Annotated in this window: 439 protein-coding genes, 4 tRNA genes and 1 riboswitch (2 of these 444 cut by a window edge); of the genes, 237 read left to right on the forward strand and 206 right to left on the reverse strand. The window is 61.0% G+C overall.

All coding sequences use genetic code 11. The features are described from left to right. Together msrQ and msrP are read right to left on the reverse strand one after the other, a co-directional pair. Positions 1–581 carry the 5' portion of a protein-methionine-sulfoxide reductase heme-binding subunit MsrQ gene (gene msrQ / locus GO499_RS13425; RefSeq protein WP_161862654.1) on the reverse strand. Its footprint begins 46 nt before the window's first position, so 581 of the gene's 627 nt are visible here — the first part of the coding sequence; its start codon is at positions 579–581; its stop codon lies beyond the left edge, outside the window. Next, the gene (gene msrP, locus GO499_RS13430) at positions 581–1,513 is read right to left on the reverse strand and encodes a protein-methionine-sulfoxide reductase catalytic subunit MsrP (protein ID WP_161862655.1); all 933 of its coding nucleotides are present in this window, start codon (positions 1,511–1,513) and stop codon (positions 581–583) included. The genes msrQ and msrP overlap by 1 nt, the downstream gene beginning before the upstream one ends. Positions 1,514–1,828: 315 nt before the next feature. On the opposite strand from msrP, the gene GO499_RS13435 reads away from it, so the two are divergent. Beyond that, positions 1,829–2,308, forward strand: coding sequence for a fasciclin domain-containing protein (locus tag GO499_RS13435; RefSeq protein WP_161862656.1), 480 nt, complete (start codon positions 1,829–1,831; stop codon positions 2,306–2,308). Between the two features lie 41 nt (positions 2,309–2,349). Here GO499_RS13435 and GO499_RS13440 read toward each other — a convergent pair whose 3' ends face one another. From GO499_RS13440 to GO499_RS13450, 3 genes are all read right to left on the reverse strand, one after another. Continuing rightward, positions 2,350–3,825, reverse strand: coding sequence for a calcium-binding protein (locus tag GO499_RS13440; protein ID WP_161862657.1), 1,476 nt, complete (start codon positions 3,823–3,825; stop codon positions 2,350–2,352). Positions 3,826–4,012: 187 nt separating this feature from the next. Beyond that, the gene (gene clpB / locus GO499_RS13445) at positions 4,013–6,622 is read right to left on the reverse strand and encodes an ATP-dependent chaperone ClpB (RefSeq protein WP_161862658.1); all 2,610 of its coding nucleotides are present in this window, start codon (positions 6,620–6,622) and stop codon (positions 4,013–4,015) included. Between the two features lie 202 nt (positions 6,623–6,824). After that, complete coding sequence (locus GO499_RS13450) at positions 6,825–7,649, reverse strand: TolB family protein (protein WP_161862659.1); 825 nt, start codon at positions 7,647–7,649, stop codon at positions 6,825–6,827. A 209-nt stretch (positions 7,650–7,858) separates the two neighbouring features. Here GO499_RS13450 and GO499_RS13455 point away from each other — a divergent pair, with 209 nt between their 5' ends. The 3 genes from GO499_RS13455 (at position 7,859) to GO499_RS13465 (ending at position 10,901) form a co-directional block, all read left to right on the forward strand. Beyond that, a complete protein-coding gene (locus GO499_RS13455) occupies positions 7,859–8,788 on the forward strand; it encodes a type IV pili methyl-accepting chemotaxis transducer N-terminal domain-containing protein (protein WP_161862660.1) in 930 nt (309 codons plus the stop codon). A 59-nt stretch (positions 8,789–8,847) separates the two neighbouring features. After that, a complete protein-coding gene (pyrF, locus tag GO499_RS13460; protein ID WP_161862661.1) occupies positions 8,848–9,558 on the forward strand; it encodes an orotidine-5'-phosphate decarboxylase in 711 nt (236 codons plus the stop codon). 86 nt (positions 9,559–9,644) lie between these two features. Then, positions 9,645–10,901 carry a DNA polymerase IV gene (locus tag GO499_RS13465; RefSeq protein ID WP_161862662.1) on the forward strand — a complete coding sequence of 419 codons (1,257 nt, stop codon included), beginning with the start codon at positions 9,645–9,647 and terminating at the stop codon, positions 10,899–10,901. 326 nt (positions 10,902–11,227) lie between these two features. Here the strand turns inward: GO499_RS13465 and GO499_RS13470 are convergent, their stop codons facing one another. Continuing rightward, positions 11,228–11,989 carry an N-formylglutamate amidohydrolase gene (locus tag GO499_RS13470; protein ID WP_284154741.1) on the reverse strand — a complete coding sequence of 254 codons (762 nt, stop codon included), beginning with the start codon at positions 11,987–11,989 and terminating at the stop codon, positions 11,228–11,230. A gap of 235 nt (positions 11,990–12,224) precedes the next feature. Between GO499_RS13470 and GO499_RS13475 the strand changes: the two genes are divergently transcribed. Together GO499_RS13475 and ykgO are read left to right on the forward strand one after the other, a co-directional pair. Continuing rightward, positions 12,225–12,299 (forward strand) — tRNA-Val (locus GO499_RS13475). Positions 12,300–12,370: 71 nt separating this feature from the next. Beyond that, positions 12,371–12,496 (forward strand): type B 50S ribosomal protein L36, encoded by a 126-nt coding sequence (ykgO, locus tag GO499_RS13480; RefSeq protein ID WP_028287243.1) that lies wholly within the window; start codon positions 12,371–12,373, stop codon positions 12,494–12,496. A gap of 89 nt (positions 12,497–12,585) precedes the next feature. Here the strand turns inward: ykgO and GO499_RS13485 are convergent, their stop codons facing one another. The 11 genes from GO499_RS13485 to GO499_RS13540 form a co-directional block, all read right to left on the reverse strand. Then, positions 12,586–14,208: a peptidoglycan-binding protein gene (locus GO499_RS13485; protein ID WP_161862663.1), complete on the reverse strand. Its 1,623-nt coding sequence runs from the start codon at positions 14,206–14,208 to the stop codon at positions 12,586–12,588. A gap of 98 nt (positions 14,209–14,306) precedes the next feature. After that, a complete protein-coding gene (locus GO499_RS13490) occupies positions 14,307–15,527 on the reverse strand; it encodes a phenylacetate--CoA ligase family protein (protein WP_161862664.1) in 1,221 nt (406 codons plus the stop codon). Between the two features lie 9 nt (positions 15,528–15,536). Further along, on the reverse strand, positions 15,537–16,361 hold the full coding sequence (locus tag GO499_RS13495; RefSeq protein ID WP_161863982.1) for an ABC transporter ATP-binding protein: 825 nt from the start codon (positions 16,359–16,361) through the stop codon (positions 15,537–15,539). 60 nt (positions 16,362–16,421) lie between these two features. After that, positions 16,422–17,711, reverse strand: coding sequence for an ABC transporter substrate-binding protein (locus GO499_RS13500; protein WP_161862665.1), 1,290 nt, complete (start codon positions 17,709–17,711; stop codon positions 16,422–16,424). A 174-nt stretch (positions 17,712–17,885) separates the two neighbouring features. Next, on the reverse strand, positions 17,886–18,962 hold the full coding sequence (locus tag GO499_RS13505) for a branched-chain amino acid ABC transporter permease (RefSeq protein WP_161862666.1): 1,077 nt from the start codon (positions 18,960–18,962) through the stop codon (positions 17,886–17,888). Next, positions 18,962–19,354 (reverse strand): hypothetical protein, encoded by a 393-nt coding sequence (locus GO499_RS13510; RefSeq protein WP_161862667.1) that lies wholly within the window; start codon positions 19,352–19,354, stop codon positions 18,962–18,964. Before GO499_RS13510 ends, GO499_RS13505 begins: the two co-directional genes overlap by 1 nt. A 39-nt stretch (positions 19,355–19,393) precedes the next feature. After that, a complete protein-coding gene (locus GO499_RS13515; protein WP_161863983.1) occupies positions 19,394–20,356 on the reverse strand; it encodes a branched-chain amino acid ABC transporter permease in 963 nt (320 codons plus the stop codon). Positions 20,357–20,407: 51 nt separating this feature from the next. After that, the gene (locus GO499_RS13520) at positions 20,408–20,974 is read right to left on the reverse strand and encodes a hypothetical protein (RefSeq protein WP_161862668.1); all 567 of its coding nucleotides are present in this window, start codon (positions 20,972–20,974) and stop codon (positions 20,408–20,410) included. Next, positions 20,967–21,779 carry an ABC transporter ATP-binding protein gene (locus GO499_RS13525; RefSeq protein ID WP_284154743.1) on the reverse strand — a complete coding sequence of 271 codons (813 nt, stop codon included), beginning with the start codon at positions 21,777–21,779 and terminating at the stop codon, positions 20,967–20,969. Before GO499_RS13525 ends, GO499_RS13520 begins: the two co-directional genes overlap by 8 nt. Positions 21,780–22,210: 431 nt before the next feature. Beyond that, the gene (locus GO499_RS13535; protein ID WP_161862670.1) at positions 22,211–22,582 is read right to left on the reverse strand and encodes a hypothetical protein; all 372 of its coding nucleotides are present in this window, start codon (positions 22,580–22,582) and stop codon (positions 22,211–22,213) included. Beyond that, positions 22,579–24,534 (reverse strand): AMP-binding protein, encoded by a 1,956-nt coding sequence (locus GO499_RS13540; protein WP_161863985.1) that lies wholly within the window; start codon positions 24,532–24,534, stop codon positions 22,579–22,581. Before GO499_RS13540 ends, GO499_RS13535 begins: the two co-directional genes overlap by 4 nt. Before the next feature lie 228 nt (positions 24,535–24,762). Between GO499_RS13540 and GO499_RS13545 the strand changes: the two genes are divergently transcribed. Continuing rightward, the gene (locus tag GO499_RS13545; RefSeq protein ID WP_284154744.1) at positions 24,763–26,922 is read left to right on the forward strand and encodes an esterase-like activity of phytase family protein; all 2,160 of its coding nucleotides are present in this window, start codon (positions 24,763–24,765) and stop codon (positions 26,920–26,922) included. Between the two features lie 56 nt (positions 26,923–26,978). Here GO499_RS13545 and GO499_RS13550 read toward each other — a convergent pair whose 3' ends face one another. Next, a complete protein-coding gene (locus GO499_RS13550; protein ID WP_161862671.1) occupies positions 26,979–27,503 on the reverse strand; it encodes a DUF2799 domain-containing protein in 525 nt (174 codons plus the stop codon). 217 nt (positions 27,504–27,720) lie between these two features. Between GO499_RS13550 and GO499_RS13555 the strand changes: the two genes are divergently transcribed. Both GO499_RS13555 and GO499_RS13560 read left to right on the forward strand, forming a co-directional pair. Then, positions 27,721–28,260 carry an RNA polymerase sigma factor gene (locus GO499_RS13555; protein WP_161862672.1) on the forward strand — a complete coding sequence of 180 codons (540 nt, stop codon included), beginning with the start codon at positions 27,721–27,723 and terminating at the stop codon, positions 28,258–28,260. Positions 28,261–28,448: 188 nt separating this feature from the next. Then, complete coding sequence (locus tag GO499_RS13560; RefSeq protein WP_284154745.1) at positions 28,449–30,506, forward strand: VWA domain-containing protein; 2,058 nt, start codon at positions 28,449–28,451, stop codon at positions 30,504–30,506. Between the two features lie 78 nt (positions 30,507–30,584). Here GO499_RS13560 and GO499_RS13565 read toward each other — a convergent pair whose 3' ends face one another. From GO499_RS13565 to GO499_RS13590, 6 genes are all read right to left on the reverse strand, one after another. Continuing rightward, a complete protein-coding gene (locus tag GO499_RS13565) occupies positions 30,585–31,046 on the reverse strand; it encodes an Hsp20 family protein (protein ID WP_161862673.1) in 462 nt (153 codons plus the stop codon). 142 nt (positions 31,047–31,188) lie between these two features. Then, positions 31,189–32,043 carry a trypsin-like serine peptidase gene (locus GO499_RS13570; RefSeq protein WP_161862674.1) on the reverse strand — a complete coding sequence of 285 codons (855 nt, stop codon included), beginning with the start codon at positions 32,041–32,043 and terminating at the stop codon, positions 31,189–31,191. Further along, on the reverse strand, positions 32,044–32,883 hold the full coding sequence (locus GO499_RS13575; RefSeq protein ID WP_161862675.1) for a trypsin-like serine peptidase: 840 nt from the start codon (positions 32,881–32,883) through the stop codon (positions 32,044–32,046). 99 nt (positions 32,884–32,982) lie between these two features. Beyond that, positions 32,983–33,537, reverse strand: a complete 555-nt coding sequence (locus GO499_RS13580; protein ID WP_161862676.1) for a carboxymuconolactone decarboxylase family protein — start codon at positions 33,535–33,537, stop codon at positions 32,983–32,985. A gap of 68 nt (positions 33,538–33,605) precedes the next feature. After that, the gene (locus GO499_RS13585) at positions 33,606–34,214 is read right to left on the reverse strand and encodes a glutathione S-transferase N-terminal domain-containing protein (protein ID WP_161862677.1); all 609 of its coding nucleotides are present in this window, start codon (positions 34,212–34,214) and stop codon (positions 33,606–33,608) included. Positions 34,215–34,371: 157 nt separating this feature from the next. After that, the gene (locus tag GO499_RS13590) at positions 34,372–34,662 is read right to left on the reverse strand and encodes a DUF1330 domain-containing protein (RefSeq protein WP_161862678.1); all 291 of its coding nucleotides are present in this window, start codon (positions 34,660–34,662) and stop codon (positions 34,372–34,374) included. 115 nt (positions 34,663–34,777) lie between these two features. Here GO499_RS13590 and GO499_RS13595 point away from each other — a divergent pair, with 115 nt between their 5' ends. Continuing rightward, positions 34,778–35,377: a TetR/AcrR family transcriptional regulator gene (locus GO499_RS13595; RefSeq protein WP_161862679.1), complete on the forward strand. Its 600-nt coding sequence runs from the start codon at positions 34,778–34,780 to the stop codon at positions 35,375–35,377. A 91-nt stretch (positions 35,378–35,468) separates the two neighbouring features. Next, positions 35,469–36,584 (forward strand): glycine cleavage T C-terminal barrel domain-containing protein, encoded by a 1,116-nt coding sequence (locus GO499_RS13600; RefSeq protein WP_161862680.1) that lies wholly within the window; start codon positions 35,469–35,471, stop codon positions 36,582–36,584. 20 nt (positions 36,585–36,604) lie between these two features. Here the strand turns inward: GO499_RS13600 and glcF are convergent, their stop codons facing one another. The 10 genes from glcF to GO499_RS13650 form a co-directional block, all read right to left on the reverse strand. Further along, positions 36,605–37,900: a glycolate oxidase subunit GlcF gene (gene glcF / locus GO499_RS13605; RefSeq protein WP_161862681.1), complete on the reverse strand. Its 1,296-nt coding sequence runs from the start codon at positions 37,898–37,900 to the stop codon at positions 36,605–36,607. A gap of 5 nt (positions 37,901–37,905) precedes the next feature. Beyond that, positions 37,906–38,250, reverse strand: coding sequence for a hypothetical protein (locus GO499_RS13610; RefSeq protein WP_161862682.1), 345 nt, complete (start codon positions 38,248–38,250; stop codon positions 37,906–37,908). Continuing rightward, positions 38,250–39,386: an FAD-binding protein gene (locus GO499_RS13615; protein ID WP_161863988.1), complete on the reverse strand. Its 1,137-nt coding sequence runs from the start codon at positions 39,384–39,386 to the stop codon at positions 38,250–38,252. The genes GO499_RS13610 and GO499_RS13615 overlap by 1 nt, the downstream gene beginning before the upstream one ends. Positions 39,387–39,388: 2 nt before the next feature. Continuing rightward, positions 39,389–40,822, reverse strand: a complete 1,434-nt coding sequence (locus GO499_RS13620; RefSeq protein WP_161862683.1) for an FAD-linked oxidase C-terminal domain-containing protein — start codon at positions 40,820–40,822, stop codon at positions 39,389–39,391. 89 nt (positions 40,823–40,911) lie between these two features. Next, positions 40,912–42,126 (reverse strand): multidrug effflux MFS transporter, encoded by a 1,215-nt coding sequence (locus tag GO499_RS13625; RefSeq protein ID WP_161862684.1) that lies wholly within the window; start codon positions 42,124–42,126, stop codon positions 40,912–40,914. 49 nt (positions 42,127–42,175) lie between these two features. Continuing rightward, positions 42,176–42,568, reverse strand: coding sequence for a thioesterase family protein (locus GO499_RS13630; protein WP_161862685.1), 393 nt, complete (start codon positions 42,566–42,568; stop codon positions 42,176–42,178). A gap of 295 nt (positions 42,569–42,863) precedes the next feature. Then, positions 42,864–44,951 (reverse strand): hypothetical protein, encoded by a 2,088-nt coding sequence (locus GO499_RS13635; RefSeq protein WP_161862686.1) that lies wholly within the window; start codon positions 44,949–44,951, stop codon positions 42,864–42,866. Then, positions 44,951–47,746 (reverse strand): DUF4159 domain-containing protein, encoded by a 2,796-nt coding sequence (locus tag GO499_RS13640; RefSeq protein ID WP_161862687.1) that lies wholly within the window; start codon positions 47,744–47,746, stop codon positions 44,951–44,953. The genes GO499_RS13635 and GO499_RS13640 overlap by 1 nt, the downstream gene beginning before the upstream one ends. 1 nt (position 47,747) lies before the next feature. Then, the gene (locus GO499_RS13645) at positions 47,748–48,653 is read right to left on the reverse strand and encodes a DUF58 domain-containing protein (RefSeq protein ID WP_284154746.1); all 906 of its coding nucleotides are present in this window, start codon (positions 48,651–48,653) and stop codon (positions 47,748–47,750) included. After that, complete coding sequence (locus GO499_RS13650) at positions 48,650–49,654, reverse strand: AAA family ATPase (protein WP_161862688.1); 1,005 nt, start codon at positions 49,652–49,654, stop codon at positions 48,650–48,652. Before GO499_RS13650 ends, GO499_RS13645 begins: the two co-directional genes overlap by 4 nt. Before the next feature lie 115 nt (positions 49,655–49,769). Here GO499_RS13650 and GO499_RS13655 point away from each other — a divergent pair, with 115 nt between their 5' ends. The 3 genes from GO499_RS13655 (at position 49,770) to GO499_RS13665 (ending at position 52,707) form a co-directional block, all read left to right on the forward strand. Beyond that, on the forward strand, positions 49,770–50,360 hold the full coding sequence (locus GO499_RS13655) for a DUF1285 domain-containing protein (RefSeq protein WP_161862689.1): 591 nt from the start codon (positions 49,770–49,772) through the stop codon (positions 50,358–50,360). Between the two features lie 575 nt (positions 50,361–50,935). Next, complete coding sequence (locus GO499_RS13660) at positions 50,936–51,340, forward strand: TadE/TadG family type IV pilus assembly protein (RefSeq protein WP_284154747.1); 405 nt, start codon at positions 50,936–50,938, stop codon at positions 51,338–51,340. Next, a complete protein-coding gene (locus tag GO499_RS13665) occupies positions 51,340–52,707 on the forward strand; it encodes a TadG family pilus assembly protein (RefSeq protein WP_161862691.1) in 1,368 nt (455 codons plus the stop codon). The genes GO499_RS13660 and GO499_RS13665 overlap by 1 nt, the downstream gene beginning before the upstream one ends. 93 nt (positions 52,708–52,800) lie before the next feature. Here the strand turns inward: GO499_RS13665 and GO499_RS13670 are convergent, their stop codons facing one another. The 6 genes from GO499_RS13670 to rsfS all read right to left on the reverse strand — a co-directional run bounded on the left by GO499_RS13670 (position 52,801) and on the right by rsfS (position 58,200). Further along, complete coding sequence (locus GO499_RS13670; RefSeq protein ID WP_161862692.1) at positions 52,801–53,277, reverse strand: RNA pyrophosphohydrolase; 477 nt, start codon at positions 53,275–53,277, stop codon at positions 52,801–52,803. 89 nt (positions 53,278–53,366) lie between these two features. Further along, complete coding sequence (locus tag GO499_RS13675; RefSeq protein ID WP_161862693.1) at positions 53,367–54,704, reverse strand: S41 family peptidase; 1,338 nt, start codon at positions 54,702–54,704, stop codon at positions 53,367–53,369. Between the two features lie 5 nt (positions 54,705–54,709). After that, entirely contained in the window at positions 54,710–55,774 is a 1,065-nt protein-coding gene (locus GO499_RS13680; protein ID WP_161862694.1) for a murein hydrolase activator EnvC family protein, read from the reverse strand. Continuing rightward, on the reverse strand, positions 55,771–57,291 hold the full coding sequence (gene gpmI / locus GO499_RS13685) for a 2,3-bisphosphoglycerate-independent phosphoglycerate mutase (RefSeq protein WP_161862695.1): 1,521 nt from the start codon (positions 57,289–57,291) through the stop codon (positions 55,771–55,773). Before gpmI ends, GO499_RS13680 begins: the two co-directional genes overlap by 4 nt. Before the next feature lie 111 nt (positions 57,292–57,402). Beyond that, the gene (gene rlmH, locus GO499_RS13690) at positions 57,403–57,873 is read right to left on the reverse strand and encodes a 23S rRNA (pseudouridine(1915)-N(3))-methyltransferase RlmH (RefSeq protein ID WP_161862696.1); all 471 of its coding nucleotides are present in this window, start codon (positions 57,871–57,873) and stop codon (positions 57,403–57,405) included. A gap of 3 nt (positions 57,874–57,876) precedes the next feature. Next, positions 57,877–58,200, reverse strand: a complete 324-nt coding sequence (gene rsfS, locus GO499_RS13695) for a ribosome silencing factor (RefSeq protein ID WP_161862697.1) — start codon at positions 58,198–58,200, stop codon at positions 57,877–57,879. A gap of 480 nt (positions 58,201–58,680) precedes the next feature. Here rsfS and GO499_RS13700 point away from each other — a divergent pair, with 480 nt between their 5' ends. After that, positions 58,681–60,000, forward strand: a complete 1,320-nt coding sequence (locus tag GO499_RS13700; protein WP_161862698.1) for a calcium-binding protein — start codon at positions 58,681–58,683, stop codon at positions 59,998–60,000. Between the two features lie 323 nt (positions 60,001–60,323). Here the strand turns inward: GO499_RS13700 and GO499_RS13705 are convergent, their stop codons facing one another. Then, positions 60,324–61,265, reverse strand: a complete 942-nt coding sequence (locus tag GO499_RS13705) for a nucleoside hydrolase (RefSeq protein WP_161862699.1) — start codon at positions 61,263–61,265, stop codon at positions 60,324–60,326. 64 nt (positions 61,266–61,329) lie between these two features. After that, a complete protein-coding gene (locus GO499_RS13710) occupies positions 61,330–61,572 on the reverse strand; it encodes an HP1242/YdcH family protein (protein ID WP_161862700.1) in 243 nt (80 codons plus the stop codon). Positions 61,573–61,723: 151 nt separating this feature from the next. Here GO499_RS13710 and GO499_RS13715 point away from each other — a divergent pair, with 151 nt between their 5' ends. The 3 genes from GO499_RS13715 to GO499_RS13725 are packed head-to-tail and all read left to right on the forward strand — an operon-like array spanning position 61,724 to position 64,193. Further along, positions 61,724–62,413 (forward strand): haloacid dehalogenase type II, encoded by a 690-nt coding sequence (locus GO499_RS13715; RefSeq protein ID WP_161862701.1) that lies wholly within the window; start codon positions 61,724–61,726, stop codon positions 62,411–62,413. After that, complete coding sequence (locus GO499_RS13720; RefSeq protein WP_348520780.1) at positions 62,413–63,240, forward strand: alpha/beta fold hydrolase; 828 nt, start codon at positions 62,413–62,415, stop codon at positions 63,238–63,240. Before GO499_RS13715 ends, GO499_RS13720 begins: the two co-directional genes overlap by 1 nt. Further along, positions 63,237–64,193: a threonine ammonia-lyase gene (locus tag GO499_RS13725; protein ID WP_161862702.1), complete on the forward strand. Its 957-nt coding sequence runs from the start codon at positions 63,237–63,239 to the stop codon at positions 64,191–64,193. The genes GO499_RS13720 and GO499_RS13725 overlap by 4 nt, the downstream gene beginning before the upstream one ends. Before the next feature lie 82 nt (positions 64,194–64,275). On the opposite strand, the gene GO499_RS13730 is transcribed toward GO499_RS13725, so the two are convergent. The 4 genes from GO499_RS13730 to GO499_RS13745 form a co-directional block, all read right to left on the reverse strand. Then, positions 64,276–64,746 (reverse strand): hypothetical protein, encoded by a 471-nt coding sequence (locus tag GO499_RS13730; protein WP_161862703.1) that lies wholly within the window; start codon positions 64,744–64,746, stop codon positions 64,276–64,278. A 1,291-nt stretch (positions 64,747–66,037) separates the two neighbouring features. Continuing rightward, a complete protein-coding gene (locus GO499_RS13735; RefSeq protein ID WP_161862704.1) occupies positions 66,038–66,265 on the reverse strand; it encodes a hypothetical protein in 228 nt (75 codons plus the stop codon). A gap of 498 nt (positions 66,266–66,763) precedes the next feature. Then, complete coding sequence (locus tag GO499_RS13740; RefSeq protein ID WP_161862705.1) at positions 66,764–69,262, reverse strand: GcvT family protein; 2,499 nt, start codon at positions 69,260–69,262, stop codon at positions 66,764–66,766. 104 nt (positions 69,263–69,366) lie between these two features. Continuing rightward, positions 69,367–70,125 carry a hypothetical protein gene (locus GO499_RS13745; protein WP_161862706.1) on the reverse strand — a complete coding sequence of 253 codons (759 nt, stop codon included), beginning with the start codon at positions 70,123–70,125 and terminating at the stop codon, positions 69,367–69,369. A 203-nt stretch (positions 70,126–70,328) separates the two neighbouring features. Between GO499_RS13745 and GO499_RS13750 the strand changes: the two genes are divergently transcribed. The 5 genes from GO499_RS13750 to GO499_RS13770 all read left to right on the forward strand — a co-directional run bounded on the left by GO499_RS13750 (position 70,329) and on the right by GO499_RS13770 (position 76,249). Then, a complete protein-coding gene (locus tag GO499_RS13750) occupies positions 70,329–72,272 on the forward strand; it encodes a M3 family metallopeptidase (RefSeq protein WP_284154997.1) in 1,944 nt (647 codons plus the stop codon). Between the two features lie 332 nt (positions 72,273–72,604). After that, complete coding sequence (locus GO499_RS13755; protein WP_161862708.1) at positions 72,605–73,030, forward strand: Ros/MucR family transcriptional regulator; 426 nt, start codon at positions 72,605–72,607, stop codon at positions 73,028–73,030. Between the two features lie 89 nt (positions 73,031–73,119). Beyond that, positions 73,120–74,448: a tRNA (N6-isopentenyl adenosine(37)-C2)-methylthiotransferase MiaB gene (gene miaB, locus GO499_RS13760; RefSeq protein ID WP_161862709.1), complete on the forward strand. Its 1,329-nt coding sequence runs from the start codon at positions 73,120–73,122 to the stop codon at positions 74,446–74,448. Positions 74,449–74,536: 88 nt separating this feature from the next. Continuing rightward, entirely contained in the window at positions 74,537–75,532 is a 996-nt protein-coding gene (locus tag GO499_RS13765) for a PhoH family protein (protein ID WP_284154748.1), read from the forward strand. 270 nt (positions 75,533–75,802) lie between these two features. Then, the gene (locus GO499_RS13770; protein WP_161862710.1) at positions 75,803–76,249 is read left to right on the forward strand and encodes a glyoxalase superfamily protein; all 447 of its coding nucleotides are present in this window, start codon (positions 75,803–75,805) and stop codon (positions 76,247–76,249) included. Between the two features lie 37 nt (positions 76,250–76,286). On the opposite strand, the gene GO499_RS13775 is transcribed toward GO499_RS13770, so the two are convergent. Beyond that, positions 76,287–77,504, reverse strand: coding sequence for a BCCT family transporter (locus GO499_RS13775; RefSeq protein ID WP_161862711.1), 1,218 nt, complete (start codon positions 77,502–77,504; stop codon positions 76,287–76,289). A 111-nt stretch (positions 77,505–77,615) separates the two neighbouring features. Between GO499_RS13775 and ybeY the strand changes: the two genes are divergently transcribed. The 12 genes from ybeY (at position 77,616) to GO499_RS13835 (ending at position 87,983) form a co-directional block, all read left to right on the forward strand. Next, positions 77,616–78,116 (forward strand): rRNA maturation RNase YbeY, encoded by a 501-nt coding sequence (ybeY, locus tag GO499_RS13780; RefSeq protein WP_161862712.1) that lies wholly within the window; start codon positions 77,616–77,618, stop codon positions 78,114–78,116. A 38-nt stretch (positions 78,117–78,154) separates the two neighbouring features. Next, the gene (locus GO499_RS13785; RefSeq protein ID WP_161862713.1) at positions 78,155–79,054 is read left to right on the forward strand and encodes a hemolysin family protein; all 900 of its coding nucleotides are present in this window, start codon (positions 78,155–78,157) and stop codon (positions 79,052–79,054) included. Between the two features lies 1 nt (position 79,055). Continuing rightward, complete coding sequence (gene lnt, locus GO499_RS13790; RefSeq protein WP_161862714.1) at positions 79,056–80,531, forward strand: apolipoprotein N-acyltransferase; 1,476 nt, start codon at positions 79,056–79,058, stop codon at positions 80,529–80,531. Positions 80,532–80,590: 59 nt separating this feature from the next. After that, positions 80,591–81,316 (forward strand): tRNA (guanosine(46)-N7)-methyltransferase TrmB, encoded by a 726-nt coding sequence (gene trmB, locus GO499_RS13795; protein WP_161862715.1) that lies wholly within the window; start codon positions 80,591–80,593, stop codon positions 81,314–81,316. Positions 81,317–81,417: 101 nt separating this feature from the next. Further along, positions 81,418–82,047 (forward strand): (d)CMP kinase, encoded by a 630-nt coding sequence (cmk, locus tag GO499_RS13800; protein WP_161862716.1) that lies wholly within the window; start codon positions 81,418–81,420, stop codon positions 82,045–82,047. A gap of 122 nt (positions 82,048–82,169) precedes the next feature. Beyond that, entirely contained in the window at positions 82,170–83,858 is a 1,689-nt protein-coding gene (rpsA, locus tag GO499_RS13805) for a 30S ribosomal protein S1 (RefSeq protein WP_161862717.1), read from the forward strand. Continuing rightward, positions 83,858–84,772 carry a signal peptide peptidase SppA gene (sppA, locus tag GO499_RS13810; protein WP_161862718.1) on the forward strand — a complete coding sequence of 305 codons (915 nt, stop codon included), beginning with the start codon at positions 83,858–83,860 and terminating at the stop codon, positions 84,770–84,772. The genes rpsA and sppA overlap by 1 nt, the downstream gene beginning before the upstream one ends. Before the next feature lie 86 nt (positions 84,773–84,858). After that, positions 84,859–85,140 (forward strand): integration host factor subunit beta, encoded by a 282-nt coding sequence (gene ihfB / locus GO499_RS13815; RefSeq protein ID WP_161862719.1) that lies wholly within the window; start codon positions 84,859–84,861, stop codon positions 85,138–85,140. 12 nt (positions 85,141–85,152) lie between these two features. Continuing rightward, the gene (locus GO499_RS13820) at positions 85,153–85,500 is read left to right on the forward strand and encodes a lipopolysaccharide assembly protein LapA domain-containing protein (RefSeq protein WP_161862720.1); all 348 of its coding nucleotides are present in this window, start codon (positions 85,153–85,155) and stop codon (positions 85,498–85,500) included. A gap of 14 nt (positions 85,501–85,514) precedes the next feature. After that, entirely contained in the window at positions 85,515–86,162 is a 648-nt protein-coding gene (locus GO499_RS13825) for a phosphoribosylanthranilate isomerase (protein WP_284154749.1), read from the forward strand. Positions 86,163–86,330: 168 nt separating this feature from the next. Next, on the forward strand, positions 86,331–87,551 hold the full coding sequence (gene trpB / locus GO499_RS13830) for a tryptophan synthase subunit beta (protein WP_161862722.1): 1,221 nt from the start codon (positions 86,331–86,333) through the stop codon (positions 87,549–87,551). A 102-nt stretch (positions 87,552–87,653) separates the two neighbouring features. Next, the gene (locus tag GO499_RS13835) at positions 87,654–87,983 is read left to right on the forward strand and encodes a hypothetical protein (RefSeq protein ID WP_161862723.1); all 330 of its coding nucleotides are present in this window, start codon (positions 87,654–87,656) and stop codon (positions 87,981–87,983) included. 20 nt (positions 87,984–88,003) lie between these two features. On the opposite strand, the gene GO499_RS13840 is transcribed toward GO499_RS13835, so the two are convergent. The 3 genes from GO499_RS13840 to GO499_RS13850 form a co-directional block, all read right to left on the reverse strand. Continuing rightward, positions 88,004–89,011 carry an SDR family oxidoreductase gene (locus GO499_RS13840; protein WP_161862724.1) on the reverse strand — a complete coding sequence of 336 codons (1,008 nt, stop codon included), beginning with the start codon at positions 89,009–89,011 and terminating at the stop codon, positions 88,004–88,006. A 3-nt stretch (positions 89,012–89,014) separates the two neighbouring features. Then, positions 89,015–89,704 (reverse strand): aminoacyl-tRNA hydrolase, encoded by a 690-nt coding sequence (pth, locus tag GO499_RS13845; protein WP_161862725.1) that lies wholly within the window; start codon positions 89,702–89,704, stop codon positions 89,015–89,017. Between the two features lie 82 nt (positions 89,705–89,786). Next, a complete protein-coding gene (locus GO499_RS13850) occupies positions 89,787–90,416 on the reverse strand; it encodes a 50S ribosomal protein L25/general stress protein Ctc (RefSeq protein ID WP_161862726.1) in 630 nt (209 codons plus the stop codon). An 834-nt stretch (positions 90,417–91,250) separates the two neighbouring features. On the opposite strand from GO499_RS13850, the gene GO499_RS13855 reads away from it, so the two are divergent. After that, entirely contained in the window at positions 91,251–92,348 is a 1,098-nt protein-coding gene (locus tag GO499_RS13855) for an acyltransferase family protein (RefSeq protein WP_161862727.1), read from the forward strand. A 59-nt stretch (positions 92,349–92,407) separates the two neighbouring features. After that, on the forward strand, positions 92,408–93,838 hold the full coding sequence (locus GO499_RS13860) for a hypothetical protein (RefSeq protein WP_161862728.1): 1,431 nt from the start codon (positions 92,408–92,410) through the stop codon (positions 93,836–93,838). Positions 93,839–93,840: 2 nt separating this feature from the next. On the opposite strand, the gene GO499_RS13865 is transcribed toward GO499_RS13860, so the two are convergent. The 4 genes from GO499_RS13865 to GO499_RS13880 all read right to left on the reverse strand — a co-directional run bounded on the left by GO499_RS13865 (position 93,841) and on the right by GO499_RS13880 (position 98,744). Beyond that, a complete protein-coding gene (locus tag GO499_RS13865) occupies positions 93,841–94,689 on the reverse strand; it encodes a universal stress protein (RefSeq protein WP_161862729.1) in 849 nt (282 codons plus the stop codon). A 28-nt stretch (positions 94,690–94,717) separates the two neighbouring features. Beyond that, on the reverse strand, positions 94,718–96,202 hold the full coding sequence (locus tag GO499_RS13870) for a SulP family inorganic anion transporter (protein WP_161862730.1): 1,485 nt from the start codon (positions 96,200–96,202) through the stop codon (positions 94,718–94,720). A 112-nt stretch (positions 96,203–96,314) separates the two neighbouring features. Next, positions 96,315–97,373, reverse strand: coding sequence for a hypothetical protein (locus GO499_RS13875; protein WP_161862731.1), 1,059 nt, complete (start codon positions 97,371–97,373; stop codon positions 96,315–96,317). A 117-nt stretch (positions 97,374–97,490) separates the two neighbouring features. Beyond that, positions 97,491–98,744 (reverse strand): D-amino acid dehydrogenase, encoded by a 1,254-nt coding sequence (locus tag GO499_RS13880; RefSeq protein ID WP_284154750.1) that lies wholly within the window; start codon positions 98,742–98,744, stop codon positions 97,491–97,493. 131 nt (positions 98,745–98,875) lie between these two features. Further along, positions 98,876–98,960, reverse strand: a riboswitch (glycine riboswitch). 144 nt (positions 98,961–99,104) lie between these two features. Between GO499_RS13880 and GO499_RS13885 the strand changes: the two genes are divergently transcribed. Beyond that, a complete protein-coding gene (locus tag GO499_RS13885; RefSeq protein WP_161863993.1) occupies positions 99,105–100,277 on the forward strand; it encodes an alpha-hydroxy acid oxidase in 1,173 nt (390 codons plus the stop codon). A 75-nt stretch (positions 100,278–100,352) separates the two neighbouring features. Here GO499_RS13885 and trpA read toward each other — a convergent pair whose 3' ends face one another. Next, on the reverse strand, positions 100,353–101,138 hold the full coding sequence (trpA, locus tag GO499_RS13890; protein ID WP_161862732.1) for a tryptophan synthase subunit alpha: 786 nt from the start codon (positions 101,136–101,138) through the stop codon (positions 100,353–100,355). A gap of 136 nt (positions 101,139–101,274) precedes the next feature. Between trpA and ychF the strand changes: the two genes are divergently transcribed. Then, positions 101,275–102,372 carry a redox-regulated ATPase YchF gene (gene ychF / locus GO499_RS13895; protein ID WP_161863994.1) on the forward strand — a complete coding sequence of 366 codons (1,098 nt, stop codon included), beginning with the start codon at positions 101,275–101,277 and terminating at the stop codon, positions 102,370–102,372. Between the two features lie 79 nt (positions 102,373–102,451). Here the strand turns inward: ychF and GO499_RS13900 are convergent, their stop codons facing one another. From GO499_RS13900 to GO499_RS13910, 3 genes are all read right to left on the reverse strand, one after another. Next, positions 102,452–102,925: a MarR family transcriptional regulator gene (locus GO499_RS13900; protein WP_161862733.1), complete on the reverse strand. Its 474-nt coding sequence runs from the start codon at positions 102,923–102,925 to the stop codon at positions 102,452–102,454. Between the two features lie 293 nt (positions 102,926–103,218). After that, a complete protein-coding gene (locus tag GO499_RS13905) occupies positions 103,219–103,929 on the reverse strand; it encodes a response regulator (protein ID WP_161862734.1) in 711 nt (236 codons plus the stop codon). Continuing rightward, positions 103,922–104,434 carry a MarR family winged helix-turn-helix transcriptional regulator gene (locus GO499_RS13910; RefSeq protein WP_161862735.1) on the reverse strand — a complete coding sequence of 171 codons (513 nt, stop codon included), beginning with the start codon at positions 104,432–104,434 and terminating at the stop codon, positions 103,922–103,924. Before GO499_RS13910 ends, GO499_RS13905 begins: the two co-directional genes overlap by 8 nt. 175 nt (positions 104,435–104,609) lie before the next feature. Between GO499_RS13910 and GO499_RS13915 the strand changes: the two genes are divergently transcribed. From GO499_RS13915 to GO499_RS14000, 18 genes are all read left to right on the forward strand, one after another. Further along, the gene (locus GO499_RS13915) at positions 104,610–105,683 is read left to right on the forward strand and encodes an alpha/beta hydrolase family protein (protein ID WP_161862736.1); all 1,074 of its coding nucleotides are present in this window, start codon (positions 104,610–104,612) and stop codon (positions 105,681–105,683) included. A gap of 234 nt (positions 105,684–105,917) precedes the next feature. Continuing rightward, positions 105,918–106,802, forward strand: a complete 885-nt coding sequence (locus tag GO499_RS13920) for a branched-chain amino acid aminotransferase (protein ID WP_161862737.1) — start codon at positions 105,918–105,920, stop codon at positions 106,800–106,802. Continuing rightward, positions 106,799–107,398 carry a nucleoside/nucleotide kinase family protein gene (locus tag GO499_RS13925; RefSeq protein ID WP_284154751.1) on the forward strand — a complete coding sequence of 200 codons (600 nt, stop codon included), beginning with the start codon at positions 106,799–106,801 and terminating at the stop codon, positions 107,396–107,398. The genes GO499_RS13920 and GO499_RS13925 overlap by 4 nt, the downstream gene beginning before the upstream one ends. 162 nt (positions 107,399–107,560) lie before the next feature. Next, complete coding sequence (locus GO499_RS13930; RefSeq protein WP_161862738.1) at positions 107,561–107,761, forward strand: zinc-finger domain-containing protein; 201 nt, start codon at positions 107,561–107,563, stop codon at positions 107,759–107,761. A 4-nt stretch (positions 107,762–107,765) separates the two neighbouring features. Then, the gene (locus tag GO499_RS13935) at positions 107,766–108,647 is read left to right on the forward strand and encodes a mechanosensitive ion channel family protein (RefSeq protein ID WP_161862739.1); all 882 of its coding nucleotides are present in this window, start codon (positions 107,766–107,768) and stop codon (positions 108,645–108,647) included. 67 nt (positions 108,648–108,714) lie between these two features. Continuing rightward, positions 108,715–109,923 (forward strand): ATP-binding protein, encoded by a 1,209-nt coding sequence (locus GO499_RS13940; protein ID WP_161862740.1) that lies wholly within the window; start codon positions 108,715–108,717, stop codon positions 109,921–109,923. A 106-nt stretch (positions 109,924–110,029) separates the two neighbouring features. Then, on the forward strand, positions 110,030–112,858 hold the full coding sequence (gene polA / locus GO499_RS13945; protein ID WP_161862741.1) for a DNA polymerase I: 2,829 nt from the start codon (positions 110,030–110,032) through the stop codon (positions 112,856–112,858). A gap of 167 nt (positions 112,859–113,025) precedes the next feature. Next, positions 113,026–113,343: a hypothetical protein gene (locus GO499_RS13950; RefSeq protein ID WP_161862742.1), complete on the forward strand. Its 318-nt coding sequence runs from the start codon at positions 113,026–113,028 to the stop codon at positions 113,341–113,343. Positions 113,344–113,513: 170 nt separating this feature from the next. Beyond that, complete coding sequence (locus GO499_RS13955) at positions 113,514–114,263, forward strand: FadR/GntR family transcriptional regulator (protein WP_161862743.1); 750 nt, start codon at positions 113,514–113,516, stop codon at positions 114,261–114,263. Between the two features lie 28 nt (positions 114,264–114,291). Then, complete coding sequence (locus GO499_RS13960; RefSeq protein ID WP_161862744.1) at positions 114,292–115,428, forward strand: sugar ABC transporter substrate-binding protein; 1,137 nt, start codon at positions 114,292–114,294, stop codon at positions 115,426–115,428. 64 nt (positions 115,429–115,492) lie between these two features. After that, the gene (locus GO499_RS13965; protein WP_161862745.1) at positions 115,493–117,013 is read left to right on the forward strand and encodes a sugar ABC transporter ATP-binding protein; all 1,521 of its coding nucleotides are present in this window, start codon (positions 115,493–115,495) and stop codon (positions 117,011–117,013) included. Continuing rightward, on the forward strand, positions 117,010–118,047 hold the full coding sequence (locus tag GO499_RS13970; protein WP_284154752.1) for an ABC transporter permease: 1,038 nt from the start codon (positions 117,010–117,012) through the stop codon (positions 118,045–118,047). The genes GO499_RS13965 and GO499_RS13970 overlap by 4 nt, the downstream gene beginning before the upstream one ends. Then, entirely contained in the window at positions 118,044–119,006 is a 963-nt protein-coding gene (locus GO499_RS13975) for an ABC transporter permease (protein WP_161862746.1), read from the forward strand. Before GO499_RS13970 ends, GO499_RS13975 begins: the two co-directional genes overlap by 4 nt. 199 nt (positions 119,007–119,205) lie before the next feature. Further along, complete coding sequence (locus GO499_RS13980) at positions 119,206–120,729, forward strand: ABC transporter substrate-binding protein (protein WP_161862747.1); 1,524 nt, start codon at positions 119,206–119,208, stop codon at positions 120,727–120,729. Between the two features lie 55 nt (positions 120,730–120,784). Beyond that, positions 120,785–121,702, forward strand: a complete 918-nt coding sequence (locus tag GO499_RS13985; protein ID WP_161862748.1) for an ABC transporter permease — start codon at positions 120,785–120,787, stop codon at positions 121,700–121,702. Continuing rightward, complete coding sequence (locus GO499_RS13990) at positions 121,699–122,616, forward strand: ABC transporter permease (protein WP_161862749.1); 918 nt, start codon at positions 121,699–121,701, stop codon at positions 122,614–122,616. The genes GO499_RS13985 and GO499_RS13990 overlap by 4 nt, the downstream gene beginning before the upstream one ends. Continuing rightward, entirely contained in the window at positions 122,613–124,439 is a 1,827-nt protein-coding gene (locus tag GO499_RS13995) for a dipeptide ABC transporter ATP-binding protein (RefSeq protein WP_161862750.1), read from the forward strand. Before GO499_RS13990 ends, GO499_RS13995 begins: the two co-directional genes overlap by 4 nt. Continuing rightward, entirely contained in the window at positions 124,436–125,812 is a 1,377-nt protein-coding gene (locus GO499_RS14000; RefSeq protein ID WP_161862751.1) for a lyase family protein, read from the forward strand. Before GO499_RS13995 ends, GO499_RS14000 begins: the two co-directional genes overlap by 4 nt. Here the strand turns inward: GO499_RS14000 and GO499_RS14005 are convergent. Continuing rightward, entirely contained in the window at positions 125,805–126,770 is a 966-nt protein-coding gene (locus tag GO499_RS14005; protein ID WP_161862752.1) for a LysR family transcriptional regulator, read from the reverse strand. The genes GO499_RS14000 and GO499_RS14005 overlap by 8 nt on opposite strands. 96 nt (positions 126,771–126,866) lie before the next feature. Between GO499_RS14005 and GO499_RS14010 the strand changes: the two genes are divergently transcribed. After that, positions 126,867–128,399, forward strand: a complete 1,533-nt coding sequence (locus GO499_RS14010) for an ABC transporter substrate-binding protein (RefSeq protein WP_161862753.1) — start codon at positions 126,867–126,869, stop codon at positions 128,397–128,399. Between the two features lie 713 nt (positions 128,400–129,112). Here GO499_RS14010 and GO499_RS14015 read toward each other — a convergent pair. Further along, a tRNA-Ser gene (locus GO499_RS14015) sits at positions 129,113–129,202 on the reverse strand. A 129-nt stretch (positions 129,203–129,331) separates the two neighbouring features. Further along, a complete protein-coding gene (locus GO499_RS14020) occupies positions 129,332–130,828 on the reverse strand; it encodes a calcium-binding protein (protein ID WP_161862754.1) in 1,497 nt (498 codons plus the stop codon). Positions 130,829–131,044: 216 nt separating this feature from the next. On the opposite strand from GO499_RS14020, the gene GO499_RS14025 reads away from it, so the two are divergent. Together GO499_RS14025 and GO499_RS14030 are read left to right on the forward strand one after the other, a co-directional pair. Then, positions 131,045–131,503 (forward strand): YcgN family cysteine cluster protein, encoded by a 459-nt coding sequence (locus tag GO499_RS14025; RefSeq protein ID WP_161862755.1) that lies wholly within the window; start codon positions 131,045–131,047, stop codon positions 131,501–131,503. Next, on the forward strand, positions 131,503–132,561 hold the full coding sequence (locus GO499_RS14030; RefSeq protein WP_161862756.1) for a threonine aldolase family protein: 1,059 nt from the start codon (positions 131,503–131,505) through the stop codon (positions 132,559–132,561). The genes GO499_RS14025 and GO499_RS14030 overlap by 1 nt, the downstream gene beginning before the upstream one ends. Positions 132,562–132,568: 7 nt before the next feature. Here the strand turns inward: GO499_RS14030 and GO499_RS14035 are convergent, their stop codons facing one another. Together GO499_RS14035 and GO499_RS14040 are read right to left on the reverse strand one after the other, a co-directional pair. Next, the gene (locus GO499_RS14035; protein WP_161862757.1) at positions 132,569–133,372 is read right to left on the reverse strand and encodes an alpha/beta fold hydrolase; all 804 of its coding nucleotides are present in this window, start codon (positions 133,370–133,372) and stop codon (positions 132,569–132,571) included. Between the two features lie 3 nt (positions 133,373–133,375). Beyond that, on the reverse strand, positions 133,376–133,966 hold the full coding sequence (locus GO499_RS14040) for a 2-hydroxychromene-2-carboxylate isomerase (protein WP_161862758.1): 591 nt from the start codon (positions 133,964–133,966) through the stop codon (positions 133,376–133,378). Positions 133,967–134,156: 190 nt separating this feature from the next. Between GO499_RS14040 and GO499_RS14045 the strand changes: the two genes are divergently transcribed. Next, positions 134,157–135,170 (forward strand): ribose-phosphate pyrophosphokinase, encoded by a 1,014-nt coding sequence (locus GO499_RS14045; protein ID WP_161862759.1) that lies wholly within the window; start codon positions 134,157–134,159, stop codon positions 135,168–135,170. Here GO499_RS14045 and GO499_RS14050 read toward each other — a convergent pair. From GO499_RS14050 to GO499_RS14085, 8 genes are all read right to left on the reverse strand, one after another. Beyond that, positions 135,155–136,168, reverse strand: a complete 1,014-nt coding sequence (locus GO499_RS14050) for a hypothetical protein (protein WP_161862760.1) — start codon at positions 136,166–136,168, stop codon at positions 135,155–135,157. The genes GO499_RS14045 and GO499_RS14050 overlap by 16 nt on opposite strands. 10 nt (positions 136,169–136,178) lie before the next feature. Beyond that, complete coding sequence (atpC, locus tag GO499_RS14055) at positions 136,179–136,562, reverse strand: ATP synthase F1 subunit epsilon (protein ID WP_161862761.1); 384 nt, start codon at positions 136,560–136,562, stop codon at positions 136,179–136,181. Between the two features lie 51 nt (positions 136,563–136,613). Further along, positions 136,614–138,038, reverse strand: a complete 1,425-nt coding sequence (atpD, locus tag GO499_RS14060; protein WP_161862762.1) for a F0F1 ATP synthase subunit beta — start codon at positions 138,036–138,038, stop codon at positions 136,614–136,616. A gap of 17 nt (positions 138,039–138,055) precedes the next feature. Beyond that, positions 138,056–138,934 (reverse strand): F0F1 ATP synthase subunit gamma, encoded by an 879-nt coding sequence (locus GO499_RS14065; protein ID WP_161862763.1) that lies wholly within the window; start codon positions 138,932–138,934, stop codon positions 138,056–138,058. 27 nt (positions 138,935–138,961) lie between these two features. Continuing rightward, complete coding sequence (gene atpA, locus GO499_RS14070) at positions 138,962–140,494, reverse strand: F0F1 ATP synthase subunit alpha (RefSeq protein WP_161862764.1); 1,533 nt, start codon at positions 140,492–140,494, stop codon at positions 138,962–138,964. Between the two features lies 1 nt (position 140,495). Beyond that, positions 140,496–141,062 carry a F0F1 ATP synthase subunit delta gene (locus GO499_RS14075; RefSeq protein WP_161862765.1) on the reverse strand — a complete coding sequence of 189 codons (567 nt, stop codon included), beginning with the start codon at positions 141,060–141,062 and terminating at the stop codon, positions 140,496–140,498. A 341-nt stretch (positions 141,063–141,403) separates the two neighbouring features. Beyond that, on the reverse strand, positions 141,404–142,429 hold the full coding sequence (locus tag GO499_RS14080; RefSeq protein WP_161862766.1) for a TRAP transporter substrate-binding protein: 1,026 nt from the start codon (positions 142,427–142,429) through the stop codon (positions 141,404–141,406). 237 nt (positions 142,430–142,666) lie between these two features. Beyond that, entirely contained in the window at positions 142,667–143,482 is an 816-nt protein-coding gene (locus GO499_RS14085; RefSeq protein ID WP_161862767.1) for a class I SAM-dependent methyltransferase, read from the reverse strand. Positions 143,483–143,514: 32 nt separating this feature from the next. Here GO499_RS14085 and gloB point away from each other — a divergent pair, with 32 nt between their 5' ends. Together gloB and clpA are read left to right on the forward strand one after the other, a co-directional pair. Beyond that, a complete protein-coding gene (gene gloB / locus GO499_RS14090) occupies positions 143,515–144,282 on the forward strand; it encodes a hydroxyacylglutathione hydrolase (RefSeq protein ID WP_161862768.1) in 768 nt (255 codons plus the stop codon). Between the two features lie 398 nt (positions 144,283–144,680). Further along, the gene (gene clpA, locus GO499_RS14095; RefSeq protein ID WP_161862769.1) at positions 144,681–146,999 is read left to right on the forward strand and encodes an ATP-dependent Clp protease ATP-binding subunit ClpA; all 2,319 of its coding nucleotides are present in this window, start codon (positions 144,681–144,683) and stop codon (positions 146,997–146,999) included. 47 nt (positions 147,000–147,046) lie between these two features. Here clpA and GO499_RS14100 read toward each other — a convergent pair whose 3' ends face one another. Together GO499_RS14100 and gndA are read right to left on the reverse strand one after the other, a co-directional pair. After that, positions 147,047–148,021 (reverse strand): MrcB family domain-containing protein, encoded by a 975-nt coding sequence (locus GO499_RS14100; RefSeq protein ID WP_161862770.1) that lies wholly within the window; start codon positions 148,019–148,021, stop codon positions 147,047–147,049. A gap of 69 nt (positions 148,022–148,090) precedes the next feature. Next, entirely contained in the window at positions 148,091–149,497 is a 1,407-nt protein-coding gene (gene gndA, locus GO499_RS14105; protein ID WP_161862771.1) for an NADP-dependent phosphogluconate dehydrogenase, read from the reverse strand. Between the two features lie 208 nt (positions 149,498–149,705). Here gndA and hisC point away from each other — a divergent pair, with 208 nt between their 5' ends. The 5 genes from hisC to GO499_RS14125 all read left to right on the forward strand — a co-directional run bounded on the left by hisC (position 149,706) and on the right by GO499_RS14125 (position 154,498). After that, on the forward strand, positions 149,706–150,806 hold the full coding sequence (hisC, locus tag GO499_RS14110) for a histidinol-phosphate transaminase (RefSeq protein WP_161862772.1): 1,101 nt from the start codon (positions 149,706–149,708) through the stop codon (positions 150,804–150,806). Continuing rightward, a complete protein-coding gene (locus GO499_RS14115; RefSeq protein ID WP_161862773.1) occupies positions 150,803–151,741 on the forward strand; it encodes a prephenate/arogenate dehydrogenase family protein in 939 nt (312 codons plus the stop codon). The genes hisC and GO499_RS14115 overlap by 4 nt, the downstream gene beginning before the upstream one ends. Further along, positions 151,742–152,368 carry an extensin-like domain-containing protein gene (locus tag GO499_RS14120; protein ID WP_161862774.1) on the forward strand — a complete coding sequence of 209 codons (627 nt, stop codon included), beginning with the start codon at positions 151,742–151,744 and terminating at the stop codon, positions 152,366–152,368. Between the two features lie 100 nt (positions 152,369–152,468). Then, the gene (locus tag GO499_RS19785) at positions 152,469–153,467 is read left to right on the forward strand and encodes a hypothetical protein (protein WP_284154753.1); all 999 of its coding nucleotides are present in this window, start codon (positions 152,469–152,471) and stop codon (positions 153,465–153,467) included. A 77-nt stretch (positions 153,468–153,544) separates the two neighbouring features. Next, positions 153,545–154,498: a DMT family transporter gene (locus tag GO499_RS14125; protein WP_161862775.1), complete on the forward strand. Its 954-nt coding sequence runs from the start codon at positions 153,545–153,547 to the stop codon at positions 154,496–154,498. Between the two features lie 3 nt (positions 154,499–154,501). On the opposite strand, the gene GO499_RS14130 is transcribed toward GO499_RS14125, so the two are convergent. Beyond that, positions 154,502–155,524 (reverse strand): LacI family DNA-binding transcriptional regulator, encoded by a 1,023-nt coding sequence (locus tag GO499_RS14130; protein ID WP_161862776.1) that lies wholly within the window; start codon positions 155,522–155,524, stop codon positions 154,502–154,504. Positions 155,525–155,706: 182 nt separating this feature from the next. Here GO499_RS14130 and GO499_RS14135 point away from each other — a divergent pair, with 182 nt between their 5' ends. The 19 genes from GO499_RS14135 (at position 155,707) to GO499_RS14225 (ending at position 173,756) form a co-directional block, all read left to right on the forward strand. Beyond that, positions 155,707–157,020: an ABC transporter substrate-binding protein gene (locus GO499_RS14135; protein ID WP_161862777.1), complete on the forward strand. Its 1,314-nt coding sequence runs from the start codon at positions 155,707–155,709 to the stop codon at positions 157,018–157,020. Positions 157,021–157,127: 107 nt separating this feature from the next. Beyond that, positions 157,128–158,042 carry a carbohydrate ABC transporter permease gene (locus GO499_RS14140; protein ID WP_161862778.1) on the forward strand — a complete coding sequence of 305 codons (915 nt, stop codon included), beginning with the start codon at positions 157,128–157,130 and terminating at the stop codon, positions 158,040–158,042. Continuing rightward, positions 158,039–158,977: a carbohydrate ABC transporter permease gene (locus tag GO499_RS14145; protein WP_161862779.1), complete on the forward strand. Its 939-nt coding sequence runs from the start codon at positions 158,039–158,041 to the stop codon at positions 158,975–158,977. Before GO499_RS14140 ends, GO499_RS14145 begins: the two co-directional genes overlap by 4 nt. Positions 158,978–159,083: 106 nt before the next feature. Beyond that, a complete protein-coding gene (locus tag GO499_RS14150; protein WP_161862780.1) occupies positions 159,084–159,272 on the forward strand; it encodes a hypothetical protein in 189 nt (62 codons plus the stop codon). Positions 159,273–159,275: 3 nt separating this feature from the next. Further along, on the forward strand, positions 159,276–160,373 hold the full coding sequence (locus tag GO499_RS14155; RefSeq protein ID WP_161862781.1) for an ABC transporter ATP-binding protein: 1,098 nt from the start codon (positions 159,276–159,278) through the stop codon (positions 160,371–160,373). Further along, on the forward strand, positions 160,366–161,373 hold the full coding sequence (locus GO499_RS14160) for an ABC transporter ATP-binding protein (RefSeq protein WP_161862782.1): 1,008 nt from the start codon (positions 160,366–160,368) through the stop codon (positions 161,371–161,373). Before GO499_RS14155 ends, GO499_RS14160 begins: the two co-directional genes overlap by 8 nt. Then, positions 161,370–162,989 carry a dihydroxyacetone kinase subunit DhaK gene (locus tag GO499_RS14165; RefSeq protein WP_161862783.1) on the forward strand — a complete coding sequence of 540 codons (1,620 nt, stop codon included), beginning with the start codon at positions 161,370–161,372 and terminating at the stop codon, positions 162,987–162,989. The genes GO499_RS14160 and GO499_RS14165 overlap by 4 nt, the downstream gene beginning before the upstream one ends. A gap of 184 nt (positions 162,990–163,173) precedes the next feature. Then, positions 163,174–164,187 carry a BMP family lipoprotein gene (locus tag GO499_RS14170; RefSeq protein ID WP_161862784.1) on the forward strand — a complete coding sequence of 338 codons (1,014 nt, stop codon included), beginning with the start codon at positions 163,174–163,176 and terminating at the stop codon, positions 164,185–164,187. 10 nt (positions 164,188–164,197) lie between these two features. After that, complete coding sequence (locus tag GO499_RS14175) at positions 164,198–165,775, forward strand: ABC transporter ATP-binding protein (RefSeq protein WP_161863997.1); 1,578 nt, start codon at positions 164,198–164,200, stop codon at positions 165,773–165,775. Then, positions 165,772–166,704 carry a GIY-YIG nuclease family protein gene (locus GO499_RS14180; RefSeq protein ID WP_284154754.1) on the forward strand — a complete coding sequence of 311 codons (933 nt, stop codon included), beginning with the start codon at positions 165,772–165,774 and terminating at the stop codon, positions 166,702–166,704. Before GO499_RS14175 ends, GO499_RS14180 begins: the two co-directional genes overlap by 4 nt. Continuing rightward, positions 166,701–167,828 (forward strand): ABC transporter permease, encoded by a 1,128-nt coding sequence (locus tag GO499_RS14185; RefSeq protein ID WP_161862785.1) that lies wholly within the window; start codon positions 166,701–166,703, stop codon positions 167,826–167,828. Before GO499_RS14180 ends, GO499_RS14185 begins: the two co-directional genes overlap by 4 nt. Continuing rightward, positions 167,825–168,451 carry a LysE family translocator gene (locus GO499_RS14190; protein ID WP_161862786.1) on the forward strand — a complete coding sequence of 209 codons (627 nt, stop codon included), beginning with the start codon at positions 167,825–167,827 and terminating at the stop codon, positions 168,449–168,451. Before GO499_RS14185 ends, GO499_RS14190 begins: the two co-directional genes overlap by 4 nt. A gap of 3 nt (positions 168,452–168,454) precedes the next feature. Beyond that, entirely contained in the window at positions 168,455–169,483 is a 1,029-nt protein-coding gene (locus tag GO499_RS14195) for an ABC transporter permease (RefSeq protein ID WP_161862787.1), read from the forward strand. 137 nt (positions 169,484–169,620) lie between these two features. Then, positions 169,621–170,421: a purine-nucleoside phosphorylase gene (locus GO499_RS14200; protein WP_161862788.1), complete on the forward strand. Its 801-nt coding sequence runs from the start codon at positions 169,621–169,623 to the stop codon at positions 170,419–170,421. Further along, complete coding sequence (locus GO499_RS14205) at positions 170,421–170,774, forward strand: winged helix-turn-helix domain-containing protein (RefSeq protein ID WP_161862789.1); 354 nt, start codon at positions 170,421–170,423, stop codon at positions 170,772–170,774. Before GO499_RS14200 ends, GO499_RS14205 begins: the two co-directional genes overlap by 1 nt. Positions 170,775–170,928: 154 nt before the next feature. Then, on the forward strand, positions 170,929–171,846 hold the full coding sequence (locus GO499_RS14210; protein ID WP_161862790.1) for a sulfite exporter TauE/SafE family protein: 918 nt from the start codon (positions 170,929–170,931) through the stop codon (positions 171,844–171,846). After that, positions 171,843–172,607, forward strand: a complete 765-nt coding sequence (locus tag GO499_RS14215) for a TIGR02186 family protein (protein WP_161862791.1) — start codon at positions 171,843–171,845, stop codon at positions 172,605–172,607. The genes GO499_RS14210 and GO499_RS14215 overlap by 4 nt, the downstream gene beginning before the upstream one ends. A 61-nt stretch (positions 172,608–172,668) precedes the next feature. Then, positions 172,669–173,322 carry a hypothetical protein gene (locus GO499_RS14220; RefSeq protein WP_161862792.1) on the forward strand — a complete coding sequence of 218 codons (654 nt, stop codon included), beginning with the start codon at positions 172,669–172,671 and terminating at the stop codon, positions 173,320–173,322. Positions 173,323–173,324: 2 nt separating this feature from the next. Further along, positions 173,325–173,756, forward strand: coding sequence for a globin family protein (locus tag GO499_RS14225; RefSeq protein WP_161862793.1), 432 nt, complete (start codon positions 173,325–173,327; stop codon positions 173,754–173,756). 3 nt (positions 173,757–173,759) lie between these two features. Here GO499_RS14225 and GO499_RS14230 read toward each other — a convergent pair whose 3' ends face one another. Further along, positions 173,760–174,539, reverse strand: coding sequence for a DUF1194 domain-containing protein (locus GO499_RS14230; RefSeq protein WP_161862794.1), 780 nt, complete (start codon positions 174,537–174,539; stop codon positions 173,760–173,762). A 33-nt stretch (positions 174,540–174,572) separates the two neighbouring features. Here GO499_RS14230 and speB point away from each other — a divergent pair, with 33 nt between their 5' ends. Next, positions 174,573–175,544, forward strand: coding sequence for an agmatinase (gene speB, locus GO499_RS14235; RefSeq protein ID WP_161862795.1), 972 nt, complete (start codon positions 174,573–174,575; stop codon positions 175,542–175,544). 59 nt (positions 175,545–175,603) lie between these two features. On the opposite strand, the gene GO499_RS14240 is transcribed toward speB, so the two are convergent. After that, positions 175,604–176,119, reverse strand: coding sequence for a DUF992 domain-containing protein (locus GO499_RS14240; RefSeq protein WP_161862796.1), 516 nt, complete (start codon positions 176,117–176,119; stop codon positions 175,604–175,606). Between the two features lie 159 nt (positions 176,120–176,278). Between GO499_RS14240 and GO499_RS14245 the strand changes: the two genes are divergently transcribed. Beyond that, positions 176,279–177,118 carry an aldo/keto reductase gene (locus tag GO499_RS14245; protein WP_161862797.1) on the forward strand — a complete coding sequence of 280 codons (840 nt, stop codon included), beginning with the start codon at positions 176,279–176,281 and terminating at the stop codon, positions 177,116–177,118. A 2-nt stretch (positions 177,119–177,120) separates the two neighbouring features. Here GO499_RS14245 and GO499_RS14250 read toward each other — a convergent pair whose 3' ends face one another. The 4 genes from GO499_RS14250 to ccrA all read right to left on the reverse strand — a co-directional run bounded on the left by GO499_RS14250 (position 177,121) and on the right by ccrA (position 181,815). Continuing rightward, a complete protein-coding gene (locus GO499_RS14250; RefSeq protein ID WP_161862798.1) occupies positions 177,121–178,644 on the reverse strand; it encodes an ATP-dependent DNA helicase in 1,524 nt (507 codons plus the stop codon). Positions 178,645–178,692: 48 nt separating this feature from the next. Next, entirely contained in the window at positions 178,693–179,337 is a 645-nt protein-coding gene (locus GO499_RS14255; RefSeq protein ID WP_161862799.1) for an acyl-homoserine-lactone synthase, read from the reverse strand. Between the two features lie 102 nt (positions 179,338–179,439). Continuing rightward, positions 179,440–180,153 carry a helix-turn-helix transcriptional regulator gene (locus tag GO499_RS14260; protein ID WP_161862800.1) on the reverse strand — a complete coding sequence of 238 codons (714 nt, stop codon included), beginning with the start codon at positions 180,151–180,153 and terminating at the stop codon, positions 179,440–179,442. Between the two features lie 393 nt (positions 180,154–180,546). Continuing rightward, entirely contained in the window at positions 180,547–181,815 is a 1,269-nt protein-coding gene (gene ccrA / locus GO499_RS14265; RefSeq protein ID WP_161862801.1) for a crotonyl-CoA carboxylase/reductase, read from the reverse strand. A 299-nt stretch (positions 181,816–182,114) separates the two neighbouring features. On the opposite strand from ccrA, the gene GO499_RS14270 reads away from it, so the two are divergent. Continuing rightward, on the forward strand, positions 182,115–184,097 hold the full coding sequence (locus tag GO499_RS14270; RefSeq protein WP_161862802.1) for a methylmalonyl-CoA mutase family protein: 1,983 nt from the start codon (positions 182,115–182,117) through the stop codon (positions 184,095–184,097). A gap of 57 nt (positions 184,098–184,154) precedes the next feature. On the opposite strand, the gene GO499_RS14275 is transcribed toward GO499_RS14270, so the two are convergent. Next, positions 184,155–184,532: a hypothetical protein gene (locus GO499_RS14275; protein WP_161862803.1), complete on the reverse strand. Its 378-nt coding sequence runs from the start codon at positions 184,530–184,532 to the stop codon at positions 184,155–184,157. Positions 184,533–184,537: 5 nt separating this feature from the next. Continuing rightward, positions 184,538–186,655, reverse strand: a complete 2,118-nt coding sequence (locus GO499_RS14280) for a hypothetical protein (protein ID WP_284154755.1) — start codon at positions 186,653–186,655, stop codon at positions 184,538–184,540. A 273-nt stretch (positions 186,656–186,928) separates the two neighbouring features. On the opposite strand from GO499_RS14280, the gene GO499_RS14285 reads away from it, so the two are divergent. Further along, positions 186,929–187,627, forward strand: coding sequence for a sulfotransferase family 2 domain-containing protein (locus GO499_RS14285; protein ID WP_161862805.1), 699 nt, complete (start codon positions 186,929–186,931; stop codon positions 187,625–187,627). Positions 187,628–187,634: 7 nt separating this feature from the next. On the opposite strand, the gene GO499_RS14290 is transcribed toward GO499_RS14285, so the two are convergent. From GO499_RS14290 to GO499_RS14340, 11 genes are all read right to left on the reverse strand, one after another. Beyond that, positions 187,635–188,363 (reverse strand): hypothetical protein, encoded by a 729-nt coding sequence (locus GO499_RS14290; RefSeq protein ID WP_161862806.1) that lies wholly within the window; start codon positions 188,361–188,363, stop codon positions 187,635–187,637. A 7-nt stretch (positions 188,364–188,370) separates the two neighbouring features. After that, positions 188,371–189,150, reverse strand: a complete 780-nt coding sequence (locus GO499_RS14295) for a succinate dehydrogenase iron-sulfur subunit (protein ID WP_161862807.1) — start codon at positions 189,148–189,150, stop codon at positions 188,371–188,373. Between the two features lie 64 nt (positions 189,151–189,214). Then, positions 189,215–189,625 (reverse strand): hypothetical protein, encoded by a 411-nt coding sequence (locus GO499_RS14300; protein ID WP_161862808.1) that lies wholly within the window; start codon positions 189,623–189,625, stop codon positions 189,215–189,217. Between the two features lie 10 nt (positions 189,626–189,635). After that, positions 189,636–189,914, reverse strand: a complete 279-nt coding sequence (locus GO499_RS14305) for a hypothetical protein (protein WP_161862809.1) — start codon at positions 189,912–189,914, stop codon at positions 189,636–189,638. 88 nt (positions 189,915–190,002) lie between these two features. After that, entirely contained in the window at positions 190,003–191,811 is a 1,809-nt protein-coding gene (gene sdhA, locus GO499_RS14310; RefSeq protein WP_161862810.1) for a succinate dehydrogenase flavoprotein subunit, read from the reverse strand. A gap of 12 nt (positions 191,812–191,823) precedes the next feature. Continuing rightward, the gene (gene sdhD / locus GO499_RS14315) at positions 191,824–192,204 is read right to left on the reverse strand and encodes a succinate dehydrogenase, hydrophobic membrane anchor protein (RefSeq protein WP_161862811.1); all 381 of its coding nucleotides are present in this window, start codon (positions 192,202–192,204) and stop codon (positions 191,824–191,826) included. A gap of 10 nt (positions 192,205–192,214) precedes the next feature. Next, positions 192,215–192,601 carry a succinate dehydrogenase, cytochrome b556 subunit gene (sdhC, locus tag GO499_RS14320; RefSeq protein WP_161862812.1) on the reverse strand — a complete coding sequence of 129 codons (387 nt, stop codon included), beginning with the start codon at positions 192,599–192,601 and terminating at the stop codon, positions 192,215–192,217. A gap of 633 nt (positions 192,602–193,234) precedes the next feature. Then, complete coding sequence (locus GO499_RS14325) at positions 193,235–194,275, reverse strand: MaoC family dehydratase (RefSeq protein ID WP_161862813.1); 1,041 nt, start codon at positions 194,273–194,275, stop codon at positions 193,235–193,237. Further along, positions 194,272–194,478, reverse strand: a complete 207-nt coding sequence (locus GO499_RS14330; protein WP_161862814.1) for a DUF1737 domain-containing protein — start codon at positions 194,476–194,478, stop codon at positions 194,272–194,274. The genes GO499_RS14325 and GO499_RS14330 overlap by 4 nt, the downstream gene beginning before the upstream one ends. A gap of 1 nt (position 194,479) precedes the next feature. Continuing rightward, positions 194,480–195,040, reverse strand: coding sequence for an NnrU family protein (locus tag GO499_RS14335; protein WP_161862815.1), 561 nt, complete (start codon positions 195,038–195,040; stop codon positions 194,480–194,482). A 12-nt stretch (positions 195,041–195,052) separates the two neighbouring features. Then, positions 195,053–195,904, reverse strand: a complete 852-nt coding sequence (locus GO499_RS14340) for an HpcH/HpaI aldolase/citrate lyase family protein (RefSeq protein ID WP_161862816.1) — start codon at positions 195,902–195,904, stop codon at positions 195,053–195,055. Between the two features lie 381 nt (positions 195,905–196,285). Between GO499_RS14340 and GO499_RS14345 the strand changes: the two genes are divergently transcribed. Continuing rightward, positions 196,286–196,612, forward strand: a complete 327-nt coding sequence (locus GO499_RS14345) for a hypothetical protein (protein WP_161862817.1) — start codon at positions 196,286–196,288, stop codon at positions 196,610–196,612. Between the two features lie 45 nt (positions 196,613–196,657). Here GO499_RS14345 and GO499_RS14350 read toward each other — a convergent pair whose 3' ends face one another. Continuing rightward, complete coding sequence (locus GO499_RS14350; protein WP_161862818.1) at positions 196,658–197,410, reverse strand: sulfite exporter TauE/SafE family protein; 753 nt, start codon at positions 197,408–197,410, stop codon at positions 196,658–196,660. A gap of 124 nt (positions 197,411–197,534) precedes the next feature. Here GO499_RS14350 and mdh point away from each other — a divergent pair, with 124 nt between their 5' ends. From mdh to odhB, 7 genes are all read left to right on the forward strand, one after another. Beyond that, positions 197,535–198,497 carry a malate dehydrogenase gene (gene mdh / locus GO499_RS14355; RefSeq protein WP_161862819.1) on the forward strand — a complete coding sequence of 321 codons (963 nt, stop codon included), beginning with the start codon at positions 197,535–197,537 and terminating at the stop codon, positions 198,495–198,497. A gap of 352 nt (positions 198,498–198,849) precedes the next feature. Continuing rightward, the gene (gene sucC, locus GO499_RS14360) at positions 198,850–200,043 is read left to right on the forward strand and encodes an ADP-forming succinate--CoA ligase subunit beta (protein WP_161862820.1); all 1,194 of its coding nucleotides are present in this window, start codon (positions 198,850–198,852) and stop codon (positions 200,041–200,043) included. Between the two features lie 60 nt (positions 200,044–200,103). Next, on the forward strand, positions 200,104–201,042 hold the full coding sequence (locus GO499_RS14365; protein WP_161862821.1) for a sulfotransferase: 939 nt from the start codon (positions 200,104–200,106) through the stop codon (positions 201,040–201,042). 73 nt (positions 201,043–201,115) lie between these two features. Further along, entirely contained in the window at positions 201,116–201,997 is an 882-nt protein-coding gene (gene sucD, locus GO499_RS14370; RefSeq protein WP_161862822.1) for a succinate--CoA ligase subunit alpha, read from the forward strand. 192 nt (positions 201,998–202,189) lie between these two features. Beyond that, positions 202,190–202,999, forward strand: coding sequence for a sulfotransferase family 2 domain-containing protein (locus tag GO499_RS14375; RefSeq protein ID WP_161862823.1), 810 nt, complete (start codon positions 202,190–202,192; stop codon positions 202,997–202,999). Then, entirely contained in the window at positions 202,996–205,953 is a 2,958-nt protein-coding gene (locus GO499_RS14380) for a 2-oxoglutarate dehydrogenase E1 component (RefSeq protein WP_161862824.1), read from the forward strand. Before GO499_RS14375 ends, GO499_RS14380 begins: the two co-directional genes overlap by 4 nt. 4 nt (positions 205,954–205,957) lie before the next feature. Next, a complete protein-coding gene (odhB, locus tag GO499_RS14385) occupies positions 205,958–207,466 on the forward strand; it encodes a 2-oxoglutarate dehydrogenase complex dihydrolipoyllysine-residue succinyltransferase (protein ID WP_161862825.1) in 1,509 nt (502 codons plus the stop codon). Between the two features lie 153 nt (positions 207,467–207,619). Here the strand turns inward: odhB and GO499_RS14390 are convergent, their stop codons facing one another. Next, positions 207,620–207,778 carry a hypothetical protein gene (locus GO499_RS14390; protein ID WP_161862826.1) on the reverse strand — a complete coding sequence of 53 codons (159 nt, stop codon included), beginning with the start codon at positions 207,776–207,778 and terminating at the stop codon, positions 207,620–207,622. 160 nt (positions 207,779–207,938) lie between these two features. On the opposite strand from GO499_RS14390, the gene lpdA reads away from it, so the two are divergent. The 3 genes from lpdA (at position 207,939) to GO499_RS14405 (ending at position 211,573) form a co-directional block, all read left to right on the forward strand. Beyond that, complete coding sequence (lpdA, locus tag GO499_RS14395; RefSeq protein ID WP_161862827.1) at positions 207,939–209,327, forward strand: dihydrolipoyl dehydrogenase; 1,389 nt, start codon at positions 207,939–207,941, stop codon at positions 209,325–209,327. Between the two features lie 319 nt (positions 209,328–209,646). Further along, positions 209,647–210,081: a TadE family protein gene (locus tag GO499_RS14400; RefSeq protein WP_161862828.1), complete on the forward strand. Its 435-nt coding sequence runs from the start codon at positions 209,647–209,649 to the stop codon at positions 210,079–210,081. 13 nt (positions 210,082–210,094) lie between these two features. Further along, the gene (locus tag GO499_RS14405; protein WP_161862829.1) at positions 210,095–211,573 is read left to right on the forward strand and encodes a pilus assembly protein TadG-related protein; all 1,479 of its coding nucleotides are present in this window, start codon (positions 210,095–210,097) and stop codon (positions 211,571–211,573) included. Positions 211,574–211,622: 49 nt separating this feature from the next. On the opposite strand, the gene GO499_RS14410 is transcribed toward GO499_RS14405, so the two are convergent. Then, the gene (locus tag GO499_RS14410; RefSeq protein WP_161862830.1) at positions 211,623–212,294 is read right to left on the reverse strand and encodes a GntR family transcriptional regulator; all 672 of its coding nucleotides are present in this window, start codon (positions 212,292–212,294) and stop codon (positions 211,623–211,625) included. Positions 212,295–212,369: 75 nt separating this feature from the next. Here GO499_RS14410 and GO499_RS14415 point away from each other — a divergent pair, with 75 nt between their 5' ends. Beyond that, positions 212,370–212,879, forward strand: coding sequence for an SH3 domain-containing protein (locus GO499_RS14415; protein WP_161862831.1), 510 nt, complete (start codon positions 212,370–212,372; stop codon positions 212,877–212,879). Positions 212,880–212,889: 10 nt separating this feature from the next. Here GO499_RS14415 and GO499_RS14420 read toward each other — a convergent pair whose 3' ends face one another. Then, positions 212,890–213,576, reverse strand: coding sequence for a M48 family metallopeptidase (locus tag GO499_RS14420; protein ID WP_161862832.1), 687 nt, complete (start codon positions 213,574–213,576; stop codon positions 212,890–212,892). A 10-nt stretch (positions 213,577–213,586) separates the two neighbouring features. Beyond that, positions 213,587–214,837 (reverse strand): polyhydroxyalkanoate depolymerase, encoded by a 1,251-nt coding sequence (locus GO499_RS14425; protein WP_161862833.1) that lies wholly within the window; start codon positions 214,835–214,837, stop codon positions 213,587–213,589. Between the two features lie 201 nt (positions 214,838–215,038). On the opposite strand from GO499_RS14425, the gene GO499_RS14430 reads away from it, so the two are divergent. From GO499_RS14430 to GO499_RS14475, 10 genes are all read left to right on the forward strand, one after another. Further along, positions 215,039–215,386, forward strand: a complete 348-nt coding sequence (locus tag GO499_RS14430) for a TIGR02300 family protein (RefSeq protein WP_161862834.1) — start codon at positions 215,039–215,041, stop codon at positions 215,384–215,386. A 163-nt stretch (positions 215,387–215,549) separates the two neighbouring features. Beyond that, positions 215,550–215,625, forward strand: a tRNA-Ala gene (locus GO499_RS14435). A gap of 522 nt (positions 215,626–216,147) precedes the next feature. Next, positions 216,148–216,333 carry a DAK2 domain-containing protein gene (locus GO499_RS14440; protein WP_284154998.1) on the forward strand — a complete coding sequence of 62 codons (186 nt, stop codon included), beginning with the start codon at positions 216,148–216,150 and terminating at the stop codon, positions 216,331–216,333. A 372-nt stretch (positions 216,334–216,705) separates the two neighbouring features. Then, positions 216,706–217,533: a phosphogluconate dehydrogenase C-terminal domain-containing protein gene (locus GO499_RS14445; protein WP_161862835.1), complete on the forward strand. Its 828-nt coding sequence runs from the start codon at positions 216,706–216,708 to the stop codon at positions 217,531–217,533. 7 nt (positions 217,534–217,540) lie between these two features. After that, complete coding sequence (locus tag GO499_RS14450; protein WP_161862836.1) at positions 217,541–218,563, forward strand: Gfo/Idh/MocA family protein; 1,023 nt, start codon at positions 217,541–217,543, stop codon at positions 218,561–218,563. Positions 218,564–218,649: 86 nt separating this feature from the next. Beyond that, complete coding sequence (locus tag GO499_RS14455) at positions 218,650–219,576, forward strand: D-ribose ABC transporter substrate-binding protein (RefSeq protein WP_161862837.1); 927 nt, start codon at positions 218,650–218,652, stop codon at positions 219,574–219,576. Positions 219,577–219,651: 75 nt separating this feature from the next. Further along, the gene (locus tag GO499_RS14460) at positions 219,652–220,296 is read left to right on the forward strand and encodes a DUF2291 family protein (RefSeq protein ID WP_161862838.1); all 645 of its coding nucleotides are present in this window, start codon (positions 219,652–219,654) and stop codon (positions 220,294–220,296) included. Further along, complete coding sequence (locus GO499_RS14465) at positions 220,293–221,816, forward strand: sugar ABC transporter ATP-binding protein (RefSeq protein ID WP_161862839.1); 1,524 nt, start codon at positions 220,293–220,295, stop codon at positions 221,814–221,816. The genes GO499_RS14460 and GO499_RS14465 overlap by 4 nt, the downstream gene beginning before the upstream one ends. Further along, on the forward strand, positions 221,813–222,862 hold the full coding sequence (locus tag GO499_RS14470) for an ABC transporter permease (RefSeq protein ID WP_161862840.1): 1,050 nt from the start codon (positions 221,813–221,815) through the stop codon (positions 222,860–222,862). Before GO499_RS14465 ends, GO499_RS14470 begins: the two co-directional genes overlap by 4 nt. Positions 222,863–222,900: 38 nt before the next feature. Further along, positions 222,901–223,824, forward strand: coding sequence for an aldo/keto reductase (locus GO499_RS14475; RefSeq protein WP_161862841.1), 924 nt, complete (start codon positions 222,901–222,903; stop codon positions 223,822–223,824). A gap of 96 nt (positions 223,825–223,920) precedes the next feature. Here the strand turns inward: GO499_RS14475 and GO499_RS14480 are convergent, their stop codons facing one another. Beyond that, positions 223,921–225,825, reverse strand: coding sequence for a D-apionate lactonase family protein (locus GO499_RS14480; RefSeq protein ID WP_161862842.1), 1,905 nt, complete (start codon positions 225,823–225,825; stop codon positions 223,921–223,923). Positions 225,826–225,917: 92 nt separating this feature from the next. After that, positions 225,918–226,658, reverse strand: a complete 741-nt coding sequence (nanR, locus tag GO499_RS14485) for a transcriptional regulator NanR (RefSeq protein ID WP_161862843.1) — start codon at positions 226,656–226,658, stop codon at positions 225,918–225,920. 1,065 nt (positions 226,659–227,723) lie between these two features. Here nanR and GO499_RS14490 point away from each other — a divergent pair. From GO499_RS14490 to GO499_RS14510, 5 genes are all read left to right on the forward strand, one after another. Next, entirely contained in the window at positions 227,724–228,785 is a 1,062-nt protein-coding gene (locus tag GO499_RS14490; RefSeq protein ID WP_284154756.1) for a substrate-binding domain-containing protein, read from the forward strand. Between the two features lie 65 nt (positions 228,786–228,850). Next, the gene (locus GO499_RS14495; RefSeq protein ID WP_284154757.1) at positions 228,851–230,320 is read left to right on the forward strand and encodes an ATP-binding cassette domain-containing protein; all 1,470 of its coding nucleotides are present in this window, start codon (positions 228,851–228,853) and stop codon (positions 230,318–230,320) included. Further along, complete coding sequence (locus GO499_RS14500; RefSeq protein ID WP_161862846.1) at positions 230,317–231,288, forward strand: ABC transporter permease; 972 nt, start codon at positions 230,317–230,319, stop codon at positions 231,286–231,288. The genes GO499_RS14495 and GO499_RS14500 overlap by 4 nt, the downstream gene beginning before the upstream one ends. Further along, the gene (locus tag GO499_RS14505; RefSeq protein ID WP_161862847.1) at positions 231,285–232,313 is read left to right on the forward strand and encodes an ABC transporter permease; all 1,029 of its coding nucleotides are present in this window, start codon (positions 231,285–231,287) and stop codon (positions 232,311–232,313) included. The genes GO499_RS14500 and GO499_RS14505 overlap by 4 nt, the downstream gene beginning before the upstream one ends. After that, a complete protein-coding gene (locus GO499_RS14510; RefSeq protein ID WP_161862848.1) occupies positions 232,310–233,254 on the forward strand; it encodes an SMP-30/gluconolactonase/LRE family protein in 945 nt (314 codons plus the stop codon). Before GO499_RS14505 ends, GO499_RS14510 begins: the two co-directional genes overlap by 4 nt. A gap of 156 nt (positions 233,255–233,410) precedes the next feature. On the opposite strand, the gene otnC is transcribed toward GO499_RS14510, so the two are convergent. From otnC to GO499_RS14545, 7 genes are all read right to left on the reverse strand, one after another. Then, complete coding sequence (otnC, locus tag GO499_RS14515) at positions 233,411–234,055, reverse strand: 3-oxo-tetronate 4-phosphate decarboxylase (protein WP_161862849.1); 645 nt, start codon at positions 234,053–234,055, stop codon at positions 233,411–233,413. Then, complete coding sequence (gene otnK, locus GO499_RS14520) at positions 234,052–235,272, reverse strand: 3-oxo-tetronate kinase (RefSeq protein WP_161862850.1); 1,221 nt, start codon at positions 235,270–235,272, stop codon at positions 234,052–234,054. Before otnK ends, otnC begins: the two co-directional genes overlap by 4 nt. Next, positions 235,269–236,066: an N-acyl homoserine lactonase family protein gene (locus tag GO499_RS14525; RefSeq protein WP_161862851.1), complete on the reverse strand. Its 798-nt coding sequence runs from the start codon at positions 236,064–236,066 to the stop codon at positions 235,269–235,271. Before GO499_RS14525 ends, otnK begins: the two co-directional genes overlap by 4 nt. Beyond that, positions 236,063–236,353 carry a putative quinol monooxygenase gene (locus GO499_RS14530; RefSeq protein WP_161862852.1) on the reverse strand — a complete coding sequence of 97 codons (291 nt, stop codon included), beginning with the start codon at positions 236,351–236,353 and terminating at the stop codon, positions 236,063–236,065. Before GO499_RS14530 ends, GO499_RS14525 begins: the two co-directional genes overlap by 4 nt. A 13-nt stretch (positions 236,354–236,366) precedes the next feature. Next, positions 236,367–237,653 carry a TRAP transporter large permease gene (locus tag GO499_RS14535; RefSeq protein WP_161862853.1) on the reverse strand — a complete coding sequence of 429 codons (1,287 nt, stop codon included), beginning with the start codon at positions 237,651–237,653 and terminating at the stop codon, positions 236,367–236,369. Beyond that, positions 237,650–238,177: a TRAP transporter small permease gene (locus GO499_RS14540; protein ID WP_161862854.1), complete on the reverse strand. Its 528-nt coding sequence runs from the start codon at positions 238,175–238,177 to the stop codon at positions 237,650–237,652. The genes GO499_RS14535 and GO499_RS14540 overlap by 4 nt, the downstream gene beginning before the upstream one ends. A 72-nt stretch (positions 238,178–238,249) precedes the next feature. Then, entirely contained in the window at positions 238,250–239,254 is a 1,005-nt protein-coding gene (locus tag GO499_RS14545; protein ID WP_161862855.1) for a TRAP transporter substrate-binding protein, read from the reverse strand. A gap of 127 nt (positions 239,255–239,381) precedes the next feature. Between GO499_RS14545 and GO499_RS14550 the strand changes: the two genes are divergently transcribed. From GO499_RS14550 to GO499_RS14560, 3 genes are read left to right on the forward strand one after another with little or no spacing between them, the layout of a single operon-like run. Next, positions 239,382–240,473, forward strand: coding sequence for an isocitrate/isopropylmalate dehydrogenase family protein (locus GO499_RS14550; protein ID WP_161862856.1), 1,092 nt, complete (start codon positions 239,382–239,384; stop codon positions 240,471–240,473). Then, positions 240,470–241,501 (forward strand): Gfo/Idh/MocA family protein, encoded by a 1,032-nt coding sequence (locus GO499_RS14555; protein ID WP_161862857.1) that lies wholly within the window; start codon positions 240,470–240,472, stop codon positions 241,499–241,501. The genes GO499_RS14550 and GO499_RS14555 overlap by 4 nt, the downstream gene beginning before the upstream one ends. A gap of 5 nt (positions 241,502–241,506) precedes the next feature. Beyond that, positions 241,507–242,175, forward strand: coding sequence for a GntR family transcriptional regulator (locus tag GO499_RS14560; protein WP_161862858.1), 669 nt, complete (start codon positions 241,507–241,509; stop codon positions 242,173–242,175). Positions 242,176–242,383: 208 nt separating this feature from the next. Here the strand turns inward: GO499_RS14560 and GO499_RS14565 are convergent, their stop codons facing one another. The 5 genes from GO499_RS14565 to GO499_RS14585 form a co-directional block, all read right to left on the reverse strand. Next, entirely contained in the window at positions 242,384–244,285 is a 1,902-nt protein-coding gene (locus GO499_RS14565; protein WP_161862859.1) for a bifunctional sugar phosphate isomerase/epimerase/4-hydroxyphenylpyruvate dioxygenase family protein, read from the reverse strand. Beyond that, positions 244,282–245,133 (reverse strand): shikimate dehydrogenase family protein, encoded by an 852-nt coding sequence (locus tag GO499_RS14570; protein WP_161862860.1) that lies wholly within the window; start codon positions 245,131–245,133, stop codon positions 244,282–244,284. Before GO499_RS14570 ends, GO499_RS14565 begins: the two co-directional genes overlap by 4 nt. Next, positions 245,130–246,638, reverse strand: coding sequence for a tripartite tricarboxylate transporter permease (locus GO499_RS14575; protein WP_161862861.1), 1,509 nt, complete (start codon positions 246,636–246,638; stop codon positions 245,130–245,132). Before GO499_RS14575 ends, GO499_RS14570 begins: the two co-directional genes overlap by 4 nt. Next, positions 246,638–247,213, reverse strand: coding sequence for a tripartite tricarboxylate transporter TctB family protein (locus GO499_RS14580; protein WP_161862862.1), 576 nt, complete (start codon positions 247,211–247,213; stop codon positions 246,638–246,640). Before GO499_RS14580 ends, GO499_RS14575 begins: the two co-directional genes overlap by 1 nt. Before the next feature lie 131 nt (positions 247,214–247,344). After that, positions 247,345–248,349, reverse strand: coding sequence for a Bug family tripartite tricarboxylate transporter substrate binding protein (locus GO499_RS14585; protein ID WP_161862863.1), 1,005 nt, complete (start codon positions 248,347–248,349; stop codon positions 247,345–247,347). A gap of 165 nt (positions 248,350–248,514) precedes the next feature. Here GO499_RS14585 and GO499_RS14590 point away from each other — a divergent pair, with 165 nt between their 5' ends. The 3 genes from GO499_RS14590 to GO499_RS14600 all read left to right on the forward strand — a co-directional run bounded on the left by GO499_RS14590 (position 248,515) and on the right by GO499_RS14600 (position 249,844). Next, on the forward strand, positions 248,515–249,198 hold the full coding sequence (locus GO499_RS14590; protein ID WP_161862864.1) for a TetR/AcrR family transcriptional regulator: 684 nt from the start codon (positions 248,515–248,517) through the stop codon (positions 249,196–249,198). A 25-nt stretch (positions 249,199–249,223) separates the two neighbouring features. Next, positions 249,224–249,349, forward strand: coding sequence for an FAD-binding protein (locus tag GO499_RS19920; protein ID WP_161862865.1), 126 nt, complete (start codon positions 249,224–249,226; stop codon positions 249,347–249,349). A 93-nt stretch (positions 249,350–249,442) separates the two neighbouring features. Next, entirely contained in the window at positions 249,443–249,844 is a 402-nt protein-coding gene (locus GO499_RS14600) for a (R)-mandelonitrile lyase (protein ID WP_161862866.1), read from the forward strand. A 229-nt stretch (positions 249,845–250,073) separates the two neighbouring features. Here GO499_RS14600 and ccoS read toward each other — a convergent pair whose 3' ends face one another. The 8 genes from ccoS to ccoN all read right to left on the reverse strand — a co-directional run bounded on the left by ccoS (position 250,074) and on the right by ccoN (position 257,833). Further along, positions 250,074–250,211: a cbb3-type cytochrome oxidase assembly protein CcoS gene (gene ccoS / locus GO499_RS14605; RefSeq protein WP_161862867.1), complete on the reverse strand. Its 138-nt coding sequence runs from the start codon at positions 250,209–250,211 to the stop codon at positions 250,074–250,076. After that, a complete protein-coding gene (locus GO499_RS14610; RefSeq protein WP_161862868.1) occupies positions 250,208–252,325 on the reverse strand; it encodes a heavy metal translocating P-type ATPase in 2,118 nt (705 codons plus the stop codon). Before GO499_RS14610 ends, ccoS begins: the two co-directional genes overlap by 4 nt. Beyond that, the gene (locus GO499_RS14615) at positions 252,322–252,771 is read right to left on the reverse strand and encodes a FixH family protein (protein ID WP_161862869.1); all 450 of its coding nucleotides are present in this window, start codon (positions 252,769–252,771) and stop codon (positions 252,322–252,324) included. Before GO499_RS14615 ends, GO499_RS14610 begins: the two co-directional genes overlap by 4 nt. Beyond that, positions 252,771–254,177: a cytochrome c oxidase accessory protein CcoG gene (ccoG, locus tag GO499_RS14620; RefSeq protein ID WP_161862870.1), complete on the reverse strand. Its 1,407-nt coding sequence runs from the start codon at positions 254,175–254,177 to the stop codon at positions 252,771–252,773. The genes GO499_RS14615 and ccoG overlap by 1 nt, the downstream gene beginning before the upstream one ends. A gap of 116 nt (positions 254,178–254,293) precedes the next feature. Beyond that, positions 254,294–255,157, reverse strand: coding sequence for a cytochrome-c oxidase, cbb3-type subunit III (gene ccoP / locus GO499_RS14625; protein ID WP_161862871.1), 864 nt, complete (start codon positions 255,155–255,157; stop codon positions 254,294–254,296). Next, positions 255,150–255,383 (reverse strand): cbb3-type cytochrome c oxidase subunit 3, encoded by a 234-nt coding sequence (locus GO499_RS14630; RefSeq protein ID WP_161862872.1) that lies wholly within the window; start codon positions 255,381–255,383, stop codon positions 255,150–255,152. The genes ccoP and GO499_RS14630 overlap by 8 nt, the downstream gene beginning before the upstream one ends. 10 nt (positions 255,384–255,393) lie before the next feature. Next, entirely contained in the window at positions 255,394–256,218 is an 825-nt protein-coding gene (ccoO, locus tag GO499_RS14635) for a cytochrome-c oxidase, cbb3-type subunit II (protein ID WP_161862873.1), read from the reverse strand. Positions 256,219–256,228: 10 nt separating this feature from the next. Next, entirely contained in the window at positions 256,229–257,833 is a 1,605-nt protein-coding gene (gene ccoN, locus GO499_RS14640; RefSeq protein WP_161862874.1) for a cytochrome-c oxidase, cbb3-type subunit I, read from the reverse strand. 322 nt (positions 257,834–258,155) lie between these two features. Here ccoN and GO499_RS14645 point away from each other — a divergent pair, with 322 nt between their 5' ends. From GO499_RS14645 to GO499_RS14660, 4 genes are read left to right on the forward strand one after another with little or no spacing between them, the layout of a single operon-like run. Next, positions 258,156–259,178 (forward strand): BMP family protein, encoded by a 1,023-nt coding sequence (locus GO499_RS14645; protein ID WP_161862875.1) that lies wholly within the window; start codon positions 258,156–258,158, stop codon positions 259,176–259,178. A 1-nt stretch (position 259,179) separates the two neighbouring features. Beyond that, positions 259,180–260,721, forward strand: coding sequence for an ABC transporter ATP-binding protein (locus tag GO499_RS14650; protein WP_161862876.1), 1,542 nt, complete (start codon positions 259,180–259,182; stop codon positions 260,719–260,721). After that, entirely contained in the window at positions 260,711–261,760 is a 1,050-nt protein-coding gene (locus GO499_RS14655) for an ABC transporter permease (RefSeq protein ID WP_161862877.1), read from the forward strand. The genes GO499_RS14650 and GO499_RS14655 overlap by 11 nt, the downstream gene beginning before the upstream one ends. Before the next feature lies 1 nt (position 261,761). Continuing rightward, complete coding sequence (locus tag GO499_RS14660) at positions 261,762–262,706, forward strand: ABC transporter permease (RefSeq protein WP_161862878.1); 945 nt, start codon at positions 261,762–261,764, stop codon at positions 262,704–262,706. Between the two features lie 34 nt (positions 262,707–262,740). On the opposite strand, the gene GO499_RS14665 is transcribed toward GO499_RS14660, so the two are convergent. Continuing rightward, complete coding sequence (locus tag GO499_RS14665) at positions 262,741–264,030, reverse strand: PQQ-dependent sugar dehydrogenase (RefSeq protein WP_161862879.1); 1,290 nt, start codon at positions 264,028–264,030, stop codon at positions 262,741–262,743. Between the two features lie 165 nt (positions 264,031–264,195). Here GO499_RS14665 and GO499_RS14670 point away from each other — a divergent pair, with 165 nt between their 5' ends. Continuing rightward, entirely contained in the window at positions 264,196–264,861 is a 666-nt protein-coding gene (locus tag GO499_RS14670; protein ID WP_161862880.1) for a TIGR02453 family protein, read from the forward strand. Here GO499_RS14670 and GO499_RS14675 read toward each other — a convergent pair. After that, positions 264,858–265,559 carry an aspartate/glutamate racemase family protein gene (locus GO499_RS14675; RefSeq protein WP_348520781.1) on the reverse strand — a complete coding sequence of 234 codons (702 nt, stop codon included), beginning with the start codon at positions 265,557–265,559 and terminating at the stop codon, positions 264,858–264,860. The genes GO499_RS14670 and GO499_RS14675 overlap by 4 nt on opposite strands. A 172-nt stretch (positions 265,560–265,731) precedes the next feature. Between GO499_RS14675 and GO499_RS14680 the strand changes: the two genes are divergently transcribed. From GO499_RS14680 to GO499_RS14705, 6 genes are all read left to right on the forward strand, one after another. After that, entirely contained in the window at positions 265,732–266,169 is a 438-nt protein-coding gene (locus GO499_RS14680) for a universal stress protein (RefSeq protein ID WP_161862881.1), read from the forward strand. Positions 266,170–266,180: 11 nt separating this feature from the next. Continuing rightward, entirely contained in the window at positions 266,181–267,719 is a 1,539-nt protein-coding gene (locus GO499_RS14685; protein ID WP_161862882.1) for an alanine/glycine:cation symporter family protein, read from the forward strand. A gap of 179 nt (positions 267,720–267,898) precedes the next feature. Continuing rightward, on the forward strand, positions 267,899–269,140 hold the full coding sequence (locus GO499_RS14690) for an NAD(P)/FAD-dependent oxidoreductase (RefSeq protein WP_161862883.1): 1,242 nt from the start codon (positions 267,899–267,901) through the stop codon (positions 269,138–269,140). A gap of 50 nt (positions 269,141–269,190) precedes the next feature. Continuing rightward, on the forward strand, positions 269,191–270,162 hold the full coding sequence (locus GO499_RS14695) for a TRAP transporter substrate-binding protein (protein WP_161862884.1): 972 nt from the start codon (positions 269,191–269,193) through the stop codon (positions 270,160–270,162). Positions 270,163–270,287: 125 nt separating this feature from the next. Beyond that, positions 270,288–270,803: a TRAP transporter small permease gene (locus GO499_RS14700; RefSeq protein WP_161862885.1), complete on the forward strand. Its 516-nt coding sequence runs from the start codon at positions 270,288–270,290 to the stop codon at positions 270,801–270,803. Positions 270,804–270,993: 190 nt separating this feature from the next. Then, the gene (locus tag GO499_RS14705; RefSeq protein ID WP_161862886.1) at positions 270,994–272,307 is read left to right on the forward strand and encodes a TRAP transporter large permease; all 1,314 of its coding nucleotides are present in this window, start codon (positions 270,994–270,996) and stop codon (positions 272,305–272,307) included. A gap of 55 nt (positions 272,308–272,362) precedes the next feature. Here the strand turns inward: GO499_RS14705 and GO499_RS14710 are convergent, their stop codons facing one another. From GO499_RS14710 to GO499_RS14735, 6 genes are all read right to left on the reverse strand, one after another. Next, on the reverse strand, positions 272,363–273,307 hold the full coding sequence (locus tag GO499_RS14710) for an AEC family transporter (protein WP_161862887.1): 945 nt from the start codon (positions 273,305–273,307) through the stop codon (positions 272,363–272,365). A gap of 12 nt (positions 273,308–273,319) precedes the next feature. Continuing rightward, complete coding sequence (locus tag GO499_RS14715; RefSeq protein ID WP_161862888.1) at positions 273,320–273,988, reverse strand: MarC family protein; 669 nt, start codon at positions 273,986–273,988, stop codon at positions 273,320–273,322. Between the two features lie 124 nt (positions 273,989–274,112). Beyond that, positions 274,113–277,430 (reverse strand): ATP-binding protein, encoded by a 3,318-nt coding sequence (locus GO499_RS14720; RefSeq protein ID WP_161862889.1) that lies wholly within the window; start codon positions 277,428–277,430, stop codon positions 274,113–274,115. An 80-nt stretch (positions 277,431–277,510) separates the two neighbouring features. Then, on the reverse strand, positions 277,511–278,320 hold the full coding sequence (locus GO499_RS14725; protein ID WP_161862890.1) for a hypothetical protein: 810 nt from the start codon (positions 278,318–278,320) through the stop codon (positions 277,511–277,513). Then, positions 278,313–279,416 carry a patatin-like phospholipase family protein gene (locus tag GO499_RS14730; protein ID WP_161862891.1) on the reverse strand — a complete coding sequence of 368 codons (1,104 nt, stop codon included), beginning with the start codon at positions 279,414–279,416 and terminating at the stop codon, positions 278,313–278,315. Before GO499_RS14730 ends, GO499_RS14725 begins: the two co-directional genes overlap by 8 nt. A gap of 96 nt (positions 279,417–279,512) precedes the next feature. Beyond that, the gene (locus GO499_RS14735) at positions 279,513–280,943 is read right to left on the reverse strand and encodes a UbiA family prenyltransferase (RefSeq protein ID WP_161862892.1); all 1,431 of its coding nucleotides are present in this window, start codon (positions 280,941–280,943) and stop codon (positions 279,513–279,515) included. A 263-nt stretch (positions 280,944–281,206) separates the two neighbouring features. Between GO499_RS14735 and GO499_RS14740 the strand changes: the two genes are divergently transcribed. Further along, positions 281,207–282,211: an ArsJ-associated glyceraldehyde-3-phosphate dehydrogenase gene (locus GO499_RS14740; RefSeq protein ID WP_161862893.1), complete on the forward strand. Its 1,005-nt coding sequence runs from the start codon at positions 281,207–281,209 to the stop codon at positions 282,209–282,211. A gap of 88 nt (positions 282,212–282,299) precedes the next feature. Then, positions 282,300–282,758 (forward strand): RrF2 family transcriptional regulator, encoded by a 459-nt coding sequence (locus tag GO499_RS14745; RefSeq protein ID WP_161862894.1) that lies wholly within the window; start codon positions 282,300–282,302, stop codon positions 282,756–282,758. A 21-nt stretch (positions 282,759–282,779) separates the two neighbouring features. On the opposite strand, the gene GO499_RS14750 is transcribed toward GO499_RS14745, so the two are convergent. Then, positions 282,780–284,555, reverse strand: a complete 1,776-nt coding sequence (locus tag GO499_RS14750; protein ID WP_161862895.1) for an SLC13 family permease — start codon at positions 284,553–284,555, stop codon at positions 282,780–282,782. A gap of 197 nt (positions 284,556–284,752) precedes the next feature. Between GO499_RS14750 and arsJ the strand changes: the two genes are divergently transcribed. The 4 genes from arsJ to GO499_RS14770 all read left to right on the forward strand — a co-directional run bounded on the left by arsJ (position 284,753) and on the right by GO499_RS14770 (position 290,308). Next, complete coding sequence (gene arsJ, locus GO499_RS14755; RefSeq protein ID WP_161862896.1) at positions 284,753–285,994, forward strand: organoarsenical effux MFS transporter ArsJ; 1,242 nt, start codon at positions 284,753–284,755, stop codon at positions 285,992–285,994. A gap of 90 nt (positions 285,995–286,084) precedes the next feature. After that, on the forward strand, positions 286,085–288,736 hold the full coding sequence (locus tag GO499_RS14760) for a heavy metal translocating P-type ATPase (RefSeq protein WP_284154759.1): 2,652 nt from the start codon (positions 286,085–286,087) through the stop codon (positions 288,734–288,736). Next, the gene (gene cueR / locus GO499_RS14765) at positions 288,733–289,122 is read left to right on the forward strand and encodes a Cu(I)-responsive transcriptional regulator (RefSeq protein WP_161862897.1); all 390 of its coding nucleotides are present in this window, start codon (positions 288,733–288,735) and stop codon (positions 289,120–289,122) included. The genes GO499_RS14760 and cueR overlap by 4 nt, the downstream gene beginning before the upstream one ends. A 121-nt stretch (positions 289,123–289,243) precedes the next feature. Next, positions 289,244–290,308 (forward strand): fatty acid desaturase, encoded by a 1,065-nt coding sequence (locus GO499_RS14770; RefSeq protein ID WP_431309869.1) that lies wholly within the window; start codon positions 289,244–289,246, stop codon positions 290,306–290,308. 78 nt (positions 290,309–290,386) lie between these two features. Here the strand turns inward: GO499_RS14770 and GO499_RS14775 are convergent, their stop codons facing one another. From GO499_RS14775 to GO499_RS14800, 6 genes are all read right to left on the reverse strand, one after another. After that, positions 290,387–291,019, reverse strand: a complete 633-nt coding sequence (locus GO499_RS14775) for a LysE family translocator (protein ID WP_161862898.1) — start codon at positions 291,017–291,019, stop codon at positions 290,387–290,389. A 60-nt stretch (positions 291,020–291,079) separates the two neighbouring features. After that, positions 291,080–291,526 (reverse strand): YaiI/YqxD family protein, encoded by a 447-nt coding sequence (locus tag GO499_RS14780; RefSeq protein ID WP_161862899.1) that lies wholly within the window; start codon positions 291,524–291,526, stop codon positions 291,080–291,082. Then, a complete protein-coding gene (locus GO499_RS14785; RefSeq protein WP_161862900.1) occupies positions 291,523–292,479 on the reverse strand; it encodes an AEC family transporter in 957 nt (318 codons plus the stop codon). Before GO499_RS14785 ends, GO499_RS14780 begins: the two co-directional genes overlap by 4 nt. Further along, the gene (locus tag GO499_RS14790) at positions 292,480–292,947 is read right to left on the reverse strand and encodes a GNAT family N-acetyltransferase (RefSeq protein WP_161862901.1); all 468 of its coding nucleotides are present in this window, start codon (positions 292,945–292,947) and stop codon (positions 292,480–292,482) included. A gap of 1 nt (position 292,948) precedes the next feature. Next, entirely contained in the window at positions 292,949–293,647 is a 699-nt protein-coding gene (locus tag GO499_RS14795; RefSeq protein WP_161862902.1) for an NYN domain-containing protein, read from the reverse strand. A gap of 87 nt (positions 293,648–293,734) precedes the next feature. Next, entirely contained in the window at positions 293,735–294,847 is a 1,113-nt protein-coding gene (locus GO499_RS14800) for an S-(hydroxymethyl)glutathione dehydrogenase/class III alcohol dehydrogenase (RefSeq protein WP_161862903.1), read from the reverse strand. A 251-nt stretch (positions 294,848–295,098) separates the two neighbouring features. Here GO499_RS14800 and GO499_RS14805 point away from each other — a divergent pair, with 251 nt between their 5' ends. Then, a complete protein-coding gene (locus tag GO499_RS14805) occupies positions 295,099–295,620 on the forward strand; it encodes an EF-hand domain-containing protein (protein WP_161862904.1) in 522 nt (173 codons plus the stop codon). Between the two features lie 174 nt (positions 295,621–295,794). Here GO499_RS14805 and arfB read toward each other — a convergent pair whose 3' ends face one another. From arfB to GO499_RS14850, 9 genes are all read right to left on the reverse strand, one after another. Then, entirely contained in the window at positions 295,795–296,214 is a 420-nt protein-coding gene (gene arfB / locus GO499_RS14810) for an alternative ribosome rescue aminoacyl-tRNA hydrolase ArfB (protein WP_161862905.1), read from the reverse strand. Between the two features lie 297 nt (positions 296,215–296,511). Further along, a complete protein-coding gene (locus GO499_RS14815; RefSeq protein ID WP_161862906.1) occupies positions 296,512–297,135 on the reverse strand; it encodes a queuosine precursor transporter in 624 nt (207 codons plus the stop codon). 77 nt (positions 297,136–297,212) lie between these two features. Next, positions 297,213–297,836, reverse strand: a complete 624-nt coding sequence (locus GO499_RS14820; protein WP_161862907.1) for an HAD-IA family hydrolase — start codon at positions 297,834–297,836, stop codon at positions 297,213–297,215. Next, positions 297,833–298,984: an MFS transporter gene (locus GO499_RS14825; protein WP_161862908.1), complete on the reverse strand. Its 1,152-nt coding sequence runs from the start codon at positions 298,982–298,984 to the stop codon at positions 297,833–297,835. The genes GO499_RS14820 and GO499_RS14825 overlap by 4 nt, the downstream gene beginning before the upstream one ends. 132 nt (positions 298,985–299,116) lie before the next feature. Beyond that, positions 299,117–300,241, reverse strand: coding sequence for a flagellar basal body P-ring protein FlgI (locus GO499_RS14830; protein WP_161862909.1), 1,125 nt, complete (start codon positions 300,239–300,241; stop codon positions 299,117–299,119). A 1-nt stretch (position 300,242) separates the two neighbouring features. Further along, complete coding sequence (locus GO499_RS14835) at positions 300,243–301,253, reverse strand: flagellin (RefSeq protein ID WP_161862910.1); 1,011 nt, start codon at positions 301,251–301,253, stop codon at positions 300,243–300,245. A gap of 3 nt (positions 301,254–301,256) precedes the next feature. Beyond that, a complete protein-coding gene (gene flgK, locus GO499_RS14840) occupies positions 301,257–302,723 on the reverse strand; it encodes a flagellar hook-associated protein FlgK (RefSeq protein ID WP_161862911.1) in 1,467 nt (488 codons plus the stop codon). A 26-nt stretch (positions 302,724–302,749) separates the two neighbouring features. Continuing rightward, entirely contained in the window at positions 302,750–304,048 is a 1,299-nt protein-coding gene (locus GO499_RS14845; protein WP_161862912.1) for a flagellar hook protein FlgE, read from the reverse strand. 94 nt (positions 304,049–304,142) lie between these two features. Next, the gene (locus GO499_RS14850; protein ID WP_161862913.1) at positions 304,143–304,979 is read right to left on the reverse strand and encodes a flagellar motor protein MotB; all 837 of its coding nucleotides are present in this window, start codon (positions 304,977–304,979) and stop codon (positions 304,143–304,145) included. A gap of 200 nt (positions 304,980–305,179) precedes the next feature. On the opposite strand from GO499_RS14850, the gene GO499_RS14855 reads away from it, so the two are divergent. Further along, positions 305,180–306,133: a flagellar motor switch protein FliM gene (locus GO499_RS14855; protein ID WP_161862914.1), complete on the forward strand. Its 954-nt coding sequence runs from the start codon at positions 305,180–305,182 to the stop codon at positions 306,131–306,133. On the opposite strand, the gene GO499_RS14860 is transcribed toward GO499_RS14855, so the two are convergent. From GO499_RS14860 to GO499_RS14880, 5 genes are all read right to left on the reverse strand, one after another. Further along, positions 306,120–307,124: a P1 family peptidase gene (locus GO499_RS14860; protein ID WP_161862915.1), complete on the reverse strand. Its 1,005-nt coding sequence runs from the start codon at positions 307,122–307,124 to the stop codon at positions 306,120–306,122. The genes GO499_RS14855 and GO499_RS14860 overlap by 14 nt on opposite strands. Before the next feature lies 1 nt (position 307,125). Beyond that, positions 307,126–307,476, reverse strand: coding sequence for a cupin domain-containing protein (locus tag GO499_RS14865; protein ID WP_161862916.1), 351 nt, complete (start codon positions 307,474–307,476; stop codon positions 307,126–307,128). A gap of 10 nt (positions 307,477–307,486) precedes the next feature. After that, entirely contained in the window at positions 307,487–308,227 is a 741-nt protein-coding gene (locus tag GO499_RS14870) for a glucose 1-dehydrogenase (protein WP_161862917.1), read from the reverse strand. A 62-nt stretch (positions 308,228–308,289) separates the two neighbouring features. Further along, on the reverse strand, positions 308,290–309,033 hold the full coding sequence (locus tag GO499_RS14875; protein WP_161862918.1) for a rhomboid family intramembrane serine protease: 744 nt from the start codon (positions 309,031–309,033) through the stop codon (positions 308,290–308,292). Continuing rightward, a complete protein-coding gene (locus GO499_RS14880; RefSeq protein WP_161864003.1) occupies positions 309,030–309,686 on the reverse strand; it encodes a YggS family pyridoxal phosphate-dependent enzyme in 657 nt (218 codons plus the stop codon). The genes GO499_RS14875 and GO499_RS14880 overlap by 4 nt, the downstream gene beginning before the upstream one ends. Before the next feature lie 130 nt (positions 309,687–309,816). Here GO499_RS14880 and GO499_RS14885 point away from each other — a divergent pair, with 130 nt between their 5' ends. From GO499_RS14885 to GO499_RS14910, 6 genes are read left to right on the forward strand one after another with little or no spacing between them, the layout of a single operon-like run. Continuing rightward, complete coding sequence (locus GO499_RS14885) at positions 309,817–311,103, forward strand: acetylornithine deacetylase/succinyl-diaminopimelate desuccinylase family protein (RefSeq protein WP_161862919.1); 1,287 nt, start codon at positions 309,817–309,819, stop codon at positions 311,101–311,103. A 57-nt stretch (positions 311,104–311,160) separates the two neighbouring features. Next, positions 311,161–312,630 carry an ABC transporter substrate-binding protein gene (locus GO499_RS14890; RefSeq protein ID WP_161862920.1) on the forward strand — a complete coding sequence of 490 codons (1,470 nt, stop codon included), beginning with the start codon at positions 311,161–311,163 and terminating at the stop codon, positions 312,628–312,630. 41 nt (positions 312,631–312,671) lie between these two features. Next, on the forward strand, positions 312,672–313,616 hold the full coding sequence (locus GO499_RS14895; protein WP_161862921.1) for an ABC transporter permease: 945 nt from the start codon (positions 312,672–312,674) through the stop codon (positions 313,614–313,616). Beyond that, on the forward strand, positions 313,616–314,428 hold the full coding sequence (locus GO499_RS14900; RefSeq protein ID WP_431309870.1) for an ABC transporter permease: 813 nt from the start codon (positions 313,616–313,618) through the stop codon (positions 314,426–314,428). The genes GO499_RS14895 and GO499_RS14900 overlap by 1 nt, the downstream gene beginning before the upstream one ends. Next, a complete protein-coding gene (locus GO499_RS14905) occupies positions 314,425–316,002 on the forward strand; it encodes an ABC transporter ATP-binding protein (protein ID WP_161862922.1) in 1,578 nt (525 codons plus the stop codon). The genes GO499_RS14900 and GO499_RS14905 overlap by 4 nt, the downstream gene beginning before the upstream one ends. Positions 316,003–316,006: 4 nt before the next feature. Next, positions 316,007–317,449 (forward strand): aldehyde dehydrogenase family protein, encoded by a 1,443-nt coding sequence (locus tag GO499_RS14910; protein WP_161862923.1) that lies wholly within the window; start codon positions 316,007–316,009, stop codon positions 317,447–317,449. On the opposite strand, the gene GO499_RS14915 is transcribed toward GO499_RS14910, so the two are convergent. Next, positions 317,446–317,946: a L,D-transpeptidase family protein gene (locus GO499_RS14915; protein ID WP_284154760.1), complete on the reverse strand. Its 501-nt coding sequence runs from the start codon at positions 317,944–317,946 to the stop codon at positions 317,446–317,448. The two genes, GO499_RS14910 and GO499_RS14915, sit on opposite strands and share 4 nt — an antisense overlap. Continuing rightward, positions 317,943–319,022, reverse strand: a complete 1,080-nt coding sequence (ribA, locus tag GO499_RS14920) for a GTP cyclohydrolase II (protein ID WP_431309871.1) — start codon at positions 319,020–319,022, stop codon at positions 317,943–317,945. Before ribA ends, GO499_RS14915 begins: the two co-directional genes overlap by 4 nt. A gap of 174 nt (positions 319,023–319,196) precedes the next feature. Here ribA and GO499_RS14925 point away from each other — a divergent pair, with 174 nt between their 5' ends. Further along, positions 319,197–319,883 carry a response regulator transcription factor gene (locus GO499_RS14925; protein WP_161862925.1) on the forward strand — a complete coding sequence of 229 codons (687 nt, stop codon included), beginning with the start codon at positions 319,197–319,199 and terminating at the stop codon, positions 319,881–319,883. Between the two features lie 71 nt (positions 319,884–319,954). On the opposite strand, the gene GO499_RS14930 is transcribed toward GO499_RS14925, so the two are convergent. Both GO499_RS14930 and ahcY read right to left on the reverse strand, forming a co-directional pair. Next, positions 319,955–320,656: an extensin-like domain-containing protein gene (locus GO499_RS14930; protein ID WP_284154761.1), complete on the reverse strand. Its 702-nt coding sequence runs from the start codon at positions 320,654–320,656 to the stop codon at positions 319,955–319,957. A gap of 768 nt (positions 320,657–321,424) precedes the next feature. Further along, positions 321,425–322,819 carry an adenosylhomocysteinase gene (gene ahcY / locus GO499_RS14935; RefSeq protein WP_161862926.1) on the reverse strand — a complete coding sequence of 465 codons (1,395 nt, stop codon included), beginning with the start codon at positions 322,817–322,819 and terminating at the stop codon, positions 321,425–321,427. A 154-nt stretch (positions 322,820–322,973) separates the two neighbouring features. Between ahcY and GO499_RS14940 the strand changes: the two genes are divergently transcribed. From GO499_RS14940 to GO499_RS14960, 5 genes are all read left to right on the forward strand, one after another. After that, the gene (locus GO499_RS14940; RefSeq protein ID WP_284154762.1) at positions 322,974–323,573 is read left to right on the forward strand and encodes an HD domain-containing protein; all 600 of its coding nucleotides are present in this window, start codon (positions 322,974–322,976) and stop codon (positions 323,571–323,573) included. Positions 323,574–323,654: 81 nt separating this feature from the next. Next, a complete protein-coding gene (trxA, locus tag GO499_RS14945; protein WP_161862927.1) occupies positions 323,655–324,569 on the forward strand; it encodes a thioredoxin in 915 nt (304 codons plus the stop codon). Between the two features lie 129 nt (positions 324,570–324,698). After that, complete coding sequence (locus GO499_RS14950) at positions 324,699–325,355, forward strand: LON peptidase substrate-binding domain-containing protein (RefSeq protein ID WP_161862928.1); 657 nt, start codon at positions 324,699–324,701, stop codon at positions 325,353–325,355. After that, complete coding sequence (locus tag GO499_RS14955; protein ID WP_161862929.1) at positions 325,352–325,552, forward strand: Trm112 family protein; 201 nt, start codon at positions 325,352–325,354, stop codon at positions 325,550–325,552. Before GO499_RS14950 ends, GO499_RS14955 begins: the two co-directional genes overlap by 4 nt. A 103-nt stretch (positions 325,553–325,655) precedes the next feature. Continuing rightward, positions 325,656–326,930 carry a calcium-binding protein gene (locus GO499_RS14960; protein ID WP_161862930.1) on the forward strand — a complete coding sequence of 425 codons (1,275 nt, stop codon included), beginning with the start codon at positions 325,656–325,658 and terminating at the stop codon, positions 326,928–326,930. Between the two features lie 6 nt (positions 326,931–326,936). On the opposite strand, the gene GO499_RS14965 is transcribed toward GO499_RS14960, so the two are convergent. Next, complete coding sequence (locus GO499_RS14965; RefSeq protein WP_284154763.1) at positions 326,937–328,199, reverse strand: FAD-dependent monooxygenase; 1,263 nt, start codon at positions 328,197–328,199, stop codon at positions 326,937–326,939. Positions 328,200–328,253: 54 nt separating this feature from the next. Here GO499_RS14965 and GO499_RS14970 point away from each other — a divergent pair, with 54 nt between their 5' ends. From GO499_RS14970 to GO499_RS14990, 5 genes are all read left to right on the forward strand, one after another. Then, the gene (locus tag GO499_RS14970) at positions 328,254–329,579 is read left to right on the forward strand and encodes an amidase (RefSeq protein ID WP_161862931.1); all 1,326 of its coding nucleotides are present in this window, start codon (positions 328,254–328,256) and stop codon (positions 329,577–329,579) included. A gap of 120 nt (positions 329,580–329,699) precedes the next feature. Further along, positions 329,700–330,893, forward strand: coding sequence for an aminotransferase class I/II-fold pyridoxal phosphate-dependent enzyme (locus GO499_RS14975; protein WP_161862932.1), 1,194 nt, complete (start codon positions 329,700–329,702; stop codon positions 330,891–330,893). Then, a complete protein-coding gene (locus GO499_RS14980) occupies positions 330,894–333,674 on the forward strand; it encodes a DNA translocase FtsK (RefSeq protein WP_161862933.1) in 2,781 nt (926 codons plus the stop codon). 221 nt (positions 333,675–333,895) lie between these two features. Next, the gene (locus GO499_RS14985; protein WP_284154764.1) at positions 333,896–334,507 is read left to right on the forward strand and encodes a LolA family protein; all 612 of its coding nucleotides are present in this window, start codon (positions 333,896–333,898) and stop codon (positions 334,505–334,507) included. A gap of 202 nt (positions 334,508–334,709) precedes the next feature. Next, a complete protein-coding gene (locus GO499_RS14990; protein WP_161862935.1) occupies positions 334,710–335,720 on the forward strand; it encodes a Hint domain-containing protein in 1,011 nt (336 codons plus the stop codon). Here GO499_RS14990 and GO499_RS14995 read toward each other — a convergent pair. From GO499_RS14995 to GO499_RS15005, 3 genes are read right to left on the reverse strand one after another with little or no spacing between them, the layout of a single operon-like run. Further along, positions 335,707–336,450 carry an enoyl-CoA hydratase/isomerase family protein gene (locus GO499_RS14995; protein ID WP_161862936.1) on the reverse strand — a complete coding sequence of 248 codons (744 nt, stop codon included), beginning with the start codon at positions 336,448–336,450 and terminating at the stop codon, positions 335,707–335,709. The genes GO499_RS14990 and GO499_RS14995 overlap by 14 nt on opposite strands. Beyond that, entirely contained in the window at positions 336,447–337,235 is a 789-nt protein-coding gene (gene xth, locus GO499_RS15000; protein WP_161862937.1) for an exodeoxyribonuclease III, read from the reverse strand. Before xth ends, GO499_RS14995 begins: the two co-directional genes overlap by 4 nt. 60 nt (positions 337,236–337,295) lie before the next feature. Beyond that, positions 337,296–337,850 (reverse strand): hypothetical protein, encoded by a 555-nt coding sequence (locus GO499_RS15005; RefSeq protein WP_161862938.1) that lies wholly within the window; start codon positions 337,848–337,850, stop codon positions 337,296–337,298. A gap of 155 nt (positions 337,851–338,005) precedes the next feature. Here GO499_RS15005 and GO499_RS15010 point away from each other — a divergent pair, with 155 nt between their 5' ends. Beyond that, positions 338,006–338,713, forward strand: a complete 708-nt coding sequence (locus GO499_RS15010; RefSeq protein WP_161862939.1) for a fused DSP-PTPase phosphatase/NAD kinase-like protein — start codon at positions 338,006–338,008, stop codon at positions 338,711–338,713. Continuing rightward, positions 338,706–340,442 (forward strand): ABC transporter ATP-binding protein, encoded by a 1,737-nt coding sequence (locus GO499_RS15015; RefSeq protein ID WP_284154765.1) that lies wholly within the window; start codon positions 338,706–338,708, stop codon positions 340,440–340,442. Before GO499_RS15010 ends, GO499_RS15015 begins: the two co-directional genes overlap by 8 nt. Before the next feature lies 1 nt (position 340,443). Here GO499_RS15015 and GO499_RS15020 read toward each other — a convergent pair whose 3' ends face one another. Next, on the reverse strand, positions 340,444–341,016 hold the full coding sequence (locus GO499_RS15020) for a DUF4347 domain-containing protein (protein ID WP_161862940.1): 573 nt from the start codon (positions 341,014–341,016) through the stop codon (positions 340,444–340,446). A 92-nt stretch (positions 341,017–341,108) separates the two neighbouring features. Then, positions 341,109–341,573: an Lrp/AsnC family transcriptional regulator gene (locus tag GO499_RS15025; RefSeq protein WP_161862941.1), complete on the reverse strand. Its 465-nt coding sequence runs from the start codon at positions 341,571–341,573 to the stop codon at positions 341,109–341,111. Between the two features lie 138 nt (positions 341,574–341,711). On the opposite strand from GO499_RS15025, the gene cysG reads away from it, so the two are divergent. From cysG to GO499_RS15055, 6 genes are all read left to right on the forward strand, one after another. After that, positions 341,712–343,109, forward strand: coding sequence for a siroheme synthase CysG (cysG, locus tag GO499_RS15030; RefSeq protein ID WP_161862942.1), 1,398 nt, complete (start codon positions 341,712–341,714; stop codon positions 343,107–343,109). Further along, positions 343,109–343,408: a DUF2849 domain-containing protein gene (locus GO499_RS15035; RefSeq protein ID WP_161862943.1), complete on the forward strand. Its 300-nt coding sequence runs from the start codon at positions 343,109–343,111 to the stop codon at positions 343,406–343,408. The genes cysG and GO499_RS15035 overlap by 1 nt, the downstream gene beginning before the upstream one ends. A gap of 3 nt (positions 343,409–343,411) precedes the next feature. Further along, positions 343,412–345,070: a nitrite/sulfite reductase gene (locus tag GO499_RS15040; protein WP_161862944.1), complete on the forward strand. Its 1,659-nt coding sequence runs from the start codon at positions 343,412–343,414 to the stop codon at positions 345,068–345,070. Further along, on the forward strand, positions 345,060–345,794 hold the full coding sequence (locus GO499_RS15045; RefSeq protein ID WP_284154766.1) for a phosphoadenylyl-sulfate reductase: 735 nt from the start codon (positions 345,060–345,062) through the stop codon (positions 345,792–345,794). Before GO499_RS15040 ends, GO499_RS15045 begins: the two co-directional genes overlap by 11 nt. Further along, entirely contained in the window at positions 345,791–346,225 is a 435-nt protein-coding gene (locus GO499_RS15050) for a DUF934 domain-containing protein (protein WP_161862946.1), read from the forward strand. The genes GO499_RS15045 and GO499_RS15050 overlap by 4 nt, the downstream gene beginning before the upstream one ends. Before the next feature lie 85 nt (positions 346,226–346,310). Further along, positions 346,311–347,099 carry a ferredoxin--NADP reductase gene (locus GO499_RS15055; protein WP_161862947.1) on the forward strand — a complete coding sequence of 263 codons (789 nt, stop codon included), beginning with the start codon at positions 346,311–346,313 and terminating at the stop codon, positions 347,097–347,099. Between the two features lie 31 nt (positions 347,100–347,130). Here the strand turns inward: GO499_RS15055 and GO499_RS15060 are convergent, their stop codons facing one another. Next, complete coding sequence (locus tag GO499_RS15060) at positions 347,131–347,886, reverse strand: cupin domain-containing protein (protein ID WP_348520782.1); 756 nt, start codon at positions 347,884–347,886, stop codon at positions 347,131–347,133. A gap of 39 nt (positions 347,887–347,925) precedes the next feature. Here GO499_RS15060 and GO499_RS15065 point away from each other — a divergent pair, with 39 nt between their 5' ends. From GO499_RS15065 to GO499_RS15090, 6 genes are read left to right on the forward strand one after another with little or no spacing between them, the layout of a single operon-like run. Beyond that, the gene (locus GO499_RS15065) at positions 347,926–348,498 is read left to right on the forward strand and encodes a hypothetical protein (RefSeq protein WP_161862948.1); all 573 of its coding nucleotides are present in this window, start codon (positions 347,926–347,928) and stop codon (positions 348,496–348,498) included. Then, positions 348,495–349,160 (forward strand): ABC transporter ATP-binding protein, encoded by a 666-nt coding sequence (locus tag GO499_RS15070; protein ID WP_161862949.1) that lies wholly within the window; start codon positions 348,495–348,497, stop codon positions 349,158–349,160. The genes GO499_RS15065 and GO499_RS15070 overlap by 4 nt, the downstream gene beginning before the upstream one ends. Beyond that, positions 349,157–350,335, forward strand: coding sequence for an ABC transporter permease (locus GO499_RS15075; RefSeq protein ID WP_161862950.1), 1,179 nt, complete (start codon positions 349,157–349,159; stop codon positions 350,333–350,335). Before GO499_RS15070 ends, GO499_RS15075 begins: the two co-directional genes overlap by 4 nt. A gap of 11 nt (positions 350,336–350,346) precedes the next feature. Continuing rightward, positions 350,347–351,105: a DUF4198 domain-containing protein gene (locus tag GO499_RS15080; protein WP_161862951.1), complete on the forward strand. Its 759-nt coding sequence runs from the start codon at positions 350,347–350,349 to the stop codon at positions 351,103–351,105. After that, positions 351,102–351,428 (forward strand): hypothetical protein, encoded by a 327-nt coding sequence (locus tag GO499_RS15085; protein WP_161862952.1) that lies wholly within the window; start codon positions 351,102–351,104, stop codon positions 351,426–351,428. The genes GO499_RS15080 and GO499_RS15085 overlap by 4 nt, the downstream gene beginning before the upstream one ends. After that, positions 351,425–352,279: a metal ABC transporter substrate-binding protein gene (locus GO499_RS15090; RefSeq protein WP_161862953.1), complete on the forward strand. Its 855-nt coding sequence runs from the start codon at positions 351,425–351,427 to the stop codon at positions 352,277–352,279. Before GO499_RS15085 ends, GO499_RS15090 begins: the two co-directional genes overlap by 4 nt. A gap of 9 nt (positions 352,280–352,288) precedes the next feature. Here GO499_RS15090 and GO499_RS15095 read toward each other — a convergent pair whose 3' ends face one another. Continuing rightward, positions 352,289–353,089: a DUF4198 domain-containing protein gene (locus tag GO499_RS15095; protein WP_161862954.1), complete on the reverse strand. Its 801-nt coding sequence runs from the start codon at positions 353,087–353,089 to the stop codon at positions 352,289–352,291. A gap of 239 nt (positions 353,090–353,328) precedes the next feature. On the opposite strand from GO499_RS15095, the gene GO499_RS15100 reads away from it, so the two are divergent. Beyond that, positions 353,329–353,595 carry a spike base protein, RCAP_Rcc01079 family gene (locus GO499_RS15100; RefSeq protein ID WP_161862955.1) on the forward strand — a complete coding sequence of 89 codons (267 nt, stop codon included), beginning with the start codon at positions 353,329–353,331 and terminating at the stop codon, positions 353,593–353,595. Beyond that, positions 353,595–355,142: an SGNH/GDSL hydrolase family protein gene (locus GO499_RS15105; protein WP_161862956.1), complete on the forward strand. Its 1,548-nt coding sequence runs from the start codon at positions 353,595–353,597 to the stop codon at positions 355,140–355,142. Before GO499_RS15100 ends, GO499_RS15105 begins: the two co-directional genes overlap by 1 nt. 15 nt (positions 355,143–355,157) lie before the next feature. Here GO499_RS15105 and GO499_RS15110 read toward each other — a convergent pair whose 3' ends face one another. Further along, positions 355,158–355,577 carry a pentapeptide repeat-containing protein gene (locus GO499_RS15110; protein WP_284154767.1) on the reverse strand — a complete coding sequence of 140 codons (420 nt, stop codon included), beginning with the start codon at positions 355,575–355,577 and terminating at the stop codon, positions 355,158–355,160. A gap of 222 nt (positions 355,578–355,799) precedes the next feature. Here GO499_RS15110 and GO499_RS15115 point away from each other — a divergent pair, with 222 nt between their 5' ends. From GO499_RS15115 to GO499_RS15140, 6 genes are read left to right on the forward strand one after another with little or no spacing between them, the layout of a single operon-like run. After that, positions 355,800–356,669 (forward strand): sulfotransferase family 2 domain-containing protein, encoded by an 870-nt coding sequence (locus GO499_RS15115; protein ID WP_161862957.1) that lies wholly within the window; start codon positions 355,800–355,802, stop codon positions 356,667–356,669. Further along, positions 356,666–357,976, forward strand: a complete 1,311-nt coding sequence (locus tag GO499_RS15120) for a polysaccharide biosynthesis protein (RefSeq protein ID WP_161862958.1) — start codon at positions 356,666–356,668, stop codon at positions 357,974–357,976. Before GO499_RS15115 ends, GO499_RS15120 begins: the two co-directional genes overlap by 4 nt. Continuing rightward, entirely contained in the window at positions 357,973–358,824 is an 852-nt protein-coding gene (locus tag GO499_RS15125; RefSeq protein ID WP_161862959.1) for a sulfotransferase domain-containing protein, read from the forward strand. The genes GO499_RS15120 and GO499_RS15125 overlap by 4 nt, the downstream gene beginning before the upstream one ends. A gap of 27 nt (positions 358,825–358,851) precedes the next feature. Beyond that, positions 358,852–359,010, forward strand: a complete 159-nt coding sequence (locus GO499_RS15130; RefSeq protein WP_161862960.1) for a hypothetical protein — start codon at positions 358,852–358,854, stop codon at positions 359,008–359,010. Next, a complete protein-coding gene (locus GO499_RS15135; RefSeq protein WP_161862961.1) occupies positions 359,007–360,098 on the forward strand; it encodes an acyltransferase family protein in 1,092 nt (363 codons plus the stop codon). Before GO499_RS15130 ends, GO499_RS15135 begins: the two co-directional genes overlap by 4 nt. Then, on the forward strand, positions 360,095–361,378 hold the full coding sequence (locus tag GO499_RS15140) for an O-antigen ligase family protein (RefSeq protein ID WP_161862962.1): 1,284 nt from the start codon (positions 360,095–360,097) through the stop codon (positions 361,376–361,378). Before GO499_RS15135 ends, GO499_RS15140 begins: the two co-directional genes overlap by 4 nt. On the opposite strand, the gene GO499_RS15145 is transcribed toward GO499_RS15140, so the two are convergent. From GO499_RS15145 to GO499_RS15165, 5 genes are read right to left on the reverse strand one after another with little or no spacing between them, the layout of a single operon-like run. After that, entirely contained in the window at positions 361,290–362,123 is an 834-nt protein-coding gene (locus GO499_RS15145; RefSeq protein ID WP_161862963.1) for a sulfotransferase family protein, read from the reverse strand. The two genes, GO499_RS15140 and GO499_RS15145, sit on opposite strands and share 89 nt — an antisense overlap. After that, positions 362,120–363,250 carry a glycosyltransferase gene (locus tag GO499_RS15150; protein WP_161862964.1) on the reverse strand — a complete coding sequence of 377 codons (1,131 nt, stop codon included), beginning with the start codon at positions 363,248–363,250 and terminating at the stop codon, positions 362,120–362,122. The genes GO499_RS15145 and GO499_RS15150 overlap by 4 nt, the downstream gene beginning before the upstream one ends. Further along, on the reverse strand, positions 363,250–364,128 hold the full coding sequence (locus GO499_RS15155) for a glycosyltransferase family 2 protein (RefSeq protein WP_161862965.1): 879 nt from the start codon (positions 364,126–364,128) through the stop codon (positions 363,250–363,252). The genes GO499_RS15150 and GO499_RS15155 overlap by 1 nt, the downstream gene beginning before the upstream one ends. Beyond that, positions 364,125–365,108 (reverse strand): glycosyltransferase family 2 protein, encoded by a 984-nt coding sequence (locus GO499_RS15160; protein WP_161862966.1) that lies wholly within the window; start codon positions 365,106–365,108, stop codon positions 364,125–364,127. Before GO499_RS15160 ends, GO499_RS15155 begins: the two co-directional genes overlap by 4 nt. After that, complete coding sequence (locus GO499_RS15165) at positions 365,109–365,780, reverse strand: sugar transferase (protein ID WP_348520783.1); 672 nt, start codon at positions 365,778–365,780, stop codon at positions 365,109–365,111. Positions 365,781–366,000: 220 nt separating this feature from the next. Here GO499_RS15165 and GO499_RS15170 point away from each other — a divergent pair, with 220 nt between their 5' ends. Continuing rightward, on the forward strand, positions 366,001–367,983 hold the full coding sequence (locus GO499_RS15170) for a polysaccharide biosynthesis tyrosine autokinase (RefSeq protein WP_161862968.1): 1,983 nt from the start codon (positions 366,001–366,003) through the stop codon (positions 367,981–367,983). A gap of 6 nt (positions 367,984–367,989) precedes the next feature. Here the strand turns inward: GO499_RS15170 and GO499_RS15175 are convergent, their stop codons facing one another. The 3 genes from GO499_RS15175 to GO499_RS15185 form a co-directional block, all read right to left on the reverse strand. Then, a complete protein-coding gene (locus GO499_RS15175; RefSeq protein WP_161862969.1) occupies positions 367,990–368,679 on the reverse strand; it encodes a hypothetical protein in 690 nt (229 codons plus the stop codon). Between the two features lie 319 nt (positions 368,680–368,998). Continuing rightward, the gene (gene rlmN, locus GO499_RS15180) at positions 368,999–370,171 is read right to left on the reverse strand and encodes a dual-specificity RNA methyltransferase RlmN (protein WP_161862970.1); all 1,173 of its coding nucleotides are present in this window, start codon (positions 370,169–370,171) and stop codon (positions 368,999–369,001) included. Between the two features lie 96 nt (positions 370,172–370,267). Further along, entirely contained in the window at positions 370,268–370,795 is a 528-nt protein-coding gene (locus tag GO499_RS15185) for an invasion associated locus B family protein (RefSeq protein ID WP_161862971.1), read from the reverse strand. 195 nt (positions 370,796–370,990) lie between these two features. On the opposite strand from GO499_RS15185, the gene GO499_RS15190 reads away from it, so the two are divergent. The 7 genes from GO499_RS15190 to GO499_RS15220 all read left to right on the forward strand — a co-directional run bounded on the left by GO499_RS15190 (position 370,991) and on the right by GO499_RS15220 (position 377,881). Then, positions 370,991–371,566: a sigma-70 family RNA polymerase sigma factor gene (locus tag GO499_RS15190; protein WP_161862972.1), complete on the forward strand. Its 576-nt coding sequence runs from the start codon at positions 370,991–370,993 to the stop codon at positions 371,564–371,566. Further along, positions 371,559–372,560, forward strand: a complete 1,002-nt coding sequence (locus GO499_RS15195) for an asparaginase (protein WP_161862973.1) — start codon at positions 371,559–371,561, stop codon at positions 372,558–372,560. Before GO499_RS15190 ends, GO499_RS15195 begins: the two co-directional genes overlap by 8 nt. Beyond that, the gene (locus GO499_RS15200) at positions 372,557–373,696 is read left to right on the forward strand and encodes a hypothetical protein (protein ID WP_161862974.1); all 1,140 of its coding nucleotides are present in this window, start codon (positions 372,557–372,559) and stop codon (positions 373,694–373,696) included. Before GO499_RS15195 ends, GO499_RS15200 begins: the two co-directional genes overlap by 4 nt. A gap of 178 nt (positions 373,697–373,874) precedes the next feature. Then, positions 373,875–375,278: a 3-isopropylmalate dehydratase large subunit gene (gene leuC, locus GO499_RS15205; protein ID WP_161862975.1), complete on the forward strand. Its 1,404-nt coding sequence runs from the start codon at positions 373,875–373,877 to the stop codon at positions 375,276–375,278. Further along, entirely contained in the window at positions 375,278–375,883 is a 606-nt protein-coding gene (leuD, locus tag GO499_RS15210) for a 3-isopropylmalate dehydratase small subunit (protein WP_161862976.1), read from the forward strand. The genes leuC and leuD overlap by 1 nt, the downstream gene beginning before the upstream one ends. Before the next feature lie 43 nt (positions 375,884–375,926). Continuing rightward, positions 375,927–376,733 (forward strand): hypothetical protein, encoded by an 807-nt coding sequence (locus tag GO499_RS15215; RefSeq protein WP_161862977.1) that lies wholly within the window; start codon positions 375,927–375,929, stop codon positions 376,731–376,733. After that, a complete protein-coding gene (locus GO499_RS15220) occupies positions 376,730–377,881 on the forward strand; it encodes an endonuclease/exonuclease/phosphatase family protein (RefSeq protein WP_284154768.1) in 1,152 nt (383 codons plus the stop codon). Before GO499_RS15215 ends, GO499_RS15220 begins: the two co-directional genes overlap by 4 nt. Here the strand turns inward: GO499_RS15220 and GO499_RS15225 are convergent. After that, positions 377,845–378,519, reverse strand: coding sequence for a Rossmann-fold NAD(P)-binding domain-containing protein (locus tag GO499_RS15225; protein WP_161862978.1), 675 nt, complete (start codon positions 378,517–378,519; stop codon positions 377,845–377,847). The genes GO499_RS15220 and GO499_RS15225 overlap by 37 nt on opposite strands. 56 nt (positions 378,520–378,575) lie before the next feature. Here GO499_RS15225 and GO499_RS15230 point away from each other — a divergent pair, with 56 nt between their 5' ends. The 5 genes from GO499_RS15230 to GO499_RS19790 all read left to right on the forward strand — a co-directional run bounded on the left by GO499_RS15230 (position 378,576) and on the right by GO499_RS19790 (position 381,298). Beyond that, complete coding sequence (locus GO499_RS15230) at positions 378,576–378,779, forward strand: hypothetical protein (RefSeq protein WP_161862979.1); 204 nt, start codon at positions 378,576–378,578, stop codon at positions 378,777–378,779. Positions 378,780–378,833: 54 nt separating this feature from the next. Next, positions 378,834–379,940 (forward strand): 3-isopropylmalate dehydrogenase, encoded by a 1,107-nt coding sequence (gene leuB / locus GO499_RS15235; protein WP_161862980.1) that lies wholly within the window; start codon positions 378,834–378,836, stop codon positions 379,938–379,940. Positions 379,941–380,044: 104 nt separating this feature from the next. Next, positions 380,045–380,707 carry a methyl-accepting chemotaxis protein gene (locus tag GO499_RS15240; protein WP_161862981.1) on the forward strand — a complete coding sequence of 221 codons (663 nt, stop codon included), beginning with the start codon at positions 380,045–380,047 and terminating at the stop codon, positions 380,705–380,707. A 47-nt stretch (positions 380,708–380,754) separates the two neighbouring features. Beyond that, positions 380,755–380,831: transfer RNA gene (locus tag GO499_RS15245), tRNA-Pro, on the forward strand. 338 nt (positions 380,832–381,169) lie between these two features. Then, entirely contained in the window at positions 381,170–381,298 is a 129-nt protein-coding gene (locus GO499_RS19790; RefSeq protein ID WP_284154769.1) for a hypothetical protein, read from the forward strand. A gap of 930 nt (positions 381,299–382,228) precedes the next feature. On the opposite strand, the gene GO499_RS15250 is transcribed toward GO499_RS19790, so the two are convergent. Both GO499_RS15250 and GO499_RS15255 read right to left on the reverse strand, forming a co-directional pair. After that, on the reverse strand, positions 382,229–382,948 hold the full coding sequence (locus GO499_RS15250) for a flagellar hook capping FlgD N-terminal domain-containing protein (RefSeq protein WP_161862982.1): 720 nt from the start codon (positions 382,946–382,948) through the stop codon (positions 382,229–382,231). 25 nt (positions 382,949–382,973) lie between these two features. Then, positions 382,974–384,395 (reverse strand): flagellar hook-length control protein FliK, encoded by a 1,422-nt coding sequence (locus GO499_RS15255; RefSeq protein WP_161862983.1) that lies wholly within the window; start codon positions 384,393–384,395, stop codon positions 382,974–382,976. A gap of 108 nt (positions 384,396–384,503) precedes the next feature. Here GO499_RS15255 and GO499_RS15260 point away from each other — a divergent pair, with 108 nt between their 5' ends. From GO499_RS15260 to GO499_RS15285, 6 genes are all read left to right on the forward strand, one after another. Further along, positions 384,504–384,794, forward strand: a complete 291-nt coding sequence (locus tag GO499_RS15260) for a rod-binding protein (protein WP_161862984.1) — start codon at positions 384,504–384,506, stop codon at positions 384,792–384,794. Next, positions 384,791–385,180, forward strand: a complete 390-nt coding sequence (locus tag GO499_RS15265; RefSeq protein WP_161862985.1) for a hypothetical protein — start codon at positions 384,791–384,793, stop codon at positions 385,178–385,180. Before GO499_RS15260 ends, GO499_RS15265 begins: the two co-directional genes overlap by 4 nt. 239 nt (positions 385,181–385,419) lie before the next feature. After that, positions 385,420–386,670, forward strand: coding sequence for a flagellin N-terminal helical domain-containing protein (locus GO499_RS15270; protein WP_161862986.1), 1,251 nt, complete (start codon positions 385,420–385,422; stop codon positions 386,668–386,670). A 104-nt stretch (positions 386,671–386,774) separates the two neighbouring features. Continuing rightward, positions 386,775–387,155, forward strand: coding sequence for a flagellar biosynthesis regulator FlaF (flaF, locus tag GO499_RS15275; RefSeq protein WP_161862987.1), 381 nt, complete (start codon positions 386,775–386,777; stop codon positions 387,153–387,155). Positions 387,156–387,158: 3 nt separating this feature from the next. Beyond that, on the forward strand, positions 387,159–387,566 hold the full coding sequence (gene flbT / locus GO499_RS15280; protein ID WP_161862988.1) for a flagellar biosynthesis repressor FlbT: 408 nt from the start codon (positions 387,159–387,161) through the stop codon (positions 387,564–387,566). Continuing rightward, entirely contained in the window at positions 387,563–388,405 is an 843-nt protein-coding gene (locus GO499_RS15285; RefSeq protein ID WP_161862989.1) for a DUF1217 domain-containing protein, read from the forward strand. The genes flbT and GO499_RS15285 overlap by 4 nt, the downstream gene beginning before the upstream one ends. A 12-nt stretch (positions 388,406–388,417) precedes the next feature. On the opposite strand, the gene GO499_RS15290 is transcribed toward GO499_RS15285, so the two are convergent. Continuing rightward, the gene (locus GO499_RS15290) at positions 388,418–389,731 is read right to left on the reverse strand and encodes a FliI/YscN family ATPase (protein ID WP_161862990.1); all 1,314 of its coding nucleotides are present in this window, start codon (positions 389,729–389,731) and stop codon (positions 388,418–388,420) included. Between the two features lie 94 nt (positions 389,732–389,825). Between GO499_RS15290 and GO499_RS15295 the strand changes: the two genes are divergently transcribed. The 9 genes from GO499_RS15295 (at position 389,826) to GO499_RS15335 (ending at position 394,526) form a co-directional block, all read left to right on the forward strand. Continuing rightward, complete coding sequence (locus GO499_RS15295; protein ID WP_161862991.1) at positions 389,826–390,218, forward strand: FlgB family protein; 393 nt, start codon at positions 389,826–389,828, stop codon at positions 390,216–390,218. A gap of 9 nt (positions 390,219–390,227) precedes the next feature. Then, positions 390,228–390,617: a flagellar basal body rod protein FlgC gene (gene flgC / locus GO499_RS15300; protein ID WP_161862992.1), complete on the forward strand. Its 390-nt coding sequence runs from the start codon at positions 390,228–390,230 to the stop codon at positions 390,615–390,617. 14 nt (positions 390,618–390,631) lie between these two features. Next, on the forward strand, positions 390,632–390,922 hold the full coding sequence (gene fliE, locus GO499_RS15305; protein ID WP_161862993.1) for a flagellar hook-basal body complex protein FliE: 291 nt from the start codon (positions 390,632–390,634) through the stop codon (positions 390,920–390,922). Between the two features lie 3 nt (positions 390,923–390,925). Continuing rightward, positions 390,926–391,189, forward strand: a complete 264-nt coding sequence (locus GO499_RS15310) for a flagellar biosynthetic protein FliQ (protein ID WP_161862994.1) — start codon at positions 390,926–390,928, stop codon at positions 391,187–391,189. A 108-nt stretch (positions 391,190–391,297) separates the two neighbouring features. After that, on the forward strand, positions 391,298–392,023 hold the full coding sequence (locus GO499_RS15315) for a flagellar hook-basal body complex protein (RefSeq protein ID WP_161862995.1): 726 nt from the start codon (positions 391,298–391,300) through the stop codon (positions 392,021–392,023). A 9-nt stretch (positions 392,024–392,032) separates the two neighbouring features. Next, a complete protein-coding gene (flgG, locus tag GO499_RS15320; protein ID WP_161862996.1) occupies positions 392,033–392,818 on the forward strand; it encodes a flagellar basal-body rod protein FlgG in 786 nt (261 codons plus the stop codon). Then, entirely contained in the window at positions 392,815–393,231 is a 417-nt protein-coding gene (gene flgA, locus GO499_RS15325) for a flagellar basal body P-ring formation chaperone FlgA (protein WP_161862997.1), read from the forward strand. The genes flgG and flgA overlap by 4 nt, the downstream gene beginning before the upstream one ends. Continuing rightward, positions 393,228–393,980 carry a flagellar basal body L-ring protein FlgH gene (gene flgH / locus GO499_RS15330; protein WP_161862998.1) on the forward strand — a complete coding sequence of 251 codons (753 nt, stop codon included), beginning with the start codon at positions 393,228–393,230 and terminating at the stop codon, positions 393,978–393,980. Before flgA ends, flgH begins: the two co-directional genes overlap by 4 nt. A gap of 12 nt (positions 393,981–393,992) precedes the next feature. Then, positions 393,993–394,526 carry a flagellar basal body-associated FliL family protein gene (locus GO499_RS15335; RefSeq protein ID WP_161862999.1) on the forward strand — a complete coding sequence of 178 codons (534 nt, stop codon included), beginning with the start codon at positions 393,993–393,995 and terminating at the stop codon, positions 394,524–394,526. An 18-nt stretch (positions 394,527–394,544) separates the two neighbouring features. Here GO499_RS15335 and GO499_RS15340 read toward each other — a convergent pair whose 3' ends face one another. The 5 genes from GO499_RS15340 to GO499_RS15360 all read right to left on the reverse strand — a co-directional run bounded on the left by GO499_RS15340 (position 394,545) and on the right by GO499_RS15360 (position 399,604). Continuing rightward, positions 394,545–394,946, reverse strand: a complete 402-nt coding sequence (locus GO499_RS15340; protein ID WP_161863000.1) for a hypothetical protein — start codon at positions 394,944–394,946, stop codon at positions 394,545–394,547. Next, a complete protein-coding gene (locus GO499_RS15345) occupies positions 394,927–396,054 on the reverse strand; it encodes an EscU/YscU/HrcU family type III secretion system export apparatus switch protein (protein ID WP_161863001.1) in 1,128 nt (375 codons plus the stop codon). Before GO499_RS15345 ends, GO499_RS15340 begins: the two co-directional genes overlap by 20 nt. Next, positions 396,051–396,833 (reverse strand): flagellar biosynthetic protein FliR, encoded by a 783-nt coding sequence (locus tag GO499_RS15350; RefSeq protein WP_161863002.1) that lies wholly within the window; start codon positions 396,831–396,833, stop codon positions 396,051–396,053. The genes GO499_RS15345 and GO499_RS15350 overlap by 4 nt, the downstream gene beginning before the upstream one ends. After that, positions 396,833–398,854 carry a flagellar biosynthesis protein FlhA gene (gene flhA, locus GO499_RS15355; protein WP_161864013.1) on the reverse strand — a complete coding sequence of 674 codons (2,022 nt, stop codon included), beginning with the start codon at positions 398,852–398,854 and terminating at the stop codon, positions 396,833–396,835. Before flhA ends, GO499_RS15350 begins: the two co-directional genes overlap by 1 nt. Positions 398,855–398,968: 114 nt before the next feature. Beyond that, positions 398,969–399,604: a transglycosylase SLT domain-containing protein gene (locus tag GO499_RS15360; protein ID WP_161864014.1), complete on the reverse strand. Its 636-nt coding sequence runs from the start codon at positions 399,602–399,604 to the stop codon at positions 398,969–398,971. 369 nt (positions 399,605–399,973) lie between these two features. Between GO499_RS15360 and tspO the strand changes: the two genes are divergently transcribed. From tspO to GO499_RS15385, 5 genes are all read left to right on the forward strand, one after another. Further along, positions 399,974–400,444 (forward strand): tryptophan-rich sensory protein TspO, encoded by a 471-nt coding sequence (gene tspO / locus GO499_RS15365; RefSeq protein WP_161863003.1) that lies wholly within the window; start codon positions 399,974–399,976, stop codon positions 400,442–400,444. Between the two features lie 205 nt (positions 400,445–400,649). Further along, positions 400,650–401,789: a UDP-galactopyranose mutase gene (locus tag GO499_RS15370; RefSeq protein WP_161863004.1), complete on the forward strand. Its 1,140-nt coding sequence runs from the start codon at positions 400,650–400,652 to the stop codon at positions 401,787–401,789. Positions 401,790–401,820: 31 nt separating this feature from the next. Then, positions 401,821–404,649: a DUF6212 domain-containing protein gene (locus GO499_RS15375; RefSeq protein ID WP_161863005.1), complete on the forward strand. Its 2,829-nt coding sequence runs from the start codon at positions 401,821–401,823 to the stop codon at positions 404,647–404,649. Then, on the forward strand, positions 404,646–405,563 hold the full coding sequence (locus GO499_RS15380) for a hypothetical protein (RefSeq protein ID WP_161863006.1): 918 nt from the start codon (positions 404,646–404,648) through the stop codon (positions 405,561–405,563). Before GO499_RS15375 ends, GO499_RS15380 begins: the two co-directional genes overlap by 4 nt. A gap of 307 nt (positions 405,564–405,870) precedes the next feature. Then, positions 405,871–406,929 carry an HD-GYP domain-containing protein gene (locus GO499_RS15385; RefSeq protein WP_161863007.1) on the forward strand — a complete coding sequence of 353 codons (1,059 nt, stop codon included), beginning with the start codon at positions 405,871–405,873 and terminating at the stop codon, positions 406,927–406,929. Here the strand turns inward: GO499_RS15385 and hemE are convergent. Beyond that, positions 406,895–407,932, reverse strand: a complete 1,038-nt coding sequence (hemE, locus tag GO499_RS15390; RefSeq protein WP_161863008.1) for a uroporphyrinogen decarboxylase — start codon at positions 407,930–407,932, stop codon at positions 406,895–406,897. The genes GO499_RS15385 and hemE overlap by 35 nt on opposite strands. A 104-nt stretch (positions 407,933–408,036) precedes the next feature. On the opposite strand from hemE, the gene hemC reads away from it, so the two are divergent. Continuing rightward, entirely contained in the window at positions 408,037–408,978 is a 942-nt protein-coding gene (hemC, locus tag GO499_RS15395) for a hydroxymethylbilane synthase (protein WP_161863009.1), read from the forward strand. A 4-nt stretch (positions 408,979–408,982) separates the two neighbouring features. On the opposite strand, the gene idi is transcribed toward hemC, so the two are convergent. Both idi and dalA read right to left on the reverse strand, forming a co-directional pair. After that, complete coding sequence (idi, locus tag GO499_RS15400; RefSeq protein WP_161863010.1) at positions 408,983–409,498, reverse strand: isopentenyl-diphosphate Delta-isomerase; 516 nt, start codon at positions 409,496–409,498, stop codon at positions 408,983–408,985. Between the two features lie 36 nt (positions 409,499–409,534). Further along, a complete protein-coding gene (gene dalA, locus GO499_RS15405; protein WP_161863011.1) occupies positions 409,535–410,029 on the reverse strand; it encodes a divisome-associated lipoprotein DalA in 495 nt (164 codons plus the stop codon). A gap of 206 nt (positions 410,030–410,235) precedes the next feature. Between dalA and GO499_RS15410 the strand changes: the two genes are divergently transcribed. Both GO499_RS15410 and GO499_RS15415 read left to right on the forward strand, forming a co-directional pair. Beyond that, positions 410,236–410,838: a L,D-transpeptidase gene (locus GO499_RS15410; protein WP_161863012.1), complete on the forward strand. Its 603-nt coding sequence runs from the start codon at positions 410,236–410,238 to the stop codon at positions 410,836–410,838. Between the two features lie 170 nt (positions 410,839–411,008). Continuing rightward, on the forward strand, positions 411,009–411,200 hold the full coding sequence (locus tag GO499_RS15415) for a hypothetical protein (RefSeq protein ID WP_161863013.1): 192 nt from the start codon (positions 411,009–411,011) through the stop codon (positions 411,198–411,200). A gap of 50 nt (positions 411,201–411,250) precedes the next feature. On the opposite strand, the gene GO499_RS15420 is transcribed toward GO499_RS15415, so the two are convergent. The 3 genes from GO499_RS15420 to GO499_RS15430 form a co-directional block, all read right to left on the reverse strand. Continuing rightward, the gene (locus tag GO499_RS15420; RefSeq protein ID WP_161863014.1) at positions 411,251–411,697 is read right to left on the reverse strand and encodes a GAF domain-containing protein; all 447 of its coding nucleotides are present in this window, start codon (positions 411,695–411,697) and stop codon (positions 411,251–411,253) included. A 103-nt stretch (positions 411,698–411,800) separates the two neighbouring features. Beyond that, positions 411,801–413,144, reverse strand: coding sequence for an ammonium transporter (locus GO499_RS15425; RefSeq protein WP_161863015.1), 1,344 nt, complete (start codon positions 413,142–413,144; stop codon positions 411,801–411,803). A gap of 35 nt (positions 413,145–413,179) precedes the next feature. Then, positions 413,180–413,518 (reverse strand): P-II family nitrogen regulator, encoded by a 339-nt coding sequence (locus GO499_RS15430; RefSeq protein ID WP_161863016.1) that lies wholly within the window; start codon positions 413,516–413,518, stop codon positions 413,180–413,182. A 270-nt stretch (positions 413,519–413,788) separates the two neighbouring features. On the opposite strand from GO499_RS15430, the gene GO499_RS15435 reads away from it, so the two are divergent. Then, on the forward strand, positions 413,789–415,816 hold the full coding sequence (locus GO499_RS15435) for a transglycosylase domain-containing protein (RefSeq protein ID WP_284154770.1): 2,028 nt from the start codon (positions 413,789–413,791) through the stop codon (positions 415,814–415,816). Positions 415,817–415,820: 4 nt separating this feature from the next. Here GO499_RS15435 and GO499_RS15440 read toward each other — a convergent pair whose 3' ends face one another. Together GO499_RS15440 and GO499_RS15445 are read right to left on the reverse strand one after the other, a co-directional pair. Next, entirely contained in the window at positions 415,821–416,438 is a 618-nt protein-coding gene (locus tag GO499_RS15440; protein WP_161863018.1) for an MlaC/ttg2D family ABC transporter substrate-binding protein, read from the reverse strand. After that, complete coding sequence (locus GO499_RS15445; RefSeq protein WP_161863019.1) at positions 416,425–417,171, reverse strand: MlaA family lipoprotein; 747 nt, start codon at positions 417,169–417,171, stop codon at positions 416,425–416,427. The genes GO499_RS15440 and GO499_RS15445 overlap by 14 nt, the downstream gene beginning before the upstream one ends. 186 nt (positions 417,172–417,357) lie before the next feature. Between GO499_RS15445 and GO499_RS15450 the strand changes: the two genes are divergently transcribed. Genes GO499_RS15450 through GO499_RS15475 form a run of 6 tightly spaced genes read left to right on the forward strand, consistent with a single transcriptional unit; the run spans position 417,358 to position 423,200 of the window. Next, positions 417,358–419,106: a type I secretion system permease/ATPase gene (locus GO499_RS15450; RefSeq protein WP_161863020.1), complete on the forward strand. Its 1,749-nt coding sequence runs from the start codon at positions 417,358–417,360 to the stop codon at positions 419,104–419,106. Continuing rightward, positions 419,103–420,407: an HlyD family type I secretion periplasmic adaptor subunit gene (locus GO499_RS15455; protein WP_161863021.1), complete on the forward strand. Its 1,305-nt coding sequence runs from the start codon at positions 419,103–419,105 to the stop codon at positions 420,405–420,407. The genes GO499_RS15450 and GO499_RS15455 overlap by 4 nt, the downstream gene beginning before the upstream one ends. A 32-nt stretch (positions 420,408–420,439) precedes the next feature. Further along, positions 420,440–420,904, forward strand: coding sequence for a RidA family protein (locus GO499_RS15460; RefSeq protein WP_161863022.1), 465 nt, complete (start codon positions 420,440–420,442; stop codon positions 420,902–420,904). Then, positions 420,897–421,652, forward strand: a complete 756-nt coding sequence (locus tag GO499_RS15465) for a glycerophosphodiester phosphodiesterase family protein (RefSeq protein WP_161863023.1) — start codon at positions 420,897–420,899, stop codon at positions 421,650–421,652. The genes GO499_RS15460 and GO499_RS15465 overlap by 8 nt, the downstream gene beginning before the upstream one ends. Positions 421,653–421,711: 59 nt before the next feature. Further along, positions 421,712–422,923, forward strand: coding sequence for a GNAT family N-acetyltransferase (locus tag GO499_RS15470; RefSeq protein WP_161863024.1), 1,212 nt, complete (start codon positions 421,712–421,714; stop codon positions 422,921–422,923). Beyond that, positions 422,904–423,200 (forward strand): 4a-hydroxytetrahydrobiopterin dehydratase, encoded by a 297-nt coding sequence (locus tag GO499_RS15475; protein ID WP_161863025.1) that lies wholly within the window; start codon positions 422,904–422,906, stop codon positions 423,198–423,200. Before GO499_RS15470 ends, GO499_RS15475 begins: the two co-directional genes overlap by 20 nt. A gap of 3 nt (positions 423,201–423,203) precedes the next feature. On the opposite strand, the gene GO499_RS15480 is transcribed toward GO499_RS15475, so the two are convergent. After that, a complete protein-coding gene (locus GO499_RS15480; RefSeq protein ID WP_161863026.1) occupies positions 423,204–423,692 on the reverse strand; it encodes a peroxiredoxin in 489 nt (162 codons plus the stop codon). A gap of 96 nt (positions 423,693–423,788) precedes the next feature. Between GO499_RS15480 and GO499_RS15485 the strand changes: the two genes are divergently transcribed. Further along, positions 423,789–425,000, forward strand: a complete 1,212-nt coding sequence (locus GO499_RS15485) for an NAD(P)/FAD-dependent oxidoreductase (protein WP_161863027.1) — start codon at positions 423,789–423,791, stop codon at positions 424,998–425,000. Between the two features lie 3 nt (positions 425,001–425,003). Then, positions 425,004–425,561 (forward strand): 16S rRNA (guanine(966)-N(2))-methyltransferase RsmD, encoded by a 558-nt coding sequence (rsmD, locus tag GO499_RS15490; RefSeq protein WP_161863028.1) that lies wholly within the window; start codon positions 425,004–425,006, stop codon positions 425,559–425,561. 202 nt (positions 425,562–425,763) lie between these two features. On the opposite strand, the gene ade is transcribed toward rsmD, so the two are convergent. Then, positions 425,764–427,458, reverse strand: coding sequence for an adenine deaminase (gene ade / locus GO499_RS15495; RefSeq protein WP_161863029.1), 1,695 nt, complete (start codon positions 427,456–427,458; stop codon positions 425,764–425,766). 160 nt (positions 427,459–427,618) lie between these two features. Here ade and GO499_RS15500 point away from each other — a divergent pair, with 160 nt between their 5' ends. The 3 genes from GO499_RS15500 to GO499_RS15510 all read left to right on the forward strand — a co-directional run bounded on the left by GO499_RS15500 (position 427,619) and on the right by GO499_RS15510 (position 429,994). Beyond that, a complete protein-coding gene (locus tag GO499_RS15500; RefSeq protein ID WP_161863030.1) occupies positions 427,619–428,521 on the forward strand; it encodes a diacylglycerol/lipid kinase family protein in 903 nt (300 codons plus the stop codon). Next, complete coding sequence (locus GO499_RS15505) at positions 428,521–429,342, forward strand: metallophosphoesterase family protein (RefSeq protein ID WP_284155000.1); 822 nt, start codon at positions 428,521–428,523, stop codon at positions 429,340–429,342. The genes GO499_RS15500 and GO499_RS15505 overlap by 1 nt, the downstream gene beginning before the upstream one ends. 121 nt (positions 429,343–429,463) lie before the next feature. Further along, a complete protein-coding gene (locus GO499_RS15510) occupies positions 429,464–429,994 on the forward strand; it encodes a dihydrofolate reductase family protein (RefSeq protein WP_161863032.1) in 531 nt (176 codons plus the stop codon). 4 nt (positions 429,995–429,998) lie between these two features. Here GO499_RS15510 and GO499_RS15515 read toward each other — a convergent pair whose 3' ends face one another. From GO499_RS15515 to GO499_RS15555, 9 genes are all read right to left on the reverse strand, one after another. Then, complete coding sequence (locus GO499_RS15515; RefSeq protein ID WP_161864015.1) at positions 429,999–431,207, reverse strand: NAD(P)/FAD-dependent oxidoreductase; 1,209 nt, start codon at positions 431,205–431,207, stop codon at positions 429,999–430,001. Between the two features lie 312 nt (positions 431,208–431,519). Beyond that, the gene (locus tag GO499_RS15520; protein WP_161863033.1) at positions 431,520–435,593 is read right to left on the reverse strand and encodes an ExeM/NucH family extracellular endonuclease; all 4,074 of its coding nucleotides are present in this window, start codon (positions 435,591–435,593) and stop codon (positions 431,520–431,522) included. Positions 435,594–435,758: 165 nt separating this feature from the next. Beyond that, a complete protein-coding gene (locus tag GO499_RS15525) occupies positions 435,759–436,556 on the reverse strand; it encodes an ABC transporter permease (RefSeq protein ID WP_161863034.1) in 798 nt (265 codons plus the stop codon). Then, positions 436,553–437,281, reverse strand: a complete 729-nt coding sequence (locus GO499_RS15530; protein ID WP_161863035.1) for an ABC transporter ATP-binding protein — start codon at positions 437,279–437,281, stop codon at positions 436,553–436,555. The genes GO499_RS15525 and GO499_RS15530 overlap by 4 nt, the downstream gene beginning before the upstream one ends. Positions 437,282–437,285: 4 nt before the next feature. Continuing rightward, the gene (locus GO499_RS15535) at positions 437,286–437,894 is read right to left on the reverse strand and encodes an ABC transporter ATP-binding protein (RefSeq protein ID WP_161863036.1); all 609 of its coding nucleotides are present in this window, start codon (positions 437,892–437,894) and stop codon (positions 437,286–437,288) included. After that, on the reverse strand, positions 437,891–438,625 hold the full coding sequence (locus GO499_RS15540) for an ABC transporter permease (RefSeq protein ID WP_161863037.1): 735 nt from the start codon (positions 438,623–438,625) through the stop codon (positions 437,891–437,893). Before GO499_RS15540 ends, GO499_RS15535 begins: the two co-directional genes overlap by 4 nt. Before the next feature lie 19 nt (positions 438,626–438,644). After that, positions 438,645–439,562 carry an ABC transporter substrate-binding protein gene (locus tag GO499_RS15545; RefSeq protein WP_161864016.1) on the reverse strand — a complete coding sequence of 306 codons (918 nt, stop codon included), beginning with the start codon at positions 439,560–439,562 and terminating at the stop codon, positions 438,645–438,647. A gap of 137 nt (positions 439,563–439,699) precedes the next feature. Then, entirely contained in the window at positions 439,700–440,671 is a 972-nt protein-coding gene (locus tag GO499_RS15550; RefSeq protein ID WP_161863038.1) for a YVTN family beta-propeller repeat protein, read from the reverse strand. Positions 440,672–440,679: 8 nt separating this feature from the next. Next, a complete protein-coding gene (locus tag GO499_RS15555; protein ID WP_161863039.1) occupies positions 440,680–441,867 on the reverse strand; it encodes an ABC transporter substrate-binding protein in 1,188 nt (395 codons plus the stop codon). Between the two features lie 114 nt (positions 441,868–441,981). On the opposite strand from GO499_RS15555, the gene GO499_RS15560 reads away from it, so the two are divergent. Genes GO499_RS15560 through GO499_RS15575 form a run of 4 tightly spaced genes read left to right on the forward strand, consistent with a single transcriptional unit; the run spans position 441,982 to position 444,805 of the window. Continuing rightward, positions 441,982–442,482, forward strand: a complete 501-nt coding sequence (locus GO499_RS15560; protein ID WP_161863040.1) for a DUF3280 domain-containing protein — start codon at positions 441,982–441,984, stop codon at positions 442,480–442,482. A 19-nt stretch (positions 442,483–442,501) separates the two neighbouring features. Continuing rightward, positions 442,502–443,038: an SRPBCC family protein gene (locus tag GO499_RS15565; RefSeq protein WP_161863041.1), complete on the forward strand. Its 537-nt coding sequence runs from the start codon at positions 442,502–442,504 to the stop codon at positions 443,036–443,038. After that, a complete protein-coding gene (locus tag GO499_RS15570; protein WP_161863042.1) occupies positions 443,007–443,987 on the forward strand; it encodes a YVTN family beta-propeller repeat protein in 981 nt (326 codons plus the stop codon). Before GO499_RS15565 ends, GO499_RS15570 begins: the two co-directional genes overlap by 32 nt. A gap of 2 nt (positions 443,988–443,989) precedes the next feature. Next, positions 443,990–444,805, forward strand: coding sequence for a quinoprotein dehydrogenase-associated SoxYZ-like carrier (locus tag GO499_RS15575; protein WP_161863043.1), 816 nt, complete (start codon positions 443,990–443,992; stop codon positions 444,803–444,805). 7 nt (positions 444,806–444,812) lie between these two features. Here GO499_RS15575 and GO499_RS15580 read toward each other — a convergent pair whose 3' ends face one another. Beyond that, complete coding sequence (locus GO499_RS15580; RefSeq protein ID WP_161863044.1) at positions 444,813–445,187, reverse strand: winged helix-turn-helix transcriptional regulator; 375 nt, start codon at positions 445,185–445,187, stop codon at positions 444,813–444,815. 102 nt (positions 445,188–445,289) lie between these two features. On the opposite strand from GO499_RS15580, the gene GO499_RS15585 reads away from it, so the two are divergent. Both GO499_RS15585 and GO499_RS15590 read left to right on the forward strand, forming a co-directional pair. After that, positions 445,290–446,420 carry an NADH:flavin oxidoreductase gene (locus GO499_RS15585; protein WP_161863045.1) on the forward strand — a complete coding sequence of 377 codons (1,131 nt, stop codon included), beginning with the start codon at positions 445,290–445,292 and terminating at the stop codon, positions 446,418–446,420. Positions 446,421–446,532: 112 nt separating this feature from the next. Continuing rightward, a complete protein-coding gene (locus GO499_RS15590) occupies positions 446,533–447,516 on the forward strand; it encodes an aldo/keto reductase (protein WP_161863046.1) in 984 nt (327 codons plus the stop codon). A 24-nt stretch (positions 447,517–447,540) separates the two neighbouring features. On the opposite strand, the gene GO499_RS15595 is transcribed toward GO499_RS15590, so the two are convergent. From GO499_RS15595 to GO499_RS15620, 6 genes are all read right to left on the reverse strand, one after another. Further along, positions 447,541–448,080, reverse strand: coding sequence for a PQQ-dependent catabolism-associated CXXCW motif protein (locus GO499_RS15595; protein ID WP_431309872.1), 540 nt, complete (start codon positions 448,078–448,080; stop codon positions 447,541–447,543). Then, positions 448,077–448,880, reverse strand: a complete 804-nt coding sequence (locus GO499_RS15600) for a substrate-binding domain-containing protein (RefSeq protein WP_161864018.1) — start codon at positions 448,878–448,880, stop codon at positions 448,077–448,079. Before GO499_RS15600 ends, GO499_RS15595 begins: the two co-directional genes overlap by 4 nt. A 136-nt stretch (positions 448,881–449,016) precedes the next feature. Continuing rightward, positions 449,017–449,490 (reverse strand): plastocyanin/azurin family copper-binding protein, encoded by a 474-nt coding sequence (locus GO499_RS15605; RefSeq protein WP_284154772.1) that lies wholly within the window; start codon positions 449,488–449,490, stop codon positions 449,017–449,019. Between the two features lie 86 nt (positions 449,491–449,576). After that, a complete protein-coding gene (xoxF5, locus tag GO499_RS15610) occupies positions 449,577–451,379 on the reverse strand; it encodes a lanthanide-dependent methanol dehydrogenase XoxF5 (protein WP_161863047.1) in 1,803 nt (600 codons plus the stop codon). A 232-nt stretch (positions 451,380–451,611) separates the two neighbouring features. Beyond that, positions 451,612–452,448 carry an S-formylglutathione hydrolase gene (gene fghA / locus GO499_RS15615; RefSeq protein WP_161863048.1) on the reverse strand — a complete coding sequence of 279 codons (837 nt, stop codon included), beginning with the start codon at positions 452,446–452,448 and terminating at the stop codon, positions 451,612–451,614. 5 nt (positions 452,449–452,453) lie between these two features. After that, positions 452,454–453,566 carry an S-(hydroxymethyl)glutathione dehydrogenase/class III alcohol dehydrogenase gene (locus GO499_RS15620; RefSeq protein WP_161862903.1) on the reverse strand — a complete coding sequence of 371 codons (1,113 nt, stop codon included), beginning with the start codon at positions 453,564–453,566 and terminating at the stop codon, positions 452,454–452,456. A 154-nt stretch (positions 453,567–453,720) separates the two neighbouring features. On the opposite strand from GO499_RS15620, the gene GO499_RS15625 reads away from it, so the two are divergent. Continuing rightward, the gene (locus GO499_RS15625) at positions 453,721–454,326 is read left to right on the forward strand and encodes a hypothetical protein (protein ID WP_161863049.1); all 606 of its coding nucleotides are present in this window, start codon (positions 453,721–453,723) and stop codon (positions 454,324–454,326) included. 3 nt (positions 454,327–454,329) lie between these two features. Here the strand turns inward: GO499_RS15625 and GO499_RS15630 are convergent, their stop codons facing one another. Beyond that, positions 454,330–454,436, reverse strand: the 3' end of a protein-coding gene (locus tag GO499_RS15630; protein ID WP_161863050.1) for a quinoprotein relay system zinc metallohydrolase 2. Its footprint extends 919 nt past the window's final position; 107 of the gene's 1,026 nt are visible here — the last part of the coding sequence; its start codon lies beyond the right edge, outside the window; it ends in the stop codon at positions 454,330–454,332.

Here is a 454,436-nt window from a genome sequence, read left to right on the forward strand (position 1 = left end):
CCGCGCGATGCCAGCAGTATGGCAATTCCGACCCCGTAAACCATCGGCTCGAGCGGCCAGGCCTTCACCAGCCAGATATAGTGCAGGGCGGCCAGAACCGCCGCCGGATAGACGAGTCGGTGCAGTTTCGCCCAGGCCGCGCCGCCGAGCCTGCGCACCGACCACCCGTTAGATGTCACCGCCAGCGGCACCAGCAGCAAGAACGCCGATGTGCCCGCAATGATGTAGGGCCGCTTGGTCAGATCCTTGGCCAGCGCTCCCCAGTCCAGTTGCAGGTCAAGAAAGAGATAGACGGCGAAATGCAGCGCCACATAGGCGAAGCACGCCAGTCCCAGCATCCGGCGAAAGCGCATCAGGTTGATCCGGGTGATCCGCAACAGCGGCGTGACGCAAAGCGATGCCACCAGGAACTGCAAACCGAGCTTGCCCAGTCCGTGCTCCAATGTCTTGACGGGATCCGGCCCCAGACCGTTCGTCGCCGCCAGCCAGACATACCAGCCGAATGGCACTGCGGCGAGGATGTAGAAAGGCCAGACAGGCGGCTTGCGCAGCCAGCCATTCAACGAGCGCACCGCTTCCATCAGAAGTTCTTGTGCAGGTCCATGCCGGCATAGAGGCTGCCGACCTCATCGGCGTATCCGTTGAACAACAGGGTATCCTGCTTGCCCGCGAACAGCCCGCTGCCGACCACGCGTTCCTTCGCCTGGCTCCAGCGCGGGTGGTCCACTTCCGGGTTCACGTTGGAATAGAAGCCGTACTCGCTTGCCGCCGTCATGTTCCATGTCGTCGGCGGCTGGCGATCCGTCAGCGTGATCCGAACGATCGATTTGATCGACTTGAAGCCGTATTTCCACGGCACCACCAGCCGAAGTGGTGCGCCGTTCTGGTTCGGCAGTTCCTCGCCATACAGGCCGTTGGCGAGAATCGTCAGCGGGTTCATGGCCTCGTCGAGGCGCAGGCCCTCGCGATAGGGCCACTCAAGCGACTGGAAGCCGCGCTGCCCGCGCATCTCTTCCGGCCGTACCAGGGTTTCGAATGCCACGTATTTCGCGCTACTCTGAGGCTCCGCCCGCGCTATCACGTCAGCCAGCGGAATGCCGATCCACGGCACCACCATCGCCCAGGCCTCGACACAACGGAACCGGTAGACCCGCTCCTCCAGCACCGACGGCTTCAACAGGTCTTCCAGAGCATAGTCACCCGGTCGCCCGACCATGCCGTCTATCTTCACGCTCCACGGGTCGGTCGTCAGCTCCCCGGCATAGCGCTTGGGGTCTTCCTTGCGCAGGCCGAATTCGTAGAAATTGTTGTAACTGGTAATTTCCTCAAAGGCCGTCAATGGCGCCGGTGGCTCTCCCTCGGCTTTCACGTAATCCAGCGCCACCGCCTGGCGCGGCACCGCCGCCCCGGCAATCGCGCCAGCGGTGCCCGCCAACAGGGCGCGGCGGTTCAGGAAAGCGGCTTTCGGCGTGATCTCGGAAGATCGGATTTTCGGCGCGGTGTTGATCAGCAACAGGTCATTCCCTCGTCATTTACACTTATGGGCGCACATCCGCGCCATTGCCGTTCTTTTCGCACGGAATCCCGTAACGGCGGATTCACGTTTCCTCGTGAAATGTGACAGCACCCGGGCTACGGCCGGCAGCGCAGGGCACCTGCCGGTAAACAAATGGTGAGTGGAAATCCCGCAAGTGCCGGGCTTAGCGCTGCACGGCACGTTTCAAGGCCGCGCGCGGGATTTTTGCCATGATCCGCTTTCAAGGGAGCGCCGTATCTCCAGCCAGACAAGGATGTGCTCCGTGTCTGAAACCTTCAAAGGAGGAACACAATGCTTCGCCGTACTTTCATAGCAACAACCGTCGCCCTGGGCCTGTCCACACCCGCTTTCGCAGACGGGCACTCGATGGATATCGTCGACACGGCCGTCAATGCCGGCACCTTCTCCACCCTGGTGGCAGCCGTTGAAGCGGCCGGACTGGTGGAAACACTCAAGGGCGAAGGCCCGTTCACTGTCTTCGCGCCCACAGATGAAGCCTTCGCCGCCCTGCCCGAAGGCACGGTCGAAGGTCTGCTGCAGCCCGAGAACAAGGATCAGCTTGCCGCGATCCTCACTTACCACGTCATCCCCGGCAAGGTGATGTCCACAGACATCTCCGGCCCGATGTCCGTGGCCACGGTGCAGGGCTCCGAGGTGGACATCACCACCGAGGGTGGCGTGATGGTCGACGGGGCGACCGTGACCACCGCCGATATCGAGGCATCGAACGGCGTCATTCACGTGATCGACAGCGTGATCATGCCGCAGTAACCGCTGCCGGTGCGCCCGGGGCTACAGGCCCCGGGTGTTACTCACAGGATGAAATCGCTCGCGTCCAGCGCGCCAGCCGCACCGTTGACGATGATCGTGCCGCTGCCGCCCAACGCATCCAGATCGATGATCGCATTCCCCCAGCGCGAGGTCATGGCCGCATTGATGTCGCTGAAGAACACGCTGAAGGCCGTCATGTCGATCTTGTCCGTGCCGTTCTGGAAATCCCAGATCCGGTCTTCCCCCGCATTGCGATAGAACTGGAACACATCCGCACCGGAGCCTCCGGACAGCAGGTCGTCGCCCTGTCCGCCGTTCAGCGTATCGTCCCCTCCGAAACCCTTAAGGTCGTCATCGCCCAGACCGCCAAACATCAGGTCATGACCGCCGCCGCCGGACACCAGGTCGTCCCCCGCGTCGCCGCGCAACTCGTCATGGCCGGCACTGCCGCGCAACTCGTCATCGCCTCCGCCACCGCGCAACATGTCGTCCCCTGTTCCGCCGTCGAGATCATTGTCCTCGTCCCCGCCGCGCAGAATGTCATCACCGGCGCCGCCGTCGACCACGCCGATCACGCGCCCGTTGGTGCCGAAATAAACATCGTCGCCGCCATTCAACGTAACATCCCCGATCAGCGTACCCGTATTGACAAGGATCTCGACCGACCCGCCGCCTGAAAGCGCGTCACCGTCCGGGGCAGCCACCGAGACAAGGCCGCTGTTGACGACACGGAACACATCCACCGAATCGACCGACACAATGTCGATCCCGGTCGAATCCGCATGAATTTCGCCCGAATTCGTCAGCCTGCCATTCTGCTCTATGCTGTCGGTTGGAGCCGACATCCGCACGCCGATAGACGCGAGGATGTTGCCCGCGTTCAGGATGTTACCCGAGCCCGAGCCGGCGTCGATACCGATGGATCCAACGGAGATGTTTCCGGCATTGTGGATGATGTAGTCCCCGCCCGACACATCAAGGCCGTTCGACTCGGCAATCACTCCACCGAAGTTTCGGATCTCGCCGTTCGATCCGGAGAGCCCGATTCCCGTCGAGGCGGAGGAGACGGTCCCGTGATTGCGGACGGAATTGCCGGTGCCGGAGTAGAACACGCCGAAGCCGAAGCCGGTTATTGATCCGTAGTTGATAAGCGAGGAAAAACTGGCCCGCACGTCGACCCCTTCGCCAGAGAGCCCCACGATCGAACCATTGTTGACGAAGTCGTGGCCGCTATCACTCACAGTGTTGCCAAAGAACTGGATCCCGTCGCCGCCCGCTTGGACGGAGGCGCCGAACCCGATGGAGATATCGTTGTTATTGGCTCCCGTCGAGGCAACGATGCCGTCGTCTCCGGCGAACACATCGCCCTCAATGAAATACTCGAGGTTGTCGAAGTCCACGAAATCGAAAGCATCCGTATCCGCGGCGACATAGAAACCTTCCCGCGTGATGTAGGTGTCCCCGCTTGCGGAAACGTTGATCCCGATTGTCGTGTTCGTTGTCAGAATTACAGCCATGATTACACTCCTCAAGATCGACGCGCCTGGTCCTGGCGGCGCCGGTTTTCCGAGAGGCTGTATATCAAAAATCGGCTTAGAAAGGTAATTTAACCGGTTCTTGCGTGATCTTCGGCACACTCCGTGGCCCACCGGCAGGACACCGAGTGCAAACGGGCGCGGCGATGATGCGCCGCGCCCGTTTCGCTCAGTGCACCACGGCTGCCCGCGGGCCCTCGTCAGCCAGATGATCGCCAACGATCAGCCCGTCCGGGCCTGCCGTTACCGGGATCTGGCTGCCGTCCACAACCTCCCCGGACAGCAGCATTTCCGCCAGCGGGTTCTGCAGGCTCCGCTGGATCACGCGTTTCAGCGGACGCGCCCCGTAAACCGGATCATAGCCCTGGTTGGCCAGCCATGTCCTCGCGTCCTCGTCCAGCGTCAGCCGGATGTTGCGCGCCTCCAGCCGCTGATCGAGAATCCCCAGCTGGATATCGACGATCCCGTCCATGTTGGCGCGGGACAACCTGTCGAACAGCACGATTTCGTCCAGCCGGTTCAGAAACTCGGGGCGGAAATGCGCCCTCACCGCTTCCATCACCTGCTCCTTCGCTTCTGCACTATCCGTGCCTTCCGGCAGGATAGACAGTGCCTGGCTGCCGAGGTTCGACGTCAGGATGATCAGCGTGTTCTTGAAATCGACCACACGCCCCTGCCCGTCCGTCAGGCGGCCATCATCCAGCACCTGCAACAGCACATTGAACACATCTCCATGTGCCTTCTCGACCTCGTCGAACAGGATCACCTGGTAGGGCTTGCGCCGCACCGCTTCCGTCAGCACTCCGCCTTCATCGTAGCCCACGTAACCCGGAGGTGCGCCGATCAACCGGGCCACGGAATGCTTCTCCATGAACTCGGACATGTCCACGCGGGTCATTGCGCTGTCGTCGTCGAACAGGAACTCGGCCAGTGCCTTGGTCAGCTCGGTCTTGCCCACACCGGTCGGCCCAAGAAACAGGAAACTGCCCATTGGTCGGTTCGGGTCCGCAAGCCCGGCGCGCGAGCGGCGCACCGCATTGGAAACCGCGGCCACGGCCTTCGCCTGCCCGATCACCCGCTGGCCCAGATCCTCTTCCATCCGCAACAATTTCTCGCGCTCGCCTTCCAGCATCCGGTCCACCGGAATGCCGGTCCAGCGCTCCACGACGCTCGCCACGTGCTCGGGCAGCACCGCTTCCTCGACCATTACGTCGCTTTCCTCGGCGCGCTCGGCCTCGGCCAACCGCTTCTCCAGATCGGGAATGACACCGAACTGCAACTCACCCGCCTTGGCGAGGTTGCCAGCCCGCTTGGCCTGATCCAATTCCGCGCGCGCGTGGTCCAGCTGTTCCTTGATATCCCGCGCCCCGGCCAGCTTGTCGCGCTCGGCCTGCCACTGCGCCGTCATCTCGGAGGAACGCTCCTGCAACTCCACAAGCTCCGCCTCCAGCTTCTGCAACCGGTCCCGAGAAGCGTCATCCTTCTCGACCTTCAACGCCTCCGCCTCGATCTGCTTCTGCAGGATCTCGCGGTCCAGAGCGTCCAGTTCTTCCGGTTTGCTGTCCACTTCCATCCGCAAGCGGCTGGCTGCCTCGTCCATCAGGTCGATGGCCTTGTCCGGCAGAAACCGGTCCGTGATGTAGCGATGGCTCAGCGTCGCCGCCGCCACCAGTGCCCGGTCGGAAATGCGGATGCCGTGATGCACCTCGTACTTTTCCTTGATCCCGCGCAGAATGGAGATGGTGTCGGACACGTTCGGCTCAGTCACCATCACCGGCTGGAACCGGCGGGCAAGGGCTGCGTCCTTCTCGACGTGCTTGCGGTACTCGTCCAGCGTCGTCGCACCCACGCAGTGCAACTCACCACGCGCCAGCGCGGGCTTCAAAAGGTTGGAGGCATCCATCGCCCCTTCGGACTTGCCCGCCCCCACCAGCGTGTGCATCTCGTCGATGAACAGGATGATCTCGCCCGCCGCGGCCGTCACCTCGTTCAGCACGGATTTCAGCCGCTCCTCGAACTCGCCGCGATACTTGGCCCCCGCGATTAGCGCGCCCATGTCCAGCGCCATCAGCTTCTTGTTCTCAAGGCTCTCAGGCACATCGCGGTTCACGATCCGCAGCGCCAGCCCTTCGGCGATGGCGGTCTTGCCGACGCCGGGTTCGCCGATCAGCACGGGGTTGTTCTTGGTCCGGCGGCTCAGCACCTGCATCGTGCGGCGGATTTCCTCGTCGCGGCCGATGATCGGGTCGATCTTGCCCTCGCGTGCGGCTTCCGTCAGATCGCGGGCATATTTCTTCAGCGCCTCGAACGTATCTTCCGCCGATGCACTGTCCGCCGTCCGCCCCTTGCGCACGGCATTGATCGCCTCGTTCAGCGACTTGGCGCTCACGCCTGCGGTCTTAAGGATCTTGGCAGCATCGCTCGGCTGCACCGCCAGTGCCGTCAGCATCCGTTCGACAGTCACGAAACTGTCTCCGGCCTTCTTCGCCAGATCCTCGGCTTCGGTCAGCACCTTGCCGGTCAGCGTGTCTATATAGATCTGGTCTCCGCCACCCGTCACCTTCGGCAATCCGGCCACGGCAGCATCGACGTCCTGGCGCACGGCAGCCGCATCGCCCCCCGCGGCAGCGATTAGGTTGGCGGCGAGCCCTTGCTCATCGTCCATCATCGCTTTCAGCAGATGCGTCGGCAGGATGCGCTGGTGGTCCTCTCGCATCGCGATCGTCTGGGCCGCCTGGATGAACCCACGCGCCCGTTCGCTGAACTTCTCCAAGTTCATGGTCAGTCTCCTTCTCAAAGCGCCTGCCGGGCCGCCCGATCAGGCGCGGGCCGCAAGCCTCGATTGGGATATGGGGTGTCGAAATCAGGGTTGCAAGAATGCAACAGGCGCCTTCTGCAGCAAAATTCCCGACCAATCCGGTCGCAATACCGAAACCATACCAAACCCATACCGAACCCAGCTTTCTCTCCGGGGGGGCACCTCACTCCGGGGCTGCGTAGGAAACGAAGGCGAATGCCCGCCCGTCGGGCGCCCAGCAGGGCACGTTGATCGTACCCTGCCCGCCGTTGAAGCGGCACAGATCCCGCGCCTCACCGCCTTCCGCCGGCATCAGCCGCAAGACCACATCCCGGTCCCGCGGATGCCCAGTCGTGCCGGGCGGATAAGCCAGGTAAAGCACGTGTTTACCGGTTGGATCCGGGTGCGGAAACCAGTTCACGAACGCGTCGTCCGTCATCTGCTGCAATCCGCTGCCATCCACCCGCATCCGCCACAACTGCGCCGATCCGGTCTTGTCCGAATTGAACCAGATCCACGCGCCATCCGGCGTGTAGTCCGGGCCGTCGCAATGCCCCATGTCCCGCGTCAGCCGCTTCTCCGCCCCCCCGGCGACAGGGATAGTAAAGATGTCGAACGCCCCGTCTCTCCGCCCCACAAAGGCCAGCCGCCGCCCGTCCGGCGACCACCCGTGCCAATAGCTCGGATTGCGTGCCGTGACCTGCACCGGCTCCCCACCCTCGAAGGGCAAAGTGAAGATCGTGGAGTCGCCGTTCAGCCGGTGCGAGATTGCGATTCGGTATCCCTTTGGACACAACCCATGGTCGTTGTTGCACTCATCCGCACAACCTGTATCAATTGTCTCCAGCTTCGGATTTGCCACGGAAAGCCGAAAAAGATGACCATCGCCGTTGACGACAAGCGTCTGTCCATCCGGGGACCAATTGGGGGCTTCAAGCAGGTCCGCACTGGCAAGTACGATATTTCGGCGCCCGATATCTATCTCGAATGTCTCGATAAAACTTCGCATTCTATTTTTCTCCGGTCTTCCGAATTGCCTTCACGGGCCACGGCAGGCTCCCGGCAAAGCCGCGACGAACATAACACCGTATCTCGTTTTGAACGTCTGACGCACACAAAATTGCCGCATACGATCCGCATTTGTGATCGCGAGAATCAAAGCCCTTTGGCCCCCAGAGAACGCCAGAACATTCGTCAAAAACGAAGGAGACCTCCCCCGTGTATCCGTTTTTTCGCTTCAAAAGTACCGCGCTGATCGGCGCGACGCTGGCTGCGGCCATTGCCCTGCCCGCCATCGTCGAACCCGCCGTTGCCCAGTCACGCGAAGGCGCCACCAAGACAATGGGTACGCGCTACACCATCGCTGGCCGTCAGCGCATGCTGTCCGAAGGCATGGCCAGCGCAATCTGCCTTTCCCGTCTGAACGTTGAGCAGGAAGAGAACGAATCCGACCTCTACGTGATGCGGAACGTCTTTGATTGGTATCACCTCGGTATCAACGGCGGGAACAGCGGGCTGGAGCTTCAGGCCGAACAGAGCCGGTTGGTCCGCCGCAAGTGGGAGCGTGTGGACAAAGTCTGGCAGGACCTTTCAGTCAAATATGACAGGGTTCTCGAAGGCGTCTACATTCCGGAGAGCGACTTCAACGCGATCATCGACGAGACGGCGCTCCTGTCCGACCTCAACAACTCCCTAGTCGTATCCTTCCGCTCCGAATACGAGGACGAGATCAGCGCCGATGGTGGCCTCGGCAACGCCCTGCTGATCGACCTTTATGAACGGCAGCGTATGCTGGGCAAGAAACTGTCCAAGGACATTTGCCTTATTGCTCAGAATTACAATGTGGAGGAATCCCGCGCATCCTTGGTGGAAACCGTAGGCATCTATGAAAACTCCGTGAGAGCCTTCATCGAGGGCATGCCTGCCCTAGGTGTGCCGCCCGCACCGACCGAAGAAATCCGCGATCAGCTTGAGCTAGTTTCCCAGAACTGGGCGAGCATTCGCCCCATCGCGGAAGCTGTTGCAAATGGTGGTCAGCCCGATCTCGATGATCTTGAAACTCTCCATGGCACGATGGAGAAGATCACCGGTGAGATGACGCAGGCGATTGAAGCCCTTGTACGTTTCAAGGAAACCGCTAAGAACTGACGCCAAGTTTCGGGGCGCATCACGGTGCGCCCCGCCACCGGCAAACGTGCGAGGCGAACATGAGCGAGACGGTCACCCGCGCAGATGACAGGCTCATCGTGGCCCTCGACCTCCCCAATGCCCTCGCAGCCCTCGAAATGGTCGATCAAATCGGTCCGGCCGTAGGCTTCTACAAGATCGGGCTCGGCATGCTCACCGGTGGCGGGCTCGCTCTCGCCGACGAGTTGAAGCAACACGGCAAGCGGGTCTTTCTCGACATGAAGCTGTTCGACATTCCGGCGACGGTGAAAGCCGCGGTCTCCGGTCTTTGCCAGTACGAACTCGACTTCCTGACGGTCCACGGCGATCCGCACGTCGTGGAGGCCGCCGCCAGTGCGAGCGCCGGCCTGCCAACAAAAATCCTGGCCGTAACCTTCCTGACATCGCTTGACCGGGGGGATCTGGACCGCTCGCTGATCCGCCCGGGTGAACTTGCTGATCTCGTGGTGGATCGCGCCAGGACAGCATTTGTCGCCGGTGCAGATGGTGTGATCGCCTCCCCGCATGAGGCAGTGGCAATCCGCGCTTTACCGGAAGCAACTGGAAAACTGATCGTGACGCCTGGCGTCCGCCCCGCAGGCAGCGCCAGTAATGACCAGAAACGCATCGCCACGCCGGCAGAGGCCCTCACAAAAGGCGCCGATCATATCGTCGTCGGCCGCCCGATGTGGCAATCGGAAAACCCGCGACAGGCTGCGGCTGATATCCTCGCCAGCATTCGGAATATCTGAGCCTGTCACAGAGAATTGCCGGAAATGGCAATTCACGTCTCGTCTCAAACGCGATACGCTGCCGGCATCCCGTTCAGAGTCATGTAATGAACAGCCTTTGCCGCGACTGTCTCTCCACAGAGCCCCCCAAAGGCCGGCGCTGCCGGAAGTGTGGTTCCCCGCGCCTGCTGACTCATACGGAGCTGGGTAGTCTGTCCATCGCGCACATGGATTGCGACGCCTTCTATGCATCGGTTGAGAAGCGGGACAATCCCGACCTGCGCGACAAGCCGGTAATCATCGGCGGCGGCAAGCGGGGCGTCGTCTCCACCGCCTGCTACATAGCCCGGATAAAGGGCGTGCGATCTGCCATGCCGATGTTCAAGGCGCTCGCCCTCTGCCCGGAAGCCGTGGTCGTCAAACCAAGGATGGAGAAATACGTCGAGGTTTCACGCGAAATCCGGTCCCTGATGGAAGAACTCACTCCGGTCATCGAACCGCTTTCGCTTGATGAGGCTTTCCTCGACCTGACGGGAACCGAACGGCTGCACGGCGCACCGCCATCATTAATGATGGCCCAGCTCGTCCGCAGAATAGAACAGGAGTTGGGCGTCTCCGCCTCCGTCGGCCTGTCACACAACAAATTCCTGGCCAAGATCGCATCTGATCTCGACAAACCTCGCGGCTTCTCGGTAATCGGCGTGGCGGAAACGGACGATTTTCTCTCCCGTCAGAACGTTTCCGTTATCTGGGGCGTGGGGCGTGCCTTTCGGGAAACTCTGGAACGCGATGGTATCCGCACGATTGCAGATTTGAAGCGACGAGAGCGCAAATCCCTCGCTGAGCGCTATGGTGCCATGGGGGACAGGCTGTGGCATCTGGCCCGCGGCCAGGACAGCCGCCGCGTTTCATCACGGTCCGATACCAAGAGCATTTCGAATGAAACCACATTCTCGGAAGACACGATTGATCCCGACCTGCTCGAAGGCCACCTCTGGAGGCTTGGAGAGAACGTTTCCGACAGGGCGAAGGCAAAGGATCTCGCGGGCCGTGTTGTTGCCCTGAAGCTGAAGCGCAGCAATCATTCCAGCCTGTCGCGTCGCATCACCCTCCCGGAGCCCACGCAACTTGCCCATGTCATCTTCGATGCCGCCAAACCCTTGCTCGAAAGGTCGATCAGCGAGGGGCCATTCCGGCTGATCGGTGTCAGCCTCACCAACCTGACGGCAGGCAGCGAAGCCGACACGTCTCCAGATCTGTTGGATGCGTCAGCCAAGGCCAGAACAGCCGCGGAGAGGGCAACGGATGCGATTCGCGACCGGTTCGGCAAGGATGCGATTCTCAAGGGCCGGTCGCTGCGCTAGGCTCGAAACTCTCTCGGCTCAACTATCGACGCAGCGTGCAACACGGCATTCCCGGATATCCAGCGCACCCGCAGCAATAGTTTGTCATTCGAACTGAGCAAAAATCGTGCAATCATTCAGCTGAATGCTGCCCACTGTTGCAAAATCGACAATATCGATCACTCCTGCTTGCCAGCCAAGCTATCTCGCAACTGCACACTTGACACTGCTGCGCTGCAGCATGATGATCGTTGCAGATGCTTTGGCATTGTGCGCCGAGAGGCGCTTCCTCCCTAGACTTGGGCCACGCTTCGTGCGTGGCCCTTTTTTTGCTGTAGATGGGGAGGCTACTCGGCGGCGAGGGATTGCGCCTGGTCGCAAACTTGCGCCAGCGCCACCACCACACGCGCCAGACGCTCGCTGGCCTCTCGAAATCCCGAGTGCGGCAAGATCGTTCGTTCATCCATGTAGAGCTTCCGATCAATCTCGATCTGCAAGGCATGAATGCCACTGACGGGTTTACCGTAGTGCTGGGTAATGAAACCGCCAGCGAACGGGGCGTTTCGGGCAACGGCGAACCCCTCGGCCGTGAAGATTCCCATGGCCGCGTCAATCAGCCAGTGCCCGCAGGATGCCCCGAACCTGTCACCGAGGATTACATCGGGCCGCCGCCCATGGACCAGCGGCGCGGCAGACAGCGCATCGTGCGGCATCGAGTGACAATCAAAGAGGATGGCGCTGCCGAAACGTCGGCGCTGCTGTAGCAGTATCTGCTCCAGCATCTTGTGGAAGGGTCGGTACGCCTGCCGCAGCCGCAACTGCGCCTCTTCCATTGAAATCTTGCCGGCCTGAATGGCCCGCCCCTCTCCGACGACTCGGGGAATAACTCCGAGACCGGCCGCGATCCGCGGATTTGTCGCCACACGCTCCACCCCGGCAATCAGGGCAGGATCGAGTTCATCTTCCTTGCGGTTAAGGTCGACATAGGCGCGCGGGAAACGGGCAACCAGCATGGGCGCACCGGCACGTGGTGCGGCCTCGAACAGCCGATCGACGAATGCGTCCTCCGACGAGCGCAAGGCAACCGGGTCCAGCAGTGCACCGGCCATGAAGGCTGTAGGATAGTCGGACCCGGAATGGGGAGAGCTGAAGACGGCTCGGGAAGTCACGCGCCCCGGCATTGTAAGATGGTATGGCAACTCCACTGCGGCGGCGCTCCGGCAACTTCGACAAAAAGGAACTTAGAGCAAACATCAGTTTGGCAAAAGCCCTTGAACCCCGTGATCTTCCCTTTTATAGAACTCCCTCACGGCAGGGGCGCGAGTCTCTGCTTGTCTGTTTTTCGGGCGTATAGCTCAGCGGGAGAGCACTTCGTTGACATCGAAGGGGTCACTGGTTCAATCCCAGTTACGCCCACCATTCACCGGCCGCCCGCGGCCAACGCAACAAGGCGCAGCAGGCAACGCGCGCGCCGATCGAGGAGAGAGGCCATGAAGGTCAGAAATTCGCTTCGCTCCCTGAAAAGCCGCCATCGCGATTGCCGCGTGGTGCGCCGCAAGGGACGGGTCTACGTGATCAACAAGACCCAGCGTCGGTTCAAAGCCCGTCAGGGCTGAAGCCGGTCGCAGTAGTTAAAAAGGGCCGCGCCATGATGGTGCGGCCCTTTTTGTTTCGGGCGTCAGCTTACGATACCCGGTACCATTCTTCAGTCGTCGTCGGAAACTGCCAGAAGGCGCTGTACCGTTCCCTGGTTGAAAAAACCTGTCACCTCCAGCTCCTGGCTACTTTGAAACTGGCGCACAGCCCGGCGCGTATCCTGATCGACCGTGCCGTCCACAGGTCCCGGCTCAAACTCCAGCCTCGTCAACCGCCGTTCGAGCGTTCTGATAGAATCCTGCGATAGTCCCAATGCGTCCTCTTCCGAGCGGAACGCAGCACGTCGAGCCTGACGGTCGTCGGCATCGCGAAGCTCGGCTATCTGTTCCTCGGCCCTGTCACGGAACCGACCGTCCGGGTTTGCCTGCAGGTAAGCACGATACGCTGCAATCGTTGCATCCTGCTGGGCCGCCTGCCATGCATCGCGGTCCTCGGAACGTGCGGACTGTTCTTCCTGTTTGCGAATCTGGTTCAGCATCCGGTTGGCCTGCTTGGAATGTACGCCGTTGGGATACCGCTTGAGGTAACGCAGAAGCTCGGGCTTGGTGTCATTTTTGCCGGTTGCCTGCCAAAACTCGGTATCGGCACGCTTCCGTTGCCATTCAGCCTCGCGTATTTCTTTGCGCCGCGCGTCGGCATCGCTTTCCAGCATGGCGAGTTGCGGCTGTCGGAGGTATCCGGTCACATCCAGTCCACGTGTTTCCTGCCAACTGCGCAACGAGCCGCGCGTACCGCGTCCGAAGATGCCGTCGATCCCGCGCGTATCATATCCGAGAATTGTAAGGTGCCGCTGAATTTCCTTGCGATCGTCCGCTGTCAGTCCAATGGCCTGCTCGTTCCGCTCCGCCGGGTTGCCGAGCATCGATTTCGCCTCCTCGGCGTGTGGGCCATTCGGGAAGCGGCGAAGATAGGCTTCTATCAGCACCCGGTCTTCCGATGTGGCAATCATCTGCCAAAGCATGTCCTGCGCGAACTTCAGGCCTGTATCACGGTTGCGACCAGCCGGGACCAACAACATATCGTCGGTCACCTTACCCTTGAGCGTTACGCCCTTGTTACGGGATTCGACTTCTGTGGCACTCAGTCCAAGCGTCAGAAAATCCTGCCGCACTGCCTCGTTCACGGCGCCTGCATTTCCGTAGACGACGAGAGCGTTCTCCGGAGCATCAACATCGAACGGCCGCGTCGCAAATTCTTCGAACTCCGGGTCCACCATGGAGTTGAGCGCCAAGATCACGGCCGCATCGCCTTCGCCGGAAGTAGCCGTCGATAACAGCGCGGTCAGCGGCACAGCCTCGAAGATTACACCCGTGCGTTCCGTGGCGGACATGTCGGCCGGAACGAGTAAGGTTTCATTGCCTATCGTCACGGCGCGACCGGAGAAGTGGATGACAATCCTGCCGTCCCCGTCCTCTACCTCGCGGCTAAAGTCCGACAGCATCCTTCGGATAGCCGAACGGCTCAGATCACGCCCCTGAGTTACCTCGTACCCCATGTCCCGGTATAGTGAGACAAGATCAGCATGCCCGTTATCGACGTTCTCGGAAAGGCTGCCTCGCAGAGTTGCAGGATTGCTGATGATGAGTGCCACATCCTGTGCCTGCGCCAAGGTTGCACTCAAGGCCAAGGCAGTGGTGGCCGCCAACCGGCGGGTCAGTTTGCTCGAAAACATGATGTCTCCCTTTCGGTTCTATTCTTGCCGCGAGAGAAGCACATCGCCCGCGAGAACCGAAATCAACACAAGGGTCCGGATATGACAGTTTTGAAAGATCAGTCGTAGACGCGCTGATCGTCAATCACTTTCCCGTCATTCGGCAGGCTGCCCGGCGGCACAATTGTCACGCTGCCGCGCACCTTCAGCAGATCCCTCACTGTCTCTTCCAGAGCCGAGGTATCGCCGTCGCTGCCCTCCACCGACACGGCCATCACATCGTCCTCACCGGCGCGTGATATTGTCACCCGCGCCTTACCAACGCCCGTACGGGCAACCAGTTCCGCCACCTGCTCCGGTCGCACGAACATCCCCCGGATTTTCGTCGCCTGATCGGCGCGGCCCATCCAGCCCTTGATGCGCGGCGCGGTCCGGCCACAGGCACTCTCGCCCGGCAGCATCGCGGAAAGGTCGCCGGTGGCGAACCGCACCAGCGGATAGTCCCGATTCAACACCGTCACCAACACCTCACCGACCTCACCATCCGGCACCGGATCGCCGGTACCGGGGCGCACGATCTCGACGATCACATGCTCATCAAGGATCATTCCATCCAACGCATCGGACTCGTAAGCCACAAGCCCGAGGTCAGCGGTGGCATAACACTGCCGCGTCGCGATGCCCCTGTCAGCATAGCCCTGACGCAGGCTCGGGAAGAGTGCCCCCCCAGAAACAGTCGCGGTGGAAATCGCCGTCTCCAGCCCGAGTTCGTCCGCCTTCTCCAGAATTTTTCCAAGAAAATCCGGCGTACCGGCATAGGCAGTTACGCCAAGCGCAACGGCTGCCCTTGCCTGCATTTCGGTCTGCCCGACACCTGCGGGCACCACTGCCGCACCCACTGCCGCAGCCGCACTCTCGAACATGGTTCCGGCAGGTGTCAGGTGATAGGAAAAGCAATTCTGGATAATGTCGCCGGCTCCGATGCCACTGGCATGCAGGAATCGCCCGAGGCGCCAGAAATCCGGCGCCTCGCCGCCGGGCTCGAAGATCGGTCCGGGCGACATGAACAGATGCCGCATTTGCCGGTGCGACCGGGTCGAGAACCCGCCGAGCGGCTGCTCCGGCGACTGAACCGTGGACAATGCACTTTTGCGCAACACCGGTAGCCGCGCCAAAGCCGCACGATCCTCGATCTCGTCTGCACTGCATCCGTCCAAATGGGCCGCCAACCCCGGCGCATGTTCCAGCGCGAAGTCCATCAACTCCCGGAACCCTGCGAAGAGATCCGCTTCCCTCTGATCGGTGGACCGTTTTTCAAGCGCGTCGAAGAAAGATGTCATCCCTGCCCCTCAGCTCAACCAGCGCTTACGACGCCGGTAACTTCGTACATCACGGAAGCTCTTGCGGCCCTTGTCCGAAACACCGAGATAGAATTCCTTCACATCCGGATTTTCCCGCAACTCCGCAGCCGGGCCGTCCATCACGATACGCCCGCTCTCAAGAATGTAACCGTAATGGGCGAACCGCAGGGCCACGTTGGTATTCTGCTCAGCCAGCAGAAAACTGACGCCCTCCTTCTCGTTCAGATCCTTGACTATGGTGAAGATTTCCTCGACAAGCTGCGGCGCCAGTCCCATCGACGGTTCGTCCAACAGCACCGTTTCAGGTCGGCTCATCAGCGCCCGCCCGATGGCACACATTTGCTGCTCACCTCCGGAGGTATAACCCGCCTGGCTCCTGCGGCGATCTTTCAGGCGTGGGAAATAGCGGTACACCATGTCCAGGTCCGCCGCGACCGCGCCCTTGCCATCGGTGCGGGTGTAGGCACCCGTCATCAGGTTCTCCTCGACGGTCAGATGCTCAAAGCAGTGCCGCCCCTCCATCACCTGGATGACTCCCTTCTTCACCAGGTCGGAAGGTGACAGGTTGCCCACCCTTTCGCCCCGGTACACAACGGACCCCTTGGTGATTTCCCCCCGCTCGGAGTGCAGCAGGTTGGACACTGCTTTCAGCGTCGTCGTCTTGCCAGCGCCGTTGCCGCCCAGAAGCGCCGTGATCCCGCCCTTCGGAACGGTCAGCGACACACCCTTCAGCACAAGGATCACGTGGTTGTAGATCACCTCGATATTGTTGATTTCGAGGAGCGTCTCCCCGGCTTCCGTTCCATCCTGCACGCGTTGTCCGCCTTCCTGCCAAAGCAATTGCGCCCCCTCTCGACAAGGGGGCGCAAACAATCACTCACAACTGCGTTCCTCCAAGCCGTTCTCTGCCGCATAGGCCGCGGAATCCTCGGCCACCAGCGGCTCGATGACACTGCGGTCCGCTGCGATGAAATCAGTCACCGGCTCCCACTTCTGCTCACCTGCATTCCATTGCTGAACCAGGGCGATACCGGGTCCGGAATGCTGCTCGCAGGTGACGGAAACCTCGGGTGCAAATCCGGGCAGGCCCAGTTCTTCCATCCGCGCCGCCGTGACATCAAGCGCCTCCATGCCATCACGCATCATCGCCGCGTCGATCTCGGCAGTGCCGTGGATCTCCTGCGCCTTCAGGGCTGCTTCGGCCGCCAGCATCGCCGCATAAAGCCCCCGATTGTACTGCACCTGCCCGATACTGCTGCCGTCGCCGGCTGCAAGTCCCTTGTCGACCACGTGTGTCTGGATGTCATCGAAAATCGGAAAGCCCGTGCCCACACCGGTGAAATTCACCGACTTGTAACCATCCGCTCCGTCTCCGGCAGGCAGCACGTCGGGTTCCGCACCCGACCACCAGACGCCGATGAAGTTCTCCATCGGGTAACGAATATTGGCGGCCTCCTGCACGGCGACCTGATTCATCACGCCCCAACCCCAGAACAGCACGAAATCGGGCCGCTCACGGCGAATCTGCAACCACTGGGATTTCTGTTCCTGTCCAGGGCTGTCGACCGGGATCAGCGTCAGGCTGTAGCCCTCGTTCTTGGCGATTTCCTCAAGCGTCCGGATCGGTTCCTTGCCGTAGGCCGAGTTGTGATAGAGCAACGCGATCGTCTTGCCCTCAAGGCTGCCACCGGCCTGATCCTTGGCGTGCTGCACCATGATCGAAGCGGCATCCCAATAGGTGCCGGGGTAGTTGAATACCCATTCGAACACCTTGCCATTGGCAGCGGAGGTTCGCCCGTAACCCATCGAATGAATCGGGATGCCATCTGCTGACGCTTTCGGGATCAACTGGTAGGTGATGCCGGTGGACAAGGGTTGATATACCAGTGCGCCCAGACCCTTCGTGCTCTCATAGCACTCCACGCCTTTCTCAGTATTATAGCCGGTTTCGCACTCGGGCACGGAGACTTTCACGCCGCCAATACCGCCATCGCGCTCGTTCAGCAGCGTGAAATAGTCTGCATAACCGTCGGCAAAGGGCGTCCCGCTGGCCGCGAACGGCCCTGTCCGATAGCTGAGCGACGGAAACACCAGGTCCGCCATCACTGGCGTTGCCGCCATCAGGCCAGCAACCGCCAGACCCGTCAGATTAATTAGTCTCATGTCTTCCTCCCGTTAATGGCCCCGTTTTCCGGGGTCCGTTGATTATCTCTGAGTGAAGCGCAACGCTCCGCTCAGCCTTGGGCGCCTCCGCCATGGACATTTGGACCGAAGCAGGGGGAACCGCCCTTCATCTTCGCAAAAATATCCCCGCCGGAGGCATTCAACTTTTTCTCCTCAATGTGGAAACGGCCACAGCCGCAACTTTTCCTTGATTGTCCGCCACAGGGCCGCCAGCCCGTGCGGTTCCACGATCAGGAAGAAAATGATCAGCGCCCCGAGAATGACGAATTCGAAATGCGCGGCAATATCCGTTGGCCATCCCAGCCCACCAACCATGATATTCTTCAGCAGAACGGGAAGCAGCACGATGAACGCCGCCCCTGCAAATGACCCGAAAATCGAGCCCAACCCGCCGATGATGATCATGAACAGCGCCAGGAAGGACTTGTTGATGCCGAACGCCTCGCCCACTTCCACTGCACCAAGATAGACCGTGAAGAAAAGCGCACCGCCGACGCCGACGAAAAACGACGATACGGCAAAGGCCGAAAGCTTCGCCCGCAACGGGTTCACTCCGATGATCTCGGCAGCGATGTCCATATCCCGGATCGCCATCCACGAACGCCCCAGCCGCCCTCGCGTCAGGTTGCGCGCCAGCCATGCCATCGCAAAGACGATGATCAGGCAGAACAGGTATTTCGCCTCCGGTGTCGCGTTGGGTCCGGTGATCAGGAAGCCGAACATGGTCCTGTCCGGCGCGTTGATCTGGCCCGACGCCGAGTAGTTGTAGAACCAGGGCACGCGGTTGAACAGCCAGACGAGGAAAAACTGCGCCGCCAGTGTCGCCACGGCAAGATAAAAGCCCTTGATACGAAGGGAAGGCAAGCCGAACAGCAGCCCCACGCAGGCCGTCACCCCGCCGGACAGGAAGATCACCACGAGGATGTTGAGATCCGGCACCGCCGTCATGATCTTGTAGGCCGCATATGCGCCCACAGCCATGAAGCCTCCGGTGCCGAGGCTGACCTGCCCGCAATAGCCTGTCAGGATATTCAGGCCGATGGCAATGATCGACCAGATAAGGAAGGGAACCAGCACCGCCGAAGCGAGGTATTCATTCAGGAGGAACGGGATCGCCAGAAATGCCACGGCGACGACGGCGAAGTACCGCCAGCGATCGAAGGTAATGGGGAAGGTCTGGCCGTCAGCCGCGTAGCTTGTTTTGAAATCTCCCGCCTCGCGATAAAACATCAGTAGTTCGCCTTCGGTCCACTGAACCGCTCGAACGGCTCCATCAGTTCCGGCGCCCTTTTCCACAAGAGAAGGCCAGCCAGTGCCAGCGCCGGAAGCGTCATCAACCCAAAGGTCGAGAAGCCTACGACCAGTAGCAGAACAAGCCCGCCCCAGACGGCAAACCTGTCCGCCTCCGCATCTCGCGGATCCATCATCGGTACCAGAAAGCGCAAGGCCATATAGGCGGGCGCCACCAGCAAGATCAGCGCAATCAGCGAAACCAGCCCGCGCATGACCATTCCGAATTGCGGCGCGAACAGCGCAAGGGCGAACGCCAAGAGCGCTCCCCCTACCACCAGCCGGGGCGACATCGTTTCATCTTCCCGAAATAGGCGATCCAGCATCTTCACGTATCATTCCTCTCAGTTCTTCGGCCAAAAACGCCGACATCAGACCCGCTCGATGATCTTTTCGCCGAAAAGACCCTGCGGTCGGAACACAAGAAACAGCAGTGCCAGCACATAGGCAAACCAGTTTTCGGTGGCACCGCCGATCAGCGGCCCGATGCTGAACTCGAACAGCTTCTCTCCCACACCGATAATCAACCCGCCAACGATTGCGCCGGGGATGGATGTGAACCCGCCAAGCATCAGCACCGGCAGTGCCTTCAGCGCGATCAGGCTCAGCGAGAACTGCACACCCAGCTTCGCCCCCCACATGATACCGGCAACCAGCGCCACGAAACCGGCAATTGACCAAACGATCACCCAGATACTGCGCAGGCTGATACCTACCGACAGCGCAGCCTGGTGGTCGTCGGCCACCGCTCTCAGTGCCCGCCCGGTGCGCGTGTATTGCGAGAACAGAACCAATCCGATCACGAGGATGGCCGCGAAGACTGTCGCCCAGATATCGAGATTGTCGATATAGAATCCGTAGAACCCCTCGCCGCCCCAATTTGCCGTGGTCTCTTCCAGCCACAAATTTCCACCCTGCGGCAGGCCGACATCAAGCTTCTTGATGTCCGATCCCCACATCAGGTCTCCGAACCCCTCCATGAAATAGGCCAGCCCGATCGTCGCCATAAACAGAATGATCGGTTCCTGGTTTACCAGATGCTTCAGCACCAATCTCTCCACGGCGTAGGCGAAGGCGATCATCACCAGAACCGCCATGAGAATTGCAACCACCGGCACGCCGCCGATCTTCGGCATCTCCCAGCCGAAGTAATGCAAATCCGAACCGAAGACCGCGTTCAGAAGGTGCGCGAAGGGAACCTGGCCACTTTGCAACCCTACCAGCGTGAGCGCCGCGAAAAGCGCCATGACACCCTGGGCATAGTTGAAGATGCCGGAGGCCTTGAAGATCAGCACGAAACCCAGCGCCACAAGCGCATACATCACTCCGGCCATCAGACCGTTCAGTACCACTTCGATCGTGTAGAGGGCCTGTGCGCTCAACTGTCAGTCCTCCGCTCTCAACTCGTTGACGGACAGATGCAGCCTGCCGATCTTGGTGTCGGAGAACAGGATCACCTCGATCGGGGCCTCGCGCCAGTCACTGCTCTCCAGCCGCAATATGAGCCGTTCCTCCTCGCCGCGTCGTTCCGTTTCGGCGTACCGGCCGTCAGCCACCATTTTTTCCAGCTTCGCCAGCACGACGTCGCGCACCACTTCCCGGCGTCGAAGACCCGGATCATAAATGCCGACACTGCAGCGCAGATATTCGCTGCTGGTATCACGGGCGAGAAAGAACAGGTCGTCCTGCGTCTGCCACGCTAGGGAGGTGTTGGTCAGGCCCGGCACCAGCGCCACGACAGCCGCCGACAACTTCATGCCATCCTTCACCGGCGTGGTGTTCTGCTCCTGCGGACCGATGCAACGCTCCTGAGCGAAGCCCCAGAACGCCTCGGCCTGTTCCGCATCGTCGGCCATAGCCACAGGCGCCTGCAGCATCATCATCGCGATGGCCATGGCGCATCCCGCGGCCCGTCTGCGGGTGACGCGAAGTGCTACCTTCACGTCACTCATGGGGAACCCCGAGATATGCATCGATTACCGCCTGGTCCCTGCGCACCTCTTCCGGGGTCCCGTCGCCAATCTTCCGGCCATAGTCCAACACCACGACCCGGTCAGAAATATCCATCACCACGCCCATATCATGCTCTATCAATGCAATCGTCGTCCCGAACTCATCGTTCACATCCAGAATGAAGCGGCTCATGTCTTCCTTCTCTTCCACATTCATTCCTGCCATCGGCTCATCAAGCAACAGGAGTTTCGGCTCCGCCGCCAGTGCCCGGCCCAGTTCCACCCTTTTTTGCAAGCCGTAGGGCAGGCGGCCCACCGGCGTCTTGCGAATTGCCTGGATTTCGAGAAAGTCGATGATCCTCTCCACGACCTCGCGGTTGGCCACTTCCTCCCTCTCCGCCGGCCCGGCCCAGATCGCCTGCTGCCACCACGGTGCCTTCATCTTGGTGAACCGTCCGGTCATGATGTTGTCGAGCGTGCTCATGCCGCGAAACAGCGCGATGTTCTGGAACGTCCGCGCGATCCCCTGATGCGCGATGGCATGCGGCTTCATCGGCCCGCGCTTCTCGCCGCGAAACCAGATCTCGCCCTCCTGCGGATGATAGAACCCGTTGATCACGTTAAGCATCGAGGATTTGCCGGCCCCGTTCGGCCCGATGATCGCCCGGATCTCCCCCTCTCGGATATCGAACGAGATATCCTTGATCGCCACCACCCCGCCGAAGCGCAGCGTGATGTTGCGCATCTCCATCAGCACCCCGCCGATGGTCCGCCCGTCCGGTGTGGTGAAAGATCCGCCGTCCATCAGTCGATCCTTATGCAGCGAAAATAGCCGAACCTAGGAGCAAGATTCACACATGCGATAATTCCCAAGATCCAGCCGGCTCCCACTGAGCCCGCGCCAAATATCACGCCCAGCCATCCATGCAAAAAAAGACCGATACCAAGGGACAAAAAACTCTTGTCGTCATTTAGACTTGGATGCTCCCAACGACCTGCCAAGTAACACACAGCGCCAGCGCCGAAAACAGCCGGCCACGCAAACGAATGGACTTGTCCATCTGGCGCAACAAATGGCCACAGTGATCCCAATAGCGTAAGCGATACAATGCAAAATAATACTTGCGATTTTTCGATCGTCATCGCTTCATTTCTCCGCACTGCATTGGTGAAATTCACCAATTTCCGCGGGATGGCGGGTGGGGCGATGCGCGCCAGCGCGAGCGTCACCGGCCATCACGCCACCAGCCCCTGCACGACGGGGCGCACCACCAGCCCCACGAACTCGATCGACATCAGCAGGAAATAGATGCGCACGGGCCGCAGGTCGAACTCGTCGTTCAGTTCGTTATATCCCACCAGCGCCCAGCGGATGCCCACCTGATAGCGGCGGGGTGTCATCCGATTGTTGTCCATCCACACGAGCAGGCGAAAGCCGACATAGAAGGCGAAATAAATCGAAACCAGCACCGATAGCGTCATCGGGTGGTAGTCCGCCAACACCAGCCAGCCGACGCAAACCAATGTGAACAACACCAGCGCCAACCGGCGCAAGGCACGGCTGCCCAGCAGCGCCCCCAGCAGGTTCAGATCATGATGGGAAGTCATTCTGCCGCAATCCTTTTCCCGTCACTGACAATATGTGCTGGCCGTATCTCCAGCGTCGCCCTGATGGAGCCCTTCCGCCCGTCTTCATAGGTCACTTCCGTTTCGGTAGAGACACTCTCGGATCCATCGTACAGCGCCGTGATCAGATCGCCATACTTCTCTTCGATGATCCGGCGGCGCACTTTCCGCGTGCGCGTCAGTTCCCCGTCGTCGGCATCCAGTTCCTTGTGCAAGACGAGGAACCGGTGAATTTGGCAGCCAGAAAGCATTTCGTCCTCGGCCACGCTCTCGTTCACCGCCGCAACATGCTCGGCGATACTGGCCAGCACCTGCGGATGCCCAGCCAGTTCCTGGTAGCTGCCATACGCGATATTGTTCCGCTCCGCCCAGTTGCCCACCGCCAGCAAGTCTATATTGATAAAGGCGGTGCAAAATTCGCGGCCCGCACCGAAGACGACCGCTTCCAGTATGTCGGCATAAAACTTGAGTTTGTTCTCGACGTATTTTGGCGCGAACAATCGGCCGTCCGCCATCTTGCCCACATCCTTCGCACGGTCGATGATCCGCAGGTGCCCGGTTTCCGGCTCAATGAAGCCTGCGTCGCCTGTCGCCACCCAGCCTTCGGCGTCCTTGGTGGAGGCGGTGCTTTCGGGATTCTTGTAATACTCAACGAATGTCCCTGGCGAGCGGTAGAAAACTTCACCACTTTCGCCGATCCTGATCTCAACGCCCGGCGACTGGACGCCCACGGTATCGGCGCGCACCTCGCCATCCGGTTGCTGCGTGATGAAAACGCTGGCCTCCGTCTGGCCGTATAGTTGTTTGAGATTGATCCCGAGTGAGCGGTAGAAGTCGAAGATCTCCGGCCCGATCGCCTCCCCTGCCGTATAGCCGACCCGCACCCGGCTCAGCCCCAGCGTATTTTTCAGCGGCCCATAGATCAGGAAGTCGCCAATCCGGTACCACAGTCGCTTGCCACCGCTCACCGCCTTGCCGTCGAGCAACTTGGGTCCCCACTCCCGCGCGAAGCCCATGAAGTGTCGGTACATCCGCTGCTTCAGCCGGCTCGCATCCTCCATACGGATCGTCACTCTGGTCAGCAAACCTTCGAAAAAGCGCGGCGGCGCGAAGAAATACGTCGGCCCGATTTCCCGCAGGTCAGCCTGCATTGTCTCCTCGCTCTCAGGGCAGGCGACACAAAATCCCGTCCACAGGGCCTGCCCCATAGAGAAGATGAAATCTCCCACCCAAGCCATCGGTAGATAGGCGAGTACGCTGTCACTCTCCCGTAGATGGTCGAATTCGGATGAAGCCTCCGATGTCGAGATAATATTGCGATTGGACAGCACCACGCCCTTGGGCCGCCCGGTTGTGCCGGAGGTATAGAGCATCACGCAGGTGGTATCCGGTCCCGCGGCGTCGATGCGCCGATCCAGTTCCGCCGGGTCACCATCCGTCTGCCCGAGAGCCACCACGTCGGCATAGCTTTTCATGGTTGCATGGTCATATCTGCGCATTCCGCGCGGTTCGCGATAGATGACTGAGCGAAGTTCCGGCAAGCGCCCGGCAATCTCCGCAACCTTGTCAACCTGTTCCTGATCCTCGGCGATCGCCAGCACCGCACCGCAATGTTCCAGCACATAGGCCATCTCTTCGGCCACGCTGTCCTGGTATACCGGCACCGGAATTCCGCCCGCCATCTGTACCGAGATCATCGCCATGTACAGTTCCGGCCGATTGCGTCCGATCAACGCAACATGGTCGCCCGGCCCGATCCCGAGACTGACCAGCCCCATAGCGAAATCCCGCGTCAGGGTTTGCGCTTCGTTCCATGTCCAGCTGCGCCAAATCCCGTATTCCTTGACACGATAGGCAGGGCTACCGCCCCGTTTCTCCGCATTCCGCGCCAACAGGCGTGGAAACGTGTCCAGCCGCTCTTCCGAACGATCCATCGGCATCCGAGGCCCTCCCAGTCGGGGAACATCACCCGGTCTTCGCCGGGTCTGCACGCTTCCCTGAAGATGAACGTACCAGCAATCGTGCACAGGTAAACATGAAAAATTGAACTACCGTTCATTTACCCCGCCACCGCCGTCACCAAAATGAAACAAATCATTCGCAAAACCGCGATGCTTCACCGTCAGAGAGAGAGAGCGACCCTTACCGATGGAGCACGCCAAGTGATAACACGTATCCTTTCCACGACTGCCCTCGCCGCACTGGCCTCGGCCCCCGCATTCGCGCAAAGCAACTTCAACCGCATTGCGTCCTTCGATGTCAGCCGAAACATTCTCGAAGGTGATCGCGCCGTCGAAACCTCGGCAGAGATCATTGCCGCCACAGAAGACGGCACGATCCTCGTCTATACCGACAGCCCGCTGGGTGTTATCGGCATGATCGACATCGAGGATCCGTCCAACCCGCAACCGCTGGGCACCATCGCACTCGAAGGTGAACCGACTTCCGTCGCCATGCTCCGCGCACGCGCGTTTGTAGGCATCAACACTTCGGAGAGCTACACGGAGCCATCCGGCAAGCTCGCGATTTTCAACGTCCGCACCAAAGAAGCCGGCAAGACATGCGACCTCTCCGGACAGCCTGACAGCGTCGCCATGGCCACGGACGGCTCATTCGTCGTGGTTGCCATCGAGAACGAACGCGATGAAGACCTGAACGACGGCGAAATCCCGCAGATGCCAGCAGGAACCGTCGACATATTCAGCATCACGGACGGCACGCTTGATTGCGACAGCCGCATCAGCGCCGACCTTACCGGCCTTGCCGAAATCGCACCGTCTGATCCAGAGCCGGAATTCGTCTCCATCAACGACGAGGGTGAAATCGTCGTTACGCTTCAGGAGAATAATCACATCGCCATCCTCAACTCAGATGGCGCGGTACTCTCCCACTTCTCCGCCGGCGCGGTGGACCTGCAGGGCGTGGATATTTTCGAGCTCGGGTCTTTCCACTTCACAGGGCAGCAGGAAGGACGCCTGCGGGAACCGGACTCGGTAAAGTGGCTCGACAATGACCACTTCGCGATTGCCAACGAGGGCGACTACAACGGCGGCTCACGCGGTTGGACCGTCTTCAATCAGGACGGTACGGTCGTCTACGAATCCGGTACATCGTTTGAGTATGCCATCGTTGAAATCGGTCACTATCCTGAAGGCCGTTCCGCGAACAAGGGTGTCGAACCGGAGAGTATTGAGTCTGCCACATTCGGCGAAACGCCAATGGTATTCGTGGGGGCAGAGCGCGCATCGGTCATTGGTGTCTACGACGCCACTGACGCCACCGCACCTGTCTTGCGGCAGCTTCTGCCATCCGGCATCGGCCCCGAAGGTATCCTGGCCCTGCCAGAGCGTGGTCTGCTCATCTCCGCCAACGAGACCGACCTTGTTGAGGATGGTGGCGCCCGCGCACATGTCATGATCTACGAGCTTCAGGATGCTGCGGCAGCCTTTCCGACGATCACGTCAGCCGGTGCCGACGAATTGATTGGCTGGGGTGCGCTTTCCGGCCTTGCGGCATCCCCAACCGAGCCGGGCAGGCTCTACGCTGTCAACGACAGCTTCTTTGCAATGCAGCCCTCGATCTTCGAGATCGACGCCACACAGACACCGGCCCGCATCGTCCGCGCCATTCCAGTAACGCGCGGCCCGGATGCCGCTCAGAAACTGGATATCGAGGGCATTCACGCCAACGAGAATGGGTCTTTCTGGCTGGCATCGGAAGGCCGGACGGACCGCCTGATCCCCCACGCGCTGTACCACGTGGGTCCGAATGGGCGCATCCTAAAGGAGGTACCCTTTCCGGCAGAGCTGCTGGCGTCCGAGAAACGTTTCGGTGCAGAAGGCATCACCCGCGTTGGTGATACACTGTGGATCGCCATCCAGCGCGAATGGGCAGATGACCCGGAGAACCATGTCAAACTTGTCGCCTACAATATTGAAACCGAAGAATGGGGTGCAGTTCTCTACCCCAAAGCCAGCCCTGATACCGGCTGGGTTGGATTGTCGGAGATCACAGCCAAAGGCGATTGGGTCTACATACTTGAGCGCGACAACCAGATCGGCGCCGCCGCAGTGACAAAGCACCTGTACCGCGTGCCGCTGTCCGCCATGGAACCCACGCCCCTTGGCGGTGACCTCCCGGTCGTCACCAAGGAACTCGCCTACGACTTCATGAGCGATCTGAAGGCGCCCGGCGGTTATGTTGTGGACAAGCTAGAGGGCTTCGCCATCGACGTTGACGGAAACGCCTACGCCGTCACGGACAATGATGGGGTCGATGACAGTTCAGGTGAAACCCACTTTATCCGCCTCAATCTGCAGTAACGCTTAACTGCCAGCAAGAAAGTGCCCGCCCGGATCGTTCCCGGGCGAGCCTGCTCTCAAGGCCAGCTTGAATACCGCAATTGCCGCAATTCAAGCTGCTGCCGCCTCAACCGCAAGAACCTCAGATCACTCAAGAGGTGTGCGCGAAGGCTCTCGTCGCCCTTCGTCAACGCAGCGAGGTGTGACCGGATCCGCCGCTCCTCGCGCTCTATGTCGTTGATATCGTCTTCCAGCCGCCAGTAATTCCGCCCGTGGTTCCACGCCGGCCGCATCTCCTGCCATTGTGCATCGGTGCACACCGGCGAGAGGGCCCGGCCCGAACGCCCGACGCGGTAGGCCCGGGACGGACGGCAATATTGCGTCAGCCCCTGTGTCCGTCCCGCCTCCCACTCCGATTGCGCCGGCGTTATTCCCACTTCGGCGCAAGCCTTTCGGTGCTGTTCAAGGAAATTCGGCAGGCGCCCGTTCTCACCGTCCCGATAGCCGATCGCTGCCCAGTTGCCCGCCTCGCACTGCTCTTCCGTCAGTGTCGCGCACGACGAAAGCGCCATAAGCGCCGCCACGATCAAAAGCCACCTCATGTCTCACCTCTCTAAAATCCGCTCCAAAATGCCATATCGCCACGCAATCCCCAAAACACGTTTTCCCTCACGCCTGCAACGCGCTGAAACGCACCAGCCCCGCCCATCAACCCTGCGTGTCGCCGCGGTTAAGCCTTGCCATACCCGCCCGCGAAAGATTTTCTGGGCCAGCCCCAAGGATCGGGCGCCCCCACACGTCCAACGAAGTGACATGCTGATGGAAGTGAGTGACGAGACATTGGTGGCAGACGCGCAGGCCGGGCAGGCCCGCGCCTTCGGCACCCTTGTCTCGCGCCACTACGATCGCATCTACAGGCTCAGCTACCGGATGCTCGGCCAAAGGGCGGAAGCCGAGGATCTGGCACAGGATGTCTGCGCCACCCTCGCCTCGCGCCTCCGCAGCTTCCGGGGCGAGGCGAAGTTCACCACGTGGCTCCATCGCCTCGTGATCAACGCCGCCAAGGACCGGCTGCGAAGGCGTACCACCTATGCCCGCGCCACCGAAGGCTGGGGCGACTGGGAGGTGAACCGAAAGGCCGAGATCGCCGAGGCACAGGAGGAGCAGCGCTGGCTGGCCGAGGCGCTACAAGGTCTGTCGCCCGATCTGCGCGCCACAGTCGCGCTCGTGCTGGGCGAAGACATGAACCACCGCGAGGCCGCGGCCGAACTCGGCATCTCCGAGGGCACTGTAAGCTGGCGGATGAGCGAGGTGCGCCGCGCCCTCACCACGCTCCGCGAAGAGGAGAAACGGGCATGACCGACCCGATTGACGACCTCAGGAATGCGATGAAGGCCACCCCCGGCCCAAGCGATACCGCGCACGATGCCGCCCTGCGGGCCGCAATGGCGGGGTTTGAAGCCGAATCCCAAGGATTTGCCTCGCAGCCACGTCCCACTCCAGCAAGCCGCAATTCCGCGGTCTCATTCTGGAGGAGATTGAAAACCATGCTCGCACCCGCGCTTTCCCGCCCCGCCCTTATGGGCACAGCATCCCTCGCCACCCTCGCACTGGCGATCACGATCACGACAGATTACCGCCCGGAATTCATGAACCAGACCGCGCCAACCGGAGCAGTGCTGAAGAGCGAAGACAGGGACAAAACGGTCTCGCTCGAAATCGCTGCCGAGCCGGTGCAATCCAGGGCACAGGTGCAGAACGCCGCCCCGACGACACCGTCACTTGCGGATGCCGCTGCGGCCCCTGAACCTGAAATGCTGGCCGCCAAGACACCGCGCCCAGCCACACCACCCACCCTCGCAAGGGAAGCCGACGGAGCCATGGAGCCCGCCCGCTCGGCAGTTCCGGTGCAGGTGCCTGCAACGCCGTTGGCCCCGGAGGGAAGCTCATCCACTGCCGGGCAAGCCGCCGATGTCGTCGAAGGCACCGGCCTTGGTGAACGCGAAGCGTCTGGAAGCTTCGTCGAAGAAAGTTTCGGGATACCGACCCCCGGCAATAGCGACCAGGCCAATACGACGCCGCCGGGGCAAGCCGCGCCGAGCGCCGCAATCGGCACAGCCGGTCTGGCGGCAGCCCCCGAACGCCGCCATGTCAGCCCGCAGCGTTCCCGCAACGAGTCCGTTCAAGTGCCGACGGTCAACACAGAATCCTTCGCATCCGCTCCAGCAAGTGCCATCAAGTCCGTAGCCTCCGAGCCGGTCTCGACCTTTTCGATAGACGTCGACACCGCATCCTACAGCCTTGTCCGTTCCAGCCTGAACACAGGCCAAATGCCGCCGCCGCAGGCTGTCCGGATCGAGGAGTTGGTGAACTATTTCGATTATGCATACGCCGCGCCAGAGAGCGCCGGGACGCCCTTCACCACTTCTGTCGCGGTGTCGGAGACCCCCTGGAACGCAGATACCCGGCTCATGCAGATTGGCCTGCAAGGCTACGCCATCCCTGTCACCGAACGGCAGCCACTCAACCTCGTCTTCCTGATCGACACTTCCGGCTCGATGCAGGACAAAAGCAAGCTCCCCCTCCTCACCGCCGGTTTCCGCCTGTTGCTCTCTGCCCTCAATCCCGACGATGAGATCGCCATTGTCACCTACGCCGGTTCGACTGGCATCGCCTTGCAGCCCACACCGGCCAGCGAGAATGCAACGATCATGCAAACTCTCGACACTCTTACCGCAACCGGATCCACTGCCGGAGCCGCCGGACTGCAACAGGCCTACGCCCTCGCCGAAACCATGGGCCGGGAGGGCGAAACCACCCGCGTCATCCTCGCCACCGACGGCGATTTCAACGTCGGCATCTCCGATCCCGAGGCGCTGAAAACCTTCATCGCCGGCAAGCGTGACAGCGGCACCTACCTCTCCGTCCTCGGCTTCGGGCGCGGCAACCTGCAGGACGCCACGATGCAGGCGCTGGCCCAGAACGGCAACGGCACGGCGGCTTATATCGACACGCTGGCGGAGGCCCAGCGCGTGCTGGTAGATGATCTGACGGCCAACTTCTTCCCGATAGCGTCCGACGTGAAAATTCAGGTGGAGTTCAATCCAGCAAAAGTCTCCGAATACCGCCTGATCGGCTACGAAACACGTGCGCTTCGGCGAGAAGACTTTCGCGATGACAGGATCGACGCCGGCGAGATCGGTGCCGGGCACTCAGTAACCGCTCTCTACGAGGTCACTCCCAAAGGCTCCCCCGCCGAACAGCTTCCGCCCCTGCGCTACAGCACAGAAGCCGACGCCGCCCTTCCCGCCTCGGACGCCTCGTCCGGTGAACTCGCGTTTGTAAAGCTGCGCTACAAGCTGCCCGGAGAGACCACCAGCCGCCTTGTCACCACGCCGGTCACCGCGGACAGACAGGACATTCCGGCGGCGGAACGGGATTTCGCGGCAGCTGTTGCCGCTTTCGGCGAGCGGCTGCGCGGCACTGGCACAGTGGGGTGGGACCGGATCGAGGGCCTAGCCCGCCCCGGCCTTGCAAACGATCCTCATGGCTACCGCGCGGAATTCATGCGGCTCGTCAGACTGGCTTCGGCTGTCGCAAGGTAAGCCACACTGACTTCAAAAAAAAGGGCCCGCGCAATGCGCGGGCCCAGCAATAACATACAGATCATCCTGAGATCAGGATCACGCGTCCACAGTCTCGCTTTCGACCGCCTTCTGCGAACCGCTCTCGATGGCGATCCGGCGCGGCTTCAGCGCTTCGGGAACTTCCCGTACGAGGTCCACATGCAAAAGACCATTCTCGGTCTTCGCGCCTGTGGCGCGTACATGGTCGGCAAGCTGGAAACGGCGCTCGAATGCGCGCGTCGCAATCCCGCGATGCAGGTAGTTTGCTTCCTTGTCCTCGGCAGCCTTCTTGCCGGAGATCACCAGTTGCCCGTCGCGGGCCTCGATGTTCAGTTCATCTTCGGAAAAACCGGCCACTGCAACAGTGATCCTGTAAGCGTTTTCGCCAGTTTTCTCGATATTATAGGGAGGATAGGACTGACCGGTGTTTTCGTTGGTCAGCACCTGATCCAGCATACCGGCAAGACGATCGAAACCGACAGTCGAACGGTAAAGCGGGGTAAAGTCATAAGTTCTCATCTCGCATCCTCCTGAGTGAGCGATACAAACGTTGACGCACCTTCCATCCGGACAGGTGCTTTCAGTCTCAGCCAGGTCCGTATATGGCCCCCGGCTGCCTCTCAGATGGGAAGGGAAAAATTCCGTTTCAAGAGGCCCGGCATCAGTTTCCGATTTGCGGCAAACGGCCGGATGTCTCACGCCCGAGTTGGTCACCCAGGCTTTTTACCGGTGCGCCGAACGCCGGCGCCGCAATGCTCTTGGCCTCGGCCTCGACACCCAGTTTGGCGAGCAAAACTTCCACGCTGTCATCCAATGGCGCCCCGATCGAGACATCTCGCCCACGCCACGACATGCCGCCCGACACGATGGAGGCGACCTGCGCTCCGTGCTCCGTCAGCGCCATGATCGGCGCTCCGGAGGAGCCAAAGGTCAGATCGCAATCCGTCAGCCACAATTCACCGACATGCTCCAGAACCTGACAGCCGGTCTGCAACGAAGGTGCTTCTTCGCGCCCCTGCCCGTAGGAGACGACTGCCACCCGCTGGCCCTTGCGCAGGTGCCGATGCACCGTCAGTGGTGTGATCGCCAAATCGGCAACAGCATATTCCAGCTCGATCACCGCCACATCCCGCGCTGCCCGATTTTCGAAGTTCCGGCTCTTTGCGTTATAACCCTCGCGCACGGCTACCCGCCTTGCCCGACGCGTCGCAATCGTACCGCCATCACGCAGGCCTACAAGAAATGTCAGGGACGAGGCCGGAACCGGCTCACGCGTAGTGCTGTCAAAAACACAATGCGCCGCCGTCAGCACATGAGTTCGCGAGATCAGAGCGCCGGAACAGAATCCGCTGCCACCGATTTCCAACCGCCCGATTGCCTGCCACGGGCGCGCATCCTCCAGCGAGGAAAGCCGTTTGAGGACGGGTCCTGACTGGCTGGAAGCCACGGTCGCCGCAAGGGAAAGCAAAAGGGTGAGGGCAAACGGCAGCAGCCGCTTCATTGGGGGGAAGGACACTCAGTCTCCTATCTGTGGCAGCAACAGGTAACGTCGCTCGCCGCCCCCTCGGCCAAGCTGTTGGGCAATGGAAGTTTTCTCTCCCTTGGCGGGTTTGCCGTTGAATACAGGGTCCTCCCGTTTCAACTCCTCCAGCAACCTGTCGACAGGATCGCCCAGCGTTGCGCCCAACGCGACGTTGCGGTCGCGCCATTGCGCCATGGCAGAGATCACGGAAGCGATCCGCGGACCGGTGTCAGATTGCACGAAGATCGGCGAGCCGGAGGCACCAAAGGCGACCGTGCAGGAGTAGACCATCACCGGCTCTCGGTCCGCCAGAACATGGCACAGTTTTTGCAGAGAAGGCACTTCCGCCCGGCCCGATGCGTAAGACACGACCATTACTTCGTCGCCGAACTCGAGGCTGGCATCCCGCTCGAATGGTGTTATGGCCGGATCGCGGATCGGCAGGTCCAGCTCGATCACCGCCAGGTCACTGCCCACCCGCGCAACCTTGTCGCGCCCGGTGAAAGTGTAATCCGGATGTACCACGAACCGCCGCGCAGTCCGCACAGCCGCAGCCCGACCATCGCGCCAGCCGGCCCGAAACACCACGTCCCCGGGCTTCACAATCGCTTCAAGCGTCTGGGAATAGACGCAATGCGCCGCCGTCAGCACATGCCTGTCGCTGATCAAAGCACCGGTGCAGAACCCGTTCCCTTCCACCTCGATTCGCCCTACAGCCTGCCAGGCTCGGGCCTCGTCGGCGGTCGTCAGGGGCGTCAGGTGCGTAAGATCCTGCGCGGACACCGGCAGGACCCCGAAAAACCACAAGAAAATCCACAGAAACCGGTTACGCATCAATAGTCCTCGGATTAATTCCCCGACTATCGCACGAGGCTTCTTCGCCGCGCAAGCCAGGTGGCGACAGAGAGTGCCCGAAAACCGTTGCCATCCCCTTCACGCCCGCCGTCTCCAGGCATACGGTTCCAACTGCCCGTCCACCGGCGTCGCCGCGACGTGATTGGTAAAATTGCTCATCACCTTCTGCGCGATCCCGAGGATCACCTCGAACACATGCTGCCTGTCAAATCCCGCGCTCAGAAACCCCTCCACCTGATCTCCACTGACCGCCCCCCGTTGCCGCACCATCTGCAAGGTGAACGCCCGCAAAGCCTCCAGCCGCGCGTCGATCAACGGCGTTTCGTCACGCAGCGCCCTGGAAATCGCAGGATCCACACCCATCATCTCGGCAATCAACGTGTGTCCCGGCACGCAATACAGACACTCGTGCTCCACGTTCACGCTCTGCCAGACGACGGTCATCTCCTCCTTGGTAAAACTGCTGGACATGAACAGGTCCTGGATCGCGTCATAGGCTTCAAGCAGTGCAGGTGCTTCCGCCATCGCGGCATACATCGCCGGCACCCGTCCGTATTTCCGGGCCCCCTCCGCCAGCAGTGCCTTGCTGCCGTCGGGCGCCGTGTCCGGGGTGTGGAACCGAAAATCAACCATCGCAAACCTCGCGTCTCGATATGTTTTCACCTGCGCCGCGGCCCAGCGCGGGGCCGCGCGCGCGCCTCTCAGATCAAACCTTCGGCCTTCATGGCTTCGCGCACCGGCTCTACCGCCAGCAGCCGGTCGCGATATGCAACCATCTGCGGCCACTGTTCGAGATTGACCTTCGCGGGGCCCGTCCAGAGCATCATCACCAGCAGGTAGAAATCGACGGCACCAATCTGCGCCCCCATGAAATACGGCCCGCTAGCGGAGACGTTCGCCGCCGCGTGCTCCAGCCGCATCTCGACTTTCGCCCGCGCCGCCGTGATATCTTCGGTCTGCGGAACATCCATGAACAACGGCAGAATGAAATTCCTGTGCAATTCTGCGGATGTGTAGGCCAGCCACTCCAATGCCCGGCGCCGATCAGCTCCGCCCACCGGCAACAGTTCCGCCTCCGGATACCTGCCATCCAGTTCCACCAGCGTCGCGACAACCTCGGTCAGCACATCGCCATCCTTGTCGATTAGCGTCGGCACATAACCCTTGGGGTTGACGTCCTTCAACGCCGCACCGGTTTCGTCCTTGCCCGTAACGGGGTCATAGCGGACGAGTTCGGGCACAACACCCACCTGCCGCAGGGCGATGTGGACGGCAAGGGAACAAGCGCTGGGGATGTAGTAGAGTTTCATCAGTATTTTCCTCGTTGTTGGTGGTCGTAGTCTTCCGAAAAGAATCCGGACTGCTGGCAAAGCCTTCTCATCGTTCGGATGCACACGGCGTCCGAACGGGAGGTTGGCTTGCATTTGGATGGAAAAGACCGCGCCGGTGATCGGCACGGCGTTGCGGTCAGTCGATGGCTTCGTAGGCCGTGATCGTCATATCGGCACCCGCATTCCGCAGGCCGATCGCCTGCTGGTAGGCAGGCGAGTCATACCAGCCGCGCAGAGATGCCATGTCGGGAAACCTCAGCACTGCCGCAAGTTGATGGTCGCCGCCCCCGTGCAGAGATTCCGCAAAGCTTCCACGGATCAGTAACTCACCACCGAAACCGGGAAGTTCGGGTCCGACCTTCTTGCTGTATGCCTCGAATTTTTCCTTGTCCCTGATGGTTACGGTCGCGATGAGAAAAGCACTCATAAAGGGCCTCCTGTTGCCGGCGTGGGTTTGACTTCGGATTTTTGTACTTCTATGTACATAACAGGAGCAAATCTTTTTGTCCATATATGTACAAAACTTTCGGGGGATTTTTCTCATGGCCAGGCCAGCAAAATTCGACCGCGCCGATGCCGTCTTCAGGGCCATGCAAGCCATTTGGTCCAATGGGTTTGAGCGTTGCTCGGTCAAGAGCCTCTCCGAGCTCCTCGGCATGACCCGGTCCAGCTTCTACAATGCTTTCGGGTCTCGAGAATCCCTGTTCCGAGAGGCAATCGCCCCCTATGCCTCCCAGGCCCCCGGCGCGATCCTGAATGATCCTGTGAAGTCGCCCGCGCTGCCAGTGATCATCCGCACCGTGCGCGAGATCTGCCGCTCAACCGCAGCCGATCCCGAAGGCCGCGGCTGCATGATCCAGAACACAATCATCGAACTTTGCCCGGACGATCATGCCGACGGTCTCGGCGCCGAACTGTCAAATATGGTCAGCGGCTCGATCGCCCGGATCGAGGAGTTACTGCACGTGGCAAAGGCCAACGGCGAGATTTCCGCAGATCACGACATTCACGCCACCGCGCTCGCCGTGCAAAACCTGATGATGGGGCTGAATGTGCTTTGCAAGGTGATCCGAAGCGAAGAAGAGTTGTGGCTCCTCGCACGGACCACGCTTCAGGGACTTGGGATCGTCAAACCACAGTGACGGCCCTGCGAACGGTGGAATTTCGCCTTGCCCGCCCCGGAACCGAAGCAGAAGAATTGACAGGTACCGCAGTAGTGTGAAACGGCGTGCTATGGCTTTCTCGATCAGTATCAATCCCAACATCCGCAAGTCCGCCTATTTTGACGCAACGGTCCGTGACGGCGTCCAGTCCTTCTCCGTCTACAACCACATGTATCTGCCTGCCCACTTTGGCGATCCGGAAGCGGAGTACGATCGCCTGCTGAACGGCGTCGCCATGTGGGATGTCGGTGCGCAGCGCCAGGTTCAACTGCTCGGCCCGGATGCAGGCCGCCTTGCTCAATATCTGACACCTAGAAACCTCAGCGCAACGAAGGTCGGCAAAGGCCGCTATGTGCCCCTCTGCGATTACGACGGCTGGCTGATCAACGACCCGGTCCTGCTGAAACTGGCGGAAGACCGCTACTGGTTCTCGGTTGCCGACAGCGACATCCACCTATGGGCGGCGGCAATAGGTCGGGAAAGGGGATGGGACGTCTCGGTCTCGGAGCCCGATGTCTCACCGCTCGCCATTCAGGGACCGAACGCAGTGGACGTTGCCGCCGCCCTGTTCGGCGATACTGTTCGCGATTTCTCCTACTTCGAGTTCAGGGAAGTGTCGCTCGGCACTATTCCCCTGATCCTCGCGCGATCCGGTTGGTCCAAACAGGGCGGCTTTGAGCTTTATCTAATGGACCAGAGGCACGGCACCGAGTTGTGGGATATCGTAAAGTCGGCCGGTGCGCCCTGGGGCATCGGGCCGGGCGCTCCCAACGACACCGAACGTCTGGAAAGTGGCCTCATTTCCTACGGCTCGGACATGCGGAGGCAGGACTATCCGGCAAATCCGTTCGAAATGGGATTCGGCCCACTGCTCGATCTGACTTCGGATATCGAGTTTGTTGGCCGCGATGCTTTGATCCGCATTGCATCAAAGCCTCTTGCCCGCAAACGTGTCGGACTGATCGTCGAAGGCACGCCGCCACTGCCGAGCAATCCGGTGCCGCTTCTGCGCGCGGGCGAGGAGGTCGGGTTCGTCAGCGAAATGGCAGCTTCCAGACGGGTTGATGAAACGATTGCCATCGGTCTCATACGTGCCGATCTCGCAGATACGGCTTCCGGCCTGTCCGTCTCCATCGGCCCCGAGACATTCGCAGCGCGCCTGCATTCGCTGCCCTTCGTCAAATAAGGGCGAAATACTCGCGGCCTTCAGTCCCTGTCACGCAGCGCCTCCGGACGAGGCCCGCCAGTCGCCCAGTCCAGCAATTCCGCCGTGTGGACCACCGGCACCCCGGTGCAGCCGCCAATCTGCATCATGCAGCCAATGTTTCCGGCGGAAATGACGTCCGGCACCAGTGCCTCGAGCGTTGCCACCTTCCGCGCCTTCAACTGACCTGAAATTTCCGGCTGCATCAGGTTGTACGTTCCGGCACTACCGCAGCACAGGTGCGCGTCCTTCGGTTCCAGCACCGTGAAGCCCGCCGCCCTAAGCAGCGCCTTGGGATGGCTCGTGATCTTTTGGCCGTGTTGGAGCGAGCAGGCCGCGTGATAGGCTACCTTCAGGGGCTCCGGTGCCGCTGCATCCTTCAATCCGAGGTCTACCATCACCTCCGAGATATCCCTCGCAATGGCAGAAACCGCTGCCGCCGATTGGGCGAGGTCGGAGTTGCGGAACATGTGCCCATAGTCCTTGATCGTGGTCCCGCAGCCCGATGTATTGATGACGATTGCATCCAGCCCATCGCCCGCCATTTCCTCCGCCCACGCCCGGATATTTTGCGCCGCGCTCGCGTGGCTCTCGTCCGTCTTGCCCATGTGATGGGTCAACGCCCCGCAGCAGCCGGCGCCCCGCGCGATCACCACCTCGCAGCCGTGGCGCACAAGCAACCGTATCGTCGCCTCGTTGATATCGGTGTTCAGCGCCCGCTGCGCACAGCCGACCATCAGCGCCACCCGCATCCGTCGCTCGCCCTGCGCCGCATGCACCTGCGGCTCCTCCATCAGGCTCGGCGGCGGTATTCGTTTCGGTGCCATCGCCAGCATCGCCCGCAGCCGTGCGTCCGGCATCAGCCGGGCAAACGGCCGCCCGATCTTCGCACCCAGTAAGGCCAGCCGGAACCGCCCCGGATAGGGCAGGATGCGCGCCAACACCCAGCGCAGCGCCCTGTCCATGAACGGCCGCCGGTAGGTCTCCTCGATATACTCCCGCGCGTGATCGACGAGGTGCATGTAATGCACACCCGATGGACAGGTCGTCATGCAACTGAGACAGGAAAGACAACGGTCGATGTGCTTGACGGTCTTCTCGTCCGCTGGCCGCCCACTCTCCAGCATGTCCTTGATCAGGTAGATCCGCCCACGCGGAGAATCCAGCTCGTCCCCCAGCACCTGATAGGTCGGACAGGTCGCCGTGCAGAACCCGCAGTGAACGCAGGTCCGCAACACCTCGTTGGAACGCGACGTACTCGCATCCCTCAACTGTTCCGGGGAAAAATTCGTCTGCATCGCACCTATTCCAAAATCACGAACGGCAGGAAGATCACCACCCAGCCGACCGCTGCCAACATCCAATAAAACACCGCCCAGCCCCGCACATCGCGCGGCATCGCGGCCCGTGCGCCCTGCACCAGTGCCCCGCCGGCAAGCCCGCCGCCGCACATCAGCACCAGCACTGCCGCCATCCCCTGCCCGACACCGGCCTGCGGGTCGTTGGACGGCGGGTAGTTCACCACCATCTGCCAGAACATCATCCCCACGATCACCGTGCCCACACCCAGGACCACCCACGGCCCTACTCCGCGCGGCATCAGCACCACGGCGGCGTAAAACAGAAGTGGCCACAAGATGAACTCCATCACGCGGCCTGCCGTCCGTCGGCGCCCATCCGTCCCGTGTTCAGAATGCCGCGCGGGTCGAATTTCTCACGCAACCCCGCACTGATGCGCGCCAGCGGTGCCGGCTCCGGTTGAAACACCCCAAAGCGCGCTTTCTCCTCCGCCGCTCCCCGCACCAGCGTCGCGTGTCCGGGAACCGACAGCGCCGCCCGCACGTCACGCCCCTCAGGCACCGCCGCCCAGATAAGTCCGCCGCCCCAGTCCATCAGGCTCACGGCATCCGGCCCCAGTGCCGCGCGCACTGCAGGCCCGTCACTCGGTTTCACCGAAATTCGCCAAACCGAACCCGGCACATCCGCCAGTGCCGTCACATCGCGGATACCGGCCCAGAGAGCCTCAACCCCGGTCTGGTCCGCGATCAGCTCAACGGCGCCATATCCCGCCAGACGCTCCCGCATCCGTTCCATCCGGTAGGCAACCGAACCGGCAAACCCCTCCAGCCGCACCACGGTCCGTCCGTCCGGCAGATGCGCCGCCCCGCTTACATCAAAGGGCGAGCCCAGCGCGTCGGACATGGCACTTACGGCTGCCGCATCATCCAACCCGTTCAGCACCACCGTTCCCGCGGTCTCGGCAACCGGCAATACCTTGAACGCCACCTCGGTCAGCACGCCAAGCGTCCCGTGGCTTCCCGCCAGCAGCTTCACAAGGTCGTAGCCGGTGACATTCTTCATCACCCGCCCGCCATTCTTGACAATCTGGCCCGCACCATCGACGAACCGCACGCCGATCATGCTGTCCCGGCAGCCGCCAGCCTGAATGCGCCGCGGCCCGGCAGCCCCGGTGGCGACCACGCCGCCGATCGTCGTTTCGTCGCCGTTGCCCAGAAGTCCCCCCAGCCGCGCCGGCTCGAACGGCAACCGCTGCCTCTCCGCCGCCAGCACCGCCTCGACTTCTGCCAGCGGCGTCCCGGCCTGCGCCACCAGCGTCAAGGCTCCGGGTTCATACAGCGTGATACCGGAGAGCCCACCGGTCTCCAGCACCGTGCCATCGACATCATGCCCGAAACCCAGCCGCGTACCGCCACCCCTGATCCGCAATGGTCCGGTGGCAGCCCTGACTGCGTCGGCCATTTCTGCTTCGTTCACCGGCCGCAGCATCACGCCACCCGCCGCGAAGCCGACGTAGCCAGCGGAAACACCTTTGCAGGGTTAAGCAGCCATGCCGGGTCAAACACATCCTTCACTGCCATCTGCGCCGCAATGTCGGCGGGCGCATACTGGTCCAGCATCAGATCCCGCTTTTCGATTCCGACACCGTGTTCGCCCGTCAGACACCCGCCGACCTCAACACAGAGTTTCAGGATTGCCGCGCCGAAGGCCTCGCAGGTTTCAAGATCGCCCGGCTTGTTGGCATCGTAGAGAATCAGCGGATGCATGTTGCCATCCCCGGCATGAAACACGTTGGCCACGTCCAGCCCGAACTCGCCGCTCATTTCGCCGATCCTTCGCAGCACATACGGCAGTTCACTCACCGGGATGGTTCCGTCGAGGCACATATAATCGTTGATCTGGCCCATCGCCCCGAAGGCGGATTTCCGGCCCTTCCAGATTAGGGCCGATTGCTCCGGCCCTGTGCTTTCCCGCAGCTCCACCGGGTTGTGCCGGTTCGCGATCTCGATGATCTTCTCCAGCTGCTCGTCGATCTCGTCGTCGGAACCTTCGACCTCTACAATCAGCAGTGCCTCCACATCCGGATAACCCGCATGCACGAAATCCTCGCAGGCGCGAATGCAGGGGCGATCCATGAACTCGATCGCCACCGGCAGCACCCCGGCCTTGATGATGTCGGAAACACAGGCCCCAGCCACCTCGTTGCTGTCAAAGCCCATCAGAACCGGCCGCGCCCCCTCCGGCTTAGCAAGGATGCGCAATGTGGCTTCCGTCACCACTCCCAACTGACCTTCCGATCCACAGATGACGCCCAGCAGATCATATCCCGCCGCCTCCAGATGCGCGCCGCCGATCTCGACGACTTCGCCCTCCATCGTCACCATGGTCACGCCCAACAGATTGTTCGTCGTCACCCCATATTTCAGGCAATGAGCCCCGCCCGAATTCATCGCGATGTTGCCGGCGATGGCACAGGCAAGCTGGCTGGACGGGTCCGGCGCATAGAAAAAGCCATCCTCCTCCACCGCCCCGGTCACCGAAAGGTTGGTCCGGCCAGTCTGCACTCGGATGATCCGGTTTGCGTAATCGGTCTCAAGCACATCTGCCATTTTTGAGACGCCGAGAATGATGCTGTCTGCCGTCGGCAGCGCCCCACCGGCCAGCGAGGTGCCGGAACCGCGCGGCACCACCGGCACGCCTTCTGCATGGCAGAATTTCAGGATCGCCGCCACTTCCTCCGTATTCGCGGGCAACACCGCTGCCAGCGGCGGGCAGCGATAGGCCGAGAGCCCGTCACATTCATATGCACGGGTCTCATGCGGGTCGGATATTACGGCATCTTTCGGCAGGAGCGCCTCCAGCCCGGCGACAATAGCCGCCTTGCGCCCCATTATGGTGGCATCCGGCGTCGGCATCTCCATGGCTTACCCTCCCTTCAGGCGTTTTGGTAATTTTATATGACCAATTTGTCGGAATGGCGAGTCTCGTCCGCGGTCAAAGCTCGGATCGATTATTGAACGGCTTCCACTTCCGCGCCGTCGCCGCCCGCTGCCAGTTCTGCCAGCAGATATGCGACCGCCCCCGCCACCAGGAACCCCACCGCCAGGTAGGCGACTCCCCCATCATAGAACATCCCGAGAATGCTGGCGAACACAGTCGCAACCAGACTGGACCCCGATGCGATCAGAGATGCTCCCAGTCCAGCCATCCGCGACAGCGACCTCATTGCCATCGCATTCAGATTTCCAAACAGGATGCCGATACAAAAAAAGGCCGCGAACCCTGCGGCCATGAATACTACAAGAGGTGGCTTCCCCGCCCAGACAATCGCGCTGGCAAGCATTGCCGCACCGGCCCCCGTCATACCGGCGAAACCGGCCCGTGCCATTGCATCCATGCCGAACCGCATTACCAGCCGTCCGTTCATGAACGATGCGAGCCCGATACCGGCGGCCAGCAGCGCGAAAAATGCCGGGAACATGCCGTCGATACTGTAGGCGTCAAAGAACAGGTCCGCGGCCGTGCTCAGGTACAGCAGATGCGCTCCGAAGACGAAACCCGTGGCCGCGATCAGGCACGCCACCCGCCGGCTTGCCAGTATCCTCGCGCCGTTGCGCAGCAAGGTGGCTGGCCGAAAGGGAATCCGCGCCTCCGGTGGATGCGTTTCCGGCTGTCTCCGCATCAGCCAGATACCTAGCAAGGCAGCCATCAGCAGATAGAACCCGAACATTCCGCGCCATCCGGCTAGGGCCATCACCGCCTGCCCCAGTGCCGGCGCCAGCATCGGCACGAAGATGAACAGCGTGAACATGAAGGACATCACCCGCGCCATCGCCTCGCCCTCGAACTGATCGCGGATCATGGCCCGCGTCGCGATCTTTGGGCCGGAGACGCCCACACCCTGCAGGAAACGCCCCAGTACGAGCATCTCCAGCGAGCCGGCGACGAGGGCGATGATGGTGCCAACGGCATAGACGCAAAGGCCCATCACCAGCGCCCGCTTGCGACCGACCGCATCGGAAATCGGGCCGAGAAAGAGTTCCCCAAACACCATCCCGAAAATGAATAACGTCGTCACCTGCTGGGTCGAAAGCGCTGGGGCGCTCGAAAGCTCGGCCTCGATCAGTCGAAGCCCGGGCAGCACGGCATCAATGCTGATCGCGGTCAGGGATGTCAGCAGCGCATAGAGCGCCAGGTGTTCCCGGGAAAGTCTGGCGGTGGTCATGCTGACAGTGGTAGAAAATCCTGCCGGCCTTCGCCAGCCCAACCCATCTTCAGCCCATCTTTTCCCTGACACGCGCCGCGAACCTGTCCGCCGTCACCACGACACGTTTGTGCGTGCCCTCGCCGATCAGGTCCTTCGCATCGCGGGCGATCACCCGGAACTCCAGCATTCGGCCATCGACACCGATCAATTCAGCCTCGGCGGTCACACCCATGCCTACCGGTGTCGCCGCCACGTGGCTGACATGCAACTCGGTTCCGAGCGATTGCATCCCCTCCGGCAGCAGATGCTCCACCGCTGCCAGTGCCGCCTCCTCGATCAGATTGATCATCACCGGCGTCGCCAGCACCGCGATCCTGCCGGAGCCGACACGCGGCGCCGTGTCATTGGTGCCCACAACCATGTCCGCCTGCCCCTTCAGGCCGCTCACGATCCCATCCATTTCCTGCTCCCCGTCAAATTTCACTTAACCGGGTCGCGGTCCCGGATCGGGCCGCACGGACGGTCAGATCACCGTAACCCCGGTTGCATGGTACCTGCAACGGGCTCCCGCCCCGGGGCTTGCGATTTGCAGGAACTGCGCAGCATTTGCACATCCCGCCATAAGGCGTGCCGGATGCCAGTCAGAAAGACCGAAGCAGTATCTATCGCAAGGTCGATCAGAGCGCTCGTCTTTCTTCGCCAAATATTAGCGATGGAGAAACGCGAAACGATACAACGGCGTTGCCCTGCCGCAGCTACCGGCCCTCGATCCGCCACGCCACGAAGACCAGCGCACCGGCCAGCAGCAACATCAGCCAGCCGGGCGCCAGCGGCGTCAGGCGGATGTCGCGCACGTCATAGGCCTCGCGTCGTACCAGCCCCAGCCAGTTACGGCCCGCCGCCACCCGTCCCTCGGAGACGCGACGAATGCCGGGGACGCCATCACTGATCCGCAGAATGCCTCCGCCTGTCGCATCACCCAGCGGCTCGATCAGCGCGGCGGTGGAAATCGGGTTCTCGAATTCCCGCGGTGCCGCCGGCCCGACAGCCGTCACCGTCTCAGTCACACCCTCGGACAACCGGTAGATTCCGTTTTCCGGCGCCGGGAACCGGGATTGCCAGACGCCCGGCGTCACCTGCTCCAGTTGCAGCACTTCCTCACCGCCGCCCGGTGTGCGCACCACGACATCCCCGATCGTATCGCCGAGAGAGCGGCGCGTCACCGTGATCTCGGCGCCGTCCGGCTCCGCCACCAGCACCTCTTCCTCCAGTTCCGGCTCCTTCATCAGCCAGTGCGCCAGTCGCCGCAGCAATTCGCTCTTCGGGCCGCCGCCCTCGAAACCGCGCGACCATAGCCATGCCTGGTCAGAGGCCAGCATGGCGATCCGTCCCTCGCCCGGCCGGTCCAGCACCAGCAGCGGCCGGCCATCCGGCCCCTCCATCACCGCGTGGCCGGTTTCCTGCTCCATCTCGATCAGCCGGAACCAGCGCCCCCAACCCGGCGTGCCATCCTCGGCCGTAGGCCGAGGGGCAAACTGTTCCAGCCCGCGCGTCACCGGATGGCGTTGCCCCAGTTCGGAGATACGCGGCGTGTAGCCCTCTTCCAGAACCCGCGCTGTCGGCGTGGCGGGCAGGATCTCCCGCAGCGGCGTGCGGTACAGGCTCTCAGCCCCCGCGAAGGCCGGTCCGGAGGCGATCAACACCGCCCCGCCATCCTCCACGTAGCGTCGGATATTGTCGATGTAGAGCGAGGGTAACACCCCGCGCCGCCGGTAGCGGTCGAAGATGATCAGGTCGAACTCATCGACCTTGTCCATGAACAGTTCCCGCGTCGGAAAGGCGATCAGGCTCAGTTCGAACACCGGCACGCCGTCCTGCTTTTCAGGCGGACGCAGGATGGTGAAATGCACCAGGTCCACTGCCGGGTCCGATTTCAGGATGTTGCGCCACGTCCGCTCGCCCGCATAAGGCTCGCCAGAGACCAGCAACACCCGCAAGCGGTCGCGAATACCGTTTATGGTGATGATCGCGTCATTGTTGCGGGCGGTCAGTTCATCGTCGGCACTCGGCACCGTCACCTGCAACACGTTCAGCCCGCCACGTGCCAGTTCCAGCGGCAACTTCACCGGTTCGTTCACCGGTACCTGAAAAACTTCCGGGTCCTCACCGTTGAGCGACAGGAACAACGGCACCTCTTCTGCATCCGGCGCGGCGCCCAGCGTCTCGATCTCCAGCTCCAGTTCCAGCGCCTCGCCGACGATGGCGAAACTCGGCGCCGTCTTCAGCACGATCCGCCGGTCCCACTCGTCCTCGCGGCCGGTCAGCACCACATGTACGGGCGCAGGGAAGGAGCCCAGTACGCCGGCATCGTGCACCTGTCCGTCCGTCACCAGAATTGCCCCTGCGATCCGTTCCTGGCTCACCTCGGCAGAGGCTTCGGCCAATGCGCTCATCAACAGGGTGCCCGAGTTGTCCGAGGCGCTGTCGGGGTCCGTCACCCGCACCTCGCGCAATTCCAGTGGTGCGTCATCAGAGGCCGCGCCGATCCGGGCGCGCAGCTCCGCTTCCGCCTCGGCGATCTGCTCCGGTCGCACGTCGATGCCCTGGCTGCTGGTCTCGTCAATCACCAGAAATGCGATATCGGGCAGGAAGCTGCGTTCCTCCTGCTTCAGTGAAGGTTCCGCCAGCGCCGTCAGCAGCACCAGTGCCGCCAGCCCGCGCAACCACCAGCCAGCCAGCCCCCGCCATAGTGAAAAGACGATCAGTAACAGTGAAAGTCCCGCGAGACCAGCCAGCAACGGCCACGGCAGGACCGGCGCGAAATCGACGGCGGAAAATTCCATCAGTTGCCCAGCCTTTCCAGCAGCGCAGGCACGTGCACCTGGTCGGATTTGTAGTTTCCGGTCATCACATGCATGATCAGATTCACGCCGAACCGGTAGGCCATCTCGCGCTGGCGCGCCCCGCCGGAGCCACGGCCCACGGGCAGCATTGCGTTACCGCTGGCATCCTCGGCCCAGGCTCCTGCCCAGTCGTTTGCGCCGATGATAACCGGTGTCACCCCATCGTTGAGGTTGCGGAACGGCATGCCCTCCACCTCCTCGATATCCGGCATCGCCTCCACCCAGATATCGGTGTTGGCGAACCGGCCGGGGAAATCCTGCAACAGATAGAACGTCCGCGTCAGCACATGGTCATCCGGTGCCGGTTCCAGAGGCGGAACGTCGAGCTTCGCCGCCAGCCGTTGCAGCATGCGACCGTTCGGCGTCCCCGCGCCCAGCCGCCCGCCGAGGTTGGCGTCCTGAGTATCGAACAGGATCATCCCGCCGGAACGCAGATAGGCATTTAGCCGGGCATAGGCCGCATCCGAGGGAATTTGCTGCAATTCGCTGATCGGCCAGTACAGGAACGGCAGGAAAGCTATCTCGTCGGTTTCCAGGTTCACCGCCATGGGCTCCGCCGGCTCGATCGCCGTGCGCCGCGTCAGCACCCGGCTCAGTCCCGCCAGCCCCGCGCGGCTGATGTTGTCCACTCGGGCCTCGCCAGTCTCCACGTAGGCGAGAACAGTCTCGGAAGTCGCATGCACGGCCGCCGCATCATCTCGTTCAAGCTCCTGTGCGTCTGCGTAAGGTGCCAGCACGCCCGCCAACCCCAAGGCCAGCACAGCCACGGTGCCGCCACGGACGACCCGAGGCCCGGTCAGCCGCCCGGCCAGCCACAGCGTAGCCAGGATATCTGCCGCCAGCAGCAGCAATGCCACGACCAGCAGCCACGGCTTGAGGAATGTCTCTTCGACAACGCCCATGGCCTCGACTACCACACCAGACGGCATTGCCCCAAGCGGTTCGAGCGTATCGCCCGTCTGGAACAGGTTCACGGCGATACTCTGGTCATTGGCTTCGTAAAGTCCCGGCGGCATCGTCGGCCCCGGACGTTCCTCGATCAGCCGTGCACCGTCGACACCGGCCAGCAGCTTCGGATCGACGAGGGAACCGAAGCCGTCCAGCACCGAGACCGGTAGCCAGTTCTGGCCTTCCAGCGCCTCTGCATCCGGCGTCCGGCCGCGCGTGCTGACCGCCAGCCGTTCCAGCATTTCGACGAACAGGCCGGACAGCGGCAGGTTCGACCAGTCGGCATTCGCCGTCACATGAAACAGCACCACCCGGCCATCGCCTTCCGCCCGTCCGGTGACCAGCGGCGTTCCGTCCTCCAGCGAGGCCAGGACCCGTTCCGGCAGGTTGGGGTCCGGCTGCGCCATCACCTGGCTCGATACCGTCACCTCGTCGGGCAGGCGCAACCCGAAGAACGGGCTGTCTTCCGGAAACGCACGCAACTGCTTCGGCGCACCCCAGCTCATCGTACCGCCAACGGCCCGTCCTCCGGCCCGCAATCGCACGGGCAACAGCGGATCCTGCTCCAGCTGTCCTTCGCCGCTCTGCGCCAACCGCGGCCCGGCAAAACGGATCAGCAGGCCGCCGGCCCGCACCCATTCCTCCAGTGCTTCCCGCTCCGGCCCCGCGAAGGTGGCGATGTCGGCCAGAATAATCACATCGGGCGCCGCCAGCAGGATGTCAGTCAGCGGCGCTTCGATCAGGTCGGCGCTCGTCTCCAGTGCCTTGCCGATGTAGAACAGGGGGGAATTCAGCCGCGCCGCCTCCTCTTCCTGCGCCCCGGCGATGATGCCCACCTTGCGCCGCTTCAGGCCGTCATCCGTCAGCGCCACCGCGCCGGCGCTCCGCTCCTGCGGAACCACAAGACGTGTCACCCGGTTGCGCAACTCCACCGGCAAATCCATTTCCACCCCGGTACTGGTGCCCTCGCCATCGAAGATCACCATCGTTTCACCCAGAACCCGTTCGATCCCATTCGGATCGGGCCCAAGTGCTGTCACCCGCAGGCTCGGCCGGATCGTATCCGTGGTGCGAAGCAACTCCGCTCGCACCGCGCCATCCTCGAACCGCGGTGACGTCAGCGCCACCGGGTCGGACGCGTCGCTGATAACCGTCACCGGCCCTGCCGCCTGCAAAACGCGCAGGAAGTCACCGTCGCCATCGCCCGCCAGCCCATCCGCCAGCCAGACCGTCTCGAACCCGTCGCCGATACGGCTCTCCAGCCACTCCGCCAACGCTCCCCTGTCCGGTGCCCAGGCTTCCGGCGTCAGTCCTGCCACCCGTTGCGCCCACGCCCCCGCATCGCGGAAATTCAGTGTCTCGCCTTGCGGCAGCCCCTTCGCGATCTCCACCATGGCCACAGGCCTGCCGGCCCGCGCAGCCCGGTCCAGCACATCCTGCGCCTTCGCCTGCCGTGCACTCCAGTTCGGCGCACTCGCCCAGCCGCCGTCCAGCAGCACCAGCAACGGCCCGTCCCGCTCGCCCTGAACTTCCGGGTTCAGGACCGGGTTGGCGAACGCCAGTATAGCCGCCGCCAGAGCCACCATTCGCAGCAGCAGCAGCCACCACGGCGTTTTCTCCGGCATGCGCTCGGGGTCCTTCAACCCCATCAGCAGCCGCACGCCGGGGAAAGCCCGCTTTGCCGGCGCCGGCGGCACCGCCCGCAACAGCCACCACAGCACGGGCAATGCCGCCAGCGTCACCAGCAACAGTGGGGCGAGGAAGGCAATGGGGCCCAGCGTCAGCATCTCAGCGCACCCCGCCTATCGCCATATATAGCCACAGCAACGCCTTTCGCGGGCTTTCGGACGTGCGATGCACCAGACACCGCCATCCGGTCCGCCGCGCCATCGTCTCCAGCGCCGCGCGGCGCTCCGCCAGCCGCTCCTGGTACGCTTCCCGCAAAGCCCGTGCCCGCTGGGTCTCGAATTCCACGCTGCCGCCCATGCTGCGAAAGATCGTGCGTCCGTCGAAGGGAAACACTTCCTCCGTCTCGTCCACGATCTGCACGAAGCACCCAGCCACGTTGCGATCCGCCGCATGCGTCAACGCCGGAAAAACCTCATCCCGCGCGCCCATGAAGTCGGAAAGGAACACCGCCCGCCCGCTGGCTTCGAACTTGGCTTTCGGCGGCGCACCGTAATCCGGGCGGTCCTCCTGCTCCTCGGCCAGTGCCAGCGCCATCCGCCGCAACTGCTTTTCACCGGAACGCGGCATCGACGCCTCCGTACCCAGCAATGCCACACGCTCCCCGGCCTTCACCAGCAAGACCGACAACGCCAGCGATAACAGCACCGCGCGGTCACGCTTGCTTCGCGGGGCTTTCTCGCCGCGGTAATCCATGGACGCCGCATCATCCGCCCAGATGGACACGGTCTGAGCCGCCTCCCACTCCATTTCCCGGATATACAACTGGTCCGACCTGGCGGAGCGACGCCAGTCTACAGCCGTCTGTACGTCTCCGGGCATCGCCCGCCGGTATTGCCAGAAATTTTCGCCCGTACCGGCCCTGCGCCGACCGTGCACGCCCATCGCCACGGTGAACGCCAGTCGTTCCGCCTCCGCCAGCAATGGCGGCAGAGAGCCTGCGATCTTCTCGGAATCACGCCGGAGCAGGACCGCCGATTTCGCCCGCTCTGAGGGGGAAATGGTCACGCAGCGACATCCCGGTCCAGCGTAACCTCCACCAGCCGCGAAATAACGGCATCAAGCGTCAGCCCCTCTGCACGCGCGGCAAAGCCCAGCGCCATGCGATGCACCATCATCGGGTGCGCAAGCGCAGCCACGTCGTCCAGCGAGGGCGCCAGCCTGCCCTGCATCAGGGCCCGTGCCCGCACGCCCAACATCAGTGATTGCGCCGCCCGCGGCCCCGGCCCCCAGCTCACCTGGTCGCTGATTTGCACGTGGGCATCTGCGGTTCCCGGTCGCGCCGAGCGCACGAGGTCGAGAATGGCTTCCACCACGCTCTCGCCTACCGGCATCCGCCGGATCATGCCCTGCGCGGCAATCAAGGCATCCGCAGTGAACACCGGTTCCGCCTGCGCGTCCTCCGCACCGGTTGTCGCCAGCAGGATTGCCCGTTCGGCATCCCGCTCGGGGAAATCAACATCGATCTGCACCAGGAACCGGTCAAGCTGCGCCTCCGGCAGCGGATAGGTGCCTTCTTGTTCGATGGGGTTCTGGGTTGCGAGCACGTGAAACGGCGCGGCCAGCACCCGTTCCGCACCTGCGATCGTCACCCGCTTCTCCTGCATCGCCTGCAACAGCGCCGATTGGGTGCGCGGCGAGGCGCGGTTGATCTCGTCCGCCATCAGCAACTGGCAGAACACCGGCCCCTGAATGAACTTGAACGTACGGCTGCCGTCCGGACCGGTTTCCAGCACCTCGGCACCCAGAATGTCAGAGGGCATAAGGTCCGGTGTAAACTGCACGCGGTTCGCATCCAGCCCCATCACTGTACCCAAAGCCTCCACCAGTCGCGTCTTGGCCAGACCCGGCGCCCCCACCAGCAAAGCGTGGCCACCGCAGAGCAGCGAGATCAGCGTCAGATCCACCACCTTTTCCTGCCCAATGACGCGGCGGCCCACCATTTCCCGCGCCCGTTGCAGCGCGTCGGATGTCTCTTCCATCTGGTCGGCTAGATCATGATCGCTCATAGACAGAGGTCCTCTTCAAGTTTCCAGTGCCGCTGGCCCCCATCCGACCGGCTTCTATATAGTCAAACACAGGATGTAGCCTTATGCACCTGGGATCAAGCCGGAGGACCATGCCATGTCCGATCAGAAAACCGTTACTCCGGACGCGGAGGGCATCGCCGCAGCCGCCAAGGCCGCCGCCAAAAAGGGGCCACCGCCCGTCCACCTGTGGAATCCGCCTTTCTGTGGCGATCTGGATATCCGCATCGCCCGTGACGGCACGTGGTTCTATCTTGGCACACCCATAGGCCGCAAACCGCTCGTGAAGCTGTTTTCGTCGATCCTGAAACTTGAAGACGGCAAGTATTTCCTCGTCACCCCTGTTGAAAAGGTAGGCATAGAGGTGGAAGACGCACCCTTTGTTGCGGTCGATTTTACGGCAGAGGGTGATGGCGAACAGCGGAAGATCACTTTCCTCACCAATGTCGACGACACGGCCACCGCCGGCCCGGATCATCCGATTCGCGTTGAACTCGATGCTGAATCGGGCGAGCCCAGCCCCTACATCCACATCCGGCGCGGCTTGGAGGCTCTGATCGACCGCAAGAGCTTCTACCGCCTGGTCGACATCGGCGAGACACAGACGCACGAAGAGGAAGAGTGGTTCGGCCTTCGCTCCGAAGGCACTTTCTTTCCGGTCATCCTGGCCAGTGCTCTGCACGGGTAGTTCTGCCCGGCGTTCTGCCGGAAATCGCCTGCGCGGTCAGTTCATCACCAGAACGGGTTCGACACCACCATTCGATACTCGCCTACCGCGTTTCATGGCGGGTTCTGACATCGATCCGGGAAAATATGGCAGGTTTCTCCCAGTGATTGTATTCATGTCTGGAAACGATGGCGAAAGTTATCATCGCCGCGCTTCCTACTTTGGTATTAATTTTTTTCTCCCATCACTTCCGCCCCGGCCGGGCGGACCAAGTAAAAATCGCGAATACTGCACGCATCTTGATATCGCGCTGTTTTGAATACTCGACAAAATTTGTAGCAATATCAAAATCATACCAAATCCATACTGGAACCATACTCGCAGACGACAGCCCCGAGCCCAGCATGGCACACATTGGCATACCGGGCGTTCCTCTTTCTGAATTAGTTAAGACATTCTTAAACCACAATTCAGGACAAATTTCAGACCCAATTGGATCACAACCTCAAGGTGTAAACGGTATTGACGCGTTCGTGGTAACAGAGTTCTCCCAGAGTACCGGGAGGTAATCAGAAACCCGATTAAAGGCTAGTTCAATGCGGTATTGTATCCCCCCCCGACCCCATCGACTCCTGAAAGAAGAAGACGGTTCTTCCACAGTGGAAATTGCCCTTTGGCTCCCGATCTTCTTCCTCATAATAGCCACTTCCGTGGATTTCTCTCTGATCTTCTCCAAAAATGCCCAGATGTGGGATGTGGCACGCGACAGCGCCCGCCGCATGGCCACCTACAGTATGGATGGTGAGGAAGCCAAAACCTACGCGCATTCCCGTGTACGCAACACAGCCGACAGCGTCGAGGTTCAGACTCTCGACGAGGGCGAGGAAGTGATCGTCACGATCTCCGTTCCCATTGAAGACACTGCCTTTTTCTCCTTCATCGCCACCAAGGCGTGGGGTGATATCGAAGCCCGTGTCTCCATGCTGAAGGAGCCGATCTGATGTTCGATTTCCTCGCCCGTCGCGCGGCCCGCACCCTCGTGGAAGAGGATGGCTGGGTCACGATGCAAAGCATCTTCTGGACCATCATATTACTTGCAACCGGTGGTCTCTCGGTCGATGTCGCCCAGGCATGGCGCATTCAGACCATGCTTCAGGCCGCCGCCGATGCCGCCACCCACGCAGCAGCTACAGCCATGATTCGCAACGATGATTCAGTCATCGACGGCCTCGACCCAACCGAAGTGGCCCTCCAGCGCGTCAAAGCCAACCTCGACAGCCCCCAAATGGCCAACATCGCCCTCGCCAGCGACGTACAGTTCGGCCGCTGGGATCAGGAAACAGGCGCATTCGACACCGACGACGCCGATCCCGATGCTGTCCGGGTAACCCTCCGCCGGACGTCCAACCGCGATAACCCCGTGCCAACCTACTTCCTTCACTTCGGCGGTCTGGACTACTGGAACGTATCCGCCAGTTCTACCGCCCGAGTATTCGAATCGGATCGCGCCAGATGTGAAGACCCGATCCTCACGACCCGCACCCGCGTCGATGTCGAAAACACCAATCTTTTCTTGGGCGTATGCATCAAGGCACAAGTCGATGCACAGGTTGCGCAAAACGGCGCATGGATACCAGAGCACGTTGTCGGCCTCATAAATAGCGGCTTGCTGACCTCCTTGCCAACGAATGTTCTCAATACCGAAGTGGCCTCACTGACGTTTGGCGGCTTCCTCGGAGGTGTCGTCGATATCATCACGGATCCATTGACTGCCATCCTGTCGACCGAAGCCGAACTCAGTGCAAGCCTTGCAGATGCTGTTGCTCAGGCAGACGCCGTCATTTCACTGCAAGACCTGAGCTTTGCCGATGTCGCAGCCAATCAATCTCTGCACGTAACATGCAGGGCGGATGAAGTTCTGATGATCCCGGCCGATGTCGCGCTTCCCGGCGTGACCCTTTTCAGCGATTGCCCAGTGAAGGTGGCACAGGACGCTCGGATTTCCTCGACAATCATTATCTCGAATCTCTGGTCGATCCTTGATGCAGAGCTGCCTAATGGTTTGCCGCACGCCCTTGCACTCAATTCCCGCAATACCTGTGGCCCCGGCGACGGCGTTCGCATCCTCGTATTCGTGGACATCGCCGCCGCCGCTCAGATTGATGTGTTCAACATCGCGCCGCTAACCTATGTTCTCGCGTCGGCAGAAATCGGACGGGAGACACACGGGAGTGGCGGTGGCAACCTCGGACTTGACCTCGAGGTGGCCGGCGGTCTCCTGACTGACCTTTTGCTTGAAGATCTTGGGGGCCTTTGTCTTGGAGCCAACTTCATGCTGGAAACAAAGGCGGTAGCACTCGCCCATTGAGGTCTGCCCCCGACAAGGCCGGGGTGACACCACCGGGGTCGGACTGACCGGTTCAGTCCGACCTTGCTGTTTCGACATAGGCCTTCCGGCTTCTCAGCTCAGATTGAATTCCCGAAAGACGTCGGCATAGAGACTTCGCTTGAAAGGTACGATGCTCTCCAGCATCTCTTCAGACGACATCCACTGCCAACGGCTGAACTCCGGATCGACAGTGTCAATGCGAACATCGGAGTCCTGGCCGCTAAACTGCATCAGAAACCACTTCTGCTCCTGCCCACGGTATCTGCCCTGCCAGCGGTGCGGGATCACCTCGGCAGGCAGATCGTAGCGCAGCCAACCAGCACTCTCGCCTACGATCGCTACGGCAACAGCTGGAATGGAAGTTTCCTCGACAAGCTCACGCAAAGCGGCATCCCTTGCACTCTCGCCCTTGTCGATCCCGCCCTGTGGCATCTGCCAGGCGCCCGGCGTGTCAATCCTTTCGCCACCAAAGATTTGGCCATCGTCATTCAGGACAACCACACCGACGCATGGCCGGTATGGAAGATTGTCAATTTCTTCCGGTGTCATGAGTTTCCTTGCTCCGTGGAGGCACACTTCGCGATAGCGAAGCCGCGCTGAAGGGTTCTAATCCCTGTCGCGCGGCTTCATCTGTTTCATTATTCGGCGCGGCTCAGTACAGACAATCCACGCAAAACATCCAGCGCATAGGCGAGCTGCTGATCGTCGGCACGCTGCTTGGCTGCTGCCTCGGCTTCCTCACGTTCTTCTTCCAGCAATTTCAGCTCGTCCTCGCTGAGGCTGTCGTTTGACAACGACCCGCGCAGATCTGCTTCGGAGCGCCGCTGCAGCGCAACGCTGTCCTCGCTCTCCTCCTCTTCAGGCTCCGCCGGACGTTGTTCCACAATTATATCAGGCGCCACCCCAAGGTTCTGAATCGAGCGTCCCGACGGTGTGTAATACCGCGCGGTCGTCAGGCGCATAGCTCCATTTCCCTGCAAGGGTACGATCGTCTGAACCGACCCCTTACCAAAACTCTTTGTGCCGACGACGACCGCCCGCCGGTGATCCTGCAACGCGCCGGCAACAATTTCAGAAGCAGAAGCCGACCCACTGTTGATCAGAACGACCATCGGCTTGCCTTCCGCAAGATCACCGGCCTCTGCGTTATAGCGATCGCTGTCACGCGGATCGCGACCACGGGTCGAAACAATTTCACCAGCTTCCAGGAAGGCATCCGAAACCATGATCGCCTGGTTTAGCAATCCACCTGGGTTGTTCCGCAGGTCGATCACGAAACCGGACACATTCTCCATGCCACCCAACTCCTCTACCTGCTTTTGCAGTTCCTCTTCGAGGTTCGGATAGGTCTGTTCGTTGAAGGTCGTCACACGCAGTACAACCGCATCACTCTCTGTCCGTCCCCGCACGGCCGAGATGCGAATGGTGTCTCGGGTCAATGTTAGGTCGAAAGGTTCGTCATCGCCCTCGCGAACGATGGTGATCAGGATATCGGAACCAACAGGTCCCCGCATGAGATCCACAGCTTCGTTCAGGTTCAGCCCGAGGACAGGCTCACCGTCCACATGAGTAATGAGATCCCCAGCCTGAACTCCGGCACGCGCTGCCGGTGTGTCATCGATAGGTGAAACGACCTTCACGAAGCCGTTCTCTTGTGTCACTTCGATGCCGAGGCCGCCGAACTCGCCCTTCGTCTGTACCCGCATATCGGTATAATCGTCCGGCGGCAGATAGCTGGAATGCGGATCAAGCGAGGAGAGCATTCCGTTGATTGCGCTCTCGATCAGCTCCTTCTCGTCCACATCTTCTACATAGGAGGAGCGGATACGTTCGAAAATGTCGCCGAAGAGATCGAGTTGCTGATAGGTCACCCGCTCACGATCCAACTCTTGTGCGACGATGGGTCCCGCGAGTTGGCTTGTCACGAGAACACCGGCAATCGTGCCGATGGAAGCCGCAAGAAGAAGTCGTTTCATGGTTATCATTCCTCGTTTTCATACGCGAACCAACGGGCCGGGTCGACCGGAGTACCGTTCACTCTGACCTCAATATAGAGCGATTGTGGCTCAAGGTTGCTATCACTCTCTTCGTCGCCGACCAAAAATTCTTCGTGAACACCAGGCAGAAAACCAAGGCCAGTTCCTCCCACAATCTCAGTCCCCGCTGTGACCAGCAGGTCGCCCATCCCCGCGAACACGAAGAGCACGCCAGGGTCGGGCTCCACAATCACCACAGTGCCGTAGCTGTCAAGTTCACCGGCGAAACGGACTGTGGCAGAGAGAGGTGTCACCAATAGTTGCGCTGGGGCGACGGCAATTGTGAGGCCTGGGCGACGAATACCGTTCGGCGTCGCCTCCTCGAACGACAGTAAGACTTCGCCCGGCACTGGCACGTCCAGCGCTGCCAGTGGTGAATCGTCACTTGCAAGCGGGTCGGGCACCCCATCAAGTGCCGCCGCAAGGGCTGCAAGGTTCGCTGCATCCTGGCCAAACCCCGGTGTATCCGGCGCCACCATTGCACTTTCTTCGGACAGCTGTGCAGCGGCCGCCTTTAGAGCTTGAGTCGTCGCTTCAATCTGCTTTCCGATTTCCGCACCTGTATTGCGCAGTCCCGACAACTCGGCCAAGCGCCCGCGCAGCAACTTCACGCGTGACGTCGCCGCTCCGCTGGCCCTCTCCAGAAGCAAGGCCGCCAGCGCAATGTGCCTCGGCTCTCCCGAACCAAAGGCAAAAAGTGGTTCAGAGCGTTGGGAAATCCGCTGCAAGGCCGCGAGAACCGGTGCCAATTCAGCCATTTCGGCGCGCAGCAACCGTGCCTGCCGCCGTTGCTCGGCACCCGTCGCACTCATGGCCACTCTCAATGAGCGATGCGCTTCCTCGTAAGCTATTACTGCGTCGGAGAGGGCTACACGCCTGTCCTCCAGGCCCGAAGCTGCGATCAAGGCTTCATCCGCACGGTTCAGCGCTGCTGAAGCATCCGCGAGGCCATCGGACTTGGCCGCGTTGGGCACTGCAAGCAGCAAGACAAGAACGAGCGTACGTATCATACCACCTCGATCAGCGGTATCCCGGTCATCTCGTCCGGCTGTGGCAGGCCCAAGAGTTGCAAGAGGCTCGGTGCGAGGTCGCCAAGTTTGCCGCCTGCCTTCAGCGTCGCACCATCCGGTCCGCCGACCAGTATCAGCGGAACCGGGTTTAGTGTGTGGGCGGTATGGGGCCCGCCGGTTTCCGGATCGATCATGACTTCGCAATTGCCGTGGTCGGCCGTCAGCAGCAGCGCTCCACCAGTATCTTCCAGAGTGGCAACTAGCTTGCCGATACCCCGGTCGACTTCGGCACAGGCAGCCTTTGCCGCTTCCAGATCACCGGTGTGGCCCACCATATCCGGGTTCGCATAGTTGACCACGATCAGATCGTATACGCCCGAGCGGACCGCCTCTACCAAGTGTTCAGTCACCTCCGCTGCACTCATTTCTGGCTGCATATCGTAAGTCCTGACTTTCGGACTCGGAGCCATGTAACGAGCTTCACCTTCGGCGGGCACTTCATCGCCGCCATTCAGGAAAAAGGTAACGTGCGGATACTTCTCTGTTTCCGCAATCCGGAACTGCTTCTTGCCCAGTCCGGAAAGATAGCTGCCGAGTGTGTTGACGATCTCCTCGCTCGGAAACATCACTTCCATGAAATCGTTGTGGGCGGTCGAGTATTCGACCATGCCGAGAACCGCGGCAAACTTTGGCGGCGTTCCACGATCAAAATCGTCGAACTTCGGGGCCGCTAGCGCAGAGAGTATTTCCCTTGCCCGATCCGCTCGAAAGTTCAAGAAAAACAAGCCATCACCATCCGCCATGCCTGCATAGTCACCCAGCGCGGTTGGCGTCATGAACTCGTCTGTCGTGTCCTTGGCATAGGCGGCCTCGATTGCGTCCACGGCTGAGTCAGCACGCGAGCCTTCGCCCCGCACCAGTAGGGAATAGGCTTCGCCCACGCGATCCCAACGGTTGTCCCTATCCATCGCGAAGAAACGGCCACAAATCGTAGCAAGCTCGGCACCGTCGGGCATCAGACCCTCGGTTTGGCCGATCTGGTGTGCAGCGGAGCGAGGCGGCACATCCCGCCCATCCAGAAATGCATGAACCTTTACCGGAACTCCGGCTGCCGCAATGATTTTCGTTGCTTCGAGAATATGACGCTGATGTGCATGAACACCGCCGGGCGAAACCAGACCGGCGAGATGCGCCGCACCACCTGACGCTTTGAGTTTTTCGATGAAGCTCAGTAGCGCAGGATTTTCGGCAAATGAGCCATTGGCAATTGCATTGTCTATCTTCGGCAAGTCCATCCAGACGACGCGACCCGCACCGATGTTGGTATGGCCGACCTCGGAATTGCCCATCTGACCCTCTGGCAGGCCGACGGCATTTCCATGGGCCGAAAGCTGGGTGTGAGGGCAACTCTCCCACAGCCGATCGAAATTGGGTGTATCGGCCAAGGCAACAGCGTTGGCCTCTGCCTCGGAGCGCAGCCCCCATCCGTCGAGAATTGCCAGAACCACCGGTCTCATGCTTGCGCCTCCGTTGTTCCTGCAACGTTTACTTCGCAAATCGGCGAGATTGAACCCGCATTGGCATTAATTCGAATTCACGTTGGCTGAACTTTGCCGGAGCACCGGCAATCATTCCCTGTGATATGGGCTTCCCGACAGAATCGAAGCCGCCCGATACAATTGCTCGGCGAGCATTACTCTTGCCAGCATGTGCGGCCAGACCATGCTGCCAAAACTGAGGGCAATGTCAGCCTCCTGACGCAACCCTTTTTCTACGCCGTCGGCACCGCCGATGAGGAATGCACAATCACGCCGACCCTCGTCTCGCCATCGCCGCAACAACTCGGCAAACTCTCGCGAATTCAAGGTTTTACCCCGTTCATCCAGCACCACACGCACCGAATTTTCGGGCAATACCGCGGCCAACAACTTGCCCTCCGCGACCATGCCACCGCCCTTTTTGGACTCCACCTCACGCACCGATGCGGGGCCGAGGCCAAGGCCACGCCCGCTCTTTCCGAAGCGATCAAGGTATTCAGACACAAGCGTGAATTCAGGTCCTGCCCGCAGGCGGCCCACTGCACAGATGGTAACGCGCATGTTTCAGTCGGCGGGCTTACCGGCAGGCAACCACATCTTTTCCAACTGATAAAATTCGCGCACTTCAGGTCGGAAGACGTGAACGACAACGTCGCCGCAGTCGATCAGCACCCAATCGCCACCATCCTTACCTTCAAGCTTCGCCGGCTGGCCGGTCGCGCTCTTGACGCGATCCGTCAGCTTCTCGGCGATGGCAACGACTTGTCTTGAAGATCTTCCCGACGCGATCACCATATGATCAGCGATTTCGGACTTACCAGCGAGATCAATTGCGACCACGTCTTCGGCCTTGTCATCATCAAGGGATTGCAGAACCAGATCGAGCATTTCTTTGCCGTTCGGTTCACCTGAAGCTCCGCCCGCTTGGCGCGGAGCATGTGCAGCGCGCGTGGCTGCATCGAGTTGTTCAGTCAGACCTTCGTCCTCCTAATGCCGGGGTCAGCCAACCCGACCCCTGTTTGCATGTCCATAATCGTAACAAAATTGCAGCCATCTCTCAACCTGCCGCGGTGACATCGTCTTACCGTAGTAGGCACACTGCCCTCTGCACATGGATACCGATACGGCGATTATCAATGTTTCGGGTTCTGGCCGCGCTGGCGCACCCCGCTTGTCGGCGAAACAAAAAACGAGATTAGTTTCAGGGAAGCCTCGGCCATTACCTTTACGAGTGTATACTCCATGAGATCCGGCGTTCGTTAATCCAAAGGTTAACGCAGATTAAGTTTCGTGCAATAAGGTGACAATTCATAATTCCAGATTCTGACAACAATTGCATTCTGTTGGCGTAACAAAGGGAGAGTACGAATGCCTGTAACTACCATTGCCTCGACCACAAGTCTGGTCGACCTGACTGTTAGCAACATAACCTACCTGCTTCCAATTGGCGAACTCGTAGATGTCTTGGGGGATGCGATATTCATTAACGGCACCGATGAGACGATACTGCTTGTAGACGGGGACGTGACTTCAGCCTCCGATGCAATTGAAATTGTGAACGGAGCAACAGGATCGATGGTTCACATCCGCAACAATGCGACGCTTACGGCCACGTCCGACGGCGTACGGGCTGATGTTGGTACGAGCAACTTCCAGGTTATCAATGACGGTACTATCACTACAGAGTTTGACCAGGGTTTTGACAGTGACGGTGATTTCGGCACCTGGATCAACAATGGCACGATCGAAGCCAACAGCGACGGTGTTCTGTTCGATGCCGGCACCAACAACTCGCTCTTCAACTTCGGGAGCATAATTTCATCATCAGGAGACGCCATAAATGTAATGGGAGCGAACGCCAGCATCTTCAACTTCCAGACGATCACCAGTCTGGTGGCTAATGCTGTACAGGTCTCCGGCACCAACGCTCTCATACACAACACCGGCAACATCATCGGAAGCACCGAAGGCGTTCTGTTCGATGGCAGTAACGGCGGGACGTTGATCAATACCGGTGATATCCGTGCGACAGTCGGCCCGAGAGCCGTAACAGGGGGCGACGGCTCGGAAACGGTTATAAATGGTGGCACTCTCACCGGTAATGTTCTGCTCGGAAACGGTGACGACAGGTACGACGGTCGCGAAGGCACCACCACAGGTACAGTTTTTGGCGGCGGCGGCGGCGATACATTGCTCGGCGGTACCGCGGCTGACGATCTCAATGGCGGCTTTGGCGCGGATGTTATTCGCGGTGGCGTCGGCAACGATATCCTCACCGGGGCAACAGGGAATGACTTCCTTCACGGTCAGCAAGGCAACGACACATTGCGAGGAGGAGGAGGAGCAGATGTCATGCTCGGCGGCCAAGGCGCGGATGTGCTGAGAGGGTTCGGAGGAGATGATATTCTGGATGGCGGTCAGGGTAATGATCAACTCGTGGCCGGCGAAGGTAGCGACGTGTTTCAGTTCCAGTTGCTTGCCGGAAACGACAGGATCTTCGGTTGGCAAGATGGTCTCGATCAGATCGACCTTACAGCCTATGGCATAGCTAGCGCCGCAGCCTTGAACGCGGCGATCTCGGCAGGGGGCAGCAGCGCAATTGTCGATCTCAGTGCACTTGGCGGCAACGGATCAATACTTATCACTGGCGCAGCAGGGTTGATCAACGACGGTGACTTCATTTTCTAAAATTTCATTGCTGCCCCTTATTTTGGGGCAGCAATGATTGTTAAGGCTCATCGGTGAGTTCGAGAATGAAGAAATCCCCGCCATTCAGCAGCCTAGGCACGTAACTTTCGACGAATTTTTAGCCAATCGAAATGATCAGATTGTGTGAGGACGACTGATGCGACCGTGGAAAGTCGTTTGGCGCTTTGCAACGACTTACTGGGGCCTCCTTCGGAACAGCACCTACTGAATCCGACTGCGCCAAAGTCGCCGAGTTCTCGAAAAGGTGGGCTATTGACCGGAAGGTACGATGTCAGGAATTGGCCTGACGTAATTTTAATGAGCTACAATTTTGCCAGTCGATCGGTCAGCAAACGAAAAAATCCTTCGGAGTCTGCGTATCTGATGTAGTGAACATTGGGTGAGCGCTCCGTTACCCGCCACCAATCCACAACCGTCATGCCGCGCGTCAGCCGCGAAGCCAGTTCGACCTCGACGTTGACATGCCGACCGGAGAAGAGTTCGGGCTGTAAAAGCCATGCAATGACGCAAGGGTCGTGCAGTGGGCCACCGTCAGTTCCATACTTCTCCTCGTCGAACCGCTCGAAGAAATCCAGCAAATCGGCGACAGCGTCGCCCACGATGCTACCGATTGCCCGGAAAGCCTCCACCCGCTGCCGCGACGTAAGGCAGGTATGCGTCACATCCAACGGCAACAATGTTATCGGCAGACCCGACCTAAGCACAATATCGGCTGCCTCCGGATCAACGTAGATGTTGAATTCAGCTGTGGGTGTCACATTTCCTCCCTCGAAAAAGCCACCGCCCATTGCAACAATTTCGCGCACTCCAGCTTTGCAGTCCGGCGCATCACGAAACGCCATTGCCACGTTGGTCAATGGCCCTAGCGCAACTATCGTAACGCTTTCCGGCTCCGCCCTGCGCAAGGTGTCCACTATGAAATCTACACCGCCTTGCGCCTGAATTTGCATTTTCGGCTCCGGCAGGTCGGGGCCGTCGAGACCAGTTGCGCCATGCACATATTCTGCCGTTACCAATTCACCGGTTAACGGCCCAACGCACCCTTCAAACACGGCAACATCGGGCCTGCCCGCCAACTCGCAGATTTTACGGACATTCTTGCTTGTCAGTGCCAGCGGCACGTTTCCTGCCACGGCTGTAATTCCCAAAACTTCCAGTTCTGGGGAGGCAAGCGCTAAAAGAATCGCGACGGCATCGTCCTGCCCCGGGTCGGTATCGATGATGATCTTGCGTGGCTCTGGCATGGATGGCCCCTCCCCCGATATCGGGGCCATCCATACCTATCACCGCGCGGGCGGCAATCCCCCTTTACCGCGCATCGGCGATGAACACTGCGATTTCGTCTTTTAGTACCATACGCGCCCAATGCATTTCCTTTAGATGCGCATCATCTGACGGCTCCAGTCCAATCTCCACCCGATGCAAGGCTCTATTGATTTCGTGATACTCGTTCACCAACCGCGAAAAATGCGGATTGGTCCGCTTCAGATGCTGCAAAATCTCCCTATCCTCCGGGAAATCTTCCGAAAGCTCATGCGGAACGTGAGACATTAAACTGGGCTCCTGCTGGCATCATATGCCCGAACCGAAACATGATTCGCGACGCCTCGCATTGACACGGATCAATAGGCCGGTGAAATGCGGACGTAGCGGCCTTGTTCTCCCCTGTGCGTCTGCCATAGTGCAGGCCGGAGGACCAAGCATGGCGGTAGATGTTTGTATTTTCGACGCCTATGGAACGCTATTCGACGTAGGCGCCGCGGCACGTCAGGTGGCTGACGAACCTGGGCGAGAAGACTTCGCAGCGGTCTGGCAGGCGCTGGCTGAGACCTGGAGACAGAAACAGCTGGCGTACAGTTGGCTGCGTGCCGTTGCCAATGCACATGCAAATTTCTGGCAGGTCACTCAGGATGGCCTCGACTTTGCTTTGGAAGCCCACAGTATGGATGGAGATCTTGAATTGCGGGAGCGCTTGCTAGCACTCTACTGGGAATTGGCCGCTTACCCGGAAGTTCCATCGATGTTGGCGCAACTGAAGGCCGCTGGCTTTAAAACCGGCATCCTGTCGAATGGCTCGCCAGACATGCTTTCAGGTGCGGTTGACAGTGCCGGTATCGGCGAATTTCTCGACGATGTCCTGAGCGTCGAGGACGTTGGCGTGTTCAAGCCTGACGCCCGTGTCTATGATCTTGTGGGCAAGGCTTTCAGCACCAGTTCTGAGCGGGTGCTTTTTGTCTCGTCCAACGGTTGGGATGCTGGGGCTGCAACGGGCTACGGATTCCAGACAGTGTGGGTCAACCGACGTGGAGAGCCGGTGGACCGGTTGCCCTGGAAACCGTCAAACACGCTGACTGATCTTTCGGGAATACCCGACCTCGCTGGGAAACTCTGATGCGATTCTCCACTTCCGACGGCCTCAAACTCTATTACGAAGATGAAGGCAGTGGCTTGCCCGTCCTCTGCCTGCCCGGATTGACGCGTAACGCTCGTGACTTCGACGATGTCGCGCCTCACCTAGATGGCTGCAGAGTCATCCGGCTCGTTAGCCGCGGACGGGACAGGTCCGATTTTGACCCTGACCCTTCAAACTACACAGTTACAATAGAAGCCCGCGACGTCGTAGAGTTGCTGGATCATCTTCAGCTTGAACGTGTCGTTGTCCTCGGGACGTCCCGGGGCGGCTTGATCGCCATGACTCTGGCCGCGACAGCAAAGAAGCGACTTGCTGGCGTTGTCTTGAATGACATTGGACCGAGGATCGAACCCGACGGGCTGCAAAAAATAATAGATTATATTGGCGTTCCGCCGAAAGGTCGCGACTTCACGGAAGTGGGCGCAGCTCTGAATGCGGCGATGGGTGACGACTTTCCCGGAATCAGTGATCTGCGGTGGACAATGCTTGCCGAACGCTGGTTCGAAGAAACCCGCGATGGCATTGCACTCAAGTACGATCCGAAACTTGCGGAAGTGGTGAAAGAAGGCTCGTCCGCGCCTGCCCCCGATCTCTGGCCACTTTTTGATATGCTGGAGGGCATACCACTTGGAGTGATCCGAGGCGAGAACTCCAACCTTCTCAGTGCCAGTATACTGGAAGAAATGCAGCTTCGGCGCCCCGACATGGCATCGGCGACAGTACCTGATCGGGGTCACGTACCTTTCCTTGATGAGGATGAAAGCCTCGGAGTCATCAAAAAAGTTATTGAGATGGTAGATAGATGACGCCCGAAATGATCGAAAGCGCAGAAGCCAGGTTGTCTGGGATCGTGCGTGAAACACCCCTACTTACATCGCCATTTATAGACGAAATTGCCGGTCGTCGCGTCCATGTCAAAGCGGAATGCCTTCAGCACACTGGTAGCTTCAAATTTCGCGGTGGTTGGTCGGCAGTCAGTGCCTTGGACGCTGGAGTTCGATCCCGCGGCGTCATCGCATTTTCTTCTGGCAACCATGCGCAGGGTGTCGCGCTAGCCGCAGCCCGTCACGGCGTTCCGGCAGTCATAATCATGCCCGCCGATGCTCCACGCATCAAGATCGACAACACGCGGGCATTGGGAGCGGAGGTCGTGTTGTACGACCGCGCAACGGAGAACCGCGACCAGATCGGAGACCGCATCAGTTCAGAGCGCGGGCTTACCCTTATCCGTCCCTACGATGATCCCCATGTGATTGCCGGCCAAGCGACCGTAGGGCTCGAAATCGCCCGGCAGTTTCAGGGAGGCCCAACAGAAGTGCTGGTATGTTGCGGTGGCGGAGGCCTTACATCCGGTATTGCCCTCGGCCTTGAGATGAGAGCACCCGCTCTGCGAGTTCGGCCTGTGGAACCGGAAGGCTTTGACGATGTCGCCCGCTCGCTGGCCACCGGGACACGCCAGAGCAACGAACGACTTGCTGGTTCTGTCTGTGACGCAATACTTACGCCAAGTCCCGGTGAGCTGACTTTTCCGATTCTTCAGCGTCTTTCCGGACCCGGCCTGACGGTTACCGACGATGAATGCCTTCGGGCAGTTGCGCTTGCAGCCCAACGGCTGCGAATTGTCTTGGAACCCGGTGGGGCCGCAGCATTGGCAGCCGCGATTTTCCAGCCCGACAATATTGAAGGCGAAGACGTTATCGTGGTGGCAACCGGCGGCAATGTGGACGGCGAACTGTTCTCAAGTGCACTGATGAAATGAAAAAGCGGCCGCCCGCTTAAGGTGGCCGCTTCTTTGGCGAGGCCCCGAAGAAGGGCCTCGCAGGGTTTCGACGCTGAACCTATCAGCCGTTGGCGAGGATTGCCTCGATCTGACGTTCGATTTTCAGCGAGTTGTCACCGCTCTCTTTCACTGCCTTGATCTGCGCAGCCTGTGACGGGGTAACAGCGCCTTCTGCCGTGAAGCGGGTTCCCGCCGGGACAGCAGCAACACCATCAGTCAGAACCTGTTCAGCACGCTGGTCCATGGCGAGGCTGTTGTCGTCGCTGCTCTGAATCGTGCGCAGTTGCGCGAACTGGGCAACTGTAAGTCCGTCGGCCCGATTCGCCACGCTGCCATTGCCGCCGTTGATTATGGTTTCAATGCGTGCGTTTTTCTGCAACGTGTTTTCGCCGGAACTCTGGACCGTCCGGATCTGTGCGATCTGGGCCGGGGTAAGTGTGGCTGCTACGTCTGCAGAAAGGTTCGACTGTGCGAAAGCAGGCGCGGATGCGGCGATGGCAACGGCGACGGCTGCAAATACTGTGCGTTTCATGATGTGTATCCTCATAGTGATTTTTAAAGTTTGGTCGCCAGCTTTCCGGCGATGAGAGTGATTTGGCCCCTGGGGTGTCTTTTCTCAAATCACGAACACGCTCACCTTGGATCGCCGTGATGTGATGCAGCGCAGCACTTGAAACTGAGGCAAGGAAATAAATTTTGCTACTTTATTATATTTATCAGTCGTTTACGATTAGATCACCTTTGGGAAGAGATCGTGAACATGTGCATTAATTGTCACGCAGGCGCGAGATTTGCGCCCATTTTTTGACATACGGCGGATCAAAACTGAATGTATCCAAATTCGAAATAAATGTGATGTTTCAGAGATCGGCGTTAAACTCACGGCCGCGTGCACCAATCGAATGTGCCGGGAGCGCCAAATCGAGTTCTCGACTGGGTTTGTGGAGAGGCGTTGAGTCTTTTGGGCTATCGCGCTCCGGTCTATCGCCGAGAACTGGAAGAGAGTTATGTCGAAATTTTATCCCGTGACATTGCCCTTCGACGGTATCTCAAACACATACACCATCGACGAAAATACAGAAATTTCAGCCTACTGGTTCGCGCTTCTATTCGGCAGCCACGCCGCAGCATAGCAATTCGGCCAATGGAAAGGCTCATACCTTATATTTTTGAAGGCCTTAATGAGCCCACTGGTGACACTCACCCCTCTCGGTCGGTGGATCGCAAACCTATCCGCATCCCCGGCAACTCGCATCGGCTTCTTTGCTAACACGAAACGGTGCGCTACCTGGCTTTTTGAACCGAGTGGGTTTCATGGGACGTGGTGCGGATATGGTACAGGTCCTCGTACGCGCGGAAACATCGCTCGCACGCTTGCAATGGACATCAATCATTCCCAGCACGGTAACGAGAGGTATGGACTTGCAGTCGGTGATTAAGTGCCGCGCTTGTCTACTAGCCCATTTTAAAACGGCCTGCGCGAAGGCGATTGTCTGGCTTAAAGCGGCAAAGAGGAATTTGCCTGCACTCTTCAGTATATTAGCGCAGAGGAAGCACATATGTAGCGGAGCTCTGGCGCCCTGCAGCCTGCAAAACGCCGATAGTTGCCGCCGAAAATTGGACTTCAGAGATCATCAGCATTGCAATCGCGACCGCGGCTTGTTCAGACCTCATGCTAGTCGACACACTGAGTTTTGCTGATCGTCGCCTGTCCGAAGCAACAATTATCGGCATTAACGGGGTCATATGTCATCAGAGGTCGCACCCCGGCCACGATGGAAACCTGCGACGGACAGTGTGCCCGTCGCAGGGGAGAGCCTGCGTCAGTGATGCTTGTCATCTTTCAGTGCGCGCTCGATCAGGATCGCAATGCGACGCTTAATACGGCCTTCACCGTCGTTGCCGTCTCTGATAACCCGGATCTGTGCAAGTTCTGCTGGCGACAATTGTGCGATCACTTCGTCCGTCAAACCATAGCGGGCATCGTTGGCAATGGCCGGAGCGGCGGCTGAAATGCTGACGGCGAGAAGTGCGATTGTTGCGTATTTCATTTCTTTGGGTCCTTTGTCTCGAGTTTGCGTTTGCGTCACCGGTTCGTCGGCGATGACCCTCACTAGTCACGGCAGACAACACGCCTCAACCCACGAAAAATCTCACGAATTCTCACGCATTTGTTACCGAATATCTGATTTGTAAGAACGTGACCGAAACCGTTGAAATGATCGTTTGAACGACCTGTGCGTGCGTTGGGTCAGAATTTTATTCGCTCACTTCGCTCACGGAAATATCACAAAGCCGTGAAAATCATTTCGGATTTAAGCTTGTTCTCAAAAATGAAACAGAACGTTCCCATTTTCGAAAATTAGCAAATATCACAAAAAACAAGCTGTTCTGCGCCGTTTAAGTCTTTTGCGGGCCGGTCTGAATCTCTCAGAAATCATTTTCTCTACGAATCAATGCTGGATCCGGACGACCTGATAAAACGAATCGCCAGATGTCGTGAGAAATTACTGACTGCGCACCAGTAGATCAGAGCGGCCGACAGTGTGTCAGCCATCCTGCCGGATACGGACATTCTGCGGGTCGTACGGGCTGTCCTCCCGGATCTCGGCATCCCAGAGACCGTCCATCATGCGGACTTTCAGCTTCTGGCCCGCATTTGCGAGATCGGGGCGCACATAGCCCATGCCGATGCTCTTGCCGAAGGCGACGGAATAGCCGCCCGAGGTGAGACGACCGACCTTCTCTCCCTCGAGATAGAGCGCTTCGCGGCCCCATGGGTCTGCATCAGCTGGGCCGTCGATCAGCAAGGTCACGCATTTGGCGCGGATGCCGGTGGACTCCATCGCGGCCTTGCCGTGGAAGTCCTTCGTCAGGTCGACGAAGCGGGGCAAGTCCGCCTCCAGCGGAGTCGCGTCGCGGCCAAGTTCGTTGCCGAAGGCGCGGTAGCTCTTTTCCTGGCGCAGCCAGTTCTGCGCGCGGGCGCCGACGAGCTTCAGCCCGTCGGGCTCGCCCGTCGCCATGAGCTGGTCGAAGAGGTAGTTCTGCATCTCGATCGGGTGGTGCAGCTCCCAGCCCAGCTCTCCGGTATATGCGACGCGGATCGCCATGACGGGGCACATCTTGAGCTCGATATTGCGCATCGTCAGCCACGGGAAGCGCTTGTTGGAGAGAACTGTGGCAGGGTCGGCATCGACCACGAGGCGGTTCAGCACGTCGCGCGATTTCGGGCCGGCGATGGCGAAGACGCCGTATTGCGTGGTCACGTCCTGCGCGTTGATGCGACCGAACTCGGCCTCCTTCTCCGTGATGAGCTTGTAGAGGTAATCCTCGTCATAGGCGGTCCATGCCCCGGCGGAGACGAGGTAGTAGCTGTCTTCGGCCTCGCGCACGATGGTGTATTCGGTGCGCGTCGTGCCCGTGGGCGTGAGCGCGTAGGTGAGGTTGATACGGCCGACCTTCGGTAGCTTGTTGCAGGTGAACCATTCGAGGAAGGCGGTCGCGCCGGGGCCGGAGATGCGGTGCTTGGCGAAGGCGGTGGCGTCGATCAGGCCCACGCCCTCGCGGATCGCTTTCGCCTCATCGACCGCATATTGCCACCAGCCGCCGCGCCGGAAAGAGCGGCTTTCGTGGTCGAATTCCTCCGCTGCGTCGAGCGGGCCGAAATAATTGGGGCGCTCCCATCCGTTGACGCAGCCAAACTGCGCGCCGCGCGCTTTCATGCGGTCGTAGCAAGGGGCGGTGCGCAGCGGGCGGCAGGCTTCGCGCTCTTCGTCGGGGTAGTGGAGGATGAGCATATGGGAATAGCTCTCCTCGTTCTTGCGGGCGGTGTATTCGGTGGTGATCCAGTCGCCGTAACGTTTGGGATCCATTGAGGCCATATCGATCTCCGCCTCGCCTTCCACCATCATTTGCGCGAGGTAGTAGCCTGTGCCGCCGGCAGCGGTGATGCCGAAGGAAAAGCCCTCAGCCAACCACATGTTGCGAAGACCGGGTGCGGGGCCGACGAGCGGGTTGCCGTCGGGCGTGTAGCAGATCGGGCCGTTGAAATCGTCTTTCAAGCCGACTTCCTCGGAGGTAGGGATGCGGTGGATGAAATCCATGTATTCCTGCTCAATCCGGTCGAGGTCGAGCGCGAAGAGATCGGCGCGGAAGCTATCGGGCACGCCGTGCTCGAAGCATGCGGGTGCGCCGAATTCGTAGGGGCCGCAGATCCAGCCGCCGCGCTCCTCGCGCACGTACCACTTGGCGTCGATATCGCGGATCACGGGATGCTCGGGGTTGGACTTGCGCCATTCTACGAGTGCCGGATCGGGCTCGGTGACAATATACTGATGCTCCACCGGGATCGCCGCGTGCTTGATACCGAGCATTTTCGCCGTGCGCTGAGCATGGTTGCCGGTGGCGGTGACGACATGCTCGGCGCGGATTTCGAAGGTTTCTTCGGACGCGATCAGGTTACCGCCCTTTTCCACCATCATGCGCCCCGAGACGATCCATTCCGAGCCGGTCCAATCATAAGCGTCCACCTGAGCGCGGCGCACGATTTCCACCCCGCGCTGGCGCGCACCCTTGGCCATGGCCTGCGTCACGTCAGCCGGATTGATGTAGCCGTCGGTGGGATGGAAGATCGCGCCCTTGAGATCGTCTGTGCGGATCAGCGGCCAGCGGGATTTAATTTCGGAGGGCGTCAGCCACTGGTATTCGATCCCGACCGATTCCGCCGTGGAGGCATAGAGACGGTATTCATCCATGCGGTCATCGGTTTGCGCCATGCGCAGGTTGCCGACAACGGCGAAACCTGCGTTCAGGCCCGTATCTTCTTCCAGCGTCTTGTAGAATTTCACGGAATAGTCGTGAATGTGGCTGGCCGCGTAGCTCATGTTGAATAGCGGCAGCAGGCCCGCAGCGTGCCAGGTGGAGCCGGCAGTAAGTTCGTCCCGCTCCAGCAGCAAGATGTCCTGCCAGCCCGCACGGGCCAGGTGATAGGCGATGGACGCCCCGACGGCCCCGCCACCGACGACGACTGCACGCGCATGGGTCTTCATGAACTTCCTCCGATGCGAAAACACACTTCACATCTGTTTACGTGGGGAGTGCGCTTCCCAAGCGCAGCTTGGCGACGGATGGCAGGAGAAATGCGACGCGCCATTCAGTTCCCAGCGCTACCACCATATCCTTTTTTGAAGGCGTTAAAGTCGAGTGCCGAGATATAAGCCATCGTGTCCTCATGCGAAGCCGTGCCTTGCACGAGGATGAAAGTACGATAGTCAATCTGCGCCGCAAGAATCTGAACACTGTCATCTTCGCCAAGATCGTGGAAACCCACGCCATTAACGTTTAGATCGGGCTCTTCCTGCTGAAGGCTCGGAGGCACGAGTGTCGCCAAACTTGGACGCTGCTCACTCCCACGACTTACGAGTATGCCCAGCACCTTGTCGTCCATACGGTAGATAGCGGCATGACGTTTGATTCCGAGCTGAATTTCGCCTCCGTCCGCCACCCGGTGAATTCGCTCGATTTCGTTACCCAGCGTTTCGTCATCCATGCCGCGCTGCGCTGTAAGCGAATAACCGGCCTTGCCCGACACGGAAAGAACCTCGGCCGCAACTTCGTCCATTGCCAGCCGCGTCGCAGTAATCCCGGATATTAAGTCACGATTCCAGTCCTCCATGGCCTCCGGCAACAGCTTGCCGTCACCCATCACGCGAATGTCGTCCACGTAGGAATTCACGGCATCGGAAAGCAAACCGAATACCAGTGTGTCATCTGGAGCCATCCCCGTTTCAGCCTCTATCTTCGCCATCGTCGCATTACGACGCTCTGAAATTCCGGTGGCCATGACGATTAGGAAAACAACGAAAACGGTACCGCCGCCGAAAATGATAAAGGCTTGCAGAATATTGCGCATTCTTCATATCCGATTTTGGCCCGTGCAAAGGCCGCAGTGGGCACTATACTGATTGAGTGTAAACAACGAATTGGGGCACGACAATGTTCGCACTGCGAAGTTGCCCGCCCCCTCCCGAATTTGGAGAATGGCTCTTGAGCATTTTTCGCACGGCCTGGACAACACCTCATGGAGTGCCGCCTTTCGACAGCATTAGCGACGACATGTTCGCGCCCGCGCTTGAAGACGCTCTGGCAGAAGCCCGCGACGGTATTCGCAAGATTACAGAGAACCGAGCCCCGGCGACCTTTGATAACACCATCGTAGCCTTGGAAACTAACGGAAAGATGCTCGATCGTGTGCTCTCCGTGTTTTTCAATCGCGCGGGTACGGACGCCAATGATGTCATCAAAGGCCTTCAGCGTGAGTTTAGCCCGAAGCTCTCTGCTTACCACTCTGAGGTAACGCTCAATTCTGAATTGTTCGCTCGCATCGATGCGCTTTTCGAGGAATGCGACGGATTGGAGCCGGAAGCAAAGCGGGTTCTTGAGCTATATCACCGTAGCTTTGTTCGCGCTGGTGCCCGGCTTGAAGGCCATGATCGAGATCGCTTGACAAGCATAATGGCAGAACTTTCGAAACTCGGCACGGAGTTCTCCCAGAACGTGCAGCAGGATGAGGAAGAGTGGTGCATGCTGCTCGCAGATGACGAACTTGCCGGCCTGCCAGATTTCGTGGTCAGCTCAACAGAGGCGGCAGCGGCGGAGCGCGGCGAGACGGGAAGAGTAGTGACGCTTTCCCGCAGCCTGATCGTCCCCTTTCTTGAAAGCTCCCACCGCCGCGACCTGCGCGAGAAGGCGTACAAGGCTTGGGTTGCTCGGGGCCGAAATGGCGACGCCAACGACAATCGTGATATCGTTCGTAGAATCCTGGAACTGAGGCAGGAGCGGGCGAAAATACTTGGCTACGAAAGCTTTTCCGATTTCAAACTTGAGACGGAAATGGCCAAGACACCCGAAACGGTCCGGGAACTGCTGATGGCCGTCTGGACGCCTGCAAAGGCGCAAGTGGAGCGTGATGCCAAGGAACTTCGGGCCTTGATGTATGCTGACGGCATCAATGGCGAACTCGAACCATGGGACTGGCATTTCTATGCCGCCAAGCATCAGCGCGAAACGCAGGATCTGGATATGGCGCAAATCAAGCCATACCTCCAATTGGAAAACATCATTGAAGCTGCCTTCGACTGCGCCGAACGACTGTTCGGCCTCAAGTTCAAGGCTGCAGATCTTCCCCGGCCCCACAAGGACGCCCAAATCTGGGAGGTGGAAAAAAACGGTCGCCATATGGGAGTTTTTATTGGTGATTATTTCAATAGGCCGTCAAAGCGTTCCGGTGCGTGGTGTTCAAGCTTTAGGAGCCAGTCCAAAGTGGATGGCGATGTACGCCCGATCGTCATCAACGTTTGCAATTTCGCCAAGCCGAAAAAGGGGCAGCCTGCGCTTCTTACCTATGATGATGCACGCACGCTGTTTCATGAGTTCGGCCATGCACTCCACAGCCTTTTATCGGATGTCACCTACCCCAGAATTTCCGGTACATCCGTCGCGCGCGATTTTGTTGAATTGCCGAGCCAACTCTACGAGCACTGGCTCAGTGTTCCCGAAATCCTTTCCAAACATGCCCGCCACGCGATTACCGGTGAGGCCATGCCACTGGAACTTCTGGAAAAGCTCCTGTCCGCCGAGAATTACGGCCAAGGCTTCGCGACCGTTGAGTATGTTGCTTCTGCATTGCTAGATTTGCATTTCCACTCTGGAAAGACACCGAAAGATCCATTGGCCTCCGGTCGGGAGATGCTGGCACGCATTGGCATGCCATCGTCAATTTCACCGCGCCACGATACCACACACTTCCTCCACATTTTCTCAAGCGATGGCTATTCTTCTGGCTACTACTCATACATGTGGTCTGAAGTAATGGATGCTGATGCTTTTTCTGCCTTTGAGGAAACCGGTGATCCGTTCGATGCTGAAATAGCTGAGAAGCTAGAAAAATGGATATACTCTGCTGGGGGCAAAGAAGAAGCGGAAACCCTCTACTTGGGGTTCCGCGGCGCTATGCCGAACGTGAGCGCCCTTCTGAAGCAGCGTGGCCTCGTCGGGTGAAGTGAGGGATTTTGGCCCTCTCCGTTAACGAATTGGCCATTTTTTGCCGATCTCGCCGCGCCAGATTGCGCAAGGAGAGTGTCTTAGTTTAATTGTATTACCGTTGCCGCAATACAGGCATGACGATCGAAAATATCCGCATGAAAAGCGTCGACTGTCATTGCGACAGTCCAATAATCAAATCGTTAATTTTAAATTAATTATTTTCTCTTGTGGTCGAACGCGAGCTTGATTATATGCCTAATCCAGTATGAACTAGCATGTTTGCGAATTGGGTTTGCACTGCAAGAGTTCCGCGCAGACAGGCCTTGTAATACCGGGAGACTACAAAATTGGCAGATGAAGTGATCGTTGAAAAAGGTGAATTGCTGGCGTTGGCGTCGGACATTGTCGCCTCTTACGTCGGAAACAATGCAGTGCAGCCAGATCAGGTAACCGAGATGCTAAGATCGGTGTACGGGACGATGTCTTCACTGACAGAGGAAGCCGAAGAAGAGCAATTGGAGCTCATTCCGGCTGTTCCTATCAAGAAATCTGTAACAAATGACTATATTATCTGTCTCGAAGACGGCAAAAAGCTGAAGATGCTCAAGCGTCATCTCTCAACCTCTTACAATTTGACGCCTGAAGAGTACCGCGAAAAGTGGGGCCTCAAGCCCGACTATCCGATGGTGGCGCCCTCCTACGCTCAGAAACGGCAGGAACTGGCCAAGAAGATCGGCCTCGGGCGCAAGCCCAAAACGGCTCGTACCAAGTAAGGCACGCGCGTTGCAGCAGGCGCTGCAACAGTGTAGGAAATGCGGCGGATCGAGGAAACCCGGTGCGCCGTTTTTCGTTTGGAGGCTCCATGACCAAGAAGTTGTTTATCAAGACCTATGGATGCCAGATGAACGTTTACGACAGCGAGCGGATGGCCGGCGCGTTGGAGACGAGTGGCTACGAGGTGACTGAAGATCAATCCGAGGCAGATATGATCCTGCTGAACACCTGTCACATCCGCGAGAAGGCGGCAGACAAAGTGTATTCGGAGCTTGGTCGGCTGAAGCCATTACGCACAACCAAACCGGGGCTGAAGATCGGCGTAGCGGGATGCGTAGCTCAGGCAGAAGGCACAGAGATCTTTCGGCGCCAACCAATGGTCGATCTTGTTGTCGGGCCGCAGGCATATCATCGTTTGCCCGAAATGGAAGCGCGGGTGCAGAAAGGTGACCGTGCGATCGACACGGAATTTCCCGAAGAAGACAAATTCGATCATCTACCGACAGCGCGTGGTCCGAAAGCCCGAAGATCACCGACGGCCTTCCTCACAGTGCAAGAGGGTTGTGACAAATTCTGCGCTTTCTGCGTGGTGCCCTACACCCGCGGTGCCGAAGTGTCTCGCCCTCCAGAACGCTTGCTGGCCGAAGCCCGTGATCTTGTTGACCGGGGCGTGGTTGAAGTGACCCTTCTCGGCCAGAATGTGAACGCCTATGCCGCCGATGGTTGGACGCTGGCAAAACTCATCCGCGAAATGGCGAAGATCGACGGGTTGAAACGTATCCGCTTTACGACCAGCCATCCCAATGACATGAGCGACGATCTGATCGCAGCTCATGGAGAAGAGCCCAAACTTATGCCCTATCTGCATCTGCCGGTACAGTCCGGCAGTGACAAGGTGCTGAAGGCCATGAACAGAAGGCATACTGCAGAGAAGTATCTGTCGATACTGGAGAAGATGCGCGCCGCACGACCGGATATTGCCCTTTCGGGAGATTTCATCGTTGGCTTTCCGGGCGAGACGGATGCGGATTTCGACGCAACGTTGGCGCTCTGTGAAGAAGTGCGCTATGCGCAAGCGTATTCCTTCAAATACTCGCCCCGGCCCGGAACGCCTGCAGCGGGGCGCGAAGATGTGCCCGAGCATGTGAAATCCGAACGCCTTGCGGCACTTCAGGAAATGCTGACAAAACATCAGGCGGAGTTTCAGCGCGCACAGGTTGGCAAGATATTGCCGGTTCTTCTAGAAAAGCCAGGACGGTTACCAGGTCAGATCGTGGGACGATCTCCCTATTTGCAAGCAGTGCATCTGCAGGCGGAAACGTCTGATATCGGGCGGATCGTACACGCTCAAATCGTGAGTTCGGAGAAGAACTCGTTGGCTGCCCAGCAGGCAGCCGCAACATATAGTGTAGTATGACAGTCAATTGACAGTGTTTTTTCTTGCACCGGTCGATATCGCCGGGGCAAGCTGAGAAACAGATGTAACGCCAGCAACCGGAGGGATTTTGGCGATTTCAGAATTGCAGGCTGCACCCGAAACCTCGACAGTGGAACGGACTCTCAGCTTTCCGGACAACCGGCTTCTGATCGACCTCTGCGGCGAGTTTGACCGACACCTCACACAAGTTGAAAAGGCTCTCGCGATAGTCATTACTCGCCGGGGCAATGAACTGGTATTGCACGGTGAAGCGGCCGCTCGTGGCGCTGAAATCCTGCAACAACTGTATGCCCGACTGGAAGCCGGGCGTGATGTTGAACCGGGCGACGTGGAGGGTGCGATACGCATGCGTAATGAGCCATCGGAGCCCGCCGACCAGCTTGAGATGTTCAGGGGCGAAGCTGTGGAAATCCGCACGAGAAAGAAAACAGTGGAGCCACGTACGCCGGCGCAAAAGGCATATGTAAAGAGCCTCTTCGCGCAAGAACTGGTTTTCGGGATTGGCCCGGCCGGAACCGGCAAGACATACCTCGCCGTCGCCACTGCCGTGTCGATGTTCCTCGAAGGCCACGTAGACAAGATCATACTCTCGCGCCCCGCAGTGGAGGCAGGGGAGCGTCTTGGCTTTCTTCCCGGCACGGAAAAGGAGAAGATGGACCCTTACATGAGGCCCCTCTACGACGCACTCTATGATTTTCTGCCCGCGAAACAGGTCGACAAACTCATTGAGGAAAAGCAGATTGAAATAGCGCCGTTGGCCTTCATGCGGGGACGAACGTTATCGAATGCCTACGTAGTTCTCGACGAAGCGCAGAATGCCACGACGATGCAAATGAAGATGTTCTTGACCCGGCTTGGCGAAGGCTCCCGGATGGCGATCACTGGTGATATGACACAGATCGACTTACCACGCGGCGTGCCGTCTGGCTTGGTCGAGGCCGAAAAAATCCTGCGAAATGTTCCCGAAATCGGATTTGCGAGGTTTCGGAGCGTGGATGTGGTGCGACACCCAATGGTAGCCAAGATCATCGAGGCGTACGAGCAGGCAAGTCCGCAAACCTGATATCCGGGTATCAATGGTACCATTTGTGGTCTGCCTCCATCCGACCTCGCAGCCTTTATTCGGAAAATTGGATCTCGTCCTTCCGCCGCGGATCCGGCATTGACCGATGCTACGGATGGCCATAGGACACATGAAGGTTTTGGGCACCTGCCGCTCGCGGACATTGTCTTGGTGAAGCTCATATGTTGATTTAACTCCGACCTTCCGTTCCGCGGTCCGTCGCAATGCGAGCTCCGATCCCATACCGCACCGGAACAGGAGAGTTTTGTGATGTCGTTATCGCATCTAACGCTGGACGGCGTTAAGGCGCAGGCTAAAGGCCTGCGAAGGGCCCTTGGCGCTAATGGATATGAAATTGCGCACGGACGTGCACTGGAACTGGTTGCTCAGCAATACGGATTCCGTGACTGGAACACACTTCACGCCAGGGTCGGCAATGCGCCACCAGTGCCGATTCATGTCGGGCAGCAGATAACTGGCCGCTATCTCGGCAAACCTTTCAAAGGCGACGTCATAGCCGTGCGCAGTCTCGGCGATGACTCTAAATTTGCGCTGACGCTACATTTCGATAGACCGATTGATGTCGTAGAGTTCGATAATTTCAGCAACTTTCGCTCACGTGTCAGCGTTGTGGTGGATCGAGAGGGGCGAACAGCGGAGAAAACTTCCAACGGAGAACCACACATGGCGCTGGATACAGCGGTTGCCATTTCATAATTGGTAGATTTCCCGACTAAGTGGAACTCCGCATCGTTCAGTGAGCACCCTCGATCTTGTTGAAATCGAGGGTGTTTTCCTCAGGGGAAGCTTCTATCGCCATCACCTCCTGGTGCCTTCTGAAAACAATGAACATCACACATGCAAGGTAGATGAATACAACGATTGCGCCGATCCACTGTATTTGCAGCCACTGACTCTGGAACAGCAGAGTTAATCCGAAAAGCACCGCAACGTTGCCAGCAATGTAGACTGGCTTGCCCAAGCGTCGCGGTGTAAGCAACAAATTGTCTGAATAGAGTCGAATCAAACTGTCGAGAGAATTCACAACGAAGGTGATGCCTACGACGATCATCGCCAGGTTCAGAACGCCCTCGGTACTGATGTCGTTTGTGTAGTAATAGTAAAGAACAGAAAACCACACTGCGAGTGGGATCGACGGTATGACGAGAAGGGCGAGCAGCAACTGCTGGGTGGTGAGCCCCCCAACAAAGCGCGAAGTAAATTGGCCAATCATTATGGACCATGCGAACCACCAAAAGAGATAAAATTCGTGGTAGTCGTTGATTGGCAGGACAAAGCGGTGAAGATTGCCGAAGTACCCGCCGATATTACCTATGGAGGACGCAAAGCCGCCGATACCCATGCCGGAGGCAAGCCACATCAGAATGATCAGTGCGGCGAAGAGGCCGGAAGAGGCCAAGCTGAGAATTTTAACATATTTGATGTCAGTGCTCGAATATGCGGCTGCGAGAATAGTACAGAAGACTATAATATAGAATGTCGTCACTACCGTCTCACCGTCGCCGATTTCAGGAATATAATACGGCAGGTAAATAAGGAACAGACTGGCCGTGAAGGCACATGTTCCGATGATGACGATATTGTTCACCACTTTCACCGCTGGAATTTCAAAAAACTTTACTCGCGGTTCGATCACGCAGAAATAGAAACTCGTGAGAAAGTAGAAGCTCCAGATCAGGAAGCCCCAAAAACCGAATTCTATCGCCAGCGGATTGGTGAATGCGTATTCGGGTCCAGTTTCCGCATCAGCATAGGTGGGAAATTCGCCCAAAGGAAACATGATCAGCCCGACATCCAGACCGGAAGTGAAAAGGATCGCGATAAAAGTCAGCAGCGGCACGGGTGTCACGCCGATCACTTTCACACCCCACCACTTCATTGTGCAAAAGACAACGAGCGAGAGCGCCATCATAATCCCGAAGGATATGACGAGGGTGAGCACGAAATCCATGTTTCTACCCCTTCCTGTTGCCCAGCCAAAACTTATCACGCATTTCAAACAATCTGCTGGCAACAGTAGAAGGGTTGCTAACACACAACGCAATGGTCATGGGAAACGTTGATGACGCCTGAGGTTGACCTGATTATCGAAGACGAACGCTGGCGAAGCCTGCCTTTGCAGTCAATTTCGCAGGATGCTGTGGGTTTGGCGTTGGCTGTCGCGACAATTAAAGTTCCAGTGGAAGTGTCCCTGCTGGCGACAAATGATGAGGGTATTGCCGAACTCAATTCTCGGTTCCGCGGCAAATCAAAGGCAACGAATGTGCTGTCTTGGCCAGCTTTTGAGCTATTTGCGTCCGATCCCGGCGGCCAACCAACACGAGAAATTCCCAGCGATCCCTTTGGTCTGCCCGCAATCGGCGATATTGCGCTCGCCTTCGAGACAGTGATGGCAGAATCGCAGTCTGGTGGGATACGGGTGGAAGACCATATACTGCATCTGGTCCTTCACGGTTCCTTGCATTTGTTGGGCTACGACCACGAAAATGAGGCAGATGCCACACTTATGGAGAGTTTGGAGGTCCGCGCCCTTGCCTCACGGGGTATTGCGACCCCATATTGAGATCGCGGGCTAAATAGCTCGGTTAATGGAAAGGTAAAATGGGCGACAGTTCTGAGGGATCTTCTAGTGCAGCGCATGGCGCGCTGGACGAGAACCCGAGAAGTTGGATGGGCGACCTCTGGGCACGGGTAACCGGCCGGGAGGACGGCGAGAGCGATGACACGAAAGTAGTCGAACCCCAATTCACCCCGAGCGAAACGCAGACCATGCTGCGGAATGTGCGGGATATGCGTAACATTCGCATCGATGCAATCAGCATTCCTCGAGCCGATATCGTGGCTGTGCCGCTAGGCGCTTCGCTGGAGGAGGTCGTTGAGATCTTTCGCGAATGCACGTTCACGCGTCTTCCGGTTTTTGCCGAGACACTGGACAATCCCATCGGCATGATCCACCTGAAGGACCTTGCACTTGATTTTGGCTTTGGGGCAGGCAATGGCACATTTGATCTGGAAGCGATTTCACGGCCATTGATCTATGTTCCGCCGTCGATGCCCGTGGACGTACTCTTGCAGAAAATGCAGACAGAACGGACCCATATGGCGTTGGTAATTGATGAGTATGGCGGTGTGGACGGGTTGCTCACAATCGAGGATCTGCTGGAGCAGGTGGTCGGTGAGATTGTCGACGAGCATGATACCGAGGAAGTCGATCTCTGGACCGAGGAGGCATCAGGAGTCTATCTCTGCTCGTCTCGCGCGCCGTTGCAAGAGTTCGAAAAAATTGCAGGGGTGGACCTGCTGTCCGACGATCTCGACGAAGACGTCGAGACGCTTGGCGGTCTTGTGTTCATGCTCGCAGGTCGTGTCCCTGTGCGCGGTGAAATCGTTGCGCACCCTCAAGGGCATGAGTTTGAAGTGGTCGATGCAGACCCGCGCAGCCTGAAGCGGGTACGTGTGCGGCTTGACACCGCTAATTCACTGGATCAGGCGGCGGAATAGAGTGATAGCATCAGCCGCGCCTTTTACTGCGCAAAAGGCGTGGGGCCGGTTCGGCCTTGGAATTTTGGCCGGCGCCTCCTTGGCATTGGCTCAGGCTCCATTCAATTTTCCATGGATCATGCCTGTTCTTGTACCGCTAGTGATGTTGGCACTTGACAGGGCTCATTCTCCTCGCGCCGCAGCGTGGCTTGGCTGGAGCACCGGTCTCGGCCATTTCGCATTCGCTCTCAGTTGGATCGTAGAGCCCTTCCTTGTCGACATCGCACGACACGGCTGGATGGCTCCCTTCGCCCTGATCTTGCTAGCAGGCGGCCTAGCGCTGTTTTGGAGTGCTGCTTTTGCCATTGCAGCCCGATTGGCCGGGCCGGGATGGTCGCGGCTGTTAACGGCAATCGCGCTTTGGGCGGGATTTGAATGGCTTCGTGGTCATATACTCACAGGTTTTCCGTGGGCCCTGCCCGCCTATGGCCTGGAAGGTACACCATTGATGCAAGCCTCCGCATGGATCGGTCCCTATGGCCTGAGTTTGATACTTCTGTTCCTTCTTGCTCTCCCTTCGCGGGGCCTGATTCCGCTATCGGCCTCGCTCGTCGGTTTTTCGGCTCTCTGGATCGGCGGCGAGACACGAATGCGACCGGCCATCGACTCTGGTACAACAGTGAGACTGATACAGCCAAATGCGGCTCAGAATCAAAAATGGCTGCCGGAAATGATCCCGGTTTTCTTTGAGCGCCAGGTTGCTGCAACCGAAGCTGCAGGGAACCCTGATGTCGTAATCTGGTCGGAAACGGCAGTGCCTTTTCTTGCTGGAGATCGTCCCGATCTTGTCGCCCGAATGGCAAAGAACACCCCGATAATTTATGGTCTGCGTCGGATTGATGAAGCTGGCAATTGGTACAATTCCATGGCCGTTGCTATGGAAGGACAGGATCTCGTCTATCTCGACAAGGTACATCTGGTGCCCTTCGGCGAATACATGCCGTTTGCCCGCCTCTTTGCACAACTGGGTGTCTTCGGGTTGGCGGCGGAGGATGTCTCCGGTTTTTCGGCCGGAGAATCCCTGAATGCGGTGCAGGTCGAGGGAATGCCTGTTTTTCTGCCGCTGATTTGCTATGAGGCCGTATTTCCGGAGGAAGTGCGAGCCGCACGGGGGGAAGCGGACTGGTTTGTTCACATCACCAACGATGCGTGGTTCGGTCGATGGACGGGCCCTTATCAGCACCTCGCGCAAGCTCGATTTCGCGCCGTAGAGCATGGCGTTCCCGTGGCGAGAGCCGCCAATACAGGAATATCGGCGATGATCGACCCGTTCGGACGTGTTATCGCGTCGTTGCCTCTTGGCGTGGATGGCTTTGTAGATGCTGCATTACCTATCGCTTTGCCTCAAACGATGTACGGAAAGTTCGGTGATGCCCTGTTCGCGGGCCTCCTTGGCCTGGTAGCTACGGCAGGGTTCCTGATCTCACGCAGGGCCTGATTGCAGATCAGGGGCAGCCTTGCTAAGCGGTCGCCGAACTGAACAAGGAAAACGTTGCAATGTCCCCACCCAAGCGCGAAGACGGCGCGCCCTGGCGCAATTTCTACGGTCGACGCCGCGGCAAGACACTGCGCCCCGGTCAGGTGGAACACCTCGAAACCACATTAGAGTATCTGCGCCCTGCGGGCATCGGCTGGGACGAAAATCCAGACCGCAACCCACTCGACCTTATTGAGATCTTTGGAAATGACCGACCGATCTGGTTGGAAATCGGGTTCGGAAGCGGCGAACACCTGCTCGCCATGGCCGAGCGCTACCCTGGAGTCGGATTTATTGGCTGCGAGCCCTTCGTCAACGGCGTGGCCACGCTTGTGCCGCGCATTGCGGCGCGCAAAATTGAAAACATTCGCGTGCATCCCGGCGACGCTCGCGATTTGCTGGATGTAATTCCTAAGGGGAAACTGGAAAAAGTGTTCCTCCTCTATCCGGACCCATGGCCCAAGAAGAAACACCATCGCAGGCGTTTCATGAATCCGGAGGCTCTGGTTCCTATGGCCCGCGCTATGGCGGATGGTGCGGAATTGCGCGTCGCCACAGATATAGCTGATTACGTGCGACATTCGCTGGAAACTGTTGCCCAGGATGCTAATTTCCAATGGGAAGCGGAGTGCGCGGAAGACTGGCGCCGACCGTGGAAGGACTGGACACGAACTCGCTACGAGGCAAAGGCTATTCGTGAAGGCCGCTCACCGCACTACCTGACATTTCGACGTGTGTGCGGGTGAGCTGGTTGCTCTAAAGGTCACCCAACAATCCGACGGGCTGACAACCGAACGGCAACTGTTTAAGTACTTCGTTGACCGGCTACGGGATATTGAGAGGCAGAATGCAATTCACAGTGGCATTGGACGGGCCGGCTGCGGCCGGCAAGGGTACAATTGCCCGCGAGTTGGCGAAGCAGTTCAAATTTGCTCACCTCGATACTGGCATGCTCTACCGCGCCGTCGGCCTAAAAACATTGGAACAGGGGCATGGGATTATTGACCCGGCACGTGCCGCGGCGGTTGCCGGGAAATTACAGGATCACGACATCCAGCGTTTCGACCTGCGCTCCGCAATGGCATCGCGTGCTGCGTCAAAGGTTGCCGTACTTCCCGAGGTCCGCAAAGCCCTCTTGGATTTCCAGCGCGTCTTCGCAAAGCGCGAAGGTGGAGCTGTCCTTGATGGACGTGACATCGGCACAGTCATCTGCCCAGATGCCGAGGTGAAGTTCTATGTTACCGCTAGCGATGAAGTCAGAGCGATGCGACGCTTCAAGGAACTTGAGAAGCAGGGTGCCGAAACTTCGCTCGAAGCAGTGCTGATGGATCTACAAATCCGAGACGCCCGTGACAGCGGCCGTTCCACCGCGCCGCTCACTCAGGCCGATGATGCGGTCTTGCTTGATACGACTGATTTGTCTATAGACGCCGCAGTCGAGCAAGCTGCGATGCTAATCAACAAAAAAATGGGCTGAGGCGCTAATTCCGCCACTGGCCCTTTTTGTTTTTTGGAAATGCAGCAGCAGATGAAACCCAAAGACCGGCGGAACCAACCGCACGGCCAGTGAAAACGACTTGAAAAGGAATTGAGACCTATATGTCCGCGAACGCAAGCATGGAAGATTTTGAAGCACTCTTGAATGAAAGCTTCGAACTGGTGACGCCCGATGAAGGTAGCGTCGTCAAAGGCACTGTTCTGGCAATCGAAGCCGGTCAGGCCATTATCGACATTGGCTACAAGATGGAAGGCCGCGTCGAACTCAAGGAATTCGCAAAACCCGGCCATGCCCCCGAAATCGAAGTCGGAGACGAAGTCGAGGTTTACCTTGAACGTGTCGAAAACGCCCGCGGCGAGGCCGTAATCAGCCGCGAGAAAGCTCGCCGCGAAGAGGCGTGGGATCGCCTGGAGAAAGCCGCCGACAAGGAAGAGCGTGTGAATGGTGCGATCTTCGGCCGCGTCAAGGGTGGCTTCACTGTTGATTTGGGCGGTGCCGTGGCTTTCCTGCCTGGCTCTCAGGTCGATGTCCGGCCCGTGCGCGATGCCACGGCCCTGATGCACATCGAACAGCCGTTCCAGATCCTCAAGATGGACCGACGCCGCGGCAACATCGTTGTTTCCCGCCGCGCGATCCTCGAAGAGAGCCGTGCAGAACAGCGTGCGGAAATCGTCGGTAAGCTGGCAGAAGGGGATGTGGTTGACGGCGTAGTCAAGAACATCACCGAATACGGTGCCTTTGTGGACCTCGGCGGCGTCGACGGCCTGCTTCACGTGACCGATATGGCGTGGCGCCGTGTGAACCACCCGTCCGAGATCCTCTCCATCGGCGAGACGGTCAAGGTTCAGGTTGTCAAAATCAACAAAGAAACCCAGCGCATCAGCCTCGGCATGAAGCAGCTCCTGGAAGATCCGTGGGCCGTCGTCGAGCAACGCTACCCGCTCGAATCCGTGCACACGGGCCGCGTGACCAACATCACCGACTACGGCGCGTTCGTCGAGTTGGAGCCGGGTGTCGAGGGCCTCGTCCACGTTTCCGAGATGAGCTGGACCAAGAAGAACGTGCATCCAGGCAAGATCGTGTCCACCTCTCAGGAAGTGGAAGTGATGGTGCTGGAGATCGACACGGTCAAGCGCCGCGTTTCGCTTGGACTCAAGCAGACACAGGGCAACCCGTGGGAGAACTTCGAGACAGCGTTCCCGGTGGGCACTGAAGTCGAGGGCGAGGTCAAGAACATCACCGAGTTTGGTTTGTTTGTTGGCCTCGAAGGCGACATCGATGGCATGGTTCACCTTTCGGATATCGATTGGAACCGTTCCGGTGAAGACGCCATTCAGGATTTCCAGAAAGGCGATATCGTGAAGGCCGTCGTAACCGATGTGGATACCGACAAGGAACGAATCTCGCTGTCCATAAAGGCGCTCGAAGGTGACCCGTTCGCAGAAGCGACAGCCGGGGTTAAACGCGGTGCCGTTGTAACGGTCGAGGTGACCTCCATCGAAGATGGCGGTATCGAGGTTGAGTACGATGGAATGAAGTCCTTCATTCGTCGCTCCGACCTTTCCCGCGATCGTTCAGAGCAGCGGCCCGAGCGCTTCTCGGTCGGTGACAAGATCGATGCGCGCGTGACGAACATCGATAAGTCCACACGCCGGCTCGGCCTCTCCATCAAGGCACGTGAGATCGCAGAAGAGAAGGAAGCCGTCGAACAGTACGGTTCGTCCGACTCCGGTGCATCGCTCGGAGACATCCTCGGCGCCGCGCTCAAAGGTAAGGGCGACGACGACTGATGAACGCCATAGAGCGTGACTTCTACGAGGAGCGGCGCCGAAAATGGCGCCGCTCCTCCTTTTTGTGGGGCTTCGGCATTGCCATAGTCCTATCACTCATCGTCGGCGCAGCACTACGGCTGGAAACGGGCCAACCCACCGGTCCACACATAGCCCACGTGGCGATCCGGGATGTAATCTATACGGACATCGACCGAGAGGAAATGCTGGCTGACCTGCGGGACAGCGACGACGCCCGTGCCCTGATTTTGGAAATCGATTCCCCCGGTGGCACCACAGTTGGTGCCGAAATTCTCTATGAACTCTTGCGCGAAATTGCCGAGGACCGCCCCGTGGTGGCAGTCATGGGCGACGTTGCGGCGTCAGGCGGCTACATCACTGCAATTGCTGCTGATCACATCATCGCCCGCGGCAACACCATCACAGGCTCTATCGGCGTCATCATGGAGTACCCCGACGTCACAGAATTGCTTGACCGGGTCGGCGTTCAGTTCCGCACGGTTCGCTCCTCGCCACTTAAAGCCGAACCTGCACCCTACCGGGAAACCAGCCCGGAGGCGCGGGCTGTACAGGAAGCGATAATTGCCGACAGCTATGCGTGGTTCCGTGATCTCGTGGCCAGCCGCCGCAGATTGCAGGGAGACGGTTTGGCGGCAGTTGTGGATGGACGCATATTGACCGGTCGAATGGCGCTTCAGGATGGTCTTGTCGACGCCCTTGGTGGTCCCGATGACGCGCTGACTTGGCTCGAATCACAAGACGAGGCACTCAAAAACCTTCCCGTCCTCAGTTGGGAACTGCCGGACGAAGATACGGGCCCCCTAGGTATTTTCGGTCGAATTTCCGGCATCGGAGATAGTTTGCAGCGTATTTCCAACCAAAGCAGGCCGCGACTCCTTTCAATATTGAATTAAAGGATGCAATTGGGCGCAGAGCGCTGTTATAGGTTGAAGCTGCGGAGCAAAGCATAGCCCGTAGCCGCAGTAAGGGGTTTGAAACGATGATCAAATCTGAACTGATACAGAAAATTGCGGATGAGAATCCGCATCTCTATCAGCGCGATGTGGAGCGGATCGTCGGCACGATCTTCGATCAGATCATCGAAGCGATGGCCGATGGTCACAGGGTAGAGCTGCGTGGCTTCGGCGCCTTTTCGGTAAAGAAGCGTGAAAGCCGTACGGGCCGCAATCCACGTACGGGTGAAGCGGTGGAAGTAGCGGAAAAGCACGTGCCATTCTTCAAGACGGGAAAGCTGCTGCGTGACCGGCTGAACGAAGAATAACGAGGAATCGCAATGCTGCGCATAATCAAGTTGGTTTTCCTAGCGGCACTGATGCTTGGCATCGTGGTGCTGGCCTTGGCAAATCGCGGCTCTGTTCAGGTTAATTTGCTGCCCCCTGGCCTGAGCGACATCTACCAGCGTTCGGTCGAAGTCCCACTCTACTTGGTCAGCCTGCTTTCGATTCTGACTGGTCTCCTGATTGGATACATTCTGGAGTGGCTGCGTGAGCACAAGCACCGACGCTTGGCAGCGCAAAAGAAACGCGAGGCTGCGCAACTGAAAACGGAAGTGACAACGCTACGCAAAAAACATCTGTCCGAAGAAGACGAAGTGCTGGCGTTGCTCGACAAATCCGCGTGAGAGGCTCTGGGCATTTGCGGGCCAAGATCTGCGGCATCACTGACAAACCGGCACTTGCTGCCGCAATCAAGGGCGACGCCGCCTACATAGGCTTCGTCTTTTTCGGAAAATCCCCTCGGAACATCGATACTACTGCTGCCGCGGTCCTTTCAACCGAAGTACCTGCCGGTATCTGCAAGGTTGCTCTGACGGTAGACATAGGTGATGCCGCGCTCGATAGCATTCTCTCGAGCGTTGGTATCGACATGCTTCAGTTGCACGGCTCGGAAACTCCTGCACGAGTATCGCAAATTAAAACCCGCACAGGATTGCCGGTAATGAAGGCTATCGGTCTGTCGGGCGAATTCGATCTGAGGGCGATATCCGACTACGCAAGTGTCGCGGATCAACTCCTGATCGATGCCAAGGCCCCAACAGGTGCTACAATTCCAGGCGGCAATGGCATCGCCTTCGACTGGCGCCTGATCGCCGGGCGCCGGTGGCCAGTACCATGGATGCTGGCGGGCGGCCTGACATCGAAAAACGTTGCCGAAGCCGCCCGGCTAACCGGGGCGCGCCAAGTTGACGTTTCTTCCGGTGTTGAGTGCGCACCTGGTGTCAAGAGCCCTGAGCGCATCACCGAGTTTCTAGCCGCCTGTCGGAACGAAGTGCCGGCACTCTGACTCGGCACCGACGCAAGTGTCCTCACTTGCGGTCAAATCTACCGCAAAGACGTACGTTTGGTCGGTCTGCCTGTAAGCCAACAAGTTATTTTTGCTAAGATGAGGCCCGGGTTCTCGACGTGCCCGCGGGTGCAAGATAGAAAGGGGCGTTCCTGCAGGGAGGCGAGCATGGCGTCTGAGATGTTGAATTCCTATACAACCGGGCCCGATGAACGCGGACGATTCGGCAATTTCGGCGGACGCTTCGTTTCCGAAACGCTGATGCCGCTGATCCTCGATCTTGAAGCTCGCTACGAGCATGCCAAAACCGACCCAGAATTCTGGGCAGAGATGAACAACCTATGGACGCATTATGTCGGTCGCCCGTCGCCACTTTACTTTGCGGAGCGGCTAACTGAGCATTTTGGTGGCGCGAAGATCTACCTCAAGCGCGACGAGTTGAACCACACGGGCGCTCACAAAATTAACAACGTTCTAGGCCAAATCCTGCTTGCGCGGCGGATGGGCAAGACTCGCATCATCGCCGAGACCGGCGCCGGTCAGCACGGAGTGGCGACAGCGACCGTGTGCGCGCGCTTCGGCCTGAAATGCGTCGTCTTCATGGGCAAAACCGATGTCGAGCGCCAGAAACCGAACGTCTTCCGGATGAAATTGCTAGGCGCGGAAGTCGTTCCTGTCACGTCCGGTCGTGGCACACTGAAGGATGCGATGAACGAGGCGTTGCGCGATTGGGTTACCAATGTCGCCGATACTTTCTATTGCATCGGAACCGTTGCAGGCCCTCATCCCTATCCGGCAATGGTACGCGACTTCCAGAGCATCATAGGCAAGGAAACCAAAGATCAGATGCAGAGAGCCGAAGGTCGCCTGCCCGACAGTCTGGTTGCGTGTATAGGCGGCGGCTCGAATGCGATGGGCCTCTTCCATCCCTTTCTTGATGATCCATCGGTCCGGATCATCGGAGTGGAGGCTGGTGGCCACGGTGTCGACGAGCGGATGGAGCATGCCGCCAGTCTCACGGGTGGCAGACCGGGTGTGTTGCACGGTAACCGAACTTACCTTCTCCAAGATCAGGATGGACAGATTATAGAGGGGCACTCAATTTCAGCCGGCTTGGATTACCCAGGCATCGGGCCGGAGCATTCCTGGCTTAACGATATCGGACGTGTCGAGTATGTTTCGGTAACCGACCGTGAGGCACTGGACGCCTTCCAACTTTGCTGTGAGATGGAGGGAATCATCCCTGCACTGGAGCCTTCGCACGCTCTGGCGCATGTCAGTAAGATAGCAGGGGATCTGCCGAACGACCATCTAATGGTCATGAACATGTGCGGCCGTGGTGACAAGGACATCTTTACCGTGGCCGAGGCACTAGGCACCGAGATCTGAACTGATTGCCTGCGATTCCGCTGGACCTTTGCCCGTCTTTTCGGCAGAAAAGGCGCTTCACGGTGGGCAGCGGGCCCGGGCCGGTAAGAGGATCGACGGATCATGGCGGATTTTCAGGTGGGCGACATTGTTGTACTGACAGCAGGTTCCATGCGCATGGCAGTGGAAAAGATCGAAGGCGACAAAGTTTCCACGGTTTGGTGCAACGAGGGTGTAATCGGACGAGACAGCTTCTCTCCGGTTCTCCTCAAAAAATGGGAACAGCGCGAGGATGATCGTGGTGGGCGCGGCAAACCTTACGGAGGTAGTCGCGACGGTGGTGGCAAGCCTTATGCGGACAAGGGCGATCGTGGTGGAGACCGGGTTAAGCCGCAGGGCAAGCCGGGATGGGATGGAAAGCCGCGCGAAAAGAAGTTTTTTCGCAAGGACTGACAGAGAGACCACGGGGGGCGTTAGCGCCCCGCGTGACGGATGATCGCGTCCGCAGCAGTCCGCACGGCTTCCTCTGCTGGCCGAAACGAAATTCCGAGAATTTCTTCGGCAGCATTGGTGTTGAAGTCATCGCGTCGACCCAGACTTGCTACGATCGAACGCGCAGCAGGGCTGAACGTTGCCAAGAGCCGGACAGCGAAGTCTGGTGCACTTCGCGTGACTATACGTCTCTCCGGATAGGCTACTTTCAAAATGCGTGCCATCTCTCGAAACCAAATGAAACGTTGCGCCAATAGAAATCTGTTTCCGGCACTCTCCGGCCGCTCCAGTGCCGCAAGATGCGCGGCAGCGACATCACGGACATCAACGACAGCGAAGCCGAAGCGAGGCAGGGCTGGATCCTTTGAGGCCAAGATCCGTTCGACGATCCGAAGAGATGTACCGTATTGCCCGTCCAGCGCTGGGCCAAGAACCAGAGCTGGATTCATTGTCGTCAGCGCGATATCCGGCGCCTCATCCCGCACGAAATCCCATGCGGCCCTTTCTGCCAGTGTCTTCGACACGGCGTAGGGTGTGATCCGTGGATTTCCGACATCACTCCAATCGCTTTCCGAATAGCTGAGCCGTCCCTCAGACAGTTCGCAATACATCATTGCCACACAAGACGACGTGACGACAACTCGCCTAACGCCTTCAGCTTGCGCAAAACGCAAGACGCGGCGTGTTCCATCTACTGCCGGTTTGATCAGCTTCTCGGGCTTGTTGGGTCGGCTCATAGGAAACGGGGAGGCGGTATGCAGAACCGCATCGATTTCCTGCATCGACTCAGCCCAGCCTTCGTCGGAAAGCAAATCCGCAGTGAAAAAGGTCAGCGCATCTTCATCGTGAGATCCAATCGCGGCTCGCACTTCGCCGGCTCGGCTCAGATCACGTAGACTGCCTCGCACTTCATAACCCGCTGACAGCAATTGTCGAACAATATGCTTGGCTATGAAGCCGGACGCGCCGGTAACAAGAACTCGTGCCATCTACTACGTGCTGAACTTACGTAAAAGCTGCTCGAGTTTTGATACTGGTTCCGCGTCGCCATGCTGGGTCTCTTTGCTGCAAACCGGCATCTCGGTTTTCGGAAGAGGCTTTTGGGACGAACGAGCAGGTGCAGTTCTCAATGCCACCGCATTCATGAACCGGCCCTCGTCACCACCGGCTAAAAACTCTGCACCATCGGAGATGCCGCGCAGCAAATCGTTCAACCATTCCTCGTCGGCTTTCGCAAAATCGCCCAGAACATAATTGGAAACAAGTCGCTTGTCTCCCGGATGGCCAATGCCGAGACGAACCCTGCAGTAATCCTGGCCGATATGGGAATGGAGCGAACGGATACCGTTATGTCCGGCAGTACCTCCCCCGTGCTTCACTCGACATTTGCCTGGTGCAAGGTCCAGTTCGTCATAGAAGACAACAACATCGCCCGGCGTCAGTTTGAAAAATCGCATGGCCTCTCCGGCAGATTGTCCGGAGTTATTCATGAAGGTGGCGGGTTTTAGAAGCATCACCTTGCTGGAACCGAAACGACCTTCTGCCAATTCGCCCTGAAACTTAGTCCTCCAGGGGCCGAAGCCGTGGTCTCCCGCAATTCGATCAACTGCCATGAACCCAATGTTATGACGGTTGTGCGCGTACTTCGTACCCGGGTTTCCTAGGCCGACAAATAACTTCATGCGCGATACTCCATCGTCCCAAAGAAAAGCGCGCCGCCCGCTGGGGCGACGCGCCTTGATTAACACGGGTTAGCCGGTTGCTCTACTCCTCGGTAGCTTCTGCTTCCTCTTCAGCGGCCTCGGCTTCGTCTTCAGCGGCGCGAAGGCCGCTTGGCGCTGTAATGTTGGCAATCACGAAATCTCTGTCCGTAATCATCGGGCGCGTACCGGACGGAAGATTTATGGACGAAATGGTGACAGTATCGCCAACATCAAGTCCGGTCAGATCCACAGAAAGGCTCTGCGGGATGTCGGCCGCGGTCACCTTCAGTTCCACTTCAGGACGCACGACCGTAAGCACGCCGCCTTTCTTCAGACCAGGGCTTGCTTCCTCGTTCTCGAATACAACGGGGATATACAGGTTGATCCGACTGCGCGGACTCAGACGCAGAAAATCTACGTGCGTAGGCAGGTCCTTAACGATGTCGCGCTGCACACTGCGGCAGATTACCTGCTGCTTGTTGCCTTCAACATCCAGCGTCAGCAGGGTGGACAGAAACTTGCCAGCCTTCAATTGCTTCAGCAATTCGTTGAATTTGACGTCGATCGGCTGCGGATCTTCGTTGCCGCCATAGATAACACCGGGGACGAGCCCCTCTCTCCGGCTTGCACGTGCGGCCCCTTTACCCGTCCCCGCGCGTACCGTGGCATTGAGCACTTGTGCTTCGGCCATAGGTATCTCCAATATGTTAGGGCGGCGATCCTCCAAGGGTGTAAGCGCCGCGATGAAGGTGGTCCTATAGGGGATTCCCCGTTACTTGAAAAGGGGTATTCCAAACTGCTTTGATTAAGCGAACATGCATACGTTGTGTAGATATCCGGTGATAGTAATCGTTACCGCACTTGCGACATTTTCAGCCGAAGACGCCATGGCACTGTCATGTCTGGCAAACGGTTTTGCTGCAGCGTTCAATGTCGCCGCAAGGGATAAGTCAGAGCACGTCATAGCGTTGGGGCGAATGACCGCGATCGAGCCCCTACCGGACCTCAAAAGCGAAACCGTCGCCTCCGTTGGTTCAACATCCGAACTTAGTTTAGCTTATCAGTTAGCGGGGACTACGTAGGCCAAGGCGGCCTCAGCGTGGCACGTGTGCGAGAGTTGACAGTCACCGTCACCTGCCTTTCGACGTGGTGTGTCAGCTTTCCGCAGTCTGACGAAACGTTGCTCATGATCCTCTCTTTGTCGGAGGACGCGATACCTGTCCTGCCCTCCACACCCTGCCCCGGCAATTGGATCGCGAGGCCGACCGACAGGGAGATCGAAGCCGTTCAGAGGTGCCTGTCACAGGCGACATGCGGTGAAGCGGAGCAAGCGACCTTTGATCGCAGTCGAAAGTGAAGATCGTTACTGCGGTTTCGCAACCTTTGTGTTCAATTTTCGCTGATTGCGATAATTCACGTGCTAAAAACCGGCTTTCATTTGAAATCGCGCGGCATCGAACGGTAATGAGTGAACCAGTCGCGCTAGGCATGGCGCCCTGAGAGAGAGAGCATAGTCATTTTCGGATTGGCGCCCGCACAGCATGACGACACGGAAATCGTCATTCACACCTCCCTGCGCGGGATCGCCGCCCTCTGTGTGGTCGTCTACCACGTCGGACTTGGATTCCCGTTTCTCGATATACCTTTTCGCACCGGATTTGCAGGCCACAGCTATCTCTTCGTGGACCTCTTCTTCCTCCTTAGCGGATACATCATCTGCATTAAATACCGTAGCTGGTTCTCTGGTGGTATTTCAGTGTCGGGATACGTCCGCTTCATGGCACTGCGCTTCGCACGTATTTACCCAAATTTTCTTCTCTGGGTGTTCATCCCCTTCGCCGTTGTCGGACTGGCTCAGGGCCTGTGGATCGGCGGGCTGCCTCCGCTTGCTGACCTCTTGATGTCGGTTGCGCTGCACATACTGATGATGCAATCCGTTCTCGATGCCCCCGTCGTTTGGAACACACCACTATGGTCGATTCCCGTGGAAATGGTCAGCTATGCTTTGTTTCCGCTGTTGACCTTTGTATTCTTTCAAAGTCGCACCTTCGCGCTGATCTGTGCCTGCATTGCGTTCGGGATCGTGATCCATCTTGGCTGGGGGCAATCAATCGATGTTATTACCGGACCGGTGGCCATCGTGCGCGGACTGGCCGGTTTCACCATCGGTGGAGTACTCGCCCTGTTCAGCTCCACTACCCATCGTCTGCCGGACGCCGTACTTTCTGTGCTGCAGGCAAGTGCCTTACTTGTCAGCATCACAGCCGTGCATTCCGGCTACGAGGTGACATCGATTGCAGGCTTCATATGTCTTGTCTGGTTGACTCAAGAAAACCGCGGAGTTCTTTATCTCTTGCTTGGGCGCCAGGCGTTCCACACAGCCGGCATCTATTCGTTTTCCGTCTATCTCGCGCATACGACACTTATTTTTGTCATCAACCTGTTTTACTACAAGCTGGTTCGAGCAACTGAGATGACAGAAACGGACTATTGGGCGACATCGGCGCTGGCGTTGGTTTCGAGTTTGATCGTAGGTCGATTTTGTTATCACCACTTCGAACTTCCGACACAGAAGGCGATGCGGGCCAGAATGGTGCCGAGGCGTGAAACGGCCAAAAATTGAACTTGGTGGACCGGCACTATAACGTGGCCTCTGGTCAGAGAAGTTGAAGGAGAACGGCTTTGGGCAATCCCATCGCCTTCGGAATGATCGCCATCTGGCCGTTGGTTGCCATATGGCTTTTGCGACGATTGCCTCTGGAGCGGGCAATTGTCTGGTGCATCCTGCTGCCTTTCCTCCTTCTGCCGCCGATCACGGCATTCGACCTGCCACTGCTGCCACCGCTGCACAAGGACTCCGTTCCCGCCTTGGCTCTACTCGCAGGCCTGACTCTTGTGCTAGGCAAAAAGTTGAAGTTTTTGCCTGAGTCGCGTTTGATGGCAGTCCTTTTGGCGCTCTACGTCCTGTCACCTCTCGGCACTATTCTGACGAACCCGGAACCGCTGATCTATGGTCCGGTGTTCATCCCTGGTCTCCGCATCTACGATTTCGTTGCGCAATGTTTCCTGCAGTTCATTTACATCGTGCCGTTCCTTGTTGCCCGGCAATTCTTGCGGACGGAGACTGGGCAACGGGAATTGCTGGTTGCTCTTGCCGTATCAGGTTTAGCGTACTCGTTGCCCGCTTTGATCGAGGTTCGCATGAGCCCGCAGATGAACGTCTGGGTCTACGGCTTCTTCCAACACAATTTCCTGATGACGGTTCGCTATGACGGTTTTCGGCCACTCGTATTCGTCACCAACAGCATCATTCTCGCCTTTTATTTTATGACGACCGCGATTGCTGCTTTCACCTTGTGGAAGACCCGAGCCGGACAAGCTCCGTCCCGATGGCTTCTTGCGTTTCTCTACCTCGCAGCAGTTCTAGTATTGTGCAAAACACTCAGCGCACTGCTCTACGCTGTGCTTCTCGTACCGATGATCTTCCTACTCGGGCGTGGCTTGCAGTTCCGCGTCGCGGCAGCAATGGCAATCGTGGCCCTGCTCTACCCAACTTTGCGAGGTGCCGGCTTGGTGCCTACTGACGAAATACTGAGTTTCATATCCAATTATGATGCGGAAAGGGCAGGATCGCTGCTCTATCGCTTTACGCACGAAGGATGGCTTCTGGATCGAACTCAGGAAAAAGCATTGTTCGGCTGGGGAAGTTGGGGACGCAACCAGATTTACAATCCGATAGACGGCACACAGATTACGGTACCCGACGGACGGTGGATCATCGTCATGGGAACACTCGGCTGGCTGGGCTTCATTGCCGAATTCGGTGCGCTCGCACTGCCGATTTTCCTGCTCCTTTTCCGAACCCGCGGACTCGGTAAGAACGATATCTCCCCTTATGCTGCACCGATTGCATTGCTAATGGGCGCAAATATGATTGAACTTATACCCAACGCCTCGATCACACCGCTCACATGGCTGACAGCCGGTGCTCTCGTTGGGTACGCCGAAGCCTTGCGTGACGCGAAGATAAAAGGGGTTTCGCTTCGCCACGATATCGAGGCTGCGGGCGAAGCACCGCCACCGATGCCTAAGCGACGACGGACAGTTCTGTAGTCTTACCGGAATAGAATGATCGGGACCTTGCAACTCCGGACCATTTCCGAAGTGGTGGAGCCGATAAAAAGGTTCCGGATGCGGGAATGGCCGTAAGCCCCCATCACGAGCAAATCGAATCCACCTTTTCCGACAGCATCGGCAATTACCGTGGCGGGTTCACCTGGAACAACCTCTATCGTCGGTGTGTGTCCAGCCGCGGCCAACAAAGCCTGCGCCTTTTCCAGTCCGGCCTGCGCGCTCGCTTGGTTAGTGCTTGCCGTTATCAGGTGCAGTTTCAGCCCGGCGAATGTCGGGCTCCGGGAAATGTGGTCGATTGCCTTCAGTGCGTGCGGTCCGCCGTCAAACGCGACCAGTACCTTTTCGATCGGTCTGAATGCCCTGTTGGCGACAAAAACCGGCGTCTTCGCCGAGCGCGCGATCCGCTCCATGTTGGAGCCAAGATGCAGCTTGGCAAAGTCGGCGCTTTCGCCCCGCTTTCCGATGATTAGCAGGTCCGCTTCCGTATCCTCGATGGTATCGACGATATCGCCCAGCCGAAGTCGAGTGGTGACATTCGCTACACCTTGTGCTTCCAGCGCAAGTTTGGCTTCTTCCAGCAGCAGCCGCCCGTGCGTTTGCGCCAGTTTCGCCCGCTCTCCATCCAGTTTGGCCAATTCTTCCAGCAACTGCGTGCGGGCACCAAGCGTGATAGCGCCGGACAAATCCATCGGCCGATCACCACTTTCACGCCGACCAAGCACGTGAAGGACCTCGACGGTGTTCTCTGATTTCGTGGCAATCCAGGCGGTGTGATCCAGCACCGATTTTGAATAGGCCGAAGCGTCTATGAGAGCGGCGAGTCTGGACATGTCTTACTCCGGTTTTCGCTATAGCCTGTCAGTGGCCGAGGATTTTGTCCATCGCACCCGGTTCATCGTAGATGGCGAGCTTGTCTACTATGGTTTCAGACGCTTCGTTGAGGCCGATGATCTCCACCTCTGCGCCCTCACGACGGAACTTCAGCACGATCATGTCGAGTGCGGCGACGGAGGAGATATCCCAGATGTGGGCGCGGGATACGTCGATGGTGACTCTCTCCAGCGCTTCGCGAAAATCGAAGCTGCGGGTAAAGTCCTCCGACGAAGCAAAGAACACCTGGCCTTCGACGGTGTAAGTACGATGATTGCCATCCGCCGACAGCGTCGAAGTTACGCGGAAAATCTGCGCGATCTTCCAGGCAAAGAAAATTCCAGAAAGAAGCACACCAATCAGCACACCAATGGCTAGATTGTGTGTGGCAACAACAGTGATCACCGTTGCAAGCATGACCACCGAGGAAGAGGTGGGGTGCGTACGAAGTGCCTTTATCGACGACCACGAAAATGTTCCGATCGACACCATGATCATGATCGCCACCAGTGCCGCCATCGGGATCCGCGCCACCAGCCCGCCCAGCCCGACGATTAGTATCAGAAGGAACACGCCAGCTGCAAAGCAAGAGAGCCGCCCGCGTCCGCCGGATTTGACGTTGATCATCGACTGACCAATCATCGCGCAACCGGCCATACCGCCGATAAAGCCGGTGCAAAAATTTGCGATACCCTGTCCGATGCATTCCTGATTACGATCCGACGGCGTGTCTGTCAGATCCTCAACGATGCTGGCAGTCATAAGGCTTTCCAAAAGACCGACAGCGGCGACGGCGGCCGAATATGGCAAGATGATCTGCAATGTCTCAAGGCTTAGCGGAATGTCCGGAATCAGAAACACCGGCAGGGTGGAGGGCAACTCGCCCATATCGCCGACGGTGCGAACATCAAGACCCAGGATGAGGACAATCGCGGTAATGACTATGATGCAGATCAGTGGCGACGGAATTGCCGTCGTTATGTATGGAAAGAGATAGATGATCGCCAGACCGGCGGCGACTAGTAAGTAGGTTAGCCACGGCACGCCAATAAGTTCGGGAAGTTGTGCCATGAAGATGAGAATCGCGAGGGCATTCACGAAGCCGATGATGACAGAGCGAGAGACAAAGCGCATAAGGTATCCAAGCCGCAGGAGCCCGGCGGCCACCTGTAGCACCCCTGCCAGTACCGTCGCTGCCAGCAGATACTGCAGCCCATGATCCTTCACCAGTGTCACCATAAGTACCGCAGTTGCTGCCGTCGCAGCCGAGATCATCCCCGGCCGGCCGCCTGCGATGGCAGTGATCACCGCGATGGAGAAGGAGGCGTACAGCCCGATCTTCGGATCGACGCCGGCGATGATGGAGAAGGCAATGGCCTCGGGGATGAGCGCGAGAGCGACAACAAGGCCGGAGAGGAGATCGCCCCGGATGTTTCCGAGCCACTGCTCCTTGTAATTGGCGAAAGCAAACATGGGGGCTCTCTTTCGGTTCGGCGAGCAAAGAGCGGCAGGAAGGGGCGCCTGCCAGCGAAAGGTGCTGACTAGCGGGATTCATGCTGCAGCGCAATCAAATATGGCGCGAGGGTCAGCGAGGTGAGACATACTCCACCGCGAAGCCGAGGGCGGTGCGCTCGCCGGTGACGGTGATCCTATCGCCCGGCTCGATCCGCGCCCAGAGACTGGATGGAAGCCGGCAGACCTGCCCTGTGCCGATTTCCGGCACTTCGATGCGAATGCTCCGGTCGCACCCAGTGCGGCGGTATTCCTGTCCTTTTCTCACCACACGCGTTTCCAGAGTCTCGGTGGGACCCTCGGTTGCCATGGCGTGAAGAGCGCCTGTTCCGATGAGAAATCCGGTTTTCAAAGAGAGGACGACAATGGACATCACGAACGCCGCACCAAGTGCGCCCTTGGCGACCTTGCTCAGCGGGGTTCTGTTGTTCGGGTCGGCCAGGCCGAGGATCCAGAAGAGGCCTCCGAAGGGAAGCGCGATGAGGATGGCATTACTGGACAGGAGCGCGTTCACGTCGGCTCGTGGAATGAAACTGGTGTAAGCCACGCCAAAGAGGGCAATGAAACAGGCCCCGAGGACAATGCCAAAGGCAGAATCCAGCACGAGCCGATGCATAGGCGAAAGCGCCTCTCTCCTACTCTGCAGGCTCTGCGGGCGCTGCGCCTCCCTGTGGCTATCGTTCGTGGCCGCCCCTCCGGCCAGGCTGATATGCTTTCTGCCGAAACCCGGAGCGCAGAATGCGAGGAAGAAGGCGAACCAGCCAAAGCCCAGACTGTAGGTGACTGCTGGGTTCCGGGCGATTTCCGCACTCGCAAATGCAACGACGTACATGAAAACGATTATGCTCGCGATGGCGGAGATCGTGCCGAGCAAAACAAGTTGCAGCAGCCAGACGAGGCCATTCCGGGGGTAGCCGATGAGCCGCCGTCGTGTCACCGGCAGCAGGATGCAAAGACCGAAGATCGCCGTGGCGATTGCCACGTTCATCTCGTTGATAAGGCCTTCCGGCTGGATGCGCCGCGCGCCCCTGAGCGGCGCCACGAGCCCGCTCCCGGCTGCGCCGAGAAGCGAGATTGGCAGGAAGCAGAAGAGCCCGAAGATGAGGGCGATGAGATGGGAAAGAAACTTCATGGAAAGGCTACCGTCAGTGAGATCACTGGCACGCTTGCACGTGTGCACAAGCCTGTCAAAGCGAGCGCCGCGTAACTCTTCGGCAGACGGCACTCCCATGCCGCGGAAATATATTGATCAGGCCACAGCCCTATAATCCTGTGCCATTTCCGCCGCCAAGAGTTTCGACGTGGCAGCCGAAAGCGTCCATCCGAGATGACCATGGCCGGTGTTGAAATAAACAGCGGGTGTTCTGCCCTTTCCGTACCGCGGCATCATTGACGGAACCATGGGTCGCAGACCGGCCCACGGCACTACTTCCTCGGTGGAGATAGCGGGGAAATGGTGCTCGCACCATTTAATCAGCGGACGAATGCGGTAATCGCGAATGTCGCGGTTCGGCCCGCTCAACTCAGCCGTACCTGCAATACGGAATCTGTTCTCCCCCAAGCGGCTTGAGACAATCTTCGCCTTGTCGTCCAGCAGGGACACATTCGGTGCATTTGCGCGGCTCTGGGCATCCGTCAGGTTGACAGTAATCGAATACCCTTTGACCGGGTAGACGTTAATCCGCTCTCCCAGTTGCTGTGCAAATTCACGGCTCTTGATACCGGCGCAGATAACCACGGCGTCGAAGTGCAAGGCCTCGCCATCCTCGGATGTCACTCGGATGCCATCGCCCTGATGGGCAAGGGAGTCGATGGTGGTACTCATCCGAAAGGTAACGCCCTTCGCCTTGCACACTTCAGCAAGGCCGGTACAGAAGCGATGGATATCGCCTGTCGAGTCCGATGGTGTATAGAAACCTCCAACGTATTCGCCGGTCAGCGTTGGCTCAATGGCGCGCATCTCATCCGGCGCCACTTCGCTCCGTTCCAGTCCCGCCTGCTCCAGCAGTGTGTTCACGTGACGCGCCGCCTGCAGATCTTCCTCAGACTGGTAGATATGTAGAATTCCCTTATCGAGCCGGTTGTAGTCGATATTCTCCACCGCCGCTATTTCCGCCATCGCGTCCCGCGAAAGGATAGCGAGACGGGCAGTCTCAATCGTATTTTTGTCGTGGTTGGGAATGTGACTGAGGAATTCAGCCATCCACGAATATTTGTGCCAGCTCGGGCGTGGGCTTATCGACAGCGGAGCATCAGGTCTCAGCATCCAACGGATACCCTTGATGACGCTGCGCCAACTGTTCCAAACTTCGGCGTTGGACGCGGAAAGCTGGCCACCGTTGGCATAGCTAGTTTCCATGGCAGGATAACGGTTTTGGTCGATGACGGTCACGTCGAACCCTTGCAACACAAGCTGATAGGCAGAGGTGACCCCGGTTATACCGGCACCGATTACGGCAATTGACTTGGACATGGGCAAACACTCCTTGGGCAAAGCGCGCATTGCGGCGCAAATTGCCCCCTCCGTCCACTGTACCTGAGAGTTTCACACGAGTATCTGCAGTGCGCAATAACTCCACGCACTGCCCCGTGCTTGCTCCTACGGTGGGCCTGGCAGCCACTTTCCGGAGTGTTACAAGCCTGTCGGTCCTGGGGCCTGAGAGTTTCCGGGGCGGTTGCTCCTTCGGCGACGGCTTCCCGTCTCTCCCGACAGTCTTGTGCCCCGCATACGCACATTCGAACGAATCATAAAGTGGAAACTTTCGGTAATGCCAGAGGAACGCAGACTGTTGCAGGTCTGCGTTGTGCTGATCCGGCGCTTGCGATATTGGTCAGGAAAACTGGCCAATCTGCGGAGCTTGCGATGCCTGTGATTACGACGATCGAAGACCTTCGGAAAATGGCTGAAAGACGTGTACCGCGGGTATTTTACGACTATGCCGACAGCGGTTCGTGGACGGAGCAGACATACCGCGAAAACACTACGGATTTCGAAAAGATCAGGTTGCGTCAGCGTGTAGCCGTGAACATGGAAGGCCGCTCTACCAAGACCACGATGGTCGGGCAGGAAGTGGCTATGCCGGTGGCGCTGGCGCCGACTGGGCTGACAGGTATGCAACATGCCGACGGCGAAATTCTCGCCGCACAGGCGGCCGAAGAATTTGGTGTGCCCTTTACACTCTCCACAATGTCGATTTGCTCCATCGAGGACGTGGCTGCACACACATCGAAACCTTTCTGGTTCCAGTTGTACGTCATGCGCGACCGTGAGTTCGCCGAAAACCTGATTGATCGCGCCAAGGCCGCCGGCTGCTCCGCACTTGTGCTGACGCTGGATTTGCAAATGATCGGCCAGCGCCACAAAGATCTTAAGAACGGCTTAGGCGTACCACCAAAACTGTCGCTCGCAGGCTGGGCAAACATGGCTTGGAAATGGCGCTGGGGCGCAGAAATGCTGCTCACGGAACGTCGCAGCTTCCGCAACATTCTCGGGCATGCCAAAGGCGTGACGGACATGGGCTCTCTGGCGGAATGGACGCATTCGCAGTTTGATCAGAGTTTGACGTGGGACGACATCGATTGGATCCGCGAACGCTGGGGCGGCAAGTTTATTCTTAAAGGCATTCTCGATGCCGAGGATGCAAGGCTGGCCGTCGCCAAGGGAGCCGATGCCATTATCGTGTCTAACCACGGAGGACGCCAACTGGACGGTGCCCTCTCCTCTCTCGCGGTGCTGGAAGATATCGTTAAGGCGGTCGGCGACGAAGTTGAAGTACATTTCGACAGCGGCATCCGGTCTGGCCAGGATGTTCTGAAGGCTCTAGCGCTCGGTGCGCATGGGACATACATCGGCCGGGCCTTCCTCTACGGGCTCGGGGCTATGGGTAAGAAAGGCGTGACGGCTGCGCTCGACGTGATCTGGAAAGAACTGGATACAACCATGGGGCTGTGCGGTCGGCGACATGTTTCAGAATTGAACCGCGAGAACCTGATTTTTCCGCAGGATATTCCTGCGCCATTCGGGCCGGGAAAGTAGTTCAGCCCACCAATAGCGGGGCTCTCTTCATTAACCTACCGGCTGTGTGTCTATCATCTGTCTGCATCACACTGATCAGGCAGCATGTGTGCCGTCTGCCAGTGATTTAACGAAGGCCAGCACATCCGCAGGGCTTTCGCCCGCTCCGATCATGGACACAATTGCCGACCCCACAACCGAACCATCGGCAATGGATGCAATCGCCTTCGCCCGCTCAGGGGTTTTGATCCCGAAGCCTACGCATACAGGCAGATCGGTCTGTGCCTTGATTCGCGCGACCTCCGGCGCAACCGCCTCAGCACTTGCTTCCGCCGCGCCCGTGATACCAGTGATCGACACGTAATAGACAAAGCCGGAAGTGTTGGACAGTACCGCCGGCAGCCGTTTGTCGTCAGTTGTCGGAGTGGCGAGGCGGATGAAGTTCAATCCAGCCTCGTTGGCTGGGATACAAAGCTCGTCATCTTCCTCCGGCGGAAGATCGACCACGATCAAGCCGTCGATGCCCGCTTCCTTTGCCGCCTCGAGAAACACCGGCACGCCCATTGAATAGATCGGGTTGTAATACCCCATCAGCACAATCGGCGTCGTAGAATCCTGCTCCCGGAATCGTCGCGCCAGTTCCAGCGTACGATTTAAGGTCATTCCTGCCTCCAGCGCCCGGTTGGCGGCACGTTGGATTGCAGGACCATCAGCCATCGGGTCTGTAAAGGGAAGACCAAGCTCAATCACGTCGACGCCCGCTGCCGGCAGTCCCTTTACGATCTCCAGCGACGTATCGAAATCGGGATCGCCGGCCATCACATAGGCAATGAACGCTGCTTTGCCGTTCAGGTTTGCAAAGGTGTCGTCTATACGTGTCATGGTTGCCGGCCCCTGAAGAAAACTGCTGCACCGTATTGCTTGACGCAGGGCCGAAATGCAACGGGGCAAGGCAAACGCTTGACGCTGGCGGCACAGGGTGCAAAACCCGCCGCAACCAGTAAGCAGGAGAAACCCCGTGGGCTTCAGAACCGGAATTGTCGGCATGCCAAACGTCGGAAAATCGACGCTGTTCAACGCGCTGACTCGAACCGCCGCTGCACAAGCGGCCAACTTCCCGTTCTGCACCATCGAACCAAATGTCGGCGAGGTCAGCGTGCCTGACAAACGGCTCTATCGCTTGGCAGAAATCGCCAGATCGAAGGAGATCATTCCTGCCCGGTTAACGTTTGTGGACATCGCCGGATTGGTAAAAGGGGCTTCCAAGGGGGAAGGTCTCGGCAACCAGTTCCTCGCCAACATCCGTGAGGTTGATGCCATTGCCCATGTGCTGCGTTGCTTCGAAGATGATGACGTCACTCATGTCGATGGCCGTGTCGATCCGGTGGCGGATGCCGAAACTATTGAAACGGAACTGATGCTCGCCGATCTGGAAAGCATTGAACGCCGGATGCAGAACCTGACCCGCAAGATCAAGGGCGGCGACAAGGAGGCTGTGAGCCAGGCTCGATTGCTCGAAGCCGCTAAGAATGCGCTGGAAGCCGGTAAGCCTGCTCGTACGGTTGAAGTGGACGCCGATGACATGAAAGCCTGGCGGATGCTGCAACTGCTGACAGCCAAGCCGGTGCTGTTCGTCTGTAACGTCGAAGAAGAGAACGCCGCCGCCGGCAACGCCCATTCCGCCTCAGTGGCGGAGATGGCAGCAGCGCAAGGTGCGGGCTGCGTCATTATCTCGGCCGCAATCGAAGAGGAAATTAGCCAGCTTGAAGACGACGAAAGGCAGGAATTCCTGTCCGAACTGGGCCTGGAACAGGCGGGCCTGGACCGCCTGATCTCAGCGGGTTACGAACTGCTCGGCTTGAAAACTTACTTTACGGTCGGGCCAAAGGAAGCGCGCGCGTGGACAATCCGTGCGGACACCACAGCCCCGCAAGCTGCCGGCGTGATCCATGGTGATTTCGAGCGCGGCTTCATCCGGGCGGAAACGATTGCCTATGATGATTTCGTCTCCCTCGGCGGAGAACAGGCGGCGAAGGAGGCGGGCAAGATGCGAGCCGAAGGAAAAAGCTACAAAGTTGTCGACGGCGACGTCCTGCACTTCCTGTTTAACACATGAGTGGATTTACAAGATGATAGTCTTGGCAGATTAAACCGCTTGCTTGCTACACGAAATCGAAAGCTTCGCCCGCTAAACTTCAGAGCCGGGTTCTGTCTTCGCCCAGTTTCACCCGGATTTGCTGAAGATCGGGCAGGACTGAGCGAAGCCGGTGGATGCTGATTTCCTGAACGAAGGCGGTCAGATCAGGGCTAAGTGCGGCGAGCGCCTGAAGATGCGTGTCGCGCCCCTCCTCGGTAATCGAGACGTGCTTGCTGCGTCCGTCCTGCGGGTTTGGCGTCATCGAGATGAGCCGCTTTTTTTCCAACCCAGTCAATGTGTTGGTCATCGAGGTCTTCGGAACCTTCAGTTGAGTGGCCAAATTTATCGGGGAAAGATTGCCCGCCGCCGAGGCAAGAATGTTGATTACGTCGAACTGCGGAGGGGTGAGCCCCATTGGCAATCGACTTTCGAGAAGCGAGCGCGAGAGCTGCGCTATGCCGTTGATTTCGTTAAGTAAAGTGAGTGCAGCGCCGGAGGCGTCTGCGGGATAGGCCCGGAAACGTTCGTTCATCTGTCAATTGTCCCACCTTGGGCTTCCGAAGAAGCTCACCCCCGGTGACATATTGCCAGAAATTCCATTTTTCGCAACAGTTTATACAACTCGCCCCAAACGCGACTCCGCAGGTGCGGCCTACAGGCCGCCCGTTTGGGAATGCTGGGTTCGGTATGGGTTTGGTATGGAAACAGTATTGCGAGTGTTTTGGTGGGGCTTGATCGTTGTGGAGTTGTGCATGGTCGGGCTCGGATCAATACTGCCTTTCAAGCACCGTTTCGCTGCGCATCAGTAGCGGACGACCTGTCCCCTCAATCCGGCGCCAGCATGTACCCTGCTCCGCGCACCGTTTGCAGATACCTTGGCGTCTTGGGGTCCGCCTCGATCTTCCGCCTCAGCCTCGTTATCTGCACGTCCACCGCGCGTTCTTGGGCCTGGCCGTCGTCGCGTCCGAGATCCGCCACGAGTTGGGTCCGGCTGACCGGTTCATTCGGGCGGGCGGAGAAAATGCGCATAAGGGCGTTCTCGGTGGCTGTGAGGCGGATCATCTCCTGCCCGTGCCAGAGTTCTCCGCGTGTCATGTCATAGCGAATTGCGCCCATGTGCAGCGTTTTCGGCGGTTCGTTGGCGTTCGTCTCCTTCGGCACCCGGCGCAGGATGGCATTGATGCGAAGCAGCAGTTCACGGGGTTCGAACGGTTTTGGCAGGTAGTCGTCCGCCCCAACCTCCAGCCCGCGTATTCTGTCATCAGCATCACCGCGGGCGGTGAGCAACAGAATCGGCGTGGTGATCCTGTCGGTCAGATCTCTGGTCAGGGCAAAACCGTCCTCCCCCGGCATCATGACATCCACAACCAGCAAATCGAACTCCAGCCCCTCCAGCAACTTGCGGGCATGGGCCGCGTCACGGGCCGTCGTCACCCAGTAGTCGTGGCGGGCGAGAAACTTCTTCAGCAGGTCGCGGATGCGCTCATCATCATCTACGACGAGGATGTGGGCATCTGGCTGGGAAAGGTCAGTCATGCGTCTTCTGCTCCAACAATCGGGCAATGCGGGGGCGCATTTCGGGCTCAATGATCTGTTCTAACACGGCACGGAAGCCCTGCACAGCTTGCGGCCCGGCATTGGAGTACGCCTTGCGCATCCGGGCGCGCTGTGTGGTGGAAAGTTTGGCTTCAAGGGCGGTGCCTGTGGCAGTGAGGTAGAGGTTGCGCTGGCGCCGGTCCGTCGTGCCCACGCGGCTATCGACGAGACCATCGTCCACGAGTTGTCGCAAGACACGGTTGAGTGATTGCTTCGTGACACCAAGCAGGTCGAGCAGGTCGTTGACGGTAAGGCCCGGGCGGCGGTTGATAAAGTGCAGTGCCCTGTGGTGAGCGCGGCCGTAGCTATACTCCTCCAGGATCAGGTCCGGATCGGCGGTGAAGCCGCGATAAGCGAAGAACATCAGTTCGATGCCCTGGCGAAGCTGGTCATCGGTGAGGAACAGGAGTTGTTCACCGGTGGTCGGGTTTCTGTCCTGGGGCATTTCGGTCTCCGCTCGGGTTGGCGAACTTTATGTCAGGGGTATTGACGTGTGAAGAGGTGACTGACGGATTCCGGCGATCTCCAATAAATGGAGCGTTCGCACAGTGGCGTCGCCCGTGGTACACGAAAAACGGCGCGGCCATTTCGGAGAGCGCCATCTCCAAGGAGTGAGTTTCATGATCAAGAGATCGTCCGCATTCAAATTGCGTGCAGGCGCAGCGCTGGTTTGTGCTGTCTTTCTCTCCATTGGTCCGCAGGCCCGTTCGGCCGAGTATGTCGCCGGCGTCCGGCAGATGACCGCGCCGACGGAGGAGCGGGACCACGCCCTTTCGGTTACGGTTTGGTATCCGGCGGCTCAAGGCGGCGAGAAGACAATGCTGGGCGACAACATCTTTTTCGAAGGTACGGCTGCAATGAAGGATGCGCCGATCCAAGATGGCGAGTTTCCTCTGATCCTGTTGTCACATGGGGCCGGTCTGGCAGGCAGTGCAGATGCGATGAGTTGGATTGCCACGCCATTGGCAGAAGAGGGTTTCATCGTCGCCGCGCCCACGCATCCGGGCAACACCGGGCGGAATCGCTCCGCCGCCGAAACGATGAAGCTCTGGCTGAGGCCGTCCGATATCTCGAACACGCTAGATGCAGTCGAGGTAGATCCGTCTCTGCGGGCGCATGTCAAATCGGGGCAGACTGGGCTTTTGGGCCTGTCTATGGGCGGCAACACAGCATTGCTTGTGGCCGGTGCTCGTCTCGATTCAGCTCTCTACGCCAGTTATTGCGATACCGATGATCTGAACGCCTCGCTTTGCGAATGGGTGCGCCTCAGTGGAGTCGATCTCGGCGCAGCGGACGCGCAGACTGTTACACGCGACAACACCGATGGCCGGGTAGGTTTCGTCTTGGCGATCGACCCTGCGCCTGCGGATATCTTCGCTCAGCAAGGGTTCTCCAACATCTCCATTCCTGTCGCTCTCGTGAATCTTGGCGAGCGTTCCGAGATTCCCGCCACCGTGCAGGCGTCCGGTATCGCGGATGCCATTCCCGGTTCGACCTATCAGGTGATAGAAAAGGCCAGCCATGCCTCGATGTTTGCGGAGTGCAAACCGGGTGCGGCCGAAATAGCCGTGGAGGAAGGCATCGAAGATCCGATCTGCACAGATGGGGGCGGAGAATCACGACAGCTGATACATACGCAACTCATCGAGATGGTTACGGCCGCGTTCGATGCGGCGCTGCGCCCGGAAAAATGATCCCCTTGCAATTCCGATCGGCCACGCCGAACGAATTTCGGCCGGTGGAATGGCGATGGCGCCAGAGGCGCATCGCTTCTGACAGGTTCCTGAACGAAGCGCCCGGTTTGAGCGCAGGACATTTATGTCAGCCTTGTTGACTTTCCTGAGCCTGAATGATAGCGATTCCCGGCAGAAAATGTAATTTCGTGTCGCAACAGATAAGTTGGACGCAATAATCGAAAAGGAAATGCAATGGCCGGGGCGTATGACGATCGGGACGGAACGATCTGGTTGGATGGCAAGCTGGTGCCTTGGCGGGATGCCAAAGTGCACCTTCTGACCCACGCGCTGCATTATGGCTCTTCCGTGTTCGAGGGCGAGCGGGCGTACAACGGGAAGATCTTCGAGAGCCGCAAGCATTCGGAGCGGCTGCTCTTTTCCGGCAAGGAGATGGACATTCCCATCCCCTACTCGGTTGACCAGATCGAGGCGGCGAAGGACGAGGCGCTGAAGGCCTCCGGCCTGTCGGACGCCTATGTGCGTGCGGTCTGCTGGCGCGGTTCGGGCGAAGATATGGGCGTGGCATCGTCACACAATCCGGTGCGGATGGGCATCGCCGTCTGGGAATGGGGCGCCTATTACGGTGACGCGAAGATGAAGGGCGCCAAGATCGACATCGCCAAGTGGAAGCGACCCGACCCGGCCACGATCCCTTGCTTCGCCAAGGCCGCTGGTCTCTACATGATCTGCACCATGTCCAAACACGCGGCGGAGGCCAAGGGTTGTTCTGATGCGCTGATGATGGACTACCGTGGCTACGTGGCAGAGGCTACGGGTGCGAACGTGTTCTTCGTCAAGGATGGCAAGGTACATACGCCTACGCCCGACTGCTTCCTGAACGGTATCACCCGGCAGACCGTAATCGGCATGCTGAAGTCCAAGGGTGTGGAAGTGGTCGAGCGCCACATCATGCCCGAGGAACTGCCCGGCTTCGAACAGTGCTGGCTGACGGGCACCGCTGCGGAGGTGACGCCGGTGGGCCAGATCGGGCCGCATATGTTCGAGGTCGGGGCACTGACGCGCGATATCGCGCTGGACTACGAAAAACTGGTGCGCGGCCAACTCGTCGACGCATGAGGCCCACGGACGAGAGCATCACAACGCTTTGCGGCGAGATACGCGCGCTTGCTTCCGGGCAGGCGCGCTTTCTGCTGGGTATCGCCGGACCGCCCGCTTCCGGCAAGTCGACGCTGGCAAGCAAACTGGTTGACGCGATGCCGGAGGCCGCGCTGCTGCCCATGGATGGGTTCCACCTCGATGACAAGGTGCTGGACGCCAATGGCTGGCGCAGTCGCAAGGGCGCGCCGCACACATTCGATGTCGGCGGATTCGTTTCTCTGTTGGGACGTGTCCGGGCCGGAGAGGACGTGTATGCACCGGAGTTCGACCGTGACCTGGAACTCTCTCGCGGTTCTGCCCTGGCTATCAATGCCCCGATGGTGATCGTGGAAGGGAATTACCTGCTGTTCGAATCCGACGGTTGGGATGCGGTGCGGCCGTTGCTTGATGCCTGCTGGTTTCTCGATGTGTCGGAGATGGAACTCGTGCGCCGTCTGAGACACCGCTGGGCGGACCGGGTGGATGCGGAGGCGTGGATCGAGAACAACGACCTGCCAAACATCCGGGCTGTTCGGGAGAGCAGGTTCCGGGCGGACCGGTTGCTGTCGCCGTAGCCTTTGATGCCATAGCTTTCCTGCGGGCCCGGCTGAGCCACTCGGGCCGGTGACGACGGCCCGTTTCGCGACGACGCGTGTGCAATCATATCGTCGATTGGTATTTGCACACACCCTTCGCTGCACCTATTCTCGGCGCGAGCCACAGACCGGAGCCTTCACATGACGACCGAGAACCTGCCGACAGCACCCATACACGACGCCCCGGAGACCGAAGAGGTGGAAACCACGCGCGTTGCCTGCGATGGCGGAACACTTGGCCATCCGCGCGTCTGGCTTCAGATCAATCCTGCAGTCGGGTGGATCGATTGCGGGTATTGCGACAAACGCTACATCCTGAAAGCCGGCGCGTCGGCTCACTGAGCCGATGGAACCTGTCCTTTCTCCAGAGACGTTCGGCGTTACATCCGACCTGGGCGGCGTTTCGGTCGGGGCAAAAGTCATTGCGACCGCCCTCATCCTTGGCGGCATCCTGCTCGGGCGGTATCTGCTGATCCTGCTCGTGCGGCGCCGTGCCCAGATCCTCTCCGATCGCCAGCGCCGCGCGATCCTGATGATCCGAAATGCGGCGTCGGTCGCGTTGCTCGCCGCCATTGTCATCGTCTGGTCCAATGAACTCGAAGCTTTCATCTTTTCGATCGCTGCCTTCATCTTCGCCATCGTCGTGGCGTCGAAAGAAGTCATCATGTGTTTCTCGGGCGGGCTCGTCCGCTCCGCTTCCGGGGCATTCACCGTCGGCGACTGGATCGAGGTGGGACCTCACTCCGGCGAAGTGGTCGACATCACTGCAACCGTGACCCAGTTGCAGGAATTCGACCGGATCGACTTCGAACATACCGGCAAGGTCATCACGCTGCCCAACAGCGTTTTTCTCAACACTCCGGTGGTCAACCACAGCTTCCGCAAACGCTACATCTTCCACGAATTCGTCATCACGGCCGAACCGCATCCGGGTACCGAGGAGTTGCGGGCAACGATCGAAGCGGCCCTCGTCGAAGCCGTCAAACCATTTGAGGAGGTAGCCCTGCGCTATCGCTCGATGCTGGAGCATCGGAACGGCATAGCGTTTCCCGGAGGCGAACCGGAAGTGCGGGTGCGAACCACGGATTTCGCCAAATTCCGCTACGAGGCCCGGCTTTTCTGCCCGCGAGAACAGGCTGGCAAGATGGAACGGGCGGCGATGAAGGCGTTTCTGGCCTTCACTGATGCCCAGGAGTGGAAGTTTGTCGGGACCCAGGAGCGCAATTGACAGCCAAAGCTTACGAAGTTTATACAGGTTTATGCAATTTCGATAAACCATAATAACTCTGATAAGTATGGATCCTCGCAAGAACCCGTTCAACCCCGGCGCCGGTATCCCACCTACGGCATTCGTAGGCCGGGCCGATGTGCTGGAGGTGGCGGAAATCGCATTCGACAGGACTCGCGAAGGCCTCTTCGCCCGCGACATGCTTCTTCTCGGCCTGCGCGGCGTCGGCAAAACGGTTCTGCTCAACAAGTTGCATGCGCTGGCGAAATCAAAGGAGCTGGAAACCATCAAATTCGAGGTGCCGGACACATCAGGCGACAATCTGGCCCGGCTGCTGGTGCCAGCCGCCAATACTGTTCTGCGAAGATTGGACAGGATGGCCGCGGCGGAGGAAACGCTTCACCGGGCTGGGGCACTCCTCCGCAACTTCGCGGCGATATTCAAAGTGAAGTATGAGGGTTTCACCTTCGGTGCCTCGACCCCGGAAATCGGGGCCGACACCGGCGACCTCGTGGCCGACCTTCCCGAAATCCTGCTGGCCCTCGCTGCGGCAGCGCAGCGTCGGAAAACCGGCGTCGTCCTGTTTCTCGACGAGGTGCAGTATCTGTCGAAGGCCGAACTGTCTGCTCTCACCCATGCCTGCCACGAGGTGGCACAGACCGCCGCGCCCTTTCTTTTCATCGGTGCCGGCCTGCCGCAACTCGCGGCGCTGTCCGGCGAGGCAAAATCCTATGCCGAGAGACTGTTTTCGTACATGGATGTCCGTGCACTCGACCACACGGCCACAGCCCGCGCGTTACGCGAGGCTGCAAAGACGCAGAAGGCTGATTTCACAAGCGAGGCGACGGACCTGATCTTTGAGCGGACGAAAGGCTACCCATACTTTGTGCAGACATGGGGCAAGTTTGCATGGGACGAAGCGGCGGCTTCTCCGATTGATGCCGAGACGGTCGGCAAGGCCGATCTCGACGCCCTCGCCCACCTCGACCAGAGCTTTTTCCGCGTCCGCTTCGACCGCAGTTCGGACTATGCCAAGACTTACCTCCGCGCCCTTGCGGAACTCGGACCCGGCCCACATGCATCCGGCAAGGTGGCCGAAGTTCTCGGCACCAAGAGCAGCCAGGTCGCTGCCGTACGCGCCGGGCTGATTGACGCGGGGATGATTTTCTCACCCGCGCATGGCCAGACCCAATTCACCGTGCCACTCTTCGACGATTTCATGCGTCGGGCGATGCCGGAACTGAAGCCATACACGCCAAGCCGCCGGAAATCCTGAACCGGGCCCGCCAGCGCGTCATTCGGATCGGGACTCGCGGCGTTTCAGGAATGGTCAAATCGCTCGCGAGGCGCAATAAAGGTCGCGAGCAGAAGGGACCAGCACCATGAACGAGACATTCGGCAAAGGCCATCATCTGCACCTGATCGACGGCTCGGCCTTCATCTTCCGCGCGTTCCACGCGCTGCCGCCGCTCTCGCGCAAGTCCGATGGCCTACCCATCGGCGCGGTCTCGGGCTTTTGCAACATGCTCTTCAAGATGGTGGAGGACAACCGCGGGCCGGATGCGCCCACCCATGTCGCCGTGATCTTCGACAAGGGCAGCCACACCTTCCGCAACGACATGTACGACCAGTACAAGGCCAACCGGGACGAGATGCCCGAGGATCTGCGCCCGCAGATCCCGCTGACGCGCGAGGCGACTCGCGCCTTCAACATCGCCTGCATCGAGAAGGAAGGCTTTGAAGCCGACGACATCATCGCGACCTATGCGCGCGAGGCGCGCGAACGCGGTGGGCGGGTGACGATCATCTCTTCCGACAAGGATCTGATGCAGCTTGTCGGCGGCGGGGTGGAGATGTTCGACGCGATGAAGAACTCCCGCATCGGAGTGGAGGAGGTGGAGGCCAAGTTCGGCGTCGGCCCCGACCGGGTGATCGACATCCAGGCGCTGGCCGGCGACAGCGTCGACAACGTGCCCGGCGCGCCGGGCATCGGCATCAAGACCGCAGCGCTGCTGATCAACGAATACGGCGATCTCGACACGCTGCTGGCGCGGGCCGACGAGATCAAGCAGCCCAAGCGTCGCCAGACCCTGATCGACCACGCCGACCAGATCCGCCTCTCACGCGATCTGGTGACGCTCGACTGCCACACGCCCGACCTAGAACCGCTGGAGGATCTGGACCTGCGCGAGCCGGAAGAGGACGCGCTGCTCGGCTTTCTCGCCAAGATGGAATTTCGCACGCTGACCAAGAGGATCGCGGAGAAGATGGGCGCAGAGATGCCCGAAATTTCCGAAGAGGGGGGCGGATCGGAAGGGGCATCGAGCCCCTCCCGATCCGGCGCGGCTGTCGCCGCGCAGGACATCCCCTTCGACGCCGCCAATTACGAATGCGTGTCGGATGCCGCAGCGCTTCAGGCCTGGCTCGACCAGGCGCGCGAGCGGGGCTATGTGGCGGTGGACACCGAGACCACCGGGCTCGACGAGATGCGCGCCGATCTCGTGGGCGTCTGCCTCGCGGTGGAGCCGGGCAAGGCGGCCTATGTTCCGTTGGGCCATTCGACGGGCACCGGAGACCTGCTGGGCGCCACCGAGCGTGCCGAGGGCCAGATGGACATGGACGAGGCACTGGCGATGCTGAAGCCGGTGCTTGAGGATCCCGCGATCCTCAAGATCGGCCAGAACATGAAATACGACCTCAAGATTCTTTCGCGCAACGGCATCGCCGTGGCACCCATCGCCGACACCATGCTGATGAGCTACGCCTGCCACGGCGGGCTGCACAATCACGGCATGGACACGCTGTCGGAGCGCTATCTCAGCCACACCCCGATCCCGATCAAGTCCATCCTCGGCAGCGGCAAGTCCCAGATCACCTTCGACAAGGTGCCCATCGCCGATGCCGTCGCCTATGCCGCCGAGGATGCCGACGTGACGCTGCGCCTTTGGCAACTATTCTCCATGAAGCTGCATAAAAGCCGGGTCACCACGGTATACGAGACGCTGGAGCGCCCACTTGTGCCGGTTCTGGCGCGGATGGAGATGACCGGCATCAAGGTCGACCGCGATCACCTGAGCCGCATGTCCAACGCCTTCGCGCAGAAGATGGCGGGGCTGGAGGCGGAGATCCACGAGCTTGCCGGGCGCAGCTTCAACGTCGGCTCGCCCAAGCAGCTCGGTGAGATCCTGTTTGACGAGATGAGCCTCGACGGCGGCAAAAAGGGCAAGACCGGTGCCTATGCCACCGGGGCCGACGTGCTGGAAACACTCGCAGCGCAAGGCCACGACCTGCCCGCGCGGGTGCTGGACTGGCGCCAGATCTCAAAGCTGAAATCGACCTACACCGACGCGCTGCAGGACCATATCCACCCCGAGACGGGCCGCGTTCACACCTCCTATTCCATCGCCGGGGCCAACACGGGCCGGCTGGCCTCCACCGATCCCAACCTGCAGAACATCCCCGTGCGCACCGAAGAGGGCCGCCGCATCCGCGAGGCCTTCATCGCGGCCGAGGGGCACGTGCTGGTCAGCCTCGACTATTCCCAGATCGAGCTGCGAATTCTCGCCCATATCGCCGAGATCAAGGAGCTTCAGCAGGCGTTCAAGGAGGGGCAGGACATCCACGCGCTGACTGCCGCGGAGATGTTCGATGTGCCGCTGGAGGGTATGGACCCGATGATCCGCCGACAGGCCAAGGCAATCAACTTTGGCGTGATCTATGGCATCTCGGCTTTCGGTCTGGCGAACAACCTGCGCATCCCCCGAGCCGACGCGCAAGGCTTCATCGACCGTTATTTCGAACGCTTCCCGGGTATTCGCGAATACATGGACAAGACGGTGGTTTTCGCAAAGGAACACGGGCACGTGGAAACACTGTTCGGCCGCCGTATCCACACGCCGGAGATCAACGCCAAGGGACCGCACGCAGGTTTCGCCAAACGCGCCGCCATCAATGCACCCATTCAGGGAACTGCGGCGGATGTAATCCGCCGCGCGATGATCCGCATCCCCGACGCGCTTGGCAATCTGCCGGCACGCATGCTGCTGCAGGTACATGACGAACTGCTGTTCGAGGTGCCTGAAGATCACGTGGAAGAAACCATAGAGACTGTCCGCACGGTAATGCAGACGGCGGACCAACCCGCCATCGAACTGGCGGTGCCGCTGACGGTGGATGCAGGCAAAGGTTCAAACTGGGCAGAGGCGCACTGACAATTGCAACATGCCCGCTTTTCATATCGACACTAGGTGAGCGGACACCCTGTTCGTAATTGAGTACTCAGACGCGCCACGGGTGGTCGCGCCGGCATTGGTAGTGGCCCATCTTTGGGCCTTATCAAGTTAGGTGCTGAAGATTTGTGAAGGCACAAGCGCTACTGGTGGCCAGGGAGTTCTTGTTTGAGCGCTGCGCGTGTAGCGATCTGACGACGGATCGTGAGGTAACGCTCGAACTGAGTATCATCGATCAGCCCTATCAGGATGGCGCTGACCATGACCGCGAATTGAGCGATGAGGGCATGCCCGGCAGGCTCACATGGTTCTGCAATTCCTGTAGCAAAACGACCGCGCTGATCCTTCCGCACTCCGAGATGGGCGCGACTGCGGCCGAGCGGGCGCTCGAAGTCGTCGGCGGCCTGATATCACGGCACAACCAGCTCAAGATTGAATGTGCACTGATCGAGCGACAGGCCGCCTGAACTTCCAAGCTCGCCGGCAGGGGACGTACCGCCAAACGGAGTCGCACCCCTTCCCTCTGCCTTTATGCCCAACAAATATAACATATAAACGCAATATTTCAGCAATTTAAGCCCATTGACAGGCATTTGTTGGACAAATAACAATATTATCGACATTTGGGGAGATAGATGTGGCGAAGGCCAAGGCGGTGGTAATCGACTCCGGATCCGTAGTGGACGATGTGGTGGATGGCATTCGCGCCATGATCAACGATCGCAAGTTGACAGTGGGTGACAACCTTCCGACCGAGCGCGAGTTGTGCGAGGCCTTCGGCGCCTCGCGCAACACGGTGCGCGAGGCGATGCGGATGCTCAAGGCTTACGGTGTGGTAGAGGTGAGGCAGAAGGTCGGCGCCACCATCGTCGACAACCGTCTGTCCTCTGCTCTCCAGATATTTTCTTTCAACGTAACCGACGTTTCCCGCGAAGCATTCGAAGACATACAGGGCTTTCGCTTCCTGCTTGAGGTCTCCCCCGTTGAGCAGTTGCTGGACCAGATCACGGCGCAGGATATCGACGATCTTCGCCAGGCCAACATGGCAATGCGTGATGCCAAGCCCTTCGACCTGGCTTCGGAACTCGACTTCGCCTTTCACACGCGGCTGGTGCGTATCCTGGGCAACAAGGCGATTCTTGACGTCTATCAGATCATGAAACCGGTGATCCTCCGGATCATCAAGCGGGGTAAATCGTTACGCTCGTTCGAGACTTCTACCTTCAACGAACACGAGGCCGTTATCGACGCGCTAGAAGCGCGCGACCGCCTTGCCTATCAATACCTGCTCAAGACGCACCTGAACGCGGGCCATACCCACTTCGCGTCGAACGGCGGGTTGGAAGAGCTTCAGCCGTCTCACTCTGACCAACAAGAGGTGACCTGAAGTCCGTAAATCTAACTGGGAGGAAACAATGAAAAATATGCTGAGACTGGGCGCAGCTCTTACAGCACTTTCAATCGGGGCCGGCGCTTCCTTTGCCGGACCGGCTGTCGTCGACGGGCCAGGTGTCAATCCTGAGTGCTTCGCGCCGTGGGACGAGGATACAAAGCATTTTCAGTGGGAGGGTCGTGAGGGACCGTATCGCGTAGCGATCGTGAATGGTTTTGTCGGCAACACCTGGCGAATCCAGATGATCAAAACGGCCAAGGCCTACGCTGAAGACCCCGAGATCGCCGACAAGCTCGCCGACCTCAAGGTCGTTTCGACAGGAACCGACGCACCTGCCCAGCTTGGAGCCATTGAAGACTTCATAAACCAGGGCTACGACGCCATCGTGACCATCGCAGTCAGCCCGGACGGGTTCGACAGGGTGATCCGCCTCGCCGACCGCGAAGATGTCGTTCTGGTGCCCTTTGACAACGTGCTCGACACCGACGCGGTAATGCAGGTCAACGAAGACCAACTGACTATGGGCCGCACTTGGGCACAGTTTGTCATGGAGGAACTGAAGGCCAAGGGCGTTACCTCAGGCAAGATCCTTGAGGTACGCGGATTGCCAGGCAACTCGGTGGACCGGGATCGCTCCATTGGCATCAACGACGTAATCGCGGCAGATAGTGGCGATTGGGAAATGGTCTCAGTGGTCGGCAACTGGGACGACGGCACCACCCAGAAAGTGGTGGCCGACGCCATTGCTGTACATGGCGAGTTTGCGGCCGTGGCGGGACAGGGCGGCTCCAACGGCGTGATCCAGGCACTCAAGGATGCCGGCCACCCTTGGGTGCCGGTCGCAGGTGAATCAGAGAATGGATTCCGCAAGGCAATTGCGGAAAACTCGGAGGACGGCCTGAAGGGCATCTCAATTGGCCAGTCGCCCGGACTCGTCGCGGTTGCGATGAAGGCCGCCATTTCGGCGCTGGAAGGCAATGTAATGCCACAACTGATTTCAGTGCCGCTGCCTGTCGCAACTTACCAAGACTTGGAAGACGGCAAGAACTACTGGTCGGACCTGCCCGACAACTTCTTTACCGTCAACGAGTTTCCGCCCTGCGGTGTCAACATCTCCGGCCCTGCGATCATGTCGCAAGACGAGAGTGACACGAACTGACTTGATAAGACTGTCTGGCGGCGCCACTCGGCGCCGCCAGACCCAACAAGGGGCAGGCAGGGGCATGACCAAGGATATTCCGCGCGTGAGGCTTGAAGGCGTATCGCGATATTTCGGCGGCATCACCGCCCTGAAGGACGTAAACTTCAGCTGCCGCGAAGGCACAATCCATGCAATATTAGGCGAAAACGGCGCGGGAAAATCGACGCTGATAAAGATAATGTCAGGCGTACTGCCTCCAAGCGAAGGACAGATGCTCGTTAACGGCGAGCCCGTGTCCTTCTCCTCACCCGCCGAAGCGACCGCAGCCGGAACAGTCTGCATCTTCCAGGAACTGTCGCTCGTACCTGATCTGTCGGTGGCAGACAACATCTTCATCGACCGGCCGCCGCGCCGCTTCGGCCTCATAGACAAGCGAGAACAACGCCGCAGAGCCGAGGCGCTTCTCGCCCGCATAGACTGCGAGGACATCAATCCTGACGCTTTGGTCAAAGAACTGAGCCTGTCGCGCCGCCAGATGGTCGAGATAGCCAAAGCACTTGGCAAGGACCCGCGAGTGCTGATCCTCGACGAGGCGACATCGGCGCTGACCAGCAATGATGTCGAAAAGGTCTACGAATTGTTGCGCGAACTTCGCGACCAGAACGTGGCGAGCCTGTTCATCAGCCACCGAATGCATGAGGTCGAAGCGCTTTGTGACACGCTCTCGATTTTCCGCAACGGCCAGCACATCGAGACCTTCGACAAGGGAGATCGCAGCGAGACAGAGATTGTACGCTCGATGATCGGGCGAGATATCGAGACGCAATTTCCGCCGAAACCCGCCAGAAAGGACGGCGACCCCGTACTCCAGGTCACTGACCTGCGCTGGGAGAACCGGCTCAAGGGCGTTGACCTGACAGTGGCTCCCGGGGAAATCATCGGCCTGGGCGGGTTGGACGGACAAGGCCAGAAAGAATTCCTGCTCGCGCTCTTTGGCGTTCTGCGCGGCGTGACCGGGCGCGTAACCCTGGGCGGCAAAGACTTCGTTCCCCGTTCCCCGGCGGCAGCCAGTGGCAACGACATCTCGGTCGCGCTTGTGCCGGAAGATCGCAAGACCGAGGGTCTCATGCTCAACCTGCCGATCCGCGACAACCTGCTCGCCTCCTCTTATCGCCGAGTGTCAAACGGTCCGTTCATCGACGCAGTTCGCGCCGAGGCGGCCATCGCGGATTCATTGAGCAAGCTACAGATCAAGGTCGGCACAGTAGCCGACAAGGCCGAGACGCTGTCGGGCGGCAATCAGCAGAAGGTGGTCATTGCCAAATGGCTGATGATCGACCCAGATGTAATCCTGCTCAACGATCCTACGCGGGGCATCGATGTCGGCACAAAGCAGGAGATTTACCGCCTGATGCGGTCGCTGGCCGACGCTGGCAAGGCTATCGTTCTGTACTCTACCGACTACGCCGAACTCATTGGCTGCTGTGACCGTGTATCGATCATTTACGACGGGCAGGTAATCTCCGAACTGGAAGGTGAGGCGCTGACAGAAGAGGCGATAGTTTCGGCCTCGCTAAACGTTTCAGGGGAGAGCGCAGCGTGATTTCGAGCCTTTGTCAAAAGATTCTGCGCAACCGGGGTTTTACCGGCGCACTTGTGCTTTTCCTCGTACTTTTCCTTGGCTACCATGTCTTGCACCCGCGCGGTTTTTCAACCGCAGTGTTCATCCAGAACTCGAACGAGAGCGTCGCCATCGCATTCGTCGCCATGGCCCAGACCGTTCCGGTGTTGATGGGCGGACTCGACCTTTCGGTCGGGGCGGTGATGACGCTGACAAGCTGCATTGCCTCCGTCGTGGTAACGGGAACACCATTGCAGATGATGCTGGGGATGCTGCTCACTCTGGCCTGTGGGGCCGGCTTCGGCCTGATGAACGGGTTGATTGTCGTCTATGGTCGTATCCAACCGATCATCGCCACGCTGGCCACCGGGGCCATCGCCATCGGCCTTGCTCTGGTGATCCGTCCCAGCCCAGGCGGCGACATCGACCCCGACCTGAACTGGGCTCTCACAAATTCGGTCTGGGATCTGGTCGATACCTTCGGCGGCAATCCAGATGCGGCGTGGCTCGCTCCTGTCGCCAACCTGCCGGTACCGCTGTTGATCCTTGTGACAGTCGCCTTCGGGGTCTGGTTGCCGTTCAAGCGTACTGTGACAGGACGGACAGTCTATTCCATCGGGTCTTCCGAAAGCTCTGCCTTCATGTCTGGCCTGCCCATCGCGCGGGCCAAGATCGCAGCATTTACCCTCGCCGGTTTTTTCGCTTCCTGCGGCGGGCTGTATCTTGCGATCCAAACCTCGTCAGGCAACGCGGACGTTACCCAAGCGGGTGCCTACACGCTTAACTCGATCGCCGCGGTGGTGCTGGGCGGAACTTCACTGCTGGGCGGGATCGGCGGTGCCATCGGGTCACTGATCGGCGCGCTGATCCTGCGGGTAATTTCCTTCTATTTTCGCATCCTGTCGATCGACCCGCTGCTGCAACCACTCATTGAGGGAATGGTATTGCTCGTCGCCGTCAGCCTCGGCGCCTTGCGCACATTTCGGATCAAGAACAAGCTGGAGTTATTCCGATGAGCAGGAACAGCCGTATTTCACCCGAAAACAAGCCTATCGTCATCGCAAGTTTTTTTGTGGTGGTCATTGTTCTTATCGGCACCGCCTACACCCTCAGCACCCAAGGCACCGCTCCACTCCTGGCACCGTCATATTTGCTTCAGCAGCTACAAATCGGATCGTTTCTCGGCATATGCGCTGCGGGAATGATGGTGGTGATCCTGCTTGGCCATATCGACCTGTCGATACCCTGGACACTTACCGCCGCAGCGATGATGGCCACCACCGTCGGAGGCCATATGGCAATCCCAGCCGGGCTATGCGTGGGCCTGCTCGTCGGCCTGCTCAACGGGATTGGCGTGGCCTATCTGCGCATACCGTCGATGATCTTCACGCTCGGGGTCGACTCCGTGCTGCGCGGTTTGATGGTCGCTCACACGGGCGGCTTTGCCCCGCAAACCGAAGCCTCATCCCTGATGCGATTTCTTGCTGCTGAAAAGGTCATGGGAATTCCTGTGGCGATCTGCGTCTGGCTTGCGGTCTCATTCGTGATCGCCGGAATGCTGGTCCATACCGGGTTCGGACGGGCAATCTACGCAACGGGCGCGAAGGAGCGAGCGGCGTTCCTGTCAGGCATTCGCACACCCTGGATTGTAATTGGTGCCTTCGTTTGCTCTGCCCTTTGCGCCTCACTCGCCGGTATTCTGCTCGCAGGCTACTCGGCCAAGGCGTATCAGGGAATGGGCAACGCCTTCCTGTTGCCGGCCATAGCCGCCGTAGTGCTGGGCGGAACCCATATCCTCGGTGGGCGCGGGCGCTATGTCGGCACCCTGGTAGGAGTGATCCTAATCGTATTTCTAAATTCAGTGCTGTCGATCATGCAGATGCCTGAGGCCTTCCGGCAAATCATTTATGGGACAGTTATTATCGGGATGTTGCTGTTTTATGGCCGTGAAGAGGTCGGGGCTGCACGCAACTAGCGTCAAGGTACTCTGTTCTCAATTATGCCGTTGATGATGCGCGCCAGCATGTGCCCTCGACGCATTTTTGAATGTTGCGCCTACTGAAATAGTAGCACCCACAAATGCAATATCAGGAAACTCATGCCTCGTTTAACGTGGCCTTTGAGAACGTGCTCGACCGACTTCGGGCCAAAAACAAGATTTGGAGGAAGAACGAATGCAATTCCGAAACGTTGCAAATTTGGTTGCAGTGGCTGTCGTCGCCACTGGTCTCTGCACACCGGCCAATGCAGGCCCGGAAGACGACACTCTCCGGATTGCGATGGCCGAGGAGATACTGAATCTCGACTACAACTACACCACCAAGCGCGAATACATAATTCTTGCACAGTTGACCGATGCCAAGCTCTTCGAGTTCGACCCCGAAACACAGGATATCAAGCCGTCCGTCGCAAGTGAATTCGAATGGGTGGACGAGACCACGCTCGATGTCATTCTGCGCGATGATGTAAAGTTTCACGACGGCAGCCGCCTTAAGGCGGAGGACGTTGCCTATACCTACAACTGGTTGCGCAGCCCGGAGAGCGAAGCCAATGCCACCGGCGTTGTCGAACGCTGGCTGGAAAAGGCCGAGGTCGTGGCGCCGAACCGTGTGCGCTTTCACATGACGGCAGTCTATCCACTGGTGCTCCGCGACATGGCGAGCCGTGTAATGCTTCGCAAGGCGGGAACCTATGGAGAAGATGGGCAGATCGACCGCGACGCGATGTCAAGCGCGCTGGTTGCCACCGGTCCCTATCGCGTCGTGAGCTTTGAGCCGGGCACCGAACTGGTTCTTGAGCGCTTCGAAGACTACTTCGGCGAAAAGCCCGCGATTGAAAACGTAACAGTCCGCAACATACCCGATATCGGCACGCAGCAGGCAGAGTTGATGTCGGGCGGGATCGACTGGATGTTCAAGGTGCCCGAAGATGTCGCGACAGCGGCCGACGCCATCCCGAGTATCGACTTTCTGAGCGGTGCCGACCTGAGGATCGGCTTCCTGGTATTGGATGCAGGCGGCTGGAGCGATGCTGAAGGTCCGATGACCAAGGTACAGGTGCGTCAGGCGGTGAACCACGCGCTGAACACCGAAGAGATCGCAAAGTTCCTGATGGGAGAGTCTTCGCAGGCTATCCATACAGCCTGCCATCCTGCGCAGTTCGGTTGCGATCAGTCGGTGACGAAATATGACTACGATCCCCAACGGGCAAAGGAGCTGCTTGCAGAAGCGGGCTACCCGGAAGGCTTCCCGCTAGATCTTTGGGCTTATCGTGACAAGGCGGTTGCCGAGGCGGTGGCATCTGACCTGACGGCAGTGGGGATCGATGTGAACCTTCGATACGTCAAGCTGGAAAGCTTGAACCAGGCGCGGGCCGCACGTGAAATTCCGGCTTATTTCGGAACCTGGGGCTCCGGCGGGACCGCAGACACGGCGGCGATCGCGCAAATCCATTTTGGCGACTCGGACCGAAATCTTTCTGGCGACGATCAGCTTTCCGAGTTGGTGCTGGCCGCAGAGCAGACCGCCGATCCCGACGAGCGCAAGGCGTTCTACAGCCAGGCCTTGGGTGTCATCGCTGACGAAGCCTACTGGGCGCCTCTCGTCACATACACGGCGAACTATCTCGTCGCCGCTGATCTCGAGTTTCCGCTGAGCCCGGATGGCCTCCCGCGTCTGCAGAACGCGCGTTGGAAATGAGCATGCCCTGTGGGCGGGGCAACTGCCCCCCGAGCTTTCCTGGATACATCGGACAATGTTGAAATATATCGCACTAAAAGGCCTGCTGGCCGTGCTTGTGGCCTTTACCGTATCACTTGCAGCCTTTCTTCTACTCAATGTCGCGTCGGACCCGGCGCAGGCAATCGCCGGAGAAGACGCAACGCCCGGCGTGGTCGAGACGATCCGTGCGCGTTACGGCCTCGATCGACCGGTCTACGAGCGCTATGTCTCATGGCTAGCCGGCGTGGTTCAGGGCGATTTCGGAGAGAGCTACTACTGGCACAAGCCGGTAGCCGAACTGGTCGCAGAGCGCGCCGATGAAACCCTCACTCTCGCTTTTTCCGCGTTGCTCGTTACCATCGTTATTGCCGTGCCTCTCGGCGCACTGGCAGGCCTCAACCCGAACTCATGGATCGACCGGGCCGCCCTAGGGGTCGCCGTGTCGGCGCAGGCGGTACCCAATTTCTGGCTCGGGCTGATAATGATTATCCTCTTTGCGGTGATGATCCCGATCTTCCCGGTTTCGGGCGACAACAGTTGGTATCATTTTGTGTTGCCCGCTATCGTATTGGGGGCATCTTCGGTGCCGGCAGTCATGCGATTGACCAGGACCGGCCTCATCGAGGTCATGGGTGCCGACTATATCCGCACCGCCAAATCCAAGGGGTTCAGGGGCAATCACCTGTTGCGGCGCCATGCGCTTCGCAATGCAATCCTTCCGGTCATTTCCGTTCTCGCGGTTCAACTGGGCCAGAAGTTCGGTGGTTCGGTAATTACCGAGAGCATTTTTGCAATCAACGGATTGGGGCGGTTGGCTCTGGAATCCATCCTCGGTGCAGACATTCCTACCGTGCAAATGCTCATTTTCGTGTTCGCCATCGTCTTCGTGGCAATGAACCTGCTCGCCGACATTCTCAACGCGGCGCTCGATCCAAGGATTAGAATTGGATGACCGACATGGACATCACCTTCGCAGCCACCGAGGCGCAGGCGGAAGTCGAGGGCCTCACGCCCGGTCAGGAACTTCGCCAGCGGATGTTTGGCCACACCGGCTTCCTCATCGGCGCAAGCCTCATCTTCATCATCGTGATCATCGCCATTTTCGCCCCGCTGCTGGCACCCCATGATCCGTATGTGCAAAACCTTGCCAACCGCATGCTGCCACCGGTCTGGGAAGAAGGCGGATCGGCTGAATACCTGCTTGGCACTGATCAGAACGGTCGCGACTATCTGAGCCGTCTTATCTACGGGACCCGAATCTCGGCGACCATCGGTATCGGTGCAGCCAGTATCGGGCTCGTGATCGGCGTCACCCTCGGGGTGCTAGCCGGCTACTTCGGCGGCTGGGTCGATCATATCATCAGCTTCCTGTTGACAGCTCAGCTTGCCCTGCCGGGCCTGCTGCTTGCCATGGCGCTGGTCTTCATCATAGGCCCGTCGATCTGGGTCGTGATCGGGATCGTGGGAGTACTGCACTGGACTTACTATCTGGTCGTCACGCGATCGGCCACGCAGCGCCTGCGAAATCTAGACTTTGTCGCAGCTGCTGCGGCCTCCGGGGCCAGCGCCCCGCAGATCATTTTGCACGAGATCCTTCCGAACCTCATTCCGCAGATCATCGTGATCTTCACCTTCGAACTGGGAATTTCGATCCTGGCGGAGTCCAGCCTCTCCTTCCTTGGCGTCGGTATTCAGCCCCCTACCCCGTCGTGGGGACTCATGATCGCCGAAGGCAAACAGTCGATGTTTTTCCGGCCCTGGTTGGTCATCCTCCCCGGGATATGCCTTTTCCTGCTGGTTATAGGGGCCAACCTGATGGGCGACGGATTACGTGACATCACGTCGCCGGAGGGTCGAAACGAATGAACCCCCTTCTGAAAATTACCAATCTCAATGTCGGCATCCGGCTACCCCACGGCGAGCTGAGCGCCGTCCGTGATGCGTCGATCACGTTGGAAAAGGGTCAATCCCTTGGCATCGTCGGCGAGAGCGGCTCGGGCAAGTCAATGACTGCGCTGTCCCTGATGCGGCTGTTGCCGCGCAGCGCACGCCTTGTCGCCGACTGTATGGAGTTCGACGGAACCGATCTGCAGCAAATGACTGAGGACCGTTTCGCAAGCACCGTTTCAGGCCCGGGAATCGGAATGATCTTTCAGGAGCCGATGACCTCGCTCAACCCGGTCTACACAATCGGAAGGCAGATGACCGAAGCGGCAGTCTGGCGCGGCATGCTGACTGCGCAGGCTGCACGGAGCAAGGCGGTCGCGCTGCTCGACCGGGTAGGCATTCCGGACCCAGAGGTGCGGATGTCGCAGTATCCACATCAGATGTCGGGCGGCCAGCGACAACGCGTGATGATCGCCATGACGCTGATGCTCGACCCCAAGCTTCTGATCGCGGATGAGCCGACAACCGCGCTGGACGTCACCGTACAAGCGCAGATCCTCGATCTCCTTGACGATCTCCGACGCGAACGGGAAATGGGTATGATCCTGATTTCACACGATTTGGCGGTGGTGGCACAGCGCACGGACGCAGTAGCAGTCATGTACGGAGGAGAAATGATTGAACGGGGTTCGGCAGTGTCAGTTCTCCGCAAGCCGGCGCATCCCTACACTCAGTCCCTGCTTAAAGCGATTCCTCAACTATCCGGCAAACCGGGAAGGCTTGGTGCGATCCCCGGGCTCGTTCCGTCTATCATGAAGGATCCGAAATCCTGTATCTTCGCGCCGCGATGCCCACATGCCTTTCCACTGTGCGTCGAAAAACGCCCCGAGTTGCGTTCGCACGATCCGGGGCACGTCTGTCGCTGCGTGCTGAATGATCCGCCTTCCATCAAGTCATCTTTTGGGCCGCTACGGGCTGCCGCACCGGAACCTCACACAGATGCCGTGATGTCGGCCCGGGATGTCACCCGTGTCTTCTCGACCAAGCGCGGCCTTTTCGGGCCCAAACGGGATACCCGGGCATTAGACGGCCTGTCCATCGACTTGCGAAAGGGCGAAACGCTGGCCCTGATCGGCGAGAGCGGCTCGGGCAAGTCAACACTGGCCAGAATAATGCTCGGGCTCGACCACCCCACATCGGGTGAGGTTTTCATGCGCGGGCGCCCGGTTGCGGGCCTTTCCGTCAAGGAGCGCGCACACTTCGTGCAGCCGGTCTTTCAGGATCCCTATTCATCGCTGAACCCACGCCGGCGCCTGGCAGAGATTATCGCTCGGCCGCTGGAACTTTCCGGCCACAGAAATTCGGCCGCAAACGCAAAGGTCGTGCGCGAAGCAATGGAGCTGGTGCGACTGCCGCAACGCCTGCTCAACGCCTTTCCCTCGCAGTTGTCGGGTGGTCAACGTCAGAGGGTGGCCATCGCCCGTGCATTGGTCACGAGGCCGGAAGTGCTGGTCTGCGACGAACCGACGTCGGCCCTCGATGTTTCGATCCAGGCGCAAATTCTCAACCTTCTCGACGATCTCAAGGCGGAGATGGGCCTCACCTGCCTGTTCATCACCCATGACATGGCTGTCGTACACCAGATCGCCGACCGGGTGGTGGTCATGCTCGATGGCCGGATGGTCGAAGAGGGCCCCGCGCAGCATGTTCTGACCCACCCGGAAAACGAATACACACGCAGGCTGGTCGCTGCCGCCCCGCGATTCGAGATCACCGCCCACGACATGGAGACTGCCCAGTGAACTTACCGTTGGATGGTGGTGGCAAGCGGCCAGCCTGGACAGGAGGCAAGCTGAGGCCGCACACGCTGTTTGCCCTGGAGACACAGTGGCAGTCCTGGCTCGACGTGGAGGCGACGCTCGCCGAGGTTCAGGCCGAAATGGGAATAATCCCGGACTGGGCCGCCCGCGAGATAAGGTCGGCGGCATCCATGGACACAATCGGCGTCGACGCGATGAAAGTTCATGTCAACCGGACCATGGCGCCGGTTCTGTCTCTGACCCGGTTGCTGGCCCAGGCGGCCGGGGATGCCGGCGGATACGTCCACTGGGGCGCGACCACACAGAACGTCATGCAGACCGGGCGCATACTCCTGATACGCGAGGCCGACAAAGTAATTCGTGCAAACCTCGCTTCCACGCTGAAGGAACTTGCGACACTGGCGGAGAACCACGCCGCGACACTCATGGCTGGCCGGACGAACCGACAACATGCCCTCCCGATAACCTTCGGCTTCAAGGTCGCTGGCTGGATTGAGGAAATGAACCGAGCGGTAGACAGACTCGACGGCGGCTCAGAGAGGCTGTTCTCACTTCCGTTCGGTGGCGCCGTAGGCGCATTCCATGCGTTCGGTGACAAGGGGCAGGAACTTCATTGTCGCCTGGCCGGGCGTCTGGGACTGCGGGATCTTCTGGTTCCCGGGCGAGCAATGAACGATCTCTTCGCGGACTATGTCGTCCAGTTCTGTCTTCTCGCCATGACTATCGACCGCATCGCCGGCGAAATCTACCTTCTCATGACGCAGGAGATTGGAGAACTCGGGGAACGGCTGGAAGAGGGCACCGTCGGCTCCTCGACCATGCCGCACAAGGTCAACCCGAAGTTTGTTGTCCGGGTGGTTTCCGAAGCTGCGGAACTGCGAACAATGGCCGGCATGGCGCTCGAGACCGGCCGCACGAGCCATGAGGGCGACGCGTCGGTAAACCAGTTGGTGAGTTCGCTGTGTGACCGTGCCATCCCGCTTGCGTGGAGGTTGACGGAAAGCTTCGAGGCCCTGCTTTCCCGGCTATCGGTCAACTCCGCCCAGATGCAACGCAACATTCAACTAACCGGCGGAGCGATCGCCACAGAGAATCTCATGATGGTTCTGGCCCCAAAAACCGGCCGCGCCAAAGCGCATGACGCGGTACACCACGCGCTCGAAAGAAATCGGCCGGACGCGGCGACTGTCACCGAGATCATGCAATCCGACGCGGGCATCTCGGCCCATCTGACGGCTGAACAAATCCGACAAGCGCTAGATCCGGCGAAATACAGCGGCGACAGCGAGCGAATTGCCCACGAGGCGGCTGCGATGGCGCGCTCCATCGCGGAACGCCTCGTATCGGTCAGATGAGGTAGAGCAGCTCTGCGGCGTCCGGATGCGCCGCTCTGAACTGTTCCACATAATCGCTCAGTGCATTCAGAAATGGCTCTGTCTGGGCTGCCCGCGAGCCGCGGGCGAAAATTGCGGCATAGGTAATCCAGTTATCGCCTTCTATCGGGCGCAAGACATCGGTCTTCCGGGACTGATCCGGAGAGAAAATAACATCGCTCAGCGTCAGCCCGATACCGTTGCGCACCATCTCTATGGTGACGACGGTGGAGCCTGTCTGAAACGCGATCTGCGGCCGGTAACCGGCCCCGCCCATCAACTCGTCAAGTCGCATGCGCCATCGCTGACCGGATGCCAGCGTTACGAATTTCTCCTGCGCCAATCGGGCTACGCTCACTTCTTCCAGGTCCGCCATGTGATGATCCGCCGGAAGGAGGACGCACAGACGCGTGCGCAACAGCGGCAAGACATCCAAAGGCACGATTTCGTTTTCCACGGGAAGAGAGATCAGCCCCATGTCATAACCGCCGGCAGCAACCTTACTTTCGATGGCAAAACGACTTTCGACGTGAATGTTTATGTCGCTCATGTTGCCCTCGGCATTCAGACGCGCCAGAGGCGGCACGACGAGACCATTTGCGATTGGGGCGGCCGCTACGATGGAAAGCGTACGGCTGCTCCGGGTGGCCACCTCCTGTGCGATATTCGGAATCTCGTTCAGACCGTCGAGTGTGTTGGAGATCTGCTGATAGAACAGCGTTCCGTGTTCGGTCAGTTCAAGCGCGCGGCGGGAACGCGAAAACAGGGTCAGTCCGAGTTGATACTCAAGCTGCGTCAGCAGCCGGCTGGCCGCCGAGTTGGACATGTTTGCCCGAGTCGCGGCCTCAGCCAATGTTCCGGTTACGACGATATCTCTGAAGAGCTGGAGGCCGCGAATGTTCATGGCGAAGACGGTTGCGAATTTTGCAACATTAGGCATCACAACAGCAATTTTGTCAAATGCGAAGCCCCGTTAGGTTTTGTGGGGCCGCAGCGGAACAACTGCAAATGATGCGCGGCATCGGGAGGAAAAACCATGCTACGATCAGGTCATAGACTGTTGGCAGTTTGCGCCATCTCGGCTGCGCCGCTCTTTGCGGGAGCTGCGCTTGCCGACAAAGCGGATGACACCCTGCGTGTCGCCTTTACCGAGGACATCATCAACCTCGACTACAATTACACCACAAAGAGGGAATACATCATCATCTCCGAACTGATCGACGAGACCCTGCTCGCGATCAACCCGGCGGATGGCAGTTACCTGCCAGCGCTCGCCACTGAGTACACCCAAGTGGACCCGGTCACGATGGATCTGACGCTCAGGAAGGGTGTCCTGTTCCATGACGGGACCGAGATGACCGCCGAGGATGTCGTATATACCTACAACACAGTGGTTTCCGAGGAAGCCGGGAGCCTTTCAGGTGCCCGTATCGAGGTCTGGTTCGAGAGCGCAGAGGTGGTCGCACCTTACAAAGTGCGCTTCCACTTCAAGCAGCAGTACCCCCTGGCTCTGCAGGACATGGCGATCCGCGTTCCGATTCGCAAAAAAGGCACCTACGGCGCAAAAGGGGCCTTCGACGCCGATGCTGCATCGGGCGGCCCGGTTGGCCTCGGGCCTTACAAGGTCAGCTCCTTCGAGCCCGGATCCGAGCTCCTGCTCGAGCGTTTCGAAGGTTACTACGAAGGTGGCCCAAAAGGTGAACCATCAATCGGAACCGTCGTCATCCGCTCCCTGCCCGACGAAGGTACGCAGCAGGCAGAGATGATCTCGGGCAGCATCGACTGGATCTACGACGTACCGCGCGATGTCGCCGAAAACCTGGGAAACATGCCACAGATCAAACATCTTTCAGGGCCGGATCGACGTATCGGCTTCCTGATCCTGGATGCGGGCGGACTTGCCGAACCTGATGGTCCGATGACCAAAGTGGAAGTGCGCCGCGCCTTGGCCCATGCGATCGACCGCGCAGGCATCGCCGAGGCTCTGATCGGAGGGGCAGCCGCCCGCATCGAAGGTGCCTGCCACCCATCCGAACTGGGATGCAATCAGGAGATAACGGTCTATGAGTACGACCAGGACAAGGCGCGCGAACTGCTTGCTGAAGCAGGATACGAGGACGGATTCGAGATGGAACTATGGGCCTATCGTGACAAGCCAATGGGCGAAGCCATCGTCGCCGACCTGAATGCCGTCGGAATTGATGCGACCCTACGGCAGGTGAAGCTGGACAGCCTCAATGTGGCGCGAGCGAACCGGCAGATTTCTTCCTATTTCGGCACCTGGGGTGGTGACACAGCGCCACCGATCCGGCAGCATTTTGACCCACAGACGGATCGAAACCTTTCGGGCGATACCGAACTGGCCCAAATGGTCACCGATGCCTACACTGAACTGGACCCTGATCTGCAAGCCAAACTCTTCGCGAAGATCCATGCCCGGATCAGTGAGCAGGTGTACTGGGTTCCGCTATGGTCATACTCCGTTAATTATCTTACCGATCCGGAGCTTGACTTTCCGACAGACGAAGATGGTTTCCCGCGGCTCTACAAGGCAGCCTGGTTAAACTGAACCCTGGCGGCATCATGGCCGCGGCGAACGCGCAATGGCTTTTCTTCCTGGCATATTCTGCGGATGTAGGCTCGTGCTACTGTGGCGACGACCATTTTCGGGTCGTCGCCATGCCGTCTTTTTATCCGATGTGGAAATTGACCATGCGACATTCATGAAACCAAAATCCCCGCCAAAGATGGCGTCGCGTCATGCCAAGTAAGTGCTCTATGTTTGCGGAGTTGACCATATCAGCCGCGGACGACAACGCTCTCTGGTCGCGAGCCAGACAGAAAGATCATACACAGAGCCCGGGGTGATCTCGAAAAGGTGACGCTCAGGCTACGGTCAACTGTGCTTCCCCAGACAATCAAGAGGCGGCTGCTGTCCGGTGTCGACAGAATCCAAGACTTGCCGCGAACTTGATGTCTGCCACGCGGCGATCTTGACAGTGTCCCGGGCTAGATCAAGCGCTGCCTCGTAGTGTGCCTCGGCAGCGGCACTGTACCCAGCTAACCGCGCCTCCAAAACTCTCGAATATCCGACTTCAGAGGCAATCCCCATTTCGAAACGCGGCAGCGGAGCTGATAACGACAGCCGCTTTTCACGATGCTCATGGCGGAGACATTTCGCATTTGTTGAGCAAGTCAATCGGAGCGAGCGCCGCTGCCCGGGCAAACGCTCCAAATTCCGTCTGCTATCAGGTGTTTATGATAGAGCTATCCAAAGGAAAATGGCGGAGACGAAGGGATTCGAACCCTCGAGACAGTTGCCCGTCTACTCCCTTAGCAGGGGAGCGCCTTCGACCACTCGGCCACGTCTCCGCCGATGGGTCTAGCAGTTTGCGTGCGTAGGAAACAAGGTCATTTTGCGATCTAAATTACAGTTGACGCCGTCTCCCGTGGAGAGCCGCCCTTACACGCACCATTTCGGAGTATCGGCGCAAAGTGCCTTCAGCCGAATATGAAATGATCCTGCGTGAACTGGTCGGTGTTGATGGGCCCGCCGTGGCTGCTGTAGAGCCGGATGATTTCCTCTCCAACGATGATGGCAGCGCCTGTCAGCCTTGGGCCTATGGTGAGATCGGTGAAATGATACAAGTGATCAAAGGCGGATAGATCTATCCTGTCGTGGCCGAACTGGAAATCGATGATGAAATCGTTGCGACCGTCTTCGATGAACTCGAAAATATCGGCTCCCGGACCTCCGGAGAGGGTATCGCGCCCGCGTCCGTCCACAAGCCTGTCGTCTCCTGCCCGACCATAGAGCATGTCCCCGCGCCCCATGCCCCAGATTATATCGTTGCCGGCAGTGCCGGAGAGTGTCTCGGGAATGGCGCCTCCGCGAAGATCCTGCCCGCCCCGTTCGAGATCGACGATCAGTTCAGTTATGCCGTTTTCAGTAGCCGAACCCACGTATAGATGCGCCTGGTTGCCGACGACCCGCACCTCCAGCGCCGAAACATTCTGCAGCGTGGTACCGAAATCGTCGGCGATGCTCGCCAAATGATGCAGGCGACCACGGTAGTCGAGTTCGAGTACAGCTATACCATCGTCGCCACCGCCGGCGAAAACGAACACCCTTCCAGCCGCCTCCACCACCTCAACCTCCGCAACGCCGCCGAAGCGCGTGTCACGTGTGTCGATCAGATGCTCTACTTGATTGAGTTCGCCGCCACGAGACACCCGCAAGACCGTCAGGCTGTCCGTTTCCGATGAACCGACGACGAGGAACGCTCTCTCCGCCACCTGAACCGGGGCAACGTCGGTAATGCCATATAGGCCGTCACCGTCCCGCGGCAGATGGCGACCGGTGACCCGAAGGTTGCCACTGGCGTTCACGTCGAACACGGTCACGCCGGTGTCGATCCCGGATGCTGCGAACAGGAAGCGCTGCCCGTGCAGGTCGGAGTATTCAATTGTCGTCACGTCCGAAAGCGGTGCCCATCCGCCAACTAGCGTCCGCTGAAACTCCACGGTGCCATCTTCGAACAATCGGTGGATCTGCACGCCGCCGGTGCCAAAGCGCGCTGAATAGATAACAGTGTAGTCTCTGAAATTCTGAACCGTGGAAACAAATCCGCGTTCGAACCGACCCGACTCGTCCTGCAGGCTACGCGAGTGACTGAGCGTCCCATCAAGGCTAATATCATAGAGGCCAAAATTGTCGTCGTACCGGCCAAGCGTCAACAGCTGGCGGCCGCTTTCACGCTCCAGAAGCGCCATGTCCGACAATGTAGCCGTCCCACTCCAGGGTGAATACTCCACCGACGATGCCAGGACAGGAACACCGGCACCTACATCGAAGACATTCACAGAGCCGTAGGCCTCGGAACCCACAGCAATGAAAGGCACTCCGCCAATATTTATAATAACGATATCGGAAATACCCTGCATATTTCTATAGGTTTCGCCCATTGCGACGAAACCCGTAAATACGGAGAAACTCATGAACCACCCCGATCCAATAAAGATTACCCACCGAACCATAGAACGGCAAATCTTTATTAAGCGACGAGCATTGAGTTAAGGTAAACTAAGAGCGTGCGGCCGGATGGATTATGCAGTAATTTTAAGTCTTAAAATTAAATATTCATTGTTCAACTAACCTTTTATTTTGGTTAACTCCCCCTTTTTACTGTCGCCTCAATCGCGTAAATCCGACACATGACATCACACGAACTTCGTCCACGCTTCTGGGAAACGGTCGAGATGGCCGATATGACGCAGGCAGAATGGGAGGCCCTCTGCGACGGCTGCGGCAAATGCTGCCTGCTGAAACTAGAAGACGAGGAAACCGCCGAGGTCGAATACACCAACATTGCCTGCAAGTTGCTGGACCTCGGAACGTGCCGCTGCACGGATTACCCCAACCGCAAGGCCAAGGTTCCCGATTGCGTCATCATCGACATGGCGGAGTTGGACCGCATCAGTTACTGGATGCCGCGGACCTGCGCCTACCGCCTCCTCGCGGAAGGCAGAAAACTGAAATCCTGGCATCCGCTCATCTCGGGTGACCGCAACAGCGTGCACAGAGCCGGTATTTCCCTGGCGGGTCGAATGGTGCCCGAGGATCATGTGCACGAGGACGACCTCGAAGACTACGTCGTGGAAGGACTGGAATAATGTGGTTTACATCTGACAATGCGGCTCCGGCCCACCCTTCGGTTCTGGAAGCACTGACACAGGCAAATGCGGGTTATTCGGCATCCTATGGCGCCGACCCGATCATGGAAGATGTCACCGCCCGGATAAGGGAGATTTTCGAGGCGCCGGACGCCGCGGTTTATCTCGTCGCCACAGGCACTGCGGCCAATGCGCTCGCGCTGGCCTGCCTCTGCCCGCCGTGGGCAACCGTCTACTGCCACCGCAACGCCCATGTGGAGGAAGATGAATGCGCCGCACCGGAATTCTATACGGGCGGAGCCAAGCTTACACTTCTCGACGGACCTGACGCGAAAATAGACCCGGCCAGTTTTGAGGCGGCACTGGGCTTCACCGCCCGCGCCGGCGTCCACAACGTGCAGAAGGGCGCGCTCTCGATCACCAACATTACCGAAGCCGGTACGTTGTACTCGCTGTCCGAAATGAAAGCCCTTACCGATCTCGCCCACGAACACAACTGCCCGACCCACCTCGATGGTGCCCGGTTCACCAACGCGCTGGTCGCACTCGGTTGCACCCCGGCAGAATTGACTTGGAAGGCGGGGATCGACGCGGTCTCGTTCGGTGGCACCAAGAACGGATTGATGGGTGTCGAGGCGATCATTCTTTTCGATCCGGCTCGCGCGTGGGAGCTTGAATTGCGCCGTAAACGCGGCGCACACCTGTTCTCCAAGCATCGGTATCTTTCCGCCCAGATGCAGGCCTATCTGAAGGATGATCTTTGGCTTCGTCTGGCCCGACAGGCGAATGATCGCGCCGCGCAGCTGTCCCGAGGCCTGATGCAGACACCAAACGCCCGCCTGCTACATCCGACGGACGGGAACGGCGTGTTTGCCGGGTTTCCACGCGAGGCACACAAGGCAGCGCAGGAGGCCGGAGCCAAATACTATTTCTGGCCGTTCAACCAATCGCTGGATGGACCGGGCGACGAAATCCTGTCCGCCCGCCTGATGTGCAGTTGGTCGACCACAGCGGAGGAAGTCGACGAATTCGTTTCGCTGGTTAAGTCCGCTTCATAAGGTTCACTCAATGCCTGGCAGCATGTTTCTGCCAGAACGGCCGCAGCCGTTTGGCGATGCGAGCCGGATGCGTCACCGGCAACATGTGCCCGGCTTCCTTCACTTGCGATATCGAGACGTCCGGTACGGTCTTGCGAATGGCCCGTGCAACAGCCCTTACAATCGGCTGGGTATCGCTGCCGTTGATGATTTGCACAGGCACCTCCAGTCCTTTCAGAGCCTCCAGAGTCATTCGGTTGGCGCCTTCAGGTTTCAGAATCGCTGGCTCCGACGCTCGGATCAGCGGCATCATTGTTTCGATGTCCTTCCGTCGCTTCGGCTTCAGCCCGGCGAATGGCTCCGCACCCCACATGTTCACAAACATCTCAGCGGCAAGGGCGTAATCCTCCGCCTCAAACGCCGCGCCAAGCGGGCCCAATGCCTTCGTGTAGCGGTTGTAGACCTTGTCACCGGCATCGTGCGCCAGGACGAAATAGACAGGTTCGATAAGCGTCAGGCTCTGGACGATCTCCGGTCGTTCCACCGCCAACCGCAAGGCCACCGTTGCGCCGAAGGAATGGCCCACAAGGTGTACGTGCGCTGGAGGGCACACCGTCATCGCATCCTCCATTGCCTGCCTCTGGATATCCCGCCATTTTTCGTAGCCCGTGCCGCCGTGACCCGGCAGGTCCGGTGCGATCAGACAATAATCCCCCAGCCGCTTCCACACCGGCGCCCAGGACTTTGCCGAGGCTAACGCCGCGTGCAGAAAAACAGCCGGGCGCCCGAGCGGATCACCGCCGCGTTCGACGTGAAGTGACCGCGTCGTCACCCATCACTCTCCCAAGTGCCGATCCAGGTAATCCAGGCGGTCTTGCCCCCAGAAACACTCTTCACCCACCACATAGAACGGTGAGCCGAAAACGCCCGCATCCAATGCCTCATTCGTATTGCGCTCGAACGTCTCGACCGCACTCAGCATCCCCTTCGTACCGAGATCCGCATCAAAGCCGGCAGCAATCAGACACTCACTCACTATATCGTCGTCGGCAATGTTCTTCTCTTCCGCCCAGCACGCCCGCATCAATCCATGTGTCAGGGCACCGATATCGCCTCCACCGGCCTTCGCCGCCGAGATAATCGCCGCGGAAGATGGCACCGGGTTGGCTGGCCAGAACGCAGGTTTCAGCGTAATCGGCAACCCTTCATGGGCAGCAATGCGCTTCAATTCCTGAAGTCGATACTTTTGCCGGTTCGGATGCCTGTCCTTCGGCGGCACAAAACCTGTCTTCTGGCCGAGTTCCATCAGGTTGAAAGGCTTGTAGTTGATCGTAGCCCCGCGCCGCGCCGCTATAGCCTCCAATTTCTGGCCCGCAAGATAAGTAAAAGGAGAAATCGTCGTGAAGTAGTAGTCGATCTCGGCCATGGTTCGCCCCCTGTTTCCCGGTTCCTGCCGGATAGGCTTTCGCCCCACATAAATCAAGGTCACCTGCCTGCTGGCAGGTCAAAGGGGCTGCAATGAAGCCATCGCTCACCGAATCCCGCGCCCGCCTCTATGAAATTCCCATCGGGGATGCTAAGGCGCGGTTGTGGTGGGCGGTAGCAGAGGACCGACGATGAACGCGAAGCAACCAAAGCTTATTTCCGGCAATTCGAACAAGGAACTCGCGTCGGCCGTCGCCCGCAGGATGAGCTTTCATCGCGGCGAAAAGGTCCAACTCTGCAATGCTCGGGTGGAGCGGTTTAACGACGCTGAAATCTTCGTTGAGGTTTTTGAGAATGTCCGTGGTGAAGACATGTTCATCATCCAGTCCACATCCAATCCTGCGAACGATAACCTTATGGAATTGCTAATCATTTCCGATGCATTGCGCCGTTCCTCCGCCGCACGGATCACCGCTGTCATTCCCTATTTTGGTTATGCGCGGCAGGACCGCCGCACCAAGGCCCGCACACCGATTTCCGCAAAGCTCGTGGCTAACCTGATAACCGAAGCCGGGATCGAGCGGGTGCTAACGATGGATCTGCACGCAGCCCAGATTCAGGGCTTCTTCGACATTCCGGTGGATAACCTCTACGCCGCGCCCGTTTTTGCGCTCGATATCCAGCATCATTTCAAGAATCTGTCAGAGATCACCGTCGTCTCACCTGATGTTGGCGGTGTGGGACGCGCCCGTGAACTGGCGGAGCGAATCGGCGCGGATCTGGCCATTGTCGACAAGCGTCGCGCCGCACCGGGTGAAATCGCCGCGATGACGGTGATCGGCGAAGTGAAGGACCGCAGCTGCATTATCGTTGACGACATCTGCGATACCGCTGGCACACTCTGCAAGGCTGCCGACCTGCTGAAGGAGACCGGTGCGAAAGAAGTTCACGCCTACATCAGTCACGGCGTCCTTTCCGGTCCGGCTGTGGAACGTATCTCCAAATCGGCGATGAAGAGCCTCGTGATCACCGACAGCATCCAGCCGACAGCGGCGATCCTCGACACACCGAACATCCGCATCATTCCCACCGCCCCGATGTTCGCGCAGGCAATCCAGAATATTGCCAACGGCACGTCCGTCTCATCGCTATTCGATCGTTCGTCGCTCGCCCCCATCTACGAAGCGGCCTACCCCGCCGCCTGATCGCGTAACTTTCGGTTCCGTTGACGCGCCCTGCGCAGTTTCTCGCGCAGGTCCGCCTGTTCATCCAGTGCGGCTTTCAAAGCTGCACCGATGTCGGCCAGCGTTTTGTCGTCGAAAATGACGTTGCGATCGACCACGTGGTCCTGCAACTCCGGTTCCGGCAATTCCACGCCGAACGTTTCTCGCAAATAGGCCAGGTTGCGCTCGATCAAAGGAGCCAAGGCCTCCAGCCTTTCCCTCGGAACTGACGCCTTCGGGCCGCCGATCGACGCCAGCAGATCCAGAAGCGGCTTGTTGTGGCTGAGATCGCCGCCGCGAGCATTCATAGCGCTCTTGATCAACAAGGCCCCCTGCGAAAGCCCTTCATTCGTGCGCACCACCGTAAGCTCCGCAAATAGAGAATCGTCGCCGATTGCTCCGCAAAATTCGGCTACCGGCCCGCCCTTCGGCCAGAGCGATGGATGAAAGGGACGAACTTGCACAGCCTGCCGGCCAAAGGCGGCAATCCAGGGTGACAGCACCTGCTCATAATCCTCCAGCGACCGCTCGAGCGGTGTGTCGATCGTCGCCCCCGCGGACTTTACCATTTCCGTGAGCATGGATGGCAGACGGCTCAGCGGATGGCGGACGTAGTAAAGAACGACAACCTTGCGGGAGATTCTCCCGAAGAACGCTGCCATCCTGCCGATTTCTTCCGAACGCAGGAAAAGCGCCTCTTCCGTGCTGAAGATCGCGGCACCGCCTCGCTCCGACGCAACCGTCATGACATCGACAGCTCGTTGGCCCCAACCGTCCATGTAGGCCAGACCGCGCCGCCGTACCATATCCGGATAGACGCGCATCGGATTGTCCGCGAAATGTGCCAACACGCCGCCACGGTCTGGCACGAACCAAAAATTGTGGCGAGCAAGGGCATCCTTGCTCGCCATCAAAGATTTTTGGATGGAAGTCGTGGCGGTCTTGTGCGCCCCGATGTGGCAGTAGAGCGTGTCGAACACGCTCCTGCCCTCAGCTCACGCGGGCAGACAACGTCTCGAAATCGTTGATCCGCTGTGCCACGGCTGCCTTCGCAGATGGATCGGCGATTTCAAGCGACTCGCGAGCTTCCGTTACGAGGCCAGACAGCATTTCCGGGCTGAACTCCGAACGCAGGACCGCCTGCTCCGCCAGCACGGACGCGCCTTCGGGGGAAATCTCGGCAAATCCACCCGTTACGACGTATTCCTGCGTACCCTCGCCCGACGTCACCGTCAGAATGCCCGGCCGCAAGGTCGTCACCGTCGGCGCGTGGTTGCCCATCACGGCCATATCCCCTTCCATGCCGGGGATCTGAACCATGGAGACCTCCGCCGAAAGCAGCTGCCGCTCGGGTGTCACGATATCAAGATGCATGCGTCAGGTTTCCTTGTTGCCATGCCGGGGGCCCGAGGGCCCCCAACGTCATCAGGCTGCTTCCGCGGCCATTTTCTCGGCTTTGGCTTTCACGTCCTCGATGCCGCCAACCATGTAGAAGGCCGCTTCGGGCAGGTGATCGTATTCGCCGGCGACAACCGCCTTGAAGGAAGAAATCGTGTCCTCAAGCGGGACCTGCACACCGGGCGAACCGGTAAAGACCTGCGCAACGTCGAAAGGCTGGGACAGGAAACGCTGGATTTTCCGAGCGCGTGCCACCGTCAGCTTGTCGTCCTCGGAGAGCTCGTCCATCCCGAGAATGGCGATGATGTCCTGAAGCGACTTGTAGCGCTGCAGCACGCCCTGCACATCACGGGCCACCGTGTAGTGCTCCTCACCGAGGATCAACGGATCCATCAGGCGCGACGTGGAATCGAGCGGGTCAACGGCCGGGTAGATACCAAGCTCGGAGATGGCGCGCGACAGCGTCGTCGTGGCGTCGAGGTGGGCGAAGGAGGTCGCAGGTGCTGGATCGGTAAGGTCATCCGCAGGCACGTAGATCGCCTGCACGGACGTGATCGAGCCGGCCTTGGTGGAGGTAATGCGCTCCTGCATCTGGCCCATGTCGGTCGCCAGCGTCGGCTGATAGCCCACAGCGGAGGGGATGCGGCCCAAAAGGGCGGACACTTCGGAGCCTGCCTGTGTGAAACGGAAGATGTTGTCCACGAAGAACAGAACGTCTGTGCCCGACTGATCACGGAACTGCTCGGCCATCGTCAGGCCGGACAGAGCCACACGCATACGCGCACCCGGCGGCTCGTTCATCTGGCCGAACACCAGTGCCACCTTGGATTTCGTCAGGTCCTCGGCGTTGATCACGCCGGCTTCGATGAATTCATGGTAGAGGTCGTTGCCCTCGCGGGTCCGCTCGCCGACGCCCGCGAACACGGAGTAGCCGGAGTGCACCTTGGCGATGTTGTTGATCAGTTCCTGGATCAGAACCGTCTTGCCAACGCCGGCACCGCCGAACAGACCGATTTTACCACCTTTGGAATAGGGAGCCAGAAGGTCAATCACCTTGATGCCCGTAACAAGGATATCGGAAGAGGTCGCCTGCTGTTCGAACGTAGGAGCTTCCGCGTGAATTGGGCGGCGCTCTGTCGCCTCGACGGCGCCCTTCTCGTCGATGGGCTCGCCAACGACGTTCATGATCCGACCGAGCGTTGCGTCACCCACCGGAACGGTGATTGGTGAGTCCTGGTCGATCACTTCCTGGCCGCGGACAAGCCCTTCCGTCGCATCCATCGCGATGGCACGAACAGTGTTCTCACCCAGATGCTGCGCGACTTCCAGCACCAGCCGGTTGCCGTTGTTGTCCGTCACAAGTGCGTTCAGGATCTCGGGAAGATGGTCGTCGAACTGAACGTCGACGACCGCGCCGATCACCTGTGTGACTTTACCCTTTGCGTTTGCCATTTCTCGTCTCCGTCTCGTTAGAGCGCCTCGGCGCCCGAGATAATCTCGATAAGTTCGTTCGTGATCGCGGCCTGCCGCGAGCGGTTGTACTGGATCGTCAGCTTGTCGATCATCTCGCCCGCGTTGCGCGTCGCGTTGTCCATAGCCGACATACGCGCGCCCTGTTCGGAGGCGCCGTTTTCAAGCAGGGCAGTGAACACCTGCGTAGCGATGGAGCGCGGCAGAAGGTCCGCGAGGATCGCATCTTCTTCCGGCTCGTAATCGTAATTCACCGAAGCGCCAGCTTCATCTTCACTCGCGTCGAAAGTCGCCGGAATGAGCTGGATTTCGGTCGGCTTCTGACTGATTACGTTGACGAAGCGGCCGAAGTACAGCTTGCAGACATCGAACTCTCCGGCGTGAAAGCGCGCCAGAATATCGTTCGCGATCTGAGAGGCGTTCTCGTAGCCGACCCGCTTCACCTCGGAGAGGTCAATGTGGCCGATCATGTGTTCCTTCAGGTCGCGACGAAGCTGCTCACGACCCTTCTTGCCAACTGTCAGGATCTTGACTGTCTTGCCCTCAGCCAGAAGGCGCTGAGCCTCCTGTCGTGCCAGCTTGACGATCGAGGTGTTAAAACCCCCGCACAGCCCGCGTTCCGCCGTGGCGACAACGAGAAGGTGCGTTTGATCCGATCCCGTGCCTTTCAGCAACAGGGGGGCAGAGGGACTGTTCGCGGCGCCCTTGGCAAGGTTGCCAAGCACCGCGTCCATCCGTGCCGCGTAGGGCCGTGCGGCCTCGGCAGCCTCTTCGGCCCGCCGCAGCTTGGCGGCAGCCACCATCTGCATGGCCTTGGTGATCTTCCGCGTGGATTTCACGCTTTCGATCCGGTTTTTCAGGTCCTTCAAGCTCGGCATGTGCCGGTCTCCCTAGTCTGTCCGGCTTCAGGCGAAATCTTTGGTGTAAGCGTCGAGAACACCCTTGATCGTTTCCTCTAGATCACCGGCAACCTTGCGGTCATTGTTGGTGATGTCGGCCAGCAGGTCGGCGTGGCTGTTGCGCAGAAGGTTCAGAAGTCCCTTCTCGTAGCGGCCCACGGCATCCACGGCGATCTTGTCGAGGTAGCCGTTGGAACCGGCGTAAATCACGATGACCTGCTCGGCAGTGGTCAATGGCGAATACTGAGGCTGTTTCAGCAGTTCCGTCAGGCGCGCACCACGGTTCAGCAAGCGCTGCGTCGCGGCGTCAAGATCGGAACCGAACTGTGCGAAGGCCGCCATCTCACGATACTGCGCCAGTTCCAGTTTGATGGAGCCGGCAACCGATTTCATCGCCTTCGTTTGGGCAGAGGAACCAACGCGGGAAACGGAAAGGCCGGTGTTCACGGCAGGACGGATGCCCTGGAAGAACAGTTCGGTTTCCAGGAAGATCTGGCCGTCGGTGATCGAGATCACGTTGGTCGGAATAAATGCCGACACGTCGCCGCCCTGTGTTTCAATGATCGGCAGCGCCGTCAGGGAGCCTGACCCATTGTCCTCGTTCAGCTTCGCCGAACGCTCCAGCAGACGGGAGTGAAGGTAGAAAACGTCACCCGGGTAGGCTTCGCGGCCCGGCGGACGACGCAGCAGCAGGGACATCTGGCGGTAGGCGACGGCCTGCTTGGAGAGGTCATCGTAGATTGCCAGAGCATGCATGCCGTTGTCGCGGAAGAACTCGGCCATCGCGGTGGCGGAATACGGAGCCAGGTACTGCATCGGCGCCGGCTCGGACGCTGTAGCGGCAACAACGATGGAGTATTCCATCGCACCCGTTTCCTCGAGTTTCTTGACGAGCTGCGCAACGGTGGAGCGCTTTTGGCCGATGGCCACATAGACGCAGTAGAGCTTTTTGCTCTCGTCGTCCGTGTCGTTCACAGATTTCTGGTTCAGCACGGTGTCCAGTGCAACGGCGGATTTACCGGTCTGGCGGTCACCGATGATCAGCTCGCGCTGGCCGCGTCCGATGGGGATCAGCGCGTCGATGGCCTTCAGGCCGGTCGACATCGGCTCATGCACGGATTTACGCGGGATAATGCCCGGCGCCTTGACGTCCGCAACGCGGCGCTCAGTCGCTTCGATCGGGCCCTTGCCGTCGATGGGATTGCCGAGACCGTCCACTACGCGTCCAAGCAGGCCCTTACCCACCGGAACGTCCACGATAGAGTTCGTGCGCTTGACGGTATCGCCTTCCTTGATGTCACGGTCGGAACCGAAGATCACGACGCCCACATTGTCGATCTCGAGGTTCAGAGCCATGCCCCGGATACCGCCGGGAAATTCGACCATCTCGCCAGCCTGCACGTTGTCCAGCCCATGCACACGCGCGATCCCGTCGCCCACGCTCAGCACGCGGCCGACTTCAGCCACCTCTGCATCCTGGCCGAAGTTCTTGATCTGGTCCTTGAGGATCGCAGAAATCTCTGAAGCTTGGATCGCCATATTATCCGACCTCTTTCATAGCATTTTGAAGTTTGTTGAGTTTGGCGCGAATGGATGTGTCGATCATCCGCGAACCGACCTTGACGACGAGTCCACCGATCAGGCTTTCGTCCACGGTCGTGTCAATCTTGATGTCCTGGCCAATGGCTGACTTGAGCGCCTTGGCGAGTTCCTTTTTCTGTTCATCGCTCAGCGCCTTGGCGGAACGCACCTCCGCCGTCACCTCACCGCGCTCCTGTGCGATCAGGCCGCGGACCGATTTGATCATGGCCGGCAATACGAACAGGCGGCGCTTGCTCGCCATCAGCGCAAGTGTGTTAGCGACGAGCGAGCCCAGCCCCATTTTCTCGGCTATTGCCGAAATCGCGGAACCCTGCTGGGTACGGGTATAGATCGGTGAGGAAATAACGTCCCTCAGATCCGCGCTTTCGTCCAGCGCGGCGGACAGTGCCTCGATGTCACCCTCCAGCCCGTCAATACCTTTGGCGTCCTTGGCCAGTTCGAACAGTGCCGTGGCGTAGCGGCCTGCAATCCCGGATGTAAGAGAAGCGGTATCTGACACGTTCACCCCGTTTGTGGTTGAAGCCGGATCGTCTTCGCAAACCAGCCGTGCGGATGCGTCGCCACACCCGATGAAATCGGCGCGGTGATAGCAGAGCCTCTGTCATGTGGCAAGCACGCATGGCGGAACGAAGAGGAAAGCAGAGACCAATATAGCAAGCGCTTTGGCCGAGATCACATCCACCTGCGACGCTTTGCGCATTTCATTTTGTTGCAACAAGTGAAGATCGGCGAATCTTCGGCGCAGATACGGCCCGGTGAGCCCGATAGTTATGCCGTTTCTACTATGTCAGTATGTCTTGGATGTGTCCGGCGGGCGCAATCGCCCGCCGGTGTATCAATAAGGCGTTATTCTTTCACGAGGCCGAGCTGCCGCAGGTAGCCCATGTGGCTCTCGACCAGGGCTTCGGCTTCCGGTGATGTCGCGAACTCGGGCCAGGAGGCCTGCGCCGCATCACGGAACGCCTGACGGTCTTCCTCGGCCCAGTTGTAGAGCGTCACGCCCTGTTCCTGAAGTTCGGCCGCCGCTTCCGCGTTCTTCTTCTCGAAGGTCAGCGCCGTGCGCAGGGCAAGGCTCTCCATCGCCACGTTCATGATCCGGCGATGCGCCTCGGGCATACCGTCCCAGACCTCCTTGTTGCAGGCGAGGTGATCGGACGGCATCGAGTGGAAACCGGGATAGTTGGCATGTTTCACGATATCATACAGGCCGAGACCCTGGTTGTTGGCGAGGCCAGAAGCGTCGGCACCGTCGATAATCCCGGTTTCCAGCGCCGTGAAGATCTCGGTGAAGTCCATGACAATCGGCGATGCGCCGAGCTTTTCAAAGATCTTGGTTTCCATGCCCGGGGGCGAACGGAATTTCCAGCCCTTGAAGTCTTCCGCCGTGCGGATCGGTTTGGACGAGGCTAGGCTTTCCTGGCCGTAAAGCCACCAGCCGACGAGCTGCATATCGTACTTGTTGTAGAGCTCCTGCGCCGCTTCCAGACCGCCACCGTAATACAGCCAGCTCAGCTGCTGATACGGAGTGTCGTAACCGCCCATGATATCGCCAACGAACTGGAATGCAGGGTTCTTCCCGGTCTGGTAAGCGCCACCGGTCATGTCGCAATCGAGAATGCCGGTCGCCGCCGCGTCGAACGTCTCGACGGATTTCACCACGGAGGAGGCATAGAACATTTCGATGGCAATATCTCCGCCGGACATGGTCTGAACGTTGTCGACGAATTCTGCCGCCAGTTGGCCAGAGGGCGTTTCGGGTGCGTAGTGCGTCTGGATGCGCAACGTTGTCGTCTGCGCCGATGCGACACCGGCAAGTGCAGCCAGCCCGAATGCCGCTGTCGTCGCCAGAAGCGACTTGGTAATGGATTTCATTTTGGTCTCCCTAGTGTTTTCAATCGTTTTGTCACCGCCCGTTTATCGGGCTTGTCGCCTGCCGCGAGGGCGGTTTGAGCGAAGGCGAAGCGTTGTCCGCCAGCCTGCCCGCAGGTTCAACTGCAACGTTTCAAAAAACAATACCCTGTAATCGGGAATTTGCGAATATCGCTGCATTTGCCCAAGACATCCTACAGAAAAATGTGCCGAATGGTGGAATTTGGCACTCCGCGTGATTTATCCAGCCGGCGATCGCTCACGGGGTTTCCGCCGCATCGCCGACTTGGGGAACGGCAGAACTCTGCCAAGTGCGGGCTTTGGTTTCGGCTTGGTCAGACCCTCCAGCACCTCGAGCGGCCCCGGCACGGTAACCGGCGTGCCGCGCTTGGGTGTCGCGTAGACCTGCTTGGTGGCCTCTACCATCAGTGCGCCCGCGAAGATCTGGGCATCCATTTTCAGTCCCAGCCGTTCCCAGATTCCTGCGGTCCGTAGCCAGAAACGTTTGTGGCTCGGCGGTGAGTACAATGCCGCTGCATGCCGCTCCGCCAAAAAGTTGTGTCCCCGCAGCAACGTCTCGACCTGCCCGAAACTATAAGGCCGGCCATAACCGAAAGGCGTCGCATCGCGCCGAGCCCAGGCTCCGGCACGGTTCGGCACGATGAAGATCACCTTGCCGCCCGGCGCCAGCACGCGGTAAATTTCCGCCAGCAACGCATCCGCACGCTCACAGGTTTCCAGGCCGTGCGCGACGATCAGCCGGTCCACGTATCCGGCAGGCAGCGGCCAACTCGTCTCTTCCACCAGCGCGGAGTGGTTCGCCTCTCCCGGTGGCCACGGCATCACACCCTGTTGGCCGGGCATCAGGCACATCACCCGTTCGGAATCCGCCAGGAAAGGCCGCAGAAAGGGTGCGGCGAAGCCGAAACCGGCCACGACCATACCGCGCGTATCCGGCCAAAGCCGCTTCAATCCCGCCTGAAGGTTGCGCTGAGCCACCCTCCCGAGCTTGGTACGGTAGTAAAACGCCCGCAGATCAACTACGTCGAGATGCATACAGCCCTCATGCTACGCCCAAGGAGGTTCAAATGGCTCCGACGATCCTAACCATCACCTGCCGCACAGACAACTACGCCTTTCTCATCCACGATGAGGACACAGGCGAGACCGCATTGGTGGATGCACCCGAGGCCGCGCCGATCATCGCCGCGCTGGAGGAGAAAGGCTGGAACCTCGACACCATTCTCATCACCCACCACCATCCCGACCATGTCGAAGGCGTCGATGAACTGCGTCAGCGCTACGGCTCGAAGGTCGTCGGCGGCAAGGCGGATGCGCACCGTCTGCCCGCTCTCGATGTCGCTGTTGCCGAAGGCGACAAGATTACAGTTACCGGCCACCCGGTGCAGGTGATCGACGTCTCCGGGCACACCGTCGGCCACATTGCATTCTACATGCCCGCAGCCTCTGCCGTCTTCACCGCCGACAGCCTCATGGCGCTTGGTTGTGGCCGCCTGTTCGAAGGCACCGCAGCGCAGATGTGGGAAAGCCTCTCGAAACTCGCGACCCTGCCGGACGACACCACTGTCTGCTCCGGCCATGAATACACAGAGGCGAATGCCCGCTTCGCGCTTACCGTCGACCCCGGGAACGAAGCGCTGAAAGCCCGCGCCCACGCCGTCGCCGCTGCGCGCGCCGTGCACGAGCCGACCGTGCCATCAACTCTGGCGGAAGAAAAGGAAACGAACCCGTTCTTGCGTGCAGCCGACCCGGACATCCGTGCCTATCTCGACATGGAAGATGCCACGGATGTCGAGGTCTTCGCGGAAATCCGCAAGCGCAAGGACAACTTCTGACAACGCGCAGACGCACTCCGTGCGAACGCTGACATTCATGACAGCCGGTATTCGCACCGGGCAAGAACTGTTGCCCGCGTCACACACCTGCCGGCATTCACTCCGGGCTCCCGCCACGCCGCGGGGCTCGTGACAACCGCGGAATTTCCGGACGCCGCTCTTGTCAGCAGCGTTTTCCGCTCACATATTGACCCTGTAATCAGGGATCCGCCGTGTTGACAGTCTGATTTTTTTTGCGTCGTTCTGCCTGTAAATCCGGCAAACCTTCCGACCAATGGCTCAGGCGCAAAAAATTGCCTTGAAGCGAACGGAATAAACCCGAAATTATGTATTGAGGTCGCACACTGACCCATCGCACCGGGTATCCCCCCTCCGCGATGAGAATGAGGAGAGAAGCAATGCCTTCTTTTTCGAGCACGCTGGAATCCGCCATTCACCAGGCCCTTGGCCTCGCCAACGAACGCAGGCATGAGCTGGCGACGCTGGAACACCTGCTGCTGGCTCTGGTCGACGAGACCGATGCGGCCCGCGTGATGAATGCCTGCGGCGTGAACCTCGATGAACTTCGCGGCACGCTGACGAAATTCCTCGACGAAGAGCTTGAGAGCTTGGTTTCCGACATCGACGGTTCCGAGGCCGCGCCCACAACTGGCTTCCAGCGCGTGATCCAGCGCGCGGCGATTCACGTGCAGAGTTCGGGCCGTACCGAGGTCACCGGCGCCAATGTGCTCGTCGCCATTTTCGCGGAACGCGAGAGTCATGCCGCCTACTTCCTGCAGGAGCAGGAGATGACGCGCTACGACGCGGTCAACTATATCTCCCACGGGGTCGCGAAAGATCCCAGCTTCGGTGAGAGCCGGCCCGTGCAGGGTGCTGAAGAAGTTGCGGATCAGGCGGAAACCGGCGGCAAGGAGGCGGAGGAAACCGCGCTCCAGAAATATTGTGTCGACCTCAATGCCAAGGCCCGTAAGGGTGACGTTGATCCGCTCATCGGCCGCGACCATGAAGTGGAGCGCTGCGTCCAGGTTCTCTGCCGTCGTCGCAAGAACAACCCCATCCTCGTGGGCGATCCCGGCGTTGGCAAGACCGCCATCGCCGAAGGCCTCGCCCACAAGATTGTCAACGGCGACACGCCCGGCGTCTTGTCCGAGACCGTCATCTATTCGCTCGACATGGGCGCCCTGCTCGCCGGCACCCGCTATCGCGGTGACTTCGAGGAGCGGCTGAAAGCCGTGATGAAGGAATTGGAGGATCATCCCGATGCCGTTCTCTTCATCGACGAGATCCACACGGTGATCGGTGCTGGCGCCACCTCCGGCGGAGCAATGGACGCCTCCAACCTCCTGAAACCCGCCTTGCAGGGCGGCAAACTGCGCTGCATGGGCTCCACCACCTATAAGGAATATCGCCAGCACTTCGAGAAGGACCGGGCGCTCGCCCGCCGTTTCCAGAAGATCGACGTCAATGAACCCACGGTCGATGACGCCATCAAGATCCTGCGCGGCCTGAAGCCCTACTTCGAACAGCACCACGACATTCGCTACACGAATGAGGCGATACGCACGGCAGTGGACCTGTCCGCCCGCTACATCCATGATCGCAAACTGCCCGACAAGGCCATCGACGTGATCGACGAGGCCGGTGCGGCCCAGCACCTCGTGCCGGATTCCAAGCGCCGCAAGACAATCGGTGCCAAGGATATCGAGGAAGTCGTAGCCAAGATCGCGCGCATTCCGTCAAAGAATGTCTCGAAGAACGACAGCGAAGTGCTCAAGGATCTGGAGGGCGCACTCAAGCGCGTCGTCTTCGGTCAGGATACAGCAATCGAGGCCCTGTCTTCCGCAATCAAGCTCTCCCGCGCCGGATTGCGGGAGCCCGAAAAGCCCATCGGCAACTACCTCTTCGCCGGCCCTACCGGCGTGGGCAAGACGGAAGTCGCCAAGCAGCTTGCGGACACCCTTGGTGTGGAACTGCTACGCTTTGACATGTCCGAGTATATGGAGAAGCACGCGGTCTCCCGGCTCATCGGCGCACCTCCGGGCTATGTCGGCTTCGATCAGGGTGGCCTTCTGACGGATGGGGTCGATCAGCACCCGCACAGCGTGCTGCTGCTCGACGAAATCGAGAAGGCGCACCCGGATGTCTACAACATCCTGTTGCAGGTCATGGACCACGGCAAGCTGACGGACCACAACGGCCGCACGGTCGATTTCCGCAACGTGATCCTGATCATGACGTCGAACGCCGGCGCCGCTGAATTGGCCAAATCCGCCATCGGCTTCGGCCGCACGACCCGTGAGGGTGAGGATCAGGCCGCGATCGAGCGCCAGTTCAGCCCCGAATTCCGCAACCGCCTCGACGCGGTGATCAGCTTCGGCGCCCTGCCGAAAGAGGTCATCCTGCAGGTGGTGGAGAAATTCGTGCTGCAACTCGAGGCCCAGCTGATGGACCGCAACGTCTCCATCGAGCTCACCAAACCGGCCGCTGAATGGCTGGCAGACAAGGGTTATGACGACCGCATGGGCGCCCGCCCGCTCGGCCGCGTAATCCAGGAGCACATCAAGAAGCCCCTGGCCGAGGAACTGCTCTTTGGCAAGCTCGCCAAGGGAGGTGTCGTGCAGGTCGGCGTGAAGGACAACAAACTCGACCTCCGGATCGAGGAACCGGGCGCACCGCGGATCACCAGCAAGAAGCCGCCTCTGCTTACGGCGGAGTAAAATTGCCGCGTCGGCAATAGATTTATTGCCGACGCAGCCACTCTTTTTTAATCAACGTCGAATATCTCGCGCATTATCTGGAACTTTATTTTCGACTGGAGCTCTTCAAGATCAGATAAGTCTAGTTGCTTATGTATCATCCGGTGACAGGTCGGGCACAGAACCAAAAAATCTTTGGGGATTTTGTACCTTCGAGTTTCACCCTCCTGAAGAGACCTCAATGATACTGAATGATGAACCTCTAAGGGTGTGTTTATGTCGCGCCCGAAGTATGAATAATCCAATTTTGGGTTTATACCGCATCCTTCACAAATAAAACCACGCTCAGCTAGAACTCTAACTCTGACATCATTAGATCGTTCAATTCTACGCGACAGGACATATCGCCTCGTTTCTTCAACGTCGGCCGTTCCAGAACTTGCGTGCATTTGATCCGATGGATCAGTCCCGCCCCTGTCGACAAGAGCTTCGTACGCTCTGAACATTTGGGCCAGGTCATTTTTAAACTGACTTTTTGTCAAATCCGACCTGTTGTAGGTCCGGCCAAACGCATGTCCCGCCTGGTAACCAAGAGGAAGGTCATCCACGGATGACAAGTCGATTCTGCCAAAGTCAAATGAAGAAGCAAAATCGGGGATCCTTTCACAAATATCTCTCGCTCTCCTCTCAAGGATCCGCCGGCCACGCGTGTGTCCGAACTCTTTGTAAATTGCTGTAGCGCCCTGATTGAGCGACAAAACAACTTGTTCTCGTTGAGCGTTAACTAGGTATACGACATAGAATCCAGAAGTTGCCGATGTCGTTATTAAAGGATCAAAAAACGCCAACCAAGGTACTGAGGCCCAGTTTCCAGCACCAACACTGGATTTCACCTCAAAATCATACGGCAAAAAGGTTAGGAATTTTTTAGCCTCAATCGGGATATCGTGTCTAACCCAATTCCCAAAATCACTTCCCGCAAACGGTTTGGTCCTTTCTGCTGCATACCGAACCGCCAGTTCTGAAAGTTTCTCACCCAACATCACAGAGTTCCTAATTGTTTGAATTTTCTTAAATCTTTAGAGATTTTGGACGCAGGTTTCTGAAACTCTTCACCCCCGCCCCCACGGCCCATGCTGCCCACTCCGCCCGTCGAACCGCTCGAACCCGTGCGCGCCGAAGAAGTCCCTCTGCCCCTGAATCATGTTCGCGGTCCCCCGCGCCGTCCGCATGGTGTCGAAATAGGCCAGCCCCGACGCCAAAGCAGGCATCGCGATGCCATTGCGGGCCGCCAGAGAGACAACACGCCGTAATGCGCGATGGTGCGTCTTCAGGTGGTCGGCGAAATAGCCCGCGAACATCAGGTTGCGGTTTGGGTCTTCGCCCAGCGCCCATGCCATGTCATCCAGCATCGTCGAGCGGATGATGCAGCCAGCCCGCCACACCTTGGCGATCTCGGGCAGCGGCAGATCCCATCCGAATTGTTTCGAAGCCGCCGAGATCATCGCAAAGCCCTGCGCATAGCACAGGATCTTGCCGGCGATCAGCGCACCCTCCAGCATCTCCATGGGCAGGTCCTTGGCGATCCGTTCCGGTGCCGGGCCGAACAGAGCCTCGCCCGCCGCCCTCTCGTCACGCCGCGATGACAGGTTTCGCGCCACCACCGCGGCCTCGATCGCCGGGATTGGTGCGGCCAGGTGCTGCGCCTCGATCGCTGTCCAGCGTCCCGTTCCTTTCTGGCCTGCGGCATCAACGATCACTTCCAGCATCGGCTGCCCGCTTTCCGGGTCCACAGCCTTTGCCACCTTTCCTGAAATCTCGATCAGGTAGCTCTGGAGCACGCCGTCGTTCCACCGTCCGAAGATATCGCCGATGGCCGCCGCATCCATGCCCAGCCCGTCGCGCATCATGCCGTACACTTCGGCGATCATCTGCATGTCGGCGTACTCGATACCGTTGTGGACGGCCTTCACGAAATGACCAGCACCCTCTTCACCCATCCAGGTGGCGCAGGCTTCCCCTTGGTGATCAGCCGCGATGGCGCGCAGGATATGCGCCACCCGGTCCCAGTACTCCCGCTTGCCGCCGCCCATGATAGAGGGGCCGAAGCGCGCGCCTTCCTCGCCACCGGAAACGCCGATACCTAGGTACGGCAGATCGCCCGCGTCCCTTGCGCGCCGGTTGGTATCGTGGAAATTGGCATTGCCCGCGTCGATGATCATGTCGTCCGGGCCGAGCAATGGCCGCAGTGCCGCAATCTGCTGGTCCACGGGGTCGCCCGCCGGCACCATCAGGATGATCGCCCGCGGTTCCGCGACGGCGGCAACAAGGTCTTCCAGGCTCTCCGTCGGCACGATCTGTTCTGCCAGGTCCTCCTCATCGGAATCGGCATGAAACTTCCTCGTCACCTCCGTCGTCCGGTTCCATACAGCCACGCGAAAGCCGTTATCGGCGATATTGGACGCCAGCGCCGCCCCCATGGTCCCCAGTCCGATCAGCCCGATTTCCGCCTTTTCCATGGGAGAGTCCTTTCGTTTGATGGTCTTGCATCCCTGATCTAAGCAAATTTTTCTGCCCGCGCATCCCCATATCGCAGGCGCCTTGTCCCGCTTCCGGGCGCCGCGGCGCCGTGTACATGCAGCGACAAAGCCAGCTTCCCATTGCTCCTCCTCCGCGATAAGAGGGGCAAACCCGTGCTCAGAGCCAGGCCAACGCCAGAGAAAGCCGATGCAAGACGTGACCCGTACATCACCGGAGCCCCAGCCCGGCATCCTCGACATTTCGCCCTATGTCGCTGGCAAATCCCATGCCGATGGCGCGAACGAGGTCACGAAGCTCAGCTCCAACGAAAACCCTCTCGGCCCGAGCCCTGCCGCCAAGAACGCCGTGCGCGAGGCTGCGGAAACGCTGGAACTCTATCCCTCGTCGGATCATGCGGGTCTGCGTGCCGCAATCGCCCGTGTCCACGGCTTGGATGCGGCGCGCATCATCTGCGGTGCTGGTTCGGACGAAGTCATCGCCTTCCTTTGCAACGCCTATGCCGGGCCGGGAACGGAAGTGATCCATACCGAGCACGGCTTCGCCATGTATCGCATTTCCGCCTTGGCCGCCGGCGCGACCCCCGTAGAGGTGCCGGAAAAGGCGCGCACGCTGGATGCGGAGGCGATCCTCGCGGCCGTCACCCCGTCCACGCGCCTCGTCTTCCTCGCCAACCCCAACAATCCGACAGGTACCATGGTGGCGTCGGAGGTGCTGGAGGCACTGGCCGCGGCCCTGCCGGAAACCTGCCTTCTGGTAATCGACAGCGCGTATTCGGAGTACGTCGAAGGCTATGATGGCGGAGCTGCGCTGGTGGACGCTCACCCGAACGTCGTGATGACCCGGACTTTCTCCAAGATCTACGGTCTCGGCGCCCTTCGTATCGGCTGGGGATACGCTTCTGCCGAAATAATCGATGTGCTCAACCGCATTCGTGGCCCATTCAATGTCTCCGCGCCGGCTCTGGTCGCTGCCGAGGCGGCAGTGGAGGACCAAGGGTATGTCATCCGCTGCCGGCAGGCCAACGCTCAGTGGCGCGGCTGGATGGTGCAGGAGTTTCGCGCCCTCGGTCTATCAGTCGACGAGCCTTTCGCGAATTTCGTCGTGCCGCGCTTCGCCAGCCGCGAACAGGCCGAGGCCTGCGAGGCACACCTGCGCAGCCATGGCATCCTCGTCCGCCTCGTCGCGGGCTACAATCTGCCCGAAGCTCTGCGCATCACCGTCGGCGACGAGATCGCCTGCCGCAAGGTCGTCTCCCTGATCGGCGAATTTCTGAAACAGACCTCATGATCGAATACAAGCACGTTGCACTCCTCGGCCTGGGCCTCATCTCCTCTTCCATTGCCCACGCCCTCCGCCGGGCAGGCTTTGACGGTAAGATCGTCGGCACCGCCCGATCCGCTGCCACGCGGCAACAGGCAGCTGCTCTCGGCTTCTGCACCCGCATTGCCGAGACAAATCGCGAAGCCGTAACCGGTGCCGATCTCGTCATCATCTGCACGCCGGTCGGTGCCATGGGCGGCATCGCCGCCGAAATCGCGCCGGCCCTCTCCCCTGGCGCCACCGTCACCGATGTCGGCTCCGTCAAATGCCGGATCATCGAAGCCGTCTCCCCCCACATCCCCGACGGCGTCGACTTCATTCCGGGCCACCCTCTTGCCGGAACGGAGCACTCCGGCCCGGCAAGCGGTTTCGCCGAGTTGTTCGACAACCGCTGGTGCCTGCTCACGCCACTGGAGGGCACGGAAACCGCAGCGATCGAGCGCCTTGGCACCTTCTGGCAGGCTCTCGGCTCGCGCGTCGATACGATGGATCCGTCCCACCATGATCTGGTCCTCGCGGTCACCTCCCACGTTCCGCATCTCATCGCCTACACGATGGTCGGCGTCGCGGATGACCTTCAGCGCGTCACAGAAAGCGAGGTCGTCAACTACTCGGCCGCCGGTTTCAGAGATTTCACCCGCATCGCCGCCTCCGATCCGACGATGTGGCGCGATGTCTTCCTCAACAACAAGGAGGCGACGCTGGAAATCCTGGGCCGCTTCACCGAGGAGCTGTTCGCCCTGCAACGCGCCATCCGGACAGGCGATGGCGATCACCTGCACGATTACTTCACCCACACCCGCGCCATCCGTCGTGGCATCATAGACGCCGGCCAGGATACCGCCGCCCCCGATTTCGGTCGCTTCGTTGCCGCCAAGCTGCCGCCAAAGGAGCCTTCTTGAATGCATCGCGTCCTCGCAGCCTTCGCCGTTCTTCTCTCACTCTCCGCCTGTGGTGATCGTTCCGCGGAAATCCTTGCCCGGGCTCTCAACCTCCCGGCGGATGTCTCTTCCATCTGCGACATGCCGGACATGCTGGGGCTGGAGATCGACGATATCGGCAAGGGCAGTGGCGGCTGCGGCATCTCCGATCCGGTGAAAGTCTACGCCGTGGGAGGCATCAAGCTTGCCGCTCAGCCACGCCTAAACTGTCGCACCGCGCTGGCCCTCCACTCATGGGCAACGAACGAGGCGCAGGAAGTGGCGAAGGACAACGGCGTCGTGATCACCGAAATGCGTGTCGTCGCCGGCTATGCCTGCCGCGGCCGCAACAACCGCCGCGGTGCGCGGCTGTCGGAGCATGCGAAGGGCAACGCCGTCGACATCGCCGGTTTCACATTTTCGAACGGCGACAGGGTAACGGTGCTCGGCAACTGGAATGGTCGCAAGTACGGTCGGATGATGAAGGCTCTGCATGCCTCCGCCTGCGGTCCGTTCGGCACCGTCCTCGGCCCGAAATCGGACGCTTTCCACCGCGACCATTTCCATCTCGACACCGCCGACTACCGTTCCGGCGCCTACTGTCGCTGACGCGTTCCGCCACATCCTTGAATTTAAAGACGGTCAGTTCGCCGTTCGCTGATATCATTGGCGGTGAATACGACGAATCGATCAGCCAAGGACTCAGCCCATGCGGTTCCCAGCCAGAATTATCCGCATATCCACCCTGTGCATCGCTTTGGGGATGTCGACAGCACTAGTCGCTGTTTTCGCGATGCCGGAGGCAGCCATTGCCAAGGGCAATGACGGCGGAAACGGAAATGGGAACGGCGGCAACAAGGGGGGCAACGGGAAAGGCAAGGACAAGTCTGCCAGCGCTCGCGGCAATGGCAACGCCAAGGGCAAATCAGGCACGATCAACTGGCCTTTCGGCGGCAACAGATCCGCCACCCGGTCCAATAACGGCAATTCAGGCGGCAAGACTAAGACCGTCATCCGTGGTCAGGGTAACGGCCCATCCCGCCTCGCGGTTGCAACATCAGATCGCCCTGTCACTCGCCCGCGGCCATCTCGCACTGTGGACCCTGTCGTAGATGATTCTGTCTTGGACGATCCGATCTTTGACCCTGAACTCGTGGCTGCGCATCCGTCCGAACTTGGCGCATTGAACGCAGCACACGCGTCACCCAACGGCCTCGCGAATGCTGCGCCGAACTCGCGTGTCGGCCGCATCGCCGCCTACCGTGACGCAGCGCTGGAAGGCATTGAAATCAACGATGACCTCGCCGCTGCTCGCGAAATCCTCGATGGCATGGATATTCCCGATCGCACCGCCGATGACATCGGCGAAGATCTGGCCACTGCCCGGGCAGAGCGTCGTACCCTTCGCGAGAATCTCGATCAACTCCGCGAGGATCTGGAGGCCGCCGGCGGTTCGGATCCGGACATTGAAGTCGAAATTACCTCCACTGCGGAATCCCTGCGCGACGCCAACGGCGAAATCCGCGACCTTCGGGATGAACTGGACACGGCATCAACCTACGAGGGCCTTGTCGACGAGGTCGATGAACTGGAAGACATTGCCGGCGACCAGCGCGAACTGGAACGTTCACTCCTCGAAGCCGCCTCGAACAAACCGGTGACCGACAGCGTCGAAGTCGCCGTCCGCGAACTGCTCGGCCTCGACTGAAATCAGTGCGCGCCTGAAGTTGATGGCTATTCAACTGGCGCGCGAAGCTCTAAGGCATCGGGAAAAGGATTCTCCCGATGCTTCGCCTGCCCGCCGTGTTCATCGGCCCGGCTCTTGCCGTGTTCGCCAGCACGCTCCTGTCGCTCAACGATGTGGTGATGAAGGCGCTATCCGGCGCCTATGCATTGCATGAGATCGTCTTCATCCGCAGCGCCATCGGCTTTATCCTCATCCTCGTCGTCTACGTACCGCTCGCCCGGACGGGCCTGGCCGCAATCCGCACCAGGCGGCTTGGCCTCCAACTCATCCGCGCCGCCTGTGTCTTCTTCGCCAACATCACCTTTTTCCTCGGTCTCGCCGCCCTGCCCCTGGCCGATGCCGTCTCCATCTTTTTCGTCTGTCCGTTCCTGATCACCATATTCTCGGTGGTCTTTCTGGGTGAATCCGTCGGGCCCCGCCGCTGGGCCGCTGTTTGTGTCGGCCTTCTCGGCACCGTCATCATGATGCGCCCCGGCACCTCCGCCTTCCAGCCCGCCTCCCTGTATCCACTCGCAGCGGCCTTCGCCTACGCCACCCTGCAAATCCTTACCCGTGTGATGCGCGGCAGCGAAAACGCCATCTCACTGACGTTCTACATCCAGCTTTTCTTTCTCGTGGCCTGCGCGGCCATCGGCCTGACCATGGGCGACGGCAAATGGGCGGCACAGGAAGATCCCTCCCTCGCCTTTCTCTTCCGCGCATGGACGTGGCCTCCGCTCGCCGACTTGCCCGCGATCCTCGCCATCGGCCTCCTCACGTCCGTCGGTGGCCTGTGCATCTCCGAGGCCTACCGCCGTGGCGAAGCCGCCCTCATCGCGCCCTATGAATACCTGGCCCTGCCGCTTGCGATCGTCTGGAGCATCACATTCTTCGGAGAGTGGCCGGACGCGCTGGCGTGGCTCGGCATCTCGATGATCCTCGCCGCCGGTCTCTACACACTCTGGCGGGAGCAGCGGATTGCAGCCACCCGGTCCTCATCCGGCCCCGGCTGAAGACTAAAGGTTGTCCTTCAGCAGGATCTCGATCCTGATCTTTTCCTGAGAAGCCACGAGTTCGCGCTTGTCGCATTGTGCCTTGAGGATACGGATTGCACTGCGCACCAGGTGCCCGGGATCCTGCGTGATTACGGCATCCAGCGTACCATCCAGAAGTGCCGCCTCCGTCACTTCCGTCCGCTCATGGGCAACGATCACCATATCCGCGTCACCGCCCGCTGCACGGATCGCCTGCAAGGGCATCCGCGCCTCGGAACTCATGATGTAGGCGCCCACGACATTCGGAAAGTCTCGCAACGTCTGGCGCACGATTGCCCCTGTCCGCGCATCGTCGCCGTAGCTTTCCAGTGATGGAAGCACGCGTAAGCCCCGGAAGTCCTCCATCACCACCCGGTCGAACCCCAGCCGCCGCTCGAGGCTGTTTCGCGCCTGCATGCTATCCCCGATGATCAGGATGTCGCCGCGGCGACCGCCCAGAAACCGCCCCATCAGCCGTCCTGCCGTCGCCCCCGCCGCCCGGTTGTCGATGCCGACAAAGGCCCGGCCCTCACTATTCGTCTGGTCGGATATGAACGGAATCGTGTGAATGCCCCGCTCCTCCAGCCGCCCGATGGCATCCCGGATCTGTGGCGTCTCAGGTGCCATAAGCGCCACCCCATCCAGTATATCCGCCGTGAACCCTGCCAGCCGTGCCGCCAGCCCGTGCGCATCGTGATCATCCACCCGCACCACGTCGAGTTGCACAGCCTCCGAGGCAAAGCCCACCCCCGCCTCCTGAACTCTCACCAGAATTTCCTTTAGGAAAAGTTCTTCGGAACGGGGCAACACGAAGGTGAACCGATAGTTTCGCCGGCGGGCAAGGTTGACCGCCGCGAGATTGCGCACAAAGCCGATCTCGGCAATCGCCTCATTGACCTTTGCTACTGTCTTGGCTTTGACCCCGGGCCGACCATTCAGGACGCGATCAACCGTAGCCAGGCTCACACCCGCAGCAATCGCCAGATCCTTGGCCGTCGGTCGCACGCTTCTCCGCCCTCTCGAATTTGCCCCGCGAAAGACCTTCTTGCATCCCAAACGGACGGTTAGCAACCATTTTGAGGTGCGCACGTCATTTTTATCTTGCAATGAAGGACGCACCTCATTTAGCTAAACTCCATAAAGAGTCGCAGCGGTAAAGCATGCGGCAAACATGGGAGGACTAACGAATGAAACGCAGACTTCTGCTTTCCACTGCCGTGCTGGGTGCGCTCTCCGCTGCCGGAACGTCTCAGGCCGCCGACCTCACTCTCTGCTGGGCCGCTTGGGATCCTGCCAACGCCCTTGTCGAACTCTCCAAGGAGTTCGAGGCGGAATCAGGCCACACGATGAGCTTCGAATTCGTGCCCTGGCCGAACTTCGCCGACCGTATGCTCAACGAACTCAACTCCGGTGGCCAGCTCTGCGACCTGCTGATCGGCGACAGTCAATGGATCGGCGGCGGCGCCGAGAATGGCCACTACGTCAAGCTGAACGACTTCTTCGAGGCCGAGGGCATCAGCATGGACGATTTCGCCCCAGCGACGGTCTATGCCTACTCCACATGGCCGAAGGGCACGCCAAACTACTACGCGCTGCCGGCCATGGGCGACGCCAACGCCTGGTTCTACCGCCGCGACTGGTTCGAGAACGAAGAGATCAAAGCAGCCTACAAGGAAGCCACGGGCGACGACCTGCGCGAACCGCAGAGCCAAACGGAACTGCTTCAGATCGCCCAGTTCTTCCAGGGCCGCGAAATCGACGGTCAGACCCGCTACGGTGCCTCGATCTTTACCGAGCGTGGCTCCGAGGGCATCACCATGGGCGTCACCGGCGCACTCTACACATGGGGTTTCAAATATGAGAACGAGCCCGGCTCCTACGACATGGAAGGCGCCGTCAACTCGCCGGAAGCCGTAGAGGCGCTGGAATTCTACAAGGAACTCTACGAGACTGCCACGCCTCCGGGCTATTCCGACAGTTACATGGAACAGTCCCTCGACGCCTTCAAGTCCGGGCAGGTTGCTATGGCGATGAACTGGTTCGCCTTCTTCCCCGGTCTCTATGCCGATCCCAACACCGGCGGCGACAACATAGGCTTCTTCGTCAACCCGCCACAGAACCAGGCCGGTTCCACCCTCGGCGGGCAAGGCATCAGCGTCGTCTCCTATTCGGAAAACAGGGATGCCGCGCTTGAATACATCAAGTGGTTTGCCCAACCGTCCGTGCAGGCCACGTGGTGGGAACTCGGCGGCTACTCGGCCCACAACTCCGTACTCAACGATCCGGGCTTTGCCGACAGCGCACCGTTCGCGGGCGACTTCCTCGAAGCAATGAACGACGTGCAGGACTTCTGGCAGGAACCGGCCTATGCCGAACTGCTGCTGGCGATGCAGAAACGTGTGCATGACTATGTCGTCGCCGATCAGGGTACGGCCCAGGAAGCACTGGACAAGCTGATCGAGGACTGGACGGAAGTCTTCGAGGACGAAGGCAAGCTCTGAGCACGCTCCACTGAACCCAACCCCGGCCGCATCACCTCCACCGGCCGGGGCAGACCCCAGACGCCCGTCCGGCGCCATCAGCCACCCGCGCCGCAGGAAGGACCACCATGGCCACCCCCGTGAAACCAATAAGACGCGCCAAGGGGCTGTCGGACCGCGCGATCGCCTGGGTCTTCGTCGCTCCCTCCATCTTCCTCCTGCTCGCGGTCAATATCTTTCCGCTGATCTGGACGATCAATCTCAGTTTCACCGACTTCAAGGCCAACCGGAACCGCGATGTCGAGTACATCGGCCTGCGCAATTACGAGCGGATCCTGACCGACAGCGACACATGGCTGACGATGCAGGCCACGGCCCACTTCCTCTTCTGGACGATCTTCTTCCAGGTGCTTATCGGCTTCGCGCTCGCCTTCCTGATCAACAAGAAATTTCGCGGCAACGACCTGTGGACAACAATCATTGTCCTGCCGATGATGCTATCTCCCGCCGTCGTGGGCAACTTCTGGACGTTCCTCTACCAGCCCCAGATCGGCCTGTTCAATTACATGGTCACCTTCTTCACCGGCGGCGATCCCTCTTCCTTCTCGATGATCGGCGAGGTGGCGCTGGCACCCTGGGCGATCGTCATCGTCGACACGTGGATGTGGACTCCCTTCGTCATGCTGATCTGCCTCGCCGGTCTGCGCTCGATCCCCGGCAGTATCTACGAGGCGGCAGAGTGTGACCGAGCCAGCAAATGGCGTCAGTTCTGGACAATCACCATCCCGATGGTCCTGCCCTTCCTCATGCTGGCGGTGCTGTTCCGAGGCATCGAGAATTTCAAGATGTTCGACCTCGTGGTCCAGCTCACCGGCGGCGGGCCTGGCTCAACCACCGAGGTCACATCCATCAACCTCAAGCGTGAAGCCTTCGAGAAATGGCGCACCGGCTACGCCTCCGCCTACGCCGTCATCCTCTTCGTCACCGTCTTCGGCCTCGCGTCGATCTACGTGAAGGCGCTGAACAAGGTGAAAGACAGATGAGCTTTTCCGTCACCGAACCCTCCAACAGCCAGAAATGGATCGCGGGCATCCTCGTCATCGGTTACGCCCTCATCACCATCCTGCCGCTCATCTGGATCATCGCCACCGGTTTCAAGTCACCGTCCGACGCCATTGCTTATCCGCCCAAGGTGATCTTCGAGCCGACCCTGGAAGGCTACGTCAACCTCTTCACCACCCGCACCCGCGTGACAGACGAGACCCTCGCCGCCCTCGGTCCGCCGACCACATGGTACGATGCCATCGTCCGCCAGTATGACATGATCATCGCCGGGCCGTCGCGCTACGGAGAGCGCTTCCTGAACTCGGTGATCATCGGCTTCGGCTCAACCTTCCTGTCGGTATTCCTCGGCACCATCGCGGCCTATGCCTTCTCGCGCTTCCGCGTTCCCCTGAAGGACGACCTGCTGTTCTTCATCCTTTCCACCCGGATGATGCCACCGATCGCCGTCGCAATCCCGATATTCCTGATGTTCCGCCAGCTTGGTCTCAACGATACCCACCTTGGCATGATCATGCTCTACACGGCCGTGAACCTGTCGCTGTCGGTCTGGTTGCTGAAAGGCTTCATCGACGAGATTCCGGTAGAATATGAAGAGGCGGCCCTGATCGACGGCTACACTCGCTTCCAGGCCTTCTACAAGGTGGTGCTGCCCCAAGCCGCCACCGGCATCGCCTCCACCGCGATCTTCTGCCTGATCTTCGCGTGGAACGAATACGCCTTCGCCGTGCTGCTTACCTCCGGCACTGCTCAGACGGCACCGCCCTTCATCCCCACGATCATCGGCGTCGGCGGGCAGGACTGGCCCGCCGTCGCCGCCGGCGCCACACTCTTTCTCGTGCCGGTCATGGTTTTCACCATCCTGCTGCGCAAACACCTCCTGCGCGGCATCACCTTCGGAGCGGTGCGCAAATGACCTTCATCTTTCTCCAAATATCCAATCACACCGTCTGCCACGGCGAAGCGCTGAAGATTTCATGCCTCCGGCGGGGATATTTCCGGAAAAATGAGAGGGCGGCGCCATGAACGCCTTTCTCTCTGGCCTTCTGCACCTGCGCCGTGGCCCCTGGGAAATGGTCGCGACCATCCTCATCGCTCTCGGTGTGCTGATGCTGATGCAGCCCTTCCTGCTGATCGCCTACACCTATTCCTTCATCGTCACGCTGATCGGTACCGTGATGTTCATCATCGTCAGCCATTTCCCGGAGTAGCGCGTGGCCCAGATCATCATCCGTAACGTCCGCAAGGAATTCGGCTCCTTCACCGCTGTGCAATCCTCCAGTTTCACAGTCGAGGACGGCGAGTTCTTCATGCTGCTCGGCCCATCCGGCTGCGGCAAGACCACGACCTTGCGCATGATCGCGGGGCTGGAGCTGCCGACTTCCGGCGAGATCTTCATCGGCGGCGAGGAGGTCGGCCAGAAACCCGCCTCCGAGCGCGACATCGCCTTCGTCTTCCAGATGTTCGCGCTCTACCCGCACATGAATGTTCGCCGCAACATTTCCTACCCGCTGGTCAGCCAGGGCATGGGCAAGGCAGAGGTGCGCAAGCGCGTCGACGAGGTGGCGCGCATCCTCGGCATCGAAAGCATCATCGACCGGCCCGTCGGCGGCCTGTCGGGCGGCGACCGGCAGCGCGTAGCGCTGGGGCGTGCCATCGTGCGCGACCCCAAGTGCTTCCTGATGGACGAACCGCTCGGCGCGCTCGACGCCGAATTTCGCGAGCACATGGCCGAGGAGTTGCGTGCCCTGCACGACCGGATGGGCGCGACCACGATCTATGTCACCCACGACCAGCTCGAGGCCATGCAGATGGGCGACAAGATCGTCGTGATGAACCACGGTGTGGTAGAGCAGTTTGGCACGCCGCAGGCGATCTACGACTGGCCTGCCACCATGTTCGTCGCCGATTTCATCGGCTCGCCGCCGATGAACTTCCTGCGTTTCGACGGCACCGCTGCCGAGGCCGCCACCAGCCTCACCTTGGGCGATGCCGCCATCGCGATGCCCGCGCTCCGCTCCGGCGCCTCGGGCAGCCTCGCCCTCGGCGTCAGGCCAGAGCATGTGCATCTGTCCGACGCCGCGCCCTACAAGGGCCGGATCATTGCTACCGAGTATCTCGGCACCACCCAGATCGTCACTTTCGACACCGCCAACGGCGAACTCAAGGCGCGCATCCCTTCGGGCGCTCACGCCAATGTGGGCGAAACCACAGGCCTGGATTTCGACGCCCGCACGCTCACGGTGTTCGACGTGAAGTCCGGCAGCGCCCTGCGCTCCGCCGGCAATGAGGGAGTGCTCGCTCATGGCTGAAGTCACCCTGAACGGCATCACCAAGCGCTTCGGTGCCGACACGGCACTCGACGACGTGACCATGACGATCCCTGACGGCGCCTTCGTAGTGCTGCTCGGCCCCACCGGTGCCGGCAAAACCACGACCTTGCGCATGGTATCCGGCCTCGACCGGCCCGACAGCGGCTCCATCACCATCGGCGACGAGGATGTGAAGACGCTGACGCCGGCGGAGCGCAACGTCGCCATGGTGTTTCAGCAGTACTCCCTCTACCCGCACCTCACGGTCCGCCAGAACCTCGAGTTCCCGTTGAAGTCTCCGCTTCTGCGCACACCGAAGGCGGAGATCGACGCCAAGGTCGTGCGTGTCGCCGAAACACTGCAGATCTCCCACAAGCTCGACAACAAGGCTACCCAGCTTTCGGGCGGCGAAATGCAGCGCGTCTCCATAGGCCGGGCGCTGGTACGCAACCCTGCGATCTTCCTGATGGACGAGCCGCTGTCGTCGCTCGACGCCAAGTTGCGCGCCGACCTGCGCATCGAGCTGAAATCCATACAGGCCAACACGGGCGCCACGTTGCTCTACGTCACCCACGACCAGATCGAGGCGATGACGATGGCCACCCATGTCGGCGTGCTTGATCATGGCCGCCTCGTTCAGTTCGGCTCGCCGCGTGAACTCTACGAGGACCCGGTCTCGATCTACGCCGCCTCCCGCCTCGGCCAGCCGCGCATCAACATCCTGCCTGCCGACATCTTCGGTGCGGCGCCAGCGGGCGCCACCCGCATCGGCCTGCGCCCCGAGCATATCATCCAGGGAGAAGGGCAGGAGGCGCGCGTCGTGCGCGTCGAACATCTCGGTGACCAGACGCGCCTTCACCTAATGTTCCGGGAGCATCCGATCGTCACCGTCTCGGATGCCCACACCACCCTGAACGAGGGCGATGCCCTCAGCATCCGCCCCGAGAGTGCCTACTATTTTGACGCCGCCGGCAACCGCATCCGTGTGAGGACCCAATGACCCAGTTCATCAACGCCAGGGAAAACATCGTCACCGAAGCCATCGACGGCCTGCTGATGACCAGCGGCGGCACCTTGGAACGGCTGGACGGCTACCCGCATATCCGCGTGGTCACCCGTACCGGCTGGGACAGGTCGCGCGTCGCTCTCGTGTCCGGCGGCGGTTCGGGGCATGAGCCAGCTCACGCCGGTTTCGTCGGCGAGGGCATGCTGACCGCTGCGGTTTGCGGCGACATCTTCGCCTCACCCTCGGTCGACGCGGTACTGGCCGGTATCCTCGCCGTCACCGGCCCTGCCGGCTGCCTGTTGATCGTCAAGAACTACACGGGCGACCGGTTGAACTTCGGTCTCGCCGCCGAACGCGCCCGGGCCTTCGGCCTCTCCGTCAGCATGGTCATCGTTGATGATGATATCGCCCTGCCGGATCTGCCGCAGGCCCGCGGCGTCGCCGGCACGCTCTTCGTCCACAAGATCGCGGGGGCCCTCGCCGAACAAGGCGCCGACCTCGCCACCGTCACCGAGGCCGCGACGCGCGTGATCGAGGGGACGAAGTCGATCGGCATGTCACTCGATACCTGCACCGTCCCCGGTGCCGCCAAGGAAGACCGCATTCCCGCCGGCAAGGCCGAACTCGGCCTCGGCATTCATGGCGAGGCCGGGGTGGAGCAGATTCCCTTCGAAAGCGCAGCCCAGGCACTCGGGGAAGCCACGAAGAAACTGGCCGCCACCATGGACGACGCCCCGCATGTCGTTCTGCTCAACAACCTCGGTGGCACCACAGTGCTCGAGATGAGCCTGCTCGCACAGGAACTCGCCAACTCCGCCCTCGCCCCACGGCTTGCCCATATCGTTGGTCCAGCGTCGATGATGACCTCGCTCGACATGCGCGGATTTTCCATCTCCGTCTGCCCGCTCTCGCCAGCGGATTTGGCACTTCTCGAATCACCGGTGCCGCTGCCCGCCTGGCCGGGCTGCCGGCCGCTATCCGCCGTCACCACCCGCGCCCTGCCCGACGGGCTGACACCGATCAAGCCACTCGCGTCACCGCATCCGCAGACTGCTGCATTCCTCGTCAAGTGCTGCGACATCCTGATCGCCGCCGAGAAGGATTTGAACGCACTGGACGCCAAGTCCGGCGATGGTGACACCGGCTCAACCCTCGCCGGTGCGGCACGGGCGCTGAAAGATGCGATGGACAGGCTGCCGCTTGCGGATCACACCCAGCTTTACCGCGCGATCGGTCAGGAACTCAGCCAGACGATGGGCGGTTCTTCCGGCGTCCTGCTTGCCATCTTCTTCGCCGCCGCAGGCGATGCCGCGGCCTCCGGCCAGAGCCTCGTCAACGCGATGCGTGCGGGGATGGCCCGAATGCAGGAAATCGGCGGCGCCCGACCGGGAGACCGGACAATGATCGACGCTCTCTCCCCTGCCCTCGACGCGCTCGAGCAGGGCATCCCCGCAGCCGCCGCCGCCGCCCGCGAGGGGGCCGAGCACACGGCCACACTGGAACGGGCACAGGCCGGGCGCGCCGCCTATGTGAACCCGGAGCAGTTACGCGGCCATGTCGATCCCGGGGCAGAAGCGATTGCCCGGCTGTTTGAGGGTCTGACCACCTGAAATCGCGCGAAAAGGCTCCGAAAACCGGCAGTTATGTAGCGTTTTCTTCCAGCCGGGCGAAACCCGCTTCCGCCTGCGCAAAAACCCATTGACCCCCCTCAGGCGTTCAGCCTTACTGAGGCCACGTTGCCGCGCACCGGAAAAATCCGGGCCCGGCCCAAGGTTCACCAGTGGAGGTAAACACATGAACTTCGTCAAAACCCTCGTGGGGGCAGCCGCGTTGCTCGGCTCGGCCACCGCGGTTCTGGCCGACAGCCATTCCGAATTCAATCCCGCGGTCATCTTCGACCTCGGCGGCAAGTTCGACCGCTCCTTCAACCAGGCATCCTTCGAAGGCGCCTCCCGCTTCGCCGAGGAATTCGATGTCGAGTTCCGTGAATTCGAGATCCAGTCCGACGCCCAGCGCGAACAGGCGTTGCGCCGCTTCGCCGAACAGGGCAACAACCCGATTGTTGTCGCGGGCTTCGCCTATGGTTCCGCCATGGAAACCGTTGCCGCCGAATTTCCCGACACGAACTTCGCCATTATTGACATGGTCGTCGATCTGCCCAACGTCCGTTCCGTGGTGTTCAATGAACACGAGGGCTCCTACCTCGTTGGCATGATCGCCGCGATGAAATCGGAAACCGGCAAGGTCGGTTTCGTCGGCGGGATGGATATTCCGCTGATCCGCAAATTCGAGTGTGGATACATCGAGGGCGCAAAGGCCGCCAATCCGGAAATCGAGGTCCTGCGCAACATGACGGGCACCACCGGCGCGGCTTGGAACGATCCCGTGAAGGGCGGCGAACTGGCCAAGGGCCAGATCGATGACGGGGCCGATGTCGTCTATCACGCCGCTGGCGGCACGGGCCGTGGCGTTCTACAGGCCGCGGCTGATGCCGGGGCCTACGGTATCGGCGTGGACAGCAACCAGAACTACCTCCACCCCGGTTCCGTGCTCACATCCATGCTGAAGCGGGTGGACGTCGCCGTCTACAACGCCTTCAAGGATGCGAAGGAAGGCAACTTCTCTGCCGGCTTCTCCGTTCTCGGCCTCGCCGAAGATGGCGTTGGTTACGCAGTGGACGAGAACAACGAAGAACTGATCACCGACGAAATCTCCGCCGCGGTAGAAGATGCCAAGGCGAAGATCATCTCCGGCGAAATAGAAGTCCACGACTACATGTCTGACAACACCTGCCCCGCGGCAGGGTAACGCCGTGGCGATGACCGAAGACATGACGGGGCAGCCAACCGCTGCCCCTTCAACCCCTGCCATCGAGCTGACGGGCATTTCCAAGGCTTTCGGCCCTGTGCAAGCCAATAAGGACATCTCGATGACCGTTCAGCGCGGCACGATCCACGGGATCGTCGGCGAGAACGGTGCCGGCAAGTCAACGCTGATGTCGATCCTTTACGGCTTCTACAAGGCCGACAAGGGCGAGATAAAAATCGGCGGCACCCCCACCCAGATCAACAATTCCGATGATGCGATCCGCGCGGGCATCGGCATGGTTCACCAGCACTTCATGCTCGTACAGAACTTCACGGTGTTGGAGAACGTCGTTCTCGGCGCCGAGGATGGCGCCCTCCTGCGGCCCAGCCTCGCCAAGGCCCGAACCCTGCTGACCGATCTCGCGCACGACTACGAACTCGACGTCGATCCCGATGCCGTCGTCGGCGATCTCGCCGTCGGCTTCCAGCAGCGGGTGGAAATCCTCAAGGCCCTCTACCGGCAGGCCGACATCCTCATCCTCGACGAACCCACCGGCGTCCTCACACCCTCGGAGGCGGACCACCTGTTCCGCATCCTCGAAGGGCTGAAGCGCGAGGGCAAGACGATCATCCTGATCACCCACAAGCTACGCGAGATCATGGCCGTGACGGATACTGTCTCCGTCATGCGCCGCGGCGAGATGACCGCCACCGTCAAGACCTCCGAAACCAGCCCCGCCGAACTGGCCGAACTCATGGTCGGCCGTCGCGTCCTGCTGAAGATCGAGAAGAAACCGGCAGAAGTCGGCCAGACCATCATGGAAGTCCGCGGCCTGCGGGTGGTGGACGAAGATGGCGTCGTCCGCCTCAAGGATCTCGATATCGACCTCAAGGCAGGCGAGATCCTCGGCGTCGCGGGCGTCGCGGGCAACGGCCAGTCCGCCCTGCTCGAAGTTCTCGGCGGCATAACCGAAGCCGCCGCCGGCACCGTCACGCTCAACGGCCAACACCTGGACCTCAAGGGCGGCGACGACGGCCGCGACCGGCGGCACAAGGGCATCGGCCATGTACCGGAGGATCGCCACAAGCTCGGCCTCATCATGGCCTACACGGCATGGGAAAACGCAAGCTTCGGCTACCACGACCGCCCCGAGTACCAGAAGCGCGGCGGCCTGTTGAATCGGCTGTTCATGCGCGACGATGCCCGCGCCAAGATCGAGAAGTACGATGTCCGCCCGCCAAACTGCGACCTCAAGGCCGCGAACTTCTCGGGCGGCAACCAGCAGAAGATCGTCATCGCCCGCGAGATCGAGAGCAACCCCGACGTCCTCCTCGTCGGCCAGCCAACCCGCGGCGTCGATATCGGCGCCATCGAATTCATCCACAACGAGATCGTCGCCCTGCGCGACAAGGGCAAGGCCGTCCTGCTCGTCTCCGTCGAACTGGAAGAAATCCTCGCCCTGTCCGATCGCATCATCGTCATGTTCGACGGCAAGATCAGCGGCGAACGCATGCCCGACGAGACCGACGAAAACGACCTCGGCCTCCTGATGGCGGGCATCGACCCCAAGGCGAAGAGGGCGGAATGATGGCACGTGGATCTTCCATAGAATTGTTTTTCGTAGACGGCCAGCCCGATGGCATGGTTACCGCCGAGATGTTCAACTGGACGGGCCACGTCCTCCGCGCCCCTCGACTTCAGGTCAAGGATGCCTTGAGTCGCCAGCAGTCAAACGGCTCGGGTATCTACATACTTTTGGATGATCTGGCGTTTCCAACTCAAGCTTATGTTGGCGAAGCCGAAAGCATCAGCCGGCGCATACGAGATCATGACTCCAAAAAAGATTGGTGGACCGTCGCAGTCATCTGCACCACCAGTGCCGACAGTCTTAACAAGGCGCATGCCAAATATCTCGAAGCGAGACTTTTAGAAATCGCAAATACTGTCAAAACAGTATCGCTCGACAACGGCAACGTTCCTTCAAGACCCGGACTTAATGAGGCCGCATGTGCGAACATGGAAGCTTTTCTGGACAACCTTCTGATGGTATTGCCGGCAATTCGTATTGATATCTTTTCCGACAAGACACAGAGCCCCGCTGAAACCAAAAGTAAAATGCGCGGCAACGAGTCGGAAGAACTATTCACTTTGTTTTTTAAGAAGGAAGGCATTAATGCTTCTGCCAATCTGATCGGCGGCCACTTCGTTGTTAAAGAGGGTTCGGATGCTCGGAGCAGTTGGGTGGGACAAGACGCTCCCTACAGGAACCTTCGTTCAGAACTTGAAGCAAAGGGGATCATAGTCCCAGCCGGCGCGAATGCTCGGTTTGCTAAGAGCTATGAGTTTCGCAGTCCTAGTGCTGCCTCTGCCGTGATCGTCGGACGACCGGACAATGGAAGAATGTCCTGGCGCCACGCAGAGACCGATCGCACGTATGCGGAATGGGAAGCAGACAAACTCTCGGAGACTTCGGATGAAGCCGTCGTGACCCCTTGGGAGTTGGAGGGAGTGAAATGACCAAATCCCTCCCAGCCTGGGCCGACGTCGTCCTGATCCCCGCGATCAACGTCCTGCTCGCCTTTCTCGTGGCGGGGCTTGTGGTGCTTTTCATCGGTGAGGATCCCGTCCGTGCGATGGGCATCATGATCAAGGGTTCGCTCGGCTCCTCCTACGGTGTCGGCTACACACTCTTCTACACCACCAACTTCATCTTCACCGGCCTCGCCGTCGCCGTCGCCTTCCACGCTTCGATCTTCAACATCGGCGGCGAGGGGCAGGCGGGCGTAGCAGGTGTCGGCGTCGCCCTCGTATGCCTGACGTTCGACCAGACGCACTGGCTGCTGACCCTGCCAATTGCCGTCATGGGGGCAGCGCTGTTCGGTGCCGGATGGGCGGCCATTCCGGCATGGCTGCAGGCCAAACGCGGCAGCCACATCGTGATCACCACGATCATGTTCAATTACATCGCTGCCGCGCTGATAATCTATCTGCTCAACAACTACCTGAAGGTTCCCGGTGCCATGGCGCTGGAAACCCGAGGGTTCGCCGAAGGCGCACAGATCCCCGCCATGCACGAGATCGCGGGCTGGTTCGGCGCCAAAATGTCGCGCACGCCGATGAACCTGTCGTTCTTCCTCGCCCTGCTCGCCGCCTTCGGCGTCTGGCTGCTGATCTGGCGGTCGCGTATCGGCTACGAAATCCGCGCCTTCGGCTTCTCCGAGAAGGCGGCCGTCTATGCGGGCATCCGACCGGTCCGGATCATCATGATCGCCATGCTCCTGTCGGGTGCCCTTGCCGGGATGATGGCGATCAATACCGTCATGGGTTCGGAAAAACGTCTTGTGCTGGACAGCGTCCTCGGCGCCGGTTTCGTCGGCATCGCCGTCGCCCTGATGGGCCGCAGCCACCCGGTGGGCGTCATCCTCGCGGCGCTTCTTTTCGGTATCCTCTACCAGGGCGGCGCCGAGCTGGCTTTCGAAATTCCCGCCATTCCCTCACAGATGATCCTGACCATCCAGGCGCTGATAATCCTGTTCACCGGCAGCCTCGAAAACATGGTCCGCTTCCCCGTCCAGAACCTTTTCCTGCGCTTCAACCGACCACCAATGCCCAAGCGTGGCCAGACGGAGGCTGCGAAATGATCGAGTATCTGCCGCCTCTCCTCCTCGCCTGGTCCATACAGATCACCGGCGTACTGTCGCCCGGCCCTTCGGTTGCCCGCATCCTCGGCATCGCCACGTCTCAGGGGCGGGGTCCGGCGCTTGTCACCGTGCTTGGCATAGGGACAGCCTCCATCGTGCTGTCACTCGCCACCGTGCTGGGCATGGCCGCAATTTTCGCACAGGTCGCCGAATTGATGACGATCGTGCGTTTCATCGGTGCAGCCTACCTGCTCTGGCTGGCCTACGGCGCCTTCCGCAAGGCCATCACCCCCCCAACTCTTGAGATCGGCACCCCGGCCCGCAGCAGCACCGGCCGTCTCTGGCTGGCAGGGTTCCTGCTGCAGGTTACCAATCCCAAGGCCATTCTCTTCTGGCTGGCCATCGCCGCCATTGGCGGTGTCGGCGAGGCACCAACGCCTGTCGTCGCCGTCTTCATCACCGGCGCGTTCGTCATTTCTGTCGCCGGCCACGGTCTCTGGGCGCTGGTCTTCTCTGCCGCGCCGATCCGCAGGGCCTATCTCGCCGCCCGCCGCCCGGTGGAGACCCTACTCGGCACCTTCTACGCCTTCGCCGCGTTCAAACTCGCCACCGCGAGGAGCTGACCCATGGAATTCACCGACATCATCCAGCTTCTCTCCTCTACCCTGCGGCTTTCCACGCCGTTGCTTTTCGCCTGTCTCGCCGGTCTGTTCTCGGAGCGGGCGGGAATCTTCGACATCGGGCTTGAGGGCAAGATGCTCGCAGCCGCCTTCGCGTCTGCCGCCGTCGGTGCCTGGGCCGCGCTCCCGCCGATAGCCGATCCGTATCCCGGCCAGTTTTCGGGCCTCGGCCTTGGCTGGTCGGCGGCCGCTCTCGCCGTTCTGGCGGGCATCCTCGCCTCCATGCTTCTGTCGCTTCTTCACGGCTTCGCCTCCATCACCCTGCGCGGCAACCAGCTCATTTCCGGCGTGGCAATCAACTTCCTCGCTTCCGGCGTCACCGTCCTCGTCGGGGTCACCCTGTTCAACGCCGGCGGCCAGACGCCCAACCTGCCCGACGTGGCCCGGTTCAAGGAACTGGCCCTGCCGCTGGCCGACACGCTGCGGGGCGTCCCCATTCTCGGCCCGCTGTATTCGGAGGTGATCTCCGGCCAGAACCTGCTCGTCTACGTCGGCTTCCTGACAGTGCCGCTGACATGGTGGATCCTCTTCCGCACCCGCTTCGGCCTGCGCCTTCGCGCCGTGGGCGAGAATCCGGGCGCGGTCGATACCGCCGGCGTCTCCGTCACCTTCCAGCGCTATTCCGCCGTGCTGATCTGCGGCATCCTTTGCGGGCTGGCCGGCAGTTACCTGTCGATGGCAACGGCCGCGGCAGGGTTCGGTCGGGAAATGTCGGCAGGGCGAGGCTTCATTGCACTGGCCGCGCTGATCTTCGCGAAATGGCGCCCGTGGCAGGCCTTCGGCGCCTGCCTGCTCTTCGGACTCCTGGAAGCAGTCGGCTCCAAGTACCAGAGTCTCGACATCGGCCTTTTCACCATTCCGGTCCAGTTCATGCAGGCCCTGCCCTACATCCTGACGGTCGTGATTTTGGCAGGCTTTGTCGGCAAGGCCATCCCGCCACGCGCAGGCGGTGTGCCGTATGTGAAGGAACGGTAGTTACCCCACCGCGTTCTTCGCCCCGCCCGGAACAAGGCGCGTAGCGCTTCTGCGCCTCAAGCCGTTTCATAATCCTTGCCGATTGCCTCCCGCCGGACCGCGAGCTAGAAACCGGAGGAGCCAGAAGGACCGCCGCCATGACAGCAACCGACCTTACAGCACTCATCCAATCCCGCGCAGGCAATGAGCCGGTAAAGGTCGGCCTTATCCTCGGCTCAGGCCTCGGTCATATCGCAGATACCGTCGAGGGCACCGCGATCGACTACACAGAGCTGCCCGGCTTTCCGCATGCAGGGGTTTCCGGCCACAACCCCAAGCTCGTCATTGGCAATCTAGAAGGCACCCGCGTCGCCGTGCTGGGCGGCCGCGCGCATTACTACGAAAAGGGCGACGCCTCCGCCATGCGCCTGCCCCTCGAAATCCTGAAAGCCCTCGGCGCGACGGAGATCCTGCTCACCAACGCCGCCGGATCGTTCCGCAAGGACATTCCGCCGGGTGACCTGATGCGCATCTCCGACCACATCAATTTCTCCGGCCGCAACCCGCTGATCGGAGAGCCGTCCGACAGCCGCTTCGTCAACATGACGGACGCCTACGATCCCACCATCGCCGCCGCCCTCTCCGAGGCAGCTCAGGCCGAGGGAATCGATCTCCTGCACGGCACCTACGCCTGGTATTCCGGCCCATCCTTCGAAACCCCGGCAGAGATCCGCGCGCTCCACATTCTCGGCGCTGATGCCGTCGGCATGTCCACGGTGCCCGAGGTCATCCTCGCCCGCTTCCTTGGCCTGAAAGTGGGCGCGATCTCCACCATCACCAACATGGCCGCCGGCATGTCCGACGAGGTGCTTTCCCACGAACACACCAAGGCGATGGCCCCGAAGGGCGCCGCGAAGCTGGAAAAGATCCTTCGCCGCTACCTCGCCACCCGCACCTGATGCCCGCGCCATTCGATAAGCCTGCGATCCGCACGAAGATCTATGTCGGCACCGACATGATCGGCGGAGGCAAGGTCGACTTCCTGCAACTGGTCGCAGACCACGGCACCATCGCCGCCGCGGCGGCGGACATGGGTGTCACGACAACTCGCGCGTGGTTTTTTCTCGATACGCTGCAAGCCTGCTTCGCAGCACCGCTCTTCGAAGGCCCGCGGGAGGAAAATGCCCCAATCACCATCACGCCGCTCGGCCACGAACTGATCGCCCGTTTCTCCACTCACGCCGACGCCGTGCGGGAGACCGCGCGCCCCTTCCTCGACTGGTTGGCAGAGGTTCAGCCTCGAAAGGACTGAGATTGGCGAACGACGGAACCGGCACGCCCGTCGAATAGGCACTCCATCTCTCGACAGAGCCAGTTTCCACTTCCGGGCACGCCAGCACACGCCGCCACTGGCAAAGTGAATCGCGCTGGTCTAGGCTGAAAAAAAGCCAGCCAGAGCCAAGCGAATGCAGATCTACCTTCCTATCGCAGAGGTCTCCGTCAACGCATTCCTGTTGCTGGGTCTCGGTGGTCTGGTTGGCGTTCTTTCGGGCATGTTCGGCGTCGGCGGCGGTTTCCTGATGACACCGCTCCTTTTCTTCATCGGAATTCCGCCAGCCGTGGCCGTGGCCACAGAGGCGAACCAGATCGTTGCGTCCTCGTTTTCAGGCGTCCTCGCCCATTTCCGGCGCAAGACGGTCGATGTCCGAATGGGCCTTGTGCTGCTCGCCGGCGGTCTTGTCGGCTCCTATCTCGGCGTCCGCCTGTTTGCCATCCTCCGCAGCGTCGGACAGGTCGAACTGCTCGTGACCCTCTGTTACGTCGTCTTTCTCGGTGTCGTCGGCGGGCTGATGTTCATCGAAAGCCTGCAGGCGATCCGCCGCACCCGCGATCCGGCGGCTCGCCCGAAGCCGCGCAAGCATCATTCCTGGGTCCACGGCTTGCCGCTGAAAATGCGCTTCCGCCAAAGCCAGCTCTATATCTCCGCCATCCCGCCCTTCGTCATCGGCATGGCCGTCGGTGTGCTCGCCGCGATCATGGGGGTCGGCGGCGGCTTCATCATGGTGCCGGCGATGATCTACATCCTCGGCATGCCCACCAAGGTCGTCGTCGGCACCTCGCTGTTCCAGATCATCTTCGTCACCGCCTTCACGACGCTGATGCACGCCACTCAGAACCAGACAGTCGATGCTGTCCTCGCGGTGCTCCTGCTACTTGGGGGCGTCATCGGTGCCCAGATCGGCACCCGCATCGGCGTCCGCATGAAAGCCGAACAATTGCGCATCCTGCTCGCCATCCTCGTGCTGGTTGTCTGTGGCAAGCTGGCCTTCGATCTTGTCGCCACACCGTCGGAACTCTTCTCCATCGGGCAGGGCGGGCATTGATCCGCGCGGCGCTCCTCCTCCTTGCCCTGCTCGCAACCCCGTTACGGGCGCAGGAGGATGTCGTCGGCGCCCTCAGCCAGAACACAGTCGCCATTACCGCCAATTTCAACGGCTCCGAAATCTGGGTCTTTGGCGCGGTCAAACGCGATCAGCCAGTGCCGGAGGATGCCCAGCCGCTGGAAGTTCTCATCACCGTCCGTGGCCCGGACGAGCGGGTGATGGTCCGCAAGAAGGCTCGCACCTTCGGTATCTGGGTAAACCGCGACGCCGTAGAGGTTGACGTGGCCCCCAGTTTCTACGCCATCGCCTCCACCGCCCCGCTCTATCAGATCATCTCCGAGACGGAACGCCTGCGTCATCGCATCGGCTTCGACCAGGCAGTCCGCCTGATCGGGGCCCCGTCCGACGTGGAACACCCGCGGGACTTCGCCCGCGCCGTCACCCGCATCCGCCGCGAAAACGGCCTCTACACGCAGGACGAAAGCACCATAGCCCTGAACGACGAAACCCTGTTCACCACGCAGATCGCCCTGCCCTCCAACCTCGTCGAGGGGGCCTATACCGCCCGCATGTTCCTGCTGCGCGGGCGTGAGGTGGTGGCAGTCACGCAGGTGGCGATCGACGTGCGCAAGGAAGGGCTGGAACGCCTGATCTACACCACCGCCCACGAACGGCCGCTGCTCTACGGCCTGCTCTCCCTTGCTGTTGCACTCTTCGCCGGCTGGGCCGCCTCGGAGATCTTCCGCCTGCTTCGGCGGTAGCAGCAGGCACACCCGTCAGGCGTTATCCCCTTGGTAAGACCTCCCGTCCTATATCGTCCCAATGACACGGGACGACCTGCTCCAGTACGATCAGAATTTTGAAATTTTCGTCGCCAGCTACAAGCCGCACCTGCGCTCGCCGGGCTATGAGGACAGCCTGCGCCGCGCCTATACCCTCGATGCCCGTTTCATGGAGGAGTTTCGCATTCTCCGCCGTTACCTCATCGCCGATGACAACAACTGGGGCGAGGATATCACCCGCCACCTGTCACGGCAGAGCGCTCTGCCCGGCACCTTTTCGCCAGAGAATGCGAAGCTGCTGGCCCGCCTTTACCGGGAACATGTGAAGATCTTCATTACCGGCCGCTTTGACAGTTGTTATCTGGACAGTATCGAGACCATCGCCCTCTTCTACATCTTTCACGATATCCGCACACTCTGGATTACCGGTGCCTACCGGGAGAAGACCAGCCGCCTGATGGATCTCGTCTGCGCCCGTTTCTCGCTCAACAAACGCCTTCCCATCGGCCAGACCCTGCGGGCGCTCTCCGGCACGCTGATCCTGGAGGTCAACCAGATCCAGCGCTGCTTCACCATGTATGAGCGTTATGTCAGTTCGGCCCTGCTACAGGACCTGACCTTGACCGGCATGCTCGAACCCCAGGCTGCACCAACCGATGCCGTCGCGTCCCGCATCACATCCCCCGGAACCTGATCATGCTTTCAGAAACCCAAATCGCCCTTGTCCAGAAAAGCTTCACCCGCGCCGTCCCCCGCGCCGAAGTGCTGATGATCCGCTTTTACGAACGCCTGTTTGAACTTGCGCCCGAAACCCGGTCACTCTTCCCCGAGGATATGCAGGCGCAACGGGCCAACGTCGTGTCGACGCTGGCCACCGTGGTCCGCTCCCTCGCAAACCTCGAACCACTGCTCGCCGACATCCGCGCTCTTGGCATGCGCCACACCGGCTATGGTGTGAAGGATGAGCATTACGCTATCGTCGGTGAAGCCCTTGTCTGGTCGCTGGAAGAAACGCTCCGCCCGGCATGGAATGACGCAACAGCAGACGCCTGGGCAGAGGCCTACCGGATCCTCGCCGACGTGATGATCGAAGCAGCGCACGGCAGGTCAAACGACGGCCGGAACTGACGGTCACGGTTCCTGCCACTGTCGGCGCAGTTTTTCGCCGATCAGGCAGTCCGTCTTCGCAACACGCCGAAACCGCGCCGGACGCTCTGGCTGCCACCCAGCCACTTCCAGGATCAGCTTCTGACGGATGGAGGCAACCAGGCGATCCATCTCGCGAATGGGAATGACAAAGGCACTGTCGCCGGTGATCACGCAATCCTCATAATAGAAGTCGAGGTCCCGGATCGTGTAGGCCCCACCCGGCGTTTTCACCATGAACGGCAACCCGTTCACCTCGATGCCCTTGGCGGCCAGCGCGTCGCGCACGGGCTCCACCGGCCGACCGGTGTTGTTCGGCCCGTCCCCGGATATGTCGATCACCCGCCGCGTACCATGAAAATCGTTCGTTTCCAGTTCCTCGCCCGCCACTTCCATGGCAGCGGAAATCGAAGTGCCCCGCAAATTGCCCACCGGCGTCTGCCGCAGGGCCTGCGCCGCCACCGCCGCATCCTCCGGTCCTTCCAGCACCATCCAGTCCAGAAGCAGCCGCACCTGCCCCGGACCACCCCACTCGAACATCATCAGCGCCACACGGCCGTGGGCGCCCATGCCGAAGGCCGAGGTCACAGCCGGGTGCTCCAACGCCGCCGCATAGCCTTCACGCTGCAACGTCAACTCGTCGTAATCCATGGAGCGGGAAACATCGACGGCCAAAACCAGTTCGACATCCACCGCCACTTGCGCCTGTACGGCAACAGGACTTGCAGCCGTCAGCAGAACTCCCAGAATAGCCGTCAGCCGCATCGCGCATCCTCCTATCTGAAAGGTCAGCCTAGCATGTCCGATCCCTTCTTCCAGCCTGTTTCGGGCTTCGATCTGCCACGCTTCGCCGGTGTGCCCAGTTTCATGCGCCTGCCGCATGTACCGCGGGATCATCCCCGGATCGGCGAGGTGGAAATCGGCCTGATCGGCGTGCCCTGGGATGCCGGCACCACCAATCGCCCCGGCCCGCGCCACGGCCCCCGCCAGTTGCGCGATTTTTCCACCATGATCCGCGCAATCAACCCAGCCACCGGCATCGCCCCATTCGAGCAGGCAAATTGCGCCGATCTGGGCGACGTACCGCCAAACCCCGCCGATCTGCAGGACAGCCTTCGCCGTATTTCCGAATTCTATTCCGACGTCACTGCCCGCGGTATCACCCCCCTCACCGCAGGCGGCGATCACCTTTGCTCTCTGCCTGTCCTTCGGGGCATCGCACGTCCCGATGCGCCCTTGGGCATGATCCATTTTGATGCCCACACCGACCTTTTCGAAAGCTATTTCGGCGGTTTCCAGTATACCCACGGCACCCCTTTTCGCCGCGCGATAGAGGAAGGCCTGCTCGATCCGAAGCGCGTCGTCCAGATCGGCATCCGTGGTACGATGTACGACGGCGAAGATATCGAATGGGGCGAGGCTCAGGGCGTACGCATCATCAGGATCGAGGAATTCTTTGATCGCGGCATCAGTGACGTGATGGCCGAGGCCCGCCGGATCGTCGGCGATCAGCCCACCTATTGCAGCTTCGATATAGACTTTGTCGATCCCGCCTACGCCCCCGGCACCGGCACTCCAGAAATCGGCGGCCCCACCAGCTTTCAGGCCCAGCAGGTCATCCGCGAACTGTCCGGCGTGAACCTTGTCGGCGCTGACCTCGTCGAGGTTTCGCCGCCTTTCGATCAGTCGGGCGGCACGGCCTGGCTCGGCGTCTCGTTAATGTTCGAACTTCTTTGCATCCTGGCCGAGGCGCGCAATCGCAGGAATTGAACAGAGAAAAGGCGCGGCCCTTCCGGACCGCGCCTGCAACTTTTTACCTTGAAAATCGATCAGGCAGCTTCGCCGACAAACTCCAGCGACATCTGCTCGATACCGGCCGCGATGCCGATGCCCTCACGGCCGCCAACACTTACAGGCTGCAAGGTGATGCTGTCGCCGATACCGCCCACCAGCATGCGGGCAGAGGCCCCGAGACCCAGCGCCGCATCGGCACTTACACCGGCATATTCACCGGAAATGAAACCTTCGTCGAACCGGCCCGTCGCGGACACGACGGCCCATTTCAGCACTTCGGCATTCTCAATGCTGAGGTCGATGCCCAGCTTGCCGATTTCAGCGTTATAGACTTCGGAATAATTTGTGCCAGCCACGTCAAAGACACAGCTGTATTCGGCTTCGGAAATGACGACGAAGTTGGTTCCGCCCGTCAGTTCACACGTCAGTATCCCGGCTTCCAGCGAGCCCTTGCCCGTCGGCTCCGCTTCCGTGGTTTCGCTCTGGGCAATTGCCGCGCCGGCAATTGCGGAACCTGCCAGTACACTCAGTGTCACGTTACGAATGTTCATCGTCTTTCTCCTTTATCACGCAGTTGCGATACGGGAGGGCAACGAACGCCCCGCCGGAAGGTTCCTCGCCCAACCGCCCCTCAAACAGCTCCGCCTTGCCCATCCGCCACTGCCCCTCCTAAACTCGCTCGCAACCATGAGCACGTGCAGGGGGCAGCCATGTCTGAAGTTTTTTCTTTGAAATCAGGGCTGAAGCTGCCCGGAATCGGCTTCGGCACCTGGAAGATGGGAGAGCGGGCCGAGATCCGGCAAACGGAGAAATCCGCCCTGCTGAGGGCCATGGATCTCGGCTTCACTCTTTTTGACACCGCTGAAATGTATGGTGAGGGCCGCACGGAAACCCTGCTGGGCGAGGCCTTGGCGGAGCATGGCCGCGACGACCTGATCCTCGTATCCAAGGTTTACCCGTGGAACGCCGGTTCTTCGGATATGATCGCCGCCTGCGAGGCATCGCTCACCCGCCTCGGCACCGACATGATCGACATCTACCTCCTCCACTGGCCCGGTTCCGTGCCATTCGAGGAAACGCTGGAAGCGGCGGAGCGGCTGAAGGCCGCGGGCAAGATCCGCACCTTCGGCATCAGCAATTTCGACACCTCGGCGCTGGAGGAGATGGAGAGTCAGGGTCTCCTCGCCACAGTCGAACTCAATCAGGTGATGTACAACCCGGCTCGGCGCGGAATCGAATACGATCTTCTGCCCGCCCTTTCCCGTCTTGGCATCAGCGCGATGGCCTACACCCCGCTGGAACCGGCGCGCCTTTCCGGCAACGCCGGCTTCGCGGAACTGGCGGCTGAGGTCGGTCTTACTCCGCCTCAACTCGCATTGGCATGGCACGTCACCCGCGGCGCCGCGATCCCCATCCCCAAAGCCGGCTCACCCGATCACGCAGACGCACTCTGGCAGGCCAGCCAACACCGTTTGTCGGCGGAAGACATGGCACGGATAGACGCGGCCTTCCCGCCACCCAGCGGTCCGCAACCGCTCGACATCCTGTAAGGTCAGGTTTCCGGCGCGCTCAACTCCAGCGGTGCGTTCTCGGCCACCAGATCCGCGGTCGAGAGCCCGGCCTCCGGCCGTGCCAGCGCATAGCGCGTCACCCAGTCCAGCCGTTCCTCCGCGCGGGTTATCGCCACATAGGCCAACCGCTTCCACAGCGGCAGCCCGGCTTCCATCCGGCCGACCCGCGCCGCCGCATACAGGTCCGGCGCAAACACCTGCACCCGTTTCCATTGCGATCCCTGCGCCTTGTGGATGGTGCAGGCGGCCCCGTGAACGAAGGCCGCACCCATGCGCGCCGCCGAGGCGATGAACGGCTCTTCCTGATCCGGTGCCTCGATCTTGATCAGTGCCGCCACGCTCACCTGCGGCTCTTCCGCACCGAACACGTGCAGCCTTGCGAACCCCGGCTTGCGGCCCTCCTTCAGAAACACCGTCTGCGCCCCCTTGATCAGGCCACGCGCCTCCAGGTCGATCCGTTTCTTGCGATGCTTCAGCGGCAGTTCGATGCCGTCGCAGATCAGCGGCTCGCCCGGCAGCAACGCATTTTCCGGCGCACCATAGGCCCGCCGCCACGCCTGAATCAGCCGCACCCGCGTTGCGTTGCGCCAGACCAGCACCGGGCTCCGGGCCATCAGCCCGGCATCGACCCTACGCGCCACCTGCACCCGCTCATCCGCCGCCGCCAGTTCCTCGATCCGCTGTTCGAAATGGTGAAACTCCACCTCCGGGTCGCCCAGCATGTGCGCCAGATCGAGGATCGGGTTGTCCGCCGCCTGCCTGTGGATACGGCTCAGCATCAGCTTCCGGCCCTTCGGCAACGCATCGAAACTCATGTCGCCCGATTGCCCTACGGGCGCAAGTTGCGCAGGGTCGCCGAACAGCACCAGCGTAGTAAAGATCTCCTGCAGATCTTCCAGTTGCCGCTCATCCAGCATCGACGCCTCATCGACAAAGCCGATGTCCAGGGGGTCGTCACGCCGCTTCCAGCCGGTGATGAAGTCACTGCCCCGCAATCCCGCCGTCGCCAGCGCTCCGGGGATGCTCTTGTGCGCCTGGTAGAAGGCCAGCGCCCTGTCCAGCGCCCCGTCCGTCAGCCCTTCGACCACCGGCCTTTCGCCCTCTCCGGCCAGCCATTCCGCGATCTTCTCGTATTCCGGGTCATAAACCGGCGTGTAAAGAATGCGATGTATGGTCGTTGCCGCCACCCCGCGCCCGCGCAGCACACTCGCCGCCTTGTTCGTCGGCGCCAGCACCGCCAGCGTCCGCTTGTCCTTCTTCTTGCGGCTTTCCCACTCGCCGGAAATGATTTCCACCCCGGTGCCTTGCAGGGCATCGACAAGCTGGGCCAGCAGCATCGTTTTGCCCGACCCGGCCTTTCCCAGCACCGCCAGCGTACTGTCCCGCGCCTCCGCTCCCGGTGTCAGCGTTCCGTTCACCAGATCGACGCCAGCCTTTTCGAGTTCGCTGGACACACGGTCCCAGGCTTCGGCCTGATCGTCGGAAAGGGCGATGGACAAGTTCATGCCCTCTCATACGCGGCCCGGCACGGGGAGAGAAGAGGCATCAGGGCTTCAGGCCGCCGCCTTGGTCTCGGGCACGCGTGAGGGAAAGGAGGCATCGAACCATGTCCGCCCAAGGTCTTCGTCCAGGCCTGCGGACGCCGCGATCCGGGCACGTATCTCTTCGGAAAATGGCCACAGGCCCGCACAGATCCGCGCCCTGCCCTCGCCCGCTTCACCGATCACTTCCGGCTCCCAGCCGATCGACCGATATATCCGCCGCATCCGCGCATCAAAGACCCCGATTGACGAAAGCAGACCGAAACGCAGCCCCAGTTCATGGCCCGCCAGCATCACGCCCCCGGCGATGCGCTTGCCGTCGTCATGCGCATCGGGCGAGATGCAGAAACGTGTGCACTCCCAGATCAGCGGGCTCTGGATGGTCACGCCACCGGTCAGATGCAGAAAATGTTCGTTCACCATCGTCCGCCCCAGCGTCGGCAATATCCGCATACTGCCCTTGTGGCGCCCGTCCGACCCCTCCCACATGATATACATGGGATTGACGGCATCGTATTCGTCGCGCTCGAACCCATTGGCATCGACGCTCACGTCCCACTTCAGGCGCTCTTGAAACTGCGCCGCCCGATCGCGGAACATCGTCTCCGCCAGCAGCGGCACAGTGGCGAGTTGGTCGGCATAGATAAAACGGATCATGGTTCTGGCTCCCGGCTTGATTTACCAGGGCCAGCCGTATCGAGCCGGTCGTTAACGAAGTTCGAGCGTGCGCATTCACTTTATTCCGGCAACGCCCGGAAATCAGGGCACGATCAGACCGTTGGCCAGAGCCTTGGCCACCGCGTGGGTCGTGTTCATCGCCCCCAGCTTGTGCCGGGCGGCATCGACATAGACGCGAAACGTGTGTTCGGAAATCTTCAGCCGCTCGGCAGCCTCCGCCCTGCTGCGTCCCGATGCCAGCAGCGAGAGGACGTCCCGTTCCCGCGGTGACAACATCACCCCCTGAACACTCTCGTCATCATCCATGATTTCCGAAACACGCTGATGCATGTAATTGGAGGCCAGCAGCAAGTCGCCACTGTGTTCGCGCAGGAAATCCTCCCACTTGTCGTCATTCACGCCGCTGGTCACGGAAAACAGTGCCAGTTGCCCGCCGACGCCGCGGATGGGAACGCTCATCCCCTGCTGCCCAACCCCCTGCGAGACTGCCTCCCTGTAGAACTCGCGTGCCGCCTTGCTGCTCCAGTCAAGGCTCTTCCAGTTCAACGGGTGGAACCGGCGCAGGCTCTCGGTAATCACTGGGTCGATGCGGACGTATTCTTCTTCCTTGTAACGCTGCACCCACTCCATATCATACGTAAACGCACCGTATTCGCGGCCGCTGGAACCGACGACATGGTAGACAACATGTTGAAGATCGAAAAAATCTCGAATCTGTTCAGCTACTGTCTGAACATCTTCTAGGGTCCGCGAGGATTGCAGCGTCTCCCATACTTCTTCCAGCCGTTTCGTCATCGTAACTCGGCACTTTGAGGGTGATCGCTGCAGAAGAAAGCTCTCTGGAAGCGATCATGATGGCGTCATCCAGATGCTCCGCAAGTTCAAACATGGCCCGCTGTTCAGCATATTCCCTGATGTCGGACAGAACGTGGATCATCCAGTCGTTAAGCATGTAAACCCTCATCGGCAAATATTAACGAAACCTTAAACGGACTTTAACACGACCCATGTTATTCCAGTCTCTCGCACTTTCGCACTCCCCCGAAACTGCGGGATCAAAATTTTTAACTTGTTGATTTCATTGAAAGGAAGGATTTTTGGCCCCCTTGACGATCAAGGCAGCCGGTTAAGGCCGCCTTAATTCTGGGTGTCGAAACTTTTTTACAGGATTGTCGCAAACAGGCGAAATCAGCCGTCCATGCAGTCTTCCAGCGTGCGCAGGCCGGTCCGCGGCGCACCCACCAGCACCGCCATGTTGCCCGGTTTGTGCTCGTTGCGCAGCATCTTCATGTGCCCCGCCGGGATCTCGGCCCAGGGGAACACCTCCGACATGCACGGGTCGAGCCTGCGCTCCACCATCAGCTGGTTCGCCGCCGCCGCCTGCTTGAGGTTCGCGAAATGGCTGCCCTGCGCGCGCTTCTGATGCATCCACAGATACCGCGCGTCCATCGTCAGGTTGTAGCCCGTGGTGCCCGCGCAGATCACGACCATGCCGCCCTTCTTCACCACGAAGACGGAGACGGGGAATGTCGCCTCACCGGGATGCTCGAACACCATGTCCACGTTATTGCCCTTGCCGGTGATGTCCCAGATGGCCTTGCCGAACTTGCGGACCTCGCCGAACCACTCCTTGTATTCGGGGCTGTTCACGGTGGGCATCTGCCCCCAGCAGTTGAAATCCTTGCGGTTCAGCACGCCCTTGGCGCCCAACCCCATCACGAAATCACGCTTGTCCTCGTCAGAGATCACGCCGATGGCGTTGGCCCCCGCCGTGTTGATCAGCTGGATCGCATACGATCCAAGCCCGCCCGACGCACCCCATACCAGCACGTTCTGTCCGGGTCGCAACTCGTGCGGCGAATGGCCGAACAGCATCCGGTAGGCAGTGGCCAGCGTCAGCGTGTAACACGCACTCTCTTCCCAAGTCAGGTGCTTGGGGCGCGGCATCAATTGCTGGCTCTGCACGCAGGTAAACTGCGCGAAGCTGCCATCGGGGGTCTCATAGCCCCAGATCCGCTGGCTGGGGCTAAACATAGGGTCGCCGCCATTACAATGCTCGTCGTCGCCATCGTCCTGGTTGCAGTGGATGACCACCTCGTCGCCCACCTTCCAGCGGCTGACTTTCTCGCCCACCGCCCAGACGATGCCCGAGGCATCCGAGCCCGCGATATGGTACTCGGCACCATGCACATCGAACGGAGAGATCGGCGTACCCAGCCCCGCCCAAACGCCGTTGTAGTTCACGCCCGCGGCCATCACCAGCACCAGCACCTCGTGGCTGTCGGGGCGCGGCACGTCCACCACCTCTTCCAGCATCGCCTTGTCCGGTTCGCCATGGCGTTCGCGCCGGATCGCCCAGGCGTGCATCTGATCGGGCACATGGCCCAGCGGCGGGATCTCTCCTACGGCATAAAGGGTCTTCTTTTCGATTCCCGTGTCCATGTCCTTGTCCAGCATCGGCCTTCTCCAACAGCGAAATTTTATTGCGCACTAAAACTGCGCACATGATGGCTTTCGAGTAATAAAATTGCTCTACTTTCGCAACCCCCTTTTTTGCACTGCATCCAATGCAGCAAACCATAGCCCCAAGCCGATCCACACGAAAAATCCACAGATGCCCTTGATTTGTGGGCTATGATACGGCACAAGCCCGTCGGTGCCGAAATTTTCAGCAAGAAAGTTTTTGGCTTGCGCAAGAATATTTGGCACGTATCCTTGACGCAGCGCAGCATTCACGCCGTCGGAGGGAATCGCTCATGTCAGAGCCCGAGAGAGAGACGAAAAAGGATCGGCCCTGGTTGTTCCGCACCTACGCTGGCCATTCCACCGCCGAAGCCTCCAACGCGCTCTACCGCTCCAACCTCGCCAAGGGCCAGACGGGCCTGTCCATCGCCTTCGACCTGCCCACCCAGACCGGCTACGACAGCGATCACATTCTTTCGCGCGGCGAGGTCGGCAAGGTCGGCGTGCCCGTCGCCCATCTGGGCGACATGCGCACCCTGTTCGACGCCATCCCCGTCGAGCAGATGAACACCTCGATGACGATCAACGCCACCGCGCCCTGGCTGCTCGCCCTCTACATAGCCACCGCCGAGGAACAGGGTGCCGACATCTCGCAGCTTCAGGGCACCGTCCAGAACGACATCATCAAGGAATACCTCTCCCGCGGCACCTACATCTTCCCGCCCGCGCCCAGCCTGCGCCTGATCGGCGATGTCGCCACCTACACGCGTGAAGCGCTGCCCAAGTGGAACCCGATGAACATCTGCTCCTACCATCTGCAGGAGGCGGGCGCGACGCCCGAGCAGGAGCTTGCCTTCGCCCTCGCCACCGCGCAGGCCGTGCTGGACGAGGTGCGCGGCAAGGTGCCCGCGGCCGATTTCCCCATGATGGTCGGCCGCATTTCCTTCTTCGTGAACGCCGGCATCCGCTTTGTCACCGAGCTTTGCAAGATGCGCGCCTTCACCGAGCTGTGGGATGAAATCTGCGAAACTCGCTACGGCGTCGCCGACCCCAAATTCCGCCGCTTCCGCTACGGCGTGCAGGTCAACTCGCTGGGCCTCACCGAGCAGCAGCCGGAAAACAACGTCTACCGCATCCTCATCGAAATGCTCGCCGTCACCCTGTCGAAAAAGGCCCGCGCCCGCGCCGTACAGCTTCCCGCGTGGAACGAAGCGCTCGGCCTCCCCCGCCCGTGGGATCAGCAGTGGTCGCTGCGGATGCAGCAGATCATGGCGTATGAGACCGACCTACTCGAATACCCCGACCTCTTCGACGGCAACCCCGCCATCGACGCCAAGGTGGCCGCGCTGAAAGCCTCGGCCCGCGAGGAACTGGCCACGATCGACAGCATGGGCGGCGCGGTCGCCGCCATCGAATACATGAAATCCCGCCTCGTCGCCGCCAATTCCGAACGGCTGACCGGCATCGAGCAGGGGCAAACCACCGTCGTCGGCGTCAACCGCTTCCAGAACGGAGAGCCGAGCCCGCTGACAGCGGGCGACGGCGGCATCATGACCGTGGACCCCAAGGTCGAGGCCGACCAGATCGCCCGGCTGGAGGAATGGCGCGAGGCCCGCGACGCGGATGCCGTGCGCGTAGCCCTCGACGCCCTGAAATCCGCCGCGAAATCGGGCGACAACATCATGCCGCCCTCCATCGCCGCCGCGAAGGCGGGTGTCACCACCGGCGAATGGGCCGCCGCGATGCGCGCCGCCTTCGGCGAATACCGCGCCCCCACCGGCGTCGGCGCCTCGCCTTCCAACGCCGCCGTGGGGCTGGAAAGCATCCGCGAAACCGTCGGCGCCGCCGCCGAGAAGCTGGGCCAGCCGATCCGCTTCCTCATGGGCAAGCCCGGCCTCGACGGCCATTCCAACGGTGCCGAACAGATCGCCGTGCGCGCCCGCGATTGCGGCATGAAGGTCTTCTACGAAGGCATCCGCATGACCCCCGAGGCGCTGATCGAGGCCGCCATCGACGCCAATGTCCATATCATCGGCCTCTCGATCCTGTCCGGATCACACATGCCGCTGATCGAGGACTTCCTCGCCCGCCTCGAAGCTTCCTCTCTCAAGGGCACGCCGGTCATCGCCGGCGGCATAATCCCAGAGGCCGACAGCCAGCGCCTCCGCGAACTTGGCGTGGCGCGCGTCTATACGCCCAAGGATTTCGACCTCAACGCGATCATGGCTGATATCGTCACACTGGCCACCGGCGGAGACAGGCTGGCGGCGGAGTAGTCGCATCGGCGTAAAAGACCCGAGACAAGCCCCGGAACCGGCCGCCGTGCGGTGCAATCACTCGGCCCGCCTGTAGATCACACGGCACCCGTCATCCGACGTGATGACGATCTCATCCGGCCCCTCGACTTCCAGCCTGTAGTTCAGCATCGCATCATTGGCGGCCTGCATCTTCAGCCGCGCTCCTTCCAGCACCCAATCGCCCGAATGCCATATCTTGCCGCCATCCGCCGCGCCGGGCGCATCGAACACGCCTTCATCCCGCAGCACCAATCGTTCGGGATAGATGTCGGCACAAGGCTCACCCGGCCCTTTCTCCCATGCCCCCGCCAATAGTTCGCGTTCCATCACGGCCTCCCGAAAATGCGCCCCCGCCGGGGCGGAGGCCAGAATGGCGGCCGACACTGCGACCGCCGTTGCTCTCTTCAGGACCATATGGTTCAGCCAACGCTGTCGGCCAGCGCCGCCACCATCCGGTCGCCGTTGGCGGCGGTTTTCAGCGTGCTCGCCAACGCCTTGCTGCAGGATTTCTTCAGCGCGGCCTTGTCGGCACCCTTGGCAAGCTCTGCAATCCGCCGCGCCTCCGACGACGAGATCACCGGCGCGTCGCCCAGTACCTTCATCGCTTCCGCCGCGTTGCCCTTGCGCTTGCCGAAACGCCGCCCGACCTGTTTGGCCTTCAGCACCGCGAAGTGCGGTGACAGAACCGGGCTGTCCATCGCCTTGTCCAGCGCCCGGTTGCCCTCCTCTAGGTGATCGCCGCCGATGGCAAGTGTCAGCAGCAGGTCCGGCTCCGTCAGTGCCGCCTTGGCCGCAACCGCGTGGGCCTCGTCCTCGACATGGGTCACCATCACCGAATCCTCACCCGAGACCCGCACCGCCATGCCGTTCATCTCCCACGAGACATCAACGATTATCTTGTGAAGACCCGGCGCAGGGAACAACGCACCGTCGCGCCCTCGCAAGAGCGTCATGTCGGAAGAGATCGACGCCCCCGGCTTCAGCACCTCATGCTGGTGCTCCTCGATACACTTCATGATCGAGCGGAAGCTGCGCACCGTCGCCGCCGGATCGACGATCCGCCCGCTGACATGCTCGGACTTCAGGCTCAGGCTGTCGGGCACTTCGATCGGGCTGTCCGAATGGTTGGTCAGTGTCACCTTCACCCGCACGGGCGCGCCAATCGGCACACTGTCGAGCAGCGGCTCCACCCGCAGCCCCAGCGGCCCGTTCAGGTCCAGCGCATCCTCGTCCGAGATCGGCGCCGAACCATAGGCCGAACCGAACGGGATCATCCCCGGCCGGACCCACGGATCCGGCATATGCCGCAACCGCTTGGCGTCAGCCGCATTGAACGACCACTGAATGTTGGCCGGGAAGGTGCCCGGGCTCGCCGCAATCGTGCCGGTCGTGTTCATGAAACCGTTGTCCGCCGTGTTGTGATACAACCCCAGCGCATGGCCCAATTCGTGCACCGCCGTGCGGAAGTACGGGCCGGTCGCATCACCGAACTGCATTCCCTGCACCGTGCCCCACTGGCTGGTGGAGGGGATCACCCAATGGCTGGAAATTCCCGCGCCCTCGCGGGGGATGTTGTTGCTGTCGCCGCCATATGCATCGTACATGATGCCCCGGCTGGTGCTGTCCAGCCTGCGCACGCACAGCAGATGATACCGCCATTCGCTGTCGAGATTTGCCGAGTCCCGCCGCGCCAGCATCGCCGAATGCATCTCGGCGTCCGACCAGGATTCACCCGAAGGTTCTGTCAGGTTGGTGTCGCTCTGGTAGACGTTCACGTCCCAGTCCACCGCGTCGAACACCGTGCTCCACGTTTCGCCCGCACCATTCCCGGCCGGATAATCCGATTGCGAAACCCTGTCGATTTCGATGGTGGCCTTGCGCAGGTAGTCGGAAACCCAGCCCATCCTGATGGTGCCGAGATCGACATTCGCCGGACTCATCAGCGTGCCTTCCAGGTAGGTCGCGCCGGAAGGGTAGCCGGCGGGCGCACTCTTGAACGTCATCACCGCCGAATGCAGCCCGTCGTTCGTCCAGTTGTTCGTGGTGCTGTCAAAGGCATAGCGCTCGAACTGCAGTGTGAAGGAATTGCTGAGCGTCAGCCACTGCAGGATCTGCGTCACCCGCAAATAATACTTGTAGCGCGAACGGGAGAATATCGGGATGCCCGCACTCGGGCTCGGGTCCGGGTTCGGCACCAGCCGGAACGAGGGCCACGACGTGAAGGTGAACGCATTGTGCGAGTAAAGATCGCCGGAAGCCGTGGTCGCCGTCCCATGCCGCTCGATCCGCATCGTGCCATTATAGCGCGTGAACGGCGAAGACTTGGGCTGCCACTGCAGAAAATAGGCCCCGTGCTTGAGACTGCGCAATCGCCACGGCTGTGCCACAGCTACGGGAAATCGCGTCGCCGATGCGGCCGCAGCGGACAAGTTCACGTTGGATGTCGCCCGCTCGAACCTTGGCATGTCATCGGCAGGGTCCGCATCATCGATCAGGAATTCTTCTGGGAGTACAGGCACTTCGCTCCGGCCAACCATGGCATCGCTCCAATCTTGATGTTACAATGGGACGCAAGCGAAGAATAATGCTGCGTCACAACTCAAGGTAACGAAATATTCGTTCTCGAATATGCGAATCCGCACAGTTCGACGAATCCCGCGGCCCGTCGATGTCGCTCCCGCTTGCAACATAAGGCCTTCGCCTTTACACATTTTGCCAGTGAAACGTGCGGGTGTTCAGCTGAGCATCAGTGGCCGGAAGGCAGTACCTGCAAGTGTAGTAACGGCCACGCGACGAGAGAGCTGCCAGCCATGATGATCCTGCCCGAGCTTCGCCTCGCATTCGTCCATATCTACAAGACCGGCGGCACCTCCCTGACCCAGTTGCTGGCGCCGCACACCTGGCCACGGTTCCGCATGCCGGAAACGCGGATGAGCGGGCCGGGTTTTCAGGGCACCTGGCACTTCAAGGGCCAGCAACACGCCCGCTTCAACCACCCCAATGCCGGCTTCCCGCCGGGCCAGCGCGACCACATGGACGAATACCGGTTTCTCGCCGTTGTCCGCGACCCGTATACGTGGAGCCATTCGGTCTACAAGGAATTCTTCTCCACCGATTACGGCGACAACAACGGCTCCAATTTTCTGTTCGGCCAGGTCAAGCCGAACCGCACGCTGGAAGATTTTCATGCCTTCGCCCGCGCCTTCAAGCCGGGTCACAAGGAGATGTACGGGCTGGACACCCAGTCCGCATTCCTTGAAGGCATCCCGAGCGAACAGCTTCACCTCATCCGCTTCGAAAACTACGATGCGGAAGTCCGCCGGGTTCTGCCCGAGCTGGGCGTGGAAGTGGACGAACTGCCCCATTCCCTCGACCGCGGCGACTCCAAGCGTATCGAGGCAGAGGCCCTGCGCAGCAACCGCGGCCACGTCGAATTCTGCAACGAATTCTACGCCGAGGATTTCGAGAATTTCGGCTACGAGATGGTTGACGCCTCGAAACTGGGCTGAGCAGGTCTCACTGCCGGCTCGGGTATCCCAATATTTCATAATGCGGCCACTCCGCCGCTTCCAACCGGGCCAGCAGCGCGCCTGAAATGCCGGAGCGCCCCGTCTCACCGGCCGTGGTGTTCACCCGCCGCGCGCCATCCGCCAGCAGTTTCCGTGCCTGCGCCGGCTTGCGCAGGTGCGGCAGCAGCGGCCCCTCCACCAATGCCAGCAGGTCGGCGTTCAGCGTCTCGGTCTTCACCACCGCATCCGGGATATAGCGGGTGCGCAGCGCCCGCCGCAGCCCCACGTCGCTGCGCGGCCGCAGCAACGGGTTGGCAAACCCTCGCAGGTTCAACAGCATGAACCGGTTGCTCATCAGCCCCAGCCCCGGCAGGAACATTGCCGCCGCCCGACGCGACAGGTAGCTGTCAATGGGCCCGTCTAGGATCATCTCCAGCCAAGCCTCGAACCCTCCAAGCTCCCCGTAGGTTTCCAGCAGTTTCGTGCCATGCATCCGCTGATGGGCAAAGAACGCTCCCTTGCCCTCACATCCGAACCGGTAGAGAGAGGCGTATTGGTCCAGCGGATCACGGCAACTGGAGAAGTGGAATTTCGATCGATCGTGAAAATACCCCAGTCGCCGGTGCTTGTGCCCGCGCAGCGGTTTACCGTCGATATGTCGGGTCAGAAAATCACGGATGAAGGTCGATCCGGTTTTCGGCGTGTCGAGGTAGCAGACCCCTGCGAACTCCAGCAACGCCGCCTCAGACCCGCCGTTCGACCATCATCTTCTTGATCTCAGCAATCGCCTTCGCCGGGTTCAGGCCCTTCGGACAGGTTTTCGTGCAGTTCATGATCGTATGGCAACGGTACAGCTTGAACGGATCTTCCAACTCGTCAAGCCGCTCCCCCGTCGCCTCATCACGGCTGTCGATGATCCAGCGATAGGCGTTGAGCAGCGCAGCCGGGCCGAGGTAGCGATCACCGTTCCACCAGTAGCTCGGGCAAGAGGTCGAACAGGAGGCGCACATCACACACTCATAAAGCCCGTCCAGTTTCTTGCGGTCCTCGATGGACTGCCGCCATTCCTTCGCCGGCCGGTTCGTCTTCGTCTCCAGCCACGGCATGATGCTGGCGTGCTGGGCGTAGAAGTGCGTCAGGTCCGGCACGAGATCCTTGATGACGGGCATATGCATCAGCGGGAAGATCTTCACCTCGCCCGGCACCTCGTCCAGCCCGTAGATACAGGCCAGCGTATTGTTGCCGCCGATGTTCATGGCGCAGGAGCCGCAGATCCCCTCCCGGCAACTGCGCCGGAAGGTCAGCGTCGGGTCGATCTCGTTCTTGATCTTGATCAGCGCGTCCAGCATCATCGGCCCGCAGGTGTCGAGATCGACGAAATACGTATCCACGCGCGGATTTTCACCGCTGTCGGGATCGTAGCGATAGATCTTGAACGTCTTGAGGTTCGTCGCACCTTCCGGCTTCGGCCACGTCTTGCCAACCGTCATGCGCGAGTTCTTCGGAAGCGTCAGTTCTACCATTTCGTCTCTCTCCAAAGGGGCGATGCTTTCACGCCCCGTACCCTTTCTCAGGCGTCGCCGCGTCTTATCCCTGGGACACGAACTGCGACAATGTTCCGCCCTGCTGGATGAACAGCAGCGCATCCTTCTTCGCCTGGTCGCTCAGACTGTTCCAGATCACCAGTTCGTCGCCGGTAAACTGCACCGGCGCGCCTTCGGAAACCTGCGGCGCCAGTCCGATGCTGTTGCTCGCCATGCAAGCGTCGAACTCGGGCGACGGCTTGATGTCGCGCACGATGCCCTGCACCTGCGTCACCACCACGAAGTCGCCGGTCTGCTGCGCCCGCACCAGCCGCTTGTTCTTGCTCTTGCCCAGCGCCGCATTCGCCTGGGCATAGCACTGCCGCTCCTGATCGGAACGGAAGGCAATCTCTTCTCCGCCGCAGCCCGCCAGAAGCAGGCCGAGGCCGGCACATCCCAAAAGTGCAAACCGCATCGTCATCTCCTCAGATCGCCACGAATTGCGTCAGCGTGCCGCCGTTGCGGATATAGGCAGCAGCCTCGCGGCGCGCATCCTCCGTCAGCGAATTCCAGATCACCCGCTCATCTGACGTCAGCGAAGGCGGCATCGGTGTCGCTCCGCCCTCTGCCGCCGGTGCGGCGGCGGTGGCGGTGGCGGCCGGCGCTGCCCCATCATCCGTCGTCGCCATCGGCGCATCACAGGCCGCCAGCAGCCCGGCGCTGCCCATCATCGCGGCCCCAAGAACGATCGAAGATCTCTTCATCTTTTTCTCCTCACAAAGACTGTGCGGGGAAATTCCCCGCCCCTTTATGTCTGTTGCGCCGCGATTTGGCCAACACTTCCAGAAAGCCTCAGTATACGCGCGCCTTGGGTGCCACCTTCTTCATTTCGATGCCGCCCTCGCTCTCCGCCGTCAGCGGCTCGAGGTGAACGCCGCGGTAGGACAATCTCACATCGTCGTCCGCGCCCACACGCGCCAGCGTATGCTTGCGCCAGTTTACGTCGTCGCGGTCGGGGTGATCCTCTTGGGCATGGGCACCCCGGCTTTCCTTCCGCGCCTCGGCACTGACGATCGTGGTCAGCGCGTTCGGCATCAGGTTCGCCAGTTCCAGCGTTTCCATCAGGTCGGTGTTCCAGATCAGGCTGCGGTCGGACACCTTGATGTCGGCCATCTGGGCCGCGACGCCCTGCATCTTCTCCACCCCTTCGGCCAGCGTCTTGTCGGTGCGGAAGACGGCGGCATCGGCCTGCATCGTCTTCTGCATCGTCAGCCGCAGGTCCGATGTCGGAATGGCACCGTCGGCATTGCGGATGGCATCGAACCGCGCCATCGCCTGATCGACACTCGCATCGTTCAACTCCGGGTTCGGCGCCGCCGGGTCCACCACCTGCCCGGCGCGGATCGCCGCTGCCCGGCCGAATACCACGAGATCAATCAGCGAGTTGGAGCCGAGGCGATTGGCACCGTGCACACTCGCGCAGCCGGCCTCGCCAACGGCCATCAGCCCTGGCAGAATTCGGTCCGGCTCGTCTTCCGTCGGATCCAGAACCTCGCCCCAATAGTTCGTCGGGATGCCGCCCATGTTGTAATGCACCGTCGGCAGCACCGGAATCGGCTCCTTCGTCACATCGACACCGGCGAAGATGCGCGCGCTCTCCGAAATGCCCGGCAGCCGCAGTTGCAGCGCCTCCTTCGGCAGATGGTCAAGATGCAGGTGAATATGGTCGCCCTCAGCGCCCACGCCACGCCCTTCGCGGATCTCCATCGTCATGCAACGGCTCACCACGTCGCGGCTCGCCAGATCCTTGTAGGTCGGCGCATAGCGTTCCATGAACCGCTCACCTTCGGAGTTGGTCAGGTAGCCGCCCTCGCCGCGCGCACCTTCGGTGATCAGGCAGCCCGCACCATAGATTCCGGTCGGGTGGAACTGCACGAACTCCATGTCCTGCAACGGCAAACCCTGCCGCGCCACCATCCCGCCGCCATCGCCGGTACAGGTATGTGCAGAAGTCGCGCTGAAATAGGCGCGCCCGTAGCCGCCCGTTGCCAGCACCACCATCTTGGCGTTGAACCGATGCAGCGTGCCGTCATCCAGCTTCCAGGCGATCAGCCCCTGGCACGCCCCATCCTCGCTCATGATCAGATCGAGGGCGAAATACTCGATGAAGAACTCTGCGTTGTTCTTCAGGCTCTGCCCGTACAGAGTATGCAGAATGGCATGCCCCGTCCGGTCCGCCGCCGCGCAGGTCCGCTGCACGGGAGGTCCTTCGCCGAATTCCGTCGTGTGCCCGCCGAAGGGCCGCTGGTAGATCTTGCCCTCTTCTGTCCGCGAAAACGGCACGCCGTAATGCTCCAGCTCGTAGACGGCCTTGGGCGCCTCGCGCGTCAGGTACTCCATCGCGTCCATGTCGCCCAGCCAGTCCGACCCCTTCACGGTGTCGTACATGTGCCACTGCCAGTTGTCCGGCCCCATGTTGGAAAGGCTCGCCGCGATTCCGCCCTGCGCCGCCACCGTGTGGCTGCGGGTCGGGAACACCTTGGTCACGCAGGCTGTCCGCAACCCGTGTTCCGCCATGCCCAGCGTTGCCCGAAGACCGGAGCCGCCGGCGCCGACCACGACGACATCATAGGTGTGGTCGATGAATTCATAAGCCGCCATGTCTCTCTCCGATCAGCTGCTGAAGGCGATCTTGGCGACGGCGAAAACGCCCGTCAGGCCAAGCGCCCAGCAGAACAGTATGTTCGCCAGCAAGGCCGCCGTCCGCGCCAGCTTGCCATGCACATAGTCCTCGATGACGACCTGCAGGCCCATCATGTGGTGATATAGCGTGACGGCAATGAACAGGATGGCGACGATGGCGTTGAACGGGCTTGCATAGATTGCCCGCACCTCCTCGTAGGAGCCGCCCAGCGCATTCGCGAACGGGAAGATGAACAGCAGCGTCAGCGGCACCAGCGCCGCCGATGTGATCCTCTGGCTGATGAAGTGGCCGGTCCCTTCCTTGGCGGAGCCAAGTCCGTTCGCGCGCTGCCTGTCAGTCCGAAATTGCATTGGCCTCTCCTCAGAATGCCACGATCAGCGTGATCAGGGTCAGCACCACGGTACCACCGATCACGACGTAGGAGGATTTATCGATCTTGTCGATTTCGTAGCCCGAACCGGTATCCCAGTAGAGATGGCGGATGCCGACCAGCACGTGAAACCACAGCGCCGCCAGCGATCCGATCAGGATCAGCCCGCCGATCCAGCTGGTGATCAGGTCGTCGGCAAAGCGGAAAGCGCCCTCGCCCGACGACAGTGCCACGAACCACCAGACAACCAGCAGGATCGTCAGGCTCAGGCCAATGGCCACGGCACGGCTCACGATAGAGGTGATCCAGTTGAGTGCGGGGCGTTGGACAGTCACATGCGGAGATAGCGGGCGATTGCCGCGATTGACGTCAGCCATGAAATGCCTCTCTCTCTCTGTATCAGCTGCGGAAGCTTTGCTGCCGCGCAGCATCAACCTAGATCAGTTTGCGGTCGCTTCCCAGCCCCGATGTTATGGCGATATGCCGCGCATCGTGTCAATTTCAGGCAATTTTTGCCGCTTGTGATCACGAAAAATTTTCGCGTGATCACAAATGGCACTGCCAGAATCGATCCGATGTCGATCAAAGTATCCAACAGTATGCATTAACCATTAGCCTCTGATTCGGGTTCTGAAATGGTTAATTCGTACCGTTCGCTCCGGGTCGGCGTTGCGTGAAATCCGGGAAAAATATTTTCTTTGACGGACTCTCGGGCCGAATCCCGGACAGATCTTACGCCACCGTTCGATGCCAGCCTTGAAAGGGCGTTACGATCAATCTCCCACTTTCCACCCGGCACCGTAGTCCGGTGGCGGAAAATTCATCACAGCACTCTTCGCATTTGCAGCAAGAAATTCTGGTGTTGGCAGGTAAGAATGCCATTACCTCAAAGGTAAGGGCCGCACTTACCTTTCATCTGATCGGCCGTCGCCACCGCAGCGTCAACTGTCTGATTTCTCCAGACAGCCATACCAAAACCATACCAAACCTATACCAAAACCATACGCCGATCAGGTGCTTCGGGGCACCAGTAGCCAGAGGTCGAGGTCCAGCAGCACAGAGGGCAGATATCGTCCCGAGTCGTCCCTCAGCTTCCCGGCCATACCCCGCTCCGAACTGGCCACCATCCGCACCCGCAGCGCCCCGACATCCGGTCGGGAAGTCTCCTCGGCCGCAAGAATTTCGCTCCAGGCGAACACAGTCATTCCCGAATGCGCCGGATTGGCATGGGCGCCGGCATTGATCCCCGCAATCATTTGCGCATTGCCCAAGCCATTGAAACTCAAGGCTCTTGCCAGGCTGATAATGTGGCCGCCGTAGATCAGCCGCTTGCCATCCTCGCGCAAGGTCGCGTCGAAATGCACCTTCGCGGTGTTCTGCCACAGGCGCGTCGCCATCATGTGTTCCGCTTCCTCCAGCGTCACACCGTCCACATGGTCAATCACTTCTCCCGGCGCATAATCCTCCCACATGTGGGTGGACCCCGCCAAGTCCTTGTCATAATTTGAAAAATTCAGGCCTTCCGGCACTTTCAGGTCGCGCGCCTCAACCTTCGCCGCCAGTTCGGGCACCACCGTTTCCGGCGCTGCCGCGCCCGTGTCGCGCTTGCGCACCATCACCCAGCGGCAATACTCCAGCACGGGGTCGCCCTGCCCATCCAACCCGGTCGTCCGCACCCAGACGATACCGGTTTTGCCGTTGGAATTTTCTTTCAGGCCAATGACTTGGCTAACGGATCGGAGCGTTTCGCCCGCATATACGGGACGCAAGAAACGCCCCTCGGCATAGCCCAGGTTGGCCACCGCGTTCAGCGAAATATCGGGCACGGTCTTGCCGAATACCACATGAAAGCTCAGCAGATCGTCCATCGGGCTTTCCGGAAGGCCACAGGCCTGCGCGAAAAGATTGGAAGAGTGGAGCGCGAACCGGTTCGGATACAGGCTACCGTACAATGCACGGTCGCCGGCCGTTACCGTCCTCGGCGTCGCGTGGACAATCTCCATACCCACTTGATAATCTTCAAAGAAATGTCCGGCATTCGTCTTGGTCATTGCTGGCCGAGCTTCATGTCCGGCGTGTAGTCCGCCTCGATTTCCTTCGTCACCGCCTGCCCGCACATCATGACGTTGCGCGCCGGGTCATAGGCATAGGTAGGGCTTCCATGCAGGCTCCAGCCGGCCGCCAGCGCCGCACTGACCTTGTGACAGAACGCGCTGGAGTCTTCTTCCGTCAGCAACCGGTAAATCACACTCATCTCATCCTCCGAAAGGCCAATAGCCCAGCCATGTATGTACCCCGGCAATGACGGCATAAATCACTGCACTGATAAGCAAAAGTCGCACGTCGCCTTTGGCGGCGCCGGGCTCCGGCCGCTGCCACTCCGGCTGCATCCGGTTGATCAGCGCAATCTCCAGTACCGACCAGATCAGCATCCCACCGAACAGAATTACCGACATGAGATCGCCGTTGACCATCAGATGCGCCACGGCCCAGGTAAACATGCCCAGAAGCATCGGGTGCCGAAACCAGCTGCGCGCCCGCCCTTTGGAATTCCCCAGACCGAACAGGACCACAGCCACGAACATCAGGAGGTTATTGACGTGCGTCGCCCAGCTCGGCGGCGTGTAGATCGGGTAGAAGTAACTGCCGCGGAAACCGGCAATCATCAGGATGACCGCCAGCAGAAGTACGCCGGCAAACACGCCCTTGGAGCCTTCGCCCATCCGCGCCGTCATCCCGGCACGCATCTCCGGCGCCACCCGACCGAACAAATGCCCCGCGTACCAGAGCAACAGCCCGGCAATCAGCAATCCCATTTTCTGTCTCCCCTATCGGGCGGCAATCGCACCGGCACGCTTCAGCAGGCGTTGCGCCGCCTCGACATGCAGATTTTCCACGATCCGCCCGTTCAGCACTGCAATACCGCCGCCGGCTTCTTCGAATGCCTGCACCATTGCCTCGGCCTCCGCCACGTCTTCGGCATCCGGGCTGAAAACTTCATGCGTCACGGACACTTGGGCCGGATGAATCAGCGTCTTGCCATCAAATCCGAGGTCCCGCCCCTGCTCGCATTCGATCCGTAATCCTTCTTCGTCCTTGAAGGCATTGTAGACACCGTCAAGACAGAGGATCCCCGCCGCCTTCGCTGCAAGAAGGCTCAGCCCAAGCCCCGGCATCAGCGCCAGCCGGTCCGGGCGGAATTGCGCGTGCAGATCCTTCAGCAGGTCATTGGTGCCAAGGACGAATGCTTCCAATCTGGGAGACGACTTTGCGATTTCCAGGGCCTTCAGCATCGCGAGCGGTGTTTCCATCATCGCCCAGATCCTCGTTTCCGGTGCATCGTCCAACCTCGCGGCCAGCTTCTGCACCGTTTCGGCACTCTCGACCTTCGGCAACAAGATGGCGTCCGGTTTCGCGGATATCGCGGCATCCAGGTCAGCTGCACCCCACTCGGTGTCGGCGCCGTTCACCCGGATCGCCACCCGCCGGTACCCGAATCCGCCAGCCTTCACGGCTTCCGTCACCTGTTCCCGCGCCAGCTCTTTGGCATCCGGGGCGACGGCGTCCTCCAGGTCGAGAATCACGGCATCAACGTCAAGTTGACGCGCCTTCTCCAAAGCCCGGGCATTGGACCCTGGCATATACAAAACAGACCGGTGCGGAAGCTGCGAAACTGCCATGAATTACCCCAAACCAAGCGATATTGCGCTGCAAACCTATCGAATTGGCGTCGCGGGTAAAGGCAAACTTCAGGCTATTAATACGTTCGATCAGGACAGAGTCTTCATTTTGGCGATGAATTCGCCTCAAATTCGCCGAAAATCCTTAAGAAATAGTAACACATAGGGCCCGGGGGAGCGCCCGTAAGATTAACCAATTTTTGCGGGTTCGTTCGCAAGCTTGGTTATACGAGGCCCACTGCGTTAGGGAGGCCGCCGAAGGTTTGGCCATCGGAAGGCGAAGAACGCAAAGGGTTTCGTGACAGTGCGACCGCGGGGCCCGCCCGTTAGCATAACGCTAAAGGCCAGGTGCATGCTCCGCCTCTATATGAGGTAGACAGAATGAAACGTCTTGTTGGATCAACCGCGATTGCGTTGTCCGTCTCGCTCTCCCTGGCGAGCGGTCTTGCGGGTTCGGCTGCGGCGCAGCAGAAACCGTGTGGAGAGCGCGAACAGATCGTATCGCGGCTCGGAGACAAGTATGGCGAGGCCCGTACCGCACGCGGCCTCAGCCACAACAACGGCATGGTGGAAGTCTATGCGTCCGAGGAAACGGGCACATGGACGATACTCATCACCCTTCCCAACGGCGAGACGTGTCTCGTTGCGGCCGGTGACTTCTGGGAAAATGCACCGCTGGAAGTGACACAATCCAAGCAAGCCATCTAAAATCGCCGTCCGGCACAGTCTTCCCCAACGTTTGGGCGCGCCATTTCAGATGAGCGCGTCCCATATCAGTTTTAGTCCTGTCAACGTCAGGAAGATGTAGGCAAGGTTGAAGAACAGCGTCTCGGGCACATGCTTATGCGCCCATACTCCCGCCAGTGTTCCGGCAATTGCACAGGGGACAAGTGTTGCCACGGCCCATACCGTATCCGTCGTGAATAGACCCATGCCCAGATATACAAAGAATTTCAGCGCATTGACGACCGAGAAGAAGAGCACCGAACACGCCTGAAAGGTTGTCTTGTCGAGGTTTCTGCGCAACAGATAAACGGAGGCCGGCGGTCCACCAGCATGGCTCACGAAACTGCTGAAGCCAGATAGCCCGCCCCACAGGATGGCCGATGCGGATGTCGGCTCTCCCCGACCGAGTTTCAGCCACCCACGCTTCACTGAAATCTGGAATGCAACGAAACCAACCGCGATCACCCCGATCATCAGCTTCACGAAGCTGCCATCGATCGTCCGAAAGAGCAACGCCCCGATCAGGATTCCAGGAACTGATGCAAAAAGCAGCAGCTTGACGTCATTCCACTGCCACTGACGCCAATAGGCCCGCAAGGCGGTCACATCCATGACCATCAGAATCGGCAGCATCAAAGCCACGGCCTGCGTCGGCGGCACGACCAGCGCCAGGAAGGGCGCCGCTGCGAAGGCAGGCCCGTTCGCAAAACCTCCCTTGGCAATACCGGCGAAAATCACCGCGGGCACGGCAAACAGGTAGAATGTCAAATCAAGCGTCACTTCAGTCTTCCTTCATGCTCGCGGACATATTCACAGCGTGCAATCACGCCGCCCGGGCCTTGCGATAAACGCGACAAATGGATAGGCCAAATTGCGAGAACATGCCTCAAAGGAGAAATTTGATATGGCACGTGCAAAGATTGCTCTGATTGGAGCAGGCCAGATCGGCGGTACACTCGCGCACCTGGCCGCTCTGAAAGAGCTCGGGGATGTAGTTCTTTTCGATATCGCAGAGGGGACACCGCAAGGCAAGGCGCTCGATATCGCAGAGAGTGCACCCGTCGACGGTTTCGATGCCGTGCTCAAGGGCACCAATGATTATGCCGATATCGCTGGAGCGGATGTCTGCATCGTCACGGCCGGCGTGCCCCGCAAGCCGGGCATGAGCCGTGATGACTTGCTCGGCATCAATCTCAAGGTCATGAAGTCCGTGGGTGAGGGCATCGCAGCAAATGCGCCGAATGCATTCGTTATCTGCATCACCAATCCGCTCGATGCGATGGTTTGGGCTTTGCGGGAGTTCTCCGGCCTTCCGCATGAGAAGGTCTGCGGCATGGCGGGTATCCTCGACAGCGCCCGTTTCCGCCACTTCCTGGCCGACGAGTTCGAAGTTTCCGTGAAGGATGTAACAGCGTTCGTTCTCGGCGGTCACGGCGACACGATGGTTCCGCTCTCCCGTTATTCCACTGTAGCAGGCATTCCCCTGCCCGACCTCGTGGAGATGGGTTGGACCAGCCAGGAAAAGCTTGATGCAATCATTCAACGCACGCGCGACGGCGGCGCTGAAATCGTAGGGCTGCTCGGTAACGGCTCCGCGTTCTATGCTCCTGCGGCGTCTGCGATCGAAATGGCCGAAGCCTACCTCAAGGACCAGAAACGCCTGCTGCCCTGCGCTGCCTATATCAAAAGCGCACTCGGCGTGAAGGATCTCTACGTCGGCGTTCCGACCGTCATCGGCGCTGGTGGCATCGAGAAGATCGTTGAGATCAAGCTCAACAAGGATGAGCAGGCCATGTTCGACAAGTCGGTAGAAGCCGTCAGGGGATTGGTTTCCGCCTGCAAGGAGATAGATTCTTCGCTTGGCTAGAATTGGCGATTGAGCAAGGAAGAGGGCGCGTCGGCAGATGCGCCCTTTTTTTGTGGCACCACCAGAATGCTAAACATGCCGATGGATTTCGGCATTCAGTTGAATACATTGATACCGCTCACTTTTTCGCGGACCATGGGTCGTTTCAAGGGACCGAATCATCCCCGACCGGACAATTCTTGGTTTTGTGATCACAAGAATTTTAGCGTGATCACAAATTAGCGCTTTTACATCAAAACCGCGATTATTTACCGTTTTCCCTTTGCTCTGCGCTCACTTTCAGCCTACCGATTTGTGAACCGTGCGCATGTTCTGTGCGCCGCACTGCCCAGAGCAAAGGGGACGTTGCCAGATGAACATCCATGAATACCAGGCCAAGCAGCTTTTGAAATCCTATGGCGCACCCGTCTCCGACGGTCGTGCCGTTCTCCGCGCCGAAGAGGCTAAATCCGCCGCCGGCGAGCTCGACGGCCCCGTTTGGGTCGTCAAGGCACAGATCCACGCGGGCGGACGCGGCAAGGGCAGTTTCAAGGAAGCGGAAGCCGGTGAGAAGGGCGGTGTACGTCTGACAAAATCCGTGGAAGAAGCGGCGGAAGAAGCGGAAAAGATGCTCGGCCGGACATTGGTAACCCATCAGACCGGCCCCGCCGGCAAGCAGGTCAACCGCATTTATATCGAAGAGGGAGCGGGTATCGAGACAGAACTCTACCTGGCCCTTCTGGTAGACCGGATTTCCTCTCGCGTCTCGTTTGTCTGCTCCACCGAGGGCGGCATGGATATCGAGGAAGTCGCCGCGTCCACGCCTGAGAAGATTCTCACCTTCTCCGTCGATCCCGCCTCCGGCATTTCAGGCTTCCACGGCCGCCGCGTCGCCTTCGCTCTCGGGCTGGAGGGCGCGCAGGTCAAGCAATGCGTGAAACTGGTCAATACGCTCTTCAAGATGTTCATCGAGAAAGACATGGAGATGCTGGAGATCAATCCGCTGATCGTCACCGACAAAGGCGATCTGCGCTGCCTCGACGCCAAGATGGGTTTCGATTCCAACGCGCTTTACCGCCAGTCCGACATTCTCAGCCTGCGTGACGAGACGGAAGAGGACCCCAAGGAGCTCGCCGCGTCCAAGTTCGACCTCAACTATATTGCGCTCGATGGCGAAATCGGCTGCATGGTCAACGGTGCCGGCCTTGCCATGGCGACTATGGATATCATCAAGCTTTATGGCGCAGAGCCTGCCAACTTCCTCGACGTTGGTGGTGGCGCAACGAAGGAGAAGGTGACCGAAGCGTTCAAGATCATCACCTCCGACCCGAACGTAAAAGGCATTCTCGTCAACATCTTCGGCGGAATCATGCGTTGTGACGTCATCGCGGAAGGGGTCGTGGCCGCAGTCAAGGAAGTCGGACTGCAGGTGCCCTTGGTCGTTCGTCTCGAAGGAACGAACGTCGAGAAGGGCAAGGAGATCATCAACACCTCCGATGTTGACGTGATTGCCGCGGATGACCTCGCTGACGCAGCCGAAAAAATCGTCAAGGCCGTCAAGGGCTGAAGTTTCACCGACATCCGGTGTAGGCTCGCTTGGCCTGCATCGGAATTGGAGACGAGAATCGTGACCAGCGCACCAGAAGCCATCCCTGAGATCGAAACGGCAAGCGGCCGCAGGCTGGATTACATCGTGTTCGGCCTCGCCCGCAGCGGCACGACCGGTGTCACCCGCTATCTGAACGCAGTGCCGGAAATCTACTGTGGTGTCGAATTGTTCAAACCTTCGGAGGATCATTCCGCGCTGTACGTTCCCGAATGTCTGATCAACGTGCCGGACACGGAGGCGACAAAGGCGAAGGTTCGAATCTCGCGGGAAAAGCTGGAGCGTGACGGCGACCGGATCCAAGCCTACGGTAACAAGACGCCAGAGTATTTCTATAATCTGGCAACGGTACTTTCCCAACTTGAGAAAAAACGCGGCATCTTTTGTTATCGAAACATTCGCGATGTCGCCCGTTCCTATTCCACCCGCGCTCAGAACGTAAACGACAACTGGCATCCGGGACGCCTCGGTGTCTATGTCGTGGCGGATGCCATCCTTCTCTACAGGGCCCTCTCCCGGCTCGATCAGGATGCGGACATACTTGTCGTTCCCTACAATGCCCTCGATGAAGACTGGCAACCGGTAATGGAATCCGCTTCGCGGTTTCTTCTGCCAGATGTGCAACCGACGTTCACAGACGAGGTTGTGCAAGAGGCGGCCGATCGCAAGAAAATCGCCAAATCCAAAGATCAGGCGGCCCTCACGGCTTTGGAGGAAGACGCCCTGTCGCGGATCGACGTGGAAGGAATTCACCAGTTACTGAACCGGCCGGAGCCATTCCGGCTGAACCAGGTTCGTGGGGAGATCAAGGAGATCGTTCGGAAGATGCCGAAGGCGCCTCTGAAGATCGTGCGGGAGATCATAGACGCCCACGATTCCGCACCGGCCCGGGATTTCTTCAGAACCTACAAACGCCGCTCGCGTTTCGCACTGCCGCAGCGAGGCACGGCAAATGCGTGAAACGTATTCAACTTCGCCGGTGCACTCGGGCGCACCGAACCATCGCTCATATTCCACATCCGGAGGTGCCTGAATGGCCGTACTCGTGAATGAAAATACCCGCGTGATCTGTCAGGGCCTCACGGGCTCGCAAGGCACTTTTCACTCGGAACAGGCCATCGCCTACGGCACCAAGATGGTCGGCGGTGTAACCCCCGGCAAGGGAGAGACCACCCATATCGGCTTGCCGATCTTCGATACCGTCCACGAGGCGAAACACGCCACAAAGGCAAATGCCACTGCAATTTACGTGCCGCCACCCTTTGCGGCCGATGCGATCCTGGAAGCGATCGACGCCGAGATGGAACTCATCGTCTGCATCACCGAAGGCATTCCCGTGCTCGACATGATGAAGGTCAAGCGGGCACTCGAAGGCTCCAGCTCCACGCTCATCGGCCCCAACTGCCCGGGAATCATCACTCCGGATGCCTGCAAGATTGGCATCATGCCCGGCCACATCCACAAGCGCGGGTCCGTCGGCGTCGTGTCCCGTTCGGGCACACTTACCTACGAGGCCGTGGGACAGACAACGGCTGCCGGTCTCGGCCAGTCCACCTGCATCGGCATTGGCGGCGACCCGATCAAGGGCATGGAGCATATCGACGCTCTTGAACTGCTGTTGGCCGATGATGAAACAAAGTCGATCATCATGATCGGTGAGATTGGTGGCTCTGCCGAAGAAGAGGCTGCTCAATTCATAAAGGACGAAGCCAAGAAAGGCCGCTCCAAGCCGATTGCCGGTTTCATTGCCGGTCGTACTGCGCCTCCGGGCCGGCGCATGGGCCACGCCGGTGCCATAGTCGCAGGCGGCAAAGGCGGTGCCGATGACAAGATCGAAGCGATGAAATCCGCTGGTATCATTGTGGCGGAAAGCCCCGCAGGTCTGGGTGAGGCCGTCCTCAAAGCGATCGGGTAGCGACCATGCGAATTCTCCTGCTGTTGCTGCTTCTGTTGCCAGCCTGTCAAAGAACCAACGAAGCGAACCGCGCGGCACTGGCGCGTACGATCGTATACAAGTATGGTGCGGATCAGGACGAAGCTGCACAGCGGTTGGCCATCTCACAGATCTGCGGGCCCTCCGCCACGATCACACTTGTGGGAGGCCCGGTTGCAACAGCCGTTCCGGGAGAGTTCGAAAGTACGTATAGCTGTACGTACTAGAAGGAGGCTTCGGCCTGAAATGGTGCTGGTTTCGCACACCCATCGGTTCATCTTCTTCAAATCGAAGAAGACGGCCTCAACTTCGGTTGAGGCCTATTTTGAGCCATTCTGCCTTCCTGATGACAAGCTGCCCGATGGCGTGGCGGAACAGTATCGGGACGAATTCATCGGCCCAACTGGAATCATAGGCTGCCGTCTGGGGCGCGAGGAGCGCGCGGCAGCCACGTGGGAAGCTCACATGCGTGCATCACGCATCCTGCGCCTTCTCGGGCCTGCCCGATTCCTGAGCTACTTTCGTTTCACAACAGTGCGCAATCCGTTCACCAAATATCTGGCCACGTTTCGCTACCACATGCGCAACCGGCCGGACGTACTGAACGCGCCCTTCGCTCAACATCGCGAAGCGTTCATCGAATGGATGCGGAGTGGCAATGGCCATCCAAGAGATCACAATACCTACAGCATCGGCCCCTTCCGGGTGGCCAATGCCTATATAAGAGCGGAACATCTGGCGGATGACACACGTGCAGTCTGCGAAAGACTCTCGCTGCCATACGATCCGACGCGGATGCCGCACTACAAGAAAATGGCGCGACCGGAGCGTCATTATTCAGACTATTTTGACGAAACCTCGAAAAAGCTTGTGGCCAGACGCCACCGCTGGGAAATTGAAACTTTTGGCTACAGTTTCAAGCAAGACCCAGTCCCCCCCACCGGCCCGGCCCTCCATCATCTGCGCAGCGGAGAGACATCATGAACGAGATCAGCGGAAACAGCGCCTTTCACTCCTCATCCTTCCTACAGGGCCACAACGCTGAATATGTCGAGCAGCTCCATGCACGGTTCGCTGCCGACCCCACCGCCGTCGATGCCAGTTGGCGGGAGTTTTTCGAGGCCCTGAACGAGGATAACCTGACTGTCCGCTCCGAGGCGGCCGGTCCTTCGTGGGCGCGCGCTGACTGGCCGCCCGTGCCCAACGACGAGCTGACCGCCGCACTTGACGGTCAGTGGGGCGACGATCCTGCAGGGCACGCCGAGAAGAAGGTCTCCCAGAAGGCCGCCGAGAAAGGCGTTTCACTGTCAGAAGCACAGCTGAAGCAGGCCGTCACGGATAGTCTGCGTGCGCTGATGATCATCCGGGCCTATCGCATCCGTGGCCATCTGGCAGCCGACCTAGATCCGCTCGGACTGACGGAACAGACACCGCACCGGGAACTGGAGCCGGAAAGCTATGGCTTTACTGAGGCGGACATGGATCGGCCGATCTTCATCGACAACGTACTCGGGCTTGAAACGGCATCACTACGCGAAATTCTCGCCATTCTGAAACGCACGTATTGCGGCACGTTCGCCCTTCAGTACATGCATATCTCGGACCCTGAACAGGCGGCGTGGCTGAAAGAGCGGATCGAGGGCTTGGGCAAGGAGGTCCAGTTCACGAGAGAGGGTCGCCGGGCGATCCTCAACAAGCTGGTGGAGGCCGAAGGTTTCGAGAAGTTTCTCCACGTGAAGTACACTGGCACCAAACGTTTCGGCCTCGACGGGGGCGAGAGCGTAATTCCTGCGATGGAGCAAATCATCAAGCGCGGCGGCAACATGGGCGTACAGGATATTGTCGTCGGAATGCCCCACCGTGGTCGCCTCAGCATCCTCGCTAACGTCATGGGCAAACCTTACCGCGCGATCTTCAACGAATTTCAGGGCGGCAGCTTCAAACCGGATGAAGTCGAAGGCTCCGGCGATGTCAAATACCACCTTGGCGCTTCCTCGGACCGGGAGTTTGACGGGAATACCGTGCATCTGTCTCTTACTGCGAACCCCAGTCACCTCGAAGCTGTGAATCCGGTAGTTATCGGCAAGGTCCGGGCCAAACAGGAACAGATCAACGACACCGACCGCACCAAGGTGCTCCCCATTCTCCTGCATGGCGATGCCGCCTTTGCGGGCCAAGGTGTGGTGGCAGAATGTTTCGGTCTCTCGGGCCTCAAGGGGCATCGCACCGGCGGCACTATCCATATCGTCGTCAACAACCAGATCGGCTTCACCACAAGCCCACATAACTCGCGATCATCCCCCTACCCGACGGATATCGCGCTTATGGTGGAGGCGCCGATCTTCCACGTGAACGGCGACGATCCTGAAGCCGTGGTTCACGCCGCCAAGGTTGCCACTGAATTCCGGCAGATTTTCCACAAGGACGTCGTTATTGACATCTTTTGCTATCGTCGCTTCGGCCACAACGAAGGCGACGAGCCGATGTTCACGCAGCCGCAGATGTACAAGCTGATCAAGGGGCACAAAACCACTCTCCAGCTCTACACCGAACGCCTCATCGGAGACGGTCTCATTCCGGAAGGAGAGATCGAGGATATGAAGGCCGCCTTCCAGGCCCAGCTGAACGAGGAGTTCGAGGCCGGCAAGGAATTCCGCCCCAACAAGGCAGATTGGCTCGATGGCCGCTGGTCACATCTCGACAAGCAAGGAGAGAAGTACCAGCGCGGCAAGACTGCCGTCGATATGGCCCGGTTGAAGGAGGTCGGCGCAGCCCTCACCCGCCTTCCGGAAGGTTACAAGCCGCACCGTACGGTTGAACGGATGCTCGGTGCCAAGAAGGAAATGATCGACTCGGGCGAAGGACTGGATTGGGCGACGGCAGAAGCACTCGCCTTTGGCACCCTGCTGCTGGAAGGCTATCCCGTTCGCCTCGCCGGTCAGGATTCTACTCGCGGTACATTCAGTCAGCGCCATTCCGGCATCATCGATCAGGAAACGGAAGAACGCTACCTGATGCTCAACCATATCAAGGCGGGACAGGCGCAATACGAGGTCGTCGACTCCATGCTGTCGGAGTACGCCGTGCTCGGGTTCGAATATGGCTACAGCCTGGCGGAGCCTAACGCCCTGACACTCTGGGAAGCCCAGTTCGGCGATTTCGCCAACGGTGCCCAGATCATGATCGACCAGTTCATCTCTTCAGGAGAGAAGAAATGGCTGCGCATGTCAGGGCTAGTCATGCTCCTGCCACACGGCTACGAAGGTCAGGGGCCGGAGCACAGCTCCGCCCGGCTGGAACGTTTTCTCCAGATGTGCGCTGAGGACAACTGGATCGTTGCGAACTGCACGACGCCGGCCAACTATTTCCACATCCTTCGGCGCCAGCTTCACCGCAGCTTCCGTAAACCACTCGTGATGATGACGCCGAAGTCGCTGCTGCGAAACAAGATGGCAGTCAGCAAGTTGGAGGAGATGGCCACGGGTTCGAGCTTCCACCGTGTCCTGTGGGATGATGCGCAACACGGTAACTCCGACCTGACACTCAAGGCAGACAAGGACATCAAGCGCGTCGTCATATGTTCGGGCAAGGTATATTATGACCTGCTCGAGGCACGGGACGCCCAGGGCCTGGATGACGTCTACCTGCTTCGACTCGAGCAATTCTACCCCTTCCCGGCCCAGAGCCTCGTTGCAGAGCTCAAGCGCTTCAAGAAGGCGGAAATCGTATGGTGCCAGGAAGAGCCCAAGAACCAGGGAGCATGGACTTTCGTGGAACCGAACATCGAATGGGTGCTTGGCCGTATCAAATCTAGATGGCTGCGTCCCGCCTACGCGGGTCGTGCAGCTGCTGCGTCACCCGCGACGGGTCTTGCAAAGAGCCATAAGGCGCAGCAAGACGCGCTCGTGAACGATGCGCTTACCGGAAAGAAGGACTGAGAGAATGGCTGAAATCCGCGTACCAACGCTGGGCGAAAGCGTCACAGAGGCAACCGTGGCCACCTGGTTCAAAAAACCCGGTGATGCCGTTGCCGTTGATGAAATGCTCTGCGAGCTAGAGACGGACAAGGTTACAGTCGAAGTGCCATCTTCCGCCGCCGGCACGCTGGAGGAAATCGTTGCCGCCGAAGGCGATACCGTAGGCGTTGATGCCCTGCTGGCCACAATCTCCGAAGGTGCCGCGGCATCCTCGCCCAAGAAGGAAGACAAACCCGCGGCCACGAAAGCGGAAGCAAAAGCTGACGAGGGTGGCAAAACTGTCGACGTCATGGTGCCCGCTCTTGGCGAAAGCGTGACAGAGGCGACCGTTTCTACCTGGTTCAAGAAGGTCGGCGAAAGCGTCAGTGCCGACGAGATGCTCTGTGAACTGGAAACAGACAAGGTAAGCGTCGAGGTCCCTGCGCCCACTTCCGGCGTGTTGTCAGAGATCATTGCCGACGATGGCACAACCGTTGAAGCCGGCGGCAAGCTCGCGATTATCACGGAAGGCGCCAGCGGCTCGGCGTCAGCGACAGAAAAACCGGCGGAGAAGCCCGCCGAGAGCAATGCCGCGCCAAAGGGCAAGGATGTCGAAAACGCCCCTTCAGCCAACAAGATCATGGCGGAAAAAGGCATATCGCCCGACCAGGTTCAGGGGTCGGGCCGTGACGGTCGGATCATGAAGGAGGACGTGATGAAGGCGGTCAGCGCCCCGTCAACCTCCGCTCCGGCTCCCGCCTCCGTACCTCGCGGTCCGGTTTCCGCCGATGACGCCAGCCGCGAAGAACGGGTGAAAATGACGCGGCTGCGTCAGACGATCGCCCGCCGGCTCAAGGAGGCACAGAACACCGCCGCGATGCTGACCACCTACAACGAGGTGGACATGACAGCCGTGATGGACCTGCGCAACGAGTACAAGGACCTGTTTCTGAAGAAGCACGGCGTCAAGCTCGGCTTCATGTCGTTCTTCACCAAAGCCTGCTGCCACGCACTGAAGGAAGTGCCGGAGGTGAATGCGGAGATCGACGGCACCGATGTCGTCTACAAGAATTACGTCCACATGGGGATCGCAGTTGGCACGCCTTCCGGTCTTGTCGTCCCCGTCGTTCGCGACGCCGACACGATGTCTTTTGCCACGATTGAGAAGAAGATCAACGAACTCGGCGCACGCGGACGCGACGGCAAACTGTCGATGAGTGATATGCAGGGCGGCAGCTTTACGATCTCCAACGGCGGCGTCTACGGATCACTGATGTCCTCACCGATCCTCAACCCGCCACAATCCGGCATCCTCGGCATGCACAAGATCCAGGAACGTCCGATGGTGGTCGGTGGCCAGATCGTCGCACGCCCGATGATGTATCTTGCGCTGAGCTATGACCACCGCATCGTCGACGGAAAGGGCGCTGTAACCTTCCTCGTGCGTGTGAAGGAAGCATTGGAGGATCCCCGCAGATTGCTCATGGATCTCTGATCCATGGGTTTGAGGATCGCGTACTCTGTATGTGTAAGAGTTATGCCGCGCGGCGGGAAAATGCCGCGCGCAACTCCACCAGACCGGCGATACCGATGCCGGCAGCAATCAGGGCGGGCGTCTGGCTCAGTGCGACAAGCAGTGCAAAAGCCATCAGATAATATCCCGCACAAGTTCATCCTGGGAATCGAAGTCGGTGTCATCGCTGCTGAAGAGGTTCGCAGCCTCAAAAGACGCGGGCATCACACGTGCGATGGCGACAAGCGAACCGGACAGCAGCAGAAAGACAGCGTAGAAAAGATTGTTGTTCATGACTCACCACATTCCTTCCCCCGCATTACCTATCGCTTAAGAATGCAGCGAAACTTCGCGACGATTGTGGTGAAGACAAGAACCACACGACCAGATTGCGGCAGGCTCTCTCATAAGGGGATGAGGCCTGCAGCACTGAAAACCTCCAAAGGAGACCCCAATGGCCAACTATGATGTCATCGTGATCGGAGCAGGCCCTGGCGGCTACGTATGCGCCATCCGCTGTGCCCAGCTCGGCCTGAAGACCGCCTGTGTGGAAAGCCGCGAAACCCTTGGCGGTACGTGCCTGAACGTAGGCTGCATCCCGTCCAAGGCCATGCTGCATGCCTCGGAAATGTACCACGAAGCCCATACACATTTCGAAACGATGGGCTTGATGGGTGTGTCGCCGAAGGTCGATCTCGGCAAGATGCTTGAGTACAAGCAGAGCACGGTGGAGAGCAACACCAAGGGCATCGAGTTCCTTTTCAAGAAAAACAAGGTCGACTGGCTGAAGGGCCACGGCAAGGTCGCGGGCAAGGGCAAAGTTGAGGTTGCGGGCGAGATTCACGAGGCGAAACACATCGTCATTGCGACCGGATCCGAAGCAGCCAGTCTTCCCGGCATTGAGATCGACGAGGAACGGGTGGTGACCTCGACAGGGGCACTGGAGCTCAAATCCGTGCCGAAGAAGATGGTCGTCATCGGCGCCGGTGTGATTGGCCTTGAAATGGGCTCCGTCTATTCCCGTCTCGGCTCAGACGTTACCGTGCTGGAGTTCCTTGACGTCATCACTCCAGGCATGGATGGGGAGGTGCAAAAGAGTTTCCAGAAAATGCTGACGAAACAAGGTATCAACTTCACGCTCGGTGCCGCCGTTCAAGGTGTGCAGAAGCTGAAATCGAAGCTGAAGGTCACCTACAAGCTGAGAAAAGATGACAGCGACGGTGCGATCGATGCCGATGTCGTGTTGGTCGCGACCGGACGCAAACCCTACACTGATGGCCTTGGTCTCGCCGAAGCAGGGGTGGAGATGACGGAACGTGGCCAGATCAAGACAGACGCGCACCTCGCCACCAATATCGAAGGCATCTGGGCCATCGGAGATGTCATCACCGGCCCGATGCTCGCGCACAAGGCGGAAGACGAAGGCATGGCCGTCGCCGAAACCATTGCCGGGCAGAAGGGCCACGTGAACTACAAGGTGATCCCCGGTGTCATCTACACAAGCCCGGAGGTCGCCTCTGTCGGTCAGACCGAGGAACAGCTCAAAGAAGAGGGTCGCGCCTACACCGTCGGCAAGTTTCCCTTCATGGGCAATGCGCGTGCCAAATCCCATTTCACCGGAGACGGTTTCGTCAAGTTGCTGGCAGACAAGGAAACAGACAGGATTCTTGGTGCCCACATCATCGGTCCGATGGCCGGTGACCTGATCCACGAAATCTGTGTCGGCATGGAGTTTGGCGCGGCGGCGGAAGACATCGCCCGTACCTGCCACGCCCATCCGACGTTCTCGGAAGCCGTGCGGGAGGCAGCTCTCGCCTGTGGTGATGGTGCGATTCACGCTTGAAACGGATCGATTCACGCGTGGGATAGCGTAACGTTAACCCACGCCTGAGTTCCGCAGATTAGGATTTTCAATGACGGGCGCACCCGGGGCTTTTTGAGGCTCGGCCGGAGCGTTCACTTATTTAACCGATTTTCTTTTGGCCCAACCGCCATTACGCTCCCTACAGCGTCCTCAATTGCCCTGACTTCCAGAAAATCCGAACCCCGGAAATGTCCGCTATTCGTTATTATCGGTCGCCGCAATGAAGTCTCAATGCAGCCTCCATTAAGTCAACGAATCGCAGTTCGGTGGACCGTGAGTGGCGTGAGGTACGATTATCATGTATGAAAAGCTGCGCGGCGACCGCTGCGAAGAAGGCTCGACAACGGTCGAGTTCGTCATGTGGGTGCCTATCTTCACACTGATGATGATCACGATCCTGGACGCGTCTGTTCTGATGATGACGCAGTCACGCCTGTACGACGTCGCCAGACAGGAAATGCGCCTTTACACTCTGGGTGCAAAAAGCCTGCGCGATGCAGAGATGGATGCGATTTCTCAATTCAGATCTGATGAGACGGACGGTGCCAGCGCTGAGATCACTGAACATCAAGTTGATCCGGACGACGAAAACAGCGCCCGCTACGCCACGATGGAAATATCCATTCCCACTAGGGAAGTCGTCATTTTCACAGGCCGCTTCTTCGCCAACGCCAATCTCTCGGCCGAATATTCAATGGTTCTGGAAACGGCGTCTCCGGCGCCGGGTAGCTGATAGGAAGTCCGTCATGAGTTCACCGATTTTCAAGAAATCCCTCTCCGAGAACCTATACGCAGAAGACGGAGTCGCCACGATCTGGAGTATATTCTGGATGATCGTGTTTGCCGCCGTTGGTGGCCTCGCGCTCGACGTGTCCAATGGCCATCGCATCCGTTCCCAGCTTCAAGGCGCGGCGGACTCGGCAGCCCTAGCCGCAGCGATGGAGTTCGCTGTTAGTTCGGACGTGGCGCGCGCCAGATCCGCCGGAATGGATATGGTCGCCGTCAACATGCAGAGCCGATACAACCCGGTTCAGCCCGAGGATATCCAGCTTGGAATTTGGGACGGCGAGGAATTTCATGCGGAAAATCCCGCGGATGCAAGCGATGACGGCGACATCAACGCGGCACAGGTCCTCGCTGCCCGCACCGCAGCGAACAACAACCAATTCCGCACCTACCTACTGCGGTTTGCGGGCTTCGACTCCCTCAGCGCCGCAGCGCGCTCCGTCGCCATGATCAGCCAGCAGGAGGCAATCGGCAATGACTGCACAGGTCTGGAAGTTCGCTCCATGGGGCGCATCCAGCTCGGTGGTGGTAACGAGGTCTCGGGGGAAAGCTGCTTCTACGGTGAGTTTGGCGCCGCCAACGGCGGGAACGATCTTTTGCACAACGGCGTCTCCATCGGGTCAGTCGACATTGGTAATATCAATCTCTACTCCCTGCGCGAAGGCAGCGATCCGGAGGAGGAAATCAAGGCGGAAATCGACCTCGACCTTGCTGTCTTTCCGCACATCTCCAACGCCTACAATACCCTGACAGGTCGTATGCGCGGCTCCGACATTTTCGAACGCTGGGCGAACGAAGAGATCCAGGTTCCGCAGGAACGCCTTCCCGATTTCGTCTTCGATGCGGCCGGTCAGGCCCGCATAGTGGAAATGAACAGCCTTACTTTCGAAGCTGATGGCACGATCTCCGGCAGCAACTCAAACTGGCGATACCTGAACCATGCACCCTATCAACCGCATACCGTATTCATTGTGAACGGTGGTGTCGGCGTCGCTTCCGGCGTCCACCTGCGCAACGTCGCCATTCTCGCGAACGGCCAGTTCCAAGGTTATGGCGGCAACCAGAGCTTCGATGAAATTTATGTGAACGCACGCGGCATGATCAATATGGGTGGCGGCAGCATTTCCTATGGCAACCAGGCGCAGTATTGCGACAACGGCGCCTATTCCGTCTACATGCTGACGACGAATACCCTGATGTACGGTGGCAATGGTGGCAGTGTCACCATGCACGGCATGATCGGCGCCGGCTGGCAGTTCAGCCCCGGTGGCGCAATGGCCACCGCAGGCGGGCTCTACTTCGAATCTGCGGATCCGAACTACACAGTGCAGACAGCGGGTGACATGGACATCTCCAATTGCGACACACCGATGGACAGTGAGTTCGACACAGTCCGGGAGAGCACCTCTTCCTCCGGTGGCACGATGCTCGTCAACTGATCGGATCCTTCCTAACAGCAGGCACCCATTGTGCAATGAGGCTGTTGGTTCACTGAACCAGCAGCCTCAATCCATTTGTCACATCTTCGCGGATCGCCACCCGCAAACCCGGTTCATCGTTATCTCGCAGGGCGTCCAGAATCTTGTCATGCGTCGGAGCCAATTGCCTGCGGCTGTGCACGTCATAGAGCTGGCGCATCGTCGGCCCAAGTTGCAGCCATACGGTCTCCACCAGTGCCAACATCGCCGGCGCCTGCGCCCGTAGATACAACAATCGGTGAAAATCGAGATTCAGACGCACGTAGGTCAACGCATCGTCATTATAGCGTGCTGTTTCGATCTGGCGATGTACTTCGGCCATCCGGTCAATCAATGCACCATGCGCACGTGGAAGGGATCGGGTGGCAAGTTCGGTTTCAAGCAAGGCGCGAATGGCGGAAAGTTCCTCGATCCGTTCCCTTGTCAGCACCGTCGTGGAAATTCTGCCGGATGCCGACAGTTTCAGCGCTCCCTCCGCCACCAGCCTGCGGGCCGCCTCGCGTGCCGGCGTCATACTGACACCAAACTCCGCCGCAATCCCGCGCAAGGTCAGGGACGCACCGGGAGCCATGACACCTTGCATTATCCGGGCACGCAATACGCGGTAAACCAACTCGTGGGCAGGGACGGTCGGATCCGCGCTACGCTCCGTATCGTGCAAATTCCCACCTTTCCCGCTCATATCTGAATTATCTACCTAGAAGGGACCGCGAATCGGACTATATTGCCTACCCGGAATAAGTGATTGTGAGCAACCATGTCAGAGTTCTTGTCAAATTTCGTCTCCTATTCAACGGCCTCCGTTTTTGGCGGGCTATGTCTTCTGAACGGGATCGAGGGTGAGCAGCCGGTGGAAGCGCAAGTTGCTAACAATGTTGCGGAAATTTCTTCTTCAGCCGGGTTTACTCAAGTTGCCAGCGTCACTCAGGCTGAGCCAAAATTCGTGCGCAAGGAGATCCGTCAGGCAAAGCTGGAATCCGTCGTGTTTACGGCTTCCGGCCTGGATCAGACACCGCGTCCGGCAAAACAAGCTAAAGGTCCCGAAGGCGTAGTCACCGGTGCATCGGTGAACCTGCGTGAAGGCCCAGGCACGAATTACACCATTGCCGACCGCGCCCGGCAGGGCGACAAGCTGGCGGTAACTGGCGAGCGTGATGGCATATGGTTCGAAGTCATATCCCAAAATACCGGCGCGCGTGTGTGGATCCACGGTAATTTCTTTAGTGCCCCCAAAGACGAGAATGGCGCGATCCTCGCTCGCAACTAACGAAAACCATCTACTCGGAGAATTGCACACGGTGCAATTCGGCCCCGTGATCGCGCAACCAACCACGGTGAACCCGATACTTCGGACAGAGGGATTCCACCAACTTCCAGAACTTCGGCCCGTGGTTCATCTCGGCCAAGTGTGAAACCTCGTGCGCAGCCACGTAGTCGAGCACCTTTGGTGGAGCCAGTGCCAATCGCCAGGAATACATCAACTTCCCGGTGGAACTGCATGATCCCCAGCGAGACCGCGTGTCTCGCAAGGTAATACCGCCATGTTGCCGACCGATCTGGTGCGAATATCGGTCCGAGGCTTCGCTCAAAGCTGTCCGCGCTGACACCCGGACAAACCCGGCCAACGCCCCCCGAAAACGGGCACCCTGCCCGGGCAGTTCCAATCTGTCGCCAATTCTGCGCAGTCTCGCGCCCTCTGCCAGCGTGACCGTCTCGCCCAGCAGGGTCAGCACACTGCCCGGCTCAGGCACGATCAGGTCCGGTAGCTTCGCCATTCGGGCGCCGATCCAGTGCGAATGACCATGGATGAATGCCGCAATTTCCTGCGGCCGCACGCGGGGCGGCGCAGTCACGGAAATTTCGCCGGTATCGTGCCGGATGCGCAGGGTCAGGCGGGTGGATCGCGCGTTTCGCCTGATCTTGGCCCGTCCCGGGGGAAAAGGCAGGTCCAGCGTTTCGCTCACATCATCAACCTCAGGAAACCGGGGCCTCGTGCTCCCGGATGAAGCCAGCAACTTTCGGCTGAATCTTTTCCCGCCAGCGGGAGCCATTGAACACACCATAGTGCCCAACCTTCTCCTGCACGTAGTGCTCGCGTTTGTTCTCAGGCAAATTGGTCACTAGCTTGTGCGCCGCGCTGGTCTGGCCCAGACCCGTGATATCATCCTTTTCGCCCTCGATCGTCAGCAGGGCGATATCCTTTATTGCCGACGGCAGAATATGCGTGTCGCGATAGTAGTACTCATTCTCTGCCAACAGGCGTTTCTGGAAAACCCGCTCTATCGTCTGCAGGTAGAACTCCGCAGTCAGATCCATCACAGCCATGTATTCATCATAAAAGCGCCTGTGCGCAGCGGCGCTATCGCCGTCACCACGCACGAGATGACGAAACTGGTTCAAGTGGGCGTCCATGTGCCGGTCCAGATTCATCTGCATGAAACCCTGCAACTGCAGGAAACCGGGATAGACCCGGCGCAAAAAACCCTTGTTGGGCCATGGCACATGCACCACCACATTATTCTCGAACCAGCTCAGTGGGTGGCTGGTTGCCAGTTCGTTCGGCTGTTTCGGATTGCAGGCTGTGTCAATCGGCGATCCCATAAGAGTAATGGACGACGGCCGCGCCGGGTCCTCATCCATGGCCATCAGTGATGCTGCAACCATCATAGGAATTCCGGGCTGGCACACGGCCATAACAGCCGGACGCTGGCCGTCCTCAGCGAGAAACTGGCAGAACTCGACCAAGTAATCGGTATAGTCGTCAAGATCGAACCGCCCTTCAGACATCGGAACATCCCGCGCATCTACCCAGTCGGTGATATAGACATCATGCTCGGGCAGCATGGCCTGGACCGTACCCCGAAGAAGCGTGGCGTAGTGGCCCGACATGGGCGCGATGATCAAAACCTTCGGGTCATTCCGTCCCGAAACATGCGCACCCAGCCGCTCGAAATGCAGCAGGTTACAGAACGGTTTGGATAGGACGATTTCTTCGCTGATCTCGGTCTCGACACCATCAACAATGGTCGTTTCGAGTTCAAAATCCGGTTTGCCATAACGCCGCGTGGCGGAAATGAACATCTCACAGGCTGCGGCCGTGGTTCTGGCCCCGTAGCTTTCGGAAAATGGATTCAACGGGTGCGAGATGATCTCTTGCTGCATCCTCGCCGCTGTGCGCAATGGACCGATGGCCGCGTGCGTCATTTCATATGCGTGATACAGCATTCTCATTCCTTACACAGCCACGGCACTTAAAAGCAACAATAGGATTTATTGTGCACCGCATCAAGCCGCATCGGGATTGCCCTTAATCTCTCGTTGCACAAATGGGTTAAGATTTTAGTCTCGGGGGATAAGCCTTTGACAAAGGTCGCCAGCATGTGGCAATGGGCATCAATTGATTTTCCAACCCTTCAGGAGACGCAAATGCCCAAAGAAGAATGGGGCGTCAAACGGCTTTGTCCCAGTTGCGCTACCAGGTTCTACGACCTTCAGAACGACCCCATGACATGCCCGTCCTGCGGCGCGGAGTTCACGGTCGAAAGCCTGACGCAGACCAAGTCCAAATCATCGCGCGCAGACAAGCCAAAAGCCGCGGCACCTGCTGCCGCCGTAGAGTCCGATGATACCGATGCAGTCGTGCTTGACGACGACGACAGTGACGACGTCGCTGACGTCGACATCGACGACGATATTCTCGACGACGATGACGAGGAAGATAACGTCGATCTGGACGACATCGCCGACGTTGCATCTGACGACGACGAAAGCTGAAGAGCAGTCACCGGCCCGGCACCTGCCCGGCCGGTGATTTTTTGTGGACATGCGGCTGCAGGGCCGGCACGGCTGCCTCAGTAACCCGCCGACATTTCCTTCGCTTCAGCAGTCGAATCCACTTGAACTGTCCGGCTGCGGGACATAAAAGCCGGACACCTAAGGGGCCATAGCTCAGTTGGGAGAGCGCTTGCATGGCATGCAAGAGGTCAGGGGTTCGACTCCCCTTGGCTCCACCAATTCCTCACGCCAAAGCGTTGAGAAGACAACTTCTTCATTTTCCGTGGTATAGCCCGTCGTTTTTCCCCACATTCGGCATGAGGAACAGTGGTTTAGGTGGCGCTTATGCCATCAACCTTGCCACGGTTTTTCTGTCTGACGTGATTGAAAGAACCGTCGCGTCGGTAGCCGTTAGCGATAGTCATTCATCTATGATATCCGATGATTAAGCCGCTGCGATTTCAATCCCACTTCTTGTGCGCTTTTCATAGTCCTGCACGCTTTCAGAATAGCCGGCAATCTTTGCCAGAAAGACTCTGCATCCGCTTGGTAAAAATATGCATTGTGCTGGAGTTCGGCTCACTTAGGTCCCCGACCGAGGTGCATCACTCTGTAGAATGACTCCCCGGATGGTAGTTTCGCAAAGTTTCCGGTTCCGTGGAGGCGCAAGCGAAGGCCAAAAGACAATGCTTGATACCTAGCGACCAGCGGCAGTCGCCGCTCGAAGCTGTGAGGAAGCCGGCGACGAGAAGATTGTCTGTCTGGCGGCCGCGTCCAAAGCGGCAGAGGAAGGATCGGACAGCACCGCAGAGATGAAGAGCCAGATGGGCCGTTCAAAGAAACTCGGTGACCGATCCATAGGCCATATTGATCCCGGAGCGGCCTCTGCAGCGTTCCTGATCGCGGCTATGGCAGATGCGTTGCGCAACGATAACGGCTTGGACTAGAAGTGCGCGCCATTCTGTTGCGACGTGGCGAACTGAGCTGTAAGAACGCAGGCCATATTGTTTCCGGCGCAATCGACAGTGACGTTGGTATCGGCCCTGTAGGTTCAATGACCTCCACAGTCGCCAACACGCCGTCGGGTTTGGTTGCTTCATAAAATGATCTACTCATCATATATGTTGCGACATACTACGCAATCGTAGCTTTGATCTTTCAGCGATTGAAGAACACGGCGTCCACTTCATGATTCTGAAAAACCCTGCCAAATGGCTGAATTGTATATGATTTCTTGTATTTAGTTTGTTTCAGTTCACCATTGCAGATCTGGCGAACTGCACGTATGGTTATTATACCAGTTATCGGAGTGAATCAGAATGACCAAGATCGCCCTCTTCGGCGCCGGCGGAAAGATGGGGGTCCGGAGCGCCCGGAACCTGACCGAAACAGATTTCGACGTCGCACATGTCGAAATCTCCGAGGCAGGACAGCAGCGCCTCAAGGAGGAAATCGGCAAGGACTGTGTGCCGACCGAGGTGGCCTTGAAAGGGGCCGACGTTGTATTGCTCGCTGTGCCGGATACCGCGGTCAAGGCCGTGTCGCACGCGATCATCGACCAGGTCGAGCCCGGTGCCCTGCTGGTCTGTCTGGACGCCGCTGGGCCATTTGCGGGACATCTCCCGAAGCGCGACGACGTGAGCTATTTCATCACGCACCCCTGTCATCCACCGATCTTCAATTACGAAACGACGCCCGAGGGGCGGGATGACCGGTTCGGCGGCATCGCGGCAGAGCAGGGGATCGTGAACGCCCTGATGCAGGGCCCGGACGAGCACTATGCACTGGGTGAGAAGGTCGGAAAGGCCATTTACGCTCCCGTCGCGCGATCCTATCGCGTGACTGTCGATCAGATGGCATTGCTGGAACCCGGATTGTCAGAGACCGTCTGCGCCTCGCTTTTGTTCGTCATGAAGGAAGCGTTGGACGAGGTCGTTGCTCGTGGCGTGCCCGAGGACGCGGCGCGCGACTTTCTTCTGGGGCATCTGAACATTCTGGCAGCGGTCACCTTCGGTCATGTCGACGGTGTGTTTTCCGACGCCTGCTACAAGGCGATCGAGAACGGCTTGCCCGTCCTGATGAAGGACGACTGGAAGCGCGTCTTCGACCCCGAAGAAATCGCGGCCAGCATCGAGCGGATCACCTGAGGTCACCATGTTGAGGGGAGGCATCATTGGCGCCGGTTTCTTTTCCGGCAATCACCTGAACGCCTGGGCCATGGTCGAAGGGGCCGAGATCGTGGCGCTCTGCGACACCGATCCCAAGCGGCTTTCCAAGATGGGAGACGCGTTCGGCATCGAGGCCCGGTATTCCGATGCGGCCGAGATGCTGGACAGCGAGAACCTCGACTTCGTCGACATCATCACGACCGCTCCCACACACCGTCCCTTGGTAGAGCTGGCCATCAGCAAAGATGTCCATGTGATCTGCCAGAAGCCGTTTGCCGAAACGCTGGAAGATGCCCGCGCCATGGTTCGCGCCGTTGAGATGGCCGGCAAAACTCTAATGGTGCACGAAAATTTCCGGTGGCAGTCGCCGGTCCGGACGGTGATCGACGCCGTGCGCTCCGGGACGATCGGCACGCCTTTCTTCTGCCGCGCCGCCTTTAGGTCCGGCTACGACGTGTTCTCCGGCCAGCCCTACCTGGCGGAGGGCAAGCGTTTCATCATCGAGGACCTTGGCATTCACGTTCTGGACATCGTCCGGGCGCTGATGGGAGACGTCACACGGGTCGCCGCGCATACCAACCGGATCAATCCAGAAATCAACGGCGAGGACGTAGCCACCATTCTTCTGTCGCACGAAAGCGGCGTGGCAAGCGTGGTGGATTGTTCCTATGCCACCCGCCGCGTGCCCGAAACCTTCCCGGAGACACTTCTGGAGATCGACGGTGATGCGGGGTCACTCTACCTGAAATCTGGCTACCGGATGGAAGTTCACGTCGATGGCAAAGTCGAGACGCGAGACGTATCGCCGCCGGTTCTGAGCTGGGCCGAACGGCCTTGGCACAACATTCAGGAAAGCGTGGCCATCATCCAGAAGCACTTTGTCGAAAGCCTGGCGAAGGGCGTCGCACCAGAAACTTCAGGCAAGGACAACCTGCAGACTTTGACACTTGTCGAGGCGGCTTACCGCTCGGCGGCAGAGAAAAGGACTATCGAGACAAGTGAACTTTGAGACCCGGCGCGCCGCAGAAGCGCGCGCAGATAACTTTGGGGCAGTGGCGCTGAACCCGTAGAAAATTACTGAACAAGGAGGAAAAAATGAAACTTAAAAAACTGTTGCTTGGTGCGGCTTTCGCCGCAGCCTTCGCGCCGGTCGCGGCGCTTGCCGATACTATCGCGATCATCACTCCCAGTCATGACAACCCGTTCTTCAAGGCCGAAGCGGACGGCGCTCAGGCCAAGGCCGAAGAACTTGGTTATGACACCATGGTGTTGGTCCATGACGACGACCCCAACAAGCAGTCGGAACTGTTTGACACAGTAATCGCTGCGGGCGTGAGTGCGGTCATCCTCGACAACGCAGGTGCCGATGCTTCGGTGGCTGCCGTACAGAAAGCCAAGGATGCTGGCATCCCGTCTTTCCTGATCGACCGAGAAATCACGGCGACCGGCGTTGCCGTCAGCCAGATCGTGTCGAACAACTATCAAGGCGCGCAACTTGGCGCCGAGGAGTTTGTTCGTCTGATGGGCGAAGAAGGCACTTATGTGGAGCTTCTGGGCAAGGAATCCGACACCAACGCCGGAATCCGCAGCCAGGGCTATCATGACGTGATCGACCAGTACCCCGACATGGAAATGGTCGCACAACAAACCGCCAACTGGTCCCAGACCGAGGCATTTTCTGTCATGGAATCGATCCTTCAGGCCAATCCGGACATCAAAGGCGTGATCTCCGGCAACGACACCATGGCTATGGGTGCCTGGGCGGCGCTTGAGGCGGCAGGCCGTACAGACGTGATCGTCGTCGGCTTCGACGGTTCGAACGATGTGCGCGACTCGATTGTGGCCGGCGGTATAAAGGCGACCGTGCTCCAGCCCGCTTACGAACAGGCTCAGTTGGCCGTCAGCCAAGCGGATCAGTACCTGAAAACCGGCTCCACGGGTCTGGATGAAAAGCAACTTATGGATTGCATTCTCATCAACGGCGACAACGCCGGATCGCTCGAAACCTTCGCGCTAAACTAAGCACGAAGAGCTCTCGGGCCCGCGTGCGATCATGAAGCGCGCGGGCCAACATCTTCATTTCTCAGGCGCCTGCCCATGTCCCGTCTTTCCCTGATCGCGTTTGCAATTATCGCTGCCCTGACCGTTTCAGGCTGCAAGATCGTTTTCGACGACGACAAGGACGCAACTGCGATCCCGGACGGACCTGAGGGCGACGACGCCCGGAATGAAGCCCGGATCGAAGAGACTTTCGATGCACAGTTGTTACCTCATATTCGTGATAACGCGCTTGGAATCGCAGAGCTGCAGGCACTGATCGCTGAAGACATCGAAGCCGCCGGCGCAGAGCACGCAAATCAGGGCTCAGGTCAGGGCGCTGCATGGAACTTTCCCGTCGCCGGCGAAGGCACAGTCGTCGAGGCAAGGCTTGATACTCGCGCACGTTCAATCTCTGTCGATACAGACGGAGACGCGACAGTGGATGTCACGGTGCAACTCGGCCCGGTCATTAAGGGCACTGCGATGCGGGACGCTGCGCCCTTCTACCAGTTCGACGATTTCCGCGACCAGATCGAGTTCGCCAAACTATCGCGGGCGCTCAATGACCGAGTCGTCGGTCTGATCACAGTGCCAGACAGTGATCTGATCGGATCGAGGGTTTCTTTTTTCGGCGTCGTACCTTTGAAGAAGGCGGACGACGAGATCGTCGTCACTCCGATTGACGTGACCTTTGAACAATGAGCGAAGACCATCCCATCGGCCTTTCTATTCGCAAGGCGGTCAAAATTTATCCCGGCACCCGGGCACTGAAAGACGTGGATTTCGATATCCGGATGGGCGCCGTCAACGTCCTTGTCGGAGAGAACGGGGCGGGCAAATCCACCCTGATGAAGGTAATTGCTGGGGTCGAAACCCTGACCGAAGGTGAGATCACAGTCGACGGTCTGCCTGTCCATTTTCGCAACAAGGATGACGCCGTGCAGGCTGGCATCGGCATCGTTTTTCAGGAATTGAACCTGTTCCCAGATCTCTCCGTTGCCGAAAACATTTTTATCGGACGCGAACCGACGCGGATTGGCCTGCACATTGATGCGTCCGAACAGTTGGAGCGGAGCCGCGAAATTCTCCAGCGGCTGGAACAGAAAATCGACCCTGAAACACCGCTCGGCTTTCTAAGGCTCGGACAACAGCAGATCGTCGAGATTGCCAAGGCTCTGGCGCAGGATGCACGCATTCTGATCCTCGATGAGCCGACCTCTGCCCTTTCGGCGACAGAGGTTGAAGTTTTGTTCCGAGTGATCGCGGAACTGCGGTCTCAGGGCGTCGGTATCGTCTATATCTCGCACCGGCTGGAAGAACTCATACGCATCGGCGACTACATCACTGTCCTGCGCGATGGCGAGATGACGGGCACGCGCAGCATGGAAGGCGTAGACATTCCCTGGATCGTAGGTGCCATGATCGGAGGGGAAGCCAAGGATTTCGCCGCTCCCATCGACCACAAAGTCGGAAGCGAAGTCTTCCGGGCCGAAAACGTCGTCCTGCCTAAGATGGGCGGAGGGTTCAGTGTGGACCATGTCTCGCTGGAGGCAAATGCCGGAGAGATCCTAGGGATCTACGGTCTCATGGGCGCGGGCCGGACCGAACTCCTGGAATGTATCATCGGGCGGCACCCAGAGGCGCTTGGCCACTACTTCGTGAAGGGCGAAGAACTGAAGCGATCCAGCATCGCCGACCGGATTTCCCACGGTATCGCGCTGGTCCCTGAAGATCGGAAGATCGACGGCTTGATTCAGATGATGGCAATCCGCGAGAACCTCACCCTGTCTTCGCTGAAAGACTTCACGAAGGTCTTTCACCTGAGCCTGTCGCGCGAGGCGCAGCGCGCAGCCGAGTTCATCAAACGGCTTACGATCAAGGTAGCGAGTGCCGAGAACCCTGTTTCTTCTCTCTCCGGCGGTAACCAGCAGAAGGTCGCCATCGGTAAGGCCTTGATGACCAAGCCGATCGTTCTGCTTCTGGACGAACCGTCCCGCGGGATCGACGTGGGGGCGAAGGCCGAGATCTATCGCGTCATGCGCGAGCTTTCGGCGCAAGGAATCGGGATCGTCTTCGCCACCTCGGAGATCGAGGAGTGCATGGCGCTGAGCGACCGCATCATCGTGATGGCCGATGGTCGCATCACCGGAACATTCGACAAGACTGACAGGGTCGCCGAAGTTCTCGCGGCGGCCTCACCTGCGAAGGATACTGCCGCATGACTACGACGACCGAACACGGGCCAAGCCGGAACGTCAACTGGCTGTTACTGCTTCTGAAGGCACGAACTTTCGTGGCCCTGATCCTTGTCTTCGCCTATTTCTCCTACGCCGCACCGAACTTTCTGAGCGTTGCCAACGCCGTGTTGATCTCCAAACACGTCGCGATCAACGCTTTCCTCGCCATCGGCATGACCTACGTCATCATCACCGGCGGGATCGACCTGTCGGTCGGATCGGTCGTCGGGTTGACCAGCATGATCGCGGGATACCTTGTGCTGAACGGCATCGATCCGGGCTATGGCTGGTCAATCCAGTTCAACACGTTCGAGATAATGTTCCTCGTCTGTCTCGTCGGGATATTCGTTGGCTGGATCAACGGGATACTGATAACGCGATTAAACGTGGCTCCTTTCATCGCGACATTGGGAATGCTCTACATCGCCCGCGGCGCGGCGCTCTTGATGTCCAGCGGGCGGACCTTTCCAAATCTCAACGGCAACCCGGAATACGGCTCGCATACGTTCCCCGTCATCGGAACCGGATCGTTCATCGGAATCCCCGTGATGATCTGGATGCTGATCATCGTCACGCTGCTTTCGGCCTATATCGCAAGACGCACGCCGCTGGGCCGACACATCTATGCAGTCGGAGGCAACGAACGTGGGGCCACCCTGTCCGGGGTGCGGGTACGCCGGGTGAAGATGTTCGTCTACATGTTCTCAGGCCTGATGGCCGCGCTCGTTGGCCTCATCATTGCTTCACAGCTCAAGGCCGCTCACCCTGCGACGGGCGAGTTCTTCGAACTGAACGCCATCGCCGCCGCCGTTCTTGGCGGTACATCGATGTCAGGCGGGCGTGGGCGTATCATCGGCACCATCATCGGGGCGTTCGTCATCGGTATCCTTTCGGACGGATTGATCATGATGGGCGTTTCGTCCTTCTGGCAAATGGTGATCAAAGGACTTGTCATCGTCGCCGCTGTGGTCATCGACCAGGCCCAAAGCCGCCTGCAGGCCAGGGTCGCTTTGGCGCAAGAGGCCGGATAGCTGAACGGAAACTCCCAATATTTGAAGGACATCATCGAATGCTGAGAACGTTATCTGGAGACAAAGCCAGCAGGTTCAGCTTTGGGACCATGCAATTCGGCGGCAAGGCAGACGAGATAGAAAGTGCAGCAATGTACTCTGCCTGCCGTGAGGCCGGGATCAATTTTTACGACACGGCCTATGGCTACACCGAGGGTCTTTCAGAGACGATCCTTGGCAAACTCATCGCGACGGAGCGCGACAAAATTTTCCTGGCAACCAAATGCGCGGCCAGCGGTTCAAGTCGCGAAAAAATCGTGGCGGAATTTTCTGAAAGCCGATCGCGACTGGCACAAGCTAGCGTGGACTTGCTTTATTTGCACAGATGGGATGCCGACACTCCTTTGGAAGAGACCTTCGAAACACTAGCGGAACTCGTCGAAGAAGGTTCGATCCGGCATGTAGGAGTATCCAATTTCTCTGCGTGGCAAACGATGAAGGCGAACCGCGTTGCGTCTTCGTTGGGCGTTCGCATCTCGGTCCTTCAGCCCATGTACAATCTGGTCAAGCGACAGGTGGAAGTGGAGATCCTTCCGATGTCAATGTCAGAAGGATTTGCCGTTTGCTCCTACTCGCCGCTCGGAGGGGGGTTATTAACCGGAAAATATGGACAGTCCGCCGAAGGGCGTTTGGTCGACGACAAGATGTACAACGACCGCTATGGGCCGAAATGGATGCATGACACGGCGGTCGCCCTTGGCTCGGTCGCCAAAGAGATCGGCGTCTCACCCGCCACGCTTGCCGTTGCCTGGACTGCACGGCATCCGGGACTTCACGGACCGATCATCTCTGCCCGATCCGCCCAACAACTGGCACCGTCCATTGCGGCAATTGATTTCAAGATGGATGATGCGCTCTATGAGAAAATCAGCGCGCTTTCGCCGAGACCGGCGCCAGCGACGGATCGACTTGAGGAAGCATAGGGCTTGTCCAAAACATAGCGTCCTAGAAACTCAGACTTCCGGGACGCCTAGGGAGTGATCTTTTTTTCCCGGCGCATTGAGCGATCCACCCAGCAATTAACCGTCCGCATGATCTATTTCAACGAATGCCACCGCAAATGGTGGCAGCTTCACGGTCGTCGATTCCGACTTCGACGCGTTATCCAGCCAATCTGCAGACTTGGTGGCCGCGTCGAATGTTTCGGTGTCAAGCCGGACTGACACGGCCTGACCACTGATTGAAACCTCCCGCGCCTCGCCACTCAGATTGGCAATCATTGCCCGTTTTGTTGACCCGATCATGGCACCATATGCGGCCAGGCCGTCGGGAACGCCATTGAACACAAGGCGCGCATGTCCCGCCATCGCGCCCGCTGCTTTCACCACATGATATATCGGATAGACAGACCGCCCTGCCCCGTCAAAACCCTCCTGCGGACAATCCGCGGGCTCGTAAGTCAACCCAAAGGGACCAGCCGGAGAGCCGAGGCAGATCGCCTCGACATTGCTGCCTGCGGTCGCCGCCAGAACCCCAACGGAGTAGGCCGCTCCGAAGAGACCCCGGTGACGGGGATCTATCCGCGCCATTGTGCGGCGTACTTGATTAGGGTTCTCGGCGACTGCTGCGCCGTACGGATTGGACCGCATCCCGATGCTGGCAAGACCCAACCGATAGGGACGACCGTTTGAAAGGGCTTCGGCGCTAAGGAATATCTGCGGCAACGTCTCCAGCGTTTCCAGAACCGACATGTCGTCGCCCGCATGAACGAGAGGCGTCAGACTGTGAGTCACGTAGTCGCATCGGGACATGTCGGGACGACAACGATTCAGTTCCGTGAAGTTCGTCATCATGCCGCCGCCGACCTTGGATTTCGGGAACGCCGCCCGCACCAGATCCAGCATGTCGTTCGGTGTTGCGCCCTCCGGCCACGGCCCCACCGGCTGATGGCTTGCCAGATAGCTTTCACGCAGGGCAATGACGTGCGCGGGCGTGATCCGCTCGGTCGCCACTCTCTTGGCCACCCGTTGCAAGCTGTCTTCGACGTCCGCATTGTCGGGGACAACGACTTCAAGATCGACAGTGGGGTAACCGCGCGCAAACGCCGCCATCTCGTCCAGATCAGCCGCATCCTGAAACACACGCATCAGGACGTAGTTCGCTTCTGGTGGTGCCGTTGTTTCCCGAAGTGGAAGCCAGCCGCTTTCGAGCGCCAGACCGATCTTTGGCGAAAGTGCGCCAGAAGGCACCAGTTCCAACATCGAGTTGCCGAAAGTGTCATCGGAAGTGGCAGCATCTCCGGAAAACGACATTCGAACCGATTGCCGCGTCGGCCCCGTGATGTCGTAGGTGAACGGATGAACCAGAGGTACACAATAGGTCTTGAACGACGCGTCAGACCAATTGCGCTGGTCTTCCATTTCAAAAGTTTCGCCATCGAACACGATATCGACCAACTGGCCATCAATGCCATAAGTCAGGCCGGCAATATCCTTCACAGGCTGGTCGGGACGGATCAGTTCGGGAAACGCCGTCTGCTCCTCTGCTCCGTCCGAATGTGTAACTTTCAATTTCGCTCCTGCAACACCCCTGATCGGGTGTAGAACGGTGAACCCTGCCCGGTTGGTCGCGAATGCGCCGTCCTTCGGTGTCATCGTCAGATCAGCTTCGAGTGCGCCAGTCGGTTTGACCTTGATGTGCACTTCACAGACCATCCGACCATCACCTACCGAGAATGTCAGGTCGACCGTGCAGCCATCGCTTTCGTCAATGACCTCTTTCTGGATTTCCTCCGGATATGTTCCCCAATTTTCGTCGCGGATCGGCCAGGCCAAGGCTCTGACAAGTTCGGTACCATGCCAAGCAATGCGGCGAATGCCATCTGACGAATAGAGAAATGACAGCGGTCCAGCCGACAGCTTGCGCAAGACCTGTAGCGGTTCGCCGGTCCCGTAGATCTTCAGTTTGTCTTCCGAGCACACCACATCCGGCCTCCTAAAGGCGTTCTAAAGAATGCTCATTATACCAGTTTGGAGTATTGGTCAAAGCCACTGGGGGCCCTGCCGCAGAGGCAGATTCAGGTGGCCCGTCGGGGTGCGAACATATTGCGTGATCGGTCCAGATGGCTGCGCATCTCATCCACCGCGCCGTCAGGATCATTGGCCGCGATACGATCAATGAGCCGGGCATGTTCGTTCAGCGTCGTCTGTTCGTTGCCAGACCAGTGCAGCAGGGCTGTGTGATACTCCTGAAGCCAGCGCAACATGGCGCTCGATGCCGCGGTGACTACTGGGTTGGCAAGGATGTTCGCGATTGCGGTATGAAATGCCATGTCCGCCTCGATGAAGCTGCGAACATCAAGATCGCCGGTCAGCTGCGATTCCTGCTCGGCCAAAAGTTTTCGGAGCGTGACGACATCTTCCTCCGTTGCCCGTTCCGCAGCGGTTCGCACGATGCCCAGTTCGAACATGCGTCGGGCTTCCTTGAGATGCTCCAGGTTCGCGGGAACCGCGTCGAGAAGGATGTTCGCCACCATGTCGCTCTGGTCGAGTACAAGGTTTGCGGACAGCTCGTTGACCTTGCTGCGTTCGCCGTGACTGATCGTTATCAGGCCTTGTGTATGTAACGCCTGCAAAGCCTCGCGCACTGCCGGCCGTCCGACGCTGAACCTTTCCATCAAGGCGCGCTCCGAAGGCATGTAATCGCCGGGACTAAGCTCACCGCTGCGGATCATCTCTCTCAGGCGCTCAAGCACCTGCTCTGAGAGCTTCAACCTGACAATCTTTTCTTCGCCTTTTACTGGCGCGTCGTTCGGCATGTTCCGGCCTGCTTTTTTAATTCCACATCTTAAGCTATGGCACTGAAAGTCATTAATATCGACAACTGATCTCGTTTACCTCCCAATGAGCCGGTATTGATCAAGACTGATATGATGAGGTGATATATCTATAAGCGGCCAAACTGCCAAGAAATTCAATAGGCCTCTGGTCGCGTGGCTCGGCGATGACTTCACGGGGCCGCCGCCGTTGTGGAATTCCTGAGCTTCAGTGGACTGCCCTCGATCCTCTATCTCTCGCTACCAGACGCCAAATCCCTGCAGGCAAAGCGAAGGGTGTGATGGCATCGGAATTGCCACACTGGCCCGCTCGCAATCTCCCGGATGGATGGAGGAGGCGCTTCCACCCATCCTCGAATTTCTGGATCGAACCGATATCGAGTTTATCCACTGCCTTGGGAATTGATACGCTCGAAGCCGTTGCCACCACCATTCCCGGCGCCGCGATCAACGGAGCTCGGGCAAGAGGCAAGCTGGACGGTCTTGAGAACGCCTTGAAGGGCGGCCAAATGGGCTCACCTAACCATTTCGGCTGGGGGTGCGCGACGGCGGGGGTGAACGCGGCTGATGCCTGCCCCAGTCGATTTATGATGCACCGAGATCGCTTGACGCATGGCGTCGATGGCATCCGGTGCCGGCGCCTGATGTCGGGCCTGGGCAACGTCAATCTGGTTCGCCACGCGTCTTCTCGCGAATCTCTCCCGCGAAATGCGGCCCGTCCGCATGATGCAAAGCTTGGTGAAATGGCCGTGCCATCTCAGTCAATGCGGCCTTTTCCAAACCACGACTGCACAAACACAAATCCTGAATAACGAGCTTAACCATTTGATTTAGCGTGTATAATCGGCTGCGCCAACGATACAGAACGGCATACGCCACCGGCCTCTTAAACGCGGAACAGCGTCAATTGACGATGTGAATATATACAACCATCGCAAAAAGTGATGTACTCATCATATCAGTTCGGAAGAAACTGGGGTGACCGTTCGGCCAAATGCGGCCGCAGCAATCGGTTCGTGAACAGTTTGGGAGGATACAATGCGAACAATGAAACGCCTCGGCTTCGTTGTCGGTGTTTGTGCTTTAATTACGAGTGCCGGATTAACGTCGTCAGCTTTCGCGCAGGCCAAAGAGGCACCTACGGTTGCGCTCAGCAACGCATTTCTGGGAAATGCCTGGCGCCGTTCCATGATCACCGCTTTTGAGGAGGCGGCAGAAAAGGCGGAGGCCGATGGGCTGATAAGTTCTTATCAGGTCTCCAACGCTCCCGGTGAAAACTCGGCAACCGAGCAGATCGCGCAGCTAAAGGCGCTTCTGCTCGATCAACCGGACATCCTGCTGGTCAACCCGGCATCTCCGTCCGCGTTGAACCCGACGCTGCAGCAAGCCTGCAATCAAGGCATCGTGGTCGTTGTCTTCGATAGCGCCACCGATCTGGAATGTGCTTATCTGGTCACCAACAGCTTCGGTGACTGGGCACGACTTTCGACGCAGGCCATCATCGATGGCATCGGCGGCAAGGGGAACGTGATACTTGCGCGCGGTGTGCAGGGCTCGCCGCCCGAGATCGAGATGTACGAAGTCCAGAAGGCCATGCTCGAAGACAACCCGGATGTCAAAGTTGTCGCCGAAGTTTTCACTTTCTGCGACAGCGCCAAGGCGCAGGAAGCGCTTCTCGGTACGATCGCCAGCCTTCCGGATGTGGATGGCGTCATCGGCTGCGGCGAAGGATTGGGCGCCGTGCAGGCGTTCCAGACTGCAGGTCGTGAACTGCCGGTCGTGGCCTTTGCGCCCAGTGGCCGCGCGCTTAAATTCTGGGGCGAAGGAAACGGCGCTCCAGGTTCGGTCGCGGTCATGTCCGACCCCGGCCAGGGTGTCGCCGCGCTGTTCACCGCGATCAACATCTACCAAGGCGAAGACGTGCCTCGCATCACGATCTTCCCGCCGGTTGTGGTTAGCGACGACCAGCGTGACGCCTGGATCGCGGCTGTTGATGACGACGAAATCGCCTCATGGCAGTGGACCAAGGATCTCGTGGACGCACAGATCAAGGCGAATGTTGACGACAACGTCGAAGGCGCCGCATTGCCGCCGGTTCCGGTGAGATAACAGCAGAAGGCCAGCGCCTGCCACCCGTGGGCGCTGGCCTGAGACCCTTCACCAGCGAATTTTGCATGATGAACAAGAAGGTTACCGATCGCGGTCCCCTCGTCCGGGTTTCCCACGCGGTGAAGACTTATGGCCCGACGACGGCACTATCCGGCGTGAACCTCCATGTGAACTCTGGCGAGGTTCTGGGCATCGTCGGCCATAACGGTGCAGGCAAGAGCACCCTGATGCGTATGCTTTGCGGAATTGAATCTCTCGACTCCGGCTCAATTGACTTCGCAGGTATGTCGACACGCGGTCGCAACGGTTTTCCTGATGTCCGCATGGCCTATCAGGAAGGGTCGCTCGCCCTCGAATTGAGCGTCAAAGACAACATCTTCATGTCGAGCAGTCGCTGGATGCCACGTTTGCACTGGCACCGCTTCGCCGCCGATCGCGCTTCGGCGCGACTGAATGAGATTTTTCCGGAAAACGGAATCAAGCCCGCCGATTTTGTTGATGACCTTCCGATTTCGGACCGCCAGATGGTCGAGATCGCGCGCGCCACGATCACCGACAAGTTGCGCCTGCTGATCCTCGACGAACCGACAGAGTCGCTTGGGCGCGAGGCGGTTGAGCAGCTATATACGTATGTTCGCAAACTCAGGGACCAAAATGTGGCCATCGTATTGGTGTCGCACCGCCTGAGAGAGATCCTGTCGGTCTGCACCCGGATCGCCGTAATGAAGGACGGCGCCGTCTCTTCGATCTGCAACGCAGAAGATGTGACCGAACGCGATCTTTTCCTCGCAATGGGCGGCGAGGTGGTCGCGGTCGATGCCAGTGGAGGTCATCAAAGTGCGAATGAAGCCAATCGTCCTGTTGCCGCCCGTGTTCCGATGGAAACCGTAGACGGAGAACCAGCTGAGTTCATCGCCCGTGAAGGCGAAGTAGTCGGTCTGGCGGGTATCGCCGGTCAGGGGCAGGAACGTGTGCTCGAACGGCTCTGGCGTGGCGCTCGAAACGATGTTGAGATTGGCCTCAAACGCGCCTATGTGCCCGGAGACCGCCAGAGGTCGGGCATTCTCCCTCTTTGGAACGTCGCTTCGAACCTGACCATCTCGGCACTTGCGGGATTAAGCCGGCGCGGCATCCGCCAGACCGACAGAGAAGGCGAACTCGTGGCAAACTGGATCGACCGCCTGAAGATCCGCGGTGGCGCGGCCGCCGCAATCACCGGTCTCTCCGGGGGCAACCAGCAAAAAGTCATCGTCGCTCGGGCTTTTGCCTCCGACGCCAAAACCATTCTGCTGGATGACCCCTTCCGAGGCGTAGATATCCATACCAAGGCAGAGCTTTACCAGTTGATCCGGACCGAGGCCGAGAAGGGGCGGACCATCATCTGGTACTCAAGCGAAAATTCCGAAATGCAACATTGCGACCGTGCCTATGTGCTGCGTGCCAACAAAATTGCCGGTCAGTTGCAGGGCGCGCAGATCACGGACGAACGCATCATCGCCATGTCGTTTGCAGAAGCCAAGGATGCCGCCGCATGACCGATGTAGACATGCCCCGCCCGGAAAGTGCTCTGCCGCGCGGCTTTGTCCGCCGCACATTCCCCAGCCTGCTGACACTGGGCGCTATGATCGCGATCCTGTTGGTCTGCGGAGCCATTCAGCCCCGCATCTGGTCCCAGGGCGGCATGACGCTGATCATGTCGCCAATCGTGGCGCTTGCCATCGCTTCGATGGCGCAGATGGTGATGATGAGCATCGGCGATATCGATCTTGGCATCGGTTACTTCGTCGGCATGATCACCGCCATCGTCGCCACGCTTTTGCGCGACGCACCGCTTCTCGGCGTGCTCGCCCTCACGGCCAGCATCGGGGCATATGCGGTGATGGGAGCGCTCGTCCAATTGCGCGGCGTTCCCTCGCTCATCGCCACGCTTGGTGCGTCCTTCATCTGGCTTGGCGTAGGTCTCTTCGCACTGCCCGTTCCCGGCGGCATGGCCCCGGACTGGCTTTTTGCTTACACGATGTGGCAGCCGCCATTGCTGATCCCGGCGCCCATCGTCACGATGGTTCTCGCAACAGCCCTCACCTGGGTGGTGATGCAAAGAACCTCACTCGGCGTCCGATTCCGTGGTTTGGGCAGCAATCCCGTTGCACTCGCGCGTTCCGGAGCCTCGCTCCTGCGCACCCGGATGCTGGCCTACGCGACAGTGGGCGTACTTGGAGTGCTGGCGGGCCTGACATTGACGGCGGAGATCGGCGGCGGCGACGTTAACGCAGTGCCCGGCTACACACTGACGACAGTAGCCGCAGTCATCCTTGGTGGCGGTATGTTCACAGGCGGCCGCGCGGTTGCATGGGGAACGCTGTTCGGCTCGGTCACATTGGGCCTGCTCACCGTGTTGCTGACCCTGCTACAATTTTCTTCGAACCTTCAGCCGGCCGTGCAAGGGCTGATTGTGATCGCGGTTCTGGCCGGCCGTCTGGTTGTGGAGCGTGGCCTGCGATGAATTCCTTCAGTAATATCTCCTTTCCGCCCTGGAGCTGGTCATTTCTCGCCGCCTTTGTCGTCCTGATCCTGACATTCATGGTCTCGGGCGGCGGTGGCATACAGACGCTGACGCTCGCCTTCACCATCGCGCCATACCTCGTGCTGGTGGGCCTGGGCCAGATGCTGGTCATGTGCACCGGCCCGGGCAATATCGACGTTTCCGTGGCCAAGGTCTTCTCCCTCGGCGGTCTTCTGTCAATCGCGGTAGGGGACGCGACGGGATCATGGGTGCTCGGGCTTCTCGCGGCCCTCGGTGTGGGGCTGGCCATGGGCGCGATCAGCGTCACCGCTATCCTGCTTATCCGCATTCCTCCCATCGTGGCGACGCTTGCGACAAGCCTCATCGCATCGGCCATTTCGCTGACGCTGGCCAAGGGGTTTCAAGGCTCCGCCGATCCCGCGCTGAGGGGTTTTCTGAACTGGGCACCGATGGGCATTCCCGCCTTCGCTATTGCCGTCCTGCTCTTCACATTTGCCGTGTCCTTCGTGCTGACTCGGACAATATGGGGCCGCCAGGCCCTGGCTTTCGGACAGGCACGTCGCGCCGCGGAATATGCCGGAATCAGCGCTGTCAGAATACATGTCCCGGTCTATCTGTCCTGCGCCATGCTGGCGGCCCTGGCCGGAGCCCTTCGCGCTTCCTTCTCGGCCCCGAATGTGGAGCTTGGTAATGACTACCTGCTCGACTCCATTGCCGTCGTCGTCATCGGTGGCACGCTCATCACCGGCGGCCGGGCGGTTCCGGCAGGCGTGTGGGGCGGCGCCCTGTTCTTCATCCTTCTCGACGGGCTTCTGAACCTCGTTGGCTGGAATTACGCAGGTCAGAACGTGCTCAAGGGCTTCCTCGTGCTGTCGGTTCTATTCCTGGCCAACGGCGCCCCGCTTCTCCACAGAAAGTCATCGTCGCCAGACGAAGAAGAGGATCGCGCGTCCATTCCCGCAAAACCACCTGCCAAACCGGCGAATAGCAGGCCGCAATCATGACGCGGCAGATCCCCGGCGCGGCCATCGGGCTCGAAGGTCTGGTTGATCCTTCCGAGCCGCTCGAAATCGTCGCGACCGGCTCGATCTGGAGCGAAGGACCGCTCTGGATTCCCGCCCGGAACTGCCTGCGCTGGAGTGACATTCCGAACAATCGGATACGCGAATATGACGCGGCCACCGGCGAAGTCACCGACTACGCCACCGACGTGGAATTCACGAACGGTCGCACGCTCGACCTCGACGGCAGTGTCGTCCAGTGCTCGCACGGCCGCCGCCGGGTCGAACGCGACCGCGGCGGGGTTGTCACATCCATTGTCGACGAATGGAACGGCGTCCGCCTCAACTCACCCAACGATGTCGTCATCGCCCCGGACGGCACAATCTGGTTCACCGACCCTGCCTACGGCATTACCGAAGCCCGCGAAGGCCATCCCGGCGAACGCGAATACGGTGACCATTTTGTCTTCCGCCACAATCCGACCGACGGAACAACCTTGCCTGTCGTAATCGATGTCGAGGAACCGAATGGTCTCGCCTTCTCTCCGGATGGATCGCTGTTTTACGTCGCCGACTCGTCCTCGGTGCGCAAACCTCCAGGCGTCGGTAATAGCGACATTCGGGTTTACGACGTCCACGAAGGCCTGCGCTGCAAGAACGGTCGCCTGTTCGCTCACATCGACGAAGGTTTCCCGGACGGCATTGCTGTCGACATGTTTGGAAACGTTTGGTCATCTAGCGAGATTGGCGTAATCGTCTTCGCTCCTGATGGCGCCGAACTTGGTCGGATCCTCGTGCCGGAGTTGACCGGAAACCTATGCTTCGGAGGCGTTGACGGGCACAGCCTGTTCATTGCCGCGAGCACAAGCATCTATCGGATTGCGACGATGACGTCCGATGCCTGGGCGGGGCGGCCCCGCAAGCGGTCTGCACCGGATCGTTGAACAAGCGCGAAATCAACACCGCTGCACATTGAGCAACGTCATCGAGGACAGGTGAACTTCAAGGGGGCACTCCATTTGCGCGCCATCCTGTCTGCCGCCACCGCGAACGTTTCCGCGCTGATGATTCTTGGCGCCCCAAACCTCCACGGCGCGGAACTACCAGCGCACATCGAAGTCCCGCACGACTGCTGCAACCTGATCTGCCGTCAACGCCCTCGGCCGACATCCGCGCGTCAAGAGTGCCAGTTTCGCGGTTTCTTCCAGTTCTTCCATCGCGAACACAGCAGCCCACAGGTCCTTCCCCGCCACTACCGGGCCGTGATTTGCTAACAGAACTGCGCTCCTTCTGCCCGCGAGGCCCCGGACGGCATCGCCCATGTTTGGATCTCCGGGCAGAAAGAACGGCAGAAGTTTTACTTTGCCCAATCGCATGATGGAGTATGGCGTCAGCGGAGGCAGCACATTGTCCGGGTTAATTTCCGGCAGCATCGACAAGGCAACGGAATGCGTGGAATGCAGATGCACCACCGCGCCTGTTCCCGTTCTCGTGTCGTAGAACGCCGTATGCAATGGCACTTCCTTTGTTGCTGCGTCTCCGGAAATCAATCTCCCTTCTTCGTCGAGATGACTGAGCCGCGCTGGATCGAGAAACCCCATCGCCCGCCCCGTCGGCGTCACCAGCAGAGTCCCGTCTGAAAGGCGGGCTGAAATGTTACCCGAAGCGCCGCAGGTCAGGCCGCGATCGAACATCGATTTGGCGAGCGTGCAGATGTCTTCGCGCAGCTTGGCCTCTTCGCTCATCCGTCGGACTCCATCAGTTGCAGCGCCTCGGAGAAGAACGCCTCCCCGCCAAAGTTGCCCGATTTCAGCGCCAGCGCCATCTCTCCGTGCCGGACAAGCGGCACGCCCGGAGCAACTCTCGGACCGATCTTCAGTTCGCGTGCGCCCAATCCGGTTACGACCGCTCCGGAGGTTTCTCCTCCAGCCACAACCAGCCGCCGCAATCCGCGCGCGGAAAGTTCGGCAGCCAGATTTGAGAAGACAGTCTCGATTGCCTCGGCGACATTCTCTCGCCCATAGGTCTTCTGCGCGGCACGCACCTCGTCCGGGTCGGCAGAGGAATAGATCAGCGGCGGACTACTCTGAGCCATCGCCCAATCGGCCAAGCCGGTCGGGCTCACGTCGCCACGCACCACAGCTTCGGCTTCGAGTTTCCTCGCAGGCGCAACCTTGCGGTATGCGGCCACCTGTCCACGTGTCGCCAGGCTGCAGGACCCGGATATCACCGCGCCCGGTCCTCCGACGGAATCCCATGCTGGACGCTGCGGTTGAAAGCCGAAATTCTCCGGCAACCCCAACGCAATTCCTGACCCGCCACAGAGCAGCCTGATATCTCTGGCCGCCCGGCCGATGGTCCTGAGATCTGCGTCGGCAATGGCATCGACGATGACATGGGCACTTTGCGTCAGGCCGGACGCAACGGCCTCTTCGCCCGAACTGACAACCTGCGCACGGACATGGGCGACCTGACGCGTACTCTGAGCGGCCAGAACTCGCCGCAGGTCGGCGTCGGTCATCGGGGTAAGCGGATGATTTTCCATGCCGCTCTCGTTCAGAAGCCTGTCACCCACGAAGAGATGTCCCTGATAGACGCTTCGCCCATTCTCGGGAAACGCAGGACAGACCACGCAGGTCTCCGCGCCGATATGATCCGCCAGAGCATCCAGCACCGGACCGATATTGCCCGCCGGCGTGCTATCAAATGTCGAGCAGACCTTGAGAACGATCTGCTCGGCACCCTGAGACAAAAGCCAGTCACAGGTAGCCAGCGACTGCGCGACCGCTTCTTCTACCGGAGCGGTCCGTGACTTCAGGGCCACCACACCCGCACCCAGATCCGTGTCCGCCGGCTTGTCTGGCATACGGGCGAACAGCGAGACTGGCATCCCGCCCTCCGCCAGAGTGAGAGCAATATCGGACGCCCCGGTGAAATCGTCTGCGATCACGCCGATTTTCATAACGCGATTTTCTCCAACGGTCCTGCATTCAGTCGGAAGATGTGAGGCGCCATGACCGTGGGAAAATACTCCCTAACCAGCGGATCATGGCCAGGCACGATCAGATCGCGCTTCGAAGCCAACCGCTCAAGTGTCCCGAACCCTTCCAGCATGTCCTGTAAATCCACCACGATCGGAAACGGCTTCCGGGCGAAGGCGTTCTCGTAGAAATGGGCCGCGTCGGATGCCAGCACCAGCCAACCGGCCTGCGTCCGCACCCGCACGCATTGCAGCCCGCGACTATGGCCGCCGATGCAATGAACGGTGACGCCATCGGCGATCTGACCGTCCCCGTCGTGAAAAATCACCTTCCCCGAATAGAGCCGCCGGACCGCCTCGCAGACATGGCCCGCAGTGAACGGCATCCGCAACGTATCGTGGCACATGCAAGGCCCCGTCGCGTATGCCATCTCCGCCGACTGCATGTGCAGCGCTGCATTGGGAAACAGGTGCAGACCGCCAGCGTGATCGTAATGCAGGTGGGTGACGATCACCTGCGAGACATCCGACGGAGCAATCCCGAACGGCGCCAAAGCCGTGACCGGATCGAGACGGATCGGCCGCTGCCGTGCTGACGCTTCCTCTCCATCGTAGCCGGTATCGACCAGAATGATCTCCTCCCCGTTTCTCAGAAGCCACATGAAATAATCCATGGGGTGCGGGGCATCGTGGTTGTCGTCGAATATGAAACTGTCGGCCCGCACTCTTGCGTTCCGGTCGGCATATTTGACCGCGAAAACTTCCCAGTCGCTCATGATGCGACCATGTCATACGTCCGGATGTCCTTGTGCCCGACCAGTGACGAGACAGCGTTGTCGAACGCCTTGAAATGCGCACTCTGCAAATGGCCATCAAACGCCGCGCGGTCAGTGTAGAGCTCGTAGAGAAACACCTCGTTCCCGCGTTCGCTGTCAGTGCAGACGTCAAAGCGATGGCATCCCTCCTCTTCCGCAAGGGAGGTGCGGGCATTCTCAATCATCGCCGGAAGGAAGTCCGGCATCCTGCCGTCCCGGATCTGAAACGTGACGATTACGACAAACATGGCGCGGCCCCTCTTAGCGGAATATCTCGACCATGGTCATCGACACGGCCGGTACGTAGGTCACCAACAACAAAGCACTCAGCGCTGCGATGTAAAGCGGAGCCATCGAACGCGCGATGGACAATACCCCGTCGCCGGAGATGCGGGAAGCGACATACAATGTCGCCCCCACCGGCGGGGTGAACAGCCCGACCGCGACATTGCAGGTCATGATGACACCAAGGTGGACGGGATCGACACCGAATGTCTGCGCTGTCGGCAGAAACAACGGCGCGGTCAGCAGGATCGCCGGCACCGGATCAAGGACGAGACCGAGGATCAGCATCACGATATTGACCAGCAACAGGAACACCCAGGGGCTGCTCGACAGGTCCTGCACGAAGGCGACCAGAACCTGCGGCAGCTGTTCCAATGTGATGATCCAGCCCAGCACTGTCGTCGCACCGATCACCACCATGACCACCGCCGAGGTCACAAATGCGTCGATCATCAGCGCCGGCAGATCGCGCAGATTGAAGTCGCGGTAAACGACGATGGTCACGAACAGGCCATAGACAACCGCCAGCGCTGCCGCCTCGGTCGGGGTGACCCATCCAGTGAAAATGCCGCCGAGGATGAGAATGGGCATGAAAAGCGCCGGCGCGGTTCCAAGGAAGGAACGCCACAACTCGCCGCGCGTCGTCGTTTGCCCTCCCGGATCGCAGCCGGTGGATTTGCCGACCCAGTAACAAACTCCCATGAAGAAAAGTCCGAAGATAACTCCGGGGATCATACCCGCGAGGAACAGATCGGCGACAGAGACGTTCCCGACGAAGCCATAGATCAGCATCGGGATCGACGGCGGGATGATGATGCCGATGGTCCCGGCCGCCGCGACCAGCCCGGCCGCAAAGGGACGGTGATAACCCTCCCGCGCCATGTTCTTGATCATCACCGACCCGATGGCGGCGGAATCGGCAATCGCCGAACCCGAAATGCCGCCGAAGATCATAGACGCACCTACCACGACCATGCCCAGCCCGCCGGGCATGAAGCCAAAGGCGGCGCGGGCGAACCCGATAATGCGCAGACCGACGCCGCCGCGCGACATCAACTCGCCCGCGACGATGAAGAGCGGAATTGCAAGGAAGTGGTTCGGCTCCACGCCGCCGATGAAGTTCAGATAGACGGCCTGCAGTGGGTAGCCCGACAGGTCGAAGACGAAGATCGGCAGGATTGCGGTCAGCAGGATGGCCCAGACCAGAGGAATGCCGGCAAAGACCGTGACAAGGAAAACTGCGACGATGAAGAGCAGGATCATAGCGCCGCACCACCGTCTGAGTCATTCTGCGCCCAGCCCGCGGGGTACTGCCAGTCGCGGACGAGGTTGAAAAGGTGAAAGGCCAGGGCGCAGGCCATCCCCACGGGCATCGAGGCATAGAGCAGTCCCACGGGCCAGTAGAGCACCGTGGTTTTCTGCGCCCAACTGTGGCTTGCGATCGACACGCCGTACCAGATCAGGGAGGCGAGCATGGCAAGGATGATCAGGTCGATTACCAGCGCCAGCCAGGCCCGCGCCCTTTGCGGAACGAGATTCTCCACGATCTCGGTCACGCGCATATGCGCCCCGCGGGCCATCGCGGCCGCTGCCCCCAGAAACGTCGTCCAGAGCAGAAGAAATGCCGTGACCTCAAGCGACCAAGCCAGGTCAAACCCGGCAGCACCGCGCAGCAATGCATTGGTGAAAACAAGCGCCACGATGCTGACCCCGCCCAGGACCAGGCAGAAATCTATGATCGCGCTGAGTGCGCGCAGCGGCATGGGATAATGCGGCCGGTAGTCCATTTTGCCTGTCCCCGTGTCGTAGTGGCCGGCGCCGTCCTGAATGGCACGGCAGATCATTTTGAATAAGCAGGTTCAGTTGGCCGGAAGGGCTTCGCGAATGGCTGCCGCATCGGCGAGAATTCCGTCGACCTCTTCGGTGCCATAAACCTCGCGCGCCTTGTCGTAGACACTTGCAACAGCCTCGCGGAACGGGCCGATCTCAGGCGTCGAAACCGTGGCCCCGGCGGCTTCCATATCGGCGATCTGCTTGTCGACAGAGCTTCTGACCAGATTACGGCTGAACGCGGCGGCCTCTGCGGCGGCCTTGCTCACAGCGTCCTGATCTTCCGGCGAGAATCCCTGCCACGTCGCTTCCGACACCGTCAGCGGCAACGGGCTGTACACATGCCGTGTCAGCGTCACATAGGGCGCCACCTCGTAGAAGCGCAGCGAATTGATCGTGTCAACCGGGTTCTCCTGACCGTTCACGGTTCCCTGCTGGATCGCCAGATAAACATCGGTAATCGGCATAACGACCGTCTGGAATCCGATGGCCTCCATGCTCCAGCGGATCATGTCGTTGGGATAGACCCGCATCTTCATCGTCGCGGCGTCGGCCGGAGAGGCCAGGGGCTCATTGGTGGTGAATGACCGGAAACCGGCCTCCCATGTAGCCAGAACCCGGAAACCCACGTCCGGCAGTTTGTCGAACTCGCCCTGTAGCCAGCCCGAATTGTCGTAAAGCTCCCAACCCTGCTCGTAAGTATCGACGAGGAACGGCATCGCGGTGAGATTCAGCGACGGCAGATGCGTGGCGTAGGACCCGGTCGCGGAGACTGTGAAATCCACCCCGCCAAGGATCAGCTGCTCGATTGCCTTGGGATCGTTGGCAAGCTGTCCGGCCGGAAAAATGCGGACCTCGTAACGGCCGTCGGTGTACTCTGCGACCTTCTCGGCAAAAACCTCTGCCGCGGCCTGGCGCGAGCCGCCGGGGTTATCCGTATGGCTGAAACGTAGAACCGTCTGGGCGAAGGCCCCGGTTCCGATGATGGCGGCCACGGTAGCAATTGCGGCCACTCCTGCGAACGATTTTTTCATGATGCCCTCCCAGAACATGCTTTGTTATTGCATAATTTTGCGTATGCATTAATTAATCCGCTGTCAACGTTTTCGATTTACCTCAAGTCGAAAAATCTTACGATCCGGTCGAAAAGAGAGGGCCAAAATGAACGAAACTTTCAGCATCGCCGTGTTCCACGGAGACGGAATTGGCCCTGAAATCATGGCTCCGACGCTGTCGATCCTCGAACGCGTAGCCAAAGCGTCAGATAGCTACGACCTCGAATTCACCGATGCACCTGCTGGGGCGGCCCACTACGCTCAAACCGGCGAATCGCTGCCCGCATCCTCCCTGCAGGTCGCCCGTGACGCCGACGCGATCCTGCTCTCGGCCATGGGATTGCCTGACGTCCGCTACGAAGACGGAACCGAGATCTCGCCCCAGATCGACCTCCGCAAGGAGTTGACGCTTTTTGCCGGCATCCGGCCCGTCACTGTCAAGGCGGGCCAGGATTCGCCCCTTAAAATACCGGAAGGCAGGGAGATCGACTTCGTTCTGGTCCGCGAAAGCACCGAAGGTCTCTTTCATACCCAGGGGCGCGGCGAGGTTACCCGTGACGAGGCGCGGGAGACGCTTCTGATCACCCGCGAGATCTCGGAGAAACTGTTTCGTTTCACCTTCGATCTCGCCAGATCGAGAAAGGCCGCCGGCCGCGGACCGGGGCGCGTGACCTGCGTCGACAAGGCCAACGTGTTCCGCGCTTTCGCCTTCTTCCGCGAGATTTTCGATGCCGAAGCCGCCCGTCACCCGGATCTGATCGCCGATCACGCTTATGTCGATGCCACCGCACTCTGGATGGTCCAGAAGCCCTGGGACTTCGACGTGCTGGTCACGGAAAACATGTTCGGCGACATTCTCTCCGACCTTGGTGCAGGTCTCATGGGCGGTCTCGGGCTGGCGCCCTCGGCCGATATCGGACTGGATCACGCCGTGTTCCAACCCTGCCACGGATCAGCCCCCGACATAGCGGGCAAAGGCCTCGCCAATCCCTTCGCGATGATCCTCTCCGCCGCGCTGATGCTCGACTGGCTCGGGACGAAGCACGACAACGAACCGATCCGTAATGATGGCCGGCGCCTGCGACAGGCGGTCGAAGAGGTTATCGCACGCCGAACGACACTGACCCGCGATCTTGGCGGCACTGCCAGCACCGAAAGCGCCGCCCACGCCGTGCTCGACGCGCTCTTCGTCTCATGACCCATCAAACAGAGCTCAAAGTCGCCTGCGTCGGCGCCGGGTATTTCAGCCAGTTTCACTACGGAAGCTGGGCGCGTTTGGACCGGGTCAACCTCGTTGCCTCCTGCAACCGCGACATCGCGAAAGCGGAATCGACCGGCCTCGTCCCCTACTCCGATCTGTCCCGGATGCTGGCCGAGCAAAAACCGGACCTGCTCGACATCATCCTGCCCCCTGTCGCCCACGCGCAGACCATCCGCACGGCACTGGCGGCGGGCATAAGGTGGATCATCTGCCAGAAACCCTTCTGCAATAACCTTGCGGAAGCACGGCAGATCGCAAAGGAAGCCGAAGAGGCTGGTACCACCATAATCGTCCACGAGAATTTCCGCTTTCAGCCGTGGTATCGCGCCATCAAACAGGCGCTCGATGCGGGCGAGATCGGCGCGGTCCATCAGGCCACCTTCCGCCTGCGCCCCGGCGACGGACAAGGAGCGGACGCCTATCTCGCCCGTCAGCCCTATTTCCAGGATATGCCGCGGTTTCTCGTCCACGAAACCGCCGTTCACTGGGTCGATACGTTTCGCTATCTTTTCGGTAACCCGATCTCCGTCTATGCAGACCTGAGGAAGCTCAACCCGGTCATTGCGGGTGAAGACGCCGGATACATCCTCTTCGAGCACCCGGGCGGCATCCGAGCCATGTTCGACGGCAACAGACACCTCGATCACGACGCCGACAACCTTCGCCGTACTATGGGCGAAGCTCTTGTCGAAGGTACCCAAGGAACGATCACGCTTGGCGGAGATGGATCGGTAAAGCTTCGGCGCTTCGGAACTTCCGAAAGCGAGGTTGTGTTGCCAGCCGACACCTGGGATGGCTTCGGCGGCGATTGCGTCCATGCTCTGCAATCGCATGTTGTCGCCGGTATTCTCGACGGCACACCGCTGGAAAACCGGGCCCAGGAATACCTTGCGGTCGAAGTCATTGAGGAGGCAATCTACGCCTCAGCGGAAAGCGGATGTAAAAAGACCCTCGGGAAGACGTAGACTGAATGCCAGGCAAGACCCTTTCAAGTTCTCAGCGCGCGATTACGGAATTGCGAAAAAAGGTGTTCTCCGGCGAATTGGCGGCAGGCTCGGACCATCTCGAATCCGAACTCGCCGACCTGCTGGAGATGTCCAGAACCCCGGTCCGGGAAGCTGTCCTCACACTGGAAAGTCAGGGACTGTTGGAATTGCGACCGCGCAAAGGTGTGCGGATTCTCCCGCTCTCGCCCGAAGACATGGCCGAAATCTACGATGTGCTCACGGAACTCGAAAGCCATGCCGCCGAGCGCGCAGCGCGCAGCGGGTACAGCGACACGGAACTGAAAGAATTGGCCAAGGCGATTGATGATATGGACCGGGCACTTGCCGCTCCCGATCTCGATGCCTGGGCGGAGGCCGATGACCGGTTTCACAAGGAACTGGTTCGCCTTGGTGGAAACAGCCGCATCATCTCCATCGTGAACATGATGAGCGATCAGGTGCGCCGGGCGCGGACAACGACACTCTTCATGCGCCCATTGCCAGTAAAGTCCAACGAGGATCACCGCGCGGTCTATCTGGCCATACGCGACGGCGATGTCGACGCTGCCCGCAAAACGCACCGGCAACACAGGCAGGATGCAAAAGAGATCTTGGTGGACCTGCTCGGAAAACACAGGCTGCGTTACCTCTGATGAGTCTTGAGTGAACCGCCTTAGGTGCTGCGTGGCGGCCTCGATCCGGCCTCCGGAAGCACGTCGCACCCGCCCCACAAGGGTTCAGTTGCAATCAGCCTCTCATCTTCCGCGCCGCTGTCGGTGAGGCGGAGCATGCTAGCCGAGTGCCTGAACGCATCGGTGGCGACACCAGTGGGATTGTCGCTGCTGGGCGCGAACCGGAAACCTAGATTGCATCACCCGAAGTTTTCGGCATCCCTTTGGGCCTCATCAGTCGCTTCTGTGCGGCAATTCGGAAAGGCGCGTTCGGACCGCCATATCCCCTGTAATCGCCCGACCTCTGAACGATCTCGAAGAACATGCCTCCTGCAAAAGGGCGGGAATAGAATTGGAAAAATGCACCGGTGTCATCCTCGTCGTAGAGGATGTTTGCAGCTTGCAGTCGTTCCAGTCTTTCCTGCGCAATTTCAAAACGCGCGGCAAGGTCTGCGTAATAGTTACGCGAGATCGGCAAAGCCTGAAATCCACGTGCGCTGAGAGCATCGGCAGTGGCAAAAATGTCGTCCGTTGCCAGCGCGATGTGTTGAACAGACGCGTGAAAGCTGTCGGCAAGGAAGCTTCCCGCCATTGTGCGGTGAGTCTCCGCACCGTTCAACGTGATCCTGAGCGCCCCGTCCGGCGATTCCAGCGCCTGTGATCTCACAAGCCCGTCGGGGTCGATCACATCGACCATGACGGATTTCCTCATATCGATCAGCGTCGTGTAGAACAGGGACCAGCTAAGCATTTCATCGTAGCTCATAGTCTGGGCGAGGTGGTCGATCCGGGTCAGGCCGGCACCGCTCCGGGTCGCTGCGACTGCCTTGAACTCCACATTCCAGACATCCGAAAGGCCACTTCTCTCGTCGATGAAATGCAAAACGCTGCCGCTCTGGCCGCGGATCGCGGGAATATTCAATTGCCCTGGATCGACAGGTTGGACGAATGGCTCTGCCCCGAGGTGCCGGGCGCGTTCAACCGCCTGAGCCGCGTTATCCACGGCGATGCCGATGTCGCAAACGGATGTGCCATGCATCGTGTACGCGCTGCTGGAGTGGCCGGTGGCTTCACTGTTGATGACAATTCGGATGTCGCCTTGAGTCCACAGCGAGAGGTTCTTGCTTACGTGGTTGGCGGCATGCGTGAAGCCAAGCGTGTCGAGCAGCTTGCCAAGGGCATCGGCCTCGGATCCTTTGCTCGCAAACTCGATGAAGGCCACGCCTTCGGCCTTCGCGCGGGCCGGCATGGTGGCGAGGTTCACGGACAAGGCGGCTTCGGTACGTCGCACGTCATCCATAAGCGCGACGAGAGAGCGATAGCCATCCTTTGCGATAGTCGTTGGACGGCCACCCCTGAACTGGTCATTGAAGATTTCCAGGGAAATCGGACCCGCGTAACCGGTTGCGTTGACCGCGCGCATAAAGCCGGCCACATCCAGATCACCTTCGCCCGGCATGTTTCGAAAATGCCGCGACCAATAAAGCAGGTCCATGTCGATCGCGGGCGCATCGGCCAGCTGAACGAAGAAAATCTTGTCGCCCGGAATGCGTCGTATGGTTTCCGGATCAATTCCTCGCGCCAAGGTATGAAAGCTGTCGAGGATAATGCCGACATTGTCATGATCCGCACGGCGTACGATTTCCCAGGCGTCCCGATGGTCGTTGACATGCTGACCCCAGGCCAGTGCCTCGTATCCGACGCGCAGGCCGCGCTTTGCCGCCCGCGCACCAAGTTCCCGCAGGTCAGCCGCCGCGCGGTCAACTCCGCCCAAGGCTTGCGGATGGCAGGATGAACAGATCAACACCAGGTCTGTGCCCAGCTCCTGCATCAGATCGAATTTCCGCTCCGCGCGGTCGAATGCCTTGGAGCGCAAGGGCTCCGGCAGGCCTTCGAAGTCGCGGAAAGGCTGAAACAAGGTGATCTCCAACCCCATTGCACGGATCATCTCTCCCACCTCGCGTGGGTCGCCGTCATGCGCGATGAAATCCTGTTCGAAGATCTCGATGCCGTCAAAGCCCGCCGCTGCAATGGCTTCGAGCTTTTCCGTGAAATTGCCCGAAATGGAAACCGTGGCGATCGACGTTTTCATTGCACTTCTTCCTGGATGGCGGCGCGTAGCGCACCGTGATCGAGATCGACTCCTGTGAAAATCGACCACGCATCGAGACCCTGACCGAAAAACAGCTCGTAGCCCGAAATTATGGCCAATCCTGCGCGTTCGGCGTCTTGCAGAAACTCCGTCTCAACAGGGGTGTAGACAGCATCAAAGGCCCAACTCGCTCCCAGCATCGCTTCGCAGGCCAGTGGGGTGCCGCCGATGCCTACCATGCCGAGCGGCGTGCAGTTGATAATTCCATCCGCACCCTGTGCGGCGGCAACGGCGTCACTGGACGTTTCAACCTTTGTGTTGGAGCCGAGGGCACGCAGCGCCTCGGCCAATGCCGACGCCTTGTCGGCATCGAGATCGATGCAACAGATTGTCTCGGCGCCAACACCGATCAGCCCAAAAGCAACTGCCTTCCCGACGCCGCCCGTTCCGATCAGGCAGACGTGACCGGGGTTTGCGTCACCACGCACCGCACGATAGGCGTTCATGAAACCGGTATAGTCGGTGTTGAACCCCATCGGGCCTTCGGGATCGAAGACCACAGTGTTCACGGCTCCGATCGCTCTGACCAGAGGGTCAGCCACGGTCACCTTTGTGGTCACCAATTCCTTATATGGATAGGTGACATTGATTCCGCGAAAGCCACCGGACCGAGCCTGTTCGAAAACCTCGTCGAAGGTCAGAGCCATGTCCTTGGGGATCAACCGATCATAGGTTACGTTCAAGCCTGCAAGCTTCCCAGCCGCGCGGTGCAGCCGAGGAGACTTTGACCGGGTTATGTTGTCACCGATCAAGCCAAGCTTCACCGTTCTTTCAAGCGTTGCATTCATGATTTTGCCTTTCTGAACAGGCTTTTCTTCATGGACGTCCAGAGCGGAGTCTGGCTCACAAAGATCAGGATCACAGCCGTGAAGAGGATAAGCGAAAGGGGACTGGTAAGGATGCCTTCGAAGAACCGTCCCAGATCTTCGCGTTCGGAAATGATGGCCCGCCGCCAGTTGTCATCCAGCAGGCGCGACAGGATCACGCCAAGGATGACGGGGCCGAGCGGATAACCATAGTGCCGCATGAAATAACCAAAAACCCCGAAACCCAGCATCCAGTAGACATCGGTGAGCGAATTGTTCACCGCATACGCTCCGACAATCGACAGCAGCAGGATCAGTGGAATGATGATGGATCGTGGCATCTCGACAATCTTCGTGAAGATCTTGATACCGGTCAGACCGAAGATCAGCATGAACACGTTGGCCGTCAGAAGGGCTCCGACAATGAACCAGAACATGTCGGGCTGATCGATCATGAGCATCGGACCCGGGTTCAGGCCATGAATGAATAGCGCGCCGATCATGATTGCGGTTACAGCGTCGCCGGGAATGCCCAGCGTCATCATCGGGATGAAAGCGCCACCGACAGCCGCGTTGTTGGCGGTTTCGGGCGCGACGAGCCCTTCCATGGCACCTTCGCCAAATGGAACCTCCGGGTCTTTTGTCACGCGCTTGGCATGATCATAGGCCATGAGCGCCGCGATATCGCCGCCTGTGCCTGGCAACGCGCCAATGATGACACCGATAGAGGAAGTCTGCAGCGACAACGGCAGGTATTTTTTGACCGTCCCGAACGAGGGAACGATCTTGTCGATCTTCTGGCGGACGGCTTTCATGCCGACGTTCTGAAGTTGCAGCAGCGCCTCGGAGACGCCGAACATGCCGATCATCACGGCAATGAAGGAAATACCGCCCTCCATGATCTGGAAATCGAAAGTGAACCTTTCGGTGAAGGTCAGGGGGTCGCGGCCAACGGCACCGATGGCGATGCCGAGCGCGCCAGCAAAGATGCCCTTGACCAGTGACCCGCTGGAGAGCGAGCCAACGAGGAGAATGCCGAGAACGGCGAGAAGCATGTAGTCCCGCGGCTGGAAGGTGAGCGCAAAGTCCGAGACATAGGGCGCAGCAACCGCAAGAACCAAAATCCCGACCAGACCACCGAAAAAGGACATTACGGTTGTCACGCCGATGGCCTGACCCGCCTCTCCCTTCTTCGCCATCGGATAGCCGTCCATGGCCGTAGCGATCGCAGAGGGTGCACCGGGAATGTTGAGCAGGATCGCGGTGCGCGAACCGCCGTAGACACCGCCCATATATATGCCGACCATCAGCGAGATCGCGGGGAGGACGTCCCAGGAGAAGGTGAAGGAAATTAGGATCGACACGGCCATCGTGACCGACAGTCCGGGGATCGCACCGATATATATACCTGCAAAGGTGCCGATGCCGACAAGCAGAAGCAGTTCCGGCTGCGCGAAGATCGTGAATATTGACAAAAACGTATCCATCAGTTTGCACCTCCGGACAGAACGGTGCGGAAAAACTGGATGAACTCTGCTTCGGGAACGATGCCAGATGGCAGGAGTACGGTGAACACCACGCGGAAGACGATCCAGATGGCAATCAGCGATCCCAATGCGACCGCCAGCGTGTATCCCCAACCTTTCCGCGCCAGAACCTTGATCGCCACAGTCAGGAACAGGGCGGCGGTAGGGACAAAGCCGAGAGGTTTGAGCAGCAAACCGAAAAGGATCAGGAAGGCCGCAAACAGGATGACCATCCCGGGAAGGATATCTTTCGAAAGCGTTTCGGACGTAACCATTGGGAGACGTGACGTGCGTACTGTCACGATAACAGCAGCGACAACCATGACGAAGGTTGTTGCCATCGGAATGGCCCCTGGGGCCGACAGTGCCTCGAAACCGGAGATGCCGTAGGCGCTATAGAGCAGGAACAAGCTGGCGGCGGTCAGAAACAGGGCGAAGCCGAGTTCGCCGGGTCGGCGTTTTTCGACATAACCACCCGGAGTCGCATCTGATGTGCCGTCATGGTGATCTGTGTCACCTCTGAATTCGGGGTCCATGAAACAGTCCTCCCATTGGGGTCAACCGGGCTCCTCTCCCGGAACGCAAAGCGCCGCCCAGCGTCTTGAGGCGCGGGCGGCGCCGGGGTTGGCGGGCCCTGAGGCCCGCCGAAGTCGTATATGGGGAAAGTTTACTCGCCCGGACGCGCGATTCCGAATTCTTCCGGCGACGCCTTGGTCAGGCCAGCGTCCTGCAGGAGCCATGCGGTGCCCTGCTGCCACTTGGTCAGGAAATCTGTCGCCTCGTCACCGCTGATACCCATCATGGTGAAACCGCGATTGTCCATCAACTCGACGAAATCAGGGTGCGCCGCGCCCGTTGCGTACGCGTCGCCGAGTTTGGCAACAACATCGTCAGGGGTACCGTTGGGCACGAAGACCCCGAAGAAGGGGCCCCAAGGCAGGTAAGTGTTGTAGCCTTCGTTAAACGAGGTCACGAGCGGCACATCCGGCAGTTTCGCGTTCTGCTCGACATCGAAGATCGCGATCGGCTTCATTGCACCCGCGCGGATGCTTTCAATGGCCGCGCCCAGCACGGCGGGCATGACGTCGATGGCGCCACTCTGCAGAGCCGTCAGTGCGGGCCCGTCACCGTCATAGGGCACCGACGTCACGTCCAGCTCACCTTCAACGGTGTTCATCATCGCCGTGACGACTGAAGGCAGGCCGCCGGGGCCGGTTGCACCGAAACGGAGTTCGCCGGGATTGGCCGCGATGTACTCAAGCATGCCGGCGTAGTCATCGAACGGCGCATCGTTGTTGGCCACGAGAATCGGCGTGCCGCGGGCCAGAATGTTGATCGGCGTGAACTCGGAATAGTCTTTGTCTCCGAGACCCATGATCTTGTAGAGCAGCGGGTTTTCGGCACCCATCAGCAGGGTGTATCCGTCGGCTTCGGCGTCCGCGACGTAGTTCAGCGCAATGGCACCGACCGCACCGGTCATGTTCTGCATGACGACGGTGCCGCCAAGGGCTTCTTCGGCGTGCGGCGTCACGGAACGCATCACGGTATCGGTCGAACCGCCCGCGCCCCATTGGATGATGCCTTGAATTTCTTTGGCAGGGTATTCCTGAGCCGTAGCGACGCTTGCGCTCAGTCCGAGCGCAACGAGTGCGCCAATCAATTTATGAGACATTTATTATCCTCCCTTGGTGTGCCCTTTCCGACGATTCGTTCGTCGCATCGCCGGTCACAGGCCCTTTATGTACCCCTAGGTTAATTAGTCAACAAAAATGTACCCTGAAGTTAAATTCGTGCTATTCAAGGATCAGAATCAAGTTCGTGGCAGGAGGCGACAGTTATGGATGGAAGTGGTGATCGCCGGAAATCCGAACGCAAGAGTTCGTGGAAAAAGAACCCAGAGGCAGTCAAAGCAAATATCCTGGAAATCGCGACTCAGGAATTTGCAGCTCATGGGCTGTCAGGTGCGAACATCAACGAGATCGCCCGGAAGACTTCCACGTCCAAACGCATGATTTACTACTACTTCGGTGACAAGGAAGGCCTCTATTGTGCCGTTCTCGAAGGCGTTTACGCGTCCTTGCGTAATGCTGAGGACCGGCTGGAAGTCGGGAACCTCCCCCCTGTCGAAGCCCTTTGCCGTCTTATCGAGGCGACGTTCGATGCCCACGCCAAAGCACCACATTTCATCCGACTGGTGATGATCGAAAACATCCATAACGGCGATTACCTACGCAAATCCGAGATCGTGCCCAAGCTCAACAGGTCGATCATCGAAAAGCTCGAAGACGTCTGTATGCGCGGCAAGAAACAGGGGTTATTCCGCGAAGGGTCGAATGCCCTGCAGTTGCACTGGCTGATCAGCTCTTTCAGTTTTTACAATGTCTCAAACCGGGCAACTTTCTCCGCGTCGTTCGGACCGGAGATATTTTCAAAGGCGACGCAAAACATTCTAAGAGAGAGGGCCATGGACATGGTGCTTGCCGCGGTCGTGATTGGCCATGAACCCAAGTCCTGGGACTGAACCTTCAGGACTAGATTTCGATCTCATGGTCGAGGGCTCTGCCGCGGCAGGCTTTTCCGCGACGGTTTCGGCCATGCATCAGGGGTTGAACGTAGTTGTCATCGAGAAGGCCAAGGTGATAGGCGGCTCAACGTTTTTCGTCATAGGATGACTGTGGGTGCCGCAAAACCCGTTGGATGTCTGCACACCTCTGTCGCAAACTACACCAGAATGATCTATCAGTCCGTCCGAAAGGGGTATTCTGATGAAAATCACGCGAGTTGGCACTAACGTCTCTTCCACAGGGTCTGAGGAATACTTCACAGGTTCCGTCCGGCTCGACTCGCCATTCAGCACCAAAGCACCCGCCCGCGTCGGGGGCGTAACGGTTACCTTCGAACCGGGCGCCCGCACTGCATGGCACACCCATCCCTTGGGGCAGACCCTGATCGTTACCGCCGGGTTCGGCCGCGCCCAGCGAGAGGGCGGGCCGATTGAAGAAATCCGACCCGGCGACATTGTCTGGTTCGAACCGAACGAACGGCACTGGCACGGCGCGGGACCAGATACCGCCATGACCCACATCGCGATCGCCGAAGCCGAAAACGGCAGCCCTGTCACATGGCTGGAGAAAGTCAGCGAAGACGAATATCTCGGACGTGTTTGACCTGCCTGCAACGAGGTAAGCGCATTCACCCTATCGCGTCCATTGGTCTGATCGCGGACACCAGATGACTTGGAAACAATAATAGTTTCCCGGCTCCGCCGGTGTCGCTCGTGGGGCTCAACCTGGTTGAAGGCGCTGGACTTCAGGCTCGCCCTGGCTTTTGCCGAATGGGTGCTACTTACCTTGAGTTTGCCCAAGGCGCTGTTCAACGCGACAAAAGCATCCGCAATCATTCATCCAGCAGGATCCGGGATGCATTGCCCTCCTCGTCGTCGTATTGATCCGTGCGGACCGTCCAGACGAAGGCGATCAGGCCTGCGGCACCAAGGACAAGTGAGACAGGTATCAGCACCACCAAAACATTCATTTCACCAACCTCATGCGTTGAGAATTGAGTACGACCGAGATCGAAGAGGCCGACATCGCCAGTGCGGCCATCAGTGGCGTTGCCCAGCCGGCCAAGGCTACGGGAACGGCGATGCAATTGTAGACGGCCGCAATCGCAAAATTCTGCCACGAAAGCGCCCGTGCCGCCCGGGCAACCCTCAGGCTCAAGGGCAGCGCGGCCATGCTCTCCGTTAGAAAAACCATATCCGCCGCGTTCCGCGAAGCGTCGAGCGCCGTTGCCGGTGCTATTGAGGCATGGGCCGCAGCCAGCGCCGCGGTATCGTTCAGCCCGTCTCCTACCATAAGGACCCGCCTGCCCTCTCCCTGTAGCGCCTCGATGCGGCGAAGTTTCTCCTCGGGGCCGACCTCGGCCTTGACCGGGAGCGCTACATCAGCCGCCAGTCGCTCCGCTGCTTCGGGCGTATCCCCGGTCAACACCTCTCCGGGCAGGTCAAATTCTCGCAAAGCCTCACTAACTCCCGGTCGCAACCTGTCGGCGGCTTCTACCGGTCGAGCCTCCGCAGAACCGACGCGCAGGCCAAGCCCGCCGAACGCAGCCCCCAGCCAGGCACCACGACCCAACCGCACGATCTGCCCGCCCAAACGACCTTCCACTCCCAGTCCGGGCTTCTCGGTTACGTTTTCTACTCCGCTGGCAGCCGACACGTCCCTCAGCACCTTCATGAGCGCCCTCGCCAAAGGGTGATGCGACGTCTGAGCCAGCGCCGCAGCGATAGCCTTCTCCTCCGCGGATAATCCGCTGCAGTCCACCGCCGGCACCGTCAACGTGCCAGTTTTGTCAAAGATGATGTGGTCGACATCCGCCAGACGCTCCAGTGCGGTGGCGTGTTTCACCAGCATACCTTCGGAAAACAATCGGCTGATCGCGGCAGTTGAAACAGTCGGCACCGCCAGCCCCAAAGCACAGGGGCAGGTAATGATCAGGACCGCAATGGCGACATTCGCCGCCAGTCTGGCATCGCCGGTACCCGCATACCACCCGAGGAACGCCAACAGCGCGAGCAGATGAACCACCGGCGCATAGATGCGCGCGGCACGGTCGGCAAGTGCAGTGTAGCGGTTGCGCCCGTTCTCGGCTGTCTCGACCAGTGCCGCCATCCGCCTCAGGGCGGTGTCGTCACCGACCCGCGTTGCCCGAACCCTGGCAGCATCGGAGAGGTTGATCTCGCCAGCCTGAACGATCTGTCCGGCATGTGCTTCCACGGCCACGCTCTCACCCGTCAGGAAAGATCGGTCGAAGGTCGCGGCTGCAGAGAGAAGCTCGCCATCGACCGGCACACGACTACCCGGCGGAACCAGCACCACATCACCAACCCGCAGATCGGCAGCACCCACGGTCCGCACCCCGTCTGCCTCCACGCGCTCGGCAGTACGGGACTCCAGCGCCGTCAACTCTTTTGCTGCAGAACGCGCGGCGCTGCGTGTCCTGTGATCCAGATACCGCCCGATCAAGAGGAAGAATGTAAGGGAGAGTGCGGCGTCGAAGTACGCATGGGCGCCTCCTTGCAGCGTCTCGAACAAAGACATTCCCACCGCCAGTCCGATAGCCAAGGAGATCGGCACATCCATGTTCAGTCGTCCCCCCCGCAGTGCGTCCCTGGCGCTGCCGAAGAACGGCTGACCAGAATAGGCGATCACAGGCAGGGCAATCATCGCTGACAGCAAGTGGAACAGATCGCGGGTGGCATCTTCCGCCCCGGACCAGACAGCGACAGACAGCAGCATGACATTCATCATCGCAAAACCGGCGACGGCCAACCGCATCAGCAGGCTACGCCCGGCCTCGTCCCGTGCCCCCGCCAGCACTTCCATGTCCAGCGGATAGGCCTCGTAGCCGATGCGTGCCAGTGCCGCGACGACACGGTCAACGGCAACGAATCCGGTCACCGACAACCGCTTGAGGCTGAGATTGACCCGCGCGGTCTGTACGCCAGAAAGGCGCTGCAATTCCCGTTCAACCGCGCCGATACACGCAGCGCAGTGAATCGTCGGTAGCGCGAACATCATCGCCGGGCCGGCGGCTTGCGCCTCTCCGCCCGCCATCGGAGCGCAGGCCGGGCAAGCCGCCGTCATTGTATTACCCTCACCACAATGCGCTGCTGAAACAGCGTCCCGTCATCGGCACGCGCGCGGAGACGCAGGTTCCAGTTTCCTCTGCCGGCCATAACCGCCGCCCTGTAAACCCGACCATCGAAGACAAACTCCGGTCTTTGGTCCCATGCGACGCTCGTGGCTCTGCCAAACGTCGCCTCTTCAATCCGCGGCGCGACAGTCTGGCCATCCCGTGTGACGCTCAATCTCAGTTCGTCACCATGCAGTTCGGCGTCAACGTCCCAATCAAGAGCGAGTTGAGCGGCGCGGTTTTCGTCGAAAATCTGGCTTGCCACGTAGGAATTGCGAACTTCCAGTCCCGGAAAGGTGCGCACCGCATTGACAGCCAGCGTTACGTTGACGGCGATAATCACTCCGAACGCCGTGGCGAACGCGGCAAAGACATGCCATCCCTTGATCTCTGTCATCACTGAACCCTCCCGTTGAAAGTCGTTTCGCGCCCGGCACGCTCACCGCTGTCGACATCCTCGACCCAAAGCCGCAAATCCGTCCGGTGCGCCGTCGCCGCCTCATCCTGTGGTCGCGCAGTCACGTAGACACGCTGCAGGACAGTGGCATCCGCGGGTACGTCCACGTTCAGTTGTCCGTCCCCGCCCTCCAGATCAATTCGCAGGACCGCGTCACTGGTCAGGCTCAGGTGAAACTGCCGCGCCTCGCCCAGCTTGTTACGCAGACGCACATCATAGATGTTACGGATCGCGCCATCGGACTGGACAACGAAAGTCGGATTGCGCACCGGGCTGACTGTCAATTCGATATCGGAACGGATGAACAGCGCGTACAGCAAGCCAAGGCCGATCGCGGACCACATCGCCGTGTATAGTACGGTGCGCGGGCGCAGAATGTGCCGCCAGACCGGTTTTGGTGCCTCTCCTGCACGCTCCGCCGGTTCATCGGACAGCGCCAGATAGTCGATCAGACCGCGTGGTCGTCCGATCCGTTCCATCACGTCGTCACAGGCATCGATGCACAGCGCACAGGTGATGCACTCCATCTGCTGCCCGTCCCGGATGTCGATTCCCATTGGGCACACGTTGACGCATGCCATGCAGTCGATGCAGTCACCCGCCCCCTCGATCCGCTTTTTGCCTCGCGGTTCGCCGCGCCACTCGCGATAGGCGACAGTGATCGTGTCGCTGTCCATCATTGCCGCCTGAATGCGCGGCCACGGACACATGTAGATGCAAACCTGCTCGCGCATGAACCCGCCGAAAACAAACGTCGTCAGCGTCAGGATCGCGATCGTAACGTAGGCTACCGGATGCGCTGTAAGGTTTAACAGGTTCCGCAACAGCGTCGGCGCATCGGTAAAGTAGAACACCCACGCCCCACCCGTTGCGAGTCCGATCAGCATCCACACGGTCCATTTCGTGATCCGCAGGCGCCACTTGCGCGCGTTCCACTTGGCATGATGCAACCGCACCCGCGCATTGCGGTCTCCCTCGATCCAGCGCTCCACCAGAATGAACAGATCGGTCCAGACGGTCTGCGGACAGGCATAACCGCACCAGACCCTGCCAAGCGCAGACGTGAACAGGAACAGGCCCAACCCGGCCATGATCAGCAATCCGGCCACGAAATAGAACTCGTGCGGCCAGATCTCGATCCAAAAAAAGTAGAACCGCCGCCCCGCCAGATCGACCAGCACCGCCTGGTCAGGCAGCCCCGGCCCCCGATCCCACCGGATCCACGGCGTCAGGTAATAGATGCCCAGCGTCGCCGCCATCAGCCACCACTTCAGGCGACGGAACCAACCGGACACCCGGCGCGGAAAGATCGGCTCTCTGGCAGCATATAGCGACGGTGTGGTCATGGCCGTTTCCTTGGTTCACACGCGCTTACTAGGGTGCCCGCCCCGCGTTCACCTTGATCTGTGTCAGGTATTCGCTGTCTAAACGGTCAACCGCCCTCAACAGGCCGCCCGAAGCATCATTCGCCGCCGCCGAGGCTGTGAATATAGAGGGACACCGCCCGTACATCGGCATCGGACAATCGCTGTCCCCACGCAGGCATTACCCCGTAGCGGGAATAGCGGACGGTCTCCTCCAGCGTCTCCCTGTCACCCCCATAGAGCCAGATCGCGTCCGCCAGGTTGGGCGCACCCAACTCCCGGTCGCCCCGGGCATCGTCACCGTGGCAGGCAGCGCAGTTCTCGGCATAGACACGCTGCCCTGACGCAGCCAATGCCGTATCGAAGTCTTTGGCCGAAAGACTCACGACATACTCGACGACACTCTCTATTTCCTCGTCACCCAGGATTTCGGCGAATGCCGGCATTTCGGAGAACCGCGCATCCGGATCGGTGTCATTGCGTACGCCATGCGCGACTGTCAGGCTGATGTTCTCGATGTCTCCACCCCACAGCCAGTCATCGTCCAGCAGGTTGGGATAGCCCTTGGCGCCAGCAGCACCGGAACCGTGGCACTGGCTACATTGCGCCTGGAACACCGACCGTCCACGCGCGACTCCATAACGATGCAAGTCATTCGAAGGCATCAATGCGGCCAGGTCGGCCGAGATCAGTTCTTCCACCAGCGCCGAATTCCGCTCCTGGTGCTCCGTGATCCGCGCCGCCACTTCAGCACGCGTGGAGTATCCCAGCACGCCCGCAGTCGCCCCGGAAATCATCGGCCAAGCGGGAAACAGGATCGTGTATCCGATGCCCCAGATGATGGTGGCGTACAACGTCCACAGCCACCAGCGCGGCAACGGGTTGTTCAATTCCTCGATCCCGTCCCAGCTGTGCCCCGTGGTTTCGACACCGGTGGTCTCGTCTACCTTTTTCTCAGACATCATCATGTCCTTTCACATGCAGCGACAGCGCCCGGCATGCACAGCCTTCACAGGCCCTTCCGCACGTCCCTCCTTCATCACTGCGAAACGGTATCAGGCTGGCTTCCTCACGGTTTCGGCGCTGGCTGGGCAGATAGGCCCAAATGCTGACACCGATGAAGAAGAGGAACATCGCCAGCAGAACCCAACTGTCGGCAATTTCTCGGAGCAGCGAATACGTATCCATCTGGTGCCTCCTATCGGTTCGCATCTGGCGTGAAGGTGGAAAAATCGACCATGGTGCCGAGGATTTGGAGATAAGCGATCAATGCATCCATCTCCGTCAGTTGCGCCTGACCGTCGAAATTTGCGACCACGGCTCCCGGGTACCGCTCCACCACCCCCTCCCAATCGGCCTCCGGGTTGGCCTGTGCGTAGAAATCCGCCTTGGCTTCCGTGATCTGCTCATCGGTGTAGGGAACTCCCACCAACCGGTGGGTGGACAGAAGGTCGCTGATATGGATGCCGTCGATCCGGGTCTCCGCCAGAAATTCGTACTTCGGCATGATGCTCTCTGGCACGACCGATTGCGGGTCACGCAAATGGTCGACATGCCACGCATCGGAGTAGCGCCCTCCTACACGCGCCAGGTCCGGCCCGGTGCGTTTGGAACCCCACTGGAAAGGATGGTCATACTTGCTTTCCGCGGCGAGAGAGTAATGTCCGTAGCGCTCCACCTCATCCCGCATCGGCCGGATCATCTGACTGTGGCAGACGTAGCAGCCTTCGCGGATGTAGATGTCGCGGCCGGCCAGTTCCAACGGGCTATAGGGCCGCACGCCCTCCACGTCCTCGATCGTGTTCTCCAGCCAGAACAGCGGCGCGATCTCTACGATTCCGCCGATGGTCACCACCAGCAGTGAGAAAGTCAGCAATAGTGTCGGACTCTTCTCCAGAATGGCATGTCTGTCGATCAGTTTCGTCTGATGCGGCAACTCGTTCGGGATCTCGTCCGGGAAGTCCGAAAGGGACGAAACGTTCGGGTCCTGACTGGACGGAGTAATCTTTTCGTTGTCGGCCATTGTCCGGTCCTCACTCTGCTGGTGTTGCGTAGGGCAAGGCGGTCGTCGCCGGTCTGGCGCCGCGAATGGTCATCCACATGTTCCAGACCATGACCAGCGCACCACTCAGGTAGAGGATGCCACCCAGCCCCCGCACCACGTACATCGGGAATTTTGCACTCACCGTGTCGGCGAAGGAATTGACGAGGAAACCCTGGTCATCGACCTCCCGCCACATCAGCCCCTCCATGATGCCCGTCACCCACATCGAGGCCGCGTAGAGCACGATTCCGAGCGTAGCCAGCCAGAAATGCCAGTTGATGGCCGAGAGCGAGAACATCTGTTTCCTGCCCCAAAGCCTCGGCGTCAGGAAGTACAGGCACGCGAAGGTGATCATCCCGTTCCAGCCAAGCGCTCCGGAATGCACGTGCCCGATCGTCCAGTCGGTGTAGTGCGACAGGCTGTTGACCGAACGGATAGACATCATCGGTCCCTCGAAGGTGGACATGCCGTAGAAGCCGAGACTCAGCACGAACATCCGCAGGATCGGGTCCGTACGCAGCTTGTCCCAGGCGCCCTGCAGCGTCATCAACCCGTTGATCATCCCGCCCCATGACGGCATCCACAAGATGATCGAGAACACCATGCCCAGCGTCGAGGCCCAGTCAGGCAACGCGGTGTAGTGCAGGTGATGCGGACCAGCCCAGATGTAGAGAAAGATCAGTGCCCAGAAATGGATTATCGACAGCTTGTAACTGTAGATCGGTCGTTCCGCCTGCTTCGGCACGAAGTAGTACATCATCCCGAGGAATCCCGCCGTCAGGAAGAAGCCCACGGCATTATGGCCGTACCACCATTGCGTCATCGCGTCCTGCACACCGGAAAAGACCTGTACCGACTTGCTGCCGAAAATGCTGACAGGTACCGACATGTTGTTAACGACATGCAGCATCGCCACGGTGATGATGAAGCTCAGGAAGAACCAGTTCGCGACATAGATGTGCCGCTCTTTCCGGATGACGATGGTGCCGAGATAGACCGCCAGATAGGCCAGCCAGACTGCCGTCAGCCACAGGTCGACATACCATTCGGGCTCGGCATATTCCTTTGACTGGGTTGCACCCAGCAAGTAGCCGGTGGCTGCCAGAACGATGAACAGCTGGTAACCCCAGAATACAAACCACGCCGCCTTACCGCCCCACAGCCGCACGCCGCTGGTCCGCTGGACCACGTAGAACGATGTCGCGATCAGGGCGTTGCCACCGAAGGCGAAAATCACGGCGCTGGTGTGCAACGGTCGCAACCGACCAAAATTCGTGAACGGCTGGCCCCAGTCGAAGTTTAGCGCTGGAAATGCCAGTTGGAACGCGATGAATGTCCCGACGAGGAAACCCGCTAATCCCCAGAAGGCAGTGGCGATCACCCCGGCCCGGATTACTCCGTCCTCGTACACATCGCCAGACACAGTAGCGGGCTTCGGTTCGCCGGTATTGCGCAAAACCCAGATGAACATTGCAAATGCGATCACCATGATCATGAAAGCATGAATCTGGTAGGCAAGATCATGCGCCCAACTGCTCGCAAGCGCAGCGAAGAAGGTAATTGCCCCCAACATGACAAGCTTTACGTAATCCATGTATCTGCCCTCACGACGCTAAGGGCCCTCGCGGGCACCTGTTGATTGGCCCGGTTCTAGAAAGCCACGCGCGACGGTTCCTTGATCTGGATCAACCTTCCGGGCAGCGGCGGTCGCCAGATCGCCGCAGGGTGTCTTGCCGCGCGCTCAACACTTTGCCGCTATTTCCGGCAGCCTGCCGCAGGGCAGTGCACTGCCGCACGGCCGAAACACACTTTGCAGAGATGCGTATTGTCGGCAGCCAGTTCGTGTTTTACCGTTTGGTCAAGGTTCGTCAGGAACCTCCATCGCCGACAACAAGACCAACAACAGGGTAACAATCATGTCCAATTCCACGTTCAGGGGCGCCGTATCACGCCGCGCCCTGCTCGCCACCGGCGCCGCCCTCGGGACGCTGGCCACGCTTTCCGCGCCCATAGCCATCGCGCAGGAACCACTGAAAGTGGCGGGCATCTACACCGTGCCGGTCGAACAACAGTGGGTCAGCCGCATCCACATCGCCGCCGTCGCGGCACAGGAGCGGGGCGACATCGACTACACCTATTCCGAAAACACCGCCAACACGGACTATCCACGCGTCATGCGCGAATATGCCGAGCAGGGATACGATCTCATCGTCGGTGAAATCTTCGGCGCCGAGGCCGAGGCCCGTGAAGTCGCCGCCGAATATCCCGATGTCGCTTTCCTCATGGGATCCTCGTTCAAGGAAGACCCGGCACTGCCCAACCTCGCCGTTTTCGACAACTACATTCAGGATGCCTCCTACCTCACCGGCATCATCGCCGGCGCCATGTCTGAGAGCGATAATATCGGCATGGTTGGCGGCTTTCCAATCCCGGAGGTCAACCGCCTGATGCACGCTTTCATGGCCGGCGCCCGGGAAATGAACCCCGACGTGACCTTTCAGGTTTCCTTCATCGGCTCATGGTTCGATCCCCCCAAGGCCAAGGAGACCGCCTACGCGATGATCGAGAACGGCGCAGATATGCTTTATGCGGAACGTTTCGGCGTGTCTGATGCGGCGAAGGAGAAAGGCGTACTCGCCATCGGAAACGTCATCGACACGCAGGCCGACTACCCCGACACAGTAGTCGCCTCCGCCATCTGGCATTTTGAGCCGACCCTCGATGCCGCGATAGCCGCCGTCAAGGCGGGCGAGTTTACGGCAGCCGACTACGGCCTCTACTCCTTCATGAAGGAAGGCGGCTCCTCCATTGCGCCCTACGGCACATTCGAAGGCAAGATTCCCGAAGCTGCCCTCGATATGGTCCGAGAGAAGGCAGCGGCCATTGAATCCGGCGAATTCAGCGTCGAAATCAACGACGAAGAGCCGAAGTCGTCCTGATATGGAAACCAGTGCAAAGGCGCAGCCTGTTCTGCGCCTTTTCAACATCACCAAGCGGTTCGGCTCCGTCACAGCCAACGATGCGGTAAGCTTCGACCTTGCACGGGGAGAGGTCATCGCGCTGCTGGGGGAAAACGGCGCCGGCAAGACGACCCTGATGAACATCCTCTTCGGTCAATACACGGCCGACGAAGGCAGCGTCACGGTCTTCGGCCAACCCCTGCCTCCCGGCAACCCCCGCGCCGCACTCGATGCGGGAGTCGGCATGGTTCACCAACACTTCACGTTGGCCGAAAATCTTACCGTCCTGGAAAATATCGTACTCGGCACGCAGGGCCTCGCCACACCAAGCCTCAATACCCGCGCTGCCCGCGCTCGCATCGGCGAGCTTTCCCGCCGGTTTCACCTCTCGGTCGATGCCGATGCCCGTGTCAGCAGCCTGACGGTGGGGGAACGCCAGCGGGTCGAAATCCTCAAGGCCCTCTACCGCGACGCCCGCATTCTGATTCTCGACGAACCCACCGCTGTCCTCACCCCACAGGAAACCGACGCCCTGTTCGCAACCCTGCGTGAAGCCATTGGCCTCGGCCTGTCCATCGTCTTTATCTCCCACAAGCTCCACGAGGTCATGGCCATCTCGAACCGCGTCCTTGTCCTCCGCCACGGTCGCCTGATTGCGGAGCGGGAAACGCAGGCAACCTCGCGGGAGGAACTGGCTGCCCTCATGGTCGGTGGCGAAACATCCGCCCCTGTATTCGACGCTCGCGATCCTGGCCCCGCACTTCTCCGGCTCAGCGATGTCTCCACGCCAAGCGAAGGCTCCGCCCCCGGGCTTCAATCCATTACTTTGGAACTCCGCGCGGGCCAGATCACCGGCCTCGCTGGGGTCTCCGGCAACGGACAGGCTGCTCTGTCCAACCTTCTTTCCGGACTTATATCACCCACCGCCGGCACGTTGGAAATCGCGGACATACCTGTCACCGCATGGTCGCCCAGCGCCGCAATTGCCAAGGGCATCGCCCGCATCCCCGAAGATCGCCACAAGACAGGCACCATCGCCGATTTCGACATCACCGGAAATGCCATCCTCGAAACCTACATCACAGGCTTTTCCCGCCGTGGCCTGATGAACTGGCGCAGCGCCCGCCGCCATGCTGATAACCTCATAGCCACCTACGATATTCGCTGCCCGGGCCCTGATGCCCGCATCCGCCTGCTCTCCGGGGGCAACATGCAGAAGCTGATCCTCGGACGCGTACTCGAAACGTCGCCCCGCATCATCCTCGCCAACCAGCCGGTTCGCGGCCTCGACGTCGGCGCGGTCAACTACGTCCATGGCCGACTGGCCGAAGCCAGAGAAAACGGTGCCGCCATCCTGCTCATCTCCGAGGATCTGGACGAAATCATGAAACTCTCGGATGTCATCCATGTCATTTCCGAAGGCCGCCTCAGCCCGGCCTTCAAACGCGGCACCATGCAGCCCGAGGATCTCGGCGTCTGGATGGCCGGCGACGGTTTTGCGGAGGCCGCGCATGCGTCTTGAACCCATTGCCAACCCCAGCCTCGCGCGCCAGTTCGTACCTCCCGCCCTCGCCATCGCCGCAAGTTTTCTCATCGCCGCTCTGCTGGCACTTGTTGCCGGTGGCAACCCCTTCTCGGTCTTCGGCCTGATTTTCAACGGCGCCCTCGGCTCCCGGTTCGCTCTGCTGGAAACCCTGAATCGCGCCACCCCGCTCATCTTCACCGGCCTTGCCGTGGCCGTCGCCTTTCGGGCCAAGCTCTGGAACATCGGTGCCGAGGCCCAGCTCTACATGGGTGCCGTCGTCACTGTCGTCCTCGGAACCGGCGCTGTCACACTGCCCGCCGCCATCCTCCTGCCAGCCATCGGTATTGCGGCAATGCTCGGCGGCGCACTCGTTCTCCTGATTCCCGCATTGCTTAAAACCCGCCTCGGAGTTGACGAAGTCGTAACCACCCTTCTCTTCAATTTCATCTTTCTGCTCTTCGTCTCATACCTGCTCGAAGGTCCGCTGAAGGACCCGATGGGCATGGGCTGGCCGAAGTCCGAACGCCTGATCCCCGAGGCGCGCCTGCCCCGCATTGTCGACGGCCTCCGTCTCCATTGGGGCTTCGCCCTCGCATTGATCTCCGCTCTCGCCGTCTGGTTTATTGACGCACGCACCACCCTCGGATTTGAGATGCGCGCCGTCGGTCAGAACCCCGAAGCCGCTCGCTTCGCCGGCATTCCGGTTACCGCCGTCATTCTGAAAACTGCCTTGCTGTCTGGCGGTCTCGCCGCCCTCGCCGGTTTCTCGGAGGTGGCCGGGCTCAAGGGATCTCTCACCCTCGATCTCTCACCGGGCTTCGGCTACACGGGCATCGTCGTTGCCATGCTGGCTCTGCTGCATCCGCTTGGCGTTGTCGCCGCAGCGCTCTTCGTTGCCGCCATTTTCGTCGGTGCCGACAGCATGAGCCGCGCCGCTGGCGTTCCGACCTACATCGCCGACATCATGCTCGCCTCCGCGCTGTTGCTCACCGTGCTCGCGATCCTCATCACCAGGTTCCGCGTGCGGAGAGACTGACATGGACATTATCGAAATCTTTCTTTCCGCTTCTTTCTGGGCCGCCGCCATACGCATCGCCTCGCCGCTGATCTTCGCGACGATGGGCGAACTGATCTGTGAGCGCGCCGGTGTGCTGAACCTCGGCATCGAGGGCATCATGGTCGCAGGAGCCTTTGCCGGCTGGATAGCTGTCTGGGCCGGCCTCCCACTCTGGGGCGGCGTTGGCGTCGCCCTTCTAACAGGCATGGCAATAGGCCTGATCCACGCCATCCTATCCGTGCCATTCGGCCTCTCACAGCACGTTGTCGGCATTGGCATCACCCTGCTGGCGACTTCGCTCACCTTCTACACCTATCGCGTGGTCCTGCCGGAAGTTTCCTCACCACCAAAAATCATGGCCTTTCAACCATACGAAATACCCCTTTTCTCAGACATACCATTCCTTGGCCCGGCGCTCTTCTCGCAGACCCCGCTAACCTACGCCGCCTTCGCCCTCGTGGCAGTTACCGCGTTCGTGCTCTATCGCACCCCGTTGGGACTCGCTGTCCGCGCCGCCGGTGAAAGTCCGGCCGCCGTCGCGGCGCAGGGCCTTTCCGTGACCGCAATCCGCATGGGCGCCGTCATCGTCGGCAGCGGCTTCATGGCCGTCGGCGGCGCGTTCCTCACCATGTCCGCTTTCGACAGCTTCTTCTTCGAAATGGTCAATGGTCGCGGCTGGATCTGCATCGCGCTCGTCGTCTTCGGCGCATGGAAGCCCGGCAAGGCCCTGCTCGGTGCCATCCTTTTCGCCGCATTCGACGCTTTCCAGATTCGCCTCCAGCAAACCGGCGTCGGCGCCGTCGTCCCCTACCAGGTATTCCTGATGATGCCCTATCTGCTGTCGATCCTCGCCCTCATCCTGATGTCGCGGCGGGCAGAGGTCCCCGCCGCGCTGATGACCCCTTTCAACAAGGGTGAGCGGTAGGCACGACGCAGGTATCTACCACTCACTAGCCGGTTCAGGCTGCGGTAACCCGCCAGACTATGTCGCCCACATCGTCGGCCATCAGCAGCGACTTGCCGTCCGGCCCCACGGCCACGCCGACCGGCCGCCCAAAGGACCACTTCTCATCTTCAGACAGGAAGCCGGAGAGGATATCTCGCGAGGGGCCCGAAGGCTTACCGCCCTCGAACGGCACGAAGATCAGCTTGTATCCACTCAGCGTGGAGCGATTCCACGATCCATGCTGGCCGATCACCATTCCCTGTCCGAATCCGGGCAACGTGCCCTCCGGCATCCAGCACAAACCCAGAGAGGCCGTATGCCCGCCCAGCGCGAAATCCGGCTGGATCGCCTTGGCCACCATCTCAGGTGACTGCGGGACCCGGTCATCCACGGTCTTTCCCCAGTAACAATACGGCCAGCCGTAGAAGCCACCGTCCGTTACCGAGGTCAGATAGTCCGGCGGCGTCTCGTCTCCCAGACCGTCGCGTTCATTCACCACCGTCCACAATTCCTGCGTTTCCGGCTCCCACGCCAGTCCTACCGGGTTGCGCAGTCCTCCGGCGAAAATACGCGCGTCGCCGCTGGCCAGATCCAGTTCCCAGATCGCCGCGCGCCCTTCCTCTGCCTCCATGCCGTCATCACCGATATTGGAAAGCGAACCGACACCCGCGTAGATCTTCGTTTTGTCGGGAGAGACGATCAGGCTGCGGGTCCAGTGTCCGCCAGGCTTGAAGTCCACCAGTTTCCTGCCTTCCCCCTCCAGACGCGTCGCCCCATCCTCGTAAGGAAAGGCCACGATGCCGTCGGTGTTGCCCACATAAAAAGTGCCATCAACCAAGGCCATCCCGAACGGCTGGTTCTGCTTCTCGACGAAAACCTCCCGCCGCTCGGCCACACCGTCACCATCCTCGTCCCGCCAGAGGGTGATCCGGTTGGCACTCACACCCAACGCACGCGCCCGGCGCATCGTCGCCTGCATTGCCCGGTCGAATAGACCCTTGGGCGGGTCCGCCTGCATCAGCGCCTCGGCGACGAGCACATCGCCGTTCGGCAGCACTTCGATCCAGCGCGGGTGTACAAGATCCGATGCGAATGCGTTGACTTTCAGCCCCGGCGCGGCGGTTGGCACATGCCCGGGCTCCCAACCTTTCGCAGTCGGCATCTTCAGCGTCATTATTCCCTGGTTCTTCGCTTCCGGAATCTGCGGGTTCGCGCCGAAAGCCTGAGTCGCAGGTGCATTCGATCGCCGCAGCGCCACCATCACGCCGCCCACGAAAGCCGTTAGTTGTGCCATGAAATCCATCTGTCGCCCCTTCTTCCTGTGCCCGCACGCTAGCGCAGTGAAACGGCACCCGAAACGGCGATTTCCGCTATCGGGAAAAAATGTCCGTTCCCTAGCCGTCATGTTGCAGCCACCACAAGGATCGGGCCATAACTGCCCCCAGTCATCTCAGCGGGGGATCAACACGTGACAGGCGACGCATTCAAAGGCTTTTCGCCGGAGGCTCTCGAATTTCTCCAGTCGCTCCACGCGAACAACACACGCGAATGGTTCGCCACCAACCGCAAGATTTATGAATCGGAGATCAAACATCCCGCCGCAGCCTTCGCGGCCACCCTGGCGGAGGAAGTTGAAAACCTCACCGGCCACGGCCACAATCCCAAAGTCTTCCGTGTCCACCGCGATGTCCGTTTCTCAACCGACAAGACACCGTACAACGCCCACGTCCGCATTGCGCTCGTCCCCCAGGGCCTCGGACCGGCACTGCCGATGTGGTTCTTCGGCCTCGGCACCGCCAAGATATCCCTCGGCACCGGCATCTTCACATTCGAGAAGGAGTCGCTGGAGGAGTGGCGCTGGCAGGTCGTAGAGCGCGGTGAGGAAATCAAGGCCATGCTCGACGCCCAGATGGAAAGCGGCGCCCGCATCGAACCTCCTGCGCTCAAACGTATCCCAAGAAACCTGCCCGCCGACCATCCGCAGGCTTCCCTGTTCCTGCACAAGGGCCTCTCCGTCTGGCGCGACTACGGCAATCCGGAAATAGCCACCGATCCGGGCATTGTCGAAATCTGCCGACGTGATTTTGCCCGCCTACTGCCCGTCTGGCAGTTCTGCCGGACCCTCAAGGCTTAGTCGGCTGCCGCAAAAACCTGCGGCACCAGACCCGCGCGAAACCAGTTGATCAGCGTCAGGATCGAAAACACCGGCAGCCCGGTGGCGCGCGCCACGTCGCCCGCATACGGTGCCATGTTCGTACATTCCAGCACGATCCCCCCTAACCTGTCTGCCCGGGCCTGCAAAGCCAGCGCCGCCTGCACAACGTCGCCACGCGCACGGGCGACATCAAGGTCTGCGTTGTCGCCCAGGAACACCCGGCGAAAATGGCTGTCCAGCGCCAGACCTTGCACGGGTGTCCCTTGTGGCACACCCACCGCAGCCAGATGCCGCGCCGACAGCGCTTCCTCCGAAACCGTCAGAACCCCGGCCCGTCTGCCTTCAGGCAGCATCGCGTTCACGGGGACAACCTGCAACAACGCCGATGTCAGCACCGGCACCGGCAAAGCCGCCGCCATTTCCCGCTGGTAGAGGGCCATGAATCCGCAACTTGTGGTGATCCCGGCCACGCCGTCTGCGACAAGGCCCCGCGCCGTGTCGAGGAAAGCGGGCAGCAGACCAGTTGCCTCCTGCCGAACCACGCGGTCCGGCGATGCCGCCGGCACTGTCCGATACAACAGTGGAAACGGAAGACTGTCCGGGTTGCCGATGTCTCCCCGGATCCGCGGAAACCGCGTTTCCAGCATCAGCACGCCAATACGAATGTCATCTGCCAACAGCAAGCCACCTTCCGCCCCCCGAACACATGTCACATCCGCGAAGCATTTGTTAAGAAATTATGAAAATTGTTGACCAAAACCCTGCAAACAGCGTCCACTCAAAACACAAATTACAAAAAAAACGAATTTGCGCAGGATCGCAGATCAAAACAACAAGGAGTGGGACAACATGTCATCAAAGATTGTCGTCGGGATAGATGGCGATGGGTCGGGCGAGCGCGCGGTCGCTTACGCCACGAAACTCGCTAAATTGATCGGGTCATGCGAAGTGATCCTCGTCTACGTCATCGAATGGTCACCCTACAAGTTTCAGACTGCCGAGGAAAACGCCCTGCGGCACAAGCGCCGCGAGGAAGAGATTGAGCTCGCCACCACGCGGGTCGTCGCGCCGGCGGTCAAGTCCGTGGAAGCCGAGGGGCTGACAGTGCGCGGCATCGTCCGCCACGGTGACGTCGCCTCCCTCATCGACAAGGTCGCTCAGGACGAGCGCGCGGACCAGATCGTGGTCGGCCGATCGTCCGAAGGTGGCTTCGCTCAGCGCCTATTCGGCACGGCCACCGCCAGCCTCGTTATGCACGCCAGCGTGCCCGTAACAGTCGTCGGATGAAGGGACAGTCCATGAAAAATCTCGCACTCGCCCTTTCCGGGCTAACCCTCGCCGCCCCGGCGGCCATCGCACAGGAAGCGCAAGGCATCGACGAAAAGGTCAACGCCGCCTTCGCCGCCGCAACCGGCCCCTTCGTTTCCTTCATTTTCGCTCCTCTGCCCGGCACGGCCTTTCCGTGGATCGTGCTCTGGCTGGTCGTTGCCGCTACCGTGTTCTCGATCTATTTCGCGTTCATTCAGTTTCGCGGCTTCATGCATTCAATCTCGCTTGTAAAAGGCGACTACTCCGATCCGAATGACGCGGGCGAGGTGTCCCACTTCCAGGCCCTTGCCACTGCACTTTCCGGTACAGTCGGCCTCGGCAACATCGCCGGGGTCGCGGTCGCCGTCGGCATTGGCGGGCCGGGGGCCACATTCTGGATGATCCTTGCCGGTCTGCTCGGCATGGCCTCCAAATTCACCGAGTGTACTCTGGGCGTGAAGTACCGCAACGAATACGCCGACGGCTCCGTTTCCGGCGGCCCGATGTATTACATTTCGAAGGGCTTCAAGGAGAAGGGCCTCCCGGGGGGCGGAATTCTCGCGATCCTGTTCTCGATCTTCTGCATCCTTGGCGCTCTTGGCGGCGGCAACATGTTCCAGGCCAACCAGGCTCACGCCCAGATCTCCGGGATCGTAGGCGCCTATCCGGGTTGGATCACCGGTCTCGTCTTCGCGATCGTGGTCTTTCTCGTCATCGTTGGCGGTATCAAGTCGATCGCGCAGGTAACTGAGAAGGTCGTGCCCTTCATGGGCGTTCTCTACGTCGTTGCAGCACTGATCGTTATCCTGTTCAACATCGACAAGATCGGCTGGGCCTTCGGCCAGATCTTCGCGGGTGCCTTCACTGGCCTTGGCGTCGCTGGTGGTCTCGTCGGTGCCCTGATCCAGGGCTTCAAGCGTGCGGCCTTCTCCAACGAGGCAGGCGTCGGCTCCGCCGCTATCGCTCACTCGGCGGTGCGCACCAACGAACCGGTAACGGAAGGATATGTTTCGCTGCTGGAACCCTTCATCGACACCGTCGTGATCTGCACGATGACGGCCCTTGTGATCACCATTTCCGGCCAGTTGATGATCGACCCCGAAACCGGCAACTACCTGGTCGCCGATGGCGTTATCCAGACGGTCGGCGGCACGTCCGGCGTCGCTCTCACCTCGGCGGCATTCGGAACGGCCTTCTCGTGGTTCCCCTACGTATTGGCCGTCGCTGTAATCCTCTTCGCCTTCTCCACCATGATCTCCTGGTCCTACTATGGCCTGAAGGCGTGGACGTACCTGTTTGGCGAAGGCAAGGCGACGGAACTCGCGTTCAAGATCATCTTCTGCATCTTTGTCGTGATCGGAGCAGCCGCAAACCTCGGACCGGTAATCGACTTCTCTGATGCAGCGATCTTCGCCATGGCAGTCGTCAACATCACCGGCCTCTACTTCCTGATGTCCGTGGTGAAGGAGGAACTTGTCTCCTACCGCAGCCGTATCGACTCCGGTGAGATCAAGAAGTTCAAGCACTGAAAGCATCGCCCGGCGCAGCCAACCTGTGCCGGGCCGCATGAAACCTTGGGCGCGCCTCAGTCGAGGCGCGCCTGTTTCTTTCGCTTGATTGGCGCAATTCCCGCTTTTCCCCGACCCTCCACCATGGCAACCTGTCCGCCCAAAGCCTGCCTGCGGAGACACCACGGGATGCAAGCCCCATGAGCGAGTTCGTCATTGTCGGCGCAGGCATCGTCGGCGTGTCCACCGCAATCTGGCTGCAACGTGCGGGCCATTCCGTCACGCTGGTGGATCGTATCGGTCCTGCCGGCGGCACCAGCCATGGCAACGGCGGGGTGCTGGCCTCCTGCGCCATCGTTCCGGTCACCGGCCCCGGTCTCATCGCCAAGGCCCCGTCCATGCTGCTGGATCGCAGGCAACCGCTCTATCTCAAATGGCCCTACCTGCCTTTCCTCCTGCCATGGCTCGCGAAATATCTCGCCCACGCCAACGAGGCGGACACCCGTCGCATCGCCGCCGCCCTCGCTCCGATCATCGGCGAAAGCCTCGCCGATCACCAGGCGCTCGCCGCAGGCACCGGCGCGGAACGCTGGCTCGTGCCCGGTGATTACCTCTACGTTTACGGCTCCCGCAGCCAGTTTGAAGCCGACGCCCTCACGTGGGAAATCCGCCGCGCACATGGCTTCACGTGGGAGGAACTCGAAGGCCCGGCCTTCTCCGCCTACGATCCGGCCTTCGCACCCGAAAAGGGCTTCGCCGTCCGCATGTCCGATCACGGTCGCATCACCGACCCTGGCGCTTATGTGCAGGCACTCGCCGCCCACGTGAAACGGCAGGGCGGCCGCATCCTGAAGGGCGATGTCACCGATTTTGTCCGCGAAAATGGCCGCGTCACCGGCGTCCACATCTCCGGTACGACGCTGCCCGCCGACAAGGTGGTCATCACGACGGGGGCGTGGTCGAAACCCCTCGCCGCCAGGCTCGGGCTTTCCATCCCCCTCGAGTCGGAACGCGGTTACCACCTCGAACTTTGGGAACCCAGCGTGATGCCAAGGGCACCCGTGATGATCGCCAGCGGCAAGTTCGTTGCCACTCCCATGGAGGGGCGCCTGCGACTCGCCGGCATCCTCGAATTCGGCGGCCTGCACGCACGCCCCTCCCGCGCACCGTTCAAACTGCTGAAAAATCACGCAAGAGCCGCCTTTCCCGGCCTCACATGGCAACGCGAGGTCGAGTGGATGGGGCACCGCCCCGCCCTGCCCGACAGCATTCCCATCATCGGTGAGGCCCCCGCCGCACCCGGTGTTTTTCTTGGTCTCGGCCACCATCACGTCGGCCTCACCGGCGGTCCGCGCACCGGTCAACTGCTGGCGGGTCTCGCCACCGATACCAAACCAAACATTGACCTTTCCCCCTATTCTCCCTCACGTTTCGTCAAATGAATGCTGAAGCCCCGGCCACAGCGGGCGCAGCCACCAACAAGGAGACAGTCATGATTACGCGTACAATTGCCCTCGCGGCCACGATCGGCGGGTTCGCCACCGCGCCCGCCCTTGCCGAGAAGTGGGACATGCCGCTTGCCTACGCGGCCTCGAATTACCATTCCGCCGTCGCCGCCGAATTCGGCGAATGCGTCACCACCGGCACCGGTGGCGAGGTCGAGATCGTCACCCATCCCTCCGGTGCGCTGTTCGGCGGCGCCGACATCAAGCGCGCTGTCCAGACGGGCCAGGCCCCGATCGGCGAACGCCTGCTCTCCGGTCATCAGAACGAGAACGCGATCTTCGGCTTCGACAGCATTCCCTTCCTCGCCACCTCGTTCGACGATGCCGCCAAACTGTGGGAAGCCGCCCGGCCGACGCTGGAAACCACGCTTGCGGAGCAGAACCTCACGCTGCTCTACTCCGTCCCGTGGCCGCCGCAGGGTCTGTATTTCAAGAAAGAGGTCAACTCTGTGGCGGACATGGAAGGCGTCAAGTTCCGCTCCTACAACGCCGCCACCGCCCGCATCGCCGAACTCACGGGCATGCTGCCGGTGACGATCGAGGCCGCAGAGATCAGCCAGGCCTTCGCAACCGGCGTCGCCGAGAGCATGATTTCCTCCGGCGCGACGGGGTACGACCGCAAGGTCTGGGAGAGCCTGACGCATTTCTACACCGTCGATGCGTGGCTTCCCCGCAACTACGTTTTCGTCAACTCCGACGTCTGGGAGGGCACGACTGAAGCCAGCCGGAACGTCATCACCGCCTGCGCCGAACTGGCTGAATATGCGGGCACATGGCGGGCGAAGGAGTATACCGGCTTCACCGTCGAGGGGCTGAAGGAAGGCGGGATGACAGTCGCTCCGGCCGGCGAAACGCTGGTAGGTGAACTGCAGGAGATCGGAGAGACGATGACATCCGACTGGCTGGTGGAAGCTGGCGAGGAAGGACAGGCCATCGTCGACGCCTTCAAGGCCGAGTAACCCACGTGCAGGCAGGGCCGCGAACCTGGGCCCTGCCTGCCTCTTTCACTTCCCTCCGAGGCTTTGCCCTCCAGTCCGCGCAATCCGGCAATGCCCAACCAGTCCCACAGCGGGGTCCGCTACCGATGAAGAACATCCGCCGCGCGCTCGAAGGTCTCTACACGCTCTCCGCCGTCCTCGCCGCTCTCTGCCTGATCGCCATCCTCGCGCTGATCCTGATCCAGATGCTGGCCCGCTGGACGGGCGAGGTGTTCCCGGGTGCGCCCGAATACGCCGGCTACGCGATGGCCGCAGCCTCCTTCCTTGCCTTCGCCAGCGCGTTGAACAAGGGTGCGCATATCCGCGTCTCCATCGCCCTCAATGCCGCGCCATCGGCCCTGCGCCGCTGGCTGGAAGTCTGGTGCTTCGCCGTCGGCAGCGCCATCGCCTGGTATTTTGTCTGGTATGCGCATCGCTTCGTCTACTGGTCATGGAAGTTCAACGATGTCTCGCAGGGACAAGACAAGACTCCCCTCTGGATCCCGCAATCGTTGATGCTGATTGGCGCCACCATCTTTGCCATCGCCCTGACTGACCACCTGATCTCGCTGATCGTTAAAGGCGAACACCGCATCACCCGCGATCCGGAGCATCCCGAGTGACCGCACCGAACCCCGTCATCCTTGCCGAAATACTCCCGGCGGGCGCTCCATACGCCAGCCCCCACCGCGCCGCCCGTATCTCCTACATGACACCCATCATTTTTCCCCAAATATCCCCGCCGGAGGCATCCAGCACGGCCACAGGCACACACACCCGAAATCAGCCGCCTCGCCCCGACCTGAGCACACCATGAACGACATCTCGATCATCATCCTCTTCCTCTTCGTGCTTTTCCTCCTGCTGGGCTCAGGCGTGTGGGTAGGTCTCGCCCTGATGGGTGTCGCCTGGGTGGGAATGGAGCTTTTCACCACGCGCCCGGTCGGTGATGTGATGCTCACCACGATCTGGTCGGCCTCATCGTCATGGACGCTGACGGCTCTTCCACTCTTCATCTGGATGGGCGAGATCCTCTACCGCACCCGCCTCTCCGAAGACATGTTTCGCGGCCTCAGTCCGTGGATGGCCCGTCTTCCCGGCGGTCTTGTCCATACCAATATCGTCGGCTGTACCGTTTTCGCCGCGGTCTCCGGCTCATCCGCTGCCACCCTGACTACGGTCGGCAAGATGTCGATCCCGGAACTGCGCAAACGCGACTATCCCGAGCGTATGGTCATCGGCACGCTCGCCGGCGCCGCCACTCTGGGCCTGATGATCCCGCCGTCGCTAACACTGATCGTCTACGGCGTCACCATCAACGAAAGCATCACGAAGCTGTTCTTCGCCGGCGTCCTGCCCGGCATCGTGCTGGCGGTAATGTTCATGGCCTATGTCGCGATCACGGCACGTCTCTCGAAATCCTGGCATCCGACACCCGAACCGGCCATGACCTTCGCCGAAAAGCTGGCCAACTCGCGCTTTCTCATCCCGGTAATCTGCCTGATCCTGCTGGTCATCGGTTCGATGTATCTCGGTTTCGCTACCGCCACCGAGGCAGCGGCCTTCGGCGTCGTCGGCGCTCTCGCCCTCGCCGCGGGTCAGCGCTCGCTGTCCTGGGCCACATTCAGCGCCAGCCTGATGGGTGCCACCCGTACCTCGGCGATGATCGCCCTCATCCTTGCCGGCGCCGCCTTCCTGTCGCTCGCCATGGGATTTACCGGCCTGCCCCGCGGCCTTGCCGACCTGATCGCCACATGGGATCTCTCCCGCTTCGAACTGCTGATGGTCCTGCTCATCTTCTATATCGTTCTCGGCTGTTTTCTTGACGGAATCTCTTCCGTGGTCCTGACGATGGCGGTGGTCGAACCGATGATCCGACAGGCGGGCATCGATCTGATCTGGTTCGGTATCTTCATCGTCGTGGTTGTGGAAATGGCCCAGATCACGCCTCCCATCGGCTTCAACCTTTTCGTTCTGCAGGGCATGACCGATCACGAGATGGGTTTCATCGCCCGCGCCGCAATCCCGATGTTCCTGATCATGGTGCTGATGGTATTCGTACTGATCATCTTTCCGGAACTGGCGACCTGGCTGCCCGACAATCTCCGGCAGACACCGGGGCGTTAGCAGATGCACGCGCCAGCGGCAGCCAAGTTGCCAATGGGCGGCTGCACCAAACCTGTCAGACCTGAAGCAGCAACAACAGTCCCGTGATCGTGAAGAACGAAAACACCGTCATCAACAGCATCGCCATCGCCGCGCTCTTCTCTTCGCCGTACTGCTGCGCCAACAGCGGATAGATCCCCATCGCCGGGGTCGCTGCAATCAGTATCGCCGCCTCCACCAGTTTACCGTCACCAACCTCCAGGCCGATGGCTCCCATCAACACGATGCCGGCCCAGACGGCCAGCGGCAGCAGCAACAGCTTGCCTGCCACGACCACCAGCACCTGGCGGTCCACCGCCCGCACCTGCAGGCCGACCAGTGTCCCGCCGATCACCAGCAACGACAGCGCCGCACTGGAAGCCGCGATCAGATTCACGGGCTCGGCGATGACGCGCGGCAGCGGTATGCCCAGCAGGGAAACGGCAAGCCCCGCCACCAGCGCCACGGTGATCGGGTTGGTCGCCAGCCGCCTGCCTATCGTGCGCACCATCGGCCAGCCTCGCGCACTGCCGCTGCTCGCTTCCGCCAGGATCAGGATCAGCGGGATCAGCACAAGGTTCTCGACAATCATGTTCAGCGCCAGCGCCGTCGCCGCCACCGAAGGCAACGCCATCAGGACGATCGGATAGCCGATGAAGCCGCTGTTGGCGCAGGACATGCCCATGGCATGAAACGTCGCCGCCACCCGGCTCTGACCGAACATGCGCAAGGCTGACACATAGCCGACCACCAGCACCGCCAACGATCCGATCAGGTAGCCGCCAAGATAGCCGGCATTCAGGATCTCCCCCAGCTCCCTTCCCGACACGGCCCGGAACACCAGCGCCGGCAGCGCGAACCGCACCACGTAGGTTCCAAGCGTACGGAGTTCCGCCTCGGCGAACACCTTCCACAGCACCGCCAGATAGCCTACGGCAATCAACGCGAATATCGTGCCGGAGATTGAGAGAACTTCGATCACCTTGTGCCGGACCTACTCGCCCAATCCCTGCGGCAGCGTGTCGGTCAGCGGCGCTTCCTCGACATTCAGCACCCCGAGCGTGTCCAGCCCGCCCAGCACCGCATCGACGGCAATCGTCGCCAGCAGAATTCCCATCACCCGGCTGATCACGCTCGCCCCCGTGCTTCCGATCAGCCGGTGCACCGCACTGGCGGCCAGAAGCAGCAACAACGTCAACGCCAGCACCAGCAGCAGCATTCCGGCGGTAATGGCCTGTTCGGTCAGCGAATGCCTGTGGTTGTCGGTCAGCACCACGATCGCCAGCATCGCTCCGGGTGAGGCGATGGAGGGAATGGCCAGCGGAAAGACGGCCCCCGCCAGATGGTCCCGTCCGGCCTTCTCGATTTCCTGGTCCGGTTTCGAATCCCCGAAAATCATCGTCAGCGCGAACAGGAACAGCACGATTCCCCCGGCGATCTGGAACGATCCGAACCGCAGCCCCAGCGTCTCCAGCACCAATTGCCCGGCCACCAGAAAAGCAATTAGCACCAGCGCGGCGATGCCGACGGCCCGAATGGCAAATCGCCGATGCAACGGCCGCGGCACCCGGCTGACAGCGAACAGAAACACCGGGATCGAGCCCACGGGGTCAATCACCACGACGAGTGTCACGAACTCGCGTATCAGGCTGGTCCAGTCCATCTGGGCTCCATACTCGCAGGCTCTGGGCCGCGCGAAGCGCAGGGCCCATTACCTTTTATCAGGAAGGAAGGTCAGCGCTTCACTCGCATGATGTCGCAGGCGGAGCAAGACCGGGCACGGGTCTTCAGACCAGTTCCGGCAAAAGTGCGCGCGCCGCGACCAGATCGGCGGTGTCCAACCCTTCGGAAAAGCTCTCCAGCACCGGCGCCAGCACATCATGCGCCTCGCCGTGGCGTCCGTTTCCGGCCAACAACCGGGCCAGCCCCGTCGCGGCTCGCAAGGTGAACATCCGCGCCCCCTGCGCCTCGCCGATCCGTCGCGCGTTCTGCAACGCCTGCTCACCCGCTTGCACCTCGCCTGTTTCCACCAGCAGTGTTCCCTTCATCAGGTGCAGGTCGGCGACCCCCAACCCGGTGTTGTCGGCCGCCACCAGCTTCTCCGCCGCGCCGATCCGCTCCAACGCCCCGCGCAGGTCACCGCGCATGCGGCAGATGTCGGCCAGCAGGATCAGGTGCCGCCATTGCACGTGAACCAGCCCTAGCGCGCACCATGTGGAAAACCCCTCTTCCGCCAGCCTCTGACCGCCCTCGCCGTCACCATGCGCCGCTATGGCCCAGCCGCGGATGATATCGGCCCAGGCCCCGAATTGGGCAACGCCCTGCTCCTCCGCCGTCGCCTTGGCCTCATCCGCCGCCGCCAGCGCACCCGTTACGTCGCCCCGCCAGCGGCAGAGATGAGCGTAGAGGCCAAGGCTGAAACTGCGGCTGTAGACATTCGGCAATCGCCGCGACAGCGCTACTCCCTCCTGTGCCCAGCCCAGTGCCGCGTCCCTGTTGCCCAGCCAGTCCTCGTTCCACGACAGGTAGGCATAGCACCACAGCCCCGGATCCTCGCCATGCGCCTTCACGTAGTCCGCCTGCGCGTCCGGGCGGTAGAGCGCCAACCCCTGCTGAAACTCCTCCCGGGCCGCCCGGTAATCGCCTAGTGTCATCTGGGTATAGCCCATGATGCGATGCGCCATCAGCCCACGTACCGGATCAGGCTCCCGTAGCGCCAGGTTCATCAGGTCCTCCGCGATCTCTGCCGCCTTGGCGAAATCACCGCTCACCGAGTGCCAGTGCCAGAGCCCGCGCAACGCCCTGAAATGCCGGGTGGTGTCCCCGATCCCGCGGGAGAGCGTTTCCGCGCGCGCGAAAGCTTGGCGAACATCATCGGAGCCGTGGCTTTTCGGCAGGATGGAGGCGACGCCCAAACCCAGTTGCAAATCCAGTTCCTCGGCGGATCGCTGATGCGATGGCGACGTCTTCGCCAATTGGGCCAGAGCCCGGTTATAGTGCCCCAACGCCTCCCTGTTAGCCGACTTCTGCATGGCTGCCTCCGCGGCGCTCTTCCAGTAGACGGCTGCCGCCTCCGGCAGATGCGCCTCCGTAGCATGGCGGGCCAGCAGCTCGGGCTGGTGGCTCACGGTGTCGGCGAACCGGGCCTCAAGCGTGTCAAAAATGCGGGCATGAAGGGCTTGGCGCTTAGTTCGCAACAGGGAATGATAGGCGGCATCCAGCACCAGTGCATGTTTGAAGCTGTACTCAGGCGCCTCCGGCGGCCCGTGCCGAAATATGATTTCTGCCTTTGCCAGCTTGCCCAGCGAAGCCTGCAACTCACCGTCCGGCATACCGGTTACTGCGGCCAGCAGTCGATAGCTGAAATCACGGCCAATGGCGGAGGCGGTCTGCGCCACTTCCTTGACATCATGGAATTGGTCCAGCCGGGCCATCAACGTGTCCTGAAGCGAGGCGGGAATGCTTGTTTCGCCTGTCTCAACCACCGCCTTTGTCAATTCCTCCACGAACAGCGGCACCCCGTCGGTGCGGGTAACAATAGCGTCCACCGTCTCCTTCGGCAGGCCTGGCCCGGCCAGTCCCTCGACGATCTCGCGGCCGCCTTCTGGCCGCAGGCGGGCCAGTTCGATATGCGTCAACACCGGTCGCTGCGCAAATCCCACGCCCGCATCCGGCCGCCGCGTCATCACCGTCATCACCGGCTGATCCGCACATTCGTCCAGCCACGTCTCGATCAATTCCTGCGTCGTCGGGTCAATCCAGTGCGTGTCTTCCACCAGCAGCAACACCGGGCGAAGCGCGGCCAGCATCTTGATCCGGTTGACAAGCGCCGTCAGCGTCCGCGCCCTCTGTATTCGCGGCGACAGGTTCAGTTCGGCCACCCTTTCGTCTCCGCCGATGCCAATCAGACTGGCGAGCAGAATATCTTCCTCCCCGCCAGCAGGTGCTGCCCGAGCCAGCATCCGCGTCAGCCGCTCCTGCATCGAAATCCCGGCCAGAAGTGGGCCCTGCGTTTCTCCCGACGAAACCCCATCATCCGGCATCACCCCGATTGCCCGCCGCAAATCCTGGATGACAGGCCAGAACGCCGTATCGGTGTGATAGGGCGAACATTGCAGGCGGATTTCCAGCGGCGCTTCCGGGCGGGCAGCATCCAGCAATGCCCGGCTGATCCGCGACTTTCCGATTCCAGCCTCGCCTTCCAGCACAACAGCCTGCCCTTCGCCGCGCTTGGCCTTCTCCCACAGGGCCAGCAGCCGCCGCATCTCTTCGGCCCTGCCCACCATCGGCAGGTGCCGTCGCCCCATCCGTGTCTCGAACCGGTTCAGCCCGTCGGGCACACCCACCACTTCAAACACTTCGCGCGGCCCCGGCATACCCTTCAGCAGCTTGGGGCCAAGGCTCTTCAGTTCCAACGCCCCGCGGATCAGTTGCGCTGTCGTGTCCGCAATCGCCACCGTGCCGGGCTCTGCCAGCACCTGCAGCCGCGAGGCAAGGTTCGGCGTCGAACCGACAACGGAGTTCTTGCGCGCGCCACCCGTGCCGATCAGGTCACCGACCACGACGACGCCGGTGGCTATGCCGACACGCACCCGCAAGCTCACGCCCGGTTTGGTCTGCAGGGCATCGATCGTGCGCGCCACTTCCAGCCCGGCACGTCCGGCCCGCTCTGCCTCATCCTCATGCGCACGCGGCCAGCCGAAATAGGCAAGTATCCCATCGCCGAGGTAATCGGCGAGAAAGCCATCAAATCGTGTCACGACACCCGCCGTGGCATCCTGAAACGCCCGGATAACGTCGCGCATATCTTCCGGGTCGAGCCTTTCCGCCAGCGCGGTGGACCCAACGAGGTCGATGAACATGACTGTCAGTTGCCGCCGCTCCGCATCCATCGGCAGACTGCCGTGACGCGGAGGCGCCGGCTCCCTTGCCTTGGAAACGGCGTTCAGAATCCGGCGTCGCGGCCCGAGGGCCACGCCGATTTCCCGCAGATCCGCATCCGTCAGGAGGGGCAGGTCGCGCAAGGCGACCTGATGTTCGGCAAAGGTAGCTTTCAGATGCCCGAGGCCCAACCCGGCAAGCCACCCCTCAATTGTCTCACTCAATCCTTCGTCTCCACAACCGCGCACCCCTCATCGCGCGGTTCAGTCCCCGGTGGCACTATACACGGCATACGTGCCTCAGGCTACGACGGATCGCTTTTCCATCCCTTGCAGGCGAACGTCAGACAACCGAAGACGAAGATCAGGCCAAAGCCGGTCGGCCCGGTGCAGCAGGCGTGGCTCTCCTGCACAAGCCAGCCGCCACCGACCAGGGCCGCAAGCGCCACCATTCCCGTGATCCCCATCCGGCGGAAGCCGCGCGAAACCAGCAGCGTCAGTGCAGACAACAGCGCCCCGAAGAAAACCGCCCAGGAGCCCGTCTCCGAAATGAAAGAGCCGACACCACCGACCCACTTGTCGGTCCATGTCTGGTTCAGCACCAGTGCCACCCCCGCAACCTGCTCCTCGCTCAGGCAAGGTGCGGCGACACCTGCGCCATCCGTGCACGGCACCACCTGCCCGAACTGGGTATAGGATGTCTCCGTCTGCAATGTGTTGACCAGTTCCAGCGTTCGTCCCAGCCCGATGCCGCCGATGGCGTCGAGCGCAGTGTAATAGACCGCGAACAGGAACAATGCGATCCGCGCACCCCACGCCAGCAGCCGGACGGCAATCTCGCCGGTATCCGCCGCGTTGACGGTCAGGATCAGCGCGACGGTTATCAGGCATACGGTCGGCGTCTGGATCATGTGTAGGACAAACCACCAGTCCGGACCGAAATAATCCAGCGCCGAATGCCCGTGACCGCCCGGCTCCTGATGGCGGAGAAACTCGAACATACCCGGCGTGGTGGTAAAACCGGCCGGATGGAACAACTCGATGCTCACCAGCACCAACGGCCCCACGATCAGCCCGAGGATCCACAGCGCCCGCATGTCCGCCCGCTCAGGCATCGCGACCCTCCGCCAAATACTCCTCGATCACGGCCTGCGTGAACTTGTACCCCTGCTCCACCCCCAGCTCCAGGTTGCTGTGGTTCCAGTCGTAGGTGATCTCATGGCTCACCGGCACCACCCGCACCTTGATCCGTTCCGCCAGTTTCGGATGCTGCGCCAGATGCTCCTCGAACTCTTCGACATTGCTCTCACCCAGCGCTCCGGCGAACAGCATGCAAAGATTGTTCATCGCGTCGTCCATGTTCTTTGGTGGCCGGATCTGCTTGGGATCAACGATCCGGATCACCCATATCTCTTCCAGATCCGGATGATCCTGAATGAGATCGGTGAATGAAACCGTCCGCACCAGCGCACCTTCACAATAGCTCTTGCCATTGAACTCCACAGGCTCGATCAGGAATGGCAGTGCCGAACAGGCGCTCATGCTCTCCGACGTCATCTTCTGCATGTGGCGGGGTGGCTTAACCCGGTTCGCGAACATCTCTATCCGGTCGTCGGTCATGTTCCAGGCATTGTGATAGAGGAAGGGCTTGTCCGGCTCGAACAGCTCCTCGACGTTCAGGTTGGTACTCAGCCCCGGCCCCTTGTGATGCCCGCCGGTCAACCCGGTCATCTCCGACTTCCACAGCCAGGAGGTCATGAACCGCGTCATCGGGTTGGCCGCCGCCATCGCCGTCGTCAGTTGTGCGAAAGCATTGGGGTTCCAGTATTTCGGGTCGGACATGTAAGTCTGCAGCGCTTCACCCGCCTGTCGGATCGCCACCGGCGCGAACAGGTTCTGATAGCTCGTTGGATCTACGAGGTACTTCATCAAAGCCGTGCTGTTGTGCTGGATATCGGGCACAAACCCCGGCGAAATCGGAAACTTGTCGTAACTGACGTCGTCGCGGAAGACGTACTTCCGGAAATGCTCGATCGTATCTTCCGGTGCCGTCTCCGGCGGATAGCAGACGTAATGTGCCCCCACCCAGACGCCGATGCATGACAGTGCCCAGACATCAAACGTGATGCCATGATCACGGAAGCATTTCAGCGCCCCGAGGTGCAGGCCCGCCGCCGGTCCTCCCCCTCCCAGTGTAATCGCTCTTTTCATGGTTGATCCCCTTCCCGTCAGCACAATTACGGGTACAGGTGATCGGCGCAAGAGTCCGTCCGACACATGCTGACAGCCGCATCACGGGATATGACGTCAGAAAAACGCCGCGAAGAACAGGATCACCAGCACGCCCAACCCGCACAACCGACTGACATTGTCCTTGATCGCAAAGATGATCGGATCGTCCGTCATGAAACCGCGGTGGGTAATCATCACCGCCCGGCTGATCCAGTACAGCACGATCGGAGTGATCCCGAACAGATACTTGGGCGAGGTATAAAGCTCCGTCACCCCTGGCGCAGAGATGTAGAGTGCCAGCACCATCACCGCCACGTATCCAGCTGCCAGCGCCATCCCGGTGACGACCGGCAGGTCGTCTGCCATATAAGCCCGGCCGGAGGAACTTTCCTTGCCGACGGCAATGTCGCTGATCAGTTCGGCCTGCCGCTTGATCGCGGCCAGCGACAGGAACAGGAAGATCGAAAGCACCAGTATCCATGGCGAGAGCACGACCCAGGCGGCCACCGCGCCGGCAAAGATGCGCACCGTGTAAAGCCCGGCCAACGCCACGATATCAATGATCAGCTTGCGCTTCAGCACCAGCGAATAGACCGTGGTCAGGACGAAATACCCCATCAGCACCAGCACGAACTCATAGCGCAGGAACAGGATCGCCAACAGCAATCCCCCGGCCAGCAGTCCTGGCGCGAGCACCGATCCGTGCTCCAGCCGCATTGTCCCCTTGGCCAGCGGCCGCTCGCACTTGCGCGGATGCGCCCTGTCGGCGGAGAGATCCAGCAGATCGTTGAACAGGTAGACGCTGGACGCGACGAGGCTGAACGTCACGAAGGCAACGAGGCATTGTACCCACTGGTAGACTTCGCTGCTGTGCGAGGCCAGCAGCGGCACGAACACCAGCACGTTCTTCAACCACTGATGCGGGCGCATCGCCTTCATCCATGCCCGGTAGTCCGGCTCGGACCGGCCCAGATGTTCCGCCTTGCCGGCCACCGCCGCCGCCTGCTGGCGCAGGTTCTCGGCAGCGTTCACGGTCACCGCCGTGTCCGCACTCCGCCAGACATCCAGGTCGGCGGCATGGTCACCCGCGTAGTCGAAGCCTTTTCTGCCGAACCGCTCCACCAGCACCGTCTCTTTGCCCGCGCCCTTCAGATTGTTTTTGCCGTCAGAGGCGATCACCTCGTCAAACAAACCCAGTTCCGCGGCCACTGCCTCAGCCACGCGGATATCGGAGGCTGTCGCCAGCACGATCCGGTCGCCTGCGGCCTTGCGTCGGCCGATATACTCAATCATCTCAGTGTTGTATGGCAAACGGGCGATATCGACGTCCGCATCCGCCGCAAGTGCCTCCTTGAACGCCGCCCTGCCCTTTTCACGCAGGGTCTGCAACGCACGCAGGCTCGCCTTCCGGTCGCGTGAAAGCACGTTCCACCATGTTTCCAGCAACATGTCGCCCTTCAGCAGCGTGCCGTCCAGATCGACCGCCAGAACCTTGCCTTCACTCATGACCGCCAGAACCCACCCTTCATTCCTCCGCGACGCGCAACAGCACCACCTCCTCGCAAATACCACCTCCGGCGTGATCAAAAAATGGCAAACTGCAAGGAAAACGGGAGGTTTGCCACCATCGGCGTCGGAAGAATGCCCGGAAGCAGGGCAGTTTCACCGTCTCAACCCTTACCAGCGAACCACCGCCTGTCACAAAACGGTCTTTTGACAGCCCACGCACCGGTGCCTAGCCAACACATGCAACAGAACGAGAAAGTCACATGCCTCGCATTCTCATCAATGGCTTCGGTCGCATCGGAAAGCTTCTTCTCCGCGCTCTCACCGGCCGCGCCCCGGTCGAGGTGGCGGTGCTGAACGACAAGACCGGTTCCCCTGAGCAGTTCGCAATGCTGCTGGAATTCGACAGTGTCCACGGCCGCTGGCCCGCCGAGATCACCCACGCAGCCGAGGCGATCACCGTGGACGGTACCGAAATCGCCATCACCAACGCCCGCGATATCGCCGATCTGCCGCTCGACGGTATCGACATCGTCGTCGACTGTACCGGCGCCCACCGAACCGAGGCAGCCCTCTCTCCCTATTTCGAGGCCGGTGTGCGCAAGGTCATCGTCTCGGCCCCTGTTAAGGAAAAGTCGGCCCTCAATCTGGTCTACGGCATCAACCACCATCTCTACGACCCCGCGCAACACCGCATCATTACCGCCGCAAGCTGCACCACCAATTGCCTCGCCCCGGTGGTCAAGGTCGTGCATGAGGGCGTCGGCATCCGCCACGGGTCCATCACGACGGTGCACGACATCACCAACACCCAGACAATCCTCGACCGTCCGGCGAAGGACATGCGTCGCGCCCGATCCGGCCTCGCCTCGCTGATCCCCACCACCACCGGCTCTGCCACCGCGATCACGCTGATCTATCCCGAACTTACCGGCCGCCTGAATGGCCACGCAATCCGAGTGCCGCTTATGAACGCCTCGCTCACGGATTGTGTGTTCGAGCTGGAGCGTGAAACCACTGTCGATGAACTGAACACCTTGTTCGAGAAGGCAGCGAATGGTCGCCTGAAAGGTATTCTCGGCTACGAACCTCGCGCCCTGGTATCCGCCGACTACCTCAACGATCCCCGCTCCGCGATCATCGACGCCGCCTCAACCATGGTCGTCAACGGCACACAGGCGAAGATCTATGCGTGGTACGATAACGAATGGGGCTACACGTGCCGTCTCGCCGACATCGTGGAGATGGTCGCCGGCAGCACGGCATAGGCCATACCGCCACGCGGCGCCGGAATAGCCTGGGCGCCCACGCAAAGACGACCTTGGCGATCGGGATTTTCGTGGTTACTCTCTGGCCATGATCACCCTGAAGACGAAATATGCCCTCAAGGCCATGGCAGCCCTCGCCGAGGAACATGGCCCCAATGGCCATTCCCTCCGTATCGAGGAAATCGCCAGACGCTCCGGCGCACCCAAACGTTTTCTGGAGCACATCCTGCTCGACCTCAAACGTGCCGGTCTCATCGCCAGCAAACGTGGTCGCAACGGCGGCTACGATCTGATCCGCGAGGCCCGCAAAATCTCGCTCGCCGAAATCCTGCGTCTCACCGACGGCCCTATGGCCCCTCTTCCCTGCCTGTCGCGCAAGGCCTACCAACCCTGCGAGGATTGCCCGGACGAGGAGGCATGCCGCATCCGCGCCGTCTTCGGCGACTTCTATGCCACCTACGTGCTGATGCTGGAATCGCTCACCCTCGCTGACCTGGGCAAGGACCCCGCGCTCGCCGTCCGCCTGACGACGGAGGCGGGCACCTGAGGCACCCGCCTCCTGCACGGTTCAGAACGGAAAGAACAGCGGCAGGATGATGATCGCCACTACGGCGAAGATCACGTTCAGCGGCACCCCGACCACAAGGAAATCACGGAACCGGTAGCCGCCCGCCCCGTAGACGAACGTGTTCGTCTGATAGCCGATCGGCGTTGCGAAACTGGCCGAGGCCGCGAACATCACCGCCATGACGAACGGGCGCGGGTCATAACCCAGTTGCGTCGCCAGCCCGATCACGATCGGCCCGATCAGCACCGCCACCGCATTGTTGCTGATCATCTCCGTCAGAATGCTCGTCAGGATGTAGATCACCGCAAGGATCGCCAGTGGCCCCACTCCATCGACAAGCCCGACCGTCGTCTCGACGATCAGCTTCGCCGTCCCCGTTTCCTCCAGCCCGATGGACAGTCCCAGCATCCCGAAGATCAGGAACAGGATTCGCCAGTCGATGGCCGCGAAGGCCTCTTCCGGGTCGACACAGCGGGTCATCATCACCACCACCGCCCCGATCAGCGCCAGCCCGGCAATCGGCAGCACGTCAAAGACCGACAGGCCGACGACAGCGGCAATCGTTGTAATCGCGATCGGTGCCTTCCTGCGCCGTGTCGCCCGCTCCGCCGGGGCCGTAAGGTTGACGAGGCTGCCATCCTCCAGCAGCCTGCGCATCCCCTCCGGCGCGCCCTCCAGCAACAGCGTATCGGCAAAGCGCAGGCGCGTACCGTCAAGATTGCCGGCAATATTGCGGTCGTCCCTGTGCAGCGCCGTCACGTAGACACCGTGGCTCCGGCGCAGCCGCAAATCACCCAGCGGCCGCCCCCGCAATGGCGAGTTCGGGCCGATGCTCGCCTCCATGGTCACCGTCTGTTCCGCTGTTACCGGCTCAAAGCCGCTGTCCGTGATATCGCGAAACTCGACCGCGCCATCCTCACGCAGGCTGAGGATATCCCCGGCCTCCGTTCTTATGACAACCCGGTCGCCCGCTTCCAGAGTCAGCGTCTTCAGCGCGTGCCGCAACGAATCCTCTCCCCGGATCACATCCACCACCCGCGTCTGATCGACGTTGAATGGAAGCTCAGCCAGCATCCGCCCGATGTAGCGTGACCGCGCAGGGATCAGCAGCCGTGCCATGAACCGCTTCTTCTCGCCCCCGGCAATCGCCGCCGACAGCGAAACCCGGTCGGGCAGCAGGAACCGCCCCGCGAACACCATGTAGGCCATACCGACGGCGGCAAAGATCAGGCCCGGCAGTGTCATCTCGAACATCGAGATCGGCACCTGTCCCGCCTCCTTGGCAAGACCGCTCACCAGGATATTGGTCGATGTTCCGATCAGCGTCAGCGTGCCGCCGAAGATGGCCGCGAACGACAACGGGATCAGCAAGCGCGACGGCGCAACTCCCACGCTGCTCGCCATGGCAATCACCACCGGTGCCATCAGAATCACAACCGGTGTGTTGTTCATGAACGCAGAGGCCAGGATGGTCCCGCCCATCATCATCACGATCCCCCGCAAATAGGAGCCTCGCGCCTGTTTCTTCAGCAGGTCGCCCAGCATCGCCAGAACACCCGTTCGTTCCAGCGCCGCCGAGAGGATAAACATCATCGCGATCGTGATCGGTGCACTCGAACTGAACACTTTCAGAAACGAGTCGGTGGAGATGAGCCCCGTTGCTACCAGCGCCGCAGAAGCCGCCAGCGCTGTCACCTCCGGCGGATAAAACTCCCTGATAAAGCTGAGAAAGACCAGCCCCACAAGCAGCAGTACGAAGATCTGATCAAAAGTCATCTGGTGACCCTTTCAAGTTTCATAAATACAATAAGACGATAAAGTTAGTCGTGATTCAAGTGAGTCGTGGCAGCACCCATCACAAATCCCGCCCCCAAGGGCGGTTCTCCGCCACCGTGAAGGTTTTGTGAACGGCTTGCCGCTTAGCCGTACCTCCTGATATTCACCAACTCAGCGAAGATGTGGCGGAGGAAAGAATGCCAACCAGCGCCGCCGTGCCTTCCGGCCTTCCCGCATACATCGCCGTCACCGCCGCCTATTGGGCCTTCATGCTCACGGACGGCGCGCTGCGCATGCTCATCCTGCTGCACTTCCACACGCTCGGCTTCTCGGCCCTGCAACTCGCGTGGCTCTTTCTGCTCTACGAGCTGATGGGCGTCGTCACCAATCTTTCCGCCGGCTGGCTCGCCGCCCGCTTCGGCCTCGCCTCCACGCTCTATGCCGGGCTGTCGATCCAGATCGCCGCCCTTTTGGCCCTCACCATCCTGTCTCCGGACTGGGCGATCGCCACCTCCGTCATCTACGTCATGCTCGTGCAGGGGCTCTCCGGCATCGCCAAGGACCTTTCCAAGATGTCGGCCAAGAGCGCAGTGAAGCTGCTCGCCCCCGCCGCCGACGGCGCGCTATTCACGTGGGTCGCTCGCCTCACCGGCTCCAAAAACGCAGTCAAGGGCATCGGCTTCCTGCTCGGTGCCAGTCTCCTGGCAGTCGCAGGTTTCCGCCCCACCCTGCTGATCATGGCGGCTGTGCTCGCCGCCATCCTCTTAGCCCTCGCGTTACGCATGCCCCCCGGCCTGCCGCAGACCCGCTCCAAGGCGAAGTTCCGCGAGGTGTTCTCGAAAGACGCCGCCATCAACCGCCTCTCCGCCGCCCGGCTGTTTCTCTTCGGCGCGCGCGATGTCTGGTTCGTTGTCGGCATCCCCATCTACTTCTACGGCGTTCTCTCCGATGGCTCGGAGGCCGGAAACCGCGCCGCCTTCTTCCTCATCGGCAGCTTCATGGCACTCTGGATCATCGGTTACGGCGCGATACAGGCTGCCGCTCCGCGCCTGATCGGCCATGCACCGCTGGCGCAGACGGCCCGCTCCGCCGCCCGCTGGGCGCTGATCCTCGCGGCCATCCCCGCCGCCCTCGCCCTCGCGGCCCTCACCGGTCCGAGCACCCCGCTCACGATCATCCTCGTGCTCGGCTTGCTGGCCTTCGGCGCCGTCTTCGCGATCAATTCGGCACTCCACAGCTACCTCATCCTCGCGCTTTCGAAATCCGAGCGCGTGACGATGGACGTGGGCTTCTACTACATGTCCAACGCTGCAGGGCGGCTCGTCGGAACCCTGCTCTCCGGCCTCAGCTATCAGTTCGGTGGCCTGCCCCTCTGCCTTGCCACGGCGGCGCTGATGGTCGCGCTCAGTTGGGCCTGCGCCCGACGACTCTCCCCGTAGTACCTCGCCGCCGACCTTCGCATCGCGCAGACGAGGCACGCCGCAGCCCGACCGCCCCGAACAATCTTCCGACCTCCCCTTGACCTTCCAGTGACTGGAACCTCTATCTACAGCGGGAACGGAAGGACCATCCCGATGCCAGACACCACGCTCACGCTACCCATCGAGGGCATGCATTGCGCTTCCTGCGTCAGCCGCGTCGAGGCGGCACTAACAGCCACCCCCGGCGTAACCTCGGCCTCGGTCAACCTTGCCACCTCCGAGGCCCGGATCAAGGGTCCGCAGCTTTCGCTGCCCCGCATCGCAAAGGCTCTCGCGCAGGCCGGCTACCCCGCCGCCACCGAAACCCGCACGCTCGCCATCGACAACATGCATTGCGGCTCTTGCACGTCCCGCGTCGAGGATGCCCTGCGCGCCGTCCCCGGCGTGCTGAGCGCCGAGGCCAACCTCGCCAGCGAAAGCGCGAAGGTCACGGCACTTCCCGGCGCCCTGCCCGCCATCGCCGACGCGCTCGCAGCCGCAGGCTACCCGCTCGCCAGCGAACCCTTGCGCCTTTCCATCCAGAATATGACCTGCGCCTCCTGCGTTGCTCGGGTCGAGAAGGCCATCGCCGCCGTGCCCGGCGTCACCGCCGCAAGCGTCAACCTCGCCACGGAATCGGCCGAGGTGCACGCAGCCCCCGGCACCCGCCCCGCCATCGAGGCCGCCCTCGCCGCCGCGGGCTACCCCGCCCGCAGCGAGGCCCCGGCACCCGACCGCAAGGCACGCGAGGCCGACGCACTGCGCCGCAACCTCATCCTCGCGGCCCTGCTCACCCTGCCGGTCTTCGTGCTGGAAATGGGCAGCCACGCCTTCCCCGCCTTCCACATGTGGATCGCCGAAACCATCGGCCACACCGCCAGCCGCCTGATCCAGTTCGCGCTCACCACCGCCGTGCTGGCCATCCCCGGCCGGCTGTTCTTCACCCGCGGCCTGCCCGCGCTCGCCCGCCGCGCGCCCGACATGAACGCGCTCGTCGCCCTCGGCGCGGGTGCCGCCTGGGCGTTCTCCACCGTCGTCACCTTCGCGCCCGCGCTGGTGCCGCAGGCCAGCCGCAACGTCTATTTCGAGGCCGCCGCCGTCATCGTCACCCTGATCCTCGCGGGCCGCTGGCTGGAGGCGCGCGCCAAGGGCCGCACCGGTGCCGCCATCGAACGCCTCGCCGGTCTCGCCCCGAAAACCGCCCGCGTGATCCGGGGTGGCGAAACCATCGAGCTGCCCATCGCCCAGATCACCACCGGCGACCTCATCGAGGTGCGCCCGGGCGAGCGCATCGCCACCGACGGCCAAGTAACCAAAGGGTCCTCCTTCGTCGACGAATCCATGCTCACAGGCGAGCCCGCGCCGGTTCAGAAGGGCACCGGCGAAACCGTCACCGGCGGCACGGTCAACGGCACCGGCGCCTTCACCTTCCGCGCCACCGCCACCGGCGAGGGCACCCGCCTTGCTCAAATCATGAAACTGGTGGAAGAGGCGCAATCCGCCCGCCTGCCGATCCAGTCGCTCGTCAACCGCATCACCGCCTGGTTCGTGCCCGCCGTCATCGCCGCGGCCCTCCTCACCACCGGCCTCTGGCTCGCCTTCGGCCCGTCGCTCGCCCACGCGCTCACCGCCGGTGTCGCCGTGCTCATCATCGCCTGCCCCTGCGCGATGGGCCTCGCCACACCCACCTCCATCATGGTCGGCACCGGCCGCGCCGCCGATCTGGGCGTGCTGTTCCGCAAGGGCGACGCGCTGCAATCGCTGGCCGGCATCCGCACCATAGCGCTCGACAAAACGGGCACCCTCACCGAAGGCCGCCCCACCCTCACCCACCTCACGGAAACCGTACCCGGCGCGCTGCGCCTCATCGCCGCCGCCGAGGCCGCCTCCGAACACCCCATCGCCCGCGCACTCGTGCAAGCCGTACAAGGCGACATCCCGCAGGCCGAAAGCTTCGAGAGCCTCACCGGCCTCGGCATCCGCGCCCGCGTCGAGGGCCGCGACATCCTCGTCGGCGCCGCCCGCCTGATGGCGCGCGAAGGCATAGACACCGCCCCCCTCTCGGATGAGGCCGCCAACCTCGCCGCCAGGGGCCAGACACCCCTCTACGCGGCGATAGACGGCAACCTCGCCGCCCTGATCTCCGTCTCCGACCCGCTGAAGAAAACCACCGCCGCCGCGATTCGCGCCCTGCACGCATCAAGCCTGCGCGTCGCCATGATCACCGGCGACGCCCGCGCCACGGCCGAAGCCATAGGCGCCGAGATCGGCATCGACGAGATCACCGCCGAGGTGATGCCCGAGGGCAAGACCCAAGCGCTGAAAGCCCTCCCCGGCCCCACCGCCTTCGTCGGCGACGGCATCAACGACGCACCGGCGCTCGCCGCCGCCGATATCGGCATCGCCATCGGCACCGGTACAGACGTGGCAATGGAAGCCGCCGACGTGGTGCTGATGTCGGGCGACCTCACGGGCGTCGCCACCGCGATCGACCTTTCCCGCGCCACCCTCGCCAACATTCGCCAGAACCTCTTCTGGGCCTTTGCCTACAACGTCACCCTGATTCCAGTTGCAGCGCTCGGCCTGCTCTCCCCCGCCCTCGCCGCCGGCGCGATGGCGCTCTCCAGCGTGTTCGTCGTCACCAATGCCTTGCGCTTGCGCCGCGCGGGCCCCAAACCCCAATCTGCGTCAGCCACCGAAGTGAAGGAAGCCACCGCATGAACATCTCCGAAGCGGCCCGCCGCACTGGCCTGCCGGCCAAGACAATCCGTTACTATGAGGATATCGGCCTCGTTACGGCCCCGCGCGATCCCAACGGCTACCGCGCCTTCACTGAAACCGAAACCAACAAACTGGGCTTCCTCGCCCGCGCCCGCGCGCTGGGTTTCACCATCGAGGACTGTCGCGATCTTCTCGCCCTGTGGGAGGATAAGTCCCGCGCCAGCGCCGACGTGAAGGCCATCGCAGAGGAGCACCTGCACGAGATCGAGGAGAAGATCGAATCCCTTCAGGACATGCATGCCACCCTCTCGCAGCTTGTCCACGCCTGCGCCGGAGACAGCCGCCCGGACTGCCCGATCCTGAAAGAATTCGCGAAAGAGGGCTGACGCGGGGCCATTAACCCTCTACAGGTGCCAAAGTCCTGCCGTAAATACGCGGCAGATTACCACCTGTTTACGATGGTAGGGTATCCGGTCCGGGTCGCTGCCCCTCAAGGACCGGAGCTAAATGCACTTCGCAAAAATCTGTCCCGAAGAAGAAGCCGCACCTGCCATGTCGGAAGCGGAGAAGGCCCGCGCCTGGGTCCGCGTTCTCGCCACCTACCGTGATCCGAGTACGGCCCGCAGCCTGTTCGAACTGGCCGCGACCGCCATTCCGTTCTTCGCTCTCTGGGCCATCGCATGGGGCCTTCTCACCATACATCCGCTGCTGGCTCTGCCGCCGGCCTTGCTGAATGGCTTCTTCCTTGTCCGCCTGTTCACGATCCAGCACGATTGCGGCCACGGCGCCTTCTTCAACTCGCGTTTCGTCAACGACTGGCTGGGGCGCGGTCTCGGCGTCCTGACCCTCACTCCCTATGACGTCTGGAAGCGCAGCCACGCAATCCACCACGCCGGCTCGGGCAATCTGGATCAGCGCGGGATCGGCGACGTCAATACCCTGACAGTCGCCGAATACCGTGCACTGTCTCCCTTTGGCCGCCTCCGCTACCGGGCCTATCGACATCCTCTGGTGCTCTTCGGCGTAGGTCCCGCATGGCTGTTCCTGTGGGAAAATCGTCTTTCCTACGGCCCGCCGGGCGCCTGCCGAAAGACCAAGCGCAATCTCCATCTCACCAACTTCGGCATCGCCGCGATGCTGATAGGCCTCTTCGTCCTCGGTGGCTGGAAACTGCTTGTACTCGTCTTCCTGCCGACAGCCCTGCTCGCCGCAACCCTCGGCGTCTGGCTGTTCTACGTCCAGCACCAGTTTGAGGAAACCCACTGGGAAGGTGATCCCGACTGGCAGTTGCACGAGGCCGCACTCCACGGATCCTCGCACTACGTGATGCCGTCAGTCCTGCAATGGCTGACAGCCAATATCGGCATTCATCACGTCCACCACCTCTACAGCCGAATCCCTTTCTACCGTTTACCGGAAGTGCTGCGCGATCACGCCGAACTGGCCGATGCCCAGCGCCTGACAATCCGCGAGAGTTTTGCATGCGCCCGCTTCCACCTCTGGGATCAGCAGCAGCGCCGCCTGATGAGCTTCCGCGAAGCCCGCCGCCTCTACGGCCCCATCCCCGCCTGACCGCCGGGGCGGAACTGGAAACTCCGCGTTGTGACGGGCAACGTGTCAGGCCTTGTTGCCGCTCACCAGCGGCAGGCCTCATCGCTGGCCGTCAAATGCCAGCCGCGCTGCCAACCCGGCGAACACCGCTCCCAGCAGCCAGTCGCCGGTACGGCGATACTTCGATCTCCCGGCGAAATACGCCCCGGCCCGGCTGGCGATCAGGATCACGCCACCATTCACCACCAGCGCGATCACGTTCAGTATCAGCGCCAGCACCAGAATCTGCAAACCAACGCTTCCCGCCTCCGGCACCACGAATTGCGGAAACAGCGCCAGGTAGAACAATGCCACTTTCGGATTCAGGATGTTGGAAAGGAACCCTTGCCGAAACATCACCCATACCGAAAGTGGCCGTGCCGGCCCCGGCTGCATCGCCAGCCGCCTGTGCCGGGTAAAGCACTGCCACGCCAGAAACAGCAGATAGGCAGCCCCGGCCAACCGCACCGCGTCATAGGCCAGCGGTACCACCGCGAACAGTTGCGAAAGCCCAAGTGCCATCATCAGCGCATGCCCGAATGATCCGGCAGACACGCCCAGATACGTCAGCAATCCCGCCAATCGACCCTGTGCCGCGCTCCGCGCCGCCACCAGCATCATGTCCGGCCCCGGCGTCGCCGCCAGCGCCAGCGCCGCGACACTGAAAACCATCAAAACCGGCATTTCGAACATGGCAGCCTCCCGAAACCTCTCCCGAACCGTCTGCCCGCATTCAGTGGCAAAGACAATCCGTCAGCGTGCGGCCTTGCGCAAGAGCGTCTCCAGACGGTCCAGAAAACGGGACCTGTCGGCTTTCGAAAATGCCCGCCCCTTGCCGGTCATGAACGGGTCCGAAGATCTCAGATCTGCCATCAGGTCCCGCGTCGCCAGCCGCCCCCCGATGTTGGCTTCCGTGAAAACCTCACCGTCGTGCCCCAGCACTTCCGCCCCGGCCGCCACGCATTTCGCCGCCAACGGCAGGTCCGCTGTAATCACCACATCGCCCCGCCCCGCGCGCTCGGCGATCCACATGTCGGCCACATCCGGCCCTTCCGGCACCACAATCACCTGCACAAGTGGCGATGGCACCGGGCGCAATCCACCATTGCAAACGAGGAACACCTCGGCCCGGTGTCGCTCCGCCACCCTGATCACCTCTGCCTTCACCGGGCAGGCATCCGCATCCACATACACGCTCACATCCCGCCTCCACTGCCCATCGGCGGCCACCCCGGCCCCGCCACCAGCGCGATCACGGCGCTCAGCGACGCCACCGCCAGCACTGTCGAGACAAGGATGGCCGAGGACGCCCGCGCCGGCGCCACCCCGTAATGCTGCGCTATGATGTACACGTTTCCCGCCACCGGCATCGCCGCAGCCGCCACCATCACCCCAGCCGGGAACGCCGCCACGCCGAACACACCCAGCGCCAACACCGCCACCGCCAGCGGGTGCAGCACGAGCTTGGCGAAGCTCAGCCACAGCGCCACGCTCACCCGCTCCGCCGATTTCTCGGCCAGCGACGCCCCGATCGTGAACAGCGCACAGGGCGTCGCCGCCGCCCCCAGCAACGTCAGGAACTCGCCCGCCGGCACCGGCAACTCCACGCCCACGGCCCCCCAGGTCAGCCCGGCCGCCATGCTCATCACCATCGGGTTACGCACCAGCCCGCGGCCCACCACCGCCAGTGCCGACCCGTCGCCACCCCGCGCCATCGAAATCGCGATCACCACCAGCGAACCGAACAGCAGCAGATCGACAGACAACACCATCAGCATCGGCCCCGCCGCCTGCGGTCCGAGCAGGATCACCAGCATCGGCAGACCGAGAAACCCGACATTGCCGACCACTCCGCACTGCGCCTCGATTGCCGCCTGGGCCCGTCCCGTCCCGCGCATCAACGCCACCGCCGTCACCAGAACGTAGACAGCGCCGGTGCCCAGCACATAGGCCGCCACGAAACCCGGTTCGAAAATCTCGGTCAGCGGGATCGACGAGGCGAACTGGAACAGCATCGCCGACAACGCGAAATAAAACACGAACCGCGTCAGCGCCACCACCGCATCGGCGGACATCCACCGCCATCGCCCGGCCAGATAGCCCAGCCCGATCAGCAGGAAGAACGGCACCGTCTTGAGGAAGATCGCCAGCATTCAGACGAGGCTCTTGTACAGCACCAGCGCGTCCACGTATCCGCGCTCCGGGTGGTGAAATGCCCCTGGCAGCCGACCGACCTCCGCGAACCCTGCACGGAACCAGATGTCCAGCGCCCGCGCGTTGGTCTCGACGACGAAATTGAATTGCATCGCCCGATAACCGCGCCTTTCCGCCTCCGCCAATGCATGCTCCAGCATCGCCCGCGCCACACCCTTGCCCGGCACGCCTGTCACGAACCCGCAATTGCACACATGCGCCCCGCCGCCTGCCTGATTGGGGCAGATGTAATAGGTACCCGCATCGCCCGCGACGAAGGCCGAATGATTGCCCCCCGCCCAGAACTCCAACGCCGCTTCTCGGGAAATCTCGGGGTCGATGCAATAGGTATCACCGGCGCGAAACACCGGTCGCAGCATCTCCCACACCGCGTCGGCATCTTGCTCCACATAAGGCCGGATTTCCATTTTAGCCCTTCTTCTGCAACCTGAGGTTCCGGCCGGAGCCGGAAACCTCGAATCCTTTCAACGCCCGCACCAGTTCCGACAGCTTGCGGTAGCCATAGGTACGAGGATCGAAATCGGGATACCGTTTGGCCAGCTGCTGGCCGACAGCGCCCAGTCCGGCACCGCTCTCGTCCTCCTCCACGTCAGCCAGCGCGTTGCCGACGAGCTGTGCGGCCCGCGACAGCGTTTCGCGCTTGTCCGCCGGCGCATCGTCTCCACCCGCGCCGAGGTTTTCCACATAGATGAATCGCTTGCACGCCATGCGGAAGGCCTCGGGCGTCTTCTTTTCGCCGAAACCGAACACGTCCTTGCCCTGCTCGCGGATCCGCTGTGCCAGCCGGGTGAAATCACTGTCGGAGGATACCAGCACGAATGCATCGAACCGCCCGGTATGCAGCAGGTCCATCGCGTCGATCACCAGCGCGATGTCACTGGCGTTCTTGCCCACCGTGTTGGCCGGCTGATGATGCGGCACCAGCCCCAGCTGCGCCTGCTGCTCGGACCAGCGCCGCATCCGGTCCTCGGTGAAGTCGCCGTAGGTCCGGCGCACGCTTGCCTCACCCAGCGTCGCGATCTCCTCGAAGATCGGCCCGGCGAACTTCGCCGGCACGTTGTCGCAGTCGATCAGCACCGCCAGAAGCGGTGCACGGTCGTCACTCATGTCTCGCTCCTTCGTCTTTCCTCAAATATCCAATCGCATTCTGGGCAGCAAAACGGCCCGGCCGGAGGCTCCGGCCGGGCCGCCCGGTCAATACTCCACGACGGCGCGGATTGATTTGCCTTCGTGCATGAGGTCGAAGCCGTGGTTGATTTCCTCGAGTTTGAGGTTGTGGGTGATCATCGGGTCGATCTCGATCTTGCCGTCCATGTACCAGTCCACGATCTTGGGCACATCCGTCCGGCCGCGCGCGCCGCCGAAGGCCGTGCCGCGCCACGAGCGCCCCGTCACCAGCTGGAACGGCCGGGTGGAAATCTCCGCACCCGCCGGCGCCACGCCGATGATGATGCTCTCGCCCCAGCCCTTGTGCGCCGCCTCCAGTGCCGTGCGCATCACGCCCACGTTGCCGGTCGCGTCGAACGTGTAGTCCGCCCCGCCCTTGGTGAGGTTCACCAGATACGCCACGAGGTCGCCGTCGACCTCCTTGGGGTTCACGAAATCGGTCATCCCGAACCGCGTCGCCATCTCCACCTTGCCGGCGTTGAGGTCGACGCCGACGATCTGGTCCGCGCCCGCCAGCCGCAGCCCCTGGATCACGTTCAGCCCGATGCCACCCAGCCCGAACACGATCGCGCGGGAGCCGATCTCCACCTTCGCGGTGTTGATCACCGCGCCGATGCCGGTGGTGACGCCACAGCCGATGTAGCAGATCTTGTCGAACGGCGCGTCCTCGCGCACCTTCGCCAGCGCGATCTCGGGCACAACCGTGTGGTTGGCGAAGGTCGAGCAGCCCATGTAGTGGAAGATCGGGTCGCCATCGAGCGTCGTGAACCGGCTGGTGCCGTCGGGCATCAGGCCCTGCCCCTGGGTGGCCCGGACCTTCTGGCAGAGGTTGGTTTTCGGGTTGAGGCAGTACTCGCACTCGCGGCATTCCGGCGTGTAGAGCGGGATCACATGGTCGCCGGGCTTCAGCGAGGTGACACCCTCGCCCACCTCGACCACGACGCCCGCGCCCTCGTGGCCCAGGATCGCCGGGAAGATGCCCTCGGGGTCCGCACCCGAACGGGTGAACTCGTCGGTGTGGCACAGGCCCGTCGCCTTCACCTCCACAAGAACCTCGCCCGCACGCGGGCCCTCAAGGTTCACCTCAACGATTTCCAATGGCTTGTCTGCCTCAAAGGCAACAGCAGCGCGCGTGCGCATCGGCATCTCTCCTCTTTGTTCGCGATCCGGACCATGCCGATTCCGGTTTGATCACCGATGACCGCAGCGCGCATGGCCCGGCAGGTCATCGACAATCGGCATCGTTCCGCACCGCTGTGAATTTCGGCGGACCCTTGCAGTCAATCACGATTTGTTCAAGTCACCAGCCGGCCGGGGTCTCCATTTTTGCGACGGAAGTCTCGGCACCTTACGTTCAAAAGCCAGAAACACCAAAAACAGGAGAATGTTTCATGGCGACCAGAGCAACAACCCTCGCCCTCATCCTTACCACCGTGTCCCTCGCGGCACCGGCAATGGCCCAGCAGGGTCAGCCGCAGGGCGGAGAGCGTCTCTACAAGGCCCATGCAGAGCGCAGCGCCGATCACAAGCGCGGCGGCAAGTTCAGCCACCGCGCCGCTGGCAGGATGATGCAGCTGTTCGAACAATACGACGCCAATGACGATGGCAGCCTGACCCAGGAAGAACTGACCGAGGGCCGCAACGCCCAGCTTGGCTCCTTCGATGCCGACAGCTCCGGCGGACTGACACTGGAAGAGTACCAGAACCTCTGGCTCGATGCGATGCGGGAGCGCATGGTCGATCAGTTTCAGTCTCATGACGATGACGGCGACGGCATCGTCACCGCCGAGGAATTCGGAGAGCGTTTCGAAGGTCTTGTTGCCCGCCTCGACCGCAACGGAGACGGCGCGCTCAACCGCGAAGACATGCGTCGCGGCCCGATGCGGGGCGGCGCCGAAGAGCCGGCGGAATAACCCCGACGCCGGTTTGAATGCCGGATGCACAACCCTCCGTGCATCCGGCATTTCGTCGCCGGGTAAGTGAAACGGCTACCTCTCAGGTAATCAATTCACTTACCTGCGTCACATGGGCGGGATATCCCGGTTTCAGCCATACCGAAACCATACCAAACCCATACCGAAACCATATCAGTCCGGGTCCACCGGCCCGCGCAGTTTCTTTACCACGCCACGGGTTTTCTTGGCGTCCAGCCGCCGTCGCTTGGAGGCCAGCGTCGGTCGCGTCTTCACCCTCGGCTTCGGCCGCTCCAGCGCCTTCCTGATCAATAAAACTAGGCGTTCAACCGCCTCTTCCCGATTGCGTGCCTGGCTCCGGTGCGCCTCTGCCCGCAGCACCAGCGCCCCCTCTTTCGTCCAGCGCGACCCGGCCAGCCGCCTGAGCCGCGCTTTCACCGCCGGCGACAGGTTCGGCGACCGCTCCGCCTCGAACCGCAACTCCACCGCCGTCGAAACCTTGTTGACATTCTGCCCGCCCGGGCCCGAGGATCTTACAAAATTTTCCGTTATTTCCCAATCCTCTAGCGACACTGTATCGCTGATCCGGATCATTGCCGCACCCTTTCATCTCTCCATTGGCATTCCCGCCACCGACACCACTGTCGCGGCACCGTCCGCAAAAGAAAAGGCCGCACAACCGCGCGGCCTTTCCCGATTTCCTTGAGTTTTCGGAGGGAGGATGTCGAGCCGGTCACCCGTAAGCGCTGGCGTCCTCTCAGCCGGGGCTGCCCGTCAGAGCATCACCTCGCGCTTGAACCCACATTCCTTCTCCAAAATCCCATGAGACATTGGATCACCTCCTTTCGCTGTTTCAACCTGCCTCCAAGCCTGCCACAGCCCGGACAAAAGTCAAACGCTTTCGGGCCGAAGCCTGCCCAGCACTAGCCGGAACGGCACAAGTGCCAAAAGAGCAAGCACAAGCTTCACAAAGAAATCGGCGACCGCCAGAGACACCCAGAGCGGCGCAAGTGGCCCCATGCCGAGCACTGGCACCGCCTCGTTCGCCCAGGCCACATCGACGCCCGGTGCGATGAAGGAAAGACTTGCCGAGAAGGCGATGGCGAAAAACAGCCCGGTGTCCAGTGCACCACCAACAAAGGAGGACACCAGCGGCGCCTGCCACCATGTCTGGCTCCGCAACCGCGAAAAAATTGCTACATCAACCAGTTGCGCCACCAGGAAAGCGAATCCCGAACCGATTGCCACACGCAAGGACACCAGCGGCCCGAACTCGCCCACGATCTGGCTTCCGATCAGCGAGCAGACGACCCCCACAGCAAATCCGGCCAGCACAACCTTGCGCGCAGCGGCCTGCCCATAGAGCCGGTTCATCAGGTCGGTGACCAGAAAGGCGAACGGATAGGTGAAGGCACCCCATGTCAGCCAGTCACCAAAAAGGTACTGCACCAGGATGTTGGAGGTAACGACGACGGCTGCCATTGCGGCCACGCCGATCAGAAGATGTCTTTGCATTGGACGTTTTCCGTTTTGAGAAGGTTGCGGAGACTTCGGGGCGTGCCTTTACGCCTTCATTCCCTGTTCCGCAAGCGTCAATCGAGCGGTACGGATACCCCGAAGTATCGGTCCACAGCCTGTGCCAGACCTTCCGGGCCATCAAACCGATGCCCGATCCAGCCACGAGCTTCGGCTGCAGCGATGTTGTCGGCCCTGTCGTCGGTGAAGAAAAGCTCCGAACCCGCAAGCCCGCTCTCCTCCTCCACCATTTCATATATCCGTGCGGCTGGTTTGATCACCTTCATATGACCGGAAATGAACCGCCGGTCGAATTCCTTCAGCTCCGGATAGCAGGTCTCGGCATGCGCGAAGCTCTCTACCCCGAAATTCGACAGCGCGAACACCGGGACGCCCGCCGCCCGCATGTGGCGCAGGATCTTCCAGGAACCGTCGATCACCGGACTGGCCATTTCGATCCAGCGGTCATGCCACATGCGGATATGGTCGCCGTGGTGCGGAAACTTCTCGGCCGTCGCATAGACGGTTTCCCGGAACGGGGCACCGCAGTCGATCCGGTCGTTCATACCGTGGAGGTCGACCTTGGCAAACAACGCTTCGCGCGCCTCTTCGCTCATCAACTTGCCGTACAAGCGCTCCGGGTTCCAGGTGATCAGCACGTTGCCGATGTCGAAAATCAGTGCCTTGGGAGTCGTCGTCATGCTTTCTCCAGTTTTGGAAATGCCATTCTGCGCAACTGGATAATGGGATAAAGCCCCAATGGTGTCAGTAGCAGCAAGGCATTCCCGAGCCCCAGAAGGGAGCCGAGCACACCGATCAAAGGCGGCCCGATCAGAAAGGCCGTGAAGGCCGTCATTGTAAGGGCGGCAATGTTGCGTTCCGCACTCTGACCGGGAAGATCGCCAATCAGGGATACCGTCAACGGATAGATATTGGCGCATCCCAAACCTAGCAGGACCGCACCAAACAGCGCCACCGGCAATCCATCCGCCAGCGCGAACAAGAAAATGCCGCATCCAGCCAACACAGCGGACACGTTCAACACCGTGTAAGGGCCGAACCGTTCCGCCAGACCATCGCCCGTCAGCCGCCCCGTGCCCATCCCTATCGAGAATGCGGAGAACACAAATGCGGCCGCCACGGTCGACAGCAGCACTTCGCCCCGCAGATACAGCGCCGACCACTCCATCATCGCGCCTTCCAGAAGCAACGCCCCGATTGGCATCAGGCAGAATCCAAGCGCTGCGCGGGTTGGCAGCGCCATGCCCCGTTTCTCTGGCGTCGCCGGCCTTGGTCCCTCCGGTTCCAGCTGCGTGCCGAGATACCAGGCCGCAGCCGCCAGAGGCGGTGCCAGTAATAGTTGTTGCGCGAGAAAACTCAGCCCTACCTCGGCCGCGAACCCGCCAAGCATTGCCCCGAGCATGCTGCCAAAACTCCAGAACGCATGACACCGTGTCATTACCCTCCGGCCGTGCGCCTTCTCCATGTTGCTCGCCTTGGCGTTCATGCCGACCTCGACCGGCGCGATCACCAGGCCACAGGCAAGCAGTGCTGCTGCGAGCAATACCGCGTTCGGCGCGAGCGCTGGCAGGATGAACGCCAGGATGAATGCCGCGCCCCAAAGGGCCACCACCCGTCGCGTGCCCAATCGCGCCAGTACCGCAGGTGCGTATGTAAATCCGATGAACGTGCCTATCGGCAGCATGAAGAAACAGACGGACAGCGTCAGGAGGCTGACGTCGAGCGCTGCCTTCACGTCGGGGATGCGGGGAAACCACAGGGCAATGCCAATGGCATTCAGCGCAAAGACGGATTGCAGCTTCAAACGGGAAAGGGCGAAGGCGGACATCGGATTTCTGTGCTCGGAAAGGGTGGCACTCGGGCCGGAACCTGCCCACCCCTACCATTCCGTGACGCAAACGCAATCGGCAAGCCGCGCCGCGCACCATGAAATTTTTACGGCATCCGGGCCGAGGCAGCACTATTGCACGATGAACTCCGCGTGCAGTGCCCCGGCCGCCTTTATGGCCTTCAGAATATCGATCATGTCTCGCGGCGAGACGCCAAGCGCATTCAGCCCGGCGATCACTTCCGGCAGGCTGACGGACGTCTCTACCATCGCCAATTGTGTCCCCGGCTCTTCGTTGATTTCCGCTTGGGTGCGCGGCAGGATGATCGGCGCGCCTTCCGGCGCAAACGGGTTCGGCTGCAGGGCAAGCGGTGCTTCCTGCACCCTTAGCGTCAGGTTGCCCTGGCTCACCGCTACGCGGCTGATTTTCACATCGGCCCCCAGCACGATCGTGCCGGAACGTTGATCGACCACCACCCGCGCTTTCTGCGCCGGTGCGACCTCGATGTTTTCAACGGTACTGATCAGTTGTGGCAGCGACGGCAATCCGCGTTGCGCAAGATCGAGTTGCACGGTGCCGGAGTCCAGCATCCGCGCCACAGGCCCGCCGATGAAGCCATTGATCGCCTGTTCGATACGAGATGCCGTGGTAAAGTCTGGGTTGCGGAGGGCCAACCTCATCACGGTCACATCGGACAATTCGAAGTCGATCTCCCGTTCGATCCGTGCGCCGGCAGGGATTACACCGGCTGTCGGCACACCTTGCGTAACCGCCGCACCATCACCCTCCGCTGTCGCGCCGCCGGCAATAACGGACCCTTGCGCAACGGCATAGATCTGACCATCGGCCGCGTTCAGTGGTGTCATGATCAGCGTACCGCCAAGCAGACTGCTGGCATCGCCGATTGTTGAAACCGTTATATCGATCTTGCTGCCGGCGCGCGCGAACGGCGGTAGTGCCCCTGTCACCAGCACCGCGGCCACGTTACGGGCGCGAAACTGCTCACCGGTAACGTTGATGCCCAACCGCTCGAGCAGATTGACCATCGCCTCCTCGGTGAAAGGAGAGTTCCTGAGTCCGTCGCCGGTACCATTGAGCCCGACAACCAGTCCGTAGCCGACGAGATCATTGCCTCGCACGCCATCGAATTCCACCAGATCCTTGATACGTGCCTGCTGCGCCAGGCAAAGCCCTGGCACCAGCAAGATCAGGAAAGCGATAGTCCAGACGTTCTGTCTGAAACGAACAATGGTCATGTCACCTCAGAAAATTGGTCAGCCTCAGGTTGGATATACGCGAGGCAACGGTGTAGGCGGCAGTCAACTGGTTCTCCAGCGCCAGAAATCGAGTCGCGGCTTCGTAGGGATCCACTCCGGCGAGATCGGAGCGGGAGAGTTCGAGAGCCGACTTCTGCGTTTCGATGAAGGATTGCGTTCGGGCGATGTTCTGCTCTTCCACGCCAAGATGCGCCCGCAGGTCCACCGTATTCTGGCGGGCGTTCTCGATCACGCCCGCCGCACTGGTAAACACCGCCGTCTTGTCGGTTGGCGAAGACGCAAACACCGTGCTCTCGAAACTCGCGGCAATCGCCAGGCCCTTCAGCATGTCCCGGAACGGTTGGGCATCGCCACGCAACATGTAGTCGATGCGGTCTCCATCCGGGGTCAGCACGCCCGGAGCGTCCTCGGTCGAACCAAGATAGATCATCGTCTCGAAGTCGCCGCCGGGATCGTCGAAATATGAATCGACGTCGGCAATCGCAGTCGTCGCGTCGGGTGCGGCATCTATCAGCGCCTTGACGTCTGCCAGAATCGTATCGGCCGACGCAATTGACTGGTTGCCCTCCGCCGCACCGGAAAACAGGAACCTGCCACCGAAAGAACTGTTGAGGGCGCCGACGACAGCATCCAGTGCCTGTCCGGCAGCACGCGCCACCTGATCGGCAGAAACGAGATCGCCCCTGCTGATGGCCGCACCCAGATCCAATCCGATGTCACCGCCACTGTCCTGAACGACGCCCAAAGCAATCTGGGTAATGTCGGCCCGGTTCTTTGCCTGAACAAGTCCCCGGCTCTGCTCGGCCAACAGCTTCAGTGACCGGTCGATGGCAAAAACCTGTTCGACGTTGCCGCCCGTTGCTTCAATAATGTCGGATTGCAAACCGGTGGTCATCTCGAAACCGGCCGCCTCCATGGCGCTGCGCAAATCGCGGGACTGTCGTTGCAATGCAAGGGTCATGGACAGGTCAGATAGAGGCAGATTGGGCATGTATCAGATCTCCAACAGGCGGCTGATCAGTTCGTCGGTCACCGAAATTACACGCGCATTGGCCGCGTAGGCCTGTTCTACCAGTATAAGTTGTTGAATTTCAGCATCTGTGTCGACGCCGGACTGGCCGCTCTCCGCCTCGCGCAGCGTGTTGAGATAGGCTGACGCATGGCTCTCAAGCCGTTCACTCTGCAGTTTGGTCGCAGCTAGGCCGGAAGTAAGCTCCGAGGCGATGCTGGCCACGGTGACAGGTGGCGTGATCTCCAGGGCGGCCGGTGCCGGATTCAGGCTGGTCGCCGCACTCAGTAGGTTGCCCAGAATTGCGGACGACGAGACATTTCCCTGCGCCGCTGCATTTATGCCATCCCTCAGGCGCCAGAGGTCACCGCCCGCTGCCGGGTCGACGGCGGAATTGAGAGAAATTCTACGGGCCAGCCCGATCTGGTTGAGAGCGTCATAGGCAGAACCGTTGTCAGTGAACAAGCCCGCGTCTCCTGGCGCCAGCGTCGGGTCGAGAGCCGGGTCTTCGAACCGCTGGATCAGGTCTTGAGCCAGCGCATCCAGTTTGTCATTGAAGGCTGGCGTCACGACATCTCTGATCTCGAAGAGAGCACTGAGAGAACCGCCATCAAGCCTGCCGGTGCCCGTTCCATCGCCGATCCGAACGGCCTGACCGTTCTGGCTCAATTCCGAAAGTGACCCGGCAGACAGCGTCATATCGGGAGTGATAAGACCGGAAGCCGTGAAATCCAGTTCGCGCGCAGACGGATCGAGCAGAACGCCGCCCTCCCTCGTGAAAACGGCGATGGATTGGTAGTCGCGTTGGACAATCCGAAGCGGAACGATGGAGGAAAGACTGTCGATCACCTGGTTGCGGGTGTCGACCAGTGAGGACGTATCGTTGCCGGCAATTGCCAAGGATTTTATGTCGGCATTGAGCTTCTCGATCGCTCTCAGCCCGTCGTTGAGGGAAGTCACCTGGCGGGCAATTTCCGCATCCGCATCCTGCCGCACCTCACGCACGGTATTCGCGACGTCGTTGATCGTCTTCGCATAGGTCTTTGCCGTGCTGGCAAGCGCCGCCTGCCCGGCCGCCGAGGCAGGATCGTTCGCGGAGCCGGTCAGGGCGGCGAGGAAATCGGCAGCGGCCGAAGCCAGTCCATAGTCATCACCCGGCAGACCAAGGGCTTCGGTCAACCGAGACAGTGCCCCTGTCTGCGCTCCTGCAAAACCGGCTTCGGCATCGGCGAGGCGACGGTTGGCCAAGGTGACCGCGTTGCCATTCAATGTCACCCCCGCCACGGTAACGCCGGTTCCGCGACCATTAACCTGAGTCGCTACCAGTTCGACGCTGCGGCGAGTGTAACCGGGTGTCTGGGCATTTGCGATATTGTTGGCAATGATCTCGGCACTGCGGGAGGCCGCATTCAGTCCCGACAATGCGTTGGTCAGTGCGGAAGAGATGCTCATGTCCGTTCCTTCTCAGTTACACGTCGTCAGCGTTTCAGGTTGGTGGTTTCCTGTAGCATCTCGTCGACCGTCTGGATGACCTTGGCGTTCGAAGAATAGGCGCGCTGCGTCTGGATCAGACTGGTCAGTTCCGCAGCGATATCCGCGGTGGATTCCTCACGTGCATATCCGATCACCTCTCCGGTCGGACCCTGCCCAGCGTCCCAGAGGTACAGCGGGCCACTGTCGTCGGAGATGCGGAACGCCTGATTATCCACTGCAGTCAAGCCATTGGGATTGGCAACATCCACGAGGGGCACCTGATAGATGATCCGGGTGAAGCCACTGTCGTAGGACGCCACGACATAGCCGTTCTCGTCCACTTCCACTGACGTGAGGTTGCCGACGGGTGAGCCGTTCTTGGTTATCTGCGTCGGTGCGAATTCGGCCGAGAGCTGGGTCAGCGCATCGGAAGTTCCAATCGCGCCGATGCCGAGTTCTATTGGCCCCCGAGCAACGTTGAACGTGGCGACTCCAGCGGCGCCGTCATAGGCCCCCGTCGCCGGAGTGACAGCCAGGAGCGAGCCACCGTTCCCTGTGGAATTGTCGAACTGCAAATCATATTCGGCCACCACGGCACCGCCCTGCGCGCCATCGGTTATGACCACATTCCAAGTGTCGGATTGCCCCACAGCGGGAATGTCCGGCGTGAAAGTGAGTGTCAGCGTCTGAGACGCGCCGACATTGTCGAAATACTCGATCGACAGGTCGATGGGATCGCCTGTTGCGCCAGCCTGCGTTTCGTCCGCGGGAAGATTGGCTCCGAGCGAAATCTCCGTCGTGGGGCTGGCAGTGAACTGGTTGCGGTTGATGATGATTGGCTCCAGGCCGGCCGAACTGTCCCGCGGAACGTTGGGAATGTTACCGTCGCTGTCCGCAGGGAAACCGGTCAGCACCAGCCCGCTCTCGGAGCGCAGGTAGCCCTGGTCATCAGGACGGAACGAGCCGGTAGAGACCATAATGAGCGGCAGGGACGTATCGTCACTTTCCACCGCAGCAATCGTCGTCACCGGCAGCATCCCGCGCCCTCCGACCGCGAGATCGGTCGAGTTGGACGTGGAAACCAGCGTGCCACGTGATTCGACCTCCCTGTAGGCGTCGATCGTCACACCGCCGGCTGAATACCGCCCGGAGTTCTGGGAGATGACAACGGAAGAGAAGTCCACGTCCGCACGTTTGTATCCGAAGGTGCTGGCATTGGCGATATTGTCGGAGATTGTCGCCAGCCTGCTGGCATTGGAAGAAAGCCCGCTGACGCCTGCATTCAGTGCGGAGGAGATACTCATGTCTCATTTCCCTTTCGAGGTTCGTGGCCCAAGACCTGATGGCCGTTATCGGCACAAGCCCTTAAGAAGCCACTAACTCTAAAACCCAGTGCATCTACCCCTCCGCTTCGGAGCCGGATCGCAGCACCGTTATCTCGATGCGGTTGTTCCGCACGTCAAAGGGATCCTCCTGTTGGAGGTCCCTGTCTGCCATGCCCGCAACCCGGGCGAATCTCGTCTGGGCCACCCCTGCCCGGCCCAGCAATCCGCGGCTCAAGAGCGCCCGGCGTGTTGAAATGTCCCAACCCTTGAATTCCGGGCCGGACAGCGGGACAGAGGTGATGTGCCCGGCAACGGAAATCCGGTTTTCGACCAGATTGACGACATCACCGATCAGAATCATCAGGGTGCGCATGACTGCTGTTTCCGCGTCGGTTTCCGCCTCGAACAGCGGCGACCCCTCAATATCGAAAATCTCGATCACCAGGCCTTCATCTGTCACCCTCGTCCGCACATGCTTCAGAATTTCGTCGGCCAGCGCACTCTCCCCGCCCAGCGCTTTCAGGGCGGCCTGAATCTCTATAAACGCTTCCTCTGGAACATCGGCGCTGTCGGAACCGGTTTCCCCCTTGGCCAGCGATTGTGCCGACGGCCTCTCCTTGGTCGCGCCACTTCCGTTCTGGGCAAGCGTCTCCTCGGACTTCTGAGAAGGGCCGCCGAAGGGCCCGTCGCCTCCACCGGAAGTACGGTGAACCGGGATGGACGGATTGAAGTAATCGGCCAAACCCTTGCGCTGGTCTTCCGTTGTTGCGTTCAACAGCCACATCAACAGGAAAAAGGCCATCATCGCGGTCACGAAGTCCGCATATGCCACTTTCCAGGCGCCACCATGGTGCCCACCGGCGATGACTTTCTTGCGTTTGATGATTATTGGACGAACGTCGTCGGCCATCCGGACACCCCTTTAACTACCCGGGATTTCTTTTGGCCGGATAGCGTTACCATCGGGTTAGGGAAATGCGCGGAAACAGGAGATCGCGGCGACAGCTTTCATAAAATTAATCCCACAATTCCTCCGCTTAATCCTTTGTGAACCGGAAACCGCAATCCTGACCGCGGCCCGTAAACACCCAACCCGATGAAAGTGCCTGCATGTCCGAGTCCGTCCTCGCCAAGAAACTCAGCAACCGGAGCGTTGGCCGCTCTCCACTGCCGGATCTGGAAATCATCGGTGAAACATTCGGCCGGATCCTGGAGGACCATCTGCGCCCGCTGTTGAAAACGATTGTCGGGGCCTTCATCATGGACTGCGAGATCACGAAACTGGCGGAAGTGGTCGATGCCATTCCGGTGCCTGCCATGCTCGGCGTGATCGAGAGTGACAGCTCCGACAGAATGGCGCTGGTCAATCTCAGCGCCGATCTCGTTTATCATATCGTCGATATGCGCATGGGCGGCGACCCCACCGTTTCGCCGATGGTCACCACGCGCAGCTTCACGGCGATCGACGTGCAACTTTGCATGGATGTGTTTGATCGCGTCTTGCGCGCTTTCGAACTGGCGGTGGAGGAAAACGTTGGCGTGCCGCTGAAGACAAACCTCAAGGTCACGGGCCACAAGCAGGATATCAACACTGTCCGGATTGCCCCCAAAACCGCCGATGTCGTACTGTTGACTGTCAGTCTCGATATCGGCGAAGCCGCGCGCAGCGGTGAATTCAGCCTGATCGTGCCCCTGTCCATCCTCGATATGCTCAAGGCTGCGACCATGCAGGCGGACATGACCGAGCACATAGACGACAACGACCTCTGGCTGCAGCAGATGCGAATGTCGGCCACAAATGCCGAAATTCCGTTGCACGCCATCCTGCATACCCTGAAACTGCCGCTCGCCAGCGTCAGGGAAATCAAGGTGGGGAATGTCCTGCCGATTCCGCGCGCGGCGCTTCAGAACATCACCATGGTTCAAGCCATAGGCAGCACGCGTGAAAGCGAACTGGCAACCGGCAAGCTTGGCGCATTCGACAACCAGAAAGTCGTAAAACTCAAGGAGGATCCCCGCCCGGAACTCAGGGGCAGCCTCACCAAGATCGTCAAGTCGGGCTAGAGGCCCAGACAGGCATCGGGTCGCCCGGCATTGGCCGCGCCGCGTGGACGCCCCGCGCTACGGCACGCGCCAGAACCACGGCAGCGGCATGGCCTAGTTCCAGTGCATCGACGCCCGGCCGCGACACTGGCCTGGCTCCCGTTGACACCGCGAACACCAGGTCTCCGTCGAACGGTGTATGTGAAGGCTGGATGGCCCGCGCCAGCCCGTCATGCGCCGCCACCGCCAGCCGCGTCAGTGCCGCCTTGTCCATCGCACAATCAGTGGCGACGACAGCAATCGTCGTGTTCGCCCCCTCCCCCCTGTCCAATGCCATTTTCGTGTGGGCGGCGGTCAGAGGCGCAAACGGTCCCGGCGGCACACCCAGACCGCCGAACTCCTGGCCAATCTCGTAACCAGCCGCCCAGAACCGTCTCTCGCCCGGCGGCGTCACACAGCCCACCGGGTTGACGACCACCAATGCACCGACCGTATAGCCACTGGCCAGCACGGCGGAGGCGGAGCCAAGCCCACCCTTCAGACGCGCCGTCAGCGCCCCCGTTCCGGCCCCGGCTGTTCCCAGCGCGAAGTCGCCACCCGCCGCCCGGTACGCCTGCCGCCCCAGAGCGGCGTAGGGGTTCGCCTGCCAGTCCTTGCGCCCTCCGTTCAACAGATCGAAAATGATGGCGCCCGGCACGATCGGCACTTTCGCTGGCCCGACAGCAAAGCCGCGCCCGTCTGCCCGCAATCCATCCATCACGCCGGATGGCGCATCCAGTCCGAACGCCGACCCGCCCGACAGCACCAGTGCATCCACTGCCGGCACCGTCTTGTCCGGTGCCAGCAGCGCGATATCCCGCGTTCCAGGTGCGCCCCCACGGATATCCACCGCCGCCGTGAACGGCGCATCGGCGACAAGGCAGGTAACCCCTGACTTCAGAACATCATCCTCGGCATTGCCGACCCGCAAGCCTTCGACATCGGTAATCAGGTTTCGGGCTCCCGGCTGCATATCAGATCGTCTCTTTGGTGACGGCGGTCGCAGGATCGCCCGTGTTCGGCGTATTTCTCGGCTCGATGATAAGCAGATGCGCCTCTTCGCGCGCCACGGGCCGATGCTCCACCCCCTTCGGGACAACAAACATCTCTCCGGCCCGCAGCGTTACCGTTTCCGCCAGCATCTCGATGTCGATCTCGCCTTCCAGCACGAGGAACAGGTCATCCGTGTCCGCGTGATCGTGCCAGACGAATTCGCCTTTCACCTTCACCACCATCAGATCGTTATCATTGTATTGCCCGACAATTCTCGGAGCCCAGTGTTCATCGAATGACGCAAGTTTCCCTGCCAGATTGATTGCCTTCATCACCCGTTCCTCAGATACAACGCCCGCCATCGACTTCCATGGCCACTCCAGTGATCATCCCGGCCTCGTCGGAACACAGGAAGGTGGCGGCGTAGCCGAGATCTTCGGGGGTGGAGAAGCGGCCGATGGGAATGGTCGCCAGAAACTTGGCCCGCATTTCCGGCGTGTCCTCGCCCATGAAACTCTTGAGCAGCGGCGTTTCGCCCGCCACCGGGTTCAGAGCGTTCACGCGAATGCCGAACGGTGCCAGTTCCACCGCCATCGCCTTGGTTGCCGTGATCATCCAGCCCTTGGAGGCATTGTACCAGTTCAGGTTCGGGCGCGGCGAAACTCCCGCCGTAGAGGCGATGTTGAGAATGGCACCTGAACCGGCCGCCTTCATTCTGGGCACCAGATGCCGGGCACACAGGTAGACAGATTTCGCATTGACGGCCAGCACACGGTCGAACTCCGCCTCCTCCACGGTCTCCATCGGCGCTGGCAGGTGGGTGATACCGGCATTGTTGACGAATATGTCGATCCCGCCCAGCGTCGCCTCTGCCGCCTCGATCATGGAGGCCATGCTCTCGTTCTCGGAAACATCAACCTGCAGCGCCGCCGCTCCCACGTCCTTGGCCAGTGCCTCGGCGGCGTCAAGGTTGATGTCTGCCGCCGCGACATCCGCACCCTCGGCCACGAACCGACGCACGATTCCGGCCCCGAATCCCGATGCCCCGCCAGTCACCACGGCCCGCTTGCCCTGCAATCTCATCCTTTTAACTCCCACCCCGTTTCCTGCAGTGTCGGCGGATTTCGCGGCGTTTCCAACCCCGCTCAACGCCGCCGCACGCGCGGCACTGTAGAAAGGCGCGAATTCGCCCGGCTGGGACGGTGATCGGGGTGCCCCTCCGTCCGTCGCCAGTATGCCTGCGCCCCGCGCCGCTGCCATGGGCGGTATGCCAGTGCCAGTCCGGCCACGAAACCGCCTGCATGCGCCCAGTAGGCAACGCCCCCGCCCGTCCCCGGTGTCGAAACTCCGCTCCAGACCTGTAGCCCGAACCAGACAGTCAGCACCAGCCATGCGGGCAGGGCGACAACGCGAAAGAAGATGATGATAATGAACAGAACGTCCACCCGCGCCCGTGGGAACAGCAACAGGTATCCACCCATCACCCCGGCAATCGCGCCCGAGGCGCCGACCATCGGAACCGGGCTGAACGGGCCCGCGGCGAACTGCGCCAGCGCTGCCGCCAATCCCGCCAGCAGGTAAAAGGCCAGAAATCCGAAATGACCGAAAAGATCCTCCAGATTGTCGCCAAATATCCACAGGAACAGCATGTTGCCGATCAGGTGCAGCCAACCGCCGTGCAGGAACATCGACGTCAGAAAAGTATGAAACCCCTCGCCATACCAGAGCCGCGCCGGGATCAGCCCGTACTCGCCGAAGACGGCAAAGGATACCTGCGGGTCCGACAGTCGGAACCCGTAGCCGAGAAAGACAATACAGTTGATCGCGATCAGCGCTACCGTCACGACCGGCAACCGGCGTGAAGGGTTGTGGTCGCGGAGCGGAATCACCGCGCGTATGTCCTCTCGCCAAAAATGGCGGAGCCAACGCGCACATGTGTCGCGCCGAGGGCGATGGCCGATTCAAAGTCGCCACTCATGCCCATCGACAACCCTTCGAGCCCGTTACGCGCGGCAATCTTCGCCAGCAGTGCGAAATGCAGGCTCGGCTCCTCGTCCACCGGTGGGATGCACATCAGGCCCATTACCGGCAGATCCATGCCTCGACACAGTTCCACAAAAGCGTCCGTGTCTTCCGGCAGCACGCCTGCTTTCTGCTCCTCCGCCCCCGAATTCACCTGCACGAACAAGTCTGGGCACCGGCCCATCGCCTGCGCCTGATCTGCGATCTTGCGCGCGAGTTTTTCCCGATCCAGTGAATGGATCGCGTCGAATAGCTCCATCGCCTGCTTGGTCTTGTTGGACTGCAACGGCCCAACCAGATGCACCGAAATTTCCCCGTAGGCCTCCCGAAACCCCGGCCATTTTCCAGCCGCTTCCTGAACCTTGTTCTCCCCAAACAGCCGGTGACCGTCCGCCAACACAGCCCGCACGCGCTCATCCGGTTGCACCTTGGAAATCGCGATCAGCTTCACGCTGCCGGGTGCACGGCCGGCCTTTTCTTCCGCCGCCGCAACCCGTGCCCTGATTTCAGCAAGCCCCATACTCAACCCTCCGTCTTTCGCCCCACACCTAGTGCGAAATTCAGGCAAACCGAACCCCCTTTTCGCGATTCCCGCGCAATGGCGCACTTGTCGGTTTGACAGCGTCGCCCGGCCTCAGCACAGTCCGCCCATGCACTCTGACAAGCTCCGCGCCGAAATCCGCAAACGCGAAGATGACCTCGTCGCCCTGACCCGCGACCTGATCCGCATTCCCACTCTCAACCCGCCGGGCGAGCACTATCGCGATATCTGCGCATTCCTCGAAAAGCGCCTCGCGGCAAGGGGTTTCCAATGCCAGATGATCCGCGCCGAGGGCGCACGTGGCGATAGTTCCCGCTACCCGCGCTGGAACCTGATCGCCCGGCGCGAAGGTCGGCTGCCCGGTGAGACCGTTCATTTCAATTCACACATCGACGTTGTCGAAGTCGGACGCGGGTGGACGGTGGATCCATTCGAGGGATTGGTAAGTGACGGCCGCATTTACGGACGCGGTGCCTGCGACATGAAAGGTGGCCTCGCCGCCTCGATCATCGCCGCCGAAGTGTTCGCCGACATGATCCCGGGGTTCGCCGGTGCCATCGAGATATCTGCCACCGCCGACGAGGAAACCGGCGGTTACGGCGGCGTCGCATACCTTGCCGAACACGGCCACTTCTCCCCAGAACGCGTGCAGCATGTCATCATCCCCGAACCACTCAACAAGGACAGAATCTGCCTCGGCCACCGCGGAGTCTGGTGGGCGGAACTGGAAACCTACGGCGCCATCGGGCATGGTTCGATGCCGTTTCTCGGCGATTGCGCCGTGCGGCACATGGGCGCGGTCATCTCCGAAATGGAAACCAGCCTCTTCCCCGCCCTTGCGGCCAAGACCACCGAGATGCCGGTCGTCCCTCCCGGCGCCCGCCAATCGACGCTCAACATCAATTCCGTCCACGGCGGACAGGAAGAACTGCCAGAGGATTTCACCGGCTTTCCCGCCCCGGTCGTTCCGGACAGCTGCCGCATCGTCATCGACCGCCGTTTCCTTATCGAAGAGAAACTCGACGAAGTTAAACAGGAATTCCGCGACCTTCTGGCGAAAGTCGGGGCGGAACGGCCCAAATTTACCTTTGATCTGCGCGATATGCATGAAGTCCAGCCAACGATGACGGAGCCGGACGCACCCGTCGTCCGCGCCGTCGCCGCCGCCGTGGCCGAAACCCAGGGTGTCACACCCGAGTATGTCGTTTCGCCCGGCACTTACGACCAGAAACACATCGACCGGATCGGCCGAATGAAGAACTGCATCGCCTACGGCCCCGGGATCCTGGATCTGGCGCACCAGCCCGACGAATGGATCGGAATCGAGGACATGCTTGTTTCAACCGAAGTCATGGCCCTCACGCTGCAATCGCTTCTAACGCGGGATGACCATTGACCGAACGCCCCCGCTCGGAAAAACTGTTGCCAACGATAACAGGGGGGCCACCGCGCCATGAAAACCACTTCTCTGACCGCAGCACTCGTGCTCGCCGCGTCATCCACCTTAGCTCAGCAGACCGGGATTACCCTCGGAATGCAGCTCGAACCGCCCCATCTCGATCCCACCGGGGCGGCGGCTGCCGCCATCGACGAAGTGGTTTACGCCAACATCTACGAAGGCCTCACCCGCTTCGGCCCGGATGGGTCTGTCCTGCCCGCCCTTGCCGAAAGCTGGGAAATCTCGGATGACGGGCTCAGCTACACGTTTACCCTACGCTCCGGCGTCACCTTCCACGATGGCGCGGCCTTCACCGCCGACGATGTCGCCTTCAGTCTCGACCGCGCCCGCGCCGAAGACAGCACCAATGCCCAGAAGGCGCTGTTTGCGGCCATCGACGACGTCAACGTCATCGATGACACCACGGTCGAAATCACCTTGCTGGACCCCGATGGCGCACTTCTGTTCAATCTCGCATGGGGCGATGCCATCATCATCGATGACAGCGATGTCGAAACCATCCAGCAGAACCCGATAGGCACCGGTCCCTTCAAGTTCGACAACTGGTATCAGGGCGACCGGATCGAGATTTCCGCCTATCCGGACTACTGGGGCGAACCGGCAAAGCTGACGCAGGCCACTTTCAAATTCATCTCCGATCCCACTGCCGCCTTCGCCGCGCTGATGGCCGGTGACATAGATGCCTTCCCCGTCTTCCCCGCGCCGGAAAACCTGCCCCAGTTTGAAGCGGATCCGCGCTTCTCGGTCATCGTCGGCTCGACTGAAGGCGAGACAATCCTCGCCATGAACAACCAGAATGGTCCACTGGCCGACGTGAAGGTGCGAGAGGCCATTGCCCATGCCATCGACCGCCAGGCGATAATAGACGGCGCGATGTTCGGCTACGGCACCCCGATCGGCACCCATTTCGCACCACATCACCCGGCTTACATAGATCTGACCGACCTGTCGGAATACGATCCGGAGAAATCCAAGGCCCTGTTGGCGGAAGCAGGCTATCCCGACGGTTTCTCAACCACCCTCAAGCTGCCGCCTCCCTCCTACGCCCGCCGTGGCGGCGAGATTGTCGCCTCTCAGCTCCGCGCTGTAGGCATCGAGACCGAAATCACCAACCTCGAATGGGCTCAATGGCTGGAGGAAGTTTTCCGAGGCAAGGATTTCGGGCTGACGATCGTCAGCCACACCGAACCGATGGATATCGGCATCTACGCCCGGCCCGACTACTACTTCCAATACGATGACCCAGCCGTGCAGGCCCTCGTCGCCGGCCTCGCGGCCGTGACGGATCCGGAGGACCGCTCCGCCATTCTCAAGACGGTGCAGGAAACCATCGCCCGGAACTATGTCAACGCGTACCTCTTCCAATTGGCGAAAACCGGCGTTGCAGACGCTCGCATCAAAGGCCTCTGGGAAAACTCGCCCACGCAGGCTAATGATCTGACGGCTGTCTACTGGGAGGAATGAATCCGGCGGGCAGCGCCGAATACACTGCCCGGGGAACCTGAATGCTGCGATTTGCCCTGAAGCGCCTTGTCTCCCTCGCGGCGGCACTGGTGGCGGCGAGCCTTGTGGTGTTCGTCGCCATCGAGGTGATCCCCGGTGATCCAGCCTCCTATATGCTCGGCATCAACGCCCAGCCGGAGACCGTCGCCGCCCTGCGGGCCCAGCTTGGTCTCGATGCTGGCCCGGTGGAGCGGTATTTCACTTGGGTATCCGGTCTTCTTCAGGGTGATCTGGGCACCTCCTATACCTACCGCACCCCCGTAGCCAACATCGTCGCAGACAGGCTTTGGGTTTCGCTGCCGCTGGCGATTTACGCCCTCACCCTCTCCACCCTCATTGCCTTCCCTGTCGGCATCATAGCCGCCGCCCGCCGCGGGGGCACTGCCGACCTCGGCATCATGGGCGCCACACAGCTCGGCATCGCCATTCCTAACTTCTGGTTCGCGATGATCCTTGTCACCGTCTTCGCCATCAACCTGCGCTGGTTTTCCTCCGGCGGCTTTCCGGGCTGGGATCAAGGGTTTCTCAGCGGCATGAAGGCTCTCACCCTGCCTGCCATTTCGCTGGCGCTACCGCAGGCCAGCATCCTCTCCCGTGTCATGCGCTCGGCCCTTATCGACATGCTCGATCAGGATTTCATGCGTACCGCCCGCGCCAAGGGCCTCACCCGCGGGCAGGCTCTCCGCCGCCACGCACTCCGCAACGCTCTCATCCCTGTCCTCACCATCCTCGGATTGCAATTTTCCTTCCTTCTGGCCGGTGCGATCATCATCGAAAACGTCTTCTACCTCCCCGGTCTCGGGCGCCTGATTTTCCAGGCCATCGCCCAACGCGATCTGATCGTGGTGGAAAGTGTCGTCATGATCCTCGTCTTCGCCGTCATCTTCGTCACCTTCCTCGTCGACCTTGCCTACGCCGCCGTCGATCCGCGGCTGAGGGCCTCCTGATGCGCAGCCTCCTGATCGGCGTCATCCTCGCCGGCACGTTTCTAGCCGCAGCCCTCGTCTCGCTGGTCTGGACGCCCTTCGACGTCACGGCCCTCGACATCGGCGCAAAACTCCAGAAATCCTCCTCGATCCACTGGTTTGGTACCGATCATTTCGGACGCGATCTCTTTTCGATGATCATGGTCGGCGCGCGCATCTCGCTGGCCGTCGCCCTCGTTGCCGTCGGCATCGGCATGGGCCTCGGCGTGCCCCTCGGCCTTGCCGCCGCCGCGCGCTCCGGCTCCCTGCTTGACGAAGTGATCATGCGCAGCAACGATCTTGTATTCGCCTTTCCGTCGCTGCTTATCGCCATCCTGATCACGGCCATTTTCGGCCCGTCCGCCTTCAACGCCATCGTCGCCATCGGCATCTTCAACATCCCCGTATTCGCCCGGCTCACCCGTGGCGCGGCGCTGGCCCTGTGGAAGCAGGATTACATCCTCGCCGCCCGGGTCGCCGGCAAGGGCCCGGCCCGTATCAGCGTGGAGCATATCCTGCCCAACATTGCCAACCTGCTGATCGTTCAGGGCACCATCCAGTTCTCCCTCGGCATCCTCGCCGAAGCGGGTCTCTCCTACGTGGGCCTTGGCGCTCAGCCGCCGACGCCAAGCTGGGGCCGGATGCTGGCCGAAAGCCAGACGATGATTTCTTTCGCCCCGCACCTCGCGCTTTATCCCGGCCTCGCCATCATCCTCACCGTGCTCGGTCTCAACCTCATGGGCGACGGCTTGCGCGACCTGACGGACCCGCGACTGCGGAGGATGCGGCAATGAGCCTGCTCTCGGTCCGCGACCTGAATCTTGCCATCCACGGCACCCCGATCCTGAGGGGTGTGTCTCTCGAACTCGAAGAGGGACAGATTCTCGGCCTGATCGGCGAAAGTGGCTCCGGCAAATCCATGAGCGCGCTTTCCATTCTCCGCCTCCTGCCCGGCGGCTCGGAGCTTTCCGGCGAAATCACCTTCGCAGGGGAAAGCCTGCCCGCCAAAACGGAAGCAGAGATGTGCACACTTCGCGGCGGTCAGATCGGCATGGTTTTTCAGGAGCCGATGACAGCTCTGAATCCTGTCCAGACCATCGGCGATCAGGTCGCCGAAGCCATCGCCATCCACAAGCGCCTGTCCCGCAGCGAGGCGCTGGCCGAAGCACGCAGGGTGCTGGACCGCGTCGAACTCCCTGCCGATGAATTCCCGCTCACCCGCTACCCGCACCAGCTTTCCGGTGGCCAGCGCCAGCGTGTCGTCATCGCAATCGCCATCGCCTGTGGCCCGCGCCTTCTCATCGCTGATGAGCCGACAACAGCGCTCGACGTCACGACACAAGCGGAGATCCTTCGCCTCATCCGCCGCCTCGTGGCCGAGGACAACATGGGCGCAATCTTTGTAACCCACGATCTCGCCGTTGTCTCCGATCTCGCAGACGACATCGCCATCATGCGCCAGGGTGAGGTTGTCGAGACGGGACCCACCCGCCGAATCCTCGCCGAAGCCCGCCACCCGTACACAGCGGCGCTGCTTGCCGCCTCCTCCCATGCACCGGAGCGCCGCACCGCTGCACCGGATGCGCCACTGCTGGATATCCGCGATTTGACCGTCACCTATCCGGGCCGCAGACGCAGTCTATTCGCCCGGCAGGAGCCAAAGGTGGCGGTCAACAACGTCAGCTTTACCCTGCAGCGCGGCGAGAGCCTTGGCCTTGTCGGCGAATCCGGCTGCGGCAAGTCCACCCTCGCCCGCACCATTCTCGGCCTGATCGCGCCGAATTCCGGTTCCATTTCGATCAGCGGCACGACCGTCCCGGAAGGCCCCATGCCCAGTTCCATGCGCGCAACCATGCAGGTCGTGTTTCAGGATCCGTTCAGTTCGTTCAACCCCCGCCACAAGGTCGCCCGCCTTGTCACCGAACCTTTCCACCTTCTGTCTTCACCTCCCCGTGGTGCGGCCCGGCAGGAAGCCATCGCCGACGCCCTCACCTCCGTCGGCCTATCTCCCGCCGATGCCGACAAGTACATCCACGAATTTTCCGGCGGTCAGCGCCAGCGCATCGCCATCGCCCGCGCGCTTATCACCCGTCCGAAGCTCATCCTGCTCGACGAAGCTGTCTCCGCGCTCGACGTCTCGATCCGCGCCCAGATACTGGATCTCCTCGCAAATCTGGCGGAGATTCACGGCCTTTCCTACCTGTTCATCAGCCACGACCTTCACGTCGTCCGCGCAATCACCGATCGGGTAATGGTGATGCGTCAGGGCAGGATCGTGGAGATGGGGGCGACCGATCAGGTCATGCAATCACCTGGCCACCCCTACACAAAAACCTTGCTCGCCGCGACGCCGATGCTCACAGTCTGAGCCCATGGAACAGCTCTGGTTCGACCCTTCCGAATACCTCTGTGGCGGCCGATGGTCCCGTGCCGCGCAAACCCTGACGCTGGAGGATCCTTCCACCGCCGAGCCACTTGCCCGGATCGCCCGCTGTGGCCCGCCCGAAGTCGATGCCGCGGTTGCCGCCGCCCGCGCCGCGCTGCAAGGCGACTGGGGCCGGATGAGCGCGGCGGAACGGGGCCGGTGTCTTTCCCGCCTCGGCACCCTCGTCGAAGCGCGGATCGAGGCACTCGCCCATATCGAGGCCCGAGACGTCGGCAAACCGCTCACGCAAGCCCGCGCCGATGCCCGCGCTCTCGCTCGCTACATGGAATTCTACGGCGGTGCGGCGGACAAGGTGACTGGCGAAACCATTCCATACCTCGACGGCTACACGGTCTACACGCTGAGGGAGCCTCATGGCGTAACCGGTCATATCGTGCCGTGGAACTATCCAATGCAGATCATCGGCCGTTCCGTCGGTGCCGCACTTGCCATGGGCAACGCCTGCGTCCTCAAACCCGCGGAGGAAGCCTGCCTGACAGCGCTCGCCTTCGCCCGGCTCGCAGAGGAAGCAGGCCTGCCGCCGGGTGCGCTCAACGTCGTTCCCGGCACCGGGGCAGAGGCCGGCGCGCACCTCTCTGCCCATCCGGGCGTCGACCACATCTCCTTCACCGGCTCCGTTGCAACCGGCCAGCGCATTCAGGCGGCTGCCGCCGGCAACATCACGCCCGTCACCCTCGAACTCGGTGGCAAGTCTCCCCAGTTGGTCTTCGCCGACGCAGACCTCGATGCCGCGCTGCCCTTCCTCGTCAACGCCGGCATCCAGAACGCCGGCCAAACCTGCTCCGCCGCCTCACGCATCCTTGTGGAGCGCAGCGTCTACCCGGAAGTCCGCGCGCGGATGGCAGAGGCCTACACGGCCCTATCTGTCGGACCGGCTCTGAGCGACCTCTCTCTCGGGCCCGTCATCTCGGAACGCCAGAAATCCGTCATCGACGGCTTCCTCGCCCAGGCACAGCCTGAAAATATCGTCGCCCACGGCCAGTTTGCACCAAATCTACCCGGCGGCCACTACGTCCGGCCGACCCTGCTGGAAGGCATCGCCCCCGACACGCCCCTCGCGCAGCAGGAGATTTTCGGTCCAGTCCAGATCCTTCTGCCGTTCGAGGGCGAGGCGGAGGCTGTCGCCATCGCCAACGGCACCCGCTACGGTCTCGTTGCCGGCGTATGGACAGCCAACGGCAGCCGTCAGATGCGGCTGGCCAAAACGCTCCGTGCCGGTCAGGTCTTTCTGAACAACTACGGCGCCGGTGGTGGCGTCGAACTGCCCTTCGGCGGGATCGGGCACTCGGGTCACGGGCGTGAAAAGGGGTTCGAGGCGCTTTATGGCTTTTCGGTCCTCAAAACCGTTGCCGCGCTCCATGGCATCTAACGGATAATCACCCGGCTGTCCGACTGCCAACGCCGCACAATCCAGAGAAGATCCGCAAGCCGGAACGCCACGCACCCCTCCGTCGGATGTCGTGCCTTGCGCCAGACATGCAGAAATATTGCACTCCCCGCGCCTTTCTTTGCTTCCGGCCAGTTGTAATCCGTCATCAGCACAAGGTCGTACAAAGGATCTGCACGCGCCAGCCGCTCACAGGAAAACCCCCGCGGCCAGCGCACCAGGTGGTTGTAAGCGTCGTCGCGCACATCGTCGGACCAGCAATCCTGCGGCCCAATCGGCCGCAGCCAGCCGGGCATCTCCGCCCGGGTAAGCCGGTCCGCCCGATACATGCCGCCGACCACCCGATGGCATCCGCGGGGGCTGCCTCCATCACCCTCCCTCTTTGCAGAAACAACACCGCCCTTGCCGATCGCGCAGGGCAGGCTCCGCCCCATGAACCTCGCCCCCCACCGGCCCACCACCAGATCGGCTGGCGTCACAGCAGATGCCCGGATTTCGCGGCCTTGGTCGCCAGATACGCAGCATTTTCGGCCCGCAGTCCCACCTTCAGCGGCACCCGCTCCACAACCGCGATACCATTGGCCTGCATCCGCTCCACCTTAGCCGGATTGTTGGTCATCAGCCGTACCGAAACCATACCCAGCTTCTTCAGGATCTCCGCGCCAATTCTGAAGTCGCGCTCATCGTCCTCAAAACCCAGTCGGTGATTGGCTTCGACGGTATCAAATCCCTGATCCTGCAACGAGTAGGCCCGCATCTTGTTGGCCAGCCCGATGCCACGCCCTTCCTGGTTGAGATACAGCAGAATACCCGCGCCTTCCGCCCCCATCTGCGCCAGCGCCGCCGCGAGTTGCGCCCCGCAATCGCATTTCAGTGATCCCAGCACATCGCCCGTGAAACAGGCCGAGTGCAGGCGCGTCAGAACAGGCGCCGCGCGATCCGGTGTTCCGATCTCGACGACGTAATGCTCCTCGCCACCGTCCTCAGGCCGGAACACATGCACCCTCCCGGCGCTGGAGACGGCAAGTGGCACTCGTGCCGCCGCCACCGAATGCAACACAGGCGCCAGCGGGGCCACCAGCCCGGCATCGAGCAATGTCAGATCATTCGCCGCCGCCAGCGCCGCGCCCTCGGTCAGCGGCACAACCACCGCAGCCGGAATCAGATGCGCCGACTTGCACAGCGAAATCGCAGCCCGGTGCAACCCGGCATTGCCATCCCTCAGGCTCAGGAACGGTCCCTTCATCGGCGTATCGAGGTCCGTTGCCGGCTCCGCCACCGCCCGTATCCAATGGCAGTCCGCAGTTTCAGGCACGGCGATACGGGCAATGTCGCCGTCATAGGCCCGCGCCCGCAACGTCTCCGCCCGGTGTCGCGTCAGCGCCATTTCCGGCACACCCACCTGCCGCAGGTCGGCCAGCCTCTCGGGTCGCAGCACCTCCGCCGCCTGTATCACCGCAAAGGCATCGTCCGCCCGCAAAACAACGGCGGCGCCCATGCGCAGATCACTCCGCGCCCGCGCAACCCGTTCGGCATCTGTAAGAAACAGCCCCAACTGCTGACACTCCCGTGATCCAATCCTTCAAAGCATTTCAATCCTATATCCCGGCATCCGCCAAATTGAAACAAAGGCAACCCGCCACACACTTGACCGTGAAATATCACCCCCGACCTTGTCCTTCACGATCTCGGGACCCATTTTCACGTTAATGGAACGACGGGCAGGATCATGAGCAATCTGAAAAAAATATTGATGGTCGATGATGATGAAGACCTGCGCGAGGCGCTGGCAGATCAACTCGTCCTGACAGAAGAATTCGATGTTTTCGAAGCCGAGGACGGGGGCACCGGCCTCGAACGCGCCAAGGAAGGTCATTACGACCTTATCATTCTCGATGTCGGCCTGCCGGACATGGATGGGCGCGAACTCTGCCGCCTGATGCGCAAGGGCGGTGTCAAATGTCCAGTCCTCATGCTCACCGGTCATAACACGGATGCCGACACGATCCTCGGTCTCGATGCCGGCGCCAACGATTACGTAGCCAAGCCGTTCAAATTCCCGGTTTTGCTCGCACGCATCCGCGCGCAATTGCGCCAGCACGAACAGTCCGAGGATGCCGTTTTCAACGTTGGACCATACACCTTCAAACCGGCATCGAAGATGCTGGTCGATGAGGACGAAAAGAAAATCCGTCTGACTGAGAAGGAAACCAATATTCTCAAGTTCCTTTACCGTGCCGAAAGCGGGGTCGTTGCGCGCGATACGCTTCTCCACGAGGTCTGGGGCTACAACGCCGGGGTCACGACACACACGCTTGAGACCCACATCTACCGCCTCCGTCAGAAGATTGAGCCCGATCCTTCCAATGCACGGATTCTGGTAACCGAGAGCGGCGGCTACCGCCTCTCCGTCTGAAATCCCTCCGCGCCGGGGTTATGGCGCGACCTCCCTGTTGGACTTGGCCCGGGCTCTGCCCGGGCCTTTTTTTACCGGCAGGCTGGCCAGCGTCCTTGGGCGAAATGGAAATGATCGGCGTGCAAGGCATTGTAATCGGGTGAAAGCACAGTCCGGAAATAGGTGCAGGCATCGTCCCGGATCTGCCGCCAGAACGCCTGCTCCGCCAGTGACGCTTCCCACCCCTGCAACATCGAAAGGGCCCGGCCATCATCCAGCCGGAAACCGGCTACGTCGATCGCCGAGGCCGTGGCATGCGCGCTCATCCGGGTGGAGGTTCCACTGCTTGTCCGCATCCTTCGGCAGGAAAAGCTGCCGAAATGCCGTGCCTCGGCCACATCACTGCCCAGCCACTCCCGCGCCGACGGCTGCACGGAATGGCGCATCCACATTCCCAGCCGCAATGCCATCTCACATCGCGTCTCCAGCGGTGCCGTCCGCGCATCGGCGACCCGTGTCAGCCGCGCTCGTTGCCGTATATGGCATTCTGCCGAGTCTTCTCGGTCGTCCAGCCAAACCTGTTCCGTTTCTTCGAGCGATTCCAGCGCTGCCCGGCACAGTTGCGGGCTGCGTGCCGTACGCGCCAGTTTCATCGGGGTCATCAGTGTCGGGGCCGCGTTCGGATCCAGCGGCGCGAACGGATTCCACCTCTCGTCCTGCATCGCCGCCACTCCCACAACGGTCAGCGCCGCTACCACAGCGAGACTAGCCAACCGCGACAGGTCACGCGCCACGGTCCCCTTACGCCTGGGCTTGGACTTCTTCTCCGGCCGCTTGTTTCTGAGAGATGGGGGGGGCATCCGCTCCGGCTTGCTGGTTGTTATCGTCCAAAGCATGGCTTGTCAGACGGGCGACGACCAGACGTTTCCGCCCCACCTGTCGCGGATGTGAACCCCTTTGCTGATGCGGAGGATTGCACGCAACGAACCGAGAGCCCCCCGCAATCCTGAAAGCAACGCATGATGGCCCAACGCTGGCGTCTCCTTGCCCCGGCAGCCGCCAGCGCTCCGGCCTTCTGACAGCATCACACCTCACCGGTGTCGCGGACACGTCGCATCGATAACTGGCTGCCATGTTATCGTGAGGCGGGAAACATTCCCCTCTGCCTGCTTCCCGCACTCCGATAACCCAGCCCCGGATCTGGAGTGCGCCACCCACGTACGCAGTGCTCCTCGCTCCGGTATTTTCCGAATAACCGCGCAGGCCACCCACGCACCCGAACGGGCTTTTTACATGCAAAAATTCGGAAAGCGCGTCCTGCGGCTGGTGGCTTCAGAAACCGGCCTCGGAGCCCATGAATCTGCCTGCCATCTTCTGTGAGAGCCGGTTGTTCTAACCTGCCCACGCCGGTTCTATGCCGCAGATCGGCACGAAATGCAAAGACCGTTTATAGGCAATTCTACCTTTAACCATCTGGAAACCAAAGAAAATGGCGCCTCACGGATGTGTGGGCGCCATTCCATGTTTCGCTGCAGGCCGCACCACGCGACCTCCGCGGAGTATCAATAGCGGTAGTGCTCCGGCTTGAACGGTCCTTCCATCGTCACGCCGATATAGTCCGCCTGTTCCGGGCTCAATTCCGTCAGCTTCACGCCGATCCGCCCCAGATGCAGCCGCGCCACCTTCTCGTCGAGATGCTTCGGCAGGATATGCACATCGTTGGTGTAGCTATCGCCTCTCGTCCAAAGTTCGATCTGCGCCAGCACCTGATTGGTGAAGCTTGCCGACATCACGAAGGAGGGGTGCCCGGTCGCATTGCCGAGGTTCAGCAGGCGCCCCTGCGACAACAGGATGATCCGGCTACCCGAAGGCATCTCGATCATGTCCACCTGGTCCTTGATGTTGGTCCACTTGTGGTTTTTCAGTGCCGCGACCTGGATCTCATTGTCGAAATGGCCGATGTTGCCGACGATCGCCATATCCTTCATCTCGCGCATATGCTCGATGCGGATGACATCGCGGTTGCCGGTGGTCGTTATGAAAATGTCCGCCGATGATACCGCGTCTTCCAGCGTCACAACCTCGAACCCGTCCATCGCCGCCTGGAGGGCGCAGATCGGGTCGATCTCCGTCACTTTTACCCGTGCGCCGGCACCGCGCAGCGACGCGGCCGAACCCTTGCCGACATCGCCATAACCGCAGACAACAGCCGTCTTGCCCGCCATCATGGTGTCGGTAGCCCGTCGAATGCCGTCGACAAGGCTTTCCTTGCAGCCATACTTGTTGTCGAACTTCGACTTTGTGACGCTGTCGTTCACGTTGATCGCGGGGAAAGGCAACTGCCCTTCCTCCACCATCTTGTAGAGCCTGTGCACACCCGTCGTCGTCTCCTCGGAAACACCCTTGAGCGCCGCCCTCTGCTCGGCGAACCAGCCCGGCTTCTCCGCCATCCGTTTGCGGATCTGCGCGAACAGCGCCACCTCTTCCTCGGACTGCGGGTTGTCGATCAGGCCGGTTTCACCGGCTTCCACGCGCGCTCCGAGCAGGATGTAAAGCGTCGCGTCGCCGCCGTCATCGAGGATCAGGTTGGCCGTACCTTCGGCGAAGTCGAAGATCTTGTCGGCATAGTCCCAGTACTCTTCCAGCGTTTCGCCCTTGATGGCGAAAACCGGTGTTCCCCCTGCGGCAATCGCCGCCGCGGCGTGATCCTGGGTGGAAAAGATGTTGCACGAGGCCCAGCGTACTTCCGCACCAAGGGCCGTCAGTGTCTCGATCAGCACAGCTGTCTGGATAGTCATGTGCAGGGAGCCCGCAATCCGTGCACCCTTCAGCGGCTGCGCAGCGCCAAATTCATCCCGCAGCGCCATCAGCCCCGGCATCTCGGTCTCGGCGATATCCAGTTCCTTGCGGCCGAATTCGGCGAGAGAAATATCCTTGACGATGTAGTCTTCAGGCATGGTGCAATTCCTTTGCAGGCAGAAGTTGAGCGGCAGATAGCATTCCGGGCAGGCATCGGCAATGCGACAGGCCGCACAAGCGGCCAAACCTCTTGAGAAAGTGTTTAACCCGGCAGAGCACCATGCTAAGCGCGGCGCGGCAAACACTCGGAAGATGATCATGACCCAACGCGCGTGGCAACGCATGCTCTCCGGCCGCCGGCTCGATCTGCTCGATCCCGCCCCGCTCGACATCGAGATCGAGGATATCGCCCACGGCCTCGCCTTCGTTGCCCGCTGGAACGGCCAGACGATCGGTGAGTATCCTTATTCCGTTGCCGAACACTCGATCCTCGTCGAGGATCTCTTCGCCCGCATCGCCCCGAAGGCCCCGCCGCGCTGGCGCATGGCCGCGCTTTTGCACGACGCCCCGGAATACGTCATCGGCGACATGATCTCACCGGTAAAGGCCGCCGTTGGCCCCGCCTACAAGGCCATGGACATACGTCTTGCCGCCGCCGTCCACATCCGCTTCGGCCTGCCCGCAGAAATTCCTGTTTCGGTCAAGAAACAGATCAAGCGCGCAGACAGGATCAGCGCCTGGCACGAGGCGGTGCAGATTGCGGGCTTCGCGGAAGCTGAAGCCAACAGGCTCTTCGGTGCACCCCGGTTTGCCGATGGTGACACACTCCGCCTCAATCCCCGCCCGCCAATGCAGGTGAAGCGCGACTTCCTGGCCCGTTTCCATGCGTTGGAGGCGATGATGCGTCGCTGAATACTCCCTGCCCCCTGCGGCACTGGCGTCCGCACGCTCGGCATCCTATATGGATCTCAGACAAGACACAGAGGAAACCCCATGTTGGAATTCGGTCAGAACACAGCTGCCGCCCCCTCGGACGACCTGATCAAGGAAACAACCGAGGCCACCTTCATGGCCGATGTGGTCGAAGCTTCGATGGAGGTTCCGGTCATCGTCGATTTCTGGGCCCCGTGGTGCGGCCCCTGCAAGACCCTCGGCCCTGCTCTTGAAGAGGCGGTAAAGGCTGCGAAAGGCAAGGTGAAGATGGTCAAGGTCGATGTCGACCAGAACCAGCAGATCGCTGCTCAGATGCGTGTCCAGTCAATCCCTGCCGTCTTCGGCTTCGTTGGTGGTCAGCCTGTCGACGGATTCATGGGCGCGCAGCCCGCGAGTGAGATCAGGAATTTCATCGACAAGCTGGTGCAGATGAGCCCCGCCGGTGACGGCGGCCTTGCCGAGGCAATTACCGCCGCCGAGGAAATGCTGTCCGAAGGTGCGGTGGCCGACGCCGCCCAGACCTTTGCCGCCATACTTGGCGAGGAGCCTGAAAACGCCGCCAGCCTTGCCGGTCTCGCCCGCTGCCACATCGCCATGAACGATGCCGTTCAGGCCCGCGCCCTGCTCGACAGCGCGTCAGACAAGATGCGCAGCGACCCTGCGGTTACCGCCGTCTACGCTGAACTGGATCTTGCCGAGAGTGCCGCCGAAGCCGGTGAAGTGACCGAGCTGAAGGCGAAGGTCGAAGCCGATCCGGAAGATCTGCAGGCAAGGCTCGACCTCGCCATGGCCCAGATCGGATCGAAGGATCACGAGAGCGCCGTTGACACGCTGCTCGCGCTCTTCGCAAAGGATAGGGAATGGAACGAGGAGGCTGCCAAGACCCAGCTCTTCAAACTATTCGACATGCTCGGCCCGAAAGACCCCCTCGCTCAGAAGGGCCGCCGCCGCCTTTCCTCGATGATCTTCGCCTGACACCCTCCGTTTACGGTCGGCTCAGGGCAGATCGACGTCCCCAATCGGACCACAGCGTTCCACCGCGAAAAAACGATTAGAAAAAAACATCAGCCGCAATAGGTAAAGGCCAAAGGGGAAAGGCTTTTCATGGTGAAGTCATTCACGCTGGCGGACCTGCCCGCGACCATACCTGTATTCCCGCTGCCCGGGGCGCTCTTGCTGCCCCGTTCCCGGCTACCGCTCAACATCTTCGAGCCGCGATACCTCGCAATGCTCGAAGATGCACTGAAAACGCCGGAACGGTTGATCGGAATGGTGCAGCCTATCCAGGTGCCGGAGGGGCAGGGAAACAGCCGCCTCCACCAGATCGGCTGCGCCGGGCGCGTCACCGGCTTTCAGGAAACCGAGGACGGGCGCTACATGATTACCCTCACCGGTGTCAGCCGTTTCCGCCTTGGTGCAAAGAAAGAGGGCTTCACGCCCTACTTACGGGCCGACGTCAACTGGACGAGCTTTGAGCGGGATCTCGGCAAGGCTGAGTTCGACGATGGCTTCGACCGCCCCGCATTTCTTTCGGTGCTTCAGCGGTTCTTCGAGACGGCGCAGCTGCAGTCGGATTGGGACAACCTGCGGGAGGCGGACGAGGAACTGCTGATCAACTCCCTTTCCATGCTCTGTCCATTCGATCCGGAAGAGAAACAGGCGCTGCTGGAGGCACCCACGCTGGAAACCCGCCGCGAAACCCTCGTCACCCTGATGGAGTTCGCCCTGCGCGGCGGCGATGAGGAAGGAGCCCTGCAATGACGGACGAACCCCATTCCCGAGGCCTGAAGGTGGATCGCAAGCTGCTCGACAGCCTCGTCTGCCCCGTCACCCGCGGCATGCTCACCTTCAATTCCGATGCGCAGGAACTCGTCTCCAAAGGTGCAGGCCTCGCGTACCCGATCCGCAACGGCATCCCGGTCATGCTGGTGGACGAGGCCCGCAGGCTGGAAGACTGAGCAGGAAGCCTGCCGGATGTGGCATTTTTCATAGTGCTCTTGCCGTTTCGGAGTACGCTGTAGTGGATCATTTCACCAGCGTTCCGGAAAGTGAGGAAAGCACATGCCCATTACGCCCATTCCCGCATCATCGGACTTCGGTTTTGCAACCGCCAGCAACCAGACATGGCTGTTGCCCGTCGGCCAGTCTCTGACCGGCACGGACTCGGTCTTCTACGGTTTTACATTCAGCTCTTGGTTCGATGGCACCCTGATCGTCGCCGGCACGATCGACGTGGCCGACCGCGGCATCGATTCTCCGGCCGAATTCGCCCTCAACAGCCATCATGTGATCGTGGAGAGTACCGGGACCGTCACCGGTGGTCAGGAAGGCATGTATCTGAACTACTTCGAAATAGCGGTCCAGAACTTCGGCACGATCACCGGCACGGCTGCAGAAGCCATCGTCTTCAACGGACCCGGTTCGAGCCTGTTTAATGCGGGCACAATTACCTCCGTCAGTGCCGACGCCATTGCCGTCGCCAGCGACGACACCATCATCGCCAACTCCGGCACAATCATCAGCACTGCGGTGGCGATCTCTGTCGATTCCGGTTCCACCGGCGCCACGATTACCAATGCCGGCACAATCACCGGCGGAACCGACGCCATTGTCTTCGCCGACAACGCCACCGGCAACAGCCTCATCAATTCCGGCACGATCAGCGCCACCTCAGGCCCCCGCGCTATGCAGGGCGGTGACAGCGCGAATGTCGTGGTAAACACAGGCACGCTCGTCGGAAATGTCTCTCTCGACGGTGGCAACGACCTCTACGATGGCTCCGGCGGTGGTACGGTAACCGGTACGGTTTTCGGTGGCCACGGCAGAGATACGATTCTCGGCGGCGCACAGGCGGACACGCTCAACGGCGGCGGCGGGGCCGATACCGTCTCAGGCGGCGCGGGTAATGATATCGTCATTGGCTCCGGCGGTAACGATTTCCTTCAGGGCGGCAACGGCAATGACGACGTCCGTGCCGGCGGCGGCAACGATATCCTCTCCGGCGGCGCAGGAAGGGACACGTTGAAGGGCTTCGGCGGCGACGACGTCCTCGATGGCGGTCAAGGCGATGACTTCCTCGTCAGTGGCATCGGCTCCGATGTCTTCGTCTTCGGCCTCAACGCCGGCTCGGACCGGATTGCCGATTTCGACCTCCAACTGGACCGGATAGACCTCACGGCCTACGGCATCGTCAGCTTCGCGGCCTTGTCTTCGTCCATCGGCGGCAATGCCGGCACGGGCCACGCAACCATCGATCTCACTGCTCTCGGAGGCAACGGCCTGCTGACCATCAATGATGCCTTCGGCGCGCTCACGTCCGGCGATTTCATCCTCTGAGACCGATCAGATAGGCCGCCCCTGCAACAGGCGCGGCAAATCTCCTGTAAGTCCCGCCGCTTCACGGATCAGGTGGCGGCGCAGTGTCGGCGCGGCATTGATCGCGCCAAGCGCCAGGTCGCGGCCGAGACGCATCAGCGGATTGTCGTTGCTGAAAACCCTGTTGATTCCGTCCGTCGCCATTGCCAGCGCCGCGATGTCGAAGCCGCGCCACCGTCGGTAGCGCTCCAGCACCGGCTTCGCGCCGATATCCTCACCGCGCCTCCTTGCCTCGATCAGCACCTCGGCCAGCGCGGCGACATCCCTCAGTCCAAGGTTCAGCCCCTGTCCCGCAAGCGGGTGAATTCCGTGTGCCGCATCGCCGGTCAGAGCCACCCGCTCCGCGATCAGGCTTTGTGCCAGCGACAGTCCAAGCGGATAGGAGTACCGGTCACCGGCCAGCGAGATTTCCCCAAGGTGCGCACCGAAACGTGGCCGCAGCGCCTCCAGAAACGCTTGGTCATCCAGTACCATGCACGCCTGCGCCTGAACTGTGCGTTCGGTCCAGACGATGCTGCTGCGGTTGCCCGGCAGCGGCAGGATCGCCAGCGGGCCCTCCGGCATGAAGAACTGATGCGCACAGCCGTGATGCGGCTTTTCGTGGGCGATCGCGGCAACCAGGCTCATCTGCCCATAATCCCACTCGGTCCGCCGGATACCCGCCCGCGCCGCCACACTCGAGGCGCGGCCGTCACTGCCCACCAGCAAACGTGCCGTCAGCACCCGCCCGTCCGTCAGCGTCACGCTCACCGCACCAGAAGAAACCGCCTGATCGGCCACCTCCGCCTCCGGTATCAGCGTGATCCGGTCTTCGGCCTGTACCCGCGCCAGCAAGGCGTTGCGCAGGTACCGGTCCTCCAGCAAATGCCCCATCGGCCCCTCGTCGATTTCCCTGTGATCGAAATGCAGAAACAGTGGCGAGGCTCCTTCGCCTGCCCGTCCGTCGCTCACCCTGATATCGAGTATTGGCTCGGCCTCGTCCTGCACGTCCTCCCAGATACCCATTGCCTGCAGCATCCGCCCCGTGGAATGTGCCAGTGCATAGGCCCGCCCGTCGAAGTGCGGCTCGGCCATCACTGCCAGCGAACCGCTGTCCACAAGCGCCACTTGCAAGCCACCTCCGGCCAGCGCCAGCGCCAGTGCTGGTCCGTTCAGGCCGGCTCCGACAATCAGGACATCATGCTCAATTTCCATGCAGATCAGTATGATCCGCGCATTCCGATTGTCCATGCCCGAACGAGGGTCTACCGTCCGCCAGAATGTCACAGGTCAGGAGGGCAAAGGATGGATCTGAAGGCCAGCGCGGCGGAACTCGGTCGGGAAATTGGCAAAGGTCGGATCGACCCTGTCGAACTGACGGAAGCCTTTCTCGAAGCCATCGCCAACCATCCTGACAGCCACCGCATCTACGCCCGCACGATGCCCGAACGTGCCCGCGCAGAAGCGGCCGCCGCCGCCCACCGCGCCAGGAACGGCACCCGAAAGGGTCCGCTCGACGGCGTCCCCGTCAGCTGGAAAGACCTGTTCGACACTGCCGGTGTCGCCACCGAAAGCGGCTCGCTCCTGCTCAAGGGCCGCACGCCCGTGCGTGATGCGGAAGTACTTCGGAACGCGGCCGGCGCCGGTCTCGTCTGCCTCGGCAAGACGCACCAGACCGAACTTGCCTTTTCCGGTCTCGGCATCAACATCCGCACCGCGACACCGCCCAACGCCATCGCCCCTGAACTCGCACCCGGCGGCTCGTCCTCCGGTGCCGCTGTATCCACTGCCCTCGGCCTCGCTGCGGCCGGTATCGGCTCGGATACAGGCGGCTCCGTGCGCATTCCCGCCGTCTGGAACGATCTGGTCGGCCTCAAAACAGCTTCCGGCGATCTGTCCGCCATCGGCACAGTCCCCCTCGCCGCCCGCTTCGACACCGTGGGCCCCCTCTGCCACACGGTCGAGGATGCGGCCCTGCTCTATGCAGTTCTTGCCAACCGTCCGGCAACCGACCTTGCCGGCGCGTCCCTTGCCGGCCTGCGCGTTCTGGCGCTGGAAGGCAACAGCATCAAACCGGTCGATGACGCCCCGGTCGCCGCCTTCGAATCCGCGTTGTCCCGTCTGTCCGCCGCAGGCGTCACCATTGAAACCGCCAGCCTCCCATCGGTCGAGGAAGCCATGCCTCTCGCGGGCGTGCTCTACACCACCGAGGCCTATGCCACATGGCGCACGGAAATCGAGGCGAACCCGGATGCGATGGATCCGCGCGTGCTCGCCCGGTTCCGCGCCGGCGCCCAGCACAGCGGCGCCGATTTCATTGCCGCGTGGCTGAAGCTTGACGCCCTGCGCGCAGATTACCATGCACGGACGGCCGGATTTGATGCAGTTCTCCTGCCCACCGCCCCGATCCTGCCACCCAACGCCCAAAAACTGATCGCCGAGGATGACTATTTCGTCGAAAACAACCTCCTCGCACTCCGCAACACCCGCGTCGGCAGCCTCATGGGCTCCGCCGCGCTGACACTTCCCACCGGCACGCCGCATTGCGGTATCATGGCCCTTGTTCCCCCGGAGCGGACGCGGCTCCTCCTCCGGATCGGTGCGGCGATGGAACGGGCTCTCGCTGCCTGAAGCTGCGCGCATCGCATCCGCCACACCCGCAACCTCCCGGTCAGCCAAGGCTGGACGCCCCGTGCCCGCACCTATAATCTGCCGCAAAAAAGGGCGAAGCCCTGTGTTGTGAGGCATGCAATGAACCATCCCCAGCGGTTTTCGGATCTTCCGGAATACGCCTTTCCCCGCCTGCGCACCCTCCTGAACGGGGTTGAGCCGGGCGCGCCGGAAATCGCCATGTCCATCGGCGAACCCCGCCATGCCTTCCCGGATTTCGTAACGGAAATCATTGCCCGCGAGAGCGCAGGCTTCTCGCGATACCCACCCAATGACGGCTTGCCGCAGCTGCGAGAGGCTATCGCTGACTGGGTTACGGCCCGCTACGGCCTGAACGGAATCACACCCGACAGCCACGTCTTCCCCCTGAATGGCACGCGTGAGGGGTTGTTCAACGCCGCCATCGCCCTCTGCCCGGAGGAAAAGGCGGGCCAGCGCCCTGCCGTCCTCCTGCCAAACCCTTTCTATCAGTGCTACGCCGTCGCGGCCTTGGCAGCAGGGGCGGAGCCGGTCTATGTCTCCGCTACCGCAGCCACCGGCTTCCTGCCCGATTTCGCGTCACTGGATCCCGCATTGCTGGACCGCACCGCCATCGTTTATATGTGTTCGCCCTCCAATCCGCAGGGCGCGACAGCCGACGCCGCCTACTGGCAGGGGTTGATCGCCCTCGCCGAACGCCATGACTTCCGGGTCTTCGCCGACGAATGCTATTCCGAGATTTATCGAGATACGCCCCCCACCGGGGCATTGGAAACCGCGCAGAAGATGGGCGTCGACCCTGAAAGAGTGCTGATCTTCCACTCACTGTCCAAGCGTTCGAACCTCGCCGGTCTCCGCTCCGGCTTTGCCGCCGGCGGGCCGAAAACCATCGCAGCCCTCAAGCAATTACGCAATTATGCCGGCGCGCCGTTGCCTCTGCCACTGCAACACGCAGCCATTGCCGTCTGGCGTGACGAGGCGCATGTCCGCGAAAGCCGCGCGCTCTATCATGAAAAATTTACCCTTGCGGATGAGATACTGGGCAACACGCCCGGATACTATTCGCCCGAGGCCGGGTTCTTCCTGTGGTTCAGAGTGCCTGACGGTGAGGCGGCGACGCTGGCGCTATGGCGCGAAGCCGGTGTAAGGGTTCTTCCCGGTGCCTATCTTTCGCGTGATCCCGCGGACGGCAGCACCAACCCCGGCAAGGAATTCATCCGCGCGGCACTCGTCGCCCCGGCGGAAGAGGTGAGGCGGGGGCTGACAGCGATAAAAGACGTGTTGGGACGGAACTAGATGGCAAGGGCACCACGCAAACCGGCAAAGAAGAAACCCGTAAAGGAACGGAGTCGCCCGCGTGAGCGTAACCGCAGCTCCGGACGCACCAAACTCGTCGAGTCGAAGACGGAGGCCGCCCTTCGTCGCCGCGGGTTTGAACTCGCGGGGCTTTGCCTGTTCGTGCTCGGGCTCGCCATTTTCGCGCTGTTGTGGACCTATACACCTGAAGATCCCAGCATCTTCAGCGCCACCGATGCCCCACCGCGCAATGCACTTGGTCTCGTTGGCGCATCGCTCGCCGATCCACTCTACCGCGCTCTCGGCTGGGCAGCCTATGGCTTGCCCGTTGCGCTCATCGTCTGGGGAACCAGGCTGATCCTGCACAAAGGCGACGAACGGGTCATCAGCCGCATGATCCTGCTGCCCATCGCCATTGCCATCGCTGCCGTCTTTGCCGCCGCGCATGTGCCATTCTCAGGCTGGCCGCACAGTTACGGGCTTGGCGGTGTACTGGGTGACAGCGTGCTCGCCGCCCTGCTCGGCATCATCCCGTTGCCGCTCGGCGGTGCGCTTCTGGTTGCCACCATCGTCCTTGCCATCGCGTTCGTCGCACTCGCTCTTGTCTCGCTCGGCGTCAACTGGCCGGAATTCCGCGCCATCCTGCGGTTCATGCGCCACGGGGCTCTCGTCGGTTTCCACGGCATCGTCGCCGGCACAGCCATCGCATCGCGCCAGACTGTCGCCGGTGCCCGCCAGGCCCGCTCAATGCAGCGTGACGCCCGCGAACGTGCGCGGCACGCAAGGGAGGAAAAGGCCGCCGTCGCCAATGCAGCCTTCTCCGAACGTCTTGAAGAAGAAAGTGAAATCTCCCTCCCATCCAGCGATCCGGCCGACGATGACCGGGTGATGGCGCGTATTTCCGCAGCCGTGCGTGCGCGCACAAGCTCCGGATCTCCCGCACCGGAAGGCGACACAGTGCCAGAGGTGGAGCGGACATTGCCGCGTCTCGGCGGCGTCAGCCGCGAAAGCGATGGCGTTTCGCCACCGGCGCCTGCCCTGCGAATCCGACGCGACGAGCCTCAGGTCCGGCCGGCAGAGGACGCCGCCGCCTACGATGCCGGGGAGGTCTACGAACCCTATGAGGAAGACCTTCCCGCCACCGCGCCGCCGCCCCCGCCGCAGCGGCCGGAACCCGTGGTCAAGCACCCGGAGCGGCGACCGGCGGCCAAGAGCAACCGCGCCCGCGCCGAGGAACAGCCGAGCCTCGCGCTGGAGGAGAAATCCACCGAGGCCTACGACATGCCACCCCTGTCGCTGTTGCAGAACCCCGTCGAAATCCAGCGCGCCCACCTCTCGGACGAAGCGTTGGAAGCCAACGCCCGGATGCTGGAAACGGTCCTCGACGATTACGGCATCAAGGGCGAGATCGTTGCCGTCCGCCCCGGCCCCGTGGTCACACTCTACGAACTCGAACCCGCCGCCGGCTTGAAGGCCAGCCGTGTCATCGGCCTAGCCGACGATATCGCCCGCTCGATGTCCGCCCTCGCCGCCCGTGTCTCCACCATTCCGGGTCGAAGCGTCATCGGGATCGAATTGCCCAATGAATTCAGGGAGAAGGTCATCCTGCGGGAGATCCTGTCGGTCAAGAGTTACGGTGACAGCAGCCACACCCTGCCGCTGGCGCTCGGCAAGGATATCGGCGGCGAACCGGTGGTCGCCAACCTCGCACGGATGCCGCATCTGTTGATCGCGGGCACCACCGGCTCGGGCAAATCGGTTGCCATCAACACCATGATCCTCAGCCTGCTTTACAAGCTTCGGCCTGACGAATGCCGTCTGATCATGATCGACCCGAAGATGCTGGAACTCTCCGTCTACGACGGCATTCCCCATCTCCTCAGCCCGGTTGTCACCGATCCGAAAAAGGCCGTGGTGGCGCTGAAATGGACCGTGGCGGAGATGGAGGAACGCTACCGCAAGATGTCCAAGATGGGCGTGCGCAACATCGACGGCTACAACGGCCGCGTCGAGGAGGCACTTTCAAAGGGCGAAGCGTTCACGCGGACGGTGCAGACCGGATTCGACGACGCCACCGGCGAACCGATCTTCGAGACGGAGGAGTACGCGCCCGAAAAGATGCCGTTCATCGTCGTTATCGTGGACGAGATGGCGGACCTGATGATGGTGGCGGGCAAGGAAATCGAGGCCTGTATTCAACGACTTGCGCAGATGGCCCGTGCTTCGGGCATCCACCTGATCATGGCTACCCAGCGTCCTTCGGTGGATGTGATCACCGGCACGATCAAGGCCAACTTCCCGACGCGCATCTCCTTCCAGGTCACATCCAAGATCGATAGCCGCACCATCCTCGGCGAAATGGGGGCGGAGCAGCTTCTCGGCATGGGCGACATGCTCTACATGGCCGGTGGCGGCAAGATCACCCGTGTCCACGGCCCCTTCGTCAGCGACGAAGAGGTGGAGGAAATCGTCAACCATCTGAAATTGCAGGGCGTTCCCGAATACGTGTCCGGGGTCGTCGAAGGACCCGAAGCGGAGAAGGAAAGCGCCATCGACCAGGTCCTTGGCCTTGGCGGCAACACCAATGGCGAAGATGCGCTCTACGATCAGGCCGTGGCCATCGTTGCCCGCGACCGCAAGTGTTCCACCTCCTACATCCAGCGCAAGCTGGCCATCGGCTACAACAAGGCCGCCCGGTTGGTGGAGCAGATGGAGGACGAGGGCGTCGTCAGCTCCGCCAACTCCGTCGGCAAGCGGGAAATCCTCGTACCGGAGGCGTGAGTCTTTCGGGCACCATCGCGTGGCAGCGCGGCAACAGGCCCCCTGCCCCGCCTATATGGATTTCGTATGGGTTCGGTATGGATATGGTATGGTAACCCGCCCGTGGCATCCCTGCCACGCTGCAGCATCTGTAACAGGCCGTCACAATCCTTTCCCAGCCTTGTCCAAAGCGTGATCTGCTCCACATGGCACCGGCATCCGAAACACCCTATATTCGAGCCATGAAACGCAGAACCCTCATTACCGCCCTCGCCGCCCTGCCGTTTGCCGGGTTCGGTTCCGCCGCTGCCGCGCAGGATCAGGTCCTCGTCGAGGTCAGCAAGTATCTCAACCAGCTTCGCACCATCCAGGGCCGCTTCACGCAGGTAAACTCGGACGGGTCACAATCCACTGGCCAGTACTACCTCGCCCGGCCCGGCCTGATCCGCTTCGAATACGATGGCGGCAAGGCCATGGTGATCGCCGATGGCATCAACGTCGGCGTGCTGGACGCGAAGTCGAACGCCGGGGCGCAGAAATACCCGCTCAGCGCTACGCCGCTGCGCTTCCTGCTCCGTGATCAGATCGACCTGACAGAGCGCAACCTCTCACGCGGTGCCTCCAGCCAGAACGGTCAGACCTCCGTCGTGCTGCAGGATCCGAAGGCGCCGAAAGACGGCACGATGACTCTGCTGTTCTCCAACAAGCCCCCGGCCCTGAAGCAGTGGACGGTGACGGAGAAGACCGGCGCGAAGACGATTGTACGTCTCGACACGCTGGAACGTGCCTCCGGCCTGTCGCGCGGCATGTTCAGCATAGAAGCCGCCGCCCGCAAGATGGGAATCCGCAGCTGATATGGGCTTGCGCACGCCGGACGGCGTTTGCCGCCCGGCAAATTCACCCATAGATTGTGCGGCGCAACGAATTTTGCTGCAGGGCGTGCAAACGCGCCGCAAAACCGCCACGAGGCGCTTCTAAAGAACTGCCGGAGACGGAAATCGGGTTGATCACAGAAGGGAGATGCCCAAGATCGCGACGGAGTGAGGGAGCGCGAGAATGAGCATTACTTTCGACTACAACGACTTCGGCACGACGCTCGATTTCTATGCCGACTCCAGCTTTGACACGCTCAACATCGTCATCGCCGACAGCTTTCGCTACGCCGCCAGTTTTCACTATGACGGCTCTTTCCAGTCCGGCCTCTACGCGACCTCGAATCCGCTGGAGGGCGACTACATCCGCTATCAACGGTACGAGGGCGCGCCTGATGGCACCCCGGATGCCGAGGCGGCGCGCTTCGATACCTTCAACTTTGATGTTCCCGAAGGCTGGCGCGCGGAATTCATCGACAATTCAGTGCGCTACCCGATGGAGACGATCGGCGGCGCCACCAATGTCTTCACTTACTACGCCTACACCGTGCGCCTGTTCTCGGAAGATGGGTTCATCGGCTCGATGAACGTTTCCGGCCGCATCAGCGGCGAGGTGACGCCTGCCTGTTTCACCGCCGGCAGCCTGATTGCCACGCCAGACGGCCCGCGCCCGATCGAGGATCTGCGGGAGGGCGACACTGTCCTCACCCGCGATCGTGGCCCTCTCCCGGTGCGTTGGATCGGCCAGAGCCACCAGACGGCGGAAACGCTTGCCCAGTTCCCGGAACTCCGCCCGGTCCGCATCGCCGCCGGCGCCCTGGGGGATCACGCCGCTACCTTGGTTTCACCGCACCATCGCATCCTGCTGAAGGGCTGGCAGGCGCAGGCGCTCTACGGCGAGGACGAGTTGCTGGCGGCGGCCTGCAACCTGATCAACGACAGCACCATCAGCCGCGCCGGGTGCGAACCTTGCACTTATGTCCACCTGCTGTTCGACAGCCACGAGATCGTACAGGTAGACGGTCTCTGGTCCGAGAGCTTCCATCCCGCTGCCCTGTCGAAAGGCAGCGTCACCACTGCGCAGCATGACGAGGTGGTGGCCCTGTTCCCCGAACTGGAGAACCCATCGCAGTGGCCGTTGGCGCGCCGCACCGCGAAGCCCACAGAAGCCTCGGTGCTCGTTACCGGCCTCTGAACTCCGGCGCTCGCTTTTCCTTCTGCGCTGCCAGCCCTTCCCGGTGGTCGTCGGAAGCGAAGCATTCGGCGATCCGGCCGCGAACCCTGCCGGCATCCGCCGATCCGTCCAGCGTCTCGCGCAGGGTCTGCTTCATGCCTTGCACGGCAAGTGGCGCCAGCGCGGCCAGGTGATCCGCGAAATCCCCCGCCGCCTGTTCAAGTTCCTCGACTGGATGCAGGCTCTCGACCAATCCGAGCGTCAACAGCGACTCGGCCGGGAAGCTTTCCGCCGCGAGAAAGATCCGCCGCGCCACCTGCAAGCCGAACAGCCGCGCCGCCCGCGCCAGCCCCTCTGCCGGATAATGGATGCCCAGCCGCGCGGCTGGCACCGTCAGCCGCATTCCCTCCGCTCCCAGACGAAAGTCGCAGGCCAGCGCAATGTCGACGGCGCCGCCATATGTGCCGCCGTTCAACGCCGCCACCACCGGCAGCGGGCAAGCCTCAATGGTCGAGGCGAGCGTCGTCAGCGGGTTTTCGGTCCAGTCCTCGCTGCCGACTTCCTTCAGCGACGCACCGGCAGAGAAACTGCGCCCCCGCCCTGTCAGCACAACCGCCCGGCAACCCGCCGCGCGATGCGCCTCCAGCGCCTCGGCAACGGCCGACATTGCCGCGCGGGTCAGGGCGTTGTGCCGTTCAGGATCGTTCAGCACGATCCAGCCGACCAGCCCCTCTTGCCGGGTATCGATCACAGATCAAATGTCGCGAAGACGGGCGCGTGGTCGGAGGGCTTCTCCCAGCCGCGCACGTCTCGGGCGATATGGCTGGCGCCGGCGGCCGAGGCGATATCCGGTGTGGCCCAGATGTGGTCGAGCCGCCGCCCCTTGTCTGCCGCGTCCCAGTCCTTCGCGCGATAGGACCACCATGAATAAAGCTGGCCTTCGGGGATGTCCTTGCGCGTGATGTCCACCCAGTTGCCAGAGTCCTGCACCGTGGCCAGTTGCTCCACCTCCACCGGCGTGTGACTGACGACCTTCAGCAGGGCCTTGTGAGACCATACGTCATCCTCGCGCGGGGCGATGTTGAGATCGCCGACGAGGATGGAGCGTTTGGGTGCCTCTCCGTGGAACCAGTCGCGCATCTCGGACAGGAAATCCAGTTTGTGGCCGAACTTGATGTTCTTCTCCCGGTCCGGCTCATCGCCACCGGCGGGCACATAGAAATTGTGGATCAGCGTGCCGTCCTCCAGCCGCGCGGCGACATGGCGAGCGTCGCCCCGCTCGCAGAAATCGCGGTGACCGGCATCCTCCAACGGCACCCGCGACAAGATGGCGACGCCGTTGTAGCCCTTCTGCCCACGTGCGACCATGTGGGTATACCCCGCCGCCTGAAACACCTCCGCCGGGATCTTCTCCACCGGCGATTTCGTCTCCTGCAGGCACAGGATGTCCGGCCCGTGCCGGCTGAGAAGGTCCAGCACGATCGGCGCGCGCAGACGCACGGAGTTGATGTTCCAGGTCGCAAGTCTGAGAGGCATGAGGCTTTCCTTTTCGTCCGGACCTTTGTGCTGTGCCAGGCACCTGACCGCAAGTCCGGATCAGGTATGAGCTGCGAGAATGGGCAGGATCCGGTACAGGATCATGATCACGCCGACGGTGCCGATGGCCGGCCCGAGCGGGATCTTCGGCAGATCCGGCCGCGCGAAACGGAACACGACGAAGTTCAGCACGATGGCCGCCGGAAGGAGGTAGATCGCAATCTTCAGGTCATAGGGCACTGCCCAGACGATCAGCGCCCCGGCCAGCTTGATCCAGCCGCCACCGCCGAGTTGCACGAGCACTGCCACAACCACCCAAAGGAATCCGGCGACCAGCCCGGTGCCATAGCCGACGAATGTCCGCTCTCCCAGCAGAACCAGCGGCAGGCAGGACAGGACGATGGCGAGGTTCAGAAAATTTCCGATTTTGCCCGTGCGCATGTCCAGAACCGCCGCCGCAAGAAATGCAACGCCCGCAAAGGCATAGACCGCCAGCAGCAGGACGTCGAGGCCGCGAACCCCCATCCCGAACCCTGCCGCCGTCAACGCCAGCGCACCCGCCGCTATGGCGGCGAGGATCTTCAGGTTGCGGCGCGGTGTCGGTGTGGCGGTCATCTTTCAGGCTCCGGCTGTTCGCCGCGTCTCTGCGCGACGTTGATGGCAGCAATAGGACTTTTGCCCTGCGCATCGCAAGCAGGGCGTGCCGCGCGGGCCTTGCCAGCCTCACCCCGCTCACGTATCCGGGGCGGAAAGCAAGCGTGGAGGCCCCCTTGGCCGGACTGAAGGAGCGGTTCCGCCGCTGGTACAACGACTGGCAGGCGGAGTGGAACGCCGAATGGCCCTCGCCCAACGCCCGCAAGCGGGCGTGGTTCGACATGATGTGGTTCGACCACGGCTTCCTGCGCATTCTTTGGCGCAACCATGACGAGGTCGCCCCCGGCATCTGGCGCGCCAACCAGCCGGGGCCGAAGCGACTTCGCGAACTGGCCGACCTGGGCATGCGATCAATCATCAACCTGCGTGGCGAAAGCGGCTGGGGAACCTACTTCCTGGAAAAGGAGGTGGCGGAAGAAGCCGGGGTGGAACTTCTCAACGCCCGCCTTTATTCCCGCCGTCCGCCGACACGCGAGGAAGCCCTCCGCTACATCGAGGCGCTGGACGCCGCGCCGCGCCCCGTCCTCCTTCACTGCAAATCCGGCGCGGACAGGGCGGGCCTTGCCGCCGCCATGGCTTTGCTCGATCAGGGCGCATCGGCAGAGGAAGCGGCAAGGGAACTCTCGCTGCGCTACCTGCACATCCGGCAGGCCAAGACCGGCATCCTCGACGCTTTCATCGCCCATTACGGGGCCTATCAGGCCACCGGCGACCTGCCCTTCCGGCGCTGGCTGGCGGAAGTCTATGATCCGGCAGAGGTGAAGCCGGTGAAGGGCAAGGGCTTCGGCAATTTCCTCGTCGAGAAGGTGCTGGCCCGTGAGTGACAGCGGCACATCGCTGCTCCTGCGTCTCTGGCGTACCCATGTGCGCGGCTTCTGGCCGGTACTGCTGGTGGCGCTCGTGCTGATGACGATCGAGGGCGGCGCTCTGGGCGTGATGAGCTACATGGTCCGCCCCCTGTTCGATGAAGTGTTCGTCGCCGGCGATGCCGCGTCCGTCCGCTGGATCGCCTTCGCCATCGGCGGCATCTTCGTCCTCCGCGCCCTCTCCGGCTTCGGCCAGCGCGTGCTGGTGATGAGTGTCGGTCTGAAAGTGACGACGGCGCTGCAAACCCGCATGCTTGACCACCTTCTCGGTCTGGACGCCCGCTATTTCCAGGACAATGCGCCGGGCCAGTTGATCGAACGGGTGCGCGGCGATACCCAGGCGCTGCAGGCCACCGCCTCTGCCGCCCTGATGACATTGGGCCGCGATACCGTCTCGATCCTCTCGCTGATCGCGGTGATGCTATGGGTAGATTGGGTCTGGGCCGCGCTCGCCTTCATTGGCGTGCCGGTCCTCATGCTTCCACTCGCAGGCCTGCAAACATGGATCCGCGGCACCTCCCGCCGGGCCCGCGAGGCGGCGGGCACAATCTCCACGCGGCTGGACGAAATCTTCCACGGCATCGTCTCGATCAAGGTCAACCGGCTGGAGGACCACGAGTCGCAACGTTTCGGGCGCGAAGTTGACGGCTTCCTTTCCTCCCAGATCCGGGCCGAAGCCGGCAAGGCCGCCCTGCCCGCCGTGATTGATGTCGTCGCGGCGCTCGGCTTCCTCGGCGTTCTGCTCTACGGCGGCGGCGAAATCCTCGCGGGCACCAAGAGCGTCGGCGATTTCATGAGCTTCTTCACCGCCATGGCCCTCCTCTTCGACCCGCTGCGCCGCCTCTCCTCCGTCTCCGGGCAGGTGCAGGGTGCCGCGGCCTCGCTGGAACGGATCTACGCGGTCATGGATGCCGAACCGGAGATCGTCTCGCCACCTGCGCCGCAGCCCATCGCGCCGGGTGAAATCCGCTTCGAGAACGTCGCCTTTTCCTATGGCGACACGCCGATCCTGAATGGCCTCAGCTTCACGGCCGAGTCCGGCAAGCTCACCGCCCTTGTCGGCCCCTCCGGCGCAGGCAAGAGCACCGTCTTCGGCCTGCTGACCCGCCTGATCGACAAGCAGTCCGGCGGTGTCACCATCGGCGGTGTCGATGTCGCCCAAGCCTCTCTCCAAGACCTCCGCGCGCTCTTTGCCGTGGTTGGCCAGGATGCCGCGCTGTTTGACGAGACGATAGCGGAGAACATCCGCCTCGGCCGTCTCGATGCCAGCGAAACGGAAATCGAAGCGGCCGCGGAAACCGCTTCCGTCACGGAATTCGCAGCCCGCCAGCCAAAGGGCCTGCAAACCCTGGTCGGCCCTCGCGGCTCCGCCCTCTCCGGCGGTCAGAAACAACGCGTCGCCATCGCCCGCGCCGTCCTCCGCGATGCGCCGCTGTTGCTGTTGGATGAACCGACATCCGCGCTCGATACACGCTCCGAAGGCATTGTTCAGGCCGCGCTCGCCCGGCTGTCGGAAGGCCGCACCACCCTGATGATTGCCCACCGTCTCTCGACGGTACGGGACGCGGACAAGATCATCGTGCTGGAAGAGGGCCGCGTCGTCGAGGAAGGACGGCACGCCGACCTGATCGCCCGCGGCGGCGCCTACGCCCGCCTGGCCGCGGCGCAAGCCACGGAAGAAGGCTGACTCATACCTCGAAAGACACCGTGGGTGCGCCCGGATAGGTAATGATTTCGGACAGGTCGATCATCCGGTGCAGGCCCTCGTCACCGCCGCTGCCGGCGAAGTATCCGGCCATGCGCGTCACCTTCAGCGCCGCACCGCCAGGGGCGATGCTGCCCGTCATCCCGGCAAGACCCGACACGCGGATATGCGGCAGAGAGCGCCGCAGATTCAGCCACAGCGATTGCGCGAACCCGCCGGCCTTGCCGCCGAAACACGACCAGACCATGATCTCCGGCACCGCGGTGTTCAGCCCAAGCTCCAGCAGCCGCTCCGCCAGGTCCGCCGCCGATATACGACTGTCGCCGGCGGTGTTGCCGATGCGCAGGCTGCCGTCGCCGCCGTGGCAGAGGATCCACAACCGCTCGAAATAGCCGTGAAAGCGCAGTTCGCGGGCGAAATCGTCCCCGTCGACCAGCACGTTGTCCTCCGACACCTGCGCGTTCTGCAGGATCGCGTAGATCTCCCGCACCAGATCCCCATCCTGCGGGAACGGGCAGTAGAGCAGGTCTCGCTTGGTGAACTTCAGAACCGGCATGGCACATATCCTCGCTGCTGCGCGGAATGTGTCACCTGCGGTCGGCAAAAGCTGTTACCGGGGGAACCACACGGGCGAAGGATGCGCCTGCGTCACTCCAGCGGCAGTTCCGTCGTCGACTTCATTTCCTCCATCGACAGTTGCGAGGTGACATTGAAGATCGACACTTCCTTGATCAGATCCCGGTAGAAATCATCATATGCCTTGGCATTGGCCACCCGGACCTTGAGAATATAGTCGATATCGCCGGCCAGCCGGTGTGCTTCGATCACCTCGGGCCTGTTCTGCAGTGCGTTCATGAACCGCTGCAGCCAGTCGGCATCGTGCTCCGAGGTGCGCACCAGCACGAAGAAACATGCGTCCAGCCCCAGTGCCTCCGCATCCAGCAGCGCCACCTCCTTGCGGATGATTCCCGCCTCCCGCAACTTGCGGATGCGATTCCACACCGGCGTCTTCGATCCGCCCACCGCGCGGGCCAATTCCTCAAGCGAGCGTGAGGCGTCCTGTTGCAGTGCGGCAAGGATTTTCCTGTCCAGAGCATCGAGCGCGGCGGCCATTCCGGTATTCCCCCATATGCGGAACACTTGTTCCGGTTGGGCCAGCTTATGCGGATGATTTCCTTATCTGCAAGCCCCACTCGCAACATCTGAGGAAAATAGACTATATTTTGGCGTAACGACGAAAGGAATTCTGCCATGCGCCATTTCCCTGTCTTCCTCAACCTGCGCGGCCGCCGGGCCGTTGTCTCGGGTGCGGGAGAGTGCGCCGTGGCGAAACTGCGTCTGCTGCTCAAGACCGAAGCCGCGATTTCCGTCTATGGTACTGATCCGTCCGCGCAGGTTCTGCAATGGGCGCGCGAGGGCCGGCTTGCCCATTTCGACCGCCAGATGCAGGCCGGCGATGCCGACGACGCCGCGATGCTCTACGCCGCGAATGAGGACGAGGCGCTCGATGATGCCGCCGTCGCCATCGGCAAGGCCGCGGGCGCGCTGACCAACATCGTCGACAACCTCGACGACAGCCAGTTCATAACCCCCGCCATCGTCGACCGCGACCCCGTGACCATCGCCATCGGCACCGAAGGCGCCGCCCCGATCCTCGCCCGCAAGATCAAGGCGGAGCTGGAGGAGCGCCTGCCGTCCTCGCTCGGCCTGCTCGCCCGCATCGGCCAGGCCTTCCGCCCGCGCGCCGACGTGCTGCCGATGGGCGGCAAACGCCGCAACTTCTGGACTCGCTTCTACTTCGAGCGCGGCCCCGAGGCGCTGAAGGATGGCGACGGCGCCGCCGAACTGGCGTTGGAGGAGTTGCTGGCCGAAGAACTCGCCGCCCGCCCCGCGCCCGGCCATGTCTGGCTTGTCGGCACCGGCCCGGGCGACCCCGAACTGCTCACCCTCAAGGCCCGCCGCCTGCTGCACGAGGCCGAGGTCGTGATCCACGACCGGCTGGTGCCCGCCCCGATCCTGGAACTCGCGCGGCGCGAAGCCACCGTTATCGAAGTCGGCAAGATCCCCTACGGCCCCTCGTGGAGCCAGGACGACATCAACGACCTGCTGGTAGAGCACGGTCGCGGTTCCAACGTCGTGCGCCTGAAATCCGGCGATCCCGGCATCTTCGGCCGGCTGGATGAGGAAATGGACGCGCTCGACGCCGCCGGCATCGCCTTCGATATCGTGCCCGGCATCACCTCCTCCGCCGCCGCCGCCGCCTCGATCAAGACCAGCCTCACCAAACGCGGGCGCAATTCCTCGTTCCGCATCCTCACCGGCCACGACGTGAAGGGCTTCGCCGAACAGGACTGGCGTGATCTCGCCAAGCCCGGTGCCGTCGCCGCGATCTACATGGGCGTCAAGGCCGCCACTTTCCTGCGCGGCCGCCTGATGATCCACGGTGCGGCGGAGGATGCGCCGGTCACGGCCATCGAGAACGCCTCCCGCCCCGACCAGCGCGTGATCGCCACCACCCTCATCGACCTGCCGGACGCGCTCGAAGCCGCCGCGCCCGCGGGCCCCGTCATGCTCTTCCTCGGCCTCAGCCCCCGTGCAGCGGCGGCGATGGCCGGCGAGCCCGAACTCAAATTGCAGGAGGCCCTCTGATGGCCCGGAAGTTCCTTCCCAAGGTTGCCACGGGCAACCACCTTCTCGAAGGCGATGTCGTCTATTTCACGGCCCAGGGTGGCTGGACGCGCCTGCACGAAGAGGCCGCAGTGGCCGAGACACCCGAGGCGGCGGACGCGCTTCTGGCGCAAGCCTCCGCCTTCCCGCAGGAAATCGTCGGCGTCTACCTCGCCGATGCCGAACTCACCGAAGAGGGCCCGCAGCCCGTTCACTTCCGGGAGGCGTTCCGCACGCGCGGTCCTTCCAACTACTTCCACGGCAAGCAGGCGGAGCTTTAAGTCATGTACGATTATTCCAATTTCGACGCCGATTTCGTCCACTCCCGCGTTGCCGAATTCCGTGGCCAGGTGGAACGTCGTCTCGACGGTTCGCTGACGGAGGACGAGTTCAAGCCCCTGCGCCTGATGAACGGCCTCTACCTGCAGCTTCACGCCTACATGCTGCGCATCGCCGTGCCCTACGGCACGCTGAAATCGCGCCAGATGCGCCAGCTCGCCTACATCGCCGATACGTGGGATAAAGGCTACGGCCACTTCACCACCCGCCAGAACATCCAGTTCAACTGGCCCAAACTCAAGGATGTGCCCGACATCCTCGAAGCGCTGGCCGATGTGGAAATGCACGCCATCCAGACCAGCGGCAACTGCATCCGCAACGTCACCGCCGACCATTTCGCCGGTGCCGCGGCCGATGAGATCGAGGATCCGCGCCCCACGGCCGAGCTGATCCGCCAGTGGTCCACCGACCACCCGGAATTCGCCTACCTGCCGCGCAAGTTCAAGGTCGCCGTCACCGGCTCGCCGAATGACCGCGCGGTGACCAAGGCGCACGACATCGGCCTGCGCATGGTGCGCAACGAAGCCGGAGAACCGGGCTACGAAGTGGTGATCGGCGGCGGCCTCGGCCGCACGCCCATGATCGGCAAGGTCGTCCGCGACTTCCTGCCGAAGGCCGACCTGCTCGCCTATCTCGAAGCGATCCTGCAGGTCTACAACCTCTCCGGCCGCCGCGACAACAAGTACAAGGCCCGCATCAAGATCCTCGTGCACGAAACGGGGCTGGAGGAGCTGCGCGAACAGATCGAAGCCAATTTCGAGCGTCAGTCCCGGCTCCTGCCTGATGTCGATCCCGCCATCGTCGCCCGCATTGAGGCGAGCTTCGCCGAGCCCGAATGGGACACCCGCGAAGCCCCCGCCCCGGTGCTGGAAGCCGGCCTGAAAAGCTTCGTCGACACCAACGTCACGGCGCACAAGCAGCCGAACTACGCCATCGTGTCGGTCTCGATCAAACCCATCGGCGGCACGCCGGGCGATGCCACTAGCGCGCAGATGCGCGCCCTCGCGGACCTCGCGGAGAAGTACAGCCACGACGAGCTGCGCATCTCCCACGAGCAGAACGTCATCCTGCCGCATGTGCACCGCGCCGATATCCCGGCCGTCTACGCCGCCCTGCGCGAAGCCGGTCTCGCCACGGCCAATATCGGCCTCGTGTCCGATATCATCGCCTGCCCGGGCATGGATTACTGCGCGCTGGCCACGGCCCGCTCCATCCCCATCGCCCAGCAGATCTCGGAAGTGTTCTCCGATCTCGACGCCCAGCGCGATATCGGCCCGCTGAAGATCAAGATCTCCGGCTGCATCAACGCCTGCGGCCACCACCATGTCGGCCATATCGGCATTCTGGGGCTGGATCGCGCAGGGGTGGAAAACTACCAGATCACCCTGGGCGGCGACGGCACCGAGACGGCGACGATCGGCGAACGCACGGGCCACGGCTTTGCGTATGACGAAATCGTCCCGGCGGTCGAACGGCTGATCGAAACCTATCTCGAAATCCGCGAAACGGCGGAGGAAACCTTCCTGCAAACCTACCGCCGCACCGGCGCGGACCCTTTCAAGACCGCGCTCTATGGCGAGGAGAACAAGGCAAATGCTGCTTGATCCGAGCATAAGGTTCCAGCCCGACCTCGCGGTCGAGGCGCTCAACGCCCGCTACGAGGGCGCGCCGCCGCAGGATGTGCTGCACGCGGCGCTGCGCTTCTACGCGGGCGGCATCGCCGTGGTGTCTTCCTTCGGCGCCGAAAGCGCGGTGCTCCTGCATATGGTGTCCGAGATCAACCCGCACACGCCGGTGCTGCTGATCGACACCGAGATGCTGTTTCCCCAGACCATCGCCTACCAGGAGGAGCTGACGGCGTGGCTCGGCCTGACCGACGTGCGCCGCATCCGGCAGGATCGGGCGGAGCTGAAACAGCGCGATCCCTACGGCGCGCTGCACCTCTCCAACCCCGATGCCTGCTGCACCATGCGCAAGGTCGAGCCGCTGGAGCGGGCGCTGCAGCACTTCACCGCGTCCATTTCGGGCCGCAAGCGCTTCCAGGCCGGCACCCGCGTCGCCATGCCGTTGTTCGAGCAGGAACGCGGCGGCCGCATCAAGGTCAACCCGCTGGCCGAATGGAGTCCGAAGGAAATCGCCGCCTACATGGTGGCGCACGACCTGCCGCGTCACCCGCTGGTCGCCGAAGGCTACCCGTCCATCGGCTGCATGCCCTGCACATCCAAGGTCGGCGAGGGCGAGGATGCCCGCGCCGGGCGCTGGCGCGGCCAGGACAAGATCGAATGCGGCATTCATTTCACGCCCGAAGGCGCAAGGAGAGCATCATGACACAGCTGATCACCCGCGACGGCTTCGTGGCGGAGACATGGCCCGCAACCGGGCACATCTTCGATTTCGATGCCTACTGGCTCGGCCATGACCTGCCCGAGGAGGAACCGCTCGGCGTCCGCCTCGATGTCGCGCAGGATGCCGCCGACATCGTGCCGTGGTTCGAGCGTCTGTCGCTCGTCGTCATCCCCTTCGCCTCCAGCGCCGACGGCCGCGGCTTCAGCCTCGCCCGCCAGCTGCGCCAGCTTGGCTACAAGGGCCGCATCCGCGCCGAAGGCCACGTTCTGGTCGATCAGTTCCGCGCGGCCCTGCGCGTCGGCATCGACGAGGTCGAAATCTCCGACGATCAGGCCGCCCGCAACCCTGAAGAGCAATGGCTGGCCGTCAGCCTCAGCCAATCCTATCAGCAGCGGCTCTTCGCCGCCGAGTAACCGCAAACAGGGATGGCGGGTGGGGCGTCGCGCAGGCGCAGCCTTGCGCGCGCATCACCTGCCATTCCCGCACCAAGGACACTACATGACCGTTCAGACCCCCGTACTGCCCGACGCCCAGACCGTTACCACCATCCACCACTGGACGGACCGGCTGTTCTCCTTCCGCCTGTCGCGCCCGCAGAGCTTGCGTTTCCGCTCCGGCGAATTCGTGATGATCGGCCTGCTGGGCGACAACGGCAAACCGCTGCTGCGCGCCTATTCCATCGCCAGCCCGTCCTGGGACGACAGCCTCGAATTCTACTCGATCAAGGTGCAGGACGGCCCGCTGACCTCGCGGCTTCAGCACATCCAGCCCGGCGATCAGGTGATCCTGCGCCCCAAACCCGTCGGCACCCTCGTGGTCGATGCGCTCCTGCCCGGCAAACGTCTCTACATGATCGCCACCGGCACCGGCGTCGCCCCCTTCGCCAGCCTGCTGCGCGACCCGGAAGTCTACGAGAAATTCGACGAGGTCGTCCTCACCCACACCTGCCGCGAAGTGGCGGATCTCGCCTATGGCAAACAACTGATCGAAAGCCTCGACAGCGACCCGCTGATCGGCGAATTCGCGAAGGGCCGCGTCAAGTACGTCCCCACCACCACCCAGGAAGAAAGCGCCAACACCGGCCGCATCACCGACTGGATCTCATCCGGCAAACTCGCCGCCCACCTCGGCCTGCCGGATCTCGACCCTACAGACGACCGCGTGATGATCTGCGGCTCGATGGGGCTGAACACGGACATCAAGGAAATCATCGAGGCCAAGGGCTTCGAGGAAGGCGCCAACAGCGCGCCCGGCCATTACGTGCTGGAAAAGGCCTTCGTCGGCTGAACCCGACCGCCGTGGCGCAAATGGCGGCGGCTCAGTCCGCCGCCACCTGCGCCAGGTGCCCTGATTTCACGTAAATCAGGCACCCGGTATCCGAATAGGCCAGGTGGGAAGAACCTACCGGATTGCGCACCCATGTGCCGGCGGGATAGCGTCCGTGCTCGTCGGCCAGTTCCCCCTCGATCACCAGGATTTCCTCGCCGCCCTCATGAGCGTGACGCGGGCCCTTCGCACCCGGCGCGAAATGCAGCATTCGTACCGTCTCGCCCGGCACCGAATGCAACGGCAGCACCGTGATACCCTCGGCTGAACCGGGCTGATAGTCGGCACTGCGGGTATCGACATGGAACTGGGCGTCGTCACCTTCCTCGAACTGGCAGAGCTTCACGAAGATCGTGCAGCCTTCCTTCGTATGCGGCTTGTGGCGGCTGCCGATCGGGTTGCGCACGTAGGTGCCCGCCGGGTAGTCGCCGCTCTCGTCGGAGAACACGCCCTCCAGCACCAGATATTCCTCGCCACCGCCGTGCGTGTGGGCGTCGAACCAACTGTCAGGCGCGAACCGCACGATCGTCGTCGCCCGCGCCACCTCTTCGCCCACCCGGTCGAGCATCATCCGCTCCACGCCCGCCGCCGGCGAGGCACGCCACTGATAGTCCTCCGGACGGATGACCACCCGTTCACCGAAATCCGCATTTACCCGCATCGCCCGTCCTCCCAGCACGCCACTCGGCGGCAGGATAGGCCAGCCGCGCCCGGTGGCAAAATCACAAGACTGCAATCCGCTCGACACCGCTGAAACTTCTCCTATGCTCCGCCCGTGGGAGAAGGCATGAGCAGGCGCAAGCTACAGAACAGGTTGCTGATCGCAGGGGGCAGTGCCCTGCTGCTGCTGGCCGCAGTGCTGGCGGCAATCCAGCTCTGGCTCCGTCCTGCCGGACCGCCGCGCTGGGACGAAGCGGCGATGAAGCCGGTGTTGTCCGGCTTGCTGGAACAGGTTTACGCGGCCTTCGGCCAGGTCGATGAATTTGCCATCTACGACGGTATCGCCGCCGCCGTGTCGGAAGATCTCGTTACCCCGCTCTACCTCCAGCGACGGGCCGCGCAACTGCATGAGGAAGCCAGCGGCGCCGCTACCGAAATCCTGGAGTTGCACCTGCTGGAAGTCACACCCCGCGCCCGAACCCCACAAGGCCTGCTCGTCGATGCCGTCTGGCAGGTCCAGGGCCGCGTCGGACACGGCGATCACCAGCACATCCGCCTGAACGAATACGCCGCCGGGCTGACCCTCGACGAGTCGGCGGACGGTTGGCAACTTACCGGCTTCGACCTCGACAGCGTCCAGCGGGAAGAGAGCGAGCCGGAATTCTTCGACGGCCTCGACCTGTTCGGAGACGGCCAATGATCGAAATTTCCGGCCTCGCCTTCGCCCATCCCGGCGGCGGCTTTCGCCTCGACGTACCGGAGCTTGCGATTGCACCGGGCAGCCGCACTGCCATCGTTGGCCCCTCCGGTACCGGCAAGACGACGCTCCTCAACCTCGTCTCGGGCATCCTGACACCGCAGGCAGGGCGCATTTCCGTCGAGGGTGAGAATATCGCCGCCTTGTCCGATGCCGACCGTCGCGCCTTCCGCATCCGCCGGATCGGCTTCGTCTTCCAGTCCTTCGCGCTGGTCGAATATCTCTCGGCCTTCGAGAACATCCTCTATCCCTACCGCATCACCGGCCATCTGAAGCTGACGGCGGAGGTCCGGGAACGCGCCCGGATGCTGGCCGAACGCACCGGGCTGGGCGACAAGCTCGGCCGCAAACCCGCCGCCCTGTCACAGGGCGAACAACAGCGCGTTGCCATCTGCCGCGCGCTCCTCGCCAGCCCGGCGCTGGTGCTGGCCGACGAGGCCACCGGCAACCTCGACCCGGAGAACAAGGCCCGCATCCTCGACCTGCTGTTCGAGCAGGTGGCCGCCGAGGGCGCGACCCTGCTGGCCGTCACCCATGATCACGAGTTGCTGCCGCGTTTCGATCACGTCATCGACTTCGCCGCCTATCGGAGCACGGGTGGATGACTGATACGTTCTTCCTCGCCCTCGCCTATATACGCCATCATGCGCTACGCTCCGCCGTGCTGGTGCTGGCGCTGGCGCTCATCGTCTTCGTGCCGCTGGCCACCCGCAAGGTGCTGGATGCCGCCGAAAGCCAGCTGACAGCCCGCGCTGCCGCCACGCCGCTGATGGTAGGCGCCCGCGGCTCTGCCCTCGACCTGATGATGAACGGCCTCTACTTCACCGCCGACCGGCCGGAGCGGATCAACATGGCCGCGGTGGACAGGGTTTGGGACGGCGGCCTCGCCATCGCCATTCCCCTGCACGTTCGCTTCACCGCCGGCGGCCAGCCGGTCGTCGGCACCAGCCTCGACTATTTCGACTTTCGCAGCCTGCAGATCGCGGAGGGTCGCCCGCTGGCCCTGCTGGGCGAGGCAGTGCTCGGCGCCAGTGCCGCCCGTCGCCTCGGCATCGGCCCCGGCGATCTGCTTGTCTCGGACCCGGAGAACCTCTTCGACATCGCCGGCACGTATCCGCTGGAAATGAAGGTCGTTGGCACCCTCGCTCCCACCGGTACGGCCGATGACGATGCGGTATTCGTCGACATCAGCACCGCCTGGGTCATCGAAGGCATCGGCCACGGCCATGACGACGTGGTCGAACAGGGCATGGCCGTGGGCGAGAATGGCGGCGAGGTCATCGCCAGTTCCGCCCTCACCCAGTTCACGCGCATCACCGAAGACAATATCGACAGTTTCCATTTTCACGGTCCGCCGCAGGATTACCCGATCTCCTCGCTGATCGCCGTTCCGCCCGACGCCCGCAACGCTGCCGTCCTGCGCGGCCGCTATCTCGACCCCGGCGACCCGACACAGATCGTCGTGCCGGAAACCGTGGTGCGCGGCCTGCTCGACACCATTTTCCGTATTGGCCGCGTGCTCGATGCCGTCTTCGTCATCGTCGGTGCCGCCGCGCTGATCGCCGTGGCGCTGGCGGGCTACCTGAGCCTGAAACTGCGTTCCGGCGAGGTTGAAACCGCTTTCCGTCTCGGATGTCAGCGCTCGATGATCGCCCGCCTGCTGGGCGCGGAGACGCTGATCATAGCCGTCACGTCACTTTGTCTTGCAGCAGCTACCTTGGCTGTTACATCTCATCTTATGGATGACGTCGCCGTCTGGCTCGTCACCACGCAACGGTAGGGGAGGGAAACATGATCCGCACATTGGCAACGGCACTCGTTCTGGCAGGGGGCCCCGCGTTCGCGCATTTCGGCATGGTCATCCCATCCGACAACATGGTGACGCAGGAGGAAGGCCGCAGCATCGACTTCACCGTTGCCTTTTCCCACCCGTTCGAGCCGCTGGGCATGGAACTGGTGATGCCCGAAAGCTTCAAGGTCTACACCGGCGAGGGCGAAGAAGATCTGACCGAGACGCTGCAAGCAGAGGAATTCTTCGGCGCGCCCGGCTACACTGCCAGCTACGAACTCTCCCGCCCCGGTGCCTACGCCTTCGTCATGACCCCGCAGCCCTACTGGGAACCGGCAGAGGACAGCTACATCATCCACTACACCAAGACCTACATCGCCGCCTTCGACGATGATGAAGGCTGGGATGCGGAACTGGGCCTGAAGACGGAAATCGTGCCGCTGTCGAAGCCCTTCGGCCTCTGGGCCGGCAACATCTTCCAGGGCATCGTCAAGTTCGACGGCAAACCCGTGCCCTATGCCGAGGTCGAGGTCGAGTATTACAACGAGACGGGCGCCAAGGCCCCGAACGAACTGATGATCACCCAGACCATCAAGGCAGACGGCAACGGCGTCTTCTCCTACGCTGCCCCGGTCTCCGGCTGGTGGGGGTTCGCCGCACTGAAGACGGCCAGCTACTCGCTGCCGCATGAGGATACCGCCAAGCCTGTGGAACTCGGTGCCGTCATCTGGGTGAAATTCGAGGACTGGATCGCGCAATGATACGCAGCGCCCTGATCGTCAGCCTGATGCTGGCGGCCACCCCGACCCTGGCGCACCGGCTGGTCATCTACGCATATGCCGCCGGTGGCGAAGTCATCGTCGAGGCCCGGTTCTCCAACCAGAAACCGGCGCAGACCGGCTCCGTCACCGTCGCTGCGGAAGACGAGACGGTACTCGCCGAAGCGGAACTCGACCCCTCCGGCGAAACCCGCATCCCGATCAGCGACAGCTTCGCCCCGGGCGTCATCGTCACGGTGAAGACCGGCGAGGGGCATGAGGATTACTGGGTGCTGACGCCCGACGACATTGAGGCCGGAAAATGAAACTGGTCCTTGCCGTCGCCGCTACCCTGCTGGCCGCGCCCGCACTGGCGGAGCCGCTGAAGATCACGGCCGTGAACAACGTGCTGGCAACCTTCGCGGAACGCATCGGCGGCGAGGCGGTCACCGTCACCATGCCCGCCCCCGAAGGGAGCGACCCCGCGCTGTGGAAGCCGGCGATCGCCGACATTTCCGCCATCCAGCAAAGTGATCTGATCCTTCTCAACGGCGCCGGCTACGCCGCCTGGACGACGAAGACCTCGCTGCCCCGCTCCCGCACCGTCACGGCGCTGGCCGGGCTGGAGCGGGAAATCATCGAGACCGAAGGGGCCATCACCCACAGCCACGGGCCGGAAGGCGAACATGCCCACACCGGGCAGGACCCGCACACATGGCTGGACTTCGCCCTCGCCGCCCGCCAGGCGCGCGCCATCGGCGATGCACTGGCCCGCAAGCTGCCGGAGGCCGATCTCGGCACCGATGCGCTGGTGGCGGAACTGGAGGCGCTTGACGCGAGAGCCGCGAGCATCGCCCCGCGTCTGCCGCAACCGATTGTCGCCTCCCACCCCCGTTACGCCTATTTCGCCCGCGCCTACGGTCTCGAAATCATTTCGCTGGAATGGGGCGCCGGGCAGGAGCCGGGGCCGGAGGATATCGCGGAACTGGAACAGATCCTGTCGGAGACTTCCGCCAGCATCTTCCTGTGGGAAAAGTCGCCATCCGAGGCGGCTGCTGCCGCCGTGTCCGCGCTCGGACTGGAAAACGTTACCTTCGAGACGGGCGCGCAGGCGGGCGAGAATATGCTCTCTGCCGCGACAACGGCACTCGATTCACTGGAAAAACTGGCGGAGTGAGGCGCTGCCTCAGCCCTCGACACCATAGACATGGCTCGCCCACAGGGTGGTCCACACGGTGTTCAACTGCTCCTTCAGCGCCGGCGTCGCCTCGATGATCCGCACGGCGTTGACCATGTATTCCCCCGCCTCGCGCGGCACCTCGACCCGGCCTTCGCCATCTGTCTCCAGCCACAGCTTCTTCACGGCACCGTTCTGGCGAATAAACACGAACACCGGGGCATTGGCATCCGGCCGACCCTGCCACAGCAGCCGGAACCGCACCGGCCCGCTCTCCGTATAGGGGTTGGTCTCCGCCACCAGTTCGAACGGCATCCCCACATGCTTGTCGGCACCGGCACCGTCACCTACCGCCACCATCGCCTTGGCGAACCGGTAATAGGATTCGCCCACCCGGTCCGTCGGGAACCCCTTCGCCCGATGCTCCTCCAGCACGAATTCCAGTTTCTTGCCCTTCAGGAATTTCTCGAAGCGCGCGAAGTCGTCGTAGACGACCTTCATCACCGGCGAGGCGTGAAAGACGACGTTCAGGCCCTCCTGCGCCGCCGGAAGCTGCACCGCCGGCCTCTGGCCCGTCTCGCCATGCATCCGCAGCGTCTGACCGCCGACGACCACGCCCGATTGCGTGTAGGTGCGGGCGTTGTACGGATACTCTGTGCCCTTGAAATCCTCGCCGTTGATCGCCCGCACCTTCACCGAAGCACCGGCAGGTACCTGATAGCGCTCCGGCTCCAGCCAGAATTCATGGGCAAAAACCGGTACAGCCAGCAGGCTCAGGGTCAGCGCCAACAGGTAGGTCAGACGGGGCATCGGTATTCCTCTTTCGGTTGCCTGCCCCGGATACTGCGCTTTTGCCCCGCGATGACAAGGCCCGTCGCCAAAGCGTGATCCGCTTTCCGGCGCACGCTGCCCAAACCCATGGTTAACAAATCCCTTCCTATCCTGTCTCCTCCGTGCGCGAGCGCCCGTTGCAGGCTCATATGGCCTCGGCCGATACCTGCAAGCCGCCCGCACCCGGTCATTTCGCAGCAGACCCTTGGGAATCTTTCATGACCAATCCATTCCAGAACCGCGCCTCCACCCTCAACGGCCCGGCGACCGACCTCGTGCCGGTCACGCCCCACAACACCAATGATCTCGCAGATGTCGCCCTCGCCCTCTATGTGGAAACCGGCGGCAGCCTCTCGATCGTCACCGTCAAGGGCGAAACCCGCTCTGTCACCGTCGGCGATCTCTCGATCCTGCCGGTTGGCGTGCGCCGGGTGCGCAACAACGGCACAACGGCCACCGGCATCCATGCTTTCACGGTAAGCTGATGATCGGTCTCGGATTATCGCGGGATACGCTTGCGCAGGGCCGGAAAGTCTCGCTTTCCGGCGGCGGCCCCCAGCCGCCCGCAGCCACCCCGCCGCGAACGCTGGCGCTCTATGGCGACAGCTTCGCGCAACGCTCACAGGATGTCACCGGCTCGCCCAACTCATTCGACAGCGGCCTCGTCACCCCCGTCTCCGGCAAATGGGCGACGGCGGATACGGAAGATGTCGGCGGCGTCGGCTGGGGCTTCGCCTCATGGCTTGCAGCGCTCGACGGCCGCTTCCGCACGCCGTGGCAACTCAACTTCGCCGTCGGCGGCCTCAACACCGGCCAGTTGTCGCAGGACGGCACCGGCGGCAATTTCCTCGGTGATTTCGCCACGCGGATGCAGGCCGCGCAGGTCGGGGCGCTACCGCCGCACGGCGTCATCTTCCAGGCCGGAACCAACGATGCCGTCACCGCCTTCCCGGCCATCGAGAGCTACAACAACATCCTTGCCATCTGCACCCGCATCGTGGCGCTCGGCCTGCCGGTGTTTCTCTCGACGGTGCTGCCGCGTGGCTCGGCCACCTGGCCCGGTGCTCGCGTCGATACGGGCCGCATCGCCGTTGTCGATGAACTCAATGCCCGCCTGCTCGCTGACCTCGGTTCCGAACCGGCACTGGCCGGGCAGGTCCATGTCGTCGATCCCCGCGCCAGCTTCCGCGATCTTGGGGGCCAGGCGAATGACGTGATCGACGCGCTCACCTACGATGGCCTCCACCTCTCCCCCGCCGGCTGCCGCCTGCTGGCGCTGGCCTATGCCGCGGCACTGGAGACGGCGTTCCCCACCGCACAGGTCGAGGGCCTGCCCACGGCCCTGCCCGATCCGGGCAATTTCATCGCCAACCCGCTGATGGCGGGCATCGGCGGCACGGTGACGATGATGGGCAACGCCACCACCAACCAGGATTTCAGCATTACCGGCACCGCGCCGGATGGCTGGACGGTGCGCACCACCAACACCGGTATCACCGGCTGGAACGGCACCGACCCGCGCAACATCAAGGGCACTGTCACCGTCGCCTCCGTGCCGGCAGCAGTCGGCGACGCGATCGAGATCATTGTCGACGGTGACGGCTCCGGCCACACCAACGACAACACCCGCGGGCTGGAGGCAACGGTGAACATCACCCTGCCCGACACCAGCGCCCTGCCGACAGGCAGCCATTTCGAGGGGCTCTGCCGGGTCGAACTGGAAGGGCACCTGAATTGCCGCGGCGTCTCGGCGGAGCTGCGGCTGACGGAGCCGGACAGCACCACCCGCTTTGCCCGCGCCTTGCGTCCTGCGCCCAACGGCACCCCGGAAATGGAGCTGAATCCGGCCACGGATTACACCGGCAACAATGCCCTGATGCTCCGCACGCCGCCCCGCGCCCGCAAACCCGGCAGTTACGGCACGGTCCAGTTCGCCGTCATGCTGTATTTTGCCGGACAGCAGAGCCAGCTTCAGGCAACGCTGCGCATTTCCCAGGCGGCCGTCCGCGCCATCGACAGTTCGCTGGCCTGAAACCTGCGCGGGCGCTCAGCCGCCCGCGCCCTGCGCAGCCCGCCACGCCGTCATCATCTCGCTGACCAGCACGCCGTCGATGCGCATGCCCGTCGTGTCGGCGGCGCTGATCTCCGCGCCCGAAAGGTTCACGCCCTCTATCCGCAGCCCCGACAGGTTGGCGTGGCTGATGCGAACCCCGCTCATGTTGGCATCCCGGATGGTCGCGCCGGACATGTTCACGTTCTCCAATTGCACCGCGGACAGGTTGACGTCGTCAAACCGCGCGTCCGAAAGGCAGGTATCGGTGAACGTCGCCCCCGACAGCACTGCATGAAACGCTGCATCCGTCAGGTTCACTCCGTCGAACCGCGCGCCGCTCATCTCGGCCCGGCTGAAAACCCGCTCCCGCATCTGCTCGCCGTCAAACGGGCTCGCACCGTCACTCCCTGCCATTCCCCGATCCCCCCAAAAAACAGTTCACATTCAAATTAAACTGGAAATGTTCCCGGTGACATCCTAATCTCGCACCCGGTGTTCAGGGAGTGTGGCCAACGCAAGCGTCAAGGGCCGCACGATGAGACAGGTAAATGGTATTGGCTCCGTCGGGCATTCCGGTGGCACGTCCCCTTTCACCCATCCCCGCAAACGCAACTCCCGCCATCCGCAGGCCGCGCCATGACCGGCACGGAAAGCCCCGGCGCCCGCACCCTCCGCCGCCTGCGCGTCAGTTCCGGCCGCCTCGCCCACACCGGTCTGTTGCCAGCCCCGCGCCACCCCTGCCTGTTCATGCACATGCCCAAATGCGGCGGCACGTCGCTGTCGCAGGCCCTCTATGCCACCGTTCCCATCCATCGCCGCGTCGCCGTCATCGACGCTCCGTCCACCCGACGCGCGGCGGCGATCTGGCACAAGGGCGTGGACGATCCCCGCCGCGCGCATGAGGATCTGCCCGGCGGCGCCCATACCTTCGCCCTGCGTGAGCAGTTGCTGCTCCAGCACATGGCCTGGGGCAGTTGGCTGATCCACGGCCACCTGCTCTGGTCGCAGAAAGCGCAGGAGCATTTCGGCGACACCTACAAATATGTCACCCTGCTGCGCGACCCGGTGGCGCGGATGGTCTCCAACTACCGGATGGCCGCCCGCGCCGGGCTGGTACGCGGCAGTTTTGACGCCTATCTTGATGGCCCTCTGGCCCGCAACCATGCCCGCGTCTACCTGCGCTATCTCGGGGGTCTCGCCGAAGTTTCCGACGATACGCTCGATGAAACCCTGGCCCTCGCCCTCGGACGGCTGCAATCCTTCGCCTGCGTCGGTTTTCTCGACGATATTCCCGGCTTTCGCACCGCCTACCGCGATCAGTTCGGCGTCGACCTGCGGATCGGCACGGCCAATGCCGCACCCGACGAACCGCCGGACCTTTCCGCCGCACAGCGCCGTACACTGACGGCGCTCTGCCGGCACGACCTCATGCTCTACGAGTGCGCCCGCGATGCATTCCGCGCCGCCGCACCCCTCGCCCGGCGGGCAAGGCCGCTGCCCGCATGAGCGTTGCCGCCGAAGCCCGCGCCCTCGTCGGCGTTCCGGCGCTGCTGGTCGCCGCCCGCCTCGGCGGCGCCATCTGCGGCATGCTGTTCCTGCTTCTGCTCACGCGCACAGGCGGCGCGGCGCTGGCGGGCGAAGTTGCAGCCCTGATCGCGGCCACCATGCTGCTGGGCCTCGCCGGCACCGCCAACATCGAGGCTGGCGGCGTCCGCTTCATGGTCCGGGCGCTGGCCACCGGCCAGCCGGAACAGGCCACCGGCTTCATCCGTTTCTCCCGCCGTCTTACCCTTGTCCTTGCCTGTTGCATCACCGCCGGTGTCTGGATCTGCACCACCCCCGGTGCCGCCGGCACACTTGCCTTGCTGGCCGTGCCGCTGATCGCCCTTGCCCGCCTCGGCGCAGGGCTGGCGATGGGCTTTTCCCGCGTCCTCGCCGGCATCGTGCCGCGCACCTTCCTGCGGCAGGCCCTGATGCTCGCCGGCCTCGCCCTGCTCACCGCCTCACTTGGCCCGCCAGACCTCTGGCAGGTGATGGCCCTCTGGCTCGCGGCCAACGCGGTGGTCGTCACCACCCAGTCCGTCGCCCTGCGCCGCCACCGCGTCCGCCTCACCGCCGCGCCCGATACCACCCACGCCCCTGCCTGGGTCCGCCACGGCCTCACCCTCGGCCTCAATGTCCTCTACATCGAATATGCCATCCAGCTCACCATCGTGCTCGCCGCCACAGTCCTTGCACCGGCGGACCTTGCCCGGCTGGACATCTGCCTGAAGATCGCCGCCTTCCTCCGCTTCGCCGCCATCGCCGTCAACCAGGCGTTCATGCCACGCCTCTCCGCCGCCCTTGCCACCGCCGATGCACCGGCCCTCGCCCGCTGGCTCGCCCTCGCGTCGCTGCTGCGCCTCGCCGCCGTCGGCACCGGCTTCGGCGTGCTGGCAGTCACCGCCCCTCATCTCCTGCGCCTGTTCGGGCCGGAGTTCGCACCGCTCGCCCCGCTTCTCCTCGCCCTCGCGCTGGAGCCGCTGATCGCCGCGCTCTTCGGGCCGGCGGCCACCATGCTCACCCTATCGTCCCGTCCCACGACAGTGTTGCCCGTTCTCGCCGCCACCCTCGCCACTCTCGCCCTCGGCACCCTGCTCGGCGGCCATCTCTTCGGCCTCTGGGGCGTTGCCGCCGCGTGGCTCGCCGCCGCGCTGCTCTGGTCCGCGGCCCTTGCCCACCGCGCCCAGGCCCAGCTCGGCATCGACACCACCGTCGCCGCCACCGCCCGCTGGTGCCGCACCCGTGTGCCAATGCCGGAGACCACGCCATGAAGCCCACACTCATCGGCATCGGCGTGCAGAAATGCGCCACCTCATGGGCCCACGCGGCCCTCGGGGCCCATCCCCAGATCACCGCCTCGGAACCCAAGGAAATCGACTATTTCAGCTATCGCTTCGATCACGGCCATCGCTGGTACGAAGCTCACTTCACCACCGCCACCCCGCATAGGTTCGAAATCTCGCCCTCCTATTTCCACGATCCGCGTGCGCCCCAGCGTCTCGCCGCCTACGCACCCGGCATCCGCCTGCTTGTGCTGCTTCGCTGCCCCGTCGACCGCGCCTTCTCCAACCACCTGCATGAGATTGCCAAAGGCCACATCCCCGCAATTCCGTTCGAGGATGGCCTCGCCAACAATCCCGCCTACGTCGAGCAAGGTCTCTACCACACCCATCTTTCCCGCTGGTTCGCCGCCTTCCCCGCCGACCGTATCCACGTGGCCTTCGCCGAGGACACCGCCCGCGATCCACAAGGGCAGGCCTGCGCCCTCTACCGGTTTCTGGGCCTCGCACCGCCCCCCGCCCGCGCCGTGGTGGCGGAGCGCCGCAACCGGTCGGACCAGCCACGCAGCGCCACCGTCCGCAGTATCCTCCGCTCCGGCGGTGCCATGCTCCGCCGCGCCGGGCTGGAGGAGGAACTGGCCCGCATCAAGAAGCTGCCGCCCGTCCGGGCCGCGCTCAACGCCAACAGCATCGACATCCGCAGCCGGATACCGCCAATGCATCCCGCCACCCGCGCCCGTCTCGAACACCTGTTCGCGCCGGAACTGGCGGCCCTACCCGCGCTCATCGGCCGCCCGCTGCCCTTTGCGGCGCGGACCGACCTGCCCGAACCCGTCTGAAGTGCCAAGGAAAAAGGAGGTACACTCATGGTAGCACTGCTGTTCGACCGCAAACTCATTCAGAAACAGGTCTGCGAATCCGCCGCCCGCAAATCCCTGCGTCCCCACGAATTCCGGCCGGAGCCGGTGGCAAGGCCCGCCAATGCCCCGCCTCCTCCCAAAAAGCCCGCACCCAGTACGAAATGAGCGGCATTTCCCTTCAGATCACCAAACCCGCTTCACCCATGGCGTCGCCACCTGCGGGCTTCAGCCCCGGAATACACGGCGCACGCGGGCTCTTCGCCCTCTGCGTCGTGCTCTACCACGTCTACAATTCCGGCCTGCCCGTCTGGTCCCTGCCTGCGCCCGTCCACCACGGGCTCAGATCGCTGACCTTCGGGGTGGAGATGTTCTTCGCCATCTCCGGCTACGTCATCATAGGCACCCTGGCCCGCAGTGACAGCGCCCGCGCATTCCTGCACAACCGTGCCAGCCGCATCCTGCCGCTGCTCTGGCTCACCACGCTGGTCTATCTGCCGCTCGCCCTCGTCGCCGGTCTACCCTGGGTCACCGGTCCGGCGACCAACGCCGCATTTCCGCTGATCGTCCTCGGCAATCTCTTCGCGCTGGCCCCGCTCCTGCCGCTGCCGGTGCTGTTCCCGGTCGCCTGGACAATCTGCTACGAATTCGCCTTCTACATCCTCGCCGGTGCCACCCGCCTCGCCCGCCGCGGCTGGCCCCTCGTCGTACTTGTCGGCCTTGCCATCTGCCTGCAGCATCCGCGCGCTCTGTTTTTCCTGCCGGGCATCCTCGTGGCCCTCGGCCTCGTCCAGCACCGCCTGCCGCCGGCCTTCATCCGGGAGCCGCTTCTGCCACTCGCCGTCTTCCTCGCGGCATGGAGCCTTGCCGCCAACCCCGAGTTGCCGCGCTTCGAACCGCTCTATCTCTGGGCCGATCCCGCGCGCTTGGCGCTTGCCGGTCTGGCACTCCTCGCCGCCACCGCCGCAATTCTCGGCATATCGGAGGGGCGCGGTCTCTTGGGCCGTGTTCTGCAGACCCGGCCGCTGATGTGGCTCGGCACCATCAGCTATTCGCTCTATCTCTGGCACACCATCATCATCGGCATCACCAAGGCGGCGATGCGCCACTTCGGCATCCCCGCGCTTGCCGGGCCCGCCAGCCAGCTTGTCCTGCTGGCGCTGGCGCTGCCCGCGTCGCTGTTCATCGCCCACGTCTCCGCCGAGTTTCTCGAAAAGCGCGTCACCCGCACCCTCCGCCGCCGGATCACCGCATGACGCTTGCGATCCGCCGTTCCACCATCGCCGTACTCGCCACCGCCGTGCTATTGTTCGCCGGCAACGGGGCCACCTTCCGGTTTCCCGCCGCCAACGCCGCCGTCTGGCTCTCGGCCTATGCCGCCGTGCTCTACTGGCTCGCCCGCACCCCCGGCCCCGCCCTCCGCAGCCTCCGCGCCGCCTGGCCATTGCTGCTTTTGCCGCTCCTCGCACTCGCTTCACCACTGTGGAGCGTCAATCCACCCCGCAGCGCCGCCGCCGCATTCCAGCTGCTGATGACCATGCTCATCGCCATCCGCATCGCCGGTCTGCTCGGCCCCCGTGCCATCTTCACCGCCCTGTTTATCGCCCAGTCGGCCGGGCTCGCCCTGTCGCTTGCCAACGCCGCCACCAACGCCCTGCCCCCGGCGTGGGAGGTCCATGGCCCGCTGCTCGGGATCTATGTCCAGAAGGGCTGGATGGGCAAAGCCGCGTTCTGGTGGGCCTTTTCCGCAACCGCCCTCGGCCTGTGGTATCGCCACCTGCCGCTGGCGCTCGCCGCCACCGCGCTGGCCGCCGCCCTCGCCCTGAAGGCGGAGAGTGTCCTCGCCCTGCTCGCCTTTGCCGCCATCGGCCTGATGCTGCTGTTCGCCACCGCCCGCCGCCTGCCGCCCACCCTCGGCCCGGCCCTGCCGCTGGGCGCGGCCACCCTGGCTCTCGGCCTTGCCGCCATCGCCAACCTCACTGGCGGTGATCTCGTGTCAGCCACGCTCGACGGTCTCGGCAAGTCCGGCACCCTCACCGGCCGCACCGTTCTCTGGGACATCGGCCTCGGCGCATGGTCCGACAGCCCGCTGCTCGGCACCGGCTACGGGGCCTTCTGGTCCTCCGCCACCTATGCCTGGGAAATCGCCTTCGTCCACGCGACCGTGGACAGCGGCCTCGCCGGGTTTCACAACGCCTACGTGGAGGCGCTTGTCTCCCTGGGCCTGGCCGGTGCCGTCCTGTTCGCCGTCCTGATTGTCGCCACCCTCCAGCGGCTGACACGCTGGTACCTCGCCACCACCAGCCCCGATGCCACCATCTGGCTGGCAGCCTGCGCCGCGATCCTGCTGATGGGACTGATGGACGACTACTTCTTCCGCCAGCACGCCCCGCATCTCGTTCTCTTCGCCGCCGCCTTTCTCCACGCCGACCCGGCACGCTGGCGCGTCAGACCTCCCAATCGGCGAAACGCTGGCCCGTCAGCAGCCGGAACCGGGCCGCATCGGCCGCCAGCAACGCGGCCAGCCGTGCCCTGAGTGCCGGCGGCACGTCCGGCACCGCACGCGCACCGCCACTGGCCAGCGCCGCCTTTAACCGCCGCCGCGCCCCCGGCGGAACGACCCGCTTCAGCGCCGTGCGCGCCCGGCTTCGCCGCAGCGCCAACAACCAGTCTGGCAACCGCGCCAGGCTGGCGGTGCCATTCTCGACATCCGCAGTTCCCCAGCGATCGGCCACGCCCAGATGCGCCGCCACCCGGCCGAGGCACGTCTCCGTATCGCTGCACAACTCTCCGAAATCCAGCACCAGCAGCCGCACCGACGGGAATTCCGCCAGATACGGTTCCAGTTGCGCCGCGTAGCTGCTTGTCTCGATCATATGCTCCCATGCGGACGAGCCTTCCAGGGCCTCCGGCGGCGGCACCGGGCCACCGATCAGCGCCGCATGCCGGTATTGGGACAGCGCCCGCGCCACCGGGTCGCGGGCTATGAATATCAGCTTCACCTCCGGCACCACTGCCGCCATCCGCGCCGCCACACCCGGAAACGCCGCCGCCTTGGTGTAATTCGGCGACGCCTCGCCATATACACGAAACCCCGGCGCGAACTGGCGGTGATACCAGTCAGGCCCGTGCCGCCAGCCCTTGTTTTCAACGAAGAAATCCGTCTCCTTCTCCCGCGACATTCCGATCTCCGGGTGCCGCCGCAGCAACTCGTACAGCGTCGTCGTCCCGGCCTTCATCGCGCCGATGACGATGAAATCCGGCAGGATGCGCCTGCTCATGCCGCCACCGCCAGTGGCATTTGCGGGCCGCCCAGCGCCGCCTTCACAACCACCGCCAGATCCTCCGGCATCTGCGCGAAATCACGGTCCGGCCGCGCCAGCAGGGCCGCCCGTCGCGCCGCAAGCTCTGTCCGGTCCAGCCCCCGCAACAGCGTCACCACCTCCACCGCCTCCGCCGAGCCGACGACCCATCCCAGCCCGTCGTCCGCCACCCGCCGGCCGGTTTCCGTACCGGCAACGGCCAGGCTCGGGCAGCCAAACCAGCTTGCCTCGTAGATGCGGTTGGGCAGCAGCAGGTCGGAATTCGCGCCCCGCTGCCACAGATCCTGCGCCCACACCATGTCCAGCCCGGCATAGGCGGCAGCCAGCCCCTCCGGCCACGCATATTCCCCGCGCCAGGCCATGTTCGGCCGCGCCGCCACCGCCGCGTGAAAGCCGGGCAGCGCATGCGCATGCACCCGCCCGCGCATCTCGATCCGCACCTCGGGCATCGCGTCGGCCACGGCGCAGAGCAGCGCGAAACTGGGTCCGCAGCGCAGCGCCCCCACCCAGCCCAGCACCAGCGGCCCCGTCCGCCGCCCCGGCGCCGGCCGCGGTGGCAACGGGCCCGACAGCTTGTTCTCCAGCAACAGCCACTGGCCGTCATGCCCCTGCACCGGCCGGAAATAGCCATCGATGAACCCGCCGGACGATGTCACCAGCACCGCCGCCCGCGCCAGCAATCGCCGTTCCACCCAGCGCGCCAGCCGGGAGGCCACGCCACGCCCCGACAGCAACCCGTGTATGTCGAGGCATTCGTACACCAGCGGCACCCGCCGCCCCGCCAGCAGCCGCGCCGCCAGCGCCAGCACACCCATGTCGAGGTTGCGGGCGATCAGCAGGTCGCAAGCCGCCACCTGCCGCCGCAGCCACCACAGCCTCGGCATCGCCATCACCAGACGTGACGCTCTCCGCCACAGCCGCTGCTCACCGATCCGGCCGAAGCTCAGGTGCCGCCATTCGACAGCGCACGCGCGTTTGCTCATCCCGACCGAGGCCACCTCATGCCCCAGGTCCCGATAGGCCCGGATGCGCCGGAGCTGCGCCACTTCCGAAATGTCGGCGGCAAAGAACATCAGTGAGGCCATCAACTCTCCCCGTAGATCCGTGGTGCCGTCCGGCCAAACCCGCCCGCCACCACCCCGCAGTGCAGGGCCCCGCGCAGCAGCCAGTACCGTCGCCGGGCCCCGTGCCACGCCAGTACCAGCGCCGCCGCGCCACAAAACCCCGCCTTGGCCAGCGCCGCACCGGTTACCGGCCGCCCGCCTGCGGCGCGGGCATGGCTCATCCCCATCCGGTAGCGCCGCGTCAGCAGCCAGCGCATGCTCAGACGCGCCGGCGCCACCGGCTCCCATACCGCCGCGTCCGGCGCGGTCGCGAAGCGCGCCCCCAGCCGCGCGATCTCGTGGAAGAACACGGTATCCTCACCGCCACAGCGCCCCAGGTCCGTGTCGAACCGGCACTGCGCCCACGGTGTCCCGGCCCAGCGAAGCAGGGCATTGCAGGTATGTCCCGTCGCCACCCGCCCCCGGGTCCGCACCGGCCGGTTGGAATGATAGTCGCCCGCCCGCATCCAACCCGGTGCCGCCGCCGGGTAGAGCGCCTCGGCCGCCGCGAACACGCCGTCTGTCCCCGTCGCCCGCACCGCCGCCAACAGCGCCGCGATCCAGCCCGTGGGCGCGATCTCGTCATCGTCGATAAAGGCCAGCCAGTCACCGTCCGCCCGCGCCAGCACCGCATTCCGCGCGACCGAGATATTGCCCGCCGGCGCGTGCAGATACAGCACCGGAAACGGCAGCGCCCAGCCCTCTACCAGCCCGCGGGCCGAAGGTGCGGTGTCGTTGTCGGCCACGATCAGCCGCAGGCAGACATCCTCCGGCACCGTTTGTGCCGCCAGGCTCGCCAGCGTCTCCGCCAGTTGGGGGCGGCGATAGGTGCACAGGCAGATGTCGATCCGCTCAGTCACGCCCGCGTCCTCTTGCCAAGGTGGGCGAGGAACCCGGCCGCCCAGCAAACATGCATCACCGCCAGCGCCACCCCGGCCCACAGTCCCGCCGGCCGCCGCAGGCGCACCGCGCACAAGAGCGACGCGCCCGTCAGCGCCAGACCGTAAGCACCCGGCCACAGCAGCGCCCACCGCCATATCGGCGCCGCCGCCAGCGCCGCACCGCAGGCCAGCAGGTTTGCCACCGGCAGCAACTGCCGCAACCGCGGCCGCAGCCGATGCTTCATGAGCGTCGCCGCCCTTCCGCGCCCGTACTGCCAGTACTGCCGCGCCAACGCCGCCGCCGTCGGCCGCATCGCGTAGTCCAGCCGAATCGCCGCATCCAGCCAGATGCGCCCCCCGGCCTGCGCCAGCCGCACGTCGAACTCCGCGTCCTCGTTGTGGCTGAAGGCCGGGTCATAGCCGCCGATGCGGCGAAACCACGCCAACCCGATACCCGCATGATGCCCATGCTCGACATAGCCGGAGCGCCGGCCGCCCCGGTGCGCCGCTCCGCCGGAGCCGAGCGGCGTATCGACGATCCACGCCGCTGCCGCCGCGAAGCCGTTGCCGGATGTATCCCGCGCGTCCATCGGCACCGCCAGCGCCGCGCTGTCGCGTGCCGCCAGCGCCGCCGCCACCCGCGCCGCAAAGCCCGGCGGATAGACGGCATGGGCGTCACAACGCACCAGCGTGTGATGCTCCGGCCCGGCTTTCTGCGCGACAACGGCATTTATCCCCGCCGATTGCAGCCGTGCGGGATTGTGCAGCACCTCCAGTCCCGGCACCTCCTCCGCCAGCCGCGCCAGTTCCGCCAGCGTGCCGTCGGTACTGCCGCCATCGGCCACCACCAGCCGCGCGCCGTCGCGTGCCGCCCCGGCCAGCGAGGTGATGCAGCCCCGAATATGACTGGCCTCGTTCAGCGCCGGAATGGCGATCAGCACGCCCGAAAGGTCGGCCACCTACCGCCCCGTGCGTGCAAGGACCACCACGGCGGTCGCCAGCAGGATCGCAAAGTCGACCACCGGCGAAACCCGCTCGGCGTAATCGACATCCATGCCCACCCGCTCCGCGTAGGACACACGGTTGCGTCCGGAAACCTGCCACAAACCGGTGATCCCCGGCCGCATCCGCAGGTAGGCCCAGCTCTGGCCGGCGTATTTCTCCAGTTCCGGCGGCGTTACCGGTCGCGGCCCGACGAGGCTCATCTCGCCCAGCACCACGTTCCAGATCTGCGGCAACTCGTCGAGGCTCGTCCGCCGCAGGAACCGCCCCAGCCGCGTCACCCGCGGGTCGTCCTGCAGCTTGAAATCGCGCTGCCAGGCCTGCGCCGCTTCCGGATGCGCCGCCAGGTGCCGCGCCAGCACCGCCTCCGCGTCCGGCACCATCGTCCGCAGCTTCCAGCAGGTGAACATCGCGCCGTCGCGCCCGACACGGCGATGGCCGAAGAACACCGGCCCGCCATCACGGCGTATCAGCAGGGCCAGCACCGCGATCAGCGGCAGCACCAACGGCGCCAGCAACAGCGCCAGGGCGAGGTCCAGCCCATGCTTCACGCGCGCACGATAGATCGTGTCGCTGACAGGTCTGTTTGCGGGGTAGGGAAGGCGGATGGGGAAAGGAGAGATAAGCAAGGCGGACTCCCGAAAGCCAGATACAGTCCCGCACACTCCCCGCACATGCCCCCATGCGCCGATCCGGTCTATTCGCCAGACAGTTAACAAAATTTTAAAAAATTTTACGTCAATTGCCTCTGGAAGCCCGAATTGGTTAATGCGACCTGAATGACCGGTCGCGGACAGGAGTGTGCGTGGACCGTCCCCCTTCCCCCCGGAAATCCCGAGCAGTCGGCCCATGAATCGCCTGGCTCCGGATCATGCCCTGTTCCGGCCCGGATCGGACGACGAGCGGGCAATCGACCTCGGCGCCTGGCTCCGGGTGGTCTGGCGCGGCCGGGCGCTGGCGCTGGCCTGTGCCTTCCTCGCCATCAGTCTGGCCGCCGGCTGGGGTCTGCGCATCGCCGAACCTCGCTTCACCGCCACCGCCGTCGTCATGCTCGAAAGCCGCGAGGAACGCATCGTCGATCTCAAGGATGTCATCAGCGGCCTCTCCGGCGACACCACCGTCATAAATTCAGAGGTAGAGGTCATCCGTGGCCGCGCGTTACTCGCTGGCGTCGTGAAGCAGGAGGGGCTGATCCACGACCCAGAGTTCAACCCGGCCCTGCGCCCTCCCGGCCCGCTGGCCCGTCTGAAATCGTCGGCGGCTCGCTGGCTCGGCCAACCGCTCGCTCCAACGCGCCCGCAAACACCGCAACAGGCTGAAAACGCCGCGCTCGATACGCTTCTGCGCCAACTCACCGTCCGCAACGTGCCCGACAGTCTCGTCTTCCAGATCATCGTCGAAACCTCGACAGCGGAGAAGTCGGCCCGCCTCGCCAATGCCGTCGTCGACACCTATGTAACCAGCCAGCTTTCCGTGAAGGCCAACGCGACGGAGCAGGCCTCCCGCTGGCTCGTCCGCCGCGTCGCCGACCTTAAGGCCGAACTCGCCGATGCCGAGGCGCGCCTCTCCGATGCCCGTGCCGGAACCGATCTGATGGAGCCGCGCACCCGCGCCGTGCTCGAAGGCCGGATCCGCGAGTTGCGCGCCATCGTCGCGCCGGATCGCGGCAGCGCGGCGTTTCTTTCGGCGATCAAGCCCGAACCCGGCATCACCGCCGCCGCCCTGCCGGTGCTTTCGCCGGAGGAAACGGAGCTTTCGGGCCTCCTCTCGCGGCTCGACGCCGATGCTGCCAAGGTCAGCCTGATCGACCAGTTGACACGAGAGGCCGACGCCAGTCGCCTGCTCTATGAAACCTTCCTCGCCCGCATGAAGGAAACCGCCCTGCAGCTTGGCATCCAGAAATCCGACAGCCGGCTCTTGTCCCGCGCCGCCGTCCCGGCGCTGCCGTCCTCCCCCAACCTGCCGCGCCTGCTGGCCATCGCCGCGCTGTTCGGCGCCTGTGCCGGGCTCGGCCTGCATCTCCTGCGAGAGGCGGGGCAAACGACCTTCCGCACCGTGCGCGAACTGGAATTCTTCACCAACCGTAACGTCCTTGGCCAGATTCCGGCCCTGCGCAGCCGCTCGCTTCCGGCCATTCGCAACTACCTGGCCAAACACCCCAATTCGGCGATAGCGGAGGCGCTTCGCAACCTGCGCACCTCCGTCTTCCTCTCCGGCAGGGGAGAGCCGCCGCAGGTCATCGTCCTGTCTTCTGCCCTCCCCGGTGACGGCAAGACGACCCTGTCGATGGCGCTGGCGCAATCCACCGCCGCCATGGGACGCCGCGTGCTGCTGATCGAGGGGGACATCCGCCGCGGTCTCGTCCGCCGCCACTTCGGTCCGCGTGCTGCCCGCGGCCTGCTGGCGGTGCTCACCGGCAAGGCGGATCTTGCCGATGTCACCTATCATTCCCGCGCCATCGGGGCCGATGTCCTCTTCGGCGAACGCTCCGCCGTCAACTCGTCAGATCTCTTCGCCGGCCAGCGTTTCGACGCGATGCTGGCCGAGGCCCGGGCGAAGTACGATACCATCATCATCGACACACCACCGGTGCTCATCGTCCCCGACGCCCGCATCATCGCCCGCGCCGCCGACGCCACCCTCTTCGTCATCCGCTGGAACAGCACCACCCAGCATCAGGCGGAGGAAGCGCTGCACATGTTCGATACCGTCGACGTACCCGTTACCGGGCTGGTCCTGAACCAGATCAGCCTGTCCGGCATGCGCCGCTACGGCGTCTCTGGCGGTCTCGGCACCTACAAGGCACTCGGGCGCAAATATTACCGCGTCTGAGGGTGATTACGGCTGGTAGGCCGCGTCCGGCTGACAGGCTTCGGCGCTCATGTCGGCGAAACATGCCCGCAGTGCCACCAGATAGGCCTCAAGGTCAGCATTGCCGTCACCCGCAACCTCGGCTGCCGCCGCCTGTTCCTCCGCATCCTCCATCCGCCCGGCCCGCGCCAGCCCGTAGGCCATGATCGCATGGACGAACGCGCCGTCCATCTCCGGAACCCTCTCCACTTCGCCTTTTGCTTCCTCCAGCAGCGTATCCATCGCACTGTCGCTGGCGAGGAACTCCGCCTCCTCGAACCACAGCGCCTGTAACATAAGCCCGAAACCGATGTTCGTGCCCGCCTGCCCCAGATGCTCCGCCACCACATAGGCCCGCTGCCACTTGGGAAGTGCCTTCGCCGCCGCGAATTCCTCGCTCTCCAGCCACGCCGTCAGGTCCGTCACCTGCGCGTCGGAGAACGGCGAATACATCGGCAACCCGTTGCCCGGGCACACCGGCAATCGTGTCCGGAAATCGCAGGTGGTCACGGGACGGAACGACATTGTCCGCCCGAGGTTGGAACAAGACAGCGTCCCTGTCACGGTGAACGCCTCACCCCCCACTGGGCAGGTCAGCTTCGTTTCCACCGGTTGACCGGCCATCGCCGGACCCGCGGCCAGCAGGACTATCGCCGCGCAAATTTTCCTGAAATTCATTTCTCTCCCCTCCGCCGGTTCCCGGACGGTCATTCCATTTGCCTGGCCACAGTCTCGGCGCTGCCATCACTGTTGTCAAAGCCTCCGAAAGGGGGGGGCGGCAGAGGTAACCAAACCGGTTACCTTTCAGGTCATATTTCCGACTACCTCTCGGGTAGTCGTTTCGCCTACCTGCCATGTAGGGGATTCCATGACCTCTCGGGTAAGCAATCGCATGACCTTCGCGATGAAGCTCGCCGCGTCAGCAAGGGCACGCGGGTCATATGGCCCATCGGCCATACCAAATCCATACCGAAACCATACCAAAACCATATTGCGCTCAGGCGGCGCCGCCGGCCTCCGCCGCAATCTCCGCCCGGCTCTTGCGGGCCCGCTCCGTGGCGGACTTCAACTGTCCGCAAGCGGCCATGATATCCTCGCCCCGCGGCGTCCGCACCGGGCTCGCATACCCGGCCTTGTTCACGATCTCCGCAAACGCCTCGATCCGCTCAGGGTCGGAGCGTTCATAGGGCGCACCCGGCCACGGATTGAATGGTATCAGGTTGATTTTGGCCGGAATTCCGCTGATCAGCTTCACCAGCCGCCGTGCATCCGCATCGCTGTCATTGATGCCCTTCAGCATCACGTACTCGAAGGTGATCCGTTCCGCATTCGACAGGCGCGGGAAGTCACGGCAAGCCTGCAACAGCTCATCAATATTCCACTTTTTGTTGATTGGAACCAACTGGTTACGCACTTCATCCGTCGTCGCGTGAAACGAAATCGCCAACATGCAGCCGATCTCATCGCCCGCCCGCGCAATCTCCGGCACCACGCCGGACGTGGACAGCGTGATCCGCCGGCGGGAAAGCGAAATCCCCTCGCCGTCCATCGCGATAAGCATCGCGTCGCGCACGTTGTCGAGGTTGTAGAGCGGCTCACCCATACCCATCAGAACAATGTTTGAAATCAAGCGCTTGTCACCCGGAGGCTTGCCCCATTCCTCCATATCGTCCCGCGCCACGAGGATCTGGCCGACGATCTCCGCCGCTGTCAGGTTCCGCACCAGCTTCTGCGTGCCGGTATGGCAGAAGGAACAGGTCAGTGTGCAGCCGACTTGCGAGGAAATACAAAGGGTTCCGCGATCCGTCTCGGGGATGTAGACCGCCTCCACCTCGTGGCCGCCAGCGATCCGCAACAGGTATTTCCGCGTTCCGTCGCTGCTGATCTGCCGGGTCACGATCTCGGGCCGCGCGACCTGGAACGACTCCGCCAGTTTGGCCCGGAAATCCTTGGAAAGGTTGGTCATTTCGGCGAAGTCATGAACACCCTTCTGGTATATCCATGCCCAGACCTGCCCGACGCGCATCTTCACCTGCTTCTCGGGCACCCCGATCTCCGCCAGTGCTTCGGCCAGCGTCTCCCGCGTCATCCCGACAAGATTCGGCAGTCCGCCCGCATCCTTGCGGGGGATCGTCATCACATCCTGTGTTATCGGTGCGGCCATCTGCAACCTCGGGTCATCTGGTGTGGAAAGCGGCGTGTATAACGCAAAACAGCCCCCTTGCACAGGGGGCCGCAGTGCATTCGATCAGGGGCGGTTAAACCCTTAATTACAAAGCCGTGCGGCCTCTTCCAGCGCCGCGGTGAACCCCAGCAGCGAGAATGTGTCGCGTGTCGTCGTGCCCCGGCTGGAAACCGCGGTGACCTCCGCATTGGTTCCCCGGCGCATCGCTGCCACCAACGCCGAATCCCGCTCCGGCGTGGCCGGCCATGCCCACTGGTCGCTCTCGCCCGCGCCGACATTCATGACATGCTGGTCGGAACCGATGGACACATCCACGGTGCTGCCGTCCCGGAACGGATAACCACCGGTGTAGCTCACTTCCTGGTTCACGCCTGCATCCGGTCGAATCGTGACGAAAAGCCTTATTTCACCGCGATTTACAGAGACAGTCTGCCCACCGCGTTCCGCAGTAGTCTGCACCGGTTGCGAGACGATGTAGCACTCCTTGGGATCGGAAGGGTTGAACACGCTCCAGTCCTTGTAGGCGGCGACACGCTCGTTGCCCTGCGCCGATGCCATAGCGGCCACGCCGATGGCGAGGATGGAAAGGGGTACAATCAGAATTCTCATTTACAATTCTCCACCGTTCGATTTGCGGCTCTTGAAAGGCCGTTTCGCTTGCCTGTACGCCCTGTTTAATTGAATGTCTGCACGGCAGGCCAGCCTTTAACGGCTATTTTACCCTTTTCCGGCAAATTTTTCACGACTTGACGGATTCTCCCGCTATCTCTTGTCCGCACAGAAGGAAGGACAACGACCCGCGAGATGGGAGATCTCTCGAATCACGACGATGCGGACCTCATCGCCCGGATTGTACGCAAGGACCGTTCGGCCTTCGCCGAACTCTTCGGCCGCTATGCCGCACGGATCAAGGCGTTCCTCATGTCCGGTGGCGCGTCGGCGGAAGATGCCGACGAGGTGACGCAGGAGGTCATGGTCGCAATCTGGCGGCGGGCGGAGACGTTCGATGCCTCCAAGGCCGCGGCTGTTACCTGGATATTCACCATCGCCCGCAATCGGCGCATCGACATGTATCGCCGCAAGGCGCGCCCCGAACCGGACCCCGAGGATCCGCTCTTCCAACCCGATCCCGAACCGGGCGGGATGGAGCAGCTTTCGGCCCGGGAACTGCAGCAGAAGATGCGCACCAGCATCGCTCAACTGCCCGAGGCCCAGCAGCAAATCCTTCGCGCGGCGTTCTACGAAGGTCTCAGCCATGCGGAGATTGCCGCCCGTCAGGGTATACCGCTTGGCACGGTGAAGGGGCGTATCCGCTTGTCTTTCAAACACTTGCGAGGCATTCTCGGGGACGATCTGCTGGAGGCCTACAAAGATGACTAACCCCCCTGTCCTGGCCGAAGTCTGGCGCGGCGACCTGCTGGAAAGCCAGCATCGCGGCCATGCGGTCATCGTCACTGCCAGCGGCGACATCGTTGAGCAATGGGGCGATCCGGCCAAGCTGATCTATCCCCGCTCCTCCGCCAAGATGCTGCAGGCACTGCCCCTGCTGGAGAGTGGTGCCGCGCAGGCCAACAGGCTGGAAAGCCACCACCACGCCCTCGCCTGCGCCTCCCACAACGGCGCAGAAATTCACACCGCACCCGTGGCTGAATGGATCTCGGCGCTCGGCCTCCGGGAATCAGACCTGCGCTGTGGCCCGCAGGTTCCGGACGACGCGCCGGCCCGCCATGCCCTCCGCGCCCAGGGCACACCGCCCTGTCAGCTGCACAACAACTGCTCCGGCAAGCACGCTGGTTTCCTCACCCTCGGCCAGCACCTAGGCGCCGGTCCCGAATACAACGACCCCGAGCATCCGGTGCAGGCAGCCGTCCGCGCGGCTTTTGAAGACATGACTGGCGAGATCAGCCCCGGCTACGGCATAGACGGATGTTCCGCCCCCAATTTTTCCTGCACTCTCAAAGGGCTCGCCGTAGCCATGGCGAAAATGGCCACGCCGGAAAGCCTGCAGGGAAGCCGCCGCGCCGCCGCCGAAGCACTGGTGCAAGCGATGATCGCTCATCCACTGCTTGTCGCCGGCGAAGGCCGGGCCTGCTCCGAACTGATGGCCGCCTGCGGTGGACGCGCTGCGGTCAAGACCGGGGCCGAAGGCGTGTTCGTCGCCATCCTCCCCGAACACAAACTCGGCATCGCCCTGAAGATCGAGGACGGCACCACCCGCGCGTCGGAGGCCGCAATGGCCGCACTGCTCGTCCGCCTGGGTCTGTTGGAGCGTGATCACCCCGCCGCGGAGCGCAGGATGAAGCGGCCGGTGATGAACCGCCGCGACATCCTCACCGGCCATATCCGCGCCGCAGAGTTGCTGCTCTCGCCGTGACGCAAGGCACCGCCCGCGTCCTGCATATCCACGCCGGGCTGCCGAAGACAGGCACCACTGCCCTGCAACGCTTCCTCCACCTCAACCGCACCCGTCTGGCCGGTCGCGGCCTGCTCATGCCGGATACCGGGCTGGAGGAGGCCCGGGGAAACCACCATGAGTTGGCGCAGAAACTCGGCAGCTACAACCCGCTGCACCGCAGCGCCATGGCCCGCCAACTCGCGGCGGAGATCGATGGATTGCCAGCCGGGGACATCCTGATCTCCAGCGAGTTTGCTTATCTCATGTGCCGTTACGCCCGTGGCATCACCGGTTTTCGTGCCCTCGCTGCCCGTGGCTACGCCCTGAAGTTCTACCTCTTCGTCCGCCCGCAGCCGGACCTCGCAGTGTCCTCGCACGCGGAATTCCTGCGCAACATGCTGTTTCCACAGAGTTTTGACACCTATCTAAACCTTAACTTCCCAAAGCTCGGCGGCGATTTTTCCGCTGCTTCCGCCCTGCTGAATTCGGTCTCACCGGGCAACGTGAAAGTACTGCCTTACACGGAAACATGTCGGAGAAGTGGCGTCTGGTGGGATCTGCTGGCTGAGATGGGTCACCGGATATCAGATGAAGAACGCACCAGCTTTACACCCCCGGGTACAGTCAACGTTTCGCTCGATGCCGTTGCCGTGGCGGCACTGTTCGATTCCCTTCAGCAACTGGAAACCTCCCGCAGCATCCGCCGCTGGACCCGCCGCCGCCGCCTGCGCGATGTCCTGCTGCCGCTCACGGAGGAAATCAAGGACAAGGGCCGAGTTTACAATCCGCTGCCCCCCTCGGCACGCAAGGCACTCTGGCAACAATTCGCCCCCCGCAACGACATCTTCGCCCGTGAGCAATGGGGGGAGAACTGGGACACGATCTTCGCCGCGGAAAGGGCCTCCGCGCCGGAGTTGTCACTTTTCGATCGCCGCACCGGTTTGCCAGAAGAGGCCGAACGCTACGACAGATACCGCGCGCACCTGATGGATCCCATGCTCACGCGCATTGCCCGGATGAACGCCGCCGCCCGCCGCCCATCGCTCGCTATGCTCGGCAGACCCCTGGATTATGCGGGTGACGCCATCCTCCGCGCCCGTGTGACGGGCCGCTGAGTCTGCTTGCCCCGACGGCGCGGCGGGAGTATGAACCGGCCATGATAAGCTTTTTCGACATGGATGACCGATCCCGCCTGCCTTGGCGCTTCTTCGGTGCAGAGCGGACGCGGCGCGCCCGGCGCTGAGCCGTGCAATCGCCATTCCCTGTCCCCTGACACAGAACATGAGAAAAGCCATGTCCGCAAAAACACTCTATGACAAAATATGGGATGCCCATCTGGTTCACGAAGAAGCCGACGGCACCTCCCTGCTCTACATTGACCGACACCTCGTGCACGAGGTCACCAGCCCGCAGGCCTTCGAGGGCCTGCGCATGACGGGCCGCACCGTACGCGCACCGGAAAAGACCACTGCCGTGCCCGATCACAACGTGCCCACCAGCCTCGACCGCGCCAAGGGCATCGAAGACGAGATGAGCCGCATCCAGGTCGAGGCGCTGCGCCAGAACGCGAAGGATTTCGGCGTCGAGATGTACGATGTCGATGATGTCCGCCAGGGCATCGTCCACATCATCGGCCCCGAACAAGGCCTCACTCAGCCTGGTATGACGATCGTCTGCGGCGACAGCCACACCGCCACGCACGGCGCCTTCGGTGCGCTGGCGCACGGCATCGGCACGTCCGAGGTGGAGCATGTGCTGGCGACGCAGACGCTGATCCAGAAGAAATCGAAGAACATGAAGGTCGAGGTGAAGGGCAAGCTCGCGCCCGGCGTCACCGCCAAGGACATCACGCTTTCCGTCATCGGCCGCACCGGCACTGCCGGCGGCACCGGCTATGTGATCGAGTACATGGGCGAGGCGATCCGCGCCTTGTCGATGGAAGGCCGGATGACCGTTTGCAACATGGCGATCGAGGGTGGCGCCCGCGCCGGCCTGATCGCGCCTGACGAGAAAACCTTCGCCTATGTGAAAGGCCGCCCGCACGCGCCCAAGGGCGGCAACTGGGAACTGGCCGTCGAATACTGGAAGACCTTGTTCTCTGACGAGGGTGCACATTTCGACAAGGAAATCGTCCTCGACGCGGCGGAGATCACACCGGTGGTCACATGGGGTACCAGTCCCGAGGACGTGCTGCCGATCACCGGCATCGTTCCCAACCCCGAAGACTTCAAGGGCGGCAAGGTCGACGCCGCGCGCCGCAGCATTGAGTACATGGGCCTGACACCGGGCCAGAAGCTTTCCGACATCGAGATCGACACCGTCTTCATCGGCTCCTGCACCAACGGGCGGATCGAGGACCTGCGTGAGGTTGTGAAGGTGATGGAAGGCCGACGCGTCAAGGAAGGGCTTCGCGCCATGATCGTTCCGGGCTCCGGCCTCGTGCGCGCGCAGGCCGAGGAAGAGGGTATCGCCCAGAAGCTGATCGAAGCGGGCTTTGACTGGCGCATGGCTGGCTGCTCGATGTGCCTCGGCATGAACCCCGACCAGCTTGCCCCGGGTGAGCGCTGCGCCTCTACCTCCAACCGCAACTTCGAGGGCCGCCAGGGCCGGGGCGGGCGCACGCACCTCCTCTCTCCGGGCATGGCTGCCGCTGCCGCCATCACCGGACGGCTGACCGATGTCAGGGAGATCGTCTGATGGAAAAGTTTACGAAAATCGAGGGCGTTGCGGCGCCGCTGCCGCTGGTCAACGTCGATACCGACATGATCATCCCCAAGCAGTTCTTGAAAACAATCAAGCGCACAGGGCTTGGCGTGAATCTCTTCGACGAGATGCGTTACAATCAGGACGGCACGGAAATCGAGGATTTCGTTCTCAACAAACCGGCCTATCGCAACGCGCAGATCCTGGTGGCCGGTGACAACTTCGGCTGCGGCTCATCGCGTGAGCATGCACCATGGGCACTGTTGGATTTTGGCATCAGGGTAGTAATTGCTCCCTCCTTTGCCGACATCTTTTTCAACAATTGCTTCAAAAACGGTATCTTACCAATCATATTGCCACAGGAAGATGTGGACAAACTGATGGATGATGCGCAACGTGGCGCCAATGCCGTGCTTACGGTGGATCTGGAACAGCAGACCATTCAAGGCCCGGACGGAGGCTCCATCTCGTTCGAGGTGGATTCCTTCAAGAAGGAATGTTTGCTCGGCGGGCTTGATGATATCGGGCTGACGCTGAAAAATGAGACAAAGATCGGCTCGTTCGAGGCAGCCTATGCCGAGCGCGCGCCTTGGCTCTAGCGGCGTTTCCGTCCTGAGCCACTGAATTGGGAAGGGGAAGTCGGTGTTTTCACGATTGATCGGCGCACTGGTCAGAGCCGGGCTCGTGATCATCGTGATCGCCACCCCCTCCCTCCTCCTGCCGGAGGCGAGTGTCAGCGTTGCTAGCCAGGAAATCTCGCTGATTCTCGGTGGCGTCATCGCGGCATTCACACTGTTCGAGTATGCGTCCACCCATCCGGGGCTGATCGATTTCCGTTTCGCTCCGCCCTACAATCGCATCCGCTTCCTCGCCTTTGCCATGCAGATTCTGGCACTGGTTTTCCTGTGCCGGGCGCTGGAGGGAGAAGACAACTTCTCCTCAAACCTCATCAGCCTGTCGGATCAGATGATCGGTTGGCTCAGCTTCCCGCTCTCCCCTGTCAACGTTGCAGCCGACATGATTGCTGCTGGCGAGGACCCGACACTGGCGCTGCTCCTGTCTCGGGCTGCCGCCCTCAGCTTCTTTGTTACCTTCTGCTCTCTTGCATTCTTCGCCGTGTTCCTTTGGCTGTTCAAATGGCCGGTTGGACGACGAGATTTTAATCTTTGGGTAAACCTGCCGACGTTCGAGCCCGGGTACGGTCGTGATGTGGAGCGCAGGCTTAGCCGTGACGGTGTGATCAACCTGCTTTCGGGCGTCGTCTTCCTCTACATCCTGCCGGTATTGCTGTCGCGTACCTCCGGATGGTTCGATCCTTCGGTCTTGAACAATTACCAGCCGCTCGTCTGGGGCGTGACTCTCTGGGCCTTCATTTCCGGTTCGCTGGTCATCCGCGGGGCCGCCATTCTGAAGGTCGCCATGCTGGTGCGGCGATCCCGCGGCGCGTGAAGGCGCTGCTCGGAAGCTTTCTCTGCCTTCTCTGCCTCGCCCTGCCCACATGGGCAGAAACGATCCGCGTTGCGACCTATAACGCCTCTCTCAGCCGTTCGGCGCCCGGTCTGTTGGTGAAGGCTCTCATGGACGCGGAGCAGGACTCCCAGATCGCAGCGGTGATTGGCGTAATCCAGACGGTCCGGCCAGACATCCTGTTAATCAACGAGTTCGACTACGATTCCGACGGCGTTGCCCTTGAACTGTTCACCGAAGCGCTGGCCGCCGGTCCGGACGGGTTGAAAATGCCACACAGCTTCCTCGCCCCCAGCAACACCGGCGTCTACACCAACCTTGATCTCGACGGCGACGGAAGATTGGCGGAGCCGGAGGACGCCTTCGGCTACGGTCGCTTCCCCGGACAGTACGGCATGGTGCTTCTGTCGCGTTTCCCGGTAGAGACTGCCGCGTCGGCCACCTTCCGCACGATGCTCTGGCAGGACTTGCCCGGTGCACTGATGCCCGAACGCCCTGATGGCGCCCCGTTCCCATCAGCAGATGTCCATGCCTCTGCCCGGCTCTCCTCCAAGTCACACTGGGATGTTGCCGTTGTAACACCCGGTGGTCCGCTACGCCTTCTTGCCTCCCATCCCACGCCCCCGGTCTTCGACGGACCTGAAGATTTCAACGGCCGCCGTAACCATGATGAGATCCAGTTCTGGTCCCTCTATCTGAACGGCGCCTTGCTGCCGTCTGACACTGGCGTCAGGACCTTCGCCGGCCCGCCGTTCGTCATTCTCGGCGATCTCAACGCCGACCCGATGGATGGCGATGGCCGAAGAGAGGCATTGCAGGCACTGTTGGCCCGGACCGACGTAAACGACCCCGTCCCACGCAGCCTCGGTGCGGTCGCTGCAAGCAAAAACCAAGGCGGCGTAAACGCCAACCACAGCGGTGACCCGGCCCTCGACACCGCCGACTGGAATGATGAGCGCGGACCGGGAAACCTCCGTGTGGATTATGTGCTGCCGTCCAGCGACCTCATCGTGATCGACTCCGGTGTCTATTGGCCACCACCGGGCACGGCGGGGGCAGATTTGATCGGGCAGGGCGATCCTGTGAGTTCCGATCACAGGCTTGTCTGGGTAGATATCAGATTGCCATGAACGTGCGCGGATTTGTTCGTCAATCTGCCAATCAGCGGTGACAGAGCCACCTCGACCGGCGTATGCTCAAAGTCCGGCAATTCTGCCTCGAAAGCAGCAGCGTCGAAACAATGCGGATGCCGCCACAGGTATCGCATCTCCACCATCCCCGCCGCCAGTGACCAGAACGGCGCCAGCATCCGCAACGGCCACCACGACATCCTGCTCAGCATTGGCTCCCGACCTGTCACGTGGGCAATCGCGTCAGAGAGTTCCCGTCCGGTCAGAGTGTAACCGGGGAAGGCGATATCGGTAAACGGCGGCAACTCCGCCCTTTTCTCCGCCAGCATCGAAGCAGCCCGGCCAAGGTCCGGCAGATATGCCCACGCGTGCGGCACGTCGAAGGGGCCGGGATAGTTTATCCTGTTACTGGCCAATTTCCGCAGGATACCGTCGCCCAGCCAGGTACCTTCCGGGTCATCGTCTATGAAATCCCCGGCCCGCAATACAATCACCCTCACGCGCCCCGCGGCCACCGCGGAGCGATAGGTGTCCTCCATTTCGATCCGGATCCTTCCCTTCGGCGTTACCGCCACGTGCTCCACGCCCGGATGCCACGGCGCAGGCTGAATACCGAAGTTGTAGGCATTTCCCGGCACGATCAGTGTAGCTCCACTCCGCTCGGCCGCGTCGATTGCCAGACGGGTAATGGCAGATGACCTGCGCCGCCTGCGGAATCGGCATAGGCCAGAAGATCCTCGGCCGGGCCAACCCGGACCTCGTCGAAGTTCTGCCTGAACTGGCTCTGCCGACCCTGCCGCTTTGGCTGACAGCGCCAGAAGCGCTGCGCACCAGCCCGCGCATTCGTCGGATGTGGGACTTCCTTGCCACGAACCTCGGCGCCTGGCTCGACGCTTGACCCTGCCGGAGCGAGCGGCTACGCGAAAGCCAAACGAAAGAGCGAGGAAGTGACATGTCCAATCCCACCCTTCTGATCCTGCCCGGCGACGGTATCGGCCCCGAAGTGATGACCGAGGTTCGCAAGGTGATCGACTGGATGGGTTCGTCCCGCGGTATTTCCTTCGATGTGTCCGAGGCGCTCGTGGGTGGCGCGTCCTATGATGCGCATGGCACCCCGCTAACCGACGAGACGATGGAACAGGCTCAGAGTGTCGATGCGGTTCTTCTTGGCGCCGTCGGCGGACCAAAATACGACGATCTCGATTTCTCCGTAAAACCGGAACGCGGTCTCCTGCGTCTGCGCAAGGAGATGGATCTCTACGCCAACCTGCGCCCGGCCCAGTGCTTCGACGCGCTGGCCGATTTCTCCTCGCTCAAGAAAGATGTCGTTGCCGGTCTCGACATCATGATCATCCGCGAACTCACCTCCGGAATCTATTTCGGCGAACCGCGCGGCATCATCACCGAAGGCAATGAGCGTATCGGCATCAACACCCAACGCTACACCGAAAGCGAAATCGCCCGCGTCGCCCGCTCCGCCTTCGAACTGGCCCGCAAGCGTGGCAACAAGGTCTGCTCGATGGAGAAGGCCAACGTTATGGAGTCGGGCGTACTCTGGCGGCGCGTGGTTACCGAGGTACATGAAGCCGAGTATTCCGATGTGGAACTTTCCCATATGTATGCCGATGCCGGCGCCATGCAGCTCTGCCGCTGGCCGAAACAGTTCGACGTCATCGTCACGGACAACCTGTTCGGCGACCTCCTGTCCGACGCGGCCGCCATGCTCACCGGCTCGCTCGGTATGCTGCCCTCCGCCTCGCTCGGCGCGCCGATGTCGAACGGCCGCCCGAAGGCGCTGTACGAACCCGTTCATGGTTCCGCACCCGATATCGCAGGCCAGGGGAAAGCCAACCCCATCGCCTGCATCTTGTCCTTCGCCATGGCCCTGCGCTATTCCTTCGACCTCGGCGAAGAAGCGACGCGCGTGGAGCAGGCAGTGGAGAAGGTTCTCGCAGATGGCCTGCGTACTGCCGACCTGATCGGCGAGGAGGGCGTTAGCCCGGTCTCCACCAGCGCCATGGGCGATGCCATCATCGCAGCGCTGGACGCCAGCGTCTGAACGCACAGAAACCGGATTTCTTTGCCAGTAGGCCGCAGCCGTTAGCTGCGGCTTAACTTCTTTCGGTGATCAGTCTGCATATCCATGCAGCAGTCGAGGAAACCATGGCAGCCACCGCATCTTTCGTCCCGGAGAACGCCTTTCCCCAGATCAAGGCCGTCGTCGGCCCGGTCCGCTCCATCGTGTTTGAAGGGCTGGCCCTTTTGATGAGCAAGCCGGCCGCCGAATTCAGCGATGAGGATGTGGCGCGGGTGGAAAACTGTTCCGAGGTACTGCGGCAGGCATCTGACATGCTGGACAAGGACATTCCCACGCATTTCGGCAGTGGCAGAATGAACTGGCCGGCGGAGCTGAAGGCCGCTGTCGCCAGTTCCGCCAGACTCATCAGCGAGGTGAACTCGCGCCTTAGAACGGCCCTCGACGGGGCGCGTGAGGGCCGAGAAATATCGGACTCTCTGCGATCTCTTCTTACGTTCACACAGACGAAGATGCGACCGGAGGTCGATACTCTGTTCGACATGTTGACGACATATTTCAACGATCACAGCCGCCAGACAGCTGCCGATGACCGGGAACTCATCAAATCTGCGATGCAACAGATCGACAACATTTCCATGTCGATCAACCTCATTTCCCTGAACGCTTCCGTGGAAGCGGCGCGCGCCGGTGAGGCCGGCAAGGGATTCGCTGTGATTGCTGCGGAAATTCAATCATTAAGCTCTGAATCGAAGAAAGCGGTGGATTCTATCCGTCAGAGGCTCGCGTGATCCCTCTTGCCACCACCGCGAACCTGCCTTAAACGCAGGGTCCGTGTCGGAGTGTAGCGCAGCCTGGTAGCGCACCTGCTTCGGGAGCAGGGGGTCGGAGGTTCGAATCCTCTCACTCCGACCATTTCCCCGAATTCTGGTTGAGCGTGAATATTCTGGTGCAGCGGACCATTCCTCGCCACGGCGCCAAAAACCGCTGGCTCGGCCGTTAAGTGGTTCTTCCCGAAATTGCACCAAACGCACGGGCCGCTGGAAATCAGAAGATTGGAACTATCCCAGATTTACGTACGCTTTACCGAGAGCCAACGCCCGTTGCTTCGGGCTCATTTTCTCGCCTCTTGCGCATGCCTCAACGAACCAGTGAGCAACAGTTCTCAGGCGGATGCGCATCAGATCGATCTGATCCGGAACGGCTGAGGCGACATCGGTAAGGTTTTTGGCTTTCGAAACTTGACGGAAAATATGCGCGACCAAAGCAAACGCATCCCGGAGAACCGTGTTGCCGGGCAGGCGTCGATGGCCGATGTTACCGTGCATATCGACTACAGGCGTGGTCGCAGCCGATACGGCGACATCGCTTTCGGTTGGTAACTAGCTAAAGCAGCATTACGGGAGATTACTGTCCAATCAGGTGTAAGCAAACGGAACGAGTTAGCTGATGATGAGAAATGCTGGTTGTGGCCCGCCGAAGTCATCGACCTGTTCACCGACCGTGTCGTCGACTGGCCTGCACAAACACGTCACCAAACACCTAAGGCGCAGAACTCTTCTGATGGCTACATGGTGAAACTGGCTCGAGGGACGGGCCCCGGCGAATTCCGACCGCGGATTTCAATTTGCCAAGCTGGAACGACAAAGGTTTTTCAACCAGCCGTTCCGAAGCATGGCATTGGCACGCAAGGGAAGTGCACTGAAAACGGGTTCGCCGAGGGCGTCTTTCTACGTCCGAAGGTGAACGGATAAGACGTCGGACTTGTGCGACACCCGACGCCAACAGGGGGGGCGAGTTCGATGGAATCGAGCTTTTCTGAAACCCGAAATGCAACCCTCGAGCAGCGGCATGCGTCCGCCCGGCGCCTTCGATTTGAGACAGCACGAGCTGATTCTTTTACGGACCGGAGAATTAACATCCATCCCGCATCCGGGTTCAATCTTTGCACACCGAGCGCCAAACGGCTGCGCTTTCTTCGACGGAGCTCTATTGCGGCTGCGACTTTTTGAACCGCAGAACGCGGCAACAGTTCCGCCCGAGAAAACCAGGAAACAAACGTCTCAAACCGAACCGGTCTTGCGGTGTTGGGATCACAGACCGAAGCATTGTGTAATGAGTCTTTCGCCTGGGACGCGAATAGCACTCAAGGCGCCTAAGCAAGATGCAAACTAACCTCACGCAGTAGTCTGCTGCACGGTCGAGTCAGATCACTGACTGCGGCCAGTGCAAGCTACCGCCAATGCTGAGTCTTCCATTCACCGGCGGTGAAAATACCGTGTTGTCATTGCCCGGCAATGTCAGTGAAGAAATCAATCTGGTGCACCCTCTCTGATCGCAGTCACTTCAGACAAAGGGATTTCGGTGCCGTCGGCGGCAACCAGGATTGCTGTGTCTCCATCCATTCGCACCTCTCTGACGGACACGAAGACGCGCCCAGGTTCACTGGAAATCAGTTCCCCCTCCGCATGGTACTCCACAGAAAAGGTGTAATCACCGTCCGGCGCATCGGTGCCGTCCGATTGCTGGCCTTCCCAGGTGACGAACCGCTGGCTGGGATCCACTGCGCGAACCTGAACGATTTCGCCCTGGTCGTTACGCACGACAAGAACAGCTGCGTCGGCCAGTGGTACCGGGGTCGTCTCGATTTCTAAAGGCGTTCCATCGAAAGAAGCCGAGGACGCGAACCGCACCTCCCTTCCGATCCATTCCGCCAGCGCCACAATATCCTGACCGCCTGAGAGTGCACCCAGTATGTCTTCAAGGACTTCATTTGAACGGATCTGCTGCTCCACCGCCGAAAAATTGGCGAGTTGGGCGACGAACTCGGTCGATTCCGTCGGGTTGAGCGGATCCTGGTTGCGCATCTGGGCTGTCAACAAAGTCAGAAACGTTTCGAAATCTGAAGAAAGGACAGCCGCATCCGTCGCCGACACTTCGGTATCGGCAACAGGCGCTGTATGGATTGTCCTATCCAAAGCGGCGTTTGCCTTCTCTGGTCCTTTCAGGGGAAAAGTCGGTGCCGTGATCACTGTTTTGTTCCTTCAGTTCCCGGTATCAGAGACGAATGTCGAGGCGCCCCTCGCCGACAGCCTGGCGGCCAAGGGTCAAGTGCAGGCTTAGCGGCTCGATGTCCGCAGCCTTCACGCTGCCACCGGTTTCTGCATCCGCGATGTTGCTATCGGGCAAGTCTTCCGCCGCACCTCCGAAATTCAGGGACAGGCCATCGAAGCCGGCCTCAGACAAGGCGGAGTGCAGCACATCCGCGTTGCGGCGCAGCAGCGCTTCGACCTCCGCCCGTTCTACAAAAACGTTCGCTGTCAGCGAGGCCTCGTTGCCGGACATCGAAATCCGCACCTTGCCAAGTTCGGGGGGATCAAGCCGGATCTCCACGTTGCCGTCACCGCCATTCCGCTGTGTGACGACGCCGAGTTGCGGTAAGACCTGTTGCAGAATCTGCAGCGCAATGCCGTGCGATCGGCTTATCTGCGACACTACACCCTCCTGCGCCCTGATTACCGACATCTGTTCCCGGCCGATTGTGTCCTCCATCAGGCCTGTTCCCGGCAGCTCGGAAAGGACAACGTTCGCGGCCTTTGCCTCCAACGGCGCAAGTGTGGCTCCCTGGGTCGCAGAGGAACCTTTCTTCAATTGTACGCCCGTCTCCTTCACCGTTGCCTCAACTCTTTCAGATTGGTCTGCAACCGGCGTTTCCTCCCGTGGCCGGCCATGCCCTACCTTCGCCGCCGGGGGCGAGGAAATGGCCTGCGCTGGGGTCTGATCTGCAGGCGGTTTCCGGCCGAAATCCTTTACAGCCGTATCAGTTTGTACTTCTGGCCGAGGCTGCGCCGCGCTTTGAAGTGCGGTTTCAGTTTCTGTGAAACTGGCAGACACATCGGCACCTGGGACTGTCGATACCGGCACAGAACGGGCCAACGCTGCCTCTTTCTGAACCGGCAGCTCGTTCTCGCTTACCGTTTGACGCACTTCTGGCCGCACATCAGCCGTTGGAGAATCATCGTCTTGCGCAGTCGCCTGCTGTCGCACCTGCACCGGTGTGTCGACGGTTTGCACGACACCATCCGGTGCCATTTGCCCGGTCGGAACCGGCGTTTGCCTGGTCTCGGGGCTGGGCATGTCGATCCTAACCATTTCCAGCGCAGGACCATCAACCTCCTTATCTGGCAGCTCGGGCTCCTGCGAACCACCAACGGTCTCTTTGACTGCGACGTCAGAATCAGCCGGCAGTACATCGGTCACCGGAAACGCGCGGGGCTTCGGCGGCAAAAGTTCGGCCTCCGGCGCATCGGCTCCTCGCACTTTGAGCTTAAGCTCCATTTCTGCCGTCTTAATCGCGTCTTCGAACCCGTCTCCGTCACCTTTCCCGAAGCCGCCGGACAGCGCCAGTTTCGCCGAGGCTTTTCCATCCGCTCCTTTCACAGGTTGGGTAGAATTGGTGATTACCTCGAGTGGGGTCATGGGAAATGTGCCTTGGTGTTGTCGTTCTTCGCTACACATTCGCCAGCAAGCATTACCAATTATTTACCGTGACCGGCCATAAACGAGAAAATTCTCGAGGATGCCACCATGGAAATCGCCCCGCAAACCACAGCCGTCCCGCCGGCCGGATCCTCCGGAACGCAGCCGGACAGACAGGAGCAGCTAACCAACAAGGCCAAGGAATTCGAAGCGGCCTTTCTGGCGGAGATGCTGAAGGCCGCCGGCGTCGGCAAACCTCTGCAGACATTTGGCGGCGGCGCGGGGGAGGAAGCCTTTTCGGGCTTTCTCGTACAGGAATATGCCAACCAGGTCGTGGCAACAGGCGGCCTTGGGCTGGCAGCATCTATAGTAAACGCTCTCTCGGAGGATCAGGTTTGAGGCTGCTTGGCCAATTTGGTCCGCGCGCGCAGCTTTCCCGGCTAAGGAAGCTTCTCGGCACACAGCGACAGGAGCTGCGCCAGGGCCGGCTTGCGGCGTTGGCATCCGGAACGCAGCAGCTTGAAGCCTTGCTCGACCAGATCGTGGAGCTTGAAAGCAAAAGGTCCTACCGGAACGATCCTGCCTTCACCGAGGCTCTCGCCGAGTGCCGGATCGCGGCACAGTCGAATCTGGCCCTGCTCGAAGCGTCTCGCGCCGGTCTCGCTGCGGCTCGCAAGCAGTTGCAAGACATCGAGACGGCGGGTTCTCAGCTCAGCACTTATACGGGGTCCGGCTTGAAGAAGAACATCATTCGCACCGAGCCCCAAGTTGAGAAACGCTCCTGATTCTCGGGGGTTTCAGTCTTTCTTAATTTAAAACTGTAGGGAGTAAGTCCCTCAACTGATTTGGGTTTTAACACCCTGTTATGGTGTTTGTCCCAATTTCCCAGCAGCGACCCGAGGGGTTGGCACGGTGTGGTGAAACAACCAACGGCCGTAACCGCCAGGATGGCGATCCTGGGCTGCTTGCGCAGTCTTTCCATCAGAAGTGGCGTCGAAAGCGTCACACGCCAAAGGGGACATTCATGTCTAGCATTCTCACGAACAACAGCGCGATGGTCGCGCTGCAGACTCTCAACTCCATCAACAAGAACCTGGCGATGACTCAGAACGAGATTTCGACAGGCAAGTCCATTGCCACGGCCAAGGACAATTCCGCAATCTGGGCGATCAGCCAGGTGATGCAGTCGGACGTTGACGGTTTCGACGCGATTTCCGATTCTCTCGGCCTCGGGGAAAGTACGGTGGCTGTTGGCCGCAATGCTTCCGAACGGGTGACGGAGCTTCTGGGCGATATCAAGAGCAAGATCGTAGCCGCCCAGGAGGACAACGTTGACCGCGACAAGCTGCAGACGGATCTGAGCTCGCTGCGGGATCAGATTTCGGGGATCGTCTCCGCTGCACAGTTCAATGGCCAGAATCTTCTGTCCAACACGACGACCACGGGCGAGGGCACGATAGATGTCCTGGCATCGCTGGATCGTGACTCAATCGGCAATGTCACCTCCAATTCCATCAGCGTCGCGAAACAGGACCTTGGCCAGACGGACAACACGGCCGGTACGGCGGCAGATCAGGTCGGCAGCAACACCGCAATCGCAGTTGGCGACTCTGACGTCGTTTCCACCTTCACCTCCACTTCCATCGTCGCGGGCCAGACCTTTGCCTTCGATCTGACGGCCGGGCTGTCGGGCGGTGCGGATGTCGCCCTGACCGGAAGCGTGTCCTATGTCGCGCGGGAAGGTGATACCATGGCAGTCGTCGTCGACCAGATGGTTGCGCGCCTCAACTACGAGGTCACCAACCAGGGGTACGGAGATTCTCTCAGCTTCTCATCCACCAGTACGGCGGGCGAGATTTCGATGACCAACAACTCCGAGAACGCCGTGACGGTCGGAACCGCCGACGTGACGGAAGATACAGACGGTACGGCAGCTGATGGAACCATCGGCGGCGGTCTGGAATTGCTCGGCGATATCGACGTCTCCACCGCAGATGGTGCTGCAGCCGCACTTGCGGCTATCGAAACGCTGACGCAGACGGCCATCTCCGCTTCTGCCGAATTCGGGACCTCCGAGAAACGGATCGACATCCAGCAGGACTTCATCTCCAAGCTGACAGACAGCCTGAAATCCGGCATTGGCTCGCTGGTCGACGCCGATATGGAGCAGGCTTCGGCCCGTCTGCAAGCGCTGCAGGTTCAGCAGCAGCTTGGTATCCAGTCGCTGTCCATCGCGAACCAGGCTCCGCAGAACATCCTGTCTCTCTTCAGGTAAGCCAATCGGTCGGGGCGGATGGTTTCGCCATCCGTCCCGTCTCCTCCCGCGATCGCATCGCGTGAGGCAGATACTGAATTCAGCTTTTCCCCGGAGACGAAGAGATGAACGCTTCTACGCTCGCGAAGTCGGCTTACTCGAAGGCCAACTCCATCGCGCCCTCGGATCGCAACGCCGAATACAATGCTTTCGCTCGCGTGACGGCCAGCCTCGCGACACAGTCCAATTCCGACGATCCAGCCGCGTTTGCCCGGCTCAGCGAAGCCGTCTTTCTCAACCGCCGGCTCTGGTCCATCCTCGCAGCAGATGCCGCCGGCGATGGAAACAGATTGCCGGACGACATTCGCGCATCCATCCTTTCCCTTGCCAATTTTATCTGGAAACATTCGCAGAAGGTTCTGCGCAAGGAAGCATCTGTCGAAGATCTCATCGAGATCAACACCGCAATCATGCGCGGCCTGCGCGCTTCCGGAACGGGTGCATAGGGCATGTCCGGGCTGGTTCTCAAACTCGGGCCGAGAGAGCGTGTGATGATAAACGGTGTCGTCATGGAAAACGGCGACCGCCGGACGCGCCTCAACGTCATCACGCCGGATGCCAACGTCCTGCGCCTGCGTGACGCCATCCACCCGGAAGAGGCGGTTACACCGGTCAAGCGAACCTGTTACGTCGCCCAGATGATCCTCGCCGGAGAGGCCGACGCCGAAGAGGGCCGTCGACAGCTTCTCACCGGCATCGAACAACTTTCGCAAGTATTCACCGATCATGAAAGCCGCGCGCATCTCGACTCGGCTACAAAACATGTGCTCGCCGGCAAGATTTACCCGGCGCTTCGCAGTTTACGCAATCTCATCGCCCGCGAATCCCGTCTGTTTGGCCAGGGAGGTATGGCATGATTTTCCAGCCTGCCACGCCTCTGTCCGGCGTTGCCGGGCTGCGCTTCCTCGAACGCACGCAGGCCACACAACAAGAAACCTTCGACAAATCCCCCGTCATTGCGCGAAATGTAGCCAATTTTCACGAGAAAATCGGTTCAATCCTTACGGCGGAGGAACTGGTTGCTGATCGCCAGCTACTCTCGGTAGCCCTTGGCGCATTCGGACTGGATGACGAGATCGACAAGAAATTCTTCATTCGCAAAATTCTCGAGGAGGGCACGGAAAACAATGACGCACTGGCAATGCGCTTCACCGATCCACGGTATCGCCGCTTCTCCGCCGCCTTCGGCTTCGGCAGTTCCCTCGGCCCTCGTACCGGAGAGCCGGATTTCGCCCAACGCATCACTGACGCCTACAAGACCCGCCAGTTCGAAATTGCGGTCGGCAACAACGATACAAACCTCCGTCTGGCCATGGGCTTCAAACGCGAAATCTCTGAAATCGTGGCGTCGGAGGCCAGTGATGAGACCAAGTGGTTCCAAATTCTCGGCTCTGAACCTATCCGGGCGGTCTTTGACGGCGGCTTCGGGTTGCCCACCCAGTTCAAGCTGATCGACATCGACAAGCAAGTGGAAACACTCCAGGAACGGACTGGCAAGCTTTTTGGCAGTTCTTCGCCTTCCGTGTTTGCCAACAGTGAAAATGTCGATGCTCTGCTGAACCGCTTCCTCGCACGGGCCGAAGCGGAGTCCGGACCTTCGGGAAACACCCCAGGCTTCGCCGCTCTCTCCCTTTTGCAAAACGCGTCGTCATTCGGCGCGTCAGCGCGCATCAATCTCATCCTCTCCAACGGCTGAGATCCCGCAGAACTACCCCTCAAAACAGAGCTTCAGCGCCGCGAAGGCCTCTGCCGGTCCACCGGGATACTGGCGGGCAAAAAAAGCGTCTAGCTTTGGCCAGATCACGATCGCCGCGTCGATCTCAGGGTCCGACCCCGGTGTATACAGACCGGTCTGGATCATTGGCTCCGCCATCTCATAGGCTCCAAGCAGCGCCCGAGTTCGCTCGATCAGCGCATTCTCCTCCGCGGTCGCCGCGTCTGGCAGGCTGCGCGACACACTTCTACGCACATCGATAGCCGGGAACCGCCCCCTTTCCGCGATCTCCCGGCTCAACACGACATGGCCGTCCAGCAACCCACGGGTAATATCCGCCACTGGTTCTTCCATATCCGACCCTGCAACCAGCACGCTGAACACCGCGGTGATATGCCCGGCCCCAACTGGCCCTGGCCCCGCCCGCTCCGCGAAGTTGGCAATCAGATTGGAAGTGGACGGTGGAAACGCCCTCAGGCTCGGCGCCTCACCCGCCGTCAGCGCCACCTCGCGATGCGCCTCCGCCAGCCGGGTGACACTGTCGGCCAGAAACAAAACGTGCTTGCCCTGATCGCGAAAATATTCGGCGACGCTCATCGCCATCCACGCAGCACGCCGCTTTATCAACGGCGATTGATCCGACGTCGCCGTTATCACGACCGACCGCGCCATGCCGGCTTCCCCCAACACATGGTCGGTGAAATGCCGCAACTCCCGCCCACGTTCGCCGATCAGCGCAAATACGACAATGTCGGCTTCCACGCCACGGGCCAGCCGTGCAAGCAGAGACGATTTGCCGACGCCGGAGCCCGCAAAAATGCCGATCCGTTGTCCGCGCACCAGTGGCAACATGGTGTCCAGCGCCGCCTCTCCCGTTTTCAGCCGTTTGCCAAGGGCCGCACGTTGCGCCGCGGCCGGGGGCACCGCCTTCAGATCCGCCTCGGCTGCGCCACGCGGCAACGGCCTGCCGTCCAGCGGGTTTCCGAACGCATCAATGATCCGCCCTTTCCAGCTTTCATCCGGGCGCGGACCGCTGATTGGCACCAGCCGCGCAACGACGTTCAATCCCACGCCTTCGCAGGCGCTGTACATCATGACACGTGCAGATTCACGCGTGATCGCGACGATCTCGCCCCGAAGGACCTCGTCGCCCGCGGCCTCAAGTTCGACCAGATCTCCGACACGCGCCACCGGCCCAAGCCCTCGCACTTCGAGCGAGCCAGAACCAACGGAACTGACGTAGCCGCAGCGAAAGCACGTCCGCAGCTCGGCGATTTCGGACGCCAGCGGCAAAAAGTTGGTGAACATCGCATGATCCTTAAAATGATCCGGGTTTCCTCCACGCTTTATCAACCACACAGGCTTAAGGATCGGTTGAGATCGAATTTGGGAGAAACCCGAAATGGACCTGAATCTGGACATACTGCGCGCCGCCCGCAGCCTCGCCGCCCATTCGGCAGACCGTCAGGGCGTGATTGCCGAAAATATCGCAAACGCCGATACGCCCGGATATCGCGCACGTGATCTGATCCCGTTTTCAGAGACGTATGAGGCTGGTGGGCCCGATACCTTCGCCATGAAGTCGACCCGCATGGGGCATGTTCAATCCGAACCGAGCCTCCACAATTCCGAAACCACCACGATAACCGCATTCGGCGCCGAATCACCGAACGGGAACACCGTAAGTCTCGAGGACCAGATGATGCGCGGGGTGGAGGTACGCCAGAATCATGACCTGGCGATGAGCGTCTATCGCAAGACGCTCGACATCCTGCGCATCAGTATCGGAACATAGGGAACGGCGATGAGCGATCTTCTCAAATCCATGACCGCCGCCAGCAGTGGAATGGCCGCACAGGCGGCTCGTCTGCGGCTGTCGACAGAAAACATCGCCAATGCCGATACGCCGGGCTACCGCCGCAAGCTCGTGACTTTCGAGGTGATGGAAGACGCCGGCGACAGCCGCGCCGTAGCCACGGGCCGCACCTTCCTGTCCCGCGCTGACCTCGCACAGATTTACGACCCGTCGCATCCACTGGCCGGCGCCGATGGCTCCTATGAGGGGTCGAACGTCAACCTGATGATCGAATTGGGCGATGCACGCGAGGCGCAGCGCAGTTATGAGGCCAACATGCGCATGTTCGATCAGGCGCGCCAGATGGCTTCCTCTCTCCTTGACCTAATCCGCCGCTAGAAGGGCAGCAAATCATGCAGATACCATCACATGTCGCATCGCAACTCTACACCAACGCACAGTCAGTCACGCAGGCGCATCCGCGCAATGAGGGCGATGGCACCTCCTTCGCCGATCTCGCTGCCAACTTCCTCGACGCCATGCGCGCGGGCGAGGCCACCACACAGGCCGGTCTGACGGGCCGCGCCGACGCTCAGGCCGTAGTCGAGGCACTTGCCGCCACGGAAATCGCAGTCCAGACAGCCGTAACCGTCCGCGACAAGGTGGTGGAGGCGTATCAGGAAATCCTGCGCATGCCGGTCTGACCGATGAGCGAAGGTGAATTGATCGATATCCTTCGGCAGGGCCTCTGGCTGGCGGTGATGATCTCCGCTCCGGTCCTTGGCGTCGCGCTGGTTATCGGCCTGTTGATCGGCCTGTTCCAGGCTCTGACCTCGATACAGGAGATGACACTCACCTTCGTACCCAAGCTCGGGGCCATCATCGTCACGTTCTGGATGACGATGGCCTTCTCCGCCCAGTTGCTAGTTGTCTTCTACAAGGACGTCCTGCTCGCCGCTATCGTTCGCTGATGCGGAGACGAAGGCAGATCAATCCCGTTGAAATCAGCGGTTTGTTAACCGGGAATCGGCCAGTCTCTACGCAGGCCGCCAACCCGATCCAGAACGGAGCATGAGACGATGGACACACCCGGCTATGTCGCCCTGTCACGCCAATCCGGTTTGCTGAGGGAAATGCAGGCAGTGGCGAACAATATCGCCAACAGTTCCACCTCCGGTTTCCGTCGTGAGGGCGTGATCTTTGCCGAGATGATCAGCGCCGTGCCGGTTGAAGGCGGCTCCGTCGCGATGACGACGACGCGGGCCCGCTTCACATCCGATGCCCAGGGCGGGCTACAACGCACCGGCGGCACGTTCGATCTCGCCATCGAGGGTGAGGGGTTCTTCATGGTCGAAACGCCCGCAGGGATGCGGCTCACCCGCGCGGGCAGTTACGGCCCCAATGTCGACGGCGAACTGGTGAACCCACTTGGCCACCGCCTGCTCGATGACGGAGAGGCGCCGATATTCATTCCACCCGACGCCCGCACCATCGCCATCGCCGCCGATGGCACAATCTCCGCGGACGGCAATCCCGCAGCCCGGCTCGGCGTCGTCCGGAGCACCGATACGACGGCCCTATATCGGGAAGACGGTGTTCTTTTCCGGCCCGAAGCCCCGGTAGAAGCCGCGACGGATGCCGCCGTGCTGCAAGGCTTCATCGAGAAATCCAACGTCAATCCCGTCATCGAACTTACCCGGATGATCGAGGTGCAGCGCAACTACGAACTCGGCCAGAAACTGATGGAGCGGGAGGATGAACGCATTCGCGCCGTCACCCGCACACTCGGCCAGGCCTCACCATAAGGAAAGATCATGAGAGTACTCAACATCGCAGCGACCGGTATGGAAGCCCAGCAGACGCGGGTGGAGGTGATTTCCAACAACCTCGCCAACATGTCCACCACCGCCTACAATGCCCGGCGTGCCGATTTTGCCGATCTGCATTACCAGCAGGTCACCCGCGCCGGGACAATCAACGCGTCCGATGGCACCGTCCTGCCCGCTGGCGTCCAGCTCGGCCTCGGAGTGCGCGCATCGGCCGTCTCCATGAAGGTCGAGCAGGGCTCGCTTCAGGCGACCGGCGGCAACCTCGATGTCGCCCTCGAAGGCCGCGGTTACCTCGAGATTCAGCTTCCCTCCGGCCTGTCCGCCTATACCCGCGACGGCGCTTTGAAACGTACCGGTGACGGCCTCATCGTCACCGCCGATGGCTATCCCGTCATCCCGGAAATCACCATTCCCGACGAGACGCGCGAACTGACGATCAATGCAAATGGCGAAGTTTATGCCTATTTCGACGATCAGGTGGAGGCACAGTTGCTGGGCCAGTTCACCCTCGTCGCCTTCTCCAACGAAAAGGGGCTCGAGGCGGTTGGCTCCAACAACTATCTCGAAACCGCCGCGTCCGGTCAGCCCCTCGTTGGCGAGCCCGGCACCGATGGCCTCGGCACCTTCCGGCAGGGTTATCTGGAGGCTTCCTCCGTCGATCCCGTGCGCGAAATCACAGAGCTCATCGAAGCCCAGCGCGGCTATGAACTGAACAGCAAGGTCATCACCGCCGCCGACCAGATGCTCGGCGCGACCACCCAGATCCGATGATACGACTTGTTGCCCTTCTCTCACTCGTAGCCGCCTCCGGTCACTGCGACGTCCTCATCGCCAATCGCGCGATCCCCAGCCGCTCGATCATCGCGGCGGAGGATGTCAGCGTCGCCGCGCAATCGGTACAGGGCACCTATACAACGCCGGAGGAAGTGATCGGCCGCGAAGCCCGCGTCACCCTCTACCCCGGTCGCCCCATCCGCCGCGGCGACGTCGGCGCTCCAGCCGTCGTAGAGCGCAATCAGGTGGTTCCGCTACGCTACGCTACCGGCGGTCTCTTCATCGAGACGGAGGGGCGTGCACTAGCGCGCGCCGGCGTTGGCGACCTCATCCGCGTCATGAACATTACGTCCCGTACCACCGTCACCGGCCGCGTCGCCCCCGACGGCACCATAGAGGTCGGAAAATGAACAGCCTGATCCCGGCCGCCCTGCTGGTCCTCATCACTCTCGCCAGCTGCTCCCGCCTCGATCACGTGGGCCGGGCACCAACCCTGTCGGAAATCGGCGGACCAATCCAACCGGTTGCCTACACCGTCGCGCCAGGTCGCGCCGCGCTGGCTGAGGCGCAACCGCAACCGATACGCCAGGGAAACGATCGCGCTTCGCTCTGGAATTCCGGTCCGACGTCGCTGTTCGGTGACAGGCGCGCCAGCCGCCGCGGCGATATCCTGACCGTGCTGATCGAGATCGACGATCAGGCGCAAATTCAGAATTCGACCGCCCGCAGCCGCTCCGGCTCTGAGAATGTCGGCATCCCCAATCTGGTCGGCATACCTCAGATCCTCGATCGCGCGATTCTGCCCGAAGGCGCCAGCGCCGCCGAACTCGCCGACCTCAGTTCTTCGTCTTCCTCGTCAGGCGACGGTTCCGTCCGCCGTAACGAGCAGATCACCCTGCGCATTGCGGCCACGGTGGTGGATGTGCTGCCGAACGGCCATCTCGTCGTTCAGGGCGATCAGGAGGTCCGGGTCAATTTCGAACTGCGTGACCTGCAGATCGCCGGAATTGTCCGGCCAGAGGACATCAGCCGCCAGAACCAGATCACCTATGACAAGATCGCCGGCGCCCGCATTTCCTATGGCGGTCGAGGGCAGATCACCGATGTCCAGCAACCGCGGTACGGCCAGCAGATTGCCGATATCCTGCTGCCGTTCTAGGAGAATGCGACCGTGAAACTGCTCATTCCCATTCTCTTCGTTCTCGTAGGTCTCGGCGGCGGCGTCGGCGTCGGCATGATGTTGAAACCGGACCCGATCGCCGACTGCAAGGCGATGCAGGCAGGGGAGTTGACGCTGGAAGCGGAAGCCGCGGCCGAATGTGAGGACATTCTCGCCGCAGTAGACAAGGAAATCGAAGCCCTGAAGCGGGAGATGGAGGGCCCAACCACTTTCGCCGAACTCAAGCGACAGTTCGTCGTGCCACTGTTGCAGGGCGAACGTGTGCAAGCGCTCGTCGTCGCCTCGATAGCCTTGGAGATGAGTGATGGCACCCAGGACGTTGTTTATGAACGGGAACCGAAACTGCGTGATGCCTTTCTCGAGGTGCTGTTCGTTCACGCTCACTCCGGCGGGTTCGACGGTGAATTCACCGCCCCCGCCGCCATCGAGGATCTCAAGCGGCGCCTCAACGAAGCAGCCCTGCCCATTGTCGGCGACGGCTTGCGCGACGTGTTGCTGACGGAAATCGTCCGACAGGACTACTAATTCGCGAAGAAGCTGCAATCACTCTTCGGAGGCCCTGCCGTCCCGCTCTGCCCTTGCGATGCGGGTACGCTTATCCGCCTGCTGCTGTTTCTTCGCCAGCCGCGTTACCGCAGAAGTCTTGCCATAACTGCGTCTCAGCGCTTCCATCGCGTGCACCAGTTCGCGCTGATACGCGGCTTCCTCGGCATCGAGCTTCCGGCGAGCCTGCTCTGCCCACAGGTGCCAGCGGCCAAAACGAGCCAGTTCGCCGCCCGCGATCTCGCCTGTCTCCGGCATCTCCCGCACTGCCGTCTGCCTGAGAGCCAGCCGGCGTCTCTGGACTTTGCGGATCCGGGCATTGATTTCCGCCAATCGGGCCATGTCGCGGGTGAGCCCGAACTCGGTGATCCGCACCAACGGTTCATAGGTCTTGGCTGTCATGCGCCCTTCCCTTCGCCCCATAACCTCGCGCCCGCGCCTTGCGGCGCATCTCATCGGCGAACCGGATAGCCGCGGCAACCGCCTTGTAGTGCACGGCCGGGATCTCCACTCCGATATCGACCATGTCATAGAGCGCTCGGGCAGTAGCCACATCCCGGTGAATCGGAACGCCGGCCTCCGCCGCCAGTTCGCGGATGCGCAGGGCGATTTCATCGGTGCCCTTGGCCACGCATACAGGCGCCGAGCCTTTCTCACGCGTCCATTTCAGTGCCACGGACACATGTGTCGGATTGACGATTATGACATCGGCCGTCGGTACTTCCTGCAGCATCTGGCCACTGACGATCTGCTGCGCGCGCTGGCGCCGCTTCGATTTGAAATGAGGATCGCCCTCGACTTCCTTGTTTTCGTCCTTCACCTCCTGGTAGCTCATCTTCAGCTTCCGGAAATGGTCGAAACGCTGCCACTGAAAGTCTGCGAAGGCGATGAACGCCGCGATGATGGTCACCCCGATCAGCAACCGCTGCAACATGACGCCAAACTGCGCCGCCACACCGGCAGGGCTGGCTGCTGCCATGCCGACAATTTCCGAAATCTCCGAGGCGAGCACGAAATAGGCAGTGGCCGAGATCGCGACAAGTTTGGTGAAGCTCTTGGCGAATTCCACCAGTCCTGTCGGCCCGTATTTGTTCTTCGCATTGGCCAAAGGCGAAATGCGTGAGAGTTTCGGCGAGAGCTTCTCACCGGAAACGACAATCGCACGCTGCGCGAACAGCGACGTCAGCGCCGCGAGCAACGGCAGCATCAACAACGGCGCCAGCGCGAAGGAAACGGCGCCGACGACCCGGGCAGACAATTCTCCGCCACCCGGCCCGAGCAGCCGCCCCTCCAGCTTCTCCGGGTGGTCTAGAAAAACCGCCATCACACCACCGGCCTTCTGCAATCCGGCAGCCCCGACCAGCGTCAGCGCCAGAAGCATTCCCGCATATACCGCCGCTGCAGTAACTTCATTGGACTTGGCGATATCGCCTTTCTTGCGGGCATCCTCCAGCTTCTTTGGCGTCGGATCATAGGTCTTCTCCCCACCGCCTCCCGCCGCATCGCTCATCTCGGCATCCCCAGCGGCAGTGCCAGCGCCCGATCCAGATGCCCCGACCAGACACCGAGGATCAGGGGGGCGGCCAGCAACAGCAGGACAAGCGTTGCCGCGGTGATGGCCGGCGCACCGACGAAGGCGACCATCAGTTGCGGCATCGCCCGGTTGATGGCCCCGATAGCGACATTGTAGAGAAAGGCGGCAATGACGAAAGGCGCTGCCAGCGAGAACGCCAGCGCAAAAGCCCGGACCGCATGCGCCAACCCCCAGGCGGCGACATCGCCGGCAGGCAGACTGCCGCCGAATCCGATCAGGTCATAGGAAATCAGCATTGCTTCGATGGCTTTCAGGTGCAGGTCCAACACCATCGCCAGCGCCAGCCCGGCCAGCACCAGCGCGTTTCCGAGTGCCGGCATCGGGTCCGGCGCAACGCCGGAACCGGCAATCTGGGCCAGCGCGGTCGTCTGCGCCGCGATCGAACCCGCCAGTTGCAACGCCATGACCAGCAGGCGAAACCCCAGTCCGATCAGCAATCCCACGGCCGCCTCGGTGAGGATTGCACCGCCGAAGCGTACCATCGTCCATCCGCCTGTCAGCGCGGACCGGTCCAGCATCGGAAAGATCACCAGCGCAAAGGCCAAAGCTGCCGCCAGACGAATGCGCACCGGCACGAACTGCTCACCAAAACCGGGCAGCAGCCCTACGATTGCTGCCACTCTCACGAAGGTCAGGATCGCGGCCAGCAATGCCGCCTCGCTGAAATCCAGCAGGCTGGCCACCATATCGAACATCAGGCCACACCCACCATTGCCGGCCGGCCCTGATGCGAAATCTCGTCAAAGGAGAAGACGGGGTTGCGGATGCCCTTGGCTGACAGCACCGTATGCAGGAAACGGCGACGCCGGGTGGTGGTGATAACCGCCGGATAGCGCCCGCGCGCGGCCGCGTCGGCTATCTTTTCCGCGATTGCGTTGGCCAGTCGGTTGAACTCCGACGGCGGCAACGCCACGTCGACAACGTGTCCATCGGCCTCGATCTGATGTTCCTGGAACAATTCCTCCCATGCCGGCGAAAGCTGGATCAGTGGCAGCGTGCCATCCGCCTCCTGCAACTCGGCGGTGATCTGGAAACCGAGGCGGTGCCGGACGTGCTCCGCCAGCGCCTCGGGCAGCTGGGTTGCGCCGTTGGCCTCGCCGATCGCCTCCAGGATCATCGGCAGATTGCGGATCGACACACGTTCTTCCAGCAGCAGGCGCAGTACGGATTGCAACTGGTCCACGGGCACCTTGTCAGGGATGAACTCGTCGATGATCCGTCGGTTTGCCTCGCCCCGCGCGGTGTCCGAAAGTGCGACGAACTCGTCCAGCAGCCGTCGCATCGATCGCCGCGTGAACAGCCGGGCGAAGTTCTGCTTGATGACCTCCAGCATATGCGTAGCGATGACCTCCGTCGGCGTCACCACCGAAAGTCCTTCCAGCGTCGCCGCCTCCTGCTCCTCCGGCGAGATCCACCTGGCCGGGGCGCCGTAAACGGGCTCCGCCACGTTGCGGCCGGCCGGCGCCGCCGGCGCATTGTCACTCAGCAGCATCAGCATCTTGCCAACGTCGACCTCCGAGCGGGCGACCTCCACCCCCTGTATCCGGATCGTGTAGGTGCCATCAGGCAGAGAGACATTATCCGTCAGTCGGATTTCCGGCAGAATAAGCCCGTATTCCTGCGCGATGTGATTGCGCATGTTCGCGATCCGGCTGTCGAGGCCTGTCGCCTCCTCCATCACCATCGCCACGAGATTGCCCGCAAACTCCATGTGGATCTCATCGACATCCAGCATGTCGCCCAACTTGCGTCGCGGCGCTTCCTCCGGCGCTTTTGCAGCCGCCTTCTCTTGCGCCCGTGCGGCGGCCTTGGTGCGAGCCGCCATCCAGGCGGCAGTGCCCAGCACCGCCGCCCCGGCCACGAAGGGCAGGAACGGCAGCCCCGGGATGAGCGCGAACAGCGCCATAAGTCCGGCAACGGTTCCGAGCGCCATCGGGTAGCCGCCCAACTGGTCGATCAGCGCACGGTCCGCCGAGCCGAGCCCGCCACCTTTCGAGAGCAGCAGCGCGGCAGCGATGGAAATGATGACGGCAGGCACCTGTGTCACCAGCCCGTCGCCCACCGTCAGGATGGAATAGGTCTCGAACGCCTGCCCAACCGGCATGTCATGCAGGAAAATTCCGATCAGCAGGCCCATTACCAGGTTCAGCAGGGTGATCAGCAGCCCCGCGACGGCATCGCCTTTCACAAATTTCGAGGCTCCGTCCAGAGATCCGAAGAACGTCGTCTCCCGTTGCTCCAGTTCCCGACGCTCCCGCGCCTCCTTGTGGCTCAGCGCCCCCGCGGCCACATCCGAATCGATGGCGAGTTGCTTGCCCGGCATCGCATCCAGCGCAAACCTTGCGCCCACTTCCGCCATCCGCCCTGCGCCGCGCGTGATAACGATGAAGTTCACGATCATCAGTACCGTGAACACCACCAGCCCCAACACGACGGAGCCGCCCATGATGAACATCGCGAAACCCTCAATCACCCCACCGGCGGCGTCGGAGCCGGAATGACCTTCAGCGATGATCAGCTTGGTCGAGGATACGTTGAGTGACAGCCGCAACATCAGGCTGGCGAGCAGGATTGTCGGAAAGGCCGAAAAATCCAGCGGACGCTCGATGAAAAGCGTGATCGTGAAGATCAGGATCGCGAGCCCGAATGAGGCCGCCAACCCCATATCCAGCACGATTGCCGGCACCGGCAAAACCATCATCACGATCACCGCCATCAGCGCCAGCGCCAGCAGGATTGTCGGGTTGAACAGGTCGTTGAGCCGCAATGTCGGGTTCACGGGCGACGCCCCGCTTGCCCGTTACCATTGGGTGGGAACGCGCGCGCCATGTCAGTACAAGCCCCCTCTCGGCTGGTTCAGGAGCGGTTGGCCGGAACCATGGAGCGAAATCGCCGCGACCGATCCCATCAAGGGCGGCGGCACCGTCTGCGTCTGCAGGCCGGCGAGGCCCTGCGTGCGCTCCACCTCCATGTTGTGGGCATATTCCGCCCTGCCGATCGCCGATGGCGGCGCACTGTTGCCTAGTTCCGCAAGAATGCGATCGAACCGCGCCGCATAGCGCTCGGCGAATTGTGGCGTCCGCGAGTGATAGGCACCTGCCGCCCGGCTCCAGCTGCCGGTTTCTCCGTAGAGTCTGCGCAGGAACCGTGCCGCGTAGAGTGCATTGATCTGCGGATCGAACATTTCGGCGATAGAGGCAAAGGCATTGCCGTGCCAGCGGAAGTTGATCTGGAAACACCCCACATCAAAACTTCGCGCGCCGGTCGCGAAATGCGCGTTCACGTAGGCCAGAGCTTCCTCGCGCCCGGCAAACCACTTGCCCACGCCCTCCATGTTCACGGTCCACGGCCAGGCCCGGTGCTCCCCGTCCAGCCGCCGCCCGGTCTCTGTCAGTGAAATGGCCTGCAGGACGACACGCGGTACACCGGTTTCCCGGGCGGCATGGGTTGCCGCGGCATCGCACATGGCGGCGACATCATCGACGGGGCGAACTGAAGTTCCGGCCAGGGTGCCACGGCCGGTCCGGGCATTCAGCTGCTTGACGAAATAGGGAATACCCGCCCGCGCCGCAGACCGATCCCGCCGGCTATCAGCAACCTCCGTCGAGGGCTGCCGGCCCCGGGTATCGTCGGAATTTGCCCAGGCAGGCAGTCCCACTGGGCCGGCCAATACCCATACTAAAAACATTGAAAGGAGGCACACGCCACGCCGCATCCGGGATTCTCCTCAAATCGCCAACGTTTGTCCGGTGTAGTGCCCCATGGTTACCAACAGGTAATCAGCACCCTGACTTTCGGATTGCTCGCCCTACATCCACGGACAAGGGGGATACGAATGGATTGGCTGACGGTATCAGGGTTCACAGGGGCAGCAGCAGCCGCCGCCGCCACAGGCATGCTCTTTCGCCCCGGTCTCTGGTATCAGAGCCTGGCCAAGCCCGGCTGGTCCCCGCCAAACGTCGCTTTTCCCATCGCCTGGACAGTGCTCTACATAGCCATGGTCGTCGCGGCGGTCCGTGTCGCAGGCACGCCAGACCCGGCGCCGGCACTCGCCTTATGGGCCTTTCAAATTACCCTCAACGCACTCTGGACGCCCGTTTTCTTCGGCCTGCACCGCAAGGGTGCGGCCGTCTTCGTAATCGCTGCGCTCTGGCTGGCCATCGCCGTCACCACCGTCCTGTTCTGGCAGAGGGACGTGTTCGCCGGCCTGCTGTTCACCCTCTACCTCGGCTGGGTCAGCTTTGCCGCCGCCCTCAACTTCGACATCTGGCGACGCAACCGGCACCCGTCCGGGCATAGGTCCTGATCCGGCGCCTGCCTGGGTATTTTCCCACCAGCGCAGTTAACCTGGGCTTAACCAGTCGATCTCTAGTCTTGTCGTGACCGGTTTGCACCGTTGTCGGCGGCTGCGGTCCCGCCGCACGAAAGGCCCTCATATGCCCGACGAGATGCTGATTCACACAGGCTTGTACACCCCACGCCAGGCAAAGGGGCGTATGTCCGGCAGGCAGATGCAACAGGTTCTCGTGGTCGGGGCGGGCCTGGCAGGGGCGGTTTATGCCCGCGTGCTGGCCGAGTATGGCCTCAAGGTACACGTCATCGACCAACGCGACCACATCGCAGGCAATTGCCATGATGAAATCGACGATGAAACTGGCGTCCGCTTCCACACCTATGGTCCGCACCTGTTCCATACGTCCAACCACAGGGTCGTGGAATGGCTTTCCCGGTTCACCGATTGGCTGCCGTATGAGCATCGCGTCGTAGCCAGGCTCGAATCAGGGCAGGAGGTGCCACTGCCCGTCAACCGAGACACGGTGAACGCTGTCTTCGGCACCCGCCTCGCCACCGTCGAAGAGGTGATGGCCTTTCTGGCCGGAAAGGTGGAGCGCAGGAAGGTGATCGCCACGGCGGAAGATCACCTCTACGCCCATATCGGGCCGACGCTCACCAATTTCTTCTTCCGCCCCTATACTCGCAAGATGTGGGGGCTGGATCTGCAGGAGATGGATGCCGCCGTCGTCCGCCGCCTCCAGATCCGCATGGACAGTGAAGACAGGTACTTCCCCAACGATACCTTTCAGGCCCTGCCCGCCAAGGGCTATACCGCCATGTTTCGTCGTATCTTCGACCATCCTGAAATCACCGTTGAAACCGGCCAACCGTTCGCGCAGGCAATGCTGTCGGACTACGATTTCTGCTTTTCCTCCATGCCGATCGACGCCTTTTACGGATACCAGCTTGGCGAACTTCCCTACCGCTCCGTCAGGTTCCAAACCAGCAGGCACCGACGCGATGATGCCCCGGGGCACACAACCATCAACTACACCGACGAAGGCCCCAACACCCGCGAGACATGGTGGCACGCCCTGCCAGGACATGATGGCGGCGGCAGCGAAGTTCTCACCACGGTGGAGGAGCCCTGTGATTATCGCGACAACGGAATGGAACGGTATTACCCCGTCAAGGCGCATGACGGCCGATACGACAAACTCTACGACCGCTACCGCATCATGGCCGACGCCGAAGAAAAGCTCACATTCATCGGCCGCTGCGGCACCTACCAGTATCTCGATATGCATCAGGTTGTGAACCAGTCGCTCACCGGTGCGGGCAAATGGCTTCGCCTGCATATGTCCAACGCCGCCTGAAAGGCCACCCCTCCAGAACGGAGACGTGAAGATGAAGCTGGAAGATTTCCCGGACACCGGTCGGGACCGGCAGATCCGCGCCACACCCGCGCCATACGCCATTTATTTCGACTGGCAACTGAACCTTCGCGCCGGTGGTCCGCCCGGATATCTTGCCAACCTTGCTGCCGGGTTGGAGGAAAGCGGCCTCGCCGCGCAGGTCGACCTCATCACGCGCAATCCCGGCGACACGTCGCGAACGCCGCGAAAACCCTTCGCACCGGAGGCCCGGCCACTGTTCTCCTCCCACACCCGACGCCGGGAAGATGCCGCACCGGAGGGGGAGGCGGCCACCGCACGCGCCCACCGCCAGGCAGCCTTCGCCGCCCGGACGGACTGGATGCACATACCGCCCGCCAATCTCCGCCGGCTGGACCCGCAGGCGCGGCACATCATCCACGCCCATACCACCACCGATATCCTAAAACTTCACAACACCCTCACGCGCCACGGCTGCCGCCACACCGTCAGGCTCGCACTCACCTCCCACTGCCCGGAAATCCCGGCCAAGGAATGGTCCGAAAAACTGTACTCCGAAGGCGCATCCGCCGCCGCCGCCGAACTCCACTTCCGCAACCATCGCTTCCTCGACCACCTTGCCTTTCACCACTCCGACATCCTCATCTTCCCCTGCGCCGAAGCGATGGAGCCTTACCGATCCACGTTCTCAGACTTCGCCCGTTGCTTCGGCCAGCGCGACACCCGCTTCGTTCCGACCGGCGCCACCCCACCCAAACTGGCAACGCCAAGGGAAGCCGTGCGTGCGGCCCACGCTCTCGGCGACACCTTCACGGCCTGCTACATCGGTCGCCACAATGCCGCCAAGGGCTATGACATCCTCGCTCGTGCCGGTGCCGCCCTGCTGGCGAAGGAGGAAGACCTCGCGTTCCTGATCGGCGGCCATCCCGGCCCGCTGGCCGCCCCCGGCCATCCCCGCTGGATCGAACATGGCTGGACGGAGACACCCGGTGATCTCGTCGCTGCCGCGGACGTCTTCGTTCTGCCCAACCGCCAGACCTACTTTGACCTGATGCTGCTGGAGGTTCTGGCCATCGGCATCCCCGTCCTTGCCGCCCGCAACGGCGGCAATCGCTTCTTCGAAGGGCTCAGTCCCGGCATCATGCTCTACGATTCAGAGGCAGAACTGGCTGAGGGGCTGCGGCATTTACGCGCCCTACCGGCAGAGCAGCGGGTCAGCCTAGGCGCCGCCAATCGCGAACTCTACGAACAGCGCTTTACGCCCGCACAATTCGCACGGGCCTATACCGAAACGCTGAACGCCATCGCCACGGATTACCCAGCCGCAAACGGAACCGGCAAACTTTCGGCCATCACCCGAAACCGGCGACCAAAGGTTTCCGTTATCGTCCCGGTCTACAACGTCGAGAGATACCTCGAGGATTGCCTCGCCTCCATTGCCGCCCAAACCTTGGCGGATATCGAGGTACTGCTCGTCAATGACGGCTCCACCGATGGTTCCACAGCCATTATCGACAGCTTTGTCGCGCAGGATTCCCGGTTTCACAGGGTGGACAGGGCCAACGGTGGCCTCTCCGCCGCCCGCAACACCGGCCTGGACGCGGCGACAGGCGCCTTTATTGCCTTCGTCGACAGCGACGACACCATCGCTCCGACCATGTTGCAGGACATGTTCCAGGCTTGCGAAGCAACAGGGCTCAAACTCGCGGCCTGCGGCGTGCAGCACATGGATGCCAGCGGCACTCCGGCCGAAGCTGTGGCCGGCTTCATCGAAGATCAGATCGTTTATCCGAAATGGATGGATGGCACCATCGTCTGCACTCCGGAAACACTCACCGCAATCTATCCCAGCGCCTGGAACAAGCTCTACCACCGCTCCGTGTTCGACGGCTTGCGCTATGATCCCGGTCTCTACTACGAGGATCATCCGGTTTTCTATAAGGCTTTCCTCGGCCAGCAGCGTTTCGCCTTTGTTAACGCGCCACTCTACCGCCACCGTGCCAGCGCCTCGGGGCGTATCACGCAGGATGGCTCCCGCCGGGCACTCGACATATTCACCATTCTCGATCTGATTGAGAGCATTTTCCGCGCTCACCTGTCATCCCGTGAAGACTTGAAGCGGCTGATGGCCCGGCTCGTTCTCCGCCTCGTCTGGGAAAGGCTGTTTACCGTGAAGGATCCGCGCACGCGCTTTCGTCTGGCCGAACAGGCGGTCATGCGTTTCGCTGCCCTTGAAGTTACGCAAGACGATGTCATCCGGTATAAGGACAGGATCATCGAACCGGCCTTCGTCGAAACCCTGTTCGCCTGCGCCGAAGAAGGTCAGTGGCAACAACCGGAAAAGGCGCTGGCACCACTGGAGCAGCGCATCAATCTCCGCGATGCAACTCCCGATCCCGTTCCCCGCAAACATCGCATGGTGCGTCTGAAGGAGGATCAGGGCTTCATCCTCGTCCACCCGCAGACCGGGCGCACAACCACTGCCGAAATCACCGGTCTGGGTTTTTTCGGCGCGGCCGAGATCGCGATGTCCCTGTCGGTGGAGAACCCGAAGTCGGCAGATATCGCCTTCCGCGCGCGGGTCGCCCCATCCCCCGTCGTCGATGGGTCCCGCCTGTTGCGGGAAGGTGATCCTGTCTGGCTCGCCGAAACCGACTGGCAGACCGTGGCGCCACTCACACAGGAACCCTGCACCGTTTTCGTCCCCGTCGGCACGCCCACGCTGGCCCTCTATATCCAGACAAGGCTGGAAGACGGCGCAAGCATGCACAACGCCTGGGCCCGCGTCCGCGATATCCGCGTCACCCCCGTCCGCGGGCCCGAAGCGAAGGCCGGCGAATGATCCAGCCCGTCCTTCGCATCCACATCGGTTTCCACAAGACCGGCACCTCCTCCACCCAGATCGCCCTGGCGGAACAGGCCGAAGCCGGTCTTCTTCCGGTGTTGTATCCATTGGCCGGAAGGCTGGAAAACTGGGCCTACGCCCATCACCAGTTGGTGGAAGATCTGCGGCATGGCAATCGCGACAGTCTCGATGCCATCGTCGTCGAGCACAGGTCGCAACCGGATTTGCCGATACTGCTCAGCAGCGAGGATTTCTCGATGGTCGAGGCCGGGTTCACGCTGGCACAGGTTCGCCAAGCCTTTCCCGACCACCGCCTGGAGATCATCGCAGTCGTCCGCAACCACGTCGACTGGCTGCGCTCCTACTACATGGAGCGGGTCAAGAGAAACAGCACCCAACTCTCTCCGATGCAATTCGTGCGGGAGCATCTGCACACCCGCCGCTTCAGCCCCGCACTTCATCTCGCCCGCGCCCTTGGCGGTGAATTGCAACTCTTCAATTATGATGCACTCACCCTGCCGGCTGGCCTGTTTCCGTCATTGGCAGGTGTGGAGATGCAGGTTGACGCGCACACCCGTTGGAACAGAAGCCTGACACCACAGGCCACCTTCGCCCTTCTCCACGCCTACCGCGCCGGTGTCGCGAGCCAGGTGCCGGTGAACCGGGTGATCCACAATGCATTCAAGCTCGACCAACAGGTCCGTCAGATGGCCGCTGCCGTCGACATCTTCACGCCAGCCGAAATTGCGGAGATCCATGCATCCTTTGCCGATGACCGAGCCGAAGTGAACGCCCTGGCCGGTCATAACGTGCTTCCCGACGATATCCCGGTCCCGAAGGGGCCGCACATGCCAGAGGATCCTTCCGCCGAAGCCGTCTACCTGCGCGCATTTCTCGGCAATCAGCCCTGACAGGCCGTAAGTGAAATTTCCTTGGGATGGCCCGGTTTTGCGGAAATTTTACCTGGGCTCGAAAAATCGACGGAAACACTCGCAATACCGAAACCATACCAAACCCATATCGAAACCATAATTACTTACTGCCGCGCAAACAGGTTGAAGGCCATTAATGGTGAATGCTAGCATTCCCTTGTAACCATACGTCACCCGCACACCTCATTTCGCGTGCGTGGCCCGTTTTTGACAAGGCGATCTCATGGTATTTGAGACGACGGCGTTTCCTGATGACGGTCACCGACAAGCGAGAATCCGGATATGCATGGCGGTCCTGCGGCAGGTTTCTCCGCACCGTTTCTCAATTGCCGCGCGGGCAATCGCCATCACCCGGGTCCTAGCCGGCAAACCTGACAACAGTTCCGAAATTTACAACGAAATCATAGCCCTGCACCATCTGCTCGCCGCTCTCGGGATCAGAAATCACTGCGATGAGATGCGCCATGATTCTCGGTTCGGAACCCCGCACGCCGCAACGCCATTGCCTAGGCACTCGCTGGAAATCATGGCCGACAAAGCCCTGACCCATCCCCCCTTTTCTTCGGAAGTGATCGTTGCCGCCCGGGACCTGATGGCCGTCCCGACTTCAGAAGGCTGTCCGGATATTTCCGCATTGGCCAATGAAATTGCTACCAATCAAGACTTTGATTTCATTGATAAAAGCTGGCCGTCCAGTAGTATGGCCTCAAAAATTTTCGCCATCCTTTCCAGCCCACCCGACACTCGAACCATAGACCATGGAGACGATCCGGACGCGGCGGTTATCCTGCTCTGGTACATCCTTAGGCTCAAAAGCCCGCACACCGCCGTCCATTGTCAAAGGGTCACCCGTCTGGCCATGGCGCTCTCAGCCGAGGGTGGCCTGACCACCGGACAGCGGGATACACTTGCACGTGCTGCTCTCCTCCATGATGTCGGCAAGATCACCCTGCCTGAGGCCCTTCTTTCCAAAGCAGGAAACCTTACATTCGAGGAAAGGGAGGAATTGCGAACCCATGCGGACACGGGCAGGTCTATCGTAAAGTGCATCCCCGGTCTGTGCGAAGAGGCCGAAATCGTCGGTCGCCACCACGAAAAATGCGACGGCAGCGGTTATCCGCAGGGATTGGGCTGCAAGGATATCGACCTTTTGACCCGGATCGTGACTGTGGCCGACGTCTATGACGCTCTGTCCCATGCCCGGCCATACCGGGCGGCCCTGCCGGATGCGAGTGTGTTCAACATCTTGAACACGGAAATGGCTGACCAACTCGACTCGTCGATCGTCGCGGCACTACGCGAAATCGTCGTCAGCGACCACGCAGCGCCTTCAGCATCAGATTAACGTTCGCAGGGTCGGCATCCGGGGTAATGCCGTGCCCAAGGTTAAAGATGTAGGGTTGTCCCGCGAATGCGTTTTTCAAATTGTCCACGCTTTTCAACAACATGTCACCGCCCGTCACCAGCAATGCAGGATCGAGATTGCCCTGCACACAGGTCCGGGGCGAAAGCTCCCGTGCCGCCCATTCGGGACGAACACTGGTATCGATGGCGCAACCTGCCACACCAGTAGCATCCACGAAATCCAGAAGCTTTTCACCGGCCTGTCTGGGGAAGCCGATTGCCGGCACTCCCGGATACCGGGCCCTCACAATATCCAGAATGCGCTTTGCCGGTGCCGTCGCGTATTTGTCGAACAATGCTCCCGGCAGCGCTCCGGCCCAGCTGTCAAAGAGCTTGATCACCTCTGCCCCGGCTTCGATCTGGCGGCACAGGTATTGTGCCGTCGCGTCGGTGATAAGGTTCATCAATGCATCGAAAGTCTTCGGATCGCTGTACATCAGCTGCCGTGCCGGCGCCTGATCCTTCGTTCCCTGACCGGCGATCATATACGTGGCAACCGTCCACGGCGCACCTGCAAAGCCGATCAGTGCCGTCTCTTCCGGCAAGCTTTCGCGAAGGATACGCAGGGTCTCGTATACCGGACCAAGTGTATCATGAATAGCGTCAACAGGTTTGAGCCGTTGCAGATCGGCGGAAGATGCGATGGTCGAGAGCCGAGGCCCCTCTCCTGTCACGAACCAGAGATCTGCGCCAAGGGCCTGAGGGACGAGCAGAATATCGGCAAACAGAATGGCAGCGTCAAAGTCATACCTCCGCAGAGGCTGTAGCGTTACTTCCGCCGCCAGCTCAGGTGAATAGCACAACTCAAGAAAACTGCCCGCCTTCTCTCGTGTCTGCCTATACTCGGGCAGGTAGCGCCCCGCCTGACGCATCATCCATGCGGGCGGCGGGTCCAGCGCTTCTCCAGCCAGAGCCCTCAGCAACCGTTTGTCTTCACTCTTCATTTTTTGTCCTCTGACAGGTCCGGTGGACCTTACATTCCGCCCTTGATAAGGAAAAGCCATTGTTCTGCACGGTCGTCCCCACGGCCACCGGAGGCGCTTGAGACATGGACGAAAGATACCCCAGCCCGCAAACGCCCCTGCGTATCGGAACACGTGGGTCTCCTCTGGCCTTGGCTCAGGCGCATGAAACGAAAGACCGCTTGATGAAGGCTCACGGCTTGCCGGAAAATGCCTTTCACATTGAGCCGATCCGCACGACCGGCGACGCAATCCAGAACAGATCTCTGAGCGAAATTGGCGGAAAGGGCCTGTTTACCCGCGAGATAGAAGAATCCTTGCTTGGCGGGCGGATCGACATAGCAGTACATTCAATGAAGGACATGCCGGTTGACCAACCGGATGGCCTGACACTCGGCTGCTACCTGCCAAGGGAAGACGTCAGGGATGCGTTCGTATCATTGAAATACGGCTCCATCGAGGACCTCCCGGAGGGCTCGGTTGTCGGCACCTCCTCGATGCGGCGGCGGGCTCAACTAAAATATCGCCGGCCGGACCTGCAGGTGGTGGAATTTCGCGGCAATGTGCAAACACGGCTACGAAAGCTCGCTGACGGTGTCGCCAGCGCCACTTTCCTCGCCATGGCCGGACTGAACCGGCTGGCGATGGAAGATGTGCCGTACACACCAATACCGGCGACCTCGATGCTACCAGCTATTGCGCAAGGTGCCATCGGGATCGAATGGCGTATCGGAGACGAGGCCATAGAAACCCTGCTGTCCGCGATCCACGATCCTGCAACCGGCCTGCGCCTTGCGGCTGAGCGGACATTTCTCCGCGGGCTGGACGGTTCCTGCCAGACACCGATCGGTGGTCTGGCAGAACTTTCTCAGGGAAGGCTTCATCTGCGTGGAGAAATCATTCGCCCTGATGGTTCGGAAATGCTGACGCATGAAATCACAGGCAGCGAAACCGATGGCGCCGCAATGGGCATGGAGGCAGCAGCTCTCTTGCGGGAACGCGCCGGACCGGGATTTTTCTCAGAATGATCCGTCAGCGTTGGCTAAAAATGGCTTCGGCATATTGCTCCATATAGATCCGGAGCCAAGGCGTGAACCGATGCGGGCTCTGGCCGATTTCCTCGCGCAGTCCATCCAATGTGACCCAACGAGTCGCCATCACTTCGTCCGGATTTGGGTTCGGCAGCCAATCTCCTCTGGCCACAAAAATATGTACGCACTCATGCTCGATCAGACTTTGGCCGACTTCGGCCCGGTATTCGAGTTCGCCGAAGGATTCCACCTCAACCTGCGCAAGACCCAGTTCCTGCTGCAATCGTCGCGTGGCACAGTCTGCGGCCGCTTCACCCCAGTACGGGTGGGTGCAGCATGCGTTGGCCCACAGTCCAGGAGTATGATATTTTATCAAAGCCCTGCGCTGCAGAAGCGTGCGCATCCCGTTCATGACAAAAACCGAGACAGCAGGATGTCGAAGGCCTCGCCTGTGGACCTCCAGCTTGTCCACCGGCTTCAGTTCACCGTTCTCCCATGCAGGAATCATCGTCATCACGACAGCTGGTCGGAGAGCGTCAGGCAGCAAACGGAATCAGGATGGCCCGCCAATGACCTGGACCCACCACAACTTACCATTCGATTCCTGAAACCAGCCAAAACCAATGGACGTTGCCTGCGGGGCCAGCATCACACGTCGCGTCGTCGGGTCATCGAGCCACGACTGAAACAACGACACTTCGTCGTCGAAACTCTCCGAGATATTCTCGCCAAAAACCTGCCCCTGGAAACCGGCCCGTGCCGCCCTATCGTTCGGGGAAGTACCGTCGGAACCGAAATGCCACGCCCTCTCCTGCACACTCATGTCGCGAGCGTGCGTCAGTGCGGCGGCTGTAAGGCGTGCAGAGAGCTGAACCGGGGCAAGCCCTCTTTCGGCTCTCAATGCGTTGACCGTATCAACGTGGCGTGCACGTACGGCGCTCGTCTCCGCGCTGGAGATGAAATCGACCCCAGAGCTTGATGTCCCGACCGGGGTACAGGCCGTAACCAGCAGGATCGAAGACAGAAGAAGGAAGACACGGAATAGCATGGTGAACCCTGTTGCCGAAGAACTTCCCCGTTCTCTACCTATATTCCCGGGTAGGTACAATTGGTTGTTCGCAAAGCACAGGCGATGCGCGGCTTTCGCCACTGAATTGATGCAAGCTGCTGTTCTGCCTAAACTCCCGTGATCCGACGATTCTGCCCGAAGGAAAGATGATGAACGAACAATCCCCCTCGCACACCGGAAGCTCAATGACACGGCGCAGCTTCACCGGGCTGGCCGTGGCAGGAGCAGCAGTCGGCATTTCCGCTCCCGGCGCATTTGCCCAAGTTCCGCCCGGAGTGGATTCAAACGGCTTTCCGATTGATGGACCGGTACCCGAACCGAAGTTGAAGCGGCGTGTTTCAGGATTTCTGAGCCGTGATTGGCAGGATTTCTTCCCCTCCCGGCGCAACGGCGTAATTCTTGTCGATACCAAGGTGCGCGTGCTTCACTACTGGAACGAGGAAGGAACGATCTACAAGATCTATCCCACTTCGGTTCCGCTGACACCTGAACTCACGCGCACGGGTCGGACGGCCGTCGTTCAGAAACGTGAGGGACCGGATTGGCGGCCGACTCCCAACATGTTGCGACGCAACCCGGACCTTCCGGAATATGTTGGCCCCGGGCCGCAAAATCCGTTGGGCACCCACGCACTCTATCTATCGTGGCGCTACTATCGCATTCACGGTACCAACGACACGCGCAAGATCGGCCGAAAATCCTCGAACGGTTGTATTGGCCTTTATAACGAACAAATCGCGGAACTTTTTGGCTGGGCGAAAGTTGGGACTCAGGTGCTTCTCATCTGATTTGCGGCATGAAAGCCACGAGTTATTGCAATCAAGGCACAGCAAGAGGGAAACTGAGGCTATATCATGTCGCAGGATTGCAAATTCCGGGCTTTCTCCATACCGATGAAACCGCACTGCCTGTTAACCATAGGTACGCAACCGAAATATTTGGCCAAATGGAGACCAAAATGAAACTCACTGCAACTGTTGCGGCCATCGCGCTGCTCGCAGCCCCCGCATTCGCCGGTAACGTTGAGCCGTTCGTGGCCCCCGAGCCCGTAGCTGTTGACGAGCCCGTCGGTGGTTCCAACGCTGCATGGCTTGTCCCGCTGATCGGCATCGCCATCATCGGCGCTGCTGTGGCTGCAAACCAGGACTGAGTTCAGCCATCTGGCTGTACTGAAAGGCGGGCTTCGGTCCGCCTTTTTCTTTACCCAAAAGTCATTTTCATAAGCTTTTCGAGCATTACCTTGTCTTCTCCGGAGAAGGCGGCAGGCTGATCGCTGTCTATATCGAGTACTCCCAGCAACTCACCCTCTGAAGAGAACACCGGCACCACGATCTCCGAACGAGTGGTCGATGAGCAGGCTATGTGCCCTGGAAACGCATCTACATCATCGACCAGTTGGGTTTCACCGGAAACGGCAGCGGCACCGCAGACTCCCTTTGCAAATGGAATCGCCAGGCAGCCGTGACCGCCTTGGTAAGGTCCGATCTTCAGCAAGTTCGGTTCTGTCACCCGGTAGAAGCCCACCCAATCGAATCGAGAATCGGAGTTAAACAATTCACAGGCCACTGTTGCCATCTTGGCCACCACGTCGTCCTCACCCTCAGTCAGGGCCAAAACTCTTGCCAGCACCGTGTCCTTATCGCCCATTGTCTTCTGCCTCCTGCTCATTGAATCCACCTCGCATAAAAAAACCCGGGCCGAAAGGCCCGGGCAAGTCGCGACCGGGGCGCTACCGCCCCGGCGGGGAGATTCAGTTGGTGAACTCAGGGTATGCTTCCATACCAAGCTCGGATGTATCGAGGCCTTCGATTTCTGCCTCTTCGCTGACACGGATCCCCATTGTTGCCTTGAGGATGAACCACACCGCGAAGGAAACGACGAAGACGAACACGCCGACGATGATGATCGGAACCAGCTGGCCCATGAATGTTGCGTCAGAGTTCGTGAGCAACACTGCCAGCGTACCCCAGATACCTGCGAAGAGGTGAACAGGGATCGCACCGACAACGTCGTCGATCTTGATCTTGTCGAGGAACGGCACACCGAAGACAACGATCACACCACCGATCGCACCAATCAGCGTTGCCATGCCAAGGCCGGGCGTCAGCGGTTCGGCGGTAATGGAAACAAGCCCGGCGAGAGCACCGTTGAGTACCATGGTCAGATCGACCTTGCCGTACATTACCTGCGTCAGGATCAGTGCAGCAATTGCCCCACCAGCCGCAGCCGTGTTGGTGTTGGCGAAAATACGGGAAACGTCTGCGGCATCGCTCATTGTACCCATTGCCAGCTGGGAACCGCCGTTGAAGCCGAACCACCCGAGCCAGAGAATGAATGTACCGAGCGTCGCCAGCGGCATGCTGGAACCAAGCATCGGCACGACGCCGCCGTCACGGTATTTGCCAACGCGCGCACCAAGAAGGATCGCACCGGCGAGCGCGGCCCAGCCACCGACTGAGTGCACAACAGTCGAACCAGCGAAGTCCAGGAAACCCCACTGACTATCAAGGAAACCGCCGCCCCATTTCCATGAAGCTTGGATCGGGTAGAGGATACCCGTCAGGATCACGGTAAAGATCAGGAACGGCCAGAGTTTGATGCGCTCCGCCAGCGTACCGGAAACGATAGAGGCGGTTGTAGCGCAGAACATAAGCTGGAAGAAGTAGTCCGATCCAGTAGATGCGTAGCCCGCGTCATCAACGGCATCGGACGCAACGCCCACGGCTTCCAGAAGCGCCGGGGCGAAAAGAATACCCAGGTAGCCACCTGTCTCATCCGATCCGATGGACCAGCTGCCGAGCGGGTACATCAGGTTGTACCCGATCAGGTAGTACATGATGGATGCGATCGAGAAGAGCGCAATGTTCTTGGTAAGCTGGGTAGTGACATTCTTGGAGCGGACGAGACCTGCTTCCAGCATCGCGAAGCCGGCTGCCATCCAGAAGACGAGGAAGCCGCCGACGAGGAAGAGGAGAGTTGTTAGGATCCACTGCGTCTGGGCTGCGGTTTCACCCGTGGCCTCCTGCGCCAGGACGGGCGAAGCTGCCAGCAGCGCCGCTGCGGAGAGCCCGAAATACTTGAGTTTGTTAGACATGTTTTCTCTCGACATTTGATTGTGAGTTGAAGGGCTCAAAGTGCGTCTTCGCCGGTCTCGCCGGTGCGCACACGTAGGGCTTGCTCGACATCCAGCACGAAAACCTTGCCGTCGCCGATCTTGCCCGTCTTCGCCGTCGAGGCGAGTGTCTCGACCGTTTGGGCGACGAGCGCGTCAGACACGACAATTTCCAGCCGGATCTTCGGAACGAAGTTCACGACATACTCGGCACCGCGATAGATCTCGGTGTGGCCGGCCTGCCGCCCATACCCCTTAACTTCTGTGACCATAAGTCCCTGCACGCCAATGGAAGTCAGCGCTTCGCGGACTTCCTCGAGCTTGAACGGCTTGATCACGGCAATAACCAGTTTCATGTTTTTCCCTCTTGACCTCTGGGAGTGCGCAGAGTCTCAACTCACGCGCTCAGGCACCACGAAAGCGACGAGGCGGTTGCGGATGCCAGAAAAACGATCCGATCAACGCCGTCAATTTTCCGGAAAATGACGGAAAAGTGTCTCTGTGAGGCAATTGCTGGGGAAACTGCGTATTTTTTGTGCACCCGATAATGCTCTCGTTTTGGCTCCACAAAGCCCAGCAGAACGATTATGGTGAAATCACGAGCGGACCACAAAAGGCAAAAAGCCATGGCCGGTACAGGCAAAAGACAGAAGCGCAGCCGCCCGAGGCGACGTGCGCGGACAACCAAGCGCGGACCCGGCCTGATAGAACGGGCGCTGCGCCGCATTTTGCGGTTTTTCTTCGGAATTTTCTGGTGGTTGGGCCTCCGTGTCGGGATTGCCCTGGCAATCGTCATAGGCGCGACGACGCTCTATTTCTATGCCACGCTGCCGCCGATGGAAGAGTTGCTGGATGGCAGGGATCGCGGATCAGTAACCTTGCGCGACCGCAGCAACCAGATTTTTGCGTGGCGTGGTGAGCAGTATCAGACGACCCGCACGGAAACTGCATCCCCCCACCTCGTAAACGCCGTGGTTGCGACAGAAGACAAGCGTTTCTTCCACCATTTCGGATTAGACCCGAAGGGCATCGCGCGGGCGATGACTGCCAACTTCAAGGCAGGTCGGGTCGTGCAGGGTGGATCCACAATTACCCAGCAGGTGGCAAAGATCCTGTTCTTCGGCAACACCCGCAGCCTCGAACGCCATATCAAGCAGATACCAATCGTTCTGGCGATGGAGTTGAAATACACCAAGAACGACATTCTTTCGATTTACCTAAACCGTGCCTACCTGGGTGCTGGTGCGCAAGGTTTCGAAGCCGCTTCACAAAGATATTTCGGCAAATCCGCAAGGGAAGTTGACCCGGCCGAGGCGGCGATGCTGGCTGGCCTGTTGAAGGCTCCTTCGCGCTATGCACCGACCCGCAATATCGATGCGGCGCAGGGACGGGCCAATGTCATCATAGATCTCATGCAGGAACAGGGACACCTGACGCGCATCGAGGCAGAACTGGCTCGGGCACAACCGGCCTCACTGTCACCGGCGGCGGAAGCCCGCGCTGGCGGCTATTTCGCAGACTGGATCATGTCTGCCGGACCCAGTTACCTGACGCAGGGTACGACAGAGGACGTAGTGATAGAGACGACCTTCGACCCACGGATTCAACAGGCGGCGGAGGCCGCGATTGCCAAGATATTTGCGGAAAAGGTCAGCGAGGGCTCGAAAGCTCAGGCTGCCGTCGTAATCATGTCTCCGGACGGCGCGGTGCGCGCCATGGTCGGCGGGCGAAAAACCTCTGGCCCCGTGGCCGGGCAATTCAACCGCGCGACAATGGCCCTGCGTCAACCCGGTTCCGCCTTCAAACCCTTGGTTTACGCGGCAGGTCTGGAATCCGGTATGTTGCCGACCGATACATTTTTTGACGCGCCGATCACACTCGAAGTACCTGGTTCCAAATCCTGGTCACCGCAGAATTACGACCGCAAGTTTCGTGGCGAGATCACATTGACGCAGGCTCTGCAGCACTCCATCAACACTGTCGCAGTGAAGGTGTCGGAGCGGGTGGGACGTGAACACGTGCGCGCCATCGCGCAGGATTTTGGCATTTCGTCCCCAATAGCCAAGGGACCGTCACTGGCACTGGGCGTTTCCGAAATGACGCTTCTTGAACTGACGGGTGCCTACGCTGGTATTCTTAACGGCGGTCGCCGATCCAAGCCCTACGGTTTGACGTCCATCAAACTGAAAGGCGACAATACCACGTTAATGGGGGCCGATCGCGAGGCGAATTTCAGGGTCCTCAACGAAACGGCTGACGGTTTCCTGATCTACATGCTCAACCAGGTCATCGAGAACGGCTCCGGCGCGCGCGCGAAACTTGCGGACAGGCAGGCTGCCGGCAAGACCGGCACGACTCAGGCAGCACGCGACGCGTGGTTCATAGGTTTCACGGCTGATTACGTGGCAGGCGTCTGGATGGGTTATGATGACAATACGCCGCTGAAGGGTGTCACCGGCAGCGGCCTGCCTGCGGAGATCTGGAACGAAGTGATGACGCGTGTTCACCAAGGCTTGCCGCCGCGGCCATTACCGATGCTGATCCCCGCTGCCCCACAGGTCGTTGAGAGGGCAGTGCAACCGGGTACGGACGACCCGGTTGCAAACTCCGTGATGGAGAGTGTTCTAAACTCGATCTTCGGCAGCGGGAACTAAGGCCTCAGCCCCGCTGGTTAAGATCGGCAATCAACGCATCGACGCTGTTACGATTGGCTTCCAGCAATGCGCCAACTTCGTTGCGCTCGGTCGACAGCATTGAAACTCCCTCGATGAAGAGGTTGAACATCTTCAGGCTGCCGGATCGATCACTTACCTGCCAGTCCACGGCAATCGGCGCACTCCCGCTGTATTTCAGGACCGAAGAAACCACGATCCCCTTGTCGCCGCGGTCAACCGCCCGCGTCACTTCGACAGTCGCATCGCGGAACTCACGGAACTGTTTGCCGTACTTGCGGGCAAGATAGCCACGAAACGCCGAAATAAAGGCTGACTGCTGCGCTCCCGAGGTCTGCCTCCAGGCCGGACCGAGGACCGAGCGGGCAATGACTGGAACGTCGCCATACGTAACAAAAATCTGCTCAAAGCGACTGAGAGCCTGCGCCGTCGACTGGCTGCTCTTCACGACCTGCAACAGTTCGGCAACAATCTTGTTGACGAGGCCGATCGCCTGATCGGTCGTTGCCGCAGCGGCGCCGTGCGGCACGACTGCAAGACCGCCCGCCGCAGCGATACCAGCCATCACGGACCGGCGGGAGATTTGATTTTCATTCAAAGGCATATGGATCCTCCAGATCGTCCTCGCTGACACCACCACTGAGTGCCTGCGCCTTGTTTTGCAAATACGCAATTCTCGCAGCGGAGTAACTGTCCGCCGACTCGTACAGCAACGCATTTATGACGCTTGCAAACTCGTACCTCTGGTTCACGATGTCAGCCACCGTTGCGCCTGCGAGTACCTGCTGCTGCGTCGGAGTCAGTACATATGTAGTGGGATTCATCGCGAAATCGACAACGCGACCGGCAACATCCCGCTCGCTGGACGGACCAAAGACCGGCAACTCTACATAGGCGCCCTCGCGAACACCCCATACGGCCATCGTCTCTCCGAAATCGGTCGGCCGCTCGTAAATGCCGGCATCGGTGCCGATATCGAGCAAGCCTCCGAAACCGAACACGGTATTGACGGCGAAACGCGCAAACGTGGCACCGGCGTCGTCGAAATCTCCTTGCAGCGCGTGGTTTATGAAAGCCAGCGGCTCATTTATGTTGGTGACAGCATTACTTATTCCCTTGCGGACGGGCTGAGGAACGACGCCGCCGTAGGCCTCCGACGTAGGTTTGAGAAGGTTTTTGTCCAGACCCTTATTGAAGGCATGAACCTTGCGGTTGGTATCTTCGTACGGGTCCTGGTTGCCCGAACTAAGTTCGGAAGTATCGGTACACCCCGCCACCCCGAGCGCCACGATGGCGAGAGACAGCCTCGCGATACGTCCAAATCTTTCAGAAAGCATTATCAGCCCCGTTAACTTTGTGCCCATATAGCATTATACAATTCCTGTGCCAGAGCGGCGGTTTCAATTGTGATCTATCTCTTGCACAGAGACATGTAACGTGATCAGCACAGAAATTCCCGCACGGAAGTGATTTTACAAGGCCAACCCGGTGTTTTTTGGCCGCGATGAGGACAAGTGATGCAGATGCAAAAGCTCAAGTCTGCCTTTCGGCCGGCCAATGCGAAGGGAGAGTTGCGGCAGGCTTTGGTCAAAGGCAAGGGATTGTTCTGGTCCCTCGGAATTTTCAGCGTTTTCGTGAACCTGCTGATGCTGACGGGACCGCTGTTCATGTTGCAGGTCTATGACCGTGTGCTCGCCAGCCGGTCGATGGCGACACTGACAGCGCTTTTTCTGCTCGTGGCCGCCCTCTACGCCATAATGGGGGTCCTTGACTATGCGCGCGGCCGCGTCGCGGCTCGCATCGGCGCCGATTTTCAGAACACTCTCGACGCCAGGGTGTTTGACGCCATTCTCCGCCGATCTGTCATCCCGTCTGAGCGCGCCAAGCCGGCCACCGGACTACGTGATCTCGAGTCAGTCCAACGTTTCATGTCCGCGCCAGTGGTGTTTGCGATCTTCGACATCCCGTGGACCCCGATATTCATTCTCGCGATATTCATATTTCACCCGCTCATGGGGTGGCTGGCAATCGTTGGCGGGCTGATTCTGATCACGGTTACCATTCTCAACCAAATGCTGACGAAAAAACCGCAACTCGACGCCCAGATGGCGTCGAACCGCAGTGAGGCGTTTGCTGAAGGTCTGAGAGAACAAGGCGAACTGGTTCAGGGACTGGGCATGCGGAATGCCGTATTGCATCGGTGGAAAGAAAACCGGGATGCAGCGCTCGGTTCCCAGATCCAGGCGAGCGACCAGACAGGCATCTTTACCACCCTGTCAAAGACCTTCCGCTTCTTCCTGCAATCGGCGATGCTTGCCTTAGGCGCATATCTGGTGCTGAAGGGCCAGCTTTCACCCGGTGCGATGATTGCCGGTTCGATTCTGATGGGTCGTGCTCTGGCACCGGTCGATCAGGCCATTGGCGGGTGGTCCCTCTTTCAACGGGCACGGCAGGGCTGGTCTTCTCTGGAGGAGTTATTGAACTCCACTGCCCCGGAACCGGAACACACGCCGCTCCCGGCGGCGCGCTCCATCCTTGAAGCACAGCAGGTAACCGTCGTTCCGCCGGGTGAGAAGGTTGCGACACTGAGGATGCTCAGCTTCCGGCTGGAACCCGGGCAGGCACTCGGCGTCATCGGTCCGTCCGGTTCCGGCAAATCTACCCTTGCCCGTGTGCTCACCGGAATCTGGCCAGCAGCCTCCGGCAAGGTCCGTCTGGACGGAGCAACGCTTGACCAGTATTCGCCCGAAGCGCTCGGCGCGCAGATCGGCTACCTCCCGCAGGATGTCGCCCTTTTCAATGCGACTGTCACCGAGAACATCGCCCGACTGGCCGCTGAGCCGGACCCGGCGAAGGTTGTGGAAGCCGCCAAAAAGGCGGGTGCGCATGAGATGATCCTCAATCTGTCCAACGGTTACGATACAGTGCTTATGTCCGGCGGCGGAAGGTTGTCCGGTGGTCAGAAGCAACGGATCGGGCTTGCCCGCGCGATGTATGGCGATCCGGCAATCTTGATCCTCGACGAACCGAACTCCAACCTCGACAGCGAAGGCGGCAACGCACTTAACCAGGCGATCCGCACGATGAAGGAAGCAGGTAAGTCGGTCATCATCATGGCGCACCGACCCAGCGGCATAACGGAATGCGACCTTCTGCTCGTGATCGAGAACGGGATGCTGAAGGCGTTCGGCCCGCGTGACGAAGTGCTGCGAGAGCAGATCAAGAATTACAACCAGATCGCTGGCTCCATCGGGGCGGAGGGCAAAAAATGACCGACGGAACCAAGAAATGGAACCCGATCGTGCCACTGGCCATAGGGTTTGTCGCCCTGTTCGTACTGATCTTCGGCCTTGGCGCCTGGTCGGCATTGGCCAATATATCGGGCGCAATCGTTTCGTCCGGAATGATAATCGTCGAAGGCAACCGTCAGGCGGTTCAGCATCCCGAGGGCGGTGTGGTCGGTGAAATCCTCGTGGAAGAAGGCCAAAGCGTTGAATCCGGGGATCTTCTGCTTCGGCTCGACGGACGCATGGTCCGCTCGGAGTTGGCGATTATCGAAAGTCAGCTCTTCGAAATCATGGCCCGTCGCGCACGACTGGAGGCGGAGCGGGATGGCGCCGATGTTCTGCGTTTCGATCCGGAACTGATTGAACTGGCCAATACGCGCACCGAAATCCTCGAGCTGATGTTAGGCCAGGAACGGCTGTTCCGCGCCCGGCAGGATTCACGTCAAAAGGAAGTGGAGCAACTTTCCGAACAGAAGGTGCAGATCGGCAACCAGATCGAGGGAAGCCAAGCGCAACTTGCAGCGCTGAAGGATCAGCTCGCCTTTATTGAAGAAGAACTGACCGACCAGAGAAGCCTTCTGGAAAAAGGCCTGACGCAGGCAACGCGCGTTCTTTCTCTTCAACGCGAGAAGTCCCGTCTCGGGGGCCTTGTGGGCGAATTGACGTCACAGGCGGCCGGGCTTGCCGCCCGGACGACCGAGATCGAGATTGGAATCCTGAAGCTAGATACCAGCCTGAGGGAGCAGGCAATCAGCGAGTTGCGGGACATCCAGTATCGCGAAATCGAATTGAAGGAGCGCCGCCTTTCCTCGCGGGAGACGCTTTCGCGCCTCGACGTCAAGGCCCCGGTCGCGGGTGTGATCTACGGCCGCCAGATCAATACGATAGGTGCGGTCATTCGACCGGCCGACGTGATCATGTATATCGTACCCCAGGACATTCCGCTCGTCATTTCCACCCGCATCGATTCCATCAACATCGACGAGGTGGCTGTCGGTCAGGAAGCAGCGTTGCGCTTTTCGGCATTCGATCAGCGCACATCACCGGAAATCTACGGATACGTCAGCAAGGTGTCGGGCGATGCCTTTGTCGATGAAAACACCGGCTATACTTATTATCAGGCCGAGATCCTGCCGAAAGAGGGCGAGGTAGAGAGACTGGGTGACATCACACTTGTACCCGGCATGCCTGTGGAAAGCTTCATAAAAACTGGCGAAAGAACGGCCCTCAACTATCTCGTCAAGCCACTTGCCGACTACTTCAACAAAGCCTTCCGCGAAAGCTGAGGCCAAAAATTTCCCCGACAAATGAGGTTGCAATGGCCGGTGCCATCGACGCGAAACTCAAATCTCTCGACATCACCCTGCCTGACGCTCCGGCGCCTGCAGCCAATTACGTACCATATGTCCGTAGCGGCAATCTGGTCTTTGTTTCCGGCCAGCTTCCTTCAGGCCCGGATGGCCTGATGAAAGGCAAAGTCGGCAGCGAAACGGATGTGGCCACTGCCCAGCAGGCCGCGCGCCAATGCGGCATCGCCCTGATCGCGCAGCTGAAGGCCGCCTGTGATGGCGATCTCGACAAGGTTCAGCGCGTCGTGAAGCTAACCGGCTTCGTCAACGCAACTCCGGAGTTCGGCGATCATCCGGCCGTGGTCAATGGAGCTTCTGACCTTATGGCGGAAGTATTCGGGGCCAAAGGCTCCCATTCGCGCGCAGCAGTCGGCGCGGGGTCGCTGCCATTCAACGTATCTGTCGAAGTTGAAGGCGTTTTCGAGATTGCTTGACCTAGCCTTTCTGCGCTGCCCGCTCGCCCATCGAGGCCTGCATGATCGCACCATCGGGGTCGTCGAGAACTCACGCGCCGCATGCATTGCGGCGGTTTCCGCCGGTTTCGGCATCGAAGTGGATGTCCAACAATCAGCGGACGGCCAGGCGATGGTTTTTCACGATGACCTGCTGGATCGTCTGACTACCCGGAAGGGACAGGTAAAAACGTTTCCTGCTGCTGAACTAGGTGAAACGCCATTGACCGGCAGCGAAGAAACCATCCCCACACTGGCGGAAATTCTCGAGATCGTCGCGGGTCGGGTTCCATTGCTGATCGAAATCAAGGATCAGAGCGGCAGAATGGGTCCAACGGACGGCGAACTGGAAAGAGCCGTTGCGAGTGAGCTTGAGAACTACATCGGCCCGATTGCCGTTATGTCGTTTAATCCGCATGCTGTCGAACTATTCCGCGAAGCCCAGCCATCGGTGGCTAACGGTCTGACGACTGACAATTATGACCAAAGCGAATGGAACCTTTTGCCTACGGATGCGCGGCGTTCCTTGAGCCGGATGGAAGCCGTTGACAGGCTGAAGCTCGATTTCATCAGCCACAATCACCTGTTTTTGTCGGATGCCGCCGTCCGTCGGCAAAGGGAGAACGATCTTCCAGTGCTTTGCTGGACGGTACGTTCCGCTCTGGAAGAAACTGCGGCTCGGGCAGTTGCCGACAACATCACCTTCGAAGGTTACTTGCCGAAGCATTGACGCCAGCGCAATCACCCCCAAGTGTAGGCAGATGAAACCCCCGAAACCGGACGCTGCCAATGGATGACTCTCCAACCATCGAGATTGACGTTCTGGCCGCAATTGAAGATCTGCCAGCAAAGGATTGGGATGCTTGTGCTGATCCGGAAAACGCGGCGCGTTCCGATAACCCTTTCACCACGCACCGTTTTCTAAAAGCTTTGGAAGACAGCGGCTCCGTTGGGAAAGGAACCGGTTGGCAGCCTCGGCATCTCGTGGCACGTGCGCAGGGCGAAGTCATAGCCGTGATGCCACTGTACGGAAAGTCCCATAGCCAGGGTGAGTATATCTTCGACCACAACTGGGCCCACGCCTATGAAAGAGCGGGCGGGCGCTATTATCCGAAACTGCAATCGGCAATACCGTTTACCCCTGCCACCGGTCGCCGGTTTCTCACTCGTCCAGGTTGGGATGGTATTGGCCGTGCCGCCTTGACCGATGGTGCAATTCAGCTTGCGCAAGGAAACGGTGTCTCTTCGATCCACATCACTTTCTGCACTGAGGCCGAGTTTGATGCGGGCGGCAACGCCGGGCTGTTGCAGCGCACCAGCCAGCAATTTCATTGGAATAATCGCCAATACTCTGATTTCGAGGCATTTCTTGCGGACCTTTCGTCACGAAAGCGCAAGGCGATCCGCAAGGAACGGCGAACGGCAATGGCCAGTGGTGTCACCGTTAGCGGGCTTACAGGAGACGATATCAAGCCCCATCACTGGGATGCCTTTTGGGAGTTTTATCAGGATACAGGCGACAGAAAATGGGGCACTCCCTATTTGACACGGGAGTTCTTTGAAGAGGCTCACGCTCACCTGCGGAATGACATCCTGCTTTTCTTTGCGGAGATGGACGGACAGCCCGTCGCCGGCGCTCTGAACTTTCTGGGCCAAAACGTGCTTTATGGACGCTATTGGGGTTGCAGGTATGAGGTCCCATGCCTGCATTTCGAAATGTGTTATTATCAGGCCATTGATTTCGCTATTGAAAATAACCTCGAACGCGTGGAAGCCGGGGCACAGGGAAGTCACAAACTGGCTCGCGGATACCTACCTGTTCCAACTTACTCACTCCACTGGGTGGCCGACGAAGGGTTCGCGAAGGCAATCAGCCAATATCTTGAGGCGGAGCGTGAAGCGATTGACGAGGAAATCGAGATCGTCACCAACTACGGCCCGTTTCGCAAGGTGATGAGCGAAAATGAAGGAGGTGCTGCGCATGGCGGAGAAACTGAGTGAGACGGAACGCGAGACGGCGTTATCTGAGTTACAGGAGACCGGATGGAGTTTGGACGCCGATCGCGACGCCATCAGCAAGGAGTTCAAATTCTCCAACTTTGTCAGTGCCTTCGGCTGGATGAGCCAAGTCGCAATGGTGGCAGAGAAGATGAACCATCATCCCGAATGGTCGAACGTATACAACAACGTCAGCGTCACCCTGACGACTCATGATGCGGAAGGTCTGACGGAACTTGATCTGAAGCTTGCACGCCGGATGGACAAGCTCGCTGGCTGACTACTACAACTGATCGAGAAGGCTCTCTCCACCGGAAAGTTCACACACTCCCGGGCTTTCCTCGATGTTCAGATGAGTGACCTTGCCACCTTCCGCGACAAGGGAGAAGCGTCGGGACCGGGAGAGCAGGCCGGCTGGCGGTGCGCTGAATTCCAGTCCGAGCGCCTTGGCGAAGTCAGAAGCCGGATCAGCCAGCATCCTTATGCCCGCCTCGCTGGCACCAGTCGACTCGCCCCAAGCCTTCATGACGAACGGATCGTTTACGGACACACAAGCGATGGAGTCTACACCCTTGCTTTCCAATTGTTTTTTAGTGCGAATGAAGCTCGGCATGTGGGCGGAAGAACAAGTGGGCGTATAGGCACCAGGCACACCGAAGATAACCGTTTTACCCGAGCCCAGAATCTCGGCGAGAGGAACGGCCTTCGGTCCTTCGGGGCCGATCTCGATGAAGGTGGCCTCTGGCAGTTCGTCTCCGACGGAAATGGTCATTTGGCGGCTCCTTGATTGCGCTTCTGACTCACGATCCTATAGGGTGCGGCTCAGTTTCGACAGGGGTAGAGAGCCCCGTTTGGAGGAAAAGGCAATATGGCGGGAATCGTGGTTGTCGGGGCCGGGCAGGCCGGTGCGACGCTGGTGGAGACACTGCGCAAGGAGGGCTACGACGGGCCGGTGACGCTGGTGGGAGCTGAGCAACATTTGCCATACCAACGCCCTCCACTTTCCAAGAAGTACCTGCTGGGCGAATTGGAAGTCGAACGTCTGCACCTGCGACCACAGAGTTATTATGACAATGAAAACATCGCGTTACGGCTCGGAACGCGAGTGCGTGGCATAGATCGGGACACCCGTGAAGTGCATTTTGAAGGTGGCGACAAACTGGCATACGATCAACTTGCGCTGACAACCGGATCACATGCGCGGCGACTGCCTGAGAGGATCGGCGGGACACTCGGCGGAGTGTATACGGTGCGCGATCTGGCGGATGTGGATGCGATGGCGGCGGAAGTGGTGCCTGGGCGACATGTTCTGATCGTCGGCGGCGGGTACATCGGGTTGGAGGCTGCGGCAGTGGCGGCGGCCAAGGGGCTACGGGTGACGCTGATCGAGATGGCAGACCGGATCCTGAAGCGGGTGGCCTCTGCCGAGACCGCCGAATACTTCCGCAAACTTCATTCTTCTCATGGCGTTGAAATCGTTGAGGGAATTGGACTTGAAAAACTCGAGGGCGACGCGCGGGTCACTGCTGCACTGCTGACGGATGGTACGCGGCTCGATGTGGATTTCGCAGTTGTCGGCGTTGGGATCGAACCTTCGACATGGCTGGCGGAGGCGGCGGGGCTGCGGTTGGAGAACGGGATCGCGGTGGACGGATATGGGCGGACGTCGGATCCAGCGATATTTGCCAGTGGGGATTGCTGTTCCTTTCCCTATCGCGGCGGGCGGATACGGCTGGAGTCGGTTCCGCATGCCATTGATTTTTCAGAAGTAATTGCGAAGAACATGCTGAATGGTGAGGTGGAATACGTCGCCAAGCCGTGGTTCTGGTCCGACCAGTATGACGTAAAACTGCAGATTGCCGGGCTGAACACCGGTTTCGAGCGGGTCGTGACACGTAGTGGCGCGCGGGAAGGATCATATTCCTGCTGGTATTTCAAAGGGTTGGAACTTCTGGCGGTGGACGCGATGAACGACCCGAAGGCTTATATGACTGGCAAACGCTGGATCGAAGCGGGGGTTTCTCCGGAAGTGGAATCGCTGGCGGCTGGCGCCGATTTCAAAGAGATTCCAACGGCTTAGAGGATGAGAATCGTCGGCGGCAGGTGGCGGGGGACGGGACTGGCGGCGCTGGGCAAAGGCGACGCCGCCGCGCATCTGCGGCCGACCTCCGACAAGGTACGGGAAAGCCTGTTCAATGTGCTGGAACACGGGGGATATCCGGCGCTCGATGGGCTGCGCGTGTTGGACCTTTTCGCGGGCACCGGTGCACTGGCGTTGGAGGCGCTCAGCCGGGGCGCCGCAGAGGCGCTGATGATCGATGACGGGGCGAAGAGCGGCGCGTTAATTCGGCAGAATATCGAGCGATTACAATGTGCTGACATTGCAAAACTGCAACGCCGATCCGCCCTCAAACTGGGCGGCAACGCCGGGGCACCCTACGACCTGATCTTCCTCGATCCGCCCTATGGCAAGGGGTTGGGAGAGCGGGCGCTGACGGCTGCGCTGGCCGGTGACTGGTTGGCTGCGGAGGCGGTGATCGTGTGGGAGGAAAGCGCCCGGATCACCCCGCCGGAGAGGCTGAGAATCGCCGATCAAAGGCGCTATGGCGACACCGAAATCACGATCCTGCGGCGCCAGTGAAACCCGCGTATGGGTTTGGTATGGCAAGCCGTCGCGGGGAAGTCGACTTTTGCGGCGCGGTACGGGTTTGCAGAGAAAGGTAATGAAACTGATTACCTTTGAGGTAAGAAGAGCATTACCAGAAACGTAAGTCAGTTTTGCTGACTTGCTTTCGTCTGTCTCCTCATCCCTCTGTATCCGGCGAACAGCAGGTGGCACCGGCTCAGCCGATGATCTCGAACTTCATCACGTCCACCAGCCCCCTGTCCGTGATCTTGAGGTTGGGAATGACGGGTAGCGCGAGGAAGGCAAGTTGGAGGAAGGGTTCCTCGAGCGTGACACCGAGGGAGAGGGCGGCGGCGCGGAGGGTGCGGAGGGTTTGCTCAACCTCTTCGAAAGGTGCTTCGCTCATCAGGCCGGCGACAGGGAGGGGCAGTTCGGCGAGGATCTGACCATCACAGGCCACGGTGAAACCGCCCTCGATTTCCGTCAGGCGGGTTGCGGCGAGGGCCATGTCTTCGTAACTCGCGCCGACCACGGCGATGTTGTGGTGGTCATGGCAGACGGTGGAGGCAATGGCGCCCTTTTGCAGGCCGAAGCCCTTCACGAAGGCGGTGGCGATGTTGCCGTTGCGGCCGTGGCGTTCGATGACGGCGATCTTGATGAGGTCGCGAGACGGGTCGGGGCGTTTGTCACCGTCCTCCACCGGGATGGTTTCGTGCAGGTGCTCGGTGATGATCTTGCCGGGGAGGATGCCGATCACGTCCGTCTCCGCGCGGTTGGAGGTGGTGCGGAAGCTGGCGGGCGTGATCGCGGGGGCCTTGACGCTTGCGCGGCCCACGGGCGGGATGGTTTGGCGGGCGGCGTAGGCTTCCGGCGTGAGGCGGATGCCGCCGGAGAAGACGATTTCGGCGCGGCACTCGGCGAGGCTTTCCATCACTACGATATCGGCGCGCTTGCCCGGCGCGATGTGGCCGCGATCCTTCAGGCCGAACGCCTCGGCCGCCGAGAGGGTGGCGGCGCGGTAAACGGCCAGCGGCTCGCAGCCGGCGGCGATGGCGGTGCGGATCATGTGGTCGAGATGACCCTGCTCGGCGATGTCGAGGGGGTTCCGGTCATCCGTGCAGAAGGCGATGTAGGGGGAATTGCGCTCCGTGATCAGCGGCATCAGGGCTTGAAGATCCTTGGAGACGGAGCCTTCACGGATCAGGATGCGGAGGCCCTTCTGCAGCTTTTCCAGCGCTTCTTCGGCGGTGGTCGCCTCATGCTCGGTGCGGATGCCGGCGGCGATATAGGCGTTGAGATCCTGCCCCCGCAGCAGCGGCGCGTGGCCGTCGATATGCTGGCCCGCGAAAGCGTGCAGCTTGGCCATGCAGCCGGGATCGCGGTGGATGACGCCGGGAAAGTTCATGAATTCGGCAAGGCCGATGCCCTGGGGGTGGCCGTGAAGGGCGGCCAGTTCCTCCGCCCCGATCTCGGCCCCGGCGGTTTCCATGTGCGAGGATGGCACGCAGGAGGAGAGTTGCACGCGGATGTCCATGCAGGTGCGGGTGGCGGCATCCAGAAAATACTCGATGCCGGGCACGCCGATCACGTTGGCGATTTCGTGCGGGTCGCAGATGGCGGTGGTGATGCCGCGCGGTCCGACGCAGCGATCGAACTCGAACGGGGTGACGAGCGAGGATTCGATGTGCAGGTGCGTGTCGATGAAGCCGGGTGTGAGGATCTTGCCGGAAACGTCGATGATCTCGGCGGCGTCGTAGGTGCCGACGCCGGCGATGGTGCCGCCAGCGATGGCGACATCGCCTTCGAGGAATGCGCCGGTGATCGTGTCGAAGACGCGACCGCCGCGCAGGACGATCTCGGCAGGAATTTCGCCGCTGGCGGTGGCGATACGGTCTTCGAGGGAAAGTGGCATGAGGCGATGACCTGACATTCGTTTGGGTGTTCCGGACCGGTTTACCGCTTTTGCGGGTGCAATGCAGCATTTCTCGGCGCGAAATGGGTGTCACCGGTGGTGGAACCGGTTTGCCCCACGCGGCTTTACCATGGACACACGCCAGTTCGAGAGAGGCACCATGGGCAACAAGGCCTGCGCGATCATCAACAGAAAATCCGGTCGCGGCAGCGACGAGGAGAGTTTTGCCCAAACACTGAAGCTGCTGGAGGATCGCGGTGTCGAGGCGATCCTGCTGAAAAAACCGGCCGACATGGCGAAGGCCGTTGATGAGGCGGTCGCCAAGGGGTTTGACCCGATCATCGCCGCTGGCGGCGACGGGACGATCTGCGGCGTCACGGAAGCATTGCGAGGCAAGGGGCCGCGGCTGGGAGTTCTGCCGCTGGGCACGTTCAACTATTTCGCACGCAGCCTCGGCCTGCCCGAGGATGCCGAGAAGGCGCTGGATGTCGCGTTGAACGGGGCTGACTCGACGCTTTCGTTCGGCGAGATCAACGGCAAGGTTTTCCTGAACAACGCCAGCATCGGTGCCTATGCCGCCGTGCTGGAGGTGCGGGAGGATATCTACAAGAATTGGGGCCGCTCCCGGTTGGCGGCCTATTGGTCCGTCATCGTTGCCATGGCGACGCTTTACCGTTCGCTCAAGATGAAGATCACGGTTGATGGCAAGGTTCACCAGATGCGTTCGCCGGTGGCGTTCGTCGCCATCCGGGCCTATCAACTGGCGGAGTTCGATCTCGAGGGCGTCGAGGAGATCGAGGACGGCAAGATGGCGCTGCTGGCGGCCCGTGACTCCGGCCGCTGGATGCTGTTGTGGAGGGCGATGCGCATCTTCTTTCGCGGCGCGCGCAAGGGGCAGGATTACGTGCTACTCTCGGGTAAGGAGATCGATATCGAAACCAGTGCCGCCCGTCGGTTCGCGCGGGATGGCGAGCGGGAGCGGATGGCGGGGCCCTACCGCTTTCGCCTGAAGGAGAATGCGATACCGATTCGCGTGCCGCACCCCGAAGAAAACGAGGCTTGATGCGACTGTTCCTGTTGTCAGACCTGCATTTCGGTCGCGCCAACCCGGACCTCGTCGCCCCGTTGCTGGCCACCATCGAGGAAGCCGCGCCTGACCGTGTCGTGATTGCCGGTGACTTCGTACAGCGGGCGCGGGCATCGCATTTCAGACCTGCCTGCGAATTTCTGGAGCGCCTGCCGGTGCCCTGGGACGCGGTGCCGGGCAATCACGACATTCCGCTCTATAACCTCCCGCAGCGGGTGCTGGCACCGAGGGCCGCATATCGCCACTGGATCGCGACCGAGACCGAACCGCGCGTGGCGTCGGATGATGCGGTGATCGTGGGGGTCGATACGACGCACCGGTGGCATCATCAGCGCGGGATCGTGCGGCGCGGGCAGATCAGGCGGGTGGCCGAAGAAATCCGGGCGAATGCGACGGAGCGGGCCGTGGTGATCCTTGCGCATCATCCGTTCCATCAATCCAGCGAAATCGAAAAAAGGCTGATGCTGAACGCCCCGCGTGCGCTGGAAAGTTGGGCCGATGCCGGCCCGCACATCGTGCTGACAGGGCATTTGCACAAGTGGACGGTGGAGCCGTTCGTGACCCGGAAGAACAAATCCATGACGTTGCAGGTTCACTGCGGCACCGGCCTGTCGACCCGGCTGAGGGGCGAGCCTAATGATTGTGCGATCCTCGACGTGTCGGCCGAGCGGGTGACGATCGAGCGGCTCTCGGTGCCAGAGGGCGAATTCGCGTTCATCCGGGGCCAGACCTACAGCTATGAGGTTGGCGATGCGGGGTGGATCAACGTCGGGAATCAGACTTCGGACGCGGGGTGACACGCGCGCCTTGTGCCAAGGCGATGACCGTCTGGCGACGCGCGGGGACGCCAGAAAGATACCTGTTGCCGTGTACGGGACCCGCAGCTAACCATTTTGCAGGCTGACGTGGAGGCGTGAGATGGCAAGACTCGTGTTCGCTATGAACGTGTCGCTCGACGGATATGTCGACCATGATGGCTTTGCGCCGGGTCCCGAGCTTTTCAAGCACTGGACGGACTGCGTGCGGGAGGCTGGGGGCAGTCTCTACGGTCGCAGGCTCTACGAGATCATGCGCTATTGGGACGAGGAACAACCGGGCTGGGGCGCGAACGAGCGAGCCTTCGCAGAAGCGTGGCGCGCACAGGATAAGTGGGTCGTCTCTGCCAGCCTGCAAGAGGTGGGGCCGAATGCGACACTGGTGGAGGGCGACCTCGCCACGGCGGTGGGGCGGCTGAAAGCGGAACGGGAAGGTGAGATCGACGTGGGCGGCCCGGTGCTGGCGGGGAGCCTTTCGGCGCTGGGGCTGATCGACGAGTACCGGCTCTACTACCACCCCGTCGTGCTGGGGAAAGGCACGCCCTTCTTTGCGCAAGTGCCGCCGGCGCTGCGGCTGGTCTCCACCGATGCTTTCGAGGGTGGCGTGACGAGGCTGACCTTCGTGCCTGCCTGAAGGCTCAGATGATCGCCGCCTCGGTGAGGTGGCGCCGGGCCTCGATACGCTCCAGGTGAAGGGATGAGAGATCGAGCGTGCGGTAGTGCCCGTGTGCGATCCATTCCGCCATGCCGCGGCCGACCGCAGGGGCCTGCTGGAAGCCGTGGCCGGAAAAGCCGTTGGCGAGGATGAAGTTCGTGGCCTGCGGGTGGGACCCGAGGATGGCGTTCTGGTCGACGGTATTGAAGGCGTAGTGGCCAACCCATGAGCGGACGAGGCGGATGCGCTCGAAGTCCGGGATGCGGTGGGCGAGTGCGGGCCAGACATGCTCCTCCCACAGGGTGAAATCCTGCGTGAAGTCGTCAGGCTCTACCGCCGGGTCAGGCCGGGCGGGGCAGCCGGCCATGTAGAGCGCGCCATCGGAACGGACGTGGATGCCCGAGGGGTCGATGGTGAGGGGGAGCGGGCGCGGCAAGGGCGCCTCGGCGGAGAAGACGAAGGTGTAGCGCTTGCGCGGCTCGACCGGCAGGACGAGGCCGGCCATCGAGGCGGTGCGGGCGGCGCGGGGGCCGGTGGCGTTGACGATGTGGCCCGCGGCGATGGTGGTGCCGGAGGAGAGGGTGACGCCGGTGACGCGGTTGCCTGCGCGGCCGATGGCCGTGACCTCGCCCGCGATCCGCTCCACCCCCCGCTCGCCCGCCTTGCGGCGCCACCAGTCAAAAAGGGTGGTGCCGTCGAAATAGCCTTCGTCCTGCGTGTTGTGATTGGCGGCGAGGATGTCGGCGAGGTTGTAGAACGGGTACTCGGCCGCGACCTGGTCCGGCGAGAGATGGCGGGTGCCCGCGCCGCAGGATGCCTGCAACGCTTGAGCGGTGCGGAGGCCGGCGGCGGCCTCGGGCGTGGCGGCGAGGTACATGTAGCCGAAGCGGTCGAAGGCGATCTCTGGGATGCGCTCGTCGCCGCCCATGCGCTGCCGGAAGGACTTCACGTAGTCGGCAGCGAACTGGCTGATGCGGATGTTGATCTTGGTGGTGAACTGCTGGCGCATGCAGCTGTTGGTGTGGGCGGTGGAGGAATGCTCGAAGCTCGGGTCACGCTCGACCACCAGCACGGAGCCGGTGAAATCGGGGCTGTCGGCGAGGAACCACGCGATGGCCGAACCGACCATCGCGCCACCGATGATGACGACATCGTAGGAGGTACGGGCGGGTTCGGTGGGGTGTGCTGGCATGGTCGCTCCTGTTGCCGGTATCGGGGCAAGGGGCGGAGGGTTTGGCAAGGGGAAAAGTGGGGCGGTGGGTTAACACCAACTCTACGGGGTAATGCGCAACAGTGGGCCAGCGCTGGCCCGTGGGGTGGCGCACGTGAACTCGACGCTATGCGATTTATGCCAGCTACATGTCTCTGACCTTTGATGTCTGCACCGACACAAGCCAAGCGCCAGCCCGCGCGGACGGGCCGGCGCTGGCCCGGCGGCGCTTCGCGCCTTGCTCCGGGCCGAATAGGCGTTTGGACGGCACTGGCTTGCCGCGCCGCGCATGTGTCAGACCACGGCCAGCGGGTCGTCGAGGTCGAGGCCGATGATCAGGGGGTCGTGGTCGGAGGCGGCGAAGACGCCGTCTTCGAAGAAGGCGGGGTTGGTGAACTCGCTGGAGTAGTTCAGCAGGCCCGGCTCCTGCGCGTTGATGTGCCACTCGGTGACGCCGGTGATGTTGCCCGCGAGCGAGGTGGAGCCGAAGGCCTGGTCGAGCGTGCCGCCCTGCCCGTCGAAGATGAAGCTGAAGGCTTCGTCCTGGCCGCCGGGAAGGAAGCTGTCGATCAGGTCGATGTAGTCGGCTGTCTGGTCGCGGAAGGCCTGCGTCGGGTCTTCCTCGGCATAGGCGTTGAAATCGCCGAGCACGAGGAAATCCTCGCCCAGCGCAAGGCCCGGATTGGCGGCCTGTGCGGCGGCGAGGTAGGCGCCGGGGAGCCATGCCGAAAGCTCGTTGGCGGCATCCGTGCGCACGGCGTTCCAGAAGCCCTGCCCGTTGCCCTGATCGTAGTTCGGATCGGCGAGCACGGCGTCGATATCGGCCTGTGTGATCGCGGTGCTGCCGCCCGCGAGGGCCGCGACGGCGTCGGCCACCACGTCCTCGAGGTTGCTGTCGCCCTTCGACTTGAAGTGGTTGGAGACGACGGTGAAGGTGTCGCCCGTCGTGTTGTCGACGAAGGTGGCGGCGACGGCGGGGCGGGAGCGCTGGAAATCGCCAAGCTGGTCGTCCGACGAGGCGACCTGGTTGAGGACATCGGCGAGCGCGAAGGTGTCGGCCGCCGAGGCTTCCTCGAACTCGAGGTAGTCGGCGTAGACGGGGGTGACGGCGTTGGCGTCAAAGATGATGCCGGTGGTGATGGCATCGGTGCCGATGAAGCCATCCGGGTCGCCACCGGTGGGATCGACGAACTCGAAGTTGGCCGAGAGGCCGCGCAATGATGCCTCGGCGTTCAGCGCCGCGACCAGCGTGGCGATGGCGGAGGTCGTGCCGAAGCCGTTGTTTTCAAGCTCCTGCAGGGCCAGCACCTCGGCCCCGGTGCCGAGCAGCATATCGACGAGCGCATCGGTCTGGCGTTCGAGATCGGAGGCGGAGGTGGCGCCGCGCGGCTCCAGATCATCGGGGCCAGAGCCGCCGCCGGAACCGTCATCGAGCGTGGTGAAGAAGTTCAGCACGTTGGCGGAGGCGACCTGAATATCGCCGCCCACATCGTCGGGCGTGTCGGGGCGGGCGTCGGCGTTGGTGCTCTCGTCCAGCACCAGTTGTTCCTGCACGATCACCTGAAATTCGGCGGGCGCGCCGAAGCCGTTGGAGGTGAAGGTCATGACGCCTTCGACGGCCTCGACGATCTGGGTGCCGAGGCGCAGCGTGGGCCCCTCGGCGGTGAAGGTGTCGCCCGCGTCGAGATAGCCGTTGCCGTTATCGCCCTGTGCCGCAGGGATGTATTCGAAGCCGTCCGGGTTCTGGGCGGAGACGCCATCTTCGAGGATCAGGCGGTTGTTGGCGTTGTCCTCCATCAACTCCTCGATGGCGGCGGCTTCCGTCTGGGCATCGAAAAGCTGGGTCGGCTGGGTCTGGGTGCCGGCGCTGATGGCGACCTGACCGTAGCGGGCGAGTTCGAAGTTCTCGATCACCGTCAAAGCCTCGCTCGTGCCGGAAGTGACGGAGACGCGCATGCCCTCGACCGCCTCGTAATCGGCCTGCGTGGTGTCGGGCGAGATGAGGACGGAGGCGGCTGTAGGCATCTCCTGATCGGAGGCGATGAGGGTGGTGGAGGTGACGCCGGAGATCTGCGTCTCGCCGCCGAATTCATCGACCGTGCCCTCGATGGTGACCTGCTGGCCGATCGCGATGGTGCCGAGGCCGCTGGCGCCGGTGAAGACGAAGATGCCTTCGGAGGTGGCGGCGTTTCCGTCGGCGTCGGCGTCTTCTTCTTGCAGGAAGTAGCCGTTTTCATCGACGTAGGTGACGATGGCCGTGACCTGCACCTGCTGGCCGACGAGGGCCGAGGTATCGCCTGCGCCCTGGATTTCGGAGATGAGGACGGGGGTGCCGCCCGTGCCGGTGCCGGTGCCGCCCGCGGTGGGGGTGTAGCCGGTGCTGCTGCCGAATTCGGTGATGACGAATTCGCCGCCGCCATCTTCGCTGCGCTGTGCGCCTGCGGCGAGGAAGGTGCCATCGGGGCCGACAACGACATCCGAATAGAGGATCGGGCTGGAGGCATCGGTGAGCGCCACTTCGTCCTGCACGGCCGTGAATGGCGGGCTGTCGAGGGTGCCGTCATCGTCGGCGTCGAGGTCGTCGCCCTCGGCGCCGGTGAAGCCTTCGACCAGCAGGAAGGTGGAGGCGCCGTTGGTGAAGGTGTTGTCGGCGAAGTTCAGGTCGCCCGTTACCGGGAAGGTGGCTTCGGCGCCGGGCGAGGTGGCGAGGAAGAAGCCGTTGTCGCCGATCACGCCGCCGGTGAAGTCGATCACCGAGAGAACCTCGCCGGGGTTGAAGGCGGTGGAGCCGCCGATCTGGACGAGGGAGTAGCCGTCAAGCGAGGTGCCGGCCTGCCCGAAGAGTTCGACGAATTCCCAATCCGTGCCGGTGGTGGAGACGGCAAGCTCGTTGATGATCAGGGGCTGGGGCGCGTTGTCCTCGCCGCGGGTTTCGGCGCGGGGGCCATCCCAATCGTCGTCCTCGCCGCGCTGGACGGAGAAGCCGATGGGCGTGTCGCCGGGCTCAGATACGCCGATATCGGTGGAGAGGACGCCATCGGCCGCACCGCCGGAGCCGGTGAGCGTGCCTTCGTAGGAGAGGAATTCGATCAGCGTGCCATCTTGCGAAAGGGCGATGCCATCGGGGCTGCCGTTCTGGATGCCCGAGACTTCGACCACGTAGTAATCGTAGGTGCCATCGCTGGAGGCGAAATCGGCGGCCTCGACGGCCTCGGTGTCGTACACGGCGCTGTTGGAACCGTTGTAGAATTCGAGCAGCATGCCGGTGATGTCGGCCCCTGCGGCGGTGCGGATCTCGACGAATTCGCCGACATCGCCGCCGTCGTTATCGTAGTGGATCTCGTTGATGCGGGGGGCGATGACCGGGGTTTCGGTGACATCCGCGACGGTGACGGAAATGGTCTCGGAGGCGCTGCCGCCATCGCCATCGGACACGGTGACCGTAACCTCGTAGATATTGTCTCCATCGAGATCGAGCGGGGTCTCGAAATCGGGGGCGACGACGAAGGAGAGGGTGCCGGTTTCGGGGTCGATGGCGAAGAAGAGCGCGTCGTCGCCGCCGGTGATCGAGAAGGCGAGGGTGTCGCTGTCCACGTCCGTCGCCGCGATGCTGGCGGGAATATCGGTGGTGTTTTCGTCGATGGTCACGGCGGTGTCGGCCACAAGCTCGGGATCGTCGTTGGTGCCGGTGATCGTCACCGTCACGGTGGCGGTGTCGGTGCCGCCGTTGCCGTCATCCACGGTGTAGGTGAAGGTGTCCGTTACGGTCTCACCCTCGGCCAGATAATCGAACAGGTCGCCGGGATCGTATGAAACGGTGCCACCGGAGAGGGTGACGGCCGCACCGCTGGCAGCAGTTGCGGAAACGGCGGTGATGTCGATCGTGTCGCCATCAAACTCGCGGTCATTCGACAGAAGAGTGGCGACATCGATGGCAAGCGGTGCGTTTTCGCCGGTGGCGACAGAATCATCTCCGGCCAACACGGCGTTGTTGGTGCCGTCGAGATAGAGTGTGTAGCCATCGGTGTCGAAATAGATCGCCTCGACGCCGCGCAGGGTATCGCGGCCCTCGTCGCCCGTCAGGTCGCGAATGCGGATGCGCCCGCCCGACATCTCCCGGATCGCGTAATCATCGATGCCACCGGCATAGATCGCGGTGTCGAAGCCTGAGCCACCGATCAGATTGTCGTTGCCGGTACCGCCGATCAGGACATCGTTGCCGCGGCCCGCGACGATCCTGTCGTCACCGCCTTCGGAGAAAATGAGATCGTCCCCGGCATAACCGAATACCCTGTCCGACAGGCTTGTGCCGTCGAGGATGTCATCCTGATTGGTGCCGAAGATGAATGCGCGCGGAGTTCTTGCCATGACTGTTCCCCCTGTTGGTCATGCTGTTCTGCCAAGGATGTGACACCGCCCTGTCTCAGTTTTGTGTCGGCCGCCTGAAAAGACGGTGTGACTGAAGGGCAAACTCGGAACGGCGGGCGGCAGCGCGCCCGGAACGGGGCAAGTCTAGACGGAAACCGCCACGCTTCAAGCGGGGCGTTTTCGGCGCATCATGCCGCGGGCAGGATCGTAGCCGATGACCGCGCCGCCGAGAAACACCGTGAGCGACAGCAGCACCCAGAGGAGTGCCCAGCCATTGAAACTCTCGTACAGAGCGAAACGGACGAGCTCGACGGCATGGGTGAAGGGATTGACGGCGCAGATGTCGCGCAGCAGTTCGGAACTCTCCGCCATTTTCCAAAGCGGATAGAGAGCGGTGGACATGAAGAACATCGGAAAGATGACGAAGTTCATGACGCCGGCGAAATTTTCCAGCTGGCGGATGGTGGAGGAGATCACGAGACCGAGTGCACCGAGCATCAGGCCGGAAAGGATGAGAGCGGGGAAGGCGTAGAGGTAGCCCATCGGCGGCATGGTGATGCCGAAACCGGCGGCGATGGCGAGGAAGACGTAGACCTGAAGGATGGAGACGGCGACACCGGCCACGAGTTTGGAAAACAGGAGCCACCAGCGTGGAAGCGGGCTGGTGAGCAAGAGACGCATCGAGCCCATTTCCTGATCGTATACCAGCGAGAGCGAGGACTGCATGCCGTTGAAGAGCTGGATCATGCCGCAGAGACCGGGGACGATGTAAACCTCGTAGGTGATGTAGGTCTGGTAAGGCGGGATGATCGAGAGGCCCAGCGCGGCCCGGAACCCGGCGGCGAAGACCACAAGCCAGACGAGCGGGCGGACGAGGGCCGCGAGAAAGCGGCCGCGCTGGTGGATGAAGCGCAGGCTTTCACGCATGACGATGGCCCACATGGCGGTGAGATACGGCATCATTGCGCTGGTTCCTCCAGCCCTGTCATGGCGACGAAGGCGTCGAGCAGGGTGCCCCCCGGACCGGCGATGCCGGCGGCGGTATCCTGTGCCAGTTTCCGGCCCTTGTGGAGGATGACCACTTCGTCTGTCGGCTGAATCTCGTCAACCAGATGCGTCGCCCAGAAGACGGTGAGGCCGCTTTCGGCGAGATCGTGGACATGGGCGGTGATCGACTGGCGGCTGGCGGTGTCGAGACCGACGGTGGCCTCATCGAGGAGCAGCACCTCGGGGCCGTGGATCAGGGCGCGGGCAATCTCCATGCGGCGGCGGTGGCCGCCGTTGAGAGCGCGGACCTTCTCGCCGCTGCGTTCGCGCATGCCGAGCCGGTCCAGTGCTGCCTCCGTGCTGGTGCGCGCCTGTTTGCCGGACAGGCCCTGGAGCGCGGCGAAGTAGGACAGGTTGCGGGCGACCGTCATGTCGAGATCCAGCGTCTGCTGCTGGAAGACGACGCCGATGCGGGCGAGGGCGGCGCGGGGATTCTCGGCAAGGTCGTGACCGGCGACCGATATGGCGCCGTGGCGGGTGACGAACAGCCGGGTAAGCAGCGAAAACAGCGTCGATTTACCGGCGCCGTTGGGACCGAGCAGGGCGCAGAAGCGCCCGGCCTCCAGGTCGAAAGACACGTCGTCCAGCGCCTTTTTGGGGCCGTAGCTGTAGGAGACGTTCTGAACGCTGAGTGCTGGCATGGCCCTAGCCTGCCCCAGTTTCGGGCTGGAGTGTAGCGGGTTCGCCACCGAGCCTGAGAATTCGGGTTGCGAGGCGCTCCGCCTCTTCGCGCGCGTGGGTGACGAAGATGGTGGCCGGATTGGCCTCTCGGATCAGGGTTTCGGTGAGGGTCATCATCTCGTCGGCTTTGTCGGCATCCAGGGAGACGAAGGGTTCGTCCATGATCAGCAGGTCCGGTTGGCCGGCGAAGGCACGGGCGAGGGCGAGGCGGCGTTGCTGGCCGAGGGATAGCTGGCCGGGAAAGAGCGCGGCCTTGTCGGCGATGCCGACGCGGTCGAGGGCCTCCCTTGCCTCCGCCACCGGCAGTTGCGGATGGATCAGGGTAATATTGGCGAGGACGGAGCGCCACGGCAGGAGCGTCGGCTCCTGGAAGACGATAGCCATGTTGTCGGGTCGCTCTATCGTGCCGCTAAAGTTGCTGTCGATCCCGGCGACCAGCCGGAGGAGCGTGGACTTGCCGATGCCGGACGGGCCGAGCAGGGCGAGAGTTTCGCCCTTGTCCAGCGTGAAGGAGATGTCGCGGAGGATTTCCGTGCCGCCGAAGGCCTTGGATCTGACGTCTACGCGGATCATTCCTGCCTCCACCGGCGGACGCGCCGTTCCCATGGCTGGAGGACGAGCCATTCGACCAGCAGCATCAGGGCGATGAAGGAAAGCGAGTAGACCAGGACGTGGGCAACATCGAAAAGCTGGAAGTAGAGGTGGATCTGGAAGCCGACGCCGTTGGAGCGTCCGAGGAATTCCACGACGAGAACGATCTTCCAGATGACGGCGATGCCGGAGCGGGCGGCACCGGTGATGTAAGGGGCCATCTGCGGCAGGATGACGTGGCGCAGGTAGGTGCGGCGCGACATGTGGAACACCTGAGCCATCGCGCGCAGGTTCGGATCCATCGCGCGGGCGCCTTCGCGGATTATGGTCGTGACATTTGGGATCTTGTTGAGGGTGACGGCTATGATCGCCGCCGTTTCATTCAGGCCGATCCAGAGATAGCAGAGGACAATCAGCACCAGCGCGGGCAGGTTGAGAAAAACGACGAGCCATGGATCCAGCCATTTGTCGATGGCCGGGTACCGCCCCATGACGAGGCCGAGCGCGAGGCCGATGGACATGGCCAGCGCAAAGGCCCAGAGCACCCGGATAGCGGTGACGCCAAGATGGTAGACGAGTTCGCCGGAAGCCAGTTCTGCCCGAAACGGCCCTACCAATGCCTGCGGCATCGGCAGGACCTGCGGGTCCGCCGTGAGGGCCGCTGCCACAACCCAGAGGGCGAGCAGCGAGAGGAGGGACAGGAGGCGGACCATTGCCGGCCTTGAAGCGGAGTTATTCGACGTCCGGGAACAACCCTTCCGGCAGGGTAGTGGCCTGACCCACCAGCTTCTCGCCGCCAAGCTCCGCCATCAGTTGCAGGAAGCGGTCAGCGCCATCGAGATCGACATTGCCGGGTGCGGGCATGCCGGCACGGAAATCATCCCGCAGGGCGATGAACTGTTCATCGTTGCTGGCGTTCATGTTGCCGCGGATCGCCTCCCAGGCAGAATCGTCCGACTTCAGCAGTTCCTTCGCGTCGCGGCTGGCGGCATAGAGCGCCTTGGCTATGCCGGGATTCTCGGCGATGAAGCTTTCCTTGAGTACATAGCCCAGAAGCGGAGTTTCCGGGTCCAGCCCGAGCGATTCGGAGGCGGCGGAGACGGAGATGAGTTCGCGCATTCCACCGGCCTTCATCTTGGCCATGAAATGCCAGAAATTGATGGCGCCGTCCGTCTCTCCCTGCAGTGCCGTCTTGAAGACCAGCGGGGGCGCACCGAAGACCTGCTCGGTCTCGCCGGCGAGATCCATTCCGTATTCCTGTTCGGCATAGGCCTGAAGTATCAGCCAGCTTTTGTCCAGCGGACCACCGGCGATGCCGATCTTCTTGCCAGCGAGATCCTGCAGGGTCGTCGCCTCGCTGTCAGCCGGCACGACGAGGCCGCCAACGGCCTTTGAGTAGGGGACGAACACGTAATCCTTGCCGGCGGCACGCTGGCGGGCAACCCAGATCCAGTCCGCCACGGCCAAGTCCGCCTCGCCCCCTTCAAGGGCGACGCGGGTAGCGCCGTTGTCGGCGAAGGGCTGCATTTCGAGGTTGAAGCCGTGGGCTTCGTCGAAACCGTTATTGATTATGGTGTCGAGTTCCCAGTTGACCGTGCCGATCTTGAGAACAGCGGCACGGATGGTGGGCATGTCGGCGGCGGTGGCCATTCCGGCGGCGCAGAGTGCGAGCGCGGCCGTGAACGTGGCTTTCAAAGTGTGTTTCACGTCTCTCTCCCTGAGATAATCTTGTTTGCCTTACATGTAAGCGTATCGGGCCGGAAAGCGAGGCCCGGAGGCGGCACGGTTCAGTCCGGTGTCACCACCACGCCCCAGGGTTGCTGACCTACCTGGATGGACTTGATCGCCTTTTCCGCGGCAACGTCGATGACCGTTATATCGTTGGAGTTTCCGTTGGTCGTCAGCAGGTATTTCTGGTCGGGTGTGAAGTCCATCTGCCAGACGCGTTGGCCGACAAGGATATAATCCTTCACCTCGTGGCTCTCGACATCGATGACGGCGACGCGGTTGGCCGGGCCCAGCGCCACGAACAGGGTCTTGCCGTCGGATGTCACCTTGGCGCCCACCGGTTGAAGCCATTCAGGCTCCACACCCGTTACCTCGAAGCTGATCTTGTGCACCAGTTCCGGAACTTCTCCGGTCATGTCGATCACCGAGACGGTACCGCCGATTTCCGAAGTGACGAAAAGCTTGGAACCGTCATCGGTAAAGACAGCGTAGCGCGGACGCTGGTCCACGAGGATATTGTGCTTGATGGCGTAGTCCGACGTGTCGATGAAATGGGCCATGTTCGTCGTTTCCGACGTGTTGATCACCCACTTGCTGTCCGGACTGATGGCCATGCCTTCCGGCTCCACACCGACTGGGACTTCGGCGAGCACCGTGTGGCTCTCGGTATCGACGACGGTGACCAGATTGTCATCCTCGTTGGCGATATAGAGAGGATTGCCCGATGGATGCAGCACAAAAAGTTCGGGATCCGGGCCGGACGGCAGGGTGTAGAGTTCCTCGTAGGTTTCGGTGTCGTAGACGCGGACGAGATCGTCATCGGAGGCGCAAACGTAAAGGAGTTTGCCATCCGGCGAGACGGTGATGCCGCGCGGGCGGTTGCCGCCGCCGAAAGTGTCGATCACCTCCCAGCTCTCGGTATCAACAACGGTGACATCGTTGCCCTTTTCGTTGGAAACGAATGCCTTGTTGGCAAGTGCCGGTAGCGGCAGGGCCAGCGAAGCGGCGAGCAGGGCCGGTGCGAGTTTCATTGCGTTCCTCATTCGGTGAATGCCGTGCAGGCGGATTCGGGCTGGTCGAGCCCGAGCGTATCCAGGGTGGTGACCTGATGCAGGTAGCCTTCCTGCGGCGAGACGGTGACCGTTGTCTTGTCATCCGTCATGATGATGGGCTGGCGCAACTGGCCGTTCCACGGGCGGAAGGAAACCGCGCGGCCCTTGAAGGCGGCAAGCTCGAACTGGTCGGTGAGCATGTAGTCGCGCAGGGCAACGGGATCTGCGGTATTGGTGCGGATCACCGCCTCACCGATGGCGCGGATGGCGAGCCAGACATCGTAGTCCTTTTCCTGTACGTAACGGCCTGTCAGTTCCTCGAACCGGCGCTGAAACTGGGTCGCACCCCATGCCTCGTGCGCGGCGTGGAAGGTGACGGGGCGGAGGCCGCCGGAGCCCATGACGGGGCGCGGTTCCCATGTGTGATAGGGCAGATGCAGTGCGAAGACATCGGATTCGTCGGCGCCGATGATGACGTCGTGATCCTTCGCGCCCTGGGTGAATACGGGTATCTGGCGCTGAACGAGAACATGGCCGGTGTCGGTACGGCGCGAGCCGCCGGTATCCTCAAACACCCGGCTCTCGACGATCTTCGCGCCGAATTTCTTTGCGGAACGGCGGTAGGCTTCGGCAAGGGCGGTGTCTTTGGGGTTCGAACCCTCGATCAGGAACCAGTCCGGCCATTTCTTCCAGATCGCGAACTGGGTGACGGCATCAGCGATCATCGCGTGGCTGGGGCCGGTGTGCAGCAGATTGGCGCGGCACGCGTCATCGCGGAGGCTGACGTCGCGGGCGCTGGCATTGAGAACGAGCGCACCCTCGCCCGCCGCATCGGCGAGGCGCAGGACATCCGGGCCTTCGGCAACCACCACGAGGAGGGCCACACCGTCCTCCAGAAAGGCCTGGAGGGCAGCGTCGGCGCCTTCGGGCGGTGTGGCGGTGTAGTCGACGGTGAAATTCATGCCGAGGAAGGCACCTGTCGTCTGGTTGTCCTCCTCGCCCAGCTTGCCGCCCGCGAAGCCGAGATCGTCCGGTCTTTCGTCATAGCGCGATATGGGCAGAAGTCTGGGATAGTCGATGCGCAGAACGCCCATGCGAATATCCAGCGCCGACGCGGGCGCGACAAATGCGAGAGTGGCCACAAGGGCCACCAGTACCAGTCGGATCGCTGACATTGTGGAAGCCTCCTCCCAAAGGCTTTTTCCGCAAGTGTGCCAGAGCGTGCGATGCCTGCGAAACCAATACTTTTGGCGTATTGCGGCGCATAGGGTGCGGGGTAGTCTGACTGGATGAAACGTTTGCTCTCCGCCGCGTGCCTGATGCTTCTGGCAAGCAGCCTTTCGGCTGCGGCCGCTGAAGGAACCGGCAAGGTCGCTTTCCTCGGTCTCGTGTTTCTCGATACATCCACCGAGGGTGACTACAACGGTATTCGGGAAGATGAGGCGCAGCGGCTGGAGTTGCTGGAAGAGGAAGTCCGGAAAAGGTTCTTGGCGGAAGGTTACGACTTGCTGGACCTTGGCCCGATTGCGGAGGAGCTGGAAAACACGGTCAACCCCGCCGATTGCTATGGATGCGACTTCCGGATGGCGGAGAAGCTTGGTGCCGAATACGTTCTGGTGGGCGTGGTGCAGAAGGTTTCCAACCTGATCCTGTCCATGAACCTGGTGATGAAGGATGTGGAAACCAAGGATGTGACGCACGCGCGGTCCGTCGATATCCGGTCCAACACCGATGATTCTTGGCTGCGCGGCATGCGGTACATCATGAAGACCGCGTTCTTCAAAGAATAAACGAACTGGAGAGGAAGAAATGAGAATCCTGAGATACCTGGCGGTGCTTTTCGCCCTGCTGGTGCCGGCGATGGCACTGGCGCACGGGCCGACACGGCAGAAGGTGACCCTGACCGTGGAACTGCCGGCAGCGCCGGAGGATGTGTGGGCCGTGATCGGCGATTTCCAAGACATGAGCTGGCATCCGGCCGTGTTCTCGACGACCGGCGAGGGTGGCAACGAGATCGACGCGACGCGGTTGCTGACGCTTTCCGAGGAAGGCGGGCCGACGATCGACGAGGTGCTCTATAAATACGACGCCGAGAAAATGACCTATTCCTACCGGATCAACGAAGTGGATGTGGCCGTGTTGCCGGTGACGAACTATTCCAGCCACCTGACGGTGAAACCCGTGGATGGCGGCGGCTCACTGGTGGAATGGCGCGGGGCATTCTATCGCGGCTATCCCAACAACGATCCTCCTGAAGAGCTGAATGACGAAGCGGCTATTGCCGGTGTAAGCGCGGTTTATCAGGCCGGGCTGGATGCACTGGCGGCGCGGTTTGCGGGCAACTGAGGCCTTTCTCCCTGTCGCAGTTGTCCTGTCCCTCGCGGCGGCTTGTGCCGGCGCGGGGGATTTTGCTTTCGTGACCAACCAGAACAGCAGCGATGTCAGCGTGCTGGACGTGGCAACGCGCGAGGAAGTGCAGCGGATAGACGTGCCGGGGCAACCGGCGGGCGTGGCCGTGCATGACGGGACGGGCGTGTTCTATACCGTCAGCCCGGAGAGCAAGACCGTGCGCAAATTTGCGTTGGAAACGGGCGCGGAACTGGCTTCGGTGGTGCTGGACGGTGGACCGATCGGGATTGCGGTGCAGCCGGACGGGGCGCGGATTTTTGTTTCGGACTGGTACAATGCGCGCATCTGGGTGATCGACGCCGGCGACATGGCGGTGGTCGGCGAACTGGAGACGGGAAGCGCGCCCGCAGGGCTGGTGGTGAGCGCGGACGGGCAGTGGCTCGGCTCCGCTGACCGAGACAGCCACCAGGTTTCCATTTTCGAGCTGGATAGTTTGTCTCTGCATGCGCGGCTGGCTGTGGGCGTGCGTCCATTCGGCATCTCCGAAGGGCCGGACGGACGGTTCTACACGGCCGATGTCGGCTCCAATTCTGTCACGGTTATCGAACCGGTGGCGGGTGAGGTAACGGGGAGTGTGGCCGTGGGGGAGCGGCCCTATGGTGTCGCCTTTGCGCAAGGTCGTGGATTCGTAACCAATCAATACGCCGACAGCGTTTCCGTCTTTGACCTGGAAACGCTTGAGGTGGTAGAATTGATATATGTCGGGGAATACCCCGAAGGCATAGACACGACTTCGGACGGGGCGACCATACTTGTCGCCAACTGGTTTTCGAATACCGTCAGCCTGATCGACGCCGAAACACTCACAGTGACCGGCGAGATGGAAGCGGGTGATGGTCCGCGTGCATTCGGGAAGTTCCTGAGTGCGGCTTCGGGGAGGAAATGAGTATGAAGACCCTTGCCTTGATCGCACTGCTGGCTGCGAGCCCGGCCTTTGCTGCCGGTCCGGAACCGAGTTGGCCGATGCTGGAGAAGGAACTTTATGGCGACCAGTTCCTGGTTCCGGCGGGGGACCTGATCACCCTCGATGTGCCCTACCGCACCGACGACGACGCCCGTACCCGGATAGCGGCGAACGTGGCCGCGCCCGCCGGGCGTATGCTGGAGAGCGTGACGGTGGTGCTGGACGAAAACCCGATGCCGGTATCCGCCGTATTCGAATTCGATCGGCCGGTGCCACGCTTCTTCTTCGACGTGACAATGCGGGTCAACGGGCCAACGCCGGTACATGTGGTGGCCAGGACGGTTGAAGGCCAGTTGCTGATCGCCGAGGGTTACGTGAAGACCTCGGGACAGGGTGCCTGCTCCGCCCCGCCGGGGACGGACCCCAAGGAGGCGTTGGCAAACCTGGGCGAGATGACGATCACTGTATCGGAATTGATCCGGGCGCGCGAACTGGGAGAGAAACTTACCGGGGTGACGGTGGCGGAAGATCGTCGTCTGGACCTCGACATCAAGCATCCCAGCCATTCGGGTATGCAGATGAACCAGATCTCGCTGCTTTTCATTCCGATGCGTTATGTCGAAACGGTGGAGATCGACCTCGACGGAGCGGGATACGTGGATGTGACGGGCAGCATCTCCGTTAGCGAAAACCCGCAAATCAGCCTGTCTGTGCCTCGGGAAACGGAGACCGTCGGCGTGACGATGACCGATACGGACGGCACGGTGGCGCGGATCGAGAAGGTGTTGCCAGGGTTCTGACCGGGGATCAGGCGGCCTTCGTCTCCGCCTTGTTGTCAAAGGCGCTGCGGGCCTTTTCCACCTGTTCGAAGTTCGTGTGTGTCCAACAATAGAGGGCGCGGAAGGGCGGCAGCAGTGTCTGGCCCAGTTCCGACATCTCGTATTCAACCGCAACGGGCGACGTGTCCATTACCCGGCGGGTGACGATGCCGTTGCGTTCCAGCCTGCGCAGGGTCTGGGTAAGGGATTTCTGCGAGACGCCTTCGAGGCGACGTTTGATGTCGTTGAACCGGCGCGGCTCTCCGTCGAGAATGGTGAGGACCATCATGGACCACTTGTCCGCGATTTCTGCGAACAGGGTGCGACAGGGGCAATCGGCGCTGAACTTCTGGACGCTGGACATCGGAGTTACCTTCAGGTGACTTGGTTGCGTTCTGGTGCGTTATTGACACCAAGTATCCAAATTATACCTGTGAAGCAACCCCAAGGCAAAAGGAGTTGCTGCATGTCTTTCGATACTACCAAGACGGATGTTTCCGCGTTGTTCGAACCCCTCAAGATCGGCCCGCTGGAGCTGAAGAACCGGATCGTGATGGCACCGATGACGCGTGCGATGGCGCCCGATGGCATTCCGGGCCCGACCAACGCCGCGTACTACCGAAAGCGTGCAGAGGGCGACGTCGGGCTGATCCTTTCCGAAGGAACGGTGATCGACCGTCCCGGGTCGCGTAACGAGGCGGGTATCCCGTTCTTCTTCGGCGAACAGGCCTTGGCAGGCTGGAAGGGTGTGATCGACGCCGTTCATGAGGCGGGCGGCCGGATGGGTCCGCAGATCTGGCATGTCGGCTCCGCCCCCGGACAGAGCGGATGGGAATCCCCCGATGGTACCGAGAGCCCCTCTGGCCTGTTTGCTCCGGATACGGCGCGCGGCGGCGCCATGAGCGAGGAGGACATTGCCGACGCGATCGATGCCTTCGCCCGCAGCGCGGAACACGCGAAGAACCTTGGGTTCGACATGGCCGAAATTCACGGCGCACATGGTTACCTGATCGACCAGTTTTTCTGGAACGGAACCAACCTCCGCACGGACCGCTGGGGCGGTGACACGCTGGCAGAGCGATCACGATTTGCCGTGGAGGTCGTGAAGGCGTCGCGGGCGGCCGTGGGGCCGGACTTCCCGCTGTTCTTGCGGCTTAGCCAGTGGAAACAGCAGGATTACGCGGTGAAGCTGGCAGCGGACCCTCAGGCGCTGGAGGCGTGGCTGGGACCGCTTGCAGATGCCGGGGTGGATGTTTTCCATGCTTCGCAGCGACGGTTCTGGGAACCCGAGTTCCCGGAGATCGACGGTGAAGAGGGGCTCAACTTCGCAGGCTGGGCCAAGAAGGTCACAGGCAAGCCAAGTGTCTCTGTCGGTTCCGTAGGGCTGGACGGCGATTTCTTCGGCGCTTTCGGTGGCGAAAGCTCCGGGTCGGCAGAGCTCGACGGGCTGGTACGGAGGATGGAACGCGGCGAATTCGATCTGATCGCCGTCGGTCGGGCGTTGTTGAGCGATGCGGCCTGGGCCGACAAGGTCAGACGTGGCGCAACCGGCGAACTGCGGGGATTCTCGGCCAGCGACCTGGCCACTCTCGCCTGAAAAGCGGGCAGGCGGGGCGGCACCTGCGCGCCCTGCCCACCCCCTGCATCCTTCGCGTTTGACCTTGCCAAGAAGCTGGGGCACGACTGTGGCGGGTTGCAGGGAGACGACGATGCGAACACGGAAACTGGGCGCGAATGGACCGGAGGTTTCGGCCATCGGTCTTGGATGCATGAGCTTTGCCGGGGCTTTCGGCGAAACGGACGAAGCGACCAGCCTGCGCTGCCTCGACGAAGCGTATGAACGGGGATTGAACTTTCTCGATACGGCCAACGTCTATGGCGCCGGGCGCTCCGAGAGCGTGCTGGCCACGTGGCTGGCGTCACGCAAGCCGGAGGTGGTGCTGGCGACGAAGGGCGGCATTTCCAGGGAGCCGGGGCGGCGCGCGAACAATGAGCCGGACTACCTGCGCCGCGAGTTGCAGGGATCTCTGAAGCGGCTTGGAGTGGATCGGGTCGATCTGTACTACGTTCACCGGCGCGACCATACCGTGCCGCTGGCCGATGTGGTCGGTGTGCTAGGCGAAATGATCGACGAGGGATTGATCGGCGGATACGGGCTTTCCGAAGTGGGACCTTATACGGTGCGCGAAGCCCACGCGATCCGGCCCTGCACGGCGGTGCAGAGCGAGTATTCCCTGTGGACGCGGCTGCCGGAACTGGGGCTGTTGCAGACCTGTGCGGAGCTTGGGGTGGCCTTCGTACCGTTCTCGCCGCTGGCACGCGGGGTGCTGTCGGAGACCTATCCGGACACGGCAGCGATGGCGGAAGGCGACTTCCGCTTGCCGATGCCAAGATTTTCGAACGAATTCTATCCGAAGAACAAGGCGATCATCGACCGTTTCAAGACCCATGCGCGGGAGCGCGGGCAGAAAGTGGCGGAGCTGGCATTGGCATGGGTGCTGAGCCGGGGTGAACACCTGATCCCCATTCCCGGAACGCGCACGGCGGAACATCTGCGGGAGTGGATAAATGCCAGCGAGGTTACCCTTTCGCCTGAAGAAATCGCCGAGATAGAGGCCATTCTGCCGGTGGGCTTCGCCTATGGGGATCGCTATGCGGATGAGCAGATCCCGGCAGTGGAGCGTTATTGCTGATCGAAACCGGCACGCGGAGGTGCCCTACGGCTCCGGTTGGGCGGTGATTTCGGCCAAGGGGAATTCCTCAAATTCCCAAGTGTCGGTGCCGCCGGGCAACCAGTAGACATCGGTGTAGCCGTATTCGAGCGCGCGTTTCGCGGCGTTCCAGCTCATCCAGCAATTCGCGAGGCAGAAGAACAGTACCGGCCGGGACGTGTCTTCCCCGGTGGCATTGGTGAGACCATCGCGGAACCACTGGTCGGTGACTTCGGCAATGCGCCCGTAGCCAACGTTGGGCAACCAGATGGAGCCGGGAATGGATAGGCGCGGGCGTTCGCGCCAGATCGTGCCCTCCGGCAGGTTTTTCGGTTTCGGCGGGCGGGGAAGAACATCGACAAAGACGACATTGCCGCTCTGCCAGAGATCATGCGCCTCGACCGCATCGACGACGGTTGCACCGGCGAGCGTATCCGGCACCGGGGCCCGGTATTCATCCTCCCGGTAATCGGATGGTTCGGGAACGGGTTCGGCGAAGGCTGGGCCGGTGATGAGAAGTGCGGCAAGGCATGCCGCACGGATCAATTCACGGCCTCGAGCGGGGCGGTGCCCATGTCGTTCATCAATGGAACGCCTGCCTCTTCCAGCAGGGCATTGATTTCCTGCTGGTTGCGGCGGATCAGCGAGTTCAACTTACGCTCCCACACCTTTTCTCCCATACGGACCCCCATGGTGATGCGGAAGAACAGGCGGGGCGGAAACTCCTCCTTCAGCATCGGCGTCACCTGAAAATCCGGGTAGCTTTCCTTGACGAGCGGGCCGGCGATCGGACCCCAGAGCACAGCAGCATCGATTTCGCCTGCCTCCATATCCCGCAGCATGTCGACGGCGGGGGACTCCACGCGACGATCGACAACGAGGTTGTAGGCGCGCGCGCCGGCCAGAAGGCCGTTGCGGACCATGTGGGTGGCGGGCGGCGAGCCGGCGATGATGCCGAGTGTCTTACCCTGCAGCGCCGGGTCGGAAAATGTTTCAACGCCGGCAAGGTCACTGTCCTTGCGAGTGACGAGGGTGTAGGCGGAAACCATGTAGTGGTTGGTGTTCAGAACCAGTTCATGCCCCTGGGCATAGCCCATGACCACATCGCATTTGTTGGCGCGCAGGGTCTGGCGAATGAAGCCGGTTGCCATCGGAAACCAGGTGTATTCGACCGGCAGTTCAAGCTTGGAGGCTATGAGATCCGCCAGCTTGTTCTCGTAGCCGCTGCCGTCTTCGCTGGACATTGGTGCGTTGGCCGGATCGGCGCAGACGCGGAATGCAGTCTTTGACACGAGGTCGGACGTCTGCGCGCTGACACTTTCCGCCGTCATGGGCTGGAAGGCCATGACCAGTGCCGCAAACGCAACGAGGCCGGAGCGGATCAGGTTACCCTTACCCGGCCCGGACCCGGCACAATCTGCGCTGCGTGTCTGCATCCGCCCAAAGGCCAGTCGCAGACTTCGTTGCGGAAGTGTTGGCATCTCAGACGAGACCCTGTTTCTCCATGTCCGCGCGGAGCTTCTTGATCAGGCCGCGTGCGGGCAGGTATTCTTTCTCTTCATCGGTGGTCGCCAAGTAGGCGTCGAGAATCTCACCCGGATTTTCGGGCTGGCCGACAACAATGAAGCCACCCATGCGATTGCCCCAATGCGGCGTGCATTTGTAGGTAACGATGCCGACGGTATCGAAAGTCTGGGTAAAGTTCTGACCGATCTCGGACTTGATCTTTTCCTGGCCCTCCGGGCACAGACCTTCAAGCGTCTCGATGTTGTGGGTCGGCATGTTTTCGAAACTGACTATATCGCCGGGCTCGATGTAGATGAACAACGGATCGAAACGCACACCCTTCGCCATCACTACGTGAGTTTCCTGCGCGAATACAGAAGAACCGATGCCGGTGGGCATAACGGCTGCGGCCAGGCCGGCACGCAATAGGAAACGTCGATCAGTTATCATCTTTCAGCATTCCTTTGTTTTGCTGTTTCTCCCTTGCGAGTGCCGGCGCATCGCGGCGCCGGCACTCTTTCTTACAGTACCGGATATCAGTCCGGCAGTGCGAACACGGTCAGCTGTCCGCCGAGGTTCGTGTAGTCGCTGAGGGCAGCGTAGCCACCCACGGCGCCGAGACCGTCATTGGGGTTGGTGAGACCAGCCGCGAGGCCGATACCCGCCCAGCCACCGACACCGGAGAGGATGCCGACATACTGTTTGCCTTCGAACTCGTATGTCATCACGTTCCCGATGATGCCGGACGGAGTCTTGAACTTGTAGAGTTCGTCGCCCGTTTCGGCATCGACAGCTTTCAGGTAACCTTCCAGCGTGCCGTAGAACACGATGTCACCGGCCGTGGCCAGAGCACCGGACCATACGGAGAACTGCTCGGGGATCGACCATTTGATCTCACCCGCGAGGTTGTCCCACGCGATGAAGTTACCCATGCCGCCATGGCTGTCCGGAGCCGGATACATGGCAAGTGTCGCACCCACGTAGGGCTGACCTGCCGTGTAGGCGACGCGGAACGGCTCATAATCCATGCAGACGTGGTTTGTCGGCACGTAGAACAGTTCCGTTTCCGGAGAGTAGGCAGCGGGCTGCTGGTCCTTGGAACCGAGAGCGGCCGGGCAGATGCCGGTGGAGTTCACGTCTTCACCGTTCTGTTCGGTCGAGTATTCGGCGACAACGGCCGGACGACCGTATGTATCCGAATTCGGGTCCATGTCGACGCCTGTCGTCCAGTTGACGGCGGGGTCGTACTTCTCGGCAACGAGAAGCTCACCAGTGACACGGTCCATCGTGTAGCCGAGGCCGTTGCGGTCGAAGTGGGTCAGAAGCTTGCGCTCCTCGCCATCAATTTCCTGCTCCGTGAGGATCATTTCGTTGATGCCGTCATAATCCCACTCGTCGTGCGGGGTCATCTGGTAGAACCACTTGGCCATACCTGTATCCACATCGCGGGCCATGACCGTCATGGACCAGCGGTTGTCGCCCGGGCGCTGTGCCGGGTTCCATGTGGAGGGGTTACCGGTGCCGTAGTAGACGAGGTTTTCCTCGGCGTCATACGAATACCAGCCCCATGTGGTGCCGCCACCGATCTTCCACTGATCGCCTTCCCAGGTGTTCGTGCCGGAGTTTTCGCCGACAGGCTCGCCCAGGTGGGTCGTGTTTTCGGGATCGACGAGGATGTCCTCATCCGGACCCATGGAATAGGCGCGCCATGCCTGGCTGCCGTCAGCGATGTTGTACGCTGTCACCGAGCCGCGAACACCGAACTCACCACCGGAGATACCGACGATGACCTTGTCGTTGACGGGCAGGACGGTTGCGGTGTTGGTTTCACCGATCGCCGGATCGCCGTTCTGTACCGACCATTCGACGGCACCGGTTTCCGCGTTCAGCGCAACCAGCGTCGTATCCGCCTGATGGAGGAAGATCTTGTTGTCGGCATAGGCCACACCGCGGTTCACGGTGTCACAGCACATCACCGGGATAACGTCCGGATCCTGCTTCGGCTCATACTTCCAGATGATCCGGCCCTCGTCCGCGAGGTCGAGCGCATAGACGATGTTCGGGAACGGTGTATGGACATACATGACGTTGCCGATAACGAGCGGCGAGCCTTCGTGGCCGCGCAGAACGCCGGTGGAGAAGGTCCATGCGACCTGAAGATCGCCGACATTGTCCTTGTTGATCTCTTCAAGCTGCGAGAACCGCTGGTTCTTGTAGTCGCCTGTCTGGATCGCCCATTGGGTCGAATCGTCGATCAGACCCTGCAGTTCGTCGTTTGCCAGGGCAACTCCGCCCGAGCAAATCGCTACTGCTGATGTAAGCGCAAGTAGCTTCTTCATGTGCACCTCCCTACGGTGTTTACAGTTTTGGTTCACACCCGGCTGTTTTGCAGCTTTGACCGAATGCGTACCGCTCGTTATCCCGGTTTTGCCACGAGGGCGCCGTGGGATTGAACTCTGCTTCTCGACAACTCTTGAGCGAGTCGTTTCTTGGTTTTGTAATTCAACAGTGTGGTCTTCCGGGCTTCAAGCCCGCGCGTGGCATTACCTGTGCAAGCCGCGCGATACATCTTCAATTTCCCGTGCTCTGAAGCCGTTCCGCGTGCCAGGCAACGTGATCGGCAGCGAAAGTCGAGACAAAGAAGTAACTGTGATCGTAACCTTCCTGCATGCGGATTACCGCCGGCTGACGGCGCGCGGCCACTGCCTCGGCGAAGGATTCCGGTTTCAGCAGGTCAAGAAACTGGTCGGATGCGCCCTGGTCGATCAGGATATCGCCTTTCCAGCCCCGTTCCTTCAGGAGGATCGTGGCGTCGTAATCCGCCCATGTGCTTTCGTCATCGCCGAGATAGGCGCTGAACTGCTTGCGTCCCCAATCCGACTGTGACGGGTTGACGATCGGTGCGAAGGCGGACAGCGAGGTGAACAGATCGGGGTTCTTCATGGCGATGGTCAGGGCGCCGTGGCCGCCCATCGAATGCCCGGTGATGCCGTGAAGACCGTTGGACGGCACGATACCCTGAACGATGCCGCGCAATTCCTGCACGATGTAGTCGTACATGCGGAAGTGCGGCTTCCACGGATCCTGGGTCGCGTTTACATAGAACCCCGCGCCCATCCCCAGATCATAGGCGTCGTCGTCGGCAACGCCCTCACCGCGGGGTGAGGTGTCGGGGAAGACGAGAGCGATGCCGTGCTCGGCAGCGGCCTGCTGGAAGCCGCCCTTGGTCATCGCATTTTCGTGGGTGCAGGTCAGACCGGACAGGTACCAGAGCACCGGTACGGACTTCTTTTTCGCTTCTTCCGGCAGGAAGACTGCAAAGGTCATATCCGTGCCGCACACTTCTGACGCGTGAGTGTAGACGTTCTGTTCGCCGCCGAAGCATCGGTTGGATGAGACAGGTTCCATATTCGTCAATACTCCACGACGGCGCGGATTGATTTGCCTTCGTGCATGAGGTCGAAGCCGTGGTTGATTTCCTCGAGCTTGAGGTTGTGGGTGATCATCGGGTCGATCTCGATCTTGCCGTCCATGTACCAGTCCACGATCTTGGGCACATCCGTCCGGCCGCGCGCGCCGCCGAAGGCCGTGCCGCGCCACGAGCGCCCCGTCACCAGCTGGAACGGCCGGGTGGAAATCTCCGCACCCGCCGGCGCCACGCCGATGATGATGCTCTCGCCCCAGCCCTTGTGCGCCGCCTCCAGTGCCGTGCGCATCACGCCCACGTTGCCGGTCGCGTCGAACGTGTAGTCCGCCCCGCCCTTGGTGAGGTTCACCAGATACGCCACGAGGTCGCCGTCGACCTCCTTGGGGTTCACGAAATCGGTCATCCCGAACCGCGTCGCCATCTCCACCTTGCCGGCGTTGAGGTCGACGCCGACGATCTGGTCCGCGCCCGCCAGCCGCAGCCCCTGGATCACGTTCAGCCCGATGCCACCCAGCCCGAACACGATCGCGCGGGAGCCGATCTCCACCTTCGCGGTGTTGATCACCGCGCCGATGCCGGTGGTGACGCCACAGCCGATGTAGCAGATCTTGTCGAACGGCGCGTCCTCGCGCACCTTCGCCAGCGCGATCTCGGGCACAACCGTGTGGTTGGCGAAGGTCGAGCAGCCCATGTAGTGGAAGATCGGGTCGCCATCGAGCGTCGTGAACCGGCTGGTGCCGTCGGGCATCAGGCCCTGCCCCTGGGTGGCCCGGACCTTCTGGCAGAGGTTGGTTTTCGGGTTGAGGCAGTACTCGCACTCGCGGCATTCCGGCGTGTAGAGCGGGATCACATGGTCGCCGGGCTTCAGCGAGGTGACACCCTCGCCCACCTCGACCACGACGCCCGCGCCCTCGTGGCCCAGGATCGCCGGGAAGATGCCCTCGGGGTCCGCACCCGAACGGGTGAACTCGTCGGTGTGGCACAGGCCCGTCGCCTTCACCTCCACAAGAACCTCGCCCGCACGCGGGCCCTCAAGGTTCACCTCAACGATTTCCAATGGCTTGTCTGCCTCAAAGGCAACAGCAGCGCGCGTGCGCATCGGCATCTCTCCCTGTCTTCAATTGTATGCTCTTGGCGGCTTTGCCAAAAAGTACAAATAGCGAGGGCCATCCCACAACTAAGACCTTGGTGTGTGTTTTGCCGGATGGACAAGATCGGCGGATGGGCTAGGCTCCCGCATGGGAGGACTAGCCATGAAAAAGCCTTGCATTCCGGGGGCCGTGCTGGCCGCGCTGTTCGCTTGGGCGCCGGCCCATGCCGCCGACTTTTCCGATCCGACCTGGCCCTGCATCCAGCGCAAGGTCGAATCCCTGTCGCTGGGGCTGATGTGGCCGCTGCCGCTGCCCGAAGAGGTGGAACTGGACGGGGACGCGGAAGACCTCGCCGCCAAGCTGGCGCTGCGACGCGTCAGTCTCGAAGAGGCCGAGCAACTGATCTCGGAGTTCGTTGCCAGCCATCCCGATGCCGGGCCGGACGTGCTGGGCGCGACGTTCAGGAAGGCGTTCGAGAAGCTGAACGCGGACCGCAAACGGTTGATCAACGGTATCGGTGAATACTCGCTGAAGCAGATTCAACTGGCGGAGAAGATCGACGGGACGCGGGCCGAGATGGCCAAGCTGATGGAAGCCGCAGAACCGGATTTCGACAGGGTCGACGCGCTGGAAGAAGCCTTGGACTGGGATGAGCGGATCTACACGGACCGGCAGAAATCGCTGACTTATGTGTGTGAAACCCCGGTTTTGCTGGAGAAACGCGCGTATTCACTGGCGCAGACACTTCTGGAACACGCCGGTAGCTGAGGGCTATTCCCATTCCAGTTCGGTAAAGGCGACGGTGGCGTTGCGCGGGTTGAACAGGTCGAAGAGTTGCCAGTTGGCGGCTTCGCCCTGACCGATCCGCTCCGCCGCCT

Source organism: Algicella marina (genome assembly GCF_009931615.1).
In the GTDB taxonomy this organism is placed as follows: domain Bacteria; phylum Pseudomonadota; class Alphaproteobacteria; order Rhodobacterales; family Rhodobacteraceae; genus Algicella; species Algicella marina.

What these genes read in the sequence shown, in the direction of transcription:
- atpC (WP_161862761.1), bottom strand. Translation starts at nt 136,562, where the DNA reads ATGCATCTTGATATCGTGACACCCGAGCGGCAGCTGCTTTCGGCGGAG.
- GO499_RS15025 (WP_161862941.1), bottom strand. Translation starts at nt 341,573, where the DNA reads ATGGCCGCCGCGCTCGATGCTCTGGACAGGAAAATCCTTGCCGCACTG.
- GO499_RS14330 (WP_161862814.1), bottom strand. Translation starts at nt 194,478, where the DNA reads ATGAGTGTGATTTACCGGTTGCTGACGGAAGAAGACTCCAGCGCGTTC.
- GO499_RS14680 (WP_161862881.1), top strand. Translation starts at nt 265,732, where the DNA reads ATGTCATCAAAGATTGTCGTCGGGATAGATGGCGATGGGTCGGGCGAG.
- GO499_RS15020 (WP_161862940.1), bottom strand. Translation starts at nt 341,016, where the DNA reads ATGCCGGTTCTGAAGTTCACCAAGCGAGACCTGCTCTACTGCCCGTTC.
- GO499_RS15045 (WP_284154766.1), top strand. Translation starts at nt 345,060, where the DNA reads ATGCTGCTTGATCCGAGCATAAGGTTCCAGCCCGACCTCGCGGTCGAG.
- GO499_RS13975 (WP_161862746.1), top strand. Translation starts at nt 118,044, where the DNA reads ATGAGCAGGAACAGCCGTATTTCACCCGAAAACAAGCCTATCGTCATC.
- GO499_RS15550 (WP_161863038.1), bottom strand. Translation starts at nt 440,671, where the DNA reads ATGAAACTCGCACCGGCCCTGCTCGCCGCTTCGCTGGCCCTGCCGCTA.
- GO499_RS13560 (WP_284154745.1), top strand. Translation starts at nt 28,449, where the DNA reads ATGCTCGCACCCGCGCTTTCCCGCCCCGCCCTTATGGGCACAGCATCC.
- GO499_RS15080 (WP_161862951.1), top strand. Translation starts at nt 350,347, where the DNA reads ATGATCCGCACATTGGCAACGGCACTCGTTCTGGCAGGGGGCCCCGCG.
- GO499_RS14530 (WP_161862852.1), bottom strand. Translation starts at nt 236,353, where the DNA reads ATGTTTGTCGTAATCGTCACGTTTCAGATCCGGGACGGCAGGATGCCG.
- GO499_RS15295 (WP_161862991.1), top strand. Translation starts at nt 389,826, where the DNA reads ATGGACCTGAATCTGGACATACTGCGCGCCGCCCGCAGCCTCGCCGCC.
- GO499_RS14550 (WP_161862856.1), top strand. Translation starts at nt 239,382, where the DNA reads ATGAACGAAACTTTCAGCATCGCCGTGTTCCACGGAGACGGAATTGGC.
- GO499_RS15040 (WP_161862944.1), top strand. Translation starts at nt 343,412, where the DNA reads ATGTACGATTATTCCAATTTCGACGCCGATTTCGTCCACTCCCGCGTT.
- GO499_RS13730 (WP_161862703.1), bottom strand. Translation starts at nt 64,746, where the DNA reads ATGAAACGCACAGTATTTGCAGCCGTCGCCGTTGCCATCGCCGCATCC.
- rpsA (WP_161862717.1), top strand. Translation starts at nt 82,170, where the DNA reads ATGTCCGCGAACGCAAGCATGGAAGATTTTGAAGCACTCTTGAATGAA.
- GO499_RS13595 (WP_161862679.1), top strand. Translation starts at nt 34,778, where the DNA reads ATGGCCAGGCCAGCAAAATTCGACCGCGCCGATGCCGTCTTCAGGGCC.
- ybeY (WP_161862712.1), top strand. Translation starts at nt 77,616, where the DNA reads ATGACGCCTGAGGTTGACCTGATTATCGAAGACGAACGCTGGCGAAGC.
- GO499_RS15500 (WP_161863030.1), top strand. Translation starts at nt 427,619, where the DNA reads ATGGGCAACAAGGCCTGCGCGATCATCAACAGAAAATCCGGTCGCGGC.
- otnC (WP_161862849.1), bottom strand. Translation starts at nt 234,055, where the DNA reads ATGAGCGAAGAGGCCAAGCTGCGCGAAGACATCTGCACGCTCGCCAAA.
- ccoN (WP_161862874.1), bottom strand. Translation starts at nt 257,833, where the DNA reads ATGGATTACGTAAAGCTTGTCATGTTGGGGGCAATTACCTTCTTCGCT.
- ccoG (WP_161862870.1), bottom strand. Translation starts at nt 254,177, where the DNA reads ATGACCACACCGTCGCTATATGCTGCCAGAGAGCCGATCTTTCCGCGC.
- GO499_RS15380 (WP_161863006.1), top strand. Translation starts at nt 404,646, where the DNA reads ATGATCCAGCCCGTCCTTCGCATCCACATCGGTTTCCACAAGACCGGC.
- cmk (WP_161862716.1), top strand. Translation starts at nt 81,418, where the DNA reads ATGCAATTCACAGTGGCATTGGACGGGCCGGCTGCGGCCGGCAAGGGT.
- GO499_RS14470 (WP_161862840.1), top strand. Translation starts at nt 221,813, where the DNA reads ATGACTACGACGACCGAACACGGGCCAAGCCGGAACGTCAACTGGCTG.
- gpmI (WP_161862695.1), bottom strand. Translation starts at nt 57,291, where the DNA reads ATGAGACCGGTGGTTCTGGCAATTCTCGACGGATGGGGGCTGCGCTCC.
- GO499_RS13930 (WP_161862738.1), top strand. Translation starts at nt 107,561, where the DNA reads ATGACGACCGAGAACCTGCCGACAGCACCCATACACGACGCCCCGGAG.
- GO499_RS13960 (WP_161862744.1), top strand. Translation starts at nt 114,292, where the DNA reads ATGAAAAATATGCTGAGACTGGGCGCAGCTCTTACAGCACTTTCAATC.
- GO499_RS15260 (WP_161862984.1), top strand. Translation starts at nt 384,504, where the DNA reads ATGGAAATCGCCCCGCAAACCACAGCCGTCCCGCCGGCCGGATCCTCC.
- GO499_RS14645 (WP_161862875.1), top strand. Translation starts at nt 258,156, where the DNA reads ATGTCCAATTCCACGTTCAGGGGCGCCGTATCACGCCGCGCCCTGCTC.
- GO499_RS15035 (WP_161862943.1), top strand. Translation starts at nt 343,109, where the DNA reads ATGGCCCGGAAGTTCCTTCCCAAGGTTGCCACGGGCAACCACCTTCTC.
- GO499_RS14250 (WP_161862798.1), bottom strand. Translation starts at nt 178,644, where the DNA reads ATGAACTTGTCCATCGCCCTTTCCGACGATCAGGCCGAAGCCTGGGAC.
- GO499_RS14510 (WP_161862848.1), top strand. Translation starts at nt 232,310, where the DNA reads ATGACGCGGCAGATCCCCGGCGCGGCCATCGGGCTCGAAGGTCTGGTT.
- GO499_RS15120 (WP_161862958.1), top strand. Translation starts at nt 356,666, where the DNA reads ATGAGCGTTGCCGCCGAAGCCCGCGCCCTCGTCGGCGTTCCGGCGCTG.
- GO499_RS14885 (WP_161862919.1), top strand. Translation starts at nt 309,817, where the DNA reads ATGCACTCTGACAAGCTCCGCGCCGAAATCCGCAAACGCGAAGATGAC.
- GO499_RS14570 (WP_161862860.1), bottom strand. Translation starts at nt 245,133, where the DNA reads ATGAATGCAACGCTTGAAAGAACGGTGAAGCTTGGCTTGATCGGTGAC.
- GO499_RS13750 (WP_284154997.1), top strand. Translation starts at nt 70,329, where the DNA reads ATGTTCGCGCCCGCGCTTGAAGACGCTCTGGCAGAAGCCCGCGACGGT.
- GO499_RS15135 (WP_161862961.1), top strand. Translation starts at nt 359,007, where the DNA reads ATGAGCGGCATTTCCCTTCAGATCACCAAACCCGCTTCACCCATGGCG.
- hemC (WP_161863009.1), top strand. Translation starts at nt 408,037, where the DNA reads ATGGACGAAAGATACCCCAGCCCGCAAACGCCCCTGCGTATCGGAACA.
- GO499_RS14140 (WP_161862778.1), top strand. Translation starts at nt 157,128, where the DNA reads ATGGCCACCCCCGTGAAACCAATAAGACGCGCCAAGGGGCTGTCGGAC.
- GO499_RS13850 (WP_161862726.1), bottom strand. Translation starts at nt 90,416, where the DNA reads ATGGCCGAAGCACAAGTGCTCAATGCCACGGTACGCGCGGGGACGGGT.
- GO499_RS14865 (WP_161862916.1), bottom strand. Translation starts at nt 307,476, where the DNA reads ATGAAGGCAATCAATCTGGCAGGGAAACTTGCGTCATTCGATGAACAC.
- GO499_RS15420 (WP_161863014.1), bottom strand. Translation starts at nt 411,697, where the DNA reads ATGGGCGATAAGGACACGGTGCTGGCAAGAGTTTTGGCCCTGACTGAG.
- GO499_RS13575 (WP_161862675.1), bottom strand. Translation starts at nt 32,883, where the DNA reads ATGCGTAACCGGTTTCTGTGGATTTTCTTGTGGTTTTTCGGGGTCCTG.
- arsJ (WP_161862896.1), top strand. Translation starts at nt 284,753, where the DNA reads ATGCCAACCAGCGCCGCCGTGCCTTCCGGCCTTCCCGCATACATCGCC.
- GO499_RS15190 (WP_161862972.1), top strand. Translation starts at nt 370,991, where the DNA reads ATGGGAGATCTCTCGAATCACGACGATGCGGACCTCATCGCCCGGATT.
- GO499_RS14165 (WP_161862783.1), top strand. Translation starts at nt 161,370, where the DNA reads ATGACCCAGTTCATCAACGCCAGGGAAAACATCGTCACCGAAGCCATC.
- lpdA (WP_161862827.1), top strand. Translation starts at nt 207,939, where the DNA reads ATGGCCAACTATGATGTCATCGTGATCGGAGCAGGCCCTGGCGGCTAC.
- GO499_RS14745 (WP_161862894.1), top strand. Translation starts at nt 282,300, where the DNA reads ATGATCACCCTGAAGACGAAATATGCCCTCAAGGCCATGGCAGCCCTC.
- GO499_RS14850 (WP_161862913.1), bottom strand. Translation starts at nt 304,979, where the DNA reads ATGGCCGACGACGTTCGTCCAATAATCATCAAACGCAAGAAAGTCATC.
- GO499_RS15375 (WP_161863005.1), top strand. Translation starts at nt 401,821, where the DNA reads ATGAAGCTGGAAGATTTCCCGGACACCGGTCGGGACCGGCAGATCCGC.
- pth (WP_161862725.1), bottom strand. Translation starts at nt 89,704, where the DNA reads ATGAAGTTATTTGTCGGCCTAGGAAACCCGGGTACGAAGTACGCGCAC.
- GO499_RS13500 (WP_161862665.1), bottom strand. Translation starts at nt 17,711, where the DNA reads ATGAGACTAATTAATCTGACGGGTCTGGCGGTTGCTGGCCTGATGGCG.
- GO499_RS15065 (WP_161862948.1), top strand. Translation starts at nt 347,926, where the DNA reads ATGAGCAGGCGCAAGCTACAGAACAGGTTGCTGATCGCAGGGGGCAGT.
- GO499_RS14170 (WP_161862784.1), top strand. Translation starts at nt 163,174, where the DNA reads ATGAACTTCGTCAAAACCCTCGTGGGGGCAGCCGCGTTGCTCGGCTCG.
- GO499_RS14445 (WP_161862835.1), top strand. Translation starts at nt 216,706, where the DNA reads ATGACCAAGATCGCCCTCTTCGGCGCCGGCGGAAAGATGGGGGTCCGG.
- arfB (WP_161862905.1), bottom strand. Translation starts at nt 296,214, where the DNA reads ATGATCCGGATCAGCGATACAGTGTCGCTAGAGGATTGGGAAATAACG.
- GO499_RS13435 (WP_161862656.1), top strand. Translation starts at nt 1,829, where the DNA reads ATGCTTCGCCGTACTTTCATAGCAACAACCGTCGCCCTGGGCCTGTCC.
- GO499_RS13745 (WP_161862706.1), bottom strand. Translation starts at nt 70,125, where the DNA reads ATGCGCAATATTCTGCAAGCCTTTATCATTTTCGGCGGCGGTACCGTT.
- GO499_RS13555 (WP_161862672.1), top strand. Translation starts at nt 27,721, where the DNA reads ATGGAAGTGAGTGACGAGACATTGGTGGCAGACGCGCAGGCCGGGCAG.
- GO499_RS14740 (WP_161862893.1), top strand. Translation starts at nt 281,207, where the DNA reads ATGCCTCGCATTCTCATCAATGGCTTCGGTCGCATCGGAAAGCTTCTT.
- GO499_RS15470 (WP_161863024.1), top strand. Translation starts at nt 421,712, where the DNA reads ATGGATGACTCTCCAACCATCGAGATTGACGTTCTGGCCGCAATTGAA.
- GO499_RS14630 (WP_161862872.1), bottom strand. Translation starts at nt 255,383, where the DNA reads ATGGATACGTATTCGCTGCTCCGAGAAATTGCCGACAGTTGGGTTCTG.
- GO499_RS15590 (WP_161863046.1), top strand. Translation starts at nt 446,533, where the DNA reads ATGCGAACACGGAAACTGGGCGCGAATGGACCGGAGGTTTCGGCCATC.
- GO499_RS15430 (WP_161863016.1), bottom strand. Translation starts at nt 413,518, where the DNA reads ATGAAACTGGTTATTGCCGTGATCAAGCCGTTCAAGCTCGAGGAAGTC.
- GO499_RS14500 (WP_161862846.1), top strand. Translation starts at nt 230,317, where the DNA reads ATGACCGATGTAGACATGCCCCGCCCGGAAAGTGCTCTGCCGCGCGGC.
- GO499_RS13865 (WP_161862729.1), bottom strand. Translation starts at nt 94,689, where the DNA reads ATGTCCAGACTCGCCGCTCTCATAGACGCTTCGGCCTATTCAAAATCG.
- GO499_RS14230 (WP_161862794.1), bottom strand. Translation starts at nt 174,539, where the DNA reads ATGCGGCTGACGGCTATTCTGGGAGTTCTGCTGACGGCTGCAAGTCCT.
- GO499_RS13490 (WP_161862664.1), bottom strand. Translation starts at nt 15,527, where the DNA reads ATGACATCTTTCTTCGACGCGCTTGAAAAACGGTCCACCGATCAGAGG.
- rlmH (WP_161862696.1), bottom strand. Translation starts at nt 57,873, where the DNA reads ATGCGCGTTACCATCTGTGCAGTGGGCCGCCTGCGGGCAGGACCTGAA.
- GO499_RS14255 (WP_161862799.1), bottom strand. Translation starts at nt 179,337, where the DNA reads ATGATCCGTTTTATCTATGCCGACCAACTCGCCACTGTGCCGCTGCTG.
- GO499_RS14545 (WP_161862855.1), bottom strand. Translation starts at nt 239,254, where the DNA reads ATGAAAAAATCGTTCGCAGGAGTGGCCGCAATTGCTACCGTGGCCGCC.
- GO499_RS14495 (WP_284154757.1), top strand. Translation starts at nt 228,851, where the DNA reads ATGATGAACAAGAAGGTTACCGATCGCGGTCCCCTCGTCCGGGTTTCC.
- GO499_RS13835 (WP_161862723.1), top strand. Translation starts at nt 87,654, where the DNA reads ATGGCGGATTTTCAGGTGGGCGACATTGTTGTACTGACAGCAGGTTCC.
- gndA (WP_161862771.1), bottom strand. Translation starts at nt 149,497, where the DNA reads ATGGAAAAGGCGGAAATCGGGCTGATCGGACTGGGGACCATGGGGGCG.
- GO499_RS14025 (WP_161862755.1), top strand. Translation starts at nt 131,045, where the DNA reads ATGACATCACACGAACTTCGTCCACGCTTCTGGGAAACGGTCGAGATG.
- GO499_RS14855 (WP_161862914.1), top strand. Translation starts at nt 305,180, where the DNA reads ATGTCCGAGTCCGTCCTCGCCAAGAAACTCAGCAACCGGAGCGTTGGC.
- GO499_RS13985 (WP_161862748.1), top strand. Translation starts at nt 120,785, where the DNA reads ATGTTGAAATATATCGCACTAAAAGGCCTGCTGGCCGTGCTTGTGGCC.
- GO499_RS14880 (WP_161864003.1), bottom strand. Translation starts at nt 309,686, where the DNA reads ATGGGGCTTGCTGAAATCAGGGCACGGGTTGCGGCGGCGGAAGAAAAG.
- GO499_RS14980 (WP_161862933.1), top strand. Translation starts at nt 330,894, where the DNA reads ATGGCAAGGGCACCACGCAAACCGGCAAAGAAGAAACCCGTAAAGGAA.
- GO499_RS14825 (WP_161862908.1), bottom strand. Translation starts at nt 298,984, where the DNA reads ATGTCCGCCTTCGCCCTTTCCCGTTTGAAGCTGCAATCCGTCTTTGCG.
- GO499_RS14650 (WP_161862876.1), top strand. Translation starts at nt 259,180, where the DNA reads ATGGAAACCAGTGCAAAGGCGCAGCCTGTTCTGCGCCTTTTCAACATC.
- hemE (WP_161863008.1), bottom strand. Translation starts at nt 407,932, where the DNA reads ATGAAGAGTGAAGACAAACGGTTGCTGAGGGCTCTGGCTGGAGAAGCG.
- GO499_RS15340 (WP_161863000.1), bottom strand. Translation starts at nt 394,946, where the DNA reads ATGACAGCCAAGACCTATGAACCGTTGGTGCGGATCACCGAGTTCGGG.
- GO499_RS13885 (WP_161863993.1), top strand. Translation starts at nt 99,105, where the DNA reads ATGCCTGTGATTACGACGATCGAAGACCTTCGGAAAATGGCTGAAAGA.
- GO499_RS15535 (WP_161863036.1), bottom strand. Translation starts at nt 437,894, where the DNA reads ATGATCCGCGTAGACGTCAGATCCAAGGCCTTCGGCGGCACGGAAATC.
- GO499_RS13590 (WP_161862678.1), bottom strand. Translation starts at nt 34,662, where the DNA reads ATGAGTGCTTTTCTCATCGCGACCGTAACCATCAGGGACAAGGAAAAA.
- polA (WP_161862741.1), top strand. Translation starts at nt 110,030, where the DNA reads ATGAACGAGACATTCGGCAAAGGCCATCATCTGCACCTGATCGACGGC.
- GO499_RS14705 (WP_161862886.1), top strand. Translation starts at nt 270,994, where the DNA reads ATGAACGACATCTCGATCATCATCCTCTTCCTCTTCGTGCTTTTCCTC.
- GO499_RS14820 (WP_161862907.1), bottom strand. Translation starts at nt 297,836, where the DNA reads ATGACGACGACTCCCAAGGCACTGATTTTCGACATCGGCAACGTGCTG.
- hisC (WP_161862772.1), top strand. Translation starts at nt 149,706, where the DNA reads ATGCAAGACGTGACCCGTACATCACCGGAGCCCCAGCCCGGCATCCTC.
- trpA (WP_161862732.1), bottom strand. Translation starts at nt 101,138, where the DNA reads ATGACACGTATAGACGACACCTTTGCAAACCTGAACGGCAAAGCAGCG.
- GO499_RS14465 (WP_161862839.1), top strand. Translation starts at nt 220,293, where the DNA reads ATGAGCGAAGACCATCCCATCGGCCTTTCTATTCGCAAGGCGGTCAAA.
- GO499_RS15125 (WP_161862959.1), top strand. Translation starts at nt 357,973, where the DNA reads ATGAAGCCCACACTCATCGGCATCGGCGTGCAGAAATGCGCCACCTCA.
- GO499_RS14185 (WP_161862785.1), top strand. Translation starts at nt 166,701, where the DNA reads ATGACCAAATCCCTCCCAGCCTGGGCCGACGTCGTCCTGATCCCCGCG.
- GO499_RS13440 (WP_161862657.1), bottom strand. Translation starts at nt 3,825, where the DNA reads ATGGCTGTAATTCTGACAACGAACACGACAATCGGGATCAACGTTTCC.
- GO499_RS14390 (WP_161862826.1), bottom strand. Translation starts at nt 207,778, where the DNA reads ATGAACAACAATCTTTTCTACGCTGTCTTTCTGCTGCTGTCCGGTTCG.
- GO499_RS14490 (WP_284154756.1), top strand. Translation starts at nt 227,724, where the DNA reads ATGAAACGCCTCGGCTTCGTTGTCGGTGTTTGTGCTTTAATTACGAGT.
- GO499_RS14900 (WP_431309870.1), top strand. Translation starts at nt 313,616, where the DNA reads ATGCGCAGCCTCCTGATCGGCGTCATCCTCGCCGGCACGTTTCTAGCC.
- GO499_RS14065 (WP_161862763.1), bottom strand. Translation starts at nt 138,934, where the DNA reads ATGCCGAGCTTGAAGGACCTGAAAAACCGGATCGAAAGCGTGAAATCC.
- GO499_RS14415 (WP_161862831.1), top strand. Translation starts at nt 212,370, where the DNA reads ATGTCAGAGTTCTTGTCAAATTTCGTCTCCTATTCAACGGCCTCCGTT.
- GO499_RS14005 (WP_161862752.1), bottom strand. Translation starts at nt 126,770, where the DNA reads ATGCCTAATGTTGCAAAATTCGCAACCGTCTTCGCCATGAACATTCGC.
- GO499_RS14280 (WP_284154755.1), bottom strand. Translation starts at nt 186,655, where the DNA reads ATGGTTGGCCGGAGCGAAGTGCCTGTACTCCCAGAAGAATTCCTGATC.
- sdhA (WP_161862810.1), bottom strand. Translation starts at nt 191,811, where the DNA reads ATGGCGGCTTATGAATTCATCGACCACACCTATGATGTCGTCGTGGTC.
- xth (WP_161862937.1), bottom strand. Translation starts at nt 337,235, where the DNA reads ATGCCTCTCAGACTTGCGACCTGGAACATCAACTCCGTGCGTCTGCGC.
- GO499_RS13580 (WP_161862676.1), bottom strand. Translation starts at nt 33,537, where the DNA reads ATGGTTGATTTTCGGTTCCACACCCCGGACACGGCGCCCGACGGCAGC.
- speB (WP_161862795.1), top strand. Translation starts at nt 174,573, where the DNA reads ATGTCCGATCCCTTCTTCCAGCCTGTTTCGGGCTTCGATCTGCCACGC.
- trmB (WP_161862715.1), top strand. Translation starts at nt 80,591, where the DNA reads ATGTCCCCACCCAAGCGCGAAGACGGCGCGCCCTGGCGCAATTTCTAC.
- ccoP (WP_161862871.1), bottom strand. Translation starts at nt 255,157, where the DNA reads ATGTCTGAGAAAAAGGTAGACGAGACCACCGGTGTCGAAACCACGGGG.
- GO499_RS14665 (WP_161862879.1), bottom strand. Translation starts at nt 264,030, where the DNA reads ATGGATTTCATGGCACAACTAACGGCTTTCGTGGGCGGCGTGATGGTG.
- ccoS (WP_161862867.1), bottom strand. Translation starts at nt 250,211, where the DNA reads ATGAATGTTTTGGTGGTGCTGATACCTGTCTCACTTGTCCTTGGTGCC.
- GO499_RS15570 (WP_161863042.1), top strand. Translation starts at nt 443,007, where the DNA reads ATGCACTGGCGGCGCGGTTTGCGGGCAACTGAGGCCTTTCTCCCTGTC.
- GO499_RS14905 (WP_161862922.1), top strand. Translation starts at nt 314,425, where the DNA reads ATGAGCCTGCTCTCGGTCCGCGACCTGAATCTTGCCATCCACGGCACC.
- GO499_RS15050 (WP_161862946.1), top strand. Translation starts at nt 345,791, where the DNA reads ATGACACAGCTGATCACCCGCGACGGCTTCGTGGCGGAGACATGGCCC.
- odhB (WP_161862825.1), top strand. Translation starts at nt 205,958, where the DNA reads ATGGCTGAAATCCGCGTACCAACGCTGGGCGAAAGCGTCACAGAGGCA.
- GO499_RS15070 (WP_161862949.1), top strand. Translation starts at nt 348,495, where the DNA reads ATGATCGAAATTTCCGGCCTCGCCTTCGCCCATCCCGGCGGCGGCTTT.
- GO499_RS14380 (WP_161862824.1), top strand. Translation starts at nt 202,996, where the DNA reads ATGAACGAGATCAGCGGAAACAGCGCCTTTCACTCCTCATCCTTCCTA.
- leuD (WP_161862976.1), top strand. Translation starts at nt 375,278, where the DNA reads ATGGAAAAGTTTACGAAAATCGAGGGCGTTGCGGCGCCGCTGCCGCTG.
- GO499_RS15460 (WP_161863022.1), top strand. Translation starts at nt 420,440, where the DNA reads ATGGCCGGTGCCATCGACGCGAAACTCAAATCTCTCGACATCACCCTG.
- GO499_RS14135 (WP_161862777.1), top strand. Translation starts at nt 155,707, where the DNA reads ATGAAACGCAGACTTCTGCTTTCCACTGCCGTGCTGGGTGCGCTCTCC.
- GO499_RS15440 (WP_161863018.1), bottom strand. Translation starts at nt 416,438, where the DNA reads ATGCCTTTGAATGAAAATCAAATCTCCCGCCGGTCCGTGATGGCTGGT.
- flgG (WP_161862996.1), top strand. Translation starts at nt 392,033, where the DNA reads ATGAGAGTACTCAACATCGCAGCGACCGGTATGGAAGCCCAGCAGACG.
- trxA (WP_161862927.1), top strand. Translation starts at nt 323,655, where the DNA reads ATGTTGGAATTCGGTCAGAACACAGCTGCCGCCCCCTCGGACGACCTG.
- GO499_RS15525 (WP_161863034.1), bottom strand. Translation starts at nt 436,556, where the DNA reads ATGATGCCGTATCTCACCGCCATGTGGGCCATCGTCATGCGTGAAAGC.
- GO499_RS13925 (WP_284154751.1), top strand. Translation starts at nt 106,799, where the DNA reads ATGAGGCCCACGGACGAGAGCATCACAACGCTTTGCGGCGAGATACGC.
- GO499_RS15600 (WP_161864018.1), bottom strand. Translation starts at nt 448,880, where the DNA reads ATGGCCTTCCAGCCCATGACGGCGGAAAGTGTCAGCGCGCAGACGTCC.
- GO499_RS14950 (WP_161862928.1), top strand. Translation starts at nt 324,699, where the DNA reads ATGGTGAAGTCATTCACGCTGGCGGACCTGCCCGCGACCATACCTGTA.
- flgA (WP_161862997.1), top strand. Translation starts at nt 392,815, where the DNA reads ATGATACGACTTGTTGCCCTTCTCTCACTCGTAGCCGCCTCCGGTCAC.
- GO499_RS13465 (WP_161862662.1), top strand. Translation starts at nt 9,645, where the DNA reads ATGAACAGCCTTTGCCGCGACTGTCTCTCCACAGAGCCCCCCAAAGGC.
- GO499_RS14460 (WP_161862838.1), top strand. Translation starts at nt 219,652, where the DNA reads ATGTCCCGTCTTTCCCTGATCGCGTTTGCAATTATCGCTGCCCTGACC.
- GO499_RS14150 (WP_161862780.1), top strand. Translation starts at nt 159,084, where the DNA reads ATGAACGCCTTTCTCTCTGGCCTTCTGCACCTGCGCCGTGGCCCCTGG.
- GO499_RS15455 (WP_161863021.1), top strand. Translation starts at nt 419,103, where the DNA reads ATGACCGACGGAACCAAGAAATGGAACCCGATCGTGCCACTGGCCATA.
- ccrA (WP_161862801.1), bottom strand. Translation starts at nt 181,815, where the DNA reads ATGCTGGACAAGGACATGGACACGGGAATCGAAAAGAAGACCCTTTAT.
- GO499_RS15075 (WP_161862950.1), top strand. Translation starts at nt 349,157, where the DNA reads ATGACTGATACGTTCTTCCTCGCCCTCGCCTATATACGCCATCATGCG.
- sucC (WP_161862820.1), top strand. Translation starts at nt 198,850, where the DNA reads ATGAACATCCATGAATACCAGGCCAAGCAGCTTTTGAAATCCTATGGC.
- sucD (WP_161862822.1), top strand. Translation starts at nt 201,116, where the DNA reads ATGGCCGTACTCGTGAATGAAAATACCCGCGTGATCTGTCAGGGCCTC.
- GO499_RS15445 (WP_161863019.1), bottom strand. Translation starts at nt 417,171, where the DNA reads ATGCTTTCTGAAAGATTTGGACGTATCGCGAGGCTGTCTCTCGCCATC.
- GO499_RS13905 (WP_161862734.1), bottom strand. Translation starts at nt 103,929, where the DNA reads ATGACTGACCTTTCCCAGCCAGATGCCCACATCCTCGTCGTAGATGAT.
- GO499_RS14565 (WP_161862859.1), bottom strand. Translation starts at nt 244,285, where the DNA reads ATGAAAACGTCGATCGCCACGGTTTCCATTTCGGGCAATTTCACGGAA.
- GO499_RS15145 (WP_161862963.1), bottom strand. Translation starts at nt 362,123, where the DNA reads ATGAGCAGGCGCATCCTGCCGGATTTCATCGTCATCGGCGCGATGAAG.
- GO499_RS14325 (WP_161862813.1), bottom strand. Translation starts at nt 194,275, where the DNA reads ATGACCAAGACGAATGCCGGACATTTCTTTGAAGATTATCAAGTGGGT.
- GO499_RS14300 (WP_161862808.1), bottom strand. Translation starts at nt 189,625, where the DNA reads ATGCGGTTTGCACTTTTGGGATGTGCCGGCCTCGGCCTGCTTCTGGCG.
- ade (WP_161863029.1), bottom strand. Translation starts at nt 427,458, where the DNA reads ATGCCACTTTCCCTCGAAGACCGTATCGCCACCGCCAGCGGCGAAATT.
- GO499_RS15005 (WP_161862938.1), bottom strand. Translation starts at nt 337,850, where the DNA reads ATGACCGCCACACCGACACCGCGCCGCAACCTGAAGATCCTCGCCGCC.
- GO499_RS14145 (WP_161862779.1), top strand. Translation starts at nt 158,039, where the DNA reads ATGAGCTTTTCCGTCACCGAACCCTCCAACAGCCAGAAATGGATCGCG.
- rsmD (WP_161863028.1), top strand. Translation starts at nt 425,004, where the DNA reads ATGAGAATCGTCGGCGGCAGGTGGCGGGGGACGGGACTGGCGGCGCTG.
- GO499_RS15085 (WP_161862952.1), top strand. Translation starts at nt 351,102, where the DNA reads ATGATACGCAGCGCCCTGATCGTCAGCCTGATGCTGGCGGCCACCCCG.
- GO499_RS13980 (WP_161862747.1), top strand. Translation starts at nt 119,206, where the DNA reads ATGCAATTCCGAAACGTTGCAAATTTGGTTGCAGTGGCTGTCGTCGCC.
- GO499_RS15150 (WP_161862964.1), bottom strand. Translation starts at nt 363,250, where the DNA reads ATGGCCTCACTGATGTTCTTTGCCGCCGACATTTCGGAAGTGGCGCAG.
- GO499_RS13540 (WP_161863985.1), bottom strand. Translation starts at nt 24,534, where the DNA reads ATGGATCGTTCGGAAGAGCGGCTGGACACGTTTCCACGCCTGTTGGCG.
- GO499_RS13680 (WP_161862694.1), bottom strand. Translation starts at nt 55,774, where the DNA reads ATGATACGTACGCTCGTTCTTGTCTTGCTGCTTGCAGTGCCCAACGCG.
- atpD (WP_161862762.1), bottom strand. Translation starts at nt 138,038, where the DNA reads ATGGCAAACGCAAAGGGTAAAGTCACACAGGTGATCGGCGCGGTCGTC.
- GO499_RS15565 (WP_161863041.1), top strand. Translation starts at nt 442,502, where the DNA reads ATGAGAATCCTGAGATACCTGGCGGTGCTTTTCGCCCTGCTGGTGCCG.
- clpA (WP_161862769.1), top strand. Translation starts at nt 144,681, where the DNA reads ATGCCTTCTTTTTCGAGCACGCTGGAATCCGCCATTCACCAGGCCCTT.
- xoxF5 (WP_161863047.1), bottom strand. Translation starts at nt 451,379, where the DNA reads ATGAAGAAGCTACTTGCGCTTACATCAGCAGTAGCGATTTGCTCGGGC.
- GO499_RS13965 (WP_161862745.1), top strand. Translation starts at nt 115,493, where the DNA reads ATGACCAAGGATATTCCGCGCGTGAGGCTTGAAGGCGTATCGCGATAT.
- GO499_RS15090 (WP_161862953.1), top strand. Translation starts at nt 351,425, where the DNA reads ATGAAACTGGTCCTTGCCGTCGCCGCTACCCTGCTGGCCGCGCCCGCA.
- GO499_RS13565 (WP_161862673.1), bottom strand. Translation starts at nt 31,046, where the DNA reads ATGAGAACTTATGACTTTACCCCGCTTTACCGTTCGACTGTCGGTTTC.
- GO499_RS14045 (WP_161862759.1), top strand. Translation starts at nt 134,157, where the DNA reads ATGAACGCGAAGCAACCAAAGCTTATTTCCGGCAATTCGAACAAGGAA.
- GO499_RS15485 (WP_161863027.1), top strand. Translation starts at nt 423,789, where the DNA reads ATGGCGGGAATCGTGGTTGTCGGGGCCGGGCAGGCCGGTGCGACGCTG.
- GO499_RS15605 (WP_284154772.1), bottom strand. Translation starts at nt 449,490, where the DNA reads ATGATAACTGATCGACGTTTCCTATTGCGTGCCGGCCTGGCCGCAGCC.
- GO499_RS15170 (WP_161862968.1), top strand. Translation starts at nt 366,001, where the DNA reads ATGAATCGCCTGGCTCCGGATCATGCCCTGTTCCGGCCCGGATCGGAC.
- gloB (WP_161862768.1), top strand. Translation starts at nt 143,515, where the DNA reads ATGGCTCCGACGATCCTAACCATCACCTGCCGCACAGACAACTACGCC.
- GO499_RS14990 (WP_161862935.1), top strand. Translation starts at nt 334,710, where the DNA reads ATGAGCATTACTTTCGACTACAACGACTTCGGCACGACGCTCGATTTC.
- GO499_RS14960 (WP_161862930.1), top strand. Translation starts at nt 325,656, where the DNA reads ATGCCCATTACGCCCATTCCCGCATCATCGGACTTCGGTTTTGCAACC.
- GO499_RS14715 (WP_161862888.1), bottom strand. Translation starts at nt 273,988, where the DNA reads ATGGACTGGACCAGCCTGATACGCGAGTTCGTGACACTCGTCGTGGTG.
- ykgO (WP_028287243.1), top strand. Translation starts at nt 12,371, where the DNA reads ATGAAGGTCAGAAATTCGCTTCGCTCCCTGAAAAGCCGCCATCGCGAT.
- GO499_RS14925 (WP_161862925.1), top strand. Translation starts at nt 319,197, where the DNA reads ATGAGCAATCTGAAAAAAATATTGATGGTCGATGATGATGAAGACCTG.
- GO499_RS14275 (WP_161862803.1), bottom strand. Translation starts at nt 184,532, where the DNA reads ATGGTCCTGAAGAGAGCAACGGCGGTCGCAGTGTCGGCCGCCATTCTG.
- GO499_RS14400 (WP_161862828.1), top strand. Translation starts at nt 209,647, where the DNA reads ATGTATGAAAAGCTGCGCGGCGACCGCTGCGAAGAAGGCTCGACAACG.
- GO499_RS15240 (WP_161862981.1), top strand. Translation starts at nt 380,045, where the DNA reads ATGGCAGCCACCGCATCTTTCGTCCCGGAGAACGCCTTTCCCCAGATC.
- GO499_RS13775 (WP_161862711.1), bottom strand. Translation starts at nt 77,504, where the DNA reads ATGGATTTCGTGCTCACCCTCGTCATATCCTTCGGGATTATGATGGCG.
- GO499_RS14910 (WP_161862923.1), top strand. Translation starts at nt 316,007, where the DNA reads ATGGAACAGCTCTGGTTCGACCCTTCCGAATACCTCTGTGGCGGCCGA.
- ihfB (WP_161862719.1), top strand. Translation starts at nt 84,859, where the DNA reads ATGATCAAATCTGAACTGATACAGAAAATTGCGGATGAGAATCCGCAT.
- GO499_RS13635 (WP_161862686.1), bottom strand. Translation starts at nt 44,951, where the DNA reads ATGGAATTTTCCGCCGTCGATTTCGCGCCGGTCCTGCCGTGGCCGTTG.
- GO499_RS13785 (WP_161862713.1), top strand. Translation starts at nt 78,155, where the DNA reads ATGGGCGACAGTTCTGAGGGATCTTCTAGTGCAGCGCATGGCGCGCTG.
- GO499_RS15315 (WP_161862995.1), top strand. Translation starts at nt 391,298, where the DNA reads ATGGACACACCCGGCTATGTCGCCCTGTCACGCCAATCCGGTTTGCTG.
- glcF (WP_161862681.1), bottom strand. Translation starts at nt 37,900, where the DNA reads ATGCAGACGAATTTTTCCCCGGAACAGTTGAGGGATGCGAGTACGTCG.
- GO499_RS14800 (WP_161862903.1), bottom strand. Translation starts at nt 294,847, where the DNA reads ATGCGCACGCGCGCTGCTGTTGCCTTTGAGGCAGACAAGCCATTGGAA.
- GO499_RS14770 (WP_431309869.1), top strand. Translation starts at nt 289,244, where the DNA reads ATGCACTTCGCAAAAATCTGTCCCGAAGAAGAAGCCGCACCTGCCATG.
- fliE (WP_161862993.1), top strand. Translation starts at nt 390,632, where the DNA reads ATGCAGATACCATCACATGTCGCATCGCAACTCTACACCAACGCACAG.
- nanR (WP_161862843.1), bottom strand. Translation starts at nt 226,658, where the DNA reads ATGCCGAACGACGCGCCAGTAAAAGGCGAAGAAAAGATTGTCAGGTTG.
- GO499_RS14815 (WP_161862906.1), bottom strand. Translation starts at nt 297,135, where the DNA reads ATGCAAAGACATCTTCTGATCGGCGTGGCCGCAATGGCAGCCGTCGTC.
- GO499_RS13910 (WP_161862735.1), bottom strand. Translation starts at nt 104,434, where the DNA reads ATGCCCCAGGACAGAAACCCGACCACCGGTGAACAACTCCTGTTCCTC.
- cueR (WP_161862897.1), top strand. Translation starts at nt 288,733, where the DNA reads ATGAACATCTCCGAAGCGGCCCGCCGCACTGGCCTGCCGGCCAAGACA.
- leuB (WP_161862980.1), top strand. Translation starts at nt 378,834, where the DNA reads ATGTCCAATCCCACCCTTCTGATCCTGCCCGGCGACGGTATCGGCCCC.
- GO499_RS13940 (WP_161862740.1), top strand. Translation starts at nt 108,715, where the DNA reads ATGGATCCTCGCAAGAACCCGTTCAACCCCGGCGCCGGTATCCCACCT.
- GO499_RS13665 (WP_161862691.1), top strand. Translation starts at nt 51,340, where the DNA reads ATGTTCGATTTCCTCGCCCGTCGCGCGGCCCGCACCCTCGTGGAAGAG.
- GO499_RS14430 (WP_161862834.1), top strand. Translation starts at nt 215,039, where the DNA reads ATGCCCAAAGAAGAATGGGGCGTCAAACGGCTTTGTCCCAGTTGCGCT.
- GO499_RS14750 (WP_161862895.1), bottom strand. Translation starts at nt 284,555, where the DNA reads ATGACTTTTGATCAGATCTTCGTACTGCTGCTTGTGGGGCTGGTCTTT.
- GO499_RS14100 (WP_161862770.1), bottom strand. Translation starts at nt 148,021, where the DNA reads ATGTTGGGTGAGAAACTTTCAGAACTGGCGGTTCGGTATGCAGCAGAA.
- tspO (WP_161863003.1), top strand. Translation starts at nt 399,974, where the DNA reads ATGGATTGGCTGACGGTATCAGGGTTCACAGGGGCAGCAGCAGCCGCC.
- GO499_RS13520 (WP_161862668.1), bottom strand. Translation starts at nt 20,974, where the DNA reads ATGAGTGACGTGAAGGTAGCACTTCGCGTCACCCGCAGACGGGCCGCG.
- GO499_RS15425 (WP_161863015.1), bottom strand. Translation starts at nt 413,144, where the DNA reads ATGTCTAACAAACTCAAGTATTTCGGGCTCTCCGCAGCGGCGCTGCTG.
- GO499_RS14040 (WP_161862758.1), bottom strand. Translation starts at nt 133,966, where the DNA reads ATGGCCGAGATCGACTACTACTTCACGACGATTTCTCCTTTTACTTAT.
- sdhC (WP_161862812.1), bottom strand. Translation starts at nt 192,601, where the DNA reads ATGGCTGACGTCAATCGCGGCAATCGCCCGCTATCTCCGCATGTGACT.
- GO499_RS14655 (WP_161862877.1), top strand. Translation starts at nt 260,711, where the DNA reads ATGCGTCTTGAACCCATTGCCAACCCCAGCCTCGCGCGCCAGTTCGTA.
- GO499_RS15510 (WP_161863032.1), top strand. Translation starts at nt 429,464, where the DNA reads ATGGCAAGACTCGTGTTCGCTATGAACGTGTCGCTCGACGGATATGTC.
- GO499_RS13875 (WP_161862731.1), bottom strand. Translation starts at nt 97,373, where the DNA reads ATGAAGTTTCTTTCCCATCTCATCGCCCTCATCTTCGGGCTCTTCTGC.
- GO499_RS15345 (WP_161863001.1), bottom strand. Translation starts at nt 396,054, where the DNA reads ATGAGCGATGCGGCGGGAGGCGGTGGGGAGAAGACCTATGATCCGACG.
- GO499_RS14940 (WP_284154762.1), top strand. Translation starts at nt 322,974, where the DNA reads ATGATCATGACCCAACGCGCGTGGCAACGCATGCTCTCCGGCCGCCGG.
- ccoO (WP_161862873.1), bottom strand. Translation starts at nt 256,218, where the DNA reads ATGGCCGACAACGAAAAGATTACTCCGTCCAGTCAGGACCCGAACGTT.
- GO499_RS14685 (WP_161862882.1), top strand. Translation starts at nt 266,181, where the DNA reads ATGAAAAATCTCGCACTCGCCCTTTCCGGGCTAACCCTCGCCGCCCCG.
- GO499_RS13725 (WP_161862702.1), top strand. Translation starts at nt 63,237, where the DNA reads ATGACGCCCGAAATGATCGAAAGCGCAGAAGCCAGGTTGTCTGGGATC.
- GO499_RS14180 (WP_284154754.1), top strand. Translation starts at nt 165,772, where the DNA reads ATGATGGCACGTGGATCTTCCATAGAATTGTTTTTCGTAGACGGCCAG.
- GO499_RS13610 (WP_161862682.1), bottom strand. Translation starts at nt 38,250, where the DNA reads ATGGAGTTCATCTTGTGGCCACTTCTGTTTTACGCCGCCGTGGTGCTG.
- GO499_RS14895 (WP_161862921.1), top strand. Translation starts at nt 312,672, where the DNA reads ATGCTGCGATTTGCCCTGAAGCGCCTTGTCTCCCTCGCGGCGGCACTG.
- GO499_RS14890 (WP_161862920.1), top strand. Translation starts at nt 311,161, where the DNA reads ATGAAAACCACTTCTCTGACCGCAGCACTCGTGCTCGCCGCGTCATCC.
- GO499_RS14405 (WP_161862829.1), top strand. Translation starts at nt 210,095, where the DNA reads ATGAGTTCACCGATTTTCAAGAAATCCCTCTCCGAGAACCTATACGCA.
- GO499_RS15270 (WP_161862986.1), top strand. Translation starts at nt 385,420, where the DNA reads ATGTCTAGCATTCTCACGAACAACAGCGCGATGGTCGCGCTGCAGACT.
- GO499_RS14955 (WP_161862929.1), top strand. Translation starts at nt 325,352, where the DNA reads ATGACGGACGAACCCCATTCCCGAGGCCTGAAGGTGGATCGCAAGCTG.
- GO499_RS14225 (WP_161862793.1), top strand. Translation starts at nt 173,325, where the DNA reads ATGCTTTCAGAAACCCAAATCGCCCTTGTCCAGAAAAGCTTCACCCGC.
- GO499_RS15545 (WP_161864016.1), bottom strand. Translation starts at nt 439,562, where the DNA reads ATGGCCACCGCCGCCGACATGCCCACCATCCGTGCCGCTGTTCTCAAG.
- GO499_RS14010 (WP_161862753.1), top strand. Translation starts at nt 126,867, where the DNA reads ATGCTACGATCAGGTCATAGACTGTTGGCAGTTTGCGCCATCTCGGCT.
- GO499_RS14340 (WP_161862816.1), bottom strand. Translation starts at nt 195,904, where the DNA reads ATGGCAGTTTCGCAGCTTCCGCACCGGTCTGTTTTGTATATGCCAGGG.
- GO499_RS14160 (WP_161862782.1), top strand. Translation starts at nt 160,366, where the DNA reads ATGGCTGAAGTCACCCTGAACGGCATCACCAAGCGCTTCGGTGCCGAC.
- GO499_RS13920 (WP_161862737.1), top strand. Translation starts at nt 105,918, where the DNA reads ATGGCCGGGGCGTATGACGATCGGGACGGAACGATCTGGTTGGATGGC.
- GO499_RS14190 (WP_161862786.1), top strand. Translation starts at nt 167,825, where the DNA reads ATGATCGAGTATCTGCCGCCTCTCCTCCTCGCCTGGTCCATACAGATC.
- GO499_RS14175 (WP_161863997.1), top strand. Translation starts at nt 164,198, where the DNA reads ATGACCGAAGACATGACGGGGCAGCCAACCGCTGCCCCTTCAACCCCT.
- GO499_RS14410 (WP_161862830.1), bottom strand. Translation starts at nt 212,294, where the DNA reads ATGAGCGGGAAAGGTGGGAATTTGCACGATACGGAGCGTAGCGCGGAT.
- GO499_RS13525 (WP_284154743.1), bottom strand. Translation starts at nt 21,779, where the DNA reads ATGGACGGCGGATCTTTCACCACACCGGACGGGCGGACCATCGGCGGG.
- GO499_RS13880 (WP_284154750.1), bottom strand. Translation starts at nt 98,744, where the DNA reads ATGCGCGCTTTGCCCAAGGAGTGTTTGCCCATGTCCAAGTCAATTGCC.
- GO499_RS13870 (WP_161862730.1), bottom strand. Translation starts at nt 96,202, where the DNA reads ATGTTTGCTTTCGCCAATTACAAGGAGCAGTGGCTCGGAAACATCCGG.
- GO499_RS15555 (WP_161863039.1), bottom strand. Translation starts at nt 441,867, where the DNA reads ATGTCAGCGATCCGACTGGTACTGGTGGCCCTTGTGGCCACTCTCGCA.
- GO499_RS14475 (WP_161862841.1), top strand. Translation starts at nt 222,901, where the DNA reads ATGCTGAGAACGTTATCTGGAGACAAAGCCAGCAGGTTCAGCTTTGGG.
- GO499_RS14835 (WP_161862910.1), bottom strand. Translation starts at nt 301,253, where the DNA reads ATGCCCAATCTGCCTCTATCTGACCTGTCCATGACCCTTGCATTGCAA.
- cysG (WP_161862942.1), top strand. Translation starts at nt 341,712, where the DNA reads ATGCGCCATTTCCCTGTCTTCCTCAACCTGCGCGGCCGCCGGGCCGTT.
- GO499_RS13655 (WP_161862689.1), top strand. Translation starts at nt 49,770, where the DNA reads ATGTCCGATCAGAAAACCGTTACTCCGGACGCGGAGGGCATCGCCGCA.
- clpB (WP_161862658.1), bottom strand. Translation starts at nt 6,622, where the DNA reads ATGAACTTGGAGAAGTTCAGCGAACGGGCGCGTGGGTTCATCCAGGCG.
- GO499_RS15450 (WP_161863020.1), top strand. Translation starts at nt 417,358, where the DNA reads ATGCAAAAGCTCAAGTCTGCCTTTCGGCCGGCCAATGCGAAGGGAGAG.
- GO499_RS14575 (WP_161862861.1), bottom strand. Translation starts at nt 246,638, where the DNA reads ATGGATACGTTTTTGTCAATATTCACGATCTTCGCGCAGCCGGAACTG.
- trpB (WP_161862722.1), top strand. Translation starts at nt 86,331, where the DNA reads ATGGCGTCTGAGATGTTGAATTCCTATACAACCGGGCCCGATGAACGC.
- GO499_RS14240 (WP_161862796.1), bottom strand. Translation starts at nt 176,119, where the DNA reads ATGAACATTCGTAACGTGACACTGAGTGTACTGGCAGGTTCCGCAATT.
- GO499_RS13660 (WP_284154747.1), top strand. Translation starts at nt 50,936, where the DNA reads ATGCGGTATTGTATCCCCCCCCGACCCCATCGACTCCTGAAAGAAGAA.
- GO499_RS15575 (WP_161863043.1), top strand. Translation starts at nt 443,990, where the DNA reads ATGAAGACCCTTGCCTTGATCGCACTGCTGGCTGCGAGCCCGGCCTTT.
- GO499_RS15185 (WP_161862971.1), bottom strand. Translation starts at nt 370,795, where the DNA reads ATGAGAATTCTGATTGTACCCCTTTCCATCCTCGCCATCGGCGTGGCC.
- GO499_RS13770 (WP_161862710.1), top strand. Translation starts at nt 75,803, where the DNA reads ATGTCGTTATCGCATCTAACGCTGGACGGCGTTAAGGCGCAGGCTAAA.
- GO499_RS14985 (WP_284154764.1), top strand. Translation starts at nt 333,896, where the DNA reads ATGAAACGCAGAACCCTCATTACCGCCCTCGCCGCCCTGCCGTTTGCC.
- pyrF (WP_161862661.1), top strand. Translation starts at nt 8,848, where the DNA reads ATGAGCGAGACGGTCACCCGCGCAGATGACAGGCTCATCGTGGCCCTC.
- GO499_RS14260 (WP_161862800.1), bottom strand. Translation starts at nt 180,153, where the DNA reads ATGACGAAACGGCTGGAAGAAGTATGGGAGACGCTGCAATCCTCGCGG.
- GO499_RS13720 (WP_348520780.1), top strand. Translation starts at nt 62,413, where the DNA reads ATGCGATTCTCCACTTCCGACGGCCTCAAACTCTATTACGAAGATGAA.
- GO499_RS15475 (WP_161863025.1), top strand. Translation starts at nt 422,904, where the DNA reads ATGGCGGAGAAACTGAGTGAGACGGAACGCGAGACGGCGTTATCTGAG.
- GO499_RS15505 (WP_284155000.1), top strand. Translation starts at nt 428,521, where the DNA reads ATGCGACTGTTCCTGTTGTCAGACCTGCATTTCGGTCGCGCCAACCCG.
- GO499_RS15115 (WP_161862957.1), top strand. Translation starts at nt 355,800, where the DNA reads ATGACCGGCACGGAAAGCCCCGGCGCCCGCACCCTCCGCCGCCTGCGC.
- GO499_RS14115 (WP_161862773.1), top strand. Translation starts at nt 150,803, where the DNA reads ATGATCGAATACAAGCACGTTGCACTCCTCGGCCTGGGCCTCATCTCC.
- GO499_RS14590 (WP_161862864.1), top strand. Translation starts at nt 248,515, where the DNA reads ATGGATGGAAGTGGTGATCGCCGGAAATCCGAACGCAAGAGTTCGTGG.
- GO499_RS14270 (WP_161862802.1), top strand. Translation starts at nt 182,115, where the DNA reads ATGTCAGAGCCCGAGAGAGAGACGAAAAAGGATCGGCCCTGGTTGTTC.
- GO499_RS15255 (WP_161862983.1), bottom strand. Translation starts at nt 384,395, where the DNA reads ATGACCCCACTCGAGGTAATCACCAATTCTACCCAACCTGTGAAAGGA.
- GO499_RS14195 (WP_161862787.1), top strand. Translation starts at nt 168,455, where the DNA reads ATGGAATTCACCGACATCATCCAGCTTCTCTCCTCTACCCTGCGGCTT.
- GO499_RS19785 (WP_284154753.1), top strand. Translation starts at nt 152,469, where the DNA reads ATGCGGTTCCCAGCCAGAATTATCCGCATATCCACCCTGTGCATCGCT.
- GO499_RS14775 (WP_161862898.1), bottom strand. Translation starts at nt 291,019, where the DNA reads ATGTTCGAAATGCCGGTTTTGATGGTTTTCAGTGTCGCGGCGCTGGCG.
- dalA (WP_161863011.1), bottom strand. Translation starts at nt 410,029, where the DNA reads ATGCTATTCCGTGTCTTCCTTCTTCTGTCTTCGATCCTGCTGGTTACG.
- GO499_RS14660 (WP_161862878.1), top strand. Translation starts at nt 261,762, where the DNA reads ATGGACATTATCGAAATCTTTCTTTCCGCTTCTTTCTGGGCCGCCGCC.
- GO499_RS15530 (WP_161863035.1), bottom strand. Translation starts at nt 437,281, where the DNA reads ATGCCAGCACTCAGCGTTCAGAACGTCTCCTACAGCTACGGCCCCAAA.
- GO499_RS15625 (WP_161863049.1), top strand. Translation starts at nt 453,721, where the DNA reads ATGAAAAAGCCTTGCATTCCGGGGGCCGTGCTGGCCGCGCTGTTCGCT.
- GO499_RS13650 (WP_161862688.1), bottom strand. Translation starts at nt 49,654, where the DNA reads ATGAGCGATCATGATCTAGCCGACCAGATGGAAGAGACATCCGACGCG.
- GO499_RS14305 (WP_161862809.1), bottom strand. Translation starts at nt 189,914, where the DNA reads ATGAAGAGATCTTCGATCGTTCTTGGGGCCGCGATGATGGGCAGCGCC.
- GO499_RS13515 (WP_161863983.1), bottom strand. Translation starts at nt 20,356, where the DNA reads ATGGCCGGAGTGATGTATGCGCTTGTGGCGCTGGGTTTCGTGCTGATC.
- GO499_RS13710 (WP_161862700.1), bottom strand. Translation starts at nt 61,572, where the DNA reads ATGTCTCACGTTCCGCATGAGCTTTCGGAAGATTTCCCGGAGGATAGG.
- GO499_RS14125 (WP_161862775.1), top strand. Translation starts at nt 153,545, where the DNA reads ATGCTTCGCCTGCCCGCCGTGTTCATCGGCCCGGCTCTTGCCGTGTTC.
- GO499_RS14785 (WP_161862900.1), bottom strand. Translation starts at nt 292,479, where the DNA reads ATGCTGGCGATCTTCCTCAAGACGGTGCCGTTCTTCCTGCTGATCGGG.
- GO499_RS14030 (WP_161862756.1), top strand. Translation starts at nt 131,503, where the DNA reads ATGTGGTTTACATCTGACAATGCGGCTCCGGCCCACCCTTCGGTTCTG.
- GO499_RS13640 (WP_161862687.1), bottom strand. Translation starts at nt 47,746, where the DNA reads ATGCTGACGCTGGGCCCCATTGCCTTCCTCGCCCCACTGTTGCTGGTG.
- GO499_RS14965 (WP_284154763.1), bottom strand. Translation starts at nt 328,199, where the DNA reads ATGGACAATCGGAATGCGCGGATCATACTGATCTGCATGGAAATTGAG.
- GO499_RS13550 (WP_161862671.1), bottom strand. Translation starts at nt 27,503, where the DNA reads ATGAGGTGGCTTTTGATCGTGGCGGCGCTTATGGCGCTTTCGTCGTGC.
- GO499_RS14730 (WP_161862891.1), bottom strand. Translation starts at nt 279,416, where the DNA reads ATGAAAAGAGCGATTACACTGGGAGGGGGAGGACCGGCGGCGGGCCTG.
- GO499_RS14805 (WP_161862904.1), top strand. Translation starts at nt 295,099, where the DNA reads ATGGCGACCAGAGCAACAACCCTCGCCCTCATCCTTACCACCGTGTCC.
- GO499_RS14220 (WP_161862792.1), top strand. Translation starts at nt 172,669, where the DNA reads ATGACACGGGACGACCTGCTCCAGTACGATCAGAATTTTGAAATTTTC.
- GO499_RS15580 (WP_161863044.1), bottom strand. Translation starts at nt 445,187, where the DNA reads ATGTCCAGCGTCCAGAAGTTCAGCGCCGATTGCCCCTGTCGCACCCTG.
- GO499_RS19920 (WP_161862865.1), top strand. Translation starts at nt 249,224, where the DNA reads ATGGTCGAGGGCTCTGCCGCGGCAGGCTTTTCCGCGACGGTTTCGGCC.
- GO499_RS14085 (WP_161862767.1), bottom strand. Translation starts at nt 143,482, where the DNA reads ATGCATCTCGACGTAGTTGATCTGCGGGCGTTTTACTACCGTACCAAG.
- GO499_RS15055 (WP_161862947.1), top strand. Translation starts at nt 346,311, where the DNA reads ATGACCGTTCAGACCCCCGTACTGCCCGACGCCCAGACCGTTACCACC.
- GO499_RS14975 (WP_161862932.1), top strand. Translation starts at nt 329,700, where the DNA reads ATGAACCATCCCCAGCGGTTTTCGGATCTTCCGGAATACGCCTTTCCC.
- GO499_RS13740 (WP_161862705.1), bottom strand. Translation starts at nt 69,262, where the DNA reads ATGAAGACCCATGCGCGTGCAGTCGTCGTCGGTGGCGGGGCCGTCGGG.
- mdh (WP_161862819.1), top strand. Translation starts at nt 197,535, where the DNA reads ATGGCACGTGCAAAGATTGCTCTGATTGGAGCAGGCCAGATCGGCGGT.
- flgC (WP_161862992.1), top strand. Translation starts at nt 390,228, where the DNA reads ATGAGCGATCTTCTCAAATCCATGACCGCCGCCAGCAGTGGAATGGCC.
- GO499_RS14505 (WP_161862847.1), top strand. Translation starts at nt 231,285, where the DNA reads ATGAATTCCTTCAGTAATATCTCCTTTCCGCCCTGGAGCTGGTCATTT.
- GO499_RS14285 (WP_161862805.1), top strand. Translation starts at nt 186,929, where the DNA reads ATGATGATCCTGCCCGAGCTTCGCCTCGCATTCGTCCATATCTACAAG.
- GO499_RS15435 (WP_284154770.1), top strand. Translation starts at nt 413,789, where the DNA reads ATGGCCGGTACAGGCAAAAGACAGAAGCGCAGCCGCCCGAGGCGACGT.
- GO499_RS14970 (WP_161862931.1), top strand. Translation starts at nt 328,254, where the DNA reads ATGGATCTGAAGGCCAGCGCGGCGGAACTCGGTCGGGAAATTGGCAAA.
- GO499_RS15175 (WP_161862969.1), bottom strand. Translation starts at nt 368,679, where the DNA reads ATGAATTTCAGGAAAATTTGCGCGGCGATAGTCCTGCTGGCCGCGGGT.
- GO499_RS14245 (WP_161862797.1), top strand. Translation starts at nt 176,279, where the DNA reads ATGTCTGAAGTTTTTTCTTTGAAATCAGGGCTGAAGCTGCCCGGAATC.
- GO499_RS14200 (WP_161862788.1), top strand. Translation starts at nt 169,621, where the DNA reads ATGACAGCAACCGACCTTACAGCACTCATCCAATCCCGCGCAGGCAAT.
- GO499_RS14580 (WP_161862862.1), bottom strand. Translation starts at nt 247,213, where the DNA reads ATGGACCCCGAATTCAGAGGTGACACAGATCACCATGACGGCACATCA.
- GO499_RS14020 (WP_161862754.1), bottom strand. Translation starts at nt 130,828, where the DNA reads ATGAGTTTCTCCGTATTTACGGGTTTCGTCGCAATGGGCGAAACCTAT.
- flgK (WP_161862911.1), bottom strand. Translation starts at nt 302,723, where the DNA reads ATGAGCATCTCTTCCGCACTGACCAACGCATTGTCGGGACTGAATGCG.
- sdhD (WP_161862811.1), bottom strand. Translation starts at nt 192,204, where the DNA reads ATGCAATTTCGGACTGACAGGCAGCGCGCGAACGGACTTGGCTCCGCC.
- GO499_RS14205 (WP_161862789.1), top strand. Translation starts at nt 170,421, where the DNA reads ATGCCCGCGCCATTCGATAAGCCTGCGATCCGCACGAAGATCTATGTC.
- flgH (WP_161862998.1), top strand. Translation starts at nt 393,228, where the DNA reads ATGAACAGCCTGATCCCGGCCGCCCTGCTGGTCCTCATCACTCTCGCC.
- GO499_RS15370 (WP_161863004.1), top strand. Translation starts at nt 400,650, where the DNA reads ATGCAACAGGTTCTCGTGGTCGGGGCGGGCCTGGCAGGGGCGGTTTAT.
- GO499_RS15195 (WP_161862973.1), top strand. Translation starts at nt 371,559, where the DNA reads ATGACTAACCCCCCTGTCCTGGCCGAAGTCTGGCGCGGCGACCTGCTG.
- GO499_RS13935 (WP_161862739.1), top strand. Translation starts at nt 107,766, where the DNA reads ATGGAACCTGTCCTTTCTCCAGAGACGTTCGGCGTTACATCCGACCTG.
- GO499_RS15130 (WP_161862960.1), top strand. Translation starts at nt 358,852, where the DNA reads ATGGTAGCACTGCTGTTCGACCGCAAACTCATTCAGAAACAGGTCTGC.
- GO499_RS14735 (WP_161862892.1), bottom strand. Translation starts at nt 280,943, where the DNA reads ATGAGTGAAGGCAAGGTTCTGGCGGTCGATCTGGACGGCACGCTGCTG.
- GO499_RS15100 (WP_161862955.1), top strand. Translation starts at nt 353,329, where the DNA reads ATGACCAATCCATTCCAGAACCGCGCCTCCACCCTCAACGGCCCGGCG.
- GO499_RS14450 (WP_161862836.1), top strand. Translation starts at nt 217,541, where the DNA reads ATGTTGAGGGGAGGCATCATTGGCGCCGGTTTCTTTTCCGGCAATCAC.
- GO499_RS19790 (WP_284154769.1), top strand. Translation starts at nt 381,170, where the DNA reads ATGCGCGACCAAAGCAAACGCATCCCGGAGAACCGTGTTGCCGGGCAG.
- rsfS (WP_161862697.1), bottom strand. Translation starts at nt 58,200, where the DNA reads ATGCTCGATCTGGTTCTGCAATCCCTTGATGATGACAAGGCCGAAGAC.
- GO499_RS14335 (WP_161862815.1), bottom strand. Translation starts at nt 195,040, where the DNA reads ATGGGATTGCTGATTGCCGGGCTGTTGCTCTGGTACGCGGGGCATTTG.
- GO499_RS14795 (WP_161862902.1), bottom strand. Translation starts at nt 293,647, where the DNA reads ATGAGTGACGACCGTGCACCGCTTCTGGCGGTGCTGATCGACTGCGAC.
- fghA (WP_161863048.1), bottom strand. Translation starts at nt 452,448, where the DNA reads ATGGAACCTGTCTCATCCAACCGATGCTTCGGCGGCGAACAGAACGTC.
- GO499_RS13450 (WP_161862659.1), bottom strand. Translation starts at nt 7,649, where the DNA reads ATGCGAAGTTTTATCGAGACATTCGAGATAGATATCGGGCGCCGAAAT.
- GO499_RS14610 (WP_161862868.1), bottom strand. Translation starts at nt 252,325, where the DNA reads ATGACGGCGGCTTGCCCGGCCTGCGCTCCGATGGCGGGCGGAGAGGCG.
- miaB (WP_161862709.1), top strand. Translation starts at nt 73,120, where the DNA reads ATGACCAAGAAGTTGTTTATCAAGACCTATGGATGCCAGATGAACGTT.
- GO499_RS15480 (WP_161863026.1), bottom strand. Translation starts at nt 423,692, where the DNA reads ATGACCATTTCCGTCGGAGACGAACTGCCAGAGGCCACCTTCATCGAG.
- GO499_RS15410 (WP_161863012.1), top strand. Translation starts at nt 410,236, where the DNA reads ATGACACGGCGCAGCTTCACCGGGCTGGCCGTGGCAGGAGCAGCAGTC.
- GO499_RS14615 (WP_161862869.1), bottom strand. Translation starts at nt 252,771, where the DNA reads ATGACAGAGATCAAGGGATGGCATGTCTTTGCCGCGTTCGCCACGGCG.
- GO499_RS15620 (WP_161862903.1), bottom strand. Translation starts at nt 453,566, where the DNA reads ATGCGCACGCGCGCTGCTGTTGCCTTTGAGGCAGACAAGCCATTGGAA.
- GO499_RS14585 (WP_161862863.1), bottom strand. Translation starts at nt 248,349, where the DNA reads ATGTCTCATAAATTGATTGGCGCACTCGTTGCGCTCGGACTGAGCGCA.
- GO499_RS14345 (WP_161862817.1), top strand. Translation starts at nt 196,286, where the DNA reads ATGAAACGTCTTGTTGGATCAACCGCGATTGCGTTGTCCGTCTCGCTC.
- GO499_RS13625 (WP_161862684.1), bottom strand. Translation starts at nt 42,126, where the DNA reads ATGACCACCGCCAGACTTTCCCGGGAACACCTGGCGCTCTATGCGCTG.
- GO499_RS14210 (WP_161862790.1), top strand. Translation starts at nt 170,929, where the DNA reads ATGCAGATCTACCTTCCTATCGCAGAGGTCTCCGTCAACGCATTCCTG.
- GO499_RS14120 (WP_161862774.1), top strand. Translation starts at nt 151,742, where the DNA reads ATGCATCGCGTCCTCGCAGCCTTCGCCGTTCTTCTCTCACTCTCCGCC.
- GO499_RS13670 (WP_161862692.1), bottom strand. Translation starts at nt 53,277, where the DNA reads ATGACACCGGAAGAAATTGACAATCTTCCATACCGGCCATGCGTCGGT.
- flhA (WP_161864013.1), bottom strand. Translation starts at nt 398,854, where the DNA reads ATGGCGGTGATCGTGATGATGGTTTTGCCGGTGCCGGCAATCGTGCTG.
- GO499_RS13915 (WP_161862736.1), top strand. Translation starts at nt 104,610, where the DNA reads ATGATCAAGAGATCGTCCGCATTCAAATTGCGTGCAGGCGCAGCGCTG.
- GO499_RS14700 (WP_161862885.1), top strand. Translation starts at nt 270,288, where the DNA reads ATGAAGAACATCCGCCGCGCGCTCGAAGGTCTCTACACGCTCTCCGCC.
- GO499_RS14295 (WP_161862807.1), bottom strand. Translation starts at nt 189,150, where the DNA reads ATGGTAGAACTGACGCTTCCGAAGAACTCGCGCATGACGGTTGGCAAG.
- GO499_RS13995 (WP_161862750.1), top strand. Translation starts at nt 122,613, where the DNA reads ATGAACCCCCTTCTGAAAATTACCAATCTCAATGTCGGCATCCGGCTA.
- GO499_RS13620 (WP_161862683.1), bottom strand. Translation starts at nt 40,822, where the DNA reads ATGGAGATGCCGACGCCGGATGCCACCATAATGGGGCGCAAGGCGGCT.
- GO499_RS15105 (WP_161862956.1), top strand. Translation starts at nt 353,595, where the DNA reads ATGATCGGTCTCGGATTATCGCGGGATACGCTTGCGCAGGGCCGGAAA.
- GO499_RS13630 (WP_161862685.1), bottom strand. Translation starts at nt 42,568, where the DNA reads ATGGATGGGATCGTGAGCGGCCTGAAGGGGCAGGCGGACATGGTTGTG.
- GO499_RS14695 (WP_161862884.1), top strand. Translation starts at nt 269,191, where the DNA reads ATGATTACGCGTACAATTGCCCTCGCGGCCACGATCGGCGGGTTCGCC.
- GO499_RS14830 (WP_161862909.1), bottom strand. Translation starts at nt 300,241, where the DNA reads ATGACCATTGTTCGTTTCAGACAGAACGTCTGGACTATCGCTTTCCTG.
- GO499_RS13715 (WP_161862701.1), top strand. Translation starts at nt 61,724, where the DNA reads ATGGCGGTAGATGTTTGTATTTTCGACGCCTATGGAACGCTATTCGAC.
- GO499_RS14540 (WP_161862854.1), bottom strand. Translation starts at nt 238,177, where the DNA reads ATGGACTACCGGCCGCATTATCCCATGCCGCTGCGCGCACTCAGCGCG.
- GO499_RS15360 (WP_161864014.1), bottom strand. Translation starts at nt 399,604, where the DNA reads ATGTGCGATGCCGCGGCAACCCATGCCGCCCGGGAAACCGGTGTACCG.
- GO499_RS15285 (WP_161862989.1), top strand. Translation starts at nt 387,563, where the DNA reads ATGATTTTCCAGCCTGCCACGCCTCTGTCCGGCGTTGCCGGGCTGCGC.
- GO499_RS13675 (WP_161862693.1), bottom strand. Translation starts at nt 54,704, where the DNA reads ATGAAACGACTTCTTCTTGCGGCTTCCATCGGCACGATTGCCGGTGTT.
- GO499_RS14555 (WP_161862857.1), top strand. Translation starts at nt 240,470, where the DNA reads ATGACCCATCAAACAGAGCTCAAAGTCGCCTGCGTCGGCGCCGGGTAT.
- GO499_RS15230 (WP_161862979.1), top strand. Translation starts at nt 378,576, where the DNA reads ATGACCTGCGCCGCCTGCGGAATCGGCATAGGCCAGAAGATCCTCGGC.
- GO499_RS15110 (WP_284154767.1), bottom strand. Translation starts at nt 355,577, where the DNA reads ATGGCAGGGAGTGACGGTGCGAGCCCGTTTGACGGCGAGCAGATGCGG.
- GO499_RS13840 (WP_161862724.1), bottom strand. Translation starts at nt 89,011, where the DNA reads ATGGCACGAGTTCTTGTTACCGGCGCGTCCGGCTTCATAGCCAAGCAT.
- GO499_RS14860 (WP_161862915.1), bottom strand. Translation starts at nt 307,124, where the DNA reads ATGCAGCCGGGAGCCCGAAACCTGATTACCGATGTCGAAGGCTTGCGG.
- GO499_RS14790 (WP_161862901.1), bottom strand. Translation starts at nt 292,947, where the DNA reads ATGGAAATCCGGCCTTATGTGGAGCAAGATGCCGACGCGGTGTGGGAG.
- GO499_RS13820 (WP_161862720.1), top strand. Translation starts at nt 85,153, where the DNA reads ATGCTGCGCATAATCAAGTTGGTTTTCCTAGCGGCACTGATGCTTGGC.
- GO499_RS14425 (WP_161862833.1), bottom strand. Translation starts at nt 214,837, where the DNA reads ATGCTGTATCACGCATATGAAATGACGCACGCGGCCATCGGTCCATTG.
- GO499_RS15585 (WP_161863045.1), top strand. Translation starts at nt 445,290, where the DNA reads ATGTCTTTCGATACTACCAAGACGGATGTTTCCGCGTTGTTCGAACCC.
- ahcY (WP_161862926.1), bottom strand. Translation starts at nt 322,819, where the DNA reads ATGCCTGAAGACTACATCGTCAAGGATATTTCTCTCGCCGAATTCGGC.
- GO499_RS15290 (WP_161862990.1), bottom strand. Translation starts at nt 389,731, where the DNA reads ATGTTCACCAACTTTTTGCCGCTGGCGTCCGAAATCGCCGAGCTGCGG.
- GO499_RS14525 (WP_161862851.1), bottom strand. Translation starts at nt 236,066, where the DNA reads ATGAGCGACTGGGAAGTTTTCGCGGTCAAATATGCCGACCGGAACGCA.
- GO499_RS14600 (WP_161862866.1), top strand. Translation starts at nt 249,443, where the DNA reads ATGAAAATCACGCGAGTTGGCACTAACGTCTCTTCCACAGGGTCTGAG.
- GO499_RS14870 (WP_161862917.1), bottom strand. Translation starts at nt 308,227, where the DNA reads ATGAGATTGCAGGGCAAGCGGGCCGTGGTGACTGGCGGGGCATCGGGA.
- otnK (WP_161862850.1), bottom strand. Translation starts at nt 235,272, where the DNA reads ATGAAAATCGGCGTGATCGCAGACGATTTCACCGGGGCGTCCGATATT.
- GO499_RS14725 (WP_161862890.1), bottom strand. Translation starts at nt 278,320, where the DNA reads ATGCCTGAGCGGGCGGACATGCGGGCGCTGTGGATCCTCGGGCTGATC.
- GO499_RS15140 (WP_161862962.1), top strand. Translation starts at nt 360,095, where the DNA reads ATGACGCTTGCGATCCGCCGTTCCACCATCGCCGTACTCGCCACCGCC.
- GO499_RS14455 (WP_161862837.1), top strand. Translation starts at nt 218,650, where the DNA reads ATGAAACTTAAAAAACTGTTGCTTGGTGCGGCTTTCGCCGCAGCCTTC.
- GO499_RS13485 (WP_161862663.1), bottom strand. Translation starts at nt 14,208, where the DNA reads ATGTTTTCGAGCAAACTGACCCGCCGGTTGGCGGCCACCACTGCCTTG.
- GO499_RS14560 (WP_161862858.1), top strand. Translation starts at nt 241,507, where the DNA reads ATGCCAGGCAAGACCCTTTCAAGTTCTCAGCGCGCGATTACGGAATTG.
- GO499_RS13735 (WP_161862704.1), bottom strand. Translation starts at nt 66,265, where the DNA reads ATGAAATACGCAACAATCGCACTTCTCGCCGTCAGCATTTCAGCCGCC.
- GO499_RS13600 (WP_161862680.1), top strand. Translation starts at nt 35,469, where the DNA reads ATGGCTTTCTCGATCAGTATCAATCCCAACATCCGCAAGTCCGCCTAT.
- GO499_RS15515 (WP_161864015.1), bottom strand. Translation starts at nt 431,207, where the DNA reads ATGCCAGCACACCCCACCGAACCCGCCCGTACCTCCTACGATGTCGTC.
- GO499_RS13585 (WP_161862677.1), bottom strand. Translation starts at nt 34,214, where the DNA reads ATGAAACTCTACTACATCCCCAGCGCTTGTTCCCTTGCCGTCCACATC.
- GO499_RS15415 (WP_161863013.1), top strand. Translation starts at nt 411,009, where the DNA reads ATGAAACTCACTGCAACTGTTGCGGCCATCGCGCTGCTCGCAGCCCCC.
- GO499_RS14080 (WP_161862766.1), bottom strand. Translation starts at nt 142,429, where the DNA reads ATGAAATCCATTACCAAGTCGCTTCTGGCGACGACAGCGGCATTCGGG.
- GO499_RS13700 (WP_161862698.1), top strand. Translation starts at nt 58,681, where the DNA reads ATGCCTGTAACTACCATTGCCTCGACCACAAGTCTGGTCGACCTGACT.
- atpA (WP_161862764.1), bottom strand. Translation starts at nt 140,494, where the DNA reads ATGGCGATCCAAGCTTCAGAGATTTCTGCGATCCTCAAGGACCAGATC.
- flbT (WP_161862988.1), top strand. Translation starts at nt 387,159, where the DNA reads ATGTCCGGGCTGGTTCTCAAACTCGGGCCGAGAGAGCGTGTGATGATA.
- GO499_RS15560 (WP_161863040.1), top strand. Translation starts at nt 441,982, where the DNA reads ATGAAACGTTTGCTCTCCGCCGCGTGCCTGATGCTTCTGGCAAGCAGC.
- GO499_RS13535 (WP_161862670.1), bottom strand. Translation starts at nt 22,582, where the DNA reads ATGACTTCCCATCATGATCTGAACCTGCTGGGGGCGCTGCTGGGCAGC.
- GO499_RS15520 (WP_161863033.1), bottom strand. Translation starts at nt 435,593, where the DNA reads ATGGCAAGAACTCCGCGCGCATTCATCTTCGGCACCAATCAGGATGAC.
- GO499_RS15310 (WP_161862994.1), top strand. Translation starts at nt 390,926, where the DNA reads ATGAGCGAAGGTGAATTGATCGATATCCTTCGGCAGGGCCTCTGGCTG.
- GO499_RS13505 (WP_161862666.1), bottom strand. Translation starts at nt 18,962, where the DNA reads ATGTTTTATCGCGAGGCGGGAGATTTCAAAACAAGCTACGCGGCTGAC.
- flaF (WP_161862987.1), top strand. Translation starts at nt 386,775, where the DNA reads ATGAACGCTTCTACGCTCGCGAAGTCGGCTTACTCGAAGGCCAACTCC.
- GO499_RS14690 (WP_161862883.1), top strand. Translation starts at nt 267,899, where the DNA reads ATGAGCGAGTTCGTCATTGTCGGCGCAGGCATCGTCGGCGTGTCCACC.
- GO499_RS15540 (WP_161863037.1), bottom strand. Translation starts at nt 438,625, where the DNA reads ATGGTCCGCCTCCTGTCCCTCCTCTCGCTGCTCGCCCTCTGGGTTGTG.
- GO499_RS13705 (WP_161862699.1), bottom strand. Translation starts at nt 61,265, where the DNA reads ATGCCAGAGCCACGCAAGATCATCATCGATACCGACCCGGGGCAGGAC.
- GO499_RS13900 (WP_161862733.1), bottom strand. Translation starts at nt 102,925, where the DNA reads ATGAACGAACGTTTCCGGGCCTATCCCGCAGACGCCTCCGGCGCTGCA.
- GO499_RS13990 (WP_161862749.1), top strand. Translation starts at nt 121,699, where the DNA reads ATGACCGACATGGACATCACCTTCGCAGCCACCGAGGCGCAGGCGGAA.
- GO499_RS14535 (WP_161862853.1), bottom strand. Translation starts at nt 237,653, where the DNA reads ATGATCCTGCTCTTCATCGTCGCAGTTTTCCTTGTCACGGTCTTTGCC.
- sppA (WP_161862718.1), top strand. Translation starts at nt 83,858, where the DNA reads ATGAACGCCATAGAGCGTGACTTCTACGAGGAGCGGCGCCGAAAATGG.
- GO499_RS15095 (WP_161862954.1), bottom strand. Translation starts at nt 353,089, where the DNA reads ATGCCCCGTCTGACCTACCTGTTGGCGCTGACCCTGAGCCTGCTGGCT.
- GO499_RS15350 (WP_161863002.1), bottom strand. Translation starts at nt 396,833, where the DNA reads ATGTTCGATATGGTGGCCAGCCTGCTGGATTTCAGCGAGGCGGCATTG.
- GO499_RS13470 (WP_284154741.1), bottom strand. Translation starts at nt 11,989, where the DNA reads ATGGCCGGTGCACTGCTGGACCCGGTTGCCTTGCGCTCGTCGGAGGAC.
- GO499_RS14845 (WP_161862912.1), bottom strand. Translation starts at nt 304,048, where the DNA reads ATGAGTATCTCCTCCGCACTGAATGCAGGCGTCAGCGGGCTTTCTTCC.
- GO499_RS15385 (WP_161863007.1), top strand. Translation starts at nt 405,871, where the DNA reads ATGGCGGTCCTGCGGCAGGTTTCTCCGCACCGTTTCTCAATTGCCGCG.
- leuC (WP_161862975.1), top strand. Translation starts at nt 373,875, where the DNA reads ATGTCCGCAAAAACACTCTATGACAAAATATGGGATGCCCATCTGGTT.